Consider the following 461,373-nt stretch of genomic DNA (forward strand, 5'->3'; position numbering starts at 1 on the left):
GTCCCGGCAACGTCAAAAACTGGATCAAATCCGGTAAATGGGACGGTACGCTCGAAGATGCCAAAGATATTCCTTATGGCGAAACGAGACATTATGTTCAACGTGTATTATATTATTATAAGCAATATACAAAGCTGTATGATCAGTTCTAAGTCAAGGTTACAGGTTTGGCAATCTTCATTTGACGATCTTCATTTGATGAGTATGTACACCATCCATGCAGCAGACGGACGATAGATACAGGATATGCAGCCCGTAATAGGCATCCACAAACCAACACAAAATAGTACAAGCATGAATGACACACAATTGAACAAGTAAAAGAAGCATTTGTGATGAAAGGAAGGTGACACAGCGGTGAAATGCCCCTACTGTGGTCACAATGGCACCAAGGTGCTGGATTCTCGACCGGCGAATGATAATAAGTCCATCCGCCGCAGACGGGAATGCGAAAGCTGTAGCCGTCGGTTTACCACGTTTGAGATGGTGGAAGTAACCCCTCTCATCGTGATCAAAAAAGACGGCAGCCGCGAAGAGTTCAGTCGTGACAAGCTGCTGCGCGGTCTGATTCGCGCCTGCGAAAAGCGTCCGGTATCGGTCGACCAGTTGGATGCGATTGTATCCGAGGTGGAAAAGAGCCTGTACGCTACTGCGCTTGCCGAGGTGGAAAGCCGTGCTGTCGGCGAACTGGTGATGGAGCAGCTGTATCCGGTCGACGAGGTCGCATACGTACGCTTTGCCTCTGTATACCGCCAGTTCAAAGACATCAACATGTTTATGAAGGAACTGCAAGGTCTGTTAAGTGATGAACCGAAGACGGACAAGAAACCGATCCGCAAGCACGAATCGAATGCGTCTGTATCTGACACTAGTCGAGATCTGGATGATCCCGACCGCGATTGAACACGGATTGACATTCCAACCAAAAAGCATCGCTGCTATGAATCTCATATGAGACTCTGCGCAGCGATGCTTTTTGATTATTGATTATTTGCTGATTTTTAATGTAAACGAAGCATTGGCAGAAGCACCAAATACGATTTTACCGCCTTTTGGCAGTGTGACTTGTTTGTTGCCGCTGTTGATAGATGAGTAGTACAACTGTCCATCAGCGGTGTAAACGACGAATCCACCTTTACTCGGAAGATCGACCTTCAGCTTTTTGCCGCCTACAGTTTTGCCGATATTGAACCATGTTGCTACATGATCAGCTGGCAGGGTGACCACAGACGAAGCACTGGCTGGCAGTGTAGCGATATTATCCTCGCTGATATATGATTGCGAGGTCGATTTGACGTACTCTTTGTTTTGCTTGGTGTAGAATTCCAGATCAAACGTATCGCGACCATTCATTACTGGAATTTGCAACGTGTTGACGCTGTGATTGCTATCGACGATTTTGGTTGCCATCGCATAGCTTTTGCTATCATCCAGCTTGATCGTTTTGGTCAATATTGATGGAGCGCTGTAAAAGACCGATTGAATCTGCTCATCGACATTGTAATACGTTTTGCCATTGCGTTTGGACCAAGCGTGTTGCACCGATTTGTCCAGCTTTTGGACCGGCAGTTTTTGCCCGATATACATGACCATATGCGATTGGCTCAGACCCGGCAGATTGAGATAGCCGTCCATTTTCATATAAGTTAGACCGTTGGTTTGCTTCTCAAAGCTAACAGTGGCGGAACCGTCCTCACTGCGGAATTTGCCATTGCCAGCGTAGATATAATCCTGCTCTGGCACCAGACCGGACATTTGCATAGGTACACGCAGCTTGTTGTTGCGGAATGCGACATCAAATGTTTCACCAGTGACAGCGTACAGACCAGCATATTGCTTCAACTTGGCAGGCATCGCTATTGCTTTCGCAGGCTTGGCGATACTTTGATCGGGCAGAATTTTGGAAATAGTGCCTTTTTCCTTTAACAGATCCAGCATGACCGTTGTAGCAAATGCCTGATCGAAGACGGACGAACCGCCAGCGGAAGTTACTGCCATGCTCATACGCTCGCCCGGAATCGTTATGAGGGAAGAATGATACACAATCGTATCGCCGCCCTTGGTCATCGCTTTCAGACCATAACGGTCAAACGGCGACAGATCCATCGCATCCCAGCCCAGTCCATAGTTGAAAATATTGGATTGTTCTGCTACCCAGATGCCATTGCGATATTGCGGTTTTGCCATCTCGTCAGTAGCTTCTTTCGACAGAATATCGGTACGTTGACCAGTTAATACCTCAGCAAAACGAACCATATCTTCCGCGCTAGCATACAAGCCGCCAGTACCCAGAATATTAGTGTTTTCAACGGGAAGCGGAGTCTTGCTATCTGGGGAACTGTACGCTTTTACCAACCGTTTCCGATCAAACTCGTCTAGTGGCGTAAGCGTTGATTTCAGATTCAGTGGTGTCGTGAATTTTTCTCGAATAAAGGTAGTGTATGGCATGCCACCGACCTGCTCCACTAACAGCTCTAGCATCTGGAAGCTATCATTGGAATACACGGAAAATGCACCGGGATTGGCTTTGAGCTTTTCAGTCTTCATATGCTCTAGCAGCGTATCATGATTGAAGGTGCTGTTGTCGTTGAACATAATACTGTTGCCATAATGACTGCCGTAAAAACCGGACGAATGATCCATCAGCATACGTGGCGTGATAGTGCGATACCGCTCGTCTGCCATACTGAAATTGGGCAGATACGTTGTCAGTGGCTGATCAATATCGATTTTGCCTTCATCTGCTAGTAGCATCGTAGCGGCAGTGACATACATTTTACTGGTGGAGCCAATACCGAACATGTCTGTGCTTGTAATATTTTGTTTGCTTTTGCGATCATTCATGCCAGCGCTACCAGACAATACAATCTGACCATGATCCATAATCGCATATTGCATGCCGCTCATACCATATTGCTCCAGCATGCTATTTGCTAGCTTCTGCGCACGCGCATGTAATGCAGCGGACGGCTTGGCTGCTTTATTGGTGCTGTTGGAAGTGGACACGGCTGTCTGCTTTGCAGTGGTAGTCCCATTGGTGGACGTGGCTGCATTCGCAGGCGTAACGGTGGTCAGCAATACACCACTGAGTAGGATGGAGCTTATGATGCGTGAAGTGGAACGTTTCATCGGTATTCCCCTTTTCGTCTAAAATAGGATGCTGTCTCTTAAACCCATCCTCAGCATAACGCGAAAAGAGGAAGAGCAGAGGAAGATGGGCTGAAACGACAATGAGAACCCCTGAACGACACCTTTTTATCGAAGCTACACATCATAAAATGGGAGCACGACCATATGATCCACCTGCCCATTATGCAATTCCATCGTCATATGACCACCGTATTTATCACAAATGCGCGAAATATTCGTCAGTCCCAGACCGTGGTATCCGTTCTGCTGCTTGCTGCTGTTCCAGTCTTCAATCTGACGATCCGTATGATTGGCAATATGGATGTATAACGCCGATTCACTGGAATGAATTTTGATCGATAGATGACGATCCTCTGCCAGACGAACCTGCTTGCTCGCTTCCATCGCATTGTCGAGTAGATTGCCAAGCACGATGCACAGATCATACCGCTCGATATGCAGCTCTGGTGTATGCAATCGCAGCTGGGTCTCGGTACGTACGCCGTTGGATTTGGCAATACTGAGCGTATTGCTAACTAGCGCATCAATGACCAGATTGCCTGTATTGACGCGGTGGTACGTTTCCTCGACCTTACCCAGCGTAATACGGATATGCTCCAGCGCTGCCTGTGGTTCCTCGCGGCGTACGCATTCTTCGATATAGAGCATATGCTGATTCGTATCGTGAATGATGCGCTTAATATCCTTGAAGGCATGCACCGTTTTCTCATAGTTGGCATCCTGATAATCCATCTGCCGCTGCAAATCCCGATTTTGCCCAATAAGATGAAATCGCTCCATCAGCGTATCGAACAAATAGATGATAAACACATTCAAAAACAACAGTCCCAGCACATACACAATATAATATGCGCCCTGTACAGCATACGTATCCAGCATATTGATCTGCCATACTGAAAGCAGAGGTAGGATCAGAAATAATAAATAATACCAGTGCGGCAACGGATAACTTCGTCTTTTTGCGAGTAATCGAATCAGTTGCACCAATATCAACATACACAGAAAGGTAAACGCAAGCAGCCTGAAGGTATTGGCATAATTACTATGAATCAGTTCGTAGGTGGTATTAAATGAATACTTGAACCCGCCAAAAAACAATTGCCCGCCCAGTGCATTCACAAGCGACTGCAAGACAAGGAATACAAAGGCAAAGATCAGCAGCGTACCGACAGGCGCACGATATGAGGCAGCCAGACACAACGTCATCAGAATCGCGAGCAAAGAAGCGGAGATATACGATAAATTGATCGTATAATACATAAAATAAAACACCAAATAGCCCACGATATAGAGAGGTTGATACGGTCGGCGATGATCGCGCCCAATCACCACATCAAAATAAAACCGTGTCAGCCATACCGTAGGCAATCCAAATACGAGAATCAGCAGCAAATAATAGATATACATACATCACACCCCCACTTCAATCCAGTTCCATAATCATAAAACGGGTACACGCATCCTTCACTTCCTTAACTCGCGAGCGACCAATCGGCAATTGCAAGCCGTTTGACAGAAATACTTCATTTCCAGCGAATTTGCGCGCATGTCGCATATTAATAATCGCCGAGCGATGAATTTGCAAAAAGTGATGCTCCCGTAGCGAAGCTGCATACGTCGCCAAAATGCCCCGACTTTCATGCACATCGGTCGTCGTAATAAAGCGCAGTCGATTTTTGAGCGTCAAGCTTTTGACCGCTTCGATGGCGATCAGTTCCTCATGCCGAATGACTACTTCATCATAGCCTGACTTGACGACCAGCCATTTGTGCTCCTGCGCTTGCCAGTGACGATACAGCGACAGCAGCACCTCATCAAAGCGTTCCTGCTGTACCGGCTTGATCAAATAATGAAATGTCATCACATCAAAGCTATCTACCATATATTGCGGATATGCGGTCAGGAAAATAATCTGCTCGTCGCGGTGATTCCATGACCGTAGCTGCCGCGCGGTCTCAATCCCACTTCGCCCCGGCATCTCCACATCTAGAATCCAAGCATGAAAGGAGGGGAGCTGCTGTTCATAATGCGCCAGCAAAGCATCCCCGCTATGAAACACCGTAATCTCAAATTCAATATCCGTCCGCACCGACAGCGTAGTCAGCATATGCTGTACATGCTCCCGCTGCTGCTCCGAATCATCGCAAATGGCTATTCGGTACATCGTCAGAACCTCCGTTTTATGCGTATAGTAGTAGCTGTACACCCACTGAGTTTGGGTTAGAAATGAAGATAATCGTATTCCGTGCATGATGTGTTTTTAGAGGAAGCTAGAAATCGTTATCTCGCTACAATCCTTTAAAGAATCGAGCCGTCAATCAAGAATATGAATCGAGATCATGCAAATGACTCTCGTTTAGTGTACCATGCGGATCATGTGCCATATGGTATCCGCGGCTGAACTGCACAAAAAGACCCTTGAACGTTTTCTCGATAAACATACAAAAAAGACCCGCAATTGCCGGAGCAACTGCGGGTCGTGCGTATAATAGGTATGCGGTCGAGAGGACTCGAACCTCCACGGGGGTAAGCCCACACGGACCTGAACCGTGCGCGTCTGCCAATTCCGCCACGACCGCAAATACTATGTAACTTCCTGCCTTCGTGATGAGTGTCATGATGTGAGATAGGAAGTGGTGAAAGAATCACCGTAATTAAGATTATACATCGCAGAGAAAAAGAATGCAAGCTGTTTTTTGAGGACAGCTTGTATAGGAATGAGTGATTCTGGTTTACAATCATGGAATGCCACGATTGTATGATGATGTCGTTATTACTGCGTTACGAGTTTTTGCATCGTTTCAATCGCATACGTTTTGGCAGGTGGTGTATCGTTGAAGAAGCTTGCATCCACGATATACACATGCTTGTCTTGTACAGCTTTTAATCCGCTCCATGCTGCGCCGTCTGTTGTCGATGCCATGCGTTTGCTCCATGCTTCCGCTGTATCGTCTTTTACACCACTGGAGATAAATAGATAATCGGGATTCATTTGTTGCAGCTGTGCGATTGTGACAGGAGTAGACGCCGCGCTGGTGTCGATGCCGATAGGTGCTTTGAGTGCTAGATCCTGATACAATACTGAACCGACACCTTGCTGTGTGCTACCGTAGATTTGCATAGCGTTATCTTGCATTTGTACTGCGGCGACTGTACTGGAACCAATGACCGGAGCAATTGCCGATTTGGCAGCATTGGAATCTTTCTGGTACGCATTCATATACTGTCTGGCAGCAGTATCACGATCCAAAAATGTGCTATACATATACAATTCACTGCGCCAGTCTAGCGTTGGATCGATATACACGGTCGGTGCAATCTTGGTCAGCGCATCATAAGTAGCACGATCATTGCTATCTGTGAAAATCATATCCGGCTTGGAACCGGATAAAGCGCTCGGATCAAGAGAGCCATCTGCTGTCTCGATCACAGTCAGACTATCCTTTTGCTCCTGCTCGGTGTAAGCGGGGAAGGTGTAACTGCCGCCCGCTGGCTTGGCTGCCAGCGATACCTGTGCATCCAGCGCATTCAGATAATCCATCGCAAACTGATCCGTTACCGCAATGCGTTTCGGCGAAATCGGCACATTGACCATTTGTCCAAACGAATCGCGAACCGGCATCACCTTAATGCCATTCGGATTGAAAATATCCGCCCGCGTTTCTTTCGGTTGCCCGCAGGCTGTCAGAAAAACAAGAACCAGTAGCAGCGCAAGCCCTGCTCTGGCGAGAGCTTTGTGTTTCAAAGTATCCGCCTCTTTTCCCAATATATCGGTATGCCGGACGATCATCCTGCTTACTCCATTCGCAATAACAGATTGCAAACGAGAAGCAACACGCAGGATGACATTCCGGTTTGTTATAAAAAAATACCCAATATTATTATACCAGTAGTGGCGGAATGGAAGTCAACGCAATGACCCAACTGTCACCGGCTTGTCACACAGTCGAGGGGAGGCTGTGAGAAAGTGCAATGATGGATACCATTTCATGGATTAGCAGCATTGGCGATAGGGTACGTAAATGATGATTTAGTATGCGAGCGATATACATTATTGCGGTTGTAGCCGAAGCTGTTCTTCCATGTCTTGCGTACCATCTGACCATTCGACAGACATGGACAAAGGCTCGCTAGGATCGTAGTTATGGCTAAAGTCAATATCGGATACTTCATGGTATGTACCGGGTGGTTGAGGAGACGCGCTGTTGTCTGAGGTGACGGTTGTACTGTTCGTTGTACCATTTAAAGTAAAACGAACCGCTCCGACCGCATAGGCGGGATCGCCGATATACATAAGCGTCAACCGACTTTCTTTGCTTTTGACGGATGTTGCTTCTAGGCTGGCTTTCCAGTTCTGTGAGGAGCCAACATATTGGACATCAGGCAAGGAGGTTTGGTTACAGCCAGTGAGTAGTGTGATCCACAGGAATAATAGTAGGAAAGAGATGCGTATTCTCATTTTCAAATCTCCTTTCATTGACTTCGTGAGTGCGATAGGGACTAGCCGACGAATGCAGTAACTGTATCGTATGTTTTATTTGCTTTCTTTTATTATATGTAATAAAGCGTATAAATAGAGTGTCAAAACGTATGATTGACCGAGTTAGAAGCGTATGATATATTATAGAAGTTGATCAACGAACGAACAATTACATACGAGGGGCCTTAGCTCAGCTGGGAGAGCGCATCGCTGGCAGCGATGAGGTCAGGGGTTCGATCCCCCTAGGCTCCATACCAAAAACCAACATTCGGAATGAATGTTGGTTTTTTATATGGATTTCAGTACCAATGTAAATCAGCTATTCTTTTAAGCACACCTTGAGAAACTAAAGTAAACCTTTCATAAGAGCCCCTAAATAATCCGGCTTTGATAGGAGGCCATTCGTCCTTAAGTGAATTGGCTTCAGTTAATAATTCTTTAAAAGGATTATTCCTACCAGATCTAATCTTCCAAGCAAAACGTCCCATAGGTCCCCAAAATTCATCTTCTCCATAAAGATCTGCATGCAATAGGCAAAACATAATTTCAAAGAAATCAAAGTATTTTTCGTAGCTCTTACCTAAGAATAATAAGTCGTCTAGACTAGGTTGTAAAAACTTGTACATATACTCATTAAAAGCAACGTGATATCGTCCATGTTCTGGAATCAATTTAAATTTTTCTTTTGTTGTATGATTAAATTCACGGTTTAATTTTAATACTAATTGTGTGGAAGGATTATAATCGTCTTCTACAGAAACCGTTAGCATTTTTGCTAAATACTCATAGTTCTCATTTGCAATTGCACTAATACCACAAGAGTAAATAACTATCATAATTGGATAGTACCTTAATGATAATGTCATTGTATTTCCATTTTCCGGGCTAACATTTTCTATTAATCGCATAATTATTTTGTTTATTGAGTTATAATGTTCTTTTTGTCCCCAATAGGAAATACAACTACCTATAAATCTCAGGTTTAAAATTGTATTTTCATAATCATTTAACTTTTGAACTAAATCTTCTGGTGTATTCATATAAGAATAGTTTGGGAAATTTGCTTCAGATAAAGCAGCTAAAGTTTTTCTGAGTTCATGATTCACTAAATCGTCTAATTTAATTTTATAGCGTATATCTGTAAGAAATTCTTTAGTTTCTTCTACGACTTCTTCAATTGAGACCGTGCTTATTCCGGGAATAGCTGAAGGGATTTCAATTAAATAATCTAAATTTTTTTCCTCCTCTACATCAGAACCACTAAGGGTAGAGAAATTGAATATAAAGTCTCCATCTCCTTCGATAAATCCAAAATGAGGAGTTTGATCTGAATAATTATCTTGTGAGACTTTTTGATAAACATATGACATAAGTCCATTGGCGGTAATAATTCCATTTTCCAATGCAGCATTCCCATTTAAGCCTTCTATTAAATGTCCAGTAAAAATAGAGTGATTTGGAAGTGGTCCATTTGAATCATCTACTTGCTCATTTGCTTTACCGGAAGTGATGACTTGACGAGCATTTCGCTTAAGCATATCTTTTAAAAATCTATTACTTCCTGGTGATAGTGATCTTTTAATAGCTAAACCGCTATAACATGCATCCATAATATATAGCATATGTTTTGCTCTTATTAGTTCAGCATTCCTCGTTAGTTCATCCCAACGTATCAAGGTCGAAAGATCATTTGCATTTCCATTATGAGGTATTAAATATCCGATATCTCCACGTCTACCTTGCAAAGTATATCCATGACCCGCATAGAATATTATTATACGATCATCAACTTGAATATGATTTTGTGTAAGCCGTAAAAAAGATTTCATAATATTATCTCTTGTAGCCTCTTCATCTAAAAGTAGGGTTATATTTTCTTCTTGAAATTGATAAACATCTTTTAAAATTGTATATATACCTTGTGCATCGTTAGAGGCATAATTCAAGTTGTTAGTATGTTCATATCGATTAATCCCAATAATCAAAGCAAAACTATTTGAATAAATCGAACGGTATATAACAGATATAAAAATCTCCCCCTTAGTATTTTGATTTTAAAATTTTGGAGCCATTTACATACTCTATAGATTTAGCTTCTGCTAAATTAAGATAAACCAAATCAGACATTAGGGCAGTCCAGTTAGTGTCTTCTCGATTTTTGTATCTTGCTTGTGCAAGTATAATTTCTTTACGTTCATTCTTCTCTAAATCAAAAGACGCTCGATATATCCATCCAGCATAACTATTATCTTCATAATTTATAATAACGAGGGGAGTTTGTTTTTCTAAAGAATAGATGTTTATCATTTCATCCCATAAATTCTCATGATGATAATAGTCAAACCCTATACGTTTTATTAATTTATAGAGTCTTCCATTATTTTTAAAAGTAGCTAAAATATATCCTGAAAGCACAGAAGAGATTATCAATCCGATTAAATAAATCAACATAAATATAGTTAAAGAGCTAGACCAAATTGAAGTTTTGAAAAATAAAAGTAATCTATTAAACCAATTCATGTTTAAGTAAATAAATGCTAAAGTATAAATCATATGAATTATTAAAGAAAAGATTATACTGAGAACAGTAGAATCAAAAGTAGAGAGTTTTTTAGTTGGAGAAAATTTAGACGCAACTTGCATACTTAAAAAACCTGGTACTAATAAAATTATGATTGTAATAAGCTGGGCGGCTGTAGGAATCATTTTTCATTATCCGTTGTTTTATTTCGATTATTCTTATCAAGTTCTAATATTTCGTTTAATTTATCTAAATCTTCTTTAGCTGGCTTCTCAAAACGGGCTGATCTTTTCTCAAAGTTTATCATTCCATTTTTTGATGTATATTTAGATTCGTCATTTTTTTTCATGGTTTTTTCTCCTAATTTAGAATTTATTATAAGATTATACAAAAATAAATTGAATTAATAAACTATATTGTTTTACTTAATAAAATGATCTAATATTTCTGGTTGATATAGTTATTTTAGTAAACAATCAATTCTAAATGGATACATTCTGAAATGAATTATTTACATATCAAAAACCATATAACAATACCGAAAATCTCCATATAAAAAAATGTTACTCCAAAATAAAAGAAAGCGCTTGCCAAACGACTAAATCGGTGGTATTCTAACTTTGGGATTGTTACTGAAAAGGCAAAACCCAGTGCATGTACAGCTTGTTTCGAGCTATATTACATGTGTTGGGTTTTGCCTTTTTCAATATCTAGTCCTGGCAGGCTGAGGATTCCACGACCGCCCATTTCACAACGGAAAGAGTGATGTGCAGATACAGTTACGTGATCTCGTCATACGCTTGTATTGGACGCCAGGAAGATTGCATGACATCAATAAGGACCTTGCTGATCTTCATACTTCAAGCTGTAACTGAATGTTCGTCCGGCATCTGAGTCCTGATGTACACCTATACGGGATAAGGAGGGCAGCCTGGATGATTATCCAGAAAATTTTTAATAATAATGCCATCATTGCCAGTGATCCGGGCAAACGAGAATTTGTCGTTATGGGACGTGGAATCGCTTTCAAAAAGAGCGCCGGTGAGCCGGTGGACAAGAGCCTCATTGAAAAAATCTTCGTGCTGCAACAAAAGGAAGCTTCCGAGAAATTCAAGCTACTGCTGGAGGACGTACCACCGGAATACATTTCGGTCTGCTACGACATTATCGAGTACGGCAAGAACAATTTGGAAGGTACCTTGAGCGATTACATTTATGTCACGCTCACTGACCATATGAATAACGCATTGCGGATGTATGATGAAGGCATCTTCAATACGAACCCGCTTAGCTGGGAGATTCGTCGCTTTTATCCCAAAGAATACCGGGTTGGTGTGAAGGCGCTGGAATTCATCGAATCAACACTCGGCAAACAGCTACCGGAGGACGAAGCCGCCAATATTGCACTTCATCTGGTCAACGCCGAACTGAACGGCTCTAGTAATAAGTTCAGCAATGTCGCCGTTCAGGCGGAGAAAATTCAAGACATTCTCAACATTATCAAGTACACGTACAATATTGAACTGGATGAGCAGTCGATCAGCTATGAGAGATTCATTACGCATCTGAAATTTTTCTTTCAACGGCTAACGCAGCCTCATAAACGGGTGCTAGAAGACGACTTCCTGCTTCGTCAGGTCAAAAGCAAATACAAATCCGCCTACCAGTGCATGTTGAAGGTGGAGAAATACCTGAGTACGGAACTGACGGACGAGGAGAAGCTATACCTCACCATTCATATTCAGCGAATTACCAGCGATACAACTGAATAAAATCATTGGATTGTTACTGGTCATGCAGGCGAAACCAACACGAGACGCTATTGGGGTCATGCTCCGATAGAAGATCTGTTTGGTTTCGCCTTTTTCTATGGAACTTCATTCAGGGAGGAATATACGATGAAATACGAAAAACTCGCGAAAGACATTATCCAAAATGTCGGCGGTAAAGAAAACGTCAATAGTCTAACACACTGTATCACACGCCTACGCTTCAAGCTCAAAGACGAAAGCAAAGCGAATACGGATGTACTCAAAAATATGGATGGTGTAGTCACTGTTATCCAAAGCGGTGGACAATACCAAGTCGTAATCGGTAACCATGTGCCTGACGTATATGCAGAAGTGAATACTGTTGGCGGCTTCGGGGGCGAAAGTTCTACAAATGTAAGCGATTCCGGCGAGAAGGTAAGTTTGTTCAACCGCTTCATTGATATGATCTCTGGCGTATTCGCACCGACTCTGGGCGTATTGGCAGCAACCGGTATGATCAAAGGCTTAACAGCACTGTTTGTGTCACTCGGTTGGCTGGTGAACACATCCGGTACGTATATTATTTTGAACGCGATTGGTGACTGTCTGTTCTACTTCTTCCCGATCTTCCTCGGTTACACATCGGCGAAAAAGTTCAATGCTAACATATTCATCGGGATGGCGATTGGTGCAGCGCTTGTGTATCCAACGTTAACGACAGTAACCGCAGGTGATCCATTGTATACCTTATTTACAGGTACACCATTTGAATCACCAGTGCATATTACGTTCCTTGGTATTCCGGTCATTCTGATGACCTATTCGTCTAGTGTTATTCCGATTATCTTATCGACGTATATTGGCTCCAAAATTGAAGGATTCTTCAAACGTGTGATTCCAAGTGTCGTTCGTACGTTCATGGTTCCGTTCTGTACTTTGCTGATTACGATTCCACTGGCGTTCATCATTATCGGTCCAATCGCAACATGGGCAGGGCATCTGATCGGTGCAGGCTTCTTGGCAATCTACAATCTGAGTCCAATCGTTGCTGGTCTGCTGCTGGGTGCGTTCTGGCAAGTATTCGTTATCTTCGGTCTGCACTGGGGCTTCGTACCGATTGCAATCAACAACTTGACGAACTTGGGTTACGATCCAATTCTGGCAGGTATGTTCGGTGCATCGTTCGCTCAAACAGGTGTTGTACTCGCAATCCTGATCAAAGCAAAAAGCACCAAGCTCAAATCACTGTCCATTCCAGCCTTTATCTCTGGTATCTTCGGTGTTACTGAGCCAGCGATCTATGGTATTACCTTACCGCGTAAACGTCCATTCGTATTGAGCTGTATTGCTGGTGCGATCGGTGGCGCCATCATCGGTGCAATGGGTACAAAAGCGTATATTATCGGCGGTCTCGGCGTATTCGGTATTCCATCGTATATCGGTCCAAATGGCTTTGACTCCGGCTTCTATGGCGCTCTGATCGGTATGGTTGTCAGCTTTATCTTTGGTTTCGTCTTCATGTTCTTCACTAAGCTGACAGACGATGTGCCAGATGGTGCAGCCAAAACGGATGGACCAACAAATGACGTACTGGTAAAACAAGAAACTGTATTCAGTCCATTGAAAGGTGAAGTTATCGCTCTGTCCCAAGTGAAGGATGAAGCATTCTCTACAGGAGCGCTGGGTAAAGGTATTGCGATTGAGCCAATCGAAGGAAAAGTCTATTCCCCAGTCGATGGCGTACTGACATCGTTGTTCTCTTCCGGTCATGCGATTGGTATCACGAGCAATCATGGTGTAGATATTCTAATCCACGTTGGTCAAGATACCGTGAAACTGAAAGGCAAATTCTTTACCCCACATGTCAAACAGGGCGATACCGTCAAAAAAGGCGATCTGCTGATGGAGTTTGATGTATCTGAGATCAAAGCAGCGGGTTATGTATTGACGACTCCCGTGATTATCTCCAATTCCGGCAATTATCTGGATGTTATCGAAACAGAGAAAAAATCGGTTGGTTATCAAGAGGATCTGCTGACTGTCGTCATCTGATTGTATTCAAACACCCTCTGCTTGTTACTCTCAAAATGGCATACATCTACAACCATATCGTGGTGCATGACAGTACAATCGTCATGCACCACGATCATTGCTTCGCTTATCTGCATCATGAATAGACACAGTATATATGCCGTTTGGAATCGATATACAAGCGGTGCACTGCTAAATCGTACGTACCATATCATCCTACAACCAAGGAGGAATGATCGATGAATACAGTTGTGAAGAAGTTTCCTGAACATTTTCTGTGGGGCGGAGCGACCGCAGCCAATCAGCTAGAAGGTGGTTACAATGAATCCGGTAAAGGACTAAGTACCTCCGATATGCTGACCGCGGGTACACATACGACTCGCCGCCGAGTAACATTGGAGCAGGAGGCGGGCAGCAACTATCCAAGTCATGAGGCAATTGATTATTACCATCGGTATGCCGAAGATATTGCGCTGTTCGGCGAGATGGGCTTCAAAGTATTCCGTATGTCTATCGCTTGGTCGCGTATTTTCCCGAATGGCGATGATACGGAGCCGAATGAAGAGGGCTTAAAGTTTTATGATAAAGTATTCGCTGAATTGAAAAAGCATAATATCGAACCACTGGTAACAATCAGCCACTATGAAGCCCCCTTTGCACTAGCGAAACACTATAACGGCTGGACCAACCGCCAGCTGGTGGATTTCTATGTTCGTTATTGCGAAACGTTATTCACTCGCTACAAAGATACCGTCAAATATTGGCTGACCTTTAACGAAATCAATATTTTGACAATGCCATTTGGCTCGTTTCTGGCTGGAGCAATTCCGCCGGAGCAAAGTGAAGAACTGGGTGCGGGACCTGATGATGAGCAGAAGCGATATCAGGCGCTGCATCATCAGTTTATCGCCAGTGCAAAAGCGGTCAAGCTGGGACACGAGATCAATCCTGATTTCCAAATTGGCTGTATGATTGCGTATCTTTGTTCCTATCCGCTAACAGCGAATCCAGACGATGTGCTGCTCGCACAGCAAAAGGATAATCTTACGAATTTCCTGTGCTCCGATGTACAGGTGCGCGGATCGTATCCGGGCTTTGCGAAGCGGTATTTTGCCGAGCAGGGATTGCATATTGCCATGGAAGAGGGAGACGAGCAGATTCTGCGGGATGGTCGTGTGGACTTTTATACATGTAGCTATTACTCGTCCACCTGCGTTAGTGCCGATCCAGAGCAGGAACAGATTGGTGGCAACCTGTCGATGGGTCTAAAAAATCCATATCTCAAAGCAAGCGAGTGGGAATGGCAGATTGATCCGCAAGGGCTACGCTGGTCGATGAACAATATTTACAATCGGTATGGCATTCCGATTATGGTAGTGGAAAATGGTCTGGGTGCAGTGGATACAGTAGAAGCGGACGGCTCCATTCATGACAACTACCGGATTGAGTATCTGAAGCAGCATATTGAAGCGATGAAGGAAGCAATCGCTGACGGTGTGGATCTGGTGGGATATACGCCTTGGGGCTGTATCGATCTGGTGAGTGCCGGAACGGGCGAGATGAAGAAGCGTTATGGCTTTATCTACGTCGATAAGGATAACGATGGCAATGGAACATTGAACCGTTCCCGCAAAGATAGCTTCCATTGGTACAAGCAGGTGATTGCTAGTAACGGAGAGCAGCTGGACCACACAACGGTAGAAGCGCTGAAAGCCTAATCTTTCTTGCATAAATGAGCATTGCCGATATGAGAAATGGTATATAGCTCTGTAATGATGGAGAAGCAATATGGCTCGTTGTAAATAGAGGGATTGGGATACTAGTTATACGGATAAGCAAAAAGAAACGGAAAAAGAAAAGGACGAGGAAAAAGAAAAGTCGGATGGTGCGAGTTCATTGCATCTTCTGGCTTTTCTTTTCGACAAAATGTGATATAAACATGGACAGTTAACAATCCAGCAATCAACCCCCTGTATAGCGTTAACAAATGTACCGTACGATGATCAAGGTACATCTATTCAGATCTAGGGGGAATCATCCAGTATGAAATCATCTACATCCAAACTTATGAAGCTTTCGCTCACGCTGTCGGTACTGGCAGGTACTTTTGGTGGTACTTACGCACATGCGGCAAACGAGCCGTCGAATGTTACTCCGGTGAAGCCATCATGGGGGTATTTTGTCGATACATATCAGAACAATACAAAGGACAAGCTGGCCGTGAATAGCAATCCGGTAATCGGTACTTTGTCTGGCTTTAACAAGCTGTGGACACCGGGGCAGAGCTGGGATTCAGGCACCAAGCTGAACGAGTCCATCTTGAATATGAATATCCAGAAGGTCATCAATATTGCGAACAAGCGCACCGCTGCACAAGAGCAGCAGGCATATCTGGATGATCGTCGCAATCAGAGCTATAGCGTGATGGATGGACTCGGTTCACTAACGGACGTATATCGCAAAGAAGCCGGTGCAACAACGACGGTGACAGATGTACCTGCCGATGCAACCAGTCAGAAGTATGACGATGAAGGCAATAATGCAGGTGATCCCAACTCCAGTCTAGGCAGCGTTGTTGGACTGGTTAATAAGCTGCGTGGTGATTATTCATCCAGTAACCCAGCGAAAAGTTATTTTGGTTATAAGCGTCCCTTCCGTTGGAGCCCAGAAGCAGCTGTTATTCCGACACTTGTGCCGCAGATCAAGTCCGATCCGTCTAGTGATGGAGGCTATCCAAGCGGTCACACCAATGCCGCCTACTTGAGCGCGTTTGCGATGGCATATGCGATACCAGAGCGTTATCAGGAACTGCTGACGAGAGCATCTGAGCTGGGGAATGATCGAATCGTTGCTGGAATGCACTCGCCGTTTGATGTGATGGGTGGTAGAGTGATGGCAACGGCGCTGGCAGCAGGTATTTTGAATGATCCAGCGAATCGGGAATTGAAGCAGGCAGCGTATGCTCAGGCACAAAAGGAATTGATGTCGCAGACCGGTACTGCCAAGGACCGTTTTAGCAACTACCAATCCAACAAGCAGGTGTACACGGAGCGTTTGACATATGGCTTCCCGCAAATCACGGCTTCCAACAAACCGGTTTCCGTTCCAAAAGGTGCTGAAGTCTTACTAGAAACACGCCAACCTTATCTGGATGCTACACAGCGCCGCTGGGTATTGGCAACTACAGGATTGGCTTCTGGTTATCCAGTGCTGGATGATCCAGAAGGCTGGGGACGACTCAATCTGTTCGCCGCAGCTGACGGCTACGGAGCGTTTGTTAGTAATGTTACCGTGACGATGGACGCCTATAAAGGTGGCTTTAACCAAGAAGACAGCTGGCGCAACGCCATTTCCGGCAAAGGTGGTCTGATCAAAAAAGGTACAGGTACGCTACATCTGGCAGGCAAAAACAGCTATACGGGTACAACAACACTGCTCGCTGGTACGCTGGAAGGCGATAACGGCTATGCCTTTGGACGTGGCGATGTGAACAACCAAGGCGGCACACTCGTCGAGAATGTCAAAGGCTGGCTGGTGATCGGTGGAGATTACAAACAATCCGACAAAGGAACCTTGGAGCTGAACATCGGTAGCGCATCCGATCTGCTACAAATTAACGGCAAAGCCAGCTATGGCGGCAAATTGAAGTTGCACTTTGCTAAAGGATACGCTCCAACGAGTATGATCAAAATCATCGCGAGCGATCTATCACGGAAGCATGGCACCTTCGCCTCCATCGAAGCGACAGGATTGCCAAAGGGCTATACAGTGAAGCCAGTCTATAGCAATACAAGCGTAAAAATACAGATTGTGAAAAAGGAAAAATAATGCTCATCTCTCTTTAAATAATCCTATGTCATCCCCCTGTAAAGCCATTTGCAATCTGGGCTTTGCAGGGGGATAATTTATGGAATGGGCATCTATCATCATGAGCTATATAGTGTCAGTCAAACGCTAGATCAGATAACATCCAAGGGGGATTGTACATGTATTCGACATTGCGTTATACATTAGAAAGCAATGGTACTACATATGAGAATGACAGTCTTCAAGCATCGCTGTTCGTCGATCTGATTACAAATCTGGATGTGCAGGATTATATCGTGCTGGAGCCGTCAGAGCCGATCGAAGGAAGTATATATATGCAGATGGCTGCATTGGAGCAAGATGGGCAGATGGTGGCAGAGATTCGTTTCATCAACAATCAGATGAAAAACGGATTTCAGCATTATAGCTATACAACCTCGGATCGAACGATAATGATTCGCTATATTCTGGATTACTGGGGTCATCAGCGATTGCCCAATCTAGAAGCTTGGCAGGATGTGACGGATGAATTTACTTGATGAAGAGGGTATAGACATATATAAGATTTTACCGATGTACGTGTCGTCAATATGAATTTGGTTAATTATTGTTAGAAATAGACTGCCGTTGTTAAGCGACGTTGTGAAGTGACGTGTCAGACTGCTTCATGATCAGATAAGCTGCAAACGTCTGCTCAATCAACGATCAAACGTGGAAGGCGAGGACCAATGATGAGTGAACATCGCGAGAATGATGCAACATGTACCAATACAGCTGGGCATCCGCTACGCTGGGATCATACGGTTCATTATGTCAATAATCTAGATGAAGCGATTGATACATTTCAGCAATATGGGCTGCATGCTTTTCGCGGCGGATCGCATCCAAAGTGGGGAACGTACAATGCGCTCAGTTATTTTGGGCTAGAATATGTAGAGTTTCTCGGTGTTGAGGATCGAGATAAGGTGCAGGCTGCTGATCCTGCTCATGTTGTTGTGCGCGATGCGCTGACTGAACTTCCCGTGCATCAGCGTTTTAGTCGGGTAGCCATACGTACGGATGATATTGAGGCGGTGTGGCAATCCTTGAAGCAGCATGAATTGCAGTTGTCGGAGATTCTGGATGGTGAACGCCGCGATGCATCTGGTAATCTCATTCAATGGCGGATGTTTATGATTGGCGGTGATTTTGAAGGATTGCCGTATCCATTTTTTATTCAATGGAGTGGCGAGGATGAGCAGCGATTGGATCAACTAACGAGAGCTGGCTTGGTTGCACCGCATCCTGCTGGGGATACGGAATTGTTGTCAGCCTTGTTCGGCGTTGTCCATCCAGAGGCTGCCGCAAATCACTGGCATGAACTGTTTGGGTTAGAAAAGGAATCGTCTGCACCGAACACACTGCGAATCGGTAAGCATTATTTCAGCTTTGTACAGGCAGTAGAGCCGGGCATCACGGCATTGACCTTCCGCACGAACGCCGAATCATTACTAGCACGCGCGATCGAGATCGGCGGCGGACAGTATCGCTTTATCGCATCCGATGTAGAGCTGGATAGCTTGTGATCATGTAAAAGAAGGGAAATAGACAGTCGTTAGTTTCATACGCAAAAGCCTCTATCGCTGGAGATAGAGGCTTTTGCGTATGGATATAAGTAGAATAAATTGCATGCAAATTTATTTTCAGAAACTATCTATAATCTATTGACTTCTCCTACAGAAGAGTTATAATAGTCAAAGAAAGTCAAAGTCAGAACACATTGATCAAACGTCAAACTGACCTTTCCTGATCAATGAAAGATCTATTCTTGGATCACTGTTCTGCATCGTCGCAATAGTATATGATTGCGCCCGCCGATCCTTATCGTGGTAGAAGATACTTCAAGTGTTGTAATACATCTTATGTGAACAACCAATACCATATTCCTACAACCCGACGGACAGCGGTTCTATCCTTTTCGCATCATCCGGTGAATACCGGCACTCTCCCGTCTACGTACGGATTCTTATTTACGAAAGGGGCAAATTTTTATGCGTTGTCAACATTGTAATCAGAATGAAGCTACAGTAGGGCTTCAATTCACAATTAATCATAAATCCGAGAAAATGGTACTGTGCCAAGACTGCTATGCCAAAATGAATAGTGGTGTTCCATTCGCAGCTGGCTTTGGTCCTTCTCCTAACGGCATGTCGTCCATCGACGAGCTGTTCAAAAGCTTGCTACAGCCCAATGCCCGCTCCAACGGTGCAGCATCTAACGATAATCAAGCAGCAGGTCGCACAGCTTCATCCCGCAATGGTGGGAATGGTCTGCTGGATCAATTGGGACGCAACCTGAATGATGCCGCTCGCAATGGCAAAATCGATACCGTTATCGGGCGTGATGAAGAGATCGAGCGTGTTATCGAAATTCTTAACCGTCGTAACAAAAATAACCCCGTCCTGATCGGTGAACCGGGCGTTGGTAAAACCGCAATTGCCGAAGGTCTGGCACTGCGTATTACCGAGGGGAATGTACCGTCCAAGCTGCTAGGCAAAGAAGTGTATTCCTTGGATGTCGCTTCTCTTGTAGCGGGAACTGGTATCCGTGGACAGTTTGAAGAAAAAGTAAAACAATTGATCGCTGAGCTTCAGGAGCGCGACAATATCCTGCTGTTTATCGACGAGATTCATTTGCTGGTTGGTGCAGGTTCTGCTGAAGGTTCGATGGATGCAGGCAATATACTGAAACCGGTGCTCGCTCGTGGTGATTTGCAAGTGATCGGTGCGACAACACTCAAGGAATATCGTCAGATTGAAAAAGATGCTGCGCTGGAACGTCGTTTCCAACCGGTGATGGTGAATGAGCCAACTGTACAGGAAACTGTCGATATTTTGAAAGGGCTGCGTCCGAAATACGAAGAATTCCACGGTGTACGCTATTCCGATGAAACAATTGCTGCTTGTGTACAGCTATCTCACCGTTATATTCAGGATCGTTTCCTGCCGGACAAAGCGATTGACCTGCTGGACGAAGCCGGTGCTCGCTTGAATCTGAGAGCATCTGTTGGTGACGATAGTCAACTGCGTAGTCGTCTGGAACAGATCAAAGTGGAAAAAGAACAGGCAACAGCTGCTGAACAATACGAACGTGCTGCTGAGCTGCGCGATCAGGAAGCGATTTTGCTGGAAAGTCTGAATAAAGGCATCAGTGCTGGTGAACCAGTGGATGTGCAGGTTGATGACATTCAGCAAATCGTAGAACGCAAAACTGGTATCCCAGTCGGCAAACTGCAACAGGATGAGCAGAGCAAAATGAAACATCTGGCTGCTCGTTTGGAAGACAAAGTTATCGGTCAGCATGAAGCGGTTGAAAAGGTAGCGAGAGCGGTACGTCGTAGCCGTGCCGGGCTGAGACAGCAAAATAAACCGATTGCCTCGTTCCTGTTCGTCGGTCCAACCGGTGTCGGTAAAACGGAATTGTCCAAGTCGCTGGCAGAGGAATTGTTCGGTCAGCAAGATGCTATGATCCGTCTGGATATGAGCGAATATATGGAGAAACATTCCGTGTCCAAACTGATCGGTTCCCCTCCGGGTTATGTCGGTCATGAAGAGGCTGGTCAACTGACCGAGCGTGTACGTCGCAATCCATACAGCATTATCTTGCTGGATGAGATTGAAAAAGCACATCCAGATGTACAGCATATGTTCCTGCAAGTGCTGGACGATGGACGACTGACTGACAGTCAAGGTCGTACCGTCAGCTTCAAGGATACGGTCATCATTATGACCTCCAATGCAGGTATGGCGGAGAAAAAAATCACTGTCGGCTTCTCTGCACCAAAAGCGGATCAGACGCGTTCGATTCTGAGTTCGTTGGGAGCATACTTCCGTCCTGAATTCCTCAACCGGTTTGACGCAATCATTCCATTTGCTTCGCTGAAAGCGGAGGATTTGATTCAGATTGTGGATCATATGCTGAATGATATTCAGACTACGCTGAGCGAGCAAGGCATGACGCTTGATATCTCTGATGAAGCGAAACGCAAATTGTCCGAACTCGGTTATGATCCTGCCTTTGGCGCTCGTCCATTGCGTCGTGTGATTCAGCAGTATGTCGAAGACGGCATCACTGATCTGGTACTGGACGACGAGCAGGTTCGCCGTATTCACGTAACGGTCGAAAATGATACCATTCAAGTGACCAAAGCGGGTTAATAATAGCACTCGTATGAACGGTTTATGTTCATCTGTTAGATATATAATGCAAAAGCACCTTTCCACCAACGCTTCCTGTAGGGAAGACGAAGGGGAAAGGTGCTTTTTATCATACATACAATCCATAGGATGCAATCATCTTTGCATCACATGATCATAACTGTATTATTTGTGTACATCCGTGTCATGAACATCAACCGAACCGATGTCCTCACGACCGCTATGCTGTACCGAATCGGGAATATACAGGTTATGCCCCGGCTGTTTGGTTTCCCAGTAGATCGAAGCAAACAGACGTTGCGGACTGACGAGCGGTGATCCCCCGTTAATACGTGGAATGGCAAACGGATTGTCATCGCGTTTGGCAAGACCGAGTGTTGTTGTAAAGGCATGCTGGATACCAGCATCCTTGACGACCTGCTCGACTTCCGGTGTATACAGTCCATATGGATATGCAAATGTATCAATAGGGTGCTCATTGAGCGGTTTCAGAGAATCCACACACGTAGTCAAATCCTGAGTGATGCGTGCCAGATATTGCTGTGGTGTTTCTTCCACGCCATTCTTTACGAGTGGAGCAGTCAATGCATCGGTCGTTTCGCTTGTTTTGTAATGCAGGTGATTCGTATGCGGCTGTACTTCCATTTTCGGATCTGCCTGGATCATGTCGGTAATCTCCTGCTTGGTCATATGTGGCGTATTGACGATGGCATTTTTGCTAAAGTCACCGGTGATCACGAAGCTGACGCCGGAAATATTGCGTTCCTGCATAATGGGGAATGCAGTGGTATAGAAATTCTCATACCCATCGTCAAATGTAACGAGCACCGCATTTTCTGGTACCGATCCGCCTTTCATATAGGAGCGGAAATCATTTAACGAGATAAAGTTCATGCCTTTGGAGCGCAGAAAATCGAGCTGTGAGGCGAACAGATCCGGTGTGATGATATCGCCGCCTTTTTGCGTGGGGCTAATATCGTGATACATCAGCACAGCGACACGATCTTTGTAAAAGGTTGCCTTCGGAATGGTATTAAATTTCTCAACCGGAGGTAATTCACTTTCCGATAAAGGGGCTGGTGTCGATGCTTGTTCAATCGAGCCGGTAGTTGTGGATGTAGATTGCGTTTGTGTTTGCATAGGGGTGCCGAGGAGCTGCTGCATCGGTCCATTATCCAGATATAGAGCTAGAATAACAGCTGCCGCACCCACAACCAGTCCACCAAGTGTGAATAGAAGTGCTTTAACCCATACCATGCGTGAATTCTCTCCTTTAATGTAGACGTTGGTTTCAATATCCTTTACTCTATATCGGCTCCATTGTTTTCCATGTTGAGAGTGAATCCATACTTGTTATAGGATGTATATCATGTGTATCCATTATTCGTAGATGGCTTGTACATCTGCGGTAGCCTCTACTGGAATATGCCGACTGGATGCAAAATCAAATAATCCTAGATCGGTCAGCTTCAAGGTCGGAATAACCGGTAAGGCAAGGAAAGACAGCATCAGAAACGGATTAAAGTGACGAGCAGCACCGATTTCCAACAGCGCTTGATTCAGTCGCTTGGTCTGCGCATATACTTCCTGATATGGCAGTTCGGACAGAAGACCAGCAATGGATAGTGGAACCGATGCTAGCACTTCCTTACCGGATATTACAGCCAGACCTCCATTCATGCCTACGACGTGCTCAATCGCTAGCAGCAACTCTTCATCCGACGCACCCGCAGCGATCAGATTATGCGAATCATGGGCAACCGTAGATACAATCGCCCCCTTTTTCAATTCAAAGCCTTTCACGATGCCGAGTCCAATATGACCGGTTCCCTGATGACGCTCTACTACTGCTAACTTGAGCAGATCGTTCGTAGTAGACGGGACAAAGTGTCCGTTAGTGATGTCCACCTGTTCCACAGCATGACGGGTAACGATGGAGTTTGGAATAATCTCGATCACATTGCACAATTTGGAATGCAGTGGCAATGCCAGACAGGATAGATCCAACGGCCCGGTATTGCAAGTCGAGAGAGTAGTGGATGAAGAAGCTGATGCGTGTAACAGATCATCGGCTGAGTACTGCATAGCAGCAATGGATGTTGCAACGTCCGCTTCCGAATTGTTCTCATCCGCTTGATGTGGCGAATGAGTATGTGTCATAGCTTCATTTGTAGTAAGGGCAGATTGCTCTGTAGTTGATGCAGAGGTATCAAATGCCTGCTCCACTAATACCGTATCCTGTACAACGGGTTGCCCATTTTTGAAAACGCTATGGATGGTAAGCTGCTCCAGATCGTCGACGATGACCAAATCGGCGATATAACCGGGAGCAATGGCACCTCTGTCGCGTAATCCGTAACATTCTGCTGCATTCAGAGTTGCCATTTGGATCGCAGTCATGGCAGGCAGTCCGTGACGAATCGCCAGTCGTACATTATGATCCACACTGCCTTCATCCAGCAGATCGTCAATCAGCTTGTCATCGGTCACAAATACACAGCGACGCGAATTGTACGGCGTAATCACTGGCAAGATTGCTTCCAGATCCTTTGTCGCTGTACCTTCGCGTACAAGTACATACATGCCCAGCTCTAGCCGTTGCTTGGCTTCTTCAGCATTGATACATTCGTGATCGGTTCGAATACCAGCGGCAACGTACACACTCAGCTGCTCCTTAGCGATGCCTGCTGCATGACCATCAACCAATTTGCCTTGCGTATGGGCAGACGATATTTTTTGAACCATGGAGGCGGAGGCATGGGACAGCGCATGGAAGTCCATCACTTCTGCCAATCCAAGTACACGCGGGTGCTGATAAAATGACTCCAAATCTTCGGCTTCCAGACAAGCCGCGCAGCTCTCAAACGAGGTAGCCGGTACACACGAAGGCAGCATAATAAACTGATCCATCGGCAAGCCTTCCGATTGCTCCAGCATATACCGGATACCATCAGTTCCGGCGACACTGCCAATCTCATGCGGATCGGTAATGACACTAGTGACGCCATGCTGCAAGACAACTTTGGCAAATTCGCGTGGAGATAGCATCGAACTCTCAATATGCACATGACCATCAATCAGCCCGGGAATGATCCATTGTCCATCGGCATGAATTGTTTCGCGTCCTTCATAGCTGCCGATACCAGCGATGACTCCATCAACAATGGCAATATCACCCTGCATGATTTCACCGATAAATACATTGACAATATTGCCGCCCGTAATAACGAGATCGGCAGGGATCGCTTTGGATGCGACCTGAATACGACGCGTAAGTGCTGCTGTGTTCATTTGCATAAGATACACTCCTTCAGAATTGGGATGAGCATGCTGTCAGCAGTGAACGGAAAAGAAGTCATCTGTATGAAAAGGAAAACGTAGGTGGTAGCTCTGACTAAAGAGGATAGCCATAGGCCCAACCAAAACAGAATACAAAAATCCCGATCACAAAAAATGCATGACAGCATTTTTCGTAATCAGGAGTTTACGGTTCCTGGTAGAGACCCCCGGCCCATATTATCGGGGTTATACGAAAGCTAGACGATTTAAATTAGACCTATTTTAGTAGAAACAAGCGAAGTTGGCAAGCCTGATGGATAAGTTTTCTTACATAAAGCTCAACAAAGAGCGGCGGAAAAAGGAATGTCAGAAAAAGATATGCCATTTTTGATATAGAAAATAAAAGAAAAAGTAGGGATTATTAATTATTTGCTTTAAATTTGAAGCGAAACAACATATCGTGTTAGTTATTATCAACAAATGATCATTTTTAATTTAGGTTTTATGACAATTAAATTAACATGTACTATCGAAAAATAGAGATTACTCAGTATAATAAAATACATTCAAGTCATTAGAAACTGGATAGATGTACTCAATCAGAACTGACATGGCAGAGGATGAAGGTTGGATCTATCCGTTGAATCAAACAAAAACTGCCCTCAAGAATCGAAGCGATGATTGTAGCGCTAAGTGAATAGCAATGTGAGACAGTATGACACAGTGTACAGTGGCAATACCAAATAGACGCTGGCGAAAGGTATGAGGAATATGAGTCTGGAAGCATTGAATGAGCGTGTAAAACAAGATCTAGCGTATCTAGCTTACGGAGGTGCAGACTGGGTTCGTCCAACCGAGCATCCTGAAGGGCATGTATACGATGTAGTGGTGATTGGTGGTGGACAAAGTGGACTGGCGGCAGCATTCGGATTGCTACGCGAACGTATTTCTAATATCGTCGTATTGGACGAGAACCCAGAAGGGACAGAAGGGCCGTGGGAAACGTATGCGCGTATGGTAACGCTGCGTACGCCCAAGCATCTAACCTCTGTGGATCTTGGCATTCCCTCGCTAACGTTCCGTTCTTGGTGGGAAGCACAGACCGGACCGGATGGCTGGGAGCAGGTAGACAAAATTCCACGTGGTGACTGGATGAATTATCTGCGCTGGTATCGTCGCATATTGAATTTACCTGTGATGAATGATGTGCAGTTGAAGCTGATTGAGCCGCTGGAGCAAGGGATTCATCGTCTGCATTTGGATGGTCATGGCGCACCGTCGCAAACGATATTGGCACGAAAAGTTGTACTCGCTACTGGCATTCAGGGAGGTGGCGAATGGCATGTACCGCCGATGATCAGTGAGCGGCTGCCGGAGCATCTGTATGCTCATACGTCCAAGCCAATTGATTTTGACCAGCTAAAAGGGAAAAAGGTCGCTGTGCTGGGCGGCGGTGCATCGGCATTTGATAATGCCAATCATGCGCTGACTGAAGGCGTGTGCGAAGCACACGTATTCGTACGGCGCAAAGTACTGCCAAGCGTCAATCCGATTCGGCAAATGGAAGTATCGGGCATGATCGAGCGATTTCATGCTCTGTCTGATGGGGAGAAATACGCAACGATCTCGCATTTTTTCAAATTCAATCAGCCGCCGACGAATGATACCTTTGAACGGGCGGCGGCATGGGACGGATTCCGGCTACATCTGGATTCGCCGTGGCTGGATGTGCAGCCGCAGGGAGAGGGTGCGCTTGTCACAACACCGCACGGAGAGTTTTATTTTGACTTCCTGATTGTAAGTACAGGCTTGCTCAGCGATCCAGCGTTGCGTCCAGAGTTGAAGCTCGTTGCCGGACATATTGCCCGTTGGAATGACCGATATGAAGCGCCGCCAGAGGTTGCGAATGCTCTGCTGGATGCGCATCCGTATCTTAGCTCCGGCTTTGCTTTTCAAAGTCGAGATGAGCAGGGGGAGAAGTTGCTGCACGGATTGTTTGTATTTAACTATTCCGCTCTTGCCAGCTGTGGACTATCGGCATCGGCTATCTCCGGTACAAAAAATGCAGTACCCAAACTCGTTACCGCTGTGGCGGATCAGCTGTTTTTGGATGATAAAGAGCATATCCTAAGCAGTTTCCTTGCTTACAATGAGCCTGAGTTTGTTGGACGTTGGCCAAAAGTAGTTACGGGCTAATGGAGTAAATGTGTTTATTGCACAGTATGCCTAGACGATCTAGTCCATGAATGTATAAAAAGCGATCTTGGACGACGTAGCATGGAGCGACCGAGCCAAATGGTTCCTCTGTCACTCGATATGATGAATCTTCTTCGATCACTAATAGGCGCATTCTTCGTGTAAATCATGCGAAGAATGCGCCTGTTTTTATGATTACTGGATAAGGAATATACAAATGTCGCTTATTATCGCACCCACTGCGCCAGCTGTTTCAACTTTGGATGCGCTATGATGGCAGCAATCACCAATGCCGCGATGCGCTGTGCACCGTATACAGAGAAGTGGGTATTGTCCTCCACGCCTTGTGGATAATTCGGATGCTGTTCCGGCGACAAGTGTAAAAATAATGCTTTGGAGCCCTCCTCGCCAAGCTGCCGATATAACTGCTGACTGGCAGTGAATAGATCCAATAGTGGCGTGTTCGTATCGTCAGCCACACGGCGCATCATCTCTGGATACCGCTCCAATGCTAACGGATCAGGTTGACCATTCTCTAGAAAGAGGCGGCGGCTGACCGAAGTTAACAAGACCGGAATCGCCCCTTGATTCCGTGCAGTGTCAATATAACGCCGCAAAAATGCCGGATAGTCCGTATCTGGATCGGTGTATCTCGTCGGATCATCAATTTTGCCATCATTATGTCCAAATTGGATCACAAGATAGTCGCCCGCCTGAAGCTGACGCGCAATATAATCCAGTCGCCCGTCGGTGATGAAGGAGCGTGTGCTACGTCCATTGATCGCGCAATTCTCTACCTGCACCTGCTTCTGAAAATGATCACCGAGAAATTCGCCCCAGCCGCTCATCGGCTTTTCGATTCCGCTTTTGGCAGCTGCCGTCGAATCGCCAGCAATATACAGTCGAATCGCCTCATTGGTCGTGGTAACAGGGGAGAGAGGAGTACTTATTTTCCCAGCGGTTACCTCCAAGCTATCTACAGGCTGTCCATACCCATGCCGAGATAACCAATGCTCCGCAAGCATCGTCCATGTGCCGCAATATGGATGCTGCTCTGCAAGTCCCAATCCATGCCGACCATGCTCAAATACATGTAATTCATACTCAATTCCTTCCGCAGCAAGCGCTTGTGCAAACAGCAGACTATTCTGTACCGGCACTGACGCATCATCTGCACTACTCCATATAAAGGTTGGCGGTGTATGTGCGTCGACACGCTGCTCTGCTGAATATTGAGCAATCTGTTGTCCAGAAGGGGAAGCCCCCAACAATTGCTGTCGACTCCCTTCATGCGTATAAGTATGCTCCAGCGTAATCACCGGATAAGCTAGCAACAACACATCCGGCTTCACACGTCCCGTTGTCGCAGCCAATGCTGCCAAATGACCACCCGCAGAAAATCCAATCAGCCCAACACGCTCCGGCAGTATATTCCAATGTGCTATCAATCCATGTCGCTGTACCACCCGCAAAGCCGCTTCCACCTGTGCTACAATCAATCCGGGGTCAATCTTTGCTTGATCATCAGGACGACTGCTATGATCGGTATCCGATACTGTTCGATAATGCAGCACCGCCGCATGAATGCCCATCTTATTCAACCATTTTGCCACTGCTTCCCCTTCATGGTCTGCCCGATGATGATACCCACCACCCGGCAAAACAACCACACACCCCCGCGCCACATCATCCCCGACCGAATACAATACCAGTCGACCCAATGGCTCATCCTCACCAGCTACGAACGCACGATCAACAAACTCCTCACGATCCCCATCCCAAACCCGAATCGTATCAATCTCGGTATTTACAACCTCAATCCCTTGATCAACGCCTTGCAAAGCCAATCTACCCATCGTAGACCCCTTAACACCTTCACTCATAACCCGCAACCAAACCATCCCAATCTCATCCTTTCCTAACATTATGTAAAAAACCAAAAGGAAATCGTTCATCTCAATCTTCAAATTGTTCATCCGAACCTTCGCATTGCGCCACGCAAGAAGATACTACTTCCTACTCACTTCAATATCAAAATTTTGTTAATTAGCCCCTTACCATCCATATTATGAAAAGGGTATAATAAACATTGTCCACATTCATACAAAGATTCACATCCATACAAGATCCGCAAGATCACAGAATCGATGGGGGAATATGATGAAAAGAGGAACGATGTTTTACAAAATATTTATTCCAATTCTGGTATTGGGCATTGGGCTGTCCATTAGCTTTGGCATCTATATTTATTTCAGTACTGTGCGCTCAGTGACCGATAGCATCGCTGCGAGCAAACAAACGTATATGATGCAAATGCGTAACAATTTGGAGCAAAAAATACGCAATATTGAATACGCTTTCAATACATATAGCACAACCAGTTCGTTCAGTGATGTGGTGAAGAATCCGATTACAGAGCGCGATTTTATTGCTTATCGTGATGTGAATACACAGCTCAATTATATCGCTACCATGGGACTGGATGGTGCACAATATTCGTTGATCAGTTTGGCGCAGAATTGGAAAATCGCCAATGGACGACTCACGCACTTGACCAACGCCCAACAGCAGCAGCTGTACAAGCAATATATTGAAGGGCAAGAACAAGGGTTGTTTTGGATCAAAACGGATGCAGGGATTCGCTTTGTCAATACATTACCTGTATTCTCCACACGCAAGCAAGCGATTGCGTTGTCGGACATTTCCAGTCAAACGCTAGATCGAACACTGCATACAGAGGATGATTCGCCAGTCTTTATTTTGAATCGACAGGGCGATCTGATGTATGACACAGGTGGAAATGAGAATATTTTTGCCAATACACAGGTGAAGCAGTTGCCCGATTTGATTGGAGCCGATCAGAGCACGGGGATGCTGACTTTGCATTCGGCGGACCGTTCACGTGTGCAATTGATCTATGCTAAGTCTACGTACAATAATTGGATGTATTTCACAGTACTTGATCCCAAAGAAATCGCTGGTGCGTTGCAAACGACACGTTATGGTCTGATTGCGATTGAACTGGTGCTCATTGGATTGATCAGTGTGGTCGCATATGGGATTGCATTGTATTTTACCAAACCGATTCAGCGTATCCGCCATAGTCTCCCGACGACTGGTCAGGTGCATGCTGGCAATGAAATTGATTGGATTCTGTCGTCGATCAATCATATTTTGACTGAAAAGCAAAGTCTCGAAACGTTGATTCAGGCAGAGCAGCCTCAACTGGAAACCCAGCTCGTGCTCAATCTGTTTCGCAATCGGATCAAAGCCGATGAACTAGGTGGTCAGTTGGAACGATTGGGTTACACCGGGCTGGATGGCAAAACATATGTCGTCATGCTTGTACAGCTCGACAATATCGGTAAACGAAGCACTGCCGACCGTGATGTGCTGATGCTCGCCATCAACAAAATCGCCGAAGAATTAATTCCAGCACAGCAAAGGCTGCTGCCGATTATTCTAAACGATGATACACAGGCGACAATATTAACCTTTGCTAACGAGAATGAGCAGGATATGCGCCGTGAGCTACTATCCTACGCCAAGCTCATGGTACGAAGCGTACGCGACTATCTCAAGCTGTCAATCAGCGTTGGCATTAGTCGTTCGTATGATAGCCTGCTGTGTAGTAAAGAAGCGTGTGAAATGAGCAAACAGGCGCTACATCAGCGGCTCAATCTGGGTAAGGAGTCGATTATCTTTTACGAAGATATTTCTAACGTTGTCTCCGGTCCTGTATTGCTGCATTATCCGACCGAATGGGAATCCCGTTTATTCGATGCGATACGTCTCGGCGATGAAGAACAGGTATCCGCTACCTTGTACCCGCTAATGGCGGAATTCATGAAAAAAAGCCGCAATACCATGGACCTTGAAGTTATGCTCGTGCGGCTTGTGAACAACCTAATCCAGCTGGAACAGCTGCTTGGATTGGAAGTGCTGATGACAAGCGGTAATCAGGCATTGTATCACCGTCTGCTCAGCATCCGCAATCCAGAAGAAATCGAGCGTATTCTCGTCGAACAGGTAATTTTCCCTATGGTACGCAGCATGAAGGAAAAAACCAACGAGCAATTCCGCTGCCTGTCCGAAACCATTGCCGACATTGTACGCCGCGAATACGACCGCGAGCTGTCACTCGAAATGATCGGCGACCGCTTGCACTATAACCCGAACTATCTGAGCAGCATTTTCAAAAAAGAATATGGTACCACCTTCAGCGACTACCTGATGAGCTACCGTCTGGACATGGCGAAAAAGTGGCTCACCGAAACCGATCAAACCATCAAAGAAATCGCCGAGCGTTTGCAATACCATAATCCCCAAAACTTCATCCGCTCGTTCCGCAAAAAAGAACAGGTGACACCGGGAACCTACCGCAAGATGCGTCAAATGACGTAGGATGCGTGTCATCAGCCGCTTCGGAAAGAGATAAGGGAACGGACTCCGGTGGAGGGGCGAGAATCTACGGATTAGGAGTAATGGTAGATTCTTGCCCCTCCAAAGAGGTAAGATATTTTGCTTCCGCAAAAATCACTTTTGATTGAACCCCGTGTTTGAACATCGCAAACACGGTAAGTCGTCCTTTTCCCTCATTCCCTTTCCTCCGCTCCATGCACCTCTCATCCGTTTGGAGAAGGAGGAAAAGTAGTTGCGCAATTCCGAAACGAATCGGTATCGCGAAATTAAAATGCAAGAAGTAAGGTAGCTCATTCACTATTATGGATTGCGTGATGAACGTTATGAATAGAATTTCGAGTGTCGATTTTGGCAAATGAATATCCTAATTATCCTAAGTCGCGATAGTTCTTCGCACGTTCTAAATGCAAATGCTCCTCAGCAAATAGAGCGAGAGCGATTATGGACACCTAGCAGACAAGTCCCTTAATAGAGAGAGCATAAGCGGATTTTTGAAGATTTTATAATGATGTAAGTATTCCATTATGGTATGTGTCTCCAACTATGCTATATGTCTTCAACGAATGATTCAAAGGATCAAGATTTTAAGATGACAAGAAGCGGTTCAAAGTTCGTAAGAAGAACAAGGTCTTAGAGATTGTCGTCTGCCTACTTAGCAGGGGGATAAGACGCACGGAGCGGAGGGAAGAGAATAAGGGAAAAGGGCGACTTTGGAGGGGCGGGAATCTTCATTCTTTCCTAATCCAAAAGATTCCCGCGGCTCCACCGGAGTCCCGTTCCCTTATCTCTTCCCGCAGCGCTTTCCCTCCAACACCAATCATTCAGCACGAAAAGTCGATTCACCCCTTAACCGCACCCAACAAAGCACCTTTCGTAAAATGCTTCTGCACAAATGGATAAGCAATCAACATCGGCACCGTCGCCACAACAATAACCGCCATCTTAATCGTCTGCGCCGGAGGAATCACATCAACCGAGCTGCCTTCCGCCTGCATTCCGCTCGAAACGATAACAATCTGACGCAGCAATACCTGAATCGGCCATTTGCCCGAATCGTTCAAGTATAGAATCGCATTCATATACGTGTTCCAATACGTCACCGCATAGAACAACGAGATCGTAGCAATCGAAGGCAATGCGAGCGGCAGCATGATTTTGAAAAACACACCAAAGTCATTACACCCGTCGATCTTTGCCGATTCTTCCAAACTGTCCGGCAGTGCTTGGAAAAAGTTGCGCATGATGATCAGGTTGAAGGCGTTGATCGCTACTGGCAGAATCATCGACCAGTACGAGTCGATCAGACCCACGCTTTTTACAATCAGAAACGTTGGGATCATACCGCCACTGAACAGCATGGAGAACACGACGATAAAGTTAATGGCATTACGTCCAGCGAGATAACGGCGGGACAGGGCATATGCCATGAAGGCGGTTAACGCCATACTGACCAGCGTACCGACCAGTGTTGTGCCGATAGACACGCCCAATCCTTTAAAGATCGTTGGCGTGGACAGAATATAACGGTAAGCATCTAATGAAAAGGTCGTCGGAAATAAAATGAAGCGTTTGGATACCACCTCTTGGGTCGAAGCGAACGAGCTGGCAATGACGTTGACGAACGGCAGCAAACAGGCGAGCGCGATCAGAATCAATAAAGTATGATTGATAATGGTGAATAGCTTGCCTCCAAGTGAAGTGTCTTTCCGCAATGTTTGTTCCATAAACAGGAACCTCCTTCATCCTCGTGTATACATTTACTGTACCAAGCCGAGGGTGTTCCGTATATAATCCGCTCCCCAGATGATGGGCGTATTCGTCGTCGTAAGCAGGATAATCATTACCTCACAACATAATCACCAGTTGAGGTGACATATTTGGAAATGGCGATATACCAACGTTTTGCAAGCGTTATCACGAGATGATTATATACGGAATGCAGACTCTCCTTTAATCTGGAACACGTAAGCGAGATTGCATAGAGGAGGCTGGCATCCGGTGAAGATATCCAATGGAATGAAGATGTCCGATGCTGCGGCACTGGAATTGGAACAGGAGAAAAAAGCCGTTAAGAAAAAAGGCGGCTACGGCATTATGCGTAACAAATTTTTGTATCTAATGATTTTGCCGGGCTTTATTTATTTTGTTATTTTTAAGTATTTGCCGATGGGCGGGCTGATTATTTCCTTTCAGGATTACCAGCCATATCTCGGCATCTCAGGTAGTCCGTGGGTAGGCATGAAGCATTTTGTTCGGCTGTTTACAGAACCTACCTTTTTTATGTTATTAAGCAATACGCTCATTTTGTTCGCGCTAAATATAGTGATCTTTTTTCCATTACCGATCATTTTGGCATTGATGCTCAATGAGGTGAGACACCGTTATTTCAAAAATGCAATTCAGACGATTATTTACATTCCGCATTTTATGTCTTGGGTCATTATCGTTTCCATCACATATGTGTTCCTGAATGTAGATGGCGGAGTGATCAATGAGATGTTGGCATCGATTGGATTACCAAAGGTCAGCTTCCTCACATCGCCGGAATGGCTGCGTACGATGTATATGGCACAGATTATTTGGAAAGAGTTGGGCTGGTCGACGATCATTTATCTAGCAGCGATTACAGTAGTGGATACGCAGCTGTACGAAGCGGCTGAGATGGATGGTGCGTCCCGCTGGCGCAAAACATGGCATGTCACGCTGCCAGCAATTCGTCCAGTAATCATCACCTTGCTGATTCTGAAGATCGGTAGCACGCTCGATCTGGGCTTTGAACATATGTATTTGCTGCTTAATTCGCTCAACCGCGAAGTGGCGGAGATTTTTGATACTTACATTTATACCGCTGGTTTGAAAAATGGACAGCTTAGCTTCAGTACCGCAGTTGGCTTGTTCAAAGGCTTGGTCGGTCTAATTCTAATTATGCTGGCAAATCGTCTAGCCAAAAAGTTTGGCGAGGATGGTGTGTATTAACAGGCATATCGGTGTACAGCGCAGACAGAAGTGTGTTATCCATTCTGAATCATGGGGGATATAGGGATGAAAAGAAAAGCGGGTCTGGTATTGGCAGCGGCATTGGCATTAACGACGGTATTGTCAGGGTGTGGCAATGGTAGTGAGGCGGAAGCGAATCAAACGTATGATCCGAATGCCAAGCTGAATTTTACATGGCTGAATATTTTGCACACTGCTTCGCCGCCGACCGATGTGGTCAAGAGCAAGCTGGAGCAGTACACCAATTCGGAGATCAATTTTAGCTGGGTACCGGATGCGTCCAAGGAAGAACGTATTACAACTGCACTCGCTTCCGGTCAGCTGGCGGATATGGTGACGATTACGATGATGACCAATTCCACAGTGCGCAACTCGCTCAAATCGGGTCTGTTCTGGGATGTCGGTCCGTATCTCGACAGCTACGACAATCTGAAAAAGATTCCGCAAAATGTGCGTGAGGCTGCTTCGATTGAAGGGCATCTGTACGGTGTTCCTTTTCAAAAAAATCTGGCTCGCTCCGGTCTAATTCTACGCAAGGACTGGCTGGATAAGCTTGGGCTAAAGGTACCGACAACGCTGGATGAACTGTACAACGTGGCGCGTGCCTTTACCGAGGATGATCCAGATGGCAACGGCAAAAATGATACCGTTGGCTTCGGTGATCGCTCCGATCTGCGGTATAGCAGCTTCAAGACGCTTAGCTCATACTTTGGTACGCCAAACGGCTGGGCAGTGGATGAGAGCGGCAAGTTCACACCGGAGTTCGACACACCGCAATATATGGACACGCTCAACTATTCGCGCAAGCTGTATGAAAATGGCTACCTGACCCGCGACTTTGCGGTTACTGCGAAGACGGATCAGCAGCAGCAATTTGCACAAGGACGCACAGGCATTTATACCGGTATGGTTGACATTGCCAGTTTGGAAAATATGTCACAAGGTTTGCAGAAGGGCATGGAGCTCGTGCCAGTCAACAAAATCTCCAATGGTGATGGACAGTACCATATCTGGTCCGAAGGCAGCGGTGTCGGCGGATTACTCGCTTTTCCCAAATCCGAGGTAAAGTCCGAGGCTGAGCTGAAGCGACTGCTGCAATTTGTGAATGATTTGCTGGATAAGGAAGCGTTCATGTATATGACCGGTGGTATTGAAGGCGAGCATTATGAGATTGATGCAGACGGTGCATTTAAGATTATCAATCAGGATAAATGGCAAGCTGATGTGCAGCCATTTGCCGCATCTCGTCCAAGCGAGGTTACCTATAAGCTCAAGGATTCCAATCCGCGCAAAGAGATGGCGAATGAGCTCATTCAGGAAAATGACAAATACGCTGTGCTTGATCCAACCGTACCGCTCGATTCGCAAACGAATAATGAGCAGGGAACCGAGCTGCAAAAGGTGATCACCGATGCGACGTTCCGCTACATTATGGGTGAGATCGACGAGGCAGGCTTTAAGCAAGCAGTACAAAGCTGGAAGGACGCAGGCGGCACTAAAATCACGGAAGAATATGAAGCCGCTTACAAAGCAGTGCAGAGTAAATAAAGCTGAGATCAAGAAAGGAGCAGAGTTATGAAAAAAGCTTCACAGCATGTTATCAAAAAAGCAGCTGCAATCGTAATCAGTAGTGCGTTCCTGTTGACTGCCTGTGGTGGTCAAAGCAGCTCTTCCGGCGAATACGATGCTAATTCCAAAGTGGATATTAGCTGGCTCAACATTTTGCATACGGCTTCCCCACCAACGGATACGATACTGGACAAGCTGGAGGAGAAGACCAATTCGGATATTACCTTCTCATGGATTCCAGACGCGTCCAAGGAGGAGCGCATCAACACTGCGCTTGCCTCCGACTCATTGGCGGATATTGTAACACTGACGATGCTGGACAATTCGTCAGTGCGCAACTCGCTCAAATCCGGTCTGTTCTGGGATGTAGAGCCGTATTTGAAGGAGTTCCCGAATCTGGCGAAGATCTCACCGGAAACGATCAAATCCGCATCGATCGGTGGCAAGCTATACGGCATTCCTTTTCAAAAGGATCTAGCGCGGAATGGTGTCACCATTCGCAAGGATTGGCTCGATAAGCTCGGCTTGAAAGTGCCGAAGACGACGGATGAACTGATGGAAGTTGCCAAGGCATTTACAGAAAAGGACCCAGACGGTAACGGTCAAAACGATACGACTGGCTTTGTGGATCGTAACGATCTGATCTACGGTGCATTCAAAACGCTTGGCTCCTACTTTGGCACGCCGAACAACTGGCAGGTCAGCTCCGACGGCAAGATGACGCCAGAATTTATGACTGACGGTTATATGAAGACAATGGATTATATGAAGGAACTGTATGACAACGGCTATATCAATAAGGATTTTGCTGTAACCGCCAAAACGGATCAGCAGCAAAAGTTTGCGCAGGGAAAAGCAGGCATTTATGTCGGCGCTCTGTTCGATAGCAAAAATCTACTCAACATGGCAAAAGGCTTGCAGGACAATATGGAGCTGGTCATGGTCAACGACATCACATCGACTGGTAATGAAAAGGATCGGGCAATCTGGGCAGCCAACAACGGCATCGGCGGCTTACTGGCATTCCCTCGTACCGAAGTGAAGGATGAAGCACAGCTAAAACGCATTTTGCAATTCGTAAACGATCTGCTGGATGAGGATTCATACGCGCTGATGACCTACGGTATCAAAGGCACACATTATACCGTAGATGACAAGGATGCTGCGACGATTACCAATACCGATCTGTGGCAGCAAGAGGTGCAGCCATTTGCAGCAAGTCGTCCGAAGGAAAGCGGCTATCAAATCCACGACGCTGATCCACTCAAGCAGGAAGCGGATAAGCTGATCAAGGAAAATGCCGACTATGCTGTGCTCAATCCGGCATATGCACTTGATTCGGAAACGTACAATACGCAAGGATCGGAACTGCAAAAGATCATTACCGATGCCACATACAAATACATTTTGGGCGAAATTGATCGCGACGGCTTCAATCAAGCGGTCGAAAATTGGAAAAACTCCGGCGGTAGCAGCATCATTACGGAATATGAAGCTGCGTATCAGCAGGTCGACAAATCATAGCAATCCATCACTGTTTGGAGGAGGCTGAATATGAACAATTGGGATCAGCAATCACAATGGGCGATACGAACGGCAAAGTCGATTATGGAGCGCCAGCCTTATCTGCACGAGGATCGGGTGCATCATGGCAAGTGGTCATATGATTACGGGGTAATTTTGAAAGGATTTCAGCTATTGTGGCAACAAACGGGTGATCCGGTGTATGTGGATTATATTCGCCATAATATGGATTATTTTGTACAGGAAGATGGCAGTATTCGCGGATACGCAGTGGATGAATATAATATCGACCATATCAATAACGGAAAGCTGCTCTTTATGCTGCATAACAAAACGGGAGAAGAGAAGTACCGCAAAGCCGCCGATTTGCTACGGCAGCAGCTGCAATCCCATCCACGTACATCGGAAGGCGCATTCTGGCACAAGCAGATTTATCCATATCAAATCTGGCTGGATGGCTTATATATGGGTTCGCCTTTTTATCTGGAATATGCGCTGACCTATGGCGATGCCGCCGATGTGGATGATGTGACCAAGCAGTTTATTCTGTGTGAGCGTCATACTAAGGATTCACAAACCGGTCTGTTGTATCACGCATGGGACGAGAAGCGGCAGCAGCCTTGGTGTAATGCGGATACTGGATTGTCAGAGAATTTCTGGGGACGTTCGCTCGGCTGGTTCGTGATGGCGCTGGTGGATGTACTGGAGATTCTGCCTGTGGAGCATGCGCATTATGAGGAATTGGAACGCATGTTAAACGATACGCTCACTGCGATTCGGCAGTATCAGGATGAAGAAACGGGCGTCTGGTATCAGGTGCTGGATCAAGGCAAACGCAAGGGTAATTATTTGGAAGCATCTGCAACGGCGATGTTCGTCTATGCGATCAGCAAAGGCATTCGTCTTGGTGTACTAGAGCCAGAATGGTTGAAAACCGCCGACTGGGCATACGCTGGCATGATCTCTGAATTTGTACTGGAAACGAAGGAAGGCTGGATTAACTACAACAAAAACTGTCAGGTTGCCGGGCTGGGCGGCGCCGATCAACGGGATGGCACCTTTGCCTATTATATTAGCGAGCCGATTGTGACGAATGACCAGAAGGGATTGGGTGCATTTCTACAAGCATGTGCCGAATACGAGCATCTGAGTCAGGAGCGTTCATCGACATCGGATATACAACGGGATTCGGTATCGTCGATTTCAGAAGCAAAGGAGCAACGCACATGACCGTGTACAACATCGACGATTATGGCGCAGCACGCAATACGGATCAATGGTCAACAGCCGCTATCTCGTCCGCAATAGACGCGGCGGCACGTGCAGGTGGTGGCACTGTTCATATTCCAGCAGGTACGTATCGTACGGGAGCTATACTCATGCAAAGTCATATTGAACTACATCTGAGTCCGGGGGCGGTGCTGTCATTCAGCACCGATCCGGCGGATTATCCAGCTGTCTCATCGCGTTGGGAAGGTGCAGAACGGCTCGTGCATGCGTCGTGCATTTATGGAGAACAGCTGACCAATGTTTCCATTACCGGTAGCGGCATGATTGAGGGCAATGGACAGACATGGTGGGATGTATTTCGCGATGAACCGGAGAAGCTGGACTATCCACGTCCCAAGCTGATCAGCTTTGACCATTGTAGTCGGATTACGATTCGTGATGTCCAGCTACGCAATTCGCCTAGCTGGACGGTGAATCCGATCTGTTGTACGAATGTGACAGTAGACAATATATCCATCCTCAATCCAGCAGATTCGCCCAACACGGATGGCATCAATCCCGAATCCTGCACCAATGTGCATATTAGCAATTGCCATATTGATGTGGGCGATGACTGCATTACGATCAAATCGGGTACCGAGGATACGCCTGATCGCGTCCCGTGTGAAAATATTACAGTTACCAATTGTACAATGCTGCACGGTCATGGCGGTGTGGTTATCGGTAGCGAGATGAGCGGGGATATTCGTAATGTAACGATCAGCAACTGCATTTTCAAGCAGACGGATCGCGGAATCCGCTTGAAATCACGGCGTGGACGCGGCGGCACGGTAGAGGATATTCGCATTAGTAATATTGTAATGGAGGACGTCATCTGTCCATTCATTATGAATTTGTATTACTTTTGCGGACCGCGTGGCAAGGATAAATATGTCTGGGATAAGAATCCGTACCCGATCACGATAGAGACACCGCGCTTCCGTCGGATTCATTTTGCCAATATTACTGCGCGTCAGGTGCATGCGGCGGCTGGATTCCTATATGGATTGGCAGAACAGTATGTATCCGAAGTAACCTTTTCTGATATTGATATCTCTATGGCGGAGAATGCGATTCCGGGTCGTCCAGCGATGATGGCGGGCATTGAGGACATGAACAACCGCGGCTTTTATCTGGGCAATGTGCGGGATATTCGCTTTAATCGGGTAACGATTGAGAATCATGAAGGTCCCGCCTTTTATATCGAAAATGGCGACGAGGTAGAGATCATCGACTGTCGCTCCCGCAATACAGCCAAGACGGAACAACTGGTGGAGCGAGTGACAACAGAGGTGACTGCCGATTCTCAAGGCTGAGCATTGCCGATTAACAACACATAGGTTACTTGTGACGACAGATGAATCCGTATCTGTTTTGTCGATGGTATGGATTCAGATATTCGTCGGAATGAATAGAGGACAGCATGATACGAAGCAGGAAAGGAGTCTGATGATGCACAAGGAGGATCAGCTGGTCAAGCTGCTTGGTGATCTGCCAGAGCCAACACCGATAACTGCGCAGTCTCTAGAGCATCGTATACACGATGGGTATCGACTAGATACGCTGCTGCTGGAATTGAATGGATTGGAAAAGGTCCCTGCTTATGTAGCGCTGCCCGCTGAGGGGAAAGGACCATTTCCACTTGTAATCTTCAACCATTCGCATGGCGGTGATTATACCAATGGTCGCCGAGAATTGATCCGCAGCAGTCCGTATTTGCAGCAGACGTCCTTTGCTTCCGTGCTGACCGGCATGGGCTATGCGGTTGCCTGTATTGATATGTGGTGCTTCAATGAGCGCGGCGGGAAGAGCGAGAGTGAAACGGTAAAAGAAATGCTCTGGCAGGGTAAGGTGCTATGGGGCATGATGCTGTATGACAATATGCGCTTGCTTGATTATATGTGCACACGCGAGGAGATTGATACCAGTAGGATTGGCACAATTGGTATGTCGATGGGCGGGCTAATGGCATGGTGGCTGGCTGCGCTGGATGAGCGTATTGATGTGATTGTAGACATTAGCGCACAGGTGGATGCGCAGACACTGATTGCCAAGCGTGGATTGGATCATCATGGCTTTTATTCGTATGTGCCGGGTCTGCTCAAGCACTATTCCACACTGGATATTCAGCAGCGTATCGCTCCGCGTCCACGTATGAGTCTGGTTGGTAAAAACGACCGTCTCTGTCCGCTGGAAGGCGTACAGCTATTGGATAAAGGGTTGCAAGCTGCGTATGTCAGAGCCGGTTATCCAGAGCATTGGCAGCCTATGATCGGCAGCGGTGGTCATATGGAGACGATGGAGATGCGTGCCGCTTGGCAGCCTTTTTTGAAACGGCATCTGGGATGATAGGACGTCTCTGGATGCTTGTCTTATACATGGATGAATGGCAACCCGCGCCCGGCAGTGATTTCCTTGTCGGGCGTTTCTGTCTTCATAGTAATAACAGCAAAGGAGAGAGGGCATATGCAATGCACGGTAGGGAAAGATTCCTTTTGTGATTATTCAACGATCCAGCAGGCAGTCGATGCACTGGAACGACATGGAGATCATGAGGTAGATACGCTGTTTATTTTGGAAGGTACATATGAGGAAGCGGTCATCATTCGCCGCTCGCGTCTGCATATTTATGGTCTAGGTCGTGTGGAGATTACGATGAATCGGCACGCGCGCCAGCAGAATGAACACGGGGAAGAGATTGGAACCTTTGCGACTGCGACAGTCTTTCTCGGTGGTCATGATCTGCTGCTCGATAATCTGATCATCAGCAATACAGCAGGGCAGGGGGAGGAAATCGGTCAGGCAGTGGCACTATATGCTCACTGTGACCGTTCTGTGTTCCGTCGTTGCACGCTGCGCGCGCATCAGGATACGCTGTTTACAGGACCCCTGCCGCCCAAGCCGAAGGAACGGGCGTTATTTGGCGGCATCGAACTGATACAGCAACATGCACAGTATCGTCAGTTGTATGAGCATTGTTATATTGAAGGCACGATTGATTTTATATTTGGCGGTGCAGCAGCTTATTTTGACCAGTGCCAGATTCATAGTCTGCGTCACTATAACAATCATTCTACCTACATTACGGCAGCGTCCACGCCAAAAGGACAGCCGTATGGCTATGTGTTCCACCGCTGTTATGTGACCGGCGATCAGGAGATTGCGCCGGTATATCTAGGTAGACCGTGGCGTGAATATGCCAAAACCGTCTGGGTGGAGTGCTCTCTTGGCGAGCACATTCATCCGGCAGGCTGGGATAACTGGGATGACCCCGACAATGAACAGACAGTCGACTACCGCGAATATCATCGTAAGAATGCAGCACTATGGCGCTCCAGCCGAGTCAGCTGGGCAGTCTGTGAGGTCGGCGAAGATGAGGATTGGCGTAAGGAGATTGTGTTTGACGGTGAATGCTTTTGGAACGGAGAGGAGAATATTCGTGTCCATTGTAAATAGTGGCGATTCCTCTAATACACGAACCAGCGGCGTGGTGATCCGCAATCCAGTATTACGCGGCTTCAATCCCGATCCCTGTATTGTGAGGGTAGAGGATGTGTATTATATCGCGGTATCGTCGTTTGAATGGCTGCCCGGTGTGCGCGTGTACGAGTCGCACAATCTGGTGGATTGGCAGTATTGCACAGATATTTTGACGGATCAGGTACATCTACAGGGCAATCCGAAAAATGGAAGCATCTGGGCGCCGCAGCTTAGTTATGCGGATGGACAGTTTTATCTACTGTATACCGATGTGAAAAGCACAAAGCGTCCATTCAAGGATGATCATAATTATCTGATCACCTCGGACAATATTCACGGTCCGTGGAGCGAACCGATCTATCTGAATAGCAGCGGGTTTGATCCGTCTCTGTTTCATGACAATGATGGCCGCAAATGGCTGCTCAATGCACTTTGGGATTACCGAATCACCGAGGGCAACAAATCTAGCGGCATTGTGATGCAGGAATATGATCATACGACCCGCCAACTGATTGGCGAACCGATCAAGCTATTCGACTGCACCCCGCTTAAGAAAACCGAAGCACCACATATCTATCAACGGGAGGGCTATTATTATCTGATCACCGCCGAAGGTGGCACAGGAACAGGGCATGCCGTTACCGTTGCACGCTCACGCAATCTGACTGGTCCGTATGAGGTAGACCCGCACAATCCGATGATGACATCCAGTGGCAATCCAGAGTGGCCGCTGCAATGTGCCGGGCATGGCAGTCTAGTAGAGACGCCTGCGGGAGAATGGTATATGGCGCATCTATGTACCCGTCCGCTGGAAGGACAATATGCGATTCTAGGACGCGAAACGGCGATTCAGCAGGTGTATTGGGATGAGCAGGGGTGGCTGCGTTTGAGCAGTGGTGGACAGTTGCCACAGATGGAAGTGCCTGCGCCAAGCGGATTTGGAACAGAGGTGACAATAAAGTATAAACGTAAGAAAGAACTCGAAGCTGATCCAGCCAACCAGATAGCTGAAATCAATCAGAAGACTACGGTAAATCTCGCTTCGTCCCGCGATTTTACCTTCACCGATTCCTTTGATCAAGAGACACTGCATCGTCAATGGAACACACTGCGCATATTGGCAGAAGAAGACTGGTGCACACTTCGGCAACGTGCCGGTTATTTGCGTTTGTATGGCGGCGAGTCGATTCAGAGTCTATTCAAACATCACATGATTGCCATCCGGCAGCGCGATCATAGCTTTCGCGCGGAGACAGCATTGGATTATGAGCCACAGCAGTATTTGCAAATGGCAGGATTGCTGCTGTATCTAAACGAGGACAATTATGTGTATGCCTGCGTCACACGCGAAGACGGCGGTAAAGGGATTCGACTGATGCGCTGTGCCGCAGATGAATTTTATGTATATCCTGATCTGATCGTAGTACCAGAACAGACTACGATTCATCTTGCCGTTGAGGTGAAGGAAACGATAGCCCGTTTTTATTACCGGATTGCTGAGCATGAACCATGGACAGCGCTGTATGATGAGGAACATATATCGTTTCTATCCGGTGGCTTCACCGGCAACTTTGTCGGCATTGCTGCGCATGATATGTATCAATTCAAAGGAAGTTATGCCGATTTTAGTTATTTCCAATATGAAGGACAGGAATCGAGGTAGAAAAAAGCCAACGCATATGACCATCCATTCAGGAGGGTATGCGTCGGCTTTTTTATTTTTTCTGCGATACACTGTAATAAATTCAAGCCAACCACCGATAATTAAAAAAGGAAGAAAAAGGATAAAATGTGGATGGCTTCTCCCCCATCCATTCCCTACAAACAATTGTGAACGAAAATCGTCGATCCTTGAAACTTTTTGAACTATTTTGAAGGAGAGTGATTGTTTTTTGTCAGGTTTGTGGTAGTATAAAAGGCAGTTGGGGGAATGAATATGCTTACAGAGGAACGTTACAACCTGATTATAGAGCGCTTACAGGCTAGCGGAATTGTGAAGTTACAGGAACTGGTCGATGTGTCCGGTGCCTCTGAATCCACGATACGCCGCGATTTGATTGACCTGGAAGGGCGCCACCTGTTAAGGCGTATCCATGGCGGAGCCACGCTACTGCATCAAAAAGGCGAAGAACCCGGTATGGACGAAAAAACATTCACAAACGTTCAAGAAAAAAATCATATCGCCCGTTTAGCTGCTCGTGAAATTCAGGATGGAGAATGTATCTATCTGGATGCAGGAACGACGACGCTGGCAATGATTCCCTATATTGAAGCAAGAGATATTACTGTTGTTACGAATGGATTATCGCATGTGGATGCCCTTGTCAGTAAGCGGATTCGCAGTTATTTGCTCGGCGGCATGATGAAAATGCTTACCAAAGCGATCATCGGCGGTATGGCACTGGAAAACCTGAATAACTTCCGGTTTGACCGCTGCTTTCTTGGGGCAAACGGCATTGATGCTGAGATGGGCTATACAACGCCCGATCCCGAAGAAGCGATGATCAAGCGGCGTGCCCATGAGCTGGCTGCCCATACGTATATACTGGCGGATTCCAGCAAGATTGGCGAAGTGACCTTTGCCCGCTTGTTCGATCTGCAAGAGGCGGTATTGATTACCGAAGTGGTACCGGAGCATTCGCGTCCGTCCATTTTGAATAAAACTAAAATAATCGAGGGATAAACATGATCTACACTGTGACATTGAACCCTTCCATCGATTATATCGTGGAAGTTGACGAGTTGAAGCTTGGCGACCTGAATCGCATGAAACGCGATCTGAAACTGCCGGGCGGTAAAGGCATTAACGTTTCTCGCATTCTGAATCAATTGGGTGCGCAAAATACGGCAATCGGTTTCTTGGGCGGCTTTACTGGTCATTATATTGATGACAAGCTCAAACAGGACCATATCGCTACTGATTTTGTCTTTATTCAGGATGATACCCGCATCAATGTGAAGCTGAAACACGGCGAAGAAACCGAGATTAACGGTCTAGGTCCAGCCATTAGCAGCGAGGAAGCGGATCAACTGGTGAACAAGCTGTCTGCATTGCAAACAGGTGATGTACTGGTACTATCTGGTAGTGTACCACCATCGCTAGGATCGGATTTTTACGATCGTTTAATTGCTGTCTGCAAAGAAAAAGGTGCGGAGTTCGTAATCGATACGACTGGCAAAGCCTTGCTGGAAGCATTGGAGCATGGACCACTGCTGGTCAAACCAAATCATCATGAGCTGGCTGAACTATTTAACGTAACGATCAACAGCCGTGAGGAATTGATCGGGCATGGACGCAAACTGCTGGATATGGGTGCACAAAATGTACTGATCTCCATGGCAGGCGAAGGTGCGCTGCTGGTGACGGCTGATGAGGTATATCATGCCAATGTGCCAAAAGGACAAGTGAAAAACTCCGTTGGTGCTGGCGACTCTATGATTGGCGGCTTTGTTGGTACGCTGGTACTGAACGGCGATCGTTTGGAAGCGTTCCGCACGGGCGTTGCTTCTGGTAGTGCTACTGCCTTTTCCGATGATCTGGCAGATCGCGCCAAGATTGATGAACTGCTGCCACAGGTGAGCATTACACGTCTGTAATTGCATAATGCGATACCAAGTATGGAATCGATAGACAGGATCTGCCGTATTGTGGGTAATGGATGTCAACGCAAACACCGGAACGTCGCAGCAGTATAACGGAATCGACCGGTGATATATATTAAGGGAGTGTACACAATGAGAATTACTGATCTGATGATCAAGGAAGTCATGATCATGGACCTGCAAGCTGTCAGCAAAGAAGCGGCAATCGACGAACTGATTGCTAGCCTGACTGGCAGTGGTCGCATCAATGATCCGATTTTGTTTAAAGAAATGATTCTGAAGCGCGAGGGAGAGTCCAGCACAGGAATCGGCGGCGGTATCGCCATGCCTCACGCCAAAACAAAAGCGGTTAACGAGCCGACTGTTGTATTTGCAAAAAGCAAAGCGGGCGTAGACTATGAATCGCTGGATGGTGAGCCAGCTCACCTGTTCTTCATGATTGCAGCACCAGAAGGCGCTGCCAACACGCATCTGCGCACACTGGCTGCGCTGTCCAAGCTGCTCATTGATAGCGATTTCATCGCACAATTGATGGAAACACAGACACCGGACGAAGTTGCTGCCCTGTTTGATTCCAAGCAAGCGGAAGCCGATGCCAAAGAAGAAGCAAAACAAGCTGCCAAAGCGGCAAAAGCAGCCGAACAGCAAACGGAAAATGCTCGCGAGCAGGAAGCTTCGTCTTCTCTGACTGGCGGCGAAGGTGCAGAACCATTCGTCGTAGCGGTTACCGCTTGTCCGACAGGTATCGCACACACCTTTATGGCTGAAGATTCCCTGTTGAAAAAAGCCCGCGAAATGGGCGTGAATATTCGCGTAGAAACCAACGGTTCCGAAGGCGCAGGCAATCCGCTGACCGCTGACGAAATTCGTCGTGCTAGCGGCGTTATCGTAGCTGCCGATAAAAAGGTCGATATGGACCGCTTTGACGGCAAACCGGTACTACAACGTCCAGTTAGTGACGGTATCCGCAAACCGGAAGAGCTGATCCGCAAAGCGATGAATGGCGAAGCGCCAATCTTCCGCAGCTCTGGTCAAGCTTCCACAGACAATGATGGTCCAACAGAAAAAACAAGCGTAGGTAGCAAAATTTATAAAGACCTGATGAACGGTATCTCTCACATGCTGCCGTTCGTTGTCGGCGGTGGTATCCTGCTGGCAATCTCGTTCCTGATCGAGCAAACAGCGGGTGAAAACAGCCAACTGTTCCAATTGCTGCAAACGATCGGTGGCGGTAAAGGCGCATTCTTCTTCCTGATTCCGATTCTTGCTGGTTTTATCGCGATGAGTATCGGTGATCGTCCGGCATTGATGCCGGGTATGGTCGGTGGTCTGATGGCGGTCAACTCCAACGCTGGTTTCCTTGGTGGTCTGGCTGCCGGTTTCTTGGCAGGTTATGTGATCGTCTTCCTGCGTAAGCTGCTGAAAGGCTTGCCAAAAGCGATTGACGGTCTGAAGCCGATTCTGCTGTATCCAGTACTGGGTCTACTCATTACCGGTACGATTATGTACTACCTGTTTGATCCAATCTTTGGCGGTATTAACACATGGCTCGTTAACGTACTGAATAACCTTGGTACAGGAAATGCTGTTATTCTCGGTCTGATCTTGGGTGGCATGATGTCCATCGATATGGGTGGTCCGTTCAACAAAGCAGCCTATGCGTTTGCAATCGGCGTATTCACATCGAGCGGTAACACGAACGGTGCGATGATGGCAGCTGTTATGGCAGGCGGTATGGTGCCACCACTGGCAATCGCACTGGCTACTACATTCTTCCGTAACAAATTCACAGAGCAAGAGCGCAAATCCGGTTTGACCAACTATGTGTTGGGTCTGTCCTTCATTACCGAAGGAGCGATTCCGTTCGCCGCAGCTGATCCGCTGCGCATCCTGACATCTTGTATTATCGGTTCTGCTGTTGCAGGCGGTCTGACGCAGTTCTGGCACATTAACCTGCCAGCACCGCACGGTGGTATTTTCGTAGCAGCACTGGCTAACCATGCTCTGCTGTTCATGCTGTCCGTTGTCATTGGTGCAGTCATTTCTGGTCTGATTCTCGGATTATGGAAAAAACCAGTTGCTCAAAAGCTGGCTGAACAACAAAAAGCAGCGTAATCCAATAGCATAACCAAAGAGGCAAGGGATGATTCCCTTGCCTCTTTTTGTTGTACTCTCATCATCAACGTCGAAACGGATGCTGTCGAATCATATCGACAAAATGACGAGCAGCCGCTGATAACGGCTCATGCTTGCGCGTCCAGATCGAGATCGTATTTTCCAGCTGAATCCCGTCTACATACACGCGGCAAAGAGTACCACGAGCAACCTCGTCCCGTACAATCAGTGAGGAAATAAAGTTCGCTCCATATCCAGCCGTTACCGCCTGAATCGCTTCATACAATCCATTGAATTGCAGCGGAATGCTGGGGGCAGGCAGATTATGCGTCCGGCATAGCGACAGCAGCCGCTCACGGGTCGAGCTACCCTGCTCACGCATCACAAATGGCTCCTGCATCATTTGTGCTAGCGAGATATGCTGATTCGCATACGGATGCTCCGGTCCAACGACAAACCACAGCTCATCTCGAAACAATTCCTCCATCTCCACCCATTCATCCGCTCGCTCTGGCACACCGCCATATATCGCAAGATCGACTTGCGCAGTAGTAAGCAGCTGTAAGGCTTCCGCTGAATTGGTCGTATGAATTGTCAGCTCTACCTTTTCATATTGTCGTTTGAAGCGAGACAGCCAGCCCGGCAGTAGAACATGTGCTGGTAGATAGGTGGCAGCCAGCGCAATCTGTCCAGCTTGTCCTTGCTGAATGTTCCCACAAAACTGCTCAATCTGTTGCTCCACTGCGAATAAACGAGCCGCCATTAGTGCAATATCCTCTCCAGCCGCCGTTAACGCAATGCCGCGACCAGCCGGTTGCAGCAATACGATACCCAGCTCTTTTTCCAGCTTCTTCACTTGAGCTGTGATCGCCGGTTGGCTAATGTTCAGCTGCTCCGCCGCTCGGGTCACATTGCGGGTAGTAGCAATCGTATAAAATAAACGTAACGCATGCAGATTCATCCGTATTCTCCTTTTCTAGAACATAACCTGTGCAGCCATTAAGTACGGCTCAATGCTCCAAGTATAGTGAATAGTCTCATTTAATCATAACTTTTATATATGAATAAGGCAAAAACATATATTATATTTATCTAAAAAACAGGTTTATGCTTATAGCAGAGGCAGACGATATCCATAACAAAGTCATCTCAGATGAGACAAACAGAAACATCGATTCAAAAGCTACTATCGTCGCCTACTATGAAGAGGAGCGTGAACGATAATGACACAAACAAAACGAAACATGAATCCAGCAGAAGAACAATGGTACGAAGTAGATCAATATGTTAACGACCGCCTTCATCTCAAACATGGGCTGTTCGAGCAAATTTTGGAACGTAACCGGAAAGCGAATTTGCCTCCGATTGATGTATCTCCAGCACAAGGCGCATTGCTGCAACAATTGATTACAATGTCTGGTGCACAGCGCATACTGGAGATTGGCACATTGGGCGGTTATAGTACGATCTGGATGGCGCAAGCTTTACCAGAAAACGGACAAGTTGTCACATTGGAGCTAGAAGAACATCATGCGGCTGTAGCACGAATTAACTTTGAACAGGCAGGCGTATATGAGAAAATCCAGCAGCGTACTGGCGAAGCATTGGATCAATTGCAGCAATTGGCTGACGAGCAGGTAGAACCATTTGACTTTATTTTCATCGATGCGGATAAACCAAACAATCCTGCGTATTTACAATGGGCACTGCAATTCTCGCATCCGGGTACGATTATTTTTGCGGATAATGTGGTGCGCGAAGGCGAGATCGTTGATCCACATAGTACAGACCCGCGCATACGCGGAGTAAGACAGTTTTACGATTTGATACATGCAGAGCCAAGATTGCGTAGCGTGACTACGATTCAAACGGTAGGCGAGAAAGGGTATGATGGATTTTTGATGGCGATCGTAGGGGAGAGTACACAGTCGTAAGTGACGGAATAAGAAACAAGCAGTAACAAACAAGTAGTAAGAAGCAAGCAGTCAGAAATAAGAAGCAAGACGTGATACGTAAGAAGTTATCAGACTTCACCAGAATTCATCATAATGAATACTCTTTAGAGGATGAATCGCTTCTATAGAGAGTATGATAGATAGTCAAATATAACACGTATAGATGAATAGCTAAGTAAAAAGGGTGTCCCATGCGGATACCCTTTTTATGTTTGCTTTCTCTCGTTTCCCTTTCAATTAGCTTGTGTTACAAGCTTTTATCACAGCTTCTTCCCGTACAATATCCATCAGCAAACGGCGCGATATTGATAAGTAATTGTATTCGCGGGGCATTAACAAACCAATGCGTAACGACGGATCAATCCATGGCAATTCCAGCTTCACCATTTGCCGATCCAAAGGAGTAGAACCAAGCACCACTCCAATACTACCAGTCGCTACGGCAAGTGCAGGCACAGCAGACAGTTGGCTAATTGTATGGGTGAAAGGCTGTAGCTTTAGACGGGACAACTCTTGTTCCAGCCGCAAATGATACAGACAGCTTCGACCACCAACTGTGAGTGGATATTGTTGTAGATCGTCTCCCGTCAGCTTGCCGCTCTGTGCCAATGGGTGCTGCTCATGTACGATACATACCATTTGTTCTTCATATAACGGTTCAAAATGTAATACATCCATAGCAGGCGGCTCACCACATATCGCTAGCTCTATACGCCCGTCGCGCAATAATTGTGCCAACGCATCGGTATTGGCGATTGTCAGCTCACATTGAATCCCCGGCTTATGCTGGGCAAAGCGCTGCATTACCGCAGGCAGTAGTGTTGTACAGGTACTTTCGATCATCCCGATTCGCAACACTCCACGTTCTTCCTGCTGCAATTGCTGTGCCTGATCTTGTACATACTGCCAATGAGCAATCAGACGATCGACCTCGGCTGCATAGATTTTACCTGCTTCGGTTAGCTCCGCATCCCATCCACGCTTGAATAACTGAATACCAAGCTCCTTTTCTAAACGCTGAATATGATTGGTGACGGTGGATTGTGCGTAATGAAGCTGGTCTGCCGCTCGCGAGAAGGTTCCTTCCTGAATGACCGTGCGAAAGGTCGTTAATTCCTTCAAATCCATGATTATATCTCCATTCGATAAATTGAATTATTTTTTCATATTTTTCAATTATACGAATGAAGTGGAGCGATGTACACTTATTCATAGACCTATTGCTTTAGCATGCGAAGTACATTCTATACTCAAGACAGGAGATGACGGATATGCCATTTATACGAATCGATTATCGTAAGCAAGCATATACCAACGAGCAACTCAAACACATTAGTGAGGGATTAATGCAGGCATTGCAGGAGCATTTTTATGTGCCGGATAACGATTATTTTCAGGTGTTTCATGCGCATGAGTTAGAGCAATTCATGTACGATGATCGCTATCTCGATGTGGAGCGTAGTGATCGATTGGTATACATTCAGATTACGCTCGGTTCAGGGCGCAGGGTGGAGCAGAAGAAGGCATTTTATAAGCGTGCTGCCGAATTATTAGCGCAGCAGGCGGGTGTACGTAAGCAGGATGTGTTTATCGTCTTGGTAGAGACGGAGCTACAGGATTGGAGCTTTGGCAATGGTGATGCACAGATGATTGATCGCCCTTTGACCGCTCTCAATCGTCAGCAACAGACATCCGCTGCTAGCCATATCACCCAAAAGCAAGCACAAGCAGCACCAGTCTCTGATGTGCAGCAGGTATATGGCGAACTGGCGCCTGATTTTGCACGTTATAGTGAAGAGGTATTGTTTGGTGATCTATGGCGAAATCCAGAGCTAAGTCCGCGTGAACGCAGCTTACTGACTATTGCAGCTCTCGTTACAGGTCGTCATACGAGTCAATTGCCGTATCATATCCATCTCGCTCGACAACATGGCTTGAATTCGACCGAGCTTGCTGCCGCGATGACTCATCTGGCATTTTACGCAGGCTGGCCTGCCGCTGCCGCCGGATTGCTCGTGCTAAAAGAGCAAATATAATTGAATCTGTAGCACCGTTATGCAGGTATGACGAAAATGGACTCTTCCCATACTAAGCTGCTTCTTCAATCTACAATACGAGACGTATCACAAAAGCCGCCCTATCCAGGACGGCTTTTTAATCGATTCATCTGTTCATACGTATATATGCTGCTACTATCCTTGTACTATATATAGCACCATAAAATAACTTACAGTCGCGTGTTCCCATGGTCATCCATCTCGTTATCTTGCCATTGCAATACATGCGGTGGCAGACTTCATTCACTTGAGTAGTTGGATTTCAAACGAAGCGTCAGTACAAAGGCAATCAACAAAATGATACAGCCTGCCACTAAGGGAGCGAATATATGAAAATCAAATAAACTTCCCGCCAATAGTGGACCTATAATATTACCCAAGCTCATATACGCATTATTCATACCCGCCACATAGCCTTGTTCCGTTCCAGCCATCTTGGATAAATGTGTATATAAAGCGGGTCGCAGCATAGCAGTAGCAAAGAAAATCGTAGAAGTCAGCAGCAAAATGCTCCAAAAATCGGTTGCCAGCAGTAGCACAATATACGCCAGTGAGGTTGCTAGTAGACAGGCTTTGATCGTTCTTTGTTCACCAAACCGTTTCAGCGTTCGCGCAACAAGGAATGCCTGCATCACAACGCCAATGATAGCTCCGGTTGTCAAAAGAACGGCGATCTGCTGCGGTGAGAATTGGAAACGTTTCGTTACATATAGCCCAAGCACCGATTCAAAATTAGCCAACCCAAATGTCATCACCAGCACAAGAATGAAGAACGGCGTATACGGTGATTGCAGTGATTTTACATATTGTTTTCGCAGGGATTCTTGCGGAGTACGGTTGGCTCGAGCCGCTTGTCGCTGCTGCTTGGATACACTTTCTGGCAAACAGACGATGGAAAATACAACACCGATCATCGCCGCACCTGCTGCTACCCATAGTGGAACTCGTGTGCCATATTGAGCAAGCATACAGCCAAGACCAGGCCCAATCACAAATCCGGCTGACATGGCAGCACTTAACAAACCATTTCCTCTGGCACGCTGCTCAGTCGTTGTAATATCAGCCACATACGCCATCATGGGAGGTACGATAAGAGCTGCTGCCACACCTTCCAGCAATCTCGAGACGTAGAGCATCCATAGCACATCGCCAATCGCAAATATCCATTTGGCGACCGCGAATACAATAATACCAGTCACGATGAATCGTTTCCGTCCGAAGCGATCAGATTGTCGTCCCGTCAGGGGAGAAAGGAGAAACTGTGTGATTCCATAAGCTGCTACTAACAGTCCAATCGCTTGCCCGCTAGCGCCAAATTCGATAATGAGCTGTGGCAAGATGGGGGTAATGAGTCCAACGCCTACCATCACAATAAACATATTGATCATAAGAATGGCGAGTATGCCATTCGGGTTTTTCAATGTAAACATATAGAGACCTCCTGTTTATACGCAATCGTTTTACGGTTCGTATGCTTATCTGCATCTGTACGACGGCATGCAAAAAAACCTCCATATCCAAACATGGATAGGAGGCAGGCATACGAATAGTAAGACAGACTGCTCTTTTTAAGAGGCAGCCGCAGTCTACTATTGCTATAAAAAGCCATACTAATCCTATCCGCACATTCGTAATATTACAAACGAAATGTTTGATTACGGAAATAGGATTAGTAGATCATTGGCTTGAAGTCACCCTTTCGGTATGTGTTGTTTCTAGCATATCATCGTCTCGATAGATTGTATATGACATTGTATCAAGCCAGAACCACAGATAGCCTTGTGACTCCAGCCAAGACATTATAGAAAACAACTGCCAATGGAAGGGCAAAGCTATTTAAAATAACGTACCTACACGCTTCTCTAAGAATTGATCAACAGCGTTTGTGCTTTTTCCACCGCTTTGTTCTACTAGCTTCATCAGATCGGACAAATTGGTCAATATTTTACTGCCCTTAATCTGCTGAGCACTATAGTTGTTCAGCAGCTTGCGATACTCTTGATAAAACTGTGGATCAATCTCTAACGTTTGAGAGTCAAAGATCGGAGTATTGTCAGATCCATAAAAAATATAATACTGGCTCAGTCGATATTCTTGCTCAACGGCGGCTCGTCGATTAGATACCGCATACTTGTTCAGAAAAGCTTCCTTAGCCAGCCCGCGTTGTACCAGATCAGTCGGTGCAATAATAATACCCGCATCACTCGTCGTGGGTTGCTTTGCTTCGGCTGACATGATTTGGATATAATCTCGAATGTCGGGACGAATAAAAGCAAAGAACGGGCTGAATGCTGGATAATCAATGATTGGGTAAAAGATGCCTTCGCTCGTTTCTAGACGATAGCCCATATCCGCTAGCATTTGCATTGCTTGTCGATCTGCTGCATTCGACATTAGAGATACGGCTTGCCGCATCGTCATACCCCACTTGTATTTCCTCATGAGTGCATCTTGCACCGACTCGCGATAGATCAAGTCTTCCGCATACGCAAAGTGTGTATTGTACGCATTTTCCAGTTGTAGCACAGCCATGCTTGCGCGATTCGTATCAAACTGTTGAATACGATTCACCAGTGTGGCACGCGCCAGACCGAGAGTAGAGGGCTTTTGCAAACGCTGTACGAATAGATTGTACGATTGCTGTGCTGTTGCAGCGCTAACTGTTTGCTTTTCTGTAGATGTTGTAGCTGAAGAAGTCGTAGCTGCTGCATGTACAGGATTGAGCAGTGAGGACGGTAAGCATAAGCTGGTAGTTAATAATACCGATGTGAGCATCACTGCTGTCATTGGAGCAGCGTACATATATGACTTGGAACGGAACGCTTGTACTCTCTTTGTTTTACGTTTCATCAAATAACCCCCTGACTATTCATTTACATAATTATCTTCCTATTTAGCATATCCTTTCTTATGTGTATTATCTATCTAGTTGGTAGATGATGGAATAATACCATAGTAGTGATTGAAAAACAGGGATAATTGCATATATGCGCATTTATGATCGTTTTTTAATGATCATTTGCACACTTTTATAATAGGCAAGGAAAAACGATGTACATTCGCTTGCTACAATGATAAGGATAAAATTTCTAATTCGGATCACAAAAGGTAACTATAAAATTATCCAAAAGCAACAAGTCTGTTCAGTATTGAAATGGAACGGCTACATCCCAGTCATAGTCTGGCATCCAAACATATCCAACACAAATATATGACAAAAAATAAAATGAGTTTTTTATCAAATCACTGTAAAAATAAGCGTGTATACAGACGATATAATATACATAAGTCGCTAAACCAAACATTTGTTTTAACGTCGAAAATAAAGTTATTGACAAGTCATGAAAGCGTTATTATAATCATAATCAATCAAGGATAATCACAAACGATCACAAAACGTCATCCACTGCTTTTACAGTGTGCACATCAGTCATCACGCCACTGTCGGTAGCGGTTACAACGCGAATGATCCTGTCGTTTTTACAATCAGCCTTGCTCTTGATTACAGGTTGGATGATATACAGAAGAAGCACAGACGGGTGGTGATGTACCGATGCTTTTCGAACAGGAACGCAAGCACAAGCTGGTCGAATACTTGCAGCACAATCATCGTGCATCGGTTCAGGAACTGGGGGAAATGTTTCAAGTCTCGGATTCAACAGTCAGGCGTGATCTCAAGGAGCTTGAAGACGCACGATTGCTGAAACGGACACATGGTGGAGCGGTTTCATTGCAAAGCGTCAATTTTGAACCGAATATGGTAGATAAGGAAGATTCCTACCGTGAGGAAAAGGAACGCATTGCCCGCCGAGCTGCAGAGATGATCAATCAGGGTGATACGATTTTGCTGGATTCTGGAACGACGACACTTCCGCTAGCACGAGAGTTGAGGAATCGCTCAGGTATCCGCGTGATCACCAATTCAGTCATTGTACTAGGCGAGTTAAAAGACTGCCGCAATATCGAATTATCGATTATCGGCGGATTACTTAGGCCGGACACACAGGCATTTGTCGGACCGATGGCGGAACGCTCACTCGATATGGTTCGGGTGGATAAGGCATTTATCGCAACAAACGGATTGGACATCAGAGAAGGCATCACAACTCCCAATCTGACCGAAGCCGCAATCAAGCGCAAAATGATCGATATTGCCAAGCAGGTCATTCTGCTGGCAGATCATAGCAAGATCGGTGGAATTGCTTACGCGAAATTTGCGGATCTAACTGATATGGATTACTGCATCACCGATGGGGGCGTACCAGTTTCCATGATTCAACAGTTCCGTAAGCTAGGGCTGGACATGATTATTGCCTGAATAGTTCGAATAACAACCTTTTAACAAGTTTGTAAGCGTTCTAAGATGATTGGGTGGCACCAACATGGACGCAAGGACACACGGCATATCGTCAATGGTCGATATTGAAATTGAGATGAATGTGAAGGGGATATTACCATGAAAAAATTACTGGCTGTTACCGCTTGTCCTACTGGCATCGCGCATACGTACATGGCAGCAGAATCGCTGTCCAAAGCGGCAAAAGAAAAAGGCATTGATCTGAAAGTCGAAACACGCGGCGCAGTCGGTGTGGAGAATGGATTGACTCCACAGGAAATCGCTGAAGCGCATGCAATTATTGTGGCAGCCGATACAGATGTGGATGAATCACGCTTTGCTGGTAAACCAGTTGTGCGTGTTGCGGTAGCACAAGGGATCAAAGCACCGGCTGATCTGATCGAGCGTGCATTGAACCTGCAACCATCTAGCTCCAATGTTACAGCAATTCCAACAGCATCCGAAAGCCCTGGCAAACAACAAAACATGTTCTACAAACACCTGATGAATGGTGTATCCAATATGCTGCCGCTCGTTATCGCTGGTGGTTTGATTATCGCCTTCTCGTTCCTGTTCGCCTTTACAAAAGGTGGTGTCGATCAGGTAGAAGGTTCACTAGGTGCTGCATTGTCCACAATTGGCGGCGCTTCCATGGGTCTGATGGTTGTTATCCTGTCCGGTTTCATCGCATTCTCTATCGCGGGTAAACCTGGTCTGGCACCTGGTCTCGTCGGCGGCGTACTGGCAAAAGATATGGGCGCAGGCTTTATCGGTGGTATCATTGCCGGTTTCATCGCTGGTTATGTTGCTCACTGGCTGATCAAACACATCAAAATGCCGCGCAACTTTGAAGGTCTGAAACCGATTCTGATTGTCCCTGTATTATCCGTACTGATTATTGGTCTATTGATGGTGTATGTAATCGGTGAGCCAATCCAATGGCTGCTGACACAATTGACTGCATGGCTGACGAACATGGGTGCAGGTAACGCAGTACTGCTCGGCGCAATTCTTGGCGCAATGATGGCACTCGATATGGGTGGTCCTTTCAACAAAACAGCGTATACGTTTGCTGTAGGTCTGCTTGGCGCTTCGATCTTCACACCAATGGCAGCAGTTATGGCAGCAGGTATGACGCCTCCACTGGGCATCTGGCTGGCTACACTGATCGCCAAAAAACGCTTCACCAAAGAAGAACGCGAAGCTGGTAAAGTCGCTTCTATACTCGGTCTGTCCTTTATTACCGAAGGCGCAATTCCATTCGGCGCAGCTGACCCAATCCGTATCATTCCTTCCTTTATGGTAGGTTCTGCAGTAGCAGGCGGTCTGTCGATGCTGTTCGGTTGTGGACTGCATGCTCCGCACGGTGGTGTGTTCGTTCTGTTCATCCCGAATGCAATCGACCACCTGGGCTACTATGTACTGTCTATCGTCGCAGGTACTGTTGTTACAGCACTGATGGTGCTGCTGCTGAAACGCAACAAAACAGTTGAAGTGCCTGAGCAAAACAAAACAGCTGCTTGATCTGCAAATCAACAAGCTTCATGATCTACCATATCCCGCATCCCCGCGGCATTACGATAGTCGTACACGTATAAGCACCAAACGTTGAGCAAGCCCAAGCGCTCGACACATGACGACCGGATACCCCTCCGGTCGTTGTGCATTTCACCTATACAAAGGAGACACAACTCATGAATATTCGCGAACTGCTGCAACCAGAAAGTATCTTTTTGCCATCTACATCTACAACGCGCGAAGAAGCGATCCAGCAAATAGCGGTAGGTATGACAGAGGCGGGAGCTGTGTCCGATACGTCCGCTTATGTAGCAGCTGTAACCGCCCGTGAACAGCAAAGCTCCACCGGCATCGGCTTTGGCGTTGCCATTCCGCATGGCAAATCAGCAGGCGTGACGAAGGCAGCTCTCGGATTTGCTCGTTTTCAAACTCCACTTGATTGGGATTCATTGGACGGTGAGCCTGCTCAAATGGCATTCATGATCGGCGTCCCAGAAGCCAACACTGGCAACGAGCATTTGCAAATTCTCGTCGCGCTGTCTCGTAAACTCATTCATGAGGAATTTCGTAACGAACTGCTGCAAGCAAGCAGCAAAGAAGCCGTCATCGACATCCTGAGCCGTAATATTGGCTAATTCCTATTCATAATCAAAAAGCGTATCGAACCTATCAGGGGCGCGATACGCTTTTTTTGGTATTCGTTTGTTGACGATAATAGAAAAGTCCTTTACTGAGATCGTATCGGTTTCACCATGACGTTTATCTGCTTACCAGAACGTTTAATAATTGCTGTGCCAAACTACCGCTGCCGTGCAGCAGCAGAAAAGGCGGGAATGTAATGAATAAATGGCAGCAATTTCGGCAGGCGTCACGGATGCACTTTGTCCCATTGATGGCAATTTGTATTGTGCAGGGAACACTGGCGGCGTGGGTGTGGAATGGGCAATTTCATCTGTGGATTGCCTTATTAACGATGATTGGCTCATGTGCAGCACATATTTTCTCAATGATGATCAACGATTTGTGGGATTACCGGAGCGGTGCGGATAAAGCCGCTTATGAATCGGAGGAAGCCATCTCGACCGACTCGGGGTATCTTACATCTGGGAGATGGAGTGAGCGCCAATTCGAGATCGTCACTTGGAGCATGCTGGCATTAGCACTGCTCTGTGCAGGTATTCTGTATCTGTTGAGCGGCTGGGGTGTGCTACTGCTGACTGGTATGGGCTGCTTCCTAGCATTGTTTTACGTTGTGCCACCGGTACGATACGGATATGCAGGGAAGGGAACGAGTGAGATGGCACATGTGCTATCCTTCGGTGTATTTCCGGTGATGGGCTCATACTATGTACAGACGGGACATTTTGACAGTCGACTGTTTCTGTTATCCCTGCCTATGGGATTGCTGACGACGATGACCTTTTTCAATCATCATTTTCTACATTGGAAAACGGATCGTGAGGTCGGTAAGAAAACGCTGGTCGTATTATGGGGTGAGCACAAATCCTTCCGTTTCTCGGTATTACTGCTAGTATTGGCTCTGCTTAGTATTGCGCTCTGCGCCATCACGCGTGTCATTCCGGTATATGGTCTAATTGTTTTACTAGCGGCGTGGCCATTATGCCGCATGTACAGCCATATGACATTACCACGTCGTAATTTGCAAAGTCATCAGCGGCTGCTCTGGCTCTCCTTGCGGACATCGCTGCAATTCGGTGGATTGATCATCGCTGCTCAACTCATTAGCCGCTGGCTAGGTGTTTAAATTATAGCGGACATAATGAATAGGCAATAGGTAGACCCATTCAAATGAACAAGCGCGCTAAACCGCATGCGATCCAGCATTTGCGGTTTTTTGTTTTGCAGACATGGCCTCGACACATCGCCTGTGATTGGCTATACGATCATGCCTGCATTCTGTTCTTTTATCAAGCTGCCGTATATTTGGATGGACATTCTGTCAAAAGTTTTTTAAAATGTATGTACAACTTAAATATTTTTGCGCTATATTTACACATTGTTACATACAAGTTGGTTATTGTATTCACTGCAAAATTGTAAGCGTTCTATTTATGAGGTTCATCAGGAGATAGCGATATGCAAGCATGATCCACGAGGCAAACCGCATGCTAGCAGACAAGTTACCGTATTACAGTAGCAAGGTCTGTGGTAAAATAAAAACTATTGTATTCCAATTCATTTGACCGGGAGGAATTATGGCCGCTAAATACAGACAAGTACGGGATGAGATACTTTCATGGATTCATTCCTCCCGTTTATTACCGGGAAGTCGCTTGCCGTCAGAGCATGAAATCGCTGAGCAATTTGAGGTGAGTCGTCAGACGGTTCGTCAGGCACTGGGCGAACTGGTACGTGAGGGATGGCTAAACCGGATGCAGGGCAAAGGCACCTTTGTCGCAGATCCAGGTGTGAAATCCAAGGACGATAATAAAACGGTTGGTGTGATCACCACCTATATTTCCGACTATATTTTCCCGCAAATTGTGCAGGGGATTGAGACTAGATTGCGTTCGGAAGGGTATCGATTGCTACTGGCAAGCACGGAGAATGATCCGGCGAAGGAACGGGAGTGTCTAGAAATGATGCTGAGCCAGTCGCCGTCTGCATTGATCGTAGAGCCGACGCGCAGTGGAGAACGTAGTGCCAATTTGAACTATTTTCTGACGATGGAGAATCGCCGTATTCCCTATTTGATGATCAATGCTAGCTATGAGGAAATGGATTCGCCATGCTTACGTATGGATGATGAGCTGGGTGGATTTCTAGCAGCCGAGCATCTGATTGGCTTGGGACATCGCCGGATTGCTGGCTTTTTCAAAACAGACGATATGCAGGGTGTACGCCGAATGAGGGGATTTGTTGCCGCTCACCGCAAGCATGGCATTCCGCTACAACCAACGTTAATTTTCACCTATACTACCGATGATAAATCGACAGCACCGCTTCGACAGGCGCGTTTGCTGGTTAATCAGCCGCAGGAACAGCGCGCAACGGGCTGGGTGCTGTATAATGATGAGCTGGCAGTTATGCTGCTTCAGGTCGTGCGGGAAGTAGGCTGGAGTGTACCGGAAGATCTGTCACTGGTCGGATTTGACGATTCCTTTTTGGCGACGGCAACGGAGGTAAAGCTAACAACATTAAGTCATCCGAAGCATGCACTCGGTACAGCGGCAGTGGAGATGATTTTGCCTATGCTGGATGGACGCGGGATGTGGGAGGAGAAAACGTATGCGCCGGAGTTAATTGTGCGTCATTCGACGGCTGCGCCTACTGTATTATCAGGAAGCTAATCATTTATTGGTGAGTGATTTAATTGTTAACCCACCTATTAAGTGTTTGGACAACAAAAAGCTCCACGTTGCACCTTACGGTGAAGACGACGGAGCTTTTTGTTTTGCAGGAAAAGAAGCATACAAACCGGTTCCAATTTCGTTTCGTAAAACGTGAAATTTTTCAGCACAGTTTGTCGTGCTTTTTATTTCTTTGTTTCAGCGTACTCTTCTGTAGCGATTTCTTGCTCGCCTAGTACACAATCGGCAAACAGTACCGATTTGGGAATGCGGAAAAATTGTTCTGTTTTTTCCTGGAAAGCAGGTGAAGGCAATGTTGCTTGATGCAGCCATTTGCGGAAAGTACCTGGATGAACACCAATCCAGTGACTGACATCGGTTACAGAAAGATCGTGGACCATGCATAGACCTGTGAGAATATGGTTACGCACTGGGGAACGTGTAATGGTCCGTTTCATGAAGCGGGATGGAGCTTGCTGACAGATGACAGGACTATTATGAATAACCTGCTGGTTGAATAAAATGTGGTGCGGGTATCCGAGCTCCCTACAAACCTTTTCCATATTGGCTTTACCTGGCAGTCTACCTTCGTAAACCCAGGCGCTTACGCTGCGTGAGGAAACTGATAACCGTTCCGCGAGCTCGGAAAGTTTAATATCCTTGACCATCAGCACAGCTAGCAAAACGCGGTTGCGAATTTGACAGCGTGTGGGTCTACGGAATCTTTTGACGCGGACACCTTTGCCAAGGTATTTACGGTTAATCAGAGACCACGCCTCTATAAAGTGTCGTTCTGGTTGATTAGGCATATTTCCTCCGATATGATTTATTCATTTTATAACAGTTGTTTAATGACCCTTTCAACATCCTACAACACAAATACACTCGTTTCAAGCGGACTTTTGCCAAAATAACCCCTCAAAACAATGGAATTTATTAATTATTTAAATCTCCTATACAAAATGACATAAACATAAGACAAAATGTATTGTATGACAAAGGTGTTACCACAAAAAGAAAATAATGTAATGTTAGATTTTTGTTGATTACATTGCAATAAATTATTATTGATTTTAGTAAAAAATTGCATTTCTAAGCAAATTAACTATTAGTTTATTTATTTTTTGCTATTTTCTGCGAATTTACTTGCATGAGTATCACTGAAATTTGTACAAAAACCTCACACTCTAATCACACTATTCTGTTTTTTATATCATATAATATGACGCTGTTATGTAGCTTTAAACGCCTGTTTGAATATAGCAGATAAGAAATTCGGAAATTCGTAATTATTTTGTAAACATTAATGACGCTGGAAATTGTTCACCTTACGATTTACCCTTTTCCAGCAAACGAATAATAGAGAGGGTTGAGGACGGATTGCTAGTATCCGTCCATTATCTGTCTGCGATATATTGTGATTGCGGACATTCCCTATAATGAAAGGCAAAAAAAAGAAGGGCAATCTGATACATTTGCTCGCTAAACGGGTAATGAACGAACATGACCAGCAGACTTGATCGCTGGATGGATTGCGAAGGACAGCATTTGCGAATAGCGAATGGTATCCGGTAAAATGTACCATAGTCATTTGCCACGCAGTCTTTATTTCTACTTTTTGAACCCCGTGTTTGCAAAGACAGACGCAGGGAATTGTTCATAACTCTAGGAGGGTAACATTATGACTACGAATACGAAGATTAAAGCTGAGAAACGTGAATCGACTAAACATTCCGCCAATCGTGAGCTGCGCAGCAGCGGTCGTACACCTGGCGTCGTATATGGACCTGATCTGGGTAGCATCCCGGTGCATGTAGACAGTAAAGAATTGCAGGCACAGGCACGTCGCGGTGGGGCAGATATTTTCTCCCTGAACGTGGATGGTAAAGATGTACAGGTACTGTTGAAGGATATTCACCGTCGTGAAGGACGCATCACTCACGTCGACTTCCTGCAAGTATCGTCCAAAAAACCAATTACTGTTAGTGTACCACTGGACTTCCATGGTGAAGCGAAAGGTACAAAAGAAGGCGGTATCTTCCAGCATCAAACAACCGAATTGGAAGTTACAGGTCTCGCAAAAGACCTGCCAAGCATCCTGACGGTAGATATTTCCGAGCTGGCAATCGGCGACAGTGTAACTGCGGCTGATGTACAATTGCCTGACGGGGTAACACTGAACTCCAACGAAGAAGACATCATCGCTTCTGTTGCTGTACCACGCGTAGCTGATGAGGATCTGGAAACTCCATCTGCATCGGATGAAGAGCCAGCAGCAGGCGAAGAAGTAACGGAAGAGGAAGCTTCTGACGAAGAGAAATCTGAGTAATCAGATGGATGGCGTCAGATGGCGATACGATCCTTTCGTTGCGTGATCTGACCATATCGTTTCTACAATAAAACAGGCTGTTTACAAAGCTGATGATGAATGTTCAGCAGGTTGAACTGCCACTACAACCGGAACTGTCTATGCAGTTCCGGTTTTGTTATGTCTGGTTAATGATTTGCTTGTTTATTCTATTCGGCAAGAGGGCAAAACACTGCATAATATGATACGATACTGGTATGACATGCCGCATGCCTTGCAGCTGTGGTATGCACCATCCATTACATAGGCAAAGGAGACGTTTCCGTTATGATCAAGCATATTGTACTGTTTAAATTCAAAGACCCATCTGAGGAGATCATTAACAAAGTCATTACTGGTTTGCGCGAATTGGAAGGCAAAGTAGATGTAATTCGTTCCATTCAAGTCGGCGTGGACGTGATTCGCAGTGAGCGTTCATATGATGTAGCGCTGGTAAGTGATTTTGATTCACTGGATGATCTGCAAACGTATCAAGTGCATCCTGATCATGTGAAAATCGCAGATTATATCGGAACCGTCAAGGAATCCACGATTGCGGTAGATTACGAATACTGATATACGTCAATCCATCCATGCCGATCTCTATTCATCTCTAGGCATCTTTGTTGATGTGTAGAAACGATCATCTATGTAGAAGATTGTTTATTTAGAAGACGTTCTCTATAGAACTTGGAATGAGTGGATAGGGTCGTCATGGATACAGAATATTTGCATAAGACATCTAGGGAGCTGAACAAGATGGGAATGATCGGTTGTTATATGGCTTTGGATCTAATCGATATTGAGAAGCTGGCGCAGGGACATCTGCAACCGGAAGATCTGGATTTTGATAATGAGCGCCGATTGGATATTGATAAAGCATGGCAAGGCATTCATTTCTGGCTGTGTGAGGAGCTGTATGACGGAGCGCCACCACAGGGATATATCGTGCCGATGCGTGCAGACCAAGCCTTGCTACTGGAGCCGTATGGCGCCTTTTATCTGTATCCACAGCAGGTGCAGCAGGCAGTAGACTGGCTGGATACGATGAATGAGGAGCAACTACGTCTGCTATATCGTTTCTCGGATATGGTGTCAGATGAAATTTATCCGATATTTGAGGGAGAAGATGAGCAGGAATTTTACAATTACCTGCATGAGTATCTTCTGGAAATTCAAAAGTTTTATAAACAAGTGGCGGCAGCAGAACAGGGAGTCGTATTTTATATATCCTGAATGCAGATTGTCCAAATCAACAGGGTAAGGTGCTGAAATGGTATGTATTATGTAAATCGTGAACAGATTGAACGCCGGATTGCGGCGCTGGACGATGTATGTACGGCGCTTGAGCAAACGGCAGCAACATGGGATGGCAGCTTGACCAGCGGGATGGTGCAGGAGCGCGCGCTGCATCTGGCGATTGAATGCGTCACTGATATTGGCAGCTATCTTATTGACGGCTTCATTATGCGCGATGCGAGCAGTTATGATGACATTATCGAGATTGTTGGCGGTGAGCAGGTTATGGATGCGCAGACTGCAACTCGTTTGTTGGAGCTAGTTAAGCTGCGTCGTCCATTGGTGCAGGAGTATTACGATTGGCAGCGTCATGAACTGCATCCGCTTACAACGGTGCTGCCCGAAACACTGCGTAGCTTTGCGACTCAAGTGCATGATTATTTGGATCGAGAACTGGGCACGGGCGTGTCGGAAGATCAATCGGAATCTCGTTAAGCAACAGATGGGAAAAGGATGAGTTGTTATCCGCTACAGGATGGGTGGTATCCATGCGTATGGATGCCGATCCTATAGATTTCCCTTTACGTAAGAATGGTTTTGAATTTACATCCCCTGCCGGATAAGCTACAATAACGGTATTATTAAAGGGATGCTGTGACCCTTTTCGCTGACAATTGGCGGATAGGGTCATTTTATTTTCGCGTAAAGGGGGTCTAGGGATGAAGCCCAACCAAGAACCGTCAACACGACGCAACATCATGATGATCCTGAAAACAGGCGGACCGGCAAGTGTCTCTGATCTAGCCCAGCAATTGCATATTACCGAAATGGCGGTGCGCCGTCATATTCAAACGCTGGAGCAGGAAGGCTTACTGCTAGCGGAAACAGTTAAAATTCCGACTGGGCGTCCATATTTGCGCTTTCGGTTAAGTGAGCAGGCAGCAGAGCATTTTCCACATAATTATCATCAGCTGACATTGGATTTGTTGGAGGAGCTGGATGAAGGCTCTATTCAGCGGATTTTTGAAGGACGCAAGCAAAAGCTGCTGGATCGCTATACGCCACTCATGGAGCAGCAGAGTCTGCGTGAACGGGTAGCAGCGCTGACAGATATTCAGCATAACGGTGGTTATATGGCTAGCTATGAAGAGAACAATGCTGATGAATATACGATTTATGAATACAACTGTCCGATTAATCGGGTCGCCGATCAGCATCAGATTGCCTGTCAGTGCGAGCAAGAGCTATTTGAGCAGCTGCTGGATGCCAGAGTAACGCGTACCGAGTGTATTGCCAAGGGTGGTCGATGTTGTATTTATCAGGTAAAATCCAAATAAAAGCACGGACTGGGATTGGCTTTGTATTAAGCACAATCCTTTTTTGTTACGATGAATACATAGGAATCGATTGCAAGCGATGGGGATCATGATACATCGTCCATTGGTAATTGCAGCGTATAGTGGGTAAATAACTGCTGGCTGGGTAATAGTAATCAAATACATGTAACTAGGGAATGGAGAGATTATGATGGATCAACAGAAAACACAATTTATATACGGGCTGCTCACAGGAGCATTGATTGGTGCAGGTGCAGCTATGCTATATACACCGAAAAGCGGTAGCGATATTCGAGCTGATCTGCTGTATGGTGCAGAGATGATCAAGGAAAAAGGACCTGAATGGAATCAAAAAGGTCATGAAGTGACGGAGAAAGGTCGCGAGGTGGTTGCAGTTGTCAAAGAATCCATCGGCGTTGCACGTGAATGGAAAGAGCAAGTGGAAGCTGCTACGGAAGACGTAAAGCATGAGCTGGCTGAATTCAAAGAGCAGCAGGAAACGGAAAAGGCAGAAGAGTCCGATAGCCATTCTACAACTAGTCCAGTATCAACTGATAAACCGACGACACCGCCAGCAGGCAGTGACAAAACAAGCAATTATAGCGTCTAATCCAATAGACGGGATCAGATCAACGACACTATAGTACGTATTGTCATTGGGTATCGTATCAGATGATATAACAGAGCAAGATCAAAGAGATGGGCAGCAGAAGGAGCATGTTCTGCACCATCTCTTTTATTATGTCCAACATATAGATAAAACTATATGTTGGACTGTATAGGATCATTGGGGTACATCATTGCATATATTGGAATGGTAAAAAGTACGCGAAAAGAATAACTTTTCGCATGAAAATATAATTAAAAGAGCGATACGGCGACTATTTTTAGGGTATATATAAATAACTTAATTTTCCATAATGTTATTTTAAAGTATATTATGTAATCTTACTCATGTCCCTACCATTCCATACGTGAAAGGAGGTGAACAAACGAATGAAGTATCGATTGCTCGCACTACTGCTTGCGTTATTTTTATATGCTTTCGTTCATTACAATGCTGCTCATGCTGCTGGAGAAGAACAGTCTTCGCCAGCAACGGCTTCTATGGAAAAAGCAGAGAATGCTTCAACTGCTCAAGACCACGCTGTCAGCGATGATAACCGTTCCACAAATGATGATAACGTGCAGCACGAGCGTGCCTTCTTGCAGCGCACCACGGCTTCGCTTGCCGGAACAGTCACGGACACATTGAAATCGGTTACAGAAACGACAACAAAGGCAACCAGTGAGGTGACAAGTCAAGCATCTACAACCGTAACGGATACAGGCTCTCATTTGGGCAATACCGTAGATCGTACTGCCGATATTGTAGGCAATGTAACCGATCTGACAGACGATCTTGCTAAAGAAACTGACAAGCTGGTATCTGGCGAGCCTGCCAATGTTACAGGCGCTGTATCGTCAGCGGTAGATCAGACGGTCAAGGATACTGTGGATACAACAGCAAGTGCTGTATCCAACACAACTGCAACGGTTACAGATACGGTTCAATCAACTGTCAATACAGTGGATCATGTTGTTAGCTCGACGACAACAACAACAACCGATACTGTGAATAAAGTGGTGGACACCGTGAACGATGTAGTCACGAACGTCCCTAATATCGTGACCGAAGTTGTCAAACCATTGCCGATTGTTCCTGAGCCAGTACCATCCATTCCTACTCCTGTAGTCACGACACCGCCTGTTATAACGCCGCAACCGCATCCAGAACATACGACGAATCCCGAAGCGGGAGTTGATCCTACATCGTCTGCGCCTAGCATAGATCATGTATCTACTCAACCGACTCAGACGCCCGATGATCATTCGGCTTCAGCGATTCATCCACAGTCACCGATCCAGCCGGAATCTGTTTCAGCGTTATCAGATAGCCCTTCCAGCGATGTGCCTATTGCAGAGACTGATCCAACCAACTCGAATGATCCAACGGGAGTCAGTCGCGATACTCATACCGCTTCGGAAGCTGTTCGTGCAGCAGATGAACAGGAATCAGAACAACCTATTGTATATCCGTCTGTCATGGTACCGATATGGAATTGGCAATCATGGATGAATGATCAGGATATGACGGTAGATGTGAACAACACCAATCAAACAGCTGTAGAGTCAGTAGATGCAAATGACACTTTAACTGGTGTGCCTATCCCATTTGCACCGTCCGGTTTACCGCTTGTACCAGATCATGATGCTACAGCATTGGCTGTAACGAATGCAACCAATGCTGGAAGCTCCTCAGCACAATTCAACTCGGCGGGCGGTAATGCAGGCAATGCTCCGGCAGCCATGCTGTTGGATGCTACCCACGATCGGAAGCATCAGGCGCCGATTGTGATCTACCACACGCGTTCTGAACGCGGCAGTAGTCAGTGGATGAATGCACCACCAGGTCAGCCACCGCAACGCTCCCTTTATTTTAATGGACAACAGTCGTATTAAAATAAAAGGGAGCGATGAACAATGAAATGGTCAGTGAAAATGATGGTGGCAACAGGTTGTCTGGCAGCAGTAATGGGATGGTCGCATACAACAGCATCAGCAGCGGAATCGGAAAGCCGTTCACTGGTGCAGCTGAATATCGGAGATCGTACAGAGGAACAGGCACAGCAGGATAGTACGCTGCATGTCGGTGTACTGGAGCATCAAGAGAACACGGATGCAACCGGCAATCAACAGAGCGATGCTGTGCTTGAGGTGAAAGTTAACGATACCGTGCTTGGAGACGAGACACAGGTTCAAGTGCTGAACTCCTCAGATCAAACGACAACCAACAGCGAAACGAATCAGTCTGCCGTTGCCGAAATAACTGGTACTGACACACTGGTAAGCGATAATCTGCATATCGGCGTGCTAGACAATCATGAGCAATCGGAAAGCAACACTGACAACAGCCATTCTGCTGTAGCTGACGTTACAGCAAACGATACCGTGATCGGTGACGATGTACACGTCGGTGTACTCGATCGTGATGACCAATCCGGCGAAGCGGCAAGCACAGAGCATGAAGCAGTGGTCGAAGTTGGAGCTGACGACACGATTGTGGGCGATGATGTACACGTCGGCGTACTCGATCGCGATGACCAATCCGGCCAAGCTGCAAGTACGGAGCATGAAGCAGTGGTCGAAGTTGGAGCCGATGACACGATTGTGGGCGATAATGTACACGTTGACGTACTCGATAGTAACGATCAATCCGGCGAAGCTGCAAGCACAGAGCATGAAGCAGTAGTCGAAGTTGGAGCCGACGACACAATTGTGGGCGATGATGTACACGTCGGTGTACTCGATCGCGATGATCAATCCAGCGAAGCGGCAAGCACAGAGCATGAAGCAGTGGTCGAAGTTGGAGCCGACGACACGATTGTGGGCGATGATGTACACGTCGGCGTACTCGATCGCGATGACCAATCCGGCGAAGCTGCAAGTACGGAGCATGAAGCAGTGGTCGAAGTCGGAGCCAATGACCTTCCGATTGCTGATCAATTGCATCTCGGCGTGCTGGACAGAGACGATCAATCTAATACAACGGAAAGCAGTCAGCAAAATGCTGCGGTGAAGTTGGAATTAGATGATGTGCTCGGAAATGATCTGAATGTAGCAGTACTGGAAAACAACCAATTGGAAAATAGTGATGGTAGCGGTGAACAATCATCGCTGATCTCCATCGGTGTTGCAGATAGCATTTTACCGAATCTTGGTTTGACTCTGCTGGAAAATAACAGCTTTACACCGGTAGTCGGCAACGACGATGGAAATGAATCCGGTGGCGGCAGCGATACTGGCACGACTCCAACCGAACCTACACAGCCTGGCAACAGCGACAACGATGGAACCGACAATAATGGCAGTACTGATCCATCTGACAATGGTAACGGAAGCTCGAACAATGGCAATAACGGAAGTAGCAACAATGGTGGAGGCAATACAGGCAATACGAATGGCAACAATGGTGGAACTTCGAATAATACAAATACAGATACTACCGGTAATAGCAACAGTGGTACAGGCACTTCTGGCAATAATAGTTCCAGCAGTAACACAGGCACTATAGCAAGCAACGGAGAAAGTTCTGTTATCGGATCAGCCGATGGAAGCAATCCTGCAGCCGCAACCGATTTTGCTAATAGTGGTGTAAGCATTGCCTCTACGGGTGAACCGCAAGCTGCGATGGAAATCGATGCGCAGAATAGCTCTTCTTCGCCTCGCGATCGTCTGACTATGGTGACCGCGATGGGTACAGTCACACCATCAACCCTGTTGCCAAGCTCTACCCCAACCAGCAATATCGTAACAGCCGCTGGTCATGGCATCATGGGTGTTAGCGATGCTGCTGTAACTGCTCAGCCAGTAGTTGCAGATCAGATGATTCGTATGGATCGTCTGCCTCAAACTGGCGAAACAGCAACTCCGTTGTATGTGTATGTGATCGGCATGATGCTCATTATGCTGGGTCTGGCTTTGCGTAAGCACACAAGCAATTCATAACATGAGAACTCCAATCCAGTTTCGTATCCTACGATAGATTCTACGAATCCTATCCCCGCTTCAAAAGAACCTTTGATAGCCAAGAGCAACTTTCCTTGCTGGAGAGTTGCTCTATTTTTTATCCGTGCCTATCAAGTAGGTTCAGACACAAAACATAGCATTCTCTATACGTTCCAATGTGTGTTCTTATATCTTCATACGTCCCTAAAAAGTTTACATAACTTTCGAAATTCGTGAAACTTTTTGTGTCCCATGCGTATTATACAAGTACGCACCTCGCATGTGCGTTCAACATTTGATCATCCAGCGCCCGGATCGCAGCTGTGGCGCGAATCCATGAAGGAGAGATGCAACATGTCAAAATGGACCCGCTTATTTTCTGCTAAACAATGGGTGCATGTATTCAAAAAACTCCCTGGATTGTTGACTTCCAGAGAACTGCCTTTAAAAGAAAAGCTGCTGTTCGTAGTGCCTGTACTTGTCTACTGGGTAATGCCGGACATGATGCCATTTATGCCTATAGATGATATTGGAGTGACCTTGCTGCTCATGAACTGGTTCGTATCGAGAGCGGAAACGAAACTGTCGACCATCGAATACAATCCGCAGCACTGAGTATGGGTTTGTCCTTGCGTAATAATGGGACCAGTTATACAATAGTACTATTGCGTCCTGTACTTATGCAGGCAAGTCGAACTCAAGGAGCTGATTCCATGAAAGTCAAAATCACGCGCAATGCAGCGAAAGTAATCAAACAAGAGATGGACAAACCGGAAAACGCAGGTCTGAAACTGCGTGTATTTGTAACTCATTCCCACGGCGACCACGTGCACTATGGTATGGACCTGGCTGAGCCGCAAAGCAATGAAGAAGTCGTATCCACCGATAAAGAAATCGATGTAGCCGTTGATCCAAACGAAGCATGGCTGGATGGCGTCAAAATCGACTACCTGTATACTGGTGAAGAGGGCTTTGTGATTACGAATCCTTCCAAAGGCGATCACGGTCACCATCATCACTAAGATGACCGGAGGGAACATCAATATCCATGGCTAACGATATTCGCGTATGTGACGAGTGCAATCACATCCGCCTGAAAAGTATTATCCCCAAGCTGGAAAAGCTGGCGCCCGACGCAGAGATCAAGATCGGCTGCAAGTCGTATTGTGGTCCATGTGGTAAGCGCGCGTTTGTATTTATTAACGGTCGTTATGTCAGCGCTCCGACGGAAGAAGAAGTGCTGGAGAAGGTCGCCAAGTTTGTGAAAAAGCCTTCTGCCAAAGCTTAAGACCAACAGTCTATTCCTAGAAGGGGGAAACTCGATACAGGATTGGACATTAATTTACATCAAAGCCCGCAAGGACGTTTATCGTCTAAGCGGGCTTTTTATGATGATAAAAGTTATAGAGGATGAAATAGCAAAAAACAGGCATCTACTGTCTCTTTGTGAGAAAGGAGATGCCTGCTATCTGTGTTCGTTTTTATTTACTGTTTGACGTACTGCTTGACTTCTCATTGTGGAATTCACGAATCAGATTATGAGTAATCACTTCATCGGAAATGTTCAACCGTTTCTGTGCTTCCTCAAATCCACTGCGTGCACGTTCTAGATTGGTCGTCTGGCGAGTTTTCAAGTCATACGCTGTTCCGTGTTCAAATACGCCATCCGCAGACGGAATATAGAACACCTTGCCATCGGTGAACGCGCCAGTGCGCAGAACGACAAGCTTATCTTCTTTTTGGTTAAACATATCGTTGCCCATCAGATAATACGGACTGGCATCGACACCGAGCAAATGCAGAATGGATGGTGTCATATCGAGTTGACCCGCTGGTGTATCATACGTACCAGCATGAGCGCCATCCGGCAGGTGAATCAGCATCGGAACCTGATTCATTAGCTGCTCCATATCGAGATCGGACAGGTCTTTGCCAAGGAACTCTTCCATTGGTGCTTTGTCCTTGAGCGAATCGTCATGATCGCCGTAGAACAGCAGAATCGTTTTATCCCATAATCCTTTGTCCTTCAATTCCTGCTCCATCTCACCGAGCGCGGCATCTACATAATGCAGCGATTGAATATAATCGCCAAATGTCGTGCCAGACAGATCGCCCATATCCAATTCCTGTACCGAAGCTGGCAGAGTGAATGGATGGTGACTGGACAAGGTGATGAGGAAGGAATAGAACGGCTGTTTGACTTCGCTCATTTTCTCTACAGATTGACGGAAAAACGATTTGTCGCCGAGAGACCAGCCTAATGGCTCATCAATGGTATAATCATTTTTGCTGAAAAATTTAGTGTAGCCCATATTTTGATACATAACCGAACGGTTCCAGAAGCTTGGCTCATACGCATGAAATACATACGAATCATATCCCTGCTTGTTCAGAATATTCGGCAGTGTGTCGTATTCATGATCGGCATAACGAGTGAACACCGAACCGGTAGGCAATGGATGCAGAGAAGCATTGGAACCCATATCCGCATCCGATGTACGCCCCTGACCCGTCTGATGATAGTACTGGCTAAAATAGATGCTATCTTTCATCAGTCGGTTAATATTGGGCGTAATTTCTTGCCCATTAAAGCTTTTGCCAACGACAAAGTTCATAAATGCTTCGCCCTGAATGGCGATTACATTGCTACCCTTGTAGGCGCCGAACAGATCGTCATCGCCCTTTTTGGAGCGGGTGTTCTGCTTGGCGGCAAACCAGTCTTTGACTTCATTGGTCTGAGCGGCGGACAACTGACTGCCGCTGCCAAAATGATCCTCTGCGTATCGATATACATCGTATCCATGAAATCCGAGTACGCCAGTTACGTTATACAGCGACATATTCCACCAGTTACCAACAAACAACCCGACCGCCCAAGTGGAAGTCGCGTATTTGATCGGTCCAAAGGTCAACAGACAACCAAGTATGAACACGCCAACTCCTTGCAGTAGACGAGTAATCACGCGGCGACTCCGACTGCTGTACCCATCCTGCATATTCGACCGTTGTGTATAGGAAATGTTACGTTTGCCGCGTGTAATCCGTCTTATGATCAAGACAATCCCGACAATAAGCAGCAGTAATACATCAGCGAATAGCAGAATATCATTGGTATGAATAAGTTCACGGATGCTGCCACCCAGCGATTCCACCTGACCCGCCTGCATCAGCACCGGAATCGTAATGAAATCCTGAAAATAACGGAAATATACAAGATCGGCGAACAATAGCACACTGAGCAGTACATCGGCAACAATCAACCCGATGATGCGTCCGCGACGCGGAAGCCATAAGGTCCAAAACGACGCTAGCATGATCGAACCGAGAGCGGTCACGACATCCAGTGTATTCATATCGATATTTTGCAAATGAAGATTGCTGTGCAAATACAAAATTTTACCCAGTATCAGGATTACAAATAACAAATAATCAATTCTGACCGGGGCGAACGGCCATAGCAGTCGCTGATACCAGCTGCGGTGCTGCGACCGAGAATGTATCTGTTCCAAAATGAAGCCCCCTTGCGTAATACATCACCTTATATGATGCCAAACATTCAATTTACAAATTTAATCTGTCCTTTACATTCCATGACTAGCGTGCAGTTTAACACGTTAACCCGCTCCAGTTCAAGTGCGTCAGTGCAAGATATAAGCCATCCTGTACCAAGGGTCTGACGCTCTCATGGGCAGGTACGTGTATGGCACAAGGGTTATTGTCCAAGCCATAGGTGTAAAAAAGGGATGGTCGCAGGCTTTACACCAGCAGCATCCCTGCATAAAATTTATATTGCCTTTACATCCTCATCATACAGCTAGAGCGCACGAGCACGCCGAATCAGAATCATGATGGTGTCTACTATCTATCATCAAGTCTGATTCGTGATCAGCGTGAACGTACGTATTGGAACCGTGATGAGAGTCTGTCAGCAATCTATATATCTATCTATACGATATGTGATCTGACTGCATACTGTACAATGTGTCTATGCCATATGCTATCTGCTTAGACCCTCATTGCTTTGAACATATGAAAAGGCTGAGAGTTTATGAAGATGGCGTTTCTTCTTGACGCTGACGTGGAGGCAATGGACCGAGATACTGAACAAATTGGCACTCGATGCGACCATTGTACAGTTTGCGGCGTTTGTCTGCTTTACGTCCGAAAAATTGTTCAAAATGACGAGTCGGCGTAATCGCGAATACAGACCAGTCCGGCAGATAAATAGACGATTTGCCCAGCTCACGGATCATCGCTTCGACTTCTTTTGTTTCGCTCAGACGCTCACCGTATGGCGGGTTCGTAACGATACAGCCGAATTTGCCCTGTGGCTGAATACGCGAAACAGGCATCACTTTAAATTCGATTTCGTTGCCTAGCCCAGCACTTTTTGCACATGCTTTGGCAATTTCAATCGCTTCTGGATCAATATCGCTACCAGTAATTTGCAGCGGAATATCGTCGTTGACTGCATCGAATGCTTCATCGCGAGCTTGTTCCCATAGCTCATCTGGAATGATGGACCAGCCTTCTGACGGGAAGCTACGACGCAGCCCGGGTGCGATATTCCAACCGATCATTGCCGCTTCAATCAGCAACGTACCGGAGCCACAGAACGGATCGTACAATGGACGATGCGGACCCCAGCGGCTGAGCAGAATGAGTGCTGCTGCCATCGTTTCTTTGAGCGGCGCTTCAGTTGCATGCTTGCGGTATCCGCGCTTGTGCAGGGAAGGTCCCGTTGTATCCATTGTGATCAGCGCTGTATCTTCATATAGCGATACATCAATCGCATACAATGCGCCATCCTCAGGAAACCAATCAGTTTCATACGTTTGCTTGAGCTTCTCAACGACCGCTTTTTTGACAATCCCTTGTGAAGCGGGTACGCTGCTCAGCTGCGATTTTTGTGAACGTCCAGAAACCGGAAATTCGCCGTCGGCAGGAATGTAGTCTGCCCACGATACGGCTTTTACGCCTTCAAATAATTCGTCAAATGTTGTTGCTTTGAATTCTGCCATTTTGATAACGATCCGGTCTGCTGTGCGCAGCCAGTAGTTACAGCGGCAGATGTCGATATAATCGCCGCTGAAGCGAACACGGCCATTTTCCGTGCGTACATCGTCATATCCGAGCAGTTTTAATTCGCGTGCTACTACTGCCTCAATGCCCATTGGACAAGTAGCGATCAATTCCAGTGATTTCATTGTATTTCTTCAACTCCCTAATAAACAGTGAGATCTTTTGTTCCTGAACAAAATTCCCTTTGTATTGAATATACCGTTTGCCGGTTTCGCCCGAAAGCCATACAATCTAGTATAGGTGAATGCGTCAGTTCTTACAAACGTTTCCGTTAAAAAAGTGCCGTAATATCGGCGATTTTTGTATATTCATAACTTCCTGCACGCAGACAAAGGTTTGTTTTCCATAATAAGGGATATGAATAAGCGGAAGATAGTACAAACGGATTCCAAACAACGGTAACATACGCATCAGATTGAACAGGATGCAGATATGAACAAGTAGCAATACGGTGTATCTATCAGGACAGCATCCATGTGTACACCGGCTGAATTTTACATTTGAAGGAGTAGAATCATTACATGACAGAACAACATTCCAATCCCGAACACTATATGAACGAGCTGATTGAGGAAGATCCATTGCTGGTTCAAATCAAGCAGACCATTCGTGAGCAGGGCATGCCGGAAGTATCGGTAGAGCCGGGCTATGGACGATTGCTGACTTTGCTGGTGAAGATGTCGCGCGCAAGTCGCATTTTGGAAATTGGTGCGCTTGGTGGTTACAGTGGTGTATGTATGGCGCGCGGATTGAGCGCAGACGGCAGGATCACTTCGCTGGAATTGCAGCCGGCTTATGCTGCACTGGCACATGAGCATCTGCGTCAGGCAGGTTATGGAGATCAGGTGCATTATAAAGTCGGCGAAGCGCTGCACAGTTTGGAGCAGTTGAAGCAGGAAGGACAAACGTTTGACTTCTTTTTCATTGATGCGGATAAAGGCAACTATTTGAACTATCTGGATTATGCATTAGAGCTGGCGCAACCGGGAGCGATCATTGTCGGCGATAATTTGCTGCTGCGTGGACGTACGCTGAATCCAGACAAGCAAGGACCAGCCGTGCAGACAGTACGTGAATTCAACCGTCGTATGGCTTCTGATCCGCGTCTGACCGGTACGCTGCTGCCTGCTTATGACGGATTGGCGATTGCGATGGTAAAAGCCTGATTTGGTGAAATAGAGACAAGAGAGGTGTATCGGAATATGAGAGGGAGACCGATTGATATACTGGAATTTCCGATTCATCTCGGATTGCGCAAAAAGGACGGCGATACAGAGCCGGGTGTCCGTCATTTACCGGATTGGCTGCGCAGTTTTGGTTTGCATGAAGGCTTACGCGCTACAACGACAGCTGAACTGCTGCCACCAGAGTATACCATGACAGAGGACGGAAATCCTCCCATGCTGCATGTGCCAGAGATTGCTCAATATGCGGTGGAGCAGGCAGAACTGTTAGGGCAGCAGTTAGATCATCAACCCGAGCATTTTGCATTGCTGCTTGGCGGCGATTGTAGCATTCTGATCGGAACGATGCTGGCATTGAAGCAGCGCGGGACCTATGGACTCTTTTTAATAGATGGGCATACTGATTATATTCCGCCTTCGTTGTCCACCACAGGTGGTGTAGCAGGGATGGATCTGGCGATTGTTGCAGGTATGGGAGACGAGCGGTTGACCAATCTGAATGGGCAGCAACCTTATGTGCAGCAACCGCATATTTGCTGCGTCGGCAATCGAGAGTATGATGAGCATTATGTCCGCCCGGTGCTGGATTCGGATATCCATTATGTGGATTTGCCGTCTGTTCGGCGGGAAGGAATGGCGTCTGTGGCACAGACTTTTCTGGAGGTCGTAGAATCACAGCAACTGGATGGCTTTTGGATTCATTTGGATGTGGATGTGCTACATCACGATCTGATGCCTGCGGTGGACAGCCCAGCGCCCGAGGGTCTGTTTTACGAGGAACTGACAGCACTACTGAAGCCGCTACTGGATAGTGACAAGGCAATCGGAATGGAGCTGACCATTCTTGATCCTTCACTGGATGTGTCTGGAAGCTATACACGCCCATTTGTAAAATGGCTGGTGGATGTGCTGGGAGAATCTGCTTGACGAAGTGTAGATAGATGTGAATTGGATGTATACATCTAGCAAGGAACATAAAAGAACCGTCGTACTGCTAGCCTACAGCGCAGTACGGCGGTTCTTCTTTTTCTGTCTTGATAATGTTCTTATTGAACGATAGTGTGGAGGAACATGCAGAATATGCTTGTTCCTTTTGCATTAGGCTGATTTGCTGTGTCGGTCGCCGGATGGCTTGCTGTACAATCGAGCACGTACCCACAGCATATTCAGCATGAGTAGTATACCAGACAAGACGAACAGTCCTTCTACCCCGATAAAGCCTGCCAGTACACCGCCCATGACTGAACCCGTCATATTACCGAGCGCATTCGTACTGCTATTGAAGCCAAAGGCTCGGCTCTCCATGCCGTCCGGGGTGTAGTAGCGGATCAGCGAGTTGACGCTTGGCAGCAGCCCGCCCATACATAATCCCATCAAAAACCGCACAATGATCAACTGCTCGACATTTTGTACAAATGCCTGCGGAATCAGCATGAGCGCAGCGCCGATCAGGGAAAAGGTAAGTATTCGATGCGCGCCATACTTGTCGCTCGCCTTCCCAAGAATCGGCGCCATCAGCATATTGGACAGCCCTGTAACGGCGCTAACAAGACCGGACCATAAAGCGAGATTCTCTGTAGTACCCTGTAATTTCTGCACATATAGTGGCAGCAGTGTCATAGGGCTGATCAGTGCAAATTGCAGCAACAGCGTAACGGTGAATAGTGCTGGCAGCTGCGGAGTCAGACTCAATTCACGCAACCCAGATAAGACAGAGGTTTTGGGCATTTGTGCCGCAGCAGAGCGGTCGAACGTCTCACGTACGGAAAACAATGCTAGCAGCGTGGCGAGGAAAATACACGAACCCGTAATATAGAAAATGTACCGGAATCCGATTGTATCGGCGAGAATACCGCCGATTAGCGGTCCGAGAATGGTACCAGCTACGGTACCGGATTGGCTGATTCCCATCGCAAAGCCCATCTTTTCTTTCGGCGTATTGCTGGAAATCAGCGAGGTAGCTGCTGGATTAAAGCCGGAGATGGTCCCGTTGATTAGTCGTAAGGCGAGTAGATGCCATGCTTGTGTAGCAAAGCCCATCGCGGTAAAAACAATCGCCATCCCGAAGCCAGAGCGAAGCAGCATCACTTTCCGTCCATATTGATCTGATAGCTTGCCCCATAGCGGTTGAAAAATAAACGAAGTCACAAAGTTGGCTGCAAAAATAAAGCCCGCCCACAAGGCGACCCGGTGCTCGCCCTGTACGCCAATATCCTGCGACAGGTATAGAGCAATAAACGGAACGATCATAGTCATTCCGGCATTCACTAGAAACTGCCCGACCCACAATACCATTAAGTTGATTTGCCAGGCTTCAAAATTAGGTTTTGAAATTTTCATTCTTTTTCACTTCCTTACAATTACATTCTGTAATTATACCATAGTTTTACATTCGTTTGGACGATTTGAAGCATAAATCACAAAAAAATAAAACCAATTTTCATCTGATGAAACAATAATACTGGTTTTATTGGCTTTTTTCCATATTTTTTGTTGTAAGCTTTGGCATTTCATGAATGATTGCCTGTCATAGCTGTCTGTAAACCGTTCATTTTCGTTCATAGTATTGTCATGGGATGTTCATCGTAGGGGAGTTGTTACACCTTCTGAAAAAGAGGATAATGGAATTGTGAGTCAGAACGAACGAAAACGGACATAAATGGGGTAAGAAGCAGTATCCTGTTATGCTTTCCCATTTCCAACATCACTATGAATGACTACCGACGCGGAGGACTATTTATGAGCTATAACGATTCCTTCATACGCGCCTGTTTCAAGCAAAGTACCGACCATTTGCCGGTTTGGTATATGCGTCAAGCAGGTCGCTATGACCCGGAGTATCAGAAAATTAAGGAAAACTATACGCTGCTGGAAATATGCCGGCAACCCGAACTGGCTGCCGAAGTAACGATGATGCCAGTACGCAAGCTGGGCGTTGATGCGGCGATTTTGTACTCGGATATTATGAATCCGGTTGCCTCAATCGGCATCGATTTTGATATTGTCAAAAATATCGGTCCGGTGATCGACAACCCGATTCGTAGTGCTGCCGATGTAGAGCGTCTGCGTCCTATTGATGTAGAAGGCGATCTCGGTCATGTACTGGAAACGATTCGCATTCTGGATCGCGAGCTGGATGTGCCGCTGATTACCTTTGCAGGTGCACCATTTACGATTGCTAGCTATTTGATCGAAGGACGTCCATCCAAAAGCTACATCCGTACCAAAACGATGATGTACAGCGAACCGGAATTGTGGCATTCGCTGATGCGCAAGCTGGGCGATATGGTGGCAACGTATCTGCGCAAGCATATTGAACATGGTGGTAAAGCATTCCAGTTGTTCGATAGCTGGGTTGGTGCGCTGTCACCACTTGATTTCCGCACGTATGTGCTGCCAACGATTACGTATATTTTTGATCAGCTCAAAGATCTGAATGTGCCGAAGATTTATTTTCCGGGTGTAAGTTCAGGCGAATTGCTGCCAGAGCTGAATCATCTGCCAGTGGATGTGATCGGGCTGGATTGGCGTGTTTCGATTCCAGAAGCTCGTCGCCGTCTAGGTGGCAAGTATGCGGTGCAGGGCAATCTGGACCCTTATGTGCTGACCGGACCATCCTCGCTGATTCATGAGCATGCCCGTCGCATCATCGACGAAGGATTGCAGGAGCCGGGGTATATTTTCAATCTCGGTCATGGTTTGTTCCCAGAAGCATCCATCGACAAGCTGAAGGAACTGACGCATTATGTGCATGAGTATTCGGCAGAAGTGTTGAAAAACCGGACGACCTCAGGCTAAACAAAACCATCATCCAAACTGGAAATCCCAAAATGGATTCTGCATAATATGAAGCAGAAGCAGAAGCAGAAGCAGAAGCAGAAGCAGAAGCAGAAGCAGAAGCAATATATGCTCCCTATTTAATAAGCGATGAGATGCGGTATACCGTGAAGGCGGTATCCGTGTCGTCGGAACACTATTCCGTTAATTCGGAATTGACGCTTGTTTATGTGTATTGCTCCAAAATTTAAATGAAATTTGAATCGTCGGTGTGACAATTGTCATGGATGAAACGACAGCAATTGCTTTATTACTTTTACTATTGAGGTGATCTTTAATGGCTAACAAAAAAATTGGTGTTCTGGTCATGTCTTACGGTACTCCTGCTAGTCTGGAAGATGTGGAAGCATACTACACACATATTCGCAGAGGCAATCCGCCAAGCCCAGAACAACTCAAGGAATTGAAAGACCGTTATGAAGCGATTGTCGGTGGCGTATTCCCATTACGTGAAAATACGGACAATCAAGTGACTGGATTGCAAAACAAACTCAATGAATGGAGTGCAGGTGGTGACACTGAGTTTATCTGCTATCAAGGGCTGAAGCATGCGTATCCATTTATCGAGGATGGCATTAAGCATATGGCAAAAGACGGCATCACCGAAGCAATCGGCATCGTACTGGCGCCGCATTATTCGACGATGAGCGTCGGCAGCTATCTCAAGCGCGCAAATGAAACGGCAGAGCAGGAAGGTGTGCATCTCACCTCAATCGAGAGCTATCACCTGCATCCGAAGCTGATTGAAACGCTGTCCAACCGAGTGAACAGCAAGCTGGAGATGTTTGAAGAGACAGGCGCAACGCGTGAAGAAGTGCGCGTATTGTTCAGTGCGCACAGTCTGCCAGAGCGTATCTTGAGCATAGGCGATCCGTATCGCGACCAGTTGCTGGAAACGTCCGAGGCGATTGCTAAGCGTGCGAATGTACCATCATGGCAATTCACTTGGCAAAGTGCTGGACGTACGAGCGAGCCGTGGCTGGGACCGGACGTGCTGGACACAATGCAAGAACTGAGCGCAGAGCAGGTCAAATATGTACTGGTTGCGCCGATCGGTTTTGTATCCGATCACTTGGAAGTATTGTACGACCTGGACATCGAAGCCCAGGAGCTGGCACAAGAGATCGATATGCGTCTGATGCGTATCGACTCACTCAACACAGACGAGCTGTACATGGAAGTGCTGGCTGACGAAGTCATCCGCAAATCAAAAGAGGTGCATGTATCATGACATCATCCGCACGGCGTATCGCTATTATCGGAGGAGGGATCACGGGAATGAGCGCAGCGTTTTATCTGCGCAAGTTTTTCCGTGAACAGGAGTTGTCGCCACAGATTACGATTGTGGAACAGTCCGGCTCACTTGGCGGTAAAGTGCATACGCTGCACAAGGACGGTTTTGTAATCGAAAAAGGACCGGATTCGTATCTGGCGCGCAAGACAGCCATGACCGAACTGGCACAGGAGGTTGGATTGGGCGACGATCTCGTTACAACCAACCCGAATGCGAAGAAAACGTATATTTTGCATGACGGACAGCTGCATCCGATGCCGTCGGGGCTGGTACTCGGTATTCCGACTGAGCTGCGTCCATTTATGGAAAGTGATCTAATCTCTATGGATGGCAAAATTCGGGCGCTGGAAGATTTTCTACTGCCTGCCAAAATGGACGGAAACGATGAGTCGCTAGGCGATTTTATCGAGCGTCGTCTGGGCAAGGAAGTATTAGAAAATGTGACTGAGCCGCTGCTGGCAGGCATTTATGCTGGCGATACGCGCAAGCTGAGTTTGCAGGCAACATTTCCGCAATTCGGTGTCGTGGAACGCGAGTACGGTAGCCTGATCAAAGGCATGAATACCGGACGCAAGCCAGTCGAGACGCATACCGGTACGAAGAAGAGTACATTTTATACTTTCAAAAACGGTCTGCAAAGTCTAACCGATCGGTTGGAGCAAGAATTGGCGATCGATGTGGAATGCAAGCTGAACACTGGCGCAGAATCGATTCGCTACGAGAACGGTCTGTATACGATCACGCTTAGCGATGGTAGTACGCTGGAAGCAGAGCATGTTGTAGTCACAGTGCCTGCTTTTGCTGCTTCGCCGCTGTTAAAAGGGCATGTGGATACGACTGCGTTGGATCAAATCAACTATGTATCGGTTGCCAATGTCGTAATGGCATTTGACCGTAAAGACATTGAAACGGAATACGATGGTTCTGGCTTCCTCGTTCCACGTAAGGAAGGTCGTACGATCACGGCTTGCACATGGACATCGACCAAATGGCTGCATACTAGCCCAGATGATCGGGTACTGATGCGCTTTTATGTGGGTCGCGATGGACAGGAGCAGATTGTCGACGAGTCTGATGAACAGATTACAGCAAAAGTATTGCATGATATGCGCGAGTTGATGGGCATTGAGGCAACGCCGCTGTTTACTGAGATTACGCGTCTGCGCCGTTCGATGCCGCAGTATCCGGTCGGTCATATGGATAGCATTAGCGCGTTGCGCAGCCAATTAGCTGAGGAACGCCCAGGTATGCTGCTGTTGGGTGCAGGTTATGACGGTGTAGGTTTGCCAGACTGCATTCGTACCGCTAGAGATGCCGCTCAACTGGAAGCTCAGCGTACCGTGTCGTCACGCGTATTGAACTAAGACAGTAGATCGTTTAAGGGCTATCAGTGAATGACGAACTGCTGATACCATTATGATCCCGGTTGGTGTATGATCACCAGCCGGGATTTTTGTCGTCTGCTATTCTAATGTTGGCTTTCTGGTTAAACGGTATGTAAGCGTTGACACGTAAAGAAACCCATTATGTCCTATTTTTATTGCAAAAGGGGAGAAACCTATTATGAGTTCACATTCCAATCATCAGACTGGTGATCATACAGAGGCTGATCATCAGGATAATCATAACGAAGAGGTCGGTGTGAAAAAGGAAAGCATTCATGCGTTAACCGATATTCTCACACCCCAGTCCATCGTATTTCAGCTTGCAGGTGATACACAGGATGATATTATTGACGAACTGATCGACGTGCTGGATCGGGAAGACATCCTAACGTCCAAATCGCAATTCAAGCAGGCGATTCTGGAGCGCGAACAGGAAAGCTCAACTGGCATTGGGATGAATGTTGCGATGCCGCATGGCAAATCGGATGCTGTGAAGCAGCCGCGTATCGTATTCGGGATGAAACGTGAAGGTGTGAATTGGAATAGTGCAGACGGCACTGAAGTACGTCTTATATTCATGATCGCCGCACCGATTGAGGGTGAAAGTGATGCCCATCTAAAACTATTGCAAATGCTGTCTCGCAAGCTGATGGACGATTCCTTCCGAGAACGCCTATTGTCGGTACAATCGAATCAGGAAGCATATGAGGTATTGTCTGAGGTGCGTTAACAATACTGTTGCAGGAGAATGAAATGAATAATGATCATTATTTCTGCTTAGTGTCGCTTATGATGTCCCCCGACAAGCAAGGTTGGAATGCTGTGCTATATAACGATATCTCCACCTTGGATCTCAACTGACTCAAGCAGCGTTCAACCCTTGCGGTGATTGGGCTGGCGGGCATCGCGCTTTTCGCTCCTTATACGAACCTGTTATACTAAACAGGACGTAAGATGAAAAGGAGTAATATATGTATTCAACACGATCAGAACAAAACCGCCACCAAAGACAGGAAGCAATACGGCGACGCAAGCGCCGATTCAGACGCTGGCTGCTGCTGAATACGGTGCTGGTCGCGGCGGTTGTCCTGGTTGGAATGGTATATTGGATGAATGAACACTCACAGTCTGGATCACAAACCATCGCTGCTGCGACAACGTCAATGCCGCAGGGGGTAGCAGAAGAACCTCATGATGCGCCGACATCGTCGGATACAGCGACTATGGAGGATGAATCCGGCGATCTTTTACCTGAATCGGAGTCTGGAGCGTTGCCTACTGACAATGAGCAGACACCAACCGATACGGAATATCCTCATGCTTCTGCTGATACAGAGGAGTTTACATCTGAGACACAGCCACCATCGCAAGAGCAAGGGACATCCGACGAATCATCCTCCCCAGAACAGTCAGCATCTAATGACACAGATGCAGATGCAACGAACAATCCTTCACCGAAAACGGATGATTCTGCTGCATCCACAACGCCAACGTTGGAGCCGCAAACCGATACGGTTCCTGATGGACAAACGGTCACGCTTCATTTTGGCGGTGATGTGATGTTTTCCGGCAAAGTAGGTGAATTGCTGGCGCAGAAAGGGTATGATTACCCATATGAATATGTGAAAAAGCTGTTCACATCGGATGATCTGACCGTTGTCAATTTGGAAACGCCAGTGACCAGCTCGAATACGACAGCAGCGAATAAAACGTATACCTTTAAGTCTTCCCCAGAAGCACTACCGCATATGGCAGCCGCAGGGATTGATGCCGTTAATCTGGCGAATAATCATATTCTGGATCAAGGTGTTAGCGGATTGACGGATACGATCAAGCAGCTTGATCAGAGCGGTGTACAATATGTCGGTGCTGGCAAAGACAGCACGCGTGCGTATCAGCCAGTCTATGTGGAACGAAAAGGGATCAAGATTGCGCTGCTTGGCTTCAGCCGTGTAATTCCAGAAGCAAGCTGGAATGCTGGCAAAAACCAGCCCGGCGTAGCGACTGCTTATGATGCAACCGCCGCTGAGGCTGCTATCCGTGAAGCCAAAAGCAATGCCGATTTGGTCGTTGTGGTAGCTCATTGGGGCGTAGAGCGTTCCGATACAACGGTCGATCATCAGACCGATCTGGCGCATCGCTTTATTGACGCAGGTGCCGATCTGGTTGTTGGCGGTCATCCACATGTGCTGCAAGGATTAGAGCAATACAAAGGCAAATGGATTGCCTACAGTACGGGTAATTTTATTTTCACTCATTCCTTAACTGAGAAAACTTGGGATACCGGCGTATTTGAGGCGGTATGCAGCATCAAGGGCGAATGTAGCATGAAGGTGATTCCGTATACCGCGAATCTTGGGCAACCGGTGCCGATGGCGGAACCACAGGCGCAGACACTATTGCAGCGATTGCAGAGTCTGTCCAGCAATATTCGCTTTGATGTAAAAGGGAATGCGATACCATAAGTCATTGCCATCTGCATCCATAACCAAGTATATTCATTACAACAGTGTATATTTATAAATTAGTCGCAGAGGAGAATGTTCATAATGAGTTCCATTCGCAACGTATACTGTGTAGGACGTAATTACCGGCTGCATGCCGAAGAACTAGGCAACGAGGTACCAACATCACCGATGATTTTTCTCAAGCCTTCCCACGCGGCAGTACCATTCACAACGGATTCTTTGGTGCTGCCTACCGATCAAGGCGAGATTCATTACGAAGCCGAGCTGGTGGTACGTATCGGACGAGAGTATGAACCGGGATTGTCTGCCGAGCAGCTCGTAGATGGTGTAGCACTGGGGATTGATTTTACATTGCGCGATGTACAAAGCGTACTCAAGAAAAAAGGGCATCCATGGACAGCGGCAAAAGGATTCAAAAACTCCGCACCTGTGACTGAATTTATTCCATTTCCCGGTGATCAAGGCTGGCTGGATAATGAATTTGCCCTACTGAAAAATGATCAACAGATGCAGCTCGGCTCCACGAAGAATATGATTTTCTCTCTGGAAACGATCATGGAACATATTGGTGAGACGTATGGATTGTCCGCAGGCGATATTATTTTCACTGGTACACCAGAAGGTGTAGGTCCGGTCGCGGCTGGCGATACATTTGAACTGATCTATGCTGGACAATCCGTCGGCACTTGTCGGATTGCTGAATGATGAACAACGGAATCGATTGGCTGGTCGGCGCGCTCTGTGCCGGCCTTATTTCCGGGTTGGGGTATCGCAAGCGCTGGTTGTCTGGCTCCGGTGCCTGTGCAGCAGGGATCATGGGTACGATTTATTACGGAGCAGGCAATTTGCTCTGGTTTGGGCTGCTGATTATTTTCTTCATTAGCGGCAGTGTATTATCGAAAATGAAGCGTGAACGTAAACGCAAAATGGAACAGGACTACGCCAAAGGCTCGCGACGCGATGCTGGACAGGTATTTGCGAACGGTGGACTGGGTATGTTGCTGTGTATTGGTCATGCCATTGCGCCACACCCGGCATGGATGCTGGCATTTGTCGGCATTATGGCAACGGTTACGGCAGACACATGGGCGACCGAATGGGGAAGCCTAAGCCGTAAGCCACCACGTTCGGTACTGAACGGACGTATACTGGAACCGGGGGCATCTGGTGGCATCTCACTTCGAGGCACGGTAGCAGCCGCAGCAGGCGGTCTAGTGATCGGAATTGCAGCGTGGGTGTTTTCGGTGATCTCTCCTGTGGGTAATCCTTATACTGAATATTCCGGCGGACCCGATCTAATACATGGAGGTTGGCAGATCATCCTAGCAGGCTTGATTGGAGGTCTGGCGGGTTGTTTTGCCGATTCGTATCTGGGGGCGACGGTACAGCTAATGTACCGCTGTCAGGTCTGCAACAAAATCGTGGAGACTACGATGCACTGCGGACAGCCAACCGTGTATGCACGCGGCTGGCGCTGGATGAACAACGATATGGTCAATGCGATCAGCTCCATTGTAGGCGGAGCGGTGGCGCTGCTGTTTTTAGTGATATAGGAGGTGGCGTATGAGCGGCACAACGGGAGACAAACTAGATTTAATATTGGATGCTGCTTATGAATTGTTTGGTCTGGACGGATTTTACGAGACCAAGATTTCGGATATTGCGCACCGGGCCGGTATCGCCAAGGGGACGGTCTATTTGTATTTTAAAAGTAAAGAGGAATTGTGCTTGGCGGTGACACGCCGCGATTGCGAACAGTTTCTTGATAATCTGGAGGAAGCGCTACGCTCCTGCACGAATATGGCGGATCAGCTGTATGTGATTGCACTCCATCATATGAAATACTATTTTGACCGTCGACATTATACAAAGCTCGTTTTCCGTGCACCGAACAACGATCCAGAGCTGATGGCATATATGCGCCAATTCATGCTTCGTTATATGCAGATTGTGCTGGATGTGCTGGAAGATGGCAACGTATCTCATGCACAATGGTGTGCCGAATCGTATATCGGTATGCTGGATCGTGTGAAAATGGACTTGATGTTTAATCCTGATTTTAGCGAGCAGCAGCTGCACGAGCGTACGCGCTTTGTCGCTGATCTGTTCTTGCAGGGCTGCGAACGACAGGTGAATCCTGAGCAGTAATCATCATTTGGAAGATTGAGGGCAGCTTTTCGCTGTATATGTTCCAACTCTATTCATCAATCATGGTATAATAGCGGGTATCGGCGTGACGATGCGGTATCCGCTATCGTGTCATGCCCAAAATATGCAGCAGGCAGATGCCTGAGAAGGTGAATCGCAATGAACATAATGACTGTGGAATCACTCGCCAAAAGCTTTGGCGATAAAATATTGTTTGAAGACGCCTCGTTTGGCATGGACGACCGCGACAAGGTCGGCATTATCGGGGTGAACGGAACGGGTAAATCTACGTTTCTGAAAATTATCGCCGGATTGGAGCCGCCTGACAGCGGCAAAGTTGTGATCAACAACAGCGTCCGTGTCCGCTATCTGGCACAAAATCCGCCGTATGATCCCGAAGCGACTGTATTGCGTCAAGTGTTTGAGGGCGGCGGTGAAGAATTGCAGGCGGTTAGCGCCTATATGAATGTTATGGAGCAGTTGGAGCAGACACCGGAGGATGCAGGGCTGCAAAAACAGCTAGTACAGGTCAGCCATGATATGGATCGACTGGACGCATGGTCGCTGGAAAGCGAAGCGAAAAACGTATTGTCTAAGCTCGGTATTACCCGTTACGATGCACTCATGGGCACATTGTCCGGTGGTCAGCGTAAACGGGTCGCGCTCGCAACAGCGCTGATTCAGCCTGCCGAGCTGCTGATCTTGGACGAGCCGACGAACCATATCGACCACGATTCCGTGACATGGTTAGAGCAATATTTGCAAAGACGGCGTGGCGCCTTGCTGATGATTACGCATGATCGTTATTTTCTGGATCGTGTGGCTACGGTTATGCTGGAGCTGGATCAAGGTCGGTTATATCGATATGAAGCCAACTATAGCCGTTATCTGGAGCTAAAAGCAGAGCGGATGGAGCGCGAAGCTGCGACTGAGGATAAACGCCAAAACCTGCTGCGCCGTGAACTGGCATGGATTCGTCGTGGTGCGAAGGCGCGGACGACCAAGCAGAAGGCGAGAATCGACCGATTTGAACAATTGAAAAATGACGGTCCTACTCGTCGGAACGATCAGTTGGAAGTGTCGACCATCTCCTCGCGATTGGGCAAGCAGATTATCGAATTGGATCATGTATCACTCACATTGGGCGGTCGAGAACTCATTCATGATCTGACGTATCATGCGGTAGCGGGTGATCGGATCGGGATTGTCGGACCGAATGGTCGTGGTAAATCGACGCTGCTCAACCTGATTTCCGGCAAATTGCAGCCATCCAGTGGACAGATTATTACAGGTCAAACCGTCAAATTTGGCTATTTCACTCAAGAGCATCAGGAAATGGACGAAACAATGCGGGTAATCGAATACATCAAGGAAGCCGCCGAAGTCGTGAAAACATCGGACGGCAGCAGTATTACCGCTGCGCAGATGCTGGAACGCTTCCTGTTCACGCCATCTGCGCAATGGACACCGATTGCCAAGCTGTCTGGTGGAGAGAAGCGTCGCTTGTATCTGCTGCGTGTGCTGATGAGCGCACCGAATGTACTGCTGCTGGATGAGCCGACCAATGATCTGGATATTACGACGCTGACAGTACTGGAAGATTATTTGGAAGAATTCCCTGGCGTTGTGCTGGTCGTATCTCATGATCGCTACTTTTTGGATCGAACATGTGAGAAGATGTTTGCCTTTGAAGGTGGCGGTGTAGTTAGTATTCATGCGGGCAACTATAGCGAGTATGAAGAACGTACAGGCGGTCAGCAGCTGAAAACGAATGATATGGGCAAAGAAACCTCTGCCAGCAAAGTCTCCACTGGAGCATCAGTATCCAGCGATGCAACAGCCGACGCTGCGCCTGATGCTGGGAAACGAACCTCATCCCGCGATAAGCTCAAATTCAGCTACAAGGAACAGCGCGAATACGAGCAAATCGACAGTATGATCGAAGCTGCCGAAAGCAAGCTTAGCCGTATCACAACCGAGATGGAAGCAGCATTCAACGACTCGGTACGCTTGCAGGAACTGATGGCAGAGCAGGCGGCAGGTGAGCAGGAGCTAGAGCGTTTGATGGAACGCTGGACATATTTGAACGAGCTGGCGGAGAAGATTGAACAGCAGGGCTGAGTGCGCTGAATTGGATGATGCATGTATGACGCTTATATTGGATTTAGTAGCATCTTAAACAATCACTTATCAACTGTGTTTGCTCTGTAAGCTATGCTAGCTAGAGCGGTTTACCAAGCAAATAGAACATACAAAGACTCCCTGCGCATTAGAATCAACAGATGTTGATCCTGATGCGACAGGGAGTCTTTTTGTCAGTCACTATAATTGGTAATTTACAATATAGCTGGTATTGTACAGGATCGTTGGCATGATGCACTATCTATCGCTGGTGCACAAATGCTAAACTTATCGTTTCCAGCTGACTGGTTATTCGGTAATATAAGCTCCCAGCAGACGTGCGGTATTGATAACAGCATCGCTATGTGTACGCTCCATCGAGTGCGAAGCATGTACGCCCGGACCGATCAAAGCGGCGCGGATATTGTTGCCACCGCGCAGTGCAGCCGATGCGTCGGAACCGTAATGCGGATATACATCCAGCGCAAATGGAATCTGTTCGCGGCGTGCCAATTCAGCCAGCTTGCCAGTCATCTCATAATCGTATGGACCGGAGCTGTCTTTGACACAGATCGATACATCCGTTTCCTTACAGGACAGATCATCACCGATGCAACCCATATCGACCGCAATCATCTCGTCAATATCGCCCGGAATATACGCGGTGCCATGACCGACCTCTTCATAATTGGAAATGAGCAGCTTCACCGTATGACGCGGCTTCCAATTATGGGTATGGGCCGATTCCAGCAGCCCGAATATAGCGGCAACACTCGCTTTGTCATCCAAATGACGGGATTTGATATATCCACTATCTGTAATCACCGGACGGGCGTCAAAGGATATGTAATCACCGACCTGAATCCCTAGCTGGTCTACATCTTCTTTGGATGTAACCATCTCATCAATGCGTACCTCCATATGATCCTCGGTACGCTTTAGCGTGTCGGCATTGTCGTATACATGCACCGACGGTGAGGTGGAGAGGATGGTGCCAGTGTACGTTTTGCCGCTGCGAGTATGAATGACGCAGTATTCATTTTCAATACTGTTCATCGTAAAGCCGCCGACCATTGTCATGCGGATTTTGCCATCAGGCTTAACGGCACGAACCATTGCACCTAGCGTATCGACATGACCGCTTAACGCAATCGTACGGGAATCATCTTGACCTTCAAGCGTTAGGATCAACCCGCCTTTATGATTGTATTCCGCCTGTACGCCGAATTTGAGTGCTTCCTCATGCAGCGTTGTCAGCAGATGATGCGTATAGCCAGTCGGGCTAGGCGTTTCCAGCAGCTGCTGAAGTAGGGAAAGGGTGTATTCGCGGTTCATGGTAATGGACATTATTCGATCTCCTTTTGCACAGTCAACACAGGCTGTACGGCATAGTCAAAATCTCAGTGAGCCTCCAAAGGCACAATATAACCAACATACCAGTTTTACATAGTCTTAGCCAGTAAAAATCCACCTGTGCACCGCCGGAGAACTCCGGTCAGGCAGCAGGTGGATCGGTTAAACTAACAGATGATTCAGCTAAGATACATATTGCGGATATATTACAGCTTACGATCCGAAAAGGACGAAACTGCCGGATCTTCTTTGCGATCATACATATCGTCAAACTCTACATTGCCTACTGGACCGCTATCAGCTACAGGCGTTTCACCCAGTTGAGCAATTTGCGCTTCCAATTGCTTCACTTTACGCTGTAAACGGTATTGGCGATAAATACCATAAAAGCCTACGATCAAGCCACCTGCAAGTGTACAGCCGAGAATAAGCAGAATCAGCGGTAGCTGTACGACATTAAACATCAGATTGACCTGCACCGGATTCACATTAATCACGGCGAAGATGGCAATCACAACTGCAAAAATCAGTCCCAGAATCAGTGTCCATTGAAATTTCATTATACATAACCCCTTTCAAATCTTCATCACATATGGCATAGGTTGTCTACTACTATATAAAGTAATTCAGAGCAACATAAACAGCCACATATCGCTTGTTAGCTTCAATGCACACAATAAGCACGCCTGCGAAGCGAACATGGAGTTCGACGCAGGCGTGCGGCAGCTTTATGAGGACTGACAAGAGGGAGGGACAATAGCTGCTCGGCAATCTGGTTGTATGGAACATGAATTGCCGGTGTAAATAAACAGGATCAGTTGGCGAGTTGCTCCATTTCGCTGACCAGACTTTCAAATACACTCATCGCTTCGCGAATCGGCTGTGGCGTAGACATATCGACACCGGCTTTTGCCAAAATGTTGATAGAATAGTCGCTGCCACCGCTTTTCAGGAAGCCGAGGTAACGGTCGACTGCTGGTTGACCTTCCTCCAAAATCTGCTTGGAGAAGCTGGTTGCTGCGGAGAAGCCGGTTGCGTATTTGTACACATAGAAGCTGTTATAGAAATGGGGAATACGTGCCCATTCCATCTCAATATCCTGATCGACGGTCATCCCATCGCCGTGGTATTTGGCATTCAGATCATAATAAATTTGGGACAGATCCTGCGGTGTCAGTGACTCGCCTGCTTCACTACGCGCATGTACGATCATCTCGAATTCGGCAAACATCGTTTGACGGAAAACAGTCGTACGGAATTGATCGGCATAGTAGGTAAGCAGGTACATTTTTTCTTTCGGATCGGTCGACTTTTTGAGCAGATAATCCATTAGCAACGCTTCGTTGGTAGTAGAAGCGACCTCTGCTAAGAAAATAGTGTACTGCGCATCGCGATAGGAGAGTGCATTGTCGGAATAATACGAGTGCAGCGCATGACCCATTTCGTGTGCCAGTGTAAACATGCTGTTCAGATTATCCTTGTGGTTGAGCAGCACATACGGATGTGTGCCATAAGCTCCCCAGCTGTAAGCGCCAGTACGTTTGCCCTCATTTTCGTAAACGTCAATCCAGCTCTCGTTGTAGCCTTTGTTGAGCGAATTCAGATAATCTTCGCCGAGTGGTTGCAAACCTTCGGCTACGATTGTCTTCGCTTCTTCATAGGTGATGTCCATTTTGAACTCTTCCACCAGCGGCGCAAACAGATCATACATATGCAGTTCATCCACACCGAGCAGCTTTTTGCGCAGCGCCATATAGCGGTGCATAATCGGCAGACTTTCGTGGATGGTATCGATCAGGTTTGTATATACATCCGTTGGGATATTATCGCCATAAAGGGACATTTCCAGAACAGAAGGATACTTGCGTACACGGGAATAGAAAATGTTCTTGTTCACATTGGCAGTCAATGTTGCTGCAATGGTATTTTTCTGACGAGCATACGTACCGTATACCGCTTTGAAGGCACGCTCGCGCACTTCACGATGCGGGCTTTCCAGAAATTGAATATAACCACCGTGTGTCAGCTCGACCTCGTTACCATGCTCATCAATGATATTTGGGAATTTCATATCCGCATTGTTCAGCATGCCGAAGATCGTTTGCGGAGCCTGCGACAGATTGCCGACCTGAGCGAGCAATGCTTCTTCCGCTTCGGTCAGAATATGCGCCTTTTCACGCTTCATTTCTTGCAGACTGAACCGGTATGCTTGCAACTCCGGCGATTCCAGTAATTCATCCAGCTTGTCATCCGACAGGCTCAGAATTTCTGGTGTAATAAAAGAAAGCGCCTGACTGGCGTCTACGCTCAATTTTCTCGCTTTTTGAGTCAATGCCTGGTATGTAGGATTCGCAGTGTCCTCATCCTGGTGCATATGCGCATATACATAGAGACGCTCAATTTGCAGCCCAATTTCGTCTTCCAATTCAAACGCTTGCTTGACCGCACTAGCGGTATTCAGCTTGCCTTTTAATTGCTCACCCTGAGGCAGTTTGGCTTTCACTTCGTCATGGGTGCGATCCCACGCTTGCTGGTCAGCGAACAGATCGTTCAGGTTCCAGCAGTTTTCGGGTGATACTTCGGAGCGCTTGAGTACTTTTTGCATGTTCATTTCCTCCTCGGGTGATGTGAATCAAACGGTGATGAATGAAACTATGATGCGTTTGGATTGGCTGCCATCAGGAATCCGTAGATCATCAGGAAAAAGGCGAGCAGCAGCATCACAATCGCAAAAATAGCGAGCCACCGCTTGAATTGCGGTGGAATGCTGTTCTTGTAAGCAATCAGAATAAAGCCCTGCACAAAGGCAAGAATAATGAAAATAACGATAGCGGTATAATTCATGGAGCGAGTTAAACCTCCCGGAAGGCGTTCATAATATCTTCCCATTCCGCTTCGGTATCAAAATCTTCCTTTTTAAAACGATCACTTGCCCATTGCATCATTTCTGGACGACTGATGAACTTATGTGTTTCTTCGCCCCACTCGGTAGAAATTTCACGCAGGATCAGCTCGCGGCCATTCACCTCAACCGTTAGCATGTTCCATTTGTCTGTTTTGTAAATCTGATGTTTTTTAATCATGTTCAAAATCTCCCTGTTCCGTTTGCTAAAATCATACCTTTAGACCTCAGGAATTGCAAATCAAACCGCTTTAAGTTCGTTGCATTTTGAAATCGGTTGCGCTATAATACAAACATGCGTCACAGATGGCGCTATTTTAGGAGGTTGTTTACGTGAAAGGTACAGTTAAATGGTTCAACGCAGAAAAAGGTTTCGGTTTCATCGAAGTTGAAGGTAGCGAAGATGTATTCGTACACTTTTCCGCTATTCAAGGCGACGGCTTCAAAACTTTGGACGAAGGCCAAGCAGTAGAGTTCGACATTACTGAAGGTAACCGTGGTCCACAAGCAGCTAACGTAGTAAAATTATAAGATTGATATCCGTATTTCACGGATCGCTTATACATTGAACACCAAGTACGTTAAGCACATAGGTCATTTACAGCACAAGCTCCCTTGTTATCAAGGGGCTTGTGCTTTTTTGTTGGATACATATTGTATGCAAGATAAATGAATATGCAGTAACTTTTTTCTTTGGCTATGAACCTGTTGCAGGGTGACAACATTGGGGTGAGTGTACCATAAGGACGTAATGACGTATTTTATCCCTTACGATAGCACCTATACAACAGGAGGAAGATCATCATGACATCAAATAATGAAGCATCGGCGATGTTGTCGCCGAATATGATTGTGCCACAGGGCGTGAAGGACGCGGGTTCAGCATTTGCTTGGTATGAACAGATGCGAACCGAGGCACCGATTCATTACGATGAACAGCGCCGCAGCTGGGATGTGTTTCGGTATGATGATGTACATCGCGTCATGTCGGATTACAAAGCATTCAGCTCGCAGACACGTCGCAATGCCGACGGGCAGCAATCAGAAATGCTACTAATGATGGACCCACCAAAGCATAAAAAGTATCGCAGTATCGTCAACCAAGCGTTTACACTCAAAGCGGTTGCCGCGATGGAGCCACGTATTGCACAGATTACTCATGAGCTGCTAGATCCATTACAGAGCAATACCGAGATGGACATCATTCGCGATCTGTCGTTTCCGTTACCCGTGATTGTGATTGCCGAGCTGCTCGGTGTGCGTGAGCAGGATCGCGAATTGTTTAAAGGCTGGTCGGATACGCTGGTGGAAGGCTTTAGTGGCACAGAAGAGACCGCACAGCAGCTTGCGGCGCGCAAGCAGCAGGCATCGCGCGAACTGTATGGATATTTTATGCAGGTCATTGAACAGCGTAAGCGTCAACCGCAGCATGATCTGGTCTCCGCGTTATTGGCAGCAGAGGTAGAGGGAGAACAGCTAGACCTGCCGCATCTACTCAGCTTTTGCCTCTTGCTGCTCGTGGCTGGCAATGAGACGACAACGAATCTGATTGGCAATGCCGTCATTTGCCTGACTGAAGAGCCGGGACGCTGGCGTGCATTGGCAGACAATCGTGAACAGTTGGATTTGGCAATTGAGGAAGCACTGCGTTTTCGTTCGCCCGTCCAAGGCATGGTGCGTAAGGCAGTGAATGATATTGAGATTGGCGGACAGTTGATTCGACGCGATGATCTGGTTACCGCATGGATTGGTTCTGCCAACCGGGATGAATACAAATTTACAGAGGCGGATCAATATCTGATGGATCGTCATCCCAATCCACATATGGCGTTTGGTATGGGCGTGCATTTCTGCCTTGGCGCTCCATTGGCTCGATTGGAAGCAAGAACCGCGCTGAATGTGCTGTTGGATCGTTTTCCAAATTTGAGCAGAGAGCAGGGGCAGGAACTACAATTGCTCCCTAGCCCGATGGTGCATGGCGTACATCATTTGCTTGTCCAGCTGTAAGCGATCATGTAGATAGAAGTCTATGCTTCACAGGCTCAGTTGTTCACCTGTAAGCCTGACCGTTTGCCTGTATGCCGGATCACGAGCGTAACGATACACAATTCTGCTGCCAAACCAATCGACTGTGCGAGCGCACCGACCATGCCGTTCCACGCTGGAAAAATGAACAGCAGTGTGATCAGCATGACGAAAGTACAGGAAGCATTCGCCATTTGCGAGCGGAACATCGCTTTGGTCTGACCTCGTAGCAAAATCAATCCATTGGCATAATCGAGCCACGGCATGACGAGTGCATACAATACAAAGGCGCGCAGTGTGTACAGACTTTCTGTCAGCAACTCGCCACTTACATTCATAATATGCCCCAATACCCAGTAGCTAAGTGGCGTATACGCGATCAGACCAAGCAAAAGTGCGGGAATAAAACCGGCGATCATGCCGAATTGCCGCACTTTTTTGGCGTCGATGTGATGAAAATTCAGCACAATCTGATGAATATATGTAAAAAAGCTCAATACCAGCTGTAGCAAGCTGCTGGCAATGGCAAACGCTGAGATTGCCAGCGCGATACCTTCTGTTTTACCAAGGGCGATGTTGATCGCTGGTCCAATCAGCATCGCGACAAAGGAAGAGAACAGCAGCGGTTTGTAAAAGGTAAACACATCTCCACGCGTTCGCACATGATGCTGTTCCAGCTGTACTGGCATGCGCTTCGCAATATTGCGACCTTCACTGTAGCTGACAATCGCTTCAATAATCATACCGACGAGGAAGATGATCGCTCCAACCGTCCCACTGTTCACCCGATCGGTAGCAATGAAAAACAGCGATAACGCGTACATACCTGCCAGTCGAAAACCCATGCCGATCGTTAGCCATTTGGTTCGGTTATTTGTAATAATAATGCCTTGATAAATATTGCGGATCACCGAGAAAATACTGACATACATCAGCACCCCATACACGCCCACCACATGTGGCACCAGCTTATCCTCAACCCCGAATACATGCCTGAAAATGAGCGCTCCAACTGGCGTATACACAATCAATCCGCCAATCGCCAGCACAAATGCGAGAAAGATCCACGTAACCCCAGTTAAGGCGGCAAACGATTTGCGATCGCGCACCAGCGCCGAACACGTTTGCCGCAGCAGCGTAGATGGACGCTCCGTAATCGTCACTAGACTCATTGCTAGCGCATAACTGGCAATCACTACCTCAGCATCAGCAGCAAACGCTAATGTGCGGTTAATAATGACATGCGAAATCGTAACAAGCGAGGCAGACAGCCCCATAGGAATAAAAAAAGCCAACAACCGTCTCCATGAGAGCGGTACCTGATCCGACGACATACACCCGATTCTCCTTTGAAATCCTGTCCCTTTGTTCACGTTTTGAACGACGTTGTACCGTACAGGCTGCTATAGTATGCCAACCAGTATACCATAGCATTTCGCACAGTCCGTATGAAATTGCACCATCATAGTATTCGTTTGGAACAAATGAACACAAATATGACATACAATTTAGAAAAATTGCGTTTGTGAAACATTTCAGGTTACTCCTTTTTTGCGTTGAAAAGACAACTGGTTTATCATGTTTATGTTATCTTTTTTCTGAATAATGTGGGTTTGAAGACAGGAACCAACATGAAGCATACAAGGTCTATAAAATACTGGAAAATGCAGTTGTGGCGCGCTGTGATGGATCACACTGCTACGTTGTGAGGGTGCAAAATATGATGTATGATAATGAGGATAGGTTCAACAGACAACCACGTGGAGGCAGCCCATTGAATGATATGATGCAAAGTCGTTACCCGTTTCCCCGCAATGCCATCTCGCTGATGAAGCGGGTGTATAAGTATGGATTGCCGGAGGTACGCCGGGAGCTGGATGAGTGGCGCAAACGGGCAGAGCAGATGCCAGATGCCGAACTCAGGAAACAGGCGCTTGCAAGTATCGCTACCAAGCAGTTTCACTGTGAGGGAGGGGCCATCTATGCGGTGGCCAACATTTCGCAGCGCCATATTTTGCTGCCGCTCATCGTCGCTTTCCAGACGATCAGCGATTATCTTGATAATCTGTGCGACCGCAGCACCTCTATGGATGCAGCGGATTTTCGTCTGCTGCACCAATCAATGCTGGATGCTGTAACACCGGATGCACAGCCGGTCAATTATTATGCACTGCGTACGGAGCAGGAAGATGGCGGTTATCTGGAAGCGCTTGTGCGCACATGTCAGCACAATGTTCGTCAGCTTCCCGATTATACAGTCGTGTTTCCGTATGTGCGCGATCTGGTGTCATTGTATTGTGACCTACAGGTACACAAGCATATTGCGCCGGAATTGCGTGAGAACGCGCTACTGAACTGGTGGGAAGAGAACAAACATCGCACACCGCATTTGCAGTGGAATGAATTTGCAGCTGCAACCGGCTCGACACTCGGCATGTTTATGCTGTTTTTGGCAGCGAGTGGCTTCCAGATGGACGATGCCGGAGCCAAAAAGGTATACGATGCTTATTTTCCTCATGTATGCTGTCTGCATATTATGCTGGACTATGTGATTGATCAGGAGGAAGACCGTCGCGGCGGTGATCTGAACTTCTGCAATTACTATGATTCGCCGGAAACGATGTATCGACGGATTGAGCAGATTGTGGACTGGGCGCGTAGGGATGTAGAGCAGATTGCCGGAACTTCCTTTCATCGCATGATCATCGAAGGGCTGGTTGCCCTGTATTTATCCGATCCGAAGGTAAGTGAGCAGCAAGAAGTGCGAACCGTCTCCAGAAGGCTGATGCGCAAAGGGCCTTTAACTAGAGTCTTTTTCATGGTGAACAGCCGCTGGATTCGCAAGTATATGTATTGAACACAAACAAGGGGGACATCAGAATGTCAGCAACAGAATCAGCAGTTAAGAAAATTGCCGTTTTGACCAGTGGAGGCGACTCCCAGGGCATGAACGCAGCGGTACGTGCCGTTGTGCGCAGCGGTCTGTATTACGGTCTGGAAGTGTGCGGAATTCAGCGCGGTTACCAAGGCCTACTCAATGAGGATATTTTCCCGATGGATCTTCGCAGCGTCGGCGATATTATTCAACGCGGAGGAACCGTATTGCAGTCGGCACGATGTAAAGAGTTTATGACACTGGAAGGTCAGCAAAAAGGTGCAGATATTCTGCGCAAGCACGGAATCGACGGTCTGGTTGTTATCGGTGGCGACGGTTCTTACCAAGGTGCCAACAAGCTGAGCAAGCTGGGTATCAACACGATGGGTCTGCCGGGCACGATTGATAACGACATTTCCTATACTGATTATACGATCGGCTTCGATACCTCCGTAGGGGTAGTCGTAGATGCGATCAACAAATTGCGTGACACGATGTCCTCCCATGAACGTGTATCTATCGTTGAAGTAATGGGTCGTCATTGCGGCGATATCGCTCTGCATGCAGGTCTGGCGTCCGGCGCGGAATCGATTCTCGTTCCAGAAGTACCATTTGATCTGAAAGAAATCGCAGACCGTATGCACAATAACTTCGCTTGCGGTAAACGTCATAGTATTATTATCGTAGCCGAAGGCGCAGGACGCGGGGAAGATGTAGCTGAACAGCTGCACCTGCAATACCCAAGCCTCGAACCGCGCGTTACGGTATTGGGTCACATTCAACGCGGCGGTACACCAACTCCGCGCGACCGCAACCTGGCAAGCCGTCTAGGTGACTTTGCTGTTCGCATGCTGATTCAAGGCGAATCGGATAAAGCTTGCGGTCTGATCAAAGGCGAGCTGACATTGACGGATATTGATAAAGTCGTAAATACGAAAAAAGACTTTGACCATGCTACGTATGAGCTGGCATTGCGTCTATCGCAATAATAGGTTGCACGCAAACAGAGTTCATCAGTCATAGATGAATTTGAAAAGGTGCAAATGCACAAAAAGCACGTACCTATCGGTTACTATTACCGAAAGGTACGTGCTTTTTGCTATCATTATACAATGATTTTTATTACATCAAACAACCTTTTAAGTATCATTTCCATAAAAAAGTTGGAATAAATCGGTAATTTTTCGTCCAAACGTTAGAACATAACTGCAAAGTATTGTACTATAGTGTAGAAGGGTGCAAGACAATTAATTCAATTACCTAGGGTGATGAGAAACCGTAAAGGGGGACACCACACATTGGCGAGAGAAAAAGGTGCAAAAGGAAAGGAGAGCCGATTACGTTTATTACATGCTGCTGCTAAGCAATTTGCAGCCCATGGCTTTCACGCAACCAAAGTCAGTGCAATCGTATCGGAGGCCAAATTATCCCAACCGGCATTTTATTTGTATTTTGAAAGCAAGGATGCCGTATTTGAGGAACTGGTGGACATGTTCCGCTCCAATCTTCAAGAAGTGATCAATAACAGTCAATTGCCAGAGCAACCTGCGGCGAGGCATAGCGCATTGGATCAGCTCTGCCATACGATTCAATCAATGTTTGAATTTTTCTACAGTCATCCCGATTTGACCCGGATCGGATTCTACCTGTCACCGGATGCCGATGACATCAAGATGGAATTGGTGCAGGGCATTGAAAAGATGCTGCGTGTTGAACAGCGTAACGATCATTTTGCCAGTGAGATTCCGATGAATCTGGTAGCGGAATGCCTAGTAGGTACCATTGAGCGTATCGTATTTACCCAGCTGCTGCCGGGCACGATCAGTGCAGAACAACTGGCGATCAATATCGTACAGCTGTATGTATCCGGTCTGGCGCGTAAGCAAAGCAAAGTATAACAACCGGGAGGACATACTGGAATGATTAGCGTCGGTTTGACGGGATGGGGGGATCATGATTCTCTCTATCTCACCAAAGAGGCAACCAAAAACAAGTTGCCTGTATACAGCAGCCTGTTTCCTGTGGTGGAAGTGGACAGTTCCTTTTATGCGATTCAATCCAAGCATAATATGGAGAAATGGACGCAGGAAACGCCGGATTCCTTCCGTTTTCTGGTCAAAGCCTATCAGGGCATGACCGGACATACACGCGGCAAAATTCCATACGATTCCGAAGAGGAGATGTACCGTGCCTTTCGGTTGTCCATCAGCACTATGGAAGAAGCAGGCAAGCTGCTGGCGGCGTTGTTCCAGTTTCCGCCTTGGTTTGATTGTAATCGTGAAAATGTAAACACCTTGCGTAATGTGCGACGCTGGATGGGGGATGTGCCATGCGCGCTGGAATTCCGCCATCAGAGCTGGTTTACTCCGCAAATGCGGGACAAGACGCTACATTTTATGCGAGAAGCCAATTGGATTCATAGTGTGTGTGACGAGCCGCAAGCAGGTGTTGGCTCGGTGCCGATTGTTGAGCAGGCAACCCATTCCGATCTGACCGTTGTGCGTATGCATGGTCGTAATGAATCCGGTTGGAATGCGTCTGGTCAACCAAACTGGCGTGAAGTCCGCTATCTGTATCGGTATAATGAGCAGGAGCTGACGGAGTGGGCAGAGCGGTTAAAGCGACTGGAACAGCAATCCGGCGAAGTGTGCGTGATTTTTAACAATAACTCCGCTGGTGATGCCGCTGATAATGCGCGTCAACTGATGGAGCTTTTGGGACAATCCGTGCCAGAGATTCCGAAGGAAAAAGAACCCGAAGTTCAGCAGGTTGATCTATTTGATCTGTAAGGCTTCCCAATTTAATAGTTTGCATGATGTGTGGTGTGCTGATGTACACTGGAATGAAGTGCAGCATATAACAAACAGTCAGCCCTTGTACAAAACGGGGCTGACTGTTTGTTTTGCATGTAAATTGAAATAACACATATCAATCGTCTTTCTGAATTGTCTGTTTTGAAAACAATGCTCTAAGTTCACATACTGTACAGAGTCAATGGATCATGCAGAATCCTATTCGTGTACAGATTAGGGCGTTCTATAACCAAGTGTACGATTAAACTAGCTTCTTCTGCATATCTCCGCTCTCGGCAGCACGCATATGTCTGAACTTTCGCTGTACCCATAGCAATCGCCATAACAGCGTAACTGCGCCACAGGCTAGCCCAGTACTCAACCCAACCCAGTACCCGTAAGCCCCCAGCGACGTATACGCCGCCAGTACATAACCAACTGGCAGTCCAATAACCCAGTACGACAAAAATGTCAGGAAAAAGGCAGGATTCACATCTTTATATCCACGTAGCGATCCTTGTACCGGTGCAGCAATCGCATCCGACAATTGATAAAAGCTCGCATAGATCATAAAATGTGCAATCAACTCAATTAAGACGGGATCAGACGAATATAGCGCCGATACATCGTACCGGAATAGCAGCAAAATAACGGCTGTACATACTGACAGTCCAATCGCTGTACCGATCCCAAGCATACTATACTGCCGCGCATCCTTTTGCCGTCCGGCACCCACTTCATAACCTACAACAATCGTTAACGCTGTACAAATGCTCAGCGGAATCATATACAGCGTAGAAGCAAAGTTTTGTGCTGCCTGATGGGCAGCGATAGTCATCGTATCGTAACGGCTCATCAACAATGTCACTCCAGCAAAGATCGCTGTTTCAAAAAAGATAGCAAAGCCCATCGGCACGCCTAACTTTAACAATTCCGCCCATTTAGCAGCAGAAGGAGCAGACCAGCGGCTGAGTAAATGATCTTCACGAAAAGGCTCTGCTGTCCGTACGACAATAAGCGCGATGATCAGAATACACCAGTAGGTAATCGCTGAAGCAACACCTGCGCCAACGCCGCCGAGTCGAGGAAAGCCCCAGTTACCAAAAATCAGCAAATAGTTCAATCCGACATTGATCGGCAAGGAACATAGCGTAATCATCATCGAAAAGCGCGTTTGTCCTAGTGCATCGATATATCCACGCAACACCGTATAAGCAAATAACGGCACAATACCCACTGACAAAGCCGCCAGAAAATGCAGAGCCACCTCATGCACTTTGGCTTCCAAATTCATCGCCTGCAATATGCCGGGAACAAGTAGCACACCGGCTCCTAGTACGAGCAGCGCAAGAACGAAGGAGAGCAGTAGCGCCTGCATCACATTGTAGCTTACCTGCTTCCGCTCACCACCGCCGATCAGATGCGAAATCGTTGGCGTAATCGCCACCAGAATCCCGCTAAGCCCAGCTTGCAGTGGAATCCAAAGGCTAGACCCAATCGCTACACCAGCAAGATCCTCGGCACTGGCATGACCAGACATATTCGTATCAAAAAAGCTGATCATCGACAGAGCAATTTGCGTAATCAACACGGGGAACAGAATTTTCAGAAATTGTATGTACTTTTGCGATAATGTAGAGGTTGGAATCATCATCAATCAGCCCTTATCTAGTTTACTTCGTTAGTGTACAACCTTACATCATATGCAAGATTGCACGTCAAGGATACATTGTACAGGATGAACAAAGCATTGAATAGTCATATTGGCATCGAGCATACAAACAACCCCCGGATCAAACCGCATCCGGGGGTTATACATCATCAAAAGTGATTCAACGCTCAATCGTACCCACACTTGCTAAGAGCAGTCGAGCAGTCGAGCAGTCGAGCAGTCGAGCAGTCGAGCAGTCGAGCAGTCGAGCAGTCGAGCAGTCGAGCAGTCGAGCAGTCGAGCAGTCGAGCAGTCGAGCAGTCGAGCAGTCGAGCAGTCGTTAGAAGCTCGCATTCTCGGTATAGCGGTTGGTCGCATTCCAGAGCAGATACTCATCCACACCTTCATCCTTCATTGCACGGATCTGATCATCGACCTGCTTTTTGCCATATTGCACATAATGACCACTGCCGAGCCAGCTGGCGGTAAAGTCTTGAATCCATGGGCGAATGATCGGTTTTTCCTCACCAAGCGGATTCAGCTTTTTGTGCGTATCGACCAGTGAGCCTTTGATCGTAGCGTATGGATTTGTATCCGGGTTAGTCACGCCGAACCAGCCTGTGGTGTAGTGACTTGGATAGATCATTGGGCTAATCACATCGACATTTTCAGAGATTTTGGCAAAATCCTGTCCAATCCCCTCAGCAGCTGGTACGGAAGCAGCATATCCGAAAATATCTACCGATACGCGTACGCCCAGTGGAGCCAGCTCTTTGCGTGCATACTGTACAAATTCAGCGATGACATCGACGCGTGACTCATCTTTGTCCTTGGTGAATTTCAACTCTTTTTCGTGATTTTCAAAGCCTTCGGGGAAGCGTACATAGTCAAATTGGATTTCCTTGAATCCTTTGGCAGCCGCTTCCTTGGCAAGTTCAATATTGTAATCCCACACTTCTTTTTTGTATGGGTTCACAAAGCTGTCGCCTTTGCCGTTCGTCCATACCTGACCGTTACTTTTCACAAATGACAGCTCAGGATGCTTTTTGGCGAGCACTGTGTCTTTAAACACAACGATCCGAGCGATCGGATATACATCATGCTTTTTCAGACGCGTCATCAGCTTATCGATATTGCCGATGAAGTTCTGCGGGCTACCCAGCTTTTGCAGATCATTGTTTTCCGTTTTGTACGTTATGTACCCGGCATCATCCTTCAGGTCAATAACCATGGCATTCAGCTCGGTTTTGTCCAGAAGATTGAGCAGCTTCTCCATGCGAGAGCCGCCTGCGCTGTAGGCTGTTACATAGATGCCCTTCACGACTGGTGCATCTGGCTGTGGATCAATCTTCGCTGGCGGATTGTCTGCATCCACCTCAGTTTGATCCATCTGGCTTTGAATCGCTACCCGGTTCAGCATTGATTGCAGCGATGCGGTTTGTGTGTTCTGTGCCTGAGCCTGCTGATCACCGCCTAGAGCGGTGGACGCCAGCAGCATAAGCGTCCACAAAATATCCATGTCATTAACCCTCATCTCTTATGTATGATTTTTACAAAAGTGGCATTTGCCCTGATTATAACCCAACGTTCATGCAGCAGAGGATACAGTATTGTTACCTGCTAACGCTTTATACACATCCACACTTGAAAAGTTGCGGATGTAGTAACAACAAGTAGGAACAATCCATATAGTAGCACTCGGCGGACGCAAGAATACGGATAGTCGTTTAGATAGCAAACGTACTATTCGTGTTCTATTATGTATGGCTGCATGACTCAAACAAAGGGAATAATGACAATGCCCATCCTATGTATTTAAACTGTCTCATAATCCGCTAAACATGGCAAATACAGGTTGATGAATAAAGTGGCAGCAGAGAGGGGCTGACAATGGTGAAAAGAGTGGGCATACGGAGGCACTATAAGCAAAATGCCGCTTACGTTCGTTTCCATAAAGGAGAGAACGTAAGCGGCATTTATACCTAGCGTTATTTTCGTGAAGCATTGCATGTAAAGACAGTATAGCCGTGTGCATTATTGCAGTAACTGTTGATCTTGATTTTCGCAGATACTGTACTGAATAATTTCCAGTGCATCATTTGGTTCCAAAATACGCAACCCGTCACGCAGTACAATAAGTGAATTGAGTTCCTGCTGTTTTAGGGAAGGCATCATATCCGGGAAACATTTCAAGACAATTTGTGACAATTTAACCTTTTCCATTTCCACAATAATCATCCTTTCCTATCCTGGAATCATTTCGCTTAACAGAAGAAATCATTCTTACGGGAGCTTAGGAAAAGCATGTTGTGCTTTAGGGACTGGAGAACGTGCACAAACTTCAATTATTACTTGATGCGGCGGCGTGTAATAATTTTACTATATATAACGACAAAATGCGACTTTCAGTGAATAGCTGCAAAGCAAACGGTACAAATCTTTTTTGAGGATCAGCTTTTGCGGAATGAACCCATGATACCGATGGTTTCCACCATATTGACGAATGCGTTCGGATCGGTTTCTTTAATAATCCGGCGCAGTTCTGTCAGCTCATAGCGGGTTGTAACGGTCATCAGCATATCTTTGGATTCATTGGAAAAGGCGCCTTCCGCCTTAATCAGCGTCACTCCGCGTTGCAGAGGCATAAGATGTTCCAGCAATTCCTCTGTCCGGTTGGATACGATGAACAGAGTGACTTTGACATGATTGACGTGAATGAGATCGACGACCTTACCGCCCAAATAAATACAGACCATAGAAGCAAGCGCGATATTCCAGTCATCCGACAGATACCCCATCGCCAAAATGACGAGACCGTTCAAACCAACAATAACGTTGCCGACCGGAAAGTCGCGATAGCGCGTAATGATCGAGCCGAGAATATCGAAGCCTCCGGTTGAACCGCCTGCACGAAACGAAATACCGACGCCGATACCGATCAGCACGCCGCCAAATACGGAGGAAATAAGCAGGTCTTTTGCAATAATGGTAGTCGGTATAACAGTCATTAACCAGGTTGTGGCTGCAACCGACACGATACTTAGGAAAATATATCGTTTGCCGAGCATAAACCAGCCGGCAATCAGCAGCGGAATGTTATAGACGAAGTACAGCATACTGATGTTAAGCGGCGTAAAATAGCCCGTTAACATAGCAAGACCTGACACCCCGCCGCTCAGCAATTGATGGGGAATCAGGAACAGGTTGAACGCAGCTGCTGTGAAAATGGAGCCGATTAGCACTCCAAGCAGCGGCATTGATTTTTTTAACATGTGGTCACCTCTAGTGTAGTTAGTAAGTTATGGAAAGTATATGAAACCCAAAATGGAAAGTTTCTTTCGCAATCGTAATTATATTATGAATCAGCTAGTCATGCCTGTGTATTTTGTGATATAATGATTTAGATATTCTTGAGTAGGGATGTTTTGCTGAATAACATTCAGATTTTAATAAATGCAAGACGGGTTTATTTCATCATAGAGAGTATTGAATAACCCTTTTTATTCAACTTTAATCGCACCAGGCATTGAAACAGATGCTCTAAAAGTGATCGGACTTATTCAATAATCAACACCAGCTAACGGATATGGTGGTCTGTGAGACCTCCTGATATGCAGCTATATGCTACTCAATTGCTACTTAAGAATACAAACAAGTTAGTGGATTGTCCACCATCATAGAAGGAGTTTGAATATTTTGACAAAATTTGTAGACTTTGGTTTAGATGAAAAAGTACTGAAAGCGATTATGGAACTGGGTTTTGAGGAAGCAACTCCGATCCAATCCCAATCCATCCCAGTCGCAATGGGCGGAAGTGACCTGATCGGTCAAGCACAAACTGGTACGGGTAAAACAGCAGCATTCAGTATCCCTATTATTAACAAGGTAGAACGTTCGGACGAAAAAATTAGAGCATTGGTTATGGCTCCTACTCGCGAGCTGGCGATCCAGGTTGCTGAGGAAATCGAAAAACTGGCACGCTTCAAAGGCATTCGCTCGTTGCCAATCTACGGTGGTCAAGAGATCGGTCGTCAGATTCGTGCACTGAAAAAGAAACCACAAATCATTATCGGTACACCAGGTCGTTTGCTTGACCACATCAACCGCAAAACGATCAAACTGGAAGACGTACAATACGTTGTACTGGATGAAGCGGACGAAATGCTGGACATGGGTTTCATGGAAGACATTCAGTCTATCCTGAAACAAGTACCGGATGAGCGTCAAACGATGCTGTTCTCCGCAACAATGCCGCCAAACATCCAACGTCTGGCGAACCAATTCCTGAAAGAGCCACAACACGTATCGGTTATTCCGAAACAAATCAGCGCTCCTCTGATCGACCAATCCTATATCGAAGTGAACGAGCGCCAGAAGTTTGATGCTCTGTCCCGTCTGATCGATATGGAATCACCAGAACTGGCTATCGTATTCGGTCGTACAAAACGTCGTGTTGACGAACTGGCAGAAGCCCTGCAAAAACGCGGTTATTCCGCAGACGGACTGCACGGTGACCTGTCCCAGAACCAACGCGATAACGTAATGCGTAAATTCCGCGATGGCAGCATCGATGTACTCGTTGCAACAGACGTAGCAGCTCGTGGTTTGGACGTTTCCGGCGTAACTCACGTTGTAAACTTTGACCTTCCACAAGATCCAGAGAGCTATGTTCACCGTATCGGTCGTACAGGTCGTGCTGGTAAAGAAGGCGCAGCATACTCGTTCGTAACTCCACGTGAGATCGATCACCTGCACTTCATCGAGCGTGTAACGCGTCACAAAATCACTCGTAAGCCTCTGCCATCCCTGGCTGAAGCGATCGAAGGTAAACAACGCATTACAGCTGAGCGCCTGCTGGAGCTGGTTCAAGACGATACTGCTCCTTTGAACGAATACAAAGGGATTGCGATTCAATTGCTGGAAAGCTATGATTCCGTAAACCTGCTGGCAGCTGCAATCAAATTGCTGACAGGCGAGAAAAAGGATGCTCAGATCGATCTGACTCCAGAAGAGCCAATCCGTGCAAAACGTCGCAGACCAGACGTTCGTTCCGGTGGACGCAAACCATCCGGTAACTACAACCGTAACGGCAATGGCGGCGGTGGTGGCGGATACCGTGGTAACCGCGATAACAACCGTGGTGGTTACAGCAGTGGCGGCGGCGGTGGATACCGTGGCAACCGCGATGGTAACAGCAACGGCAACCGTGAAGGCGGACGCAGCGGCGAGTACTCCCGCGACCGCAGACCACGCAGCAACAATGGCGGCGAAAACCGTCGTCCATCGAGCAGCAACCGTTCTGATTCCCCAGAATAATAGTTTATTTTGCAATAGATGATTGACCGGTGAATAACCGGGATCTTTAATACAATAACATGATGGCAGGACAACAAAGGCTACCGAATATTCGGTAGCCTTTTTTTTGCATAGGATGGTATGACAAGATTATTTAATGGAAGTTGGGGATACAGAGGTCACCCCCTATCTATCCTGTATATTATAGATCTCTGGAAGCGCCGATATTTCCATAAGTGGGGCGAGTAGCTAAGATTTGCTTGAATCGGCGTATAAATAAGTCGGATGAACGGGAGACTGGATAATCGGTGGAGCGAACCGACCATAGATAAGAATCTCCTCGATCCGGTAATTGCAGCGGAATTGTAACCATTTCTTTGTGAAAGGATGTGCCATAGGCATGTAGCGAGTGAAGCGTACCTATGGTGACTGCCAGATTGGCACGTACTGCCCGCAGTAACGCGTCTACATTATTGCTTTTAAACAAAATATCGCTGTTTGGAGCAAGCTGACGAACCAGAGTCAGAATATTAGGATCGTTGTACAATACGAGTGGTATATCAGATAGATCATTCAGAATAACCATAGATTGATCAGCAAGTGCGGATTCCTGATGACAAACGAGAATGAGTCGATCCTCTGCTAACGCTTCGAATTGCAAATGATCATATTGTGGAATACTCTGCTCGGATAAGAGCACGAGCCCAATATCGCTTTCTCCATGATGTACACTTTCCAATACAGTTTGTGTGTTATTTTCGATAATCTCAAAGCGACTTCCCGGAAATTCTCGCTTCATATCCGATATACTTTCGATCAATAGCGAGATCGGACCGGGAATGGAAGCGATGCGTAGACGAGAATTGTTCAATTCCTGATAACTGCTAGATTCACGCTTTAATTCTTCGATTTGATTGAGAATGGTTGTGATTTTGGCAATGATGTTTTCGCCTTCTGGGGTAGTCATTGTGCCGGAGCGTGAACGAATGAATAAACGTGTACCTAGCTCTTTTTCAAAAAGCGTAATCGCCCGACTCACTCCGGTCACTGTAATATGACAATTTTCCGCAGCACGAGTAAGTGAGCCTGTGCGAGCGACTTCAGCAATATAGTGCATTTGTTCAATATTCATAGGCAATAGCAGCTCCTTCAGAAATTAGATAGCTGGATATTTGAAAAATACAGCATAACGCATCTATCCGATAGTTGACTAAAAGTTCAGTATAATCGAATTTTAATAGATATATTGTACTAATAGTCTATGATATATTCAAATAAATGCCTATATCACCTCTAAATCGTGAAAGGATAGATCGAGGGAAATCAGATATAGAGAAAGCGGAGTGAGAATATGACCAGAAAAAAAGGGATAGGATACGCTATTGTATTGGTAGCGATTGTCGTCGTTATCGTTGTGCTCGGATTGTCATTCAGTCGGGAGGGCAATGCTAAGAATACCGGCTCCACACCGACCGCCTATGTCGAATCGGATACCGTCAGTTCCAGCTTCAAAGTCGCTGGTAGGGTTAGTGAGCTGCTCGTGCAAGAAGGCGATCATGTAAAAAAAGGGCAGCTACTCGCTGTACTCGATAGTTCGGAATTGCAGGATAAAGTCGCTCAAGCGCAAGCGGCACTGAAAGCCGCACAGGCGAATGTATCACAAGCCAAAGCCGGTGTTGCTCAGGCAGAAGCAGGAATTACGCAAGCGCAAGCAGGTGTTACTCAAGCCGAAGCCGCCGAAACGGCTGCTCGTACGAAGGTGGCTCAAGGCACGATGGCGGTTCAAGTTACTTCCGAATCATCATCCAGCCAATTGGAACAGGCTCAGGCGGCAGCCAATGCAGCCAAAGCCAACTGGGAAGCGATCAAAAGTGGTGCTCGCCCAGAAGAGATTGCTCAACTCAAAGCAAGCACCAGTGCTGCCAAAGATGCACTGGATACTGCACAAAAAAGCCTAAGCCGCAGTCAGCAACTATTTGACGCAGGTCTAGCTACGGATGCTGCATTGGACCAAGCGAAACTTCAACAACAGCAAGCGCAGGCACAGTACGATGCCGCTTTGGAAAAGCAAAATTTAGCTGTCAAAGGCAGTCGACAGGAAGAAATCAACGCTGCGCAGGCACAGTACCAACAAGCACTGGCTGCGGTCAAAGAAGCCCAAGCTGGACAGGGACAGGTCGGTCTGAAGCAGGAAGATGTAAAAGCTGCCCAAGCTGCAGTAGGTCAAGCACAAGGCGCTAGCGATCAGGCAAAAGGAACGGTTGCGCAAGCGCAGGCATCGTACACACTCGCCCAAGCCAAGGTGGAGGCAGCACAATCGCAGGTAGCTCAGGCAAAAGCAGCATTACAAGAAGCTCAAACATATGCCGGATATACCAAGCTACGCGCCGCCGCTGATGGTGTCATCAAAAGTAAATCGGTGAATGCTGGTGAACTGGTCAGTGCTGGTTCTACTGTCTATTCGCTCGAAACGACTTCACAGCGCTGGGCAAAATTTTATATGACTGAAACGGCATTGAGCGGATTGCATACTGGCGATCCCGTGCAGGTTCAATTGCTGGGCGATGGTACAACCGTGCAGGGCAAAGTGAAGGTGATCGACGCCGCTGCGGATTTTGCTATTCAAAAGCCGAGTCAAAGCTCCGGCGATACCGATATTCGTTCGTTTGGCGTGAAAGTGCTGTTGACCGGACTTCCTGATAACGTACCGACTGGAAGCACCGTGCTATTCAGTGGCAAAGGAGCGCAGTAAGATGAATATAGGACGGGCAATCGCAGATGAATGCAGACATATGTTTACAATTCCCAAGTTGGCTGCGATCCTGCTGCTAATGCCGATACTGTATGCCGTGCTGTTCGGATTCCTATATTCACACGAGCGGATTACTGAGATGCCCGTGGTAGTCTATGATGGGGACAATTCCAGTTTAAGCCGTCAGATTATTCAAGCATTTGATGCGACCGATACATTTCAGGTGACGGGACAGCGCTGGAATCAGGAGGATGTAGTGCAGGCAGTACAATCCGGTGAAGCTCGTGTCGGGCTGATTATTCCGCCTAACTTCATGTCCGGCTTGCAGCATGGAGAACATATACCTATTCTCACCTTGATCGACGGTAGCAATCTGATCTACTCCAATAGTGCTTCACGTATTGCCAATCAGGTCATTATGAGCGTGAGTAGCGGAGCAACCTTGCAAACGCTGGACAAGCAGGGCATGAGCAGCGAGCAGGCAGGTGCATTGCTGAATACCATTCCATATCGCTCCCGTGTGCTCTACAATCCTGTATTTAATTATGAGTACTACATGCCGATTGGTGTCATTTCTGCCGCTTTACAACAGTGTTTATTGCTCGGCATCGCGCTATCCTGTACATGGCAAAAGGAAGCCGGCTCGTGGCATCAATTTAGCGTTTGGCGCTTTTCACCATGGAAGCTAGCGATTGCCAAGCTGACACCGTATTTTTTGATTGGACTTGTGAATATTGTAGTTTCGTTCTCGATTGCACATTTTGGCTTCGGGATTCCTTTTGCTGGACAATTCATACCGCTACTGTTCTTGTCGCTGGCATTTAATTTTGCAGTGTGTGGATTGGGATTTCTATTCAGCGTCGTGTCCAAACGTCAGGTGGATGCTATTCAGGCATTAATGCTCATTGCAATGCCTTCGTTCATGCTCTCCGGGTATACATGGCCCCTTGAAGCGATGCCGAAGGTGCTGCGTGTCATTGGTGAATGTCTACCATTGACTCACTTTTTACAAGGTATACGTAGTATTGTGGTCAAAGGATTATCGGTAGAATCAATATGGGGCAATGTGATGGCACTCAGCTTGATTGGATTGGTCACATTGCTGATCTCCTTCGTCATCTATCCATTATCGATGCGCCGTTATACCGAAGCTGTAGAGACTAGCGTATCGAGTTCTACAGCTGAACCAGTACCCAAAGGATAATCATCATCCAGCGTATCCCTCTAACATATAGCTATACTGCTCCCATCTGATTAAAGTAGGAATCGATGGAACAGTATAGCTATTTCGTCTTTTTATAAACCTATTGCTTGCTAGTACAATGACCCAACTTCTCTGCAAAATGCTGGTATTATGCTCGCAAAGCATAGGAAACTGACTGTCATTATCAAACCATAGTCCATATGCAATATGGGCTGGTATTGTCTGGTTAACATAGGTTATAGTTAAGATAGATATCATCAGAGATGCGGCATCGGGGATGCTGGCGCAAATGAGGGGGAAGATGATTTGGAATTTAGAGGGGTAATGGGCGGACTGTACCGCTTATCCGAATGGATTATGCGACTAGCGGGCAGCAATCTGCTGTGGGTCATTTGTTCGTCGCCATTTTTGTTTTTTCTGGTATTCCGATTTATTTTTATGCAATCTGGGGCAAGTCAAAACGATATTTTGCAGACGAACTGGGCAATGGGCATTTTAGCGCCATTTGTACTGTTTCCGGCAACATCCGCACTGTTCACCGTTGTTCGTAAATGGGTGATGGGTGAAGGTGATGTATCCGTTATCAAAACGTTTTTCCGCGGCTATAAGGAAAATTATAAGCAGAGCATGATTGGTGGTATTTTCTACACTCTGCTGTTTGTGATCATGTATGTTGATTATACTGTGTATATGAATCAATTCCCGAATCTGCAGCTGCTAGGTATTGTAATGCTGATCTTCCTGCTTGTGCTGTTTGTGTCACTATTCAACTTCTTCTCCATGGTGGCGCACTATCACATGAAGCTTAAGGATATTATCAAAAATGCCATTCTGCTGTCGATTGTACGTCCATTCCGATTGTTCTCCACATTGCTTGGAACGGTAGCACTGCTGTTTATCGGTACTCGCTATCCGGTGTTGTTCCTGTTCTTCTTATCCTCAGCAATCGCATGGTTCGCTTTCTTTAACTTTTACGGTATGTTCCTGAAAATGCAGGAGCAATCGGAGAAGCAAGCAGCCGAACAGCAGGAGAAGGAGTTGCAGGCGGATGAGCAACTGGCAATTGGTGATCAATCGCCTGAGCAGAGTGCACAGCGTATAGATTCTTCCGCACCATCTCAACCGTCGATGGATCAGGATGTACAGAAAAACCTGACCGATAAGAGCGTAACGGACAACAAAGAACGTCCATCCTAAACACGGTTCCTATACCAGATCGGTGAAGATGGAAGGATAGGCTGGAGCAGCTTCCATACTGCTCCAGCCGCCAAAGTCCTCTTATTTTTTAGAAAAACAATCTCATTCTTAATCACATTGTAAGCACTTACAAAAAAGTGGGAGAGAATGCCGAAATCGTCTTTACAAAACCAAACATGAAGTTTATAATAAATTTACATCCTGCAATGTACGCCTCGATTTCTCGTTGTTTTGAACCAATGATGATGTCTCGGGAGACCTATATGTAACTGACGCTGACCGGCCCTATCCATTGGATGTGGGGACTTCAAAATCAGTTCTGCGATCACCCACCTGCTAAGCAGGTTCGAAGACAATGTTATCGGACGGCATCTGCGGGACCGTTTTACACCTTTTACTCTAAGCAAAAGGTAGGTGCCGACTTTATGTCGACAGGATTTAAGCAGAAAACGTTCTGAATGGATTCCTGGGAATCCTTATTTCAGAGCGTTTTTTGTTTGCGCTTACATGCTAACTGTCTGGATATGACAGTGTCGATATATGGCATAATATTGGTTTTCTTATTTACGTAGTAATGATACACTGATAGTAATGATAGCTTTGTAGATGCAAAGGAGGAAATGTCTTGTCGTTGAAAAGAACGTTAGTGGGAATCATTCGTAGCCAGGAAGGCACAGGCGACCGCGCCAAAGATCCGCAAATGAAAACAAGATATTATAACCTTTCCCGCGAGCGCGCTTGGGAAGAAGTTTCTTCAACATTAAAAAAAATTCCCGGCTTCAAGGTGCTGCATGAAGTGCATAGTGTAGGCGAGATTACATTGGAACGGAAAACAGGATTTGGACGCATCATGGACATTACAGTATCGATCGTAGCCGTTAGTCCGGTACGCAGTGCGATTGATATTCACTCTGCTTCCCGTGGCTCACTAGGCGATTTGGGTGCTAACTACCGTAATATTTTGACGCTGTTTGGCGCACTGGACAAAAAATTGGCTCAATACAAAATCGACAATCCATAACCAAACGCTTCTGCTTGCACTTAGGTATACTGCTGACTGGGCATAAGCAATACCGCAATACGTATAACCGACGATGGGATAACGATCTGGGGGATGCAGTGGGTACATAAGGTTTGAACGGCTTGATGACAATAGAATTCACAGTGTTGATGGTATTGAATCGCAGCGTTCAGACGTTGGAGTCTATCAAAAGGATATTTCGCTTTTGGTGCATCTATAGTGTTATGTTGTCTTTTGTAAGCGTAACAATAAGGGATATTATACAAAAGACCTTCTTCTTGCCGTCGGCAGAAAAAGGTCTTTTGCATGTTCGTATTGTGAATAACGAATGATCTTACCTGAAACAGCAGTTCATGTTCAAATGATCTTCAGCAGAATATGTTCTATTCTACCGAATCATCCTTGAATTTCATTTATCTCGCTTCTCATTCATTGGGAAACGATTTAGCCCAGCAAGCCTTTAACAGCTGCAATCGCTTGATCATAATTCGGATGCTCGCTCATCTCCGGCAAATATTCCACATAGCGGATCACATCATCGCGGTCGATTACGAAAATAGCACGCATATCGATCACAAATTCCTTGATCAGCACGCCATATGCTTTGCCAAAAGAGTTGTCGCGGTAATCAGACAGTGTTACGACACGATCTACACCAGCGGCACCGCACCAGCGAGCTTGTGCAAATGGCAGATCCGCGCTGATAGTCAGAATAACTACATCTTCGCCCAGCTCGGAAGCAGCTTCATTGAAGCGACGGGTTTGTGCATCACATACACCAGTATCGAGTGATGGCACAACACTGATCAGCTTGATCTGACCTGCATAATCAGATAGACTCGCTTGCTCCAGCAGGTTTTTGCTGATAGTAAAAGCAGGAGCCTTGTCACCCACCTGCAATTCAGGTCCAATAAGAGTAATGGCATTCCCTTTAAAAGCGGCAACGCCTGTACGTTCTTGCGTCATCTTTATTCCTCCTCAAAATAATTTAGAGATGGCTATATGCATGCACAGTCATCATTTACGTTATGTAGGGTAATCATATTACAGAAATAACCGTACATTTTCGCATTTTAAGCCCGAGTTTATTATAATAAAGCATGGGGAAGAAAGCAAAAATGAACGTTTGTATGAGTATGTCAGAAGACAAGGAGAACCTATGTTATTTGTTCGTTATGAGAGTTGGAAAAGCTTTTTGCGGTTTTATCCGCTTACCTCGTTAATCATCATCGCCAATGTGGTTGTGTTTATTTTGATGACTATCAATGGCGGCTCGCGAAATCAGAACACGTTGGTGGACTACGGCGCCCTAACGAATCTGGAAGGCTATGATCAATGGTGGCGTACGATTACGGCAATGTTTGTGCATATTGGGTTTGATCATCTGTTGTTCAACTCGTTTGCCTTGATCGTATTCGCCCCACCATTGGAAAGATTGCTAGGAACATGGCGTCATGGACTACTGTATTTTGGTAGCGGTATTATCGGTAACGTCATTAGTTTAGAGCTGTACCGTCAATCAACGGAGGGACATTTGGCAGCTGGCGCTTCGGGAGCAATTTATGGCGTGTATGGAGCATTTTTGTATATCGCTTTGTTTCAGCGTCAAATGCTGGATCGAGCTTCACGTCAAACGATTTATACCATTCTTGGTTTGGGACTGGTATTTACATTCCTTACGCCGGGAATTGGTATCTGGGCGCATCTCGGCGGTCTGATCTCAGGATTCTTCATCTATGGGTTGCTGCTGCGCCTGACTGGTCTGCGAGGACGCTGGGAGCGTATTTTCCGCCAGTACCAGCAGCAGCGTGAACTGGAGCTGCGTCGACAGGAAGAAGAACGCATGAAGCTGGAACGTGAGCAGGGCATGCAGGAGCATCAGCATCATCAAGTTCCTCACTCCCATACGGATGATGTGCAGGAGCGCGGAACCGATGACAAGCGCAAGAAATAAAGGTAAGTAAAGGAATAAGAGAATATAAAAAAAGCCGTCAGCCCAATAGTGGGTGACGGCTTTTTTGTAGATAATGCTCATATCCTTATACATCCATTTGCAATGGAATACGATATACTGGAAGTAACAACGGATTAGTCGCGGTTACCAAACAGCAAGAACAGGTAACGTGCAAGTTCCAGTACCGACAGTAATGCGGCAGCTACATAAGTGAGTGCAGCAGCATTCAGTACTTTACCTACATTGCGTTCTTCATCTTGGGTTACATAACCTTCCGCAACCATAATGTCGCGAGCGCGGTTACTTGCGTTAAATTCAACTGGCAGCGTTACGAGTTGGAATGCAACCGCAGCCGAGAAGAAAATGACACCCAGACCAATCAGGTTGAACGAGCTGAATAGAAAACCTGCCAACAGTAGAAACGGAGCGATACCAGATGTGAAGTTAACCACCGGGAACATCCGATGACGAAGCTTCAGCATCGGATAATGCTGTTTGTGCTGAATGGCGTGACCAATCTCGTGACACGCAACGGCAACCGAGGAGATGCTAGTGCCGTAATAAACCGGCTCGGACAGACGTACCACGCGGTTTACCGGATCATAGTGGTCAGACAGTGTGCCTTGTACAGGCTCGATCGGAACATCCTGCAGACCGTTAGAATCCAACATATGGCGTGCAGCCTGATAGCCGCTAATTCCACGCATATTCGGTACTTCAGAGAACTTATTGAAAGTACCTTTGACCTTAAACTGCGCCCAGATGGTCAGACCGAATGCAGCAATAATTAATATCAAAAAGATACCGTTCGTCATATTTCATTCCTCCATATAATGTAGCGGACTACATGAAGCCTGAACCCTGTCCAAGCAGAAACTTCAATGCTTCAATGCAAGCTGCACTCTGGGGAACCAGATTGATAAATGCCCGTTTGGCCTGTGTCGGCTTCATCTGCTGCAATAATGGTTCTAACTCGCGCACTTCGCGCTGCAACTGTTCCATATGCAGTTCGATTTCGCTTAGACGCTTGGTCACCTGTTCCTCATCGGTTACACGATCCCAGGCATTTAGCTTTTCCCTGATTTCCTCAAGAGTATACTTGTCCTGCTTTAACTTTGTAATACGTTCCAACCGAGACAACGTTTCAAAACTATACAGGCGATAATTTTTCAACGAGCGGCTTTCCGGTTGAATGAGTCCCATTTTTGTATAATAATCGACGGTTCGCTCACTAATCCCGGCGATTCTGGACAGTTCTCCAATACGGTATAATTTCATATCCCCAACGTATTCACCCCCGTTTTTGTTCATATAAACGAGGATTCAACACTGCTGAATCCCAATGCCTATATTACAGGAATTTAAACCATACAGTCAAACGTAATGCTTATTCAGATATACCCCGTAATGACAGGCTGTAACCGCAACAGATATTGATCAGTATGCGATATGAAACCATTGATATAACAACATATTGAAGTACTTGTATATAATATACGCTCTTTGGCTTAAATGTACCTGAAATTTGGCTGAATGACCCTTAAAAAGTAATTTCACAAAAATTCCATATATTTATACATGGAACGGTAAAGAGCAAGATGAAAAGTAGTGAAAACCATGTAAGTGATCTGCAAAAATGCCCATGATTTGGTTGTAAGCAATCCTATATTTATAAGAAGAAAAGCGGTGAATATAGAGGTTACAAAACTATTTTCATGATTTTGAAAATTAACTCTTGTCATCCGTGTTTTAATCTGATTATAATGACATTAAGGATTTCACGATATGTGAAGTAACATTACATAGGGGAGTGGGTAAAATGAGAAAAAAATGGGCCGTTACGGGGTTGGCGGCATCCGCACTTCTAGCTTTTCCGTTTAGCGCGTTTGCGGCGGATGAAGTTACTGCTGATGTAGTAAAAACGAATCTGGATACGTTCTTCGTATTCTTAGCATTCGCGCTGGTATTGTTCATGCAGGCAGGCTTTGCTTTTCTGGAAGCTGGTTCTGTACGAATGAAAAATGCCGGTCACGTTGCCGGTAAAACAATCTTGACACTCGGTATCGCACTGGTTGCCTTCTGGGCATTCGGTTTTGGACTCGGCTTTGGCGACGGTAACGGATTTTTCGGTTATCAAGGGTTCTTCCTGAATGGGGAAGATATGAAGCCTTTGTTCGGCGCATTGTCTGGTCTCGATATTCCGATCTCGATGATGTTCTTGTTCCACCTTGCGTTTGCAGCAGTATCACTGTCAATCGCATTTGGCGGATTTGCTGAGCGTGCAAAGCTTAGCGTATATATCGTGTTCGGCGTTCTGTTCATGATTATCATTTATCCAATCATCGCTCACTGGGTATGGGGCGGCGGCTGGTTGGCAGCAATCGGTATGCAGGATTATGCGGGTTCGACCGTTGTCCATTTGACCGGTGCAACAGCGGGTCTGGCGGCAACACTGCTGCTCAAACCACGTCTGGGCAAATATAACAAAGACGGCAAACCTAACATTATTCCGGGTCATAACCAAGTATTCTCGGTTATCGGTGTATTTATCCTCTGGTTCGGCTGGATGGGCTTCAACCCTGGTAGCGCACTGACACCAGATGGCGGATTCTTCACGTATGTAGCACTGACTACGAATCTGGCAGCAGCAGCAGGCGGTATCGCGGCTCTGTTGATCTCTTGGGTCGTATTGGGTAAAGGCGACATTCCAAGCATGCTGAACGGCGTACTGGCAGCACTGGTTGCTATCACTGGTTCTTGTGCATTTGTTGATGTATGGGCAGCGGTTGTCATCGGTCTGGTTGCTGGTGTGGTTACATTCTTCACAGCACAATGGTTTGAAAAAGCAGGTGTGGACGATCCGATCTACGCATTCTCCGTACACGGTATTGCTGGTATGTGGGGCGCAATCTCTACTGGTTTGTTCGCTACACCGGAACTGGCTGCTAAAGTGAATGTAGGTCAAGCGGGTCTGTTCTACGGCGGCGGCTTCCATCAACTGGGTGTACAGCTGCTCGGTATGATCGGAACGTTCATCTTCGTTCTTGTTCTGTCGTTTATCATCCTCGGTATCATGAAAGCACTGGGCGGTATCCGTGTAACAGAAGAAGAGGAAATGATGGGTCTGGATATTAGTGAGCACGGTTCTTACGGTTATCCAGAGCAAATGAAGGCGATCGGCGAAGTGGATCGCACAAAAGTAAACTAAGAACATTGTGCAAGCAGACTACATGTGCCGGGGGATGAAGCCGATGAAGAAGCCTTCACTCCATCTTCCCTTGCTTGAGCTGACGGAAGCCCATTCTCCGGAGGCACTCAAACAGAAGCGCATCGTCATTCAGCAACAGCTGTATACATCCTTGCCGGATACCGACATTCGGGAATGGGTCAAAACGGTCAATGAGATGCACGATGCGATTATGCAACAGGCAGTGACAATTTGTGAACAACAATTGCTTGAGGCGGGCTACGGTCCGCCTCCTGTTGCATATTCATTTATTGTTTTCGGCAGCGCGGGGAGATTGGAACAGACATTATGGAGTGATCAGGATAACGGTCTGATCATCAGCGATGAACAGCATGAGCAAAAAGAACGTTATTTTCAAGCGTTTGGCAGTGCACTTGCCGATATGTTGGAGCAACTGGGCTATGAGAAATGTCAGGGTAAGGTTATGTGCTCAGAGCCGCTATGGCGCAAAACGCTTCAACAATGGCAGGCACAGCTGGACGAATGGCGGCAGGAGCTAAGCTGGGAGCCGGTACGTAATTGGATTATCGCTTCGGATATGCGTCATATAGCAGGAGATGAACAGCTATCGCAGCGCTGGATTCATCATTTCTATGACGGATTACAAGAAACGCCAGAGCTGTCGGCAGCCATTTTACGTAATACGGTTCGGCATAAAGCGACGCTGAATGTACTGGGACAGATTGTGCCGGAGCGATTTGGCGAGCATGCTGGTGATTTTGATGTAAAATATGGTATCTATATTCCGCTGGTGAATGCTTCGCGTTTTCTAGCCTTGCAAAATGGCATTCGCGAATCATCAACGTTGAAGCGATTGGAACGTCTGATTCAGCTGGAAGCGGCTTCGCTGGCGTTGCTGGAAATGATGCAGGATGCGTTCCGCACTTCGTTACGGATGCGCAATTCCACACCGATACGCGAGATTGATGGTGGATTGTACGAGAGCAGTGGATTTATGCTGCAAAAAGATTGGCGGCAAAAGCCGTTTTTCCATGAGTTAAGAGAAAGTCTGGGAATCGTTAAAAAAGCACATCGCGTGCTGCAACGGCAGCTGCGCTTTCTGGAAAGGAGACGCTTATGAAAGACCCTGCAAAGACGGGAAGTGGCTTTTGGAGAAGTTTACGTAATGGCGGCGTACCGTCGGCGATTGCTTCTATTGTTGGCGCACCGTCTGCACAGCAGATGGCTTTTATTCGTTCGCTATCACGCGAGCAGCGTCGCCCGGAAGTGCTGCATTATCCGCTGAGTCGGCTGGAAACCGTCGTTTTCGATCTGGAAACGACGGGGTTTCATCCCCAGCATGGCGACGAGATTTTATCTTTTGGCGCAGTGAAGATGGTAGGTAATGAGCAGGTAGATGAATTTTATACCCTTGTTAATTCCAAGGTTCAGGTACCGGATAATATTACGTCGTTGACTGGTATTACCCAGGATATGGTAAATGGAGCGCCTTCTCTTATTGACGGACTGCATGATTTTATGGCATTTGCTGAGCGGTCTGTATTGGTTGCGCATGGAACAGGGCATGACAAGGCTTTTTTGAATGCAGCATTGTGGAAAACATCCAAAATCCAGTTAACACACCGTATTCTGGATACGATGATGATTGCCCGCTGGCTCAAGCCTTCACTTGGTAGTTACGGATTAGACGAGGTGCTGGAAGAAGCCCAGATCCCGGTCACAGTAAGGCACCATGCGCTGGAGGATGCTCGGATGACAGCAGGATTATGGCAGGAATATCTTCGTCTCATGCGTCACAAGCAGGTGGATACGCTGGAGGATCTGTATTCGTGTTTGAGCAATTTCTGATTATTACGTTTGCTGTACGGTTACAGGGATTTGCTCGTGATGATTAGGCAGAATAGTTTGAAATAAGCGGGAGTGTTAGCGGCACAGAAGATGGACGATGTAGCGGCTTATGCTATATCGTCCATTTTAGAAAGGATCACTAATATTCAGTTGCGCTGATTGTAAATGATAAGAAGGAGCAGGAGCAGCAGAGGGTGAAAGCTGCTTCTGAATGTAATAGGCGTTAATAGGGATGATAGACAAATCAGCTTGGTTAGCTTGGCGTTGATCTGGGCAGTCGTTATGCTTGATATGATCGTTATGGAGTGGTGATGGTAAAAGTGTGCCGATCAGATAAACCGAGAGCATCGCGGCAAATTCGGGCAGCTGTTGTAGATCCGCGATGGATGGAAGGGCAGGGGTCATTGGATGGGAATGAAACAGTCCCAGTAGTTCACGCTCCTGATAACAGCAATGAATCCATTCTTGCGGATCAAGCGCAAAATGATGCAGCGGGTCAGGTGCGACGTTACGCAGACTTCGGTATGAATGAATCTGTGTACCACCCGCTGCTTTTGTACCGAGCAATACCCCGCAGACTTCCGCGGTTGGAGAAGAAGTCATATGTTGTACCAATGCGTCGTATGCAGATGGTGCGATAATAATGGCTGACCTTCTTAGATCATTGGAAAGCTGCGACAACGTACTACCCTCTCTCTACTTAGGCTATCCATTCTGATGGACAGCCTCTTTTTTATGGATATGGATCGTTGGTAAGAACTACGCTTTATCTGACATTCCATTCAGTGAAATGAGATCTAATAGACGAAATGAGATGAATAACGTTTAAACAATGAGATGATGAACGTTTAAATACTGCTATATCAAAATGTACCATAGCTTTTGAAAATACCACAGCTTTTGGAAGATAAATAACCCCAAAGTCTGTATGGTACACAGACTTTGGGGCATCAACATTCAGATTATGCTCATTATACGCTCATCGAAATCCATTCATTCACCTGAATATAGCCAACTGTTCGTTTAATGATTGACGATTCCCTGCGATGTAGCAGCAGTTCCGCTAGATGCTTCAGGCAATTGCTGACCAAGCAATGCGTAGCGAATACTATCAACCAATGCTTCCCAGCTCGCTTCGATTACGTTAGCAGAGACGCCAACGGTACTCCATGTACTTTGCAGGTTTTTCGATTCGATCAATACACGAACCTTGGAAGCAGTCGCATCCGCTTCGTCCAACACCCGTACTTTATAGTCAGACAGATGCATTTCGCGTAGGTTGGGAAAACACTGAATCAGTGCTTTGCGCAGTGCGTTATCCAGCGCATTGACTGGACCATTGCCTTCCGCTGCGGTATAGATGCTCTCACCGCCAATGCGGATTTTGACAAAGGCTTCGGAAACGACGGCAGAACCAGCGTTTTTCTCGACAAGCATCTTGAACGATTCAAATACAAACCATTCGGATGTCTCCCCATTCGCTTCCCGCAGCAGTAATTCCAGCGAAGCATCTGCGCCTTCAAATTGGTAGCCCTGATGCTCCAAATCTTTGATTTTGCCGATGATCTGCTTGGTTTCTTCTTTTTCTGGATTGAGGTCTAGATTCATTTCTTTTGCTTTGGACAGGATATTGCTCTGTCCTGCCAGCTCGGAAACAAGAATGCGTTGCTTATTCCCAACCTGTTCTGGCTCAATATGCTCATACGTACGCGAATCGCGCAAAATCGCAGAGACGTGAATGCCACCCTTATGGGCAAACGCGGCATTACCAACATACGGCTGATTGACCGGCATATGCACATTGGCAATCTCGCTTACATAACGAGCGGTATTGGTCAATTGAGCAAGCTGCGCGGTGGATATACAGTCATAATCCATTTTAAGCTGCAAATTTGGCAAAATGGAGCAGAGGTTGGCGTTGCCACAGCGTTCGCCATAACCGTTCAATGTTCCTTGTACTTGACGTGCTCCTGCTTGAACAGCGCTAAGCGTATTGGCAACTGCCAGCTCGCAATCATTGTGCGTATGAATACCGATGCCAGCCCCACCTAGCTCCAGTCGCAGACTGGATACGATTTCATAAATTTCATGTGGCAGTGTACCACCGTTGGTATCACATAGCGTCAGCCACTGTGCACCTGCTTCATGGGCAGACCGGAGTACGGACAGCGCATATTCTGGATTGTTTTTGTAGCCGTCAAAAAAGTGCTCGGCATCAAAAATAACTTCCATCTGCTGTTGCCTCAAAAAGGAGATCGAATCGGCGATCATCGCCAGATTCTCTTCCAGCGTCGTTTGCAGGGCAGTATGCACATGGAAATCCCATGATTTCCCTACCAATGTGGCTGCTTGTGCGCCGGATTCGATCATTCGTTGTAGATTGGCATCTTCATGGGCAACACTACCTTTGCGGCGCGTACTGCCAAAAGCGGTAATCTTCGCGTTCAGCCCCAACTGCTGAACCCGTTTGAAAAACTCGATATCCTTACCATTGCTACCCGGAATACCGCCTTCGATGTAATGAACACCAAGCTCATCGAGCTTTTTGGCGATTTTTAGCTTGTCATCAGCGGATAAGCTGATTCCTTCGCCCTGCGTACCGTCCCGTAACGTCGTGTCGAAAATCGATATGGATTTGGACATGTTGCGGAATCCCCCTTTACATTGGACCAAGATTCATGAACATTCATATACAGTTGTCATAGGTGCATTAATTTTAAGTATAATTGGTTATTATATCATTGGAGTCTATGTAAGGTATACGATAATTTTGCCGTAATCAGCCGCAAAAATTCGTTCATTCTTTGTGCATCATGCCAATGATCATGACATGACTAGCGGTATAGTGAGGAAAATATTCAGAGAATAGCGTTAGTCAGATCATTGCGCATCGTAAGGCGCATTCTGGTAAAATGAAACAGGATCATGTAAACAACGGAGGAATCATCCTATGAAAATCGGAATTGAACATGTCGAGCGTAATGGTAATCTGTATACCATCGACTATACGCTGGAAAAGCCACTGCCATTCGATCTGCATGACATCGTGATGGTGCAAGCAGGCGATTATGTCGTAGGCAGTGTACGACAGCTGGAAGACAAGCGGATTACGCTGTATATTAGCGACGAGCAGTTGGAATGGGGGAAAGAGGCGGTGATTCAACTCGCATTCTCGCCAACCGTTTCGATTGAGGGAAGTCGCGAAATTATTGAGCAGCTGGGATATTTTCCTGACTTTGAAAAGGGAATTATTGTCGGCTATGATGTAGGCAAGGATCAGGTGGAGCTAACGATTGAATTGCCTGACCCCGAAATACGACATGATGTGAAGCTGACTTTTCTAGAGGCATTTGATATTGAATTTTCCCCGCCAGATGCACGGCTGAATGTAATTGCAGAGATTGATTTTCGGTACGAGGTGACTGATCTGGTGGTTGATATTGAAGCGGCACAAGGACTTTCTGGCAGCTTTTTCTGTGGCAAAATTAAGGCGGAGCTGGTGGAATCGACATCTACAGAGCGTTGAATTCGATATTGCACACAAGGCAGGTCCTGATAACAGGGTCTGTCTTTTTGTATAGATGGATTTCGGTTGTGCTTCCAAAAATGTACAGGTATACTTTGATGTAAAAAGTAGGGATACGGATGATCTATATCACTGGAGATGTTCATGGTGTGCCTGGCTTGAATAAGCGGTTGAACACCCGTCAGTTCCCACAGCAAAAGAATATGACCAAAGCAGATTATGTCATCATTGCCGGAGATTTTGGAATGGTATGGAATCTGGATAAGGAAGATCAGTTCTGGTTGAAATGGTTACATAAAACCAAGCCATTTACCACCTTGTTTATCGATGGCAATCATGAGAATTTTGATCTGCTGGAACAATTCCCAGTGGAGCAATGGAATGGTGGTAGTGTTCGTAGGATTAATGATAGTGTGCTGCATTTAATGCGTGGACAAGTATACGAGATTGAAGGGAAAACATTTTTTACATTTGGTGGTGCGGCGTCTCATGATCGAGAATATCGCAAAGAAGGCAAAAGCTGGTGGGCGCGCGAAATGCCATCCGAAGAGGAATATGAGCACGGATTACAGGAGCTACAGTGCCGTAATTGGCAGGTCGATTATGTGATTACCCATACCTGTTCCCGACAAAGTCTAGACTGGATCAGGCAGCATTATGATACCGATGTGGTACCAGATCAGATGCACGATTATTTCCAATATATACAGGAGCATTTACATTATAAGCAATGGTGGTTTGGTCATTTTCATAAGGATGTAAAGGTATCGGATCATCAGCAATTGATTTATCACAATCTCATTCAGATATAAAGTGTCTATAAATAGATAGCTGTACATCATGAACGAAGGTTGCATTTGCTTTGCGCCCATTTTTGAACAAGGGTTGGATTGGGTGAGGCAGACGACGGAGGGGGAATGAATCATGGCACGAGCGGGAAGAGAATTATCCAAGCAGGTAGCGGTTTGCCTGAACAAGCTCTATAAGCTGCAAAATAGCAAATGGTTGGAATTGATCCAACGTTCCGGCGAATATGCGGTGATTCCATATCTGGTGCCGTTTCTGAGCAGTGATGATCAAATGCTGGAGATGACAGCGGAAAATACGATTAGCGATTTGCTGCGTCGCTGCCCGCCCAATGAGCTGGTATGGCTAAGTGAACAAATGCGTGAGCATCTGCCCTATGCGTACCGTGAAAACAATCGACGTTGGACCCAGCTAACGACTGCAACGATGGCAAGCTGGGGGCAGAGTGTGCATCCAGTGAAGTGGATCATGGCTAGCTTCCACCGAGATGGCTATGTACGTGAAGCGGCGGTCAAACGTATGGTGCTGAATCGCGATGGCTCTGAAATCCCCTTTTTGCTTATCCGTACGAATGATTGGGTATCCAGCATTCGTTTCCGAGCGTACAAAGCGCTGCAACAGCGTATTCATGAGCATAATGCCGATATTTTTATTCAAAATATTGCGTTGGTGCAGCGTCTAGTCGATTGTGGTCGTGAGCATCGGGAGCGGTATGATGCCCTGATCGAAGCGATCTATGAGCTGCTGCGTCGCCCGGAATGTGCCACTGCGCTTCAAGCAGGCATGCAGGCAGAAGAACCGTATATTCGGCGGTTCTGCTTCCAGCTTGGATTGCCATGTGATCATCTGGATACAGAGCAACTGCTACAATGGGCGCTTCAAGACAGTGACAGCTCCATTCGCATCTGGGCAGCGCGGCAGGTGTCGCAGCAGCTGCAAGGTGACAGTCTGCTATCTGCATTGGAATATATGCGTCACGATTCATTTCCACCTGTTCGGCGGGAGGCGCTGGAACAGCTGTCCGATGGATTCCCCGAGCAGGCGGTACCTTATGTGCAGAGCGCTTTGCTAGATCGGAATGCAGTAGTACGAGAAGTGGCTCGGCGGTGTATAAGCCGCGTGCAGCCGCTGAATCTAGTGGAATTTTATCTCGATATGATCTGGAATGAGGAGGCGTATCCTTTCCAATTAGCTGCCGCTCTATATGGATTGGGCGAAACGGGACAGGCGGAGGATGCTGAGGTGATCGCCGAGGAGAGGAATCATCCAGAGGTAGCTGTACGCAAAGCGGTCATTCGTGGACTGGCACGGCTGGATATTCGCTCGTATGGGCATGTGCTTCGTGCTGCACTGTTTGATCCGCAGCCAGGGATTTCGCGTGAGGCGGTACCTGCGATTCAGCGGCATATTTATTTGTTGAATCGCGAAGAATGGCTGCACGGATTGTTGGAAAAGCACCCTCGTCATGTGCATCGTAATTTGTTCCGTTTGTTGCCTGCATATGAGCGCTGGGAGCAGCTGGATATGCTGTTGGATATTTTAAACCAAGAGACATTATCATGGATTCGACAAGCAGCCGGGCATCAGCTGAATCGCTGGATTCATCAATCCAATCGGGGATTCCATATGCGACCGTCCGGCGAGACGGCAGATCATTTGCTGGACAAGCTAAAGGCATGTGAGCGCCGAATGGACAGCAATAAAGCACATATGCTGCGCTGGATGATCATGTCCTGAACATACGTGAGGGCGAAAGGAAGGATTCAAGGATGGACAATGATATCAATCGATATCGCCAGCAGCCAGAAGAGGGCGAGGTATTGACTACTTTGGAGCTGACGCATGGTGAAATTATCGCGCTGCGTAAAGCATTGGCTTATCTGAAGTTCGATTGTTTGGATAGCGAAGCGAATTTGTATGCAGGCAGTATCTCATTGAATAGCCTGCTGGGTAAAACGCTGGAAAAAGGACCGCTTGCAGAGCAGACTTGTCATTTTTATAATCGTGTGAACCCGCAGGCGGAGCAGTTTGTGGCAGATCGTCTGGAGCTGGAATATGCGTCCGAAGGTCGCTCGTGGCAACAGCTAGATGCCCAATCTCGGCAAACGATTATGGAAGCGCGACTATATCCTTTTCCCTATTCTGGTGAGAAGCGTACCTATATTACCTACGATGCGCTGTTACCGCAGGAGGGAACGGAGAATGGGGAGCAATGGACACAGCAATTAGCAGATACCATGTATGAGCCGCCACATGCGGAATGGATATCTACCCATTGGAAGCAGCTTGCGCCATCGATGCGGCAATTGCTGCTGGTGTTGGATTACGATATTGAATTGCAAATGAATGGCTTGCTTGGATTATTGCATAATATCGGTGAACGTGAATATGAGTTGTTGCCGATGCTACATGCGCTTGGTTTGCAGCAGGATGCCCAGCTAATTACACCACTTCAAATGCAGCAAAGGCGAGAACGGGTAGAAGGCAATGAGCAGTATAGTGAATCCTTGCTAGAGCGTATTCGGGAAGTGGAGCGGCAGCTTCTGGTATATCGCGATCCGACTATCTTTTATGAGCGTGTGTTTACTTATGCAGATCGATTATTGACAAGTATCCAATCCCAATTGTCGTAGATAAAAGCAATCGTCGTATCTAAAAGCCGCTGTTGAATCATACATGAAGTTGGTGATGGGGAACATCAATTGGGCAGCTATCGGCAATAGTCAGGAAGAGATTTGCCGATGGCTTGTGTACCCATTGAGTGGAGGAATGAAAAGATAAAGGGGAGGTTGCAGATGGGCTGGGAATACGGAGTCACTGTAAACGAACAGGATAATGGTCAAAGCGCCGAAGATACGGCAAGACAGTTGCTAGATGTCTGGTATGAGCGACTGATTCATAACGTGGGACAGCAGTATCGTTTGGAAAAGGATGAGGCTGGGTTTGCGGTATGGAACGACAAGGAAGCGAAGTGGCCTGAGGTGCTGGAAGTACAGCTACAATTGCCAGATAGAGAGGCACAGTCAGCGACGGATACGCCGGGACAAGTAGAACTGTATATATTGTTTCATATTGGTGGTAAGCAAGCGGCAGATATGCTAGAAGTGATGGATTCTACTCTGGCAGAGTATGCTCCTGATGCAGAGCGATTGGAATATTAGCAGGATAGCATGAGTAGGTAGCAAGTGTATCGTTTACATAGAAAGAAGGAGAATCAGATGAAATCAAAAGCAGTCACAACACCATTGGGATTAATGTACGGTCGCGATGCGATCTATGTGGATCAGGTGCATTACCAATATGATCGTCGCAAATTGTTGTTGGAAGGTTCATTGAATGGAGAGCTTGGGAGCGAAAGCGATACAGAGAAGTTTGTACCGTATCAGCTGACATTTGAAGGTGTATATTATTTCCGCGCGACGGAACTGGATTTGCACTTTGCTTTGGACGACATGGAGGATTCTGAGAACATGGAAGGACCGATAGAACATTCGAACTGGGTAGAATATACCGATTCACCGTTACTACGCTCAGCTAGAGAAGAAGGTAAACCAGAATTGCAAGAAATGCGTCATTTTGTGTTGTATACGTATGATGATGTATTCAAGATCGGTTGTCGAAGTTATACATTGAAATTGCATACAGACCTAAATAGTCAGTCTAATGAATCATATACATTGTAATTGAATATGTAGAGCAATAATGGAGTTAGAAAAGATAAGTCTTGGAGGAGAATATGAGCTACTCAAGAAGACTTCGCGCAAACAATCATATCCATATGACCAGAAGTGCTATTGAAAGTGTTCGTAAGGAAAATAACATTAAGTATGAACAATTCCATGAATTTGGCAAATTGGAGTGGCAATCAGTATATCATCAATTATCACAAATATTTGTACCTCGTGGTGTGTATCCTGATGGAAGAACGTTATATCAATGTTGGAAATATTGGGAAGAAGACTATGAAGTATTGTATGCTGGTGAGAATTACCTTGACGACTTGAATTTTATTATCCCCTCTCACGATAAGGTCGTGTTATTAGCAGAAGAAGGTTCATATGGACGGAAAGAGTATTGGCTATACGAAGGATACGTGGATGCAGTGTATCGAATCATTCATGAAGCAGCACTGTATAATTATATGATTGCCTCTAAAAAATATAACTGGATACTGGCTGAAACTCAGGAAGGTTTTTTGTATGGAAAAGGCGAACCAGTTGTAAGCAATATGATCTCATTGAGCAAACGTAAAAAGCGATAAACCTTCTTCACATCAGATCAACGGAATGGTCATTGTCAGATGACTGTTCTTTTTTTATAATAAAATAGAACACATATTCGCTATGTGATTAGGGAACGGGTTATTGGAAGAGATCACCATCTAATCAAAAGAAAAAGATATGCCGCTGATGAATGAGCTGGAAACGGACAGGAGGGGAAGACATGAAGGAGGATACCAGCGGCTACTATCCGACACGCGGACGAGTGATTTTGCATGTGGATATGAATGCCTTTTACTGCTCGGTGCATGCTGCGGAAGAGCCTGAGAAGTATGCTGGCAAGCCGACAGCAGTGGCAGGCAGCGTGGAACTCAGGCGCGGTATTGTAGTGACAGCCTCCTATGAAGCACGACGGGTCGGTGTCAAAACAGGAATGCTAGTCGGACAAGCGCTGCAAAAGTGTCCCAAGCTGACGCTCATATCGCCTGATTTCACTCTGTATCGCAAGTATTCATCCGCGTTTATGAATATTGCCTACAGCTATACCCCTCTGCTGCAAGCTACCTCCATCGACGAATGTTATCTTGATATTACCGGTTCAAGTCAGTTCGGAACACCGATGGAGATCGCTACTGAGCTGCAAAATCGGATTCGCGACGAGTTGCGGCTGCCCTGCTCAGTTGGTGTAGCACCCAACAAGCTGCTTGCCAAAATGGCATCAGACATGAAAAAACCGAACGGAATCTCTATTCTGCGTATTCGTGATGTACCACGTCTGCTCTGGGATCAGCCATGCGCAGAATTATTCGGCATCGGTCAGAAAACGGCAGCTAAGCTGCGCGAGATGGGCATTCGTACCCTTGGACAGCTGGCGGCGGCAGATGAAGCGCGATTGAAGGCACGCTTTGGTGTAATGGGCAGTTGGCTCAAGCAGGCGGCAAACGGAATTGATCATTCGCTGGTTGAGCCGGACAATGAGCCGAACAAATCGGTCGGTCACACGACCACACTGCCTGCCGATATTCAGGATATGGACGATATTCGGCGCGTGATGCTTAATTTGAGCGATCAGGTATGTAGACGTATGCGACGTCAAAAGCTAATGGCACATACGATCCAGATTACAATTCGAACACCGGATATGAAGACGATTACCCGCTCACGAGCATTGCCGGTGCCAACAGATACCGCTGAGGAAGTATACCATGAGGCATGTGAGCTATATACACGTCACTGGCTTGGTCGTGGACCGGTACGTCTGCTCGGCGTAACCCTGCAAAATTTACTGCCACGCGATGAAGCGGCTATTCAGCTCGATCTATTCGATTACGAGCGCCAGCCGCAAAAGCAGGAGCTGACGCATATTATTGATCAGCTTCGTGACAAATTCGGTGAGAATGCCGTGCTTACTGCCGGTATGCTGGGCAATGATCCGTCTGTACTGATTCGTAATCATAAGATTAGAGGAACATCATTGCAGCGAGATGGACGACGGTTTGAGCATGAAGAGGAATAAGCATGGTACAGTCTGTCCTTATCGTGGCGTTTAAGCTGTTAGCGGAAAGGGTAAAATTTAAAATACAGACAAAACAAGGCTGTTTTATGCGGCATATCCAGTTGCGATGACTAGCTGTTATGTGGAATGTATTTGAAATTATGCGTGCTTTGTATTATATTTTGATTATCTGTACAGACTGGGTGTCACATAAATAGACAACTGGAAAGCAATGATGGGAGGATATACAGATGAGTAAATATACTTGGGTAGATAAAGATACATGCATCGCTTGTGGCGCATGCGGAGCAACGGCTCCTGATATCTATGACTACGATGATGAGGGTTTGGCAGAAGTGATTTTCGGCGGCGATAACAACCGCGGTGTTACTGCTATCCCAGAAGACATGTACGAAGATATGGTAGATGCTTGCGACGGTTGTCCAACCGATTCGATTCGTGTAGAAGACGAGCCATTCGCAGAGTAAGATCCATACGATACCTTCAACGGTCCATTGAAGATATTGATGTTAAGCAGAAGAGAAAAGCGTTTTTCCCATGATTGGGGAAAGACGCTTTTTTTGATCATACGATAAAATTGTGAAAATCAGCTTATTCTCATTTCGTATTTCTGAAAAATTGCGTTATATTGCAAGCAGAATTTGATGCCTCAGCCCTACAGTCTATCTATCGTCAAAACGATAAGATTGACCGATAAAGAAGATAATGGACGTTTTGTCGGCAATGCTACACGTGTTTACGTGTTTTCTACAACATACATAATCATTGCCAAAAGAACAATAGGCAGGGAAGGAGATTCGGACCACCGTCCGGGAAACACATGAAAAACCTACTTTACTTAAAACGTTATGTCAAAATGCATCCCGATAACCGGATGGGTTGGTACCTGCTGGGCAAGGAATACGAATCCGACGGTCAGATGGGCAAAGCGAATTATTGTTACAATCGTGCAGGGGACATTTACGAAGCGTTTGAGCAAAGCCAGATTCCGGCAGATGTGCTAAAGCAGTATGAAGCCGAGGTGATGCAGGTTGCCCGTGTGCGCGAGCGGAAAATTCGGCGTAGGCGTAATGTGATGCTTGGTGTACTGCTGCTATTTTTACTGACGATGCGGTCGGTTGGATTGCCTGCTGCGGATGACAGCCAGACTGCACAGGTATCGAACGGTGCTTCATCCTCTAGTAGCGATTTGGCGCAGACTTCGGGAGGAGAGCAGGCGGAAGCGGATCAGACACCGCCGGGTTATCATGCGCCGATTAGCTTTACAGCGGCAGCGATGGCAGCAGGTAGTAGTTCGGCGGGTGATGGATTATCGCAGTATATCGCTCAGCAGGTTCACGATACGCAACCGAAGCTGGCAGCTGTACTAGGTATGGAGCAATCCGGTCAATGGCTGCTGTGGAAGCATACGTTGCCAGTCGCGTATACATTAGCAGAGGGAGATAAACCGGGACAAATTGATGTGCAATCCTACAATGCCAAGGCTTGTCGGTGTCAGCCTGGACAGCCTGCGGGCACTGCCCATCAAGCTGCGAGCTGGATGCAGCAGCAGGAGCAGCTTGCTGTTATGCAGACTGCGCTGGCAAATTACCAAACAACCAGTGGGCAGCTACCAACGGCGCTTGGACAGCTGGATCGTTCATTCCCTGTCAATTGGCTGTCCGGTACGACTCAGGCAATGGATACGTCATTTTCAGCCCTTCAGCCATATCCATTGGATGATTCAGCGATGATGCCGGAGCAAGGATTTAGCGGGGATACACAGAAGCTGTTTGCGTCCACGCTGGGCAACCATCCTTATTTTACAAAGCCATTGGAAATTATCGTGGATAAGAAAAATCATCGGCTGGGATTGGTTAGTGGCTCGATTTTACTGCGCAATTATCCTGTCGGATTGGGCGGTCATCATACGCCTACTGGTACATTCCGCTTGTCGATCAAGGTGATCGATCCCAATGGTAAGTCCAACGGTGAATTTGGAAGTCGGGGTATGCAATTGTCTGATACGAATTATGCGATTCACGGGACGAATGAACCGGATAGCATCGGTGCGGATGAGTCGCTGGGCTGTGTGCGTATGAGCAAGGCAGATGTGGAGGAGTTGTTTGATATGGCTCCCCTCGGTACGAAGGTGACGATTACAAATGATGTATTGCCTGATGATGTATCTGTTCCGCAGAAGCGCTATACGAGCACGAAGAAGCCGACTCAGAATCAGACCGATCCAAGTCGCACGTATCACTGGTTGAACTAGAGACGAAGACGGATTGTTGTTCGCTCTTTTTATAAAATAGGGCATAAAAATGGTCTGACCACATGTATAAGTGTTCTACCCTATGAAACAGCAGTATCAGAAAAGCGGTCTTCTCAAAAGCAGAAGATCGCTTTTCTTTTGCCGCAGAACAGGATAAACTAAGGTAGAGAATCATTTTGCATGACCATGAAGGATAACGACATGCAAAATCTTACGCATCAGGGCTTGAGGCCTATGCCAGGAACGGAGTGAATACACATTGTTATACCGTAATCTTTTCAAACCTGTGCTGTTTCGGATGGACCCGGAAAAGGCGCATCATCTGGTTATTGGCGGATTGGGTGCCGGCGTACGTATACCGGGCACACTGTCTGCGATGCAGTCGATGTATGGCATTGACAGTACACCGGATATGACAACCGAATTGTTCGGTATTACGTTTCCAGGTCCGGTTGGACTTGCGGCAGGTTTGGATAAAAATGCGCAGGCTGTCAGCGGTCTGTCATCGGCGGGCTTTGGATTTATGGAAGTCGGAACGGTAACGCCGAAACCACAGCCCGGCAACGAGCAGCCGCGCTTGTTTCGCCTGCCATCTGATCGTGCGCTGATCAACCGGATGGGCTTCAACAACGATGGTGCCGAAGTGATGGCAGGACGTCTGAAGCGTCTACCGTCTCATTCGATTCCAATTGCTGTTAACATCGGTAAAAACAAAGTAACGCCAAATGATCAGGCGGCAAGCGATTACAAGGCATGCATTCGCACGCTGTACCCGTATGCCGATTTCTTCGTGGTGAATATCAGTTCACCGAATACGCCCGATCTGCGCAATTTGCAGCATGGCAACGAGCTGAAGGAGCTGCTTGCCGAGGTAATGGAAGAAATGTCCGATCAGCAGCGCAAGCATGGCTCATTCAAATCGGTACTCGTCAAAATCGCCCCAGACGTGAGCGATTCCGAACTGGAGTATATGGTAGAGACCATTACCCAGAGCGGTGCAGCTGGTCTGATTGCGACCAATACCACATTATCGCGCGATGGATTGACTCATTCCAGTGCTGGCGAAACAGGCGGTTTGAGTGGAGGACCACTGACGGAACGCTCGACCGAGATCATTTCCCGCGTATATCGTCAGACTGGCGGTAAGCTGCCGATTATTGGGTGCGGGGGTATTTTCTCAGCACAGGATGCTTATGATAAAATAAAGGCAGGCTCCAGTCTGGTAGAGATTTATACATCATTTATTTATGAAGGACCACAGGTGACACGGACACTTCATAACGGAATCCGCGAGCTGATGCAGCGCGATGGATTTGCACATATTTCGGAAGCGGTGGGTGCGGCTCATCGTTGAAGAATTCAAACAGACAGGTCATACACTGAGGAGGCATGAACATGGATGACAGAGACTGGGAATTATTCTTGCTTCCCTATGAACAAGCGGTTGAAGAATTGAAGGTCAAATTCAAAACGATGCGTGCAGAACTGAAAAAGCGGGAAGAGTATGCACCGATTGAATTTGTAACCGGACGCGTCAAAAAAATATCCAGCATTATCGATAAAGCAAAACGCTTGGATGTTCCGATGAATCAGCTTGACACAGGAATTGAAGATATCGCAGGCATCCGTATCATGTGCCAGTTTGTAGAGGATATCCGCTGGGTTGCGCAGTACATTCGCGCCCGTAAGGATTTGACTGTTTTATATGAGAAAGACTATATTACCAACTTCAAGGACAGCGGTTATCGAAGCTTCCATATGATCGCCGAATATCCGGTACAGACCGCATTTGGTCAAAAGATCGTACTAGCGGAGATTCAAATTCGTACACTGGCGATGAATTTCTGGGCAACGATTGAGCACTCGCTCAATTACAAATACCGTCAAAGCTTGCCAGAGCCGATTCGCGATCGTCTGAAAACGGCAGCAGAAGCGGCGATGATTCTGGATAACGAAATGTCCAGTATTCGCGAAGATATTCTCGACGCGCAAAAGAGCTTTGAGGATGAAGCGAATCTGGTTCAGCGCGTACTCAAGGAAATTCACCGACTGTATTTCCTGCATAAGGTGAGCGAAGCGCTGGAAAGTCAGCAGAAATTTAACGAGCTATGGGAAAAGCAGGATTTTGAAGGCTTGAAGGAACTGGGTGAAGCTGTACGCAAAATGCGCAAATCCGGCGCACGTTTGCTAGATGGGGATCTCAATGACTCATGAGTTTGACGAGCTGTATGTGCAGTACCTGATCTATTTTAATCGGGATCAGGATTATTTTGAGTGTCATGAGGTGCTGGAGGAGCTGTGGTTAGAGAAGAACAGCGAGCCAGTATACAAAGGATTGTTGCAGGTGGCAGTCGGATTGTTCCATTTTCGTAACGGTACGGTCAATCATCTGTATAACAAACGCCTTGGTGCGATCAAAATGCTCAACAGCAGTCTGCATAAGCTGCAAGCGTATCCGCAGCATACACTTGGTATCGACCTGAAGCGTCTTATTGAGGATGTATCGCTGTATGTGCAGCGATTAGAGCGATATGAGCAGGAGCCGTTTGACTTCTACCCATTGGAGATTATCATTACCGATCCATTGCTGCAAAAAGCAGTGGAGGCAGCAGATCAGCAGGTGCATGCTCATGTACCGCTGCGTACTGGATATGAACGCGGACCCAAAGCTAAAGAGCTGCCGGACGCGGAGCGTTAAAATAGAATGTCTATGAAAAAGCTTGCCGTGATGGCAGGCTTTTTCATTTGAGCAGACCGTTCCAGCCGGGAGTGTGCTAAAATATACCTCGGCGAAACGATTGTGGCATAGCAGATATGGTGTAAGCAGCAAGTCGTTTCCATGACAAGATACCATTACACGATTTAAAGGAGCATACGCAATATGGCTGTACAGTTACCGCCGCCGTTTGTGCAGCGAATGAAGCAGCTGCTGGGCGCGGAGTTTGAAGATTTTATCCGTAGCTACGAGCAGTCGCCTCGTGCAGGGCTGCGTGTCAATACATTAAAGATTAGCAATGAACAATTTCGGGAACTGTCGCCCTTTGAGCTACGCCCGATTCCGTGGTGCGAAACTGGCTATTATGTGAATGCTGAAGCACGTCCCGGCAAGCATCCGTATTATTACGCAGGTCTGTATTATATTCAAGAACCGAGTGCGATGAGTCCGGTTGAAGCGTTACAGGTGAAGCCGGGCGACCGTGTGCTGGATCTATGTGCTGCACCGGGGGGCAAGTCGACTCAGATCGCGGCGGCATTACAAGGGCAAGGCTTACTCGTTACCAACGATTTGAGCGCTGAGCGTACACGCGCGCTCGCGAAAAATATGGAGCTATACGGTGTACGTAATGCCGTGATTCTCAACGAATCGCCAGATCGGATTGCTGAGTCATTTATCGGCTTTTTTGATAAAATTCTCGTCGATGCTCCTTGCTCTGGTGAAGGCATGTTCCGAAAGGACGATGATGCCGCTCGTCAATGGCTGAATCATTCCGTAGAAAAGTGTGCGATTATGCAAAAGGACATTTTGCAAACCGTTGCCCGTATGCTCGCTCCGGGCGGACGTATCGTGTACTCAACCTGTACCTTTGCTCCTGAGGAAAATGAGCGTAGCATCGCTGTCTTCCTAGATCAGCATCCACAATTCAGCGTAACGCGCCCTGTGGATAATGAATATTTCCGTAGTGGTCGCAGCGATTGGGCAGAGATGGTAGAGCAGGAGATTGCAGCAGGACAGTCGGTACTAAATGAAATGGCTGCGCAAGATGCACCTGTATCACGCGTTTCGCTGGAACAAACTGCTGATACCGTCCGTCTATGGCCGCATCATCTGGAAGGGGAAGGTCATTATATCGCTGTATTGGATCATACGCCTGCACCAGACTCCCTCTCCATTGCATCCTCGCAAGCCGATGTGACCAAATGTTACGATGACCGTCTAAAGCGCCATCGCGAAGCCGATGCACCATCATCCATCAACGGACATTCTGGTAAACACAAACGCGAGGAACGCAAGGACAAGAACAGCCGCAAGCGCGGATATGAAGAACCAAGTCAATCACGTTATGGCAAAGGCAAACGAGGAATCGAAGATAACCGCCATGTCTCCATTAGCGGAAACGGCAAAAAAGGAAAAGCCGCTCGAGGTCATTCATCCTCCGCTCCTGAGATGACAGACGGTGTACAGCTATGGGAGCAATTCAGCAGCAGCGAATTACATCCATCCTTCCGACAACCGGAAGGCAGTCGTATCATCGCCTATGGAAGCAATCTGTACCTATCTCCTCTGGATGAAAGCCGCTTGCAGAGACTCAAAGTGATTCGTCCCGGATGGTATCTCGGCTCGCACAAAAATGGTCGTTTTACGCCCGGACACGCGCTCGCAGCAGCATTGTCATCCTCTGAAGCAAGCCGTGTTCTCCATCTGGATTCACATTCACCGGAAGCCGTCTCGTATTTGAAAGGCGAAACATTGTCCATTCCTGAATCGCGTATTCAGTGTAGCGAAGGCATGCAAGCCCGTGGGTATGTGCTTATTTGTATTGATGGTTATTCCGCAGGCTGGGGCAAATGGCAGCAGGACGGCATTTTAAAAAATGAATACCCGGCAGGATGGAGATGGATGTGACGATATGAATACCTCGGTTAAAAGACAACGCTTGGATAAAATACTTGGCAATCTCGGTTATGGTACTCGCAGTGAGCTGAAGCGCGCCGCCAAACAGGGACGCATCAGTGTGAATGAGAAGATAGTCAAAGATAGCGGTTTGCAGGTAGACCCGTACGGCGACCAGATTCAATTTGATGGCGAAATTGTGCAGTATCGGGAATATATCTATGTCATGATGAACAAGCCACAGGGAGTCATCTCTGCCACAGAGGATCGTCGTGATCGTACAGTGGTCGATCTGCTGGATGATGAATATCGTGTGTTTGAGCCATTTCCGGTTGGACGATTGGATAAGGATACGGAAGGATTGCTGCTGTTGACCAATGATGGTCAGCTGGCGCATGAACTGCTATCGCCGCGTAAGCATGTACCGAAAACGTATATCGCTGACGTGCTCGGTGAAGTGGATGAACAGGACGTACAGACGTTCAAGCAAGGCGTAACGCTGGACGATGGGTATGTTACGATGCCAGCTGAACTGAAGATTAACGGACAGCAGCCTTCCGCGGAAGGCACCGTATCACAGATTGCCTTAACGATTGCGGAAGGCAAGTTTCATCAGGTGAAGCGTATGTTCGAATCGGTTGGCAAAAAGGTCATTTACCTAAAACGCGTATCGATGGGCGCACTGGAATTGGACCCTGCCTTATCGCTTGGACAATACCGTGAATTGACAGTTGAGGAGCTTGCCTTGTTAGGACGTGGCGAATAGCCTGTCGCAGTAGATAGAGACTAAGCAGATACAGACTAACTATAGGATGATTGGGGTTGGAGAGATGCAATACCGTTTGATCGCATTGGATATGGATGGCACACTGCTGAATGATGATCACGAGATTACGCCCAACACGGCTGCTGCATTGCAGCAGATTACTGCAAAAGGAACCGAGATCGTCTTTTGTACCGGACGTACGCCGCTCAATTCGATTCCATATATGGAGCAGCTTGATCTGCATCATGAAGGGCATGTGATCGTGCATAATGGTGCGGCAACGATACACACCGGCACTCACGAGATCGTCCATCAGTTTGCGATGGATGCACAGGCGTTGGAACCGTACATGCAGTATTGTCGTCAGCATCAGATTCATTTTGACATCAATACCGCCTTTGATATTTATGTTGATTCACCCGAACATATGCAGGCTGCTGCACAGCAGATGTACGCCAAATTCCAAAGCTTTGGTCTGAAGCCACAGCTGCTGCCACATTGGAGTGAGTTGAAGCAGCCTGTATTGAAAATGAGTGTGTTTGGCACACCAGAGCAGCTGGATCAGACCCACCGCGATTGGAACCTATGGACACAGGAATTCAACATGCAGCGTAGCGGCGAGTTTTTCATCGACCTGATGAATGTTCATGCGTCCAAAGGCACAGCATTGCAAGCGCTGGCTGAGCAAAGAGGAATTGCACAGGAGCATATCATGGCAATTGGCAACTACTACAACGATCTATCCATGCTGCAATATGCTGGTCTAGGCATTGCTGTTGATAATTCGCCTATAGATGTTAAAGCTGCCGCAGACGAAGTGACCGTTTCCAACAACGATGAAGGTGTCTATGTAATGCTAAGTAAGCACTTCGGGGTATCGGTCTGAATGTTCTGAACTCTGTCATGAATGAAACACGATAACAAGCCGCTCCATCTTCGAGCGGTTTTGTTGTGTTGGTCTGTGCCAATCCATGATACAATCTTGTATTATAGCCATCAGAAGCCTAGGGGCATAGGATGCGTGAACATCCTGAACTGATAAGGAAAGGAGGAATATTCTTGAGATTGCTGCAAGCCCTATTTTTTCCTCCTGAACAACCGGGGGGCGTATCGTCCATGATTCCACACCTGCAGGAGCGATTTGGTTCTGCACGCTGGGAGATGGAACTATTTTCTTTGCCGAAGCGGATTCGCAACAAGGGCAAGGATGAGGTTGTATTTGAAACGTTTGACTGGAATAAGTATGGCGAAAGCCCGATTGTGCAGAAGTATATCCAGACGTATCGTGATTATCGCTGGTGGACGCAATTGCGGCTCAAGCAGCCCTATGATCTGATTCATTCCCATCATCCATTGGTGGGACTTGTTATGCGCGAAGTGTTTCCAGACACGCCGCTCGTACAAACCATTCACTCCAGTTATGAGTGGGAATTGATTCTCAATGGCAAAATCGAGGAAGGCAGCATGGAACAGGAATTTCTCACCTCCCTGTATCGTGAATTGGAACATAAAAGCGACCGATTAATGACAGTATCGCGCTCGTTTCGTGAGTATCTGGTGCCATATGTGGATCGCCCGGAAGATATTGTCGTGCTGCCCAACGGCTTTGACGACAAGCGCTTCAAGCCGGTTCCACATGAAAATGAAGTGCCGCAACTGATGAGCGTCTGTCGTCTCGTTCCCGCAAAAGGTCTGGACGTCTTATTAAAAGCATGTGCCATTCTCAAGGAGCGTGGACATTCTTATGTGCTGCATATTATCGGTGATGGACCGAGTCGCACCGATCTGGAAGAGCTTGCGCAGCGCTTGGGCGTGTATGAAGATACAATCTTTTACGGGTATACGCTGCATCCAGAGGAATTCATGCCGTTTTTCGATATTTTTGTGCTGCCATCGCGAGCGGAGGCATTTGGTTCGGTATTCGCGGAGGCTGCGCTATGCTGGCTGGCATTGGTCGGTACGGATGTGGGCGGAATTTCCGAACAGATCGAGGATGGCGTCAACGGATTGCTTGTACCGCCAGATAACGAGGCGCTGCTTGCTGATGCGTTGGAAAAGGTCATCAATGATCCATCCTATCGCTATGAACTGGCACGCACAGGCTGGGAAAAAGCCAAAACCCAGTATTCGCTCGGTCATGTCGTGAATGAGCTGAAAAAGCTGTATCTGGAATACTTGCCGCAGGACCCGATTCATCCCATGCCTAATCTGGCAAATGGTTCATCGGAAGTAGAATGATTGATACCATCCTATAAACAAGGTTGGTTCCTGATTATGCCATGTCGGGTACATGGACAAACCCAAGTGAAAGACACATAATAAATAGTATAAGCACGATCAGGCTAGAGACGGAAGTGGTTAGCCTGTGCATTATCTGCGATGGGGGACGGACAATGGAAGAATTAAAACAACGAATTTTGGCGGAATCAACGGTATTATCAAGTGATGTTATCAAACTGGATGCGCTGCTCAATCAGCAGGTTGATCCGCAGCTTATGGTTAAGATGGGCAAGGCGTTTGCCGAATTGTATCGTGACGAGCAGATTACGCGGGTAGTTACAGTGGAATCGTCCGGTATTCCGGTCGCTTTTGCGACAGCAATGGAGCTGGGCGTACCGCTCGTATTCGCTCGCCGTAAAAAGACGCTGCTCGCAGATGCCGATGCACTAGTAGAACGTGTGCCTTCATTTACCAAAGGCATTGTCACGGATATTATGCTTTCACGTCAATTCGTGACAGAGAATGACCGCATTCTGTTTATCGACGACATTATCGCCAATGGCGATGCAGCTCGCGGACTGGTGAAGATCATCCAACGTTCAGGTGCTACGCTTGTTGGTGTAGGGATCGTGATTGAAAAGTCATTCCAAAACGGCGCAAGCATGATTCGCGAGCAGGGCATCCGTCTGGATTCCCTCGTCCAAATTACATCGCTGGCGGATGGAAAAATCACCTTCGGTTGATCATCCAGATTGTCATTTCGTGCGTATATACTGATGTACAGGTAGTGATGCCTTGTACATGGACGGCGGCTTAGGCATGGTGTACCTGTAACATAAACGCTGGATATTTCTCGAAAATTATTCATGACATTTATTCCTGTTTATCTTATGATATAGACATTCTTTACCGATAGTGTAAATATAACCCCACGATTTTACACCGAATGGATAAAAAGTAGGTATATGGAAAATAGAATGCTGGTTTTACTGAAATGCGATATTCTCTTTCCAAATGGGGTCTGAGTGTCTTATAATAAAGATATGTTAGGGAGGGGAGGCAGACTAATGAGCAAAGAGCCGATCACTGAAGAGTTTTTCCTGAACAAACTGGCCGCCGCAAAAGTACACTTCGAGCGTGCTTTGGATTGTAAGCACACTGAATTTGACGACCTGTATCCCTATATGATTGAGCATCCTCAGTTCTTTTGGTACAAACGTTATGTAGCATGGTCTGAATTGCTGACCATTGTGAATTTGTGTAAAGAGCTGGACTTTGCCTGGGAAACGCAATTTTCCGAGCATCAGGTAGAGTACGTGAATGAGCGTGTGATGTCCGCAAAAGTGCTGGATTATTGGTTCGAAAAGAACGATTCCAAAGAACACGCACAGCGTTAATCATGATAGGGCAATGACTCCACAAGCTGTTGAAGACCTAAATGAATGTTCATTTAGGTCTTTTTTTGCATGCGTAGAGCAGTAGAGAACGCATACTTTCGGCGTGGATTGGCGTATAATGGAGCAGTGCCGATTGCGGATGTACAGAAGAGGCACGGTTTAGGTAAAATAAGTAGGAACCATGATCAATCCACACCCTAGGGTGATGAATAGGTGTATATCTAAACGGGAAGAGGAGGGACCCCCTTTTGATTAGTGAAGAGCAATTGAATGAATACCGATTATCCGGTGAAAAGGTACGCGTCGTGCGCGATGATATTCGAGATAATGATATTCGCGGTATTGTGATCGCATGGGACGATGAGCATGTGCTTATTCGTCGCCCGAACCGGAATGTAGTTAAATTGAGCCGCAGCTATATTATCCAGCCGTCCAAAGAACCGCGTCGTAGCCCACTGGATGAACTACCAACCGACGACGCTGAGTCTGGGGAATCGGATGCTTCAGACCAGAGCACACCGCATACAAAGTAACTAGCCATGAATCCAGCATACGAAATAGAACAAAAACCCTGTATCCGTTGCATAAAGCTGCGGATACAGGGTTTTTGTTGTGTGTGGTTTCCGTCTTGATGGTATATGAAAAATAATCTGTACAGAAACGGTCTGCGGTCAAACTACTGGGAACTTGCCTTAGTATGATATAGGTGATCTAACATATCGGTACTGCTATACATCTATTATTAAACGATGATGAATTGCACAGCCAGCCGAACGTAAGGCTTTTCATCCCTTTCAAAACTGCTGTAAAGCTTATACAAGCTAACAAACAATATAGGCTATACATAATACAAAGCTTTATGGTTGCAGACCGATTGGACAGGAATATATAGGACAATTAGGTGCCTGTACGATAAGGAGTATATCCGGTGTAGCGTGCAGGTTCACGTACGCGAGCTGGATTATAAGGAGCAGCAGGATGTTCTGTCATATAGGATGGGGAAGGTGTAGAATCAGCCGCGTGAATAGGTCCAAGACCTAGATAGGCACGCATACGTTCAGATGCTTCCTGATGAAAATCGGTAGACGAGATCTGGAAAGTGCCATGATGACCTTTGCATAAAATCTGCGCTTCCACCCCGTTTTGAGATTGATTTACTTCATATAAACGAAGATGCTGCTTGCGCAGATCACGGCGTACTTCAGAAAGGAGTAGGTTGGTACGATCCGCCCCGCCTCGGATCACTTCCAGATACAGATCGGAATCACTCAACGCATTACTTTCCTGCAATGCTCGTAAATCGCGATCAAATTTCTTTTGAATATAAATCAGCAGCAGATAGCTTTTTATCAGCGAACGTTCTTCCTCAGATAAAAAAACAGCCATTCATGTCACCACCTTATGGGAACTAATGTTCATAGGAACTTATGTTCTTATTATAGCGAACATGGGTAATTATGGCAAGCTTTATACATGAAAAATTCAGCATAAATTGTAACTTTAACGTAAAATTTTTTGAGTTTTTTGGCATTTTTACTCAAATCCATTGCTACATACTACATCGGTATAATGATATGAAATAACACATATCCTAAAAAGCAATATAAAAAAGATGCGCCTGTCACCCGAAGTGCATATCTTCTGGTTGCAGGCGCATAACGATACGATGAGCATGTATAGAGATACCGCTATTCAACTCTCATTATCCTGACATCAAATGATATATTAAAAGTAATAGCGTACCTATACTACACTATCACTCCTAAAAATCATCTACTCTATTATATGCTGTGCATATAAGTATACGGTTACAAATGAGGCAAATGAGCCGCTAATAATCGGTTCTGTATTATTAGATTATATGTCGATAATTTCTTATCTAATAGTCATTTTGAACATAAAATATGGGTTTTATTTTACATTGACCTTGATAATAAAAGTAACTATAGTTAATAAATGTTATATAAAGTATTAATATACATAAAATTAAATTAAAGGGTTTTGTCGGTGTTGGAATCGGATTTTTCAATGTGTAGAAATTCAAATTCCACCTGACATCCATGTCCTTGCGGGCTGCAAGCGTAAACACCGCATTGAAAAGGAGTCTGGTCATTCACATCGTCGTATAAATGGGCAATGCGCATTTGCTGCCAGTTCGGTTCTGCTGCATTCTCAGCAGGATCGGCATATTCGATTGTATAATCGCCGGATACACGAGTAATGCGGAACATCAGCTCTGTAAAGCCCGCTTCAAAATTTTGGGTGGACCAGTCCGAGTAGCCGTTATTGGTGACAACCGCGCCCAGTTTGGCATGACCATCGGTTTCAAATTCCACCGATGTTTTCAGCCAACAATGTTCGGAGAAGCGGATCATCAAGCCTGCTTGATCGTACTGATGTACCGGATATGTACGAACACGCGTCGTCATCTGCATATCACCTTGTATCTCGGCGAACAGGAAATGCCCATTGTCCACTCGAAATCCATAATGCGTTTTTTGCCAAAAATCGGTTTCTGCAAGCGGTTTGAAGGTAAGCACTTGTTTGTCGGATGAAACTTCCCATTGTTCGGGTGGACAATGCCATTGTAATCGTTCATCCATTTTTTCGTGTGTGAAGTTTTCCATTAGGTTTGCCATTGTATCGCTCCTCAATCCATCAATTTGGACAACAGTGTGAATACAAGACTGTTGGCTCATTTATTATGTGGAAATTTAATGGAAATATCAAGTTCTTAAGTATAATTATGGGAAGGTGTGGAATGTTATGAAACGAATTTTCAGATTGAGCTGTGCGTTTTACTTTTTGATCGGGATTACAAGTGTCATGCTGGGTGCATTGCTACCGGTCATTTTGCCACATTATCAACGCAGCTACAGTGATGGCGGAACATTGCTATTCTTGCAGTTTGTCGGATTTCTCGTCGGTGTGCTTGTCTCGCCATCCATCTCGACAGCAATGGGACGCAAACGTTTACTATTGATCGCTTTGGCTGCGATTACGCTGGCATATGGAATCATGGGAACACTGCCAGCATGGGGATGGATGGTTGCCTTAACCGTATTCGTCGGCTTTGGTTCTGGGATTATTGAATCGTCGATTGGGGCATTTACGATTGAATTTGCCGAAGAGCAAAAGGCAGTCGCTATGACGAAGCTAGATGTTTATTTCGGTGTAGGTTCCATGCTGTTGCCTGCACTGGCGAGTTTGTATATTTATCTTGGCGTATGGCAGTTATCCTTCTATACGATTGCGCTGGCTACATTTGTGTTGCTGCTGTTCTGGCTCACCATGCCTGCGGACAGTTCGGCACATCTGCATCAGGACCGGATAGAGGCGCAAGGTCAGACGGCTGCACCTGCGAAGCCTCGTTATCAGGCAGGACAATTGCGACTGCTATCCATTTTCGTTCTGTTTTTCTTTGTCTATATGGGCATTGAATTAGGCATGATGAACTTTTTGCCTTCGATACTGATTGAGAGCATTCATATTAGCGATTATGCAGCCTCGCTCAGTGTGACTTTCTTCTGGGGAGCGATTACGATTGGTCGTTTGTTCGTTGGACGCATGGCAGAGTCAATGAGTTATACACCATTTTTGCTTGGAAGTACGATTGCTTCGATGCTGCTGATTATTGCGCTGGCGCTATTCACAAGTCCCATCATGATGTATGTATTGATTTTTGGTATCGGGTTTTGCATTTCTGGATTGTTCTCCATTGCGCTTGTATTCGCCAATACACTGATGCCCGGTATGGTGGAGCGGACGACCAGCACATTGATTGCGGCAGGTGGGATTGGCGGCTCCGTTCTTCAGTATTTGATCGGCTGGAGCATGGATCGCTGGTCGGTCGGACCGACACTCTGGATATTTGCGCTGTTTGCCTTAATTTTGCTAGTTAGTATTGTGATCGTACAGCAGCTTCGGACGAGTGATCATACGGTACGTGCTGGTATGGAGTCCAAATATTAATTGCTGCTACACGTACAACATCGATTGGAAGAGCCATCAGATCAATGGTAGACGAAAAGGAGGTGATGTAAGCTCTGGCGATATACTGCGAAACAACAGATGAGATGCAATAGGTACGATGCAGATCATCCTCCAATAGAATAAGTGCAGCACATTGAATGTCGATATGCCGATAAGTAATTTATTCTCTTAACAACGTATTGGTAATACTTATTTTGCGATACATGAATTGCGAAACGATCGTCATTTTATCCATGCGGAGGGATTGCACATGTCTACAACTACAGAACATCGATTTTCAGTCGGAAACGGGATTCGTTTGATTGATGATGCAGGAAATGAATACTTGGATGGGGTATCTGGTACGTTCAATCTGGCACTGGGATATAACCACCCTTATGTAGTCGAGAAAATTCAGGAGCAAGTGGGCAATCTGACACATATGTCTTCTTCCTTTACTGAGCCGTATGTGGAGGAAGTGCTATCCTTGCTGCTAGAGGATGCACCTGAGGGAATTGATGCAGGCTGGATGCGCGATATTACCGGTTCAACAGCGAATGAGTGTGCAACCAAAATCGCTCAAAAGTATACAGGCGAACGTGATATTGTCAGCCTTTATTATTCACATCATGGGCAAACCCAGTTTGCAACGGGTATCTCCGGCAATGCGTTTCGCCGTAAAGGATTCCCCAATTCAACAGTACCGAATTCGCTGCATGTGCCGGTTCCTTATTGCTATCGTTGCCCGTTTCAAAGCGATCCCGATCATTGCGCGATGCAGTGTATTGAAGCCCTGTCTGATCAACTCGAATTTGGTGGCTCCGGCTCGACCGCTTGCATGATCATAGAGCCGATTCTCGGCAATGGCGGCAATATTATTCCGCCGATGGAATATTTTAAACAGCTGCGCAAGCTATGCGATGAGCACGGTATGGTGCTGATCGCCGACGAGGTGCAGACAGGCATTGGTCGTACGGGTCATATGTATGCCAGCACGTTATTCGATATTCAGCCGGATATTATTACACTTGCTAAAGGGCTGGGCGGCATTGGCGTTCCGGTTGCTGCTGTATTGATGAAGTCTCGACTGAATATATTGGAAAAGCATGAGCATTCGTTTACATCCGGCAGCAATATGATCTCGTTAACAGCAGCCAAATCCACCATGGAAGTCGTCTCCGCTCCGGGCTTTTTGGAAAGTGTCCGTACCAAGGGTGAATTGCTTGGGCATTTGTTAGAGCCACTCGCACAGCTGTATCCCGATACAATCGGTGAGGCTCGCGGAGTCGGTCTGATGTGGGGACTAGAAATTGTTGATGCTGACGGAGCGCCAGATTCACGTAAAGCGAATGGCATTATTGATATGGCATTCCGTGATGAAAATTTGATCCTGCGCGGATCACGGTACGGCTTTGGCAATGTGGTAAAAGTGCGTCCATCCTTGACCGTTACCGAAGATGAAATTGTAGACATTGTTGGTCGTTTAGAACGTGTACTTCAAAAAATGGGTTGATTCGCAGAAGGGAGAATGATTATGCTTTCACTTGTTTATCGTTCAGCTTGGGATGTAGCACTGGAAGAGCGTCCACATCCTCGTATTCAAGGCGATCATGATGTCATCGTCCGTATTCATGCCACTGGGGTATGTGGAACAGATCTTGGTATTATTAGCGGGAAATATCATGCCAAATCGTCTATTATTCTTGGTCATGAATCGGCAGGCGAAGTGATCGAGATCGGACCGCTGGTGCAAAATTTGCAGCCGGGTGATCGTGTTGTCATTGATCCTACCTACTATTGTGGTCAATGCAACATGTGCCGCACGGGTCGTCAGAATCATTGTCTGCACAAAAGCACCACCGAAACGGGCGTGAGTAGCGATGGCACATTTACTGATTATTATGTGACCGAGGATCGCTTCCTGTACAAACTTGCTGATCATGTTAGTTATGAAGAAGCGACCTTGACTGAGCCATTAAGCTGCATGTTGACGGGAATCAATCAGATCAAGCTGCTGCCGAATTTCCGTACGATTATTCTTGGTGCAGGACCGATCGGTATGCTGTACAGCTATGCGCTCGCGTCCAAAGGCGTAATCGGCAGCATTGTCGATATTTCCGAAGAGCGACTGCAATTGGCACGTTCAATTGCACCGGAACGCTGGACTACATACAGTTCCTTTGAAACGGCATTGGATCATGCTTCTCCCGATGATCGTCAGGTGGACCTGATTGTAGATACAACGGGTGCAATCGGTACGCAAGTTCTATCTCAGCTTGCACATGGCGGTTACCTGATGCTGGTGGGGCTGCGTGATGGGGTAAGCAGCTTCAATCCGAAGGAAGTCGTGGATCGCAGTTTGAAAATTATCGGCTCCATCGACTCACTGGGAACATTTGCCACGGCACATTATATGATTGAGTATGGATTGGTGCCAGCTCGCAAGCTGATTACACATACGTATCCACTTCAATCGTACGAAGAAGCGTTTCGTATGCTTGGCTGTGATCTAAAGGATGGTACGCTGAGTACTGCTTCCGGCGCTATCAAGGTGGTACTTCAATCGACGTGATAAGGGGTATACTTTGGTAAGAAGGGATAAAGCCATACTTGTAGGACAGATGTCAGACTGTGATGTGGTCTGACATTTGTCTATAAACAGCCGCTTATGGGCAAGCAGCTATTCCATTAGGTATAGGAGGGAACCATAATGACCACAGAGCAGACAGCAGCGGTAGATCAGCAGTCCAATCGCAATGACGGAAAAGATTGGCTGACCGATCCGATCGAAGGCGTTATTTTTGACATGGATGGAGTATTGATTGACAGCGAGCCGATCTACTTCGATATTGAAAACAGTACATTTGTTCATTTTGGAGCCAAGGTAGACGAGGAAGAGCATCATACGTATGTCGGCGTAACGCTAGCTTCAATGTTTGAGCAGGTACAGCAGCGGCATGGACTGGACTGCACGGTAGAGCAGATGCTCGCTTTTCATGTAGAGCATGTGATGGAAGTGATGAAGCAACATCCACAGTTGGTACCGTTTGAAGGGTTAACCAATTGGTTGGATTGGCTGTATGAAGCAGGTATACCGATGGTGGTTGCTTCTTCATCGCCGCGAATATTAATTGAACTTATTTTGGAGCGATTGGAAGTACGCCGTTATTTCCAAGATATGATTAGCGGTGAGGAAGTGGCGAATGGGAAGCCAGCACCTGACATTTTCCTGCGCGCTGCTGATATGCTGGGTGTTGCTCCAGAGCGTTGTTTGGTTATTGAGGATTCGCGAAATGGAGTACGAGCGGCACGTTCCGCAGGTATGCGCTGTATTGGACATCAGAATCCGGGTTCCGGTATTCAGAATCTGGACGAAGCGAATACAGTGGTGCATGGGTATCAGCAGCTATGGCAGCTACGTGAGACGCTCCCCTTCTATAGAAGGAATACAAAATAAACGCTCTGTATCATCCTAACTAGTAATGATGAATAACAGGTGGTAGAATGCGCAGATGATTCATTTGGTAGATCAACATGATGATCATGCCGTATCTGCTGCCTGTTTATCATGTGATCGGTTTCGATAGTAGAGGTGATCGATTTCGCTATAATAATGAAATCTATACATAGAGCAGATCAAGAAGTTAGGAAGTATAACGAGAAGCTGCGCAAAATGAAAAAACCAAATAAAGATTGACGGTTGCTAACTAACATGGTATGCTATTTCTTGTGTCCGGGAAATGTTATGATTGACCGGTAACGTAGTAATATGCGGTCGTGGCGGAATTGGCAGACGCGCACGGTTCAGGTCCGTGTGGGCTTACCCCCGTGGAGGTTCGAGTCCTCTCGACCGCATTACAAGCAAAGAGCTTCTGAATGGCATTCGTCATTCAGAAGCTTTTTTTGTTGAAAGCAAGCAGATTGGACAAACAAAAGAAGAGCATGAGAGCCTTTTTTCACAAGATTGTACCACTTGTTCGCGTTATACATATGGCAGATATGGTGAATAGACTAGGGAGGGCTACAACGATGCAGCCGCCCAGAGAATGTCGATGCCATAAGTGATAAGGGCAAGGGAAGGTACATAAGCAGTCACGTAGTCTTCACGCACGATACGATTTTCTATAATTGAAAGGAGATGTTTTCAATGACAGAACGCGTATTTATTAGTCCCGGCAAATATGTACAGGGGCGCGGAGTGATCGGCAAGACAGGTGAATATGTAAAGGCGCTGGATAACGGCAAGGCACTGGTCATTGCTGACGAAATTGTATGGGATATTGCTGGGAATAAGGTGCTGGAAAGTCTGGATCAATCTGGTGTGGGATATGTGAAGGTGGTCTTCAACGGTGAAGCCTCCACGAATGAGATTACACGTCTGAGTGATCAGGGCAAGCAAAATGAAGCGACCATCGTGATCGGTGTCGGCGGAGGTAAAACGCTGGATACAGCGAAAGCGGTTAGCGATCAGCTAGGTGGATATACCGTTATTGTGCCGACAACAGCATCTACCGATGCGCCGACGAGCGCATTGTCAGTCATTTACTCAGATGATGGTATATTTGAAAGCTACAAATTTTACAAAAAAAATCCAGATTTGATTCTGGTGGATACATCGATTATTGCTGGAGCGCCGCCACGTTTTCTCGCATCAGGAATTGCTGATGCACTGGCAACATGGGTAGAGGTGCGCGCTGTGATTGAGGCTCGTGCCAATACGATGGCAGGCGGTCTACCCACATTGGCAGCTGAAGCGATTGCACGCAAGTGCGAGGAGACATTATTTGACTTTGGATTGCTAGCGTATGAATCGGTACAGCGCAAGGTGGTCACACCAGCGTTAGAATCGGTTGTTGAAGCAAATACACTGCTGAGCGGGCTGGGCTTTGAAAGTGGCGGTCTGGCTGGCGCGCATGCGATCCATAACGGCTTTACAGTACTAGAGGGCGATATTCACCATATGACGCATGGTGAAAAGGTAGCTTTTGGTACATTGACGCAACTTGCACTGGAACAGCGTCCGATTCACGAGATTGAGAAATATATCGACTTTTATATTAGTCTTGGATTGCCGGTAACGCTGGAAGATCTGCATATCGGTAATGTGTCGGATGACAATCTGTATCGTGTGGCGGAAGCAGCAACCAAACCGGACGAAACTTCGCACAATCTACCGTTCCCCGTGACGGCAGATGATGTAAAGGATGCGATTATTGCAGCCGATCAGTATTCTCGGGCATACAAACGTAAGATCGGTCGCGACTAAGTGATCAGGTGGACGGGATTTGTTTCTAACAGTATGATCCACGTTTGAACTTGTCCTCATCCTCACTGTTTCCCAGCAGGAGCAATTTGTATTATGGTAATGCCGTCCTACAGAATGGTATATAGAAATGCTTTCATTTTTTGTTGCCTAAGCTCTGCCTCAGTTCTGTTTGCTGGTGGCAGAGTTTATCGTTTATGGACTTCCCAGCTGATGATTTTTCTGATAATGTTAAAGATTGTGGGACGTATATATATTGCTTCCTATGTAACTTAAAATTTTACAAAAATCCGTAAGAAAACCCGTCTCTTTTTGGCCCTGATGTGATATAAAGAATAAGGGGGATTATATAAAGAGATATAGGTTCACGTTGAGATGCCGGAGACTGTAAATAAGGTATGCAAATGTTGAACAAGGTAAGGTGTGGGCGATGAAAATGTACATGAAAACCGTTGTATTGAATGGGGAAGATTTTGCTACGATTGAACAGCTGCACGTCACATTGCGTCAAGTGTTGGAGCTGCCGGCTACGTACGGTGCCAATCTAGATGCACTATGGGACAGTCTGACTGGTCAGGTTCAGCTACCGCTACAGATCGAATGGCTCAATTATGATTTGAGCGAGGAACGACTGGGCGATTATGCACAGCAGGTGCTAGGGCTGATGGAGGAAGTACAGGGAGAAGGCAACGGATTCCGCGTCTGGGTACAAAAGGGCGCTGTCGCTTTCTAATCGACGGTTTGCTCAACAGATCATACACAATAATCCGCAGTAAGCGGACAGAATCGTTTACTTAATAAAAAGCCGTACGGTTATCGCAGCTGTCTGTCAGGGAGTATCTCTGACAATGCTTCGATGATCGGAGCGGCTTTTCTTCCGTATAGTGATGGAACAAGAGCACGAAGACATGCAGCTCATTATTGCGGTACATTCCCGCCAGCGATGCGTCCGCCGGAATTGCCGGTAGGATCGCTTTTCTCGTCGTCCTCATCGGCATGAATGATCAGCGATGCACCGAGAATGGAGGAGGCACTGCTTTTGTCGAGACTAGCACCTTCCAGCTTCATTTCCATTTTGGCTGTACCATCGGCAGCAACCTCCAGATTGCGGAAGTCGCCCAAATGAGCGCCATCTGGGTTCAGATGCCCATGCTGCGAATCTGTTGGATTCAGATGCGAGCCTGCTGTTTCAAAGTCATTGCCGGTGATCGGAGATTGATGGACATGGAAGCCATGCTTGCCCGGTGGCAGATTGGAGACGTCGATCTTTGCGAGCACACCATCATCTGCTTGTGTCAGCGTGATCGTGCCGATGGCATTGCCGGAGCTGTTCTTGATCTCCACGACAGGCTGTCCGATGGAGATCGTCCTTTGCTGTCCTTCCCAATATACATTTTGGCTAATCAGATCCCCGACATGGCGAATAGGTACATAGGTTGTTCCATTGTATATAAATGATTGCGGCACATTGGTTCCGTTATTGTTGTACTGTGCCTGTGTTGCTTTGGCTTCACCGTTATGATAGAAATGGAGCGCTTCGGTGTTCGGTGTTACATTCATATTCGTTGCAGCAAAGGAAACCCCAGAGAAGAATACGGCTCCACCTAGAAAAGAAAGTACGAGATGCTTTTTGCCTAATGATTTGCCCATGATTAATTCCTCCTTATACTCTGTAAAAGTAAAGTAAAAGCATAACCGATCCTGCCTACGCGATTTTCCACAAATACGTAATGACGTGTTTCCGACGATTGACCATGCACTAAGCATTTACCCTTAAAATCCTGCATCTATACGCAAATAGAGGAATAAATTTAAAAATATTGGATTTAAAGGAATTATTATGTAAATATTGATAGTGAATTTTTAGAAGTACAGGGATCAGTATATGCTGGCTATATAGGAACATGTATCATTCTCTACCTTTACATTCAGCTAACAGTAAATTATCGCTACAGGTCATATTTATAAAATTTTACAAAATAAGATAAAAAAATTAAAGATTTTTACAATTTTATGTGATATAACTGGTAAGTGGATGTCTTGCTACCTATAATCGGTTCAGAACGTTTAAGGTAGCGACGTTCAACAAATACATGTTACATAGGAGGAAGAAAATGATGAAACGGTTTTGGTCCACGGCTTTATTGGCAATGATGTTGACGGTGGTGTTCTTCACCAGCTCCCAGATCACTCCGGCGGCACAAACGCAGAAAGCGTCTGCTGCTACATGTACGATTATCAACACATTTACCGGCGTCGCTAACTATCTGTCTGCTAACGGGAAACTGCCTTGCAACTACATCACCAAATCGCAAGCGACTGCTCTTGGTTGGGTATCTTCCAAAGGGAATCTGGCAGATGTAGCACCCGGCAAAAGTATCGGTGGCGACGTATTCACAAACCGTGAAGGCAGCCTGCCAACAGCAAGTGGACGCACATGGCGTGAAGCGGACATCAACTACACTTCCGGCTTTCGCAATTCCGACCGTATTCTGTACTCCAGCGATGGTCTGATTTACAAAACGACTGACCATTACGAAACCTTCACTCGTTTGAAATAAAATGTACCAATTGCCGGCATTGGCAATAGCGAAACCACACACTGTATTGAGATTCCATGCTTGCCTCCCTACCGGCGGACAGGCATGGAATCGTTCTGTTGTGGTATGGTAATAAGAGATGGGGCAAGATTGCTCTGTAAGCAAGTATCAAAGGGGGACGTGAAATGAAGATTGTTACGATCAATGGCGAGGAATTTGCCACCACGCAGGAGCTGCATGAGCAGTTACAAGAAAAACTAGAGCTACCCGAATTTTACGGTGCGAATCTGGATGCACTGTGGGATTGTCTGACAGGGATGATTGAATTGCCATTAGAGCTATACTGGGTGAATTATGCAGTGAGTGAGCAGCGGATGGGTGAACAGGCGCATCGTGTGCGCGCCCTATTGGAAGAAGCGCAGGCAGAAGGGATCGGCTTCAAGGTTGTGGTTGAAAATGAAGTGGGCGCTTAATCGTAGTAGCGGTAATAGGTATGCACAGAACGAAGCATATAGATGAAGCGATCTTTTCCGTTAAGAAGGAAAGATCGCTTCATTTGAGTGATATGGGTTTACAATCAATGGCAAGTGGAGTGCAACAATATCGTAGGTACATATGTGTTATAGATAGAAAGGATATGTTTTCACTTCTATATAAAAGGAGATGGGTATCATGACTAAAAAATGGACATCTATATTGATTGCTTCTGTATTAACCTTTTCTATAGGAACCGGAGCGGCAATGGCAGCAAGCGAATCACTGATTACACAAAATCTCCACTCCAGCGCGGCAACGCATCCAGTTGATTTTACAACCGTCGTGCAATCTGATTCTCAGCCGATCAATGGAGCACAAGGCATTCAACTTCTTGTGACCAAGTTTCAGCTCAGTTTGGCAGCCTTTCAATTTATCAAAGCCCCTGAAGTAAGTGATTATTATAGCAAAGCTAAAAACGATATCTGGTATTCTGATGCACTCATCATCGCAGCAGTGAACGGGCTGGGTGTACCGCGCACCTTCGATCCCGCAGCTAAGCTGACCCGTCAGCAATTTATCGATTATACTGTAAAAGCGATGGAAAAGCAGATCAATGCAACCAAGCTGTACATTCAGCCGAGTGAATTATCCGACTTTTCCAAAGCGGAACTGAAGAAAACAATTACCCGGGCAGAAGCATTGCAGGTGATTGATCAGGCAATGAAATATTATCAGCAGCATCCTGAGCTTGCCAATCACTAAGATTGTCCTGCTAGCCTGTACACTGCTTGGTAGTATGAGAGTTACCCTATCCAATAACCAAGAAAACCGACCCGTTGGGGTCGGTCTTTTTGTTGTAGATAGATGTAGGCAGTTATAGACAGATCATTATCTAGCAGGAAGAAGTATCGCTATGTTCAGATAGAGTCTGTTGGGAAAAGGATAGCTTTTCGTTTACAGTAAACGTAAACATGCGAATATGCCTAAATTCCCGAATTCATATTAAGCAGCCGTTCCTTCACGTTGAATTGGTTTTTTCAGGAACAAGCCGTACGAAATCGCACCAAGCAGCAGTAAACCGGCTCCCAGTAGAAATACATTGTTAAAGCTACCTGTCGTATCGAGGATAAAGCCTGTCACAATTGGCGCTAGTGCTGCACCGAGGAAGCCGCCAAAGTTCTGAATGGCGCCTAGTGAAGCAACCTGTTCGCCCGGTGCAATATCTGCTGCCAGTGTCCAGATGACGCCGGATGGCAGTTGAGAAGCAAAATAGCCAACCGTCAGCAAGACGATACTCAGCACAGTATTATCGATAAATGGAATCGGTGCAACGGAAGCCGCTGCTAGAATCGCACCACCGACAATCGGTACTTTACGCGATGTAATCGGATTCACACCTTTGCGAATAAAATAGTCGGAAATGATACCGCCGACAAGAACACCAATAATACCAGCGATAAATGGAATGGAAGCGATCCAGCCGGTTTCTTTGAGTGTGAAGCCCTGCTCCTTTTCCAGATAGCTTGGCAGCCACGTCAGATACACCCAAATGGTGAACATGATACCAAAATTCCCGATAATCATGAACCAAGTGCTTTTATGCTTGAATAGTGAAGACCAACTGGCTGAAGACGGCTCAGATGCTGCTGGCTCGGATGGAGCGTTTGTAACAATCTCATTAGGTTCTGTTGATTCTTCGTCAGCTGCACGGATCAGCTTTTGCTCGGCAAAGGTAGGGTCACGATACACTTTCAGCCAAATCAGCATGAGTATGAGTCCAGCGATACCGACAACGATAAACATTCCACGCCAGCTCATCGTCAACAACAAAGCGGTCAATAAGGGAGGAGCGATTGCATTGGCGATTTGTGATCCGGTATTGATAATAGAGGTTGGTAATCCCCGTTCTTTTTTGGCAAACCAGCGTTCATTGGATTTTAATGCCGAGGTGAAAAAGGGCGATTCTGATACGCCAAGCAGCATTCTCATGGCATACAACAAGGAATATGAATTTACAAATGCGCTGATCAATGTGGCAATCGACCATAATCCAGACGCCCATGCAAACATTTTACGAGGACCAAAGCGATCGACCAGCCAACCTGCAGGCAGATTGGCAATCGCATACGGCCATAAAAATGCGGACAATAGCAGTCCCATCTGAGTAGAGGATAATCCAAATTCTTGAGCAATCGTCGTATTGGCAACACTCAAATTAGAGCGGTCCAGATAATTGATGACTGCTCCTAGCAAGAGCAGCAATACAATGCCCCAGCGTAATTTTGGTTTGGTATGCACCGGTGCTTGTGGTGATGAATTTAGCGGTGGAGTAGAGGGGGTAGCCATAGTTTAACACTCCTTACAGGTGGATAAGTATGGTAAGAAAAGTCGGTATCTTACATGAGATAGCAGGACAATCAGAAAGGATTTAGATGTTGTGACAGCGACAATGGATCATACATACAGTTGTTGGTGATAACTGGTAAATATTTGTTTACCAATAGAGTGAATAATCCCTATGATTGTGGGATGTTAGTATTCTGGTCGTACCTATTCGTTTTAGATATAGTTGTTAAATTCGTTGTTATGAGAATATAAACCATTTTACAAAGTATTGGCTAGCATGGAGAACACAGAAATGAGTTAAGACTCATAACATATAACATATTCAAATGTTGGCGTTTACAAAATGATCCACAATACATGGAGCTGCTACGAGTAAGGTACATAATATAATCTGACAAGTCGACACGATAACACCAGCTGTACATAGAATGATCATTCTTCCTGCGTACAAGTCATATTTCTCTACTCTGTAGCACGGAGCACATGGAATAACATATGCTCCGGTACGTGTATAGAGTATGGGCAAGCCACTCTGTATCGATACTTGCCTCTCGGTTGTTACATACAGATAAGGTGACCTTAGCGCGCCGCCGCGACAGCAGCTAGAAATTCCTGTGCAGCAGTAGTGACTTTTGTATAATCGCCGTCTGTTTGCGCTGCTTTGGTAATATAGCTGCCCACACCGACACCGATGCAGCCTGCTTGCAGCCATTCATGCACATTTTGTGGCGTCACGCCACCGGTTGGAGCAATAGGGGCTTGTGAAAGAGGTGCAGTTACCGCTTTGACATACTGCGGTCCAAGCGTCTCTGCTGGGAACAGCTTCACAATGTCAGCGCCTGCTTCCAATGTTTCTACAATCTCAGTTGGTGTATACGCACCGCTGATCGTCACTGCCTGATAACGATTGGCAACGCGAATCATATCTGGGTTGAGCTGCGGGCTGACTAGCAGCTCGGCACCAGCAAGCAGTGCTGCACGTGCTGTTTCAGCATCTAGAATCGTACCAGCGCCGATCAGTACATCGTCGTGTTTGTATTTGTTCGACAGTGTACGAATAATACCGAGTGCATTCGGTACGCTCATCGTAATTTCGAGTGCCTTAATACCGCCTTTGACAGCGGCGTCGGCAACTGCGAGCGCTTCTTCCTCACTGTCTAATCGAATGATCAGCACAATGCCTGTATCAGCGATTTTTTTCAGATTATCTAGCTTTCTCCACATCTTCATATCCTCCAGTCGGTTATTCACCAGCTTGGTTTGCTGTTCACATATAAGGGAATATTAATCGGCAAGATTGGTGTATAGCCGTTCTCCGCGATACCCTAGCTGATTGGACAGCTTGAGTGCGGCTTCTTGGACCAGCTTCACAATCATTTGCTCACGTTCTTCATTCATGCCGGAGTACATGCTGGCAACGCTAATGGCAGCCACTGGTTGATTCCATTGATCATAAATGGCAGAAGCAATGCAGTACATTTCCAGATTATCCTCACGGTCATCAATGGAATAGCCACGTTCACGAATCGCATGCAAATCCTGTAGTAGATCGGGCAAGGTTGTTTTGGAAAAGGCAGTGCGTGCAGGCAGATCACCATCGCCCAGCAAATGGGTGACGCGATTATCTGACATCGCCGCTAGCAGCGATTTGCCTAGACCAGTCGTGTGAATATAACGCCGCGAGCCGAGCTTGGCAGTTGGACGCATGACCGAATAACTTTCGGCTTTGTCCAGATAAACGACTTTGCCTTTATCCTCAATACCGAGGAACACAGTGCTGCCTGTTTGCCGATTCAGCTCTTGCAGCACGGGTCTTGCTAAATGAGGCACACCCAGATTCGATACATATGCCATTCCTGTTTCAAAGATACCCAGCCCCAGACGATACGTTTTCAGGCGCGCATCATCCAACTCCATGAAACCTTTATAGACCAAAGTCTGAACCAGCTCAAAAGCACTGCTTTTAGGCAAGCCCAATTCTTTGCAGATTTCATTCAACGTCAGGGGCGAGTCGCTTTTCGATAGCAGCACAAGCAGATCAACGACCCGCTCAGCCGATTTGTTCACGCGAAATTTTTCCATAGTGGCTCCTTTGATGCACTATAAAGTTCGCATATGTGAACTTGTTTCGATATATCGAACTAACGCCCATTATAAAGACAACATTTTTGAAATTCAATGGCTTTTATCAAAAAAATAAATTTTATTTTGAATATGAGAATGCCTATTGAAATACAAATGAAAACGTTATACTCTAAATTTATATTGTTCGAAATACGGAACTTAGTTCGCATATGTGAACTTTAATGCTGTTTTGTCTGTTATTTTGATGGGCATTACCATTCATTTCGTATTCAGTATCGTGTGCGGCTTGTATTGTGTATGCGTGTTCATGATAGTGTATAGATGCCGCAGCGATCATCGTATCGTTATTTTATCATTAGTTGGAATTTTGCCCAATGCTTATTCAGTAGGGAAGGGAGTCATCTATTATGAAATCTACAGTGATCTTTTTGATCGGCTCTGCCGGATCGGGAAAATCGACGATTGGCAAATATATTGCACGTACGTACGGTTGTGTGTATCTGGACAAAGATATTGTATGTAATACATTCAGTGGAGCATTGTTGGAGGCGAACGGTTATTCTGCCCATGATCGGGATGGCTGCGATTATTATCGAGATGTTGTAATGCCACTTGAATATCGTGCGTTGCTCGATATTGCGAACGATCATGTACAGCTGGGGCAATCGGTGATCTTGGATGCGCCATTTCTTGGTTATTTTGCAGATCGAGAGTATGTAAAAGAGCTTGTGAAGCATTATGGATGGGATTCGGCTGACATGCGTACACTGGTACTGCGGGTAAAGGTGGATTTTGACGTATTACGTAAGCGTATGCAAGAACGCAATCTGGAGCGAGATCAGTGGAAATTTGATCATTGGGATGAGTTTGTGAAGGGGATCCGGCAGAAGGTTTGTTTATGGGATGGGGTGGAGATGATTGAGTTCGATAATAGTGCGGAGGAGTTGGACAACATTCGTTTGCAGGAGCAACTCCATCTATCCTATACCCCATGTAATGAAGATAGAGGCAAGCTAGATGGATTGACCCTATGATTGCTACCCAAGTGGTTATGATGAATAATGGAAACAGTGATACACTTACAGAGCGGTCGGGACGATAATGAAAGTCAGCAGAGATAGGTATCGAAAGCGTGTACGTTCATAACGCCTGTAAAAGTGCGAACGCGATTCTCCATATAGCGCCGCCAGCGTTGTTGTCGGTGCTGATTCCCCAATCACCAATTTGCATAAAGTACGAAGGCTGGTAGTCAGAGGAACCGTCATGATTGGCAGCCGAATGGAGATCATATTGTTCGGCAATGCGCTTCTGTTCAGACTGCATATTGGATGTATGAGTGTGCGTGCTGGCAACAAGCTGTGTCTGTGGCTGAGTTGCTGCATAAGAAGGGCTAGGCACTGTCAATACTACGGTAGCTATATATAGTGGTACGATCCATGTTGCGGCTGGCTTCATAGGGAATTCCTCCTGATTGGGTACGAGTGAACGATTGTTTATGATGGAACGGCTATGTATGAATGGGTGACTGTGGTAAAGGTTACTTGAGCTAGGTTGGCATGTTCGAGATAAGTCATCGTGTATACTAGTATTATATAGTAGCGATTGGGATGGATCATAGAGGCAGGCATCATCCTGCGGAGGAGGCTTGAGAGATGTCAGTAGCTCCAATTGAAGTACATATTGTTCCAGCAACAGCGGAACATCAAGAGTTTTTATGGGAAATGCTGTATCTATCACTACATGCTGAGCCGGGGCAAGAGCCATTTACACGCGATATTGTGCGGCAGCCCGCATTATCTAAGTATGTAGAGGATTGGGGAAGATTGGACGACGCTGGATTTGTTGCGCTGGCTCAGGAAGATCAAAGTGCCGAGTTGAAGCCAGTTGGAGCGGTAACTTCACGTTTTTTTACAAATGCCAATAAAAGCTACGGATATGTTGCCGATGATATTCCCGAATTGTCACTTGCGATTGTGCCGGATTATCGTGGAGCAAATATCGGAACAGCGCTGATGTTTGCGCTGTTGGATGAGTTGCGGCAGCGTGAATGTTCGGGCGTATCGCTCAGTGTGAGTCCGGGGAATCCAGCGCTGCGATTGTACGAACGATTTGGATTCCGTGAAGTTGGTATGGAAGGCACATCACTGACGATGTTGTTACGATGGGACATATAAATGCTGCGAAGATAGGCAATAGTAGACGGCAATATGGGTCGTTTGGAAGACGACTGTTTGACGGGATGTAACATTTCCCTTTCCTGCGGTATACTTTATTACAGACCCATTATACAGCAGACAGGAGAACTTATGTCCAGAAAAACGTTATCCAGTATTCTTTTCGTTATTGTTGCAGTTATAGCGGTACTATTTGGTGCCAATGAATGGAACGGGCAATCCAGTACACCTAGCAACGAAGCGACATCAAGTGCAACGACGTCCCCTTCCGCTTCCAGTGGTACATCTTCGACAGCTTCAACGTCTCCCTCATCTACTGATTCGCAAACGACCAAGAACTGCACCATTATCAATACGTTTGACGGGGTGGCAAATTATTTGCGTCAGCATGACGGTCAGCTACCATGCAATTATGTGACCAAAAAGCAGGCAGAGCAGTTGGGCTGGGAATCGTCCAAAGGCAATCTGGCAACCGTAGCGCCGGGGAAAAGCATCGGTGGCGATACGTTCAGCAACCGCGAAGGATTGTTGCCGAAAGCATCCGGTCGTAAATGGCATGAGGCTGATATTAATTACACATCCGGTTTCCGTGGCGCGGATCGTATTCTCTATTCAACCGATGGGCTGATTTACAAAACGACCGATCATTATGAGTCATTTCAATCGATAAAATAGGCGTGATGTTAATCAATGCCATCGTATAAAACAAACGCATGCTCAAAAATAATCAATCGACGATACAAAATGAGAAGCAGATAGATCAAATATCAAATGAGATGTGGGGAATTATCATCATGAACGTGACTTTGGAGCAATCTATCCAAGATGCTGCCGAGCTGCGCAGCAGTGGGCAGGTAGAACAGGCAAAGGTAGAGCTAGAGCAGTTATTGAAGCAATATCCGCAGCAGCCAGACGTGTTGTATCAGTTGGCATGGACATGCGATAACCTAGGGCTAGAGCGTGAAGCGGTGCCTTATTATGAGCAGGCGCTAGCGCATGGACTGAAGGGCGAGGATCGCCCAGATGCGATGCTCGGATTGGGCAGCACATATCGTACATTGGGACGATATGAGGATTCGCAGCACTTATTGCAGCAGGCGATTGCGCAGTATCCAGAACGTCGAGAATTGCAGGTTTTTTATGCAATGACGTTGTACAATCTGGGTCAATCGGCAGAAGCGATAGGTGTGTTGCTAGAGCAATTGGCAGCGACATCTTCGGATGCAGGCATTGCGCAATATGGCAAAGCGCTGCGCTTCTATGCGGACAAGCTAGATCAGGTTTGGGAGTAAACGAAACCTATTTTATCAAAAAGCCAGCAATCGTTGATATGTATCACGATTGCTGGCTTTTGTTTGCATGAATACGGATATAATCCAACTGGGGCTGCTGCAACGGAGCTTTTTCAAAACGAAGATCATAATAATGATCTAACTGGATGATCTGAATAATATCGCCTGTCGTATGCACCGCTTGTTCCTTGTCGCCAAGCTGAATAATAATCCCCTTATCATTCACGCCGATCACCTGATACGTGCCTTCTACCGTTTGAATGCCACTACGGTATATAAAGGTTGCAGCGATAATAACAATGACAGTGAGAGCGATGAATTGCAATATGCGCTTTTTCACAAAAAGTCACCTCGGTCTGGATGGACTGCTTTTGTTCCAACATACCAGAGTGAGATACATATTGCATCCGTCCATAGGCTGAAAGGGATTGTTTGCCAAAAATCGATGACTGGTGCAAAATAAGAATACACATCGTAAATTCCAAATATTTGAAACTTATATTCCAAAAGATACGTCTGAACATGGGAATGGAAGACTGCATCATACAATTCATTGGTGACATAATAGAAGGGAGCAATACACGATGAAACAGAATTTGTACGATAATCCAGAGTTTTTCGAGTATTACACCAAGCTACGTGATTCAGGTATTACATATAATGAATTTGTAGAGCAGCCAGCATTTCGCTCATTGCTGCCATCGTTGGAAGGGAAACGCGTACTGGATCTGGGGTGTGGTGCTGGGCAATTGGCGGTTTATCTGTTGGAACAGGGTGCCGCCCATATTACAGGAACCGATATTTCCACCAGCATGCTGGGACGTGCGCCCAAGCATGAACAGATTGAGTACATTCAGGCGCCGATGGAAGAATTGGATTTCCCGGGAAATGCTTTTGATATTATCGTCAGCTCGTTGGCATTGCATTATATTGAACAATATGAAGATTTGATGCGGAAGATTGCCTATTGGTTGAAGGATGGCGGCAAGCTGGTATTTTCCACCGAGCATCCAATCGTGACTGCCAAGCTGGACAAGGACGGCTGGATCGAGAATGAACAGGGAGACCGCCTGTATTATGCGGTAGACAATTATAGCCAGCAGGGGATTCGACATTCGCATTGGGTCGTGGATGGAGTGATTACATATCATCGGACGATGGCGACATTGATCAACGGAGTTATTCAGAGTGGATTGCGATTGGATGCAGTATTGGAGCCAGAGCCGATTCCAGAAGGATTGGAGAAAATGCCACAGCTCATCCATGAGCTGCGCAAGCCATCCTTTGTAGTGATTGCGGCGAGTAAAGAGCCTTAAAAAAGCGGTGTTAATGGTTTCATGTTGCAAAATCAATGTTTACAATACCGCTGATGCTGATGCTGATGCTGATGCTGATGCTGATGCAGGGTTGATGTCACTATATAATAGAAGAAGCTTTGTACCATGCCTGTACTATTAGGCGTGATACAAAGCTTTTTTGTGTATAACAGAATACCAGCATGACGCGGAGCAGCAATCAACAATTACACAATCCGCTTACGAATCCAACCAGAGATCAAATCGGTCAAAATAACCAAAATAATAATCCCAAGTAAAATCACGCCAACCCGATTCCAGTTACGCATTTGTAGGGCGAATAGCAGTGGCGTACCAATCCCGCCTGCTCCAACCAAACCGAGTGTGGTGGCAGAACGCATATTGATCTCGAACCGATACAACGCATACGAGAAGAACTGCGGGATCACTTGCGGCAGTACGGCAAACCACAAAATTTGCAGCTTACTAGCACCAGCAGCGGTGAGTGCTTCCGATGGACCGGTATCGATACTTTCAATGGATTCAGCGTACAGTTTGGCAAGCATACCAACCGAGTGAACGCCGAGTGCCAATACACCGGCAAAGGAGCCGGGACCAACCGCTTTGATAAACAAAATGGCAACGATCATTTCCGGGAATACGCGGATTACGCTCAATACGACCTTGCCGCCACCGGAAATGGCGCGCAGCTTGCTCATATTCGCCGCCGCCCAAAAGGCGAACGGAATACAGAGAAAGGCAGAGATAAATGTACCTAGAATGGAAATGATCAGCGTATCCAGTAATCCACGCAGCAGATCTTCCCCAGCCGGATCATATACATAATCCCAATCAGGGTGCATAAAGCCATCCAAAATCGACAGCGATACGGTCTTCGCCGTAGACTGAAAGCCTTCAAAGTTCAAACCGTTAAATGCCCAGATATAGACGGCTACGAGAACGGCAATCCATACCCAAGGACGCAAACGATGCCAGAGTGGACGAACAGACAATGAATTCATAGCAATTTCCTCCGTACCACTGTACTGGCATAATCAATCACAAGCACAATAACCAGTGTCAGTAAAATAATCATCGCCGCGCGATCATACCGAAACAGACCGAGTGAGCGGTCAAGCAGCAAGCCGATTCCACCCGCTCCGACCAGACCGAGTACGGATGCGGCACGCACATTCACTTCAAACGCATACAGTAAATACGACATGTAATATGGCATCGCCTGCGGAATCACACCGAATACGATCAGTTGTATCCGGTTGGCACCAACCGCTGTCATCGCTTCCAGCGGACCGGGATCGATCGACTCAATCGCTTCAAAGGTCAGCTTCGCAATCAGCCCGAACGAAAAGAATAAAATCGCCAGCATCCCGGCAAACGGACCAATCCCGAATACAGCAACAAAGATCGCTGCAAACAGTAGATCCGGTACGGTACGAACCAGATTGAGAATTAAGCGTACCGGGATCGCTACCGACCGATTAGGTGTCACATTATACGCACATAGTAGGGCAAACGGAATCGCCACCAGCCCACCGAGCATAGTGCCGACCAAGGCGATTTGTAGCGTTTCGACCATCGGCTCCCAAATTTTCGGGAAATAGCTCCAATCTGGCGGAACCATTTCTGCTAGTAAAATGCCCATTTGCGGCAGCCCACGAATCAATTGATACGGTGTCACGTCCGTCTGAATGGAGCAAACGATCAGCAGGGCAATGAATAATCCCCAAGTCGCGTATCGTTTATACTTGGGTGGTGCAACAGGGGCAATAGAGGTACTGGTTGTTCCTGTACTCATTGCAAGCCACCTGCCGCTGCACCCGGTTTGCTCGGAATAACGGATACAATATCATCGCCCGGTGGATGATCGCCCAGCACCTCATCCCGGTGAATCGCCCGTCCATAAATATGGGAAAATACATCATCAGTCGCTTCCTCCGGTGTGCCGTCAAATACGACCTCGCCTGCACGCAGCCCAATAATCCGAGTTGCATATTCACGCGCCAGATCAATAAAATGCAGATTGATAATCGTTGTAATCTTCAACTCGCGATTGATGCGCTGCAAATCATCCATTACCTGTCGCGTGGTCAGTGGATCAAGGGAAGCGACTGGTTCGTCAGCAAGAATGATTTGCGGCTGTTGTGCCAGCGCACGAGCGATAGATACACGCTGCTGTTGACCACCGGATAGCTGATCGGCACGACTATAAGCTTTATCACGGATATTGACACGCTCTAGCGCATCCATTGCCAGCTCGGTATCCTCTGCTGGAAATAGACCCAGTACCGTACGCAGAGTAGAGTGGTGACCAACCCGCCCAGACAATACATTACGCAGCACGGTGGAACGCTTGACCAGATTGAAATTTTGGAAAATCATGCCGATGCCGCGTCGAATTCGGCGCAAACCGGAACCGGATGCCTTGGTGATGGATTGCCCGTTGATCACAATATTGCCCTCGCTAATATCATGCAGTCGATTGATGGACCGCAGCAGCGTTGACTTACCTGCACCGGATAGACCGACGATCACGACCAGCTCGCCCTCATTGATCGTAAGATTAATATTGTTCAGACCACGCGTACCATTCGGGTACACTTTGGAGACGTTTTGAAATTCAATCATGTAAACCCAACTTTCGTTATCCAGATTTTCTATAAAAGAGATTATGCAGCGTGCAGTAGCCCATAACGGGCAAGCGTTTGACATTCATGGTATATAACCGTTCAACAACAGACAGCACCGCCCGCAAAACAAGGACGGTGCTGTCTTGGTAGTCATGTTTGGTGCAACAATAGGTTCTGCATCTATTTATCGTTGTGGTGCAGGCTTACTGTGCTTGACCGACTTCTTTGGCATATTCACGAACCGGATCGAAGTTTTTGTCATCGCCTTTTTCATAACCAACGTGGGTGTAGATTTCTTCGATGACTTTTTGTCCTTCTGGATCATTACCGATATCGATAAAGGCTTGGCTGATCTTGTCTCTCCAAGTTTGATCCATATCGGAACGTACGCTGATCGTATCGTTCGGGATCGGAGCGGTGAAGTGCAGCACGCGGGTTTGCTCAAATACGTCCGGTACGTCTTTTTTCACGGTGTTGCGCGCATCTTGGAATACGGCAACCGCATCAACTTGACCGTTCAATAATGCCATAACCGCAGCGTCATGACCTTTGATCGTCACGCCTTGTACATCTGTATCTGGGTCAACACCCGCTTTTTTCAACTCAGCAGCTGGGAATACATAACCAGCGGAGGAGGTTACATCCTGCCAGCCGACTTTTTTGCCTTTCAGATCGGCGAGGGATTGAATCGGCGAATCTTTTTTCACCAGAATCATCGATTTGTAAAAGTTGACTTTATCCGTGGTCGGTTGACCTGTTTCATCGTTGACGCCGTAACGCTGTGCTTGCAGCAACAAATCAGCAGCTTTGCGATTATCGTGTGCGAGTACATAAGCGTTAGGTGGCAGGAAGCCAACATCGACCTGTTTGGAAGCCATCGCTTCCACAATAGTGTTGTAATCCGGCGATACCGATACGCTAACTGGAATTCCCAGTTTGTCACCGAGCAATTTTTCCAGCGGCTTGGCTTTGGCTTCCAGTGTTTCAGCATTTTGAGACGGGACGAACTGTACTTTCAATTCTGTCGGCACATACGATGTACTGCCGGCAGCGTTAGAATTTGCGGATGTGGAACTGTTGCCTCCGCATGCGGTTAATCCGGCTGCCAGAGCCAGAGTCATGCCGAGTGCTGCTACTTTTTTGAACAACTTGATTTCCCCCTAGGATGTAATAAAATGGTGAAACTATGTAATTCCTATGCTGTGTCGTCACAGGCACAATTCGTATTCTACCAGCGTTCGAAAAGTGAAGGGTCAAACGTACCGTTGATTTGTGTTAGGAAACTGTAAAATAGCACCAAAATTTGAATGACTGATTTTACACTGTTCTGATCTTCATATGGTACGGTTAGCCCGTTTGATGCAATGACAGATAGAAAGGAAGTATAGATGTGAATTCATCCTCTTTGTTACCAAATACCTTGATACAGCAGTCTTCTTCGCCTGATACATACCATTTACGGATTATGGCGACGACCGATTTGCACGTAAGTCTGACTGGATATGACTATTATCGTGATGTAGAAACAGAGAGTATGGGGCTGTCGCGTACCGCAACGTTAATTCATAAGGCGCGGGCGGAATGTGTCAATCATCTCTTGCTGGATAATGGGGATATTTTACAGGGAAATCCGTTGGGTGATTATGCAGCAGCGGAGCGTTATTGGCAGGATAAGCAAACCGGCGAAGGGGTTCATCCATTGATTGAACTCATGAATAGGCTGCATTATGATGCGGCGACTGTGGGCAATCATGAATTCAATTATGGATTGGATTATTTGGAGCAGTGTATCGCCGGAGCGAACTTTCCTTATACCAATGCCAATGTGTATAGGGTGCAGCAGGATCGTTTGCAGGAGGGGCGTATGCAAAGTCCGCAGACCTTGCTGTCACCGTATCTTTTATTGAATCGCACAGTAATGGGACAACATGGACAAACCGCGGAGCTGCGCATTGGGATCGTCGGTGTAGTGCCGCCACAAATTATGAATTGGGATCGGAGTCATTTGGAAGGGCGCGTGTACGCGGCGGATATGGTGGAAGCGGCGAGAGAAGCAGTCAATCATGCAAAACAAGCTGGGGCTGACATCGTAGTTCTGCTGGCACATTGCGGATATGCAGAGGAGGATTCACCAGCTATTGGCGAAAATGCTATATTGCCGCTTAGTCGGATAGCGGATGTGGATGCGATCATTTTTGGACATGCTCATAAAGTATTCCCGAGTGACGAATTTGTAGGGCGTCCCGGTGTGGATCTGGAGCAAGGGCATATACATGGCATTCCTGCTGTTGAGCCGGGTGTATGGGGCAGTCATCTGGGACTGATCGACTTAGAGCTGTTTACCGAACAGACAGATGAAGGGATACGCTGGCATGTACAGCATGGAAAAGGGCATGTACGTGCATTGGTAAATCCGTCTGCGGAGGTACAGGGAGCGCATAGTTCCATTTTATCGGACTCATTATTGGAAGACGCGGCAAAGGAAGCGCATGAGCGCACGTTGGCATATATTCATACGCCTGTCGGTCAACTGCTGCAACCATTACACAGTTATAGCGCTCTGGTGCAGGATTCCGCGGTAGTGCAGTTGATTAATGCTGCTCAGACGGAAGCAGCAGTTGCGTTGCTTCGCAATACATCGGATGCTCATTTGCCGTTATTGTCGGCAGCCTCACCTTTTAAAACGGGTGGACGTTATGGACCTTCGCATTATACCGATATTCCTGCGGGACCACTGCATTTGCGGCATATGTCGGACATCTATAGTTATGCGAATACCTTGTGCATTGTAAGACTGAATGGAGACGAGATTCGGGAGTGGCTGGAATGGTCTGCTGGATTGTATCGCACGATTGTACCGGGAGTAGAGGGACAAGCATTGATTGATCCAGCATTTTCGCCGTTTCATTTTGACGTAATCAGCGGGTTACATTATGTGATTGATGTGAGTCAGTTGCCGCGCTATGATGCCGAAGGTGGTATGTTGAATCCTCACAGTCGTCGGATTGTACAGTTGACGTATGAGGGGCAACCACTTGAAGAACATATGGAGTTTGCGGTTGTGACCAATCATTATCGCGCATATTCAACAAGGCTTGCGAACCCTGACGGTCAACGCGTTATCGTGGATGCAGGGATTGAGAATCGGGATGTATTGACCGAATACATTCGGAAGCGCAGCAGCATTGCTCCGGTTGCAGATAAGAATTGGCAGTTGGTTTGCGGTATAATCGACGATGCGGAACGATCGCATACAAAGTGTGGCGCAGATTCATATTCTAGTAATGAGGAACATATAGCATACGATGAGATGTCATCGCCGAGACCGGCAGGGCATCATTCCAAATTAGTAGACGTAGGAACAATCGTTACGTTTGAGTCTTCTCCACAAGCTCGTCAAGCGTTGGACGGGCAATCAGCTATTACGTGGATCGGTCAAACGGATCATGGGTTTGCTCGCTATCATTTTACGCTACAACCGTATGATTCTTCTTGCTCATCAACCGTATAACAAGCCTGTTAAAAGCACTTCTGTCATCTTATGAGAGGAAGTGCTTTTTTCCATAAATAGGGCGTCGCGATGCTTGTATCAGCAGGCTGAAACACGTATGATTAACAGTAAGTTTTGCGGTTATGCAATAAGGATAAATTGTAATTGGAGTAAATGTTTGTGTGAGTGATTCGTACATACCATTCCAAGACGAGGTGAATGCTTATGAGTCAGCAACCTGCAATATTGGACAGTATTATCAAACAGTTTATCTATTACCGCACATTGGGCGAAAAGGCGATGCGTCAGTTGGAACCAGAGCAATGGTTTGTGACGCCGAATGAAGACAGTAACAGTATCGCCGTCATTGTGAAGCATTTGCATGGCAATATGCTGTCGCGCTGGACGGACTTTTTGACAAGCGATGGGGAAAAGGAATGGCGCAACCGCGACATTGAATTTGAAGACGATACAGTTGATGCGGAGCAGGTATGGCAGCGCTGGCAGGAAGGCTGGGATTGTTTGATTCATACGCTGGAGCAATTGCAGCCGGAGCAGCTGGATCAGATCATTTATATTCGTAATGAAGGGCATACTGCATTGGAAGCGATCAATCGTCAGCTGTGTCATTATCCGTACCATGTTGGTCAAATTGTCTATATCGCCAAAATGCTGAAACATGGTAGCTGGGACAGCTTATCGATCCCGAAGCGCCAATCGAATACGTACAATGAAAAGAAATTTGCCGCACCACAGGTACGACGTCATTTTACGGAGGAAGTCTGAGTATGAGCAAATGGAATCAATTGTGGAGCAAAAAGCAGGATACCGAGGTGCTTGAAGTCCCGACATGGGATATTCAATTGACCGATGATGAGAATCAGCCGCTGCGCTTGCAGTTTGATAATCAGCGTGAGCTGCAAAAGTTTATTTTGACGCTGACTGTAGAGCAGCTGCTGGGTGCGCATATTTATGATCCAGATCAACGCAGCATGCCGGGTAAGCTGTATGTGTATCATGTATTCGAATAAACAGGTAAGGTCGGTAGGAGAGGAGAGAATGAAGATATGACCGGTTCCAGCGGAGACTGGATGGGCGATGACATCACGAGCGGCATTGCGGATTTTTTCCATGATGTGCCGCTCTACTTTGCCATCCCGTTCGTTGTTATCTTTTTGATGATTATTAGTTTATTTGCGATCGGTATCATAAAGACTATTTCACAATGGTTGCATAATCGAGCGCAGGATGTGTTAACCGAGCCGGTGATGGTGAGCGGCAAGCGCCAGCATGTGCGGGGCGGTAGTAACAGCAGTACATCTACATATTATTATATTACGTTTGAAAAGCAGGATCGCTCGCGATTCGAACTGGAGGTGCCGGAGGAGCAGTATGGCATCATTGCTGAAGGGGATAACGGTCAGCTGACATATCAGGGCAGTTGGTTCAAAACATTTGAAAGGATCGTGTAGCCATGAACATGCTGTTTGAGTATAACTGGCAAGTACGTCAGGACTGGTTTGACTGGTGTCGCGAGTTACCGGAGGAAGAGCTGCTGCGTGAACGTGTCGGCGGTATGGGCAGTTTTTTGAACACGTTATTTCATATTGTAGAAGTCGAGTACAACTGGCTTACCGATGTGAAGCAGCAAGTGCATCCGTCGTATTTTAATGATACGTTTGATCAATATCGCTCGTTGGCTCAAGTGGAAGAACTATCCCAGCGCCTGCATTCACAGGTGGCGGAAGTGGTATATAACTGGAAGCCAGAGCTAGAGCATCGCGAACTGCACGATTCGGGACCAGATGGTCAGACGGAAATCCATACGTACGGTGAAGTGATGCGTCATGTGATTGCGCATGAGATTCATCATATCGGTCAATTGTCGATTTGGGCACGTATGCTGGATCGAAAGCCAGTGACTGCCAATCTCATCCGTCGTGGTCTTGGTCATACTTCGCCTGGAAACGAGCTATGATCATCTATGCTGATATAGCGGTACCCGTACCTATTCCAATATTGTGTAAAAAGTTTGCCTGACTGGTTGTACGTTTCCATCGCACATTACCATACTTGTGCAGGAGCGAAACGACAGCGGCAAACGATCAGGGAACGATCGGCTGCTGAAGGTTCCCTTTCCTTCCTGACATTGAATCATCGAAGGGTGGAAATCACAATGGCAGGATCACCGAATTTGAAATTTAACACACAGGGAAATGTACTGTTTCGCCGTAACGCTGACAATGTAGGATATGAGACGAATGTCGGTCAATTGCCGTCGCTGGAAGGTGTCGCTTCTACCGATCTGTATATGACCAAAGGTAATATTCGTGAGCCGCACTGGCATCCGAATGCAGGGGAATACGATTATGTGATCGAGGGTGAGTTGGAATTTGTTATCTTTGACCCGATCTACAAACAGCTGCAAAAGTACCATCTCAAGCCGCGTGATGTGCTGTATATCCCGCAGGGCTACTGGCACTGGATCGTACCACTGACTGAGAAAACGCATATTCTCGTTGTGTTTAACAACAATGAGCCAACCACGGTAGCAGGCTCGGACATTCTGCGCTTTACACCGAGCGAAGTGATGGAACTAGCATACAGCATGCCAGCAGATGACTATGAGCAGCTGATCTCCAATATCGACGGTACGATTGTCATCGGCCCATCCAATGAGGAAACAAATGATACGCTCAAGGTCGGTACCGACACAGACAATGACCCACAACCGCAGGACGACAAGGACAAAGGGCATAGACACAAATAAAGCAGCAATGACTTAAATAGTACTACCGTTAACCAGATCTTTCCGGTGTAGCATTGCCGGAGAGGTCTGGTTGACGTATGTGTTCATGTGCTAGCTACCTATGACCATTCAAAGAACAACAGGTTAGATCACTATCGCCCAGCCCATACCGAATTGTGCGGGTAGTGGTCTAACCTGTTGTCTCATCAACATGATTTTATCTATCCGATCCCTTATCCTATGGCATATTACATTCCACACTAAAATCCGCTCAATACCAACTCAATCAGCGCCAGTTTGAGTGCTTGCAGCGCGTCTTCCGACGGCATGCGGATATAGCGGGCAAACTGGATCATATCCGGTTCAAAAATACGCAGCAGCTTTTCCATTGCTGCCGCGTTTGGTTGCAGGGAAGCCTGCTGAATCAATTGGCAGATTGCATCTTCTGACGTAGCGTTTGTAATGCTTTCTTTTTCCATTTGCTCACCGCCTGTTGGGAAATATGATAGTGTGCTGCTACCTGCTTCTCCGTCAAATCTCGGATGAACAGAGCGGTCATCACCTGTTGTTCCATGCCTTCCGGTAGCGACTGAATCCATTGCTGTATCCAAAGACGACTGTCTGTTTCATCTGTAAATGATGGCGAATATGATACGTCGTACAATAGTGGCAGTTCTCGGTTGATACGGGTACGACTGCGGTATTGCATCCTCCAGGCAATGCGTCGGAGTTCGGCTTTGTATTTCTCATATGTGGGGCTAGATATGGATAAAGACATGAGGCATCTCCTTTCAGATCATAGAATGGATGAAGCAGTGAACGTTCAAACATAATGGTAATCAAATAAGGAAAAATACAACTTTATAAATAAAAATTTACATATAATTAAAACGAAATAGTGTCGGAACCGAAAATAAAAACAAACACTTCGATTGAGATGAATGTACGCGAAAAACACAACTTTCGCCGCAGAGATGCGTACAAGGATATAGCTGATTGACCGGCATGAGAAATAGAAGCATGACCGCCGTCCCATATCTCTCATCAAAGAAATGGCATCTTACGGCATAGTCTTGCTTCTGCAAAGGTACGACCTCTATAATAGAAACTGCTGTATTCATCGGCGTACGGGCATGGAAACATTGCTACATTGAACTGGGAGGACATCATGGATATGAAATCTAGAACAAAACGCCCCGGTCTGGCGTTTGCAACCAAATGGGTAGTGGCAGCGGCATTGACCGTATCGGTAGGGGCTGCACCACATGTGGCACCACAGGTACAGGCGGCAGCTAGCGAGAAACCGGCGGTTATTACCATCGGCGGCAAAACCATCGACTGGTCGACAGCACCCTTTGTCATGAACGGAACGACAATGGTTCCGCTGCGCGAAGCGGCAAAAGAACTAGGAGCACAGGCAACATGGGACGCATCGACCCATTCGGTCGTTATGTACAACAACGGGGACACCATCGTGCATACACCGAATACTTCCAAAATTACACTGGACGGATATTCGCTCGACATGCCAGAAGTATCGCGTAATGTATACGGTACAATGATGGTACCAGCACGCTTTTTAGCAGACGCATTCAAGGCGAAGCTGACGCTCAATTCCACACCGGAACTGGCTACGATTGACCTGACGCCGGATCAAGAAACGGTAATGTCAAATTCGATCAAAAGCGTAGACACCTATTTGCAAAATCAGAACTATTCGGGTCTGGCATTAGTAGAATACAAAGGGAAAGTTGTACTGAAAAAAGGCTACGGTCTGTCCGGCGTGAACAAAACGACAAGCCCAGACGGTATTTCTCGTATCGCTTCTCTTAGCAAATCGTTTACCGCTTCGTCGGTGATGAAGCTGATTGAAGAGGGCAAGATCAGTCTCGACGATAAACTGACCAAATATATTCCAGACTTCCCGCGCGGCGATGAGATTACCGTGCATATGCTGTTGTCCCACACCGCAGGCTTCAATTCCAACTTTACCCGCGGCGAAGGCACCACATTGGAAGACACTGTGACTGAGATCAAAACGAAGCCGCTGCGCTTTGAACCGGGTACGACCTTTAACTACAGTAACCAAGGCTATGTATTGCTGGCATACATCGTACAGCTCGTGTCTGGCGAATCATATGGTCAATACATTCAGCAAACATTCTTGGACCCGCTGAATATGAAGGACACTGGTGAAGCTACATCTGCCACCAAAACCATTTCCGGTTTTATTGAAGACAAAAAGACTGGTGATTGGTCAACCGCAGGCTACTACTGGTCTCAATCCGGCACTGGTACATTCTATTCCAGCTTGGATGACATGATGAAGTGGTACAAATCGTTTGCCAACCACACGATCCTAAGCCAAGCCAGTATCGACAGAATGTTCACACCATACTCACAACTCAAACCATATGGCTACGCCTTCCTGATCAAAGACGTAGACGGTAAACACACCATCTATCACAACGGCAGCGGCACAGGCTACGCCACAGGATTCACCTACAACCTCGACGACGATGTTATGGTTATCCTGCTGGGCAACCACTATGGAATGGACATGGCAACCATGCTCACCCAAACCCAAACCCTAGCCAACCACGCCCTAGTCAAATAAAAAAGCACCAACCATCACCACACCAAAAACAAATGAACAACCCCAGCCAGTTTCCCAACCCTACACCACAGGGCAAAGAAACTGGCTTTTTTCACCATATAAAAATACAAACTCAACACTAACCCATCTCCCAACCTACTATATATCGCATATTTTAAATCTCTAACCCAACCGCGAAACCTCTCAACTTCCAAAACTCTCAAAAATCTCAAAACTCCCAAAACTCTACATACCACACAAACTCCCCAATCCCTTAACTCTACTCCCCCTCCCCCCAGTGGAAGTTGAAGCTCCTTCGCATGATGAGGGCAGCACGGAACGGAGGGAAGGAAATAAGGGGAAAGGACGACCTTGGAGCGCGGGAATCTTCATTCCCTCCCTAATCCGAAGATTCCCGCGCTCCACCGGAGGACGTCCCCTTATTCCTTCCCGAAGTGGTTGTTGCCCCCACACACCCCCGCCTAAGTTCCACCTCCCAATTTGACATTGCCCAAACATTCCACCATCATAATAAACCATAGCCCCACCTCACTACATACCTGCTGTCCATCCGGTAAATTTTCATCCCATAACTGCCGATGGCTACAGCCAATTTAAAGGAGGACATTCCTATCATGAACACGAACGCAATCGTCAATTACGCCCACCGTGGTGCGTCTGGGTATTGCCCGGAGAATACTATAGTGGCGTTTAAAAAAGGACTAGAACTAGGAGCGACCGGTATCGAAACCGACGTTCAGCGCACCAAAGATGGCAAATTGGTACTTATTCACGACGAAAGTGTGGAGCGCACAACAGGGCAACAAGGTCTGATCAAGGATTTGACGTATGACGAGATCAGCCGTCTGGATGCCGGTTCTTGGTTTGGTACTGAATTTGCTGGCGAACAGATTCCACTGTTGGACGAGCTGCTGCAATGGGCAGCACCGACCGGATTGATTATCAATCTAGAGCTGAAGAATAATGCAGAAGAGTATACCGGCATGGAGCAGCAGGTGATCGATGTGATACAGCAGTATGGATTATCCGACCGTATCATCATTTCCAGCTTCAATCATTATTCATTGGTGACCTGCAAGCAGTTAGCACCGGATATTCGTACCGGTATTTTGTATGGGGACAAGCTGTACAATCCGTGGGCATATGCGCAAAGTGTAGGCGCCGAAGCACTGCATCCGTATCATCTCCATCTCAACGAGCAGATCGTACATGAAGCAGCAGCCAGCGGGGTGATTAGCAATCCATTTACGATTAATGAACCAGAGCGAATGCGTGAGCTGATGGAGATGGGGGTAGCTGGAATCATTACCGATTATCCCGATCGTCTGGCAGAGTTATTGTCTTCGACGGTATCCTAATTGCTGTACGGCTTATGAAATGAGAGAGATAACGATAAATTGTGGTAACAACTATAAACTGAACAAGCGCCGCGTACGTTATATAATGTATACGGCGCTTGTTGTGTTGTCCAAAGCTGTGTTTTTGGTTATTTTGTGGTATGTTTAAAGTCTGGCTCTGTAATGGAAGAGTATGACTCGGGATGCTTCTGGAATTACCACTACCGCGCTTCGGATATACCGACTTGTTAGGTACAAAATCAAACTTTGCAAGCGTAACAGAACAAGTTAGAATAGGGAAATATCCATGAATCAGGCGCCGCAAATGGGAGACTTTGGATGAAAAAACTACGTATTGGGCGCTATCTAAAACTAAATACGATTCGGCTGCTTCGACTCAAAAAAGGCTCGCATCAGGTAGCCATTGGATTTGCGGTTGGCTTGATTCCTAGCTGGTATCCGTTGCTGGGAATCGGACCGCTGATCTCACTTGGTTTGAATCGATTGTTTAAAGGAGCACTACCAGCTGCGATCTTCGCGGCTTCGCTCGATTCCTTCGTCTGGCCGCTGACCTTTTTCCTGAATTATCATACGGGTCATCTGCTAGTTAGTCTGATCAGCAAAGCGAGCTGGCCGACCCGCATGCTGCATATTCGGATGCCGGATTGGCCAGAGGATTATATGCAGCCGCTGCACGAGTCCCACCACTGGCGGGATGCGGGGTTATACTTTGCCACGGGTGCAGCTGTGAACAGTATTGTCTTTGCCGTCATTATTTATATCATTATCAAATGGGTGATGCTTCGCTATCGTTTGCCGCTGCTGCATCTGCTACGCCGCAAAAAATGATTCTTCCTGACGCCAATCTGCACAAATACGGGTATTAGTATATACTGCTACTTCAAACCTATGAACATTACACTACACGATGACTTGTAACAAAGGAGGAACACCCGTGAACTTTGGCGCACGCATGCTCAAAACCGGCATCGCGGTTACGCTCGCTTTATATGTAAGCTCTTGGCTTAATTTAACGCCACCGGTCATTGCAGCCATTGCAGCTATTTTTGCGATGCAGCCTTCGATCTATCGCTCTTTCCGCTATTTTTTGGATCAGATTCAGACCAATACATTGGGTGCGATTTTGGCATTGCTCGGCGGAATGGTATTTTCTAACGACCCGATTGCTGTCGGTCTGATGTGTATCGTGGTTATTATGATCTGTCTTCGTCTCAATATGGGCGATACGATTGGCTTGACACTGGTTACGGTTATTTCCGTCATGGAGGTATCTGGTCAAGGACAATGGCATTTCGCGCTTAATCGATTTACGCTCAGTATTATTGGGATCGTATCGGCGTTTCTGATCAATGTGCTGATTGCTCCGCCGAAGCCACTGGAGCAATTCAAAGCGCAGATTCAGAATACATTTAGCACGATGTCCTTGCTGCTGCGTACAGCCGTATCAGATGAGATCAAGGAAGCCGTTTTTCGCGAGGAAAAGCGTGGATTGGACGGTACGATCCAGTCCCTGTCAGATAAATACAATCTGATGGAGGAGGAGCTGGGCAAGCTGAACCGCCCGTCGCTCACTACTCAGCGTCATTTGGTCGTGAATAAGCAGATGGTAACTACATTGCGCAAAGGGATGGATGTGCTGACGGCGATTGAGCAGCATTATTTCCAAGCAGAGCGAACTGCGGAGATCGACGAATATTTCGATTCTCATTTGGAAAAGCTGATCAAGTTCCATGAACACATCCTGCTCAAGTCCGATGATAAAATCAAAAATAACGGTAATGAAGCGACGGAAGTAGAGGCGGCCAATGATAAATTCTTAGATACGATGATCGAGCGGTATCAGGAAAACTTCGGCGGCGTGCTAAGATTGTCGATTGTTGCTGCCGTGATGTATGATTATGGTTATCAATTGGAGCGATTGAATCGTCTGGTTGATCATGTGAACAGCCCAAATAAAGACAAGGATCATATTCGTACAGACGCTGACAAAGATGTAAAGGATGAATTGGACAAGGAGAAAAGGTCCAAATCGACACGCAGTCAACGCAACTTCCCATCCTGGCCCTGGAAGTGACTTTCAAGGCCAGGTCATATCAAACATTACGCATTCGGTTTAAAGGAGATAGAGAGGAATGACAAGTATTCCTTATGAATTGGATCAATCCATCGGCTACAAACTAACCATTGCTTCACGTCTCGCTAGTAATCGTCTCAATCAGCAATTCCGCGATGCTGGATATCCGGTCACGTATGAACAATGGATTCTCGTATCGTATCTATGGAAAAGAGATGGACAGACGCAAAACCGTTTGGCACGGCTGTCTCGTAAAGACCAGCCTAGCGTCTCACGTCTGGTAGACAATATGATCCGGCGCGGTATGGTCACTAGGGTTCCACATCCAGATGATCGCCGTACCAACTTGATCTATCTGACCGATTATTGCCGCAGCATTCTGGATGATTTGGCTGCCAAAGCCTATCAAACCATCGAAGAGATTTTCAATGGATTTACCAGTGACGAACGCGAACAGACAATGAAACTGGTAGACCGCATCATTAAAAATATGGATTAACTTATGGCGTACCTCCCGTTACCTTTTTGTCATTCTGGTTAAAAAGAATAGAGTGATACAAATGAACAGGAGGAATATACCATGATGTCAACGGAAGAAAAGCAGCGCTGTATCGAGGCTTGTATGCAGTGTGTGGAAGCCTGTAATCATTGTTATACCTCATGTCTAGGTGAACAGCATATCGACATGATGCGGGAATGTATTCGTTTGGATCGTGAATGTGCAGATATGTGCCAATTCGCCATCAAAGCGATGAGCACCAACAGCCCCTATCTGCAACAAATTTGTGAGCTATGTGCGCAAATCTGTGAGGATTGCGCCAAGGAATGCGGCAAGCATGATCATGACCATTGTCAGCGTTGTGCACAAGCCTGTCGTCATTGTGCAGAGGCATGCCGTAGTATGGTTGCTTGATTATACCCGTTTGACCGGAAAGGCATCTCAGCAAAGACCGGATTGCAGATACTTCTGCAATTCGGTCTTTTGTTGTTGGGGGATCCGGCAGATCGATACGATCTATGACGAAACAACAAAATGAATTGTATACCGATTCCATCATCGTTTGGCATTGCACAGATGCCACAAGCGTGCCATACTGGATAGAATGGGTTAAACAATAAATAAGATCATCCTTGCAGCTGTATCTCTTGTTGCGATGATGAATAGCGTTGTTGTGCAAATGTTTTAATAATAAGGTATAGTAGAATATGATGTTGACGGTAAAGGAGATTAGTCATGATTGCAAAAACAGAGCAAGATATTGAAGGCTTAAAGAAAATTGGTAAAGTGGTCGCTACGATCCGCGACGAACTCAAACATATGGCAAAGCCCGGTGTACGTACGATCGATCTGGATCGCCGTGCAGGGGAGTTGTTTGAACAATACGGTGCAGTATCCGCACCGAAGGTTACGTATGATTTTCCAGGCTTCACATGTATCAGTATCAATGAAGAGGTAGCTCACGGCATTCCGGGAGAACGCGTTATTCAGGAAGGCGATATGGTCAATGTGGATGTGTCAGGCTCGCTAGATGGCTATTTTGCGGATACAGGTGTATCATTTGTAGTCGGCAAAGGCAATCCACAGCTGGAAGCGCTATGCGATGCGTCGATTCAAGCATTTGATGCTGCCATGAAAAAAATCAAAGCTGGCTCCAAACGGAGTAATGCTGGGAAAGCGAGCCATAATACCGCTCGTAAACTAGGCTTTACCGTGATCACGAACCTTACTGGACACGGGATCGGTAAAGGGCTTCATGAAGAACCAGAATATATTCTGAGCTATTACGATCCAACCGATAACGATCTGTGGAAAGAAGGCTCTGTCATTGCCTTTGAACCGTTCGTATCGACCAAAGCCGAAGAAGTGGACGAAGGCAACGACGGCTGGACCTTGAAAACTGCCGATGGCAGCTATGTGGCGCAATATGAGCATACGCTGATCATTACCAAAGGCGAACCAATCATTTTGACACGTTAATAACAAAAAAGCCGCATGACCGAAGAATATTCTCCGTCGTGCGGCTTTGTTATTTGCAATTTAGAAAAGAACGGCGTAAAATAAAAAATGCTCTGCAAAAATGCAGAACAGTGTGAAGTGACGCTATTATTTTTAAGATTATCATGTTGTTTATGGATTTGTCAAGAAGAATTTTGCGAATGAATACACAGGTATGCAGTTTATCATCATTCCTCTATGCAATGAATCCCGATATAGCTAAGGATACGATAACCACACAACAAGCAGACGGCATGATGCCGATTTGTAGATCATAAAGCAAAGGGGCTGGCAGCATGGCAATAGAAGATCAGGACTGGAAGATGGAGCAGCAGCGTGTCGATGATGTGACTGCCAAGATCAACAGCAAAATGGCTGTATTGGAACAGGAGGTAGGCGAGAGCCGTGGCGATGTGGTCGGAATGCGGAAAGACTTCTGGGACGAAGTATCGATCAACTTCAGCGAGCAGGACGATGTCGGCGAGACGTCGACCAGCTTGCGTCAACAATCGCAGGTACTATCCGAGCTAGAGCTGAGTCACCGCCGTTCCAGTTTGACGCTGGACAAGCTGCGCCGACTGTCTGGTTCTCCCTATTTTGGACGGATTGATTTTCAGGAAAAAGGAAGCGAGCAGATCGATCAGATCTATCTGGGCATTGGTTCCTTTTTGAATGATAACGAGGAGGATTTTCTAATCTACGATTGGCGGGCGCCAGTATCCAGTTTGTATTATGATGGTGCGCCTGGCAAGGCTTCTTACCGTACACCGGTGGGCATGATTGAAGGCAAGATGGAGCTGAAGCGCCAGTTTGTGATTCGGGATGCGGATATTAAAGTATTGTTCGATACCGGTGTGACCATCGGTGATGAACTGCTACAGCAGGTGCTGAGCCATAGTGCCGACAATCAGATGAAAAACATCGTCGCTACGATCCAAAAGGAACAGAATAGCGTGATTCGTAACGATAAAAGTCGTATGCTGATCGTACAGGGAGCCGCAGGTAGTGGCAAAACATCTGCTGCGCTGCAACGGGTTGCATACCTGCTGTATCGGTATCGCGAAGTGCTGCGTGCGGATCAGATGGTGCTCTTTTCACCGAACTCGATGTTTAACAGCTATGTCGCAACCGTTCTGCCGGAGCTGGGCGAAGAGAATATGCTGCAAACGACCTTCCAATCGTATTTGGAAGTCCGAATCGGGCGCGAATTTGATCTGGAAGATGTGTTTTCACAAATGGAATATTTACTCGCTTGGTCGGACGATGATGGGCATCCAGCGCGTGTCCAAGGGATTCGCTACAAATCGTCGCTGGATTATTTCCATGCGATTCGCCGGTATGCAGAGCAATTGCTGCATAAGGGGATGAAATTCCGTCCGGTTCGTTTTCAGGGGCGGGAGATTGTATCGTCGCAGCAAATGCTAGATAAATTTTATAGCTATGATCCGGCAGTGAAGCTGGGGAATCGTATTGAAGATATGCGCGATTGGCTGCTGAAGCAGGTGAACGATTTTGGTCGTAACGAGCGCAAGGAGCCTTGGGTCGAGGAGCAGATTCAGATGCTCACGACGGATGATTATCATCGCGCGTATACGATGATGCGGCGCAAGCAAAAGAATAAATCGATTTCGTTTGACGATTTCCAGCTGCAATCGGAGATGGCGGCGCGTATGGTCGTCAACAACTGGTTGAAACCACTACGGAAATGGACCAAGCGACTGCGTTTTATCGATTTAGCAGGCTTGTACCGTGCCTTGTTTGAGGATGAGCAGCTGATTACTAGCTTAAATCATGATGAAATGCCAGAAGGCTGGTATGAGTTTGCTCCACAAACCGTCAATCGGATGCGTCAGGGTGAATTGGGATATGAGGATGCGACACCATATTTGTATCTAAAAGAGCATTTGCAAGGTTTCCGTTCCAATACGGCGATCAAACATGTCATCGTCGATGAGGTACAGGATTACTCACCATTCCAATTGGAGTTTATGAAGCGATTATTCCCGCGTGCACGCATGACAGCATTGGGCGATCTGAATCAAGCGATCTACAGCCACAACTCGGTATTTGACGAGGAGGAGCCGCTGCTGGAGCTGTATGGCAAGGATCAGACGGAATTGATTCGATTGACGCGCAGCTATCGCTCGACGTACGAGATTGTTGATTTTACCCGTTCCATGATTCCGGGTGGGGAGCATATCGTACCGTTCAACCGTCGCGGCGACAAGCCGATTGTGAATCTGTATGAGGATCGCGATGATATGCACCAAGAGATTGTGCGCAATATTCACGAATTGCAGCAGCAGGGCTATCAATATACCGCGATTATTTGTAAAACAGAGAGCGAATGTGCCGAAGCCTATGAAGCGCTGAGAGGGCAGATTACGATGCGCAAAATGACCAAGAATACGCCGGTATTTGAAAAAGGAACGATTATCATTCCTGCGTATTTGGCAAAAGGCGTAGAGTTTGACGCGGTGATTCTGTACAATGCGTCTGCGGATCAGTATCATCGTGAGGCAGAGCGCAAGCTGTTTTATACCGCTTGTACACGGGCAATGCACTTGCTGTATGCTTATTCGGTGGGCGAGGTCACACCGTTTATTCAACAGGTGAATCAGGAGCTGTATGAGCGTCACGATTATCGGGGATAACTGCACGATAGCGTGTGGCTTGATACCTTATGGACTGATCTAAACATCGACCTAGAAACCAACCTATACACCAATCTACACATTCATCTATCTACTTCATAACAGAGCTTTTTACGGAATCATGTAAAAAGCTCTGTTTTCTACATAAAGGAGAGAAGTATCATGAACCGCAGACAACGTAGCAAGATTATTCCCAGTGAATGGATCATTATTCGTCGTATGGACGAGCAACTATCTATCGACGAGCAACCACCTACCTATGAATTATGGGCATTTGATTGGAAACGTGGTGCGCGTATGAATTGGGAAGGATGGAATAAGCGGGAAGAACTGCTTGCCTCCCATGTACCAGTACGCCGCAAAATAGGCGGCATGGCCATACAATCCATCCCTGTAGCCAAGCTGGCGAAACAGGCACAATGGCTAAGTTTGAATGAACAGCAATATGAGCAAATGCAGCAATTCCTATACCAATCGGTTACATACCGCGAATGGAAAAAGTGGAAGCAGACGTTATACTCTCCGCTATAATTGGGCGAAGTCATACACTTTCACGATCATGTCGAGCAGTGCGTTATCAACTCCATATCAGATCTGCATCAAATCTACATCAAATCCGTGTCAGATCATCCGTACATCTGCCAATAGCTCCGTTGTCGTTGCGCGATTGGAATACATACCATGTAGCTCTTTGCGATAACGCGACGGCGTACAACCATGATGCTGCTTGAATACTGAGATAAAATAGCTCAAACTATCAAATCCAACCTCCAGCGAAATATCCACAATTTTGCGATCACTGTTTTCCAGCCAGCGACATGCTTGCTGGGTACGGTAGCGGTTAATGTAATCAATGGGACTTTTCTGCGTTAGACTTTTGAAAAAGCGACAGAAATGTCCTTCACTCATGCTGACGATATCCGCCAGTTCACGTAGACGCAGTGGTTGCTGGTAGTGGGTATGAATATGACTGAGCACCAGTTTCAATCGTTCCATCCGGTCGCTTACGGCAGGCTGCTGTTCCAATGGATGATCCATATGCTCATACATCAATCCGATGATCAAATACAGGTACGCTTTGGTCGTCAATTCATATGCAACAGGACGTTGTAGATTCACCTGTACCACCTGCTCCAACAACTCCAACATCCGTTGTTGCCATGAGGATTGCGGATCAAGATGCAGAGGGGCATGAACTTGGCGTGCCATGAGAGGGTCAAGATAATTGCCCTGCACATGATCGTAGGAAGCGCTATCGAGTAATGACATGCCAAATACGATCGCACAATAGCTGCACATCTCACCCTCTACACGAAACGCGGTATGAATCTCGCCGCTGTTAACGAAGATCGCTTCCCCAGCCTTTACCTCACAATTCACACCGCCTACCTGAAATAACGCGCGCCCTTCGGTCACTAGGATAAACTCCGGCTCCTCATGCCAGTGACATTCCAAAATTACCTCATCACGTAGATCATTCATCTCATATATGCTGACTGGATACATCGTACTGCCATGAATCCGATTCTCACGCAGTGTATCGCGCATCCGTTCTAGACTCTGCATGTTCATTCCTCCTATATATCAAAATCACGATACTTTTCATCAAAATAAAAGAAGAAAAGCGCTTTCTTAATCAATATCATTATACACAGAGATAAAGCTTTAAGCCAAATGACAATTACGATACTGGATGTTTCCAGCTGAAAGGAAGAAAAGTATGAAATTTACCGATGGCTACTGGATGACACGCGAAGGCTATAGCATGCAGCATCCGACCGATATTCGAGATATTGTACGCAAAGGCGACGAGGTTACACTATATGCGGCAACAAAACGCATTCAGCACAAGGGTGATACATTGAACGGCGCCCTGCTCAAAGCGACGATCAGCTCCCCGCTACCAGATGTTATCAAAATTACGCTGAACCATCATAAGGGTGGTCTGACCCAATATCCGCAATTCGAACTCGCACAGGCGGACACAAATATTGTGATCGAGGATAACGACAATGAACTGACGTTTACGAGCGGTAACCTAAAAGCATCGGTGCAGAAAAATACAGGCTGGAATATCAGCTTTGACTATGGCGACCGTCACCTGACTGGCAGCGTACATAGAGGACCCGGCTATATTAACGGACCCGAAAAAAGTGTCTATTTCCGTGAGCAATTACAGCTTGGCGTAGGCGAGTACATTTACGGATTGGGCGAACGCTTTACACCGTTTGTAAAAAACGGTCAAACCGTGGACATTTGGAACGAGGATGGCGGTACGAGCAGTGAGCAGGCATACAAAAATATCCCGTTCTACTTGTCCAGTCAGGGCTACGGTGTATTCGTCAATCACCCGGAACGAGTATCGTATGAGATCGCTTCTGAAAATGTATCCAAAGTGCAATTCAGTGTAGAAGGCGAGACACTGGAATACTTTATTATCGGTGGTAACAATCCGAAGGAAGTGCTGAACAACTACACCGCGCTGACTGGCAAACCAGCATTGCCACCAGCATGGACATTTGGTCTGTGGCTGACCACATCATTTACGACCGATTATGACGAAGAAACGGTCAATCATTTTGTCGATGGCATGGCAGAACGTGATTTGCCATTATCGGTATTCCATTTTGACTGCTTCTGGATGAGAGAATACCAGTGGTCGGATTTTAAATGGGATGAGCGCATGTTCCCTGATCCAGAAGGTATGCTCAAGCGCCTCAAGGATAAAGGGCTGAAAATCTGCGCTTGGATCAATCCGTATATCGCTGAGAAATCCTATTTGTTCGACGAAGGCATGGAAAATGGCTATCTGGTGAAACGTCCTGACGGCAGCGTATGGCAGTGGGATATGTGGCAGGCAGGTATGGGGCTAGTGGATTTTACCAATCCATCCGCAGTGAAATGGTATCAAGATAAGCTCAAGGTACTAATCGATCAAGGCGTCGATTCTTTTAAAACCGACTTTGGCGAGCGCATTCCAACCGATGTCGTATACTTCGATGGCTCCGATCCGGTGAAAATGCACAATTATTACACGTTCCTGTATAACAAAGCCGTATTCGAGCTGCTGGAAGACAATCTAGGCAAAAACGAAGCAGCACTATTTGCTCGCTCCGCTACTGTTGGTGGTCAGCAATTCCCCGTTCACTGGGGCGGCGATTGCTCGTCTACCTTTGAATCCATGGCAGAATCACTACGCGGTGGATTGTCGCTGGGCGTCTCCGGCTTTGGTTTCTGGAGTCATGACATCTCTGGCTTTGAAATGACAGCCGCGCCAGCCGTATACAAACGCTGGGTTCAATTCGGCATGCTGTCCTCGCATAGTCGTCTACATGGCAATGAATCGTATCGCGTACCGTGGCTGTTCGACGAAGAATCCGTAGACGTGGTACGGAAGTTTACCAAGCTCAAATGTAGCCTGATGCCATACCTGTTCGAAGCAGCCGTTACCGCAACCGAACAAGGCACACCGATGATGCGACCACTCGTACTGGACTTTTACAACGATCCAACTACGCATACACTGGATCGCCAGTACATGTTCGGCGATTCCTTGCTGGTCGCTCCTATCTTTAATGAGCAGGGCGAAGTGACCTACTATGTACCAGAGGGACAATGGTTCAACCTGCTAACGAACGAAAACGTGCAGGGCGGTCGCTGGTATCGTCAAACGTTTGACTACATGACATTGCCATTGCTCGTTAAACCAAACAGCATCATCGCCTTTGGTAACCAAGACAGCAAACCAGATTACGACTACACCGACGGTGTTCAATTCCACCTGTTCAACTTGGAAGAAGGCGCCACCGTATCCACCCGAATCGTCAACCAAAACGGACAACCGTCCGCCACCATAACTGCAACACGCACCAATGACACCATCGAGATCCAAACCGAAGGCACCCTAACCAACTGGACAGCTACCCTACGTGGCATCACCACCGCCACATCTGTAGAAGGCGCAACCCATGAGTCCAACGAACAAGGTACCCTAATCACCCCAACCACCAACACCATCCGCATCACCCTGTAACACCCATCCAAGCTCAACAAAAAGAACCCTTACGCCCCTAGCGCAAGGGTTCTTTTCCTTATCCATCCACATCGTCCCATACCTTTCCCAAACGACTACAATCTATCTCATCCAATTCGTATAAACTCAGCCATAAAATAAAGACAGTAAATAGAGGGTATTACAAATAGAAATAGAGAAGTAAGGAGCAATAAACAAAGTAAATAGAGCAAATCCTACTATCTCCCCACCTTGAGGGTGTAAGCTCTACTGTAAAGGGGCGGGAATCTTCATTCTTTGCTAATCCCCAAGATTCCCGCGGCTCCACCGGAGTCCGTTCCCTTATTCCTCCCTGGAGTGAATGTTGCCCATATCGAACATGTAGGCTCATACCACCATTCTATGTTAAAAGTTGCATTCCCTCGCCCAAAGCCGTAATATAATATCATTATAAAAACGCTACCATTTCCATTTCATTTACAAGGAGGAACACCATGAAGCTGTATCGTATTCAATCCATTCGCACCAACAATTTCAAAGATCCCGAAATGCTAGACAAAATCCAACATGTCTGGCAAGAAGCCTATCAGCAACAGAACAACGCTAGCACCCTATATGGCGTCTATTACGATTACGAAAGTAATTACAAAGGTGATTATTCCCTAAGCACTGCTGTAGCTGATAACGAAATATCTTCGGAAATTCTGGATATTCCCGAAGATGCTCCATACCGCATTTTTCAAATCGACGGAACCGATAAGCAAAAGGTGTTGCAGCAATGGAAGCAAATTTGGCAGCTTGAAGAAAGCGGAGAACTGATTCGCGCATATACGGTTGATTATGAGAAATACGAACCGGACGGCACCGTAAGTATACATATTGCCGTAGCCCCGGATCATAACAGCGAAGCCGCTGAGCAATAACAACAATAGTGACCATATCTGGTCGTATAATGATAATGAGCTACGCTATCCTGCTAAAACAGCTTGTTTGCAGGTAGGAATAATCGCTGAGGCGTATGCTGCTATTCATCACCATACAAACTACAAACCTTATCAATAACAACACTATCACTTCATTTCACCCTAACATCAAATCAAGCCCGTTTTCCCTTTATACATAGCAGGGGAAACGGGCTTGATTTGTTATGGTTTCATCTTGTTTTCGTTATGTGAATTGCACTCACTTCAAATCAATCTACTTTGATATGAATGGATTGACTTTGTGCAGGTGTCTTTTTCGCTTTGACCATATAAATGATACCAATCACAATATACAGTCCAACAAACACAACGGAATACCGATACATCGACGTATAGCTAGTCGCACTCGCAATCGTACCGAGAATCATTGCGCCCAGCGCGACACCGAGGTCAAGCGAGTTGAGGAACATACCATTTGCCATACCACGTTGATGCGGATTGACAACCTGAATCATCCACGTTTGCATCGTTGGCTGCAGGGCACCCCAGCCTAGTCCATAACAGAGTGCTGCACCAAACAGACCAAGTGTAGAGTGGGCGAGAGACAATAGCAACAATCCGGCGATCAGTAACACAGCACCCGGAACCAACAACGATTTTGGACCAAATCGATCATACAGCTTACCAGAAAACGGGCGAATCAGAATAACCGCCAACGCATTAAACAGGAAAAAGTAACCCGGATTGGCGATATGCGCTTCACTACCAAACAGCGCGATAAAGCTGACCAAACCACCATACGTGATCGACATTAGAAAGTTAAGCAAACTTGGCAGCAGCAGTTTTTTCTCAAATTTGGATGGCTTGCGCGCTGCATCGGATGCAGCAGTTGTTGCAACATCATTTTGCGCCGAGTTCGTGCCTTGTGGAGCGGTAGAGGCAGGATTCGATAATTGAGCTTGCTGTGTCATCTGTTTGCGTTTCTTACCGCTAATCAGACGATAGGCAAGGGGGAAGAGGATGAGGATAAATATCGATCCGATCACAACAAGTGGTGTAAATCCGTATTGCTTTTCAACCCACATCCCGATCATAGGACCGATCGACATTGAAATGGTAGTGGAGAGACCGAAGTAACCCATACCCTCACCCATACGGTTACGCGGAATAATATCGGAAGCCATCGTCGGAAAGGTCGTACTGTACATCCCGAAGCCAAAGCCGAAAATAACCCGCATCACTAGCAATGCAACAATCGTAGCACTGAAATAGTATCCAACTGTACCAAACAGCGCAATCGCTAGACCACCGAACAAAATTACATTACGTTTGCCCAGCTCTAGCGCACGAGCTGAGAACAGCCGCGCAATAATCGCCGACAGCGCCATCAAGCTAGTACATAGACTGACATAAAAGTCACCAGCATTAAAATGCGATCGCATATATAGCGGCAGTGAAGATAAAATCATATGCAAATTCAAAAAGACGAGCAAGTTGCACGCCGTCAGCACCAAAAATTCCCCAGTCCATAACTTGGCAGCCGGTTTGTCATCCGACAGTGCAGCGGTTTGGGAAGGAATCATATTATTTTTCATTTGTTCCATAACAAGCATTCTCTCCATTTCTCTATCTGTTTTTCAAGTGGTTTCGGTTGAGGAAAAACAAATGTATTTCTGTATTCGTTGTTTATTCGTCCAGCTTTGAGCGCAATTCGCGTAGCAATCCGCTCAACTGCTCCATTTGCTCCGGCGTCATCAATGTAGCCAATTCCTCATTGTGTTGGGTCTCGATTTGATATGCTTTTTCCATCAATGCACGTCCAGCATCATTGGGATAGACCAGAAAAGCACGCCGATCTTGCGGGTCCATCTCTTTGTAGATTAACTGCTTGCGATGCAGCACATCCAGAATACGCGCCGTCGTAGGCTGATCCTTGAACGCATAGGCAGCCAGCTCTTTTTGATTAATGCCTTCATGCATACACAGATGATACAGAATACTCCATTGCTCTGGTGTAATATCGAATTCCTTTAATCGGGTACCAAATGAATGGCTTACCTTGCGGTACGTGCTGCCTAGCAAAAAGCCGATCGAATTCAATTCGGTATACGTATGATTCATATGCAGTTCTCCTTTATATCGAAGTGAACATGTCCATCTCTGCCGTTCAACAAAAATAGATGTTAATGCAATTATAATTAAAACAACTAAAATTAGCAATAGAAAAACGGGAATCGTACGATTCCCGTTATGTGTGTGGTTTCATAGTTGTTCGCTATAGTGAAAGCAGCTTACTTGGAGCCAGCTTCTTCTTTTACTTGTTCTTTTGCTTGTGGAACAGTTTCCCAGTCTTTCAGGAAGCGCTCGATACCGCTATCTGTCAGTGGGTGTTTCCACAGTGTAGGTACCAGTGTACCAGGGATAGTAGAGATATGAGCACCAGCCAGTGCTGCTTCTCTTACGTGCTCCAGGTTACGGATACTTGCTGCAATGATCTCGGATTTCAGACCGTAAGTGTCCAGAATTTGACGCAGATCGCGGATCAGTTGCATACCGTCGATACCGATGTCATCCAGACGACCAACGAATGGGCTAATGAATGTAGCGCCAGCTTTAGCAGCCATCAGACCTTGTGCAGGTGTGAAGATCAGCGTTACGTTCGTTTTGATGCCTTCTTTGGACAGTTGGTTACAAGCATACAGACCTTCTTCAGTCATAGGCAGCTTGATAACAACGTTTGGTGCCCATTTTGCGATTTCATGCGCTTCTTTCAGCATGCCTTCTGCATCGAGGCTGACAACTTCGGCACTAACCGGACCGTCAATGATCTGGCAGATTTCATCGATTACATCTTTGAAAACACGACCTTCTTTGGCGATCAGGGAAGGGTTGGTTGTTACACCATCCACAATGCCCAGGCGGGCAATACGTTTAATCTCTTCAATGTTACCTGTGTCCAAGAAAAATTTCATCTCTCTGTTCCTCCTCGATAATATATATCATTTGGTATGGCTTTAAACATATGGCAATTTGCCGGCTACATCATTCACTGCACGGTTTGAATATGCCTATGTGTACATTACCCAATTGTGACCACATCTGCACACCAAACCTTGTGTTTATTTGTGCGTACAAATTGCTTTAAAAATAATGCTTATACTTAGTTTTTACCACAATTCAAAGGTACATACAATGGGGGCGCCAAGCTTTAACCTGTACTTTACAATGAACCAGACATAAACCCACATCAATATGTTGATTTTATATCTTATGATAAAACTAGATATGGTATGAAAAACGTATTATGAATGTCAAAATGAGTCTTTCAAAAGACCAAAAAAATATTTTTGCGAATGTTTATTTTTTGAGCCATTTACAATGAATTTATCAAAATCGACACAAGAACATATCGTTTGCATGAAGCAATCTTTATTTTTTGTACACTAAAAAATTGTGAAAAATATAAATTTCCATTATTTAAAGAAGTAAGCTATTCACAAAGCAGTAAATATTGTCGAAATAAGAGATAGGATGATGGAGATATACATGATTTTTGCGTGCAATATAACGAAACGGAAGAGTTCGACATCTATGGGAGTGATAAAACATGACAAAAGGTTATAAGGGTTCGGAAATCAATCCGGCGTTGCAGGATGTAAATGTAGTTGATATGGTGATAGAGTGCATGAAGTATTTTGAGTATGTCGTAGGGGAAGACCTAATGCTGGGTGTAACCGATCTAAAAGAATTCAAATATTACAAACCTGCCAAACAGCTGGATTTGGGACTGCGTCCGGGTACACCGATTTCATCCGATGATCCAAACCTGAACAATGCCCTCAAAAACGGCACTGTCAGCGTTACCCGTGTTCCTGCTTCTGCGTATGGCTTTGAGTTGGATGCCACCTCTGTTCCGCTGAAAGACAAGCATGGCAATATCGTCGGAGCGATTGCTTCCGCATATACATTGCAGCACAATGATTTTATGAGCAATGTCACGATTGATATTGAAAGCATCAGTACGCAGCTTAGCGATATGGTACAGCTACTCGCTGCGCAATCTCAGCAATTGTCCGCGACGACGTCAGAGATTCAGAGCAATACAAGTAAAGCGGTAGAAAACTCCAAAGAGGTCAATCAAGTTACCGGCTTTATCCGTGAAATCTCGGAGCAAACCAATTTGCTCGGTCTGAACGCTGCCATTGAAGCCGCGCGTGTCGGCGAAGCAGGTGCAGGCTTTGGTGTGGTTGCTTCTGAAGTACGTAAACTGTCGGTCGATACCAAAAATGCAACGCAAAATATCGAAAGCTCGCTTGGCAGTGTGCAGCAGTCCATTTTACAAATGGAAAAAGAAATCTCTGCTATCGCGACTTCCTCTAATGAACAGGCACAATTGGTTAACGAATTTAGCACGTTAGTAGAAAAGCTAAATAACGTGAGTCATGATTTCAAAACATTTATGGATAGCTTCCTGAAGTCTCGTCTGTAATCCCTGCTGTTGTAGGGCGGATTGCAAGGAGTTTGAATCAGTAACAGTATAGATGAATGATAAAAGAGCCAGTCCTTCGTATAATGAGGGATTGGCTCTTTTTCATGCAGGGATGTATATATAATGGGGATCTGAATCTCCACTTACCGAGAGTAGGTTTCTACAATTTTGCATGGAATGGTGGGAAATGCAGTGGGTAGGCACCGTTTTTTGACAGAAGGGATGTTCTTTTTCATAATAAACAGGAGGGAGAAGGATAGGGAAAGGAGTGTACAGGATGAGCAAGATTTTTCGCAATGATTGGGCTGATGTATTGGAACCAGAGTTGGAGAAGCCGTATTATCAGGAGTTGCGCCGCTTTCTGGCTGAGGAGTACCGTTCCACTACGATCTACCCCGATATGTTCGACATTTATAATGCGCTGCACTATACGCCGTTAGAAGGGACGCGTGTCGTCATTCTTGGACAGGACCCATACCACGGACCGGGACAAGCGCATGGACTTAGCTTCTCAGTCAAGCCGGGTGTGGAGATCCCGCCATCGTTACATAATATTTATCAGGAGCTGCGCGACGATATCGGTTGCCCCGGGCCGTCGCACGGATCGCTAACCCACTGGGCAGAGCAGGGAGTACTCCTTCTTAATGCGGTATTGACGGTTCGTCGTGCACAAGCTGCCTCGCATCAGAATAAGGGCTGGGAGACGTTTACTGACCGTGTGGTTGAAGCAGTCAATCAGCGCGATACACCTGCGGTATTCATCCTCTGGGGCAGCCATGCGCAGCGCAAAGGGGCGAATATCGATACTCGCAAGCATTTTATTATCAAGTCGCCGCATCCGAGCCCGTTATCGGCACATCGGGGATTTTTCGGTAGCAAGCCATTTTCGCGTGCCAATGAATATTTGCAATCGCAAGGGCTAGAGCCTATCGACTGGTGTGTGCCGGAGTGAAGCTTGTGTTAGAGATTCCTTGCTGGCAGAGCGTTCTGCAAAACGCGAATCAAGATCCACCGATTTTGTATAAAACAGGTGGATTTTGGACAATGTAAGCGTTACAATTATAAAGGTTAAATGGCGATAACGAACAGGGTAAATACAAACGATGATTTCATCCAAAAGGAGGATTTTTCAGTGGAATACCGTGTAGAGAAAGATACGATTGGTGAAATTAATGTTCCAGCCGATAAGCTGTGGGGTGCACAAACTCAGCGCAGCAAAGAAAACTTCAAAATCGGTGGCGAAAAAATGCCGATTGAAGTCATTTATGCGTTTGCTATGTTGAAAAAAAGCGCCGCTCTGGCGAATGAACAACTGGGCAAGCTATCCGCTGACAAAACGCAAGCGATTGTCAAAGCAGCCGACGAGATTCTGAGCGGTCAATGGGATGAACACTTCCCGCTGGTAGTATGGCAAACAGGTAGTGGTACGCAGTCCAATATGAACGTTAATGAAGTGATTGCGCATCGTGGTAACCAACTGCTTGAACAGGATGGCAAAAGCGACCGTTTGCATCCGAATGATGATGTGAACATGTCGCAAAGCTCCAACGATACATTCCCAACTGCGCTGCATGTAGCTGGCGTATTAGCGGTAGAGAACGATCTACTGCCTGCAATCAGCACATTACAGGAAACGCTGATGGCAAAATCCAAAGAATTTATGAATCTGATCAAAATCGGTCGTACGCACTTGCAGGACGCGACGCCACTGACGCTTGGTCAGGAAATTAGCGGCTGGGAAGCGATGCTGCACAAAACAAGCCGTATGATCTTGAACAGTGTAGGTGAGATGAAAGAGCTGGCAATCGGCGGTACAGCTGTTGGTACAGGTATCAATGCGCATCCAGACTTCGGTCGTTTGGTAGCGGAAAATATCGCTGGTCTCACAGGCAAAATGTTCAGCTCTGCACCGAATAAATTTCACGCGCTGACAAGTCATGACGAAGTGGTGTATGCACACGGTGCATTGAAAGCACTGGCAGCCGATCTCATGAAGATCGCTAACGATGTACGCTGGCTCGCTAGTGGTCCGCGCAGTGGTCTAGGTGAATTGACGATTCCAGCCAACGAGCCAGGCAGTTCCATCATGCCGGGTAAAGTAAACCCAACGCAATCTGAGGCGATGACGATGGTTGTCACACAGGTGATGGGGAATGATGCGACAATTGGCTTTGCTGCCAGCCAAGGTAACTTTGAGCTGAATGTATTCAAGCCGGTAATCATCTACAATTTCCTGCAATCGGTTCGTTTGCTGACGGATTCTATTCTGTCGTTCAATGAGCATTGCGCAGTTGGAATCGAAGCCAATGTCGATAAAATCCAGTATAACCTCGACAACTCATTGATGCTGGTTACAGCGCTCAACCCGTACATCGGTTACGAGAATGCCGCCAAAATCGCTAAACATGCGCACAAGGAAGGGTTGTCTCTGCGCGAAGCAGCCCTGCAAAGTGGTCTGCTGACCGAGGAACAATTCGATGAGTACGTTGTGCCATCCAAAATGATCCATCCGAAAGCCTAAATTACAATCGTACGATTGCCATCGTATTGTCCTTATGTCTCTAAAATAGGACTAATCCGGTGGAGAATTGTTTGATTGTTTTACTTGCTACTCCTTTTGTTATCCATTCAACCGTCACTGGAAGCCTTCTATCCAGTGGCGGTTTTTGCTGTGTTTGTTACAAATATAGGACGCGATTCTCACCCATTAGCAAGATCGAAGACACAATCTGCTCACAATCTATTGCCAAAGTCCAAATCCTGCTATACAATGAATACACTAATTGATAATGGTTATCATTATCAATTAAATAATGCTGGTATTGAAGGAGGATTTTGATGAGTATCTTTTCAGAGCAACTGTCGCAGTTGAGCGAGCATTTGCAGCATGATCCTTCCGTATTTGCCCTGCTGCTTACAGGACAGGAAGGGATCGGCGAACCAGCAGCAGAAGCTGAACTGGATGTTATGATTGTCGTTTCGGATGAGGAATTTGAGGAGCGTCTGCAAAGCGGATGCCTGCACTATAGAGCAGTAGATATGACAGAGAAAGGGCAGTATGGTGGAGGCATTAACGGTAAGTATATTTCGCCAAGCTACATGGAGAAGGTCGCACGCTTCGGCAGCGAACCGGCACGGTTTACCTTTATGGGATCGGTGATTGTTTTCTCGCATCTGCCTGAGTTGCGCAGTATGATTAACGAGATTACCGAATTCCCGCTGCATCAGAAGCAGGCGAATATTAATCGATTCTACGCCCAATTCGAGGCATGGTATCAGGAATGTCGTAAAGCGCTGCAAAGCAACGAGCATTATTTGCTGCATCAATCAGTTATGAATATGATTCTGTTTAGTGGTCGCTTGATTCTATCTCATAATGAAATGCTGTATCCGGGGCATAAGTCGCTGATACATATGCTAGAACATGCCCGCAAAAAGCCAGATCAGCTGTTGCCTGTGATGCAAACATTAATGACCTCGCCGTCTGAGCTGAGCTTGGAGCGTCTGTACCGTCAGATTCGTGATTATGACCGCTGGGTGAATGAGGATCTAAACTGGACAGATTATGTGATTATGGATAACGAGCTGCAATGGATGCGCCGCAGCGTATCGGTTAGTGAAATTTAAAGCGTATCTGTAGCAATATGTAAAGTATAGGTGTTATGCTTGAATATAAATACGGATACAGAGCTTTACTGGTTGATCGACAAAAAAGGATGCCTTTCCTGTTCATAGCGAATAGGAAAGGCATCCTTTTGATTGCGTTATAATATAGATGATCGATATTATCCAGTTATACGATAAAGTATGACAATTAAGATGGAATATAAAATGTCTATCGGTGGATCAAGTACATCAAGCGAATTAGCGTGAAGTTGCACCCGGATCGAATACGTGTTGGAAGCTGACCATACCGTAGCCGTACAGATTGTCGCGTCCTGTTGTACCCAGATCGATACTGTTCACTTCGATCAGATGGCGAAGTTGGTCATTTGTTAACTGTGGATACGCTTGTTTCAGTGTAGCTGCCAGACCTGTAACGAATGGTGCAGCTACAGAAGTACCGTCACGCAGCTCGTAACGCCCATTACTGGACGTGCTGACGATATTATCGCCCGGTGCAGCCACATCAGCCTCAGCGCCTGTAGCGGAGAAGCTAGCGCGCTCCAGATTGTCGTCGACAGCAGTGACTGCCATGACGTAGCTGGATTTGGCAGGGTATTCAATCGTATCCTGTGTTGTATCGGTGGTGCCTTTATTACCAGCAGCTGCGATTAGCAGAATCCCTTGGTTATGAGCTGTTTGCAGCATCTGTTCAACGGTTGGAGAGTCCTGTGGGAAAGCGATAGACATGTTGACGATGTCCATTTTGTTCTGAATCGCCCAGTTAATACCGCTAGCGAGATCTTCAGTCGAACCGTTACCTTGTGTATCGAGAATTTTAACAGCATAGATGCTTGCGTCTGGAGCTTCGCCGATCAACCCTTGTCCATTATTCTGTGCGCCGATTACGCCAGCAACGAATGTACCGTGACCGTTATCGTCTGCATAAGAAGAAGTATAATCTACAAGAGATACACCGCCAGCAATTTTCAGATCGGAGTGGGTAGAAATACCTGTATCCAGAACAGCGACTTTTACGCCTTTACCCGTGTAATTTTTGTTCATAGCGAGCTGGGCATCGACTGCACCATATCCCCAAGATGCTTGTTCATTTCCTTTGACCGTAATTGCTTTGACATTGGCTGCAAATGCTTGGGCAGCACCGTGGTAATTTTCATTAGAATCAATGCGAGTGATACCTGCTGTATGGGACAGCTGTTCTTTTTCACTAGCTGTCAGATCAACAGCCGCCATATTGAGATGATCGAAAAAACGAGTCGTTGCTGTACCAGCAGCAGTGGTAAGAGCTTGTTTTGCTTGGCTGGTGGAATATTGAACCAGATAACGCTGGGAAGCTTCGGCAGGGGAAGGGTGGATCGTCGCTGGAATAATAATAGCTGTTAAAAGAGGCAGTGCAAGTACTGCCGACAACGTTGCGGTCTTCCACGATTTTACTGTGTTGCGTATATTCATCAATTGAATTGCTCCTTATGTTTGGGTAATAAGTCTTATAACTAATTAACCATTTTAAATGGGTTAAAACACCTTTTCCTGATAAATTATAACTTTTTTCGACAAATAAATCAATATTTAATATAATATGTAATTTTTTGTCGTATTATGTAGTTTATATCGGTAATTTTGCTTGTTTTGTGTATACCTACTTAGTATATTGTAAATGAGTTTCTTGATAAGTACCATCTTCATTCTAAATGAATATAAACGCCCCTGATTGTATAGATCAGAGGCGTTTTTGTATGAACATCAAACATGCGGAGTACAGTAGTATAAAACGTTATTTACAGATTGGATGACATTTGGTTGATGACAGGCGCTGCATCCTCTTGGTTTTCGATAGGAGTCTCTACCGGAGTAGGAGCAGGGAAATAACCGATACCGACAGCGTACGTAAGCATAGCGCGCATGAATGCGAGATCTGTTGGTGTGCACTGAATGTCTGCTTTTTCCAAAATCGCGTGCGTGCGTGGGTTCGCCAGACGATAAGGTGAATTGCGAGCACCATCGCCTTCCAGTTGAGCCATTGCCAGTTGTAAGGCTTCAGCTGGCTTGTCGATCGACGCATCCAGTAACCAGTTACTATAAGCCTCTGGACGCATCAGCTCTACCGGATAACCAGCAGCATTGATAATCTCAATAAGCTGTGAATATGGAACCTGTTGCGGATTGCAAATATGGAAGATCTGTCCGGCTGTATCCGATTGAAGTGCCAGATGGACAATGGAACGTCCTGCATAATCGATCGGTGTGAAGTCCATCCATTGCTCGACGGAAGGAGCCTTGCCCAGCAGCAGCATTGCTTTGATCATCCGATACATCGCATTGCTGTCGATATTGCGTTGGAAGCTGCCTGTAAACGAATGACTGGACAGATTGCCCGCACGGTAAATGCTGACTGGAATGCCTTGCTCTGCTGCTTGCAGCACGAGTTTTTCTGCTTCCAGTTTACTGTTGGTGTACACATTTTCGGCGTACAGATCATCTGGCAACAGACCGGTTTGTTTCACTTGCTGCCATTTGCCTTCTAGTGACAGGTCTTCTGGAATTCCCATGGTGGAGATATGATGGAAACGAATGCCTTTACGCATACCTGCCAGCTTCAGCAATTCACTGGTGGATTGAATATTGGTTTTGCGGAAATGATCGCTATCACCGAAATGACGAACATCGGCAGCACTGTGCATAATGGAATCGATCCGCGTGCTGACTAGATTGTAATCTTCTTCGCTCAAGCCAAGACGAGGATGATCCAGATTTCCTTCGATTACCGTTACCCGCTCATCAAACCCAGTCAGGATACTGCGTCCAAAATACAGCTCCATCGTTGCTTTGAGGCGATCCGTGCTGCTGGCATTACCAGATTTACGCACTAGGGCATAGATATGTGCCTCACTGCGATGTAACCATTCATACAACAGATACGAACCGAGATAACCAGTTGCCCCAGTCAGGAGTACACCTGTAGCTGGAAGCAGTGTATCAGGTTCAAAGGTTGCCATCTGTTCAGGGTATTCCACCAGATCAATCAATTCACCGGATGGAGTGAATGGCAGCAATTCTGCTTGTCCGCCGCCTGGCAATGCTGCTTTGGTTGCCAATGCAGCAATCGTTTTGCAATCAAAGAAGTCTGCGATTTTCAAAGACGGATAGTGTGGCTTGAGCAGAGTCAATACGTGAATCACATGGAGTGAGTCGCCACCGATCGCAAAGAAATCATCCTGAATACCGATATGTTCACGATTTAGCACCTCTGACCACGCATCAGCAATGCGCTGTTCGGTCTCGGTTTGCGGCGCTACATAACCTGCTGGTTGTTCAGCCAGCTCTGTATTCGGATAGCCGATTAGCCGTTTACGTTCCGCTTTGCCGGTTGGCGAGATAGGAATCGCATCCAGCTGGCATACAAATTTCGGTACAAAATAAGATGGCAAACGGTCTGCCAGAAATTGCTTGATCGCTGCTGGAGATAGCTTACTACCGTCTTGGGTTGTAAAGTAGGCAACCAGCATATTTTGATTCGAAGCATCCTTTTTCGCCACAACAACAGCGTCTTGAATATCTTCGTATTTGTTCAGATTATCTTCGATCTCACCAATTTCAATCCGATGACCTCTGATTTTGATCTGGGAATCACGACGTCCGACATATTCAATCGTACCGTCGGACAGCAATTTTGCCAGATCGCCAGAGCGATACAATTTAGCACCTTGCACATACGGATGTGGAATAAAGGCAGCATCTGTTTTATCCTGTTGATTTAAATAGCCTTTGGCAATACCTACCGTAGAAATGTACATTTCGCCGGGTACGCCAACAGGGCATAACATCAGTTGATCATTCAGAATAAAGATTTCGTAGTTGTGGATCGGACGACCGATTGGAACGTTAACGACGTGCTCAGCCAGCGGTTCTGTAATTTTGTGCATAGTCGCGCATACGGTGCATTCCGTTGGACCATACGCATTCACAACGTGAACTGGCTTGCCTACATTTTGCTGGAAGGCACGTACACGTTCGCCGTACAGTGCTTCACCAGCTACAGCCAGTAAGCGCAGGCTGGACAGACGTGCATATCCTTCTGGCGATAGATAAGCGGATAGTTGATTGAAGAAGACAGTTGGCAATGCAGTAATGATTGTTGTCTGTGTACGTTCAATCGCTACGGCAAATTCTTCAATCGATACACGCTCATCTGCATCAAGCATATACATATGAGCACCGTGGAACAGGGGAGCAATCGTATCCCAAACCGAGCCATCAAAGCTGTAGCTAGCGAATTGCGCCATAATATCCTGTGGCACAATCTCAAATTGTTCTTTCAAAATTTGTCCAAGGTTCACCACACCGCCATGTGCGATCAATGTACCTTTCGGCTTGCCAGTAGAGCCTGAGGTGTAAATGACATATGCCAGATCATCAGGACCTGCACCAGCTTGCGGATTGATCAGCATATTCGCTGGAGCATCCGAACGAATCGATTCAATTGAGATGACGCCGCGCAGTGTGGAGATACCGGCTGTCAGCTCATGTACTTTGTGATAATGCTCGGATTGCGTAATGACAAAGGCAGAACGCGTATCTTGAACGATATAGTGATTCCGATCGTCTGGATGTGCAGGATCAACGGGTACGTATACACCGCCAGCTTTCATAATACCTAGCAACGTAATGACACTGTGCAAGCTACGATCCAAGAACATCGTTACAAATTCACCGCGCTGCAAACCTTTATTCAACAGCAAGTGAGCGATCTGATTGGCTTGTTCATTCAGTTGACGGTAGGTAAGGGTGGTATTGCGGTAGCTAATAGCATGGCGATCAGAGTATTGATCTGCTGCCTGCTCAAACGCGCCATGGAAAGTCAATTCGGTATTGTAGGGTGCAGCTGTATGGTTAAGTGCATTGTATAACACTTCATCTTCGGCATTGAGAATATCAATTCCGCCTGCCGGTAATTCAGGATGAGTAAGCAATCCTTCCAGCAAACGAATGTAGTAAGCGGAGAAACGTGCAATCGTTAAAGGTTTAAAAAGAGAATCATTGTATTCCACAACCATCGTCAGAGAAGACTGATGAGGCTCAATTGCCCAGTTAATAATCTGTCCAGGTTGTGCGGGAATCGTTTGTCCAAAGCTGAATATAGTCTCACTCTGTACACGCTGACCGGCTTGAGCCTGAGACAGCTGTGCATATACATGCTGAACCGTACTTTCAAACGAAGATTCTTCTTCAAACGAAGCATAGACCGGAATCATACCTTTTGTTGAAGCGAACAGGGCGGCAGTTTCATATTCACCGGATAAACGATACATCCAGCCAAGATAGGCAGCAAGCAAAATACTTTGCTGCTGTAAACCGGGTTCTAATTTGTTTACATACCCGGCAATTACAGGACCTAGATCAAAGCGGTGAATAGCAAATGTACCCTTCTGATGCTGGCGGGCATGATCAAGCGGAATCTGCAAGGCAGGCAGCTGTAGAGGAACATGGGACGAACGGCTATTTTCAGATGGGGACATAATGATCTCTCCTTAAAATTGAAGTTGTAAAACTGTAGGTTGTCTGAGCACAGTTGAAAAGAGAGTTGCGTTGTTTACAAGGTTTTTCAGTATAATTTACAAAAGTACCGCATTTTCCCGGAAACCGGAGGAGAGTCAATGAGACTGCATGACGCAGTTCATTGTCTCTCCCGATGACCAGAAAATATCAGATGAATTTGAATATTGGATGAACTCGAAATTAATCGATTTTACGTACGTGGAAATGGGAAATCAGTTCTTGCAACTGTTCAGCCATAGTGGAAAGTTGGTTGGCAGCATCGGAGGTAGAAAGAACCGTTGCTTTTTGACCTTCCAAGTTTTCGGATACTTTGGCACTGTTGGCTGCTGCAGTAGCTGCTGTCGTTTTTAGGCTGTCGGCAGTAGCTGTCATCTCTTCTGTACCAGCAGAGATTTGTTGCGTTGCACTGGAGATATCTTGAATCTGCTCGGTTACTTTTTTGGTTGCATCATGAATATCTGCAAACAGTAAGCCGGTTTGATTGGCGATGGACATTCCGTGCTCCACTTCCAAGGTTCCTTTTTTCATCGATGTTACGGCATTTTGAATCTCGGACTGAATTTCGGCGATCAATGTGCTGATTTGATTAGCCGAATCGGCGGATTGTTCCGCTAGCTTGCGTACTTCACCTGCTACAACTGCAAAACCTTTACCATGCTCACCAACACGTGCTGCTTCAATCGAAGCATTCAATGCTAGCAGATTGGTTTGACCGGAGATGCCTGTAATGATGCCCAGAATGTTGCCGATTTCTTGGGAACGGCTTTCCAGCAGATCGACTGCTTTGGCAGTTTCGTGCACGGAATCGGAGATCAGGGTCATCTGGTCGGTTACTTTTGATACGATTTGATTCCCTTGCGCGGATTTTTGTTCCATCGCATAGGCTTCATCGGAAACGGTAGAGGAGTTCTTGGCAATCGTGTTGATTACTGTCGATACTTCGCTCATGGATTTGGCTGTTTCTTCGGTAGCTGCTTCCTGATATTTCATGCCATCCGCGATGTCTTGTACATTGTTTGCCAGTGTCAAGGAGCGGCTGCTGTGGTCAGAAGCGCTATCCATCAGCATTTTGGCGGATTCGGTAACTTGTTTGGAAGCGGATTGAACATTCACGATAACGCTGTTCATTTTCGCAACCATATCGTTGAATTTCTGGTTGATGATACCGAGATCGTCTTTACCGGTTTTGATATGAGTATCCAGATTTCCTTTGCTCACCTCTTCAATCCCGCGAATCAGTTCGCGAATCGGGGAGAGTGTACGGCGAACGATGAAGAACTGAACGATAAAGATCAGAATAAGGAAGATCACCATAATGGTAATTCCGCGAACAAGCAGCTCGTGCAAACCGTCTGGAACTGCACTTGCATCGGCATCTACACCGAAGTAAGCAAAGATTTTACCATTGGAATCTTTGATCGGATAAAGGATTGTGGTCCACAGTCCAAAATCGTCACTGTAAAAACTCGTAAAGGTAGTCTGTCCGGTTTTCAGCATTTCCTGAACACCTTCAACGATCGTTTGCGGCTGTTCGTACATGTCGCCGATATTGACCTTACCTTCTTTGAGGGCTTCCATCAGTTTGGTTGGAACTGCAACCAGCTGTGTGCCGTTACCATTCTGAAGTTCCGTACCGAATACATAAGCTTGTGCGATATTCGGATTGTATTTGTTTACATTGTCGAGATATGCGCGCAATTCACTTTGTACTGGACCTTCATAGCTTTTTTCAGCCATTGCTTGTTCAACCTGTTGAGTGGTAATGCCCTGAGCAAAAGTATCCGTAACCGCTTGGATCTGCCCATGAAGCTGATCAATCAAAATCGTTTTCTGGGTAAAGTAGCTGCTGACAAGCAAAATAACGCCAATCAAAATAATACTCATTGCCGAGATGATCAGATTTTTTGCAAAGAAGGACAGTTTGCCTAGTTTTTTCAATGAACTTCACTCCTGTAATCTAATTGATAAATACGTTTCGTTCGGCGCTATGGCAATTCGACTGCCAATAGAGACAATCGGTTTGCCATTCCCGACATTTTGCACACCTTAGCGAATTAGGTATTTAGAATCATTTATTAGGGCTGAGACAAAAGTAATAATTAAGTACTTGAACCAATTTTTGCCTGAACCTAGTAAAAAATTCAATTTCGCTCGGCAGCACATAACTTAATATGTCGGAAATTGTAAGGTGTTATGTTATAGCGATATAAAAAATTATCAGGAGATAAAGCTAAGTCTTTAAAACTAGGACTGTAAGACTATAAGCTTATACCCCGTAAATAGAATGTTGAAACAACATCTTGAATAATTTTTTGGTGACGGATTGTGTCGGATGCTGTAACGGACCTTGTGTGGTGATTCCCTTTGTATTTCTGAAATGGTTGGGATAAAATGGGGTGTAGACGTTATTCAGGCATGATACTTGCCCTGAGGCTGATCCAATACCCATTCTAGCATGAGACACATGTCGTCTAGACGGACAAGCTGTTCATTTAGAGAAGTGTATTCAGCTACTTCTGGAGTGAGGGTAGAAAGTCTTGTTCGGAGATTGGTTTGTTGAGCATTCAATTCGTGCAGCTTCGCCTTGATCTGATTTTCAGTTCTCATAGCGTATACTCCTTTGTTATGGGAATGGGTGGGATGTGTAACTGCGTATATTCGCCAGTTTTAGTATAGTTCAATTGGATCATGAAATCTATGGACAATGGCAAATTGGACGGTTATATGGCAAAGCAAGCTTGAATAATACAGGGTTAACGTTTACCGTATCTTGGTATTTATGAAAGCGTAACGCATCATATACTAGATGATATCGGTAAAAATCTGGATGATGGAGTGAGCAAAAGACATGAATATTAAACAGCTAGCTGCTGAAAAAGCGGTAGACTGGGTAGAAGATGGAATGATGGTAGGATTGGGGACCGGATCGACAGCAGTCTATGCTATCCGCAAACTGGGAGAACGGGTACAGCAAGGGCTGAACATTCGTGCTGTTGCTACATCTGTAGAATCGGAAAAGCTTGCACGCGAGATGTCTATTCCGATTGTACCTTTTGCGGAAGCAGGCATCATTGATCTGACGATTGATGGTGCAGACGAAGTAGATCCCGATCTGAATCTGATCAAAGGTGGCGGTGGCGCTCTGCTGCGTGAGAAGATTGTTGCTGCAAGAAGCCGTCAGGTGATGATCGTTGCTGGAGAAAATAAGGTCGTACAGCGATTAGGTACATTCCCGCTGCCAGTCGAGGTTGTTACCTTTGCCCACGAATGGACGATGGAGAAGCTGGAAAATCTGGGCGGCGCACCTGTGCTGCGTAAAACAGAGAGCGGTGAAGTGTTCGTTACTGACAACGGCAACTATACGGTGGATTGTCATTTTAAAGAGATTCTGAATCCGTCACGTATGCATCGTGTATTGAATGACATCCCAGGTGTAGTGGATAACGGATTGTTTATTGGTCTGGCAAGCTCGGTAATCGTTGCTTACAATAGTGGGACGATTGAAGTGCTTCGCGCAGGCAGATAAGCGGCATGAAATAGTATGAATAGTGATAGATGAGCATACGATTCATTCGGCTACATTATCCGAAGGGGTCGTTGAATCGTGTGTCTTCTCAATATAAAAAGTCGGAAAATGTGGTGTGTGAACATTTTTCGGCTTTTTATTGTATGTTCACTCAGACTGACACTGGATTGTTCACAATTTTGGAGTTGACAAATATGCTTTGTTATACTATCTTTAAATCAAGATTTACTAATTCATAATTTACGTACAGGTTAAAAGGAGAGAATACCATGTCTAAAGTTTTATTTGTTAAAGCTAATAACCGTCCTGCTGATCAAGCGATCACTGTTCAATTGTATGATGCCTTCCTGGAAAGCTACAAAGCTTCCCATCCAGAAGATGAAGTACAAGTACTGGATCTGTTTGAAGAAAAACCAGCTTACTACGATGCGTTCGTTATCGGTGCTAACTTCAAAGCATCCCAAGGCATCGAAGTATCCGCTGAAGAGCAAGCTGCTGTTGATCTGATCAACCGCTACATGACTCAATTCCTGGAAGCTGAAAAAGTAGTAATCGCATTCCCACTGTGGAACTTCACTGTTCCTGCTGTACTGCACACGTACTTCGATTATCTGTCCCAAGCAGGTAAAACATTCAAATACACTCCAGAAGGTCCTGTCGGTCTGGCTGGCGGTAAAAAAGTAATGCTGCTGCACGCAAGCGGCGGTGTATATTCCGAAGGCCCTGGCGCAGACGTTGAGCTGGCTGTTCGTTATGTACGTTCGATGCTCGGATTCTGGGGCATTACTGATGTTGAGAAATTCCTGATCGAAGGTCACAACGCATTCCCTGATCGTGCAGCTCAAATCGTTGCTGAAGGTCTGGAAAAAGCGAAAGAAACAGCAAAACAATTCTAAGATTGCTTGCTGCTTGAGCTTGTCATCCGACGGTTCCCATGCTTGAATATGATCTTTGCTTCTCACTTGAATACGATCAGTCAGACAGAGAAACCGGAAGGAATTGCATGTGTAGATGTCGAAGTAAGACATGTAGGGTATTCTTGATTTTCTGATGTATTCAGTATCAGATTCATCGATTGCAATGACGCCTGACGTGCTGCGAAACAATGCAGTGCGTCAGGCGTCAAACATCATGAGGGAGGGACCTATTATGAAACAGGCAAATCGTACAACCGCTCCTGCCAACGATGTGGAGAAAGAATCGCTGCATCTGTGGACTGTTTTATCGCGTGCCTATCAGTCAGTGGTATCACTGATTAATGCCGATATACAGAGTTATGGTCTAAATCCGACGGAATTGGGCGTGCTCGACTTCCTGTACCACAGTGAAGATCCGCAGCCGCTGCAAAAGATCGGACAAAAGGTACTCATTTCCAGTGGTAACATCACTTATGTGGTAGACAAGCTGGAGAAAAAGAATCTGCTTGCCCGTCGTTCATGCGACAATGACCGCCGTGTTATTTTTGCCGAGTTAACGGAGCAGGGGAATTCATTCTTTGAAGGCATCTTTGACCAACACAAGCAGGCAATCGTGGAAGCGATGGCAGGCTTGTCACAGGAAGAGAAGCTGGTTGTCATCCCGCTGCTCAAGCAATTGGGCTTTGCAGCTGCGGACAAAACAGTCTAACCGATAGCATTTATCGGTTGGGCTTTTTTTCTGTTCATTTGACTTGCATTTTATTGTATACATAATCCCTATCTATTTTAGATGAATAGTGATTGACCAGCTCGAAACAGAGCGAGTATAGTAAGGAAAAGTCATATTTTGTCGTCATTATAAATGGTTTAGCATTTGTACTATATATCATTTAGAAAATAGAGAGAAAGAGAGATTGAAAAGCGGGTGGGGTTAGAGGTAGTATGCTTGATTCGGATTAAGATCAATCATGCGCTCATTCTGATGTCATCCAGTAAGGAAGTACAGATAGATAGGTATGGGAGTGAAGGACATGCAAACGTCCAAATGGTTTAGCAGCAGTATGATGGTGTTGATCCTTGTCATTGTACTGGCAGGCTGTAGCGGCAGCCAATCGGGGTATGACAGTTCCGCACAGAGCAACAGCGGTGACATTGGCAATATACTGACGATTGGTACAGCGACAGATATAGAAAGCTTTGATCCTCACAATAACAACAATACTGCCAGTGAAGCAGTGCTAGTGAATATGTATGACTACTTGCTCAAAAACGATAACAATCAAAAGAAAGTGCCGGTACTTGCTACTTCTTGGAAACAAACGGATGATAACACTTGGCGCTTTCAACTGCGCGAGGGCGTAACATTTCATAACGGTGATCCATTTACGGCAGCTGATGTCAAATACACGCTTGAACGTGTCGCCAAAGACAGCTCGCTCAAGCAAAATTCCTATTTTAACAATATTACTGAGGTCAAAGTTGTGGATGATCATACCGTGGATATTGTGACGGATGGTCCTGATCCACTGTTGTTAAATCGTTTGAGCAAAATGGGTGCTGGCATTCTGCCATCTCATTATATTGAAGAACATGGTATGGAGCAATTTTTGAAGCAGCCAGTCGGTACAGGTCCTTACAAATTCAAGCAATGGATTAAGGATGACCGTGTAGAACTGGTGCGCAATGATGATTATTTCGGTGATACACCCAAATGGGATGAAGTGGTATTCCGCACCATTCCAGCATCCTCCACTCGTGTATCCCAATTGCTGGCAGGTAGTATTGATATTGCTTCCAGCATTCCAGCAGCTGATGTGAAGCGTATTCAGCAGGCAAAAGGAAAGTCTATCGTGAAAACACCGATTCAGCGCGTATTGCAGCTAATTTTGCGTATGAGTGATGGTAGTGTGACCGCCGACTCAAACGTACGTGAAGCGATCGATCTTGCCATAGATAAGCAAAGTCTAGTGGACAGCATTGCTGGGGGCGCAGGTGTGGTGACCCGTACGTCGGTTACACCCGGCAACTTTGGCGCTGATTCATCGCTGTACAAGCAAACGCTGTATAATCCAGCGAAGGCAAAGCAGCTATTGCAGGAAGCAGGTTATAGCAGGGGCGGACCGCAGATTACGATGAGTGCATCGTCGCAATATAAGGAATATGCCGAAGTTGTGGCGGGAATGCTAGATCAAGTAGGCTTTCAAACAACATTGGATGTGCTAGAACCAGGTGCATTCAGCGAACGATATAGCTCCAAATCGTTTAAGGAAGCATATATGATCGGCATTGGCAATTCGTTATTCGACGCTTCCAATAACTACATCCGCTATCTAAAATCGGAAGCAGAAGGGGAAACGGATTATAACAATCCCAAGGTGGAGCAATTGCTGCAAGCAGCGGCTGTTAATATGGATTCAGCATCACGTGAAAAGCAGTATCAGGACGTGCAACAGATTCTGGCGCAGGATCGCCCAGCAGTATATTTGTTCCAGATGGAAGGTGTATATGGTATGGACAATCGTGTCACATTTGCACCGCGCAGTGATGAAATGTTTTATGCAGATGAAATAACGCCTGTAAATAGATAATGAACGAGCAGGGCAGGGATGATCACCTTCTGGAGCAGTCCTTGCCTACCTTCGTCAAAAAATTCCTTCTATATAATAATACACAATACATACAGCCGAACGAGAGCCGTTCCATCTTCAATGATCTGTATATCGTAAACTGTTCTTCTGCGAAGGAACATATCATACGACTCATTCAGTAAGCAGTAATCGTTCAAGCATAAAGTAGTAAACGTTCAAGCCCTGTGGTAACGCGTTTTATGAACTTCAACTCAAAAAGGAACAAAGCTTTTTGGGAATTTAACCTTGAATGTTTGCCTTAGAAGGTTTATAGTAGGGCGACACGGAAACAGAAAATGCGCCCGACAATAGCTGTGTCTATGTGGTCGGGCTTTTTTATGGCTTTGTGTACGAAACACCTGTCGCCTACTGCATATTTATGTGGTATAAGCTAAGACTGATACGGTTTGTATGTTGGGTTTTACAAGCCTTTCGTCATTTCATCTGGCATCCTGATGATAAATCAACAAAATTTGAGTTTTCCGACAGCATTTGGGGTATAAAACTTGCTTAATATTCTAATGTGTGGGAAAATTTCACTAACAGAACCAAACGTTGACTGCATGCAGTTGACAACGATCGAACTTATAATCATACTGCCGGTGATCACATAGCCGGGGAAGATATATCCACTTTTCTTCGGTTGAAAAGTCGGATTGGAGGGAATTTACTTCGTGTATATCGTGCAGTCCATTGTTCAGGTGCCGGACAACAAAACGGAAGATGTCGTTCAGATTTACCGTGACCGGAGCAGAATAGTGGATCAGCAGCCGGGATTTGTATCTTTTCAACTTCTTCAGAGTGAAATCACATCGGGTGAACTTATTGTACAAATGACCTGGCAAAGTAAAGACCATTATCTTGCTTGGGTGAAAAGTGCCGACTTTCAGCGCATTCATACGCTGGAACGTCAATACCCGGATCGGGAGTTAACAGATATTAAGCCTACTGTGAAACGTTATCTGGTGCGTGCGGAGTAGTTCCCGTTAGAACGGGAGGTGTCCGCTGATGGCTTTACAGGAAAAGGGAACAGCAGGCGAACAATTAATTATACAGGCGGACCGACTGGCAGAGCAGGTAACGATGATGCAATACCTGAAACAGCCGGATTTGTATCAACGTTTTGGAGCCAAGGGTAGAGACAGAACGAAACAGGATTCTTTGTACAGCCTCAGTTATCTGGCGGAAAGTGTACTTATGAGAAGCCCTGCGCTGTTCATGCACTATATCTCTTGGCTCAAATTGCTTTTAAGCGGTTATCGAGTCACTCGTGAGGACCTAGTCGTCAATCTGATGGCGATTCGTCGGGTGCTGCAAGATCATTTCGATCATAGCGACAAGCAGCATGTGCTTCAATATCTGGATATGGGGATTGATCACGTAGCCGCCGAGCAGCCCGAGGTCTCTTATATATCGGAGCTTGCGCCGTTTGGCAATGAGGCAGCGCTCTATCTGGAGCGGCTCATCGCCACAGATCGCAAGCTAGCGTATGAAGGTATTGTTCAACTGCTTGAACATGATGTGCCGATCAAGCAAATTTATATGCATATTTTTCAAGCTGCACAGTATGAAGTGGGACGCTTATGGCAGCTTGGCCGTATCAATGTGGCGCAGGAGCATTATTGCACCGCCGCAACCCAGAGTATCATGTCCCGACTGTACCCGTACTGGCTGGCTGCTCATCAAAAGGGCAGTACACGCCGCCTTGTCTCTGCTTGTGTCGGCAACGAACAGCATGAGATGGGAATTCGGATGTTAACCGATTTTTTTGAAATGGAAGGCTGGGATACGTACTATCTGGGTGCGAATGTGCCCGATCACAGTTTGCTTCAATCCATTGTAAGTTATCGAGCCGATCTGATCGCTATTTCGGCAACTATGACATTCCATGTGCATCTGGTACAGGAATTGATCGCCAATATTCGCAGTAATGAGCATACAGCCGGCATCAAGATTATTGTCGGCGGACTGCCATTTAATATAGATCGTCAGCTGTGGAAGCTAGTTGGAGCTGACGGTTACGCACCGGATGCGGATCAAGCGATTCAACTGGCTGATACTCTGGTACCTGCTGCGCGGCAGCAATAGCCGGCGTTCAGCAGAATATGGGGAAGGGAAGATGAAGGCAATGATGAATGCAGAGCATGAGATCATGGTTTTGCGCAAAACAATTGAAGATCTTTCCCACCAAATTATCCAGAGTAAGCACCAGGAAGAACAAGCGCTGTCCGAATTCTCAGCTATGAACAATGAATTGGTGAATTTGCAGCGTTTGCTTGCCAAAAGTAACGCCGAGCTGGAAGCTGCAACTGAGGAAGCGTTGCAGGCGAATCAAGCTCGTGCTCGCTTTCTAGCCATCATGACACATGAGATTCGTACACCGATGAATGGTGTGATCGGGATGGCTGAGATTTTGCTAGCTTCTGATTTGACCGAGGAACAGAAGCGCTCCGTGATGTTAATTCAGGAATCTGCGGAGCTGCTACTGAACATGATTAACAATATGCTGGATTTGTCTAAGATGGAGGCAGGCAAAATGCAGTTGCAGGAAGGCATTATCAATATGCGCCTGTTGCTGGATCATATTATCCGTCTGATTGAACCGAAAGCCAATGAGAATGAAAATACAATCTCTGCATTTATTGATTATCGTGTGGAAAGCGATCTGATCGGGGATGGCGGACGAATCCGCCAGATTTTATTGAACCTAATCAATAACGCTAATAAATTCACACGCAATGGCAAAATCGAGATCAGTATTCAACTCAAGGAAAACCGTGCAAATCTACAGGTTCTGCACATTGAGGTTTCAGATACGGGGATCGGTATTGCACCGGACCAGCAGAAAAACCTGTTCCAGCCTTATGCACAGGCGGACCATCCACAACAACATAATGTGGAGGGAACAGGACTTGGTCTGTCGATCTGCAAATCGTTGGTGGAACTAATGGAAGGAACGATTGATTTGAAAAGCGATACAGGAAAAGGATCTACCTTCTGGTTTGATATTCCACTGAAGAAAAGTCCAAAAGTGGGCGCAAAACCGGCATCTGTCGGTGCTGGAGATGGATTGCAGGAGTATTCATCAGCACAGAACGCTTCATCCGTATCTGCAATTAAAGCAACGGATCAGCATATTCTGATCGTTGAAGATAATCCGATCAACAGTCAAGTGATTCAGCTGCAATTGAAAAAGATGGGCATGCGCAATATCCATATGGCTGTTAACGGTCAGGAGGCGCTAGAGGTGTTTCAGCAGCAGGAGTATGCGATGGTGCTGATGGATAACCGGATGCCAGTGATGGACGGATTCCAAGCCACTCGCAAAATTCGGGAAATGGAGCGAATGAGAGTTCGGCATCCGGTGCCGATTATTGCGCTGACTGCCAATACTAGTCCCGAAGATCGTCAACGCTGTCTGGAAGTAGGCATGGACGATATTTTGACCAAACCTGTGAATCTGGAAAGTCTGACTAAGATTCTGCATAAATGGCTACCGGCTATCGGTATGACCGAAATGGTGCTGGATATGAAAGTGATTCAGGAGATCATCGAGCTGAATGATGATGGAGATCCTGAGGTACTGCGTACACTGGTGGAAATGTACCAAACCGAAACACCAGCCAAACTGGATCGATTGCATCAATTAAGCATGGAGCAAAATGCACAGGCATTGGCGGAAGCCGCTCATGAATTGAAATCGGGCAGTCTGAGTATTGGAGTTAATCACTTTTCCCAGTTGCTTGCAGAGATTGAACGCAAAGCACGTACAGGTGATTTGAACGGTGTACCAGCTATTATAGAATCATTGTTTCCAGCGTATGAACGCGCGCGCTTGGAACTGGAACAGCTGGTTATCTAAAGTCATTTGATGATGGAGTATAGATATAAATATAAAACGTAAACCTGTATGCAGGAACATTGCATGCAGGTTTTTTGTTTGCGTATCGGTAAGTGACTTGCTTCATTAGAATAGCTGGGCATACAGAAACGAATCTCATCTTTGCTTGATGATCGTATCGCTTCAGATTGGGTAATGGATACCATACAAATTTGAAGAGCAGCATCATACCAAATGGCTGCTGAAAGGGTGGATTAGCAGATGTGTGCTTCATTTGATACAGCAAGAGAATCGGAAAATCAATACCATCAGCAGTTTTACAAAGACAACAAGCTGTTCGAAGACGGCAGCTGGATGTCTCGTCCCACTCCATTGGTCATGGAATTGCTGGAAAAGCTACAGCAATATACACCAGCACCGCATGTGCTGGATCTTGCCTGCGGAGTAGGTCGTCATGCCATTCCCGTTGCTCAAAAGCTGGAACAAGGCGGTAAAGTAACGGCTGTTGATTTGCTAGAGGATGCGATTCAGCAGCTGAATCAATATGCGGATGAATATGGAGTCAGCGATCGAATTGAAGGTGTTGTGAACGATGTGGAGCATTACCCAATTGAGCGAGAGCAGTTTGATTATATGATCGCTACTGGTTGTCTGGAGCATCTATCATCGGAGCAAGCATTTCGGGATACGCTGCGTCATATGCAGGAGGGCACGCGGATCGGTGGAATTCATTTTATTTCCATGACATCGTCTGTGCAGCAAATTGATCAGCAAAGCGGAGCAGCAGAGGAAGGCAATATCGAACTGAATCTCAGCACCGAGCAACTGCTTGACGTGCTGGAAGAGGCTTATGCTGATTGGAATATTATCGCGCGCAAAGCGGTAGCTCAAGCGATTGAAGAGAACAAGGACGACAAAGAGATTGAACTACAAGGCAACTGGGTTACGTTTGCAGCCAGTAAAGAGCCGTTGCAAAATAAACCAGAATTGTTGCGACAAACGACGCAAACAGAGTAAACTATTAGAGTATGGCTGATAAACGGGAGGAACGGTTGTGCTTGAATTAGTGAATATTGACATGGAAGATCAAGAGTTGCGCGAACTGTTGTCCTATGCAGTGTTTCCAGATGATGAAGTGCTGGATAACGTATTCGAGCAATATCGCAGCAATCCGCAGCAACGATTGTACAAATATATCGAAGAAGGCGAAGCCATCGGTATTATCGGCTGCGCAGCCGATCAGGATATGCCCGACGCGCTGCGAATCCGCCATATGGCGATTGCTCCAGAAGAACGCGGTCTAGGATATGGACGCGGCATCGTGCTGCTATTATTGGAAAAAGAAAAGCCTGCTATGCTGATGGCTGAAACGGATGCGGAAGGCGTGGAATTTTACCGCAATATCGGCTTTTCTGTTGTAAGCACTGAGCTGGATGAAGAGACAGCGGATTCGTTTGTTTGTATTTTCCATGCAGATGAGGAAGACGAAGAAGCGTAAGGATGCTGAATTTGCTGCTTTAAAGAAGAGCATGCAGGCGCGTTGTGCGCTTATATGCTGTATCGTTGCATGTAGGTATAGCGTGATACGCTATATGCGATGTGCTGCATTAGCTTTGCAAAAATGGTGGCATGAACAGTATCACCAGCAGTAAAAGAGTAGAAAAGACCGTCATGCTTCGGTATGGCGGTCTTTTTGCGTTCTCCATGTCCAACTCCAGAATAGTAGAGCTGCCAGACTATAACCCAAACCAAGATAGCATACTCCATTCCAGCCATGTGCTGCATATACCCATGTTGCGGTCAACGATCCGGTAGCACTACCGATGGAATAAAAGATCATATAGCCGCCAGTTAAGCGACTGCCCGCTTCTGGACGTGCTGCTAAAATCATACTTTGGCTTGTTACATGTACTGCTTGAACGGCTAGATCGAGTAGGATAATGCCTACAAGCAGCCACCAGACATGATCATACATCTGCCACGTAAACAACCAAGAGAGGGCTAGCAGTACAAGCGCACCACCACTGGTTCGGTGCATCCAACCCCGATCTGCCCAGCGCCCAGCACGCGAGGCTGCCAATGCTCCTGCCAATCCCGCTATACCGAGCATCCCAATGGCACTATGCGACCATGTAAACGGTGCGGTGCTTAGTGGGAACACAAGTGTTGTCCATAAGGTACTAAACGCAGCAAAGGTCAACATAGCCAATACCGCGCGAATGCGTAATATAGGCAGCTCGCGAAACAGCTGTAAGGTCGACCATACTAGCTCGCTATATGATAGTCGAGGAGCGTATGGACAAGTCGAAGGGGATACTGCTTTTACAGGGAAATAGCGGTAGATCAACAAGGCAACAATGAACAGCAATATCGCCGAACACAAATAAACAGACCGCCATCCACTCCAATCGGTTAACCAACCAGCGATAACACGTGCCGACAAAATGCCAATCACAATAGCGCTTGTTACCGTACCAACTGTACGTCCACGCTGCGTCGGTGAAGATAGAGATGCTGCCGCCGCAACAATCGTCTGTGCAACAACTGCCAATCCACCCATCGCACCTATACCGATCCAGAAGGAGAATGATCCCGAAGCCAGCGCAGTGAATAGCAGGCAGATGACAGACAACAGCATTTGTCCAGTAATTAGTAACCGACGTGGTACACGATCCCCTAGCGGTACAAGCAATAATAAACCGAGTGCATAGCAGAGCTGCGTGACTGTAATCACTGAACCAGACATCGCAGCATCCATATGCAGATCGGTGGCAATTACATTTAGCATCGGATGAATGTAATACATATTAGCGACAGACAATCCGCAAGCGATTGCAAATAACAGTATCAATGGTGTCGAAAGCGTAGCTGAATCAGATACAGTTGAATCTGTAGTATCTGAGATCAGTGGTGGATCAGTCGTGCAAGTATGTATATTCGTTGGCTGAGTCATAACATAAACCTCTTTTCTGTACCGATTGGTATTTAATTGATTGTAAATATAATACGTCTACAGATGGTTGTCAACTGGACGAGTCTCTTGCATATATTGCTTACAATGAGAAGTGGATTGCATCACTCGCGGCAACCGATTAGAATAAAATAAATTACTAATCGGTATAAAAAGAGGGGTTCTTATGGCACGCAAACGTGAATTTGATGAGGAACAAGTGCTAGAGCAGGTGATGCAGCTATTTTGGCAAAAGGGCTATGAAGCCACATCCATGAGCGATCTAACGGCAGCTACCGGATTGCAGAAGCCGAGTTTGTATGCTGCTTATGGCGATAAAATGTCGCTATTTGAAAAAGCATTGCGTCGATATAATGAGCAACATTTGGCAAAGATACAGCAACTACTAGATACAGGAAAAACAGCAAAACAATCATTTGAACAAGTATTCCGCTATGTATTACAGTCAACAATTGAAAATAAGAATAACGACAAAGAGAAAAACAAAAATAAAGATAACCGTAAAATCTTACAAGAAGCGGGTAAAGATCATGTGGACAATCAGAGCATTTCTGATTATGGATGCTACTGTCTCAATACGCTCGTCGAGCTGGCGCCACATCATCAGACCTTTGCAGTCTTGACACGTGAGCATCAGATGAAGCTAGGTGAGTTATTTACACAACGCTTGCAGCAGGCGATTCAGCATGGAGAATATGCGGCAAGCTATAACGCATCTGGGCATGCACAGATCATGTTAGTCCAGATGATCGGTCTGACTGTGCTGTTAAAAGCGAACCCTGATCCATCCATCATTCAGCATTCAGCAGCTACATTCCTATCTTCTTTACTTGGCTGATGCATGGATACTATTCATTACAGCAAAAGTGAAAGGTTCTGCAAACATGACAAACAACGAAGTCATCCATCATCGAATGCAAACAAAAATTCAATCCGTGCAAACCTTGATGACACGGCATACTTTGATTCAATTTACAAGATAGTGCGTCCAACAATTTCTGTGTTATAATACATGACAATAATTTGAGTTTTACGGCTGAAAGACGGCTTGACCAAGCGATGTAATCGGCTGGAAACTGCATGTCATACTGTACTGTCATTTCGATACAAACAGAAGCTGTTCAGAGAAAGAATTGGGGAGGAAGGGTGCTCGTATGCAATTGACTGTCAAAGAAGCGCTGGCTGTATATCCGTTGTCGGAGGCGCGTCTTGTTGCGGGTGCCGGGGGAACTTCCCGGCTGATGAAGTCGGTAAATGTCATGGACGCACCGGATATTGCCGATTGGATTAAAAGTGGAGAAATGCTGTTTACGACCGCTTTTCTAATGAAGGATGATCAGGAAGAAGCAATCAAGCTGATGCGTCGATTAAATGAGCGCGGTTGTGCGGGCATGGGCGTGAAGCTGGGCAGATTCTGGGATGTGATTCCGCAGGCGATTATTGAAGAAGCGGATCGACTGCAATTCCCGCTATTGGAGCTGCCATTTGAGTTTACCTTTTCAGATCAGATGAATGCGTTGTTTCAGGTGGAACATGAGCGTAGTACAAAGCTGCTGCAATCGGTGCTGCATAAGCAAAAGCAGCTGATGCAGTTTGCTTTAAACAAGGATTCGCAGAGCAATGTATTCTCAGCATTGGAGAGCATTATTCAATATCCAGTGGCGATTATCGGCTCGCGTGGTCATGTGCTTTACAATAGTGGCGAGGGCAAGGAAGATGGCTTGCTGCAAGGCTGGCCGTGGAAAATGGCATTGACCCGTGTGAAATGGAATCAGGGCAGCTGTTACCGAGTGCCTGTGATGCAGCGGGATGAGCAGTATGGCTTTTTGCTCGTATTTACCGATACGGCGATTCAGCTGCGTGAGGAAGAGGAATTGTTTCAACAGGCGGCGGAAGTGCTGGCTTTTCATATGGATACGACGTACCGCGAGCATATCAATCCGGGCTTGCAGGATAAAATGCGTGCGCTGGTGGCAGAGCATCTGTCCCGTCGCATTTCCATTATCGATCTGGCGCAGGGGGCGGAAAAGCTGGGCATCAGTCTATTTAATGGTCCATACCAGTGCGTACTGACTACATTGGAGCCGCAGGCATTTTCGTCAGAGAAACGACTGGCTCAGATTCATCAGGAGCTGCAATACAATCCACTCATGCAGTTGTTCCCCTCTCAGCATTTTCGGGTAGAAGAAGGGATATTGTCTATTTATACTTGCCCATCGGAACGTGATTATGGGGAAGAGCTATCGGCATTTTTGATGAATCGTTTCGAGGATATGGCAGAGCTGGCGAGCGATGGTGGCAGCCCGCGCTTTTGGATCAGCAATATCAAGCTGAAGCCGGATTCGTTCCGCGAAGCGTATCAAGAAACAGTAGAGACGCGCAAGCTTGCCCGCCGATTCGGGATGTCGCATATGGCGCTGCAATTTCATACGCTGGAGTTTGCCTATGTGTTCCAGCATGTGCCAGAGCATATTATGGAGACGTATTGTAACAAAGTGCTGGAGCCACTGATGATCCGCGATAGCGATCCAAATCAGGTGCTGATGTCCACGCTGGAAGCATTTGTTGAAAATGATGGGTTGATCAATGAAGCTGCCAAGCAGCTGTATGTGCATCGCAATACGGTAACCTACCGGATGGACAAGATCGGCAGTCTGCTGCAAATGGATTTTAAAAAGACGAACGATCTACTCAAGCTGAAGATGGTATTTACGTTCCGTAAGTTTTTGAAGCATAAGCAGCAGTAGACGACATAACCATAATACAGATTTATCGGCAATAATGCATAGTACTTCCCAAAACACAGCTATCCATACCATCTATGGCAGCTGTGTTTTTGTATGTATGCACAAATGCTTGTACCGTACTCGGCAACAAAAAACGCTAGGCATTTCCCTTATTCCACGCTTGATCTACCTCATACCAATAATTTCATCACAAAATAACCTACATAACAGTAAGGCATAATTCACAAATCACAAGTACAATGTTATTTTATATAACAAAAAAATAGACCTTTGGTTGATATGTGCAATAACCTGACGTACAATGACAAAAATAACATTTATAATGAGGCGATCAAAATGGCACATCAGACGCAACCGTGGACGTCATGGACAAAAGAACAATTCATCGCACAATTTAGTGGTTTATATGAACATTCTCCGTGGGTGGCAGAGCAAGCTTGGGAGCAGGCTCCCTTTGCAAACTTACAGGATGTGTTAGATAAAATGAAAGCAACCGTTGATACAGCGGGCAAGGAAAAGCAATTGGAGCTGCTGCGACAGCACCCTGATCTTGGCACACGCATTCAGATGACGGAGCATTCGCAATCGGAGCAGGCAGGTGCAGGACTGAACAATCTAACACCAGAGCAATATGAGAAGTTATCACGTCTGAATCGCGAATATACGGCAACGTATCAGTTTCCATTTATTCTAGCGGTTAAAGGGCGTAATGCGCAGCAGATTCTCGACACGATGGAGCAGCGTAACGGACAACCAGCTGAACAGGAGTTTGCAACGGCGTTGGAGCAGGTTCATATCATTGTCGGTTTGCGGATGCGCGATTGGGCAGCTCAGCAAGGGCTTACGTTATGAGCGGCAAATTAACGACGCATGTGTTGGATCTAGGACAGGGCTGTCCCGCAGTGGGTGTACGAATCGAATTGTATCGAGATGGGGAAACGCAACCGTTACGAACTGCTGTGACCAACAGCGACGGTCGTGTAGATCAGCCGCTGTTGAGTGGAGACGAGCTCGTGTCCGGTACGTATGAGCTACACTTTTACGCAGGGGACTATCATCGTCAGCTGGGGATACCGGCTGCGGATTCTTCGATCTGGGATGTGATTCCACTACGTTTTGTCATTCAGGACATCGACAGCAATTATCATATTCCACTGCTTGTTTCGCCGGGCGGTTACAGTACATACCGCGGCAGTTGATTGTCTTTTCTATACAAACAGATCGGCACAGAACGGTACAACAATACGACTTGCTTCTATTAGAACAAAGTAGAATAAAGATCTAATAGAGAAGGAATTACCGGTGTCTAATCCTTACTCACAACTGACATATCCAAAGAATAATCATATAAAAGAATGAAGTGACAAAAGGAGGGAGCCGCTGTGACGCAGGCACTGGATTGTATCATTACAGGCGGAACGGTGGTGCTGCCGGATCGTACGGAAAAGCTGGATATTGGCATTCGCGACGGAATCATTGTAGAGATGGCTCCATCCTTGCAGGAACGCTCCTGTTCTCGCCGCATTCAGGCGGATGGATTGCATATATTGCCCGGTGTGGTAGACATTCATGTACATTTTAACGAGCCGGGATTGGATGCGTGGGAAGGCTTCACTACAGGTTCGGCGGCGCTCGCTGCGGGCGGCATTACGACGTATGTGGATATGCCACTCAATGGGGTACCACCAACAACCAATGCGCAGCGACTCGCTTTGAAGAGGCAAGCAGCAGACGGCAATTCGCATGTAGACTATGCGCTATGGGGCGGTCTGGTGGAAGGCAATACCGCAGAGCTGGAAGGTCTTGCACAGGGCGGCGTACCGGGGTTCAAAGCATTTATGTCAGAGCCGGGCGGCGATGGAGAAGATATTTTCACTCGTGCTGACGACGAGACGCTGCTGAACGGTATGAAGGAGCTGGCACGACTTGGTTATGTGTTAGCACTACATGCGGAGGATGAGCAGATGGTGTCCGAGCTAGCTGCGCAGGCGCAAGCAGAAGGGCGTACAAGTGAACTCGATTATGCGCATTCGCGTCCTGTATCTGCTGAGGTAACCGCGGTAGAGCGTGCGCTTCATATGGCAAAGGAAACGGGTTGTGCTCTTCATTTTGTGCATATCAGTAGCCGTGAAGCGGTGGATGTGATTACTGCCGCCAAAGCGGAAGGTATAAATGTGACAGTCGAAACGTGCCCGCATTATCTGGTGCTGAATGAGCAGGATTTGCTGCATAAGGGCGTTGTTGCCAAATGTGCTCCGCCGCTTCGTAATGCCAACGAGCAGGCGCAATTATGGCAGGCGGTAGAGTTGGGGCTGATCGATATCATTGCCTCCGACCACTCGCCATGCCCGCCGGAAATGAAGCAGCATGAGAATTTTTTCAAGGCGTGGGGCGGCATCTCTGGGGCGCAGAGTACCTTACTGCTCATGCTAGAGGAAGGATTTCATCGTCGCGGTATAACGTTGCCGAAGCTGATGAATATGCTGTCCCTAGCTCCGGCAGAGCGTCTTGGACTAGCTTACCGCAAAGGTCGCATCGCTTCCGGTTATGATGCGGATCTGGTGCTGGTAGATCTGAAACGTGGCGCTGTACTAGAACAAGAGCATTTATTGGATAAGCATCGTCAGAGTCCATATATCGGCTATCACTTCTCATCGACGGTTGTGGAGACGCTAGTGCGTGGGCAATCCGTATATTCCGAGCAAGCTGGATTACTGCCAGACAAGATTGGACAATTCATGGCGTATCAGCCGGGAGGTGTAACACATGGCTAAACAAACGGCAACGCTGCTGGATCAATATTGTGAGCGGCTGAATCCGATGCTGGAATGGCTTGCTCAGCATGGAGCAGATGAACAGGGCGGCGTAACACGCCTCCTCTATACACCGGAATGGGTGGATGCGCAGCAGGCATTGTTTTCCTATATGAAGGAGCATGGATTGGATGCTTTTTACGATCAGGTGGGAAATCTGACTGGTCGATTGGAAGGAGCCCAGCCGGAGCTGCCAGCGGTGGCAACCGGATCGCATATTGATACCGTCATTATGGGTGGAAAATATGATGGAGCGTATGGTGTCGTTGCCGGTGTACTAGCGTTATCGTACTTGCGCGAGGCGTATGGTCAACCGAAGCGAACGCTGGAAGTATTGTCGCTAGCAGAGGAAGAAGGCAGTCGCTTTCCATTAACGTATTGGGGTTCAGGCAATATTGCTGGCAAATATGATGTGAAGAATTTGCCAAATGTACATGATCGCGATGGTATATCGTTATCGCAAGCGATTCGTGAAGCTGGCTTTGGACCAGAGTCGCCGTATGCGCAGGCACGTCGTGAACAGGCTGCCTATATTGAATTGCACATTGAGCAGGGCTGTGTATTGGAACGCAGTCAGCAACAGATTGGCGTAGTGACTGGGATTGTTGGACAGCGGCGCATCGAGGTACGCGTAACAGGCGAAAGTAATCATGCGGGAACAACGCCGATGGGTTGGCGCAGTGATTCGCTTGCTTGTGCGGCAGAAATGATTACGACCGTGCGCCATACGGCGCTGGCAATCGGTGATCCGCTCGTAGCAACCGTTGGCAATATCCAGCCATTTCCGGGCGTATCCAATGTAATTGCTGGAGAGACGATGTTTACGCTAGATATACGCCACTTGGACAGTGAAGTGCTGGATGAATATACCGAGCAGCTGCGTAGTCAATTGGTAACTATCGCTTCGCGTGATGGCATGACGCTGTTCTGGCAGGAAAATCTGCGCGCTGAGCCTGTGTTGATGAATAGCGGCATGATCGACGAGTTACAGCAGATTTGCGAACAAGGTGGCATGACTAGCCGCCAAATGCCGAGTGGAGCTGGACATGATGCTCAGATTTTTGGCAATGTCTGTCCGTCGGCGATGATCTTCGTACCGAGTCGGGATGGGATTAGCCATAACCCGCTGGAATATACGTCACCGGATGATCTAATTCAAGGCTTCCGCGTGCTCACACAATGGTTATATCAAACTGCTTATTGAGGTGATCGTGATGAAACAATACAAAGAATTGTCGCCGCCGCCGCGCACGATTATGACACCGGGACCGGTGGAAGTTGATCCGCGCGTGCTACGGGCGTTGTCGTATCCGATATTAGGTCAATTTGATCCTGCGTTTACCGGATTGATGAATGAAACGATGGAGATGCTGCGCGGATTGTTCGTAACGGACAATCAGTGGTGCTATCCGGTGGATGGTACATCCCGCTCTGGTCTGGAAGCGGTCATGGTCAGTTTGGTGGAACCGGGTGATCGGGTGCTGGTACCAATCTATGGACGATTTGGACATTTGTTGACTGAGATTGCGGAGCGCTGCGGCGCTGAAGTGATTACGATGGAAACGGAATGGGGAACGGTATTTGAACCGGAGCAGGTCAAGGCTGCGATTCGTGAGCATCGTCCAGCAATCGTCGCAATGGTGCATGGTGAGACATCGACCGGCTGTATGCAGCCACTGCGCGAGATTGGTCATTTCTGCCGTGAGATGGATGTGTTGTTTGTCGTTGATGCGGTAGCAACCATCGGCGGTGTGCCGATTTATGTGGACGATTGGAAGCTGGATGCAGTGATTGGTGGTACGCAAAAATGTCTGTCCGTGCCATCTGGTATGGCGCCGATTACGTATAACGAGCGTGTCGAGCGTAAGATTCTGGCTCGTAAAAGTATTGAGCGCGGTCTGCGTATGCCGGGCGATGAGGTGAATACACGTCGCATTCATAGCAACTATTTTGATCTCGCCCAGCTACAGGATTATTGGAGTCCAGCACGGCTGAATCACCATACCGAAGCAACATCCATGCTATATGGATTGCGTGAAGGGCTGCGTATTTTGCATGATGAAGGGTTGGAAGCGCGCTTTGTGCGTCATCGTCAAAATGGGGCTGCGATCGTTGCTGGTGTGAAGGCGATGGGGCTGGAACTGTTCGGTGGAGATGAGCATCGTTTGCCAGTCGTGACCTGCATTGAGATTCCGGCAGGCATTGACGGTGAACGTGTACGCTCCATGCTTCTAGATGATTTTGGTATCGAAATTGCTAGCTCCTTCGGTCCGCTGAAAGGTCGGATCTGGCGGATTGGCAGTATGGGCTACAGCAGCAGTCGCAAAAATGTACTGCATGTACTGGGCGCATTGGAAGCTGCATTGATCCATCATGGATTCAAGCTGCCAGCTGGTGAAGGCGTACAAGCTGCATTGCAAGTCTATGCAAATAAGGAGGAAGTGCCGTGCTGATGAATATCATGCCGCAATCGCGCAAAGGAATGGTTGCCGCGCCTCATTATCTGGCAAGCCAGACGGGCGCATTTATTCTGCAATCCGGCGGCAATGCCGTTGATGCCGCTGTCGCCGTTAGCGCTGTGCTCGGCGTGGTGTATCCGCATATGACCGGAACCGGTGGCGATGCTTTCTTTTTAATTTATGATCAGCAAAGTGGTACGGTGAATGGTTATAACGGCAGTGGACGCTCCGCAGCCTCAGCCACTCCGTCCCGCTATCTGGATAAAGGCTTTACGTCCATTCCGCAGCGTGGCCCTCTTGCCGCAGTGACTGTTCCCGGTATGGTAGACGCATGGGAAGCGGTTTGGAAACGATTTGGCAAGCTGCCGTGGGAGCAGGTCATTGCACCGGCTGTCCGGTATGCCGAGGAAGGCTTTCCGGCTTCGCCCAGTCTGGCACGCTGGAGTATGCGCGATCAGGAATGGTTGACCGCAGATGAATATCTACGCGAAACCTTTCTTCGTGACGGTGAGCCGCTGCAAGAAGGGGAGATGGTGTATCAACCGCGATTGGCGGAGGTACTACGCGAAATCGCGACGAACGGGCGAGATTCTTTTTATGAAGGTGCATTAGGTCAGCGTCTAGGACAGGCAGCGGAGCGCGATGGCAGTCTGTTGACGGCGGACGATTTTGCCGCTCATCGTGGGGAATGGGTAGAGCCGATCTCCACCTCATACCGTGGACATGAGGTGTACCAGATGCCTCCTAATACGCAGGGCTTTTCACTGTTAATGATGCTGAATATGCTGGAGCATACAGATGTATCGAATATCGCTCGCTTTTCGCCGGAATTTTATCACCTCATGGCGGAAACGGTGAAAAAGGCATTCCGTGACCGCGATCGGTATCTCACCGATCCGGGCTTCCGGGATATTCCACTGGAGCGTCTGCTGTCCAAGTCATATGCCTCGGAGCTATGGCATGAGATGCAATTCCGACCGCAAGCGGCAGAGCATCTGTCCGCAGCGATGGGACAGGATACAGCATATGCAGCGGTCGTGGATGAGGAAGGCAACGCCGTCTCGTTTATCCAAAGCTTGTACTTTGACTTCGGCTCGGCATATGTGCCGGATGGCAGCGGTGTGATTTTGCAAAATCGCGGGTCGTTCTTCTCACTGGATGATCGGCTACCGAATGTATTGGAGCCGCGCAAGCGTACATTCCATACATTGATGCCGGGCATGGTATTGAAAGATGGCAAGCCTTATCTGCTGCTCGGTACGCAGGGCGGAGAAGGTCAGCCGCAGACGCAACTGTCCATTTTGACTGGTGTGATCGACTATGGGCTGAATGTACAGCAGGCGATTGCATTGCCGCGCTGGTTGTATGGTCGGACATGGGGCGATCTTAGCGATACGCTCAAGATCGAGAATCGTTCGTACAGCGATATTTCGTCCAGATTGGAAGCGTATGGACATATCGTTGAGCCGGTACGCGATTATGATGCACTCATGGGCGAGGCGCAGGGGATTCATATCGCTGATAATGGTGTGTTGAGCGGTGCGGCTGATCCGCGCAGTGACGGGATTGCGATTGGTATTTGAACCGTTTCGTCGGTGTAACAAGAGATGAGTACAGATATAAGTAGGAATACGAGGGAAACGGTATATTCAGGCAGTAGTGTTTCTACAGCGATGTTTGCACATTCATACAAGGGAAGGTATACACAATCATCCAAAAGAAGCCGGACAGTATCCGGGCAAAGGAACAGATGGTATTGCATCTGGCATATCCTTTCCCGACTGCCCGGCTTTGCTGCAAATGTCGTCATGTAACTTTGCTGTCAGGTATATATGGAAAGATAAAAATACACATGAGGAACATCTTCATAGCCATACATCAAAATGCAAGTTGCAACATCGGCAGCATGTAGAGATCAGAGGGGGAAATGAAAGTGGGAAGCATCTTAATCCGTCAGGCACAAATTGTAACGATGAACGAAAGTGAAGAAGTATTTATCGGAGACGTGTTGGTTGAACATAATAAAATCGTCAAAATCGCTCCACATCTCTCTGATGTAGCTGATCGCGAGATTGATGCGCGCGGCAAAACGCTATTGCCGGGCTTTATCCAGACGCATATCCACTTATGTCAAACCATTTTCCGTGGTAGAGCAGACGATATGGAACTGATGGATTGGTTGCGTAAGCGCATTTGGCCGCTGGAAGCAGCGCATGATGAGGAATCCATTTACTATTCTGCCTTGCTTGGTATCGGCGAACTGATCTCTAGCGGCACAACAACCATTTGCGATATGGAGACGGTCAACCATACCGATTCTGCATTTCAGGCGATGGCGCAGAGCGGTCTGCGGGTCGTTTCTGGTAAGGTCATGATGGATCATGGGGATGATGTGCCACTGCCATTGCAGGAAACGACCGAAGATTCGCTGCAAAAAAGTGTTGATTTGCTGGAAAAATGGAATGGTTTCGGCGGCGGTCGCATCCAGTATGCCTTTTGTCCGCGCTTTGTCGTTTCCTGCACAGAAAAGCTGCTGACCGAGGTACGAGATCTGTCCGCGCAATATCATGTCAAAGTGCATACCCACGCTTCTGAAAATCGCGGCGAAATCTCGCTGGTGGAGCAGGAGCGTGGCATGCGCAATATCGTCTATCTGGATCATATTGGGCTTGCGAATCCGCGTCTTATTCTTGCGCACTGTGTCTGGCTGAGTGAAGAGGAGAAGCAAATCCTGCACAAACGCGGCGTCAAAGTAACTCACTGTCCGGGTTCCAATATGAAGCTGGCTTCTGGTATCGCCGAAATTCCTGATCTGATGAATCGCCATATCCATGTTGGCATCGGAGCAGACGGGGCGCCTTGCAACAACAATCTGGATATGTTTCAGGAAATGCGTATGACTGCACTGATCCAAAAGGTACCGCATGGTCCAACGGTTATGGATGCACGTACTGTGTTGCGGATGGCAACGATGGGCGGTGCGGAAGTGCTCGGAATGGCAAAGGAAATCGGCAGCATCGAAGTAGGCAAAAAAGCCGATCTCGTTCTGCTCGATCTGGAAGATTATCATACCTTCCCATCGCATGATGTGGATGTATACTCGCGGGTAGTATATTCCGCTGGACGCAGCAATGTCGATACCGTACTGATCGATGGACAGATTGTATTGGAACATCGTCAGGTACGCACCATTGACCGCAGCATTGTACTGCGCGAATCGGATCGTGCGATTAAGCGTCTGATTACGCGCATCGGCTAAATCAAAAGACAACGATAACCGGAAAGGGGCTGGAGACGATGGATATGAAAGATCTGTGTACAGCAGCAATGAGTGAGGAGCAACGCCATATCCGTACTGTTCTTGCGACGGTGGTACATGTGGAAGGGCATGCGTACCGCAAGGAGGGCGTCTCCATGATCCTAACCGAGGATGGTCGTCATTACGGCACGATCAGTCCGGGCTGTCTGGAAGAGGATCTATGCGCACGCGTGGAGCAGGCGTGGAATGAGGAAGGCGTCTGTATCGTCGATTATGATATGCGTCCCAAAGACGATCTATCTTGGGGCGAAAATATCGGCTGCGGCGGATTGCTGCACATCTTACTGGAGCCAGTACGTGGTACATTGCGAGAGGTCTTGTTGTCCATGAATGACCATCTGGGACGAGGCGAAGTCGTGATGCTGACACGTCGATTTCACCGTCAAGGTGCACAGGTGGACTACGAATTGCTGGCGGAAGGGCATGGAGCGAGTAAGATGGAACACCAGCAATCTACACTTCAATCCGAACGCAGTGGAGCTTCACTATTGTCTACACCAGCACCCCTTGTATTGGTACAGGGCTATTCCCATACTGATGCAGAGTGGAACGCGAAAGGGCAAACGGTACAAAGCGATCCTGCTGCGGGGCAGTATGTGTTTGTACGCACCTATCGCCCCAAGCCGCGTTTGGTGTTAATCGGAGCAGGTGATGATTCGCGTATGGTTAGTATGCTGGCGCAATCCTCTGGATTTGACGTCGTAATTGGTGATTGGCGGGAAGCGCTGTGCACATCGGAGCGTTTTCCGGGGGCGCAATGTGTGACTGGTTTTCCACAAAGCCTGATGAAGCATATACAGCCAGCACAAGGCGATTATATCTTACTGATGAGTCATAATTTCCTGCGTGAACGCGAATGGGTGGAATTGTTGCAGGGCTGTTCCTATGCGTATCTCGGTATTATGGGTTCATCGGAACGAACGCGTCGATTATTCGATGGATTGCCGGAGTATCCGAATGTGCATTCGCCGGTCGGATTGTCGATTGGTGCTGACGGACCGGACGAGATTGCTATTAGTATCGCCGCCGAGCTGATTGCTGTGAAACGGGATAAGCGGAGCCGCAACAGGGAGGTTGATGTTCATGAGCATCGCCGCACTCGTACTGGCAGCTGGTAAAAGTAGTCGCATGGGCAGGGATAAACTTTCCCTGCCTTTGGTATTACAGAACGACTCATCCTCTACAGTTCCGCAAACGGCAGCTCATGTTGATCCTGTGCGTCCAATCACTATAGGTGGTACTGTACTGTCGGCAATCATGGCGAAGGAATCGATAGACTTCGTTGTGATTGTATTGGCACCTTATTCATCCGCAGATTGGATTGCCGAATGTCAGCAATGGCAACAACAGAGCGGCGGACGTTTGCAAATTGTCGTCTGTGAACAAGCGGAGCAAGGCATGTCGTACTCGATTCGTACAGGGATGCAGCATATATCCAGCATAGGAGCTTCGCATGTCCTGATTATGCTGGCAGATCAGCCATTGATTGCAGCGGAGCATCTACATCAGCTCACGCAGTATGCGATCAAGCAGCCGCAGCTTGATTATGTAGCTGCTTCCGATGGCAAAACGGCGATGCCTCCGATTGTATTTTCCCCCTCTGCTTGGCAACAATTGGAGCAATTGCAAGGCGATCAGGGCGCACGCAAGCTGCTGTCTTCCGAGCATTTGCATGGTGCTGTTATCCAGCTGCCTGCTTACGCATTTTGGGATGCGGACACACCAGAAGCGTTAGCCCAAATCCGCCTTCATCTGGAAACGCAATCTACTGCGGATAAACGGCGATCAGATGAAGCAAATTAACATGGAATTCAAACTTGATAGTCAAAACCGCTGAAAAGTCTGGAATACGTATATTCAGACTTTTTTGTGTTATTAAATATTACATATATATTTAGTAGGCAACATGATGAATAGTATTGAAGCGTTATTCTTTTGTATATATAGATTGATAAGTAATGATTATTGTCGTATAAGCATCAAAAATAGTATAGAGAAACAAAAATAACCGATCATATTTATATTTTCTACAAACTAAAGTCAATTTAGTTGACATGAAAAACACTCTCCGATAATATAGGTTCAATATTCAAAAATGGGAGCCATACGGAGGTGTCATCATGAGCATACAGCAGAGAGAGGAAGCGGCGAATCGCGGACCAATTGTGTGGGAACCGACAGATGCCGCAGAAGCAGTACAGTTAAAACAAACCTATGGAGCAGCGGCGGTATACGTAGCAGGTGGCACATTGCTGCGTACGCAATGGGAAAATGGAGTGGCTGCTTTTCCACAGCATATGATTCGATTGGATACTTTGCCCGGCATCGCTGACATTCAGGAGCATACCGATAGCCTATGGATCGGAGCACTGGCATCGCTAAAACAAGTCGGTATTCATGAACAAGTAGAACGATATGCACCTGTTTTGTATAGTGCCTGCAAGCATATCGCCGCACCCTCGATCCGTCATTTGGCGACCATCGGTGGTAATATTGCGTCCGCTGTAGGGGACGCACTGCCAGCATTGCTTGTACATCATGCGATACTGGTATGGGCAGATTCGGAGCAAGCGCAAGGTATACAGGAACAGCCAGCCGTTGATTGGATGGAGCAACTACGGACTGGTCAGAAACATACACAGGCGGTATTGCTCGGTATTCATATTCCAAAAGAACCTGTATCTGCGGCAACAGATATCGTTGCCAATATAGATGATTTTCATTTGGAGAATGGATCGACTGCTAAAGCGCGATGGAATGAAATGCAACATGATATGAGTCACGATCCATTCATCAGATTACAGCGTGATGAGATGCACATGCTGTCTGCTGGCGGTATGCAGGATAGTGCAAGTGTGCAGCGTTGGAGCGATTCGTACGGAGATACATGGCAGGAACTAGGCTTTTTCCGCAAGTTAGGACGACGCGAAGCGTTTACGCCATCGCTTGTCACGGTAGCATTTCGAGCATGGATGGGGGAGGATGGACGCTTGCTGCATGTGCGTATGGCGGCAGGTGGTGGCTCCGGTTTAGGCATGCGATTGTATACATGTGAGCAATGGCTGGAAGGTCAAGTGTATGATCCATCTATTACTACGTCACTGGCAGAGATGGTTACAGCGGAGTTTGTCAGCTATAGCGATCCCTTTGCAGCAGATACGTACCGTCAGCGCAGCGCTGGCAATCTGCTGGCAGCAGGACTGTGGGAAAGTATTCAGGCAATGGAGAAAAGGGGGTAACCGTTTATGCTGCTGAATCGTGAGAATAGCGGGGAACGCTGGCGTAAACGCCGGGACGGCAAAGAAAAGGTCACAGGCGAGCTGCGTTATCTGACCGATATGACCGCTGAACATATGTTATATGGACGTGTGCTGCGCAGTGAACATCCACATGCACGCATTGTATCGCTCGATACATCGGCAGCGGAGCAGTATCCGGGTGTGATTGCTGTCATTACGCACCATGATGTGCCAGGCTTAAATCGCTTTGGCATCGCCACACCGGATCAGCCTGCGCTATGCGAAGACCGGGTGCGTTATATCGGTGATGCTATCGCGGCAATAGCAGCGGAATCACCGGATATTGCCGAGCATGCTCTATCCCTGATTGCTGTTGAATACGAGGTGCTGGAGACGCTGACCGATCCACTGCGTGCCTTGGAGGAGTCTGCGCCGCGTCTGCATCCGCAAGGTAATGTGCTGCATCGCACCGCTGTCAAATATGGTGATACCGATACGGCATTGAAGCGCTGCGCATATGTGGTTAAACAGGAATACAGCACACCGCGTCAGATGCACGCGTATATGGAAACGGAAGGTGGTTTGTTCATACCGGAACCGGATGGCAGACTGACCGTCTATGCACCGACCCAGCATGGATACAAGGATCGGATGCAGATTGCTCGCATTCTCGATTGGGAAGAGGAGCGTATTCGTGTTATTTCCAGTCCCATCGGTGGTTCCTTTGGCGGTAAAGATGAGTTGAATGTGCAGCCTTACGGTTCATTGCTTGCACTGAAAAGTGGACGTCCAGTCAAAATGCACAACTCGCGCAAGGAATCGGTACGCGCGGGCTTGAAGCGTCATCCGATGAAGATTGAGATGGAGACGGGAATGGATGAACATGGTCATGTACTGGCGCATCGGGTTCGCATCGTTGCCGATACAGGGGCATATGCTACGCTGGGAGCACCCGTGCTGAATTTTGCCACAGAGCATTGTATGGGACCTTACCGGATTGAGCATGTGGATGTAGAAGGTGTGTCGGTCTATACGAACAATGGAGTCTCCGGTGAATTCCGCGGCTTTGGTGGCAATCAGGCGATCTTTGCGATGGAAGGGCAGATGGATCGACTAGCAGAGCTGATTCAGATGGACCCGTGGGAATTTCGAGAATTGAACCGCCGTCACTCCACCGATCCTGGACCTTTGCAACAGCAAATCTGGGAAACGAATGGATTAGAGCAAGTTATGGAGACGTTGGAGCATTCCAAGCTGTGGCAACGCCGCAGTCAGCTGAAGCTGGATAACGATCAGCAGCCACCGTGGATCAAACGTGGAATTGGGGCTGCCTTGGCGATGCACGGAGCTGGGCTTGGTTACGGTATCGACGATCCCGCAGGCGGACGGCTAAGTCTCAATGCAGATGGTCAGATCGAAGTTGCCTTTAGTTATGAGGAATTTGGACAAGGCTTGATCGCTACTATGGAGATCATGCTGATCGATCTGTTTCAATGCCAATCATCCGATATTCATATCGTGATCGGTGATACAGACAAAGTGCCGCATAGCGGTTCCAGTACTGCGTCTCGCTCGACTACGATGGCGTGGATGGCATTACAGCGCTTGAAGGTCCCTTTTTTGGAGACGATTCTGTACAAAGCGCACGAGTTGACCGGCGTACCGCTGGAACAATTAACAACTGGACCGCAGGGAATCTGGCGACAAGCAGCAGGGCAGGTTCAGACAACTTACAAAGGAACCCCGTTATCATCAGATGCGGAATTTGTGCTGAACTATCGGGAAATTGTAGCGACGAGTACATCGGAAGAATTGATGTTTGACACCGAATTTTCGTATCCGACTACACCGGACGAAGTGGTTGGCGGACATTTTCTATATACGTATGCGGGTGTAGCTGCTGAGGTGGAAGTGAATACGCTAACCGGCAATGTCAAGCTGTTGGATACGTACCATACCGTTGCCGCTGGACCAGTCATCAATCCGATGGGGTTTATCGGGCAGATTGAAGGCGGTAGCGTGATGGCGCTTGGCTTTACATTAACCGAGGATGCGCTGATGCAAGATGGGCATTATATGACGAAAAATATGGATACCTATATAATTCCAACTATTCAGGATATGCACAGCTCGCTGGAAGTAGAAGTAATTGAGGATTTGCCGGACAATGATCCATTCGGTCCGCGCGGGATTGGTGAGATCGGTTCGGTTGCACTTGCACCAGCAATCACAGCGGCAATTCGGCAGGCGGTGGGCATCTGGGTCAATCATTTGCCAGTACCGCGCGAGCAATTGATTCAGCCGGTTCGTATGCGTCAGCAGGAAGGAGTCAGCACATGACAAAAACAACGGATATGAATTGGACAGCAGTCATTAATGGAGAAACGCAACAATTGACAGTGAACCCGTCGCGCCGTCTACTAGATATTTTACGCGCCGATCTGGATCTAACTGGTACCAAAGTATCCTGCGAAATTGGACGCTGTGGTGCGTGTATGGTACTGATAGATGGCGAACCAGTCAACTCGTGTCTGACGATGGCATATCAGTGCAGCGGAGCGGAGATCACGACGATTGAAGGATTGCATGGAGCATCGCCGCAGGAACTGCATCCAGTGCAGGAAGCTTTTTTAGAAGAAGGCGGATTTCAATGTGGATACTGTACGCCTGGCATGATCATCTCTACGACCGCCTTGCTACATCGCTATCCGCAGCCAGATGAGCAGCAGGTCAAAGAAGGATTGTGCGGCAATCTGTGTCGTTGTACTGGCTATGGCGGCATTTTGCGGGCGGTGGAGAGCGCAGCGGACAAATGCAGTCGTCAGATTCCCACCGTATCCTCGGCAGCTGATGCCCTGCAAACAGGGAGTAAATAATCCACTTCTTCTTTCATAATGCTACAATGACACATTCACTTTTCTGCTGAAATGTTATAGGAAGTAATGAATTTGTATGTTGCTATAGGATGGATACACGTAATAGATCTAAGCACCGTGAGGCACCACTGACGATGGAAGGACGATTCAGTCCCTATATCATCGGCAAATCCCCTCAATCGGTGCTTTTCTTTTTGATCCTAACTGTTATGACGGGGCAGTCATATACCGATCTAGATATAGATACAGTCGTACAATAGCATGTCGTATCCAGCATCTAACGATTATCTTTTCTGCTTCACCATGAAAAAGTGTTCACAGCCGTCGGTTCGTGGTATCATATAGCTTTGGCGCCGACTGATTCTTCTGTTTAACGTATCGACAGCCAAAATCAGTACGAGGGCGCATGACCGGATTTTGCATATATGGCAGGAAGCGGCGGTGCTTTCGGCGAATACTTACCGGAACAGGCTGAATAGCTGGATGAAGGAAAAGGGGAACGTCCTTTTTTGTCTGAATTGTCAAATAGGACGTATCATAAACACTACAGATTGGATGTGCAATCTGTCACCATACAAGCGGCTGGGGGAGCGCAAGCAGGCTGCTGGAATCATGGCATACGATTGAAATCTGACCTGTAACACGACTGGATGGCACAGGCAGTACCTCGCCATCCGGCATTTCCCTTCCCTATACCCGCAAGATGAAAGGCAACAAGGAGGGGAATCTTTGGAACGCGAAGCAATGAATGATATGGAACAACTAGCAGATCACTATTTCCCATCAGGGAATTGGCATATGGTTGAAGGCAAAGGCGGCATGAACAACACAACAATGTTTATTGATCATGCCTCACAGCGTTATGTGCTGCGCCGCTATGAAACGCATCGGGAACCGGACAAGGTACGGTATGAGCATGAGGTGCTGTTTACACTGCCGGAAGTACTGACCGATCTGGCGATTCCCAAGCCGGTGCGCGATCAGAATGGCAACACCATCTATGTAGCTGAACCGAATCAGCAGCCCGGCGAGCAAGGTGGTCGTCTGGCGGCTTTATTTCACTATATGGATGGAAGCAATCCAGAGCTGGTAACCGATGAACAGCTATTTCAATTTGGTAAAACGGCAGGACGCTTGTCAGCAGCACTGTCGCAGATCGATATTGATCTGCATCCAGTGTATCCGCCGTATTATCGTCTTGGTCAATCGTATCCGTTATGTAGTCCGGGCAGATTGGAAGCCTTTTGCGCCAATCCACCAGAGGACTTTGCTTGTATTCGTGAGACATTGAACCGAATCGGTGAGCGTCTTGGCGAACAGCTGGTGCGTATTGCCCGACTCGCTTCTCTGCCGCATCAGCTCATTCACGGCGATCTGAATGCGTCGAATATGCTGCAAGCGGAAGATGGACAGATTACAGCGATTCTTGATTTTGAATTTGTTACACGAGATCTTCGTGCAATGGAACCAGCGGTGTGTCTGTCTGATATGCTGACCAGCATGGAATGGAGTGCCGGTGACGAACGTCGGTGTACGGCTTTTCTCAAAGGCTATGCCTCTGTCGTTCGGCTAACAGAAGCGGAGGCGGTGCGCTTGCCGCTACTCATTCTGCTGCGGCGGATGGATGTATTTATGCACTTCTTGAGTCGATACTTTGAAGGCATTGATCAGGCGGATGTAGTCATTTCGCAAGCGAAGCGACTGGATGAGGGCTTGAATTGGTATAAACAAAGCGGTCCTCTGCTCAAAGCAGTCAGCCGCCGGATTTTTGGATATGAGGATACGAATTAAAAAGCAAAGAGGTGGGCATACTACAGATGCCCACCTCTTTTTTTATCGATTGGATACTGGTGCTTGGAATGGAACAGAATGATTGTATCGTAGTATCCAATCCTAACATAGGAAAACATAATACATAAGATCATAACGCTTAAAAACAATATCACACCAGACTGCGTAGCCAGCTGCGGATTGCCCACCCGCGTTCGCTGCGCTTTTTGTATTTGGGTAGGGAACGGTAGACATTAACCGCTTCGCGGAACGATTGCTTGGCTTCCTGCTCACGTCCTAATGAGCGATCCAACTGACCAAGCATATAGTAAGCGCGGCACGAGGAGGATTGAATATTACGGAATTGTTCCAGTACCTGTAGTGCCTTTTGCTGATCATGACGTGCGTAGTGACTCGCCAGTCGCAGATACGGCTCACCATATTTCACTCTAGGATTCAGCTCTAGTGCTTTTAAGATATACTGTTCTCCAGTTGTTGCATCACCCGTATGCAGTAATGCTGTGCCGAGATCATCCCAATACTCGGCAGAATCCTCATACGCATGACGTATTTGCTCTAGCCATTGCCGAGCTTCCCCATACCGGCGACGTTCCAGCAGCAGGCGTGCTAGGTCATAACGCGCCGACATATCACTTGGACTGTTGTCTGCTTGCCGACGTAAGGCTCGAATTCGGCTCATGCGTTTGAGTGGTTTCACAAAGCTAGGGAAAATGCCGACAAACCGACGATCCAGCACATAAATGATCACAAGCATCACAATCAGCGCTAGAAACGGATTGCCGAGTAGCCACCACAGAATGGAAAAGATAAAAATTTTACTCATCGTACTCCTCCATATTCACATTCACTTCCGTATACGCTTGCGAACAACCGTATCCCACATCTTTTCAAAAGAAAGGAAAAGCGGCTCCATATGAGGTTCCCATTGCGCACGTAGGGATACCGATTCATCATTTCGTTCCGGCAGCGCATCCCATGTAATCCACACAATGTGGCAATCTCCATGTTCATCGCGCTGTTCTGTATCAAAACAGACGACCCCTTGTCCATCTTCGCCAATGGCAAATGGGATATATCCCGCCTCGATCAACTCACGCCATTGCTCCATTAGCTCTCGTATAGCCGACAAACCGCGGTTGGTAGCCAAGGAGGGGAACAGAAAGGAGTTGCAGCTTGCTGACATGTCCCCATTTGATTCAACGTTTGGAAACTGCCATTCCAGCAGATGATATGCCTGTAGAAAAGCTCGGTATAATGGAGGAAGCTGTAATCGATACTCCTGTTCTAACTGATTCACTTGTGTCACAGAGATCGAAGAGGGCACTGGCTTCCAAACAGCCCAATCGTCATCCTCCAACAGCGATTCAGGAATGCCTTCATTACTTCCCAGCATATCAGCGGGAATACCATCAGCAACCGTCAAGAATAACACGCGTGAGTGTAGATCGTTATATATATCATCAATATGCGTACGGACATAATGAATGTATTCTGGCTCTGTTGTCATGGATAAGCCCCCTTCTTTGCTCCTATCGGTACAACCATCGGCGTACATGATCTCTTTTTAAAATTATGTAGTTTTTTTACACCATTTTAGTGTAAATGATGTTACAATATGTGGCAAGAAATGCTTTTGTTATAAAATGTTCACGTTAACATTATTGAAAACAACATAGTAACGAACCTTATACCATTCAACGGAGGGTAATCCATGACAATGAGCAAAACACAGCCGCTACTGCGTTCCCATCTAACGGGCGAGAACGAACGGCGCCAGCATGAAGTGATCCGGCAGCAGCCGCTCAAAATATTGCAGATTGGCGATGGCAATTTCCTGCGTGGGTTTGTGGACTGGATGATTCACGAGATGAATGCCAGCGGCAAGTATCACGGCAGCGTCGTTTTAACGCCCGCTACTCCGCGTGGCGCACATCGACTGGAAAAGATGGCGAATCAGGAAGGTCTCTACACTTTATTGCAACAAGGATTACAGCATGGCGAAAAGGTGGAAAAGCGTCAGCTAATTTCTGTATTCCGCGATTATGTGAATCCATATGAGGAGTGGGAAAGCTTTTTGCAGCTTGCAGAATTGGAATCGCTGGATGTGGTCGTGTCCAATACGACAGAGGCAGGGTTAACATATGTGGAGCTGGAATATGTGCCCGGGCAGCACATTGTGAATTTTCCAGCGCGATTGACGGTCTTTTTGCAGCGACGATTTGAGAAGTTTGGCGCTGATCCGAAGCGAGGCTTGATGATTCTGCCATGCGAGTTGGTAGAGAATAACGGCGATCTACTCAAAAGCTTTGTGCTACGCTACGCGCGCGAATTCGGCTTTGGCGAAGACTTTTGCGAATGGGTAGAGCAGCATCAGCTATTTTTGAACAATTTGGTGGATCGTATTGTCACGGGGATGCCGGAGCCGAATGAATATGCACGTCTCACCAATAGCTGGGGGTATGAGGATCAGTTTTTGACCTCGGCGGAGCCGTATTATATTTGGGTCATTCAGGGGGATGCTTCATTGGATCAGCGTCTGCCGTTCGTACAATCTGGGTTGAATGTAAAATGGGTGCAAGATCTCGCGCCGTATCGTCAGCGCAAGGTGCACATTCTGAACGGTGCGCATACCTTGATGATGCCGGTCGGTCTGTTGTATGGCAAGAGCACGGTGCGTCAATTGATGGAGGACGAGCAGCTTGGCAGTTGGGTGAAGCAGACCATCGCTGAGGAAGTGATTCCATCGTTGGGATTACCGTCGGAAGAATTGCAGCGGTATGCGGACGAGACATTTGAACGATTTTATAATCCGTATCTAGAGCATCGGCTGCTGGATATTGCCATGAATAGCTTGAGTAAATGTCAGGCGCGTCTATTACCAATACTGAAAGCGTATACAGAAAAACAACAGCAATTGCCACAGCAGATCGTACGGAGTTTATCCGCATTGCTGCTGCTGTATAAGGTGCAACCGGTGGAGCAGAGCGGGCAGACCTCCTTCCGCAGTCTGACATTGGAAGGTCAACCGCTGGAAATCCGCGACAATCCAGAGTGGTTGCAACGATTATCTTCCTATTGGCAGTCCAGCCATCCAGTAACAGAGCAGGATTGTCAGGTCAATACGCAAGATGTGGTCTTACAAATATTGAGCGATACCGTGATCTGGCAGGAGGATTTGACACAGATTCCGGGGTTGGCGGAGCAAATTACATTTAATCTTAATCATATGGGGGCGCAATGGTCATGAATACAATGATTCGCGATTATATTGCTATTCAAAAACAGGATGATGTTGTAATTGCATTGCGGGATATGGAGCCGGGCGATACGCTGCTATTAGACAATGGACAGGTGCTCACTATAACCGATTCCGTGCCGCGCGGTCACAAAGTAGCGGTGCATCCGATTCCGTCTGGGCAAGATGTGATCAAATATGGCTTTTCCATTGGCAAGGCGACCGCTGATATTAAACCGGGACAATGGATTCACAGTCACAATCTGCATACCGGTCTGTCTGGTACGCTCGATTACGAATATCAGCCAGAGCATAGCTGGCAGCCACGAAGCATTCCAGCACATTTGCAGCAGTTTGACGGCTATTTGCGACCGAATGGCGAAGCCGGTATTCGCAATGAAATCTGGATTATTAATACGGTCGGCTGCATTAACAAAATTTGTGAAGCACTTGCCCGCACTGCCCATATGCAGATGGCTGGTCGTGTAGATGGTGTGTATCATTTCCCACATCCGTTTGGCTGCTCGCAGCTGGGCGATGATCTAGAGTACACGCGTCAATTGCTTACCTCGCTCGTTTTACATCCAAATGCGGCTGGTGTGCTGGTTATCGGTCTGGGCTGTGAAAATAACCAGATCGAGTCCTTCGCTGCTGGTATTCCACCGGAATATGCTGGCAAAATCCGCTATCTGAAAGCCCAAGAGGAAGATGATGAGATGGAAGCGGGCATGGGGTATTTGGAAGAATTGGTATCGCAGGCAGAGCAGGAGCAACGTCAGCCCTTACCTTTGTCCAAATTAAAGATCGGTCTAAAATGTGGAGGTTCGGATGGACTATCCGGTATTACTGCGAACCCACTCGTCGGTGAAGTAGCGGATCTGCTCGTATCCGCAGGTGGCACCGCGATTCTAACGGAGGTGCCTGAGATGTTCGGCGCAGAGACGATTTTGATGAATCGCTCGTCGGATGATCATATTTTCGGGCAGATGGTAGAGCTGATCAACGGCTTCAAGCAGTATTTTGTCAACCACGGGCAAAATATTTACGAGAATCCATCCCCTGGCAACAAGGCAGGCGGTATTACTACACTGGAAGAAAAATCACTTGGCTGTACTCAAAAGGGTGGTCATTCGCAGGTGGTGGATGTGCTGCGATATGGTCAGCGTGTGCATCGTCCGGGGCTGAATATTGTGGAAGCACCAGGCAATGATCTCGTCTCTGTTACCGCATTGTCAGCAGCTGGCGCGCATATCGTGCTATTCACAACGGGGCGCGGTACGCCATTTGGTGGTCCAGTGCCAACGGTGAAGATCGCTACTCAATCTGATCTTGCCAATCGTAAAAAGCATTGGATCGATTACAATGCGGGACAATTGCTGGAAGGTCGTGAGATGGAGCAGGTGGCGCTTGATCTGCTGGAACAGATTGTAGAGCTGGCTTCTGGTCGCCGCCAGACGAACAGCGAGCGTCACGGATTCCGCGAAATTGCCATTTTTAAAGATGGCGTTATATTGTAAAATTCAAGACTTCATTTTAAAATATGGAAGTGAAGGTAGTGGATGTGAATGAGGATGGAAATGGGAAAATCAAAATGATCCCTATGTAACCATCTCTCATACAGAAGCCAGCAGGTAATAAATAAAAGGAAATCTGAAGCAGCATCTCACAGGTACAAACCGAAGGGAGCAAATGTATGCCCGTTGAAGCAATGATAAAACGGCGTCCGTTGGGCAAAACAGGATTGGAGCTGTCACCGCTCAGTCTGGGAGCCGCTCCGCTGGGTCAGGTATACGGTCATGTGGACGAGCAGCAGGGTGTAAGGATGGTCCATGAAGCGCTGGATCAAGGGATCAATCTGGTCGATACCTCGCCATATTATGGCATTACCCGTTCGGAGCAAATGCTGGGACAGGCACTGCATGGTATCGCGCGTGATCGGTATGTATTGTGCACCAAGGCGGGTCGTTATGGTGATCAGGAATTTGACTTTTCCCATCAACGAATCCTACGCAGTGTGCATGAGAGTCTAGAGCGTCTGGGTACCGATTATGCGGATATTGTACTGCTGCACGATATTGAATTTGGCGACTTGCATACCGTGTTGGAAGAAGGTATTCCAGCGCTGCAACAGCTCAAGCAGGAAGGCATCATTCGCTATTATGGCGTATCGTGTCTGCCCCTTGACGGATACCGAATGGTGCTGGAGCATACGGATTTGGATGTAATCCTATCGTACTGTCATTATACATTACATGATTCGACGCTAGCGCAATTGCTGCCGCTATTGGAGCAGCGTGGTGTAGGTATAATGAATGCTGCTCCGCTATCGATGGGATTGCTGTCTGACAAAGGACCAGCATCGTGGCATCCCGCTTCGGAAACGGTACGTCGGTTATGTCAGCAGGCTGCTATACATTGTGCAGAACACGGTAGCAGTCTGCCTCAACTCGCTGTCCAGTATGCGCTATCCAATCCGCGACTGGCGACAACCATTGTAGGAACGGCAAGCTCCGAGGAATTGGCTGCCAATCTGGCATATGCTTCGCAGCCGCTAAATGAAGTGTTGCTAACAGAAGTGCTGGAATTGCTGCGACCGATTCAAGGAGAGAGCTGGCCGACCGGGCATTGGACAGTAGATGTACTGAATGGCAATCGTTCGGTGAGCTGGAAGGGAAGCCCTTTTGATTAATAAGGCATACGAGGATATATCAGATATGAGAATACGGCACTCGACATCATTTTGATAAATGTCACGAAATCATGGTTTATTTGAGCAAATTCGACAAAAATAGCGATACGTAAAATGTGTTTTTCTACATTTACGTATCGCTATTTTCATGTTACAATATGGATAGTGATGTATGGCATTATTTTACAGCTAAAATCACTGTTCCGTGACCCAGGATTTCAATGGAGGAATCCACCGGCTGATCATCCAACATATTGACGGTTGTTGTGGAGTTTAGCTCCACGGTGGCCGCTTCGGCGTTGTGATTCAGCAAGAACAGGAACGCTTGACCATCCTTGATCCGACGACCGGCTTCTACACCCGCTGGCGTATCCAATACCGGCTGGATCTGCTTCTGTTCTGACAGATGCTCCATCAGACCAGCGATGAATGATTCTTCACCATCAGAAGCGATATACCATGCTTCACCCCGACCGAATGTGTTACGCGTCAGCACTGGCATGCCTTTGTAAAAGTCATCGCCGTATTCTGCCAGCACCTCGGCACCTTCTGTATGCAGCAGATCGCACAGCATGCCGCAGGAATAGCTACCTTGCAGCGAACCGAGCTGATCCTTGAGTACGATGGAGTTGTGCATTGTTGGCAGAAGCGCATCAATCTCTTCGACCCAGATGCCCAGCAGCTTGCGTAGCTCGCCCGGATAGCCGCCGAGTGTCACGAGATCATTCTCGTTGACAATCCCGCTAAAGAAGGTGGTGACGAAGGTGCCGCCCTGTTCCGTAAAATGCTCCAGCTTGGCTGCAAGGCCCGGCTTGACCATATACAGTACAGGCGCGATGACCAGTTCATAATGGCTCAGATCGGCATCAACGCCGACGATATCCACCTGCACATTGCGGTCGTAAAACGCTTTATAATACTTATGAATCTGCTCGACGTAGTTCAGGGCAACGGTCGGCCCGCTGGACTTCTCAACCGCCCACCAGTTTTCCCAGTCGAACAGAATCGCTACTTTGGCTTCGATACGCGAATCCAGCAGCTGTTCACCGAGATGTTGCAGCTCGTGACCAAGTGAACTGGTTTCACGAAACACGCGAGTATTGCCATGCCCGACGTGCTCGATCACAGCGCCGTGGAATTTCTCGCATGCTCCAACCGAGCGACGCAGCTGGAAGAACATGACTGTATCGGCGCCGTGGGCAACCGCCTGATAACTCCACAGTCGCATGACGCCCGGACGCTTGAGTGAGTTATACGGCTGCCAGTTTTGCTGGCTTGGCGTCTGCTCCATCAGCATGAATGGCTCACCGTTCTTGATGCCGCGCATCAGATCATGAGCGAGTGCGGTAAAGCTAATAGGCGTTTTCAGACCCGGATAGTTATCCCAAGAGACGATGTCCATATACTTAGCCCATTTGAAATAATCCAGCGGCTTGTAAAAGCCCATCAGGTTCGTTGTAATGAGCGCATCTGGAATAGCGGAGCGGATAGCATCGTATTCCAGACGGTAGCAGTCCAGCATACTGTCGGAATTGAAGCGAGCGTAATCAAGCGAAATACCTTGAAAGCTGGAATTGTTATCACCCCATTCCTCACTGCGATTGTCCGGTACAACGATCTCGTCCCAATCGTAAAAGGTATGACCCCAGAAGCCGGTATTCCATGCTTGGTTGACGGCTTCAATCGTCCCGTAGCGCTGCTTCAGCCAGACGCGAAATGCCTTTTCGCAATTGTCGCAATAGCATTCGCCGCCATACTCGTTGGAAATATGCCAGACGATAACTGCCGGATGCTCACGGTAGCGCTCTGCTAGACGGCGAGCAATCTCCGTCGAATAGGTACGATACGTCGGGCTATTCGGACAGGAATTATGGCGTCCGCCGAATTTACGCTTGCGTCCATCCTTATCGGTACGCAGAATATCGGGATAACGAGTCGCCATCCATGCCGGATGCGCACCAGTGCTTGTTGCCAGACAGGTGAAGATACCGTTTTCATAAAGGCTGTTGATCATATCGTCCAGCCATTCAAACTGGTATGTAAGCTCATCTGGCTGATTGCGCGCCCATGAAAACACGTTTAAAGTTGCAATGTCGATTCCGGCCTGTTGAAACAGCTCCAGATCTTCAAGATGAGTCTGGTGATCCCATTGTTCGGGATTGTAGTCGCCGCCATAAAAGATTTTGGGAAGTTTGCTGCTGATCAATGTTGTCACTCCTTGTATAAGAATAATTCTATGTTAAACCATAACAAAACCTTGTAAAATATAAGATAATGCTTCTCTGATATAAAAATACGGATATAGGATGTGAATGATCATGTACGTTACCAATCCACATCGCCGCTTTTTTAGCGAGCTGAAGGACCTGCAACTGCCGATTCATATGGAGAGCATTGGGGAGAATACCGATCAAGAAGCGATTGATCGTCCAGACGGGTATCCGTGCTATCATTGGCTGCAAACGGTACGTGGCGAAGGTGAATTTACATTCGGTGGTGCACGCTACAATGTCAGAGCTGGTTCCGGGGTATTGCTTGCTCCGCGCGACGCACACAGCTATCGTCCGATTAGTGGGATTTGGGAGACGACGTATGTGACATTCGGTGGTCCACAATCGCTGGCGCTGCTCTCTACATTTGGTTTGTCCCATTCTGCCTATTACGAGTGGGATCGGGATTGCGAACTCGAATTCTTTGCTGGCAATCTGCTGGGTGAGATTCGTAGCAATCGCGATTTGTCTGGCTTGGATACCAGTGCCGATTTATATCGCTTTCTGACACTGCTCAAAAAACATGGTCGTGTGAACAATCTGCCATCGCTATCGCATACTGTAGAGCGTCTGGCACCGTTAATGAGCTTTATGGAAGCCCATTATGATGATCCGAATATCGGTCTAGAGGATATGGCGCTTCAGGTTGGAGTCAGTGCACGTCATCTGAATACTTTATTCCGTCAAACATTCGGCATGACGGCATATGCCTATTTTATTCTGTTGCGCCTGCGCAAAGCGAAAGAACTGATGACCCTGTATCCACGTATGACGATTAAAGAAGTATCCGGTCAGGTTGGATTCCGCGATTCCAGTCACTTTGTCGCTACATTCCGTCGTCTGGAAGGCGTAACACCAGAGCAGTTCCGCAATCTGTATTGATCGCTGCGGCTTTTGTTTGATCCATCAGAGGAATCCATTCTGTGGACGTGATGAGATAAAATCAATCATCAAATGAATATAGGTACCGCATCAGGAGCAGGAACAGAATGGTAGGGAGTCAGCTAACAATTGTGTCCAAAACGATTCCGGTGTGTACCTGCTGTTATCCGTCTTCTGTACATTTAGGATTGAATCCATTCTCTAAAGCGCTTACAATGTAAACGTTTGGAGAATACGGCTGCCCCGGCTCCTATGTCGGGGCTTGTCTAGTTGCATAGAATGGAGGCTATACATACGATGGAGAACATTTGGATTCACGATTCATCTGTTGTGGATGATCAGGGAGAACGTCCGTATTTGCAGCCGTATCTGGTGCCAGATGCTCGCAGTGCGGTCATTGTGCTGCCCGGTGGCGGGTATGAATGTCGTGCAGATCATGAAGGTGGACCGGTAGCAGAATGGCTGAATGCCAATCATATCTCAGCCTTTGTACTGCAATATCGGTTATCTCCGCGACACCGTCGTACCCCGCTAGAAGACGGGCAAGCAGCGATTCGCCATGTACGTGCCAATGCTGCTGAATATGGGATTGATCCATCACGTATCGGGATTCTGGGCTTTTCCGCAGGTGGTCATTTGGCAGCGATGACAGGCACTGTATTTACGAAGCAGGAGACCAAGCTACTGAATAGTCTGCATCGTGAGGTCAGTTCGCGCCCCGATCTGATGATCCTGTGCTATCCCGTTATTACGATGAATGACTACGGTCATGAAGGCTCGCGGTTATCGCTGATTGGTCCCGATGCGCCGATAGAGATCGTTACTGGTGCCAGTGCGGAGCAGCAGGTGACGTCGCTGACACCACCGACCTTTATATGGCACACATCCGACGATGATCTGGTGCCTGTCCAAAACAGTCTACGGATGGCGCTGGCATTGGAGGAGCATGGAGTTCCGTTTGAGCTGCATGTGTATGAGCATGGTGGTCATGGTGCAGGACTGGCGCTTGATCATCCGGTCATGGGCGATTGGACAGAGCGCTGTATTGCTTGGCTGCATCGTCAGGGCTGGTAAGACAACGTACGCTTGATTATAGGGTTTCCTTTTTTTGTAATGAAATACGTACATTACCTCTATGTATGATCTTTCGATCATCTAGACAAACTGCTTCGTCTGGAAGCAGTTCTATATGTAAAGGAGCTGGAAGAGATGAAAATCGAGAAAAATGACGTACTGTTAATGATTGGTGATTCTGTCACGGACTGCGGACGTGCTCGTCCAGTAGGCGAGCATTGGGCGATTGGAGATGGCTATGTCGCTCTGGTAGAGGCACTGCTGCTAGCAGCATACCCAGAATATAATCTGCGAGTGCTAAATACCGGAACAAGCGGGGACCGTGTACGCGATCTCGAAGCACGCTGGCAAGAAGACGTGTTTGCGCATTCCCCAGACTGGGTATCCATTATGATTGGTATTAACGATGTATGGCGTCAGTTTGACCGTCCTGCGAATCCGTCAGAGCATGTATATTTGGAAGAATACGAGCAGACACTGCGCAGACTAGTCGAACAGACCATACCCAAAGTTAAAGGCTTGGTATTGCTGACTCCATACTATCTGAGCACAACAGTAGAAGACCCGATGCGCGCCACCATGGATGTCTACGGTGAGGCTGTGAAACGTATTGGTGCGGAAGCTGGTGTACCGGTTGTGGATACGCAGGCTGCCTTTGATGCGGTTGGTCAGCATATCTACCCTGCCTCTTTATCACATGGTTGGGATCATGTACACCCGAATACCAAAGGTCATATGATTTTGGCGCGCGCCTTTTTGAAAGCTGTCGATTACGATTGGAGCCGCGGTCAATAATACGTGCGCTATATCGCGCACCATACAGCGTATCGTTCAACATGCGTTGTTCGAATAGTACAATGCTCTCATGTACTGTCCATAATATCATCCTATATACGGTCAAGGAGGAATGGCATGAAGACATATCAAGCGGAACTTGTACTGGATGCACGCGCCAAGTTGGGCGAGGGTCCATCATGGGATGCCCAGAGCGGCAAGCTGCTATGGGTCGATATTGAAGGCTTTATTTTGCATCAATACGATCCTGCTACGGGTCATGACGATGTACTGGAAGTAGGAGAACATATCGGTGCAGTGGTGCCGTATATCCCCGGTGAAGTCATTGCTGCCTTGGAAAGCGGATTGTACCGGATTGAGCTGGCTTCTGGCACCAAAACGCTAATCCATGATCCAGAGGAGGGGCGCCCCGGCAATCGCTTTAACGATGGCAAATGCGATCCAGTCGGTCGACTGCTGGCAGGCACAATGAGTTTACAGGGTGAGGAAAAGCAGGGAGCCTTCTATAGTATGGATCAGCAGGGTAATGTGCGTCTGCTGCTGGATGAGGTGTCCACTTCCAACGGATTAGCATGGAGCAGTGATGGTCGTACGCTGTATTATATCGATACGCCTACATTGACAATCACCGCATTTGACTATGATCTGGATACAGGTGATATTGCCGATGGTCGTGCCGTTGTAAAGCTGGATGATAGTGATGGCTATCCCGATGGTATGACGATTGATGCCGAAGGAATGTTATGGGTAGCGCGTTGGGGTGGCAATCAAGTCACACGCGTGAACCCATCCAGTGGTGAGATTATTGGCAAAGTGGAGGTGCCTGCTTCCTCTGTGACATCGTGTGTATTTGGCGGACCTGATCTGGATACACTGTATATTACGACCGCACGAGGAGACGGTAATGCTGACGAGCCGCATGCTGGTAGTTTGTTCCAAGTGAAGCCCGATGTGAGAGGTACTGCAACGATCGCATACAATCTCGGTCAAGAGGCATCTTGGAGAGATCAGTAGTCTATACCATGTACATGTAACTGTATGGTTTTTGAACCGAACGAAGATGAAGACAGGTAGGGATAAAATATTCACTGTATTCCTCTCTGATCTATGTTTATCGTTTTCGCATAGCTGTGCATGAATCGAGACCGTAGCCCCAATGTTGGGAGCTGCGGTCTTCGTATGTTACGGTAGTACCACTCAATATGAGGAAGCTGATATAATACACGATAGTGGTATAAATAAGCAGTAGACAAGCGAACCTACATATGCAAAGGAGGGGATGATCACTGATGATGTTTACAATTGAAGAATGTGAGCAAGCATTGACCGAACATGATCTGGATACGCTGGAGCAGCAGCTTGGAAAGGTATTTCCGCCTGCTTACCGTCAGCACGTTTTGCAATATAACGGTGGATATTTATCGTACGAATGGATGGAGCGGGGACAGCTTGGCTTTGGTGGCTTTAACGAAATTCGATATGGGGAATTACCAGCCGAACAATTGTATGCTGATCTATTGAAGTGTTTTCCAGAGCTAGAGTATTTGTTTCCATTTGCATATGATCAGGGAGGGGATTGCTTTTTGATCTCTCTACGGGATGGCTCGGATTATGGTGAGATTTATATTTGGATGATGGATGAAAAGGAGTTGGTACCAGTTGCTGATTCATTTGAGCACTTCTGGTGGCGATTGCAGACGGAAATTGATGAATCCGAATAAAGAAAAGAAAGATGGATGCGTACACATGTTCATGAAGGCAAAAAATCGGTGTTTTTTGGCGATAGTATTCCATTAGGGTATGGGCTTCAAGCGGGAGAGCATAAGAAAGCTGATATAATACATGAGAGTGGTATAGATAAGCTGTAGATAAGCGAACTTACATAGGGAAAGGAGTGTATGATTACTGATGATGTTTACAATTGAAGAATGTGAGCAAGCATTGACTGAACACGATCTGGATGCGCTGGAACAGCAGCTTGGAAAGGTATTTCCGCCCGCGTACCGTCAGCACGTTCTACAATATAATGGTGGGTATTTATCGGACGAATGGATGGAGCGGGAGCAGCTTTATTTTGGCGGCTTTAATGCGATTCGCTATGGGAAATGGCCTGCTGAACAATTGTATGCTGATCTGCTGGAAGACTTCCCAGAGCTAATATATTTGTTTCCATTTGCATATGATCAGGGAGGGAATTGCTTTTTGATCTCTCTACGGGAAGGCTCGGATTATGGTGAGATTTATGTTTGGATAATGGAAGAAAAGGAATTCGTGCCAGTTGCTGATTCATTTGAGCACTTCTGGTGGCGATTGAAGACGGAAATTGATGACTCTGAATAAAGAAAAGAGGAAACTGATATATAGATAAACGAACCTACATAAGCAAAGGAGTGTATGATCACTGATGATGTTTACGATTGAACAATGTGAGCAAGCATTGACCAAACATGATTTGGATGCACTGGAGCAGCAGCTTGGAAACGTATTTCCACCTGCTTATCGTCAGCACTTTTTGCAATATAATGGTGGATATTTATCGGATGAATGGATGGAGCGGGGGCGGCTTGGCTTTGGCGGCTTTAATGAGATTCGATATGGGAAACGGCCAGCTGAACAATTGTATGCCGATCTATTAGAATGTTTTCCAGAGCTAGAGTATTTGTTTCCCTTTGCTTATGATCAAGGAGGAAATAGCTTTTTAATCTCCCTACGGAAAGGCTCGGATTATGGTGAGATTTATATCTGGTTGATGGATGAAAAGGAATTGGTGCCAGTTGCCGATTCATTTGAGCACTTCTGGTGGCGATTGAAGACGGAAATTGATGACTCCGAATAAAGAAAAGAGGAAGATGGATGAACACGGATTTTTATCAAGGCAAAAAAGCAGTATTTCTTGGCGATAGCATTACATTCGGCTATGGGCTGCAAGCGGGAGAGCGCGCCTATCCAGAACTGGTTGGAGAACAGCTGGGGTTTGCGCAGGTTGATAATCATGGCATTTCGGGAAGTAGTGTCACCAGTGGTGGGCATGAACCGATGTGCGAGCGTTTGGATCAATTGAATGATGAGGCGGATATTCTGTTTTTCATGGGAGGACGTAACGATTTTTCCATGGGAACTGGTGATTTTGGCGATATAAATAGTGATCCACAACAAACCGATACCTTTTACGGAGCGTTAAAATATATTGCTGAGTTTTTTATTACCTCTTATCCGAGTAAACTGATCGTTTTTGTAACTCCGCCACATGGCTCAAGTGATGCAGTGCCCGAGCATTTACCTAATTCGGTTACAGGAAGAACATATGGTGATTACGCCGAAGCCGTGCGAGAAGTGGCTGCGCATTATTCGCTGCCTTGCTGTGATCTGTGGAAAATTGCAGGGGTTCAGCCTTTGTTGCCCGTGCATCGTCAGATGTACTTCACAGGCGAGCAAGGCATACCGGATGGGCTGCATCCCAATCAAGCAGGGCATCAACGCTTAGCGGAGCGGTTAAGTGGATTTTTAAAAACATTGGTGTAATGGGTATATACAAGAGTGGATAGGCATGAGGGAGGAATGAAATATGACTGGCAAAGCCATTGATACATTTATTCGCAATGAGCGCGAAGCCTATTGGGCAGCGTGGGCAGATCAATTAGCAGTGAAATTTGCCGAACGTGCAGCCAAGCACGATGCGGAAGGCTCCTTTCCGTTTGACAATTTTGATGATCTGAAACGGGCAGGCTATCCCAAGTTAACCGTCAGTCGTGATTATGGCGGCGACGGCTTATCGCTGTACGAATGGTTGATCATACAGGAGCGTATTGCCTGTGGCGACGGGTCTACAGCGCTTAGTGCGGGTTGGCACGGTCATATGATGCTCCATTTCCGTGAAGCGGGCGATTGGCCAGATCCGACTTTTTCCGAATTTTGTCGTGATGTTGTAGCGCATGGGAATATGATCAACAAATTCGCCAGTGAGCGTGCCACGGGAAGTCCAACGCGCGGCGGTCGTCCAGAAACGACAGCCGTACGTACTGAAGGTGGCTGGTTGCTAAACGGTCGCAAAACGTACAGCACGCTGAGTCCACTGCTGACGGATTTTATCGTTAGTGCTGGGATAGATGGACAAGCGGAGGTGGGCGATTTTCTGATTCGTTCACGCGAAGGCATTACCGTCGATGAGACGTGGAATACACTCGGTATGCGGGCGACAGGCAGTCATGATGTCGTGCTGCAAGATGTATTTGTCCCAGATCGTCAACTGTTGACGACGTACATTCCCGGCGTATCCAAAAAAGTGAATGACGACGGCGATGGCACAATGCTGCATATTCCGGCATGTTATCTTGGCATCGCTTATGCTGCGCGTGACTTTGCGCTAAACTATGCTGCCCACTATACGCCGAATAGTCTGAATGAGCCGATTGCCACATTACCGCATATTCGTCAGTGGATCGGTCAGATCGAGAGCGAGCTACGCCTAGCGCGGACGCTGCTGTATGATGTGGCGGATCGCTGGGATCGCGAGCCAGAGCAGCGTCGTTACCTGCGTCCAGATGTGGGGCTGGTCAAATACAATGCGGTACATCTAGCGAATCAGGTGGTGGACAAGGCGATGAAAATCGTCGGTGGGGCAGCTCTATCCAAAAATCTACCGCTAGAGCGACTATACCGCGATGTACGTGCTGGACTGCATAATCCGCCAATGGAGGATGCAGTTATTCAGACGATGGCGCGTACTGCACTGGCTGAGCTAGAATCGGGTAATGAATCATAATCTAGCTGCTCACCATATAACAGTTGCGTCTATACTCATGTTATTGGTGACAACGCCTAACTAGATGTTAACGAGATCGAACTGTATCCCGATGTATAGAATCATCCAATCCATGTATGGAAGGTGATGGAGATGTCCCAACGTTTACAGAACTGGTCGGAATGGAATACCGATGAGCGTTTACAGGAATTGTTACGTATTGATTCTTCTTTATCGTTAGACGAAATAGAACAACTGCTGCCTACAGTACAAGATACAGAGAGCGATGATATTCTGCGGATCGAGATTTGGAAAGTGCTTGGTTTGTACAGTGACGAATCATCCAAGCCGTTGATTCGCACGACTGTGCATGATCACTGGCAGCATGAGCAGGATGAAGAATATGTACAAATTGCGATGCTAGAAGCGCTAGGTGCAATGGACGCCGAGCCTAAGGATATTCAGCTGGCAATCTCGATTGTGCAGAGTGAGGAGTATATTTTGGTTCGTTCAGCAGCTTTTGCGCTGCTGCGATATCATCGTCATATACCGCAGGCAAGAGAGGCACTGGAACAGCTGCAAACCGATCCTGATTTTGGTCAATCGGCAATCCAAGCGCTGCAAGAGCAATAAATGAACAACATTTGATCATCTACGGTAGATCCATTACCAGTTTGAGAAATAATTACGGTATGATAAACGAAATAGCCCCACTCCATAGAGTAGGGGCTATTTCGTTTGTTCCCGATGAAAGAGACACATGCCAACAGATGCTGTCTGTCATACCATCATGCAGACGGCACAAGCAGCTTCTATTGTTATGCTGGTATATTGCAGCATTACGCGCGAATATCCAGTGAGCCTCCCAGTGTCGGATGAGGAGCCTGTTTAATCATGTCGGCCATCTGCTGACCTTGCTGCTCTGCCATGTCTTTGGACAAGGACAGTACTTTCAAACCGACTGCCTGCGACACGGAACTCTGGCTGAGCGCTGTGGACAAAGAAGCGATATCCATGAGTGCATTCCTCCTTTCCTGCCTTTGAACAGGGCATACGTTTGTTATCGGCAAACGTCCTGTAAATGATTAACGATTCAAGCCCCGTAGTTGATCGTGAATCTGCAAAAAAAGTATCTTTTTAAGCTAATTTTTAGGTTAAAATCAGCTTCATTTCAGCTAGCCCGGTTAAGATACGTACATACCCCTTTTGAATATAGATATTGCCTACACCCCGCCCCTATCCCAGGCGGGGCACTTTTTTGTTTACATGCTATTGATGAAGGATGGAATACCGATTCGTATCTAGTAGGAACCGCCGCTGACAACGCATCAGCATGAAAATGAAGAGTATGCAGCATATAAAAATTGTATGTAACTTCTATGTTAAATAGAGAGAGACAGCTATAATTTTTTGGAAAAGAGAGGTACAATCAGCGCTCTAATGTATCGCTAAATGGAAATATTGTTCCTTTTCAAGCTGATTCTTCGAGCAGAAAAGGATGGATTTTCCTTATTTTTATACTGTTGTTTACACCATAAGTTGGACATTTTTACATAAAAAGATTTAAATTTGAAATTCCATCGTTTAAAATGGGAACAGATTCCAGATAGAGTGCAGCAGAATCTCACCATCATGATTGTTACATCCGTTTGTGCCGCTTGGAACCATTCCTATGAGAGAGCGAGCTGATCATGTGCAACGAATGAAGAAAATGGTAATGATGGTGATGATGCTGGTCGTATTCATTACGACACCAGCGCTGTTGCAGGGGGCAAATGATGTACATAAGGCAAGTGCGGCTGCGGCGTATGATTATACGCTGAACTTTCCCTCTTCACGTTATCCAGAGACTGCGGATCATATCCGTGATGCAATTGCAGACGGGCATTCCGCCATTTGCACGATTGATCGTCCTGGAGCAGATGAACGCCGCGCAGATTCGTTAAAAGGGGTTCCGACCAAGTCTGGCTATGATCGTGACGAATGGCCAATGGCGATGTGTTTAGAGGGCGGAACAGGTGCAGATATTCGCTATGTGACTCCTTCAGACAATCGTGGCGCTGGTTCGTGGGTTGGCAATCAGCTGGATGAGTATCCAGATGGCACACGCGTGAAATTTATTGTGCAATAATAGTAGGCTGTGACGCAAGCAAAATGAGAACCGTTCATATCAAACACACCTGCGAATGCAATATTGTTCGCAGGTGTGTTTTGCTGACTATTGATAGGCTATAAACTGGTACAACCTTAGAAGTCGTGACGAGTAACAGTAAACTGAAAGACAATCCCGAATGGATCGCGCACGATGGCATATCCACTGCTGAACACATTAGGTGCAAATGGTACAATAATCGTGCAGCGTTCATCGCTGACAAGCCGATCATATAGCTGCTCCATATCTTCATGCTGCTTGGACTGCAAACAAAGTGAGAAATGATTTCCTTCCTGCCACGGTCGTGTTGTATCCATAGAATCCTCGGCGATCATCCATTTGCCACTGCCCAGCTGCAACACAGAATGCGTTACATAGTGCTCCTCTCCTGGTTGTACCGAAAAAGTATCATCCATCTCTGCTAGCTGTTCATAAGTGACATACAGCAGCACTTCTGCACCTAGTACCTGCTTGTAAAATGCAATTGCTTCTGCCGCCTTGCCATTAAGCGATAAAAAAGGAATCATTTCTGTGGTCATTGTTAGTGCCTCCTCAAAAGTATGAATCAAACTACATTTCATACAATACAACCAAAAGGTGTCAAAAGATGAAACCTTTAAATGGAATGATGATAGAAGTAGAACAATCCATATTTGTAAGGTAAATGAGATTATAGTATAAGTGAGCATCCAAGGAGGATAAACGTTGTACACGATCATCCTAGCTATACATAGAAGTTCTCATCTATTCTGAAGTACAGAAAGGAATTCATATATGAGAAAAGCGGAACGGCTGCAACGGATGCAGCGTTATGTTCATCGTCATCAACGATTTACGCTGCGGCAGTTAATGGAGGAATTCCACATTTCACGTAGCACGGCGCTACGAGATGTAGAGTCATTAGAAGAGATCGGCTTGCCCATTTATGCAGAGCATGGGCGACACGGTGGCTACAGGCTGTTGGATACCGCGACATTGCCACCGGTTTCGTTTACCGTTAATGAAGTGCTGGCGCTATATTTTTCGATGCAGGCATTGCAAAGCTTTTCGGGCGATGCGTTTGGAGTATCGTTTCATTCGATTCATGCCCGTTTTCTAGATATTGTAACACCGCATCAACGAGAGCAGATTGAGCAGTTTCATCATCGGATTTCCTTTTATCATGGGGAGAAGGCAAGAACAGGGGAGTATTTGGAGCAAATGCTGCTGGCTGCTGTGCGGCAGCAGATTGTACATATAGAGTACCGTTCGACGCGAGGAACAGGGCAACGGCGCATCCAGCCTTTTTCTGTATATGTGATGCAAGGGTATTGGTATTGCCAGTCGTATGATCTGGATAAGGAAGCGTATCGTGTATTTCGCTGTGATCGAATTACAGCGGTTATGCTGTCAGATGAGAAGCCAAGGGAGCATTTGAGCCAATTTGATCTGCATAATGCACGTACGCTGCGGCAGCCGTCGGCGCAGGCGGTGCAGTTTCAATGTAGGGTACAGGATCTGAGCGAAGATGATCTGCGTGCACGTTTATTGCCGTCAATGACCCTAGAAGATAAAGTGGAAGACGGCTGGCATATATATGGCAGTTACGAACCGGAGGAGCAGGAATTTATCCTAACTTATCTGAGCGGGTTCGGTATGAACTTAAAGCAAGTGGAGCCGCCGCAGCTTCGGGACCAGCTGAAGCAGTATTATCAGCGGTTACTGGATCAGCTGTAAGTACAAAGTAGGCGGAGGGATATAGCGTGTGTAAGAAATAAAACAAGGCGAGTGGCATATCCCCAAAAGTAGGGAGTACCGCTCGCCTTTCTCTATTTTTACTCTTTTACTTATATCAATGATGTTCATAGCTGCAAGTGATAGCGACGATCTGAACGCCATAGTAACGATCTGAACATCATAATAACGATTGACCGACCATTATTTTGCAGACGAAACCAATGGTTTGTCTGGCTTCACACGCAACGATAATAGGAAGCAGAGACAGAGAATTAAGGTTGCCATCATATATGGATAATTGATGTTCCAATCGAATAATGCCCCAGCGACAATCGGTCCGGCGATATTGCCAAGACTGGTGTAGGCGGAGTTCAGACCTGCCACATAACCCTGCTCATCGCCAGCGATTTGCGATAGCTGCGTGCCGATTGCTGGTCGCAAAATGTCCATCGCCAGAAATACCGCAAACGTTACGGCGAAGATCAGGAAGTACGTATGCACAAACAGGGTCAGTAAAATAAACACGGCTGATGCAAGTAAGCAGATAATGATCAAGCGCTGTCCGCCAAATCGGTTCATCATCCAGCCAAAGATCGTCGCCTGCACGACCGCACCCGCAATCGAGCCAAATGTGATGATGATCGCAATATCACGCGCGGTAAAGCCAAATTTATGATCCACAAACAGCGAGAAAACCGTTTCATAATTCGCCAAGCCGAAGGCGGCTACAAATACAATGATCAGACTGAGGAAATACGGCTTACGATACGAATACAGCAATTGATGAATCAGACTTTCCCCACTGTTATTCTGTGCTGCCAGTTGAGCGCGACGTTCAGGCAGCAGCGATTCCGGCAACAGCAGCAGAGTAGCAATCGCAGCAATCAGACCTGCAATCGCCGCTGCATAAAAAGGAACCCGAATGCCATATTCCGCCAGCAGCCCGCCAATGCCCGGACCGATAATAAACCCAGTCGTAATCGCTGCATTGATAAATCCCATAGCAGAGCCGCGTTCTTCATTGGAGGTCATATCCGCCGCATATGCCATAACAGATGGCATAATAAGTGCTGCACCCAGACCACCAATCGCTCGCGAGATAAACAACAGCGTCGGCGCATAAGCGATTGCAAATAGCCATTCTGAAACCGCGAAGATCAGCATACCGACAATAATTAGCTTTTTGCGTCCAATTCGGTCAGATAACCGTCCACTAAATGGAGAGAAGATCAACTGACTGATAGAAAATGCAGCCACCATGAAGCCTAGAATACTGCCGCCGATATGTAGCTCATTCATGTAGGTTGGCATAATCGGAACAACCAGTCCGATACCGGTAAACACGAGAAAAATATTGAACATGAGCAGCAATAGTGCTGCCCGATTACGCATAAGAAGTGACATAAGTTCCTCCGAGGTATAAGCTGCACATAAGAATAACGGCAGCCGATTCAAAGCTTTACTTGCGGATAATACCTTACATACTGAACATTCGGTCTGTATTATGACAGGAAAAGACCGGAACTTCCGAACCGGCATCCATATGCTATGCCTGTGCTTCTGTTCTGGCAATTCCATACAAAAAGGTCTGTACGGCAAAGCGATAATGCTCCAGCACCGTCTCTGCGGGTTGCTTACGGCAGATTTGATTTAATCCAGCAAGCAGACATTCCAGCACAACGGCTTTTTTATCTACATCGCCAATATGAAATTCACCGCTATCAATGCCCTCTTGAATGAGCTGACGATTGAATTGCAAATGCTCCTCCATCATGGAAGCCATTTTTTCCTCGACCTCGCCTTTATGCTCATCATTACTAAAAAACTCATCTGCTGCACGGGTTAGAGGATGGTTGAGATCCTCCTGCACAATTTGCTGGGCAAGACCATAGATTTTGGCAGTCACTGTCGGATAACCGGGCAGTAGTTCATGCCATTTTTCGTACCATTCGCGATCCCATTCATTCAGCAGATACAGGAACAAGCCTTCTTTACTTTTGAAATGGTAATAAATATTACCCTTACTGCTGTCCGTAGCGGCGACAATATCCTCAATCGAAGTCGCCTTATAACCTTTTTGTACAAACAGACTGCGAGCAGCATCGCTAATTTTTTTGCGGGTCAGTTCACTCTGAACCTGCTTTTTATTCATTTGATCACCTCGATACTGAACGTTCGTTCAGTATTGTAGCAAATGCGATGTTCAAAAGGCAAGTACACTAGCAGATTATTTTGCAACAAGGGCGTAATATGATACGATAGCGACGTATATTTGCATGCGGGCATTAACCTTGTCCGAGAACATAATAGAACGGGTGAACCAGTGAAATGAGAGTAATTTCTGGCAGTGCAAAAGGAAGACCGTTGAAGGCAGTACCGGGTAATAGTACACGTCCAACAACGGATAAAGTGAAAGAATCGTTATTCAGTATTATTGGACCGTATTTTGATGGCGGGGATGTGCTAGATTTATTTGCAGGTACCGGCGGGCTTGGAATCGAGGCGTTAAGCCGCGGTATGGAGCACGGTGTATTTATTGATATGGAACACAAAAGTATTGAAGTGGTGAAAGGCAATTTGCAAGCAACCGCTTTGACAGATAAAGCTGAAGTCTATCGTAATGAAGCAGGACGTGCCTTGAAAGTGCTGGCAAAACGTGAATCATCCTTTGATCTTGTATTTCTGGACCCACCGTATCGGATGAAAAATGGCATCGCCTTAATGCAGGACATGCACGAGCGCGGATTGCTGCGCGACGGTGCGACGATTGTATTGGAATTTGAGAGCGGTCATCCATATCCAGTGGAAGAGCAGCCATTTATCGGTGTTCGACAAGCGGTATATGGCGACACCACCATCCATGTCTATCGGTATGAACCGCAGTCCGAACAGGAGGAATCCAATGATGAGCAATAATTCCGACAGTATCAAGCGTATCGCTGTGTATCCGGGCAGCTTTGATCCGGTTACGATGGGGCATTTGGATATTATTCACAGGGCATCTCTTCAGTTTGATACACTGGTTGTCGCTGTTCTGAACAATGTTAGCAAAAAGCCTTTGTTCACCGTGGAAGAACGAGTGGAGCAGCTTAAACAAGTAACTGCGGATCTGCCTAATGTGGAGATTGACAGCTTCCGTGATCTACTGGCGAATTATATTCGTCAGCGCGATGCGCATACGATTGTACGCGGTATTCGTTCCGTGACCGATTTTGAATACGAATTGCAGATGGCATCGATCAACCGCGAATTGAACCCAGATGCGGACACGATCTTTATGATGACCAATCCACGCTATTCGTACCTTAGCTCCAGTATGGTGAAGGAGATTGCCCGCTTTAACGGTCCGGTCTCCGATTTTGTACCGCCATTGATTGAACGTGAACTGCATACCAAATTTAATACACCGGAATAATCTCACGTATGTCGAAATAAAGTGATACCGTCGCATCCTTCCAACAGAGAGCAGCATAAGTGCAGTTGGAGCCAAAGTGGATTTACCGCTTTTGACATGGCATAATAAATGGGCAGAATGTTCATCGCAGCAATGAGTTCTGTCCATTACATTAGAGCGCTTGCAGCATGCCTGGATAGAGAGAAAAGATCCGGTTGAGCGAAGATGTATGACAGCATACACTTCGTCAGGCAGCAGAGCCGAAGGAGAGAAACAGCATGTCCGGCAGACCTTTGCCTTCCCCGTTTTCGTCTAAACGAATATGGGCTTATTTGATTTGTTTGCTTATTCTGGTGTATGTGCTTGTCTATATGCCAACACCTTATGTAATCAATGCGCCGGGCAGCGCCAATGAACTGAAACCGATCGTCAGTGTATCGGATGGCGATGCTGATGAAAAGGGAACGTTTATGCTAACGACCGTCTCGGTGAGCTATGCCAATATGGCAATGCTGATTGGCAGCATCTTTGACGCCGACGAGGAAATTGGACCCAAGCCCGCACAGAGCGACCGCAAGGAGTACGCTGCCGAGCAGCTGTATTATATGAATAGTTCACAGTCTAATGCGATTGCCGCTGCCTATACCAAGGCGAATATCGCTTATAAAGTAGAACCACAGTATGTATTTGTCGTTAATGTACCGGAAGGCAATACATGGATTCACGCTGGCGACAAATTTGTTCAGGTAGACGGACAAACTATAGCTTCCTTTGAACAATTGGAAAAGGTGCTGAATAGCAAAAAGGCTGGGGATGTGGTCAAAACCGTCATTGACCGCGCAGGGACAACGATCAACCAAGATATCACCTTAACCCAATTCCAAAATGCAGACGGCAAAACACGCGTCGGCTTCGGTGTATCCATCGGCGAAGTGCAGAAGATCATTCCAGATGATCCGGCGCATGAAGTGAAATTTGCCAATACCAGCATCGGTGGTCCATCCGCTGGATTAATGTTTACTTTGGAAATCTATAATCAGCTTACCCCAGGCGATCTGACCAGAGGTTACCGCGTGGCAGGTACCGGAACGATTGATGCCAAAGGTGAGGTAGGGATGATCGGCGGTGTGCAGCATAAAGTCGTTGCTGCTCAGGATAACGGTGCTACCATTTTCCTTGTTCCGCAGGGCAATTATAACGATGCTAAAGCCCAACTGGATAAAATGCACTCGACCATGAAGCTCATTCCGGTTAATACACTGGATGATGCGCTGAAGGCATTGAGCGATTTGCCAGCGAAGTCTTGATATAAGCGGAATCTTAATGGCTGGATCGCTATATATGATCAATGAAATCTTCATGCAAAAATACTCGCTCCTTCATGGATTATCCGTGAAGGAGCGAGTATTTTTTAATGGAATTTTAGTCGCGTCTAATAGCGCTGGATACATATACATATAATCGCTGCTATATTCTCTACCAGGAACGTCTATCTTTATCCGACGTAGGGCATAGGATGATCGAATATACCTCTACATCCGAATCGGTGCATGATAATAATCCGAATACATATCCTTCATCTGCTGATTCTGAAATCCAGCTGCCTGCATGACAGTGGCGCGAATATCTAACTCCATCTGTACATGCTGCATATCCACAGCACGCGTCACAATTGGCAGAGAAGCCGTTTTCTTCATTCTTTTTAATAGCTCCTGCCCAGTGGGTGTAAAGCCGAGTACGCGCAAATAGGCGGGTCCCTGTGACAGCATGGACGTATGCAAGAGGTCTTGGCGATGTCCCAGTAGCAGATGCGCCAGTAAGCGCTGTAAGCGCGCATGGGTGTACCGCTTGGTTTTTAAACTGCTCACCAGTTGATGAACGGAGCTTTCTGGCAAGGAAGGAAGCAGCTTTTTCAGTCGATATTCAATCCCTTCCTTCATATCGTAGTACTGTGCCAGATCGGTAGGCGTAGATGTTGCCAGAATATGCAGCAACGGCATCCATAACTGATTAATATGTACAGGTCCACGTCCAGCCTTACGTTCGCGCTGAATAATGTCCATCACGGCTGGCGGCACATACTGCGCAATCGCTTCGGGATCATTTTGCAGCATGTTACGGATGGCGGTAGCGCTGGCAATGCGGTCATGCGATGGCTGTGTATCGTGATACCCGGATTGCTCGCGCTGAATGGTGAAAGGAACAATATCGCTTTGCAGCCGCCGCAACGCAATCATATATTGCAATCCAAGCGTATTGTTCGGCTGACCGAGTAGGGCAACACTTTCCGGTGAGAGTATACCGGATAAGGTCGCTGCACGTCCAAGCGCAGCGGGATAACTCATGCCTTGATCAAGATGCTGTCGGATTAACTGCTGTATCGGAGGGGACTCATCGGTCAACAGATCGACAAGCGGACGTAATGCTTCCAATGAGCCGGATTCACTGCCGAATACCAAACTGTCTGTCACACCTGTAGCCTGCAGCACCGCTACCGCACCGTAAGCAAACCACTCCGCAGGCTGCACCGCATAAGCGGATGGCAGCTCCAGCACTAGATCGCAGCCGGACGAGAGCGCCATCTCTGCACGCGCCCATTTGCTAAATATGGCAGGCTCACCGCGCTGGGTGAAGCCACCGCTCATGACCGCGATAATAGCGTCACAGCCGCTGATTTGCCGCGTGCGTTCTAGGTGTAACTGATGACCGTAATGCAGTGGATTGTATTCCACAATCACGCCGGTAACTTTCATAAGGGACAATCTCCTTTTCGTGCCAGATATATGGTAAAATAAAAGGTATGTGCACAAGGGCAATCATGTAGAATACAGAATTCGATCTGCTCGTCGCTCTATTATAACGCATGATCCTTTGCAAGGGTGGTTTGCCCCCTTTTGGACGGGAACGTACCGACCGGTTTTGCCCTGCTCTTTTTGACCCCAAATGCGAAAAAAGCTAGAAAAACCGCCAGCCCGCGCCAGTAAAGGGAAATACCCTGACAGGCACAAAAATATCTAAAACTTTGATTGACAAAAACAACAATTCGTCGGTATAATAATTTTTGTTTGTTTGGAGTGATGTATATGCAATTCCAATTTCGAAAAATGGCGCAAAGCGATCAGCCGATAGAGTTTCACGAGACGCTTGATACCGGATTCCTAAAATCCGATCGTAATGACATTCTTTCTACGGAGCCGATGCAGGTTGACTTGCACGGTAAGTACAGAGTGGATCAGGTTGTCGAAGTGAACGCAACGTTGAAGCTTGACCTGCAGGTGGCATGTGCCCGATGCTTAACTCCCGTTCATCTGAATCGAGCATTCAGCATTCATGAGGAGTTTCGGCACGGTGAAGAACCGGAGAACGTAGCGGAAGAAGACGATACTGTGTTCGTGAATAGCGACACTGTTGACCTTCGACCTTATCTGGAAGAAGCTGCTTTAGTGGATTTGCCGGCAGTGGTTCTGTGCAAGGACGATTGCAAAGGACTTTGCCCGACATGTGGAGTCAACCTGAACGAACAGGATTGTGATTGCGATAACCGGCCGATTGATCCTCGGCTGGCAGGGCTCAAAGATTTATTCAAATGATTTGATAACCCTGATTCAAACCAGGGTGTTAAATGGCACTCAACTAGATGAAGGAGGTGTTTAACGATGGCAGTACCTCAACGGAGAACTTCCAAAACACGTCGTGACAAACGTCGTACACACTTTAAGCTGGCAGTACCAGGTATGGTAAAATGCGAAAACTGTGGCGAACTCAAATTGTCCCACCGCGTATGTAAAGTATGCGGAACGTACAAACAAAGAGAAATCGTACAACAGTAATCGTTGTAAAAGGCAGCGCCTCGTCGCTTGATGAGGCGCTGTTTTTTTATGGATTTTGAAGGAGAACCAGATGTAATCCACAGATCATATAAGCTCTGTGTATGCACTATACGATCTCCATAGGAAGAATGGGCACGAAGCCCGCCATATCGCCATCTGACACCAAAATTACATAATAAGGCGGCACTGCCCCTTTTCTTTTACGAAAATATGCTTTATACTACATTCTTAGTACCAGGTTCTAAAACTAACAATCAATTGTAATGTGCGGTTTGTCCGGGGCAGCAGCCTACCGCTGTTTGCATACCGGCGCTTTTATGCGCACAATGATATAGAGCAGATAGATGCCTGAACAATAGTACGGACGTCCGTATGTCGGACAACACCAACATGAAAGTGGGGGGAGGCTTGTGACCATCGAACGATTGCCTAAGCGGCAGCGACAGCAGCAGCTTGTGAAGATGATAGAGGATAACCCGTTTGTAACCGATCAGGAATTGACCCGTCAGCTGAAAGTCAGTATTCAGACGATTCGTCTGGACCGAATGGAGCTGGGCATTCCTGAGTTGCGTGAGCGAATGAAGCTGATGGCTGAGCGATCCTACGATCAGGTCCGATCCCTGCCGCTGGATGAAGTTATCGGTGAGATTGTCGATTTGCAGCTGGATCGAAGCGGGATTTCTATCTTTGAGATTCGGGATGAGCATGTATTTTCACGCAATCATATCGCACGGGGGCATCATATTTTTGCCCAAGCCAATTCGCTCGCGGTCGCTGTGATCAACGATGCGATTGCACTGACGGCTTCGGCGGATCTGCGATTCGTACGCCCCGTTAATTTGGGTGAGAAATGTATTGCCAAAGCCTATGTGCAGTCCAATCCGGCGCGCAAGGGCAAAGCCAGAGTGGAAGTGCTGACCTATGTTGGCGAAGAAATGGTATTTCAAGGCAACTTTGTGATTTACCGATCAGACGGGGGAGAACACGATGAAGGAGGACTTGATCATGCGAATCGCGATTGACGCGATGGGGGGAGATCATGCTCCAGACAGCAATGTCTTAGGCGGATTGGAAGCGGCCAGAGAATGGAAGGACGCAGAGATCATTCTCGTAGGGGACGAGGAACGGATGAAGGCGTTGCTGCCGGAGATTCCGTCCAACCTGAAGCTGGTACATGCTTCTGAAGTGATCGAACCGGACGATGAGCCGGTCAAATCGGTACGACGCAAAAAGGATGCTTCCATGGTGGTTGCTGGTCGTATGGTCAAGGACGGATTGGCGGACGCGATGATCTCGGCAGGCAATACAGGCGCGCTGATGACAACTGGTCTGCTGGTCGTTGGACGCATCAAGGGGATTGAACGTCCAGCGCTTGCACCGATCATTCCAACGATTGATGGCAAAGGCGTGCTGGCGCTTGATTTGGGTGCCAATATGGACGCGAAGCCGGAACATCTGGCACAATATGCACTGATGGGTAGTATTTACCGCGAGAAGGTACAGGGAGTGTCCAACCCGCGCGTAGGTCTGCTGAATGTCGGCACCGAAGCCAAGAAGGGCAATGAACTGGTCAAAGAAGCATTTCCGCTGCTGGAAGCACAGCCGATTCACTTTGTCGGCAATGTGGAATCGCGGGATGTGCTCAATGGCGTTTGCGATGTGCTCGTCTGTGACGGCTTTGCCGGCAACATTTTGCTAAAGGCGATGGAAGGAACGGCAAGCACGATCTTTTCCTTGCTCAAGCAGCAATTTTCCAAGTCATTAAAAACCAAGCTGGCGGCAGCACTGGTTATGCCAGAACTGCGCGGCTTGCGTGATTCATTTGATTATAAAGAGCATGGCGGTGCACCGCTGCTCGGTCTGAACGGATTGGTGCTCAAAGGGCACGGCTCCTCCGATGCGAGTGCGATCAAGCACGCTGTACGCCAAGCGCGTATCGCTATCAGCAACAATCTGGTGTCCAGTATTTCGCAGGAAGTAACGGAATAATCTGTATCATCTTTTATCCTTACCGGTCTGATAAGGAAATTCGTATCGATAGAAAAGAGTGACAACGATGAGTGTTTTGCCAATCGGAATTATCGGCACAGGGAAATATGTGCCTGAAAAAATATTGAGCAATGCCGACCTAGAAAAAATGGTCGACACAAACGATGAATGGATCGTCAGCCGTACAGGTATCCGCGAGCGTCATATCGCTGCGCCGGATCAGGCGACATCCGATCTGGCGTACGAAGCGGCAATCAAAGCGATTGAAACCGCAGGTATGATTGCTGCTGACCTCGATCTGATCGTCGTAGCAACTATTACACCGGATATGTCTTTCCCATCCACCGCTTGCATTTTGCAGGACAAGCTGGGCGCTAAAAAAGCGGCAGCCTTCGATTTGTCCGCAGCTTGCTCTGGTTTTGTATACGCACTGGGCGCGGCAACAAGCATGCTGCAAATGGGCATGTACAAAAACGCATTGGTTATCGGTGCCGATACACTGTCCCGTATTACGGACTATACAGATCGTAACACTTGCGTACTGTTTGGCGATGGCGCTGGTGCTGTAGTTATCGGTGAAGTAGGCGAAGGTCGCGGATTCAAGGCGTTTGATCTGGGCGCAGAAGGCGCTGGCGGCGAGCTGTTGAAACTGCCTGCGGGCGGTTCCAGAACACCGGCTTCTGCCGACACACTGGAAGCCAAACAGCACTTTATCCAAATGAGTGGTCGTGAAGTATTCAAATTCGCGGTCAAAGTAATGAACAAGGCAACAGAGGATGTGCTGAACAAAGCAGGCATTTCTAAAGACGATATTGACCTGTTCATTCCGCATCAGGCGAATGTGCGTATTATCAACTCGGCAATGGAACGTTTGAATTTGACCGAAGACCGCGTTATGATCAATGTGCAAAAGTATGCCAACACATCCGCAGCTTCGATTCCGCTCGCTCTTGTGGAAGCGGTAGAAGAAGGTCGGATCAAAGAAGGCGACAAAGTCGTTATGGTTGGTTTCGGCGGCGGTCTGACATGGGGCGCATCCGTTATCATCTGGTAATGACGGCAACTGCAATTCAGGAGGGTATTCCGAATGGGTAAAATAGCATTTGTATTCCCTGGACAGGGGGCGCAAAAAGCGGGGATGGCAAAAGACGTATACGACGCATCCCCAGCAGCAGCGCAATATTTTAATAAAGCGGACGATGTGCTGGGCTTTGCGATCAGCAAGCTGGCATTTGAAGGTCCAGAAGACGAACTGAAACAAACAGCCAATACACAGCCCGCACTGCTGACCGCAAGCATCACACTGCTGGAAGCGCTGAAAGAGCGCAATATCCAGCCGGATTATGTAGCTGGTCACAGTCTTGGTGAGTATAGCGCATTGGTGGCTGCTGGCGCACTTTCATTTGAAGATGCCGTGGCTGTTGTGCGTGCGCGTGGACAGTTTATGGAGCAAGCTGTTCCTGCTGGTCAAGGTGCCATGGCGGCTGTACTTGGTGCAGAACGCGAAGCATTGGCGCAGCTGTGCGCATCCGTTACAGCGGATGGTCACGCGGTAGAATTGGCAAACGTCAACTGCCCTGGACAGATCGTTGTTTCCGGTACACAGGCTGGCGTCGAAGCTGTATCTGCACGCGTCAAAGAAATCGGTGGCAAACGTGCGATTGCTCTGGAAGTGAGCGGGCCGTTCCACTCTTCGCTGATGGAACCTGCGGCTCAGCGTCTTGCCGAGCGTCTGCAGGATGTTACATTCCATGATGCAGCGGTTCCGGTTGTTGCCAATGTGAATGCAGAGGCAGTAACTAGCGGTGACCAGATTGGCGAGCTGCTGGTGAAACAGGTATACTCTCCTGTATTATGGGAAGATAGCGTACGCTACATGATCGAACAGGGAGTCGATACGTTTATCGAGATTGGCCCTGGCAACGTTCTGACCGGTCTGATCAAAAAGATCGACAAAAACGTTCGTCTGTTCAATATCAACAGCCTCGAAAGTTTGGAAGCACTGGAAGTATAAATGACTGTTCATGTTTGGCAACAGCCATACGTGCAATGAACTTCGCGAAAAGGAGGTGCGTATGATATGAGTAAACCGTTAGAGGGGCAAGTTGCCCTCGTAACAGGCGCTTCACGCGGCATCGGTCGCAGCATCGCGCTGGCATTGGCATCCGCCGGAGCCGACGTTGCTGTCAACTATGCAGGGAGTGAAGCAGCCGCCCAGGAAACCGTCAAGCAAATTGAGGAACTGGGCGTCAAATCGATTGCGATCAAAGCAAACGTAGGGATCGTTTCCGAAGCGGACAACCTGGTTAAACAGGTAAGTGAAGCGTTCGGTAAGATCGATATTCTGATCAATAACGCTGGCATTACGCGTGACAATCTGATCATGCGGATGAAAGAGGAAGAGTTTGATCAGGTGATCGAAACGAATCTGAAAGGCGTGTTCAACTGTCTCAAAGCGGTAACGCGTCCGATGATGAAGCAGCGCTATGGTCGCATCGTCAACATCTCGTCCGTAGTCGGCGTGCTCGGTAATCCGGGTCAAGCCAACTATGTAGCTGCCAAAGCAGGCGTGATCGGTCTGACAAAGGCATCGGCACAGGAGCTGGCTTCGCGCGGCATCACTGTCAACTGTGTAGCACCAGGATTTATCGCTACCGATATGACAGATGAACTGAACGAAGAGCAGCGTGGCCGCATTCTAGGTCAGATTCCGCTTGCCCGCTTGGGTAATCCAGATGAAGTAGCGCAAGTGGTATCGTTCTTGGTATCGCCAGCCGCGTCTTACATGACGGGTCAAACTTTGCATGTCGATGGCGGCATGTACATGTAAGATTCAGGATATGCTTACAGATGCCTGTATGGATTTTTAAGTATAATTTCCGTATAATACTTGGAAGAGGAGGTGAACCGGATGTCCGATGTTTTGGAACGTGTAAAACGCATCGTCATTGACCGCTTAGGTGCTGACGAAGCTGATATTAAATTGGAGTCTTCTTTCAAAGATGACCTTGGCGCAGATTCCCTTGATGTAGTGGAACTCGTTATGGAACTTGAAGAAGAATTTGATCTTGAAATTTCTGATGAAGACGCGGAGAAAATTACGACCGTAGGTGAAGTTGTGAACTACATACAATCTCATACCTAAGGCTCAAAAGTCCCGTTACCTGCAAATTGATTTTGTGGGTCGGGACTTCTCCTCATTCATGGCGTCTCTTGGATTTGAATACAAAATATACACATGCAGTCGATATGAGGTGAATGTGTTTGAAGCATAGAGTGGTAATTACAGGTCTTGGAGTTATGACAGCTCTGGGCAAAGACAAAGATACATTTTGGAATAATCTGATGGCCGGCAAGTCCGGGATCACTCCAGTGGAGGGATTTGATGTCAGCAACTACCCGACTCGCATTGCTGGTCAGGTACATGATTTCAACGCAGAGGATTATTTGGAACGCAAGGAAGCACGCAAGCTGGATCGTTTTGTTCAGTTCGCGGTTGCTGCCACAGCGGAAGCGCTGAAGGACAGTAAGCTGAATGTGCGTGAAGATACAGATACTGAACGGGTCGGCGTAATTATCGGCTCCGGTATCGGCGGTCTGGGTACATTTGAAGATCAGCACAGCGTACTGCTGGAAAAAGGTCCAAAACGCGTAAGTCCATTCTTTATCCCGATGATGATTGCTAATATGGCTTCTGGTCAAGTGTCGATCATTCACGGAGCAAAGGGCCCGAACGTTGCACCGGTAACGGCATGCGCGAGCGGTAGTCATGCGATTGGCGATGCGTTCAAGTATATCCAATCCGGCGAAGCGGATGTAATGATCACAGGCGGTGCCGAAGCGACGATTCGTCCAACCGGTATGGCGGGATTCTGCTCCATGCGAGCAATGTCCACACGCAATGATGATTACACAACAGCAAGCCGTCCATTCGATAGCGGCCGCGACGGATTTGTAATGGCAGAAGGATCGGGTATTCTGATTCTGGAATCGCTGGAGCATGCGCAGAAGCGTGGTGCACACATTTATGCGGAAGTGATCGGTTACGGTCTGAGCGCAGATGCATTCCATATGACAGAACCGAATCCAGATGGTCCGGCACGCTGCATGAAGATGGCTCTGCGTACAGCTGGCATACAGCCGGAAGACGTTCAGTACATTAATGCACACGGTACATCGACACCAGTCGGCGACAAATCCGAGACAAAAGCAATCAAGCTGGCGCTGGGCGACCATGCGCACAAGATTGCCGTTAGCTCGACCAAGTCAATGACGGGTCACCTGCTCGGCGCAGCCGGCGGTGTGGAAGCGGTTATCTGTGCACTGTCTCTGGAAAATCAGATTATCGCACCAACGATCAATCTGCATGACCAAGACCCTGAGTGCGATCTGGATTATGTTCCAAATGAGGCGCGTAAAGCCGATTTGAATGTGGTTATGTCCAACTCTTTTGGATTCGGGGGACACAATGCCTCCATCGTCCTGAAGAAATTTGAAGCGTAAGGGGTCAGTTTCTTGAACGGAGATGTGAAACAGCTACAGCAACAAATTCAAATTCAGTTCCATAACCGCCAGCTGCTTAAACAGGCGTTCACACATGCTTCGTATGTGAATGAACATCGCTTCAGTCAGCATCAGGATAATGAACGCTTGGAGTTTCTGGGCGATGCGGTTCTGGAACTGACGGTGTCGGAGTATCTGTACAATGAGTATCCAGATCGACCGGAAGGGGAGCTGACGAAGCTGCGTGCGGCAATCGTTTGTGAACCTTCATTGGTCAAATTCGCAGAAGCACTCGATTTTGGACGCTATGTTTTGCTTGGCAAAGGGGAAGAACTAACCGGTGGACGTCAGCGTCCGGCGCTGCTGGCAGACGTATTTGAATCCTTTATCGGTGCGCTGTATCTGGATCAGGGTCTGGATGCGGTCAAATCTTTTCTGGAAAAGCATGTATTTTCAAGCATTTCGCCTGGCGGACAACTCCAGATGATGGACTTCAAAACCGAATTGCAGGAGTTCACCCAGCATCATAATATGGGTGTACTGGAGTACCGGATCATCGAGGAAAAAGGTCCTGCCCATGAGCGGGAGTTTGTCTCGGAAGTCTATATGGGAGATGAGAGTCTAGGTCAGGGATCAGGTCGTTCCAAAAAGGAAGCGGAGCAACGTGCAGCCGCAGCAGCCTTGAACCGATTGAAGCTGAAATAACATCTCTTTCTTTTCTGACGATTACAGGACAAACAAAGAGCAAAGAGCAGTCACCGCCACCTTGCAACAAAGGCAAGAGGCACGACCGCTTTTTGCTCTTTTTCCATTGATGGCAAAGCAGGTAATTATGCTACAATAGCAATAGAGGTGAACACGAACTATGTTCCTGAAACGAATTGAATTAGCCGGCTTCAAATCATTTGCCGATAAAACGGAATTGGAGTTTGTCCAAGGCATTACCGCCGTTGTCGGTCCGAACGGCAGCGGGAAGAGTAATATCTCCGATGGCATCCGCTGGGTGTTGGGAGAGCAGTCTGCCAAGTCGCTACGCGGCGGCAAGATGGAGGACATTATTTTTGCGGGAAGTGATTCGCGCAAACCGGTCAGTTATTCCGAGGTATCGCTAACACTGGATAATGAGGATGAAGCATTACCGCTCGATTTTAATGAAGTCACGATTACTCGCCGCGTCCATCGTAGCGGTGATAGTGAGTATATGATCAACAAGCAAGCATGTCGGCTCAAGGATATTACCGAGCTGTTTATGGATACCGGGATCGGGAAGGAAGCGTACTCGATTATCGGGCAAGGTCGGATTGAGGAGATTCTTAGTACGCGTTCGGAAGACCGACGCGGTATCTTTGAGGAAGCATCTGGTATCGTAAAATACAAATCCCGTAAAAAGGATGCCGTGCGCAAGCTGGATGATACCGAACAGAATCTGCTGCGGATCTTTGACCTTGTGCATGAGCTGGAAGACCAGATCGGTCCGCTAAAGGAGCAGTCCGAAAAGGCGATCCATTTTAAACAACTAAAAGAACAATTGAAGCATAAGGAAATCTCACTGTATGTACATGACATTGAGCGTATTCATAGCGCATGGACAACCGCAGGCGAGAAGCTGAAGGAGCTGGAAGGCGTTCAGCAAAAGCTGGCAGATGTTGTAGCTGGACATGACGCTAAGCTGGAAGATGAGCGTACTGCCCTGCGTGAAGCTGAGCAAATGGTGGAACGGATGCAGGAGCTGCTGCTGCAATACAGCGAACAAGCGGAAAAAGCAGAAGGTCAGGTGGAGCTGCTCAAGGAGCGCCGTCAGAATCTGGAGCAAAACCGTAAACAGCTCGGCGTTGCCTTGGAGCGCAGTGAAGAGCGCACCAGTCAGCGTACTGGCGAGACTCAGCAATTGCAGGACAAGCTGGCGGAGTTAAACCGTCAATTGACCGAATTGAAGCAGACGCTTGCGACCGAAGAAGCCCAGCTAAACGACATCAACGGCGGCATCAGCCAAAATCGCGAGGAAAGCCTCAAGGGCGATCTGCTGCAATTGATGAACGATATGGCAAATATGCGTAACGAGATTCGATATGCGGATCAGGAAACAGAAGCGACGCAGCGCCGAATGGTGCGCGCTGAGACGGAATCCGGCAAATGGCGTGACGAGAAGAAGCGTCTGGAAAATAGCAAAGCCGCGTTCACCGTCCAGCTGGAGAAGTTTGCCAAGGAAATCGCTACCGTACGTACCGACTATATCAAGCAAAGTGAGCAGCTCAATGCGCTGCAAAAATCCGCCGAAGAGATGCAGACATCGATTCGCAAATGGGAGCAGCGTCGCGAAGCGCTCATTTCCCGCCGTGATACGATGCAGGAGATGCAGGAGGACTTTGAAGGCTTTATGCTTGGTGTTAAGGAAGTGCTCAAGGCTTCCCGCAACAATCAACTGCCGGGTGTACATGGTGCAGTAGCGGAATTGATTCGTGTACCAGAGCATCTGGAGCAAGCGATGGAGACGGCGCTTGGTGCATCGGTTCAGCATGTTGTTATGGAAAATGAAGAGGTATCACGCCGGGCGATTGCTTTTCTGAAGCAACGTCAACTTGGTCGTGCGACCTTCTTACCGCTGGATGTTATTCGTCCACGTCGAATTCAGGATAGCGACAAGAGATTAGCAGAAGGTGCCGAAGGCTTTGTCGGTATTGGTGCGGAACTGGTGCAATACGATGAGCGTTATGCGTCCATCGTGGGCAGTCTGATTGGCAGTGTCGTCATTGCTGAGACGCTGGAACAAGCAAACAAAATTGCTGCCAGACTGCATTATCGCTATCGTGTCGTCACATTAGAAGGCGATGTGGTCAATGCCGGTGGTTCGATGACCGGTGGTAGCCAGCATAAGAAAAACAACAACCTGCTTGGACGCAAACGCCAGCTGGATCAGCTGGGTGAGCAAATTATCGAAAGCGAAGATCAAGTCAAACGATTGAGCGCTGAGATTATTACCGTACGTGAGCGTCTGCAAAGCACCGAGAATCGATTGGATCAACTGCGTGCGGCAGGTGACCGCAAACGTACCGAGGAACAGCAGACTGCCGGTGAGCTGAAGCAGCTGGATCACGAATTCCGCCATGTCAACGAACAGTACGAGTTATATGGTCAGGAGAAAACCGCCTATACGAGTGAACTGGAAGGCATCGCTAAGAAACGTAAAGAAGCTGAGCAAAAGCTGGCTGAATTGCAAAAGCAGGAGGAGCATATCCAATCTGCGATCCAATCCGCTGAGCAGCAGCGCAAATCGAATGAATCGGTCAAAGAGCAATTACAGGAAAAAGTGACTGATCTCAAAATTCGTGAGGGTAAGATCAGCCAAGAAATCTTTTCGCTGGAAGAGCAAATGTCCCGTACGCACGAAGAATCCCAAGACTATGGTCGCGAGCTGGAAAGCAATCGCGAGCAGCTGGCTGCACTTGTCCGCGATCTGGATAAAAACAGCAATGACCAGAAACGCCAGCAAGAGCAGCTGGATCGTCTACGTCGTCAACGTAGCGAAACTAGTGAGCAGCTGGAGCAGAAGCGTGCTCAGCGTCTTGCCTTACAGCAGAAGCTAGAGCAGGAAGAAGACAAAACGCGTCAGCAACGCAATGAATTGAAGACAGTTGAGGATGAACTACGCAAAACAGAAATCCAAGTGAACCGTCTTGATGTAGAACTGGAAAATATTCTGGCTAAGCTGCAAAACGATTATGAGATGACCTATGAAATGGCGAAGCAACGCTATGATCTGCCAGCGGATGTAGAGCAGACTGGTCGTGAGGTACGCGAGCTGAAGCTGCAAATTGCTGATCTGGGCGAGGTCAATCTCGGTGCGATCGAGGAATACCAGCGTGTAAACGAACGCTATGAATTCCTAAGCGAGCAGCAAAATGATCTGATTGAAGCCAAAACGGCTTTGTATCAAGTTATCAAGGAAATGGACGACGAGATGTCCAAGCGCTTTAAGCATACCTTTGAAGCGATTCGTGGACAGTTTGGCATCGTCTTTTCCAAGCTGTTTGGCGGTGGTCGTGCCGATCTGATTTTGGCAGATCCAGAGCGTATGCTGGAAACGGGGATTGACATTGTCGCCCAGCCTCCGGGTAAAAAGCTGCAAAATTTACAGCTGTTGTCTGGCGGTGAGCGTGCATTGACAGCAATGGCATTATTGTTTGCCATTTTGCAGGTGAAGCCGGTTCCGTTCTGCGTACTCGATGAAGTCGAAGCAGCATTGGACGAAGCGAATGTAACTCGGTTTGCGCAGTATTTGCGCGAATTCTCTGGTCAGACGCAATTTATCGTCGTGACTCACCGTAAAGGCACAATGGAAGAAGCCGATGTGTTATATGGAGTGACGATGGAAGAAGGCGGCGTGTCGAAGCTAGTTTCGGTTCGTCTCGAAGAAGTGGATGGCGTAGAAATCGCTTAATATCTGCATGACTGCATAGGGGGCAGTATTATACCTTGAATGGTATGGTGAGCTGCCCTATACGTTTGATCTATTGGCTATTCTTGAATATGCTGCTTCTTTTCTATTTCCATCATCTCATACCATAACGTATTGGATTATAGATACACCTGTACTCACTAACTTATGTCGACGGAGGAATCCCATGAGCTTTTTTAAAAAATTGCGAGAGAGTATTTCGCAACGTACTGAAGCGGTAACTCAGCAATTCCGTGACGGTTTGGAAAAAACACGTAAAGGTCTGGTGGACGCAGTAACCGATCTGGTTGTGCGCCGCAAAAAGATCGATGAAGAGTTTTACGAGGAATTAGAAGAAATTCTGATCAGCGCTGACGTAGGTGTCAATACTGTGATGGAGCTGATCGACGATCTGCGGGTCGAAGTGAAAAAACGTCGTCTGGAAAACGCCGCTGATCTGCAACCGGTTCTGTCTGAAAAGCTGACTGAGCTGCTGCGCGGAGACGAAAATCCAGGTCTGAATATGAATCCTAACGGGATCACCGTTATTCTGTTTGTCGGTGTCAATGGTGTTGGTAAAACAACCACAATCGGCAAAATGGCATACCGCTTCAAGCAGGAAGGCAAAAAAGTTCTGCTTGCAGCAGGCGATACCTTCCGTGCGGGTGCAATTGAGCAGCTGGAAGTATGGGGACAACGTGCGGGTGTTGATGTAATTAAGCAACAATCCGGCTCCGATCCAGCAGCGGTCATGTATGATGCCGTACGTGCCGCCAAGCAGCGCAATGTGGACGTATTGCTGTGCGATACAGCCGGTCGTCTGCAAAATAAAACGAATCTGATGGATGAGCTGAACAAAATCTTCCGTGTCATCCAGCGCGAAATTCCAGATGCTCCGCATGAAGTACTGATGGTACTGGATGCAACAACTGGTCAAAATGCGCTTAGCCAAGCGAAGCTGTTTGGCGAAAAGAGCGGTGTTACGGGTCTTGTGCTGACCAAGCTGGACGGCACAGCCAAAGGCGGTATCGTAGTAGCCATCCGTCAGGAACTGAATCTGCCAGTGAAATTTGTCGGTCTGGGCGAGAAAGTCGGCGATCTGCAACCATTTGACAGTGAGCAATTCGTACACGCTTTGTTTACCGGTCTGATTCAGGCGGAACTCGAAGCCGAAGAAGGCAAAAGCGAATAAACCATTTAGCCTGCTACTCCACCGATGCAGCGATCACCGAATACAGGTGATTGCGAATCGGCTACGAATAGCAGGCTTTTATATTTTCTAGTATCGTTATTAGGTTAGACTTTATGCATCGCTGATGCTGCGCTGTATATGGGAAGATACATACAGATATATGAAAATGTACACATCCTGTACATGTCCAAGCTGGAAATTCTATGGACTTCCGGGTTACAATGAAGGTAACAGATAACAACAGCAGATATATTGTATGAAAATATCCATTACAGAGAACTGCTGTCCTTCGGCAGACCCGGATCGGAAATAAGAGAGGAAGTGTACGATGGCTGATACACATATCTATACTCGGCGCGAAGAGGTTGCCAATGCGATTACGCATGGGATTGGCGCAGCATTAAGTGTGGCTGCACTTGTACTATTGATCGTCTTCGCTAGTTTGAAAGGCACTCCATGGCATATTGTGAGCTTTACGATCTACGGCATTACGATGCTATTGCTATATTTATGCTCCACACTCGTGCATAGCTTTAACGAAGGCAAAGTGAAAGACCTGTTCGAGATCTTTGACCATTCGGCGATTTATTTGTTTATTGCGGGAACGTATACACCGTTTATGCTGCTAGCGGTCAAAGGCGTACTGGGATGGTCGATTTTTGGTACCGTATGGGGCATGGCGGTCTTAGGCTGTGCGTTCAAAGCCTTTTTCGCTAAACGGTTTCTGTTTATGTCTACTATCTTTTATGTATTGATGGGCTGGCTGATCGTATTGGCATGGGCACCACTGACAGCGGCAATGGCAACGGGAGGTATCGTTTTGCTCGTCGCTGGCGGCATCATGTACACACTGGGAACTGTATTTTATGTGTGGAGAGGATTTCCATTCCATCATGCCGTCTGGCATATATTCGTGCTAGCAGGCAGCGTGCTGCATTTCTTCGCAGTATTATTTTATCTGCTACCGTGGCAGTCATAAGGTAATACCTGATCAACAAGTTCATTCCTACATCCTTTATCCACCTTGTATTGTAAGGTGGATGGAGGATGTATTTTTCTTTTTCTGAAATGGTACGTTATGGATACTCTTTATGGGATACAGCAAGAGAATATAACAATGATATAGATGCCAACGACCGAAGAGGGAAAGTGTATTATCTCAGAAACGTTCGTAGACGTATACACTACATTATGCAATTCGGCTGCTTTCAAGTGAACGCTTTGCATACACTGGATCAAGTCTTCATATGGAAGCAAAATGGCTGTGAAATAGACCGATGATTGCATGTTATCAGCACATGAAAACGGGCTCCTTGGCTAGTGTAAATATGTTAAGGGAAAATGCTTGACATCATCCTGTATTTTAGCTATGATATAAAACGTTGAACATCGCTGTAAAGTGTTTTTCCTTGACGGAGGGAGTGTCCCGCATGAGTCAGGAGAATCGGCTCGAAAAAACGAACCGAATCAATTTATTATTCGACTTTTATGAACTGCTGCTGACCGAAAAACAGCAAATGTTCCTTAAATATTATTTTCACGATGACTATTCCCTCGGCGAGATCGCTGCGGAGTTTGACATTAGCCGTCAGGCGGTTTACGAGCATATCAAGCGTGCCGAACAGGTGCTAGAGATGTACGAGAACAAGCTAGGGTTGATGGACAAGCATTACCGCCGCTCGCGACATTTGGAACAGCTTAGAGGTATACTGGAGCAGGACGGTTTGAACGAGGTACAACGAACCGAAGCGCTACAGCAATTATCGGAGCTTGAACAAGTGGATGATATGTCCTGAATACAAACCTGTGCGCCGTAATCTGGATTAGAACTGTAACGCCGGATACGGTATACTATATAGATACTGAGACTTGGATACAATGTCCAGTACACGAAGCTGCATACAATGGAAAACATGCCTACGGCATGATGGGATAGAACAGGAAGCGAGGTGAAGACAATATGGCATTTGAAGGATTGACGACACGACTGCAAAACGTGTTCAGCAAGCTGCGCGGCAAAGGTAAGGTATCCGAAGAGGATGTAGGCGAAGCGCTGCGCGAGGTACGATTGGCATTGCTCGAAGCGGACGTTAACTTCAAAGTGGTAAAAGAATTTATTGCCAAAGTGAAGGAGAAGGCTGTCGGTCAGGAAGTGATGGAAAGTTTCACTCCCGGCATGGTCATCATCGACATCGTAAACAAAGAGCTGACTGAGCTGATGGGCGGAACGCAGGCGAAGCTTGCGAAGGCAACCAAGCCACCAACCGTTATTATGATGGTCGGTTTGCAAGGTGCTGGTAAAACGACCACCTCCGGTAAGCTGGCACGGATGCTGCAAAAGCAGAACCATCGTCCTTTGCTCGTTGCAGGCGATATTTATCGTCCAGCTGCGATTAAGCAATTGCAGGTTCTCGGTGAACAGATCAAGGTGCCGGTCTTCACACTGGGCGACCAGACAAGCCCGGTAGAGATTGCTCGTCAGGCATTACAGGAAGCCAAAACTAACAATAACGATTATGTTATCATTGATACCGCAGGTCGTTTGCATATTGATGAAGAGCTGATGGACGAACTTCGTCAGATCCACGAATTGACTAATCCAGATGAAGTACTGCTCGTCGTTGATGCGATGACCGGTCAGGATGCAGTCAATGTAGCGGATAACTTCAATAAGCAATTGCAACTGACAGGCGTGGTGCTGACCAAGCTGGATGGCGATACTCGTGGTGGTGCGGCATTGTCGGTCAAAGCTGTTACAGGCTGTCCGATCAAGTTTGCTACACTCGGCGAGAAGCTGGATGCGCTGGAAGTGTTCCACCCGGAACGGATGGCTTCCCGTATTCTCGGCATGGGCGATATGCTCTCCCTGATCGAAAAAGCACAGCTCAATATCGACGAATCAAAGGCGAAGGAAATGGAGCGCAAAATGCGCAACGCCGAATTCACTTTTGAAGACTTCCTTGAGCAAATGGATCAAGTCAAAAAGCTCGGTCCGCTGGATCAGATCATGGATATGCTGCCTGGCATGGGCAAAATGAAACAGACGCAAAATCTTCAGGTGGATGACAAGCAAGTGGGTCGCATCGAAGCGATTGTACATTCGATGACAACACAAGAAAAGCAGCATCCAGAAGTGATCAACAACAGCCGTCGCAAGCGCATTGCGGCAGGTAGCGGAACTTCCGTGGCTGAGGTCAATCGTCTGATCAAGCAATTCGATGAAATGCGCCGCATGATGAAACAGTTTTCGGATATGATGGACCCGAAAGCGATGAAGGGCGGCGGCAAGAACAAAATGATGAAACAAATGCAAAAGCTGAGCAAAGGCGGCGGCGGGGGCTTCAAGTTCCCATTCCGTTAAAACTCACTTTACAGATACCAGTTATGAATTAGTTTAAGGAGGTGAATTCTCTTGGCAGTACGCATTCGTCTGAAACGTATCGGTGCTCACAAAGCGCCTTTCTATCGTATCGTTGTTTCCGATTCCCGTTCTCCTCGTGATGGACGTTTTATCGAAGAAATCGGTACTTACAATCCAGTTGCAGAACCATCTGTAACTAAAATTGATGAAGAAAAAGCTCTGAAATGGCTTCAAAACGGCGCACAAGCTTCTGACACTGTTCGCAACTTGCTCAGCAAAGCTGGCGTTATGAAAAAATTCCATGAGCTGAAACAGCAAAAATAATTGCTGAATATGCTTGGCCCTATGAAGCGTTAGCTAACAGCTAGCGATTTGACGTGAAGCGCGATTTTGTATAAAATTGCGCTTTTGTCAGGTTTGCTACTAATGGCGGCGCTTTGGGCTGCTATTGCAGCCTGTTTTGACGACAACTGATTTTGCACCGCAACATATTTTGTCTACTCCGGAGGATGAAACGATGGAACAATTAGTAATGGTTATTGCTAAAGCTCTGGTGGATCATCCGGAAGATGTGTCTGTGAACGTGGTGGAGAAGGAGAACCTGATCGTATATGAACTGAGCGTCCACCCGGACGATGCCGGCAAAGTGATCGGCAAGCAGGGACGTATCGCCAAGGCGCTTCGCACCGTTGTCACATCGGCCGCGGTAAAGACACATAAACGGGTTACGGTTGATATCATGTCTTAAAAATGTATGCCAAAGGGCTAGGAGGATTCCTAGCTTTTTTGCGTACATTTTTATCATACACATGCAAGGTTATTATATAGATAATTAAAGGAGAGTTTTATGGCACAACAATGGTTGATGGTTGGCAAAATCGTTAATACACACGGCATTCGCGGTGAATTGAAAATTTACCCCAATACCGATTTTCCAGAAGTGCGCTTTGCGCCGGGCAACAAGCTAATGATGTTTAACGAAGAAACTGGTATGCAGCAGCAAGTGGAGATTCAATCATCCCGTCTGCAAAAAAATATGTATGTCGTTCGCTTCAAAGGTTTTGGCAATATTAACGAAGTGGAGAAATACAAAGGCTGGACGCTTCGTGTTAGTAAGGACGAAGCAGTGGAGCTGGAAGAAGATGAATTTTATTTCCACGAAATTATCGGCTGCGAAGTAGTGACCGAAGAAGGTCAATCGCTTGGCACCATTACAGAGATTCTTACACCGGGAGCCAATGACGTATGGGTAGTTAAACCTGCGAAAGGCAAGGATATTCTGATCCCGTACATTCATAATGTGGTGCAGGAGATCAATATTGAAGAGAAGAAGATCATTGTTCATATTATGGAAGGCCTGCTGGAATGATGAAGATTGATGTATTGACTCTTTTTCCCGAAATGTTTACTGGTGTATTCGGTTCCAGTATTCTCGGTAAAGCAGCAGCCAAAGGTATAGTGGAGCTGAATGCGGTCAATTTCCGTAATTATTCCACCAGCAAGCATGGTACGGTTGATGATACGCCGTATGGTGGTGGTGGTGGAATGGTATTGAAGCCGGACCCAATCTTCGCGGCGGTAGAGGATCTGTTGTCCGGTCCAAAGCCAGACCTATCTGAACTGTCCGTTGCTCAGGCAGAAGCAGGTGTGAAGCCTCGCATCATTCTAATGTGTCCGCAGGGCGAAACCTTTACTCAGTACAAGGCAGAGGAACTGTCACGCGAACAGCATCTGATTTTCATTTGTGGTCATTACGAGGGGTATGATGAGCGCATACGGGAGCATCTAGTGACCGATGAACTGTCGATTGGTGATTATGTACTCACAGGCGGTGAACTGCCAGCAATGACCGTTGTGGACAGTGTAGTGCGTTTGCTGCCGGGAGTGCTTGGGAACGAAACTAGTGCAGTCACCGATTCGTTTAGTACAGGTCTACTCGAATATCCGCATTATACGCGTCCATCCGAATTTCGTGGGATGAAGGTGCCGGATGTATTGCTGTCTGGGCATCATGCCAATGTGGAGAAGTGGCGGCGCGAGCAATCGCTGCTGCGCACATTGGAACGCCGTCCAGATTTGCTAGAGCAGGCGGAACTGACAGACAAAGAACGACAGTGGCTAAAATCGCAGAAAAATCGCTCAGAGTAGCATTTTTGTATAATATATCGTTTTGGATAGTAGTCGGCGTCGGAGTGAGCTCTGTGACCCTACTAGCAAGGTTATAGAGATAGGAGTATGGACATGACGAATTCAAATGAAGTAACCGGTAATCCAACAGACTGGGTACAGCGGTTAAGCAGCGATTTGCGTAGTCAGGGGTATGCTTCTGTACTGAATCGCAGCTTTTCCGAGCAGGAAGCCGATTCTGTGATTGGACAGCTGCTACCGGAATTCAAATATTTGCTGTACATCGATGCCGATGAACGTAAAAAATATTTTATTGCCGATTATGCTGGACGTAATACAGTAATTAAGCTGCTAGATCGCATGGTTGATCATAAGAAGAGTGCGCGTCTGAATATCGACGAGCATGATCGTGTTGGCTACAACCGATACAGCGGCGACATCCAGCGGCTAGACGAGCTCAAAAACATGCTGCTACAGGAGCGTTTTGGTTGATTGCAAAATAAAGAATACAATCCTCCAAAAAAGTATTGTCAGCAGCTATAAATGTATGGTATGATTCGAATGTTGTGTGAATACGATGGTCCTCTGCAGACAATGATGAGAAGACGCAAGGTCTTCCTGAGTCGCAAGAACATCTGTGCGGAAGGAGGGAGTCATAGATGAATATCATTCAGGCGATTACTCAAGATCAACTGCGTAAAGATATCCCTAATTTCCGTGCCGGTGACACTTTGAAAGTGCACGTTAAGGTAATTGAGGGAACTCGTGAGCGCGTTCAGTTGTTCGAAGGGGTTGTAATCAAACGTCAAGGTGGAGGCATTGGTGAGACTTTTACAGTTCGTAAAATCTCTTACGGTGTAGGTGTGGAAAGAACTTTCCCAGTACACTCCCCTAAGATTGATAAACTCGAAGTGGCTCGCCGTGGTAAAGTGCGTCGTGCGAAGCTGTACTATCTTCGTGAACTTCGCGGTAAAGCAGCGAGAATTAAAGAATTGCGCCGTTAATCCTTTGGGAGCTAATGGTTGGAAAGGGCTTGGTCATACAAGCCCTTTTCTTTATTTTAAAGCTTACTTAATTGCATAGGCAGTTTGTCATTCCGCCGGACAGTTTTACGGAGTTGTCGTTTTCCATCCAAATGGACCGCTGTGTATATCAGCTTTTATGGTATATAGGCTGTTGCGTCTGTCGCATTAAGCGTCAGTACGACCTAAACGGTTTATTTTTATGGTAAAATGACCTCGTATCTGCAGACGGAATTTTTTGTATCATGATCTATGTATGTATTGTCATGATCAGCGTAATGTGAAACTTGACAATCATAATCCTTCAAAATTTGGTTTTTACAAAATTGTGTGTAAAATAGATTAAGGAATCGTATAGGTACTTGGTAACATTGACACTGGGAGATGTTGCCGGATAGTTCAGACCGGTACATATACAAAGCGCCAATTCAACCAGGAAAGAAGGCATAGTTATGGAGCAAGATAAACAAAATCATAATGTGGTGGAAGCGGCTGAACCTGCTACAGTACAAGAGACGGATACCGTCCAAACTCCGGCAACGGAAACTGTTCCTCCCAAAAAGAAAAAAAATGAAGCTAAAGAATGGATTAAAGCGATTGTCGTAGCATTGCTGCTCGTCATCGTCATCCGTGGGTTCCTGTTTGAGCCATTTATTGTGGATGGACCATCCATGCAGCCGAACTTCCATACCGGCGAACGCGTTATCGTTAACAAAATCTTGTACGATATTCGTGATCCGCATCCGGGTGAAGTGGTCGTACTCAAAGTACCTTCGCAAAATCGTGACTTTATTAAACGTATTATCGCCGTTGGTGGGGATACGGTGAAGGTAGAGGGCGATACCGTAACGGTAAACGGCAAAGCGATCAGTGAGCCGTATATTCAAGCTGCCATTGATAAAGCACATGCACAAGGTAGTAACTACAACATTAACAACTTCCCAACCGAACAGCTTCCAGATGGCAAAGTGCCGCAAGGATATGTGTTTGTGATGGGGGATAACCGTTCCAATAGCCAGGATAGCCGCATGATCGGCTATGTGCCATTGGGTGATATTATTGGGCGCGCCGATGTAATTTTCTGGCCGCTGAGCGATGCAGAGTGGATTGATCATTATTAATCCCTGACTATATTTCAGGATGTAAGGGGGAAAACCTGTGACCATTCAATGGTTTCCCGGACATATGACCAGAGCGAGACGCCAAATCGAAGAGAAGCTCAAGCTGATCGATATGGTAATCGAGCTGTTGGACGCGCGTTTGCCGCTGTCCAGCCGTAATCCGATGATTGATGAAATTTTACAGAACAAGCCAAGATTGATTATTTTGAATAAAGCGGATCTTGCCGACCCTGTCGTTACAGCAGGCTGGGTGGAATATTTCAAGCGTGAAGGTCATGAAGTACTCACGTTGGATGCGGCGAGCGGGCATGGTATTAAGGAAATTCCTGAACGTGCCAAAGTACTGCTGAAAGAGCAACGTGATAAGCGTGCTGCTAAGGGCATGAATCAACGTCCTATTCGTGCGTTGATCGTTGGTATTCCAAACGTCGGCAAATCGACGCTGACTAACCGTCTTGCTGGGAAAAGCATCGCTGCTACAGGTGATCGTCCTGGTGTAACGAAAGGTCAGCAATGGATTAAGATTGCTAACGAAATGGAACTACTGGATACACCGGGTATCCTGTGGCCCAAATTTGAGGATCAAAGCGTCGGTTATCGCCTTGCGGTAACTGGGGCAATCCGTGAGGAGATCCTCAATGTCGAAGATGTCGCTTATTATGGTATGAAGTACCTTTGCGAATATTATTGGGACAATCTTGCCGAGCGATTTGAGCTGGATGAGAAACCACAGGATCTGGATAATCCGAACGAAATTGTGGAAATTATGGAGCATATCGGTCGAAAACGCGGTTGTCTAATGAGCGGTGGTCGCGTAGATCTGGAGAAAGCATCCAAAGTCATTTTGCGTGAATTGCGCGCAGGTAAAATGGGTCGCATTTCGATGGAAACGCCGTAAAAAGCTGATGAATATGGAGGGACTGCCATGTCTGAACTGCTGAATTATGAGCGGGAATGCTGGACTGCTGGTTACGAGCATGTAGCTGGCGTAGACGAGGTCGGTCGCGGTTGTCTGTTTGGTGATGTAGTTGCTGCGGCGGTTATTATGCCACAGGAGCTGCTGATCGAAGGCGTAACCGACTCCAAAAAGCTGAGTGACAAAAAGCGTGAACAGCTGTATACACAAATTATGGAGCAGGCATTGGCGGTTGGTGTCGGTCATGTCAGTGCTGCCATTGTGGATGAGATCAACATCAAGCAGGCTGCACGCTTAGCGATGAAAATAGCGCTGGAGCAGTTGACAGTTGTCCCGAATTATATTCTGGTAGATGCGGAAAAGGTAGATTTGCCACAGCCGCAGCGCAGTATTATTAAAGGGGACGCCAATAGTCACAGTATCGCTGCTGCTTCGATTATTGCGAAGGTAACACGCGATCGTCTTTGCGAGGGTGAATGGGAAGAACAGTATCCAGGCTATGGCATTGCTGGACACAAAGGCTATGCGACCAAGCTGCACCGCGAACGTATTTTGCAGCTGGGAGTTACTCCGCTGCATCGCCGTAGTTTCCTCGGTAATTTGTTGCTAGAGCAGCCGACGTTGTTTTGATCGCATAATGTGAATATGAGCTAGATCAGACCTGCATACTGAGAGGTAGGCGGATATGATGGGAAGAACCCGAATCTTTATTCAAAGATCGGGTTCTTTTTTGTATAGGATGGAGTATAGTAATGGTTAATTATGCACAATAGCAATAGGGAACGATGTAGGATGGAAAGTCACATATTGTTTTGTACAACTATGGCATGTATGACTCATCATAATGAATGCATTAACCGATAAATAAACCATATATTCCGGTGCGTACGGTATACATATATGATGTTACAGGCACCGTGTTAGTAAGCATGAAGATAGGGGGAGAAATTATGAATATCGGTTCACTGTTCCGTGGAATGATGGGGGATAGCAAACCCGGCGAAGCCAAACAAATGGAATTAAAAGAAGGTCAGGTTGTCCGCGGAGTAGTGACCAGTGTGTCTGAAGATGGTCAAGAGGCAGTCGTTCAGATTCAGGGCGTCAAAGTACGTGCCAAGCTGGAAACGCCACTCCAGCAGGGAGCCACCACATTATTACAGGTGCAGCCGCCAGGTAAGGATGGTATGCCTGTATTGAAGCCAGTAACTGCCAATACAACCGGACAGCAGCCTACCGCTTCGATGAACGATTTGCTGGAATCGATGAGTTTGCCGGATACCAAGGACAATCGCGAAATGATTACCCAAATGCGTTCTGCTGGTATTCCATTGACTGCGGAAAACGCTAAAAATATTCAGGCATCACTGGCGCAAAAGCCTTCATCAGTACCACTCGGTGAATGGGTACAATCGGCGGGAGTGGCTATTCAGCGGGGCTTGCCAGTCACTGGGCAAAGTGTTGCTGGTTTACAGCAAGCGATCTTTGGACCGCCATTGCATGAAAGTCTGGGCAATCTGGATAACCTATTGCGTGCAGTAGCTTCCCAAACACTTGGTAATGCCGCATTGGCAGATGATGCTGTACCGAATGGAACATTGCCAGCGAATACAACGACAGCTCCTAATAATACTGCTTCTACTAACGGAAGCATCACTTCAGCAGCCAACAATCCTAATGCTGCGACAACAGCAGGCATGACTGCAAATGCGAATACGGCAGCAACAGCCGGACTTAGTACTGGTACTGCTCAATTACTAGACAAGCTGCAAAATGTGATTCGACAGTTGAATACACTCATTCCCCAAACGGAGCCAAACAATACGACTCCACAGCAGCCTGCCAACACTACAGGAAGCAATCAGGGGCAGTCGGCAGCAGCAGAAGGGCAACAGACAGCAAACGCTGCGACTCAGACTCAGGCAGCGACGCCTTCCACTACACAAGGCACTACGAACAGCTCACCGTGGCTAGGACAGGTACTAAAGCTGCTTGGTGCCGAATATGAGCAGCAAACCGTACGCGCGGCTCTAACGCTAACTTCTACACCTGCATCAGTAGAGCAGTCTAATGGTCAACCGACAGCAAATACGAATACTGCGAATAGCAATGCGACAAATGCAAATCAAGCGGCGGAGCAGGCGGCACGCAATATAACAGGCAACACTCCGGCACCGATTAATACTCCGATTGCTGGCAATGCTATCCCGACTCCAGCTGCGTCGTTACCACCACAGGTGCCACAACCGCCAAATGCTGCGCAAACGGCTTCTGCGGCAGCAGCAGCTCTGCCAGACCTACTGGAAGCACCCGATGCTCCGCAAGCGCCGCTTGCACCGGCTACAGGTTATGCTCACGCAGCTGCGACTTCAGATGAACAAACAACTGCACAGCAAACCAATACTACCAATGCTAATGCAGCATTGAGAGGAACGGCGAATCCTACAGATTCACACCTGGACCCAGCCAATCTGATCCCTGCGGCTCACGTTTCCGCCGAAGAAACGATTGCCAAAGCGCAAGATACATTAAAAGGATTGTTGTTACAGCTTAGCAATGCTGACGATGCACCTCCAGTCTTAAAAGATGCTGCTCAGCAGCTGGTGCAACAGTTGACGGGTCAGCAATTGCTGCTCAATACCGATCGTACCGCTCCTTTTGCACAGGTGACGATGTTTGTACCTTTTAATGGACCGGAAGGGCAGGAAACGGCTTCGGTGCAGATTCAGTCACGTCGTGGCGGCAAAGGAGAGTTGGATGCTTCCAATTGCCGTCTGTGGTTTGATCTAGATATGAAATCGCTCGGTCAAACGCTGCTGGATGTACAGGTCGTTGACCGCATTGTTACATTAAAGGTGCATAACGATCAGGAACAGTTGGCTCCTTTTGTCGAGAGTAAAAAGCAGGAAATCGCTGATGCCGTCGGTAATCTGGGATACCAGCTATTATCGTTGCAATTTGCCCCATTGCCGGTACGCTCCACAGCCGATTCACTGATGGGATCAACTACCAATAGCGATGTCGCCGATCAATATGCACCGCCTGAATATAGAGGGGTGGACATGAAAATATGAATACATCCAAACGGCAACCATCCAAAGCAAACAACATTAGCGCCAAACGCGCGGTTGCTCTGAAATATGATCCGGCTCAAAATGCTGCACCTGTTGTTGTAGCCAAAGGACGCGGTAGAATCGCTGAAACCATTTTGGAAAAGGCACAGGAAGCTGGCGTTGTGATTCAGGAAGATCCAGCATTGGTCGAGGTGTTGTCCAAGCTTGATCTGGATCAGCAAATTCCCGGTGAGCTGTATGATCTGGTCGCAGAGATTTTGTCATTTATCTATCAAGCTGACAAAAGTTATGCTTCCGGTCCGAGTATATGGTAAGTAGTCACGACAAACCGGATAATCGCAAAGTAAAAGGCAAAATCGCTGAGGATATTGCCGCTTATTATCTGGAACAGCAGGGCTATGTCATTGTGCAGCGGAATTGGCGCTGTCGAAGTGGTGAATTAGATATGATTGTCACGGAGCAGAATCAATATACTTCCGCTCCTACCATTATTGTAGTAGAAGTTCGGAGCCGTACCGGAGATACGCATGGTACGGCTGCCGAATCTGTGGATTGGCGTAAACAAAAGCAGATTCGCGAAACGACCGCTGTATATGCCCATCATAATGGGTTATCCGCTTATGCTTTTCGTTATGATGTGATTACCGTACAATTGAACCGTCATTATCAGGCGATAAGTATGGAGCATTGGGTAGCTGCATTTGCATAATATTCAAATCCGCATATCATAAGTGTAAATGTCATCTGACTGTAAAGTAGGATGATTTCATACCAATAGTGTTACCATTAGAAAATTGAGGAAGCACCCATTTTCGCGATTGATACGTATTGCAATAGAGTACAGCAAATGCTGTATATGATTTGCGATACAAGCGATGAAAAGAGAGGGTGTTTTATGTATGTATGGAAAGTTACATAGTGCCTGTGTGCACGGTATTCATGGTGTTATGGTAGAAGTCGAAACAGATCTTTCCAATGGGCTGCCCATGGTATCGATTATTGGACTGCCTGATTCAGCGATTCGTGAATCCGTAGAACGAGTTCGTTCAGCGATCAAAAACTGTGGATTTACGTTTCCTTCCCAGCGCGTTACTATCAATCTGGCACCAGCGGATCTCCGTAAGGAAGGCTCTGCTTTTGATCTGGCTATTGCGCTGGGGATATTAGTAACGAGTAATCAGATTCTATTTCCGCAACAGGAGCAAATGTTGTTGATTGGTGAATTGGCATTAGATGGTACATTGCGTCCGGTAACTGGTGTGCTATCTATGGTTGATACAGCGCGTCAATATGGCTTGAAGTCCGTTGTTTTACCGCTGCAAAATGCGGATGAAGCATCGCTAGTAGAAGGGATCTCTGTATATGGAATTAGGCATATTCAGGATCTATTTGCCGCTGAACAGACAGCTCCTCAAACGAGTATAAAACCATTTCAACTCCATATCCCCGGTCAGCCTGCTATAATAGTGAAACAAATCTCGTCAGAACAGATAAAGCATTCAGACAATCATCAGATCGGCTCAGATACTGCTCCTACCCACAACCAAACAATAAGCGAGTCGTTATCGGTAGTAGAACCCTATAACACTCATAGGCTTCACTCCAAAGAACAACCTTATAAACAGGTCAATATGAGACCGCTATTGTATGTGCGTGAGCCTATGGATAGTAAGAACATTAGCGTGTTGCATAGGAAAGAAGATTACGCAGATGTCTTTGGGCAACAGCATGTAAAGCGTGCACTGATTATCGCAGCTTCTGGTATGCACAATATTTTGCTGTTGGGACCACCCGGTACGGGAAAGACGATGCTGATCAAGCGATTGCCGACCATTTTGCCACCATTGAGCGAAGACGAAGCGCTGGAAGTTACCAAAATTCTAAGTGTAGCTGGTAGGTTCAAAGAAACCGGTGAGGGATTGATTCGTGCTCGTCCATTTCGTTCGCCTCATCATAGTATTACCGCTTCTGGGTTGATTGGTGGCGGGGCTATACCGAAGCCGGGCGAGGTCAGTTTGGCGCATCAAGGGATATTGTTTTTGGATGAGTTTCCAGAGTTTCCAAGACCGATTCTAGAACTACTTCGTCAGCCATTGGAGGACGGAGAAGTGCATATTAGCCGTTCGCGTGCTGTGTTTACGTTTCCAGCTTCGATGTTGCTTGCTGCTAGCATGAATCCGTGCCCGTGTGGATTTTTGGGGAGCGATCATCCATTACATCGCTGTACATGTACCGAAAATCGGATTGCCCGCTATCGTGCCAAAATCTCTGGTCCGCTGCTAGATCGTATTGATTTGCAGATTGAAGTACCGCGTCCAAGTGAACGCGATTTTCAGCAATCCGAAGAATGTCAGCCAGATGGATATGATTCCGCGACAATGCGTCAACTCGTTTTAGAAGCGCAGCACATCCAACTAGAACGGTATCGGGGAACAGGGATCTATTGGAATAGTCAGTTATCCGGCAAGATGCTGCGACAGCATACTGTAGCGACAACGGAAGCAACGATGCTGCTGAATGCTGCATTTGAGCAATTGGGGATGAGTATGAGGGCGCGCGACCGGATTTTGAAGCTGGCGCGTACGATTGCGGATTTGGAGGGGAAAGAACAGCTGGATGCAGTACATATCGCAGAAGCGATTCAATATCGGCAACTGGATCGAAAGTTTTAACATGAATGGAGTTTCATTATCTATACAGAGGAGCAAGTATGAAGAGAATAAAGCTTGCATTAGAATATAAATGCTACCCAATATGGATCTACGATGAATATGATCAGCTTATAGATAATAATATTGTTGATGAACTTGTTGGTGAATCTTACATTGTAGATAAGTTAGATGAAATTCAAGCAATCTATAATCATTTATTTGTAGATGATACAATCCAGTTCCAGTTCAAAGGATTTAATAGCCTTAAAGATAAGGAGCATTTTCTAGCATTAATTCATGAAATAGTTCCAGCTATAGAACAAAAATTGATTGGACAATATAAAATACAAAATAAATTAATACTGTAAAAAAGCACTAGTACTTTACTACTCCAAAAGGATTTATCCACGTAAACATATAGCGATAACACCCATCATTATAAAAACCAAACAGGCTGTCTCTCTATGGAAACAGCCTGTTGATCATTCCTGACACTCATATGTTCTTCTAGTCCACAATCGTTGAAATCAGCCATTAAACCGATTTGATTTGCAAAAACTCATCAATGCGTTTCAGAGCTTCGGCGAGACCGCCAGATTGCTGGAAGCTAGCATTGATTTTTTTAACATTTTCTTTATACACTGGATTGGATAATACTTCATGAACTGCTGTTCTGAGCGACTCAATGTGAATCTGGTCTTTGGTAATGCGATAACCAGCTTCTAGCTCCACCAATCGCTGTGCTACCATCGGCTGGTCTTTATCCTGAGGCAATACAACCAGTGGTACGTGAAAATGAATCGCTTCATTGACGCTGTTCATTCCACCGTGAGTGAGGATCACATCCGTATGATTTAGTACTTTCAATTGTGGCACATACGACGAAATAATAAAGTGATCTGGAGCAGGCAATAGTTTGGATATATCTGCTTTTTCGCCCGCCGCAATCACGACGATCCCTTCAAAATCGGCAAACGCTTGAATACAAATGTTAAAAAATTGCTCCACCTGATCCAGCACGGTGCCCATAGAAATATACAGCACCTGTTGACCCTCCAATCGTTCCAATGGGAAATCAGAATGATCTACGCGTTCTGGAAAGCTTGGACCGATAAAGATATTATGATCGCTGAACATATCAATATTCGGTTGGAAGTATTTACTTGTATAAACAACTGTCAGTTGTCCGACATTGTTCATAAATTGAATCATACCCTTAGGGGAGACACCATACTTTTCCTGCATCAATGCCAGCGAATCTTTCATCTGTTGATTCGGTTGAAACGGCACAGGACCTTCATTTCGGAAAATCTTGTCTGCCATAGCATAATCCGGCATGAGGAAGGAGGCGGAGGAACCGATACCTGGCACATTTAGATATTCACTTACCAGCTCACCAGCTCCAAATTTATCGAAAATAACAAAATCAAAATCGATGCTTTGCTTTAGTTGACTGACAATCTCCAGGTTGGCGAGTGAGGTCTGAATATGAATATTCAAAAAATTGTTTAATCCTTCGGTGGTTTTAATATTAACGGCTGACATACGCATCCAATCGGTATGCAGATGAACCGTCGCGCCAACTGCCTCAACACGGTCTTTGTATTTTTCGGTCGTAATATAATGAACGTGATCGCCGCGTTCAGTAAACGCCTGTACTAATCCAAGAGTAGGATTCACATGACCTTCTGCCGGAAAATTAACGAATAAAATATGAAGCATACCGCACCACTCCCATTCTCTATAGTTACACATACATATTCGCCATGATGTCAATCATATGGAATATAAAGGTAAAGGCATTTTCAGTTATACACGTTCATTGGAATAAAAATCAACTTTATGAGAAAAACATCTATTTTTGTTCACATCTGTATACTACAAAACATGAATCCTACCGACATCCATAGATTTGTCACATGTAATCATGAGCAGATGAGCATAAAAGAAAATAGCACGAGTCTCATCGACTTTATATCAGTATCGCATCGCATGACATTGGGTTTCTAAGTATATACTATCTTTACTTCATCCTTATTCTATATAATACAAAGTATCCATAAATATAACACAAAGGAGTCTGTTCATCATGATCTCATCCTCCTCGCATGGAGATCGTCACACCCATTTGGCAACCGATCCGCCTGTATTGTCCAGCCCAGTAGTTCCGACTACCTTTCATCAGCCGTCTACACTGCCAGCAGTTCCAGGCTATACCCATGTTGTTGAGGTGAGGGGCGGTAGAACATTATACATATCTGGTCAGGTTGCATTAAATGAGCAGGGTCAGCTCATTGGGAAAGACAATGTGATCGCGCAGGCAGAACAGGTATTCCGCAATATTCAATTGGCATTGCAGGCAGTAGGGGCGACGTTTGAGCATGTCGTCAAACTGACCATTTTTATGACTGATATTACCGATTTGCCTCGCATTCGTTCCATTCGAGATCAATATATCAATGCAATTCAGCCACCTGCCAGCTCGGCAGTGGAAGTGCGCCGATTGGTGCATGAAGATTGGTTGCTGGAGATCGAAGCCATTGCGGTTTGTCCATAAACCAGCGGGTAATAGATGACAACTTGATTTGTAAAATCATATAAGGGAGGAATGGATCATGCTAGATAAAGCCGAACGTTTGAAAAAAGGACGTGTACCGCAAAAACCACAGCTAGAAGAGGAGCAAGCCAAACGTCTGCCACCAGGACAGACGCTGACCGACAGTTTTCCGATTTTGCATGAAGGTGCGGTGCCAGAGTATGATATGGCAACGTGGGATTTACGGATTTTTGGAGCGGTAGAGGAAGAATGTTCATTTACTTTTGAGCAGCTGCAACAGTTCCCAGTTACACGTACGGTAAGCGATATTCATTGCGTAACACGCTGGTCCAAATTCGATACCCCATGGGAAGGTGTACGTTTCGCTGATCTGATCAAACAAGTAAAAATTAAGCCTGAAGCCAAATACGTCATGCTGCATGCTGATCCTGATTATGAAACCAATGTGGCATTGGATGAACTGATGAAGGATGATGTGCTGCTTGCTTGGAATTATGATCATAAGCCACTGACTGCTAAGCATGGTGGTCCATTACGCATGGTTGTACCACAATTCTATTTCTGGAAAAGTGCCAAATGGCTGCGTGGGATTGAATTTATGACAGAGGATCGTCGCGGATTCTGGGAGGATCATGGATTTCATAATGTCGCTGATCCGTTCAAAGAGCAACGCTTTTCCTCCGACGAATACGAAATGCCAGAAGACGAGTGGAAGTATTGCGAAGCGGATTAAATCTTTTTTGAATTTCTGATAGGATTCAAAATATGTAACTTTTTTCAAGTTGTATCGTATATCACATATACACGTACTAACCATGTAGCTTCTAGGTGTATAGATACAGAACATGTATGCAGTACAATGGTAGCACAAAGGGAGGGTTTTATATGACAGCCATTTTGACCATTCTTTTTATGGCGGCTATTGCCCTACCACAAATGTGGTATTATGCAGCACTGGGCAAACGGATGAGTGAAGAGGAGAAAAAGGCAGGACGCGATCTGACGTACGAATTGAATCCATTTACCGGTGGACGGGATTTGTGAGCCTCTAAATGAATAGAATGTATCGATATGTAATGAAAGTGATCCTCTAGTAATAGGTAGTATGAGCCTTATGATAGGAAACAAAAAAACCAGCCATTGTAGCAAATGGCTGGTTTTTTCATACGTATACTCATGAATATCTATAGGCTTCACGTGTACGAGCCAGCAATATTACAGACTGTCTACCGCTTTTTTCATCTCGGCATCCAGCTTACCTTTTTCGGTGCTGTTATTGTTCAATGCTGGTTCAAACCAGTAGATGACCAGTACATTGCCTTTTGTATATTCGGTTTTACGGAAAGGAACACCGTTTACTTGTGTTTCCAGATCTTTCAGACCTTTATCCAGATCCGCTGCGGAATCGAATACATAGATAGATACTGGTTCTGCTTGTTTCGCATCAGTGCTTGTTACATAGCGATCTGGTTTTACATCATTGAGAACCCAGCCATCTTTTGGTTGGGAAGTCAATTTGATGCCTTGTTTTTCAATGGCTTTCGCAACATCTTTAGTTGTCAGATCGCTGGCTGTTGTAGCTTCACTGCTGCTAGAACTGCTTGAGCTGTCCGTAGCTTCTGTGCTTTCATTACTGCCTGTCTCGGTACCTGTTGCCGAGTTGTCCATGCTGCTTTCCTCACTACCCATTTCAGTAGAGGTAGTACCGCTGTTATCGGTGCTTTGTTCGCTAGTGGCTGGAGTTGTTGTGCTTTCTCCAGAAGTTTGGCTGTTGTTACTGGAATTGGAACAGCCGGTCGCCGCAACGACGGTCAGTGCGAGTAATAGGGTGCTGATTTTGAGTTTCATACGTTGACCTCCTGTGAGTGCTCTTTTTATTTGCAGAAAATAAATGCAACGCTTGATGCGGTTTACATTATAGTTCATACATAAACGAAAGAGCAACTTTTGACACAAGGCTTACATACCAAGTTCATTCAGAACAGCTATTTGGATTACCATATTTCGTTATGCGTTCATTCATTAGGCGTTAATATGTAGGAATGTGTATCGGTCGTAAAATAAATATAGTCATACGTGCGATGAGTCTGTCCTTTAGGAAGAAAGCTGCGTCAATCTATGCTGAAATAAAAAAGAAGCGATGAATTCATCGCTTCTTTTTCTAATCGATAACATAGACTTATTGCTGTATAAATTACATAAATAAAAATTAGGCAAGTATATATCGCTACATTGCAATCGATACTATTCCTATCAATAGGATCAAATGACCAATTACAGTACGTTCAGTTCAACCGCGATATTACCGCGTGTCGCACGGGAGTAAGGACATACATCATGTGCTGCATGAACCAGTTGTTGTGCTGTGTCACGATCTACACCTTTGACCAGTACATCCAGTTTCACCGCAAGTGCGAATCCACCATCTTCAGCTTTACCAAAGCTGACAGTACCCGTAACTTCAGTACCTTCGTGTTTGATTTTTTGCATACGTGCAACCATATTCAGTGCGCTATCAAAACATGCAGAATAACCAGCTGCAAACAGTTGCTCAGGGTTAGTGCCTGCACCGCCAGCGCCGCCCATTTCTTTTGGTGTGGAGATTTCAAGACGCAGTTCTGGGCTAGAAGACTCGATATAACCGTTACGACCGCCTACTGCTTTAACCGAAGTTTCGTACATTTTTTGTTGAATATTCAGCATAATGATATTCCACCTTTTCTGTATAGGATTCAAAATAATTTAACAAAATTAAATTTATCACAATTAATATTAAAAGTAAAATATTTTTCGTAATAATAATGTCAGGCAATTAAATGTGTGATATAATATACGGTAAGCAATACCTATTTCCACATATTTATATGTTCCTGCAACTATGTAGAAAATATAAAGATATGGGAGGTCGTTGGCGTTCTCATGAGGATGGGCATAACCATGATTCATGGTGATTTGACGTTCCAGATATACCGTTGTATTTTATAAGTTGATCTTTATCGCGGGCTGCAGGTCGTTAGCAGGCAGGACAGCCGCATTTTAAATAATTATTACACTGAAAAAGTAGGTGATTGTATTATGGATACCTCTAAAGAATATCCTCATCCTCAATTAAAGTTGGAAAATCAATTATGCTTTGCGATTTATGCTTCTTCGCGCGAAATGACCAAAATGTATCAGCCTTTGCTTGAGAATTTGGGTCTGACGTACTCACAATATCTTGTCATGTTGGTGCTGTGGGAACAGCAGGAATGTACAGTCAAGGAATTGGGTACTGCATTGTATCTGGATTCCGGTACATTGACTCCATTGCTCAAGCGTTTGGAAGCTGCTGGTCTGATCGTACGCAAACGTTCGACAGAAGACGAACGTAAAGTGCATATCACGCTGACCGATGCAGGCTGGGCGCTACAGCAACAAGCTGTGTCGATTCCAGATGATTTGCGTGGCAGAACATGTATGGATGTCGATAAGCTGGACGAATTGCTCTATGAATTCCGCAATTTGTTGAAAACGGTACATGACGTCAATGTTAGTGGTACAGGTAAATAAGCAATTATTTTCATAATCGTTATTGACTAACAATGACGTATGAGAAGAAGTCGTAACAACATCCGTTTGAATCAATCCCCTTTGCTGAATTAGCGAAGGGGATTTTATTTTTTTACTTTGTTAACGCATACATGGTATATTATTTATATAATCCCTGTCTCGTCCTTTTGGTGGCAGCCTGAGGATGATGGCGTGGAATACCGCAACATATTGCGGCATTTTGCTGCTGTTTTGGCTTGACTGCGGCGTGGATTAAAATGGTAAAATTTTTAAGGAAAGCGTTTTAAAAACGTGGTACAATGACTAAGGTTGTTGATTTGCCGGGCAACATAGCCGGAATGCATTCATGCCGATAGGAGGATTTACCAGATGAATATCCATGAATATCAGGGAAAACAAGTACTCAAGCAGTATGGCGTGGCAGTACCAGAGGGTAAGGTTGCTTTTACAGTAGAAGAAGCTGTGGAAGCTGCTCAATCACTTGGAAGTCCGGTAAGCGTCGTAAAAGCGCAAATTCATGCCGGAGGCCGCGGTAAAGCGGGCGGTGTTAAGGTAGCGAAAAGCGTTGACGAAGTGCGCGAATACGCACAGGAACTGCTCGGCAAAGTACTGGTCACACACCAGACCGGTCCTGAAGGCAAAGAAATCAAGCGTCTGCTCATCGAAGAAGGCTGTGATATTCAAAAAGAATATTACATAGGCGTAGTCATTGATCGTGCGACTGGTCGTATCGTCATTATGGCTTCCGAAGAGGGCGGTACCGAAATCGAAGAAGTAGCGGAGAAAACTCCTGAAAAGATTTTCCGTGAAGTGGTCGACCCAGCGATTGGTTTGCAGCCGTTCCAGGCGCGCAAGCTGGCATACGCGATCAATATTCCAACCAAGCTGGTGAACAAAGCAGCTCAATTTATGCTGTCCCTGTACACTGCATTTGTGGACAAGGATTGCTCCATTGCCGAGATCAACCCGCTCGTCGTTACTGGCGATGGTCAAGTACTGGCACTGGATGCGAAGCTGAACTTTGACTCCAACGCCCTGTTCCGTCATCCAGACATTCTGGAACTGCGTGACTTGGCGGAAGAAAACGAAAAAGAAATTGAAGCATCTAAATTCGATCTGAGCTATATCGCTCTTGATGGCAACATCGGCTGTATGGTCAATGGTGCAGGTCTGGCGATGGCGACGATGGATATTATCAAATATTACGGCGGCGAACCCGCAAACTTCCTCGACGTAGGGGGCGGTGCAACAACCGAGAAAGTTACCGAAGCGTTCAAAATCATCCTGTCGGATGAGAACGTCAAAGGGATCTTTATTAACATTTTCGGTGGTATTATGCGCTGTGATGTTATCGCGAACGGTGTGGTGGAAGCAGCGAAACAGATCGGTCTGGATCGTCCGCTGGTTGTTCGCCTTGAAGGCACCAACGTGGAACTCGGCAAACAAATTCTGGCTGAATCCGGTCTGAATATCGTTGCTGCTGATTCTATGGCGGATGGCGCACAGAAAATCGTTGCGCTGGTATAACATCTGAACCCAATTTAAGTGATAGGAGCTGTGACTGGACAATGAGTATTCTGGTAGATAAGCATACAAAAGTTATCACTCAGGGCATCACCGGTGCTACGGGACTGTTCCATACCAAAGGTGCGCTGGATTACGGCACACAGATGGTAGGCGGTGTTACACCGGGTAAGGGCGGCACCAATGTCGACATCACACTGGAAGACGGTTCCAATGTTAGCCTGCCGGTATTCAATACCGTGAAGGAAGCAAAGGAAAAAACCGATGCAACCGCCAGCGTTATTTATGTTCCACCTGCATTCGCTGCAGATTCTATTATGGAAGCTATCGATGCGGAGCTGGATCTAGTTATCTGTATTACAGAAGGTATTCCGGTACTGGATATGGTGAAAGTATCCCGTTATCTGGAAGGCAAAAAGACCGTCCTGATCGGACCTAACTGTCCGGGTGTGATTACACCGGGCGAGTGCAAAATCGGCATTATGCCAGGTTATATCCATAAACCAGGCTATGTAGGTGTTGTTTCCCGTAGTGGTACACTAACCTACGAAGCGGTTCATCAGCTGTCTACACGCGGTATCGGTCAATCCTCCGCAGTAGGTATCGGTGGTGACCCGGTGAAAGGCTCCGAGTTTATCGATATCCTGAAGCTGTTTAACGAAGATCCGAATACCCGTGCCGTGATCATGATCGGTGAAATTGGTGGTACAGCGGAAGAGGAAGCAGCAGAGTGGATTCAAGCGAATATGACCAAGCCGGTTGTCGGCTTTATTGGTGGTGCAACAGCGCCTCCGGGCAAACGCATGGGTCACGCAGGTGCAATCATTTCTGGTGGTAAAGGTACAGCTGCCGAGAAAATCGCTAAGCTGGAATCTTGCGGAATTAAAGTAGCACCAACTCCTTCCGAAATGGGTTCTACACTGGTAGAAGTTCTGGAAGAACGCGGTATGCTGAGTGAGTGCACAACGCACTAATCATGCTGTAAAGCATTTTGATTCCGTCTTATAGATGGGTAGCAGACCGTAACGTCCACCAGCAACAGAGGGATGGACGTTACGGTCTGTTTTGTTTATAATGAAGTCAATATCATAGCTTTATCAAACGAACGGGTAAGCAACCTTTGCAACTGATCATATCAGGCAAAGGTTGCTTTTTTGCGTAAATAACCGTTTGTAAAATGACGCAAATGATAGTCTATGCAAGTAAACGCTTGCATTATCAAATAACTTACGATTAAATGGAGTAGATGATCTCATCTGGCTCCAGCTGGGAGACATACATATGTTGGACGAACGCTCGATCTTGATTGCACTGCATGGAACGTCAGGTATTGGATGGAAAAGAATCTATGATATACTACAACAGCATGCGAATCTGCGCGAACTGCCGACCTGGAGTGCCGGACGCTGGCGTAGTTTAGGCATGCCGGAAAAAGTAGCACAAGCACTCGTAACACAGTTGACGGAGCAGCGCATACAATCCATACTGGATCATTATCGTCATCAGGATATTCAGATCATCACCATGATGGATGATGATTATCCTATATTAATGAAGGAAATTGCACAGCCGCCTTGGGTATTGTATCTGCGTGGAAAGCGCAAGCTGCTCCATTCGTTTTGTATCGGAATGGTAGGGACACGAGTACCGACCGCTTACGGCCGACGTGTAGGGGAACTACTGGCTGGGGAGTTAGCGCAACGTGGGATTACCGTGGTAAGCGGCATGGCGCGTGGTATTGATAGCGTATGCCATGAAGCCGCATTGCAAATCGGCGGACCTACGATTGCAGTACTCGGTACAGGAATTGATGTAATTTATCCACCGGAAAATCGTTCCTTATACGAACGGCTGCGTCAGCATGGCTTGATTCTTTCTGAATATCCGCCTGGTACGCGTCCTTCACCCGGAACCTTTCCACAGCGCAATCGGATCATTGCCGGTTTATCGCATGGCTCGGTTGTGGTGGAGGCAGATGAACGTAGTGGATCGTTGATTACAGCAGACTATGCGATGGATAGCAATCGCGATGTATTCGCTGTACCGGGTCCGATCACTTCGCCCAAAAGCAAAGGCACATTATCGCTGCTAAAACAGGGTGCGATTCTGGTTACGGATATTAGCGATATAACCAATGAATATGATTCAACGTTATACAATTGGTGTGATAAACCATACGACGAACAGGAAGAAAATGTATCGGTTTCCACCAGCAATCATACTGCCTGTTCGCCTCTCGCCAATATTTCTCATTTGACAGAACAGGAAAAGACGATATACCTTATATTGGAGCAGGGCGATGCAACAATTGATGAAATTCAATCCAAATCGCAATTTGGTTTTGGACTTTTGCATACTGTTCTGTTATCTTTAATCATAAAAAAACAGATCAGTCAGCGCTCTGGCGCAATATATACCCTCATATAATTTCAAATTATAGATAGAATACGAGAAAGGGGGACAAAACCTATGGCAGATTCACTCGTCATTGTGGAATCACCGGCAAAAGCGAAAACGATTGGCAAGTATCTTGGTAGTAAATTTATTGTGAAAGCATCAATGGGCCATGTCCGCGATTTGCCAAAAAGCCAAATTGGTGTTGATGTTGAAAACGACTTCGATCCCAAATATATTACCATCCGTGGTAAAGGTTCTGTTCTGAAAGAATTGAAAGATGCACGAAAAAAAGTGAAAAAAGTCTATCTGGCGGCTGACCCGGATCGCGAAGGTGAAGCTATCGCTTGGCATTTGGCGCATGCGCTGGATGTAGCGGATGGCGAAGCATGCCGTGTTGTATTTAACGAAATTACAAAGCAGGCGGTCAAGGACGCGTTCAAGACACCGCGCCAGATTAATATGGATCTGGTGAACGCACAGCAGGCACGCCGTATTTTGGATCGGCTGGTCGGCTACAAGATCAGTCCTTTATTATGGAAGAAAGTCAAAAAAGGATTGTCCGCTGGACGTGTGCAATCGGTCGCAGTCAAGATTATCATTGACCGCGAAAATGAAATCTCCGAATTCAAGCCGGAAGAATACTGGAGCATTACTGCCAGACTGACGGTGAATGATACAACGTTTGAAGCCAAATTCACGCAGCTGAACGGCGAGAAAAAAGAGCTGCACAGCGAAGCAGAAGTGAATGAGGTGCTGGAGGCTATTGCGGATGCTGCGTTTGAAGTAACTGAGATCAAGGAGCGCGAACGTCTGCGTCATCCGGCAGCTCCATTTACGACATCCTCTCTACAACAGGAAGCAGCGCGTAAGCTGAACTTCCGTGCAGCCAAAACAATGTCTGTGGCACAGCAATTATATGAAGGAATTGATCTGGGCAAAGAAGGTACAGTCGGTTTAATCACCTACATGCGTACTGACTCCACTCGGATTGCAGCTTCAGCACAAGAAGAGGTTCGCGAATACCTCAGTGGGAAATACGGTGCTGATTTTATTCCAGAAGAACCGCGTCAGTATACGAAAAAGAACGCCAATGCTCAGGATGCGCACGAAGCGATTCGTCCAACCTCGGCTGTGCGTGATCCAGAATCAGTCAAGGAATATATGAGTCGTGATCAGTTCCGTCTGTATAAGCTAGTATGGGAACGCTTTGCTGCCAGTCAGATGGCATCGGCAGTACTCGATACAATGTCTGTGGATATTGCTGTCGGTCCAGCAACCTTCCGTGCGGTTGGTTCCAAAGTACGCTTCCAAGGCTTTATGAAGGTATATGTGGAAGGTAACGATGATGGCAAAGAGGAAGGCGAGAAATTCCTGCCGCCATTGTCCAAAGGTGATCAGCTCAAAAAAGAAGAAGTGGAACCAAAACAGCATTTTACGCAGCCGCCACCACGTTATACAGAAGCGCGTCTGGTTAAAACGCTGGAGGAACTCGGTATCGGTCGTCCAAGTACGTATGCGCCAACACTGGAAACGATCCAAAAGCGTGGATACGTAGCGATTGAAGAGAAGAAGTTCATGCCAACAGAGCTTGGCGAACTGGTTATTCAGCAAATGGAAGAGTTTTTCCCGGAAATCCTGAATGTAGAGTTTACCGCTAATATGGAGCAGGATTTGGACCATGTAGGGGATGGACAGGAAGATTGGGTACAGGTGCTGAATGAATTTTACGGTTCGTTCGAGAAGCGTCTGGAAGTGGCCGAAGAAGAAATGAAGGAAATTGAGATCGAGGATGAGGTATCAGACGAGATCTGCGACAAGTGCGGACGCCATATGGTGTACAAACTTGGTCGCTTTGGCAAATTCCTTGCCTGCTCCGGTTTCCCAGATTGTCGCAATACAAAGCCAATCATCAAAGATATTGGTGTAGAGTGTCCAACATGTCATGAAGGACATGTCGTAGAACGCCGCAGTAAAAAAGGTCGTGTCTTCTACGGTTGCAATCGGTATCCAGAATGCGACTTCGTATCTTGGGATCGTCCATCGCCGAAGCCATGCCCAGTATGTAAATCTATGATGGTAGAAAAGCGCAACAAGCAGGGTGTTAAGCTGCAATGCACAAGCTGCGATCATACCGAAATGGTAGAAGAAAACGATGATGCAGCGGTTGAGCTGGATTAACCAATTCGGCATTTGCTGACAGGCATATCGATATACAGCAACTATATTAGCAGCAAACTCGTATGCTTTGTCAGGTATTAGAATTTTAACTTCATTTAACGTATAATGTGTTTGTATACATGCAATCGCATTATAACCACAGACTTGTATTCAGCTTTGTTTCTGGATACAAGTCGTGCTGTTTTTCATTCATTATTTATTATTATCTATCGCAGGAAGATGCAGGGGGTTTTTACATCGTGTCAGAGATTCAAAAGGTAACCGTCATTGGCGCAGGACTTGCTGGCAGTGAAGCCGCATGGCAGATCGCCAGTCAGGGAGTGCCTGTCACATTATACGAAATGCGTCCAGTCGTGAAGACACCGGCGCACCATACGAACCAGTTCGCGGAGCTGGTATGCAGCAATTCGCTTCGTTCCAATACGATGGCGAATGCAGTAGGAGTTATGAAGGAAGAAATGCGTATGCTGAACTCGCTCGTATTGAGTGCAGCAGATACCCATGCTGTACCAGCAGGTGGCGCACTGGCTGTAGACCGCGACGGATTTTCCGGTGAGATTACATCCACGCTGCACAACCATCCACTGGTAACGGTATTGAATGAGGAAGTGCAGGAGATTCCAACGGATGGCATCGTCGTTATTGCAACGGGTCCACTGACCTCTCCAGCTTTGTCCAAGCAGATTCAAGATTTGCTCGGTGAAGAGTATTTCTACTTTTACGATGCAGCTGCACCAATTATTGAAAAAGACTCTATCGATATGAGCAAGGTATATCTGGCTTCCCGTTATGATAAAGGCGAAGCTGCGTACCTGAACTGTCCGATGAACGAGCAAGAATTTGACGCTTTTTATGAAGCATTGATCGGAGCAGAAACCGCTCAGCTCAAAGAGTTCGAGAAAGAAATTTATTTTGAAGGCTGTATGCCGATTGAAATTATGATGAAGCGTGGCAAGCAAACCGCATTGTTCGGTCCTATGAAGCCGGTTGGACTGGTTAATCCACATACTGGTGAATTGCCGTATGCTGTCGTACAGCTTCGTCAGGATAATGCTGCCGGTACACTCTACAATATGGTTGGCTTCCAAACCCACTTGAAATGGGGCGAACAGCGTCGTGTATTATCCATGATTCCGGGTCTGGAACAGGCAGAGTTTGTACGCTTCGGTGTCATGCACCGTAATACGTTTATCAATTCGCCGCGTCTGTTGGAACCGACATATCAACTCAAGCGTGACAACCGCATCTTCTTCGCTGGACAAATGACCGGTGTAGAAGGATATGTGGAATCTGCCGCTTCGGGTCTGATTGCCGGTATGAATGCTGCGCGTTTAGCAAAGGGTGAAGAATTGCTGGAACTGCCTCAGGCAAGTACGCTTGGCAGTATGGCACATTACATTACTCACGCTGACCCAGAGCACTTCCAACCGATGAATGCTAACTTTGGTCTGTTGCCAAAGCCGGAGAAGAAGATTCGCAACAAAAAGGAAAAGAATGAGATGCTTGCGAATCAAGCATTGGATAGCATTCGCGCTTTCTTCGACTTGCCACAGCCTGAGCCTCAACCGGAAGCTGAGCAAGAAGTAGAAGCTGTCGAATAATCAATACGCAGTTCCTATGCAAATGTATAGGACAGCTGGAATCGTATTCTAGCCGCTAGTATCTCTTATATCCTAACCGATATTCAGCAACGTTATCGTTAATGGAAATCGGCATTGGGAGATATATTCCGCTGATCATTCATCTATTTTACAATGGGTTCATCCTGTAATGGATTCGTAAATATTCCGAAATGTGCAACTTCTACACAACTGAACCGTAGTACCGACAGACGATGAACGGGAGGGAAACAGATGGAACTTTCATTTCACGCAACAACAATCTGCGCTGTGCGTCATAACGGCAAAGCTGCAATCGCTGGTGATGGTCAGGTAACGTTCGGTCAGAACGTGATCATGAAACAGCATGCCAAAAAGATTCGCCGTTTATATCGCGGTCAGGTACTGGCTGGCTTTGCTGGTTCCGTTGCCGACGCGATTACTTTGTTTGAGAAATTCGAAGCCAAGCTGGAAGAACATCACGGCAACTTGCAGCGTGCAGCAGTGGAACTTGCCAAAGAATGGCGTTCTGACCGTGTACTGCGTAAGCTGGAAGCGCTACTGATTGTCATGGACAAATCAGGCATGCTGCTGATTTCGGGCGGCGGTGAAATTATCGAACCGGATGATGATGTGATTGCGATCGGATCTGGTGGTAACTTTGCTTTATCTGCTGCTCGTGCACTCAAGCGTCATGGCAAAGATTTGGAAGCGCGCGACATCGTCGAAGCATCGCTTAATATCGCTGCAGAGATTTGTGTGTACACCAACAACAATATCATTGTGGAAGAATTGTAAGCCTGACCGGTGAGGTCCGTATTCCAATAAGGTAGGCGGTCCACACCGGTTTTTGTTTCTGAAATTAGGATGGAGGGACACAGGATGAGTAAAGATGCCCAGGCGTTAACGCCAAGACAGATCGTAGCAGAATTGGATAAATATATTGTCGGTCAAAAAAAGGCGAAAAAATCGGTTGCGGTTGCACTTCGTAATCGGTATCGTCGCAGCCTGCTCCAGGATGATGTTCAGGACGAAATTGTGCCTAAAAATATTCTAATGATTGGTCCTACAGGTGTAGGTAAAACCGAAATCGCTCGTCGTCTGGCAAAGCTGGTGCATGCGCCATTTGTCAAAGTAGAAGCGACCAAGTTCACCGAAGTGGGTTATGTCGGACGTGATGTGGAATCAATGGTTCGTGATCTGGTAGAAACTGCGATTCGTGTGGTAAAAGCAGAACGCACCGAACAAGTAAAGGATAAAGCAGAAGAAGCGGCAAACGAGCAAATCGTGAAGATTCTCGTTCCGTCTAGCTTTAAATCCAAAACCCAGCGGAATCCGTTTGAAATGCTATTTGGTGGGAACAACAGCAATCAGCAGGAGGAGCCAACGACGCATGAGTATAGCGGCGACGATAACTCCATTCAGGATCGCCGTCGTCAGGTGCGCTTTGATCTGCTGAACGGTAAGCTGGAGGAAGACATCATTGAAGTGGAAGTAGAAGATACAACGCCCAATATGATGGATATGTTCATGGGCCAAGGCAATGATCAAATGGGCATGAATATGCAGGAGATGCTAGGCAGCTTTTTGCCGAAGCGTATGAAGAAGCGTAAACTGCCGATCAAGGAAGCGCGTAAAGTGCTGACACAGCAGGAAGCGAACAAAATGATGGACCTAGACGATGTGAATCAAGAGTCGCTGCGTCGTGCTGAGCAGAGCGGTATTATTTTTATCGACGAGATTGATAAAGTAGCAAGCTCAGGTCGCGGCTCAGGTCCCGATGTATCACGTGAAGGCGTACAGCGCGACATCTTACCAATCGTTGAAGGCTCGACGATTATGACCAAATACGGCCCAGTGAAGACCGACTATATCTTGTTTATCGCCGCTGGTGCTTTCCATACGTCCAAGCCATCCGATCTGATTCCTGAATTGCAAGGACGTTTCCCGATCCGGGTCGAGCTGGAAAGCTTAACAATGGAAGATTTTGTGAACATTTTGAAAGAACCCAAAAATGCGCTCACGCAGCAGTATACGTATTTGCTACGCGCAGAGCAGATTGAATTGGAGTTTTCCGATGAAGCGATTCGCGAGATTGCGAGTATCGCTGCTTCTGTTAATGACAATACTGAGAATATCGGTGCACGTCGATTGCATACGATTATGGAGAAGCTGCTGGAAGATATCTCATTTGAAGCGCCTGAATTGACGCTGGACAAATTTTTGATCACTCCGCAGTATGTACAGGAAAAGCTGAAAGATATCGCACAGGATCGCGATTTGAGCCAGTATATTCTGTAAAATTGTGCTTGAGCATCGTATTGGCACGAGCGATAGGAATACAATCAAATAGACTTTGTGTATTTTAGGAAAAAGGTGGGGTGCTTATTTTACAAGTTCCCCGCCTTTTTCCTATGTTTTCGTAACTGCGAAAATTGTATGATGTATATAACAAATCAATCTAATATATATATTTCAGTAATCCGATAAACAGATGTACACGTATCTTCAATAACCAGACATATTTTATCCACATTCTTAGATGGATTTTTAAAAAGCTTTACGTTATGATAATTGCGCTTGCGTAAATATGCAAAAAGGTTCAAATGTCATAATGGTTGCAAAAAATATATTTTGAAATGGCGATAAAATGGAATAAATTAGTTAAAACTTAGACGCTAATGAAGCGGCTGAATAATCAGTAAGTATTATGCCCTAGGATTTAGGGCGTAACTAAAAACCCTAATAATGGTAAAAGATTAGAAATAGATGCTTCTTAGGACGATAAGTAAGTTTGAATGATAGCAAAATTCCCAGATCCTTCAAACAATTTATTGGCACCAAATGTAAAATAAAAGGATTTTAACTAAATAATTGATGTTAATATCTGCTTTTAGTGTCATATTATTTATAATTACTGGAAATAATTATTCAAAAGAAGACAAAAAGTGATTATTTTTGTCAAAAGATAGTCCTTTATTCTCATTGTGCTAACATCGATTCTCTAGGAAACTTATGGTATCAGTTTTTTAGGAAAAACGACGCAGTATAGATGGAAACTTTATCATTTATGAAATCTTTGTCGAATGACAGCGTGAAATGAAAAAGATGGAATTTACATTATCCATTGAAATAAATAAAACATGAAAGGAGTGACGTAAGTGAATTTGCTGAATGATGCCAGTTTTCGTCGTCTGGAAGGAGCAATTAGCGCAGCAAGCCTCAGACAACAAGTGATTACGAACAACATCGCTAATGCAGATACACCTTACTTCAAACGTTCCGAAGTTTCCTTCGAAAATGTACTGCAAGACCAGATGGACGGAAGTCAAAGCTCTATTAGAGGCATCACAACAAACCCTCGTCACTTTCAAATCGGATCGACAGCAGGCAGCGTTCCACAGGCAACTGTTGTAACCGACAGTGGCACAGTGATGAACAACAACCTGAATAACGTGGACATGGATGTTGAAATGTCTGATCTGGCTGAGAATCAACTCCGTTACAACACGTACATTGAGCAGGTCAACCATCAGATCAAAATGATGCGTACTGCAATCCAAGGTGGAGGAGCATAATAAATGAAAATCAGCAACAGTTTTGATATTAGTGCCTCAGCGTTAACTGCCCAGCGGCTTCGCATGGATGTCGTCTCCTCCAATATCGCCAATGCTGAGACAACACGAGCAAAAGTGGTTAATGGTGAAGCAGTACCATATCGCCGTAAAGAGGTTGTTCTTTCAACGAATAAACCATCGTTTGCAGATACGCTTGACTCTGCCATGAACGGTAACAACAGTGGCATCGACGGCGTTAAGGCTGTCTCCATTCAAGAAGATCAAGAGCCTTTCAAACTTGTTTATAACCCGACACACCCCGACGCTGACAAAAATGGATATGTAAAAATGCCAAACGTCGATACTCTAAAAGAAATGGTGGACATGATATCAGCTTCGCGTTCATATGAAGCTAACGTAACTGCACTCAATGCCTCCAAGGCGATGATTACAAAAGCCTTGCAAATTGGTAAATGATGAATAGAAAATTGGAAGGAGGGGTAATTAATGATTGAAAATACAATGTTTAACAGTGCTATGGCTTCACCATTGCAAATGACAACGGGGGCTACTCAAAGCAAGCTGGATACTCCTAGTGAAGCAATAGGGCAGTTTGGCTCGTATCTGTCGGATGCTTTGAATCAAGTCAATGCACAAGAGCAAACGGTTCACCAGCTCAACGATAAATTTTTGGTAGGTAAAGCTGATGTGGATCAAGTGATGATCGCAGGCGAACAGTCGATGTTGAGTCTGCAACTGACCGCCCAGATTCGGAATAAAGCGGTAGAGGCATACCAAGAAATCATGCGTATGCAAATGTAATCTAAGTAATGATGTTTCATAGCACAGTTTCGAATGGGGTGACGTTGTGAATGAAAGAGTTGCCCAGTATAGAGATAAAATCGTCCAATACTGGAAAAATTTCAACAGAAATCAAAAGATTCTGCTGATTTCGACACTGGCCTTTATCATCATTGCGATCGTTGTGCTGACTATCCAATTTTCTAAAACCGAATATGAAGTGGCATTCCAAAATCTGGATGCTACAGACTCTGCTGCGGTTATGGAATACTTGGACGGACAAGGTATTACTTACCAACTCAGCCAAGATGGAACCAGTATTTCTGTACCTGTAGGCGACGCTGCTAGAGCAAAAGTAGCGGTTGGCTCACAAGGATTGATTCAGAACGGTACTATCGGATTCAGTGAATTTAACACCAGTTCTTCAGCAATCGGTATGACCGATAACGAGTTTAATGTGAAATACAAAAATGCCCTCAATGGCGAAGTATCCCAATTGCTTCGCAACATGAATGGCGTGCAAAACGCAAAAGTACTGATTAACCTTCCCGAAGAAAGCCTGTTCGCCACTGATGAAAATCAGGACACAGCCAGCGCTTCGGTCGTTATGCAGTTCAAGCCAGGTTTCCGTGCTTCTCAAGAAGCGATCGACGGTTACTTCAACCTGGTTCATACCGCAATACCCCACCTTCCTATCGATAACATCACGATCACTAACGGCACAGACGGAAGCGAATTAGTAGCCACAGTCAAAGGTGGCGGCTCTGGAAACCTTACCGGCGCAGTACAAGAAAACATGGCTTTACAGAAAAAATATGAAGCTGATGTTGAAAATAATGTAAGACAATTTTTGTCTCGATTGCTTGGACCGGACAAAGTAAATGTGTTAGTAACTTCCACACTCAACTTTGACCAACGTACTACCAAAGAAGATCGAGTAGAGCCTGTAGATGAAGAGAATATGCAAGGTATTCAAATCAGTGCTCAAAAGATTCAGGAATCTTATACAGGTACTTCTAGCCCAGACAGCGGTACAGCGGGTACAGGTAGCACAGATACACCGACGTATCCAGGTGGTTCTTCTTCTGGCAATACCGAATCCGAAAAATCGCAAAGTACTATCAACTATGAAGTCAACCGGATTCATAATGAGATTGCAGCTAGCCCTTATCATGTGCAGGATCTGAGTATTAATGTTTTGGTTGATCCTAGTACAACAGATGCGGCTGCTCAAACTACTCTCAATAATGAAATTAGCACAATGCTACAAAGTATTGTGAGAACATCGCTTGCTGAGAATGGCATCAACTATGCACAAAATGATCCATCGCTTATAGCAAAAGTAAATGTAATGTCTCCACAGGCATTTGCAACCAACGATACATCAGATGGTGGTTTTATCGCCAACAACTGGCAGTGGATGGCAGCTGTAGCTGCTGCACTCGCTATCGCAATTGTCGGCTTTATCATTTATCGCCGTCGCAAACAACAAAACGAACAACTGGAAGAAGATATTATGCTTCCTTCCGTTTCAGAAATGCCTTCTATTAGTTTGGAAAACTTGACCAATGACAGTCAGGTACGTAAACAGCTCGAATCGCTGGCGAAAAAGAAACCGGACGAATTTGTGAATCTGCTGCGTACATGGCTTGCTGATGAATAAGAGGTGAAAGGGTTTGGCGAAGGGAGCTACACTGAACGGACGTCAAAAAGCGGCTATCCTGCTGATTTCGCTGGGTCCTGAAGTATCTGCCCAGATTTTCAAACATTTGCGTGATGAAGAGATTGAACAATTAACTCTGGAAATTGCCAATGTTCGCAAGGTAGATAGTAACGAAAAAGACTCCGTTGTTTCCGAGTTTCATCAAATTTGTCTGGCTCAGGAGTATATCTCACAGGGCGGTATCAACTACGCCAAAGAGATTCTGGAAAAAGCGCTCGGTGAAAATAAGGCACTCGAGGTCATCAATCGCCTGACAGCAACATTGCAGGTACGACCTTTCGATTTTGCCCGTAAAGCCGATCCAAGCCAGATTTTAAACTTTATTCAGAATGAGAATCCACAAACGATTGCACTCGTTTTATCCTATTTGCAATTTGAGCAGGCGGCAGTGATCCTGTCGTCCTTGCCACAAGAAAAGCAAGCCGAGGTTGCGCGTAGAGTCGCTGTTATGGACAGCACATCGCCTGAGATTATCGCTCAGGTGGAGCGCGTACTCGAGCAAAAGCTGTCCTCTACCGTAACGCAGGACTACACCAATGCCGGCGGTATCGAATCGATCGTTCAAATCTTGAACGGTGTCGACCGCGGTACAGAACGCACGATTTTGGACTCCTTGGAAATTCAAGATCCAGAACTGGCAGAAGAAATCAAAAAGCGGATGTTCGTATTCGAAGATATTGTCAATGTCGACAACCGTTCCATTCAGCGGATTATCCGCGATGTGGAAAACGCAGATTTGCAGCTGGCACTCAAAGTGGCGAGCGAAGATGTACGCGAAGCGGTATTTTCCAATATGTCCAAACGTATGGCAGATACATTCAAAGAAGAAATGGAATTTATGGGGCCTGTGCGTCTTAAAGATGTCGAAGAAGCTCAGAGCCGTATCGTAGGCATTATCCGCAGACTTGAAGAGTCCGGCGAGATCATCATAGCCCGTGGCGGAGGAGATGATATCATTGTCTAATTTGATAAAATCATCCCAGTATATTCCGGTTGAAATTTTGAAGAAGTTGGATTTAGGCAAAGATTATTTTAAAGCGACCGATTTGGCAGGTCATGCCGATCATATCCCGCATATTATTTATGATCAGCCTAGAGTCGATGAACAGACGATTTTAATGAAAGAACAGATGCTGGCGGATGCGCGTGAATTTGCGGAACGTCAGGTGCGCGAAGCAGCCGAGGAAGCGGAGCGGTTGCTGCAAAATGCACAGGACATGATTTCTTCCTGGTGGGAAGGTCGTCGGGAACAGGATGAACATCTGGTAGAAGCCGTCAAAGCGCAAGCCTTTCAAGAAGGATTTGAAGAGGGTAGAGAACGTGCAGAGCAGGAGATGCAGCAGCGGATTCATGAAATGATGACGGAAGCGCAGCTTGTTCTGTCTCAAGCGTATGAAGCCAAAGACCAGATCATTCAGGAAGCCGAGCCGTTTCTCGTTGATCTGAGCTGCGGTATCGCTGAAAAAGTAATTGACAAGGAACTTGGCGAACAGCCAGAACTAGTTATGTCATTGATCAAGAAGACGCTAGCTCGCAAGAGAGAGCAAGGCGTCATTACCCTTTGTGTAAGTCCATCGCAGTTTGATTTTATCCATGCAGCACGCGAGGAACTGGTGTTGTCGATTGATTCTCAAGCAGAATTGCAAATTCTGCCTGATGCTACGGTACGTGATCGTGGATGTGTAATTCGATCCGCTTTTGGTAGTGTCGATGCACGGGTAGATACACAACTGACCGAACTCAAAAAAGAATTGCTGCGACTGGCGCTGCATGATGAAGAGCGGGGGAATGGAAATGCAGGATCTTAATGCAGGACGTTACCTAGACTATCTGAAACAGCTGGACCCGATCCGCATCAACGGCAAAGTAACTCAGGTTATTGGGTTGATGGTGGAGTCGGAAGGACCAGACGCAAGTATCGGCGATGTTTGCTACATTTATCCAACCAAAGGCGCCGACCCACTTCGTGCAGAGGTGGTTGGATTCCGAGATAACAAGGTATTACTCATGCCGCTTGGTGAATTGCAATCGATTGGACCTGGGTGTGACGTAGTAGGAACAGGTAAACCGCTTACTGTACAAGTTGGCTCTGAGCTGCTTGGCAAAGTGCTAGACGGCTTGGGACAACCGCTGGACGGTTCTCTGTTACCAGCTCGCATGACACATTATTCTACCTTTAATTCTCCGCCGAATCCGATGACTCGTCCGCGGGTACAGGACCCGATGAGCGTTGGTGTACGTGCGATTGATGGTTTGCTAACGATTGGTAAAGGGCAGCGTGTAGGTATCTTCGCCGGTTCCGGTGTTGGTAAAAGTACCTTGATGGGCATGATTGCCCGCAATACCGAAGCTGATGTCAACGTGATCGCTCTTATCGGCGAACGCGGACGCGAAGTACGCGACTTTATCGAGCGTGATTTAGGCCCAGAAGGGCTGCAACGCTCCATAGTCATTGTTGCAACATCTGATCAACCTGCATTGATTCGGATCAAAGGAGCATTAATTGCCACCACGATTGCCGAATATTTCCGTGATCGCGGTATGAACGTTATGTTTATGATGGACTCGGTCACGCGCTATGCGATGGCACAACGCGAAGTAGGACTGGCAGTCGGCGAACCACCAGCAATGAGAGGATATACGCCTTCTGTATTTGCTGGACTACCTAAACTGCTGGAGCGTGCCGGAACGGGGCCTAACGGTTCCATTACCGCCTTTTATACCGTACTGGTAGATGGGGATGATATGAACGAACCGATTGCCGATGCGGTCCGCGGGATACTTGATGGTCATATTGTACTGAATCGCTCGATTGCAAACAAAGGACAATTTCCAGCCATTGATGTACTCGCAAGCATTAGCCGCGTAATGAAAGATATCGTCAGTGAAGATCAGAATGATGCAGCTAACAATATGAAGCGCTTAATGTCTGTTTACAAGGAATCCGAGGATCTTATTAACATCGGTGCTTATCAGCAGGGTTCCAGTCCAGATATCGATGAAGCGATTTCTCGTATCCGAGATGTATGGAATTTTACAAGACAAAAAGTACACGAAAAGACAACGTTGCCTGAAGCGCAGGAGCAGATGATTTCCGAATTTGTGAGGAGCTGATAGATCATGAATTTCCGATATAACTTCCAAAAAGTTGTCGATATCAAATCAAGTGCAAAAAACCAAGCAGAGTGGATGCTATCCACTGCACTAGGTGAACTGCAAACCGAAGAGCAATCTCTTCAGCAATTACTGGAAGATCAGAACCGCACGTTGGAAGCCATCAATCAGGCGATTGAGCAATGTGCGCCTATCTCCGAACTTCAGGATATGCAGCGTTATGTCGTGTATTTGGATAAGGCTATTGCTGGCAAAATTAATGATGTACACAAAGCTCAGTTAAATGTAGATCACAAAAAGCTTCATTTAACAGAGAAAATGGTCGATGAAAAAGTATGGCTGCAAGCGAAAGACAAAGCGAAAGCCAAATTTACACAAGAGCAGATGCTTCGTGAGCAAAACGAGCTGGACGAAATGGCGACCGTACGGTACGCAATGCAGTCCAGATAATCCATTCATCTTGTATACAGCGAATCTTATACATCGCTGTAGATGGAAAATGGGTGCTTGACGGATATAACGAAGCCAGGCAGCTCAAGGAGGTTTACCGTGGCGAAGAAAACACTGGATATGGAAGTGGAGAAGGAAGGCGGCGGTCTTGGACGGTTCCTATTTATTGCCACTCCCATTCTGTTTACCCTTGTACTGGTAGGCGCAATCATCATGCTGTTCAATGTAGATTTGCGCAACAGCATGTTCAGTACACTTGATAAAATTCCGATAGTGAAAAATTGGATTCCTTCTGCCGATAATAGTAGTACGACAGCAGCTTCCAATCAAAATGAAAGTAACTCGGCTACAGTCGATCAATTGAAAAAAGATCTGGCAGCTTCACAGAAAACACAAAGCGATCAGGCACAGCAAATTAAAGACCTGCAAGCCAAGCTTTCTGACTCATCGACTTCTGCTGCCAATGGAACCGGTACTGGGACTACTACAAGTGGTACGACAGGAACCAGTGGCACAACGGGCACGACCAATAGTTCTGGAACGACAGGGACAACGAATAGTGGTTCATCTGGATCGACTGTACAGACTGAGCAGGATAAGCAATTGAAAAATCTTGCGAATGTGTATGCAGATATGAGTTCGTCCAAAGCAGCTTCTATTATGCAAAATATGACGACGGACGAACAGGTACTCATTTTTAGCAAAATGAATTCTGAAGCCCAAGCGGGTATTTTGCAAAAGATGGATGCGAAAGTCGCTGCGGAAACTTCGTTGGCACTAAAAAATGCAACGGCGGCTAGTCTAGCAGCTATGCAGGTTGCAACCGCTACACCAGCCAAACAGACTACACCAAGCACGAGTATGAGCGTATCGGATATGGCTCAAACCTTTACCACCATGCCGGCAAGCAGTGCAGCGTCCTTACTATTGCAAACTGCTAAGGTTAGTCAAAACAAAGTCCTGCAAGTATTGAACACGATGGACGATACAACCCGCGCAAGCGTCCTGTCGGCAATGTCGACATCAGACCCTGCGACTACCGCCCAGATTGTCAACCGACTACTGGCGAATTAATTTGATGAGGTGATCGGAATCATTTCCTATTCTTATCATTATGCGCTACTAGGGAACTCTTTCTCATTCATTTTTCATGCCAGGGAGGTGATAATAAATGAGTATGATACTACAAAACCTAAACACATCATCCACATCGACACCCGCCGCTAAAGTCTCGGGTAATGCTGGAACAACCGGCACCGGTTTTAACCAGACATTATCATACGCTATGAATGCTACAGGTGGTACGGCAACAGCCGCAACCGCAGGTAATGCAGCAGCGGCAACAGCATCCGCATCTGGCGGTCAATCGCTTTCCGGTTTGATGGGCAGTGCAGCTTCTTTATTGGAAATGCTGCAAGCACTGATTTCTGGTGATCAGCAGGTAGATGATCAACAAGGCGATGGCAAAAGCGTTCAGAAAGTGGACAAGCTGATGGACGATCTGCTCAAAAAGCTTCAGGAAATGGATTCTTCCATTATGAATGATCCGGCACTGATGCAATCATTGCAAGCTTGGCTTGTACAGGTTCAACAGGTACTGAATGGCGGTTCTGCAGAGCAGGGTACGACAACTACAGATGCTGATGGACAAGGAAACCAGCCAACGGCTCAATCCGTTGCAGCTGCTTTACCGGCACTGGCACAGCAAGCAGACACGATTCGATTCGCAGTAGCAGATGCTGTATCCCAGATTGTAGATAAGCTGCAAGGCGTGCAAAACGGTACGCAACAGGCTGATCCCAAACTGGAACAACTGCTGAACAATCTGCAAAACGTTTTGCAACAGGCAGGTAACAGCTCCTCCACATCTTCCGATAGTGGACAGAGCAATCAGCAAAATCAAGCCCCTGTCCAAATCGTAGTAAAGAATGAAACCAAAGCAGCAGAGGCAACAGCAACCGTTGCAGCGGCACAGGAAACAGCTGAGCCTGAAGTAGCGAATGCAACGCCAACTAATCAGCAACAACAACCGGTCATCGTAACCGCTGGTCAACTGGCGATGCGTGCCGAGGCTACACCGCTGACGAGTACACAGACACCAGCAGCAAGCGTCAATGTGAATGCTTTCCCAGAAGAAATGAGCAAGTTCATCGTCAGCAAAATGGATATTCATCAGCTGAATGGAGTGTCTGAAGCACGCATCATCATGAACCCTGAAAACTTAGGTCAAGTCGATGTGAAAATCAGCATTCAAGATGGACAGGTTATGGCACAATTTATCACGGAGAAACACGGCGCCAAAGATGCGTTAGAACAGCAAATGGCACAATTGCGTACTGCTCTTCAATCTCAGGGGCTTCAGGTCGATAAATTAGAAGTAGCACAAAGTTCCTCGCTCTTCTCCGATATGTATAACGGTGGACAAGGCTTCCAATCGAATGCAGGTCAACAGCAATCTGGTCGACGCTCCAAGTCAAAAGATGAGCAATCAGATGATGCGATGCTGACAGCTGAAATCAGCAATGAACTAAAAGAATGGCGTGGAGAGCAACAAGCTTCTAGTACGACTGCCGGCGTAGCAAGTATGCTGAACTACGGTAGCACGTATGTAGCAAAAGCGTAAAATTGGATGGAGGTGAAATCATTTGGCAGATTTAGTTTCCACATCGGCAACATGGCCCAACTATTCTACAAGTAATGTAAAAACAGCCGCTTCAACGTCCAAAAAGGAACTTGGTAAAGAACAGTTTCTGTCGATCCTCGTTGCCCAGCTAAAAAACCAAGATCCATTGTCTCCTATGGATAATGCACAGTTCGTTGCTCAGATGGCACAATTCTCGTCTCTGGAACAGCTGATGACTATTAACCAAAAATTGGATACCGCACAAACATCCACAGATACTTCGCTTGGCGGTGCTTCCGAATTGATCGGCAAGAAGATCACTTGGCTGAATGAGAGTACAGACAGTACAACAGGCGCTACAAGCTCTTCGTACGAATCTGGTGCTGTAGACTCGATCATTCTCAAAAACAAAGTGCTGTATGCACAAGTAGGCGAGAATGCGATCCCACTTTCACTCATTACCAAAGTTGAATCGAACTCGGCGGCAACAACTCCAGCGACATCGACAGCAACAACCGATACGGCTGCAACAAGTACTGCAACGTCTACAACACCATCTAGTACAGCAACCGCAACGGATACAACATCAACAGGTACGACAACAACAGGTTCCACAAGTACCCCGTCGACAGACACTACATCATCCGGTACAACTACGAATGATACAACAGGAAGTACGTCGACTGGTGATACAACAAGCAATGATGCTACAACTGGCTCTACTACGGCGAACACAACAACTGACAGTGCATCGACATCAAATACTAGCACTACAACGCCAGCAGCCAACAGTAGTACAGATAGCACAACGGCGGATAGCAGTTCTTCGGAAAGTAATACAGATGCTGCTGCATCACCATCGAGTGCGGAGACGGCGTCATGAATGGCCCCATCCAAGTAGGTCAGTTATACCCGTCCAAGCTCAACTCAGGCTTGCTGGGGCGGCCTAACAACACCGCTTCGGCGACACAGAATAAAGAGTTTCAAAATATTCTGGATCAGAATCTGCTGAAATTTAGCAATCATGCGTCCAAACGATTGGAACAACGAGGAATTGAATTTAGTACCGAGCAGATGAAAAGTCTCAATCAGGCGATTGATAAGGCTGCTGCTAAAGGCTCCAAAGATTCATTGATTTTGATGCAAAACAATGTCGCTTTGATCGTCAACGTACCCAATAGGACCGTAGTCACCGCCATGGATGGCAACTCAATGAAAGATAATGTTTTCACACAAATCGATAGTGCTGTGATTTTATAAGCTACTGGCTGGACCTTAATCGGAAAGCCAGCGAACTGCCGACCGACTGAAGCGGTTCACATTACACTACACATCCATTAGGAGGAAATTAAATGTTAAGATCCATGTATTCTGGTGTCTCGGGTATGAAAGGCTTTCAAACAAAATTGGACGTTATTGGTAACAACATCGCCAACGTCAATACAACGGGCTTCAAAAGCTCCCGTGTTATGTTCCAAGATATTTTGAGCCAAACGACTAAAGGCGTAACAGCTCCAGTAGAAGGAACAAGCGGCGGTGTCAACGCACAACAAGTTGGTCTGGGTACAACGGTATCCTCGATCGACACTCTGCATCTGGCAGGTAGTGCGCAAACGACCAACAACCCGACAGACCTGCGGATCGATGGTGACGGCTTCTTCGCTATCAAATTGTCTGAGGATCAAGAAACACCTTACCTGACTCGTGCTGGTGACTTCCACGTGGATGCTAGCCGTCAACTCGTTACTTCCGATGGTGCGTTTGTTGTCGATAGTGGCGGTGCGCCGATCCAAATTAGTGAAGATGCAGTATCGTTCAGCATTCAGCAAAACGGTACACTGCTGTACACACTGGCTGATGGTACAACCGAAGAAGGACCACAGCTGGGTATCGCTAAAGTAACAAACCCAGAAGGTTTGGAGAAAATCGGTGGCAGCTTGTATCGCGTAACACCGAATGCGATCACCGACGGTACAGTCGAACTGACAACAGGTAACAATGCTGAGACAGGTACAGGAGCGATCGTAGCTGGTCAGTTGGAAATGTCCAACGTTGACCTGACAAGCGAGTTTACAGAGATGATCACTGCACAACGTGGTTTCCAAGCGAACTCCCGTATCATCACAACATCCGATGAAATTCTGCAAGAAGTTGTCAACCTGAAACGATAAGGCACATTGAAATAGAGGGAGATTGTATTCTTCTCCCTCTGTTTCTGCAGTATAGACAGATATTCAAGGAGGGGTATTATGATCCCGGTCACGCGGCTCAACGGTTCTCCCATGTGGCTTAACGCCCTGCTGATAGAGATGGTGGAGGAAACACCGGACACTTATATTACCTTAACGACAGGCAAACGTATGATAGTGCTTGAAAAGGCAGAGCAAGTTACTCACCTAATCACTGAATACAACAAAAGTATAGGCACTCTTACGGGAACGATTAAGGTGCAGCAGATGGAGGAATTGGAATGAAAAAGTTATTGCCCTGGATTGTCAGCGGGGTACTCGCAGTAGGTCTCATCGGTGTTGTCGCGTATTTCCTGCTTGGCAATGTGCTAGGTAACAAGCAACCGATGACTGCAGCTGAAGCCGCGGCGGCCGAAAAAGCAAAAATCGCAAGCATGAGCGCTTCTGAAATTGCAGAAGTATCTTCGGATGTGACAGATCTGACAACCAATCTGGCAGATCCAAACTATGTTGTGAAAATCAGCTTCTCCTTCCAAATGGAAGACAAAGATGCCAAAGCCAACTTTGATCTGATTAAAGATCTCAAAGTGAAGCCGATTCTGGTCCGTGTACTGGCGGATACCGAACCTGCTGATCTGGGCAGCGCAGCAGGCATTCAGAAGCTGGATGACAAAATCCTGAAGCTGGTGAACAGCTCTTTGCCTGAAGATGGCGGTAAAGTAGTCGACGTAGAAGTTTCCGATAAGATTGTAAGTGGTATTTAAAGGAAGAAGAACCAATTCCGCATTTCCAAAGCCAAGCGCCGGGTTACTCCGGCGATCAGCGGAGCTGCAAACCAAACCTTTTAAATCGTAGGGGGGTGAGATTATGGTAGATGTATTATCCCAGGGGGAAATTGATGCCCTTCTGGCGGCACTATCCTCCGGCGAAATGGATGCGGAAGAACTCAAAAAAGAAGAGAGCGAAAGGAAAGTCCGGGTATATGATTTTAAACGGGCTGTTCGTTTTTCCAAGGATCATATTCGCAGTTTGACCCGGATTCATGAAAACTTCGCTCGTTATCTGACGACTTACTTTTCCGCTCAGCTTCGTACCTTTGTACAGATTAGCGTCGTGCAGGTGGAACAGCTTCCTTATGATGAATTCATACGTTCCATTCCGAAAATGACCATCCTGAATATCTTTGAGGCCGAACCGCTTGAAGGTCGGATGGTATTGGAGGTTCACCCGAATATCGCTTTCGCTATGCTGGATCGCATGCTGGGAGGTACCGGAACGGCGCCTGCCAAGATCAACGCCTTGACGGAAATTGAAACAACCATCATTGAGCGCATGTTCAGTCGGACCTTTGAAAGTCTTCAAGAAGCGTGGAAAACAGTCATTGATCTGTCGCCACGTATGGAAGCACTGGAAACCAATCCGCAGTTCATGTCGCTAGTGTCTCCAAACGAAACGATTGCCCTGATCTCGCTCAGCACAAAAATTGGTGATACGACTGGTATGATCAACCTTTGTATCCCACATGTTGTTATTGAGCCGATTATGAGTAAATTGTCTGCTAACCACCTCTTTTTCTCACAGAAAAAAGAGCCAGCGGTTGAAGAAGTGCAGGCACTCAAAGAGCGCGTTCATCGCGCTCAATTGCCCGTTATTGCCGAGTTGGGCGAATCGCGCCTGTCTATTCAGGAGTTTCTCAGCCTGACCGTGGGCGATGTGATTTCATTGAATAAACCGGTACAAGAGGCGCTCTCGATCAAAGTGGGCAACCAACTGAAATTTATTGGAAGTCCCGGAACGGTCAAGGACCGGGTAGCGATCCAGATTAACGAAATCGTCAGTGAAGGAGTGGAAGATCTTGACGAGTAAAGATTATTTGTCACAGGAAGAAATTGATGCTTTGCTCAGACAGTCGTCAGGTGATGACGACAGCGCAGCAGCGGCGCCATCCGGCCAGACGGTCGACGATTTCCTGACTCCGCTGGAGCAGGATGCTCTCGGCGAAATCGGTAACATTACCTTTGGTAGCGCGGCTACTGCCTTGTCTACCCTGCTCGGGCAAAAAGTGGACATCACCACTCCGCGTGTAGGCATCATTACACGCCCGGAATTTGAAAATGAATTTCCAAAACCGCATGTGGCGGTACACGTCGAATACGTCGACGGGTTCCAAGGCATCAACTCCTTGGTGATCCAAACACGCGATGCACAGATCATTGCTGATCTGATGCTCGGTGGTGAAGGTCAACCAAAGGATGAGGAACTGAATGAGATCCATATCAGTGCAGTGCAGGAAGCGATGAACCAAATGATGGGTTCGTCAGCAACCTCAATGTCCACCATCTTCAACCGATTCGTCAACATTTCTCCACCTGGCATCGATATTTTGGATGTTAGCAATGATCAAGGTGTGAGCATGTTGCCGGATGACGAAACGCTGATCAAAATCTCGTTCCGTCTGTTGATCGGTGATCTGATTGATTCCACGATCATGCAATTGCTCACTGTAAAGTTTGCGAAATACATGGTCGATATACTCATTAATGGTGCGGAAGATGCGCCAGCTGAACCAGCCGCTGCAGCAAGTGCACCAGCACCGGAGCCAACACCACCGGCAGCTTCACAACCAGCAGCAGCTCCGCAGCAAGCTCCAGATATGGCAGCAGCGCCTCCGGGAATGCCACCGCAGGGTATGCCCCCTTATGGGCAACCACCGCAATACGGCACACCAGAGCAACCGTATCCGCCATATCCACCATATGGGTACCCACCGCCAGGCTATGGTTATCCAGCGCCACCACAGGCTCCACAGCATTACGGTGCCCCGGTAGGACGTGAAGTGAATGTACAACCAGTTCAATTTTCAAACTTTGGAGCAGGCGCAGCGCCTAACCTGGATGAAAATAATTTGAACTTATTGATGGACATTCCACTCAAAGTCACCGTAGAATTAGGAAGGACCCAAAAGCAAATCAAAGATATCCTCGAATTGTCCCAGGGCGCAATTATTGAACTGGACAAATTGGCGGGCGAACCGGTAGACATCCTGGTCAACAACAAACTGATCGCCAAAGGAGAAGTAGTTGTTATCGATGAAAACTTTGGTGTTCGCGTAACGGATATCGTCAGCCAGTGGGACCGAATTCAAAAAATACAATAAAGATCACTTAGGGAGGATTTTAAATCAATGGCAAACCGAATTCTTATCGTGGATGATGCAGCTTTTATGAGAATGATGATCCGGGATATTTTAACTAAAAACGGGTATGAAGTAGTAGGGGAAGCGCAAGACGGATCCCAAGCAGTTGAGAAATTCAAAGAGCTTCGCCCGGATCTAATTACGATGGATATCACAATGCCAGAAATGGACGGTATCGCCGCTCTGAAAGAAATCAAAAAACTCGATGGTGGAGCAAAAGTAATTATGTGTTCCGCGATGGGTCAACAGGCGATGGTTATCGATGCCATTCAGGCAGGAGCCAAAGATTTTATCGTTAAACCTTTCCAAGCGGATCGTGTTATTGAAGCGATCAGCAAAACGCTGGGCGTATAGGAGAATATTCCCATGTCAGCTCAAACAGCCACAATGGGAGGAACAGGCGATTATATCCTAAACCTCGTTTGGGTTATAATCGTCTTGGCTGTAATAATAGGGCTTATCGTATTATTGCTTCGGTTTCTTGGTCGGAAAAATCAGACCTGGTTATCCCGCCGTGCCATACGTACCATAGGCGGTATGGCACTGGGACCGAACAAATCCATCCAGGTGATTGAAATTGGAAACACTGTCTACCTGATTGGTGTTGGGGACGACATTACACTTGTCGATAAAATCTCCGATCCCGAGGAAGCGATGCTTGTTATTCAGTCTTTTCAATCCGAGGCGGCGGAACCAAACCACTTTTTGACTCCGCTCATCTCCAAGCTCAGCAATCGCTTTCGTCCGAAATCTGCTATTCAGGAAGAAGAAATCGGCGATACGGATGCTTTTCAGGAAGTATTTGAAAGCAAACTGCGCCAGATTCCTAATCGCAGACAGAAGATGGAGGAACTGCTGAAGGAGGAAGATTCTACAGATCGGTCGAGGGATTCATGAAAAAAAAGCTGATTGTCATGTTTATGCTGCTTTTTGCTGTTAGTCTAATATCGGTTCATCCTATATTTGCAGCAGCCGATCCGATCCCGAATATCGACATTCAGATCGGCAACGATAACAACGGTAGTTCGGGTAGTGAACCAGCGACTAGCTCGCTGACCATTTTGCTGCTGATTACGATTATCGGTATAGCTCCATCATTTCTGGTACTTATGACCAGTTTTACACGTATTGTGATTGTGCTCAGCTTTGTCCGGACTTCATTAGGGACTAACCAGATGCCTCCCAATCAGGTACTGGTAGGGCTGGCTTTATTTTTAACCTTGTTCATTATGTCGCCGACACTGTCGCAGATGAACCAAGTGGCATTGCAGCCGTATTTGCAGGGGCAGTTGAATCAGACTCAGGCATTGCAGGCAGCAGAAAAGCCGATCAAGGAATTCATGTTTAAGCATACGCGGGAAAAGGATTTGCTGCTGTTTCTCGAATATACGGGTACGGCTAAGCCTTCCAATGTGCAGGATATTCCATTGACTGTGATGGTTCCATCCTACGCGATTAGCGAGCTGAAAACAGCCTTCCAGATGGGCTTTATGATCTTCATACCGTTTCTTGTCATTGATATCGTTGTTGCCAGCGTATTGATGGCAATGGGGATGATGATGCTACCACCTGTCATGATTTCACTTCCTTTCAAAATTTTGCTATTCGTCCTTGTCGATGGATGGTACTTAATCGTCAAGTCGCTTTTAATCAGTTTCAATTAGCGGGGCTTCCTTCGGAATCACCGTCGCATTCTATTCACCTCGTTGAAGGAGGTTAATCATGAGTTCGGAGTTTATCATCGGTATGGCAGGGCAGGCGGTCTATACTGTGCTGAAAGTTAGCGCGCCGATGCTTATTCTGGGACTTGTAGTCGGTTTGCTGGTTAGTATTTTCCAGGCGACTACGCAGATTCAGGAACAAACTCTTGCCTTTGTGCCGAAAATCGTTGCTGTCATGCTGGCGCTACTGCTTTTTGGCCCGTGGATTTTAACGGTTATGGTGGAATACACAGCCGATATCCTCGGTAATCTGTACAAATATATCGGTTAGGCTGATGGCTTATGGAGACACTACTGCAAAGCTTCCCTGTTTTTTTGCTTGTTTTTTGTCGAATAACAGCTTTTTTTGTAGTTTCACCAGTCTTTTCATCTAGAGGGGTTCCCAGCCAATTTAAGGTGGGTATTGCACTGTTTGTATCCCTTCTCATTTATTTAATAAAAGGAACGACGATCAAAATACCGGACGGCACGGAAATGTATATGCTGCTCGTTATACGTGAGATCATGATCGGCCTGCTGCTTGGATATATCGCTTATCTGATGTTTATGGTAATCCAAACGGCAGGCTCGTTTATTGATATCCAGATTGGTCTAGGGATTGCAACCGTATTTGATCCGATGACTGGTGCTTCGGCTCCGCTAATCGGTAACTTTAAATACATGTTCGCCATGTTGATCTTTCTGAGCATGAATGGTCATCACTATTTGCTGCAATCGGTGTTATACAGTTATGACTGGATTCCGATGAACAGCGATATAGCTAGTCAAATCATGAACGGATCGCTTAGTGATTTTTTGATTCGTACCTTCAGTAATTCATTTCTCATTGCCTTCCAAATGTCCGCGCCAATTGTAGTTGCGATGTTTTTGACAGACGTAGGGCTTGGATTTCTGGCGCGTAGTGCGCCGCAATTTAATATTTTCGTTATCGGTGTACCGGTTAAAATTATTGTAGGGCTGTTTCTGCTCATGCTGCTGGCTCCAAGCTTCGCTTTTATTTTCGAGCATTTGTTTCAGGAAATGTTTCAGGCGATGCAAGGACTGCTTCAGGTGCTTGGTCAACGCCCAAGTTCATCATCACCGTAACCTCTATGTAGAAAGGAGGCTGTAAACAGTGGCATTCCGGTTACGCATGAATCTCCAGCTCTTTGCCGGAGAGAAAACGGAAGAAGCAACACCGCAGAAACGCAGGGAAGCACGCAAAGAAGGTCAGGTTGCTAAAAGTATTGATATTCCCGGTTCAGCGATTATGCTTGGCGGGATTGCGTGTCTTATGATATTCGGCGGTTTTTTCCTGAAGCGGATTACCTGGCTGTTTACAGACGGCTTTCTGCATCGGTTATCTACCGAGATTACGGTTGCCAATGTCATGCAGATGCTAGGGCAATACGCGATTGAAATTTTGATTATCGTTTCGCCCATATTTGTGACGGTATTCTTGCTCGCCATCATTACCAACTATGCACAGGTTGGATTTATGCTCACTGGTAAGCCTCTTATGCCGAAGCTAAGCAAGCTTGATCCGATCAAAGGCTTCAAAAATATCGTATCCATTCGCTCAGTAGTGGAGTTTTTTAAATCCATTTTAAAAATGGGCGTGATCGGTTATCTGGTGTATAGTACGCTGATGAGTGTCAGTCATGATATTCCGAAAATGGCATACATGCAGCCAGAAACGATTTTGCATTTTGCTGCTGGTTTAACGACTAGTCTTGGCTTGAAGGTCGGTGTCGCATTGTTCGTACTTGCGATTATGGACTATATGTATCAGCGTTTTGATCATAACAAAAAGCTGCGCATGTCCAAGCAGGACATTAAAGATGAATACAAGAAGACGGAAGGGGACCCGTTGATAAAAGGGAAAATCCGTGAACGGCAACGCCGGATGGCGATGCAGCGGATGATGCAAGATGTTCCCAATGCAGACGTTATTATTACCAACCCGACGCACTTTGCAGTTGCTCTCAAGTATGACAACACACAGATGGCAGCACCGCAGGTCGTTGCCAAGGGTCAGGATTTTGTCGCATTGCGGATTCGTGAGGTGGCCAAGCAAAATCGCGTGGTCATTATGGAAAATAAACCGCTTGCGCGGGCGTTATTCGCTAGAACAGAAATCGGAGAATCGATTCCCGGTGATTTGTTCCAGGCAGTAGCCGAAGTGCTCGCTTATGTGTACAAAGTTAAAGGCAAATCGAAGTAAGGGATCGGAGGGCTGAATAACATTGAAGAAAAAAGATTTGGTTGTCCTTTTGGGTGTCATTGGAATCATTATGATGATGATACTTCCGATCCCAACATGGCTGCTCGACATCTTGCTTATTATTAATATCTCACTCGCAATGATTATTTTGCTGATTGCGATGAACACCAAGGAAGCGTTGGAGTTCTCCATCTTCCCAGCGATGTTGCTCATTACAACATTGTTCCGGCTTGCTCTTAATATTTCGACAACCAAGCTCATTCTCGGACAAGCGGATGCAGGCTCGGTTGTATCCACGTTCGGCAGCTGGGTAGCAGGCGGACAAATTGCTGTTGGCTTTATCGTCTTCCTGATTCTCGTTGTCGTACAATTTATCGTTATTACCAAAGGTTCGGAGCGTGTTGCTGAGGTTGGTGCACGTTTTACGCTCGATGCGATGCCTGGTAAGCAGATGAGTATCGACGCCGATCTGAACGCGGGTCTGATCAATGAACAGCAGGCGCGTGAACGTCGTAGCAAGATTGAGCGCGAAGCCGATTTCTACGGTGCGATGGACGGTGCGAGTAAGTTCGTTAAAGGGGATGCTATTGCAGGCATTATTATCCTCCTAATCAACTTGATTGGTGGATTTATTATCGGGATAGCGATTCATGGAATGGCATTTGCTGATGCGCTCTCCACTTACTCTGTATTGACCATTGGTGACGGTCTGGTCAGCCAGATTCCGGCACTGCTCATTTCCACTGCAGCCGGTTTGATTGTAACGAGAGCTTCATCAGACGGTAATCTGGCAGATGATATTACGAGCCAGCTGTTCTCGTATCCAATGATGCTGTATATCGTTGCAGCTGTTATTACCATGCTCGGTCTGTTTACACCAATTCACTTTATTACTACCTTCCCATTGGCTATTCTGCTTGTATTTGCAGCACGTAAAATGCAAGCTAACCTTAACCAGAAGGTAGTCGATGCAGAGCAGCAGCAAGAAGAACAGCAGATCGAGGAAGTACGAAGTCCAGAAAGTGTCATCAACTTGCTGCAAATTGATCCGATTGAATTTGAATTTGGTTATGGACTGATTCCGCTGGCAGATACCCAGCAGGGCGGCGATTTGTTAGATCGAATCATCATGATTCGTCGGCAATGTGCCTTGGAACTAGGTCTTGTCGTCCCGGTTATTCGCATTCGCGATAATATTCAACTAAAACCGAATGAATATGTGATTAAAATTAAAGGAAATGTGGTAGGTGGTGGTGAATTATTACTAAATCACTACCTGGCCATGAGTCCTGGGTTTGAAGATGACTCCATTACGGGTATAGAGACTTTAGAACCAGCTTTTGGTCTTCCAGCACTATGGATTGATGAAATTACCAAAGAACGCGCTGAATTGTCCGGTTATACCGTAGTCGACCCGCCATCGGTGGTTGCGACTCATTTGACCGAGCTGATTAAAAAGCATTCTCACGAGCTGCTTGGACGTCAAGAAGTTCGTTCGTTGGTTGATAATCTGCGTGAGAATTATCCGGTACTGGTCGACGAGTTGATTCCGTCCGTATTGTCCATCGGTGATGTGCAGAAAGTATTGGTTAAGTTGTTAAAAGAGAAGATCTCGATTCGCGACATGGTAACCATCTTTGAAACGCTTGCCGATTACGGAGCTTACACCAAAGATCCAGATGTGTTAACCGAATATGTACGCCAAGCATTGTCACGCCAAATTACACAGCAGTTTACAAGTCAGGGTGAGACATTGCGCGTCATTACGGTTGGACCCACTTTGGAAAAGAAAATTGCCGAAAGTGTCCAGCAATCCGAACAGGGCAGCTACCTCGCTCTGGACCCGGTTTCCACGCAATCGATGTATCAGAAAATCAACGAGCAGGTGAATCGCTTACTGCAAATGGGACAACAGCCGATCGTGCTGACCTCACCAGCGATCCGCATGTATTTGCGCCAATTGATCGAGCGCACGATGCAGGATATTCCGGTACTGTCCTACAGTGAGCTGGAACCGAACGTTGAAATTCAGAGTGTCGGAGTGGTGAACTTATGAGAGTAAAACGCTATATCGTAGACACAATGCCTGATGCCATGCTGAAGATTCGTACCGATCTTGGCAGCGATGCTGTCATTCTAAGCACAAAGGAATTGAAGACCGGTGGTTTCCTAGGCATGTTCCAGAAGAAGAAGATTGAGGTTATCGCAGCGGTTGAAAAGGAGCAGGCGGCAGATACAAAACCTGCTACTGCTTCGGCACAACCGGCGGCTCAGCAGGAGACGATCATTCCACCGATTGCACCGGTTCCTAAAAAAGCCGTACCGGACGCGTATCGGAAGTCCAGTCAAGCGTTTGCCGAGTCGATGCGTCAGGCACTCGCTAATGATGACCAGCAGGTACAACAAGCTGTGCCTGCTGCTTCATTGCCTTACGAACAGCCGCAACATCAATCACCGATGCAAACGGCAACGGCAGCAGCTCCAACCGAATTGCCGCCGCAGCATACGCCAGCCTCTGTATCCATTCAGGCATTGCAGCAAGCGCTGCAACAGCAGGCAGGTGGTAGCGGGGAAGCAGTAACGGAGGAACGGCTGTTTGAAGAATTAAGACAAATGAAAAAAATGATGGCTGATCTTACACGAGATCGTGAACGAGCGGAGCTTCCAGAGACGCTTTTGCAGATCGTACAGCATTTGAAGGCGCAGGGCGTCGATCAGGGCATGATTGACGGCTGGGTGGACGAGATTATGGCCCAGCAGCCTACAGGCCAGCAGATAAGCTTACAGGAAGCGAGAAAGGCAATGAAGACGCAGATTGAGCAGTTCACGGAATCTCGTATAGGCGGAGGCATCGATCCGAGCACTAAGATTGTGTACATCGCCGGACCGACAGGCGTAGGCAAAACGACCACGATTGCCAAGCTTGCCGCAGAGCAACTGTTCAAGTACAAACGCAAAGTCGGATTTATCACGTCCGATACGTACCGTATTTCTGCGGTTGAACAACTTCGCACCTATGCTTCCATTCTTGGTGTTCCTCTGGAAGTCGTGCAATCCCCGGGCGACTTGCAGCGTTCATTGCAACGTCTGGCAGACTGCGATCTGATTCTTATGGATACCGCAGGACGCAATTATCGAAATGAGTTACTCGTTTCGGAGTTGCAAAGCTTGCTAGCGCCGCTAGAACAGAGTGAGACGTATCTCGTGCTTGCTCTGACTTCCAAAACGGAAGATATGCGGACAATCACGAATCATTTCAGCAAATATCCGCTGGATAAAGTGATTTTCACCAAAGCGGATGAAACCGGAAGTTATGGGGCGATGTTCAATCTGCTGCAGGAGCATCCATTGCGGCTGTCCTATATGACCAATGGACAGAACGTACCGGATGATCTGCTCATGCCAAGTCCCGACTTTCTAGCAAATGTACTGCTTGGAGAGATCTTGCCATGATGGATCAGGCCCAATCGTTACGCAATCTGATGTCGACCAAAGCCAAAGCTCTTGAAACGCGCGATCCGGGCAATGGCGGCGCCAAATTCATTGCCGTGACAAGTGGCAAAGGCGGAGTTGGGAAATCCAATTTCACTTTGAATTTTGCGCTCGCTTTACAGCGGCTCGGACGGAAAGTGCTCGTGTTTGATGCCGATATTGGCATGGCAAATATTGATGTTCTGATGGGCGTTCGTTCGCAATACAATCTGTCTCACCTGCTTAGCGGCGAAAAACAGATTGGTGAAATCATCGAAAAGGGTGCTGGATCACTGCCATATATTGCAGGCGGTTCGGGGTTGAGCTCACTATTTTCGCTGTCTGAGAAAGATTTAGTTTACTTTACTACTCAAATTCAAAAAATTGCTGCCGATATGGATTATATCCTGTTTGATACGGGAGCAGGACTGTCAAAAGAAACATTGCAGTTTATTATGTCCTCGGACGAGTGCATTGTAGTGACCACGCCAGAGCCTACGGCGATCACAGATGCGTATGCACTCATCAAGGTTGTACATGGAATGGAAGACAGCACAGCCTTCAAGCTGGTCGTCAATCGCGCCGAAAGTCAGCGTGAAGCGAATCAGACTGCCGACAAGATTAGCCTGGTCACCAGTCGGTTTCTGAATCTGGAAATTCCAATGCTCGGCTTTGTCAGCGACGATTCTCATGTCAGCCAGTCCGTGAAGAAGCAAGTTCCTTTTTCAATCAATGCTCCTGGATGTCTGGCTTCGAAAGATATCCAGAACCTGGCCATGCAGTATGTTGTTTCACCGGATCTGCACCAGGAGGGTACCTTATCAGGAATCAAAGGATTTATACAAAAATGGATGCGGCGTACTAAATGATTCTGTAAGGAACAGAGGTGCTATAGTTATGGCAACTTACAAAGTGCTGGTTGTAGATGATTCCCCATTCATGCGCAAGATCGTTTCGGATTTGATTCAGGCAGATTCGGAATTTCAGGTAATTGATACGGCAAGTAACGGTCTGGAAGCGACACAGAAGGTACTGGAATTGAAACCAGATGTAGTCACGATGGATGTGGAAATGCCGGAAATGAATGGCCTGGAAGCACTGAAGATTATTATGTCCCAACGTCCGCTGCCCGTGATTATGCTGTCTGGCATTAACGAGCAGGGAATGAGGGAAACCATCATGGCGCTGGAGAGCGGAGCATTTGACTTTATCCGCAAACCATCCGTCAGCAATTCACAGGATATTGAAGAGGTCGGTCAGCAGCTGCTGCGTCAACTGCATACCGCTGTTCATGCTCTGGAAAGAAAACGTAAGCGCAACGAACAAAAGAATCTGGTAGCTGAACAGACCGCAACATCTGTTCAGCCGGAAGCCGAGGTTCCCTCTACGTCACAGGAAACGGCTCCTTCGGCGCCGCAGGAGCGCCCGGCACGACCTGCGCCTGTTCGTGACCTACCGAAACGTCCGACAGCCAGCTCGACGCCTTCTAGCCCGCCTGCTGCGCCGCTGACCGGCAGAGTAACCCAGCCGGTCAAGCCAGATACAACCAAAAAAACACGTCTGGACAAACCACTTGATCAATATCGTACAAGTGATCGCTCGACATCTCCGGCAACTCCGCCGAAGCCTGCCGAGTCCAAAACTTCCAGACCAATGATCAGCCCTTCATCGGCACCGGCACGTAAGGAACCGGAGAAGCCAGCTGCATCGTCAGTACCAGCGTCAGCCTTTTCGACTCCGCCAGCGTCGAAAACAGCACCAAGCGATCGTCCGGCAACATCTATCAGCAAGCTAGTTGCTGTAGGTTGCTCGACTGGCGGACCGCGAGCGCTGAAAAGTTTCCTAGAAAAAATCCCAGCCAATTTCCCGGCACCGATCGTTATTGTTCAGCATATGCCGCCGAACTTTACACGGTCGCTGGCACAGCGCTTGAACAGCCTGAGTCAGATCAATGTTGTGGAGGGGGAGCACGGCATGCCGCTGCAACCCGGCACCGCCTATATCGCGCCAGGCGGCTATCATATGACGGTAGCTCGCAGTCAGGGCGGTTATCGGATTCAGCTTTCGCAGGACCCTCCACGCAACGGACACCGTCCTTCCGTGGATACGCTTTTTGCCTCAATCCGCCCGTTCAATGATCTGCAACGCTATGCAGTCATTATGACGGGAATGGGAAGTGATGGCGCTCGGGAAATGAAAAATTTATACGACAGTGGCGTAATCCCTACCTTCGCGGAAAACGAAGATACCTGTGTAGTGTATGGAATGCCTCGCTCGGCTGTAGAGCTCGGATGTGTGAACCACCTCCTGCCATTACCTGATATTGCGCCAAAACTTGTACAAATCGTTAAATAGCTTACGACAAGCACTATGTTATTCTATGGAGGAGGTGTCTCACGATGGACATGAATCAATATTTATCCATGTTTATTGATGAGTCGAACGATCATCTGCAGTCATTAAATGAAAAAATGCTTGAACTGGAAGGCAATCCAACAGATCTGGGAATCGTGCAAGTTATTTTCCGCTCAGCGCATACGCTGAAAGGGATGGCAGCTACGATGGGCTTTGAAGATCTGGCGGCACTGACGCACCAGATGGAAAATGTACTTGACCTCGTCCGCAACGAAAAGCTGGCGATGCAGGAGTTCATTTTCGATACTCTATTCAAAGGTTTGGATGCACTGGAATCGATGGTGCAGGACATTACACAAGGTGGCGAAGGGAAAGCGGATGTTACAGCGATCGTGGAAGCATTGCAAGCGATTGTACGCGGTGACATTCCTACAGAATCCGCTGCAGCCGCAGCACCTGCTGCAGTAGCAACACCAGCGGCGCCGATTGCGATCAAAGATAGCGAAGGCATTGAACTGGATGAATTCCAGCAGTCCGTTATCGAACAATCCATGTCTGCCGGTCATCAGGCATTGTACATGGAAGTATCCATTCGTGAAGATTGTCAGCTGAAAGCCGTTCGTGCCTACATGGTATTCGATCTGCTGGAGCGTTACGGCGATGTAATCAAATCCGAGCCTTCCACACAGGATATCGAGCAGGATAAATTCGAACGTAGCTTCGCCCTTTATTATGTGACTCAAAAAGATCCTGCTGAACTGGAGCCAATGGTAACCAGCATCTCCGAGATCGAGAGTGTAAAAGTTACCCAACTGGATGTGGATTCACTTAAGCAGTTTGCTGCTTCCAAAGAAGTGGTTGCTGAGCCTGTATCTGCACCTGCACCAGAAGTTGCAGCACCAGCTGCCGCAGCAACTCCGGCAGCGAAAGCGCCAGCAGCACCTGCCGCAGCACCAAAAGCCGCAGCCAAAGCACCAGCACCGGCTCCATCGCGTACGATTCGCGTTGATATTGACCGTCTGGACGTCCTGATGAATCTGTTCAGCGAATTGCTGATCGACCGTGTTCGTCTGGAGCAATTGGCAAGCGAAGTGAAGGTTCCTGCCTTGACTGATACAGTAGAGCATATGGGACGTGTAAGCAGCGATCTGCAAAACATCGTACTCAAACTGCGCATGGTACCTGTAGATACAGTATTTAACCGTTTCCCACGTATGGTTCGAGACCTTGCTAAATCACTCGATAAAAAGCTGGATCTGATCATTACTGGCGCTGAAACTGAACTGGATCGTACCGTTATCGATGAAATTGGCGACCCGCTCGTTCACTTGCTGCGTAACTCCGTCGATCACGGTGTTGAATCCGTAGCTGATCGCGTAGCTGCAGGCAAGGACGAAACCGGTACCGTCAAACTGAGTGCATTCCACAGCGGTAACCATGTCTTTATCGAGATTGAAGACGATGGACACGGTATCAACCGTGATCGCGTGCTGCAAAAAGCACTGAAAAACGGTGTAGTTTCCCAAGAGCAAGCCAACAGCATGAAGGACGAAGAAGTCTACCAGCTGTTGTTTGCACCGGGCTTCAGTACTGCCGAAGTTATTTCCGATATTTCTGGACGCGGCGTTGGTCTGGATGTTGTAAAATCGAAAATCACTTCTCTTGGTGGTCATGTGACAGTATCGTCGGAACTGGGTAAAGGCACCAAGTTCTCGGTACAACTGCCACTGACTCTGTCTATCATTTCCGCGATGATGATTCGCGTCGGTTCGGAAAAATATGCGATTCCGCTGACTTCAATTGTGGAAACAGGTATTATCAAAGCGAAACAGGTACGTGATCTGCATGGCAGCCAGCTGATTCCTTATCGCGATACGCATATTCCACTGCTGTCCCTCAGTCGTGTGTTTGAAGTTCCTGACTTCGATGAGCGCGAGGAAGAGGAAACGGAGATTGTCGTAATCCGCAAAGGAGACAAACTGGCGGCAATCGCTGTCGAGAACTTTATTGGTCAGAACGAGATCGTTCTGAAAAGTCTGGGCGGTTATCTGCCAGATACACAGGGAATCTCCGGTGCGACGATTCTCGGTGACGGCCAGGTCGCTTTGATTATTGACCCGAATGCATTTATTAAATAATGCAGTCCATTTATTGAGGAGGATTTACCCATGGATGAATTGAAAGTTATCGTATTTAAATTGGCAAAAGAAGAGTACGGTATTGAAGTCGATAAAGTACAAACAATCGAGCGTATGCTGCCGATTACACGGGTTCCCAAAACGCTGGATTTCGTAAAAGGGGTTATCAACCTTCGCGGCGTGGTTATTCCAGTAATCGATTTGCGCGGACGCTTCAATCTGTCGCAAGCCGAATATACGGATCAAACGCGTATCATCATCGTGGAAGTGGACAAAATGCAGGTCGGTTTTATCGTCGACTCTGCCAACGATGTCGTCGACATCAAACGCAGCAGCATCGAGAAACCGCCTGAAGTGGTTGGCGGCGTAAAAGCAAGATACCTGGACGGTGTGGCAAAGCTTGACGAAGAACGGCTGCTGATCATGCTCAACCTCGCGGAAGTACTCAACAAAACCGAGGTTGTGCAGCTGGAAGGTATTGAGGACTAATGGATCTCTTCAAAAAACTTGAAGGATTCAAAATGGATGTGCTCAAAGAAGTGGGAAACATCGGGGCAGGCAATGCAGCCACTGCCCTTTCCCAGCTTCTGGATAAGCCCATCGATATGGCTGTACCGAAAGTGCAGATTTTGCCGTTTGAGCAAATTGCTGACAAAGTCGGCGGCCCTGAACAGATCGTGCTCGCCATCTTCTTCCGTGTGGAAGGGGATGCGCCGGGCAATCTGTTTTTCATTCTTACACCTGAAGCAGGCAAGGGCTTGTTGCATCGCCTTGCCGGTCTGGAAGTAAGCGACGATGAGCAATTCAGCGAAATGGAGCAATCGGCACTCGCCGAAATCGGTAACATCTTGGCAGGTTCCTATCTGTCGTCGCTCGCCGATTTTACACGCTTGTCGATGAGCCCTACCGTGCCGGGTCTTGCGTATGATATGGCAGGCGCTATTTTGAATTACGGACTTCTCCAATTCGGGGAAATGGGTGACGATGCACTATTGATCGATACAACATTCCTAGAAGGTAAAGAAGAAGTGGAAGGACAATTTTTCTTGATTCCCGATCCCGAATCATTTGAAAAGATCTTCATTTCACTAGGAGTTCCGTTGCAAGATGATTGAGGAACAACATGTCGTTAAAGTGGGTATGGCTGATCTGAATGTCGTGAAAACGGCAGGCGTTATCCGTACGACGGGATTGGGTTCATGTGTGGGCCTTACCCTCTACGACAAAAACATTCAACTGGTTGGCATGGCGCATGTCATGCTTCCGTCATCGGATATTGCCCGTGAAGGGCAAGTGAATATAGCGAAATACGCAGATACTGCTCTACCAGAGCTGGTAAAGCGTATGCTAGGTCTGGGAGCATCCAAAACACGGCTAGTCGCCAAAATGGCTGGTGGGGCGCAGATGTTTTCCTTTTCCAGCGGCGGTGATCACATGCGGATTGGTCCCCGTAATGTGGAGGCATGCAAGTTATTTCTGAAAGAGCAGCATATTCCTTTGCTTGCGGAGGACACGGGCGCCAATTACGGACGCACAATCGAAATGGACTGTACTACTGGTCTTTTGTCGATTAGAAGTGTACAAATGGGTAAGAAGGAAATATGAGGCATGATAGGGAATACTAAAATAAACCTATGGTTCGGAATCATAGGTTTTGCGATTACCTTTTTTGCCTCTTTCGGAAATAACCCATGGACCACAAGCCTCGTTCGAGGCTGTTTTGGATTTGCTGTATGGTTTCTACTGGCATTTTTGTTGCGCTTCATGCTCGGGATTCTAGTGAATCCCGTGAGCGCAGCCAAAAAGCCACCATCCACAGGAAATAGCGGACAATCTGCAGCGGTACAACAGGCTTCACAGGAAGATCAGGATCGTGGGAACCGCCTGGATATTACTTCTCCTGATCAGGACAACGAACTGAACGATTTGCTGACACCGAAGCCGGATAATACCGGAGGACAGGAAGGATTTGCCCCTCTTGATCCGCCCAAACTGGTTTCAACCAAGCAACAAGATCCGGAGGAGCTGGCGAAGGCCGTACGCCACCTGACACAAAAGTAAGGAGGGTGAAAGCAATTGAGCGAGCAAAAAGGAAGCCACTTGAACCATATCGAGCTGTGGGTGCAGTGGAAAGAGCATGGTAATGTGGAAGCAAAAAAACGCTTGATCGAAAATTATCTTGGCACCGTGGAATATGTGTCCAGCCGCCTTGCGATCGGTCTCCCGAAAAATGTTTCCAAGGACGATTTGATGAGTAACGGAGTGATGGGTCTAATTGACGCCATTGAAAAATTCGATTATAAACGCGGTTTGCAATTCGAAACGTATGCCTCCTGGCGTGTGCGTGGAGCGATACTGGACGGATTGAGACAAGGAGATTGGGTTCCCCGCTCTGTACGCGAAAAAGCGCGCAAGATTGAAGATGCTTACCAGCAATTGGAACAGAAATATTTACGTTCTGTATCCGATGCAGAAATTAGTGAATTTTTGGATGTAAGTGAGCGTGAATTTCAGACTATGCTGCAAGATGTAGCAGTTATGACAATCACATCGCTAGAAGATCCTATTCGCGAAGAAGAATCGGAAACTCGCATGTCATTGATTGTAGATGAAAAAGCGAAAAACCCCGATCGTAGTGTAAATGATTTTGTACTCAAGGAATTGCTGATGAAGGGCATTGAGAAGCTTACCGAAAAAGAAAGAACGGTTGTGTCACTGCTGTACTATGAAGACCTTTCACTCAGTGAAATTGCGGAAGTTATGTCACTGTCTCCGTCTCGCATCTCGCAATTGCATTCCAAGGCGATTCTTCGTCTCCGGGGAGCACTGGACAAACAAAGAGGTCTGTTAATGCAGGATATGTAACGCCGTTTGTGAAAGGGGAAAAAGGCGTGACCTCTCAATTAACGCTCGACGAATATGTAAAAGTAAGTTTTTCGAATGACAAGTCGGCTGCTTATCTGGCATTTCAGACGTTTGATGAACAGTTTGCATGCACGGCTGAACAACTGGAGGGATTTTTGCGTACGCAAGGAATCACCTATGGCATCAAAATGGAAGAACTGGTCAAGCTGGCATCGCAGCCAGAACTGTATCAGACCGAGACCATCGAAGTTGCGCGCGGTACCGCACCGGTACCGGGCATCGACGGTTACATCCACCATGCGATAGCGATCGATTCCGAAAATAGGGGACCACTGGAAGCCGAAGATGGCAGCGTGGACTACAAAGAAATTTTACGTTTGAATAATGCGCTTCGCGGTCAGCTGATCGCCGAAAAGGTTGATCCACAGCCTGGTGAGCCGGGCATTGATGTAGCGGGAGAGCGAATCCCCTACAAGCCCGGTAAAGAAGCGCGTTTCAAGCTTGGCAAAAACATTGTACTTAATCCGGAGCAGACAGCCATTTATGCAGCCATTGACGGTGTGGTATCGCGTACGGACAACGATAAGATCAATGTCTTTCCCGTGTATGAAGTGAACGGCGATATTGATTATCATACCGGCAATATTGATTTTGTCGGTACGGTGGTCATTCGCGGCAATGTGCTTTCCAATTTCCGTGTACGGGCATCCGGGGATATTCGGGTGGTTGGTGGAGTGGAAGGTGCCGAACTGGAAGCAGGCGGCTCGATTGAGATCACCGGCGGTATTATCGGTTATAACAAAGGGCTGGTCAAAGCAGCAGTCAATGTCAAAACCGGTTTTATTCAGGAAGGCAATGTACAGGCTGGTGAATCAGTCATCGTCTCACAAAGCATCATGCACTCTCATATCCAAGCAGGAGAAAGTATCCGCTGTGACGGTCCCAAAGGGCTGATTGTTGGCGGACAACTGCAAGCGGGTGAAATGGTCGTTGGTCGTACCATCGGCAATACCGCTTTTACCGTAACCGAAATTGAGGTTGGCGTTCTGCCGGAACTGCGTAATCAGCTTGTCGTGCTGCGGAAGGAACTCAAAACACATAACGAAAATCTCGACAAAACCGAGAAAGCTTTAACCCTTCTGGATCAACTGGCATCTGTCGGACAGCTGGGACCGGACAAAATGGCATTGCGAATCAAATTGTCGGCTACCAAAAAGAGCCAACTGCGTGAGCGCGATGACATCAAAGATAGCGTACTAGAGATTGAACGGCGACTGGAGGAATCCGGTAAAGCCAAAATCGAGGTCATGCATACGATTTATGGTGGATCTAAGCTGGTCATCGGACGCTATACGAAGTATATTAAAGATACGGCACAACGAGTAAGCTTTGTGTTCCAAGACGGAGACATTACGATGGTGGCGAATCATTAATTTCAAATAAGGTGGGTGTTGGTAATGGGCATGAGAGCTGTGGAATTACAAATTGCGGTACCGCGTACAAGTGAAGCTGGCAAAATTCAACAGGAACATCTGATGCGTCCATCCATTGAGCAGTCGATTCTGGCTGATCGTACCCTTGAGCAGGCGGAGCGAATGAGAACCCGTAGTGATGGCGTCAAGCAATCGGCGGATGCGTCGATTCATGATGGTCATCCGGGCGAGCAGCATGCTCAGCAACAGCATCATCAGCAGCTAGAAGACGAAACGCAACCTGCTCCTGCCGAGCATCCATACAAAGGCAAACATATCGACCTGTCCTTTTAAAAGACAGGTTTTGTTTGCGATATTATGACATATTGATTTAGGGTGAGCTAACTATGGGTGATTTGCCTTCATGGGTATATATCGTATTGCTGGGAGCACTCGCCGTTGTCTACGGTATGGTGCTGCCACGCAAGAACAAGAGCCAGCCGGAAGAAACGGTCGCCACTGCCACAGTTGAAAAGGTAGAGGATACGCTGGAGCATTACATGACCGAGATTGAAAAGGAAAACGAAGAGATTATTGATCTCGTTTCAAAAATTAAGCAGGAATCATCTGCCAAGCAAATCGCTCTGCAAGAGCAGGTTAGCGAAATGCGTCAGCGGCTGATGGAACTAGAGCAACGTGCGGCTACTGCGGCTGTCCAGCCGATAGCAGCAGCTCCTATGATGCCTGCTGCCGTTCCAGCTCCACCAACGGACATGAACGGTCTGAATCGTCAGGGAGAAGAGCTGATGAAGTCGGCAGCACGAATGATGCAGGAACAGCAGCAGGCAGATAACGAGCCGGAGTTGCCCCAACAGGAGCGGATTCAGGATCGTTACCCTGAGCTGTTCAAACTGCATGACAATGGCAAGTCGGTTGATACGATAGCCAAAACGGTTGGTTTGCAGCGCGGAGAAGTGCTGCTGATCCTGCAGCTTGCCAAACAGGAGGAACAATCGTGATCAAAAATCGTTCATTTATGATTGGCATTGGTGTCGGTATTATCGTTGGTGCCATTTTATTGCAGCTTGTGAATATCGGCAAAGGACAAACGATGCTGAATGGCATGCAGTTGACTCCAGAACAGATTCAACAGGCAGCACAGGCTCAAAATATGCAGATTTATAGCTCAGATGAGCAGGTGTACAATAAAGAGCAGTGGCAGGAATTGCAAAAGCAGGAGGCAACCAAAAAAGCCCAATCGCAAAAGCAATCTGATACGACGGAACCGACGAGTACCGACCCGGAAGCACCAACCAGTCCAGAGCAGCCGGATAGCTCATCGAGCAATTCCATCAGCTCTACAACGGCTCCCGAACAGCCGCAATCTTCATCTGTTAGCTCGACGACCGATCCAAGTGAGCCAAAGTCCTCATCAACGTCTTCGGCAACAGATTCGGAGCAACCTACATCGTCAGCTGCAAGTACAAGCAGTACATCAAATAAGACAGCGACTACTCAGCCATCCAAGGCTGCCACGCCGTCTACCGTACAGTTCAGCATTAGCGGTGGTGAGATGCTAAGCGATGTTGCCTATAACCTAAAAAAGCAAGGTCTGATCAGCAGCCAAAGCGATTTTGTTAGTCGTGCCTCGGAATTGAATGCCAACAAGCATTTGCAAATTGGCAATTATCAGATTAATGCTGGCGATAGCTATGACAAAATCATTAAAGAAATTACCGGACAGCCATCCTCCTGATGTGCATATTGCACAACAGCCAGGGTGGCTGTTTTAGTATAAAAAAAGTGGGAAATGAATGACAAAATATTGAGGTTGCAACCAACAAGATATTTATGATATATTAACTAATGGTGTTAAAACACACGCATTCCGATTTCGAGCAGAGGTGCTTTTCGTATGAAAAGTTTTGCCGGAAGATGAAGGATGCGGAGGCACACAAAAAACCAAAACATTAGGAGGAACACAAACATGGCAGTTATTTCCATGAAACAGCTTCTCGAAGCTGGGGTACATTTCGGTCACCAAACTCGTCGTTGGAACCCTAAAATGGACCGTTACATCTTCACTGAAAGAAACGGTATCTACATCATTGACCTGCAAAAAACGGTTAAAAAAGTTGACGAAGCTTACAACTTTGTAAAATCCGTTGCAGCTGACGGCGGTACAATCCTGTTCGTTGGTACAAAAAAGCAAGCTCAAGATTCCGTTAAGGAAGAAGCTGAGCGCGCTGGTCAATTCTACATCAACCAACGTTGGTTGGGTGGTACACTGACTAACTTTGAAACAATTCAAAAACGTATCAACCGTCTGAAAGAACTGGAAAAATGGGAAGAAGACGGTACTTTCGAAGTACTTCCTAAAAAAGAAGTTATCTTGCTTCGCAAAGAAAAAGATCGTCTGCAAAAATTCCTGGGCGGTATCAAAAACATGAGAGGCCTGCCTAGCGCCCTGTTCATCATCGATCCTCGTAAAGAGCGTATCGCTGTTGCAGAAGCACGCAAACTGGGTATCCCAATCGTAGGTATCGTTGATACTAACTGCGATCCAGACGAAATCGACTATGTAATTCCAGGTAACGACGACGCGATCCGCGCTGTTAAACTGTTGACTGGAAAAATGGCTGATGCAGTCATCGAAGCTAACCAAGGCGAACAAACAACTGCATAATTGCCGCTGACGCGTCGATATAGCAATGAATGCTTTCTAAAATAAAAGGGTGGTTGGCAGGTGTAAACCTTTCACTGCCCTTTTTTTAAGGTAATCGGGAATTTTATTTCCTGATGAAATATGGTAAGCTTCTACTGGATATGGTTGGAGCGGCGGCTGTGATGCCGTCAGCAACGCACGATTTGCAACAATCGGAGCGTTTTGCACACAGGTACTTAACTTAAACTTTTGACTATATGGAGGTCACACTAATGGCAGTTAACGCAAGCGCAGTAAAAGAGCTTCGTGAAAAAACAGGCGCAGGTATGCTGGATTGCAAAAAAGCGCTGGAAGAAACAAACGGCGATATCTCGAAAGCAATCGACGTACTTCGTGAAAAAGGTCTGTCCGCAGCAGCAAACAAAGCTGGTCGTGCAGCAACAGAAGGTACAGTTGAATCTTACATCCACGCTGGCGGACGTATCGGCGTACTGGTAGAAATCAACTGTGAAACTGACTTCGTTGGTAAAACAGATCAATTTAAAGACTTCGCTCGCGACATCGCTATGCAAATCGCAGCAGCAAGCCCGCTGTATGTTCGTCGTGAAGAAGTACCTGCTGAAGCGATCGAGAAAGAAAAAGAGATCCTGAAAGCACAAGCTCTGAACGAAGGCAAACCAGAGAAAATCGTTGAAAAAATGGTTGAAGGTCGCATCAACAAGTACTACGAAGAGTACTGCCTGATGGAGCAATCCTTCGTTAAAGATCCAGACAAAACAATCAGCCAACTGCTGAACGAAAAAATCAGCACAATCGGCGAAAACATCTCGATCCGTCGCTTCGCTCGTTTCGAGCTGGGTGAAGGTCTGGAGAAAAAAGAAGATAACTTTGTTGAAGAAGTTATGGCACAGGTTAAACGCTAATCTTCCAACCGGAAGATGGACATACCGGAAAACGATTCGGAAATACAAACAAGGGAGGGGACACAAACTGTGTTCCTTCTTTTGTAAAATCGTTTAATTACGGCAACCTTAAAACGGCACATTCGGCGATAGGTAACCGATGTTCCGCGATCATAACTAAATTTACAAAGTGGAGGGTATGCATTTGAATAAGCCTGTATTTAAAAGAGTGGTCTTAAAAGTCAGCGGTGAGTCGTTGTCGGGAACGGCTGGGTACGGTATTGAAGCCAGCACGATTTCTTCCATTGCCGAACAGATCAAAGAAGTTGTCGCATTGGGTGTGGAGGTTGCAGTCGTATGCGGCGGCGGTAATATCTGGCGTGGGATTGCGGGCAGCCAAGGCGGCATTGACCGTGCAACGGCTGACTATATGGGTATGCTGGCCACTGTGATGAACTCGCTGGCACTGCAAGACGCACTGGAGCAAATCGAGGTGCCTACGCGTGTACAGACTTCTATCGCGATGCAGCAGATTGCTGAGCCATACATCCGCCGGAGAGCGATCCGTCATCTGGAAAAGGGACGCGTCGTGATCTTTGCGGCAGGAACAGGCAATCCATTCTTCTCCACAGATACAACAGCAGCACTGCGTGCAGCTGAAATCGAAGCAGAAGTAATTTTGATGGCGAAAAACAAAGTCGATGGTGTCTACTCGGCAGATCCGTTCAAAGACCCAACGGCACAAAAATTCGAACAGCTTACATACCTCGAGGTGCTGAACCAGAATCTGGGCGTTATGGATTCAACCGCATCTTCGCTGTGTATGGATAACAATATTCCATTGATTGTGTTTGCAATTACCGAACAAGGCAATATCAAACGCGTTGTACTTGGTGAAAAAATCGGAACCATTGTTAAAGGGAGTGTAGACTAATGCCTCAAGGAATTAAGAAAAGCGCTGAAGAACGCATGCAAAAAGCGATCCAAGCACTGGGTCGCGATCTGTCGACACTGCGTGCAGGTCGCGCAACACCATCCATTCTGGATCGTGTACAGGTGGAATACTATGGAGCACTGACACCGGTAAACCAGCTGGCAAACATTACAACACCAGACCCGCGCACACTGATCATTCAGCCATGGGATAAAACATCGCTGAGCGATATTGAGCGCTCCATTATGAAATCGGATCTCGGTCTGACACCTGCGAACGATGGTAACATCATTCGCTTGTCCATTCCAGCACTGACGGAAGAACGCCGCGCCGAACTGGTCAAACTGACCAAAAAATTCGGTGAGGAATCCAAAGTGGCAATCCGTAACATTCGCCGTGATGCGAATGATGATATCAAAAAACTTGAAAAAACAGATATCTCTGAAGATGAATCGCGTGGTCATCAGGAAGATGTACAAAAGCTGACTGATCGCTTCATCAAGGAAGTCGACAACGTACTTGCTGCGAAAGAAAAAGAGATTATGGAAGTGTAAGAGACTTGCGACCCCTCCGAACGGTGGGGTTTGTCTCTTTTCACACTGTATGGAGGAAAAACGATGTTCAAGCGTGTTCGCTCGTGGTTGGATAAAGACGAACAACAGCATACCAGCGAGCTCTCGCCGGATAATGTTCCCCATCATATCGCCGTTATTATGGACGGAAACGGTCGTTGGGCGAAAAGTCACGGTATGCCTCGTGTCATCGGACACCAGAACGGCATGAAAGCCGTTAAACGGGCCACTATGGCCGCCGACGAACTTGGAGTTAAATATTTGACGATGTATGCCTTCTCCACGGAAAACTGGAAACGGCCGAAAGACGAAGTCGATTTTCTGATGAAGCTGCCTGCTGAATTTGTGGCAACGGAGCTGGATGAGCTAGTTGAGCGCAATGTACAGGTACGCCTAATGGGCGATAAAAGCATTCTGCCTTCCTACACGCTGGAACCGCTGGAAAAAGCGATGCGTGATACGGAACACAATACCGGTCTTGTGCTGACATTTGCCTTAAATTATGGCAGTCGAATCGAGATTACCGAAGGCGTCAAGCAGATGGTACATGCCGTTCAGGAAGGCAAGCTGTCTGTCGATGACATTACACCGGATACATTCGGTCAGGTACTGCAATCATCTGGATTGCCCGATCCCGATCTGTTAATTCGGACAAGCGGGGAGCTACGTCTCAGCAACTTTATGCTGTGGCAGCTAGCTTACAGTGAATTGTGGTTTACACCGATTTACTGGCCGGAATTTGGCAAAGAACATATGATCGAAGCAGTAGCGGAATATCAGCGCAGAATACGCAGATATGGCGGGCTGTAAGCCGTACTCACGGCGATACCCCTGTTGTTTCGGATGGAGGATAAATTGTGAAAGAGCGGATAATCACTGGTATCATAGCCGCAATCGTATATCTGGGACTTTGTCTCTTTGGAGGGTATGCGTATCAAACCCTTTTATTGGTGATGGCGCTTGTCGGATTTTATGAATTTACAACGATGACAAAGGCGGCTCCGTTTGGAGCACCGGCGGTGATCGGTTACATTAGTGTCGCATATATGCTGTTTCCCTGGACACTAATGGATCTGACACCGCCATTGTCGGTTGATCATATGATATGGATCGTCATGCTGCTACTGCTGTCGATTACGGTGATTACCAAAAACCAGCAGGACATCAAGCTGATGGCGTTGCTGTTTATCGGTGCATTTTATATCGGCACCGGTTTTTCCTATATTGCCGAGACGAGGCAAGCACCAGACGGTCACGGTTTGTTCTGGACCTTTATGCTGCTTTGTTCCATCTGGGCCAGCGATATTGGAGCGTATTTCACAGGGAAGGCGCTTGGCAAAAACAAACTCTGGCCTTCGATTAGCCCGAACAAAACGATAGAGGGTGCAGTGGGCGGTATCTTTTTTGCCATGCTTGCAGCGGTCGCCTTCTCGATCATATCACCGACGCTATTTCATATTGGCAATGCGCTCTTGATTGGCCTGGCGGCAGCTGTTATCGGACAAATGGGCGATTTGATTCAATCTGCTTACAAGCGTGTGTATGGCATCAAGGATTCCGGTAAAATCCTGCCTGGTCATGGTGGTATTTTGGATCGTTGTGATAGCTGGCTGATGGTATTCCCGTTTGTGCATATTCTAATGCTTATGCCTTTCTGATCATTTGCAACAATACAGGTACTCAAGACGGAGGCTATAATGAAAAAGATCGCGATTCTTGGTTCAACTGGCTCGATTGGTACCCAAACGCTAGATGTGGTACGTGCTCATGCAGATCAATTCAAAGTGGAAAGTCTGGCAGCTGGCAGCAACGTGGAACTGGTTGTAGAACAGGCGCTCGAATTCCAACCGAAGCTGGTATCTGTTTCCACAAAAGAACTGGCGGAACAGGTGCGTGAACGATTACCACAATCCATACATGTACATTATGGAGAGCAGGGATTGATCGAAGCTGCCGCTCATAATGATGCGGATACCGTCGTTACAGCAGTGATGGGTAGTATGGGTCTACCATCGACATTGGCAGCGATTGACGCAGGCAAAACGATCGGTCTTGCTAACAAGGAGACGTTGGTTACTGCCGGTCATATCGTGACCGAACGCGCTCGCAGCAAAGCGGTAGCCATTTTGCCAATTGATAGCGAGCATTCGGCGCTATTTCAATGTCTTAACGGTGAGCCGCGAGAGCGTATTACTGAACTGACATTGACAGCATCCGGCGGTTCGTTCCGCGACCGTACGCGGGATCAATTGCGTGACGTGACCGTCGCCGATGCGCTCAAGCATCCAAACTGGTCGATGGGCTCCAAAATTACAATTGATTCAGCGACAATGGCAAACAAAGGGCTGGAAGTAATCGAAGCGCATTGGCTGTTTGGCATGACATACGACCAAATCTCGGTTGTATTGCATCCTGAAAGTATCATTCATTCGTTTGTGGAATTTGCTGATACAAGCATTATTGCGCAGCTAGGCAATCCTGATATGCGTGTGCCGATTCAATATGCACTCACCTATCCAGATCGTCAGCCATCTCCATCCACCCGATTGTCGCTCGCTAAGGTCGGTCAATTGAATTTCCGTGATATGGATTACGAACGTTTCCCATGTTTGCGCATGGCGTTTGAAAGTGGACGTGCAGGTGGAACGGCTCCGACAGTATTCAATGCTGCAAACGAAGTTGCTGTTTCCCGTTTTTTGAAGGGAGAGATTTCGTTTTTGAATATTGAAGATATTATTGAGGATGCGCTCCAGCATCATGATGTCATCTCATCGCCTGATCTGGAAACGATCCAGCAGGTAGATGCTGAGGTTCGCCAGCGCGCTGTCACCGCATTTGCCTAATAGTACGGCTGTCTCTGATTGTCAAAAGGACCGTGTGGATTATCTCTGTCTATTATGGAAAAGATTTCATGTATTCCTATACCGCCGCTTGTAAGTGAGCGAACAAAAGTGATAATCTAATGGAGTACGAACACTCTGGTCGTACAGACTTCGGTCGCAAGCATATGAAGGAGGATTTGGCAATTTGGAGACACTTCAAGTAGTTATTATGACGGTACTCATGTTTTTCGTTATTGTTACGGTGCATGAATGGGGACACTATTTTTTCGCCAAACGTGCCGGAGTACTCGTACGCGAATTTGCAATAGGATTCGGTCCCAAGCTGTTTTCATATAAAAAGGACGAAACCGTATTTACACTCAGACTGCTACCGTTTGGTGGCTATGCACGGATGGCAGGCGAAGACCCAGAGCTGGCAGAGATTCAGCCCGGACAGACCATTGCCGTACGGATGGCAGACAATCAGGTCAAATCCATCTTCGTGGATCAGTTGGACAATCGCCGCAATGTGATTCGCGGCGAAGTACAATCGATCGATCTGGTGGATGACTTGAAAATCGTGATGAACGTCGATAGGGAAGTGCAGACATTTGATGTGCACCCGCAAGCGATGATGACGGTCAAAGGGCAAGAGATTCAGATTGCTCCGCGTAATCGTCACTTCAACAGCGCTTCGGTTGGACAGCGCGCTTTGTCCATTTTTGCGGGTCCAGCGATGAACTTTATTTTGGCATTTGTGCTCTGTTTGATTTTCGTCCGTATGACGGGTGTGCCGGTAGATAATCCTACAGGCGTTGTACTCGGTCAAGTGACTGAATCATCGGCAGGCGCAGCAGCAGGATTGCAAAAAGGTGATATCGTTGAACAGATCAACGGTACAGCGATCGGCGGTGACTCCGCTAAAATGATCCAGCTGATTGAGCAATCGCCGAACAAAGCGATGGAATGGAAAATCGATCGTGGCGGTCAGGAGCAAATGTTGTCGGTCACACCAAAAGCGGATGCTAGTGCTGGGAATGTAGGTAAAGTCGGTGTAGCCGTTTCTGCACAGACACGTCCGGCTTCGTTCACCGAAACCTTTACGCAAGCAGGGCATCAATTTGTCGATATGAGCACAGCGATTTTGACAGGGCTCAAAAAATTGGTGTTTGGGCAATTTGCCATCAATGATCTGGCTGGACCAGTAGGTACGATTGATATGACGGCGCAAGTAGCACGTCAAGGTCTAGCAAGTATGATCTTGTGGACAGCCTTAATCAGTACCAACCTAGGGATCTTCAATTTGCTGCCGATTCCGGCGTTGGATGGAAGCCGACTGATCTTTATCTTTGTAGAATGGATTCGTCGGAAACCGATTGAGCCAAGCAAAGAAGGTTTGGTGCATGTCATCGGCTTTGCGATGCTGTTCCTGTTAATGATCGCCGTAACATACAATGATATTCTGCGTTTGATCAAAGGATAAAAATATACCAATTTATGCAACAAACATGACAGCCAGACCCGGCATATCCACATATGTCTGTTGGTCTGGCTGTCGTCTGCCATCTATTATTTTGCGGAAGCACGAGAGCGTAGAAGCCGTATGCAGCAATGGATTGCGGCGAAGAAGTCACATTTTCTACTATGCTCTTTTGCTTCTTTGCGTGAAATGATTCAAAAAAACGAGTCAGTCATGCTACAATAGATGAACAGACAGAACCGCATGCAGTAGCTGGCAGCCGTTCTGAACCAACACCAATACAGCAGCCGTTTCGGCGGGTGCTCATCTTAATAATGGTTACTTACGGGAGGATATCCACTTTTATGTCGAACGAAAAGCAGGACAAACAATTTGTAACAGAAATCACGCCACAGAGTGAAGACTTTTCACGCTGGTATATTGACGTGATCAAAAAAGCCGAACTGATGGACTATTCCCCAGTGCGCGGCTGTATCGTATTCCGTCCAGACGGATACGAAATTTGGGAGCATATTCAGCGTGATCTGGATCGTCGTTTCAAAGAAACCGGTCATCGCAATGCGTATTTCCCACTGTTTATCCCAGAAAGCTTTTTTGAAAAAGAAAAAGAACACGTGGAGGGCTTCAACCCAGAGCTGCCGTGGGTAACAGAAGCGGGTGGTGATCCGCTGGAAGAGCGTCTGGCGATTCGCCCAACGTCCGAAACGATGTTTGGACATATGTATTCCCGTTGGATTCAATCGTACCGCGATCTGCCAGTACTGATTAACCAGTGGGCAAACGTAGTGCGTTGGGAGAAGCGTACGCTGCCATTCCTACGTACAAGTGAATTCCTGTGGCAAGAAGGTCATACGGCGCACGAAACTGCCGAAGAAGCACTGGAAGAAACAATGAAAATGCTGGATGTGTACACTGAGTTTGTAGAAGAATTCTTGGCTATTCCTGTCATTAAAGGTCAAAAGAGTCCATCCGAGAAGTTTGCCGGTGCAAAAGCTACATACTCCATCGAAGCGATGATGAAGGACGGACGCGCTGTACAAGCAGGAACTTCTCACTATATGGGTACCAATTTTGCCGAAGCCTTTGATATTCAATTCCTGAGCCGTGAAAATACACAGGAATTTGCGCATACGACATCTTGGGGTGTGAGTACGCGTCTGATCGGTTCGTTGATCATGGTACACGGCGACGACCGTGGTCTGGCGCTGCCACCAAAAGTAGCACCAAAACAAGTCATGATCATTCCAATTGGTCCTCCAAAAACACGCGATGTGGTCGTAGGACGTGCGGACGAGCTGTTCGCTGAATTGAAAAAAGCTGGCGTACGCGTAGGGATCGACGATCGTGCCGATGTTCGCCCAGGTTGGAAATTCAACGAATACGAAATGCGCGGTATTCCTGTTCGTCTGGAAGTAGGACCACGCGATATTGAAAATGGCGTATGTGTACTCGTATCCCGCATTAGCGGCGAGAAAAAGCAAGTACCACTCGACAATATCGTTGAAGAAGTACAAAGCATGCTGGAGCAGGTACAGCAGGAAATGTACAATCGTGCCCTGTCCTTCCGTGAGGAGAACATGCACGTAGTCGATACACTCGACGAAATGAAGACCATCATGGAAGAGAAGCGTGGCTTCTTTATCGCTGGTTGGGATGGTACCGATGAAACGGAGCGTAAGGTGAAAGAAGAAACTGGCGCAACGATTCGTAATATTCCGTTCCAGTTGGATGTACAAAAAGAAAAATGTCTCGTAACAGGTCAACCAGCGAAGCATACTGTCGTATTCGCACGCGCATACTAATTCTTCAATTTGGTAATAGAGCGTTGTTATCAAAACAAGGCACACAGCATAATTAAGAATAGCAATTATACGCCTGATTGAGCTTTATAATCTGGCAGCAAAGCATAACTCAAGCAGGCAAGCTTCCAGCAAACGGAGTGGACATGAGTCCGGCACCGATGTATACGGAAGCTTGCTGCTTTTTTCAAAGGGGGACCTCATGAGCGCAAGCGGGGAAAAAAGACAACGTTTTGAGCTGTTGATGCAGCAGGCACAGGTGCCTGCAGGTCTGATGGAGCCCTATTTTGCGGATGGGATCATCGAGCGGGTGGAAATCAGCCGCAGCAACAAAGAGTGGAAACTGATTATCGCCAAAGATACACTGGTGCCTTCACCGACCTATCGTACCTTTTGCCGTCATATTCAGGATAAGATGAACCATATTGCCAAAATACGCTTTTTATTTCAATATAACGAACAGATTGATCACGTACAGGTCGTCGAAGAATATTGGACATTGTTTTTGGAATGGGTACAGCGTCAGATTCCATCGGTAAATGGATGGATGACTCGCGCCAAATTTGCTCTTAACGATGATGTGCTGACATTGACGATGACCGATCAGATGGCACTAGAGCTAGCGAAGAAAAAGCAGATTGATCAAGCAATCGTCAAATTTTACGACGAGTACTTTAATATACAGCTGCGCATCAAGATTGAAGTGGGCGAGAACTCCACGGAAGCAGTACAGGCATTCCATGAGCAGCGTCGTCAGGAAGAACTGCTGGAGATCGAACGTCTGATGACCAGCGTTGAATCCGAGCTGGAAGAAGAGCTGGATGAGGATGGCGAACCGGTACGCTTGCAGGTCGGCTACGAGATCAAAGACCCAGCTATGCCGCTACAGGAATTGCAGGACGAGGAGAAAAAGGTTGTCGTGCAAGGTACAATCTTCGGTCTCGACAGCAAAGAACTGCGTAACGGCAGTACGCTGTTTACGTTCTTCATTACCGACTTTACCGATTCTCTGCAAATGAAGATGTTTGCCAAAACAAAAGAAGATCTTAAAATCATGAGTCTGCTGGCAAATGGCAAATGGGTCAAAGCACGCGGACGCGTGGAATACGACCGATTTATGCAAATTCCAGAACTGGCAATGATCCCGTCCGATCTGAGCGAGATCAAATCGCCACCGGGACGCAAAGATGATGCTGAAGAGAAGCGGGTTGAATTCCATCTGCATACCACGATGAGTACGATGGATGGGATCACACCGATTGATAGATATGTAAAAACAGCTGCTGATTGGGGACATCCGGCGATTGCTGTAACCGATCATGGTGGTGTGCAATGTTACCCAGAAGCAGCAAAAGCAGCCAAAAAGCACGGCGTTAAGCTGCTGTACGGATTGGAAGCCAATGTAGTGAATGATGCGACCGCGATTGTATTGGAGCCACAGCCGCGAGACCTGCGTACATCCACTTACATCGTATTCGATATCGAGACCACCGGTCTGTCGATCACGCAGAACAAGATTATTGAGATTGCGGCGGTCAAGATGGTGGAAGGGAAAGAATTGGATCGCTATGCGACCTTTGTTGATCCGCATGAACGTATTCCATACAATATCCAGCAGCTGACCAATATTACCGATGAAATGGTACGCGGTGCACCGGAGATTGATCAGGTCATTCGTGAATTTGTAGAATTTGCTGGCGATGGGATTCTAGTTGCCCATAACGCACGCTTTGATATTGGATTTATCCAAGCAACATTGAAAAATCACGATCTACCAGAAATGACGAATCCCGTACTGGATACGCTGGAATTGGCACGTTTGCTACATCCAACACTGAAAAATCACCGATTGAATACACTCGCATCCAAATACAAAGTTGCATTGGAAAGTCATCACCGTGCGATTGACGATACGATTGCGTTGGGTGGCATTCTGTTCGGCTTACTGAAGGATGCGGAGCAGGAGCGCCGTTTGACACAATTGGATCGACTGAACGATTTTGTCGGTCAGGATCTATCCAATGCTCGTCCATTCCACTGTACGATTTATGCACTGAATGAAAAAGGCAAAAAGAACCTGTTTAAGCTGGTGTCGCTATCGCATACCGAATACTTCAAACGTGTACCGCGTATTCCGAAGTCTGTACTGACTCAGTATCGCGAAGGTCTGGTAGTATTGTCCGGTTGCGAAAAAGGCGAGTTCTTTGAAACCGTACTGAACAAAACACAGGAAGAAGCGGAAGAAGTCGCACAGTATTATGACGTGCTCGAAATCCAACCGATGACGATGTATATGCATCTGGTGGATAAAGGTCTAGTCGGCACACCGCGCGAATTGGAGATCGCCCTGCAAAAAATTTGCGAAATCGGCGAGAAGCTGGACAAGCCGGTAGTAGCGACAGGTAATGTGCATTATTTGGAACCGCGTGAGAAGATTTTCCGCGATATTACCATCAACGGGATTACTGGATTTAGCCCGCTCAAGGATCAGCGCAAGCCGGAAGCCCATTTCCGTACAACCAAGGAAATGCTGGAAGAGTTTACGTTCCTCGGCGAAGATAAGGCATATGAAGTAGTCGTGACCAATACGCAAGCACTGGCAGAACGCTTTGAGGTGTACCCGTTGTTCCCAGAGAAGCTGTTCACACCCGATCTGGAAGGCGCAGACGAAGAAATCCGTAATACCTGCTACAGCACCGCGCGTTCTATCTATGGTGAGGATTTGCCAGAGGTGATTATCGCTCGTCTGGAAAAGGAATTGGAGCCGATTATCAAGTACGGCTTCTCTGCCAACTATCTTATTTCCGAGAAACTGGTGAAAAAGTCAAACGAAGACGGCTATCTGGTCGGTTCGCGGGGCTCGGTTGGTTCGTCTATCGTAGCAACCTTCCTTGGCATTTCCGAAGTTAATCCGTTGCCAGCGCATTACATTTGCATCAATAAGGAATGCAAGCATAGCGAATGGTTCCTTGATGGTAGCGTACCAAGTGGATTTGACCTTCCCAAAAAAGAATGCCCGAATTGTGGCGGCGAGCTAAAAGGCGAAGGTCAGGATATTCCGTTTGAAACGTTCCTTGGCTTTAAAGGGGATAAGGTTCCCGATATTGATCTTAACTTCTCTGGTGATTATCAGCCGATTGCGCATAATTATACTAAAGTATTGTTTGGCGAGAAAAACGTATTCCGTGCCGGAACCATCGGTACAGTAGCGGAGAAAACCGCATACGGATTTGCCAAAAAGTACGAAGAACTGCATCAGAAAAAATGGCGCGGTGCCGAGCTGAGTCGTCTGGCAGCAGGCTGTACTGGCGTTAAACGTAGTACCGGACAGCATCCCGGCGGTATCGTCGTTGTACCGGATTATATCGATGTCGAAGATGTCACACCAGTTCAATATCCGGCGGATGATGTAAATGCCGAGTGGAAGACCACGCACTTTGATTATCACGCCTTTGAAGCCAACTTGCTCAAGCTTGATATTCTCGGACATGATGATCCGACGATGATGCGGATGCTGCAAGATTTAACAGGAGTAGACCCGACGACAATTCCGATGAATGATCCGAAGGTTATGAGTATGTTCAACTCCACCGAAGCGCTTGGCATTTCACCGCATCAGTTGCGTAGTCCAGTAGCAACCTATGGTGTACCGGAAATGGGTACCAAATTCGTACGTCAGATGCTTGTGGAATCGCAACCGTCCAGCTTTGCCGATTTGCTGCAAATTTCCGGTCTGTCTCACGGAACGGGCGTATGGCTTGGCAACGCGCAGGAATTGATCAAAAATAACACCTGTACGATCAAAACGGTAATTGGCTGTCGTGACGATATTATGTTGTTCTTGATTTATAAAGCGGGCATGGATGCGAGTCTGGCGTTTAAAATCACGGAGAGCGTGCGTAAAGGTAAAGGTCTGACGCCGGAATGGATCGACGAGATGAAGAAATGTAAAGTGCCACAATGGTACATTGATTCCTGTCTCAAAATCCAGTACATGTTCCCGAAAGCCCATGCCTCGGCGTATGTTATCTCTGCCGTGCGTACGGCTTACTTCAAGCTGTATCATCCGATTGAATATTATGCGACGTACTTCACAGTGCGGGCGGAAGATTTTGATATTGATCTGTGCTGTCAGGGATATGAAGCAATCTATCGCAAGATCGAAGAGATTGAGCAGCTTGGCTTCCAAGCGTCGCCGAAGGAAAAAGCGATGCTGTCGATTTTGGAGATGGCGCTGGAGATGACGGCACGCGGCTTTACCTTTAAACCACTCGATCTGTATCGCTCACACGCAACCTCCTTTACCGTAGATGGCAAAAGTCTGATTCCGCCGTTCTCCGCTGTACAGGGTATCGGTGACAATGCAGCGCGCAATATCGCTGCGTCACGTGAGCATGGCGAGTTTCTGTCGATTGAGGATTTCCAACAGAAATCCAAAGCGAGTAAAACGATCGTTGAGCTGATGACCCAGATGGGCTGCTTCCGCGGTTTGCCGGAAAGTAATCAGCTGTCTCTATTCTAAGTTTGACGTGGTAATAACGTTGTGGAACAAACGGTAGTGCTTGCTGTAGTACGATAAGCAATGATGTCATGTACCGTATCGTTAGATTGTTGTAAAAGGCATGCAGGTCAAGGCGAATTACTTGTCACCACTGCGGGATTATGGTATAATTTTTGAGAGTGAAGAAAGAAATAACCGTCCTGTAAAGAGTGGGGAAACCCACTCTTTACTGTTTGGTATGAGGCTGTCAGCTTATATTCACATCAGACCGCACTGCAAAAGATCGAACCGAGAGCGCTTTATCTGGTTCGATTTTCTTTAAGCTGGGACGGTTTGCGGATACGACAGCCTGCAAGGACATAACAGGATTCTAAGGTGATGGAGGGTTGGATTGTTTGAGCACACCAAAGATTAAAACGACCGTCGAGGAAATGGTGCAGCCATTTTTGGAGGAACATGGATTTGAGCTGGTCGATGTGGAATACGTAAAAGAAGGCAAAAATTTCTTTCTGCGCGTGTTTGTAGATAAAGAAGGCGGCATCGATATTGATGATTGTGGCCGGATCAGCGAGTATATGAGTGAACAACTGGATAGTCATGATCCGATCAAGGACCCTTATTTTCTGGAAGTTTCTTCCCCGGGTGCGGAGCGTCCGCTCAAAAAAGAGAGCGACGTGACCAAAGCGGTTGGCAAGGATGTATTCGTGACGACCTACGAGCCGGTGGATGGTCTGAAGGAGTTTGAAGGACGCCTGCTGTCATTTGACGATGGTGAACTGCTGATCGAAGCGGGTAAGAAACGCTTTACGATTGCATACGCAAAAGTAGCCAGCGCCAGACTGGCAATCATTTTTTAAACGGTGGTTTTTTGAAAGGGGGATCTTGAAGGTCATGAGTATGGATTTTATTGAGGCAATGAACGAGCTGGAACGTGAGAAAGGGATTAGTAAAGACGTGCTATTTGAGGCGATTGAAGCTGCCCTGATTTCCAGTTACAAACGTAATTTTAATACAGCGCAAAATGTGCGCGTGGATATGAACCGCAATACCGGCGCTATCAAGGTATTTGCCCGCAAGATGGTTGTGGAAGAAGTACTGGATGAGCGTACCGAGATTTCAGTAGGTTCTGCACGCGAGATCAACCCACACTTCCAATTGGAAGACGTGGCAGAGATCGAAGTGACACCACGCGATTTTGGACGTATTGCTGCCCAAACAGCGAAGCAGGTTGTTACTCAGCGTATCCGTGAAGCGGAACGCGGTTTGATCTACAACGCATTTATTGATAAGGAAGAAGATATCGTTACTGGTATCGTACAGCGTCAAGATGCGCGCAATATCTATGTAGACCTTGGCAAAGTCGAAGCGGTGCTGCCGCTGACTGAGCTGATGCCGAACGAGAAGTTCAACATGAACGAGCGTATCAAAGCCTACATCACCAAAGTAGAAAACACAACCAAAGGTCCTCAGATCGTGCTGTCACGCACACATCCGGGTCTGCTCAAGCGTCTATTTGAGCTGGAAGTGCCAGAAATCTTTGATGGCGTAGTTGAGATTCGTTCCGTTGCACGCGAAGCTGGCTTCCGTTCCAAAATCGCCGTTTACTCCCGCAATACGGAAGTAGATCCGGTCGGTTCTTGCGTAGGTCCTCGCGGTGTGCGTGTACAGACTATCGTTAATGAGCTGCGCGGCGAGAAAATCGATATCGTGCGCTATTCTGAAAGCGTGGAAGAGTATGTTGCTAACGCACTCAGCCCTTCCAAAGTGCTGGAAGTACAAGTATTTGAAGAAGAAAAGATGGCTCGCGTCATCGTGCCGGATTATCAGCTGTCGCTGGCAATCGGTATCAAAGGTCAAAATGCCCGTCTGGCAGCTAAGCTGACCAGCTGGAAAATCGATATTAAGAGCGAGACCCAGGCAGAGGAAGAATTTGGACGTCCGAGAGAAATGGGCGAAGAAATGCATCAGGATTCCGTATCGGTCGACTAAACCTTCCCGTTTTATGCCTGACCGGATCGACCTAATGATTCCTACGTCGAATGAACAGCATCAAGCTGCTTGATTCGGCGGCTGGACTATAGGGCAATCCGATGCTTGAAAGGGGTTGGTTATCAAATGAAGACGAAGAAGATACCGCTGCGCAAGTGTGTTGCCTGCCAGCAAATGATGCCGAAGAAAAGTCTGGTGCGGATCGTTCGCACGCCGGAAGATCAAGTAGAGATTGATTTGACCGGTAAAAAATCAGGTCGTGGCGCGTATGTTTGTGCCACGCAAGCTTGCTTCCAGCTGGCACAGAAAAGCCGCGCGTTTGATCGCGCGCTCAAAGTGCCGGTAAGCCAAGATATTTATGAACGGCTTGCCAGCGAATTTAGCAGCGTAGAAAGCCAATTCAGTTCAGTGCAGGAGAGAGACGCTAATGAATAACGAACTATCCCTACTCGGACTTGCCATGCGTGCCGGAAAAGTACTTTCCGGGGACGAGCTTGTACTGAAGGCCATTCGTTCCCGTGAAGCTACGCTCGTAATCCTCGCTGGTGATGCTTCCGCCAATACGCAGAAAAAATTCCGCGATAAGTGCAGCAGTTATCAAATCCCACTGTTGGTCGGTTACGACCGCGACAGTCTGGGAACCAGTATCGGAAAAGAAGGTCGTGTCGTGATCGCACTGACCGATCAAGGTTTCGCAGGGCTTCTCCGTAAACGAATAGGGAATTCGTCGGAGGTGGAATATATTGAGTACACAGGAGCAGAAGGATAAACTGAGAGTTTATGAATATGCGAAATCTCTCAATATGAGCAGCAAAGAAATCATTACGATCTTGAAAAAGCTGAATGTACCGGTCAACAATCATATGAGCGTCATGGAAGATGGCGCCGTAGGCAAAGTGGAACAGTTTTTTAAAAACATCAAGTCGAACGCTGCTGCCGATCGGCAGAGCAGCGAAACGAATAAATCGGCGGACGCTTCGGCGACGTACGAAAAAAATGAAAAGCAGGTAGGTATGGATATAAAAACTCAGAACAACTCATCCAATGGGAATAACAGATCCCAAAGCGGTTCCAGCAACTCAGGTAATCGCTCTAACTCGTCGTCCAGTCAAAGTAACGGTAACCGTAGCACACAAAGCTCCAACCAATCGGGTAACCGTAGCAATTCTCAAGGCGGAGGAAACCGTCAGCCAAGCGCTGCTTCCCGTCCGCAATCCGGTTCTTCTTCGCAGAACCGTCAGCCTTCGGGTTCGGTAAGAACGTCCCAAGGTGGCAATTCTTCTAGCGACAATCGCAACAGTGGCGGTAACAGCAGCCGTGGTGGTAATAGCGGCGGTGGCAATCGCAACAACAATAACAGCAACCGTGGCGGTAGCGGCGGTGGTAACCGTTATGGCAACAACAATGGTAACCGCAACAACAGCCGCGGTGGCAAAGGTCGCGGTGGCAGAAACTTCAACAACAACCAACCGCCACGTGAGAAAATCGATAATACACCGAAGAAAATCATCGTTCGTGGTGAGATGACTGTCGGTGAAACAGCCAAATTGCTGCACAAAGATGCTTCCGAAGTAATCAAGAAGCTGATCAGCAGTGGTGTAATGGCAACCATCAACCAAGAGCTTGATCTGGAAACGATTCAACTGATCGCCGACGATTACGGCGTTGAAGTAGAAATCAAAATCCCAGTTGAAGACGACCGTTTTGAAACGGTGGAAGAAGTGGATGATGAAGCCGATCTGAAATCCCGTCCTCCGGTTGTTACCATCATGGGTCACGTCGATCATGGTAAAACAACATTGCTGGATGCGATTCGTTCCGCTAACGTAACAGGCGGCGAAGCAGGCGGTATCACGCAGCACATCGGTGCATACCAAGTCGAAATCAACAAAAAGAAAATTACATTCCTGGATACACCGGGTCACGAAGCATTTACCGCTATGCGTGCTCGTGGTGCACAGGTAACCGATATTACGATCATCGTGGTTGCAGCTGATGACGGCGTTATGCCACAAACCGTAGAGGCGATTAACCACGCCAAAGCGGCAGGTCTGCCAATCATCGTAGCAGTTAACAAAATTGACAAACCAGGTGCAAACCCGGATAAAGTCAAACAAGAACTGACCGAGTATGAACTGGTACCGGAAGAGTGGGGCGGCGATACGATCTTCGTAAACGTATCGGCAAAACAGCGTATGGGTCTGGAAGACCTGCTGGAAATGATCCTGCTGGTAGCAGAAGTGAACGACTACAAAGCGAATCCGAATAAACGTGCCCGTGGTGCGGTTATCGAGGCTGAGCTGGATAAAGGTCGCGGTCCAGTAGCACGTATTCTGGTACAACACGGTACACTGAAAGTCGGTGACGCATTTGTTGCCGGTAACTGTTTCGGACGTATCCGCGCTATGGTAAATGATAAAGGACGCCGTCTCAAAGAAGCTGGTCCTTCTACACCGGTCGAAATCACTGGTTTGACAGAAGTTCCACAAGCAGGCGATCCGTTTATGGTATTCGAAGACGAGCGTAAAGCACGTTCGATTGCTGACAAACGCGCAATCACACATCGTCAGTCCGAGCTGGGTGCCAATACCCGCGTAACGCTGGATGATCTATTCCAGCATATCAAAGACGGCGAAATCAAAGATCTGAACGTCATCATCAAAGGCGACGTACAGGGTTCGGTCGAAGCTCTCAAAGGCTCGCTCGAAAAAATCGAGGTGGAAGGCGTTCGCGTCAAAATTATCCACCGTGGCGTAGGTGCCATCAACGAATCCGATATCATTCTGGCAGCAGCATCTAGTGCCATCATTATCGGTTTCAACGTTCGCCCAGATGTTCAGGCGAAACAAACAGCAGAGCAGGAGCAGGTGGACATTCGTCTGCACCGCGTCATCTACAACGCTATCGAAGAAATCGAGCAAGCGATGAAAGGGATGCTGGATCCAGAGTACAAAGAAGTGGTTATCGGTCACGCCGAAGTGCGTAATACCTTCAAAATCAGCCGTGTTGGTACGATTGCAGGCTGCATGGTTACTTCCGGTAAAATCACCCGTTCTGCGGAAGCACGCTTGATCCGCGACGGCATCGTTATTTTCGAAGGTAAGATCGATTCCCTCAAACGCTTCAAAGATGATGCCAAAGAAGTGGCACAAGGCTACGAGTGCGGTATCACGCTGGACGGCTACAATGATATGAAGGACAACGATACAATCGAAGCCTTCATCATGGAAGCTGTAGAGCGCAAATAACGAGGTGAAAAACAATGGCTAAGATTAGAACAGGACGTGTAGGCGAGCAGATCAAAAAAGAACTGAGCCTACTAATCCAAAATGAACTCAAAGACCCACGTATCGGTTTTGTGACCGTTACTGGCGTCGATGTAACCAATGACCTGTCACAAGCTGAGGTTTACCTCAGCGTGATGGGTGATGAAGAACAAAAAAAAGGTTCACTCAAAGGAATTGAAAAAGCATCCGGTTTCCTGCGCTCCGAGCTAGGCAAGCGCATCCGGTTGCGTCATACGCCTGAACTGCTGTTCAAATTTGACGAATCGATTGCTTACGGCAATCGCATCGACGAATTGATCAATCAGATTCATCGCGATGATTCCGGCAAAGACGAGTAAACCTCAAAGGAGACGGCAATGCAGACCTATGAACAGTCTCTTCTTGATGCAAAAGCATTCGTAGAAGAGCATGATAATTTTCTGGTGGTTTCGCATGTTCAGCCGGACGGAGACGCAGTCAGTTCCACGGTAGCCGTGGGCTGGCTGCTGTCTTGTCTCGGCAAACAATTTACCCTTGTTAACGAAGGTCCGATCCCAAAACGGATGCAGTATTTGACCTTATCCGGTGAAATTATCAATTTACTGGAAGACGGTGGCAAGCGGGAATATCAACATATCATCTGTGTCGACTGCGCGGATTTTAAGCGTGTCGGTCTGGTGAAAGACTGGATGTCGGAATCGGCGTCCATGTTGAACATAGATCATCATCCAACCAATGACCGCTATGGTGCTGTCAATGTCGTCAAGGATGACGCTGCTGCAACCGCTGAGGTTTTGTTTGACTGGATCAATCTCTTTGATGTGGAATGGACCAAAGAAGCAGCAGAAGCGATTTATACGGGTCTGCTGACGGATACAGGTGGATTCCGCTATTCAAGCACATCGCCTAAAGTGATGGAGATTGCTTCCCGATTACTAGAGCTTGGTGTCAAAGGACCCGATCTGGCGGAAACGCTACTAGAAGAAGTAACGTTGCCCCAGGTGAAAGTACTGGGTCTGGCATTGTCCACGCTAGAGCTGGAGGAGAATGGCCGGATTGCGCATGTGTATGTGACACCGGAGCATATGATTCAAGCAGGTGCGGAGAATGAGGATCTAGAAGGCATCGTCAATTATCCACGTAATATTCAGGGTGTTGAGGTCGGTATTTTCTTCAAAGTCATTGACGATCATGCAGTCAAAGCGAGTCTGCGCTCTGCTGGTAGAATTGATGTGGCGGCGGTTGCTCAGCATTTTGGCGGTGGCGGGCATATCAAGGCGGCAGGCTGTCGTCTCGAAGGCAGCTTGGAGCAGGTTAAGCAGCAGGTCGTGTCATATATAAAGGAGCTTTTATGAACGAGTTTGATGGTGTATTGGCAATACACAAGCCGGCAGGCTTCACTTCCCACGATGTCGTGGCGAAGGTCCGCCGATTGGTGCGTATGAAGCGAATTGGTCATACGGGTACGTTAGACCCAGCGGTTACGGGTGTATTGCCGCTTTGTTTGGGCCGTTCCACTCGAATTGTAGAGTACTTGCAGGAGATGCCCAAGGAATATGTCGCTGTACTTCGTTTTGGCATAGCGACAGATACCGAGGATCTGACAGGCGAGATTACCGAACAGGTAGAGAAGGTGGAATTGCAAGAGCAGCAGGTGCGTGAGGTGCTGAAAGGATTGACTGGTACCATCTCGCAGGTGCCGCCGATGTACTCCGCTGTCAAAATCGACGGCAAGCGTCTGTATGAGCTAGCACGCGAAGGCAAAACGGTGGAGCGCAAAGCGCGCGAAGTGCAGATTCATGAGTTGGAAATGATCGGCTGGACACCGGGCGATCATCCAGAAGTATCGTTCCGGGTGCTCTGCTCCAAAGGTACGTATATCCGTACGCTTTGCGTCGACATTGGTCGTGCGTTAGGGGTACCGTCGACGATGGTGCAGCTGGTACGCACACAGTCAGCAGGCATTACACTGGACAAATGTGTTACATTTGAACAGATTGAAGAGCTGATGGAGCAGGGTGCATTGGAGCAGTATCTAATTCCACCGGATCAAGCGATGTCAGCGTTGCCTGGATATACTGTAGATGCAGCCGTTTATAAGCATACGTTGCAGGGCAAGCATATCGCTCTGAACTATATTGCACCACGGGAATCGCAGTCAGTGCAACAGGAGCAGTCATCGCAAGATGAGCAAGCATTATCAGTAGATGCCTCTGCAGATGATGAAAGTATCATAGCGGCACAGCTGCTCAAGCTGTATGCGCCGGATGGTACATTTATTGGTATTTTTCAACGCGATGATCAGGCAGCCAAGATTGTGCCGGTCAAAGTATTTTTACCCTGACCTCTTACGACCAGCTTGAGTAAACACATTCATTTGTAGAAATGCGGGTGATATCACAGTGAATATAGTAAGGTTGGCTTATCCATGGCCGGAAGACGGCATTCCGCACGCAGCAGGCCCGCAGGTGATGGTGATCGGTCAGTTTGACGGTGTTCATCTCGGACATGCTAGTGTGATCGATTATGGCATCCGGCTGGCAAGGCGGCTTGGCATTTCCGCTTCCGTCATGACCTTTGATCCGAATCCGAAGGAAGTGCTTGGCAAAGGCGATTATGAAGGCTATTTGACCCCGCTTGCCATCAAGGAAGAAATACTGCGCGGCATGGGTGTAGATACACTCTATGTAGCGGAGTTCAACCATGCGTTTGCAACCGTGACACCAGAGCAGTTTTATGAACAAATGCTGGTGCCGCTACAGGTGCAGACCGCTGTCGTTGGATTTGATTTTCATTTTGGTCACCGTGGTGCCGGCACACCGGAATTGCTACGGGAACTAGGCCAGGATACGCTGTCGGTGGAAACTGTACCTGCCTTTTTGTTGGAAGATAGCAAAGTTAGCAGCTCGGCGATTCGCCGTGCCTTGCGTGATGGTGATGTTGCTCATGCGGCATTGCTGCTCGGACGCCCGTACCAGATTCGCGGTACGGTAGTGGACGGGGATAAACGAGGGCGTACGATCGGTTTCCCAACAGCCAATTTACAGCTAAATGAAAAATACGTCGTTCCTCGTCCGGGTGTATATGCGGTACGAGTCATGGCAGATGGAGCGTGGCGCCCGAGCGTAATGAATATCGGCTTCAAGCCGACCTTCCAAACGGGGGAGAAACGTCCAAGCTTTGAAGCGCATATTCTGGACTTCCAAGGTGATCTGTACGGTCAACAATTAGCGGTAGAACTCGTTGATTATATCCGCGATGAGCGCAAATTCGGCTCCATTGACGAACTGGTAACTCAGATCACCGCGGATGCACAAACGGCGCGTCAGATTCTTTCATAACGGCATTGCTATTTGCAATCCCTATGTGTTATACTGATCAACGTTGCTGTTTCTGATATCAGCAACATAACCTTGGCTTGGTTATTCGGTCTCACCGCCGATATCGAGGCCAATGGCGATTATTTATGAAATTTTAAGGAGGTGAATAGGATGGCATTAACTCAAGAGCGTAAGCAACAACTGATCGAGGAGTACAGAACTCACGAGTCCGATACAGGATCACCGGAGGTACAAGTCGCTATCCTGACGCAAAACATCTTGAACCTGCAGGATCATTTCCGCAGCCACAAAAAGGATCATCATTCCCGTCGTGGTCTGTTGAAAATGGTAGGTCAACGTCGTAAGCTTCTGGCTTACATCAAGAAAAATGATGTTAAACGTTACAGCGCACTGATCGAACGTCTCGGTCTGCGTCGCTAAAACTAAAATGCAATTCCAAAGCAGCCTGGTTGTTCAGCCGTATGGTCTTTTCGGAGCCAACGGCGGCGGCCGGGTTGCTTTTTGTAAGTACACATATTTTTCCGGTTGATATTCTCGGAAGGGAATTGAGACTTGATTATAGAATAGTAGGATGACCTAAAAAGGAGGAATTTCATGGAACAGCGAGTTGAAATGCAGCTCGGAGGCAGAACCCTCGTACTGGAAACTGGCCGTCTGGCCAAGCAGGCAAACGCAGCAGTAATGGTGCGTTACGGCGATACGTCTGTACTCTGTACGGTAACGGCGTCTTCCGAGCCCAAAGATCTGGACTTTTTCCCTCTTACCGTAAACTACGAAGAAAAGCTGTATGCCGTAGGTAAAATTCCCGGTGGATTTATTAAACGTGAAGGCAGACCGAGCGAGAAAGCGATTCTGGCAAGCCGTCTGACCGACCGTCCGATCCGCCCATTGTTCCCGGAAGGCTTCCGGAATGATGTACAGGTTGCCAACTATGTAATGAGTGTAGAGCAAGACTGCGAGCCGCAAATTGCTGCGATGATCGGTACGTCTGCTGCACTGAGCATTTCCGATGTGCCGTTTGATGGTCCAATCGGTGGTGTAGCGGTTGGTCGTGTAGATGGCGAGTTTGTCATCAACCCGACGATTGCTCAACAAGAAGTAAGCGAAATGTATCTGGTTGTTGCCGGTACACGCAATGCGATTATGATGGTGGAAGCAGAAGCAAATGAGCTGCCAGAGGATATCATGCTGGAAGCAATCATGTTTGGTCATGCTGAAATCCAAAATATCGTTACGACGATTGAGCAACTGGTACAAGTCGCAGGCAAGCCGAAAATGGCAGTGAAACTGCACACCGTGAACAGTGATGTAAACAGTGCTGTTCGTGCATTCGCAGAAGCACGTCTGGTAGACGCGCTGAAAATTGCTGAGAAGCAAGCACGTCAGGATGCTATCGATGTAGTAAACAACGATGCGGTTGCTCATTTTGAACAACAATACGCGGAAACGCCTGAATACATGGATGATGTAAAAGAAGTGCTGCACGATATCGTTAAAGAAGAAGTGCGCCGTCTGATCACCCATGATAAAGTACGTCCAGATGGACGTAAGCTTGAAGAGATTCGTCCAATCGAATGTGATGCGAAACTGCTGCCAAGAACGCACGGTTCCGGTCTATTCACACGTGGACAAACACAAGTACTTAGTATTTGTACACTTGGTGCGCTTGGTGATGTGCAGATTCTGGATGGTATTGCACCAGAAGAATCCAAACGCTTCATGCACCATTATAACTTCCCGCCATTCAGTGTCGGTGAAGCACGTCCGCTTCGTCCTCCGGGTCGTCGCGAAATCGGTCACGGTGCACTCGGTGAGCGCGCAATGTCCAAAGTTATCCCTTCGGAAAAAGAATTCCCGTACACCATCCGTGTCGTTTCCGAAGTACTGGAATCCAACGGTTCCACTTCTCAAGCAAGTATCTGCGCCAGCATTCTGGCAATGATGGATGCAGGCGTACCGATCAAAGCACCGGTAGCCGGTATTGCGATGGGTCTGATCAAAGATGGCGATCATGTATCCATCCTGAGCGATATTCAAGGTATGGAAGATCACCTCGGCGATATGGACTTTAAAGTAGCCGGTACAGCTGAAGGTGTAACTGCTATCCAAATGGATATCAAAATCAACGGCATCGACCGTCAAATTTTGTCCGAAGCACTGTCTCAGGCGCGCGAAGGCCGTCTGCACATTCTCGGCAAAATGAACGCTTTGATGGACAAACCGAGAACAAGCCTGTCTCAATATGCTCCGAAAATCGTGATCATCAACATCAACCCGGATAAAATCCGTGATGTTATCGGTCCCGGCGGTAAAATCATCAACAAAATCATTGATGAAACTGGCGTGAAAATCGATATCGAGCAAGACGGTCGCGTATTCATCGGTTCTTCCGACGAAGAAATGATCAAAAAAGCACAAAAAATGATCGAAGATCTCGTACGCGAAGTCGTTGTTGGCGAAACGTACCTAGGTAAAGTAAAACGGATCGAGAAATTTGGCGCATTCGTAGAACTGATTCCTGGTAAAGACGGTCTCGTTCACATTTCCCAGCTGTCTAACGAGCGTGTGGCAAAAGTGGAAGACGTTGTAGCTATTGGCGATATGATCACGGTGAAAGTAACTGAGATCGATGGTCAAGGTCGCGTAAACCTGTCCCGCAAAGTACTGCTGACTGCAGAAGCAGGCGAAAAAGCAAACTCCTAATCCTTGATGTGTCCGTCAGGACGCTAGAGTGTTGGCAGAATGCTGCCTGTTAATTTCATAGCTAGATGAGTAAAAGAGCCAGAGTCTGTTTCTGACTCTTTTTTTCATTTCTACGTGTATTTCCTGCTTCTGCCAAAATCATGATACGATTGTCATCTGCTGTCAGCGTAGAATACGAAAATACAGTCCATCGTAGAGCAACGTGCGATATAGATTATGATCATTTTTTTGTATTATAAAAACAAGTTTTTGCAGTGGATGACAGTTTCTTTCTATAATAAGCAATCGGAAGGAAAGGCAATACGTAGTTATAATCCTACTCATCACCAGATAAGGAAGATCAGATAGGCAGCTGCATCATGTGATATCCAAGATGCAGGTAGAGCCAAATCGAATATTATGTTAGGATAGGAATGCATTTATCAATGAGGGGGCCAGTCAATGGAACGGATACAATTGAATAATGGTCTGCGGATCGTTATGGAAAAGATGCCGACTTTCCGTTCTGTCACATTCGGAATCTGGATCAAAACCGGTTCTCGTAACGAAAGTCTGGTGACAAACGGAATTTCGCATTTTATTGAGCATATGCTGTTCAAAGGCACCAAACGCTTTGATGCCAAAAAGATCGCTGAAATTTTCGACGGCATCGGCGGTAATGTCAATGCCTTTACAAGCAAGGAATATACATGCTTCTATGCCAAAGTGCTGGATGAGCATCTGGAGATTGCGCTGGATATTTTATCCGATATGTTTTTCAATTCTCTATTGGATGCCGACGAGCTGGCACGGGAGAAAAATGTCATTCTAGAGGAAATTTCCATGTATGAAGATGATCCCGACGATCTGGTGCATGATCTGGTGACTGTTGCTTCGTATGGCAATCACCCGCTTGCTTATCCGATTCTTGGGACGTCTGAGCGTCTAGCGCCGATGGGACCAGATCAACTTCGGTTATTTATGAAGGATCGTTATACAATTGAAAATACTGTGATCAGCATTGCTGGTCATATCGACGATAGTGTCGTACCGCTGCTGGAAAAATATTTTGGTGGTTTTGATATTCACGGTAGTGAACAGGAACTGACTGCACCGACCTTCAAAGGTGAACTTGCCTTTCACAAAAAGAAAACTGAACAAAATCATATCTGCATCAACTTCCCAGGTGGTAAAATAGATGATCCGAGATACTACGCTATGGTGCTGCTCAACAATGCACTGGGCGGCGGCATGAGCTCGCGTTTATTTCAGGAAATCCGTGAGAAGCGTGGTCTAGCGTACTCCGTCTATTCTTACTATACTGCACATGCAGATAGCGGACTGTTTACGATCTATGCTGGTACAGCGCCGAAGCAGACACAGGACGTATTCGAGCTGACCCACAACCTGCTGCATGATCTGAAGGTGAATGGCTTAACCGAGTACGAATTGGAGCAAGGCAAGCAGCAGCTCAAGGGTAGCCTGATTCTTGGATTGGAAAGCACAAGCAGCATGATGAATCGTCTGGGCAAAAACGAAATTATGCTAGGACAGCATGATACAGTTGACGAGACGATCCGCTATATCGAAGAGGTGCAAATGGAGGATATCCGTTCTGTCATCGACGATATGTTTGCGGAGCCGTATGCGCTGGCAATGGTAGGCGCATCGGATAAAAGCATTGCACATGTAAGGAGAGATGAACTTGTCCACTAATGCCTTTACTATCGAAATTATGACCCTTGCAAACCACGAAGGTCTGGAGCTGCCGCGCAAAATGTCCGAGCAGGCTTCTGGCTATGATCTGTATGCAGCGGTTGATGCACCGATTACACTGCAACCCGGCGAACGCATGCTAGTACCGACAGGTCTAGCGCTGGCAATGCCGGGCGGACTAGAAGCACAGATTCGTCCACGCAGCGGTCTTGCATTGAAACATGGAATCACCTCGCTCAATACACCAGGTACGATTGACGCAGACTATCGTGGTGAGATCAAAGTACTGCTGATCAATCATGGTCAAGAGCCGTTTGAGATTACACGCGGTGAACGTATTGCGCAGATGGTATTCCAAATCGTACCCGAAACGCATTTGGTACAAGTACAGGAATTATCAGAAACCGTACGCGGAGCTGGCGGATTCGGTCATACGGGTACCAAATAATACGCTATATTATAGCTAGAAAAGACGCTGCGATACCATATCCCATTATCAGCAAAGCGTCAGTGCTTTAAAACTTTTCTGCAAAACAGTTGAAAGATATGACAGGGAATGATATTATTTCTACAATTATTGCAGGATACTGAAATTTATTTCCGGCACTATTCGCCGGGCGGTCAGGGTCTGCGGTGGTCGTAATAGACCGCCGTTTCAGTCTTTGTACAGATGCCCTGCAAAATCGAAGGGGAGAGAGATGCTAGATGTCTAATCAATTCTTTAATGTGGCTGTCGTTGGAGCGACAGGAGCAGTAGGACAACAGATTGTAAGATTGCTGGAGGAACGCGATTTTCCGGTGAAAACGCTGAAGCTTCTGTCTTCCGCGCGCTCGGCTGGTAAAAAGGTGCTGTTCAAAGGGCAGGAAGTGACGGTAGAAGAAGCAACGCCGGATAGCTTTGCTGGTGTAGACATTGCGCTGTTCAGTGCTGGTGGTGACATCAGTAAGGCACTGGCACCGCATGCTGTTCGTCATGGCGCAGTTTGTATCGACAATACGAACGCTTACCGTATGGACCCGGATACACCGCTGATTGTACCGGAAGTTAATGCGGAACGCATTGCCGATCACAAAGGCATTATCGCGAATCCAAACTGTTCCACCATTCAAATGGTAGCTGCTCTGAAGCCACTGTATGACCGTTATGGTATCGAACGCATCATCGCCTCGACCTATCAGGCGGTATCCGGTGCGGGCAACCAGGCGATCGAAGAATTGAAGCGTCAAAGCCAATCTGCGCTAGCGGGTGAAGATGTACAACCAGACATTCTTCCGGTTGGCTCTCTGCCAGTGAAGCACCAAATCGCTTTCAACGCGATTCCGCAAATTGATAAATTTCAGGACAACGGCTATACACTGGAAGAGATGAAAATGGTTCGGGAAACGAAGAAAATCATGGAAGATGATGACATCAAAGTCACCACTACATGTGTACGTATCCCAGTTGTGTATGGACACTCGGAGTCCGTATACGTTGAATTAAAACAGGACTTTGATCTGGACGAAGTAAAACAGCTTCTCCAATCTGCACCGGGCGTAACGCTGGTGGATGATCCGGCTAATCAAGCCTATCCACTCGCAACGGATGCAGCCGGCAAAAACGATGTGTTCGTAGGCCGTCTGCGCCGCGATCTGGGCGATTCCCGTGGCTTGAACATGTGGATCGTATCGGATAACCTGCTCAAAGGCGCAGCATGGAATGCGGTTCAAATCGCCGAGATCATCGCCGCAAAAACAGCAGCAGTTAGCAGCTAACGGAGGCGTATGGTCATGACGACCTTATTACAAAAAACATCAAACATACTGGTACAAAAATTTGGCGGCACATCGCTCTCAAGCCCTGAAGCGCGACAGCATGTGCTGCGGCATATCAAACGCGAGCTTGCCCGGCAGGTCAAGCTCGTTGTTGTGGTATCCGCAATGGGACGCAGTGGCGACCCATACGCTACCGATACATTACTGGATAGCACCGCTCACAATGGCAGTGTGCCATCTGCACGCGAACGCGATCTGCTGATGGGTTGCGGAGAGATCATTTCTGCTGTCAATCTAAGTGGTATGCTGCATGCCGAGGGCATTCCGGCTGTTGCGTTAACCGGCGCACAGGCAGGTTTTATCACCGATGATAATTTTGGCAACGCGCGTATTCTGGCGATTCGTCCAGAGCGTGTACTGCAAGAACTGGAAGAAGGTAAGGTTGTCATCGTAACTGGCTTCCAAGGTCAAACCGAAAATGGCGATCTGACCACATTGGGACGCGGAGGCAGTGACACGTCGGCAACGGCGCTTGGCGCAGCTTTGCATGCAGGCATGGTGGATATCTATACCGACGTTGAAGGAATTCTGACTGCTGATCCGCGTATTGTCGAGGATGCTAAGCCGCTTGCTTACGTGAGCTATGCCGAAATTTGCAATATGGCTCATCAAGGAGCCAAAGTCATTCATCCACGCGCCGTTGAGATTGCGATGCAGGCGCAGGTGCCAGTACGTGTTCGTTCCACCTTTGCCGAAAGCGAAGGCACGCTGGTTACTCAGCCGGAGCAATTCGTTGATTCGCCGGGTGGTGTGATTGACCGCTTTGTTACTGGTATTACCTACATGAACAATGTAACGCAGATTACAGTTAATCAGCAGGACGGCGTGGAAAACCTCCAGCTTAAAGTATTCCAGTCGATGGCCGAAAACCGCATCAGCGTCGATTTTATTAATGTAACGCCTTACGGGGCGGTCTATACGGTATTGGATTATGAAGCAGAACGGGCAATGGAATTGCTTCGGGATATGGGTCTGCAACCAAGCAGCGTATCCGGATGTGCAAAAGTGTCAGTCGTTGGTGGCGGCATCAACGGTGTACCGGGGATTATGGCGCGAATCGTCGCTGCATTGACCGGTCAAGGCATCACTATCCTTCAGTCTGCCGACTCCAATACAACTATCTGGGTGCTGGTGAAAAAGGAAGATATGGTACAGGCAGTCCGTGCCCTCCACAACCAGTTTGAACTGCACCTATAATCTGCCCAATTTCTGCGGGAACTATCCCGTATTGAAGGAGGAAAAACATTGGTAGACTTTGGAAGACTGATTACGGCAATGGTGACTCCCTTTACTGATCAGGACGAGATCGACTGGGATGCAACAGCCCGTTTAATTGATTATCTGATTGAAGAACAAAAGTCCGAATCCCTTGTTATTTGCGGAACGACCGGTGAATCGCCGACACTGACTGATGAGGAGAAGCTGGAAATGTTCCGCTTCTCCGTCAAACATGCCGCTGGCAGATGCAAAATTATCGCTGGTACAGGTAGCAACAATACCAAGCATTCGATCCATTTGACCCGCGAGGCTTCCAAGCTCGGGGTGGATGGTCTGCTGCTGGTCGTGCCGTATTACAACAAGCCGAATCAGGCAGGTTTGTATGAGCACTTCAAAGCCATTGCAGCTGCAACCGAACTGCCGATTATTGTGTACAATGTTCCGGGGCGTACGGTAACCTGTATGTCTGCGGAAACAACAATCAAACTGGCACAGATCAGCAATATTGTTGCGACGAAGGAATGTGCATCGATTGATCAAGTGACTGAGATCGCCGCTGGGGCGCCAGAAGGCTTCCGTATTTATTCCGGTGAGGATGCAACGGGCTTTGCGGCTGTAACGGTAGGTGCATACGGTATTATCAGCGTAGCGAGCCATGTCGTAGGTCAAACGATGTCCGATATGATCAATCTCTATGTGAATGGTCAGGTAGAACAAGCGGCACGTATTAATCAAAAGCTATTGCCATTGTTCAAAGGACTGTTTTCCTGCCCTGATCCGCTGCCAAACCCGTCTGCGGTCAAATATGCGCTATGTATTCGCGGCTATGGCAATGGGGATGTACGTCTACCTCTGATGCCACCATCAGATGCACAGAAGAAATTTATCGAAGCCTTGCTGTAATATCCATTACGAATCAGCTCAAGATCAGTAGACGTTGTACACAACTGGCTGAATAGCTAGTGCATAATGATGTATAACAATACACTGTATTGAAGCATTGCGGCAAAGCGTTATTAGCTGCATAATGTGAAACCAGTCTATTCTCGAAGTGTTGCAGCTTCGTATGGATAGGTATTCCCTGATTCCAATTATTTTGATAACGATTATCCAAGCACAGCCTATAAAAAGGGCTGTGCTTTTTATTTTATACGGCAGATCCGGTAAAGGGCAGTACATAAAGGGTAAGAAGAGGACGAGAGCACATGCCGAAGCAAACAGACAGACCGGCATGTAGAGGTTGAGCATAGAGAGATTATATGTAGGGATTAGATGTGGAGAAGTTCATCATACACTGAGGAGTGAATGCCCATGAAATCGCAAGCAGTACCTGTTGATTACTCATCGCCCACGTATTTGGAGAAAATGGATGCCTGCTGGCGGGCTGCCAATTATTTGTCAATTGGTCAGATTTATTTGAAGGATAATCCACTGCTGCGTAGACCATTGCAACAAAATGACTTGAAAATTCATCCGATCGGACACTGGGGAACCGTGCCGGGACAGAATTTTATTTATACGCATTTGAATCGAGTGATTAATAAATATGATCTTAACATGTTTTACATTGAGGGTCCCGGACATGGTGGTCAGGTGATGGTATCCAATGCGTATCTGGAAGGCAGTTATACGGAGATTTATCCAGAAATCACTTGTGATGAACAGGGTATGCAGCGACTGTTCCGCCAGTTTTCATTTCCCGGTGGCGTTGCTTCCCATGCTGCTCCAGAAACGCCGGGTTCCATTCATGAAGGCGGCGAATTGGGATATTCGTTATCTCATGCGGTCGGTGCCATTCTAGATCATCCCGATCTGATTGCTGCTGTTGTGATCGGCGATGGGGAAGCGGAGACGGGTCCACTCGCAGCTTCATGGTTTTCTAACCGTTTTATTAACCCAGTGACTGATGGTGCAGTGCTGCCTATTTTGCATCTAAATGGCTTCAAAATCAGCAATCCTACCATTCTGGCGCGTCAGAGTGATGAGGAGCTGCATGCTTATTTTACCGGAATGGGCTGGGAGCCGATCTTTGTTGAAGGCGATGATCCACAGCAGATGCACCCAGCGATGGCTGGAGCATTGGATCATATCATAGAGCGGATTCAGCATATTCAGCACAATGCTCGCCATAACAATGATCTTCAACGTCCGCGTTGGCCGCTGCTTATTTTCCGTAGTCCCAAAGGTTGGACAGGTCCAAAAGAGTGGGATGGCAAAGTGATCGAAGGCTCATTTCGGGCGCATCAGGTGCCAATGCCTGCGGATCAAGCGCATATGCAGTATGCTCCCGAATTAACGTCTTGGATGCAGAGCTATCGACCAGAAGAATGCTTTGATGAGCAGGGGAGATTGCGTGCAGAGCTGGCGGACATTCTGCCGAAGGGTCAAAAGCGGATGAGTATGAATCCAGTCACTAACGGCGGTCTGCTCACTAAGGATTTGAAGCTACCGTCGCTTGCAGAGCATCAGCTATCTATCACGCAGCCGGGAGTGGAGCAAGCACAGGACATGGAGGTTCTGGCGCAGTATGTTCGGGATCTGATTGTGCTGAATCGGGACGAACGTCATTTTCGTATTTTCGGACCGGATGAAACGATGTCCAATCGGTTGACGCCTGTATTTGAAGTGACAGAGCGACGCTGGATGGCACCCATTCATCCACAAACAGATGAGCATCTGGCGCATGATGGATTTGTGATTGATTCGCAGTTATCTGAGCATCAGGCGGAGGGAATGCTGGAAGGGTATCTGCTGAGTGGGCGACATGGCTTTTTTGCCAGCTATGAGTCGTTTTTGCGCATTGTTGATTCTATGATTACCCAGCATTTCAAATGGTTGCGCAAATCAAGTGTATTGGATTGGCGTGCCGATATTCCATCGCTGAATCTGATCGCCTCATCAACCGTATTTCAGCAGGATCACAACGGCTATACTCATCAAGACCCCGGTATTTTGGGACATTTGGCAGACAAGCGGCATGATCTAGTACGCGAATATTTGCCTGCGGATGCGAATACCTTACTGGCAGTATTTGAAAAGGTTGCGAATGATCGCGGTAAGATCAACCTAATCATTACGTCCAAGCATCCACGTCTGCAATGGTTCACGCCGACAGAGGCAGCGGAGCTGGTGGAGCGAGGGATGAGCATCGTTCCATGGGCAAGTACAGCAGCACCGAATGAAGAGCCGGATCTTGTCATTGCTGCTGCGGGTACGGAACCCATGACCGAAGCGTTGGCGGCGGTTTCGATTCTGCATGAGTATTTGCCAGATCTGAACATCCGTTTTGTGAGCGTGGTCGATCTGCTGCGTTTGCGCATTCAGGACCGCGATCCGCGCGGCTTGTCAGAGCAGGACTGCATATCTTATTTTACAGGGAATAAGCCGGTACTGTTTGCTTTTCACGGGTATGAGGGATTGATTCGCGACCTGTTCTTCGATCATCCGAACCGCAACATTCATATTCATGGGTATAGAGAAAATGGCGATATTACAACGCCATTTGATATGAGAGTGCGGAATGAGCTGGATCGCTTCAGTTTGGTCAAGGCGGCGTTACGTAGCTTGCCAGAGCATGATGACCACAACACATTCATTACGAGCATGGACGAGATGCTGAAGAAGCATAATGAGTATATACGCTCCGAAGGCACCGACCTACCAGAAGTAGAGCAGTGGCGCTGGTCTGGCTTAACATGACGAGGTATCTCTCAGCAGAGCGAACGCCTAGCTACCAACAGAACGAAGGTAGGGCTATCCATCTATTGAGAAATTAAATACCTGCAAACAAAGTGGATAAGCGGGATAGAAAGTGAGCGTTTAGAATTACGGAGAGTTTCAAGAGACAGAGAAAATAGGAATTGTTTTGCACAAGCTCATGTGATATACCATAGACCATGCACAAGGTTGTCTTTTCCTTAAAACTACAGATGATGATCATATCCTTGCTCACTCATACGCGGATACAAGCAAACGTATCCAGCAGCAGTCACTGCTTATGCCAGTCACTGTTTATAAGGACAGATGCTTCAAACGTATATTACAAGGGAACAGCACGACCTTGTGTTTTATTGTGTTATCGTCTGTCGGGATTTACTGCGTGTTGGTATATCAGGTTTAACAGGGAAGCAATTCGGGTACTAAGCATTGATGTGCTACGAACAAGATCGGATGCAAGGCATAACAATCTATCAAACCCCATAAGCACGAATATACTACATTCACCAGCGTGAATATTTATACATATAATTGCAAAATGAGCACAGTTTTATCCGTTATCACCTGAAGCGTGTGCTGCACAACAGGTGATGAATAGCCTTCCTACATAACCGGTTTTCCTTGCTATGAAAGGGGTTTATTGCTTATGTTACCGCGGGTTTCAAACATGACTTGTGTTTTTGTTTTTTTATCATGTATAATATTCTCAAGTGACTGGGTGCGGTATAAAAAAGTAATAAAAGTTTGCGAATAGAATTCTTTGTCAGGCAGAGTGTTCGTGACATTCGTAAACGATGCAAGAATATGAAATTTCCGGATGGTGGTTTCTTGCATACTTTAACTGGTACAGGACCGGTTTGTATTGTTATAGCCAACATTTGCAGTTGATTTTGTAAATTATTACCATGCTATTGTAGAACACAAATTCTTTTTGTTTATAAATATTAAAACGGCGTCCAACATTATAGGAGGTATAGTTCCATTGTCCAAAAAAAACACAAATAACGAAAAACTGACGATCTTTGCTTTGGGCGGCGTCGGTGAAATTGGTAAAAACATGTATGTCATCCAATACGGAAATGACATTGTCGTAGTAGACTCAGGACTCAAATTCCCTGAGGAAGATATGCTGGGGATCGATATGGTCATTCCAGATATTTCCTACCTGACAGAAAATCGCGATAAAGTACGCGGTATTCTGCTGACACACGGCCATGAAGACCACATCGGCGGCCTGCCATACGTTCTGAAACATCTCAATGTACCGGTATACGGTACTCGCCTGACTATGGGTCTGGTAGAGAATAAACTGAAAGAAGCCAATCTGCTTGGCGAAACAAAACGAATCATCATTCATGAAGATTCCGAAGTGAAACTGGGTAACACCATCACAGCCACCTTCTTCCGAACCAATCACAGTATTCCAGATTCCGTGGGTGTCTGCCTGGCTACACCGGAAGGCAACGTTGTTCATACAGGTGACTTCAAATTTGACCATACACCGGTTAATAATGAATTTGCTAATCTGCAACGTATGGCTGAGATCGGTGCCAAAGGCGTACTGGCACTGTTGTCTGACAGTACAAACGCTGACCGCCCAGGCTACACACCTTCTGAGAAAACCGTTGGCATCGTGATGGAAGACATCTTCCGCAAAGCGACGCAACGTGTAGTCGTAGCGACATTTGCATCCAACGTTCACCGCATTCAGCAAGTTGTAAATGCTGCTGCTGCAACCGGTCGCAAAATTACCGTTATCGGTCGCAGTATGGTTAACGTAGTAGGAATTGCTAGCGATCTCGGTTATCTGGATATTCCAGATGGCATGCTGATCGAACCAGAAGAAGTAAACAAAATGTCCGCTGACCGTGTCGTTATCCTGTCGACAGGTAGCCAAGGCGAGCCAATGTCCGCCTTAACGCGCATGGCACGCTCTACACACCGTAAGGTGGATATCCTGCCAGGTGATAGTGTAATTATCGCGGCAACGCCGGTACCGGGTAACGAGAAATATATCGGTCGTACGATCGACGAATTGTTCCGTCTCGGCGCTAACGTATACTACAGTGGTGCAAACCCTGGCGTACACGTTTCCGGTCACGGTTCGCAAGAAGAGCTGAAACTGATGCTGAACCTGATGAAACCTAAATATTTCATCCCGATTCACGGTGAATACCGGATGCAGCGTAGACATGCGATGCTGGGTGAAGCAACAGGCGTAGATCCGAACAACATCTTTATCGTAGACATCGGTGACACAGTTGAGATCGTTAACGGTGCTGCACGCAAAGCCGGTAAAGTCACTTCCGGTAACGTGCTGATCGATGGTCTGGGTGTCGGCGATGTAGGTAACATCGTACTGCGCGATCGCAAATTGCTGTCTCAAGACGGTATCATGGTCGTAGTCGTAACCCTGAGCAAACAAAATGGCCAGATCGTATCCGGTCCGGACATCATCTCCCGTGGTTTTGTCTATGTGCGCGAATCCGAAGGTCTGCTGGATGAAGCAAACCGCATCGTAACAAGCACATTGCAACGTCTGATGAGTGAGAACGTTAACGAGTGGGCTTCCCTGAAAACTAGCGTCAAAGACGCGCTCGGACGTTTCCTGTACGAACAGACACGCCGCAGACCGATGATCCTGCCGATCATTATGGAAGTGTAAGCACATGTCATTGTGCTTTTTGAATAAAAAGTAAGGGCAACCAGTCGCCCCTGCTTCTCCGCATGGTATATTGGACGGTCCCATGCGGGGAGCAGGGGTTTTGTCGTTTCAAAACGCAAACAAATGTACGGCATCTGCGGTTGGAGTATGCTATAATAACACATCGGAGGTGGTAACAGGTGGCTAAGCCGAAAACAGCCCAGAAGCCCAGAACGACAACCAAAACAACCCGGAAGTCCGCGCCATCTGCTGCGCGGAAACCGGCGCAAAGTGCCAAGCGCAAATCGTCTACTGGACGTAAGCGCAAAAGCAATAAGGCACCTGCTTTGAGTATATTAAAATATGAAATTTACGGGATTATCCTGATTACCTTATCGGTTATTGCATTGTCCAGACAGGCTGCTGTTGGACATTTTCTGTATTACATAACTGCGTTTATTTTAGGCAAAGTGTACTTTGTTCTGCCGCTGGTAGGAATGTACATTGGTCTGATGACAATGCTTCGTCAACGCTGGAATCATGGCTGGAACAGTCGCATGAGCGGGCTTGTATTGCTTGTCTTTACAATGACATTAGGAAGTGTGATGCTTCATGTACCGGCAGAACAGCTCAGCTCCTTGCCAGCACGACAGGAGGCAGGTGGTTATATCGGCGCTGTACAGACATGGATGCTAACGATGCTATTCGGTGTCATCGGTACAAAGCTAATTGCCGGAGTCATGTTGATGATCAGTCTGATGCTCATTACGCAAAAGTCTGTGGTGGAAGTTGCTGATTACGGACGCAATATCCTTTCCGGCGCAGGTGCGGCTGTCGGACGACAATGGCAGTCTTCGCGTGAAGCGGTAGCAGAGCGTCGTCGGGAACGTGAATTGGAACTGGCGGAAGCTGAGGAACTTGCTGCACAGGAGCCAGAGACGTATGAGGAAGAGTACGAAGAGGGGCAGGCACGTCAAGGCTTGCTTGGCTGGTTACGCAAGTCTCGTGCCAATCAGGAGGAAGAGGAGACAGAAGCCGAAGAAACGGTATATGCAGCTCTGCCAGAGCGCTCAACGACCCCGTCGCGCCGTCGTTCCAAATCCAAAACGAGTCTCCCTGCGGAAGATTCCGTGGTGGCTTCAACAAGCGCGCAGCCTCGTTCTATGTATATTGCGGATGAAGACGATCTGTGGGATAATGCGCCAGCGACAGGTACACTTGCAGCGAAGGCTGGAGATACTGTAGGTTCAGCTGAGGCTGTGGCTGCTTATACTGAAGGTGTTGAGCGCGATGCTGTACCAGATCGCACACCGATTATTCGAGATTTCTTTGAACAGATTCGTTCGGAGCGCTCAGATCAGCCAGAGCGTGAATACGGGGAGTCGGATGAGGTTAGTTCTACTGATTCCATTCATGATTATCCGTTAGTCGACAGTTATTCTGAGCATACAGATCAAGATCAGATTCCTTCTGATGTTATAAGTGATTCTATATCATCTGAATCGGCTCATTTGGCATCTAATCTTGAAGGGGCTGTAGAATCTGCACAGAATGATGCCAATATCGCATCTTCTTCTGATGCAAGTGCAGCGGCTGAAGGCGATCAGCAAGCAGCTACGCCGCCTCCACCGCCGCCTAAGCCGTATCGATTGCCACCATACAGTCTGCTTGCGAAACCGAAAGTAAGCAGTAATGCAGCTGATCAGAATGACTATATGGTAATCGCACGTAAGCTGGAAACGACACTAGAGAGCTTTGGCGTTCGTGCGAAAGTGCTGGAAGTCGTACGAGGTCCAGCGGTAACACGATATGAAATTCAACCAGATGTCGGTGTCAAAGTTAGCCGCATTGTGGGCTTGACCGATGATATTGCGTTAGCACTTGCTGCCAAGGATATTCGAATGGAAGCCCCGATTCCCGGTAAATCAGCGATCGGTATTGAGGTGCCGAACAATGAAGTGGCAATGGTTACAATGCGCGAAGTCATGGAAACGCAGATTTTCAATGATTCCGAAGCCAAGCTGTCTATCGCCTTTGGTCGGGATATTGCGGGACAGACGATTATCGGCAATCTGGCAAAAATGCCCCATCTGCTCGTAGCTGGTGCGACCGGTTCAGGTAAATCGGTCTGTATCAATGGTATCATCACCAGTATTCTGTACAAAGCCAAACCAGACGAAGTCAAATTCCTAATGGTCGATCCGAAAATGGTCGAATTGAATATTTATAATGGAATTCCTCATTTGCTTGCTCCCGTTGTGACCGATCCACGCCGCGCTTCGCTGGCATTGAAAAAGATCGTGGTCGAGATGGAAAAGCGGTACGATCTATTTTCCAAATCGGGTACACGCAATATGGAAGGCTACAATAATCTGATGAAAGACAATCCAGATGCGATTCTGCCTTATATCGTCGTCATTGTCGATGAGTTGGCGGATCTGATGATGGTTGCGGCAGGAGATGTAGAGGATGCGATTGCACGCTTGGCACAAATGGCGCGTGCTGCTGGTATTCACCTTATCATTGCGACCCAGCGTCCGTCCGTCGATGTAATTACCGGCGTAATCAAAGCGAATATTCCATCCCGTATCGCCTTTGGTGTATCATCTCAGATTGATTCCCGTACCATTCTTGATATGGGCGGCGCGGAAAAGCTGCTCGGCCGCGGCGATATGCTGTTTATGCCGATGGGCGCATCCAAGCCTGTGCGTGTACAGGGTGCTTTTATGTCTGATCAGGAAGTTGAGACGATTGTCGACTACTGCCGCAGTCAAGGCGAAGCCCAGTACAATGAGGATATTGTACCGGAAATCGACGATTCGGCTGCTGCTATGGATGAGCAAAAAGACGAGCTGTTTGATCAGGCGGTCCAAATTGTTGTCGAAGCCAAGCAAGCATCGGTTTCGCTATTGCAGCGCCGGATGCGAGTAGGGTATACACGTGCGGCACGGCTGATCGATTCGCTGGAGGCGCATGGTATTGTTGGTCCTTACGAAGGTAGTAAGCCACGCGAGGTGCTGGTTTCGCCAGAGCAGTATCACCAGATCGGCACAGGTAGTTAAGCTGGATATTACTTGCGCATAGTCATACGTATAGAAAAACGTATATAAAGCTATAAAATCAAGAAAAAAGCGGATCAGCTCGTATAGGCTGATCCGCTTTTTATTTGATCATTTGTAGTTCGTGTTATCCAAGCATTCTATTATGCAAACACCCTGTCTATCACCGTATCAACGATTAGTTGTAACGTTTCAGGATGCTGGATTTGTTATTGCTATCATAAACAAAGCCGTAGATCGTTTTGCCAAGGTTGTTGTAAGCTGCATCAATATCAGCAGCAATACTGCTCAGCAGGCTTGTTGTTTGATAGTCAGTGAGTGAATTCCAGTCGCTTTTGTTTGCATACACGCGGAACACGATGGACTCGTCGTTATCGTTGCTCAGCTCAATGCTCAGCTTGATATTGCGGTACGTACCATAGTTCGTGTTCAGATCTTTCTGCACGTTAGACAGATCGATATTAGCACTCAGTACGACGCTATCGCTATTGTTGACAGTGAAGCCAACCAGTTTCGTAGAGTTTTTGTTATATACCGTACCACTTACGCTAGCATCTTTGAAAGTGCTGTTGTTCAGAATGTCATCGACAACATCCTGCAACAGGTTTTTGCGGTTCGTCGTGGACAGATCGTTCCAGTTGGATTCATTTACACGAATCGTTACTTTAACCGAAGATTTGGTGCCAGTCAGCTCGATCGCTGCGCCAGTACCTCTGTAGTCGCCATAACTGTTATTCAGTGTGCGCTGCAATTTGGTCAATTCGGTGCTGACATTGGTACTGCTGTTGGAGTTGCTGTCAGCCAATTGATTTTTCAAGCTGGTGATCTGGGAATTCAGATCGGTTACTTGTGCTTGCAGTTGCGTAATCGTTGAATCTTTGGTAGAGCTTTGGGTTGTGGCATTGTTCAGCTGCAATTGCAGACTTTGAATTTGCGCATTCAATGAATCAACCGTCGATTGTGGAACTTGAGCAGTGGTGTCGACGATCGTTACACTTTTATCTGCATTGTTCCATGTTACCTTTTTGCCTACAGCATCGCCAAGGACACGCAGCGGTACATACGTTGTACCGTTGATCATAAATGGCTCTTGATTGGCAGCTACAGTCACCTGCTGGTTGTTGTACAGCACTTTGATATTGGCATACACCGCTTTGAGTTGCTTGGTTGCATCCGAAGCGTATGTACTGTTGGCAAAAATAGTTCCAGACAAAGCCAGAGCGGACACGGCAGTGATGATTACAGGTTTTTTATTCAGTTTCATGTTCGTTCATCAGACTCCTTTTTAATAAATTTGGATAGCGGACGACCCGTCTGATTATCCTATGTATTTAGACGTGTCCCGAGCAGAAATGTTTCGCTTCATTTTCCCGCGGGTACCAATTTTGTGATAATGAAGACCTAATTGGCCCCGGAGATTCGATTCTAACATAAAACCTTCGCGGAAAAAAATCAGCTTTGTCATCAGTATCATAATGTCATGATTGTGAATATGGATATTTACGACCAAAGAAGCAGTCAAATGAACCTTTGCTGTATTTTCATGCTGTTACATTGCTTGTGCGGATTCGAATGTTATACAATGATACGTAAAGCATCTTTGATATCCATGTATGTCCATGTACATGATTCGATATACACAAATTGATCTGGATAAAGGAGTTTTGACATTGAACAGTACTGGTTTTGAGCACGGCGAAATCAATGGAATCCGCGTGCACGTCCTGCCGACGACACGTTTTAAAACATTCGCGATCTCTCTGTATTTGGGAGTACCGCTCGCTGAAGATACCGTTACACCGACCGCACTTATTCCTTTTATCTTGCGCCGGGGCAGTGAAACGTACCCGGAAACAACCCAATTTCGTGAAGCGCTGGAAGATATGTATGGCGCTGGTTTCGGTATTGATGTATACAAAAAGGGCGATTACCAGTTGGTGCAGCTACGTATGGATACGATCAATGATTCCTTTGTTAGCAGCAATGAGCCATTGCTGGCGCGTAGTTTGACCTTTATCGGAGATACACTGACCCGTCCAGCTTTGGAAAACGGTGTCTTCCGTAACAAATATGTACAGGCAGAACGCGAAAATGTTCGCAAACGTCTGGAATCGGTCATTGACGATAAAATCCGCTATGCAGCAGAGCGCTGTATTCAGGAAATGTGCAAAGACGAACCGTATCGTTTGAATCCATTGGGTCGTCTGGATGCTCTGGATGAATGGGATAGCAAAGGGCTGCACGATTGGTATCGTCAGTGGTTAGCTTCCTGCAATCTTGATCTGTATGTCGTGGGTGATACATCGCTGAGTGAAGTGATCGAATTGGTAGGACGTACCTTCCATATTCATCGCACAGACGAAACCGCTGTGTACACACCAGCCATTCCACGTCCGGCTGTAGCCGAAGTTCGGCAGATTACGGAACGGATGGAGGTAAGTCAGGGCAAGCTGAATATGGGACTTCGCACGCCGATAACCTATAGCGACGAGCGCTATGCCTCGGCATTAGTGGCAAATGGTGTTCTAGGAGGCTTCCCGCATTCCAAGCTGTTTATGAATGTACGTGAAAAAGAAAGCCTCGCCTACTATGTTGCTTCGCGCTTTGATCCGTACAAAGGGATTACGACAATCCAATCGGGGATCGAGCTGGAAAACTTCAACAAAGCACTCGATATTATCCGTCAGCAATTGTCGATATTGCAGGATGGACAAATTACCGAATCTGAGATCGCACAGACCAAAGCGCTTCTGCGTAATGATTTCTTAGAATCGCGTGATTCAGCATATCAGATGATCGGACATGATTTTAACGGACGATTTTCCGATAAAGAGCGTCCAGTAGAGGAGTTGCTAGAACAAATCGAAGCTGTAACAGCGGACGAAATTCAAGCAGCAGCACAAGTGCTTGAACTGGACACCATCTATTTCCTGACTGCGCAAAAGGAGGCTTAATTTATGGAAAGCATACGTTACGATGAATTGCAGGAAACGTTATATCATGAAAAGCTGAATAATGGACTGGAAATATATGTGCTGCCAAAAGAAGGCTTTCAAAAAACCTATGCCACCTATGCAACGCGTTATGGCTCGGTAGACAACCATTTTCAAGTAGAAGGTGAGAATGAAGTAAAAGTACCGGACGGCATTGCTCATTTTCTGGAACACAAAATGTTTGAAGAACCAGATGGGGTAGACGTATTTTCCAAATTTTCTGCCAAAGGTGCATCAGCGAACGCCTTTACCAGCTTTGACCAGACAGTGTATCTGTTCTCGGCAACCGAGCAGATTGAAGATAATGTGGAGACACTGTTAAATTATGTGCAGAATCCATATTTTACTGAGGAAAATGTAAACAAGGAAAAAGGCATCATCGGTCAGGAAATCCAGATGTATAGCGATAATCCAGACTGGCGTGTATACTTCGGACTGATCGAAGCGATGTATCAGAAAAATCCGGTGCGTATCGATATCGCAGGTACGATTGAGTCGATCAGCGAAATTACAAAGGATACCCTATATACGTGCTATAACACTTTTTATCATCCGTCTAATATGATGCTGTTCGTTGTAGGTGGAGTGAATCCAGAAGCAATCATTGAGCAGGTACGCCGCAATCAGGATGCCAAAAACATTCAGCCGCAGGGACCGATCAGCCGTTACTTTGAAACGGAACCTCATGCTGTCGGTGAAACTTGGCATGAAGTGAAGCTGCCCGTATCCCAACCGAAGTTCCTGATGGGCTTTAAAGAGACCGAAATCGGTTTTGGCGGTGAAGAATTGCAGCGTCGTAATCTGACAACCAAGCTGGCGTTGGATCTGCTGCTTGGCACAAGTACGACCTTGTATCAAAAGCTGTACGATGAAGATCTGATTTCGGATGATTTTGGATATGATTATAGCAATACAGCGGAATATGCGTATTCGATGATTGGCGGCGATACGAAGGACCCTGAATTGCTCGTGAAGCGTTTAAAAGAAGAGATCAATGCCATTGTGCAAACAGGCTTTAGCCAAGATGCGTTTGACCGTGCGATTCGTAAGCGGATCGGTAATTATCTGCGTGCGCTGAATTCGCCGGAAAGTATTGCGCATGAGTTTACGCGCAGTCGTTTCAAAAATAGTGATTTCTTTGCTGTATTGCCTGTATACGAATCGCTTACATTGGAAGAAGTCAATCAGCGTCTGCGTGATCATATTAATTGGGACCAACTGGCTGTATCGGTCGTTGTTAATCCATGAGCTCACCCATTCAGGGCGGCAGCAAGCCGTTTGCAGAGATGAATGTATTGATTACTGGCGGCAGTCGCGGAATCGGCGCCGCCATTGCTCGGCGATTTGCGATGGCAGGTATGAATGTGATTATTCATTATCGTCAGTCGCATGAGCAGGCGAATGAAGTGGCTCGTGCTTGCCTCGATTATGGGGTACGCGTATTAACGGTGTCGGCGGATTTGCGAGATGTGGAGCAGATTCGTCGTATGCACGACAAGCTGGAGCAGCATGGACTAGAACCGGATATCTTAGTCAATAATGCGGGCATGTCACATTACGGCATGCTGGCAGATTTGACGGAGAGTGATTTTGACGATATCATGGCAACCAATCTGAAAGCTGTCTTTTTCTGCTCGCAGGTGTTTATGCCGTATATGATTCGGCAGCAATATGGACGAATAATTAACGTATCCAGCGTATGGGGCATGACCGGTGCTTCATGTGAAGTGCTATATTCTGCAAGTAAAGGTGGAGTGAATGCTTTTACCAAAGCCCTTGCCAAAGAGCTGGCGCCTTCTGGTGTGACCGTTAATGCGATTGCCCCAGGTGCGGTACGTACCGAGATGATTTCCCATTTGCAGCAGGATGAGATTCGTATGCTGGAAGATGATATTCCCGCCGGACGTATTGCCGAACCGGATGAGATTGCGTCGATGGTGTACTTTTTGTCCTTGCCAGAATCTGGCTATATGACGGGACAGGTGGTTAGTCCGAACGGCGGCTGGGTAACGTAACGGAGAGCTGCTTCATGTTCATTCCTTCAAACAGAAGCTTCGGTACCTCGGTGTACAGTGAAGCTTCTATTCATTGTAGTCAGTGAATGATACACAGTGTTGTATTGCGAGTAAGGCATGTGCAGAGGCAAGCGGATCGTCATTGCCAACCATAATGATCCGGTTAAAAAGTTGTTTTCTTTCGCTTCTTGCCTTTCTATATCATTTTATATATCATTAACATGTTAAAGACGTGAAGTTCGCAGCAGGCTGAAGTCATGTACATGATCAGCCGCTTTTTATTATATGGCTGCTAGTCAGCCCTTCATGCAGTACATTTATGATGAGTGAAATCACATATATGAAATGCCCGCGCGGATGCGTCCGCATGATAACGGGAGGAAAGGTTCGAGGTGAACGTGGAAGCAAAACAGGTGAATCCGGAAGCAAAACAATGGTATTTGGAGTACAGGATACATAAAAACCGTCCTGGCTTACTTGGGGATGTGGCGTCTCTGCTTGGTATGCTTAACGTCAATATTCGCACCATCAACGGGGTGGAAGGCAAAACGCGTGGTATGCTGCTTGAATCCGACGATGATGAGAAAATCGTACTGCTCGGCGATATGCTGGCAAAAGTGACCAACATTACGATCACGGCGCTGCGTCAACCGAAGCTAGTCGATATTCTGGCTGTACGTCATGGTCGTTATATCGAACGCGATTCTGACGACAAAAAGACATTTCGCTTTACACGCGATGAACTCGGTCTCTTGGTCGATTTTCTCGGTGAAGTGTTCAAACGCGAAGGTAATCAGATTATCGGTCTGCGCGGAATGCCGCGCGTCGGTAAAACAGAGTCGATCATTGCGGGTAGTGTATGTGCGATGAAGCGCTGGACATTTGTCTCGTCTACACTGCTGCGTCAAACTGTACGCAGTCAGTTGTCCGAAGAGGAAATGAGTCATGGCAATGTGTTTATTATCGACGGTATCGTAAGTACGATCCGATCCAATGAACGCCATTATCAGCTGCTACAGGATATTATGCAGATGCCGAGTACGAAGGTAATCGAGCATCCCGATATCTTTGTACGGGAATCGGATTATGATTATAGCGATTTCGACATTATTATCGAATTGCGCAACAATCCAGATGAAGAGATCGTCTATGATACATTCACGGAAACGTACACAGATGATATCTAACATGACCAATAAAGCTCTGTCTTTATGTGATAAAACAATCTAATCAGGAGGTAATCGTATGTCAGATCTGGGTCGCCAGTTACGGGACGCCCGCCTTGCACGGGGTTTATCGCTCGATGACGTGCAAGAAATGACCAAAATACGCAAGCGCTACTTGGAGGCCATCGAAGCGGGTGATTTCAAGGTGCTTCCCGGAAGTTTTTACGTTCGGGCTTTTATCAAAACTTATGCAGAGGCTGTCGGCATTAGCCCGGATGAGCTGCTGCAGGAACATCAGGATGTAGTGCCGGAGCCAGAACCAGAGCCAGTTATGGAACCAGTCGCTCAACCGCGTAGAGCAGCACGACGCAATGCGGCAGCAGCAGGACGCAGTGGCAAACTGCTGTCTACCATTTTGATGTGGGTATTCCCAATTTTGATCCTTGTGCTGGTATGGATTTTTGTTATTAATCAAAATTCCTCACCAAACATTAACGAAAGTGCGAGCGGTCAACAGGAGCAGCCTAACAATACATCCGGTACAACGACACCACCAGCAACAGGTGGAAACGGCGGTACTACGCAAACGCCATCCGGTGCAGGTACAGAACAAAATGGTGAATCCACAGGTACAACGGAGAATCCAGAAAGCACAGGTACAACCGAAGGAACCGATCCAGAAGCGACGAATGGCGAAACGCCGACAACGGAAACAGGTACAACGGATGCTTCGTCCACGCCAGTTGTTAGCGAAAGTGGCAAAGAAGGACGCAATACGATTTTCAACGTGAACTATACTGGTTCTGACACATTGAAAGTAAATATTGCAGCCACAGGACAAAGCTGGCTAGAAGTGTACAAATCTGCTGATTCCAGTGGGGAGCGTCTGTTCTTCAACAATACGGAAAGTGGACAAAACCTGTCTTACGATCTGACGGATTCCGGTCTGTACATCAAATCCGGTAATTCGAGAGCAACCAACATTACGATCAATGGTCAGCCGATCACAGATGGTAAAGCAACTTCTCGTATCGTACTAAAACTGGTAAAAGAAGCACCGACAACGGATGCAACTTCCGGTACAACCGATGCGACAGGTACGACCGACGGTACGTCCACATCCACGGACAGCACGGAAGGTACAACCACTGACTCGACATCCAGCAGCAACTGATAACAATCGCAAAAGGACATCCCTTATCTCCGCTGCGGCGGAACCGGATGTCCTTTTGCGAGTTCATATCCTTTCTGCAATGGATATATTCCTATACACATATGGTTAATAACCATAGACGAGTAAGAGTTGCGCATCATAGCATTATCAGAATGTACTCATCAGTATCACCGCTATCGCATTAGACTTGCACACCAATATCACCTATAATTTGACTAAAGGGGGAGACTTCTGTGGCTTCTGAAAATTCATTTGATATCGTATCCAAAATGGATATGCAGGAAATGACCAACGCAATCACTCAAACGGAAAAGGAAATTGGTAGCCGTTTTGATTTTAAAGGCAGCAAAAGTACACTGACACTGGAAAAGGAAACGCTAGTACTGGTGTCGGATGATGATTACAAATTGGGCGCGCTGATCGATGTGTTACAATCCAAAATGGTCAAACGCGGTCTGCCGATCAAAAATATCGAGTACGAAAAAGTCGAACCTGCTTCGATGGGGACAGTTCGTCAACGCCTCAAACTGAAACAGGGTATTGATCAAGAGAATGCGAAAAAAATCAATATTTTGATTCGTGATTCGAAACTAAAAGTGAAAAGCCAGATTCAGGGCGATCAAATCCGCGTCACTGGCAAAAATCGTGATGATCTGCAAGCCATTATGCAATTGCTCCGTAAAGCGGATCTGCCGCTCGATCTTCAATTTACAAACCTGAAATAACAATGGCATGTAACGGTTTTGTTACAGGGCGGATGGAGGCTGCACGTTGATGTTGATAAACAAAATACGGTCGGGCGCAGGTACATATAAGCGGCTGAACCATGGTGCTGGAATCAGCGTAGGAGGTACACTGTGAATCTGCCAAACCAAATCACGATGGCCCGCATTGCGCTTGTGCCGGTCATGATGCTGTTCTTGCTGGTGAATTTTCCTTTTGGCGAGCAGACGCTGCATATCGGCAGTTCTTTTCAGGTGAGCTACAATGATCTGATTGCGGCATTCATTTTCATTGTTGCCGCAAGTACGGATGGGATTGACGGGCATATTGCGCGTAGTCGCAATCTGGTGACCAATCTAGGTAAGCTGCTGGACCCATTGGCAGATAAGCTGCTCGTATCGGCAGCGCTGATCTCGCTTGTGTCGCTCGGTAAATGTGCAGCGTGGATGGCAATCATTATCATCTTCCGCGAATTTGCTATTACCGGTCTGCGTCAGATTGCACTGTTGGAAGGCTCTGTCGTTGCCGCAAGCAACTGGGGCAAAGCAAAAACCATCACTCAGATCGTGGCAATTATCGCGCTGATGATTAACAATTTCCCATTTGCATTCATTGGTTTTCCATTTGCCGATATCGCGATCTGGGTAGCTACATTAATTACCTTGTATTCCGGTATCGATTATTTCCTCAAAAATAAAAAATTGCTTCATTTTCACAATTCCTGATTAATGGTGAGCATAAGCTTCCAGCCGATGACAACATGGTCTGTCAACAGATCGTTGTCATCTGCACCAGGAAATGAGAAGAAGCAGCAGTGAAGGCAATAGGGAGCGCTCTATTGTCTTTTTCTGTGATATATTTCCGCATTATATTCATCTAAGGGAGGATACAATCATGAAAGCCGTCAAAGCAGAAATTATCGCCGTTGGTACTGAGCTACTGCTCGGTCAAATTACAAATACGAATGCGCAATACCTGTCTCAGCAACTGTCCTATTTGGGCATTGATGTGTACTACCAGACCGTTGTGGGAGATAATTTGAATCGATTGAAGCAGGCAATCGAGCTGGCAAGCAGCCGTGCGGATGTGGTCGTATTTTCCGGCGGAATTGGTCCCACACAGGATGATCTGACCAAAGATGCGTTGGGTGAAGTACTAGGACGTTCCCTGCACATTTATCCAGAAGCGATGCAAAAAATCGAGAAGTTCTTTGAGGGACGCGATAAGCCAATGACGGAAAATAATCGCCGTCAGGCAATCATTCTGGAGCACAGCCACCCACTTGACAACGAAGTCGGTCTTGCCGTGGGTATTGCTATCAGTCAGGACGATAAGCATTATGTTGTACTGCCAGGTCCACCGAAGGAATTGAAGCCGATGTTCGAGCAGCAAGCGGTGCCTTGGCTGCTGACAAATGTATTGTCCGGTGAATACCCGATCTATTCCAAAATGCTGAAATTTGCAGGTATTGGTGAGTCGGCACTGGAGGATGCGCTACTGGATTTGATTAGTGCTCAAACCGATCCAACGATTGCGCCTTATGCCAAGGAAGCCGAGGTGACGATTCGTCTCACAACCAAAGCACCGGATGAGAAGCAGGCGATGGAAAAACTGAAGGCGATGGAGGCGGTCATTCGGGATCGTCTGCCAGATCATATGTATGCTGATCAGGACATTCGTATTGAGCAGCAGATTTTGCAGATGATGACAGGTATGAAATTGACGCTGGCAGCGGCAGAAAGCTGCACGGGCGGTCTAATTATGGAAAATCTCACCAGAGTACCGGGCAGTGCGCTCGTCTTCATGGGTGGGATCGTATCGTACTCCAACGAAATGAAGGAGCAACTGCTTCAAATTCCGCATGAGTTGCTGGAAGGCGAGAATGCGCCAGGAGCAGTGAGCGAAGAAGTGGCAGAATTGATGGCGCAGGAAGCGCGTAAGATTCTGGATACTGATTTTGCCGTTGCCGTAACCGGAGTGGCAGGTCCAGGCTCATCCGAGCGCAAGCCGGTCGGTCTCGTATATGTAGCGCTTGCCGAACGTAATCGCGATACCCAAGTGTGGCAGCTGAATTTAAAAGGCAACCGCGAAGCAATTCGCATCCGTTCAGCGAAGAGTATCATGTATCGGCTCTGGCTTCGCCTCAAAGAGCTTCAGGAGGAACAGCTTGGCTTGACAGGTCAAAGAGGATAAACGTCCATTACAGACAGTCTACGGGCTTGCAGATCCTATATAGCTATGCTATGATCACTCTAGCCGGAAGAACCGCAGCAAACCTTTGCTGCGGTTTTTTGTTTCATATGGGATAAAAACATGTAATTCTTACATAACGGCCGCACAAAACAGTTCAAAAAAGTTGCCATTTTGTATTGCGTTCACAATTTACAAAATTTGGTATATAACGAATGGAGGGCTGCAAAAAGACGAATATATGTTCGAAAAAAGCTTGGCAAAATGCGAAAATTGCAGTATAATTAGTTTATAAACATTGAGAAGGATGTGAGCTGATTGTCAGATCGTCGTGCTGCGCTGGATATGGCGCTTCGTCAAATAGAGAAACAATTCGGTAAAGGTTCCGTTATGAAACTCGGGGAATCTACGCATATGCAAGTTGAAGTTGTACCAAGTGGATCGATTGCTCTGGATATTGCTTTGGGAACAGGCGGAATGCCAAGAGGTCGGATCGTTGAAATATATGGACCTGAATCTTCAGGTAAAACTACCGTTGCTCTGCACGCTGTTGCAGAAGTACAAAAAGCTGGCGGTCAAGCAGCATTTATTGATGCTGAGCACGCGCTGGACCCGCAATATGCTAAAAACCTGGGCGTAAACATCGATGAGCTGCTGCTTTCCCAACCGGATACGGGTGAACAAGGTCTGGAAATCGCTGAAGCTCTCGTACGCAGTGGTGCAGTCGACATTATCGTTATCGACTCTGTAGCGGCACTGGTGCCAAAAGCAGAGATCGAAGGCGAAATGGGTGATTCCCACGTCGGTTTGCAAGCACGTCTGATGTCGCAGGCATTGCGCAAACTGTCTGGTGCAATCAGCAAATCGAAAACAATTACAATCTTCATCAACCAGCTGCGTGAAAAAGTCGGCGTTATGTTCGGTAACCCGGAAACAACACCAGGCGGTCGTGCCTTGAAGTTCTACTCTACGGTACGTCTTGATGTGCGTCGTATTGAAGCTATCAAAAACGGTAACGATATCGTCGGTAACCGTACACGTATCAAAGTTGTGAAAAACAAAGTGGCACCTCCATTTAAACAAGCAGAGATCGACATCATGTATGGTGAAGGTATCTCCAAAGAAGGTAGCTTGATCGATATCGGTACGGAAAAAGATATCGTTAATAAAAGTGGTGCTTGGTATTCGTATGATGGCGAACGTATGGGTCAAGGTAGAGAGAATGCGAAGCAGTTCCTGAAAGAAAATCCGCAAATCTCCCTCGTGATCGAAAACAGAATTCGCGAACTGAGCAACCTGAGTACGTTGGTGGAATCTCCTTCGGATGATCAAAAACGCAAAGAAGAACTCGAAGAACAAGAACTGTTCTCGGAAGCAACTGAGTAATGTAGTCATTGCAGGTTCTGTTATCTGGATATTTCGGATAGAGCAAATCAATACAGCCAATCACCGGTTTGTGCCAGCATTCCGGTGATGTTAAGCGCCTGTAACGTATATTACGTTCAGGCGCTTTTTGATATGCAAGAGATAGGCAAGTCAATCTGCATTGGAGAAGGGAACTACAACGATGAATAACTTTAGATCTTTTCGCAAATCATCCCGCAAGTCTTCTCGTTCACAGCAAGCTGAAACGAATGAACAACCCAATGACTGGGAATCAGAAGAAGAAGAACTCGATCAAAAAGCGGATCGATTGGACGATTTTCCCGATAATGGTGAATTGGAGATCATTTCCGTTGAGCCGGTACGCTGGCCAAGGTTTCATTATCGGTTAACGTTTGGCGAGTTGAACCTAATCGTGCATGAAGATGTAATGATCAAATATCGTATGCTCAAAGGCTATTCATTTACAAAAGATGCCTTGCAGGAAATTATGGCAGCGAACGAACTACAGGCAGCGTATGCGTCCTCTGTCAATTATCTGAGCTATCGTTCACGAACACGTACAGAAGTAGCACGCAAATTGCGAGAAAAAGAATACGAGAGCCATGTAATCGAAGCGACACTAGAACGGTTAGAGCAAGAAAAGCTAATCGACGATGGATTATTTGCTCAGCAATGGGCAAAACAGCGTGTGCGTACACAGAAAAAAGGCAAAGTGTGGATTAGACAAGAACTTCGGCAAAAAGGTGTAGATCAGGAGCAAATTGAACAAGCGCTTGGTGATATTGACGAGGATGAAGAATTGAACAGTGCTGTCCTTATGGCGCAGAAGAAATGGAATAGTACATCCGGTCAGTGGCTGGATAAAAAACGTAAAACGATGGCGTATTTAATGCGTCGTGGATATTCCTCTGATCTGATTCGTCGTGCGTTAGCTCAAGTGGAGCAGAAGCAAGATGAAGATGAGGAAGAGTAATACCGTTATAACCAAAGGAAATACATGCAAAAGGCAATGAGAGGTACTTTCAACAATATAGGTCATTCATTTATAGCTTACTCATATACTATTCCTATTCTATTAGCATCAAGTGTCTGATTTGGAACAAAATCTGCATTTTGAACACGATATAACAAAAGGGAACTGGACAACTATTGTCCAATATTAAAGAAAGTAAGCTGTTTTGCACACTGGGGCGGATTCATAATGTTGTTATCTTTGTGCAGATAGTAAAAATCGGAGCAACACAATAATAACGAAATCAACTGTTTTTGCTTTTACAGCGGCATATATACGTTGTTACAAAGCAAGTGTACAGACAGAAATGCCAATTGCTTGACAATGTCTTTTGGCAAATAATAAAATGGATGTGTACAGTTTGTCATTTTTGCGTCATTTTTAGCTTATTGACACCCGGTGATGCAATGCAGACAGACTGTTGCACAAAGGCTTGAACAATGAAAATGTTTATCTCCCTTGAACAGGGAATTGGCACATGTACCCGCATGGGCGATGAAAGAGATTGTAAAGGGATGAAGCATTGCATTACCAATCAACAATGGTGGTAGTTCCCAAGGAATACCTTGGAGGAATCAGCGAGGAGGTGAACAGAATGGGTTATCTCTGGATCATAATTCTCGTTGTTGCCGCATTATTCTTTGGGTTCGTGATCGGATATTTTATTCGCAAATCTCTTGCAGAAGCTAAAATTTCCAGTGCAGAAACTGCTGCCGCGCAAATCGTGGAAAATGCAAAAAAAGAAGCAGAAGCACTGAAAAAAGAAACAGTTCTGGAAGCAAAAGACGAAATCCACAAATTCAGAGCTGAAGCTGAAAAAGACATTCGTGAACGTCGGAATGAAAATCAACGGCTGGAAAGACGATTGTTGCAAAAGGAAGAGTCGCTGGATAAAAAGCTGGAATCACTGGAACGCAAAGAAGAACAAGTGGCTAACAAAGAGAAACGTATCGAAGAGACACAGCAACAAATCGAACAGCTCTATAGCAGCCAAGTAGCAGAATTGGAGCGTATCTCCAATCTGACCATGGAAGATGCACGCAGCATTATCCTGAGCAATGTTGAGCAGGAAGTGCGTCATGAGACTGCACAATTAATCAAAGATATCGAACAACAGGCGAAAAACGAAGCGGACAAAAAGTCGCGTGAAATCATCACACTTGCGATTCAGCGTTGTGCGGCGGATCACGTGGCAGAGACAACCGTTTCTGTTGTCACCTTGCCTAATGAAGAGATGAAAGGCCGGATTATCGGTCGTGAAGGCCGTAACATCCGGGCACTGGAAACATTGACAGGTATCGATCTGATCATCGATGATACACCGGAAGCGGTTATTCTATCTGGCTTTGATCCGATTCGTCGTGAAATTGCTCGTACTGCACTGGAGAAACTGGTGGCTGACGGACGTATTCACCCGGCACGTATCGAAGAAATGGTGGACAAATCCCGCCGCGAAGTGGACGAGCGTATCCGCGAATACGGAGAGCAATCCACATTCGAAGTTGGTGTACACGGTTTACATCCAGACCTGATCAAAATTCTGGGACGACTCAAATTCCGTACCAGTTATGGTCAAAACGTGCTGAAGCACTCCATGGAGGTCGCTTACCTTACTGGTTTGATGGCCGCTGAACTGGGTCAAGACATTACGCTTGCTAAACGCGCAGGTTTGCTGCACGATATTGGTAAAGCGCTTGACCACGAAGTGGAAGGTTCTCACGTAGAGATCGGTGTCGAACTGGCGAAGAAATACAAAGAGCATCCGGTCGTTATCAACAGTATCGCGTCTCACCACGGCGATACCGAGGCGACTTCGATTATCGCGATGCTGGTTGGCGCTGCGGACGCATTGTCTGCTGCTAGACCAGGAGCGAGACGCGAGACGCTGGAAACGTACATCCGTCGTCTGGAAAAGCTCGAGGAAATCTCGGAATCGTTCGATGGCGTCGAAAAATCGTATGCGATTCAAGCCGGACGCGAAATTCGCGTTATGGTTCAACCGGATAAGATTGATGATGCAGACAGTTTCCGACTGGCACGTGACATCACGAAAACGATTGAGAATGAACTGGATTATCCAGGGCATATCAAAGTTACCGTTATCCGTGAAACACGGGCGGTCGATTACGCAAAATAAAGAAGCTGCGAAAAGTGACCTGGATAACGGGTCACTTTTTGCATATGAAGACGGAGGAGAATCATCATTAAAGTCATTTTTATTGGAGATATTGTTGGTAGTACAGGACGCAGAGCGATTAAAGCAAGCCTTCCAAGGTTAAAATCAAAGTATAACCCGGATATCATCATAGCGAACGCGGAGAATTCGGCTTCTGGCAGAGGTTTGACACGTAAGATTGCCAATGAGCTGTTTGAGCAAGGCATTCACGGGATTACGATGGGGAACCATACATGGGATAATAAAGAAATTTTCGATTTTATTGATGATGAGCAGCGCATGGTTCGTCCAGCGAATTTCCCTCCTGATACACCGGGACGTGGATACACCATTATCAAAAATGGTGGCAAGCAGCTGGCAATCATCAATTTGCAGGGTCGCACCTTCTTGCCTGCGATTGACTGTCCGTTCCGCAAAGTGGACGAGATCATGGATGAGCTGAAAGGCAAAACCAACGCGATTCTGGTCGATTTTCATGCGGAAGCAACGTCTGAGAAAATCGCGATGGGCTGGCATCTAGAAGGACGTGCGTCGATGGTCGTTGGTACCCATACTCACGTTCAAAGTAATGACGATACTATTCTGCCTGGCGGTACGGCTTATCAGACGGATGTAGGTATGGTCGGTTCGCGTGAAGGTGTGCTTGGCATGGAGAAGGAAGCAGTACTGTATAAGTTCCAAACCCAGCTTCCTGCACGTTTTCAAGTCTGTGAGGGCAAATGGCATTTTCATGCGGTATTCGTAGACATTGACGATCAGACGGGCAAAGCGAAAAAAATCGAAAAAATACGCATGTACGAAGACGAATGGCATATGGATTAATTATAATGGATGCTGGGATCAACAGAACTCTTTGTGATCCCACCTTGCAGCGAGCGGTATTAGCGTCGCTGTAGAGGGCATTCTTGTATGATGATCTTTCGTTCAACAACGGCGCCCCATCATCCTGGCGAAGAGAATAGACAATATAATGATTCGGACAATATGCGGTCTGAAAATATATTTGTCCATTACGCAATGTTCAGCTCAAAAAAAGAAGGAAACGAAAACAAATCCTCGAATACTAACTAGACGCAATTCCGATCATTTTTGAAGCTAAGCCATCATTCATTCCTAGGGGAGGTACTTAACATGGAAGTATTAAAAGTGTCAGCAAAATCCAACCCGAACTCAGTTGCAGGCGCCCTGGCAGGGGTGTTGCGCGAGCGCGGCGCTGCCGAGCTTCAAGCCATCGGAGCGGGTGCATTGAACCAAGCGATCAAAGCTGTAGCTATTGCCAGAGGATTTGTAGCACCAAGTGGAGTTGACCTGATTTGCATTCCTGCCTTTACCGATATTGTGATTGATGGAGAAGACAGAACAGCCATGAAGCTCATCGTGGAGCCACGGTAAGGATGCGCTGAAAAGGTAGAAATGAGTAAAATATGTGACCTGCATGCCTTTTTACTGAAAGCGTGCAGGTCTTTTTGCTGAATCGGTTTTCATTTTCATAGCAAAAGATGTATAATAATATTGTATGTGTAATAGCGTTTGTGGACTTGTTCCTATACGGGGAATGGCTTGTTGCCGATGGCATAATGTAGCATTCCCATATGGATAATATGCGTCTTATTTTCTGATGAGCATGAAGTACGTGTATTTTGTTACAAGCGTATACAGAATAGCTAAGGAGTGATATTCAATGAGTAAAATCGTATCTGTAGGCGTATCTGCTCGCCATATTCACCTGTCTCAAGAGCATGTGGAGATTCTGTTCGGTGCTGGTTATCAACTGACTGAATTCAAACCACTGTCCCAACCAGGTCAATTTGCTGCCAATGAAACAGTAGAGGTTGTTGGTTCCAAAGGTTCTTTCCCTAAAGTTCGTATTCTGGGTCCTGCACGTTCTGCAACTCAACTGGAAGTTTCCATGACTGATTCGTTTGCGATCGGTGTAAAAGCACCTGTACGTGAATCTGGTCATACAGAAGGTACACCAGGTATCTTGCTCAAAGGACCAGCTGGTGAAGTGCAAATCGAGGAAGGCGTTATCGTGGCTGCACGTCACATTCACTTCCATACTTCTGATGCTGAAAAATGGGGCATCAAAGATCAGGACAAACTGAATGTTCGTCTGTCTGGCGAGCGTGGCATTGTTCTGCAAAACGTAATTGCACGTGTATCCGATTCGTTTGCACTGGATATGCACATTGATACAGATGAGGCAAATGCTGCTGGTGCACGCACTGGCGACACTGCTGAAATCATCGACTAAGCAGTATAGAAACTATCATTTGCAAGCTCAGGATCGCTACGTATGGATCTGTGACGCTTGCTTGATGATAATGAAATAGCACAAGCCAAAGCCGAAATGCGGTGTGATTCGCAACAGGGAGAATGTGAGTTCTGTCCTGTTGCTGATTCATGCAGCGTTTCGGCTTTTTGTTATGTTGAGGGTATTTGCTAGTTATGATGCTGAAACTGCACCAAAATACATGAATAACTTTGCTGATTCCAAAGTAATATTCTGCTACTATAAGACATATCCATTAGAGTCTATACAGCGTAATTTATACAACGTAATCCATATAACGTAATTCATGAACATTCGTTACCCATCACAACGATTCATTTCATTTGCAGGAGGGAAAATGATGAATTATCGTATCAGTTTGACATTGCTGCTGTTTCTGTTGATGAGCTACCTACCCGTATATGATCAGGCGGATGCTGGGTCTGCGCTGAATGAGCCGAAATTGTTCAAAAAGCTGGATCAGCTGAGCAGTGAGCAAATCATTCTCGTAATCGCTGATCGGCAAAGCTCCATCACTGGCAGACTATATGTATACGAAAAGCAAGAGAGTGGCTGGAAGCGTCAGCTTGGTCCCATCTCCGTCGTATTGGGCAACAAAGGGCTTGGTAAAACCAAAGAGGGCGATGGTAAAACGCCGCTGGGTACGTATACACTTGGTACTGCATTTGGCAGTAGTAATCAAGCACCGATAGGACTCAAAACCGATTATCGAACAGCGGGAGAGGACGATTATTGGATCGATACGCCGGGTTCACCGGACTATAACAGCTGGGTTGCATATGAAGGCAATCCGAAAGAACGCTGGTCTTCATTTGAACGATTGAATAATCCGTTATACCAGTATGCGATGGTGATCAATTACAATATTGATCCAGTTGTTTCTGGAAAAGGCAGTGCGATTTTTATGCACATCTGGCGTGCATCGAATAAACCGACGGAAGGCTGTATTGCGATGTCTCAGGACAATTTGCTACGCGTGATGAAAATCATTGATCCAGAGTTGAATCCGAAGATTCGGATCGGTGTAGGCTCGCAGATATATTAAATATAGACCGAGATAAGCGAATATATGATGTATAGGAATGGAAGGCATAGGGACAGCAGTTGGAGATTCCTTGCTTTTTATATAGATAGTGCCATGCTATAATTACAGGTGATGCTTTTTTGTTCATTTGGTTGTTGATGTTGATAACAATACAATTCACATATCTAATGATGATCGAGGTGCAGCGTATTTACCAGCAAGGTCCGCAGGTAAATTACAGAGTGAAACAGACGTACATAACACTCTGAAGCAGCGCTGCAAACGATACATTCTGGAAATGTTTATGGTGGGGGAGTGACAGCATAGCATGTCAAAACAAACAAAAGATTATTCCAAGTACTTTGACTTTTCCGATGCGAAGGTGATCTCGGAAGACGAAAATGGCAAAAAAATCCGTATCCGCGGACGCGATATTCATATTGTTTCCGAGCCGAATCAGCGCGAAGAAAAGAAGCGCGGCAAGCAGGACGTACAGGTTATGTACGAAAATGCGGTTCCTGAGGAGCTGCGTCATATTGGCATTGGCAAGCATTATCTTGTCTATACATTTGGCTGCCAGATGAATGAGCATGATTCCGAAACGATTAAGGGTATGCTAGAGCAAATGGGCTATCAGGCAACCGAAAGTCGCGACGAAGCCGATATTATTTTACTCAATACATGCGCCATTCGTGAAAATGCGGAAGATCGTGTATTTGGTGAGCTGGGTCATCTGAAAACGCTGAAGCTGGAGCGTCCGGGCTTATTGCTTGGTGTTTGTGGCTGTATGGCGCAGGAGGAAGGCGTGGTCAATCGAATCATGCAGCGGCATAATTTTGTTGATATGATCTTTGGCACGCACAATATCCACCGTCTGCCGCAGCTGGTACAAGGTGCATTATTCAGCAAGGAGATGGTCGTCGAGGTTTGGTCCAAGGAAGGCGACATCGTTGAGAATCTGCCGAAAAAACGTCAGGGTATGCGCGGCTGGGTAAATATTATGTATGGCTGCGATAAATTCTGTACGTATTGCATCGTGCCATATACGCGCGGGAAAGAGCGCAGTCGTTTGCCACAGGATGTCATTGCGGAAGTGCGCGAGCTGGCACGTCAGGGCTTCAAAGAGATTACATTGCTAGGACAGAACGTGAATGCGTATGGCAAAGATCTGGAAGGCATGAATTATACATTTGGTGATTTGATGGACGATATTTCCAAAATCGATATTCCACGTGTCCGCTTTACCACCTCGCATCCGCGCGATTTTGATGATCGTCTGGTTGAAGTGCTGGCGCAGGGCGGCAATCTGGTGGAGCATATCCATCTGCCTGTTCAATCCGGTAGTAGTGAAGTGCTGAAAAAGATGAGCCGGAAATATAGCCGCGAGCATTATCTGGAACTGGTGGATAAAATCTATGCTTCTATTCCAAATGCCGTGCTGACAACCGATATTATTGTTGGTTTCCCCGGCGAAACAGACGAGCAGTTTGAAGAAACGCTGTCGCTGGTTCGCGAGGTAGGCTTTGACTCTGCGTATACGTTTATTTATTCCCCGCGTGAAGGCACGCCTGCCGCATCCATGGAGGATAATGTGCCGATGGAAGTGAAAAAGCAGCGCTTGCAGCGTTTAAATGATACAATAAAGCAGTACAGCCGCATCGGTAGCGAGAAGTTTCTCGGTCAGGTGGTGGAAGTACTGGTGGAAGGCGCGAGTAAAAACAATGAGCATGTGCTTGCAGGACGTACACGTTCGAACAAGCTGGTTCACTTTGAAGGTGCTGACCATTTGATCGGTGAATTTGTACATGTACAGATTACCGATTACAAAACATTTTACATCAAAGGCGAGCTGGTGGCAGAACCTGCAGCCATAAGCTGATTGCAGAGCGTTCTGCTGATATAGCCGTCTTTCTTGAAGGGAGATACTGCCCATGCAGCAGGAGCATAACGAACATCAGCAGGGACCGGTACATGCCATTCCTGATCTGGATACAAGCGGATTGCATATTCGCGAAGATATTATGGCGAAGACGAATCAGCTAGCATCGCTTATTTCTGAAAGTGAAGAAGTGGTGCATTTTCAAAAGGCGGAGCAGATGATTCAATCGCATGAACGAGTGCAAAGTCTGATTTCGCAAATTAAGAAAAAGCAAAAGGAAGTTGTTGCTTTTGAATCGATGCGTAATCAGAAAATGGTTGCTAGCATTGAAGCGGAAATGGAAGCATTGCAGCAGGAGATGGACGATATTCCGCTGATCTCGGATTACCAGCAATCGCAGGTAGAGATTAATGATCTGCTGCAAATGGTCATGTCCGCCATCTATAACACGGTATCGGAAAAGATCCATGTAGAAAGCGGTAAGGATTCACCGCCACCGTCCTGCGGAGATTAAACCATTCTGTGACTGCATAAGATAGTAGCGCAGAATAGGTTGGTACAACCATAGGAAGCATTAAACCTGTTTAGCATTCTCCTGTGGTACACAGACCAGTGATAAGCAAGGACGCGGATATATCATCCGCGTCTTTTTTGCGACATATGTGGGCTTGTAATGAGAAATTGTTGACTACGATCATCGAAAATGACCTTGATCTTATACTGCTGAATGGTTTTGAGAACAGTTTGCTTGATAGGGGCTGCATCGCCTTTGCCGACTGCATGTTATATAATAAAACACATAATGAATATTCTGCCGCAGCATGCGGACAAACAAGACAGAAAGAAGTGGACCGTATGGAATCTTCGTCTTATGACCGTGCACCGGTGTCGATACGGGAACATCAGCAGGGAGAAGAATTGCCCATATCGCTGCTCCTGCTAGCTGATCCAGATGAGATCGCCATTGGACGTTATATGAAGTATTGTCGCTGGTGGCTGGCGGAATATGAGGGGCTGACGGTGGGCGCTTGTGGTGCATTACAACGCGGTGGTGGAGAATGGGAGCTTATGAATATAGCCGTGCTGCCGGATTACGAGGGTCAGGGAATCGGCAGCCGTTTACTCAAGCATGTTCTGGAAGCGCTTGAGGAAGCAGGCGGCAATGAAATTACCGTTTGTACTGGGAATTCCAGCATCGGTCCGCTTGCCTTTTATCAGAAGCTTGGGTTCCGTATTACAGGTGTGGACACCGATTATTTTGTTCGGCAGTATGGCGAGCGCATTGTAGAGAATGGCATTGAGTGCCGTGACCGTATTTTATTGAATCGTCGTCTGGCATCTCCTTCCAGTCGGAGCACGCGACCATCCTTACTACCGGGATTTCAGGCAGGCGTCTATATTCGGATTGCTCAGGTACGCGATTCTGGTCCATTGATTCGAATGAAAAAGAAGCTGGATGCGCAAACGACATACATGCTGCTAGAGCCGGGCGAGCGAACGATGACGGAGCCGGAGCAGCGGGATATGATCCGTTATGCATTACGTAGTGCGAACTCCAATATCTTTCTGGCAGAATACGAAGGACAGATCATTGGCTATCTGGAAGCGATGGGCGGCAAGGTAGTGCGGAATCGACACACCATCTATATCGTGGTCGGCGTATTGCAGGAATATGCCAACCGTGGCGTCGGTCGTCGTCTTTTTCATACGATGCTGCACTGGGCAGAGGATCGCGGTGTACACCGGATCGAGCTGACTGTGCAATCGGTGAATCTGCGGGGCTTGCATCTGTATCGCTCGCTAGGCTTTCGCATTGAGGGGATTCAGAAGGACGCGCTACTGGTAAACCATCAATATGTGGACTTGATCCAGATGAGTTTGTTGTTGTAGTTGGCAAGTTGGTTTACAAGCTGTGAGGGATGTAGAAATGACATGAAGATATCTGCTGGATGTCTGGCGCAACTATGGGCGTAACGGAACCAACAATCATAATGAAATCATACTCAACAAAGAAAACGGAGGAACGCCCGATGACAGAATGGGATGACGTATTACAAGCAAGTGAGCAAATGTACTGGGGATTGCTGGGCTGCCGCCTAGTGGAAAGTCACCACGAATATATCAAAATCGGACTGACTGCTACAGCAAGCCATCTCAATCATATGCACATTGTCCATGGTGGGGTAATGATGTCTATGATGGATCAAGCGATGGGGATGATGGCGATGGCGGTGCAAGGTGGTCAGCCGTGTGTAACGACCAATATGAATACACATTTTGTACAATCCATGAGCGAGGGTGAGCTGTTTGCTAGTGCACGCGTTATTCATCAGGCAGGTCGCACAATGACGCTGCAGGCGGAGATTACGAACAGCGAAGGAGCAACCGGAGCCATTGCTACCGCTACCTTTATCGCTACTCGCAGCAAATAAAGATTGACCTTACTTTATTAATAGTTCATAATGATATTATCAAAAAGATAAAATGAACAGTGGTGATAAAAAATGACGGACAACAACAAACAGCATACGTATGATGTTAAAAAGTACCGTACACCGGATGGTGCGCCCGCCGATATCGTCATGTTTACCCTGACCAAAAAGGAGCGCAAAACGTTCACCAAAACCTTGCCTTTACGCGAATTAAAGGTCATGTTGATTCGCCGCCGTTCGTGGCCCTTTGCTGGTAAATGGGCATTGCCGGGCGGATTTTCACGCGATAACGAGTCGCTATTTGAAGCCGCTCAGCGTGAGCTAAAGGAAGAAACAGGCGTCGATGCACGACATTTGGAATATCTCGGCGTGTACAGCAAGCCCGGACGCGATCCGCGCGGCTGGATTATCTCGCATGCTTTTTTCGCATTGGTGGAAGAAGAGGTGCTGGAAAAGCGTCGTGCTGCTGATGACGCAGAGGAAGTCGGTTTATTTACGATTGAGGAAGCGTTAGACAAGCTGGAGCTTGGATTTGACCATCATGATATTATTCGCGATGCCTATATGCGGATTCAGGAGCAAATGCTCAGTACGGTAATTGCCAAAAAGTTTCTACCGCCGGAATTTACACTTAGTGAGCTATATCAGGTGATCAAGGCAGTTGTGCCGGATTTTGAAGAGCCGAATTTTATTCGTAAAATCACGTCGACTCGCAGCCGCAAAGGTATTATCGAGGAAGTGCGTGACGACGAAGGCAATCCGCTCAGCTCTAACCAATATTCTCAACGACCAGCACAGCTGTATCGGTTCACTGGTCTGATCCCGCGTTTATCCATTTATTCGTAAGGGGGATGTATAATGAAAGCACTGATCGTGATTGATTATACGAATGATTTTGTGGATGGTAAGCTGCCGGTAGGACAGCCGGGGATCGAGATTGAGAATCGGATTGTGGATGTGACGAATCAATTTGTGGAGCAGGGCGATTGGGTAGTGATGGCAGTTGATCTGCATGATGAGCAAGATTCCCTTCATCCCGAAGCCTCATTGTTCCCGCCGCATAATATTCGTGGCACCGTAGGACGAGAGCTGTATGGCAGACTGAAGCAGGTGTATGAGCAGCATCAACAGCAGATCTACTGGATGGATAAGACGCGTTATAGCGCCTTTGCCGGTACGGATTTGGAGATGCAGCTGCGTGCGCGTGGCATTACTGAGTTACATCTGATCGGAGTCTGTACGGATATCTGTGTTCTGCATACCGCTGTGGATGCGTACAATAAAGGATTCACTACAACGGTGCATGAAGATGCGGTTGCTAGCTTCAATCCGGCAGGGCATGAATGGGCGTTACAGCATTTTAAAGGTACACTTGGCGCAAATGTGGTTAAAGGATAATCATTGCATTGTTTGCAGCATCCTGTAGCCGGAAATGTGACTGCGTTCACAATTTCGGCTGCAGCGGTATTATCATTAAAGAGGTGAAGTCACGATGAGACAGTATGGACTAGCGTTACATACAGACAAATATCAGATCAATATGATGTACGCTCACTGGGTAAATGGTACACACAATCGACGTGCCGTCTTTGAAGCGTATTTCCGCAAATTGCCGTTCGGTAATGGATATGCCGTATTTGCTGGGTTGGAGCGGATTGTGAATTATATCAACAATCTGACCTTTCATGAGGACGAGATTGCGTTTCTGGCGGAGCAAGAGGAGCAGTATGATGCTCGTTTTCTGGATGAATTAAGACAGTTCCGTTTTCACGGTAATCTGTATGCGATGCAGGAAGGCGCGGTCGTGTTTGCGGATGAGCCGCTGCTGCGTGTAGAAGGAACGATCATGGAAGCGCAGCTGGTAGAAACGGCACTGCTGAACTTTATGAACTATCAGACATTGATTGCGACGAAGGCGTCTCGTATCAAGCAGGTGGCTGGCGACGATATTTTGCTGGAATTCGGTACGCGTCGTGCGCAGGAAGCGGATGCAGCCATTTGGGGCGCTCGTGCTGCTTATATCGCTGGTTTCCACGGTACATCCAACGTGCTTGCAGGTGCCAAATTCGGTATTCCCGCTAAAGGGACACACGCACATGCGTGGGTACAGAGCTTTGGCAATGAACAGGAAGCATTTGACCGATATGCGGCAGCACTGCCAGATGGTGTAACCTTACTGGTCGATACGTTTGATACGTTAGGCAGCGGTGTACCACACGCGATCAAAACTGCCAAAGAATTAGAAGCTCGCGGTAAGAAGATGAGCGCGATTCGTCTGGATAGCGGTGACTTGTCCTATCTATCGATTCAAGCGCGCAAAATGCTGGATGATGCTGGTCTGCCGTATGTGAAGATCGTCGCATCGAATGATCTGGATGAAAATACGATTCTGGATCTGAAATCTCAAGGTGCGCGCATTGATACATGGGGCGTAGGAACACAGCTCATTACCGCTTCGGATCAACCATCGCTAGGTGGCGTATACAAACTGGTAGAGTGTGAGATCGACGGGGAAATGCAGCCTGTAATCAAAATCTCGGCTAACCCAGAAAAAGTGACGACACCGGGTAGCAAGGACGTATACCGGATTATCAGTACAGGTAGCGGCAAAGCGATTGCTGACTATATCTGTTTCCCGAATGAATCCGAGCCGCGCGAAGGCAAACGACTCAAGCTGTTCAATCCACTGCATCCGTATATCCGTAAATATGTATCGGATTATGAAGCGGTAGCGCTGCTACAGCCGATCTTCGTGGAAGGCAAACAGGTGTATGAATTGCCTTCGCTGCAAGACATTCGTACGTATCATGTAAGCCAGCTGGATCAATTCTGGCCGGAATATTTGCGCAAGCTGAATCCAGAAATTTATCGTGTGAATATCAGTCCGAAGGCATGGGATATGAAGCAACGATTGATCGCCGAGCACCTGCCGCCAGAAGAATTATAGGAGATGGCAGATCGACCTGAACCTAGGAATAAGAGATCAATCGGTATCGGATGATTTTTGTAAATATTTAAAGTGATATATGAGAACAATGATGAATGTGCGCTTTTGCAATAGAAGCTCTGTTTGGCAGCATACACCGAATGATGGTGAATATGCAGTCATACAGGGCTTTTTTGCTACATATAGGGGGGACATCAATCGTTGCACAGGAAGAATGAGATTCAAAATAGTAATGAAAACTTGCAATAATCATAGTTTCTATCAATGATATGTATAAGAATGATAGGTTTCAAACAGTTCAAGGCGTTTACAAATAAGTGTAATACGAATTACGATACATGCAGGACACAGAGCTATAAGCACTACCATCAAAAATGCGCGAAAGAAGGCTGTTAATGATGAAAGCTTTTTATTTGGATCAAGATGGATCACTGCGAACAGCACTACGTGGTAAAGATGTACTGGCTAATGCGATTTTGAACAAAGGCGTCGCTTTTACAGAAGAGGAACGAGATGAGCTGCATTTGAACGGGATTTTGCCACCGACGATCCTGACATTGGAGCAACAAATGAATCGAGTATATGAACAGATCAAAAATGAACCGAGTGATCTGCGCAAAAATATTATGCTGAATGACCTGTCCAACCGCAATGCGGTGTTATATTATCGGCTGTTAAGTGAGCATCTCAGCGAATTGCTGCCGATTGTGTACACACCGACGGTGGGCCAAGCGATTCAGGAGTACAGCCAGCATTATCACACACCGGGTGGTGTCTATCTGTCGATTGATAATCTGGATGGTATTGAAGAAGCTTTTCATAACAGTGGCGTACAGCCGGGTGAGATTGATCTGATCGTTGCAACGGATGCGGAAAGCATTCTCGGGATAGGTGACTGGGGTGTGGGTGGTATTAATATCGCGATTGGAAAGCTGGCTGTATATACCGCGGCGGCTGGCATTAACCCCGGACGCGTGCTGCCCGTTGTGCTGGATGCGGGAACGAACAACAAAAAGTTGCTGGAAGACCCGCTCTATATCGGTAATCGGCATGAACGGATTCGCGGGGAGCGGTATGAGAAGCTGATTGATCGTTATGTGGACGTAGCACGCAAGCTCTTTCCAGATGCTTTGCTGCACTGGGAAGACTTTGGCAATGTCAATGCTCGTCATATTATTAACCAATACGGCGATCAATTTCTGACCTTTAACGATGATATTCAGGGGACAGGCGCGGTGACACTGGCAGCGATCATTTCCGGTGTTCAGGTTAGCGGTACGCCGTTACAAGATCAGCGCATTCTGGTGTTTGGTCCGGGTGCCGCAGGCATTGGGAACGCGGATCAGATTCGCGATGCGATGATCAAAACAGGCTTGTCGGAGCAGGAGGCGGAGCAGCGCTTCTGGGCATATGATTATCGCGGCTTGCTGACGAATCAAACGGAAGGTGTGCTCGATTTTCAAAAGCCTTATCTGCGTAACAGCGATGAAGTGAAGGATTGGGATACCGATACAGATGGTAATATCAGTCTGCTGGAAGTCATTCGGCAGGTGAAGCCAACGATTTTGCTTGGCACCTCTGGTGTGAAGGGTGCATTCAGCGAAGAGATTGTGAAGGAGATGGCGAAGCATGTGGAGCGTCCAATCATTATGCCAATGTCCAATCCAACCTCGCTCGCAGAAGCAGTGCCATCGGATTTACTGAAATGGACAGATGGTAAGGTATTGATTGCGACAGGCAGTCCATTTCCATCGGTAGAATACAATGGAGTGACTTATGATATTGGGCAGGCGAACAACGCATTTATTTTCCCCGGTTTGGGATTAGGAGCTATCGTCACCAAAGCGAACGTATTCACGAAAGGCATGTTCACTGCTGCCGCAAATGCGGTTGCTCATGCGGTTGATTCATCCAAACCGGGCGCATCCTTACTGCCTCACGTCAAAGGGCTGCATCAGGTATCGCATGATGTAGCAGTCGCTGTAGCGAAAGCCGCTATTCATGATCAGGTAGCTCGATATGTGCCAGATGATGTAGAGCAGGCGGTTCAGGATGCAGCATGGAAGCCCGCTTATCGGAAGGTACGTGCCGCCGCAGCTGAGGAGATTGTAAAGCAGGAGCAGCAAACGGAACAGCAAGTTTCATTTGAATAACCAATAACTGTCTGCATAGTGGAGAAAGTCGGGTAATAACAGGGGAATGAGAATACAAAGATGTGTATCTACACTTGATACCCATGCACTACCAAGAAAGCTACAAATAACGCAATAGCATACATGGTATTAGCAAATGAGCAGTTTGCCTTGGTGTAACATCGAGAGCGAGCTGTTCATTTGTGCGGTTAGTGAGTGGCAGGAGCAATAGGATGGATGCTGTAACAATAAGATACGGAAAGGATGGGGAGCATACACTTATGAAGCAGGATACAGAAGCAGCTTCGGTAAAAACGTCTACCAATACCAATGAGTCATCTGCAAGTTCACCGTCGCATGACAATCGCAATCGGTGGATCAAGCTGGCAGCGCTCGTTGTGGTAGCATTGATCATTTGGTTCATTCCAACACCAGAAGGCTTGAAGCCAGAAGCATGGCATTTGTTTGCCATTTTTGTTAGTACGATTTTGGGATTTATTTTGAAGCCGCTGCCGATGGGCGGTATTGCGGTGCTGGGTATGACGGCATTATCGCTCACGCATACGCTGACCATTTCTCAAACGTTGAACGGGTTTGGCAATTCGACGATCTGGCTGATCGTGATTGCCTTCTTCATTTCGCGCGGATTTATTAAAACGGGGCTTGGCGCGCGTATTGCCTATCTATTCGTGAACAAATTTGGTCGCAAAACGTTGGGCTTGTCATATTCGCTGCTAGCGAGCGATTTGATCCTGTCACCTGCGATTCCGAGTAATACAGCGCGTGCAGGCGGAGTCATTTATCCGATTATTTTGTCCTTGGCAGAATCGTTCGGCTCCAAGCCGAGTGATGGAACGCAGCGCAAAATTGGCTCATTTCTAATCTTTACGAGCTTTCAGGGGAATCTGGTTACATCGGCGATGTTTATGACCGCTATGGCAGCCAATCCGATGATTGCTGGATTCGCGAGTAGTGTTGCTGGAGTTAGTTTGACATGGACAGGCTGGATGGTCGCCGCGATTGTACCGGGGCTGGTGACGTTGATCGTATTGCCGTTATTCCTGTATAAAGTCTATCCGCCAGAAGTTAAAGAAACGTCTGGCGCGTCGGAGATGGCAGCAGGGAAGCTGCGAGAGATGGGACGCTTGAAGCCTGCCGAGATTAGCATGCTGTGTGTGTTTGTACTCGTACTTATTCTGTGGATTGCTGGCGATCATCTGCATATTGATGCTACCACTACAGCGCTGATCGGTTTGTCCGTGCTGTTAATTACGCGCGTACTCACATGGGATGATATTAAAAAGGAGCAGGGCGCATGGGATACGCTCGTCTGGTTCGCAGCGCTCGTCATGATGGCAGGGTATTTGAACGAGCTAGGCATGGTCGGTTGGTTCAGTGACAAGATTGGACATTCGGTCAGCGCTTTGCCATGGTCGCTGGCATTGATTATTCTGGCACTGGTATACTATTATAGTCATTACTTTTTTGCGAGTGCCACTGCACATATTAGTGCCATGTATAGTGCTTTTCTGGCGGTGATCTTAACGGTGGGCACGCCGCCGATGCTAGCGGTGCTCATTTTGGCATTTTTCAGCAATCTGTTCGGATCGACGACGCATTATGGAGCAGGAGCAGCACCGGTATTTTTCGGCTCCGGTTATGTGAGTCAGAACAAATGGTGGAGTCTTGGCTTTATGATCTCGATCCTTCATATTGTCATCTGGTTCGTTGTAGGGGGATTATGGTGGAAGCTGCTAGGATTGTGGTGAAAACAGACGGCATCCGCAGCTATACGTCTGTCTGTGAATAAAGTTATGGCAGCGTACTGTGCACATACAGTACGCTGCACATACAGCATGATGAAAGAGAGGATGATACTTGATGGAACAAACATTTAGAGCTTATATGCTGGAACAGAACGGTGAAGACGTACAAGGAAGGATTCGCGAGTTAACCGTAGATCAACTACCACCGGGTAATGTAACAATCAAAGTTCATTATTCGGATGTCAATTATAAAGACGGATTGGCAAGTACGGCGAATGGCAAAGTGGTGAATGACTATCCATTTATCCCCGGTATTGATTTGTCCGGCGAAGTGGTGGAGTCGGAGGACGAGCATTTTCAACCCGGCGATCTGGTCTTATGTACGGGCTATAAGCTGGGTGTCAGTCATTATGGTGGATATAGTGAATATGCACGCGTGCCAGGCGAGTGGCTGGTTCGTTTACCAGAAGGCTTGTCCTTAAAAGAAGTCATGATGATCGGAACAGCGGGCTTTACCGCAGGCATGTCGGTGGAGGCATTGATTCATGCTGGTATTCAGCCGCAGGATGGACCGATTCTCGTTACGGGTGCAACGGGCGGAGTAGGCACGATGGCAATCTCTATTCTGAGCCGTCTCGGTTATGAGGTGTATGCGTCGTCGGGCAAGCCAGAGCAAGCGCAATGGCTCCAAGATCTGGGTGCACGCGAAGTGATCGCTCGTGCCGATAGCGAGCAGCCAATCAAGGGTGCACTGGGCAAATCGCAATGGGCTGGTATTGTGGATGCAACTGGTGGTGCTGCGCTAGGCGAACGCTTGAAGACGGTCAAATATCGCGGGGCGGTAGCTGTTTCTGGCAATACGGCAGGCGCGAAGTTCGAGAGTAGTGTATTTCCATTTATTTTACGAGGGGTACAGCTGATCGGGATTGACTCAGTAGCCTGTCCATCTGAATTGCGCCAACGCATCTGGCAGCATCTAGGCAGTGATTGGAAGCCGGAAACCGCGCTGTCGATGGGTGTGACGGAATACAGTCTGGAGCAGATTCCGCAGGCATTGGAAACGATACTTGCTGGACGCGCAGTTGGACGCCAATTGATCGTTATTGCACCGTAATAGTTTGCGTCTGGTAATAGCGCAATTTATTTTGTACATGGAAAGCGTGTCTGCAACTAGGGCTTGCCCTATCTTCTGTGTAGCTTCCAGTCAAAAGAAAAGTGGCTAATCTCATACATGAATCCTAAAAAGGAATCTCAAAACAGTAGTTGCAAAAGCGTATCATCAAAAACGTATTCTTAAGAAAAAAACGTATGCCTGAGAAAGAAGGCATACGTTTTTTTGCGTTACTTTTTACGGATTTCCCGAATGACATGACCGATCTCCGGCAAAATAATCCGTTCCATCGCTAGCTTCACAGCGCCACGCGAACCCGGCATTGAGAAAATGGCAGTCGCGCCCATCGTACCTGCAATGGCACGACTCAGGATTGCCGCCGAACCGATATCCTCGGTAAAGCTCAAATAGCGGAAAATCTCACCAAAGCCGGGCAATTCCTTATTTAACAGACTTTGTACCGCTTCATACGTTACATCGCGAGGTGCAATACCTGTGCCGCCAGTCAGCAAAATCGCATCCACTTCCGTACGTTCGGCATAATCATGCAGTAGCTCTCGAATCTGATTGTAATCATCACGAACAATTTGATAATACACTACTTCATGACCGTGCTGACGCAGCAATGATTGAATCAGCTGCCCGCCGGTATCGGTTTCGGTGGTGCGGGTATCAGAGACGGTAAGCACCATACATTTCACAGTATCTGGTGCTTCTGCCCGATGTTCATCTACAGAACGCATACAATTCACTCCTTGCATTCACAGGCTTGAGTGCCTGACATGAATAATTTGAGATGATTTCAATATGAACGATTCCATCTTAACACAATCCCAGTTGATCGCAAAAAAACGCATAGGCTCACGATCCCTTCGATCTTCATACTGCATTAAGTGAAGAGCTGGATAACTATGATGTTGCTTATGCTACGTACATAAGCAAGTGTACATATAGGATTTGACGACCGAATGATTTATAATAGAGAGATGATTATACGCGCTATCTTCATGATGGCGGACAGAACGGAGAGATGAGAGATGACGGTACCGATTTATATTTTGTCCGGCTTTCTAGGCAGTGGCAAGACGACATTACTGCAACAGATGCTGGAAAATTGGAAGGCTGAAGGCAAGACGCCTGCGGTCGTTATGAACGAGATTGGCGATGTGAATCTGGATGGCATGATGCTGGGCGAGGATGTAGCGATGGCAGAGCTGTTAAGCGGCTGTATCTGCTGCTCGAATCGTGCAGATTTGGGCATGGAGCTATACAATCTGATCCAAACCGGCGAACCGGATGTGATTGTGATTGAAGCATCCGGCGTTGCCAATCCGGTTGAAATTCTAGATGCAGTGACAGAAATCTCGCTGTACCACCGGATGGAGCTGCGTAATCTGATCACTGTTGTTGATGCTGCTCACCTGTGGGAATTGTATGAACAGCAGCAGGGCAAGACGTATCGACTGATGCAGGAGCAGATCCGTGCCGCTTCTGTACTCATTGTCAACAAAAGTGATTTGTTAGAGTCAGAACGTCTAGAGAAGGTAGAGCAAATCGCGCGTGGCTGGAATCCATACGCGCCGATGTATGTGACCGTGCGCTGCGAGCTGGATCGCTATTTGTATGAGCAAGCGGGTCATGCACTGGCTGGGGAACATCATGTAACCGCAGCAGAGGGAAATGCGTCGATCGCTGAGGAGCAAGTTCATAGCGCTCACCACGATCAGAATGAACAATTGCATCGCAAGCATGATCATCAGCACCATGAGGATCATCACACGCATACCCATGCGCCGCATCATTCGCATGAGCATGTAATGGTGTACACGCATTACTTTGAACAGCCGATTAACAGTGAAGCCTTTGAAGCGCTTATTGCCAATCTACCGACTGAGGTTTACCGTGCCAAAGGAATTCTGACATTCAATGATACGAATAGCCGCTTTCTTTTCCAATACGCGTACCGGCAAAGCGACTTTATGAAGATCACTCCACAAAAGCCGGTACCGGATGTGGCGGTATTTATTGGAGAACATTTCGATAAACGCCATATTCAGGAATTATTGCTGACATTGGAGCGACAGGAACATGAAGCTTAACTAGTTACAAAGTTTCAATATAAGGGACAGGCGGTTAATAGTTCAATAACAACCCGGTGCCTGAACCAGGTGCCCAGGATAAGCTGGATGTTCAAGCAGGGTATTGATCTGAACTATTAGGAGGTTAATTATACAATGACAACCACAAACCAGTACCGCCCTTATATCGAAGCTTGTGTAGAAGCGATGAATGCTTGTAATCTGTCGTATGTATCCAATTTGAAGCAATATGATTTGGAAAAGCTATGTGACTGCATTCGCGTCAATCGTGACTGTGCGGAGATTTGCTCCTTTACTATTCAAGCGTTGAGTCAAGGAAATGCGTTCTCTACACAATTGGCTGAACTGTGTGCCAAAGCTTGCGAAGCGTGCATCAACGAGTGCTCGCGCCATGAGCAAACGCATTGCCAAGAATGTGTAGAAGCATGCCGCAAATGCGCAGAAATGTGCTACGAGCTGGCAGGCGTAACAGCAATGGCATAAACATCCGTCATAAGCTACATACGGCGGAAGTATGACGAGCGGAACCCGCTGTGGACGGCGAACCTTCGATCAAACCTGTAGATGTATCAATATAATATAAGTAAGCCGCTATATCTTTTTTCGACATTATCGTCTGTCCAATGATGATTACAAGAGAGAAGGTATGGCGGCTTTTTAACGTTATGTTTAGTTTTGCTCATTGATGGCATTCTGAGGTTTTGAGCAAATGTAGTCTTGCCAGCCCGACATGGGCGCGCTATAATACAGCTTAATATCTATGACATGAACTGTTATTTACGGTACATGCAAGATCGTTATGCACAATGATCATATTCATCCATCCATGATTGGGAGAGTAGACAGCTTATTGGTTTGAAAAGCGAGCCGGGTTGGTGGAAGCCGGTAAAACGATAACTGTTGAAGCGCACCCCGGAGATGATTTTCCGAAAGCATAGTCGTAATATACTGTTGACGAGCTATGTGCATAGGTGAATCCGGTTGACCCCGTTATCGGTATACAAGTGACAGATGAAAACAATAAATCTGTACATAGAGTGGCACCACGGGAATGACCATCATATGGCTCTCGTCTCTACGTATGCGTCCAGCATATGTAGGAGACGAGAGCCTTTTTGCATTGGATATTGAAGTGCAACAAGTAGCTCCATACATATTCACCTATGCAGTAACATAACGAGGAGGTCTTTCTGATGATAACAACAGACATATTCAAGCAGCAGGCGGTACAGATTCTGTTACCGCTGGTAGAAGAGGAGGAGTCATCTCTGTACTCCATGCTGGAAACACCGCCATCACCCGAATTGGGCGATCTGGCTTTTCCATGCTTTGCACTCGCGAAAAGCTGGCGGCGTGCACCGCAGCAAATTGCTATGCAGCTGGCACAGCAGATCAATGACCATATTCAGTCTTCGCATGATGCTCCTCCCATTCAGATTGATGCCGCAGGACCGTATGTGAATTGGAGATGGGAGCGGCAGCATCTTGGAGCGGAATTGCTACAATCGCTAGCCGAACCACAGTATACTCAGCTAACGATAGGACAAGGGCAGCGTATAATTCTCGATATGTCGTCACCTAATATTGCCAAGCCGTTTGGGGTGGGACATCTGCGCTCCACTGTGATTGGCGCAGCGCTGCATCGGCTGTACACCGCCGCAGGATATGAGGTAATACGGGTAAATCATATCGGTGATTGGGGTACACAGTTTGGTAAGCAGATTACAGCACATCTGCGCTGGCATGATCCGGTACAAGCGGCAGCTGATCCGATTGGCGAAGCGCTGCGCGTATATATCAAATTTCATGACGAAGTAGAGAATCATCCAGAACTAGAAGACGAAGCGCGTGACTGGTTCCGGCGCTTGGAGCACGGGGATACAGAGGCGCTAGAGCTATGGCATTATTTTGTCAAAGTGAGTATGGCATCGCTAGATTTGATGTATCAACGGTTGAATGTGGAGTTTGATGAGGTATTGGGCGAGAGCTTTTACAATGATAAAATGCCTGCTGTTGTGCAGCAGCTGCAGGATGCTCATCTGCTAGAAGAGAGCGATGGCGCACAGGTCGTACGATTGGATGAATACGACATGCCGCCATGTCTGATTTTAAAATCGGATGGCACAACTATTTATCCGACGCGTGATCTGGCGACGGCGATCTATCGCAAGCAGGTGATGCGTGGCGATCGTCTAGTGTATGTGGTCGGAGGTGAGCAGACCTTGCATTTCCGACAAGTGTTCGCGGTACTTGGTAAAATGGGCTACGAGTGGGCGAGCGATTGCATCCATGTATCTTTCGGCTTGATGAAAATTAACGGCAAAAAGATGTCCACCCGTAAAGGCAAAGTGGTCTTTCTAGAGCAGGTGCTGGATGATGCTGTACAGCGGGCAAACGATATTATTAACGAGAAAAATCCGCAGCTGCCGCAGCGTGAACAAGTAGCACGTCAGATCGGAATCGGAGCAGTGATTTTCAATGATCTAAAAAATTATCGGCAAAATGAGATCGATTTTGCGCCAGAAGCGGCTGTTAGCTTTGAAGGGGAAACAGGACCATATGTTCAATATGTGCATGCGCGCATTCAAAGTATCCTACGTCGCGCGCAATCGCAGCAACAGACAGAGAGTGTTCCGGCTGCATTCCTGTCATCCTCGGTGGAACATGAGAGTTGGAGTGATGCAGCATGGGAGCTGATTTGCCATTTGGGACGGTATCGGCAGACGCTGGAACGGGCAGTACAGCAGCATGAGCCATCAGTAATCGCACGGTATGCGTTGCAAACCGCACGGTTGTTTAATCAATTTTATAGTCGTGATCGAATTGTGGATGCTGCACCAAGTGAACGTGCTGTTCGTCTGAAGTTAACGGAACTGACGGGGCGGTATGTGAAGGAGATGCTATATCTGCTTGGCATGGAAGCTCCAGATCAAATGTAGAAGAACTGCAACCATTTGGGTACTTGTCCCGTCTGTGAGATTGAAGGTTCGGTACAATTGCATGTGCAAATACAGGGAACGCGTGAACAACCTCATGTCAGCGCCAAACTGTATCGGTCCGCACAGTTGCAGCATCGCAGGTCTGACCGCTTGCCTCTTCAAGTGCTGTACCAATTCGCCGGAACCTGAATCTCAAAGCATATCATGACGGAGGGATTACTCATGTGGAATTATAAACAAACAACAATCGCGGCGCTGGCTCTGTCTTGCGTAATTGCAGGAGGTACCATGACTTCAGCAGCAGCATTTTCCGATGTAACAGGTGATAATAACCAAAAGATCGTAAGTTCATTGCAGGAAAAAGGCATCATTAACGGCGTAACAGCAACCCAGTTCAAACCGAATCAAACGCTGACGCAGGCGCAGGCGATCCAAATCTTGACCAAAGCATTTGAATTGAAAAAGAACGGAGCGGAAGTATTGCCGTCAGCAGGTCAGCCTTGGTATTCCGCAGCAGTTGAGGCTGCCAAAGCCAACAGCTTGTCTATTCCGTCCAATATTCAGGCTACTGAAAAGGTGAATCGTGAGGATTTCGCACTGTGGCTGTATGAGGCGATCAACACAACTGGTACGTATCCAGCAACCAAAATGTTCGTTGTGTTTGAAGATCAGGACAAAATTGACACCAAAGCCTCCAATGCTATCCAAACGCTAGTGAATATGAATGTGATTCCACGCGACACCGTTGGCAAAGCCTTTAATCCGCAAAAAGCCATTACTCGTATGGATGCAGCAACATGGGTAAGCAGCGCGGTAGATATGATCGAACGCGCCAATAATACGGACAATGAAAACAACGACGGTAGCGGTACAACAACGCCACCAGCGGATGGATCGGAGGGATCGCAAATGGGTTATGATCCGCAATTGAGCGTGAAATCCACTGCGGATGGCAAGCAAAAAGTAACCTTGACCGTACAACTGCCAAACCCAGGCTACAACTTGAAGATCGACAAAGTGAATCTGACTGACGACAAAAAAGCAGTGATTTCTTACTCACTGACTCAGCCTCAACCGGGTATGATGTATCCGCAGGTGATCAGTGAAGGCACAGCCGATACGATTATTCCGGCAGGCTATACACCTGAATTGGCTGACAAGTAAGATGGATCAGTAGATAATTTAACTGCTAGTTCTGACATAGAAATGATCAGGAAACAGGAAACAAAAATAGTAGTATCTCATGTCTGTGCTATACCTTCGGGTAGGTGCAGACATTTTATTTTCAATGAGAAAGAGTTTACAATAAAAGAGGCGACGTATAATGGAAGTCATATCCATTCAGTACGTGTATATGTATGGACTACCTCTAGAATACAATGACAAGATACATATAACTGTAAAGGAGTGAGAGCAAGATGAAGAATCTAAATGATTTTTTGGAAAGCCCGGTGTACACTGCCTTGCTAAAACAATTGCAAACGCATGATGCGACATTGCATTTCATAGACAACAACTCAATCTATGGTTTTTATCTGATGCAAAGCTTCAAGCACTTGCACTTCACGTTACATGGGTACCAAGGCGATATTCCCAATGAACGACAGGCAATCCAGTGGTTTGTGGAGCTGCTACAGCAGGAGGAAGCGGCGATTCTTGCTTATATTCACATGCGCATGGAGTTGAACAAAACACTAGAAGATAATGCAGATGGAGAATTTGCCGAAGGAGAGGAATTGGATGAGGGTGATCGTTCGGAGGTGGTCGAGGTTCTGGGCTATGCACCATCGGCACCTGCTGATTTTATGATCGAATATTTCCTGCTGCAATATCATGATCATCTGCTGACAGATTATTTTAAAAAGAACCGTATTCCCGGTCCCGTCAAATTTGCAAGACAGTTGAAAAAGCAATTCGCTATATTGCAGACGAAGCAAAACGGATGGGCTGCTGAAACGAAGTAGCATTTGATTTACATCAAATACAGATGTACCTTCAAACCTGTATATGCGATGTCGCATACTCTAAAATTAAAATGATAAAAGCAGCCATCCGGTAGAATCTACCGCGATGGCTGCTTTGCATTATTTGCTGAATATGAACTTGCTAGAGGTGATTGATTGTGTTCGGTTGGCGTTCATACTTTCAACAATCGAACAATCGCTTATAGTGGAATGTACTTAGAGTTTTTTCGATTCCACTTCAATCGGCTTTTCGGTGACTTTTTCTGTTTCATACAGATTGGAGCTTTTCTTCAGCCAGTCGAACAGGTGAGTCACTACTACCTTCAATACAGCATAACCCGGAACTGCCAACAGAATACCTACGACGCCAAACAGATTACCAGCTGTCAAAATAACGAAAATGATCGTAATCGGATGAACCTTGAGCGATTTACCCATAATCTGCGGCGAAATCAGTTTCCCCTCGATTAGCTGAACAGCGGTCCAAACAGCGATCATTTTGAGCAGCATGACTGGGGAAGTGACCAATGCCACAACCAGCGCCGGAGTAATAGCAATTGCTGGACCGAGATAAGGCACAATACTTGTAAAGGAAGCGATAATCGCTAGCACAAGCGAATAATCCAGACCGATAATATTGTAGCCAATATACAGCAGACAGCCGATACAGAAGCTGACGATGATCTGACCGCGAATATAGGAGCTGATTTTGCTGTTCATTTCCGACATGACTTCGGATGTTTGACCACGCAGACCAACTGGAATGAATTGCAGTACATAAGGCACCAGACGTTTACCATCTTTTAATAAATAGAACAGAATAAATGGTACCGTCACAATAGAGAGTACAATTTCAGTCAATGTACCAAGGAATCCACCAATACCGGAGAAGGTATGCAGGAAGCCCGAAGCTCCACTGCTGAACAGTGCGCCCCAACGATTGGATAGCGTCTGTAACAGCTCCTGCGGATTGATGTTAAGCGATTGCTGAATTTGTTGAAGAATATCGCCGCCCAGCCATTTCTGGATTTGCGTAGATGCTTGCTCATACAGCGTCGGAATATTACTTACCAGCTCTTGAATTTGGCGCTGGATCACGGGAATGACCAAGCTAATGATCAACACGATAATACCGATAATAAGAATGTAAAGCAAAATTATGGAATAAATACGTTTTACTTTATGTTTTTCCAGAAAATCAATAAGGGGATTAAATAGATAGAACAAAATACCGCTTAAAATAATCGGTAAAATGACCGTTTTGACGAGCACGATAAACGGCGTGAACACATACGGAATCTTCGAAAGCAAAAAGATATTCAACGAAATCAATACAAGTACAAGCAAAAAAATAACAAAGCGATTGTTCAAAAAGAACAGCTTGAATCGTTCGCTCCACAGTCGGGCTCGTTCCATGAGCAGCTTCATCCCCTTTGGTGTGCATGGTCTATGATTGGTGATGTATTCTAATTCTTTCTACATTCTAGCATAGCGGGTGTGAAAGGATAGAGCAAGTGAGCAATAATGACAAAAATACAAGTTTAAGGTAGACAATGCAGGAAAAAAGGTCTAAATTAAATATTGGTTCCAAAGTCTTGAATTTTGCTTAGTCTGTGACTTAGATCACACCGCTTTTTGTTCATATTTGCTAAAATTTAAATTAATAAGATTCTGAATGAAAAAATATAACTGCATGAGGTGTGTTGTATGAAACTATCCCTTGGTTCGAAGCTGGTGGCAAGCTTTATTGCCGTATCTGTCATTACCTATGGTACAAGCGCTTTCTTTATTTTCTATTTGAAGTCGTATCTGGCTTCGACCATGGCGGATTGGATGTATGTGTCCATTATTCTGCTGCTAGGCATTATGTGGAGCGGTATTCTTGGTTATGTCATTTCTCGCTTTTTAACCCGTCCGATTGTTGCATTGTCCCGTATTGCGGAAAAGGTATCTGCCGGTGATCTGACCGTTGATATTCCTGATCGTCGTGAAGAGGATGAGATCAAAGTACTGAATGATGCTTTCCGTATGATGGTGTTCAATATCAAAGGCATCGTGAATGACATTGTCCACAACACCAGCACCACTTCGCAAAATGCAGATTGTTTAAGCGGTTCCATTACGGAAGCTGCCCAGCAGATCGAGTCCTTATCTGCAATTGCTGACGAGATTTATACGGGCGTACAGCAGCAGCGCGCTTCCAGTGAAACCTCGCTGCAAACTGCGCAGCATATGATGAGCTCGTTCCGTGAAATGAAAGATAAATCGTCCCATATGCTAAAGTTGTCCACGACTATGGATCAATCGGTTCAATCCACACGCGACATCTTTGCTTCCTTAAAATCAGGCATGGACACCTTATCTAGTTCCCAAAACGAAGCAGAGCAAACCGTTCGCCTACTCGACAATCAAGCATCCGATATTGGTGCTGTCAGCGGTACTGTCAAAGATCTCGCCGAGCAAACACATCTGTTAGCACTGAACGCTTCCATTGAAGCCGCTCATGCTGGTGAACATGGAGCTGGATTCGCGGTGGTTGCTTCCGAAATCCGCAAGCTTGCTGAGCAAAGTAATGATTCTGCTCAACGCATTCAATCGCTGATCGGTGCTGTGCAATCGCAAATTCACGCAACCGTAGAGCTGATTCATAATCAGAATGAACTGGTACAACGAGAGACGACACATACGTCGCGCGTAGAAGAAACGCTGAATCAGTTTGCGGGGATCGTTGACGAGTTTATGTCTGCCGTGCAATTGATGGAAGGCTCAATTTCTGAACAAAATGACCGTGTCGAGCTGACGTACAGCCATGTGCAGCAAATTCGCGAAATGGCAGACAAATTCTACGAAGGTGCACGCCAAATCTCTACTGCCACGCATGAGGAAACAGCCATCATGCAAGAAATTTCGTCTTCCTCTGACGAACTGAGCAGCATGACAACAAGCTTGTTGGAGAAAACGAAAGTATTTACTGCCTGATTCAGTGACAGTATGACAATAGCAAGACCATGTAGAAATAAAGAAAGACGTGAAAAATCAGACCTATATGCAAGAATAACAGCCACAGTCTGCTTCTACACACCTTCATGAATGTACTCATAATAAACAGATAAAGAAACTCAAAAAAGAATGACCAAACACAAAATCCCCTTGCTGATCCAGCGTAGTACACGCAGAATGCAAGGGGATTTGCTTGTTAATAACAAGTCTTCCGGCAGGAGCGATAAACAGGGCTTCAATGAAATGCCGGTTAGACGGGTATAACTACGACAAAGCTATGATAAGGCTACGGTAAAGCTAGTGTAAAGCTATCGTAAAGCTACGATGAAGCTATATTATTACTAGTAGTTGCTTATATGGAAAACTAGGCAAAACGGTATAGTTATGATATGCAATACTGCCGCTGCTGTTTATCAGACAGGGCTATGATATAGGAAAAGCTAGTAGGATTATGATATGTCTGACTCCACATTCCAGGTATGTTGCTAATAGAATGCGGTATAAGATAATGCTATCCAGCAGCAGCCTTGTAACTGTTGAACAGCCAAGGGCTGCAATGCTGGTCAATTGGATCTATATGCTCCTGCCTGCTTGCCAGACTTGTCAGCCCTGTTTATAACATGGGAAGAAAGCTGGATATTTCGATTATATGGAGTGTCTAGTAGTAGATATGTCATTGCGATTAGGTTGTGCGCAAGCCAGCAGGAATAGGTGCTTCGCGATCCTGAGGCTGTTCTGTGCCATCCAGAATCGCATTGGAGCCGATACCTGTTTGCATACGGTACATTTGACGATACCGTCCGTCGATCTCCATCAGTTCATCATGTGAACCGCGTTCTACAATTTCGCCGCGATGCAGCACTAGAATCTGATCTGCACTGCGGATGGTGGAGAGGCGGTGCGCCACGATAAAGGTAGTGCGTCCGCGCTTCAGCACTTCCAATGCGGACTGAATCAATGCTTCCGTCTCGGTATCAATATTCGCCGTTGCTTCATCCAGAATCAGAATCGCTGGATCATAAGCAAGCGCACGGGCAAAGGAGATCAATTGACGCTGACCAGCAGATAAGGTACTGCCTTTCTCCACCACTGGCTCGTCAAAGCCCTTCGGTAGATCGGACAGAATCTGCTCGGCACCTACATCACGAAGCGCCTGTTCCAGTCGTTCGCGACTAATCTGTTCATTGTCCAGACTGACATTAGAAGCAATCGTACCAGTAAACAGATACGGATCTTGTAGCACAATACCCATATGCTGGCGAATCCACTGTTTTGGCAGCTCGCGAATATTTTGCCCGTCAATCGTAATGGTGCCTTGCTGTGGATCGTAGAAACGGAACAGCAGATTGATAATCGAGCTTTTACCGGAACCGGTATGACCGACCAGTGCGACCGTTTGACCCTGCTTGGCTTCAAAGTCGATATGCTTGAGCACTGGGTCTTTTTTGTAGGCAAAGGTCACATCGTGAAACCGTACATCGCCTTTATAACGCGGCATCGAGCCGTCGGTAACGTTTTCGCCTTCCTCATCCAGCAGCTCGAATACACGTCCTGCCGATACCATTGACAGATCAAGTGCAGCCAATTGATTGACCATACCCGTCATCGGTTGGAACAACCGTCCCAGCACATCGACAAATGCGTATAGCACACCAAGCGAGATGGCACTGTCAAAGCTACCAAGGGAAGCCGAACCGAAATACCACAGCACCAGTGCAAAGGTTAAGTTCCGCAGCACGTTAACCAGATTGAACGAAGTCAGAGAGTTCAGACGCAGCATTTTGTTTTGGAAAAATTGATAATCATTGTTCAACTTTTCAAACTCATCCTGTGTCTGCTTTTGCTTACGGAAAATCCGAATGATCGACATACCTTGAATCGATTCATTGATAATCGCATTGATTTCGCTCAAGCGGGAGCGGATGATGCGATTATATTTGGTTGCTACTTTGCGATATAGCATAATCCACAGTATTAACAGCGGAACCAAGAATAGACAAACCATGCCTAGTCGGAAATCCAGAATAAAGAGAGCGATATACACACCGAGCATGTATACAGCACCAGAGCTGAAATTCGATAATACGGCGACGAATAGATCTTTCACCGCTTCCGTATCATTCGTTACACGCGATACCACTTTACCAGCAGGCAGATTGTCAAAGAAAGGCACTGGTAAACGTTGAATGTGTGCGTACAGATCAATACGCAGCTCTTGAATGACTTTATTGGCAGACGACTGCATCCAGTACGTTTTACCAAACTCGGTTACAATCGTAATCAGCAAGAAGACAAAGTATAATCCAACTAGCTGATAAATGCCCGGCAGCTCTGGCTGATAAAAGCCGAACAGCTCTGTCGCGGAGAGTACCACTGCCGGATATACCGCCTGTTCTCCCTGCGCATTGCGGATCGTTAGCGTACCATCATCGAATGTCTTTTCACCGGTAAGGTTATCCATCGGACCTTCGACAAAGTAGAAGGAGGTTCCACTTTGTACAACATGAGCTTCCAGCCCTTTCTTTTCTCCGTCGCTCCAAAATCCTTGGCGTTTGTAATACGCGCCTTTATATTCGGCAGCGTGCGGATCACTCGCAGTCGTCTGATAAAAAGGCTGTTCAATAGCGAACATATGATTATCAATAATATTTTTAGCGATAAATGGACCTGCTAGCTCGGCACCTACGCCGATAACCAGCATGATCAGAGCGACAATAAATGTCTTTTTGGAGCGTAAGGCGTATTGATACAATCGCCTTGTAATGGTTTTATTGTCCAGCCGCGTCATCGGCTGTTCGTGCAAGTCTTGTGTCTCCAAAATTAAGACACCTCCTCATCCAAGGAATCGCTCACTTGCTGACGCTCATATTGCTCATGATACCAGCCCTTAGCAGCGAGCAGCTCGGCATGCGTTCCTTCTTCAATAATGCTTCCTCTGTCCAGCACCACGATATGATCGGCATGCTCTACCGCGGATAACCGGTGAGTCGCGATCAGCGTCGTTTTGCCAGCACGTTCTGTACGGATATTTTCAATAATGCGTGCTTCGGTTCGAGCATCGACCGCAGACAGCGCATCATCCAGTATTAAAATAGGGGGTTCAGCGATAAACGCACGCGCCAGCGATACCCGTTGCTTTTGTCCACCTGATAGGGCGACACCACGCTCACCGACAATCGTATCCAGACCTTCGGGGAACGTATGCAGATCCGTATCAAAGGCAGCCGTACGAATTGCAGCCATAACATCCTCATCCGAAGCATCTGATTTACCGAAGCGGATATTATTACGTACGCTGCGGGAAAACAAGATTTGCTCCTGCGGTACATAACCAAGCCAGCTGTGCAGCTGATCTTTGGCGATATGTTGAATCGGTACACCGCCAATTTTCAATTCGCCACTGCCTGTTGGATATTCATGCAGCAGTTGCTTGAGTAGCGTAGATTTGCCACTGCCGGTACGTCCGACAACGCCAAGTGTTTCGCCTGCTTGGATACGCAGCGATACCTGCTGTAGATTGTCGACCGTCGAAGTCGGATAGCGGAAGACGACGTTATCAAATTCAATCTGATCGGGATTCTCTACATGTACCGGTTCAGTAATATCCTCTACATCCGGTTTGACCGCCAGTGTCTCGTTGACACGATCCAGCGAGGCATTACCGCGCTGCATAATATTGATCAATTCACCAATTGCGAACATCGGCCAGATCATCATGCCAAGATAAATATTGAAGGAAACCAGATCGCCCAGCGTCAGTTGATTATGGAACACCAGATATACGCCGTAGCCCAAACCGATAATATAACTCAGTCCAACAAACAAACGAATCGTTGGCTCGAATAGTCCATCTACTAGAGCAACAGCTAAGTTTTTACGATATACATCGTTTGTAATATCGGCGAAACGTTTCTCATCTTGACGCTCCTGTACATAAGCACGAATCACACGTACGCCAGCGATTGATTCCAATACTTGGTCGTTCATATCGCCAAACGCATCTTGTGCCAGGGTGTAGCGAGAATGGACAACTTTGCCGTAGATCGCCATCGAAATCGCGATAAACGGTAATGGCAAGATAGCCGCCAGCGTCAATTTCCAGCTGATTAGAAAGCCCATCGCCAGCAAAACGGTCAGCAGATATACAGTAGAGTCGGTCAGCGTCAGCATTCCGAATCCAACCGTCACTGCAACCGAGCGCAAATCGTTGGTTGCCCGCGCCATCAAATCGCCAGTACGACTCCGTTCAAAAAAGGGAGGCGTCATGCGCAGCAGATGAGCCATAAAGCGAGTGCGTAGCAACCGCTCCACTAGGTTGGAGCCGCCGAACAAACTGTGCATCCATACATAGGTGATGCCATAAATAATGACCACGATTAATGCAATCGCACCTGTGTAATACATTAGAGCTTGAAACGTAATCGTACCGGAGGAAATGCGGTCAATCGCATCGCCAAGCAATTTTGGTGGTGCCAATTCGAACACACCTACAATTGCCAGCATAATAATACCGAGCAGATAACGTTTTCGTTCTCGACTAAAAAACCAGCCGAGATTTTTTAAAACAGCAAACATAGATTCACTACCTTTCCGTTGCATCGCTTTTCAATGCAGGATACTCATCCTTGTATTCAACAACTGCATAGCTCAAAAAGTGGAGCCATCCCACGTATTCTTTTCCCAAATTCCCTGTAGTAGCCAAAAAAAAGACAAGTCGTGTGCAATATGCAAACGACTTGTCCTGTGTAGGTGTCATTAAGCGCACGGTGATGAACAACCGCGCGGATCTTATCATCCATTATGGATACTTGTCAGGGGTAATCTAACGTTCAATTACCGAGGAAAAGAATATCCATCTGCCGGGTTGCTCCAGTGTTCAGTTGTTGGATTGGTTGGTCATCATTGCCTAGGTTATGTACAATCATCAGTTGGTACATCATGGAGGTCCCCTTTCTTCAATCGACTTGGATAGTAGCAGATGGTAATAACTTGAAACTATTACTGCCCTGCGTCTGATTGTAGCACTGTGATTTTTGACTTGTCAACGAATTTATTCAATATTTCTTCACAAAATATTCATGTGATGATGAATTTAATATCCAAATGCGTAAATTTAGTTTACATAAACAAAAATCATATTTGAAATTATGTAATCTAAAAATGCGTGTAACAGAGTATTGTGAATACAAGCTGTATAAGGTAGCTACATACCATGTTAACTATTGAAAATTCATGTAAAACATTGACTTTTCCAGCCGGATTTTTGTATCCAGCAGGCGACCCATAAGATATGTATTCATTTTATGGGAACAATAAGCCATTATGACGTTTCAGAGTAGGTCATGGTATAATAACGACACAGCACGGGTAATAACTACACAAGTGCAATTTAGAATGAGGGAAAGGCGGGATTTATTATGAGCATCGCAGTATCCAATGAAGCAGCACAATGGTACAAAAAAGAGCTTGATTTGCAGGAAGGCGATCATATTCGTTTCTATGCACGCTATAGTAGCAACAGCGATATTCACCCGGGATTTTCGCTGGGTATTTCCGTAGAACCGCCGGTCAGTCCGGGTCTGGAACAGGAAGCGGAAGGCATCCAATTTTATATGGAATCTCAAGATTTGTGGTATTTGAACGGGTACAAGCTGAATGTAGAGTATGTCGATCAGGAAGACGATATCCGTTATGCGTATGTGCCGGAATCGCAGAACTCCTGAATAACAATAGCAGATCATCAATAGATTATGATATGGATAGCTGCCATTCTATACGAATTGCCTATACTATATTCTAAGGAAATCATAAGTATATTTTTAGACGGGCTTAAGCTGCCCGTCATTTTTTATTCATGAAAGTCGTCTACGATTCATTGTATCAACCAGAAGGGAATGTGATAGTTATGACAACACTGGTAATGGTCATGTGGATGATGGTAAGTGTAGTATTCGCAACAGCAGCAGTTTATTTTACGAAGCAAAACATACTGCGTGGACGCTATGCAGTACTGTGGCTCTCGACTAGCTTCTCAATGTTGGGATTGTCGATATTGAGTTTGTATAGTACAGGGTTGAATGTATGAGGTGGAGCAAAGCGGAAAGTAGAAAACGAACAACATATGATGGGAAGCATGATCTGAGATAAGCAGCTTTGTAAGGCATACTAGCCGATAAAAAGCTGCTTATGGTATTGGGTGATTGGAACCATCATGTGTTATACATACAGATATAGAAAGAAAAGAACCTTCACCGACAATGCGGCGAAGGTTCTTTTGCATAATTACACAGGCGAAATTCCTTCCAGTGCATACGAGAAATCTTCGATATCGTATACCTGTACAGGTACTTTCGCGTCGATCAGACGCTGGATCATCTCGAACTGGTCGGTCAGCATAGGAGCTTCCTTTTTCAGAGAAGAGAGGATCAGTTCCGTTTCGATCGGGTCAAATGTTTCGCCGTAGTGGGCATTATCGAGCGCATTGACGACCGATAGCTGTACCTGATCGCTGAAGACAATACCTGAGCTTTGCGACCACGGCATTTGCAGACAACGCTGAATTTTCTTTTTGTTCAGCGGTTCTTCCAGATAGCGAATAAGCTCTTGAATGCGGTCGCGTACTTCGCGGTCTTCGATCGGGCTATTCATGAGCGGCTCGGTGCTCTCCGCAAATTCGTACAGTTCCATAATGGTCGTGTACGGCACAATATAAGTGACCGGTTTATCCGGGTTAAGTAACTGGCCATAAATGGCAATCATTACTGCTTCGATGACAAACGCCTGGGACATGGGAAATCCTCCTGGAAATGCATACGTGTATACATAGTTGAATGTCAGCCTACATGGAAAGGCTGATATGGGAAGTATACCATATCCTGCGGTTGGCGATAACCGTCAACTTCATATACCTATCCGCGCCTGCTATTGCTGGAGTGAGCATACATCCAGAATAACGAAAGATAGCTGTACAGAATACCGTCTGCACAGCTATCGTGTATTGAAGGGATCGCATAACATTCATCTTCTCCTGCCACGTCATTGTTCGCCCGATAGCATGGAGGAATCGGTACAGGAATGATGTCGCAACCAATCCATCGTCAGTTAGTTATGATCTACCGATTAGCAGTGACAGTAAGCCAGCTGCAATCAATGGACCGACTGGTACACCTTTGAAAAAGGCGACTCCAAGCAGCGTACCAATCAACAGCCCTGCTACAACGGTCGGTTGGTTGGTCATCAGTATCGTCCCGCGTCCGCCCAGATACGCCACGAACAGACCGATCCCGACGGCGGCAAGTGATTTCCAGCTTAGAAACGAATGCAAAATCACATCCATTGAGATTCTGCCGCTGGCAAGCGGCGTCATGACACCAATCGTCAAAATGGTAATCCCAATCGTCAGACCATACTTTTCGAGCCAAGGAAAAGCCTGATTCCAGCCGAGTACACGAATCAGCAGCAGAACCAGCATAGCGATGGTGACGGTTGTATTTTTACCGACAATTCCAAGCCCTGCCATGATTAGCAGGACAAGAGCAGGCATGTCGATAGCACCCATAGGTATTCACCCTTTCCGATTAGGATGTTCCGGCATCATTAGGAGTTAGCAACGATATGCTTGGCGATCAATGCACCATGACGGCGTCCGGTTTCGATAAATACTTCGTTAGCATTGCGACCGGAAGCAATCACACCAGCTACGTACAAGCCTTCGATATTGGTTTCCATCGTATCCGGGTCAAAGCGAGGCTTGTCCATATCGTCGCTCATCGTTACACCCATAGAGGTAATAAGCTTGCGATCAGGGCGGAAGCCGGTCATCGCCAGCACAAAGTCATTGTGCAGCATTTCTACTTTGCCATCATTATGCGTTAGTTGAACTTCCGAATCATGAATTTCAGTGACACGTGCATTCAAATGAAGAGCGATTTTACCCTTCATAACTAGACTTTCGAAGATTGGACGTACCCACGATTTGATATTGGCGGATAGATCATTGCCACGATACACCATATCGACTTTAGCACCAACGCGTACGATTTCTAGCGCCGCATCCACTGCGGAGTTACTGCCCCCAATAATGGCTACCCGCATACCAGTATACGGATGCGCTTCGCGGAAATAATGTGTCACTTTGTCCAAATCTTCACCCGGAATACCTAGATAATTCGGATGGTCAAAATAACCAGTGGAAATAATGACTTTACGTGCTTCATACGTATGTTGCTGCCCTTGACGGTTCACCGTATGCAGAGAGAACGTACCATTGTCATGGCGCTCAATACCGGTTGCTTCTGTATATGGCTGAATATTCAGCTTGTAATGCTCCGCAGCCCGGCGATAGTAAGCCAGCGCTTCATGTCGGAACGGTTTTTCGTTAGGAGATGGAAATGGCAAATCTCCAATTTCCAGTAATTCTGCTGTACTGAAAAACTGCATATTGGTCGGGTATAAGAAAATCGAGTGCACCACATTGTATTTCTCAATCAATAACGTCTTCAAACCGAGGCGCTCACATTCAATCGCTGCGGATAAGCCGCATGGACCGGCGCCAACAATAATAACATCTTGCATCACAGGGTCATTCTCCTTCCGTTTCCTCAAAATCTGTCTATAAACACGCTACGTTTTATCATACCATATTTGACGATAAACGGCAGAACTCTAACACGTGGCGTTACATGAAACAATGGGAGCCATGAAGAGAAGGAATATGTTCATGCCAGATGATACGATAGGGCTAGAGATTACGCTGAGTTGCTTTAGTAGGACAGAACTATTTTGTCATAAACGCTCATGAATTTGTAAAATCGTGCATCATTTATTGTAAAATGCGGTATAGTTATAGTAAGGAAAGTAGAAATGGACTATTCCTTTTTCATTTAACTGAAAACGTTTTCTGTCATGTCCCTTGTACACCCACTCTCAGGGAGGAGAGATTGTGATGTCTATACTGGAACGCTTGAAAGGCAGAAGCAAAAAGACCAATAACAGCATGCCATCGGTTCATGTAACAATGGACGAATTGCGCAGTGCAGTCTTGCAGTTTGAACGTGATATGGGCGATGGTATTAATCGTACGGTACTCATGCAGGAGGATGGAACGATTGACTTGTCCAGATTGAATCGTTATCTGGGTGGACAGTGTGATCAGAAGTTTTATCTGTCTCGTGAGACATTCGAGCTGTTTGAAGAACAGGAGCGCCATATTCCGTATCATCTGGATCGTGTACAATGGGCGGTGGACGATTATGCCAGTGAAACTGGGAAAATGCCAGTGATCGAGGATTCGCCACACTTTGAGGTGGATTGCCGCAAGCTGTATCAGCAGCGCTACCTGCACGAAATTCCTGACTTCCGCGTGTTTGTTACCGATCAGGAGATGATGGTAACACATCGTGAGCCTGCGATTTTACCGGAGAGCAAAGCACAGAGAGATAAAAGTTATGTGCTATTGTAAGGCTTAAACTGAGAATACAGATGAATTCCTTAACCCGGCTGTGATGCAGTCGGGTTTTTGATGTCTATCCATAGATGCTATAGTCGGTATAATAGGCTATAGCGTTGGAATGAATCAATAGCAATTGCAAAGACAGGAGACTACCATGACACAAATCCCAATTCAAGCAGTGATTTTCGATCTGGACAATACATTAATGGACCGAGATTATACCTTTCGCGCCTTTTCCGAACGACTGATTCGCGATTATCTCGGTCATCTAAATGATGAACATGTGCGCGACATTATCGGATATATGCGTATTGCCGATGCAGATGGGTATCGGGATAAGCGTGGATTTTTTGAGGAGTTGGTGGAGCGTTTACCGTGGTCAGAGAAGCCTGACGCAGATGAACTATTCGCGTATTATAATGAGCATTATATGAAGGAAGCGCGTCTGATGGATCATGCGCTGGAAGCGATTCAAGCTTGTCGGGAACAAGGATATAAGCTGGGGATGCTGACCAATGGGCGGTACGAAGTACAGTTTGGCAAGGTGAAGCATCTAGGGTTGGAATCGTACTTTGATGTCATTTTGACTTCAGGCGAAGCGGGGATCAATAAGCCCGACAAGCGCATTTATGAGATGATACTGGAACGATTGGGTACGAGCGGAGAAGAGACGGTGTTTGTAGGCGATCATCCAGAGAATGACATCTGGGGCGCGGCGCAGGTGGGAATGCGAGGGATTTTCCTACGGCGCAGTTTTGAGTGGGATGATCGTCTGGGATTGGAGCCGTGGAAGCGGATTGAACAGTTGGATGAGTTGGAAGCGATTTGGAAGCAATTTTAGATGGAAATGAGACTAGAGTGTTCATCTGAAACAGGGTGAACACTCTTCTTTTTATAAAGATGATAGGGAGATTTCAATAAAACACTTGCCACAAATCCAAATTCATTATATATTGTTGATACATCAACGTTGATGTATCAACAATATATGAGGTATTACATTCCGTATTGCCCGTATACAAAGGAGAATAACGATGACAAAGACAGCTCTAGTTACTGGTGGCAACAAAGGTATCGGGTATGAGATTGCTAAGTATTTATTGAAGGATGGATATCGCGTTCTGGTAGGGGCGCGTGATCAGCAGCGTGGTGAGAAGGCAGTAGGGGAGCTAAAAGCATTTGGAGATGCTCATCTTATATTGCTAGATGTGGCTAATTTACAAAGTATTGACCTTGCAGTGAGTAGTATTATTGATAACTATAGCGATCTATCTCTGTTAATTAACAATGCAGGTATTCCGGGTGATATGCATAAGTTAGGCTGGGAATTTAATGTAGAGGAACTTAAAGCTACGTATGATGTTAACTTTATCGGACCGTTTGCTCTGTCCAAGGGATTGCTTCCTTTATTGATTAAGAACAAGGGTACCATTCAAAATATTACCATTCCTATTGAGCCGCTGACGCATTTTAATGCTTTTGCTTATGCAACGTCGAAAGCTCCGCTGAATGTGATGACCAAGTCTTGGGGAATGAGCTTTGAGCATGATCATATTCCTGTTCAGATTTTAGCTGTACTTCCAGGTGCGGTATCAACTGACTTGAATGGGAATATGACAGGTGACTTTGTCAAAACACCTGTTGAAGCTGCTGAGTTTATCGTGAGTTATCTGACTGACGGACAAAATCATAATGGACAGATTATTAATTACGATGGCACTTCAGTAATATATGGATAATGAATCGTTCTATAGCGCTGAACAGAGATCCCTTTAGACGCTATGGATCGAGCCCCTCTTTCTACTTAGAAAGAGGGTTTTCCAGTTTGAAATAACAAAATGAGAATGACTAAACGAAGATGTATGTTCGTTATAATGGTATATCGTCATATTACAGAATGCTTGTAAAAAAATAGTATAAGTTGTATATTGGCTAATACATTGCAAGCTGTTTATAACCTATTATGCATACGAAAGATGTGATGGTTTTGAGTCAGGATTGGTCACAAAAATCCCAATTGTTATACCAGATGTACCGTGTAAACAATGCTATTAATACGACATTTGATGCTTATATTAGTCTTAGCCAATCTCGTTTTGAAATACTCGCGTTAATATACCAAGAGATCGAAATTAGTCAGGGTGATTTGCAAAAGCGGGTAACTCTGGACAAGGCCGCAGTTGCCAGACACCTCAAGCAGCTGGAGGAGCAACAGTTGGTTGTACGCCGCAAAAAAAACGGTGACAACCGAATGATTTGGGTGCAATTGACCGATCTGGGCAAAGCATCGATTGAAGCATCGCAAAAGGAAAAAGAGTATTTTGCGAATGAGTTATTGCATCAGATTAGCGATAGAGAATTGGATACATTTCAAAACATATTAATGAAATTGGATGGAAATATTGCACGAATGATAAGAGATAACGAATAATCCCAAACATTGATGTGCTAGCAATAGCTCATTTTAAACGATGACTGGTATTCCCAACATACATTGGGAGTCCAGTCATTTTTCATTTTATATAGCTAGTGACCTATATATAGAAGTAGACATGTACACCTGTTTCAATACCTTCGGATGGAATAGATGACAGAACGATCAGCGATTGTAAATCTGACGTAAAGCATTTTAGCTGCATCACAAACGAACACAGGAGACGTATAGCCCTATTTTGGCAATTCATAAACCTTTCCAGATCACGCTATTATTAATCTCAATGTACGATGCCAAGTGCAATGTAAGCGTTATACAGATGAGATTTTATACTAGTACATGCTAATTGCATGTATTAGTAGAGACAGAAATTTCCTTTACACAAAAATAAATTGCGGTGCATGTGGAGCTAATAAACGATCTTTATACTCGGAGATGCAAGAGGTTGAGACGTCTAGACAACTTTACGAGATTGAATGAAGGGAATCCGGGTAGGAAGGATGGAGTCATGGGCTGGTATGTGCGTTCGCTTGGTACGAGAAAAGTATTGGAATTTGTTGTATTGATTGTGTTTGTTGTGTTTTTTTTAGGACCGCTGCTGAATTTGCTGTTGCTGGCAGTGTCGGGCAAGTGGCAATATCCAGCTGCGCTGCCGCAGAGCTGGTCGCTGGAATGGTGGCAATTTGTACTGTCTCAGGACGATGTGCTGGAATCGATCTCGCTCTCGTTTCTGATTGCAGTGGTCGTGACGATTTGCTCGATTATCGTCTGTATTCCGGCTGCATATGCGTTTGCGCGTATCGCTTTTCCGTTGAGTCGTTGGTTTTTGTTTTCGTTCTTATTGACGCACGCTTTTCCGAAAATGGGGCTGTATGTATCGATTGCGGTGCTGTTTTACAAATTTGGACTGATGAATACGTTTGTCGGTATTGTGCTGATCCATATGGTGAACACGTTAATGTATATGACATGGATTCCAGCGTCGTCCTTTCGTAGTGTGCATCGGGCACAGGAGGAATCGGCACGAGATGCCGGTGCTGGACCGTTGCGTGTATTTTGGAAAATCACATTGCCGATGGCATTTCCGGGCATTATGGTCGCATCGATTTTTACTTTTTTGGCATCGCTTGATGAGGCGCAGGGTACATTGCTTGTTGGTATACCGGATTATAAGACAATGCCGATTATTATGTATTCGATCATTGCGGATTATCCAAGCACGACGGGGGCGGTATTCTCTGTTATTTTGACGCTGCCGACCATCCTCTTGCTGCTTGCAGCACGCCGATTTGTCAGTGCAGATGTGCTGGCAGGTGGTTTTCAGGTGAAGTAAGATGCTGATCCGTAGCAGATATGAATACAGGTCAAGCTGAGCTGTAGCTATTCATACTGGGCTGTATAGGTTCGTGATGAATGCAAGACGAGAGGGAACAGGAGGAACGGCAATGACACAACCACAATTATCGATTCGGCAACTCAGCAAACGATTCAAAACTGGCGATGGCGTTAGCGATATAACGCTGGATGTGCAGCCGGGCGAGATGGTTACGTTGCTTGGACCATCTGGCTGTGGCAAGACGACAGTGCTGCGCTCCATCGGCGGATTTTTGGAACCGGACAGCGGCGATATTCTGATTCGCGGTCAAAGCGTATTAAAGCTACCACCCGAAAAAAGACCGACTGCCATGGTATTCCAAAGTTATAATCTGTGGCCACATATGACGGTGTATGACAATCTCGCATTTGGTCTACATATTCGCAAGTATAAAAAGGCAGAGATTCAGCGTAAGGTAACCGATGCGCTGGAATTGGTGCAGCTCGCGCCAGCTGCGCGCAAATATCCGGCAGAGCTGTCTGGTGGACAGCAGCAGCGGGTAGCGCTCGCACGTGCATTACTGCTGGAGCCGGATGTATTGCTGCTGGATGAACCTTTTTCTGCATTGGATGCTAAGCTTCGGATGGAGATGCGGGAGGAGCTGCGCGACATTCAAATGCGTACGGGCATGACAATGGTGTTTGTTACTCATGATCAGGAGGAGGCATTGTCAATCTCAGATCGCATCGTGGTAATGCACGCCGGACAGATTGAGCAATTGTCCACGCCGCAGGATATTTATGATCGTCCGCAATCGTTGTTTGTCGCTAGCTTTATCGGGCGCATCAATCTGATTCCTGCCGTTAGCGATGGTACACATATCCGCTTGCAGTCACTGGAGCTTGAGCCGCAGGCAGGTCAATCGGTATTGCCCGGACCATGCACCATTGCGGTCAGACCAGAGGATGTATATTTGACCGATGATTTGAACGGTCTTTCCGGTACCATTCGTCAGGTGATGGTGTTAGGGCATTATGCTGAAGTATCCATTATGTGCGAGGAATGGGTCGTGAAAATGTTCGTTCCCCGCGAGCATGCGATTCATTTGCAAAACGGACACACGATCAAGTTGGGTTTTCGTAAATGGATTGCGTTTGTAGGAGAACAACAGGGCATATTGGTTAGTCATCGGGCAGGGGTATCCGAAGCTGCTTCCGTATGAGCATGCCGCTTTTATAAGAATGGTCATTTCTCAATATTCGAGGAGGAAACAACGTGTTCACAAAAACCAAATGGAGTTCCCTGTTATTGATCGTGCTCAGTATCGCTCTGCTGGCAGGTTGCAGCGGTAAATCGGGTTCAGAGGCAGCAAGTGCAAATAGTAGCGGCACAACTGAGATTTCGCTGTATACTGGTGGATCGCTGAACGTGAAAGAACTATGGGAGACGCTCATTCCAGAATTTGAAAAAGCCAACCCGACGATCAAGGTCAAGCTAGTCTATTTGCCATCCGGTACAGGCGGTCAGTCTGCGGTTGATCGTTTGCTAGCAGCCAAGCAGAGTGGACAGCAAAGTGTTGATGTCGATCTGTATGAAGGTAGTTTGGACGATATTACTCGTGGCAACAGCCAAGGCATTTGGGCGAAGCTGGATAACTCAGCTGTACCGAATCTGTCCAATGTGGATAACAACGCACTGAAGCAGGCGAATGATCTGGCGGTTCCGTATCGCGCCTCTTCGGTTGTACTTGCCTACGATAGTTCCCGTGTGAGCACACCACCGAAAACGGCGGATGAATTGTACAACTGGATTCGTCAGCATCCGGGTCGATTTGCTTATAATGATCCGGCTACGGGTGGCGCTGGTAGCTCGTTTGTGAATACGGCAATTTACAATTTCCTTCCTGCGGATGCAATGAACAGCAGTGATCCGTCTATGATGCAACAATGGGATCAAGGCTTCAATCTGCTAAAAGAACTCGGTCCATCTATGTACCAAAATGGCGTCTATCCGAAGAAAAATCAGGGCACACTGGATCTGCTGGCAAGTGGCGAGGTGGATATGATTCCGGCTTGGTCCGATATGGCATTGGAGCAGCTGAACAAGCAACTGCTGCCGTCTACTGTGAAGCTGGCACAGATCGATCCTCCGTTCACCGGTGGTCCGTCCTACCTGATGATGCCCGAAATGTCCACCAAAAAAGAAGCAGCTGAGAAGCTGTTGAACTATGTGCTGACACCAGAAGCACAGACGATTGTAGTCAATAAAATGTATGGGTATCCCGGCATTCAATGGAATCTGATGCCGAAAGAGCTGCAAAGCAAGTTTGCTAGTGTATCCGGTGGCTACCGTCAGTTCAATAGCGGCGAGCTACAGCAGGAAATCAACAAACGCTGGCAGAGCGAAGTGGCGGGACAATAACCGATGAGTCCATCAATCAAGAGAGGGATGCTGGGGCTTGCCCTAGTTATCCCTTCCTTTCTCATACTGTTCGTTGTTGTCATATTGCCTATTCTGTATGCGGTAAAGGAAAGCTTGATTGATCAGATCAGTGGCGAATTTGGATTAGGTAACTATATCCGTATGTTTACCGAACCGGCGATGCGCACCAATATTGTGTATACGCTCCATGTTACGTTGGTATCGACAGTTATTGCACTGCTCGTTAGCTATGCACTTGCGGTGTATTTACGCTTTGGCAAAGGCTGGATGGCGCGCTGGATCAATCGGTTGTATTTTATCCCCATGTTCGTGCCGGGCGTTATTGCTACCTATGGATTAATTACGCTATATGGTAATCATGGCTGGATGGCAAGACTACTGCTGCTAGTTGGCATCGATCAATTTCCAAAAATTATATATAGCTATAGCGGTCTGCTACTTGCCAATCTGTGGTTTAATATTCCGTTTGCGACGATGCTGCTTAGCTCCGCGCTCGCTGCTGTGCCGAATACAGTGGTGGAAAGTGCGCGAGATGCAGGGGCAAGTAGTCTACAATTGTTTTTCTGTTTTATTTTGCCCCTATCCTATAAGACGATGTGGGTGGCGCTGACGTTTATTTTTATGGGCATTATTGGTAGCTTTACCGCTCCGTTTCTGATTGGCGCCAACTCACCACAGGTGCTGGGTGTAGCGATGCAGCAGGTGTTTTCCAACTATCAGGAAACACATACAGCAAGCGCGATGGCAGTATTTATGTTCTTGCTGTGCTCAGTAATGGGTTACTTTTATATCCGTACGATGGGACAAGACATGGATAAGCAGGCATAAGCCATGTAGTGGGCTAAGGTCATACAAGGAGTGAGCGGCATATGGATCGACATAACGAATCGATAACAACTCAGAATGATGGGGAAAATCTAAGGGTGCAAGATGGCGAACTACAGGTATACTCCGTTACGGGCGAGCCAGATAGTCTGGAGGATGGACGGATCGTTGTGGATGCTGTCGTGGATGACAAGCAGTGTTTGCGTTTGCGATTTCGGCTGGAACAGGCTGGGTTTGCGGTCATTGCACTGGAGGCGGCAGCTGACAGTGATTGGCAGGAGAAGGGGCGCGAATCGGTTGTCGTAAGGCTTGATTTGGATGGGAATGATCAGCAGGATGTGATCCTCTTTTACGGAGAGCGAGATTTGGATTATGTTCGGCTGCTTGGCTACTTGCCTGCCGGAGATCATGTCGTCACATTGAAGTTTCAGCGCGAGATGACGCCTGCGGGAGCAACCCGCGCGGTAATCAGACGAGCCGGTGTATATCATATTGGTGATGATCAGCCATTGGCGACCGTTTACCGGCATACGCCTATTCTGTACGGACGTCGGCTTACGCATCCGTACGAGAGTACGTTTACCGATACTCCCCTGATGCTGATGTATTCGCTGGAACAGCGGCAGGAACGAACGCTGATTGAATATCATCTCGTATTCAGTCATGAGGATGAAGGTACGCCGTCCGGTCTATTGATGAGCAAATGGGGACGCACGACCGACATCGAATGGGTGCAGCGATTGGAATTGGACTGTGATGGACACGTACTTCGTCATACGTATCAAGGACCGCATCATGTGGAAACTGCATTTGCCGGTAAGCACGATTGTGGCGGTCATCCCGTACTCCAAGCGGCGACCGCCAATGGTAATTTTACCGATGAGCCGATATCCGACTATCGCTATATGCTGCCGCCGCTTGTACGCTGGGATCGTGAAGTTCAGCCACGGGAACATGTGATGGTGCGCTACCCATTTATCCATCAGGTGAGCAATTGGGAAATGAATCGGCAGTATGAGCTTGAGCAGCCTGTAGATCGCCATTCCTGGAAGCTGGCGGATCAGCGGCATTATTTGTTTATACATGGATGGAAGCAGTACACAGATACGGTAGTGGGCAGCCAAGAGATGGAAGTGCCGATGGATGCCGTCACTGGCGAAAATATCTCGCTGCTGCGTCAGACGTGCATCGATTATCAGCTTCGATTAAAAGGAGATCAGGAGTGGCTGTCATCCAGCTATTTTGATCTGCGTATGGGCGATTTTCGTGCGGCATATGAAGGTCCTTATCCGGGTTTTGCGACAACAATCAAAACCGATATTCATTTGAACATAAGTGATATTGAAGCAATTCGTGTGGTGCTGCTGCCCGGTGGTCTGGATGAGGTCAGTATTGGGAAGATGTACGCGTATACGCTGGATGAGCAATATCGACCTGTTGCAGGTATTACAGTAGAGCAATCGGTGATCGTCACGACAGCTGAACCGACTGCTCTGGTGTGGACATGTGAGCCGGACTCAACAGATGAGTAGCAGAAAGGAGTGCCTGACATGAATATACTATATGAAGCTTCCGGCACAGTACATCCTACAAGCGCCCAAAGCCATATCACATATCGCTTTATGGTACAGGAACCGGTGGAAAAGTTGCACATTCAGTTCCGCTACGAACCGAAGCATCTACAGGACGAACAGGCGGCAGAGCTGCTGATTAACCGCGCCATGCAGCAATATGGGTATGAACCGCAACAGCCAACCGCTTGGCGTAAATATGCCCCTTTGCAAAATCTCTTGACCCTTTCCTTGGATGACCCGGAACGTCATCGGGGACAAGCGCATCGTATGGACCCTGTGCAGCAGCATCTATTGACTGAGCATGAAGCATCGCCGGGGTTTTGGTGTGGTCTTAACCCCGCAGGATTGTGGAGCATCACCATTAGTTTACATGCGGTGGTTACGCCGCAATGTCATTACACACTTTGCATTGCAGAAGGGGAATGAGGATGACATTACGCTGGATACCTGCGGAGCTGCATACCCATACATTTCACAGCGATGGCTCGCAGTCATTGGAAGAACTGGCACAGTCGGCTAAACAAGCAGGCATTGATGTGATTGCCTTGACCGATCATAATACGCAATCTGGTTTTATGGATCGGAATAGAGTGGAGACAAGTACCGGAGTGCGCGTGATCGCTGGCATGGAGTGGACAACGTTTTACGGACATATGGTAACACTTGGGCTTCAGCAATATGTGGATTGGAGAGCGGTTGGTCAACGAGATATTGAAAAAGGTATTGCTCAGGTTCATCAGGCAGGAGGGATTGCCGGTATTGTGCATCCGTTTCGGATCGGCAGTCCGATTTGCACTGGTTGCTACTGGGAGTATCCTGTTCACGATTGGAGCCAGATTGATTATATAGAGGTATGGTCCACATTGATGCCATTTGTGAAGCAGGATAGTCAGCGTGCATTTGCATTATGGACTTCCCTATTAAATGAAGGGCATCGTCTGGCAGCGACGAGCGGACGAGACTGGCATCGTACATTGCCGGAGGATGCACCTGCGGCGATTACGTATATCGGATTGGAGCCTGCTGTGGAAGTACAAGACATACACATGGCAGAATATACAAATATAGTTGGAAATCAGAATGGTGCTGATATGCAGAACGGAGCTTACCAGCACAATGGAGCTTATGAGCAGAACGGATCTCATGAGCAGACAGAAATGAATCCTTCTCATCTATCGAATGATCGGAATAAAATTCATGATTGGCATGTTGCTGCTCAGCGAACATTCGCCCAGCTACAGGATGATCGCCAATATATTGATGCTATTCGCTCCGGTAGATTGTCCGTTACGATGGGACCGATGCTGGATCTATATGCTGTTGTGCCTAGACAGGATACGGATAGACAACAATCTCTGTCCGCTGTGAAGAACTTGGATAGCGACGTATCTGTTGGCTCATCGTTATCATCGTTACCGGAAATCTCATCTGACGAACAGCGAATCTATCGTATGGGAGATACGATTGATTGTCCTAACGAACGGCTGGATCTTTATATGCAACTGGATCGAAGCACTCGTCGCTCTCATTACGAGCTGACTGCACAGCAGCTCCGCGTTGTTGTTATGAGTGATAAGGGGATACTTGCTGAGACGAAGCTGGATTCGGAGCAGCTATGGCAGGAATGGAATGTAGAAGTGAACAAGCCGATGCGCTGGCTGCGCGCAGAGTTATATGGCTATTTTGGCGGTGTTTCTGGAATGCTGGCGTTTACCAATGCCATCTATATCGATTAGATTTTTACCAAACGTCCTTATATATTACAAAATACGTTGCTGCGCTTATGCACTATCAGCACAACGATCTCATTATTGGATAGAAATGGAAAGGATGACGTCGATTTCATGTCGGTCAAACAGCACTATATCAAATCACAGATTGAACGCTGGATTCAGCAGGAGGAGATGGATGCAGGCGATCGCCTTCCTTCCGAATCCGAGCTGGCAGGTCAGTTCCATGTTTGTCGCACTACCGTACGTGGAGCGATTCGACTATTAAAAGAAGAAGGCAAGCTGTTCGTCAAACATGGGAGCGGCACCTACATTACCCGCTCGTTGCAGAAGATCCCAAGCTCCCTTGATCGGCTATACAGCATTGGAGATATGATTCGATCAGCAGGGCTGATTGAGGAGCAACGCTTACAATATATTCGCAGAATGGATGCGCCGACCGAGGTGGCATTCCATCTGGAATTGGAAGAGCACGAGCGTGTGATCGTGCTAGAACGAAGCCGAATGGCGAATCAGGAACCGGTTGCTCATTCGATCAACTATATTCCGGTGGAGCTGGCAGGCAATACATTCCACGAGCAATATTTCCAAGGTTCGCTGTTTCAGCATTTGGAGCGTGAGGCAGGCATTCATATTGTGAGTGCAGATTCGCAAATCATTGTTCCTGCGTCCAACGATCCGCATTGTCGCAAGCTTGCTGTGCATCCTGAAGCGACCGTGCTGCTGATGAAACAGACACATTATGATGAAATGAATCGCCGTGTGCTGTATTCCCTTGATTATGTACGCAGTGATATTTTCACGTTTTGGATTCGGCGTATGCGCTGAATTTGTACAAGAAGATATACGGAAGAGACAATTTCGTACATAATATAGGGATGACATAACAAGCACAAGGAGGGCTAGATGATGAATATCGAAACTACGGCTATCTATATGCAGCCCTTACGAGAGGAGCATGCAGAGGCACTACTCCGTTTGCGATTAGACAATCGGGAGTATATGCAAAAGTATGAACCGGTGCGCGCTGATTCGTATTGGACGCTAGAGACACAGCAGGCAATGCTTCAACAAGGGGAGCAAAGCTTTTTGGAAGGAACAGGGTATGTGTTTGGCATATTTCAATCGCATACTGGACAGTTGATTGGGCGTATCGAGTTGAGCGGTGTGGCGAGAGGACCTTTTCAAAATGCGTCTGTCGGCTACTTTGTTGATCGCCAGCAGCATGGACAGGGATATGCTACAGCTGCTCTAGATTGGGTAAAGGAATATGCGTTTCGCGAAGCGGGTTTGCATCGTCTGCAGGCAGGCGTGATGCCTTGGAACAAGCCATCCCAGCGTGTGCTGGAAAAAGTGGGATTTCGTCGCGAGGGGCTAGCAGAACGCTACTTATGTATTAACGGCAAATGGGAAGATCATATCCTGTATGCGATAACCGCAGAAGAGTCTATGAATCGGTAAGTAGTAGCCTGAAGTAAGCGATAGACTATGTATAACTGATTATAATATGCGCGTCTTATATTAATAGCCATCCTTGGACAGCACCTATTGGGCTTGTCTGAGGATGGCTATTGGTGTGTTTGGCTATATTCAGTCTGTAAAGTCATTGGCGATCGCTTTACCTAAATGATCCTTGATTAAACAGGGCAACAACCGTTTGCCCTTTCCCTTACATGTGGAAAAGCAATTCAATTCTTTTCGTCCGCAGGATCATGCTCAATCTTACCAGTCAGCTCCAACGCGTTGTACAGCATAACCGCTGCCTCCGCACGCGTAATCGGAACATCTGGGCGGAAGTTCCCTTCTGCATCTACTTGGGCAATATCGCTGTCAATTATCTGCGACAGCACATCCCGCTGATAATCATTCAGTGAGCCAGCATCTGTGATCTTTACAGAGTTGTCCTGTAAAGCACCTGTTGCGCCGCCAGATTCATGAATATCTGGGTCAAGCTGCTCAACACCTTGCCACAGCAGCGATGCAAACTGCACCCGACTCATTGTTGCATCAGTATTGATATTTTGTGCGAGTTCCAATCCGTTCAACTGAGCAATCATCATATCGGTGCTATACCACGCATGATCGTCCATGTCGGTAAAATAATCGCTCGCTTTGGGAGCTTTGATAAACCGTAGATGGTCGATATTCAAATGTAGCCCTTTCACCAAAAAGGCAATTCCTTGTGCGTTAGTCAATGGTGCGTCCGGTTGAAATTCATTTCCGGTAATTCCGGCAATGATGTCATGGGTTTTCAAGTATTGTATCTCCTCTCTGCCGTTGGTCTGGTCCAGATCGTCAAAAGCAAGAGCATTGCCCGGCGCGGCAATCAGCAGCGCACCGGTGAGTCCGATTATCCATTTACGAATACACATCACACTCACTCCATTCTGATCGTTATAGATCTGAAGACGTTATGCGATTAGCGATTGTAGTGATTTTAGTGTAATTGAAATTCCAATTCCTGTATATATGGAAACAGAGAAGAGGAATTTTTTGATTTTTTTGGTCACAACGGTTAAGTTATATATTAGGGTGTTTCGCAAAAGTACGTGCTGTCATGCAGATCAATCATTCATCTGCGATAACAGCCATCACGGAGTTGGTAGAACAAAAATAGGTAACTTATTGGAGGAGAACACTATGGCTAATCCATCTCAACGTTTGCTCGTATTTGCGGGCTCTTATGCAGAAGCTGCCGATCCTGGCGTGTATGCGTATGAATTTAATGAACAAACTGGTGAACTGACAGCAACCGATTCCTTTTCCGGTATTCAGAATCCGACCTTCCTGAATGTAGATGCAGCGTCCAAGCGTCTGTATACACTCGGTGAAACAGTATCCGAAACGGGTGCTAAAGGCAAAGGCGGCGAAGCAGCTGCATTTGCGATCGACGAAGCTACAGGTAAACTAGAGCTGCTGAACCGTGTGAGAACAATTGACGGTCCACCATGCCATATCCAACGTTCCGACGACAACCGCTATCTGACGATGGTCAGCTACCACGGTGGTATGGTCGGTCTAATTTCGCTAAAAGAAGATGGAAGTGTAGGGGAACTGCTGGACGTGCATCAGCATGAAGGGCACAGCGTCGATCCGCAAAATCAGGATCGTCCGCATCCACACTCTACCTTTTTCGATCCATCTGGCAAATATCTGATCGTACAGGATCTGGGTCTAGATCGCGTACGTACTTACGAAGTAAAACCAGAATCCAACGAGCTGAAATTCACAGTCGATGTAGCGGCTACACCGGGCGCAGGTCCACGTCACCTCGTATTCCATCCAAATGGTACATTTGCATTTGTGATCAACGAGCTGAATTCGACAGTCACCTCGTATCGCTATGAAGCGGGTGTATTGAACGAAATCCAGACGATTCCAACATTGCCTGCTGATTATGATGGCGCTAACGGTTGTGCAGAGATTGCTATTTCTGAGGATGGACGTTATCTGTATGGCTCCAACCGTGGTCATGACAGCATCGTACAGTATGCAGTGAACGGCGAGACTGGCGAACTGACACTGGTGCAGCATGTATCGACCGAAGGTGGTCATCCACGTCACTTCTCCCTGCTGCCAGGTGGTAAATACGCGCTTGTCGCTAACCGCGATGGCAACAACATCGTTGTATTTGCCATCGATAGTGAGAGCGGCAAGCTGACCTATACTGGCAAAAGTGTAGAAGTGTCCAAACCGGTATGCGTATGGGGCGCTTATTTCTAAGCGATTGCCCAAGTCATCACATGCTTGTGATAAAACGGTAACCTATGCTCGTATTCAAGAACGCAACTGTATGATAAACAAGCATGCAGAGGATGAATAGATGGTTGTAGGTTCAACATGTTCGCACATGAGAACCAGATCGCTACCTCATCCAAACACAATGCAGTATACAATGTAATGTAGTGCTAGATTTGTACAATACATGATAAAATCGCCTTGCCAACCAGCATGTATAGCAGCCATGAATCTGTAGATAGATTACCGATCATTATGGTTCTGTGTATGCTAGTGAAGCAAGGCGGTTTTTGTTTGATGAGATGTAAATGTTACCTTCCTGTTTCATTTCCGATTGTAGAGGTAAAAGAACAGTAATACGGTTCGCCGGCAATGCCGGATATTCAGCAAGAGACCGAATCCGCAAAGGAGATGGAAATCATGACAGAACCGCGCAAAAATGACAAAGTACAGAATCAGGCAGGCAAACGCGATAATGCAGAGCAATACCCGACTGAAAACGAAAGTCTATTCGACCGCTTCGAGTCCGAACAAACCGTCGACTCCATTCCGATGGAGGATCTGAAGCTGGAGCGCCAGGAGGAAAAGGACGGCGAAGCGACCAAACGCTCTTCTTCCAGTCAGAATGCGTACCCAGAAGGCGAATCCAAGGATGATTCGGATATTGTTCGCTAATGCAATAGCATGGATAATCATAACAGCAGCATAGTTAAGGAACAGCGACGCATCTTTGGCTCGCTGTTCCTTTTACAGATGAGTATAGCCGGGAAAGGTGATACGAACGCATATGGCATTTGGAATCAATAGAACAGAATTACAGGCTTGGAAGCGTCAGGTGGAGGCAGGAGAGATCGCCTTTTTGACGCATTACTGGATTGATGACCGCTTTCCAGATATTCATAGTGTTACAAAAGTAGGCTGCAATGATCTGCAGCGGCTACGCCAATGGTGCGAGTCCTACGGATTAAATCCGCGCTACATTCATCATCGGGAACACTATCCTCATTTTGATCTGCTTGGGCGTGAACAGGTGCGTATTTTACAGGCAGAAGGATTGCAGGATCATATTGTGCGTTTTCGGTTAATCGAATAAGATGAGTTTCGTTTGAGGATAGATCATGCCGTGATGGGGCAGTAAGACACCATACTAAGCGGCAGCGATTGATCCATTTCACAACATATTCAGCAGCATGATCATCAGATTCGGCTTGTTTCATCCATTTTTTTACATACAATACACAGGTGTAAGCATCAGGAGTAAGAATGAACAGCGAGATCTAGATCACCCGTTACATCACGATTTCCGCCTAACACCGCCATGTAATCCACTGTTTCAGGAAACATCCTTCGACAAAATAACAAAAATTTTTCAAAACCAGTTGAAATCGGTTACACGCAGCGCTATAATAGCGTTGTAGAAACGTTTCGACAAATGAGCAGAATTTAAGATTCTGTCTAGCAGCCGCCATACTGACTATTTTTGAAGTCGATAAGGGTAAATTTGTTGTTTTGAGCTAAAAATCACAAATTAAAAGTTGCTTTTTCTATTCCAAACTGTATTTTCCAAATAAATACAGATGTACATTTTAGTCTTAAATCGAAACGTTTCGATATGTTGAAACCATTTTCAAGGAACAGAGGTGAGCAGAGATGGGGGCAACGATCAAGGACGTAGCCGCTCTGGCGGGTGTGGCGGTATCGACAGCGTCTTATGCGCTGAATGGAATCGGCCGTGTGAGTACGAAGACACGGGACAGAGTGTTAGAGGCTGCCCGTGAACTGAACTATCAGAAGAACGGAATTGCTTCCGATCTGAAGCGCTCCCGCACCAATACGATTGCTTTGCTACTGAGTGATTTGTCCGGTCCGTATTATTCCAGTCTGATCAAAGGTGTACAGGAAGTCAGCCTGAACAATGGCTATGATCTAATTGCCTGTAGCTCGATTGGTGGGGACACATCGACAGCCGTAAAGTTTATCAAGGAAAAGCGGGTGGACGGAGCTATTATTCTTGCGCATAACATTCCAGATCGAACGATTATGGAATCCGCGCGCGAAGGCTTCCCGATCGTCATGTTGGATCGTCGGTTAGAGCATGAGAGCCTCTGTTATGTCGAAGCGGATCATGAGAAAGGCGGCTTACTTGCTACCAATTATCTGATCGAGAATGGCCATCGCCGTATCGCCTTTGTATCTGGCCCGGCGAGCAGCAAGCATAACAAGGACCGGTACAACGGGTTTTCACAGGCGATGCAGCAGCATGGTTTGACGATTGAACCGCGCTGGAATCTGGTTGGTAACTTTACCGAAGAAGGCGGGTATCGCGCAGTCAAGCTAATGATTGCACAGGGTGATCTGCCGGAGGCAGTATTTTTCGCCAATGATGAGATGGCGCTAGGCGGCATTACGGCGCTAAGCGAAGCAGGGCTTCGGGTACCAGAGGACATTTCGGTTGTCGGCTTCGATGATATTGTTCAGGCTCGTTTCCTAACGCCTGCGCTTACCACGGTACGACAGCCAGATTATGAAGTTGGCGCACTTGCTGTGCATCTGATTTTCCAGATTTTAAAAGGGGAATCGGTTGCAAAGCACTACACACTAGATACTGAACTCGTCATTCGTGGCACAGTCCGAATGAACTGAAAAAGAGGTGTACCTGATGAAAAAATGGTGGAAACCGGCGGTGTCGGGTCTGTTGATCTTTTCCTTTCTGCTTGCTGGATGTTCCGGCGGCAAGGAGCAGACTACAACCTCCGACGGCAAACGAATACTGAAAGTATGGGGCATGGGCGCGGAAGGTACTGCATTAGCACAGATGGCACCGGATTTTGAAGCAAAAAACCCGGACATCAAGGTGGAAGTGCAATCCATCCCATGGGACAACGCACATGACAAGCTGTTGACGGCAGTTGCTTCGCAAAGCGGACCCGATGTTGTGCAGATGGGTATGAGCTGGATACCAGAATTTGCGGATGCTGGCGCACTGCAAGATTTGTCCTCCTATGTGGACAAATATCCGAATTTGAAAGCGGATAATTATTTTAAAGGTGCGCGTACCAAGATGACCTATAATGACAAACTGGTCGGCATTCCATGGTATATCGATACACGCGTATTGTTTTACCGCAAAGATCTGTTGCAGCAGGCTGGATATGATAAGGCTCCCCAAACATGGGACGAGCTGAAAGATGCAGCGACCAAGCTGGCAGCACGCGGTAACGGAAATTACGGTATCCTGCTGGATAGTAAGGATCAACTGTTTACCCTTCCATTTGCATGGGAGAATGGTAGTGAAGTGATTGACAGCAACAACCAAGCGCAATTGAACCAGCCTCCTTATGTGGAGACGATTCAATATTTAAGTAGCTTTTTCAAGGAAGGTATTGCTCCAACCCAAAGTGATATGCAGCTGATTCCGTCATTCGGTGAAGGCATTCTGCCAATGTTCATTAGCGGTCCTTGGACTGTGAACCAGATCAAAACCGAATTGCCAGAACTGAAGCCAGATCAATGGGGAACAGCAATTATTCCTGCTAAGGAGCAGGGTGGTGAAAGCGCATCCGTACTTGGTGGTTCCAATCTGTCTGTGTTCAGCAGTTCCAAAAACACCGAGGACGCTGTGAAGTTCATCTCTTATCTGAATGATCCAGATACTCAGGTGAAATGGTATGAGCTGACGCAGGATTTACCATCCACGACCAAAGCTTGGGATGACAAAGCCTTCCAAGACAGCCCGAATATCCAAACATTCCGTACCCAAATGGATACGGCGCGCTCCACACCATCGGTCAAAGAGTGGGAAACGATTGCAAAACAGATTTCCGACGCATTCGACCAAATCGTTGTTGGTGGCGAGGATATTCAAAAGCAGTTGGATCAATTGAATGAGCAAGCCAATTCTACGCTTCAAAGTGGCAATTAAACCTGTCGTCTCGTCACACTGCACCACATGTAATGAATTGAAAAGGGGGGTCTGATGCTCTGTTGTCATGATGGACACAGGCATCGACCACAGGAAGCAAATTTCATCGTCTCATCGTTTGATTGTGTGTACCGGCGAAGATTTTGCCGTACGTCCTGATTCCGCGCTTATTCGTAATCCGAACGGCATCTTTGCTGCAATTTTTCATCCAAATATAAATAAAGAGGTGGCCCAATGGCTAAATTATGGAAATCCACGATTGTATGTATGCTCGTATTTTCACTCATACTGGCTGGATGCGGTAAAGAAGAGACAACAACCGCGGATGGAAAACGGATTTTGAAAGTGTGGGGCATGGGCGGTGAAGGCGGATCGTTACCAAATATGGTCGAGGCATTTGAAAAAGCAAACCCGGACATTGACGTACAGGTACAGCAAATTCCTTGGGATTCCGCGCATGACAAGCTGCTGACTGCCGTTGCTTCCAAAAACGGCCCTGACGTAATCCAAATGGGGATGACATGGATTCCCGAATTTGCAAATGCAGGCGCATTGCTGGATCTGACTTCGTATGTGGATAAATATCCGAACCTGAAAGAAGATAACTTCTTTGAAGGCGCACGCGAAACGATGAAGTACGATAACAAGCTGATCGCTATTCCATGGTACATGGAAACACGCGTCCTTTACTATCGTACCGATCTACTGAAAGAAGTAGGCTACGATCAAGCACCCAAAACATGGGATGAGCTGAAAGATGCAGCCGACAAGCTGGCAGCACGCGGCAATGGCAACTACGGTATTCTGCTGGATAACCAAGATGCTGCATTCACTCTGCCATTTGCTTGGGAAAATGGTAGTGAAGTGATCGGTAGCGACAACAAAGCACAATTTAACCAACAGCCTTATATTGAAGCAGTACAATACCTGACAAGCTTCTACAAAGACGGTGCAGCTCCAACGCAGAGCGATATGCAGCTGCTACCAGCATTCGGTCAAGGAATCATCCCTATGTTCTTCAGCGGTCCATGGTCGATCAACCAAATTCACGAAACCGTACCACAAATTGATGGCAAATGGGCAACAGCTGTGATCCCTGCCAAAGAAGAGGGCGGCAAAAGTGCATCCGTACTGGGCGGTTCTAACTGGAGCGTATTCAGCAGTGCAGCCAACAAAGACGATGCTGTGAAATTCGTATCGTTCATGAGTGATCCTGCGAACCAGATCGAATACTACAAACTGTCCAAAGACCTTCCATCTACTCTGAAAGCATGGGATGACAAAGCGCTGGATGGCGAGCAAATCAGCACCTTCCGCGATCAAATGGAAACATCCCGTCCATCTCCATTCGTACCACAATGGGAAGCAGTTGGTCAGCTGATCAAAGCGGCACTGCAACAAATTGTTGTGGGTGGAACCGATGTGAAGACACAAATGGAAGATCTAAATACTCAAGCTGACGCATTGCTGCAAAAATAAGCATTGCTTGATCAAGCCAAACAAGGTACAGAACGACGCTCCCGCGCTGTGCATGCAGCCGGGAGATGCCGTTCCACCGGAAGACCATCTTCCGTAAAGGAGGGAACAGAATATGCAAAAGGCCTGGCAGTCGTTGGGCAAGTACAAGTATCCGTACCTGTTCATTGCACCGACGTTAATCATTCTTTTTATTTTCTCATTCATACCGATTCTGGTTGCTGTATTTATCAGCTTTACCAATATGAATCTGGCAGGGCTAGCTGACTGGTCCAATATTGAATTCAACGGCGTACAGAACTTTGTCCAGTTATTCGGTGATGCGGTATTCCGCAAATCCATGTTCAATACGTTGATCTATGTCGTCGTTGGTGTTCCGCTCGTTGTTATCGTCTCGATGGCGATTGCGATTTTGATCAATCAAGGTACGAGCTGGATTTTCAAAACGTTCCGCGTCATTTACTACATGCCGTCCATTACGAATATCGTAGCGATTGCCGTGATCTGGGGCTATCTGTACAACTCCCAATACGGTCTGATCAACCATATGTTGGAAGCGATCGGTATCTCTCCCGTACGCTGGCTACAAGATCCAACCATTGCCAAGTTTTCTTTGATCATTATGGCAGTATGGAAAGCAATCGGTTTGAACATGATCATCTTCTTAGCGGCATTGCAAGGCATTCCGCGCACGTACTATGAAGCTGCACAAATTGATGGTGCAAGCCGCTGGCAACAGCTGATGCGCATTACGGTTCCTCTGCTCGGATTTGCCACATTCTTCGTATCGATCACTACGCTGATCGGTTGGATTCAATTCTTCGAAGAACCGCTCGTTATGACGAAGGGTGATCCGCTGAATGGTACAACATCGATGGCGCTGTTTATTTACCAAACTGGTTTCCAACGCAGTGATTTCGGTTATGCAGCAGCAGGCTCAATCGTGTTGTTCGTGATTATTATTCTCGTTACTCTAATTCAATTCAAAGCACGCAAAAAAGACAGCGATGTCGAATATTGATATCCGAACAGCCTGAATGAGCTGATACCGGAGCACACTGTGAGAGGAGGTTCCGTTATGGATCTTCGCATAAAACCTGTTTATAAAGGCATTATCATTGTCGCGCTACTGATCGGTGCGATCGCCATGTGTATTCCTTTTGTATGGATGATCCTGTCATCGTTCAAGCCGGAGAGTGAGGTTACATCGCTGACTCCTAGCTTTTGGCCACAAGCGCCAACGCTGCACAACTTTGAACGATTGTTTACGGAAATGAACTTCCAAAAATATCTGGTCAATACGTTGATCATTGTATTCTTCTCGTTTATTGGCTTGTTTCTGAATGCGGCAGCTGGTTATGCGTTTGCCAAATTTGAGTTCCCGGGCCGTAACGTTCTGTATTATCTCGTACTGGGTACGATGATGATTCCATCCCAAGTAACGATGATTCCGGTATACCTGATTTTGAATGAAATGCATTTGACCAATACGATGGCAGGGATTGTGCTGCCGGGTATGGTGAACGCGTTTGGTATTTTCTTATTCCGTCAGTTTATGACAAGTATCCCGAACGATCTGATCGAAGCATCGCGTCTGGATGGAGCGGGGGAGATTCGTACCTTCTTCCAGCTAATTATTCCGATTGCGAAACCGATCTTTGCTGTACAAGGGATTCTGACCTTTATCGGCGGCTGGAATAGCTTCCTGTGGCCGTTGATCGTAGCGAATGACGAGAGCCTGTACACGTTGTCCGTCGGTCTGCAATTGCTGAAAGGTCAATACGGTGGTGACTTTGCCATTCAAATGGCGGGTGCATCATTTATGGTTATTCCGATTCTGATCATCTTCATTTTCGCTCAGCGTCATATTATCGAAGGATATACCATTTCCGGTATGAAATAAGCTTTCGTCTTATCTGTTTGAAGCAATGATGTGTAAACAAAACACCCACCTACAGAGATACAGAAATTTATACACTACGGAGGGATTCAGTATGTCTACTGTACAAAACCAGCAACACAAAGCACCTAACGATGCACTTTTCCAAAATGAATACGGCTATTTCACAGCGAACGGACGCGAATATGTCATCACTAACCCGCGTACACCGCGTCCGTGGAGCAATATTATCAGTAACGGCGATTATTCCTTTATGGTTTCCCAAGCAGGCGGCGGCGCATCATGGCGCGGAAATGCTGGTCAGAACCGAATCACTCGTTTGTTCCAAGATGTGATCAAGGATTCATGGGGCAAATTCGTATATCTGCGTGATCGCAGCTCTGGACAGTATTGGTCAGCAGCATGGAAGCCGGTCATGGCAGAGTTTGAAGAATACGAAGTACGTCACGGTATCGGCTACAGTGTATTCACTCAGCAGGTGAATGGTATCCGTAGCGAAATGACAGTATTCGTGGCACCGGATGCACCACTCGAATTGATAAAGTTAAAAATTACCAATAACAGCGAACAGACGCGCGAGCTGGATGCGACTACGTATTTTGAATGGGCACCGGGCTTTGCGCCGGATGAACATCGCGAATTCCACAAAATCTTTATGAATTCCGAATACCGTGAAGATCTGAACGCGATTCAATTGGAAAAATACCTGTGGGGCTTCCCAGATGAGAAAGGACGCAGCAATAACGTAAGCTGGCCTTATACTGCATTCCACGCAGCAAGCGAAAAGCCAACTTCCTATGATGCAGACAAAGAATCATTTGTCGGTATGTATGGGGAGGAAGCACGTCCGCAAGCGATGCAGGATAAGGAATTGGCAGGTCATACAGGACGGTTTGGCGATGCGGCGGCTTCACTGCGCGTAGCGTTCAAGCTGGAGCCGGGCGCTTCTCATACGGTTGTATTTACCATCGGTGCTGCGGAGCATGAGAAGGAAGATGCTGCTGCACTGATTCAAGAATATACAAGCGTAGAAGCAGCGGATCGTACGCTGGCAAGAGTGCATGAATTCTGGAGTGAGCTGATTGATCAGGAAGAGATTCAAACGCCTGACCCAGCGATGAATATTATGACCAACGTCTGGTTGAAATATCAATCCATTTCTTGTCGCCTATGGGGCAAAACGGCATATTATCAAGTGAGTGCGGGTTACGGTTATCGTGACCAATTGCAGGATTCACAGATCTTCCTGACCAGCAAGCCAGAATTGATGCGTAAGCAGATTCTGATGCACGCGTCCCAGCAATTCCAAGAAGGCGATGTGCTGCACTGGTGGTTCACGATCAAAGGCGGCGGTCCACGCACACGCTGTTCGGATGACCTGCTGTGGCTGCCGTTCATTCTCGATCCGTATCTGAAAGAAACACAGGATTATGATATTCTCGACGAAGTAACACCATTCCTCGATGGCGGCGAAGCGAACGTATACGAGCACTGCAAACGTGCGATTGAGAAAACGTTCAAACGTTTCAGCCCACGCGGTGTACCACTGATGGGTGAGCATGACTGGAACGATGGACTGAGCGCGATCGGTTACGACTGGAAAGGCGAAAGCTTCTGGGTCGGCGAGTTCCTGTACATGATTCTAGGCAGCTTTGCACCGGTTGCCGCTAAACGTGGCGATCAAGCATTCGCTGATAAAATGCTGGACGTACAAAGCAGTCTGAAAAAGGCGCTCAACGAGCACGGCTGGGATGGCGAATGGTACTTGCAGGCGACAACCGATGATGGTCTCAAAGTCGGTTCCAAAGAAAACGAAGAGGGTCAGATTTTCCTCAATCCGCAAATCTGGGCAGTTATTTCCGGTGTAGCGGACGAGGAGCGTGGTCAGCAGGCAATGGAAAGCGTCAGCAAGCATCTGCTGCGTGATTACGGCTCACTGCTGCTGTATCCGGCTTATACGAAGGTACGCCGCGACATCGGTTATATCACACGCTATGCACCGGGTCTGCGCGAAAATGGCGGTGTCTATACACACGCTGCGACATGGGCAGTGTGGGCGTATACGCTGGCTGGTCAACCAGAAAAAGCATACGAAGCGTACAGCAAAATTTGTCCGCCTAACCGTTCTCACGAGCCAAACAGCTATGTGGGCGAACCGTATGTAACACCGGGTAACTCTGACGGTCCAATCTCGCCGAACTATGGTCGTGGCGGCTGGACTTGGTATACCGGTTCTTCTCAATGGCTGCAACGCATGGCAACCAACTGGATTCTGGGCGTACGCGCAGAGAATGAAGGTCTGCTGATTGATCCTAGTATTCCGTCGGAATGGCCGGAATTCAGCTACCGTCGTAACTTCCGCGGCGCTACCTATCTGATCCATGTGGATAACAGCGCGGGTGTATCGCGTGGCGTGAAGTCCATTACTGTGGACGGCAAAGCGATCGAAGGCAATATTCTGCCTGATTTCAAAGATGGCAAAGAGCATGAAGTGAAAGTGGTATTGGGGTAAACGGGAACGGATATAATAGCCTAATGTGATCAGACATGTACTCATGTCGTATTGCATGGGGAAGACAGAATAGAGGATGCGGGATGCACAACATTTCACATCCAATCCTCTGTCACGGAGGAGCATGGCTGCTAAGATAGACAGCCATGCTTTTTTCGTTTTCCTATCCATCGCAAGAATGGATTGTTTAATGGCGGAGGAATGTAATATAATTTCAAAAAGCAATCTGGATTAAAGGAGACGTGAGGGATAGCGATGACATGGTATATCAAGCATTTTAACGAGTTGAATACGACAGAACTGTATTGCATATTGAAGGAACGCACGGATATTTTTGTAGTGGAGCAGAATTGCCCATATCCCGAAGTGGATGGTAAAGATATCCATTGCTATCATCTGTTCAAATGGGAGGATGAGCAGATCGTAGCGTATGCGCGTTTACTGCCGCCAGGCATCGCTTATACGCAGGCATCCATCGGTCGTGTTATCGTAAAAGCATCCCATCGAGGACAAGGGCTTGCCGGCGATTTGTTTGCACGAGCGATTCACTACATTCAGCAGCAATTGAACGAAACGGAAATCAAAATTCAAGCGCAGGAGTATTTGTGTACTTTTTACGGTTCTTACGGTTTTGAGCCGATCTCGGAATCGTATTTGGAGGACGGCATTCCGCATGTCGATATGCTGCTGACCAAGCGTCTGGAGCCAATGAAGGTATCTTAGAAGATGTATATAAAGCTAGAAGCGGATACAAGGTTAGAAGTGTATGTACAGTCAATTGGTATTTTGAAAACATAAAAAAGCCGCTCATCGAAAGCTGAATGAGCGGCTTTTTTATGTTTTCATCTTTTTGATCAAACTCCAATTCCCAATCTATAAACCATGGACACAATTATGATGCAATAGACAAAAATAGCGAACACAGACACAATTTGGACTTATCCAAAACAAGCCATCCAAAATACGACCAGAACTGTAAATATAAACATAGTGCTGCAACTGGTTAGATTTGGACAAAATAGCTAAAAATTAAAATTGGAAATTCGTAACTCACTGGTGTAGAATGGGAAATGTAAACAGGATCACAGAAGAAGCAAGGGGGCATGAACAGCTCAGTATTACTTCGGAATATGCTCAATGTTACAGACAAATGGCAGACGAACGATTTGTTTCCATTGGATTTTTTTGTACCGCACTCAAATTCATTGATAATCGGGCTAAAAAACCCAAATTATTCTTTATGTACACCAAAGAAAACGTTTTCTTAATGCAGGGTCGCTTTTCCTCGCTTATGGTCCCATTTTAGGCTATTTTGTGATTAATAAGATAGAGGTATAATGAAAAGTGTTGCAATTCCGTCACAAAAATATTCACAAAAAATTCAAGACGGAGGGAATCCTCGATGACAATCGACGAATCGAACAGACCATCGTTATGGCAATCGTATTATGGACCCAATCTGGGGTACGTACAGGAGCAGTATGAAAAGTACAAACAAGATCCTCAATCGGTAGATGAGGGGTACCGTGAGCTTTTTGAACGTCATGGGGAACCAGTAGCTCCGGCAGCGTCCATTTCTGACACGACACGTGAAAGTGGGACAAGTACGCCGGGCAAAGTAGACACCAATCTGTTAAAGAAAGCGGTTGCAGCAGAACGGCTGGTATGGAACATCCGTACATACGGGCATCTAGCAGCAGATATTGATCCGCTTGGACTCAGCACACCGTCCGATGTACGTCTGCTTGATCCAGAGCAGTATGGTCTCGGTCAGCGCGATCTGGCGCAGCTTCCTGCATCCTTGATCTGGGAAAATGCACCGGATGAAGCGAAGGACGGCTGGGAAGCGATTCAGATTTTGCGTAAAAAGTATACCGGTCCACTGGCATACGAATTTTCGCATGTGCATGATGAGCAGGAGCGTAACTGGCTGAACCGCCAGGTAGAAACAAACTCCGCCTCCCAAACCCTCACCAACGAAGAACGTGTGGAGCTTCTGCACCGTCTCGTGGAAGTGGAACAATTTGAAGAATTCCTGCATAAAACATTTGTAGGACAAAAGCGTTTTTCCATTGAAGGAAATGACGCGCTCGTACCGATGCTGGATACGATCGTGCGCATCGCTGCGCGCGGTGGCGCTCGTCACGTACTGATGGGTATGGCTCACCGTGGTCGCCTGAATGTACTGGCACACGTGCTGAACAAGCCGTACGCCAAAATTTTCTCTGAATTCCATCATTCTCCGAACAAGGACATGATTCCATCGGAAGGCTCGATGGGCATCAACTTTGGCTGGACGGGGGATGTTAAATACCATCTGGGTGCTCGCTACTCTATGAGCAGTGAGAGTCAAAGCTACGACACCCGCCTGACACTGGCGAACAACCCAAGTCACTTGGAGTACGTGAACCCAGTCGTGGAAGGCTTCACACGCGCGGCGCAGGATGATCGCAGTGAGAAGGGCTATCCGCGTCAGGATAAGGACAAAGCAGCAGCGATCATTATGCACGGTGACGCGGCATTCGCCGGTGAAGGCATCGTGGCGGAGACGCTGAACTTTAACCAACTGCCGGGCTTCCAGAACGGCGGTACGATTCACATTATCGTGAACAACCGTCTCGGATTCACAACCGACAGCAAGGACTCCCGTTCTACGCATTATGCGAGTGACCTGGCAAAAGGTTATGAGATTCCGGTTGTACACGTGAACGCTGATGATCCCGAAGCATGTATTCGTGCAGCTGAGCTGGCGATGCAATACCGTAACCTGTTCAAAAAAGATTTCCTGATCGATCTGATCGGTTATCGTCGTTACGGCCATAACGAAGCGGATGATCCAGAAACAACGCAACCGCTCATGTATGGCAAAGTGAAAAACCATCTGCGTGTCGCTTCGATCTACGGCAAACGCTTGGCGGAGCGTAGCGTAACGCAAAGCGATAAATACGAAGATTTCAAAAATGAAGTACAGGATCAGCTGAAAACCATCTATGACGAAGTGAAGCAGAACGAAACGCAAAGCGCATTTGGACCGGTCAATCCGGCAGGCGAAGGTGCTGAACAAGCATCTAACCAAACTGCTGTACCAGCGCCACTGCTGAACCAAATCAATGAAGGTTTGCTGACTTGGCCGGAAAACTTCAGCGTGTATCCGAAGCTACAGCGTATTCTGGAACGTCGCCGCAATGCACTGACTCCAGAAGGTCGCGTCGATTGGGGACATGCCGAGACACTGGCATTTGCATCCATTCTGGCAGAAGGCAAGCCGATTCGTATTACTGGACAGGATGCGGAGCGTGCAACCTTTGCACATCGTAACCTTGTACTGCATGATGCGAAGACTGGCGAAGAATTCTGCCCACTACATCGTTTGCCGGAAGCGAAAGCATCATTTGCCATTCATAACAGCCCGCTGTCTGAAGCTGCTGTGATCGGTTTTGAATACGGCTACAATGTATATGCACCAGAGACGCTAGTCATCTGGGAAGCTCAGTACGGCGACTTCGTGAATGCGGGTCAGGTACTGATCGACCAATTCATCTCCGCTGGACGCAGCAAATGGACACAGAAATCCAGTCTCGTTATGCTGCTGCCGCATGGTTATGAAGGTATGGGTCCAGAGCACTCCAGCGCACGTCCAGAGCGTTTCTTGCAGCTGGCGGCTGAAGATAACTTTACCGTGGCGAATCTGACCTCTGCTTCTCAGTACTTCCACCTTCTGCGTCGTCAAGCGCTTAGCACAGAAACGGAAGAAGCACGTCCGCTCATCGTTGTTGCACCGAAAAGTCTGATCCGTAACCAACGTGTAACGGTTCCGGCTGTCGAACTGAGCGAAGGTAGCTTCCGTCCGATTCTGGAACAAACCGGTCTGGGTGGGAACAAAGATGCGGTTGAACGCGTCCTGCTATGTACTGGTAAAGTAGCAATCGATCTGGAAGAGGCGCTAGAGAAGGAAAAGGATACCGATTTCTCTTGGCTGCATATTATCCGTGTAGAGCAGCTGTATCCGTTCCCGAAAGAAGAAATCACCAAGGTGCTGTCTGGCTTCAAAAACCTACAGGAAATCATCTGGGTACAGGAAGAGCCACAAAACATGGGTTACTGGACATACACCGAATCCAGACTGCGTGCGCTGTCTAACGGCATTGACGTCAGCTATATCGGTCGTCCAGAACGTTCTAGCCCGGCAAGCGGCTACCAGCACGTTCACGCTATTGAGCAACAACGCATCCTGACATCAGCACTCAAACCAAATTCGTTGAAAAACATATCCCTTGGGAGGTAACAGCTGTGAGCGAAATTAAAGTACCGGAAATGGGCGAATCAATCACCGAAGGAACCGTATCAAAATGGGTTGTGAAAGAAGGGGATACGGTCAGCCAGGGCGATGTTCTACTGGAATTGGAAACAGACAAAGTTAATCTGGAAATTAGTGCCGAAGAAGATGGCGTGATTGAATCGATCACCCGTCAGGAAGGCGAAACGGTACAGGTTGGTGAATCGGTTGGCGTGATCGGCGCTGGCACAGGCGCTCCTAAAGCGCCAGCAGCACCACCTGCTACACCAGAAGCGCCACCAGCAAAAGCGGAAGCACCTGCTGCATCGGCTCCTGCCAATGAGCAAGCACGTGAATCCAAAACCGATTTGGCTGCGGCGGCAACGGCTGGCAAACCGGATAGCGATACGATTGCAACACCGGCAGCACGTAAGCTTGCACGTGAGCGTGGTATTGATCTGAATGCGGTACAGGGCAACGACCCAATCGGTCGTGTCAAACATGACGATGTACGCAAGCATGACGACAAGCCGACGAACCTCGGCGCACCACCAAGCAAACCAGCTCCACCAGCACCTAAAGCACCAGCAGCGGATAGCAATCCTGCGAAACCTGCGGATGTTGTACCGATGTCCCGCCGTCGTCGCACGATTGCGAATCGTCTGGTAGAAGCACAGCACAATGCAGCGATGCTGACTACATTCAACGAAGTCGATATGACTGCGATTCTGGATGTACGTAAACGCCGCAAAGACAAATTCAAGGAAAAGCATGATGTGGGCCTCGGCTTCATGTCCTTCTTTACCAAAGCAGTTGTCGGTGCGCTGAAAGCTTATCCGATGGTCAACTCCGAGATTAGCGGCGATGATGTCATCATCAAAAAGTATTATGACATCGGTATTGCCGTATCTGCGAAAGAAGGTCTGGTTGTACCAGTCGTTCGCGATGCAGACCGTCTAGGCTTTGCAGGTATTGAAAAAGAAATCGCCAACCTCGCTTCCAAAGCGCGTAATAACAGCCTGGCATTGTCCGAGCTGCAAGGCGGTACTTTTACCATCACTAACGGTGGTGTATTCGGTTCCCTGCTGTCCACACCAATCTTGAACGCACCACAGGTCGGTATTCTGGGTATGCACAAAATCCAGCTGCGTCCAGTGGCGATTGATGAGACACGTATGGAAAACCGTCCAATGATGTACATCGCTCTGTCGTATGATCACCGGATCATTGATGGCAGCGAAGCAGTAAGCTTCCTCGTGAAAGTAAAAGAATTGCTGGAAGATCCAGAAACACTGCTGATCGAAGGCTAATCATATCGAATGGTACTTCCATCAACATGGCATCGTAAGTTCATGCTGATGGAAACCACGACAAAGCGTGAACGTCAAAAGAGCTTCTCCTTTATTGGAGAAGCTCTTTTAGTTATATTCATCAGCAGATGCAGTAGAAGAGACAAGGATCTGATGCAAACGACAATACTTTCATACAAGAATAGTCACGCTACAATTCCCGTTTACAAAACCGCAAAGTTTGAATAGGTTCAATAGTACAGGTCTACGTAGGAGTCGTCTACGACATCTTATACCTATATACTGTTGAAACCGACGATTTTATACTTTACGAGTAGGCGGCGTCTGATTAGCACGACGCTGTTTTGCCAGCTGGTTAGATTCTTGATTTACTGCCTTCAATAGACTAATTGCCATCATGACAATTACGAAGGAGAACGGCAGTGCAGCAATGATCATAGTGTTTTGCAAAGCCTGTAATCCACCGGAATATAGCAATACTAGCGCAATAGCCGTCAGCAGCAAGCCCCAGATCACTTTCAGGAGATTGCTCGGATTTTGCGAACCGTTTGTTGTCATCATACCAAGTACGAAGGTACCGGAATCCGCCGATGTAATAAAGAAAATCCCGATAAGTGCAATTGCCAGTAGCGAGATGGCAGAAGCAAATGGAAATGTAGACAGCATACCGAAAAGCGATTGCTCTGTGGTGAGCGCAGAGATTAATTTGGTGCCGCTACGTTCCAGTGCAATCGCAGAGCCGCCAAATACAGAGAACCAGATAAAGCTAATAATCGAAGGTGCTAACAGTACATAGGCGACGAATTCGCGGATGGTACGCCCTTTGGAGACACGAGCAATAAAGATACCTACAAACGGCGACCAAGCAATCCACCATGCCCAATAGAAGATTGTCCATGTATTAATCCACTCGCGATTTTGCGAATTGAGCGGAGCTAGACGGAAGCTCATATTGATGAAGTTTTGCAAGTATTTGCCGATGGTATCGGTAAACAGATTCAGTGTAAACAGCGTAGGTCCCAAAATAAATACGAGCAGCATCAGCGCGCCTGCCAGAACCATATTCACATTACTGAGAATACGAATCCCTTTATCCAGCCCGCTCAGTGCAGATGCGAGGAACATAACGGTCACGATAATAATGATAATAAACTGACTTACAAAGCTGGATGGCATCCCATAGAGGAATGACAATCCGCCATTAATTTGTACAGCACCAAATCCTAGTGAGGTCGATACCCCGATCACAGTAGCCAAAACAGCGATCACATCAATTGCTTTGCCGAATTTGCCGCTTGCATACTTGCCCAGAATCGGCGTTAGTGTGACACTAATCAAGCCTGCGCTGCCGCGTCTGAACATGAAATATGCAAGCGACAAGCCGACCAGACCATAGACTGCCCACGCATGAATCCCCCAATGGAAAAAGGTATACTGCATCGCATCACGAACCGCTTCGGTTGTACCCGTTTCTCCAGTAGGCGATTGCAGCGCATAGTGGCTAATCGGCTCAGCTGTTCCATAGAATACTAGACCAATCCCAACGCCTGCACTGAATAGCATAGCTACCCAAGTAGGACGGGAAAATTCCGGCTTGTCTTCCGGTTTGCCAAGCTTGATTTTACCGACAGGGCTGATCATCAGATACAGACAGATCGCAACAAATGCGGTCACAATAATCAAGTAATACCAGCCAAACGTATTGGTAATAAAGGCTTCCGTCGAAGCGGTAACATCTTCAAAAGCTTGCGGAGCAATAACGCCCACGAGAACCAGAAGCAGCAAAATAGCTGCCGATACATAAAATACAACAGTTGTTTGTTTCATGGGTGTGTAACAGCTCCTCATCGTAATTGGCATGCAGAACGTATTCATAAACTAAGTAGAAGGATGAATAACTGCGGGTATATTCTATAAAAATGAATATACAGCCAGAATGTAGTACGTATGTCTTGAATCAATACTCTTGTTCTGTTGCCAGCTTGCCAGCTGCAAAACGCGACTTCCAGTATACCGAAATCAAAATGTCATTGCAAAACATAACACAACCTATTCCTTCACAGGAAGGATGAGTAGCGACTATACCCATTTCAAAAGGCATAATGTACTCAACTTTTACCTGTTGTTTCCAGAAGTGCATACAAGCGATACTATTAAATAAGCAATCATGCGGTATAATAAACAAGATGAAACCGTTTTATATTGAAATCCCAATCACAGATGGATATTAACCCGTAAGGAGGCTACATAGATGGTAATTGACGACAAAAGTTATGACATTAAGGGATTAAGCTATATCATCCGCTGTGCGAAACCGGACGATGCAGAAAGTCTGGCAGAGGTGCGCCTACAAATTGACGGTGAAACGGAAAACATGGATCGCCGCCGTGGAGAAGCATATATGGAGCCGGATGGATTTGCAGCACTGATTCAAAATGATCTGGACAATCCAACCAATCTGTTTCTAGTGGCGGAAGCCAATGGACGCATTGTGGGGTATTCTCGCTGCGAAGGCAGTCCACTTAGTCGGATGGCGCATAAGGTGGAATTTGGTGTTGGTGTCATCCGAGACTACTGGGGACATGGAATCGGCAGACAGCTGCTGGATCGCTCTGTGGAGTGGTCGGATGAGACTGGTATTCAGAAAATGACGCTGCATGTGATCGAAACCAATGTCAAAGCAATTGATATGTACAAAAAGGTCGGCTTTGAGATTGAAGGGGTATTGAAGCGTGATCGACTGCTGGCAGACGGTAATTATTACAATACCATCGCGATGGGACGCTTTAGATTGTAATTTTTTTCTGTTGAACATATGATTTTTGAATACATGGTTGGCAGCTTTATTATGTTTCTTATGGGACTTCAATACAATACAGTGTTAATAGATGCAATATCAATACCATATACCTATCTTAACCAGCCGTATGATGAATGTCATACGGCTGGTTTTTTCATGAAAATAATATGAATTTCATAAGACGGCAAGCAAGGTATGATTAGACCCAAAGGGGTATGGTTAAATGTAGACATATAAGATGACTGATAATGAGGATGTTTTGGTGGACAAGAAGATCGTAATGTATCAACAGTTCATCATTATCTATTCATTCGTACTATTCGGTACATACAGAAAGACAGGAGTGGTAACATGAGTACGATTCAACCAGATCAACATGATGAAGCAAGTCGCAAAGCATTTTTGCGCAAAATCATTCTTATTTCTACGCTAGGTGGTCTGTTATTTGGCTACGATACGGGTGTCATTAACGGTGCGCTGCCGTTTATGTCCGCACCGGATCAGCTCAATCTGACCTCATTGACGGAAGGTATGGTAACCAGTTCCTTGCTGCTTGGTGCTGCATTTGGTGCAGTACTAGGTGGACGACTGGCAGATGCAATTGGACGTAGACAAAGTATTCGCTA

General features: G+C 46.8%; 409 protein-coding genes, 3 tRNA genes, 1 other RNA gene, 1 pseudogene, 1 riboswitch and 1 other annotated feature (2 of these 416 running past the window's edge). Of the genes and pseudogenes, 333 read left to right on the forward strand and 81 right to left on the reverse strand.

Annotated features, from left to right (window positions below; all coding sequences use genetic code 11):
• Positions 1 to 152 carry the end of a lytic transglycosylase domain-containing protein gene (locus tag ABXR35_RS03800; RefSeq protein WP_367061148.1) on the forward strand. The gene continues 424 nt to the left of window position 1, outside the view, so only the last 152 of its 576 coding nucleotides appear in the window; its start codon lies beyond the left edge, outside the window; it ends in the stop codon at positions 150 to 152.
• A gap of 205 nt (positions 153 to 357) precedes the next feature.
• Positions 358 to 903 carry a transcriptional regulator NrdR gene (nrdR, locus tag ABXR35_RS03805; protein ID WP_367055662.1) on the forward strand — a complete coding sequence of 182 codons (546 nt, stop codon included), beginning with the start codon at positions 358 to 360 and terminating at the stop codon, positions 901 to 903.
• Between the two features lie 84 nt (positions 904 to 987).
• On the opposite strand, the gene ABXR35_RS03810 is transcribed toward nrdR, so the two are convergent.
• From ABXR35_RS03810 to ABXR35_RS03835, 6 genes are all read right to left on the reverse strand, one after another.
• Positions 988 to 3,129, reverse strand: a complete 2,142-nt coding sequence (locus ABXR35_RS03810; RefSeq protein WP_367055665.1) for a serine hydrolase domain-containing protein — start codon at positions 3,127 to 3,129, stop codon at positions 988 to 990.
• A gap of 135 nt (positions 3,130 to 3,264) precedes the next feature.
• Positions 3,265 to 4,557, reverse strand: coding sequence for an ATP-binding protein (locus ABXR35_RS03815; protein WP_367055668.1), 1,293 nt, complete (start codon positions 4,555 to 4,557; stop codon positions 3,265 to 3,267).
• 16 nt (positions 4,558 to 4,573) lie between these two features.
• A complete protein-coding gene (locus ABXR35_RS03820; protein WP_367055671.1) occupies positions 4,574 to 5,314 on the reverse strand; it encodes a LytR/AlgR family response regulator transcription factor in 741 nt (246 codons plus the stop codon).
• A gap of 331 nt (positions 5,315 to 5,645) precedes the next feature.
• A tRNA-Leu gene (locus tag ABXR35_RS03825) sits at positions 5,646 to 5,729 on the reverse strand.
• A 194-nt stretch (positions 5,730 to 5,923) separates the two neighbouring features.
• A complete protein-coding gene (locus tag ABXR35_RS03830) occupies positions 5,924 to 6,895 on the reverse strand; it encodes an ABC transporter substrate-binding protein (RefSeq protein WP_367055674.1) in 972 nt (323 codons plus the stop codon).
• Positions 6,896 to 7,201: 306 nt separating this feature from the next.
• Positions 7,202 to 7,609 carry a hypothetical protein gene (locus tag ABXR35_RS03835; protein WP_367055677.1) on the reverse strand — a complete coding sequence of 136 codons (408 nt, stop codon included), beginning with the start codon at positions 7,607 to 7,609 and terminating at the stop codon, positions 7,202 to 7,204.
• A 200-nt stretch (positions 7,610 to 7,809) separates the two neighbouring features.
• Here ABXR35_RS03835 and ABXR35_RS03840 point away from each other — a divergent pair.
• Positions 7,810 to 7,882: transfer RNA gene (locus ABXR35_RS03840), tRNA-Ala, on the forward strand.
• Positions 7,883 to 7,929: 47 nt separating this feature from the next.
• Here the strand turns inward: ABXR35_RS03840 and ABXR35_RS03845 are convergent.
• From ABXR35_RS03845 to ABXR35_RS03855, 3 genes are read right to left on the reverse strand one after another with little or no spacing between them, the layout of a single operon-like run.
• Positions 7,930 to 9,615, reverse strand: coding sequence for a caspase family protein (locus ABXR35_RS03845; protein ID WP_367055680.1), 1,686 nt, complete (start codon positions 9,613 to 9,615; stop codon positions 7,930 to 7,932).
• A 55-nt stretch (positions 9,616 to 9,670) separates the two neighbouring features.
• The gene (locus tag ABXR35_RS03850; protein ID WP_367055683.1) at positions 9,671 to 10,336 is read right to left on the reverse strand and encodes a DUF6338 family protein; all 666 of its coding nucleotides are present in this window, start codon (positions 10,334 to 10,336) and stop codon (positions 9,671 to 9,673) included.
• Entirely contained in the window at positions 10,333 to 10,500 is a 168-nt protein-coding gene (locus ABXR35_RS03855; protein WP_367055686.1) for a hypothetical protein, read from the reverse strand. The genes ABXR35_RS03850 and ABXR35_RS03855 overlap by 4 nt, the downstream gene beginning before the upstream one ends.
• Before the next feature lie 586 nt (positions 10,501 to 11,086).
• Here ABXR35_RS03855 and licT point away from each other — a divergent pair.
• The 7 genes from licT to ABXR35_RS03890 all read left to right on the forward strand — a co-directional run bounded on the left by licT (position 11,087) and on the right by ABXR35_RS03890 (position 21,936).
• Positions 11,087 to 11,923, forward strand: coding sequence for a BglG family transcription antiterminator LicT (licT, locus tag ABXR35_RS03860; protein WP_367055689.1), 837 nt, complete (start codon positions 11,087 to 11,089; stop codon positions 11,921 to 11,923).
• 126 nt (positions 11,924 to 12,049) lie between these two features.
• Entirely contained in the window at positions 12,050 to 13,954 is a 1,905-nt protein-coding gene (locus tag ABXR35_RS03865) for a beta-glucoside-specific PTS transporter subunit IIABC (protein ID WP_367055692.1), read from the forward strand.
• Between the two features lie 218 nt (positions 13,955 to 14,172).
• On the forward strand, positions 14,173 to 15,651 hold the full coding sequence (locus ABXR35_RS03870) for a glycoside hydrolase family 1 protein (protein ID WP_367055695.1): 1,479 nt from the start codon (positions 14,173 to 14,175) through the stop codon (positions 15,649 to 15,651).
• A gap of 325 nt (positions 15,652 to 15,976) precedes the next feature.
• Positions 15,977 to 17,761 (forward strand): acid phosphatase, encoded by a 1,785-nt coding sequence (locus ABXR35_RS03875; protein WP_367055698.1) that lies wholly within the window; start codon positions 15,977 to 15,979, stop codon positions 17,759 to 17,761.
• Positions 17,762 to 17,919: 158 nt separating this feature from the next.
• Complete coding sequence (locus tag ABXR35_RS03880; RefSeq protein WP_367055701.1) at positions 17,920 to 18,279, forward strand: hypothetical protein; 360 nt, start codon at positions 17,920 to 17,922, stop codon at positions 18,277 to 18,279.
• Positions 18,280 to 18,468: 189 nt separating this feature from the next.
• Positions 18,469 to 19,305: a VOC family protein gene (locus tag ABXR35_RS03885; protein ID WP_367055704.1), complete on the forward strand. Its 837-nt coding sequence runs from the start codon at positions 18,469 to 18,471 to the stop codon at positions 19,303 to 19,305.
• 465 nt (positions 19,306 to 19,770) lie between these two features.
• Positions 19,771 to 21,936, forward strand: coding sequence for an ATP-dependent Clp protease ATP-binding subunit (locus ABXR35_RS03890; RefSeq protein ID WP_367055707.1), 2,166 nt, complete (start codon positions 19,771 to 19,773; stop codon positions 21,934 to 21,936).
• Positions 21,937 to 22,101: 165 nt separating this feature from the next.
• On the opposite strand, the gene ABXR35_RS03895 is transcribed toward ABXR35_RS03890, so the two are convergent.
• Positions 22,102 to 23,193, reverse strand: a complete 1,092-nt coding sequence (locus ABXR35_RS03895) for a polysaccharide deacetylase family protein (RefSeq protein ID WP_367055710.1) — start codon at positions 23,191 to 23,193, stop codon at positions 22,102 to 22,104.
• Between the two features lie 123 nt (positions 23,194 to 23,316).
• A complete protein-coding gene (locus ABXR35_RS03900; protein WP_436669319.1) occupies positions 23,317 to 25,233 on the reverse strand; it encodes an adenine deaminase in 1,917 nt (638 codons plus the stop codon).
• Positions 25,234 to 25,389: 156 nt separating this feature from the next.
• A riboswitch (purine riboswitch) is annotated at positions 25,390 to 25,489 on the reverse strand.
• A 497-nt stretch (positions 25,490 to 25,986) separates the two neighbouring features.
• Between ABXR35_RS03900 and ABXR35_RS03905 the strand changes: the two genes are divergently transcribed.
• Complete coding sequence (locus ABXR35_RS03905) at positions 25,987 to 27,411, forward strand: FAD-dependent oxidoreductase (protein ID WP_367055714.1); 1,425 nt, start codon at positions 25,987 to 25,989, stop codon at positions 27,409 to 27,411.
• Between the two features lie 227 nt (positions 27,412 to 27,638).
• On the opposite strand, the gene ABXR35_RS03910 is transcribed toward ABXR35_RS03905, so the two are convergent.
• Complete coding sequence (locus tag ABXR35_RS03910) at positions 27,639 to 29,267, reverse strand: GDSL-type esterase/lipase family protein (protein ID WP_367055717.1); 1,629 nt, start codon at positions 29,265 to 29,267, stop codon at positions 27,639 to 27,641.
• Between the two features lie 304 nt (positions 29,268 to 29,571).
• On the opposite strand from ABXR35_RS03910, the gene ABXR35_RS03915 reads away from it, so the two are divergent.
• Positions 29,572 to 31,815, forward strand: a complete 2,244-nt coding sequence (locus ABXR35_RS03915; RefSeq protein ID WP_367055720.1) for a helix-turn-helix domain-containing protein — start codon at positions 29,572 to 29,574, stop codon at positions 31,813 to 31,815.
• Positions 31,816 to 32,672: 857 nt separating this feature from the next.
• Here the strand turns inward: ABXR35_RS03915 and ABXR35_RS03920 are convergent.
• Positions 32,673 to 33,557 carry a carbohydrate ABC transporter permease gene (locus tag ABXR35_RS03920; RefSeq protein ID WP_367055723.1) on the reverse strand — a complete coding sequence of 295 codons (885 nt, stop codon included), beginning with the start codon at positions 33,555 to 33,557 and terminating at the stop codon, positions 32,673 to 32,675.
• 292 nt (positions 33,558 to 33,849) lie between these two features.
• Between ABXR35_RS03920 and ABXR35_RS03925 the strand changes: the two genes are divergently transcribed.
• From ABXR35_RS03925 to ABXR35_RS03975, 11 genes are all read left to right on the forward strand, one after another.
• Positions 33,850 to 34,809: an ABC transporter permease gene (locus tag ABXR35_RS03925; protein WP_367061154.1), complete on the forward strand. Its 960-nt coding sequence runs from the start codon at positions 33,850 to 33,852 to the stop codon at positions 34,807 to 34,809.
• Between the two features lie 66 nt (positions 34,810 to 34,875).
• The gene (locus ABXR35_RS03930) at positions 34,876 to 36,378 is read left to right on the forward strand and encodes an extracellular solute-binding protein (RefSeq protein ID WP_367055726.1); all 1,503 of its coding nucleotides are present in this window, start codon (positions 34,876 to 34,878) and stop codon (positions 36,376 to 36,378) included.
• 27 nt (positions 36,379 to 36,405) lie between these two features.
• The gene (locus tag ABXR35_RS03935) at positions 36,406 to 37,923 is read left to right on the forward strand and encodes an extracellular solute-binding protein (RefSeq protein ID WP_367055729.1); all 1,518 of its coding nucleotides are present in this window, start codon (positions 36,406 to 36,408) and stop codon (positions 37,921 to 37,923) included.
• Positions 37,924 to 37,953: 30 nt separating this feature from the next.
• Complete coding sequence (locus tag ABXR35_RS03940) at positions 37,954 to 39,153, forward strand: glycoside hydrolase family 88/105 protein (protein ID WP_367055732.1); 1,200 nt, start codon at positions 37,954 to 37,956, stop codon at positions 39,151 to 39,153.
• Entirely contained in the window at positions 39,150 to 40,508 is a 1,359-nt protein-coding gene (locus ABXR35_RS03945) for a glycoside hydrolase family 28 protein (RefSeq protein ID WP_367055735.1), read from the forward strand. Before ABXR35_RS03940 ends, ABXR35_RS03945 begins: the two co-directional genes overlap by 4 nt.
• A 136-nt stretch (positions 40,509 to 40,644) precedes the next feature.
• A complete protein-coding gene (locus ABXR35_RS03950) occupies positions 40,645 to 41,541 on the forward strand; it encodes a dienelactone hydrolase family protein (protein ID WP_367061157.1) in 897 nt (298 codons plus the stop codon).
• 117 nt (positions 41,542 to 41,658) lie between these two features.
• On the forward strand, positions 41,659 to 42,648 hold the full coding sequence (locus ABXR35_RS03955) for a pectinesterase family protein (protein ID WP_367055738.1): 990 nt from the start codon (positions 41,659 to 41,661) through the stop codon (positions 42,646 to 42,648).
• Positions 42,649 to 42,679: 31 nt separating this feature from the next.
• Positions 42,680 to 44,335 (forward strand): glycoside hydrolase family 43 protein, encoded by a 1,656-nt coding sequence (locus ABXR35_RS03960; RefSeq protein ID WP_367061160.1) that lies wholly within the window; start codon positions 42,680 to 42,682, stop codon positions 44,333 to 44,335.
• A gap of 273 nt (positions 44,336 to 44,608) precedes the next feature.
• A complete protein-coding gene (locus ABXR35_RS03965) occupies positions 44,609 to 45,355 on the forward strand; it encodes a DeoR/GlpR family DNA-binding transcription regulator (RefSeq protein ID WP_367055741.1) in 747 nt (248 codons plus the stop codon).
• Between the two features lie 2 nt (positions 45,356 to 45,357).
• Positions 45,358 to 46,269: a 1-phosphofructokinase gene (pfkB, locus tag ABXR35_RS03970; RefSeq protein ID WP_367055744.1), complete on the forward strand. Its 912-nt coding sequence runs from the start codon at positions 45,358 to 45,360 to the stop codon at positions 46,267 to 46,269.
• 138 nt (positions 46,270 to 46,407) lie between these two features.
• Positions 46,408 to 48,390, forward strand: a complete 1,983-nt coding sequence (locus ABXR35_RS03975) for a PTS fructose transporter subunit IIABC (RefSeq protein ID WP_367055747.1) — start codon at positions 46,408 to 46,410, stop codon at positions 48,388 to 48,390.
• Between the two features lie 64 nt (positions 48,391 to 48,454).
• Here the strand turns inward: ABXR35_RS03975 and ABXR35_RS03980 are convergent, their stop codons facing one another.
• A complete protein-coding gene (locus tag ABXR35_RS03980) occupies positions 48,455 to 49,351 on the reverse strand; it encodes a LysR family transcriptional regulator (RefSeq protein ID WP_367055750.1) in 897 nt (298 codons plus the stop codon).
• 262 nt (positions 49,352 to 49,613) lie between these two features.
• Here ABXR35_RS03980 and ABXR35_RS03985 point away from each other — a divergent pair, with 262 nt between their 5' ends.
• Complete coding sequence (locus tag ABXR35_RS03985; protein WP_367055753.1) at positions 49,614 to 50,324, forward strand: O-methyltransferase; 711 nt, start codon at positions 49,614 to 49,616, stop codon at positions 50,322 to 50,324.
• 258 nt (positions 50,325 to 50,582) lie between these two features.
• Here ABXR35_RS03985 and ABXR35_RS03990 read toward each other — a convergent pair whose 3' ends face one another.
• Positions 50,583 to 51,473: a LysR family transcriptional regulator gene (locus tag ABXR35_RS03990; protein ID WP_367055755.1), complete on the reverse strand. Its 891-nt coding sequence runs from the start codon at positions 51,471 to 51,473 to the stop codon at positions 50,583 to 50,585.
• A 143-nt stretch (positions 51,474 to 51,616) separates the two neighbouring features.
• Here ABXR35_RS03990 and ABXR35_RS03995 point away from each other — a divergent pair, with 143 nt between their 5' ends.
• Entirely contained in the window at positions 51,617 to 52,381 is a 765-nt protein-coding gene (locus ABXR35_RS03995; protein WP_367055758.1) for a tautomerase family protein, read from the forward strand.
• Between the two features lie 260 nt (positions 52,382 to 52,641).
• Here ABXR35_RS03995 and ABXR35_RS04000 read toward each other — a convergent pair whose 3' ends face one another.
• Together ABXR35_RS04000 and ABXR35_RS04005 are read right to left on the reverse strand one after the other, a co-directional pair.
• A complete protein-coding gene (locus ABXR35_RS04000) occupies positions 52,642 to 53,832 on the reverse strand; it encodes an MFS transporter (RefSeq protein ID WP_367055761.1) in 1,191 nt (396 codons plus the stop codon).
• Between the two features lie 406 nt (positions 53,833 to 54,238).
• Positions 54,239 to 55,252 carry a hypothetical protein gene (locus tag ABXR35_RS04005; protein ID WP_367055763.1) on the reverse strand — a complete coding sequence of 338 codons (1,014 nt, stop codon included), beginning with the start codon at positions 55,250 to 55,252 and terminating at the stop codon, positions 54,239 to 54,241.
• 703 nt (positions 55,253 to 55,955) lie between these two features.
• Between ABXR35_RS04005 and ABXR35_RS04010 the strand changes: the two genes are divergently transcribed.
• From ABXR35_RS04010 to ABXR35_RS04030, 5 genes are all read left to right on the forward strand, one after another.
• The gene (locus ABXR35_RS04010) at positions 55,956 to 56,720 is read left to right on the forward strand and encodes a DeoR/GlpR family DNA-binding transcription regulator (protein ID WP_367055766.1); all 765 of its coding nucleotides are present in this window, start codon (positions 55,956 to 55,958) and stop codon (positions 56,718 to 56,720) included.
• A 138-nt stretch (positions 56,721 to 56,858) separates the two neighbouring features.
• The gene (locus tag ABXR35_RS04015) at positions 56,859 to 58,262 is read left to right on the forward strand and encodes a PTS fructose transporter subunit IIC (RefSeq protein ID WP_367055769.1); all 1,404 of its coding nucleotides are present in this window, start codon (positions 56,859 to 56,861) and stop codon (positions 58,260 to 58,262) included.
• A gap of 170 nt (positions 58,263 to 58,432) precedes the next feature.
• The gene (locus ABXR35_RS04020) at positions 58,433 to 58,891 is read left to right on the forward strand and encodes a PTS sugar transporter subunit IIA (RefSeq protein ID WP_367055772.1); all 459 of its coding nucleotides are present in this window, start codon (positions 58,433 to 58,435) and stop codon (positions 58,889 to 58,891) included.
• Positions 58,892 to 59,094: 203 nt separating this feature from the next.
• A complete protein-coding gene (locus ABXR35_RS04025) occupies positions 59,095 to 60,021 on the forward strand; it encodes a prenyltransferase (RefSeq protein WP_367055775.1) in 927 nt (308 codons plus the stop codon).
• 451 nt (positions 60,022 to 60,472) lie between these two features.
• Positions 60,473 to 61,567 (forward strand): GntR family transcriptional regulator, encoded by a 1,095-nt coding sequence (locus ABXR35_RS04030; protein WP_367055778.1) that lies wholly within the window; start codon positions 60,473 to 60,475, stop codon positions 61,565 to 61,567.
• Between the two features lie 185 nt (positions 61,568 to 61,752).
• Here the strand turns inward: ABXR35_RS04030 and ABXR35_RS04035 are convergent, their stop codons facing one another.
• A complete protein-coding gene (locus tag ABXR35_RS04035; RefSeq protein WP_367055781.1) occupies positions 61,753 to 62,376 on the reverse strand; it encodes an XRE family transcriptional regulator in 624 nt (207 codons plus the stop codon).
• Between the two features lie 872 nt (positions 62,377 to 63,248).
• Between ABXR35_RS04035 and ABXR35_RS04040 the strand changes: the two genes are divergently transcribed.
• The 11 genes from ABXR35_RS04040 to ABXR35_RS04090 all read left to right on the forward strand — a co-directional run bounded on the left by ABXR35_RS04040 (position 63,249) and on the right by ABXR35_RS04090 (position 72,326).
• Complete coding sequence (locus ABXR35_RS04040; RefSeq protein ID WP_367055784.1) at positions 63,249 to 63,896, forward strand: 50S ribosomal protein L25; 648 nt, start codon at positions 63,249 to 63,251, stop codon at positions 63,894 to 63,896.
• Positions 63,897 to 64,202: 306 nt separating this feature from the next.
• Positions 64,203 to 64,490, forward strand: a complete 288-nt coding sequence (locus ABXR35_RS04045) for a Dabb family protein (RefSeq protein WP_367055787.1) — start codon at positions 64,203 to 64,205, stop codon at positions 64,488 to 64,490.
• A gap of 183 nt (positions 64,491 to 64,673) precedes the next feature.
• The gene (locus tag ABXR35_RS04050) at positions 64,674 to 65,150 is read left to right on the forward strand and encodes a YfbM family protein (protein ID WP_367055790.1); all 477 of its coding nucleotides are present in this window, start codon (positions 64,674 to 64,676) and stop codon (positions 65,148 to 65,150) included.
• A 42-nt stretch (positions 65,151 to 65,192) separates the two neighbouring features.
• Entirely contained in the window at positions 65,193 to 65,648 is a 456-nt protein-coding gene (locus ABXR35_RS04055) for a DUF86 domain-containing protein (protein ID WP_367055793.1), read from the forward strand.
• A 224-nt stretch (positions 65,649 to 65,872) separates the two neighbouring features.
• A complete protein-coding gene (locus tag ABXR35_RS04060; RefSeq protein WP_367055796.1) occupies positions 65,873 to 66,490 on the forward strand; it encodes a helix-turn-helix transcriptional regulator in 618 nt (205 codons plus the stop codon).
• Positions 66,491 to 66,677: 187 nt separating this feature from the next.
• On the forward strand, positions 66,678 to 67,100 hold the full coding sequence (locus ABXR35_RS04065; protein ID WP_367055798.1) for a YtxH domain-containing protein: 423 nt from the start codon (positions 66,678 to 66,680) through the stop codon (positions 67,098 to 67,100).
• Positions 67,101 to 67,486: 386 nt separating this feature from the next.
• Positions 67,487 to 68,992: a hypothetical protein gene (locus tag ABXR35_RS04070; protein WP_367055801.1), complete on the forward strand. Its 1,506-nt coding sequence runs from the start codon at positions 67,487 to 67,489 to the stop codon at positions 68,990 to 68,992.
• 21 nt (positions 68,993 to 69,013) lie between these two features.
• Positions 69,014 to 71,038, forward strand: a complete 2,025-nt coding sequence (locus ABXR35_RS04075; RefSeq protein WP_367055804.1) for an LPXTG cell wall anchor domain-containing protein — start codon at positions 69,014 to 69,016, stop codon at positions 71,036 to 71,038.
• A 354-nt stretch (positions 71,039 to 71,392) separates the two neighbouring features.
• The gene (locus ABXR35_RS04080) at positions 71,393 to 71,653 is read left to right on the forward strand and encodes a hypothetical protein (RefSeq protein WP_367055807.1); all 261 of its coding nucleotides are present in this window, start codon (positions 71,393 to 71,395) and stop codon (positions 71,651 to 71,653) included.
• A 98-nt stretch (positions 71,654 to 71,751) separates the two neighbouring features.
• Positions 71,752 to 72,060, forward strand: coding sequence for a HesB/IscA family protein (locus ABXR35_RS04085; protein ID WP_367055810.1), 309 nt, complete (start codon positions 71,752 to 71,754; stop codon positions 72,058 to 72,060).
• Positions 72,061 to 72,086: 26 nt separating this feature from the next.
• Positions 72,087 to 72,326 (forward strand): YuzB family protein, encoded by a 240-nt coding sequence (locus ABXR35_RS04090; protein WP_367055812.1) that lies wholly within the window; start codon positions 72,087 to 72,089, stop codon positions 72,324 to 72,326.
• 193 nt (positions 72,327 to 72,519) lie between these two features.
• Here ABXR35_RS04090 and ABXR35_RS04095 read toward each other — a convergent pair whose 3' ends face one another.
• Positions 72,520 to 74,547: an LTA synthase family protein gene (locus ABXR35_RS04095; protein ID WP_367055814.1), complete on the reverse strand. Its 2,028-nt coding sequence runs from the start codon at positions 74,545 to 74,547 to the stop codon at positions 72,520 to 72,522.
• A gap of 537 nt (positions 74,548 to 75,084) precedes the next feature.
• Positions 75,085 to 76,245: a THUMP domain-containing class I SAM-dependent RNA methyltransferase gene (locus tag ABXR35_RS04100; RefSeq protein ID WP_367055817.1), complete on the reverse strand. Its 1,161-nt coding sequence runs from the start codon at positions 76,243 to 76,245 to the stop codon at positions 75,085 to 75,087.
• 396 nt (positions 76,246 to 76,641) lie between these two features.
• Between ABXR35_RS04100 and ABXR35_RS04105 the strand changes: the two genes are divergently transcribed.
• A complete protein-coding gene (locus ABXR35_RS04105) occupies positions 76,642 to 77,286 on the forward strand; it encodes an O-methyltransferase (RefSeq protein WP_367055819.1) in 645 nt (214 codons plus the stop codon).
• 36 nt (positions 77,287 to 77,322) lie between these two features.
• Positions 77,323 to 78,231, forward strand: coding sequence for an arginase family protein (locus tag ABXR35_RS04110; RefSeq protein ID WP_367055822.1), 909 nt, complete (start codon positions 77,323 to 77,325; stop codon positions 78,229 to 78,231).
• A gap of 171 nt (positions 78,232 to 78,402) precedes the next feature.
• Here the strand turns inward: ABXR35_RS04110 and ABXR35_RS04115 are convergent, their stop codons facing one another.
• On the reverse strand, positions 78,403 to 79,644 hold the full coding sequence (locus tag ABXR35_RS04115; protein WP_367055825.1) for an MFS transporter: 1,242 nt from the start codon (positions 79,642 to 79,644) through the stop codon (positions 78,403 to 78,405).
• 399 nt (positions 79,645 to 80,043) lie between these two features.
• On the opposite strand from ABXR35_RS04115, the gene hemE reads away from it, so the two are divergent.
• The 9 genes from hemE (at position 80,044) to ABXR35_RS04160 (ending at position 90,557) form a co-directional block, all read left to right on the forward strand.
• Positions 80,044 to 81,102 carry a uroporphyrinogen decarboxylase gene (gene hemE, locus ABXR35_RS04120; RefSeq protein WP_367055828.1) on the forward strand — a complete coding sequence of 353 codons (1,059 nt, stop codon included), beginning with the start codon at positions 80,044 to 80,046 and terminating at the stop codon, positions 81,100 to 81,102.
• Between the two features lie 316 nt (positions 81,103 to 81,418).
• Complete coding sequence (gene hemH, locus ABXR35_RS04125; protein WP_367055830.1) at positions 81,419 to 82,372, forward strand: ferrochelatase; 954 nt, start codon at positions 81,419 to 81,421, stop codon at positions 82,370 to 82,372.
• Positions 82,369 to 83,799 (forward strand): protoporphyrinogen oxidase, encoded by a 1,431-nt coding sequence (hemY, locus tag ABXR35_RS04130; RefSeq protein WP_367055833.1) that lies wholly within the window; start codon positions 82,369 to 82,371, stop codon positions 83,797 to 83,799. Before hemH ends, hemY begins: the two co-directional genes overlap by 4 nt.
• A gap of 199 nt (positions 83,800 to 83,998) precedes the next feature.
• Complete coding sequence (locus ABXR35_RS04135; RefSeq protein WP_436669320.1) at positions 83,999 to 84,550, forward strand: PTS sugar transporter subunit IIA; 552 nt, start codon at positions 83,999 to 84,001, stop codon at positions 84,548 to 84,550.
• A gap of 241 nt (positions 84,551 to 84,791) precedes the next feature.
• Positions 84,792 to 86,285 carry a CapA family protein gene (locus ABXR35_RS04140; protein ID WP_367055835.1) on the forward strand — a complete coding sequence of 498 codons (1,494 nt, stop codon included), beginning with the start codon at positions 84,792 to 84,794 and terminating at the stop codon, positions 86,283 to 86,285.
• Between the two features lie 81 nt (positions 86,286 to 86,366).
• Entirely contained in the window at positions 86,367 to 86,993 is a 627-nt protein-coding gene (locus ABXR35_RS04145) for a fumarylacetoacetate hydrolase family protein (RefSeq protein ID WP_367061163.1), read from the forward strand.
• An 11-nt stretch (positions 86,994 to 87,004) separates the two neighbouring features.
• A complete protein-coding gene (locus ABXR35_RS04150) occupies positions 87,005 to 87,841 on the forward strand; it encodes a DUF92 domain-containing protein (RefSeq protein ID WP_367061166.1) in 837 nt (278 codons plus the stop codon).
• A 10-nt stretch (positions 87,842 to 87,851) separates the two neighbouring features.
• Positions 87,852 to 88,436: a TetR/AcrR family transcriptional regulator gene (locus tag ABXR35_RS04155; protein WP_367055838.1), complete on the forward strand. Its 585-nt coding sequence runs from the start codon at positions 87,852 to 87,854 to the stop codon at positions 88,434 to 88,436.
• A 159-nt stretch (positions 88,437 to 88,595) separates the two neighbouring features.
• On the forward strand, positions 88,596 to 90,557 hold the full coding sequence (locus ABXR35_RS04160) for an ABC-F family ATP-binding cassette domain-containing protein (RefSeq protein ID WP_367055841.1): 1,962 nt from the start codon (positions 88,596 to 88,598) through the stop codon (positions 90,555 to 90,557).
• Between the two features lie 309 nt (positions 90,558 to 90,866).
• Here ABXR35_RS04160 and ABXR35_RS04165 read toward each other — a convergent pair whose 3' ends face one another.
• From ABXR35_RS04165 to ABXR35_RS04185, 5 genes are all read right to left on the reverse strand, one after another.
• Positions 90,867 to 91,904 (reverse strand): M42 family metallopeptidase, encoded by a 1,038-nt coding sequence (locus ABXR35_RS04165; RefSeq protein WP_367055843.1) that lies wholly within the window; start codon positions 91,902 to 91,904, stop codon positions 90,867 to 90,869.
• 212 nt (positions 91,905 to 92,116) lie between these two features.
• A complete protein-coding gene (locus ABXR35_RS04170; protein ID WP_367055846.1) occupies positions 92,117 to 92,470 on the reverse strand; it encodes a LapA family protein in 354 nt (117 codons plus the stop codon).
• Positions 92,471 to 92,724: 254 nt separating this feature from the next.
• A complete protein-coding gene (gene pepF / locus ABXR35_RS04175; RefSeq protein ID WP_367055848.1) occupies positions 92,725 to 94,515 on the reverse strand; it encodes an oligoendopeptidase F in 1,791 nt (596 codons plus the stop codon).
• Positions 94,516 to 94,562: 47 nt separating this feature from the next.
• Entirely contained in the window at positions 94,563 to 94,754 is a 192-nt protein-coding gene (locus ABXR35_RS04180) for a hypothetical protein (protein WP_367055851.1), read from the reverse strand.
• Between the two features lie 8 nt (positions 94,755 to 94,762).
• Positions 94,763 to 94,993: a hypothetical protein gene (locus ABXR35_RS04185; protein ID WP_367055853.1), complete on the reverse strand. Its 231-nt coding sequence runs from the start codon at positions 94,991 to 94,993 to the stop codon at positions 94,763 to 94,765.
• A 152-nt stretch (positions 94,994 to 95,145) separates the two neighbouring features.
• On the opposite strand from ABXR35_RS04185, the gene ABXR35_RS04190 reads away from it, so the two are divergent.
• A complete protein-coding gene (locus ABXR35_RS04190; protein WP_017813838.1) occupies positions 95,146 to 95,343 on the forward strand; it encodes a cold shock domain-containing protein in 198 nt (65 codons plus the stop codon).
• 273 nt (positions 95,344 to 95,616) lie between these two features.
• Complete coding sequence (locus ABXR35_RS04195) at positions 95,617 to 96,819, forward strand: cytochrome P450 (protein ID WP_367055856.1); 1,203 nt, start codon at positions 95,617 to 95,619, stop codon at positions 96,817 to 96,819.
• A 35-nt stretch (positions 96,820 to 96,854) separates the two neighbouring features.
• Here ABXR35_RS04195 and ABXR35_RS04200 read toward each other — a convergent pair whose 3' ends face one another.
• Positions 96,855 to 98,171, reverse strand: a complete 1,317-nt coding sequence (locus tag ABXR35_RS04200) for a multi antimicrobial extrusion protein MatE (RefSeq protein WP_367055858.1) — start codon at positions 98,169 to 98,171, stop codon at positions 96,855 to 96,857.
• A 440-nt stretch (positions 98,172 to 98,611) separates the two neighbouring features.
• On the opposite strand from ABXR35_RS04200, the gene ABXR35_RS04205 reads away from it, so the two are divergent.
• The 4 genes from ABXR35_RS04205 (at position 98,612) to ABXR35_RS04220 (ending at position 102,501) form a co-directional block, all read left to right on the forward strand.
• Positions 98,612 to 99,694 (forward strand): tetraprenyl-beta-curcumene synthase family protein, encoded by a 1,083-nt coding sequence (locus ABXR35_RS04205; RefSeq protein WP_367055861.1) that lies wholly within the window; start codon positions 98,612 to 98,614, stop codon positions 99,692 to 99,694.
• Between the two features lie 23 nt (positions 99,695 to 99,717).
• Entirely contained in the window at positions 99,718 to 100,701 is a 984-nt protein-coding gene (pfkA, locus tag ABXR35_RS04210; RefSeq protein WP_367055864.1) for a 6-phosphofructokinase, read from the forward strand.
• 309 nt (positions 100,702 to 101,010) lie between these two features.
• Positions 101,011 to 101,610 (forward strand): TetR/AcrR family transcriptional regulator, encoded by a 600-nt coding sequence (locus ABXR35_RS04215; protein WP_367055866.1) that lies wholly within the window; start codon positions 101,011 to 101,013, stop codon positions 101,608 to 101,610.
• 21 nt (positions 101,611 to 101,631) lie between these two features.
• Positions 101,632 to 102,501 carry a DUF72 domain-containing protein gene (locus ABXR35_RS04220; RefSeq protein WP_367055869.1) on the forward strand — a complete coding sequence of 290 codons (870 nt, stop codon included), beginning with the start codon at positions 101,632 to 101,634 and terminating at the stop codon, positions 102,499 to 102,501.
• 265 nt (positions 102,502 to 102,766) lie between these two features.
• Here the strand turns inward: ABXR35_RS04220 and ABXR35_RS04225 are convergent, their stop codons facing one another.
• A complete protein-coding gene (locus ABXR35_RS04225) occupies positions 102,767 to 104,155 on the reverse strand; it encodes an MATE family efflux transporter (protein WP_367061169.1) in 1,389 nt (462 codons plus the stop codon).
• Between the two features lie 176 nt (positions 104,156 to 104,331).
• On the opposite strand from ABXR35_RS04225, the gene ABXR35_RS04230 reads away from it, so the two are divergent.
• Entirely contained in the window at positions 104,332 to 104,499 is a 168-nt protein-coding gene (locus ABXR35_RS04230) for a hypothetical protein (RefSeq protein WP_367055871.1), read from the forward strand.
• On the opposite strand, the gene ABXR35_RS04235 is transcribed toward ABXR35_RS04230, so the two are convergent.
• From ABXR35_RS04235 to ABXR35_RS04245, 3 genes are all read right to left on the reverse strand, one after another.
• Positions 104,496 to 105,674 (reverse strand): putative glycoside hydrolase, encoded by a 1,179-nt coding sequence (locus tag ABXR35_RS04235; protein WP_367055874.1) that lies wholly within the window; start codon positions 105,672 to 105,674, stop codon positions 104,496 to 104,498. The two genes, ABXR35_RS04230 and ABXR35_RS04235, sit on opposite strands and share 4 nt — an antisense overlap.
• A gap of 515 nt (positions 105,675 to 106,189) precedes the next feature.
• A complete protein-coding gene (locus ABXR35_RS04240) occupies positions 106,190 to 106,393 on the reverse strand; it encodes a hypothetical protein (RefSeq protein WP_367055877.1) in 204 nt (67 codons plus the stop codon).
• Between the two features lie 212 nt (positions 106,394 to 106,605).
• Positions 106,606 to 107,427 carry a YitT family protein gene (locus ABXR35_RS04245; RefSeq protein WP_367055880.1) on the reverse strand — a complete coding sequence of 274 codons (822 nt, stop codon included), beginning with the start codon at positions 107,425 to 107,427 and terminating at the stop codon, positions 106,606 to 106,608.
• Positions 107,428 to 107,851: 424 nt separating this feature from the next.
• Between ABXR35_RS04245 and cshA the strand changes: the two genes are divergently transcribed.
• Positions 107,852 to 109,471 carry a degradosome RNA helicase CshA gene (gene cshA / locus ABXR35_RS04250; RefSeq protein ID WP_367055883.1) on the forward strand — a complete coding sequence of 540 codons (1,620 nt, stop codon included), beginning with the start codon at positions 107,852 to 107,854 and terminating at the stop codon, positions 109,469 to 109,471.
• A gap of 181 nt (positions 109,472 to 109,652) precedes the next feature.
• On the opposite strand, the gene ABXR35_RS04255 is transcribed toward cshA, so the two are convergent.
• Entirely contained in the window at positions 109,653 to 110,582 is a 930-nt protein-coding gene (locus ABXR35_RS04255; protein WP_367055886.1) for a LysR family transcriptional regulator, read from the reverse strand.
• 219 nt (positions 110,583 to 110,801) lie between these two features.
• Between ABXR35_RS04255 and ABXR35_RS04260 the strand changes: the two genes are divergently transcribed.
• The 5 genes from ABXR35_RS04260 to ABXR35_RS04280 all read left to right on the forward strand — a co-directional run bounded on the left by ABXR35_RS04260 (position 110,802) and on the right by ABXR35_RS04280 (position 115,624).
• Positions 110,802 to 112,202, forward strand: a complete 1,401-nt coding sequence (locus ABXR35_RS04260) for an HlyD family secretion protein (protein WP_367055889.1) — start codon at positions 110,802 to 110,804, stop codon at positions 112,200 to 112,202.
• A gap of 1 nt (position 112,203) precedes the next feature.
• Positions 112,204 to 113,406 (forward strand): ABC transporter permease, encoded by a 1,203-nt coding sequence (locus tag ABXR35_RS04265; protein ID WP_367055892.1) that lies wholly within the window; start codon positions 112,204 to 112,206, stop codon positions 113,404 to 113,406.
• A gap of 306 nt (positions 113,407 to 113,712) precedes the next feature.
• Positions 113,713 to 114,603: a YesL family protein gene (locus ABXR35_RS04270; RefSeq protein WP_367055894.1), complete on the forward strand. Its 891-nt coding sequence runs from the start codon at positions 113,713 to 113,715 to the stop codon at positions 114,601 to 114,603.
• Positions 114,604 to 114,798: 195 nt separating this feature from the next.
• Positions 114,799 to 114,988, forward strand: a non-coding RNA gene (gene ssrS, locus ABXR35_RS04275) — 6S RNA.
• A 240-nt stretch (positions 114,989 to 115,228) separates the two neighbouring features.
• Positions 115,229 to 115,624, forward strand: coding sequence for a DUF1499 domain-containing protein (locus ABXR35_RS04280; protein ID WP_367055897.1), 396 nt, complete (start codon positions 115,229 to 115,231; stop codon positions 115,622 to 115,624).
• A gap of 444 nt (positions 115,625 to 116,068) precedes the next feature.
• Here ABXR35_RS04280 and tpx read toward each other — a convergent pair whose 3' ends face one another.
• Positions 116,069 to 116,590 (reverse strand): thiol peroxidase, encoded by a 522-nt coding sequence (tpx, locus tag ABXR35_RS04285; protein WP_367055900.1) that lies wholly within the window; start codon positions 116,588 to 116,590, stop codon positions 116,069 to 116,071.
• 193 nt (positions 116,591 to 116,783) lie between these two features.
• Between tpx and ABXR35_RS04290 the strand changes: the two are divergent.
• Positions 116,784 to 117,398: pseudogene (locus tag ABXR35_RS04290) on the forward strand (rhomboid family intramembrane serine protease); the annotation flags it as partial.
• A 314-nt stretch (positions 117,399 to 117,712) separates the two neighbouring features.
• Here the strand turns inward: ABXR35_RS04290 and ABXR35_RS04295 are convergent.
• Together ABXR35_RS04295 and ABXR35_RS04300 are read right to left on the reverse strand one after the other, a co-directional pair.
• Complete coding sequence (locus ABXR35_RS04295) at positions 117,713 to 118,393, reverse strand: zinc metallopeptidase (protein WP_367055903.1); 681 nt, start codon at positions 118,391 to 118,393, stop codon at positions 117,713 to 117,715.
• Between the two features lie 28 nt (positions 118,394 to 118,421).
• Positions 118,422 to 118,856 (reverse strand): MerR family transcriptional regulator, encoded by a 435-nt coding sequence (locus tag ABXR35_RS04300; protein ID WP_367055906.1) that lies wholly within the window; start codon positions 118,854 to 118,856, stop codon positions 118,422 to 118,424.
• Positions 118,857 to 119,397: 541 nt separating this feature from the next.
• On the opposite strand from ABXR35_RS04300, the gene ABXR35_RS04305 reads away from it, so the two are divergent.
• From ABXR35_RS04305 to ABXR35_RS04315, 3 genes are read left to right on the forward strand one after another with little or no spacing between them, the layout of a single operon-like run.
• A complete protein-coding gene (locus ABXR35_RS04305; protein ID WP_367055909.1) occupies positions 119,398 to 120,786 on the forward strand; it encodes an ammonium transporter in 1,389 nt (462 codons plus the stop codon).
• A 43-nt stretch (positions 120,787 to 120,829) separates the two neighbouring features.
• Positions 120,830 to 121,906 carry a DUF294 nucleotidyltransferase-like domain-containing protein gene (locus ABXR35_RS04310; protein WP_367055912.1) on the forward strand — a complete coding sequence of 359 codons (1,077 nt, stop codon included), beginning with the start codon at positions 120,830 to 120,832 and terminating at the stop codon, positions 121,904 to 121,906.
• Positions 121,903 to 122,634, forward strand: coding sequence for an exonuclease domain-containing protein (locus tag ABXR35_RS04315; RefSeq protein WP_367055915.1), 732 nt, complete (start codon positions 121,903 to 121,905; stop codon positions 122,632 to 122,634). The genes ABXR35_RS04310 and ABXR35_RS04315 overlap by 4 nt, the downstream gene beginning before the upstream one ends.
• Positions 122,635 to 122,760: 126 nt before the next feature.
• Here ABXR35_RS04315 and ABXR35_RS04320 read toward each other — a convergent pair whose 3' ends face one another.
• Positions 122,761 to 123,315, reverse strand: coding sequence for a M67 family metallopeptidase (locus ABXR35_RS04320; protein ID WP_367055918.1), 555 nt, complete (start codon positions 123,313 to 123,315; stop codon positions 122,761 to 122,763).
• A gap of 342 nt (positions 123,316 to 123,657) precedes the next feature.
• Entirely contained in the window at positions 123,658 to 125,277 is a 1,620-nt protein-coding gene (cimA, locus tag ABXR35_RS04325; RefSeq protein ID WP_367055921.1) for a citramalate synthase, read from the reverse strand.
• Between the two features lie 307 nt (positions 125,278 to 125,584).
• On the opposite strand from cimA, the gene ABXR35_RS04330 reads away from it, so the two are divergent.
• The 20 genes from ABXR35_RS04330 (at position 125,585) to ABXR35_RS04425 (ending at position 144,485) form a co-directional block, all read left to right on the forward strand.
• Positions 125,585 to 126,160, forward strand: coding sequence for a hypothetical protein (locus ABXR35_RS04330; RefSeq protein WP_367055924.1), 576 nt, complete (start codon positions 125,585 to 125,587; stop codon positions 126,158 to 126,160).
• Between the two features lie 119 nt (positions 126,161 to 126,279).
• A complete protein-coding gene (locus ABXR35_RS04335) occupies positions 126,280 to 126,972 on the forward strand; it encodes a metallophosphoesterase family protein (RefSeq protein WP_367055927.1) in 693 nt (230 codons plus the stop codon).
• Positions 126,973 to 127,084: 112 nt separating this feature from the next.
• Entirely contained in the window at positions 127,085 to 128,704 is a 1,620-nt protein-coding gene (locus tag ABXR35_RS04340) for a HEAT repeat domain-containing protein (protein ID WP_367055930.1), read from the forward strand.
• A 32-nt stretch (positions 128,705 to 128,736) separates the two neighbouring features.
• On the forward strand, positions 128,737 to 129,600 hold the full coding sequence (locus ABXR35_RS04345; RefSeq protein ID WP_367055933.1) for a hypothetical protein: 864 nt from the start codon (positions 128,737 to 128,739) through the stop codon (positions 129,598 to 129,600).
• Positions 129,601 to 129,762: 162 nt separating this feature from the next.
• Positions 129,763 to 130,128, forward strand: a complete 366-nt coding sequence (locus ABXR35_RS04350; RefSeq protein WP_367055935.1) for a hypothetical protein — start codon at positions 129,763 to 129,765, stop codon at positions 130,126 to 130,128.
• 57 nt (positions 130,129 to 130,185) lie between these two features.
• A complete protein-coding gene (locus ABXR35_RS04355) occupies positions 130,186 to 130,650 on the forward strand; it encodes a hypothetical protein (RefSeq protein WP_367055938.1) in 465 nt (154 codons plus the stop codon).
• Positions 130,651 to 130,703: 53 nt separating this feature from the next.
• Entirely contained in the window at positions 130,704 to 131,228 is a 525-nt protein-coding gene (locus tag ABXR35_RS04360; protein WP_367055941.1) for a DUF6756 family protein, read from the forward strand.
• A gap of 182 nt (positions 131,229 to 131,410) precedes the next feature.
• Positions 131,411 to 132,703, forward strand: coding sequence for a DNA polymerase IV (locus ABXR35_RS04365; protein ID WP_367055944.1), 1,293 nt, complete (start codon positions 131,411 to 131,413; stop codon positions 132,701 to 132,703).
• Between the two features lie 230 nt (positions 132,704 to 132,933).
• Positions 132,934 to 133,170, forward strand: coding sequence for a ferredoxin (locus ABXR35_RS04370; protein ID WP_367055947.1), 237 nt, complete (start codon positions 132,934 to 132,936; stop codon positions 133,168 to 133,170).
• Between the two features lie 353 nt (positions 133,171 to 133,523).
• Positions 133,524 to 134,957, forward strand: a complete 1,434-nt coding sequence (locus ABXR35_RS04375; RefSeq protein WP_367055950.1) for a L,D-transpeptidase — start codon at positions 133,524 to 133,526, stop codon at positions 134,955 to 134,957.
• A gap of 259 nt (positions 134,958 to 135,216) precedes the next feature.
• Positions 135,217 to 136,311 carry a quinone-dependent dihydroorotate dehydrogenase gene (locus ABXR35_RS04380; protein ID WP_367055953.1) on the forward strand — a complete coding sequence of 365 codons (1,095 nt, stop codon included), beginning with the start codon at positions 135,217 to 135,219 and terminating at the stop codon, positions 136,309 to 136,311.
• Positions 136,312 to 136,352: 41 nt separating this feature from the next.
• The gene (gene yjbM, locus ABXR35_RS04385) at positions 136,353 to 137,171 is read left to right on the forward strand and encodes a GTP diphosphokinase (RefSeq protein WP_367055956.1); all 819 of its coding nucleotides are present in this window, start codon (positions 136,353 to 136,355) and stop codon (positions 137,169 to 137,171) included.
• Entirely contained in the window at positions 137,161 to 137,655 is a 495-nt protein-coding gene (locus ABXR35_RS04390; protein ID WP_367055959.1) for a DUF309 domain-containing protein, read from the forward strand. The genes yjbM and ABXR35_RS04390 overlap by 11 nt, the downstream gene beginning before the upstream one ends.
• Before the next feature lie 183 nt (positions 137,656 to 137,838).
• On the forward strand, positions 137,839 to 139,581 hold the full coding sequence (locus ABXR35_RS04395) for an RsmB/NOP family class I SAM-dependent RNA methyltransferase (protein ID WP_367055962.1): 1,743 nt from the start codon (positions 137,839 to 137,841) through the stop codon (positions 139,579 to 139,581).
• Between the two features lie 4 nt (positions 139,582 to 139,585).
• Positions 139,586 to 140,335: a pseudouridine synthase gene (locus ABXR35_RS04400; protein WP_367055965.1), complete on the forward strand. Its 750-nt coding sequence runs from the start codon at positions 139,586 to 139,588 to the stop codon at positions 140,333 to 140,335.
• A gap of 64 nt (positions 140,336 to 140,399) precedes the next feature.
• Positions 140,400 to 141,221: a Cof-type HAD-IIB family hydrolase gene (locus ABXR35_RS04405; protein WP_367055968.1), complete on the forward strand. Its 822-nt coding sequence runs from the start codon at positions 140,400 to 140,402 to the stop codon at positions 141,219 to 141,221.
• A 173-nt stretch (positions 141,222 to 141,394) separates the two neighbouring features.
• On the forward strand, positions 141,395 to 142,573 hold the full coding sequence (locus ABXR35_RS04410) for a glycosyltransferase family 4 protein (protein ID WP_367055971.1): 1,179 nt from the start codon (positions 141,395 to 141,397) through the stop codon (positions 142,571 to 142,573).
• 155 nt (positions 142,574 to 142,728) lie between these two features.
• Complete coding sequence (locus ABXR35_RS04415) at positions 142,729 to 143,298, forward strand: xanthine phosphoribosyltransferase (protein WP_367055974.1); 570 nt, start codon at positions 142,729 to 142,731, stop codon at positions 143,296 to 143,298.
• A 324-nt stretch (positions 143,299 to 143,622) separates the two neighbouring features.
• On the forward strand, positions 143,623 to 143,952 hold the full coding sequence (locus tag ABXR35_RS04420) for a hypothetical protein (protein ID WP_367055977.1): 330 nt from the start codon (positions 143,623 to 143,625) through the stop codon (positions 143,950 to 143,952).
• Between the two features lie 248 nt (positions 143,953 to 144,200).
• Positions 144,201 to 144,485 (forward strand): hypothetical protein, encoded by a 285-nt coding sequence (locus tag ABXR35_RS04425; RefSeq protein ID WP_367055980.1) that lies wholly within the window; start codon positions 144,201 to 144,203, stop codon positions 144,483 to 144,485.
• 364 nt (positions 144,486 to 144,849) lie between these two features.
• Here the strand turns inward: ABXR35_RS04425 and ABXR35_RS04430 are convergent, their stop codons facing one another.
• Both ABXR35_RS04430 and ABXR35_RS04435 read right to left on the reverse strand, forming a co-directional pair.
• The gene (locus tag ABXR35_RS04430; protein WP_367055983.1) at positions 144,850 to 145,338 is read right to left on the reverse strand and encodes a YhjD family protein; all 489 of its coding nucleotides are present in this window, start codon (positions 145,336 to 145,338) and stop codon (positions 144,850 to 144,852) included.
• 605 nt (positions 145,339 to 145,943) lie between these two features.
• Positions 145,944 to 146,591 carry a DUF1349 domain-containing protein gene (locus tag ABXR35_RS04435; protein ID WP_367055986.1) on the reverse strand — a complete coding sequence of 216 codons (648 nt, stop codon included), beginning with the start codon at positions 146,589 to 146,591 and terminating at the stop codon, positions 145,944 to 145,946.
• A 127-nt stretch (positions 146,592 to 146,718) separates the two neighbouring features.
• On the opposite strand from ABXR35_RS04435, the gene ABXR35_RS04440 reads away from it, so the two are divergent.
• The 7 genes from ABXR35_RS04440 to ABXR35_RS04470 all read left to right on the forward strand — a co-directional run bounded on the left by ABXR35_RS04440 (position 146,719) and on the right by ABXR35_RS04470 (position 153,920).
• Positions 146,719 to 147,924, forward strand: a complete 1,206-nt coding sequence (locus ABXR35_RS04440) for an MFS transporter (protein ID WP_367055989.1) — start codon at positions 146,719 to 146,721, stop codon at positions 147,922 to 147,924.
• A gap of 271 nt (positions 147,925 to 148,195) precedes the next feature.
• A complete protein-coding gene (locus ABXR35_RS04445) occupies positions 148,196 to 149,437 on the forward strand; it encodes an aspartate aminotransferase family protein (protein ID WP_367055992.1) in 1,242 nt (413 codons plus the stop codon).
• 21 nt (positions 149,438 to 149,458) lie between these two features.
• Positions 149,459 to 150,496, forward strand: coding sequence for a zinc-dependent alcohol dehydrogenase (locus tag ABXR35_RS04450; protein WP_367055995.1), 1,038 nt, complete (start codon positions 149,459 to 149,461; stop codon positions 150,494 to 150,496).
• Between the two features lie 138 nt (positions 150,497 to 150,634).
• Positions 150,635 to 151,381 carry an HAD family hydrolase gene (locus ABXR35_RS04455; RefSeq protein WP_367055998.1) on the forward strand — a complete coding sequence of 249 codons (747 nt, stop codon included), beginning with the start codon at positions 150,635 to 150,637 and terminating at the stop codon, positions 151,379 to 151,381.
• 314 nt (positions 151,382 to 151,695) lie between these two features.
• A tRNA-Leu gene (locus ABXR35_RS04460) sits at positions 151,696 to 151,779 on the forward strand.
• 292 nt (positions 151,780 to 152,071) lie between these two features.
• A complete protein-coding gene (locus ABXR35_RS04465; protein ID WP_367056001.1) occupies positions 152,072 to 153,190 on the forward strand; it encodes a glycerol dehydrogenase in 1,119 nt (372 codons plus the stop codon).
• A 427-nt stretch (positions 153,191 to 153,617) separates the two neighbouring features.
• Positions 153,618 to 153,920, forward strand: coding sequence for a barstar family protein (locus ABXR35_RS04470; RefSeq protein WP_367056003.1), 303 nt, complete (start codon positions 153,618 to 153,620; stop codon positions 153,918 to 153,920).
• A gap of 185 nt (positions 153,921 to 154,105) precedes the next feature.
• On the opposite strand, the gene ABXR35_RS04475 is transcribed toward ABXR35_RS04470, so the two are convergent.
• Positions 154,106 to 154,837, reverse strand: coding sequence for a superoxide dismutase family protein (locus tag ABXR35_RS04475; RefSeq protein WP_367056006.1), 732 nt, complete (start codon positions 154,835 to 154,837; stop codon positions 154,106 to 154,108).
• A 467-nt stretch (positions 154,838 to 155,304) separates the two neighbouring features.
• Between ABXR35_RS04475 and ABXR35_RS04480 the strand changes: the two genes are divergently transcribed.
• From ABXR35_RS04480 to ABXR35_RS04490, 3 genes are all read left to right on the forward strand, one after another.
• Complete coding sequence (locus ABXR35_RS04480) at positions 155,305 to 155,748, forward strand: ribonuclease (protein WP_367061172.1); 444 nt, start codon at positions 155,305 to 155,307, stop codon at positions 155,746 to 155,748.
• A gap of 164 nt (positions 155,749 to 155,912) precedes the next feature.
• The gene (locus tag ABXR35_RS04485) at positions 155,913 to 156,200 is read left to right on the forward strand and encodes a barstar family protein (protein ID WP_367056009.1); all 288 of its coding nucleotides are present in this window, start codon (positions 155,913 to 155,915) and stop codon (positions 156,198 to 156,200) included.
• A gap of 199 nt (positions 156,201 to 156,399) precedes the next feature.
• On the forward strand, positions 156,400 to 156,966 hold the full coding sequence (locus ABXR35_RS04490) for an S-layer homology domain-containing protein (RefSeq protein ID WP_367056012.1): 567 nt from the start codon (positions 156,400 to 156,402) through the stop codon (positions 156,964 to 156,966).
• Between the two features lie 240 nt (positions 156,967 to 157,206).
• Here the strand turns inward: ABXR35_RS04490 and ABXR35_RS04495 are convergent, their stop codons facing one another.
• From ABXR35_RS04495 to ABXR35_RS04505, 3 genes are all read right to left on the reverse strand, one after another.
• Positions 157,207 to 158,550: an MFS transporter gene (locus ABXR35_RS04495; protein ID WP_367056015.1), complete on the reverse strand. Its 1,344-nt coding sequence runs from the start codon at positions 158,548 to 158,550 to the stop codon at positions 157,207 to 157,209.
• A 579-nt stretch (positions 158,551 to 159,129) separates the two neighbouring features.
• Entirely contained in the window at positions 159,130 to 159,774 is a 645-nt protein-coding gene (locus tag ABXR35_RS04500) for a bifunctional 2-keto-4-hydroxyglutarate aldolase/2-keto-3-deoxy-6-phosphogluconate aldolase (protein ID WP_367056018.1), read from the reverse strand.
• Between the two features lie 60 nt (positions 159,775 to 159,834).
• Positions 159,835 to 160,632, reverse strand: coding sequence for an IclR family transcriptional regulator (locus ABXR35_RS04505; RefSeq protein WP_367056021.1), 798 nt, complete (start codon positions 160,630 to 160,632; stop codon positions 159,835 to 159,837).
• 410 nt (positions 160,633 to 161,042) lie between these two features.
• Between ABXR35_RS04505 and ABXR35_RS04510 the strand changes: the two genes are divergently transcribed.
• A complete protein-coding gene (locus tag ABXR35_RS04510; protein ID WP_367056024.1) occupies positions 161,043 to 161,669 on the forward strand; it encodes a P-loop nucleotide/nucleoside kinase family protein in 627 nt (208 codons plus the stop codon).
• Between the two features lie 106 nt (positions 161,670 to 161,775).
• On the opposite strand, the gene ABXR35_RS04515 is transcribed toward ABXR35_RS04510, so the two are convergent.
• The gene (locus ABXR35_RS04515; protein ID WP_367056027.1) at positions 161,776 to 162,090 is read right to left on the reverse strand and encodes a hypothetical protein; all 315 of its coding nucleotides are present in this window, start codon (positions 162,088 to 162,090) and stop codon (positions 161,776 to 161,778) included.
• Positions 162,091 to 162,287: 197 nt separating this feature from the next.
• Here ABXR35_RS04515 and ABXR35_RS04520 point away from each other — a divergent pair, with 197 nt between their 5' ends.
• The 3 genes from ABXR35_RS04520 to ABXR35_RS04530 all read left to right on the forward strand — a co-directional run bounded on the left by ABXR35_RS04520 (position 162,288) and on the right by ABXR35_RS04530 (position 164,101).
• The gene (locus ABXR35_RS04520) at positions 162,288 to 162,809 is read left to right on the forward strand and encodes a GNAT family N-acetyltransferase (protein ID WP_367056030.1); all 522 of its coding nucleotides are present in this window, start codon (positions 162,288 to 162,290) and stop codon (positions 162,807 to 162,809) included.
• A gap of 132 nt (positions 162,810 to 162,941) precedes the next feature.
• Entirely contained in the window at positions 162,942 to 163,484 is a 543-nt protein-coding gene (locus ABXR35_RS04525) for a ribonuclease (protein WP_367056033.1), read from the forward strand.
• Positions 163,485 to 163,603: 119 nt separating this feature from the next.
• Positions 163,604 to 164,101: a tetratricopeptide repeat protein gene (locus ABXR35_RS04530; protein ID WP_367056035.1), complete on the forward strand. Its 498-nt coding sequence runs from the start codon at positions 163,604 to 163,606 to the stop codon at positions 164,099 to 164,101.
• 43 nt (positions 164,102 to 164,144) lie between these two features.
• On the opposite strand, the gene ABXR35_RS04535 is transcribed toward ABXR35_RS04530, so the two are convergent.
• Positions 164,145 to 164,441 carry a hypothetical protein gene (locus tag ABXR35_RS04535; RefSeq protein ID WP_367056038.1) on the reverse strand — a complete coding sequence of 99 codons (297 nt, stop codon included), beginning with the start codon at positions 164,439 to 164,441 and terminating at the stop codon, positions 164,145 to 164,147.
• A gap of 244 nt (positions 164,442 to 164,685) precedes the next feature.
• Between ABXR35_RS04535 and ABXR35_RS04540 the strand changes: the two genes are divergently transcribed.
• Positions 164,686 to 165,417, forward strand: coding sequence for a class I SAM-dependent methyltransferase (locus ABXR35_RS04540; RefSeq protein ID WP_367056041.1), 732 nt, complete (start codon positions 164,686 to 164,688; stop codon positions 165,415 to 165,417).
• 206 nt (positions 165,418 to 165,623) lie between these two features.
• Here ABXR35_RS04540 and phnE (ABXR35_RS04545) read toward each other — a convergent pair whose 3' ends face one another.
• The 4 genes from phnE (ABXR35_RS04545) to ABXR35_RS04560 form a co-directional block, all read right to left on the reverse strand.
• Positions 165,624 to 166,418, reverse strand: a complete 795-nt coding sequence (gene phnE / locus ABXR35_RS04545) for a phosphonate ABC transporter, permease protein PhnE (protein WP_367056044.1) — start codon at positions 166,416 to 166,418, stop codon at positions 165,624 to 165,626.
• Positions 166,415 to 167,212, reverse strand: a complete 798-nt coding sequence (gene phnE / locus ABXR35_RS04550) for a phosphonate ABC transporter, permease protein PhnE (RefSeq protein WP_367056047.1) — start codon at positions 167,210 to 167,212, stop codon at positions 166,415 to 166,417. The genes phnE (ABXR35_RS04545) and phnE (ABXR35_RS04550) overlap by 4 nt, the downstream gene beginning before the upstream one ends.
• On the reverse strand, positions 167,209 to 168,042 hold the full coding sequence (gene phnC / locus ABXR35_RS04555; protein WP_367056050.1) for a phosphonate ABC transporter ATP-binding protein: 834 nt from the start codon (positions 168,040 to 168,042) through the stop codon (positions 167,209 to 167,211). The genes phnE (ABXR35_RS04550) and phnC overlap by 4 nt, the downstream gene beginning before the upstream one ends.
• A gap of 205 nt (positions 168,043 to 168,247) precedes the next feature.
• Complete coding sequence (locus tag ABXR35_RS04560) at positions 168,248 to 169,192, reverse strand: phosphate/phosphite/phosphonate ABC transporter substrate-binding protein (RefSeq protein WP_367056053.1); 945 nt, start codon at positions 169,190 to 169,192, stop codon at positions 168,248 to 168,250.
• Between the two features lie 242 nt (positions 169,193 to 169,434).
• On the opposite strand from ABXR35_RS04560, the gene ABXR35_RS04565 reads away from it, so the two are divergent.
• The 6 genes from ABXR35_RS04565 (at position 169,435) to ABXR35_RS04590 (ending at position 174,304) form a co-directional block, all read left to right on the forward strand.
• Entirely contained in the window at positions 169,435 to 171,555 is a 2,121-nt protein-coding gene (locus tag ABXR35_RS04565) for a bifunctional 2',3'-cyclic-nucleotide 2'-phosphodiesterase/3'-nucleotidase (RefSeq protein ID WP_367056056.1), read from the forward strand.
• A gap of 204 nt (positions 171,556 to 171,759) precedes the next feature.
• Positions 171,760 to 172,320, forward strand: a complete 561-nt coding sequence (locus tag ABXR35_RS04570) for a DUF1572 family protein (protein WP_367056059.1) — start codon at positions 171,760 to 171,762, stop codon at positions 172,318 to 172,320.
• 2 nt (positions 172,321 to 172,322) lie between these two features.
• The gene (locus ABXR35_RS04575) at positions 172,323 to 172,565 is read left to right on the forward strand and encodes a hypothetical protein (protein WP_367056062.1); all 243 of its coding nucleotides are present in this window, start codon (positions 172,323 to 172,325) and stop codon (positions 172,563 to 172,565) included.
• Between the two features lie 36 nt (positions 172,566 to 172,601).
• On the forward strand, positions 172,602 to 173,006 hold the full coding sequence (locus ABXR35_RS04580) for a DUF2500 domain-containing protein (RefSeq protein WP_367056065.1): 405 nt from the start codon (positions 172,602 to 172,604) through the stop codon (positions 173,004 to 173,006).
• 2 nt (positions 173,007 to 173,008) lie between these two features.
• Positions 173,009 to 173,512, forward strand: coding sequence for a DinB family protein (locus tag ABXR35_RS04585; RefSeq protein ID WP_367056068.1), 504 nt, complete (start codon positions 173,009 to 173,011; stop codon positions 173,510 to 173,512).
• A gap of 198 nt (positions 173,513 to 173,710) precedes the next feature.
• Entirely contained in the window at positions 173,711 to 174,304 is a 594-nt protein-coding gene (locus ABXR35_RS04590; RefSeq protein WP_367056071.1) for a cupin domain-containing protein, read from the forward strand.
• 239 nt (positions 174,305 to 174,543) lie between these two features.
• On the opposite strand, the gene ABXR35_RS04595 is transcribed toward ABXR35_RS04590, so the two are convergent.
• Positions 174,544 to 174,762: a hypothetical protein gene (locus tag ABXR35_RS04595; RefSeq protein ID WP_367056074.1), complete on the reverse strand. Its 219-nt coding sequence runs from the start codon at positions 174,760 to 174,762 to the stop codon at positions 174,544 to 174,546.
• Entirely contained in the window at positions 174,708 to 175,061 is a 354-nt protein-coding gene (locus ABXR35_RS04600) for a sigma-70 family RNA polymerase sigma factor (protein WP_367056077.1), read from the reverse strand. Before ABXR35_RS04600 ends, ABXR35_RS04595 begins: the two co-directional genes overlap by 55 nt.
• 396 nt (positions 175,062 to 175,457) lie before the next feature.
• On the opposite strand from ABXR35_RS04600, the gene ABXR35_RS04605 reads away from it, so the two are divergent.
• From ABXR35_RS04605 to ABXR35_RS04645, 9 genes are all read left to right on the forward strand, one after another.
• Positions 175,458 to 176,900, forward strand: a complete 1,443-nt coding sequence (locus ABXR35_RS04605; protein ID WP_367056080.1) for a serine hydrolase domain-containing protein — start codon at positions 175,458 to 175,460, stop codon at positions 176,898 to 176,900.
• A gap of 614 nt (positions 176,901 to 177,514) precedes the next feature.
• On the forward strand, positions 177,515 to 178,258 hold the full coding sequence (locus tag ABXR35_RS04610; protein ID WP_367056082.1) for a glycerophosphodiester phosphodiesterase: 744 nt from the start codon (positions 177,515 to 177,517) through the stop codon (positions 178,256 to 178,258).
• Positions 178,259 to 178,576: 318 nt separating this feature from the next.
• On the forward strand, positions 178,577 to 179,086 hold the full coding sequence (locus tag ABXR35_RS04615) for a DUF2062 domain-containing protein (protein WP_367056085.1): 510 nt from the start codon (positions 178,577 to 178,579) through the stop codon (positions 179,084 to 179,086).
• Between the two features lie 106 nt (positions 179,087 to 179,192).
• Positions 179,193 to 180,332, forward strand: a complete 1,140-nt coding sequence (locus ABXR35_RS04620; protein ID WP_367056088.1) for an FUSC family protein — start codon at positions 179,193 to 179,195, stop codon at positions 180,330 to 180,332.
• 58 nt (positions 180,333 to 180,390) lie between these two features.
• Complete coding sequence (locus tag ABXR35_RS04625; RefSeq protein WP_367056091.1) at positions 180,391 to 180,831, forward strand: MarR family winged helix-turn-helix transcriptional regulator; 441 nt, start codon at positions 180,391 to 180,393, stop codon at positions 180,829 to 180,831.
• Between the two features lie 84 nt (positions 180,832 to 180,915).
• Entirely contained in the window at positions 180,916 to 181,245 is a 330-nt protein-coding gene (locus ABXR35_RS04630) for a four-helix bundle copper-binding protein (protein WP_367061175.1), read from the forward strand.
• Positions 181,246 to 181,566: 321 nt separating this feature from the next.
• Positions 181,567 to 182,310, forward strand: a complete 744-nt coding sequence (gene map, locus ABXR35_RS04635) for a type I methionyl aminopeptidase (RefSeq protein WP_367056094.1) — start codon at positions 181,567 to 181,569, stop codon at positions 182,308 to 182,310.
• A gap of 314 nt (positions 182,311 to 182,624) precedes the next feature.
• The gene (gene helD / locus ABXR35_RS04640) at positions 182,625 to 184,982 is read left to right on the forward strand and encodes an RNA polymerase recycling motor HelD (RefSeq protein WP_367056097.1); all 2,358 of its coding nucleotides are present in this window, start codon (positions 182,625 to 182,627) and stop codon (positions 184,980 to 184,982) included.
• Positions 184,983 to 185,144: 162 nt separating this feature from the next.
• The gene (locus ABXR35_RS04645; RefSeq protein ID WP_367056100.1) at positions 185,145 to 185,513 is read left to right on the forward strand and encodes a hypothetical protein; all 369 of its coding nucleotides are present in this window, start codon (positions 185,145 to 185,147) and stop codon (positions 185,511 to 185,513) included.
• 90 nt (positions 185,514 to 185,603) lie between these two features.
• Here the strand turns inward: ABXR35_RS04645 and ABXR35_RS04650 are convergent, their stop codons facing one another.
• Complete coding sequence (locus tag ABXR35_RS04650) at positions 185,604 to 186,548, reverse strand: AraC family transcriptional regulator (RefSeq protein WP_367056103.1); 945 nt, start codon at positions 186,546 to 186,548, stop codon at positions 185,604 to 185,606.
• 154 nt (positions 186,549 to 186,702) lie between these two features.
• On the opposite strand from ABXR35_RS04650, the gene yicI reads away from it, so the two are divergent.
• Together yicI and ABXR35_RS04660 are read left to right on the forward strand one after the other, a co-directional pair.
• Positions 186,703 to 189,015 (forward strand): alpha-xylosidase, encoded by a 2,313-nt coding sequence (gene yicI / locus ABXR35_RS04655; protein ID WP_367056106.1) that lies wholly within the window; start codon positions 186,703 to 186,705, stop codon positions 189,013 to 189,015.
• Positions 189,016 to 189,488: 473 nt separating this feature from the next.
• Complete coding sequence (locus ABXR35_RS04660) at positions 189,489 to 189,917, forward strand: GyrI-like domain-containing protein (protein WP_367056109.1); 429 nt, start codon at positions 189,489 to 189,491, stop codon at positions 189,915 to 189,917.
• Positions 189,918 to 190,186: 269 nt separating this feature from the next.
• Here ABXR35_RS04660 and ABXR35_RS04665 read toward each other — a convergent pair whose 3' ends face one another.
• The 3 genes from ABXR35_RS04665 to fsa all read right to left on the reverse strand — a co-directional run bounded on the left by ABXR35_RS04665 (position 190,187) and on the right by fsa (position 192,889).
• Complete coding sequence (locus ABXR35_RS04665) at positions 190,187 to 191,500, reverse strand: MFS transporter (RefSeq protein WP_367061178.1); 1,314 nt, start codon at positions 191,498 to 191,500, stop codon at positions 190,187 to 190,189.
• Positions 191,501 to 191,603: 103 nt separating this feature from the next.
• Complete coding sequence (locus tag ABXR35_RS04670) at positions 191,604 to 192,038, reverse strand: MarR family winged helix-turn-helix transcriptional regulator (RefSeq protein ID WP_367056112.1); 435 nt, start codon at positions 192,036 to 192,038, stop codon at positions 191,604 to 191,606.
• A gap of 170 nt (positions 192,039 to 192,208) precedes the next feature.
• On the reverse strand, positions 192,209 to 192,889 hold the full coding sequence (gene fsa, locus ABXR35_RS04675) for a fructose-6-phosphate aldolase (RefSeq protein ID WP_367056115.1): 681 nt from the start codon (positions 192,887 to 192,889) through the stop codon (positions 192,209 to 192,211).
• A gap of 635 nt (positions 192,890 to 193,524) precedes the next feature.
• Here fsa and ABXR35_RS04680 point away from each other — a divergent pair.
• The 4 genes from ABXR35_RS04680 to ABXR35_RS04695 all read left to right on the forward strand — a co-directional run bounded on the left by ABXR35_RS04680 (position 193,525) and on the right by ABXR35_RS04695 (position 198,033).
• Complete coding sequence (locus ABXR35_RS04680) at positions 193,525 to 194,406, forward strand: methyl-accepting chemotaxis protein (RefSeq protein WP_367056118.1); 882 nt, start codon at positions 193,525 to 193,527, stop codon at positions 194,404 to 194,406.
• A 277-nt stretch (positions 194,407 to 194,683) separates the two neighbouring features.
• A complete protein-coding gene (locus ABXR35_RS04685; RefSeq protein WP_367056121.1) occupies positions 194,684 to 195,358 on the forward strand; it encodes a uracil-DNA glycosylase in 675 nt (224 codons plus the stop codon).
• Between the two features lie 180 nt (positions 195,359 to 195,538).
• Positions 195,539 to 196,927, forward strand: a complete 1,389-nt coding sequence (gene fumC, locus ABXR35_RS04690; RefSeq protein ID WP_367056124.1) for a class II fumarate hydratase — start codon at positions 195,539 to 195,541, stop codon at positions 196,925 to 196,927.
• A 317-nt stretch (positions 196,928 to 197,244) separates the two neighbouring features.
• Positions 197,245 to 198,033 (forward strand): hypothetical protein, encoded by a 789-nt coding sequence (locus ABXR35_RS04695; protein ID WP_367056126.1) that lies wholly within the window; start codon positions 197,245 to 197,247, stop codon positions 198,031 to 198,033.
• A 237-nt stretch (positions 198,034 to 198,270) separates the two neighbouring features.
• On the opposite strand, the gene ABXR35_RS04700 is transcribed toward ABXR35_RS04695, so the two are convergent.
• The 4 genes from ABXR35_RS04700 to ABXR35_RS04715 all read right to left on the reverse strand — a co-directional run bounded on the left by ABXR35_RS04700 (position 198,271) and on the right by ABXR35_RS04715 (position 206,193).
• Entirely contained in the window at positions 198,271 to 199,482 is a 1,212-nt protein-coding gene (locus ABXR35_RS04700; protein WP_367056128.1) for a S8 family peptidase, read from the reverse strand.
• Positions 199,483 to 199,808: 326 nt separating this feature from the next.
• Positions 199,809 to 203,546 carry a non-ribosomal peptide synthetase family protein gene (locus ABXR35_RS04705; RefSeq protein WP_367056131.1) on the reverse strand — a complete coding sequence of 1,246 codons (3,738 nt, stop codon included), beginning with the start codon at positions 203,544 to 203,546 and terminating at the stop codon, positions 199,809 to 199,811.
• 220 nt (positions 203,547 to 203,766) lie between these two features.
• Positions 203,767 to 205,524: a methyl-accepting chemotaxis protein gene (locus tag ABXR35_RS04710; protein ID WP_367056134.1), complete on the reverse strand. Its 1,758-nt coding sequence runs from the start codon at positions 205,522 to 205,524 to the stop codon at positions 203,767 to 203,769.
• A gap of 471 nt (positions 205,525 to 205,995) precedes the next feature.
• Entirely contained in the window at positions 205,996 to 206,193 is a 198-nt protein-coding gene (locus ABXR35_RS04715) for a hypothetical protein (protein WP_367056137.1), read from the reverse strand.
• Positions 206,194 to 206,434: 241 nt separating this feature from the next.
• Between ABXR35_RS04715 and rpiA the strand changes: the two genes are divergently transcribed.
• The 9 genes from rpiA (at position 206,435) to ABXR35_RS04760 (ending at position 215,995) form a co-directional block, all read left to right on the forward strand.
• Positions 206,435 to 207,112, forward strand: a complete 678-nt coding sequence (gene rpiA, locus ABXR35_RS04720; protein ID WP_367056140.1) for a ribose-5-phosphate isomerase RpiA — start codon at positions 206,435 to 206,437, stop codon at positions 207,110 to 207,112.
• Positions 207,113 to 207,381: 269 nt separating this feature from the next.
• Positions 207,382 to 208,008, forward strand: a complete 627-nt coding sequence (locus ABXR35_RS04725) for an FMN-dependent NADH-azoreductase (protein ID WP_367056143.1) — start codon at positions 207,382 to 207,384, stop codon at positions 208,006 to 208,008.
• A 253-nt stretch (positions 208,009 to 208,261) separates the two neighbouring features.
• On the forward strand, positions 208,262 to 208,738 hold the full coding sequence (locus ABXR35_RS04730) for a MarR family winged helix-turn-helix transcriptional regulator (RefSeq protein ID WP_367056146.1): 477 nt from the start codon (positions 208,262 to 208,264) through the stop codon (positions 208,736 to 208,738).
• A 322-nt stretch (positions 208,739 to 209,060) separates the two neighbouring features.
• Entirely contained in the window at positions 209,061 to 210,617 is a 1,557-nt protein-coding gene (locus ABXR35_RS04735) for an ABC transporter substrate-binding protein (RefSeq protein WP_367056149.1), read from the forward strand.
• Positions 210,618 to 211,330: 713 nt separating this feature from the next.
• A complete protein-coding gene (locus ABXR35_RS04740) occupies positions 211,331 to 211,636 on the forward strand; it encodes an antibiotic biosynthesis monooxygenase family protein (protein WP_367056152.1) in 306 nt (101 codons plus the stop codon).
• 28 nt (positions 211,637 to 211,664) lie between these two features.
• Positions 211,665 to 212,744, forward strand: coding sequence for a cobalamin B12-binding domain-containing protein (locus ABXR35_RS04745; RefSeq protein ID WP_367056155.1), 1,080 nt, complete (start codon positions 211,665 to 211,667; stop codon positions 212,742 to 212,744).
• A 31-nt stretch (positions 212,745 to 212,775) separates the two neighbouring features.
• Positions 212,776 to 214,518, forward strand: a complete 1,743-nt coding sequence (locus ABXR35_RS04750; RefSeq protein WP_367056158.1) for an ATP-binding protein — start codon at positions 212,776 to 212,778, stop codon at positions 214,516 to 214,518.
• A 240-nt stretch (positions 214,519 to 214,758) separates the two neighbouring features.
• Positions 214,759 to 215,514, forward strand: coding sequence for a class I SAM-dependent methyltransferase (locus ABXR35_RS04755; protein WP_367056161.1), 756 nt, complete (start codon positions 214,759 to 214,761; stop codon positions 215,512 to 215,514).
• A gap of 37 nt (positions 215,515 to 215,551) precedes the next feature.
• Positions 215,552 to 215,995 carry a GNAT family N-acetyltransferase gene (locus ABXR35_RS04760; RefSeq protein WP_367056164.1) on the forward strand — a complete coding sequence of 148 codons (444 nt, stop codon included), beginning with the start codon at positions 215,552 to 215,554 and terminating at the stop codon, positions 215,993 to 215,995.
• A 171-nt stretch (positions 215,996 to 216,166) separates the two neighbouring features.
• Here ABXR35_RS04760 and ABXR35_RS04765 read toward each other — a convergent pair whose 3' ends face one another.
• A complete protein-coding gene (locus ABXR35_RS04765; protein ID WP_367056167.1) occupies positions 216,167 to 217,450 on the reverse strand; it encodes an MFS transporter in 1,284 nt (427 codons plus the stop codon).
• A gap of 184 nt (positions 217,451 to 217,634) precedes the next feature.
• Between ABXR35_RS04765 and ABXR35_RS04770 the strand changes: the two genes are divergently transcribed.
• The 15 genes from ABXR35_RS04770 (at position 217,635) to ABXR35_RS04840 (ending at position 236,712) form a co-directional block, all read left to right on the forward strand.
• Positions 217,635 to 218,306 (forward strand): TetR/AcrR family transcriptional regulator, encoded by a 672-nt coding sequence (locus tag ABXR35_RS04770; RefSeq protein ID WP_367056170.1) that lies wholly within the window; start codon positions 217,635 to 217,637, stop codon positions 218,304 to 218,306.
• 316 nt (positions 218,307 to 218,622) lie between these two features.
• Positions 218,623 to 220,215, forward strand: coding sequence for a PucR family transcriptional regulator (locus tag ABXR35_RS04775; protein ID WP_367056173.1), 1,593 nt, complete (start codon positions 218,623 to 218,625; stop codon positions 220,213 to 220,215).
• Positions 220,216 to 220,551: 336 nt separating this feature from the next.
• Positions 220,552 to 221,067, forward strand: a complete 516-nt coding sequence (gene uraD / locus ABXR35_RS04780) for a 2-oxo-4-hydroxy-4-carboxy-5-ureidoimidazoline decarboxylase (RefSeq protein WP_367056175.1) — start codon at positions 220,552 to 220,554, stop codon at positions 221,065 to 221,067.
• Positions 221,064 to 221,414: a hydroxyisourate hydrolase gene (gene uraH, locus ABXR35_RS04785; protein ID WP_367056178.1), complete on the forward strand. Its 351-nt coding sequence runs from the start codon at positions 221,064 to 221,066 to the stop codon at positions 221,412 to 221,414. The genes uraD and uraH overlap by 4 nt, the downstream gene beginning before the upstream one ends.
• A gap of 183 nt (positions 221,415 to 221,597) precedes the next feature.
• Complete coding sequence (allB, locus tag ABXR35_RS04790; RefSeq protein WP_367056181.1) at positions 221,598 to 222,989, forward strand: allantoinase AllB; 1,392 nt, start codon at positions 221,598 to 221,600, stop codon at positions 222,987 to 222,989.
• Positions 222,982 to 224,232 (forward strand): allantoate deiminase, encoded by a 1,251-nt coding sequence (allC, locus tag ABXR35_RS04795; RefSeq protein ID WP_367056184.1) that lies wholly within the window; start codon positions 222,982 to 222,984, stop codon positions 224,230 to 224,232. Before allB ends, allC begins: the two co-directional genes overlap by 8 nt.
• A gap of 10 nt (positions 224,233 to 224,242) precedes the next feature.
• Positions 224,243 to 225,481 (forward strand): pyridoxal-phosphate-dependent aminotransferase family protein, encoded by a 1,239-nt coding sequence (locus tag ABXR35_RS04800; protein WP_367056187.1) that lies wholly within the window; start codon positions 224,243 to 224,245, stop codon positions 225,479 to 225,481.
• Positions 225,481 to 227,070: a gamma-glutamyltransferase gene (gene ggt, locus ABXR35_RS04805; protein ID WP_367061181.1), complete on the forward strand. Its 1,590-nt coding sequence runs from the start codon at positions 225,481 to 225,483 to the stop codon at positions 227,068 to 227,070. Before ABXR35_RS04800 ends, ggt begins: the two co-directional genes overlap by 1 nt.
• Before the next feature lie 350 nt (positions 227,071 to 227,420).
• Positions 227,421 to 228,746: a 5'-deoxyadenosine deaminase gene (locus tag ABXR35_RS04810; RefSeq protein ID WP_367056190.1), complete on the forward strand. Its 1,326-nt coding sequence runs from the start codon at positions 227,421 to 227,423 to the stop codon at positions 228,744 to 228,746.
• 38 nt (positions 228,747 to 228,784) lie between these two features.
• Positions 228,785 to 229,924, forward strand: coding sequence for an XdhC family protein (locus ABXR35_RS04815; protein WP_367056193.1), 1,140 nt, complete (start codon positions 228,785 to 228,787; stop codon positions 229,922 to 229,924).
• A complete protein-coding gene (locus tag ABXR35_RS04820) occupies positions 229,890 to 230,609 on the forward strand; it encodes a nucleotidyltransferase family protein (protein WP_367056195.1) in 720 nt (239 codons plus the stop codon). Before ABXR35_RS04815 ends, ABXR35_RS04820 begins: the two co-directional genes overlap by 35 nt.
• A 317-nt stretch (positions 230,610 to 230,926) precedes the next feature.
• The gene (locus ABXR35_RS04825; RefSeq protein ID WP_367056198.1) at positions 230,927 to 232,045 is read left to right on the forward strand and encodes an FAD binding domain-containing protein; all 1,119 of its coding nucleotides are present in this window, start codon (positions 230,927 to 230,929) and stop codon (positions 232,043 to 232,045) included.
• A 6-nt stretch (positions 232,046 to 232,051) separates the two neighbouring features.
• Complete coding sequence (gene pucD, locus ABXR35_RS04830; protein ID WP_367056201.1) at positions 232,052 to 234,385, forward strand: xanthine dehydrogenase subunit D; 2,334 nt, start codon at positions 232,052 to 232,054, stop codon at positions 234,383 to 234,385.
• Positions 234,382 to 234,921 (forward strand): (2Fe-2S)-binding protein, encoded by a 540-nt coding sequence (locus tag ABXR35_RS04835; RefSeq protein WP_367056203.1) that lies wholly within the window; start codon positions 234,382 to 234,384, stop codon positions 234,919 to 234,921. Before pucD ends, ABXR35_RS04835 begins: the two co-directional genes overlap by 4 nt.
• A 729-nt stretch (positions 234,922 to 235,650) precedes the next feature.
• A complete protein-coding gene (locus ABXR35_RS04840) occupies positions 235,651 to 236,712 on the forward strand; it encodes a phosphotransferase (RefSeq protein WP_367056206.1) in 1,062 nt (353 codons plus the stop codon).
• A 151-nt stretch (positions 236,713 to 236,863) separates the two neighbouring features.
• On the opposite strand, the gene ABXR35_RS04845 is transcribed toward ABXR35_RS04840, so the two are convergent.
• Together ABXR35_RS04845 and ABXR35_RS04850 are read right to left on the reverse strand one after the other, a co-directional pair.
• Positions 236,864 to 237,535 carry a tetratricopeptide repeat protein gene (locus ABXR35_RS04845; protein WP_367056209.1) on the reverse strand — a complete coding sequence of 224 codons (672 nt, stop codon included), beginning with the start codon at positions 237,533 to 237,535 and terminating at the stop codon, positions 236,864 to 236,866.
• Between the two features lie 21 nt (positions 237,536 to 237,556).
• Complete coding sequence (locus tag ABXR35_RS04850; protein ID WP_367056211.1) at positions 237,557 to 238,219, reverse strand: SMI1/KNR4 family protein; 663 nt, start codon at positions 238,217 to 238,219, stop codon at positions 237,557 to 237,559.
• Between the two features lie 204 nt (positions 238,220 to 238,423).
• Between ABXR35_RS04850 and ABXR35_RS04855 the strand changes: the two genes are divergently transcribed.
• The 3 genes from ABXR35_RS04855 to ABXR35_RS04865 all read left to right on the forward strand — a co-directional run bounded on the left by ABXR35_RS04855 (position 238,424) and on the right by ABXR35_RS04865 (position 242,636).
• Positions 238,424 to 239,959 (forward strand): tagaturonate reductase, encoded by a 1,536-nt coding sequence (locus ABXR35_RS04855; protein WP_367056214.1) that lies wholly within the window; start codon positions 238,424 to 238,426, stop codon positions 239,957 to 239,959.
• A complete protein-coding gene (locus tag ABXR35_RS04860) occupies positions 239,956 to 241,464 on the forward strand; it encodes a UxaA family hydrolase (RefSeq protein ID WP_367056216.1) in 1,509 nt (502 codons plus the stop codon). Before ABXR35_RS04855 ends, ABXR35_RS04860 begins: the two co-directional genes overlap by 4 nt.
• Positions 241,465 to 241,640: 176 nt before the next feature.
• Complete coding sequence (locus ABXR35_RS04865) at positions 241,641 to 242,636, forward strand: aldo/keto reductase (RefSeq protein ID WP_367056219.1); 996 nt, start codon at positions 241,641 to 241,643, stop codon at positions 242,634 to 242,636.
• A gap of 178 nt (positions 242,637 to 242,814) precedes the next feature.
• Here the strand turns inward: ABXR35_RS04865 and ABXR35_RS04870 are convergent, their stop codons facing one another.
• Positions 242,815 to 244,842 carry a beta-galactosidase gene (locus ABXR35_RS04870; RefSeq protein WP_367056222.1) on the reverse strand — a complete coding sequence of 676 codons (2,028 nt, stop codon included), beginning with the start codon at positions 244,840 to 244,842 and terminating at the stop codon, positions 242,815 to 242,817.
• Between the two features lie 112 nt (positions 244,843 to 244,954).
• Here ABXR35_RS04870 and ABXR35_RS04875 point away from each other — a divergent pair, with 112 nt between their 5' ends.
• The 10 genes from ABXR35_RS04875 to ABXR35_RS04920 all read left to right on the forward strand — a co-directional run bounded on the left by ABXR35_RS04875 (position 244,955) and on the right by ABXR35_RS04920 (position 253,031).
• Positions 244,955 to 245,788, forward strand: coding sequence for an AraC family transcriptional regulator (locus ABXR35_RS04875; RefSeq protein ID WP_367056225.1), 834 nt, complete (start codon positions 244,955 to 244,957; stop codon positions 245,786 to 245,788).
• A 297-nt stretch (positions 245,789 to 246,085) separates the two neighbouring features.
• Positions 246,086 to 246,862 carry an alpha/beta hydrolase gene (locus ABXR35_RS04880; RefSeq protein ID WP_367056228.1) on the forward strand — a complete coding sequence of 259 codons (777 nt, stop codon included), beginning with the start codon at positions 246,086 to 246,088 and terminating at the stop codon, positions 246,860 to 246,862.
• Positions 246,863 to 246,997: 135 nt separating this feature from the next.
• Positions 246,998 to 247,657, forward strand: a complete 660-nt coding sequence (locus ABXR35_RS04885; RefSeq protein WP_367056231.1) for an SGNH/GDSL hydrolase family protein — start codon at positions 246,998 to 247,000, stop codon at positions 247,655 to 247,657.
• 117 nt (positions 247,658 to 247,774) lie between these two features.
• Positions 247,775 to 248,671 (forward strand): SMP-30/gluconolactonase/LRE family protein, encoded by an 897-nt coding sequence (locus ABXR35_RS04890; RefSeq protein ID WP_367056234.1) that lies wholly within the window; start codon positions 247,775 to 247,777, stop codon positions 248,669 to 248,671.
• A gap of 275 nt (positions 248,672 to 248,946) precedes the next feature.
• The gene (locus tag ABXR35_RS04895; RefSeq protein WP_367056237.1) at positions 248,947 to 249,378 is read left to right on the forward strand and encodes an SMI1/KNR4 family protein; all 432 of its coding nucleotides are present in this window, start codon (positions 248,947 to 248,949) and stop codon (positions 249,376 to 249,378) included.
• Between the two features lie 187 nt (positions 249,379 to 249,565).
• The gene (locus ABXR35_RS04900) at positions 249,566 to 249,997 is read left to right on the forward strand and encodes an SMI1/KNR4 family protein (protein WP_367056239.1); all 432 of its coding nucleotides are present in this window, start codon (positions 249,566 to 249,568) and stop codon (positions 249,995 to 249,997) included.
• Positions 249,998 to 250,061: 64 nt separating this feature from the next.
• Entirely contained in the window at positions 250,062 to 250,493 is a 432-nt protein-coding gene (locus ABXR35_RS04905; protein ID WP_367056242.1) for an SMI1/KNR4 family protein, read from the forward strand.
• A gap of 17 nt (positions 250,494 to 250,510) precedes the next feature.
• Complete coding sequence (locus ABXR35_RS04910; RefSeq protein ID WP_367056245.1) at positions 250,511 to 251,179, forward strand: SGNH/GDSL hydrolase family protein; 669 nt, start codon at positions 250,511 to 250,513, stop codon at positions 251,177 to 251,179.
• A 43-nt stretch (positions 251,180 to 251,222) separates the two neighbouring features.
• Positions 251,223 to 252,419, forward strand: coding sequence for an acyl-CoA dehydrogenase family protein (locus ABXR35_RS04915; RefSeq protein ID WP_367056247.1), 1,197 nt, complete (start codon positions 251,223 to 251,225; stop codon positions 252,417 to 252,419).
• Between the two features lie 132 nt (positions 252,420 to 252,551).
• Positions 252,552 to 253,031, forward strand: a complete 480-nt coding sequence (locus ABXR35_RS04920) for a HEAT repeat domain-containing protein (RefSeq protein WP_367056250.1) — start codon at positions 252,552 to 252,554, stop codon at positions 253,029 to 253,031.
• Positions 253,032 to 253,237: 206 nt separating this feature from the next.
• On the opposite strand, the gene ABXR35_RS04925 is transcribed toward ABXR35_RS04920, so the two are convergent.
• Positions 253,238 to 253,414 carry a YjfB family protein gene (locus ABXR35_RS04925; RefSeq protein WP_367056253.1) on the reverse strand — a complete coding sequence of 59 codons (177 nt, stop codon included), beginning with the start codon at positions 253,412 to 253,414 and terminating at the stop codon, positions 253,238 to 253,240.
• Between the two features lie 686 nt (positions 253,415 to 254,100).
• On the opposite strand from ABXR35_RS04925, the gene ABXR35_RS04930 reads away from it, so the two are divergent.
• Complete coding sequence (locus ABXR35_RS04930) at positions 254,101 to 254,529, forward strand: sporulation protein (protein ID WP_436669347.1); 429 nt, start codon at positions 254,101 to 254,103, stop codon at positions 254,527 to 254,529.
• A 116-nt stretch (positions 254,530 to 254,645) separates the two neighbouring features.
• Here the strand turns inward: ABXR35_RS04930 and ABXR35_RS04935 are convergent, their stop codons facing one another.
• Positions 254,646 to 255,089, reverse strand: coding sequence for a VOC family protein (locus ABXR35_RS04935; RefSeq protein ID WP_367056259.1), 444 nt, complete (start codon positions 255,087 to 255,089; stop codon positions 254,646 to 254,648).
• 235 nt (positions 255,090 to 255,324) lie between these two features.
• On the opposite strand from ABXR35_RS04935, the gene ABXR35_RS04940 reads away from it, so the two are divergent.
• A complete protein-coding gene (locus tag ABXR35_RS04940) occupies positions 255,325 to 256,266 on the forward strand; it encodes a helix-turn-helix transcriptional regulator (protein ID WP_367056262.1) in 942 nt (313 codons plus the stop codon).
• A 201-nt stretch (positions 256,267 to 256,467) separates the two neighbouring features.
• Here the strand turns inward: ABXR35_RS04940 and ABXR35_RS04945 are convergent, their stop codons facing one another.
• Entirely contained in the window at positions 256,468 to 257,670 is a 1,203-nt protein-coding gene (locus ABXR35_RS04945; RefSeq protein ID WP_367056265.1) for an MFS transporter, read from the reverse strand.
• A 142-nt stretch (positions 257,671 to 257,812) separates the two neighbouring features.
• Complete coding sequence (locus ABXR35_RS04950) at positions 257,813 to 258,418, reverse strand: TetR/AcrR family transcriptional regulator (RefSeq protein WP_367056268.1); 606 nt, start codon at positions 258,416 to 258,418, stop codon at positions 257,813 to 257,815.
• Positions 258,419 to 258,594: 176 nt separating this feature from the next.
• On the opposite strand from ABXR35_RS04950, the gene rsmD reads away from it, so the two are divergent.
• From rsmD to ABXR35_RS04965, 3 genes are all read left to right on the forward strand, one after another.
• Positions 258,595 to 259,182 (forward strand): 16S rRNA (guanine(966)-N(2))-methyltransferase RsmD, encoded by a 588-nt coding sequence (rsmD, locus tag ABXR35_RS04955; protein ID WP_367056271.1) that lies wholly within the window; start codon positions 258,595 to 258,597, stop codon positions 259,180 to 259,182.
• Positions 259,172 to 259,681, forward strand: a complete 510-nt coding sequence (gene coaD, locus ABXR35_RS04960; RefSeq protein WP_367061184.1) for a pantetheine-phosphate adenylyltransferase — start codon at positions 259,172 to 259,174, stop codon at positions 259,679 to 259,681. The genes rsmD and coaD overlap by 11 nt, the downstream gene beginning before the upstream one ends.
• A 257-nt stretch (positions 259,682 to 259,938) precedes the next feature.
• Entirely contained in the window at positions 259,939 to 260,967 is a 1,029-nt protein-coding gene (locus ABXR35_RS04965; RefSeq protein WP_367056274.1) for a YlbL family protein, read from the forward strand.
• Positions 260,968 to 261,192: 225 nt separating this feature from the next.
• Here ABXR35_RS04965 and ABXR35_RS04970 read toward each other — a convergent pair whose 3' ends face one another.
• Positions 261,193 to 262,413 (reverse strand): nucleotidyltransferase, encoded by a 1,221-nt coding sequence (locus ABXR35_RS04970; RefSeq protein ID WP_367056277.1) that lies wholly within the window; start codon positions 262,411 to 262,413, stop codon positions 261,193 to 261,195.
• Positions 262,414 to 262,743: 330 nt separating this feature from the next.
• Here ABXR35_RS04970 and ABXR35_RS04975 point away from each other — a divergent pair, with 330 nt between their 5' ends.
• The 29 genes from ABXR35_RS04975 (at position 262,744) to ABXR35_RS05115 (ending at position 290,246) form a co-directional block, all read left to right on the forward strand.
• Positions 262,744 to 263,250, forward strand: coding sequence for a YceD family protein (locus tag ABXR35_RS04975; protein WP_367056280.1), 507 nt, complete (start codon positions 262,744 to 262,746; stop codon positions 263,248 to 263,250).
• Positions 263,251 to 263,316: 66 nt separating this feature from the next.
• Positions 263,317 to 263,490, forward strand: a complete 174-nt coding sequence (gene rpmF, locus ABXR35_RS04980; RefSeq protein WP_367056283.1) for a 50S ribosomal protein L32 — start codon at positions 263,317 to 263,319, stop codon at positions 263,488 to 263,490.
• A gap of 425 nt (positions 263,491 to 263,915) precedes the next feature.
• Positions 263,916 to 264,512, forward strand: coding sequence for a transcription factor FapR (gene fapR, locus ABXR35_RS04985; RefSeq protein WP_367061187.1), 597 nt, complete (start codon positions 263,916 to 263,918; stop codon positions 264,510 to 264,512).
• Positions 264,496 to 265,479, forward strand: coding sequence for a phosphate acyltransferase PlsX (gene plsX, locus ABXR35_RS04990; protein WP_367056286.1), 984 nt, complete (start codon positions 264,496 to 264,498; stop codon positions 265,477 to 265,479). Before fapR ends, plsX begins: the two co-directional genes overlap by 17 nt.
• 67 nt (positions 265,480 to 265,546) lie before the next feature.
• Positions 265,547 to 266,533 (forward strand): beta-ketoacyl-ACP synthase III, encoded by a 987-nt coding sequence (locus tag ABXR35_RS04995; RefSeq protein ID WP_367056289.1) that lies wholly within the window; start codon positions 265,547 to 265,549, stop codon positions 266,531 to 266,533.
• A gap of 33 nt (positions 266,534 to 266,566) precedes the next feature.
• Positions 266,567 to 267,493 (forward strand): ACP S-malonyltransferase, encoded by a 927-nt coding sequence (gene fabD, locus ABXR35_RS05000; protein WP_367056292.1) that lies wholly within the window; start codon positions 266,567 to 266,569, stop codon positions 267,491 to 267,493.
• A gap of 66 nt (positions 267,494 to 267,559) precedes the next feature.
• Positions 267,560 to 268,309: a 3-oxoacyl-[acyl-carrier-protein] reductase gene (gene fabG, locus ABXR35_RS05005; RefSeq protein WP_367056295.1), complete on the forward strand. Its 750-nt coding sequence runs from the start codon at positions 267,560 to 267,562 to the stop codon at positions 268,307 to 268,309.
• Between the two features lie 81 nt (positions 268,310 to 268,390).
• Positions 268,391 to 268,624, forward strand: coding sequence for an acyl carrier protein (gene acpP, locus ABXR35_RS05010; RefSeq protein ID WP_188776605.1), 234 nt, complete (start codon positions 268,391 to 268,393; stop codon positions 268,622 to 268,624).
• 119 nt (positions 268,625 to 268,743) lie between these two features.
• The gene (fabF, locus tag ABXR35_RS05015; RefSeq protein ID WP_367056298.1) at positions 268,744 to 269,982 is read left to right on the forward strand and encodes a beta-ketoacyl-ACP synthase II; all 1,239 of its coding nucleotides are present in this window, start codon (positions 268,744 to 268,746) and stop codon (positions 269,980 to 269,982) included.
• Between the two features lie 12 nt (positions 269,983 to 269,994).
• Positions 269,995 to 270,687: a ribonuclease III gene (gene rnc, locus ABXR35_RS05020; protein WP_367056301.1), complete on the forward strand. Its 693-nt coding sequence runs from the start codon at positions 269,995 to 269,997 to the stop codon at positions 270,685 to 270,687.
• A 160-nt stretch (positions 270,688 to 270,847) separates the two neighbouring features.
• Positions 270,848 to 274,420 (forward strand): chromosome segregation protein SMC, encoded by a 3,573-nt coding sequence (gene smc, locus ABXR35_RS05025; protein ID WP_367056304.1) that lies wholly within the window; start codon positions 270,848 to 270,850, stop codon positions 274,418 to 274,420.
• A gap of 184 nt (positions 274,421 to 274,604) precedes the next feature.
• A complete protein-coding gene (ftsY, locus tag ABXR35_RS05030) occupies positions 274,605 to 275,609 on the forward strand; it encodes a signal recognition particle-docking protein FtsY (protein ID WP_367056307.1) in 1,005 nt (334 codons plus the stop codon).
• A 328-nt stretch (positions 275,610 to 275,937) separates the two neighbouring features.
• On the forward strand, positions 275,938 to 276,588 hold the full coding sequence (gene trhA / locus ABXR35_RS05035) for a PAQR family membrane homeostasis protein TrhA (protein WP_367056310.1): 651 nt from the start codon (positions 275,938 to 275,940) through the stop codon (positions 276,586 to 276,588).
• 451 nt (positions 276,589 to 277,039) lie between these two features.
• Positions 277,040 to 277,405, forward strand: a complete 366-nt coding sequence (ylxM, locus tag ABXR35_RS05040) for a YlxM family DNA-binding protein (protein WP_367056313.1) — start codon at positions 277,040 to 277,042, stop codon at positions 277,403 to 277,405.
• Between the two features lie 164 nt (positions 277,406 to 277,569).
• A complete protein-coding gene (gene ffh, locus ABXR35_RS05045; protein ID WP_367056316.1) occupies positions 277,570 to 278,970 on the forward strand; it encodes a signal recognition particle protein in 1,401 nt (466 codons plus the stop codon).
• A gap of 51 nt (positions 278,971 to 279,021) precedes the next feature.
• Positions 279,022 to 279,294: a 30S ribosomal protein S16 gene (gene rpsP, locus ABXR35_RS05050; RefSeq protein ID WP_367056319.1), complete on the forward strand. Its 273-nt coding sequence runs from the start codon at positions 279,022 to 279,024 to the stop codon at positions 279,292 to 279,294.
• Between the two features lie 193 nt (positions 279,295 to 279,487).
• Positions 279,488 to 279,718, forward strand: coding sequence for a KH domain-containing protein (locus ABXR35_RS05055; protein ID WP_367056322.1), 231 nt, complete (start codon positions 279,488 to 279,490; stop codon positions 279,716 to 279,718).
• A 99-nt stretch (positions 279,719 to 279,817) separates the two neighbouring features.
• On the forward strand, positions 279,818 to 280,339 hold the full coding sequence (rimM, locus tag ABXR35_RS05060) for a ribosome maturation factor RimM (protein WP_367056325.1): 522 nt from the start codon (positions 279,818 to 279,820) through the stop codon (positions 280,337 to 280,339).
• Positions 280,339 to 281,118 (forward strand): tRNA (guanosine(37)-N1)-methyltransferase TrmD, encoded by a 780-nt coding sequence (gene trmD / locus ABXR35_RS05065; RefSeq protein ID WP_367061190.1) that lies wholly within the window; start codon positions 280,339 to 280,341, stop codon positions 281,116 to 281,118. Before rimM ends, trmD begins: the two co-directional genes overlap by 1 nt.
• A gap of 93 nt (positions 281,119 to 281,211) precedes the next feature.
• A complete protein-coding gene (locus tag ABXR35_RS05070; RefSeq protein WP_367056328.1) occupies positions 281,212 to 281,589 on the forward strand; it encodes a hypothetical protein in 378 nt (125 codons plus the stop codon).
• Positions 281,590 to 281,756: 167 nt separating this feature from the next.
• Positions 281,757 to 282,101, forward strand: a complete 345-nt coding sequence (gene rplS / locus ABXR35_RS05075) for a 50S ribosomal protein L19 (protein WP_322903850.1) — start codon at positions 281,757 to 281,759, stop codon at positions 282,099 to 282,101.
• A 470-nt stretch (positions 282,102 to 282,571) separates the two neighbouring features.
• Entirely contained in the window at positions 282,572 to 283,240 is a 669-nt protein-coding gene (gene lepB / locus ABXR35_RS05080) for a signal peptidase I (protein WP_367056332.1), read from the forward strand.
• A gap of 37 nt (positions 283,241 to 283,277) precedes the next feature.
• A complete protein-coding gene (ylqF, locus tag ABXR35_RS05085; protein ID WP_367056335.1) occupies positions 283,278 to 284,138 on the forward strand; it encodes a ribosome biogenesis GTPase YlqF in 861 nt (286 codons plus the stop codon).
• A 27-nt stretch (positions 284,139 to 284,165) separates the two neighbouring features.
• Positions 284,166 to 284,786: a ribonuclease HII gene (gene rnhB, locus ABXR35_RS05090; RefSeq protein WP_367056338.1), complete on the forward strand. Its 621-nt coding sequence runs from the start codon at positions 284,166 to 284,168 to the stop codon at positions 284,784 to 284,786.
• A 320-nt stretch (positions 284,787 to 285,106) separates the two neighbouring features.
• Positions 285,107 to 287,227, forward strand: a complete 2,121-nt coding sequence (locus ABXR35_RS05095) for a Smr/MutS family protein (RefSeq protein ID WP_367056341.1) — start codon at positions 285,107 to 285,109, stop codon at positions 287,225 to 287,227.
• Positions 287,224 to 287,541 carry an EscU/YscU/HrcU family type III secretion system export apparatus switch protein gene (locus ABXR35_RS05100; protein WP_367056344.1) on the forward strand — a complete coding sequence of 106 codons (318 nt, stop codon included), beginning with the start codon at positions 287,224 to 287,226 and terminating at the stop codon, positions 287,539 to 287,541. Before ABXR35_RS05095 ends, ABXR35_RS05100 begins: the two co-directional genes overlap by 4 nt.
• The gene (locus tag ABXR35_RS05105; RefSeq protein ID WP_367056347.1) at positions 287,535 to 287,936 is read left to right on the forward strand and encodes a YraN family protein; all 402 of its coding nucleotides are present in this window, start codon (positions 287,535 to 287,537) and stop codon (positions 287,934 to 287,936) included. Before ABXR35_RS05100 ends, ABXR35_RS05105 begins: the two co-directional genes overlap by 7 nt.
• A gap of 190 nt (positions 287,937 to 288,126) precedes the next feature.
• Positions 288,127 to 289,899, forward strand: a complete 1,773-nt coding sequence (locus ABXR35_RS05110; RefSeq protein WP_367056350.1) for a YifB family Mg chelatase-like AAA ATPase — start codon at positions 288,127 to 288,129, stop codon at positions 289,897 to 289,899.
• A gap of 38 nt (positions 289,900 to 289,937) precedes the next feature.
• Positions 289,938 to 290,246: an immunity protein CdiI family protein gene (locus tag ABXR35_RS05115; protein ID WP_367056353.1), complete on the forward strand. Its 309-nt coding sequence runs from the start codon at positions 289,938 to 289,940 to the stop codon at positions 290,244 to 290,246.
• A 166-nt stretch (positions 290,247 to 290,412) separates the two neighbouring features.
• Here the strand turns inward: ABXR35_RS05115 and ABXR35_RS05120 are convergent, their stop codons facing one another.
• Positions 290,413 to 291,600: a macrolide family glycosyltransferase gene (locus ABXR35_RS05120; RefSeq protein WP_367056356.1), complete on the reverse strand. Its 1,188-nt coding sequence runs from the start codon at positions 291,598 to 291,600 to the stop codon at positions 290,413 to 290,415.
• A gap of 367 nt (positions 291,601 to 291,967) precedes the next feature.
• Here ABXR35_RS05120 and ABXR35_RS05125 point away from each other — a divergent pair, with 367 nt between their 5' ends.
• From ABXR35_RS05125 to ABXR35_RS05135, 3 genes are all read left to right on the forward strand, one after another.
• A complete protein-coding gene (locus ABXR35_RS05125; RefSeq protein ID WP_367056359.1) occupies positions 291,968 to 292,435 on the forward strand; it encodes a RidA family protein in 468 nt (155 codons plus the stop codon).
• Between the two features lie 58 nt (positions 292,436 to 292,493).
• Positions 292,494 to 293,168, forward strand: a complete 675-nt coding sequence (locus tag ABXR35_RS05130) for a sulfite oxidase-like oxidoreductase (RefSeq protein WP_367056362.1) — start codon at positions 292,494 to 292,496, stop codon at positions 293,166 to 293,168.
• 152 nt (positions 293,169 to 293,320) lie between these two features.
• Complete coding sequence (locus ABXR35_RS05135) at positions 293,321 to 293,479, forward strand: hypothetical protein (protein WP_367056365.1); 159 nt, start codon at positions 293,321 to 293,323, stop codon at positions 293,477 to 293,479.
• Positions 293,480 to 293,650: 171 nt separating this feature from the next.
• Here ABXR35_RS05135 and ABXR35_RS05140 read toward each other — a convergent pair whose 3' ends face one another.
• Entirely contained in the window at positions 293,651 to 294,283 is a 633-nt protein-coding gene (locus ABXR35_RS05140) for a hypothetical protein (protein ID WP_367056368.1), read from the reverse strand.
• Between the two features lie 426 nt (positions 294,284 to 294,709).
• Complete coding sequence (locus tag ABXR35_RS05145) at positions 294,710 to 295,138, reverse strand: organic hydroperoxide resistance protein (protein WP_367056371.1); 429 nt, start codon at positions 295,136 to 295,138, stop codon at positions 294,710 to 294,712.
• A 372-nt stretch (positions 295,139 to 295,510) separates the two neighbouring features.
• On the opposite strand from ABXR35_RS05145, the gene ABXR35_RS05150 reads away from it, so the two are divergent.
• The 74 genes from ABXR35_RS05150 (at position 295,511) to ABXR35_RS05515 (ending at position 378,624) form a co-directional block, all read left to right on the forward strand.
• Positions 295,511 to 295,984, forward strand: a complete 474-nt coding sequence (locus ABXR35_RS05150; protein ID WP_367056374.1) for a MarR family winged helix-turn-helix transcriptional regulator — start codon at positions 295,511 to 295,513, stop codon at positions 295,982 to 295,984.
• Positions 295,985 to 296,353: 369 nt separating this feature from the next.
• On the forward strand, positions 296,354 to 297,511 hold the full coding sequence (gene sucC / locus ABXR35_RS05155) for an ADP-forming succinate--CoA ligase subunit beta (protein WP_367056376.1): 1,158 nt from the start codon (positions 296,354 to 296,356) through the stop codon (positions 297,509 to 297,511).
• Between the two features lie 41 nt (positions 297,512 to 297,552).
• A complete protein-coding gene (gene sucD / locus ABXR35_RS05160; protein ID WP_367056378.1) occupies positions 297,553 to 298,482 on the forward strand; it encodes a succinate--CoA ligase subunit alpha in 930 nt (309 codons plus the stop codon).
• Positions 298,483 to 298,789: 307 nt separating this feature from the next.
• Complete coding sequence (dprA, locus tag ABXR35_RS05165) at positions 298,790 to 299,935, forward strand: DNA-processing protein DprA (RefSeq protein WP_367056381.1); 1,146 nt, start codon at positions 298,790 to 298,792, stop codon at positions 299,933 to 299,935.
• 42 nt (positions 299,936 to 299,977) lie between these two features.
• Complete coding sequence (topA, locus tag ABXR35_RS05170; RefSeq protein ID WP_367056384.1) at positions 299,978 to 302,083, forward strand: type I DNA topoisomerase; 2,106 nt, start codon at positions 299,978 to 299,980, stop codon at positions 302,081 to 302,083.
• A 239-nt stretch (positions 302,084 to 302,322) separates the two neighbouring features.
• Positions 302,323 to 303,684: an FADH(2)-oxidizing methylenetetrahydrofolate--tRNA-(uracil(54)-C(5))-methyltransferase TrmFO gene (gene trmFO, locus ABXR35_RS05175; RefSeq protein ID WP_367056386.1), complete on the forward strand. Its 1,362-nt coding sequence runs from the start codon at positions 302,323 to 302,325 to the stop codon at positions 303,682 to 303,684.
• Between the two features lie 252 nt (positions 303,685 to 303,936).
• The gene (hslV, locus tag ABXR35_RS05180; RefSeq protein ID WP_367056389.1) at positions 303,937 to 304,479 is read left to right on the forward strand and encodes an ATP-dependent protease subunit HslV; all 543 of its coding nucleotides are present in this window, start codon (positions 303,937 to 303,939) and stop codon (positions 304,477 to 304,479) included.
• Between the two features lie 84 nt (positions 304,480 to 304,563).
• Complete coding sequence (hslU, locus tag ABXR35_RS05185) at positions 304,564 to 305,982, forward strand: ATP-dependent protease ATPase subunit HslU (RefSeq protein WP_367056391.1); 1,419 nt, start codon at positions 304,564 to 304,566, stop codon at positions 305,980 to 305,982.
• 860 nt (positions 305,983 to 306,842) lie between these two features.
• The gene (gene flgB, locus ABXR35_RS05190; RefSeq protein ID WP_367056394.1) at positions 306,843 to 307,259 is read left to right on the forward strand and encodes a flagellar basal body rod protein FlgB; all 417 of its coding nucleotides are present in this window, start codon (positions 306,843 to 306,845) and stop codon (positions 307,257 to 307,259) included.
• Positions 307,260 to 307,262: 3 nt separating this feature from the next.
• A complete protein-coding gene (gene flgC, locus ABXR35_RS05195; protein ID WP_367056396.1) occupies positions 307,263 to 307,715 on the forward strand; it encodes a flagellar basal body rod protein FlgC in 453 nt (150 codons plus the stop codon).
• 30 nt (positions 307,716 to 307,745) lie between these two features.
• The gene (gene fliE / locus ABXR35_RS05200; protein WP_367056399.1) at positions 307,746 to 308,060 is read left to right on the forward strand and encodes a flagellar hook-basal body complex protein FliE; all 315 of its coding nucleotides are present in this window, start codon (positions 307,746 to 307,748) and stop codon (positions 308,058 to 308,060) included.
• 46 nt (positions 308,061 to 308,106) lie between these two features.
• Positions 308,107 to 309,702 (forward strand): flagellar basal-body MS-ring/collar protein FliF, encoded by a 1,596-nt coding sequence (fliF, locus tag ABXR35_RS05205; RefSeq protein ID WP_367056402.1) that lies wholly within the window; start codon positions 308,107 to 308,109, stop codon positions 309,700 to 309,702.
• Positions 309,703 to 309,715: 13 nt separating this feature from the next.
• A complete protein-coding gene (fliG, locus tag ABXR35_RS05210; RefSeq protein ID WP_367056404.1) occupies positions 309,716 to 310,726 on the forward strand; it encodes a flagellar motor switch protein FliG in 1,011 nt (336 codons plus the stop codon).
• Complete coding sequence (locus tag ABXR35_RS05215; protein ID WP_367056407.1) at positions 310,719 to 311,570, forward strand: FliH/SctL family protein; 852 nt, start codon at positions 310,719 to 310,721, stop codon at positions 311,568 to 311,570. Before fliG ends, ABXR35_RS05215 begins: the two co-directional genes overlap by 8 nt.
• Entirely contained in the window at positions 311,557 to 312,876 is a 1,320-nt protein-coding gene (fliI, locus tag ABXR35_RS05220) for a flagellar protein export ATPase FliI (protein ID WP_367056409.1), read from the forward strand. The genes ABXR35_RS05215 and fliI overlap by 14 nt, the downstream gene beginning before the upstream one ends.
• 6 nt (positions 312,877 to 312,882) lie before the next feature.
• Positions 312,883 to 313,326, forward strand: coding sequence for a flagellar export protein FliJ (gene fliJ / locus ABXR35_RS05225; protein ID WP_367056412.1), 444 nt, complete (start codon positions 312,883 to 312,885; stop codon positions 313,324 to 313,326).
• Positions 313,327 to 313,425: 99 nt separating this feature from the next.
• On the forward strand, positions 313,426 to 314,400 hold the full coding sequence (locus ABXR35_RS05230; RefSeq protein ID WP_367056414.1) for a magnesium transporter MgtE N-terminal domain-containing protein: 975 nt from the start codon (positions 313,426 to 313,428) through the stop codon (positions 314,398 to 314,400).
• A gap of 97 nt (positions 314,401 to 314,497) precedes the next feature.
• Entirely contained in the window at positions 314,498 to 315,949 is a 1,452-nt protein-coding gene (locus tag ABXR35_RS05235; protein WP_367056417.1) for a flagellar hook-length control protein FliK, read from the forward strand.
• Positions 315,950 to 315,971: 22 nt separating this feature from the next.
• Positions 315,972 to 316,832, forward strand: coding sequence for a flagellar hook assembly protein FlgD (locus ABXR35_RS05240; protein ID WP_367056419.1), 861 nt, complete (start codon positions 315,972 to 315,974; stop codon positions 316,830 to 316,832).
• Entirely contained in the window at positions 316,829 to 317,209 is a 381-nt protein-coding gene (locus tag ABXR35_RS05245; protein ID WP_367056422.1) for a TIGR02530 family flagellar biosynthesis protein, read from the forward strand. Before ABXR35_RS05240 ends, ABXR35_RS05245 begins: the two co-directional genes overlap by 4 nt.
• 92 nt (positions 317,210 to 317,301) lie before the next feature.
• Positions 317,302 to 318,120 carry a flagellar basal body rod protein FlgG gene (flgG, locus tag ABXR35_RS05250; protein WP_367056424.1) on the forward strand — a complete coding sequence of 273 codons (819 nt, stop codon included), beginning with the start codon at positions 317,302 to 317,304 and terminating at the stop codon, positions 318,118 to 318,120.
• A gap of 78 nt (positions 318,121 to 318,198) precedes the next feature.
• A complete protein-coding gene (locus tag ABXR35_RS05255) occupies positions 318,199 to 318,423 on the forward strand; it encodes a flagellar FlbD family protein (protein ID WP_367056427.1) in 225 nt (74 codons plus the stop codon).
• Positions 318,420 to 318,902 (forward strand): flagellar basal body-associated FliL family protein, encoded by a 483-nt coding sequence (locus tag ABXR35_RS05260; RefSeq protein ID WP_367056429.1) that lies wholly within the window; start codon positions 318,420 to 318,422, stop codon positions 318,900 to 318,902. Before ABXR35_RS05255 ends, ABXR35_RS05260 begins: the two co-directional genes overlap by 4 nt.
• Before the next feature lie 103 nt (positions 318,903 to 319,005).
• Positions 319,006 to 320,004 carry a flagellar motor switch protein FliM gene (gene fliM, locus ABXR35_RS05265; RefSeq protein WP_367056432.1) on the forward strand — a complete coding sequence of 333 codons (999 nt, stop codon included), beginning with the start codon at positions 319,006 to 319,008 and terminating at the stop codon, positions 320,002 to 320,004.
• Positions 319,994 to 321,295, forward strand: coding sequence for a flagellar motor switch phosphatase FliY (gene fliY / locus ABXR35_RS05270; RefSeq protein ID WP_367056435.1), 1,302 nt, complete (start codon positions 319,994 to 319,996; stop codon positions 321,293 to 321,295). Before fliM ends, fliY begins: the two co-directional genes overlap by 11 nt.
• A gap of 27 nt (positions 321,296 to 321,322) precedes the next feature.
• Complete coding sequence (locus tag ABXR35_RS05275) at positions 321,323 to 321,688, forward strand: response regulator (protein ID WP_367056437.1); 366 nt, start codon at positions 321,323 to 321,325, stop codon at positions 321,686 to 321,688.
• 12 nt (positions 321,689 to 321,700) lie between these two features.
• Entirely contained in the window at positions 321,701 to 322,231 is a 531-nt protein-coding gene (locus ABXR35_RS05280; RefSeq protein WP_367056440.1) for a FliO/MopB family protein, read from the forward strand.
• The gene (gene fliP, locus ABXR35_RS05285; protein WP_367056443.1) at positions 322,228 to 322,998 is read left to right on the forward strand and encodes a flagellar type III secretion system pore protein FliP; all 771 of its coding nucleotides are present in this window, start codon (positions 322,228 to 322,230) and stop codon (positions 322,996 to 322,998) included. Before ABXR35_RS05280 ends, fliP begins: the two co-directional genes overlap by 4 nt.
• 58 nt (positions 322,999 to 323,056) lie before the next feature.
• A complete protein-coding gene (gene fliQ / locus ABXR35_RS05290; RefSeq protein ID WP_367056446.1) occupies positions 323,057 to 323,326 on the forward strand; it encodes a flagellar biosynthesis protein FliQ in 270 nt (89 codons plus the stop codon).
• A gap of 11 nt (positions 323,327 to 323,337) precedes the next feature.
• On the forward strand, positions 323,338 to 324,141 hold the full coding sequence (fliR, locus tag ABXR35_RS05295) for a flagellar biosynthetic protein FliR (protein WP_367056449.1): 804 nt from the start codon (positions 323,338 to 323,340) through the stop codon (positions 324,139 to 324,141).
• 28 nt (positions 324,142 to 324,169) lie between these two features.
• Positions 324,170 to 325,258, forward strand: coding sequence for a flagellar biosynthesis protein FlhB (gene flhB, locus ABXR35_RS05300; RefSeq protein ID WP_367056452.1), 1,089 nt, complete (start codon positions 324,170 to 324,172; stop codon positions 325,256 to 325,258).
• Between the two features lie 22 nt (positions 325,259 to 325,280).
• Positions 325,281 to 327,314 carry a flagellar biosynthesis protein FlhA gene (gene flhA / locus ABXR35_RS05305; RefSeq protein WP_367056455.1) on the forward strand — a complete coding sequence of 678 codons (2,034 nt, stop codon included), beginning with the start codon at positions 325,281 to 325,283 and terminating at the stop codon, positions 327,312 to 327,314.
• Positions 327,311 to 328,711 carry a flagellar biosynthesis GTPase FlhF gene (gene flhF, locus ABXR35_RS05310; RefSeq protein WP_367056458.1) on the forward strand — a complete coding sequence of 467 codons (1,401 nt, stop codon included), beginning with the start codon at positions 327,311 to 327,313 and terminating at the stop codon, positions 328,709 to 328,711. Before flhA ends, flhF begins: the two co-directional genes overlap by 4 nt.
• Positions 328,708 to 329,598 carry a MinD/ParA family protein gene (locus tag ABXR35_RS05315; protein ID WP_367056461.1) on the forward strand — a complete coding sequence of 297 codons (891 nt, stop codon included), beginning with the start codon at positions 328,708 to 328,710 and terminating at the stop codon, positions 329,596 to 329,598. Before flhF ends, ABXR35_RS05315 begins: the two co-directional genes overlap by 4 nt.
• 28 nt (positions 329,599 to 329,626) lie before the next feature.
• Positions 329,627 to 331,084, forward strand: coding sequence for a protein-glutamate methylesterase/protein-glutamine glutaminase (locus ABXR35_RS05320; protein WP_367056464.1), 1,458 nt, complete (start codon positions 329,627 to 329,629; stop codon positions 331,082 to 331,084).
• Between the two features lie 44 nt (positions 331,085 to 331,128).
• The gene (locus tag ABXR35_RS05325) at positions 331,129 to 333,222 is read left to right on the forward strand and encodes a chemotaxis protein CheW (RefSeq protein WP_367056467.1); all 2,094 of its coding nucleotides are present in this window, start codon (positions 331,129 to 331,131) and stop codon (positions 333,220 to 333,222) included.
• A 30-nt stretch (positions 333,223 to 333,252) separates the two neighbouring features.
• Complete coding sequence (locus tag ABXR35_RS05330) at positions 333,253 to 333,711, forward strand: chemotaxis protein CheW (RefSeq protein ID WP_367056470.1); 459 nt, start codon at positions 333,253 to 333,255, stop codon at positions 333,709 to 333,711.
• Positions 333,711 to 334,337 carry a chemotaxis protein CheC gene (locus ABXR35_RS05335; protein WP_367056473.1) on the forward strand — a complete coding sequence of 209 codons (627 nt, stop codon included), beginning with the start codon at positions 333,711 to 333,713 and terminating at the stop codon, positions 334,335 to 334,337. Before ABXR35_RS05330 ends, ABXR35_RS05335 begins: the two co-directional genes overlap by 1 nt.
• A complete protein-coding gene (locus ABXR35_RS05340; protein ID WP_367056476.1) occupies positions 334,330 to 334,827 on the forward strand; it encodes a chemotaxis protein CheD in 498 nt (165 codons plus the stop codon). Before ABXR35_RS05335 ends, ABXR35_RS05340 begins: the two co-directional genes overlap by 8 nt.
• Positions 334,828 to 335,010: 183 nt before the next feature.
• Positions 335,011 to 335,283, forward strand: coding sequence for a hypothetical protein (locus ABXR35_RS05345; protein ID WP_367056479.1), 273 nt, complete (start codon positions 335,011 to 335,013; stop codon positions 335,281 to 335,283).
• Between the two features lie 15 nt (positions 335,284 to 335,298).
• A complete protein-coding gene (locus tag ABXR35_RS05350; protein WP_367056482.1) occupies positions 335,299 to 336,087 on the forward strand; it encodes a FliA/WhiG family RNA polymerase sigma factor in 789 nt (262 codons plus the stop codon).
• Positions 336,088 to 336,113: 26 nt separating this feature from the next.
• Positions 336,114 to 337,520 (forward strand): flagellar assembly protein A, encoded by a 1,407-nt coding sequence (locus ABXR35_RS05355; protein ID WP_367056485.1) that lies wholly within the window; start codon positions 336,114 to 336,116, stop codon positions 337,518 to 337,520.
• A 24-nt stretch (positions 337,521 to 337,544) separates the two neighbouring features.
• The gene (locus tag ABXR35_RS05360; RefSeq protein ID WP_367056487.1) at positions 337,545 to 337,853 is read left to right on the forward strand and encodes a hypothetical protein; all 309 of its coding nucleotides are present in this window, start codon (positions 337,545 to 337,547) and stop codon (positions 337,851 to 337,853) included.
• Between the two features lie 53 nt (positions 337,854 to 337,906).
• Positions 337,907 to 338,518, forward strand: coding sequence for a hypothetical protein (locus tag ABXR35_RS05365; RefSeq protein WP_367056490.1), 612 nt, complete (start codon positions 337,907 to 337,909; stop codon positions 338,516 to 338,518).
• The gene (locus ABXR35_RS05370; RefSeq protein WP_367056493.1) at positions 338,515 to 339,255 is read left to right on the forward strand and encodes a hypothetical protein; all 741 of its coding nucleotides are present in this window, start codon (positions 338,515 to 338,517) and stop codon (positions 339,253 to 339,255) included. The genes ABXR35_RS05365 and ABXR35_RS05370 overlap by 4 nt, the downstream gene beginning before the upstream one ends.
• 231 nt (positions 339,256 to 339,486) lie before the next feature.
• A complete protein-coding gene (gene rpsB, locus ABXR35_RS05375; RefSeq protein WP_367056496.1) occupies positions 339,487 to 340,185 on the forward strand; it encodes a 30S ribosomal protein S2 in 699 nt (232 codons plus the stop codon).
• Positions 340,186 to 340,436: 251 nt separating this feature from the next.
• Complete coding sequence (gene tsf, locus ABXR35_RS05380) at positions 340,437 to 341,087, forward strand: translation elongation factor Ts (protein WP_367056499.1); 651 nt, start codon at positions 340,437 to 340,439, stop codon at positions 341,085 to 341,087.
• 184 nt (positions 341,088 to 341,271) lie between these two features.
• Positions 341,272 to 342,000 carry a UMP kinase gene (pyrH, locus tag ABXR35_RS05385; protein ID WP_367056502.1) on the forward strand — a complete coding sequence of 243 codons (729 nt, stop codon included), beginning with the start codon at positions 341,272 to 341,274 and terminating at the stop codon, positions 341,998 to 342,000.
• Positions 342,000 to 342,554, forward strand: coding sequence for a ribosome recycling factor (gene frr / locus ABXR35_RS05390; protein WP_367056505.1), 555 nt, complete (start codon positions 342,000 to 342,002; stop codon positions 342,552 to 342,554). Before pyrH ends, frr begins: the two co-directional genes overlap by 1 nt.
• 63 nt (positions 342,555 to 342,617) lie before the next feature.
• Positions 342,618 to 343,382 carry an undecaprenyl pyrophosphate synthase gene (gene uppS / locus ABXR35_RS05395; protein ID WP_367056508.1) on the forward strand — a complete coding sequence of 255 codons (765 nt, stop codon included), beginning with the start codon at positions 342,618 to 342,620 and terminating at the stop codon, positions 343,380 to 343,382.
• A gap of 47 nt (positions 343,383 to 343,429) precedes the next feature.
• Positions 343,430 to 344,230: a phosphatidate cytidylyltransferase gene (locus ABXR35_RS05400; protein WP_367056511.1), complete on the forward strand. Its 801-nt coding sequence runs from the start codon at positions 343,430 to 343,432 to the stop codon at positions 344,228 to 344,230.
• 39 nt (positions 344,231 to 344,269) lie between these two features.
• A complete protein-coding gene (locus tag ABXR35_RS05405) occupies positions 344,270 to 345,415 on the forward strand; it encodes a 1-deoxy-D-xylulose-5-phosphate reductoisomerase (RefSeq protein ID WP_367056514.1) in 1,146 nt (381 codons plus the stop codon).
• Between the two features lie 184 nt (positions 345,416 to 345,599).
• Positions 345,600 to 346,877, forward strand: a complete 1,278-nt coding sequence (gene rseP / locus ABXR35_RS05410) for an RIP metalloprotease RseP (RefSeq protein WP_367056517.1) — start codon at positions 345,600 to 345,602, stop codon at positions 346,875 to 346,877.
• Between the two features lie 341 nt (positions 346,878 to 347,218).
• Positions 347,219 to 348,676: a proline--tRNA ligase gene (gene proS, locus ABXR35_RS05415; protein ID WP_367056520.1), complete on the forward strand. Its 1,458-nt coding sequence runs from the start codon at positions 347,219 to 347,221 to the stop codon at positions 348,674 to 348,676.
• Positions 348,677 to 348,875: 199 nt separating this feature from the next.
• Positions 348,876 to 353,195, forward strand: a complete 4,320-nt coding sequence (locus ABXR35_RS05420) for a PolC-type DNA polymerase III (protein ID WP_367056523.1) — start codon at positions 348,876 to 348,878, stop codon at positions 353,193 to 353,195.
• A gap of 374 nt (positions 353,196 to 353,569) precedes the next feature.
• Complete coding sequence (rimP, locus tag ABXR35_RS05425; protein WP_367056526.1) at positions 353,570 to 354,031, forward strand: ribosome maturation factor RimP; 462 nt, start codon at positions 353,570 to 353,572, stop codon at positions 354,029 to 354,031.
• A gap of 34 nt (positions 354,032 to 354,065) precedes the next feature.
• A complete protein-coding gene (gene nusA, locus ABXR35_RS05430) occupies positions 354,066 to 355,163 on the forward strand; it encodes a transcription termination factor NusA (protein ID WP_367056529.1) in 1,098 nt (365 codons plus the stop codon).
• 126 nt (positions 355,164 to 355,289) lie between these two features.
• Positions 355,290 to 355,598, forward strand: coding sequence for an RNase P modulator RnpM (gene rnpM, locus ABXR35_RS05435; RefSeq protein WP_367056532.1), 309 nt, complete (start codon positions 355,290 to 355,292; stop codon positions 355,596 to 355,598).
• The gene (locus ABXR35_RS05440) at positions 355,591 to 355,932 is read left to right on the forward strand and encodes a YlxQ family RNA-binding protein (protein WP_367056535.1); all 342 of its coding nucleotides are present in this window, start codon (positions 355,591 to 355,593) and stop codon (positions 355,930 to 355,932) included. The genes rnpM and ABXR35_RS05440 overlap by 8 nt, the downstream gene beginning before the upstream one ends.
• The gene (infB, locus tag ABXR35_RS05445) at positions 355,907 to 358,411 is read left to right on the forward strand and encodes a translation initiation factor IF-2 (RefSeq protein WP_367056538.1); all 2,505 of its coding nucleotides are present in this window, start codon (positions 355,907 to 355,909) and stop codon (positions 358,409 to 358,411) included. Before ABXR35_RS05440 ends, infB begins: the two co-directional genes overlap by 26 nt.
• Positions 358,412 to 358,425: 14 nt before the next feature.
• Entirely contained in the window at positions 358,426 to 358,788 is a 363-nt protein-coding gene (rbfA, locus tag ABXR35_RS05450) for a 30S ribosome-binding factor RbfA (protein ID WP_367056541.1), read from the forward strand.
• 18 nt (positions 358,789 to 358,806) lie between these two features.
• Positions 358,807 to 359,784 carry a DHH family phosphoesterase gene (locus tag ABXR35_RS05455; protein WP_367056544.1) on the forward strand — a complete coding sequence of 326 codons (978 nt, stop codon included), beginning with the start codon at positions 358,807 to 358,809 and terminating at the stop codon, positions 359,782 to 359,784.
• On the forward strand, positions 359,781 to 360,773 hold the full coding sequence (gene truB, locus ABXR35_RS05460; protein ID WP_367056547.1) for a tRNA pseudouridine(55) synthase TruB: 993 nt from the start codon (positions 359,781 to 359,783) through the stop codon (positions 360,771 to 360,773). The genes ABXR35_RS05455 and truB overlap by 4 nt, the downstream gene beginning before the upstream one ends.
• A 58-nt stretch (positions 360,774 to 360,831) precedes the next feature.
• On the forward strand, positions 360,832 to 361,770 hold the full coding sequence (locus ABXR35_RS05465) for a bifunctional riboflavin kinase/FAD synthetase (RefSeq protein ID WP_436669321.1): 939 nt from the start codon (positions 360,832 to 360,834) through the stop codon (positions 361,768 to 361,770).
• A gap of 150 nt (positions 361,771 to 361,920) precedes the next feature.
• Positions 361,921 to 362,190: a 30S ribosomal protein S15 gene (gene rpsO / locus ABXR35_RS05470; protein ID WP_367056550.1), complete on the forward strand. Its 270-nt coding sequence runs from the start codon at positions 361,921 to 361,923 to the stop codon at positions 362,188 to 362,190.
• Positions 362,191 to 362,364: 174 nt separating this feature from the next.
• Positions 362,365 to 364,473, forward strand: coding sequence for a polyribonucleotide nucleotidyltransferase (gene pnp, locus ABXR35_RS05475; protein WP_367056553.1), 2,109 nt, complete (start codon positions 362,365 to 362,367; stop codon positions 364,471 to 364,473).
• A gap of 441 nt (positions 364,474 to 364,914) precedes the next feature.
• Positions 364,915 to 366,168 (forward strand): M16 family metallopeptidase, encoded by a 1,254-nt coding sequence (locus tag ABXR35_RS05480; RefSeq protein ID WP_367056555.1) that lies wholly within the window; start codon positions 364,915 to 364,917, stop codon positions 366,166 to 366,168.
• Positions 366,158 to 366,616 (forward strand): dUTP diphosphatase, encoded by a 459-nt coding sequence (gene dut / locus ABXR35_RS05485; protein WP_367056557.1) that lies wholly within the window; start codon positions 366,158 to 366,160, stop codon positions 366,614 to 366,616. Before ABXR35_RS05480 ends, dut begins: the two co-directional genes overlap by 11 nt.
• A gap of 257 nt (positions 366,617 to 366,873) precedes the next feature.
• Entirely contained in the window at positions 366,874 to 367,923 is a 1,050-nt protein-coding gene (locus ABXR35_RS05490) for an aspartate-semialdehyde dehydrogenase (RefSeq protein ID WP_367056559.1), read from the forward strand.
• Between the two features lie 15 nt (positions 367,924 to 367,938).
• Positions 367,939 to 369,180, forward strand: a complete 1,242-nt coding sequence (gene dapG / locus ABXR35_RS05495; protein WP_367056562.1) for an aspartate kinase — start codon at positions 367,939 to 367,941, stop codon at positions 369,178 to 369,180.
• 48 nt (positions 369,181 to 369,228) lie between these two features.
• Entirely contained in the window at positions 369,229 to 370,104 is an 876-nt protein-coding gene (dapA, locus tag ABXR35_RS05500) for a 4-hydroxy-tetrahydrodipicolinate synthase (protein ID WP_367056564.1), read from the forward strand.
• A 408-nt stretch (positions 370,105 to 370,512) separates the two neighbouring features.
• On the forward strand, positions 370,513 to 372,900 hold the full coding sequence (locus tag ABXR35_RS05505) for a phosphoketolase family protein (protein WP_367056567.1): 2,388 nt from the start codon (positions 370,513 to 370,515) through the stop codon (positions 372,898 to 372,900).
• A 1,000-nt stretch (positions 372,901 to 373,900) separates the two neighbouring features.
• Positions 373,901 to 375,583, forward strand: coding sequence for a ribonuclease J (locus ABXR35_RS05510; RefSeq protein ID WP_367056570.1), 1,683 nt, complete (start codon positions 373,901 to 373,903; stop codon positions 375,581 to 375,583).
• Between the two features lie 179 nt (positions 375,584 to 375,762).
• Complete coding sequence (locus tag ABXR35_RS05515) at positions 375,763 to 378,624, forward strand: FtsK/SpoIIIE family DNA translocase (protein WP_367056573.1); 2,862 nt, start codon at positions 375,763 to 375,765, stop codon at positions 378,622 to 378,624.
• Positions 378,625 to 378,799: 175 nt separating this feature from the next.
• Here ABXR35_RS05515 and ABXR35_RS05520 read toward each other — a convergent pair whose 3' ends face one another.
• Positions 378,800 to 379,885 carry a stalk domain-containing protein gene (locus ABXR35_RS05520; protein ID WP_367056576.1) on the reverse strand — a complete coding sequence of 362 codons (1,086 nt, stop codon included), beginning with the start codon at positions 379,883 to 379,885 and terminating at the stop codon, positions 378,800 to 378,802.
• Positions 379,886 to 380,291: 406 nt separating this feature from the next.
• Between ABXR35_RS05520 and yfmF the strand changes: the two genes are divergently transcribed.
• The 25 genes from yfmF to ABXR35_RS05645 all read left to right on the forward strand — a co-directional run bounded on the left by yfmF (position 380,292) and on the right by ABXR35_RS05645 (position 409,043).
• Complete coding sequence (yfmF, locus tag ABXR35_RS05525; protein ID WP_367056579.1) at positions 380,292 to 381,575, forward strand: EF-P 5-aminopentanol modification-associated protein YfmF; 1,284 nt, start codon at positions 380,292 to 380,294, stop codon at positions 381,573 to 381,575.
• A 3-nt stretch (positions 381,576 to 381,578) separates the two neighbouring features.
• Entirely contained in the window at positions 381,579 to 382,862 is a 1,284-nt protein-coding gene (gene yfmH / locus ABXR35_RS05530; protein ID WP_367056582.1) for an EF-P 5-aminopentanol modification-associated protein YfmH, read from the forward strand.
• On the forward strand, positions 382,859 to 383,629 hold the full coding sequence (ymfI, locus tag ABXR35_RS05535) for an elongation factor P 5-aminopentanone reductase (RefSeq protein ID WP_367056585.1): 771 nt from the start codon (positions 382,859 to 382,861) through the stop codon (positions 383,627 to 383,629). The genes yfmH and ymfI overlap by 4 nt, the downstream gene beginning before the upstream one ends.
• A 413-nt stretch (positions 383,630 to 384,042) precedes the next feature.
• The gene (locus ABXR35_RS05540; protein ID WP_367061196.1) at positions 384,043 to 384,816 is read left to right on the forward strand and encodes a DUF3388 domain-containing protein; all 774 of its coding nucleotides are present in this window, start codon (positions 384,043 to 384,045) and stop codon (positions 384,814 to 384,816) included.
• 58 nt (positions 384,817 to 384,874) lie between these two features.
• Positions 384,875 to 385,969: a helix-turn-helix domain-containing protein gene (locus tag ABXR35_RS05545; RefSeq protein ID WP_367056588.1), complete on the forward strand. Its 1,095-nt coding sequence runs from the start codon at positions 384,875 to 384,877 to the stop codon at positions 385,967 to 385,969.
• Positions 385,970 to 386,202: 233 nt separating this feature from the next.
• On the forward strand, positions 386,203 to 386,694 hold the full coding sequence (locus tag ABXR35_RS05550) for a YajQ family cyclic di-GMP-binding protein (protein ID WP_367056591.1): 492 nt from the start codon (positions 386,203 to 386,205) through the stop codon (positions 386,692 to 386,694).
• A 132-nt stretch (positions 386,695 to 386,826) separates the two neighbouring features.
• Positions 386,827 to 387,417 carry a CDP-diacylglycerol--glycerol-3-phosphate 3-phosphatidyltransferase gene (pgsA, locus tag ABXR35_RS05555; RefSeq protein ID WP_367056594.1) on the forward strand — a complete coding sequence of 197 codons (591 nt, stop codon included), beginning with the start codon at positions 386,827 to 386,829 and terminating at the stop codon, positions 387,415 to 387,417.
• Between the two features lie 169 nt (positions 387,418 to 387,586).
• Complete coding sequence (locus ABXR35_RS05560; RefSeq protein WP_367056597.1) at positions 387,587 to 388,885, forward strand: competence/damage-inducible protein A; 1,299 nt, start codon at positions 387,587 to 387,589, stop codon at positions 388,883 to 388,885.
• Between the two features lie 315 nt (positions 388,886 to 389,200).
• Complete coding sequence (recA, locus tag ABXR35_RS05565; RefSeq protein WP_367056600.1) at positions 389,201 to 390,268, forward strand: recombinase RecA; 1,068 nt, start codon at positions 389,201 to 389,203, stop codon at positions 390,266 to 390,268.
• A gap of 181 nt (positions 390,269 to 390,449) precedes the next feature.
• Positions 390,450 to 391,241: a regulatory protein RecX gene (locus ABXR35_RS05570; protein WP_367056603.1), complete on the forward strand. Its 792-nt coding sequence runs from the start codon at positions 390,450 to 390,452 to the stop codon at positions 391,239 to 391,241.
• A gap of 634 nt (positions 391,242 to 391,875) precedes the next feature.
• Positions 391,876 to 393,417, forward strand: coding sequence for a ribonuclease Y (gene rny / locus ABXR35_RS05575; RefSeq protein WP_367056606.1), 1,542 nt, complete (start codon positions 391,876 to 391,878; stop codon positions 393,415 to 393,417).
• Between the two features lie 66 nt (positions 393,418 to 393,483).
• Positions 393,484 to 394,278, forward strand: a complete 795-nt coding sequence (locus ABXR35_RS05580) for a TIGR00282 family metallophosphoesterase (protein ID WP_367061199.1) — start codon at positions 393,484 to 393,486, stop codon at positions 394,276 to 394,278.
• Positions 394,279 to 394,587: 309 nt separating this feature from the next.
• Entirely contained in the window at positions 394,588 to 394,848 is a 261-nt protein-coding gene (locus ABXR35_RS05585; protein ID WP_017813748.1) for a stage V sporulation protein S, read from the forward strand.
• A 289-nt stretch (positions 394,849 to 395,137) separates the two neighbouring features.
• Complete coding sequence (gene pduL, locus ABXR35_RS05590) at positions 395,138 to 395,710, forward strand: phosphate propanoyltransferase (RefSeq protein ID WP_367056610.1); 573 nt, start codon at positions 395,138 to 395,140, stop codon at positions 395,708 to 395,710.
• 376 nt (positions 395,711 to 396,086) lie between these two features.
• The gene (locus ABXR35_RS05595) at positions 396,087 to 396,794 is read left to right on the forward strand and encodes a L,D-transpeptidase family protein (RefSeq protein WP_367056613.1); all 708 of its coding nucleotides are present in this window, start codon (positions 396,087 to 396,089) and stop codon (positions 396,792 to 396,794) included.
• Between the two features lie 307 nt (positions 396,795 to 397,101).
• Complete coding sequence (miaB, locus tag ABXR35_RS05600) at positions 397,102 to 398,652, forward strand: tRNA (N6-isopentenyl adenosine(37)-C2)-methylthiotransferase MiaB (protein WP_367056616.1); 1,551 nt, start codon at positions 397,102 to 397,104, stop codon at positions 398,650 to 398,652.
• Between the two features lie 52 nt (positions 398,653 to 398,704).
• Positions 398,705 to 399,166, forward strand: a complete 462-nt coding sequence (locus ABXR35_RS05605) for a YlbF/YmcA family competence regulator (protein ID WP_367056619.1) — start codon at positions 398,705 to 398,707, stop codon at positions 399,164 to 399,166.
• A gap of 341 nt (positions 399,167 to 399,507) precedes the next feature.
• Positions 399,508 to 400,542 carry a GNAT family N-acetyltransferase gene (locus ABXR35_RS05610; protein WP_367056622.1) on the forward strand — a complete coding sequence of 345 codons (1,035 nt, stop codon included), beginning with the start codon at positions 399,508 to 399,510 and terminating at the stop codon, positions 400,540 to 400,542.
• A 140-nt stretch (positions 400,543 to 400,682) separates the two neighbouring features.
• Entirely contained in the window at positions 400,683 to 401,084 is a 402-nt protein-coding gene (locus ABXR35_RS05615) for a PaaI family thioesterase (RefSeq protein WP_367056625.1), read from the forward strand.
• Positions 401,085 to 401,156: 72 nt separating this feature from the next.
• Positions 401,157 to 401,930: an NUDIX domain-containing protein gene (locus ABXR35_RS05620; RefSeq protein ID WP_367056628.1), complete on the forward strand. Its 774-nt coding sequence runs from the start codon at positions 401,157 to 401,159 to the stop codon at positions 401,928 to 401,930.
• A gap of 12 nt (positions 401,931 to 401,942) precedes the next feature.
• Positions 401,943 to 402,482 carry a cysteine hydrolase family protein gene (locus tag ABXR35_RS05625; RefSeq protein ID WP_367056631.1) on the forward strand — a complete coding sequence of 180 codons (540 nt, stop codon included), beginning with the start codon at positions 401,943 to 401,945 and terminating at the stop codon, positions 402,480 to 402,482.
• Between the two features lie 94 nt (positions 402,483 to 402,576).
• A complete protein-coding gene (locus ABXR35_RS05630) occupies positions 402,577 to 404,031 on the forward strand; it encodes a nicotinate phosphoribosyltransferase (protein ID WP_367056634.1) in 1,455 nt (484 codons plus the stop codon).
• Between the two features lie 398 nt (positions 404,032 to 404,429).
• Positions 404,430 to 406,184 (forward strand): NAD-dependent malic enzyme, encoded by a 1,755-nt coding sequence (locus tag ABXR35_RS05635; protein ID WP_367061202.1) that lies wholly within the window; start codon positions 404,430 to 404,432, stop codon positions 406,182 to 406,184.
• A 260-nt stretch (positions 406,185 to 406,444) separates the two neighbouring features.
• Positions 406,445 to 407,932, forward strand: a complete 1,488-nt coding sequence (locus tag ABXR35_RS05640) for an anion permease (RefSeq protein ID WP_367056637.1) — start codon at positions 406,445 to 406,447, stop codon at positions 407,930 to 407,932.
• A 112-nt stretch (positions 407,933 to 408,044) separates the two neighbouring features.
• Positions 408,045 to 409,043, forward strand: coding sequence for an acrylyl-CoA reductase family protein (locus ABXR35_RS05645; RefSeq protein ID WP_367056640.1), 999 nt, complete (start codon positions 408,045 to 408,047; stop codon positions 409,041 to 409,043).
• Positions 409,044 to 409,270: 227 nt separating this feature from the next.
• Here the strand turns inward: ABXR35_RS05645 and ABXR35_RS05650 are convergent, their stop codons facing one another.
• On the reverse strand, positions 409,271 to 409,783 hold the full coding sequence (locus ABXR35_RS05650) for a MogA/MoaB family molybdenum cofactor biosynthesis protein (protein ID WP_436669322.1): 513 nt from the start codon (positions 409,781 to 409,783) through the stop codon (positions 409,271 to 409,273).
• 294 nt (positions 409,784 to 410,077) lie between these two features.
• On the opposite strand from ABXR35_RS05650, the gene ABXR35_RS05655 reads away from it, so the two are divergent.
• The 5 genes from ABXR35_RS05655 (at position 410,078) to ABXR35_RS05675 (ending at position 416,042) form a co-directional block, all read left to right on the forward strand.
• A complete protein-coding gene (locus tag ABXR35_RS05655; RefSeq protein ID WP_367056646.1) occupies positions 410,078 to 411,139 on the forward strand; it encodes a CobW family GTP-binding protein in 1,062 nt (353 codons plus the stop codon).
• A gap of 135 nt (positions 411,140 to 411,274) precedes the next feature.
• On the forward strand, positions 411,275 to 411,622 hold the full coding sequence (locus ABXR35_RS05660) for a four-helix bundle copper-binding protein (protein ID WP_367056649.1): 348 nt from the start codon (positions 411,275 to 411,277) through the stop codon (positions 411,620 to 411,622).
• Between the two features lie 334 nt (positions 411,623 to 411,956).
• Positions 411,957 to 412,219 (forward strand) — a binding site (T-box leader).
• 113 nt (positions 412,220 to 412,332) lie between these two features.
• Positions 412,333 to 414,078, forward strand: coding sequence for an arginine--tRNA ligase (gene argS, locus ABXR35_RS05665; protein ID WP_367056652.1), 1,746 nt, complete (start codon positions 412,333 to 412,335; stop codon positions 414,076 to 414,078).
• A gap of 222 nt (positions 414,079 to 414,300) precedes the next feature.
• Positions 414,301 to 415,242 carry an S-layer homology domain-containing protein gene (locus ABXR35_RS05670; protein WP_367056655.1) on the forward strand — a complete coding sequence of 314 codons (942 nt, stop codon included), beginning with the start codon at positions 414,301 to 414,303 and terminating at the stop codon, positions 415,240 to 415,242.
• Between the two features lie 254 nt (positions 415,243 to 415,496).
• Entirely contained in the window at positions 415,497 to 416,042 is a 546-nt protein-coding gene (locus tag ABXR35_RS05675) for a hypothetical protein (protein ID WP_367056658.1), read from the forward strand.
• Between the two features lie 216 nt (positions 416,043 to 416,258).
• Here the strand turns inward: ABXR35_RS05675 and ABXR35_RS05680 are convergent, their stop codons facing one another.
• Positions 416,259 to 417,458, reverse strand: coding sequence for an AI-2E family transporter (locus ABXR35_RS05680; RefSeq protein WP_367056661.1), 1,200 nt, complete (start codon positions 417,456 to 417,458; stop codon positions 416,259 to 416,261).
• A gap of 291 nt (positions 417,459 to 417,749) precedes the next feature.
• On the opposite strand from ABXR35_RS05680, the gene ABXR35_RS05685 reads away from it, so the two are divergent.
• On the forward strand, positions 417,750 to 419,021 hold the full coding sequence (locus ABXR35_RS05685) for a methyl-accepting chemotaxis protein (protein WP_367056664.1): 1,272 nt from the start codon (positions 417,750 to 417,752) through the stop codon (positions 419,019 to 419,021).
• 703 nt (positions 419,022 to 419,724) lie between these two features.
• Here the strand turns inward: ABXR35_RS05685 and ABXR35_RS05690 are convergent.
• Positions 419,725 to 421,830, reverse strand: coding sequence for an ABC transporter ATP-binding protein (locus ABXR35_RS05690; protein ID WP_367061205.1), 2,106 nt, complete (start codon positions 421,828 to 421,830; stop codon positions 419,725 to 419,727).
• 32 nt (positions 421,831 to 421,862) lie between these two features.
• Positions 421,863 to 423,617, reverse strand: a complete 1,755-nt coding sequence (locus tag ABXR35_RS05695; RefSeq protein WP_367056665.1) for an ABC transporter ATP-binding protein — start codon at positions 423,615 to 423,617, stop codon at positions 421,863 to 421,865.
• 842 nt (positions 423,618 to 424,459) lie between these two features.
• Here ABXR35_RS05695 and ABXR35_RS05700 point away from each other — a divergent pair.
• Complete coding sequence (locus ABXR35_RS05700; protein WP_367056667.1) at positions 424,460 to 424,765, forward strand: HesB/YadR/YfhF family protein; 306 nt, start codon at positions 424,460 to 424,462, stop codon at positions 424,763 to 424,765.
• A gap of 182 nt (positions 424,766 to 424,947) precedes the next feature.
• Positions 424,948 to 425,127 carry a hypothetical protein gene (locus ABXR35_RS05705; RefSeq protein WP_367056669.1) on the forward strand — a complete coding sequence of 60 codons (180 nt, stop codon included), beginning with the start codon at positions 424,948 to 424,950 and terminating at the stop codon, positions 425,125 to 425,127.
• 197 nt (positions 425,128 to 425,324) lie between these two features.
• Here ABXR35_RS05705 and ABXR35_RS05710 read toward each other — a convergent pair whose 3' ends face one another.
• From ABXR35_RS05710 to ABXR35_RS05720, 3 genes are all read right to left on the reverse strand, one after another.
• Positions 425,325 to 425,831, reverse strand: a complete 507-nt coding sequence (locus ABXR35_RS05710; protein WP_367056671.1) for an ADP-heptose synthase — start codon at positions 425,829 to 425,831, stop codon at positions 425,325 to 425,327.
• A 316-nt stretch (positions 425,832 to 426,147) separates the two neighbouring features.
• Positions 426,148 to 426,600, reverse strand: a complete 453-nt coding sequence (locus ABXR35_RS05715; RefSeq protein ID WP_436669323.1) for a DUF441 domain-containing protein — start codon at positions 426,598 to 426,600, stop codon at positions 426,148 to 426,150.
• A 38-nt stretch (positions 426,601 to 426,638) separates the two neighbouring features.
• Positions 426,639 to 427,616 (reverse strand): YpdA family putative bacillithiol disulfide reductase, encoded by a 978-nt coding sequence (locus ABXR35_RS05720; RefSeq protein WP_367061211.1) that lies wholly within the window; start codon positions 427,614 to 427,616, stop codon positions 426,639 to 426,641.
• 370 nt (positions 427,617 to 427,986) lie between these two features.
• On the opposite strand from ABXR35_RS05720, the gene ABXR35_RS05725 reads away from it, so the two are divergent.
• From ABXR35_RS05725 to ABXR35_RS05785, 13 genes are all read left to right on the forward strand, one after another.
• On the forward strand, positions 427,987 to 428,502 hold the full coding sequence (locus ABXR35_RS05725; RefSeq protein ID WP_367056673.1) for a DUF3939 domain-containing protein: 516 nt from the start codon (positions 427,987 to 427,989) through the stop codon (positions 428,500 to 428,502).
• A 145-nt stretch (positions 428,503 to 428,647) separates the two neighbouring features.
• A complete protein-coding gene (locus ABXR35_RS05730; RefSeq protein WP_367056675.1) occupies positions 428,648 to 429,334 on the forward strand; it encodes an HAD family hydrolase in 687 nt (228 codons plus the stop codon).
• A 193-nt stretch (positions 429,335 to 429,527) separates the two neighbouring features.
• Positions 429,528 to 430,232, forward strand: a complete 705-nt coding sequence (locus ABXR35_RS05735) for an SDR family NAD(P)-dependent oxidoreductase (protein WP_367056676.1) — start codon at positions 429,528 to 429,530, stop codon at positions 430,230 to 430,232.
• A gap of 248 nt (positions 430,233 to 430,480) precedes the next feature.
• Positions 430,481 to 430,924 carry a MarR family transcriptional regulator gene (locus tag ABXR35_RS05740; protein ID WP_367056677.1) on the forward strand — a complete coding sequence of 148 codons (444 nt, stop codon included), beginning with the start codon at positions 430,481 to 430,483 and terminating at the stop codon, positions 430,922 to 430,924.
• Positions 430,925 to 431,435: 511 nt separating this feature from the next.
• Complete coding sequence (locus ABXR35_RS05745; RefSeq protein WP_367056680.1) at positions 431,436 to 432,260, forward strand: ABC transporter permease; 825 nt, start codon at positions 431,436 to 431,438, stop codon at positions 432,258 to 432,260.
• Between the two features lie 112 nt (positions 432,261 to 432,372).
• Positions 432,373 to 433,464: an ABC transporter ATP-binding protein gene (locus ABXR35_RS05750; protein WP_367056683.1), complete on the forward strand. Its 1,092-nt coding sequence runs from the start codon at positions 432,373 to 432,375 to the stop codon at positions 433,462 to 433,464.
• 53 nt (positions 433,465 to 433,517) lie between these two features.
• Positions 433,518 to 434,663, forward strand: a complete 1,146-nt coding sequence (locus ABXR35_RS05755; RefSeq protein WP_367056686.1) for an extracellular solute-binding protein — start codon at positions 433,518 to 433,520, stop codon at positions 434,661 to 434,663.
• A 3-nt stretch (positions 434,664 to 434,666) separates the two neighbouring features.
• Positions 434,667 to 435,512 carry an ABC transporter permease gene (locus ABXR35_RS05760; RefSeq protein ID WP_367056689.1) on the forward strand — a complete coding sequence of 282 codons (846 nt, stop codon included), beginning with the start codon at positions 434,667 to 434,669 and terminating at the stop codon, positions 435,510 to 435,512.
• Between the two features lie 41 nt (positions 435,513 to 435,553).
• The gene (locus ABXR35_RS05765) at positions 435,554 to 437,041 is read left to right on the forward strand and encodes a hypothetical protein (protein ID WP_367056692.1); all 1,488 of its coding nucleotides are present in this window, start codon (positions 435,554 to 435,556) and stop codon (positions 437,039 to 437,041) included.
• An 18-nt stretch (positions 437,042 to 437,059) separates the two neighbouring features.
• Positions 437,060 to 437,509 (forward strand): hypothetical protein, encoded by a 450-nt coding sequence (locus ABXR35_RS05770; protein WP_367056695.1) that lies wholly within the window; start codon positions 437,060 to 437,062, stop codon positions 437,507 to 437,509.
• Positions 437,510 to 437,511: 2 nt separating this feature from the next.
• Positions 437,512 to 438,819, forward strand: coding sequence for a CehA/McbA family metallohydrolase (locus ABXR35_RS05775; RefSeq protein WP_367056698.1), 1,308 nt, complete (start codon positions 437,512 to 437,514; stop codon positions 438,817 to 438,819).
• 108 nt (positions 438,820 to 438,927) lie between these two features.
• Positions 438,928 to 439,641 carry a GntR family transcriptional regulator gene (locus tag ABXR35_RS05780; RefSeq protein WP_367056701.1) on the forward strand — a complete coding sequence of 238 codons (714 nt, stop codon included), beginning with the start codon at positions 438,928 to 438,930 and terminating at the stop codon, positions 439,639 to 439,641.
• 78 nt (positions 439,642 to 439,719) lie between these two features.
• A complete protein-coding gene (locus ABXR35_RS05785) occupies positions 439,720 to 440,274 on the forward strand; it encodes a GNAT family N-acetyltransferase (protein WP_367056704.1) in 555 nt (184 codons plus the stop codon).
• A 227-nt stretch (positions 440,275 to 440,501) separates the two neighbouring features.
• Here ABXR35_RS05785 and ABXR35_RS05790 read toward each other — a convergent pair whose 3' ends face one another.
• The gene (locus tag ABXR35_RS05790) at positions 440,502 to 441,185 is read right to left on the reverse strand and encodes an S-layer homology domain-containing protein (protein WP_367056707.1); all 684 of its coding nucleotides are present in this window, start codon (positions 441,183 to 441,185) and stop codon (positions 440,502 to 440,504) included.
• Positions 441,186 to 441,453: 268 nt separating this feature from the next.
• Between ABXR35_RS05790 and ABXR35_RS05795 the strand changes: the two genes are divergently transcribed.
• From ABXR35_RS05795 to odhB, 12 genes are all read left to right on the forward strand, one after another.
• Complete coding sequence (locus ABXR35_RS05795) at positions 441,454 to 442,536, forward strand: lactonase family protein (protein WP_367056710.1); 1,083 nt, start codon at positions 441,454 to 441,456, stop codon at positions 442,534 to 442,536.
• Positions 442,537 to 442,971: 435 nt separating this feature from the next.
• On the forward strand, positions 442,972 to 443,226 hold the full coding sequence (locus ABXR35_RS05800) for a YczO family protein (RefSeq protein WP_367056713.1): 255 nt from the start codon (positions 442,972 to 442,974) through the stop codon (positions 443,224 to 443,226).
• A 112-nt stretch (positions 443,227 to 443,338) separates the two neighbouring features.
• Positions 443,339 to 443,644, forward strand: coding sequence for a hypothetical protein (locus ABXR35_RS05805; RefSeq protein ID WP_367056716.1), 306 nt, complete (start codon positions 443,339 to 443,341; stop codon positions 443,642 to 443,644).
• Positions 443,645 to 444,201: 557 nt separating this feature from the next.
• Positions 444,202 to 445,194 carry a LacI family DNA-binding transcriptional regulator gene (locus ABXR35_RS05810; protein ID WP_367056719.1) on the forward strand — a complete coding sequence of 331 codons (993 nt, stop codon included), beginning with the start codon at positions 444,202 to 444,204 and terminating at the stop codon, positions 445,192 to 445,194.
• A 16-nt stretch (positions 445,195 to 445,210) separates the two neighbouring features.
• Positions 445,211 to 446,473 carry a sugar ABC transporter substrate-binding protein gene (locus ABXR35_RS05815; protein WP_367056722.1) on the forward strand — a complete coding sequence of 421 codons (1,263 nt, stop codon included), beginning with the start codon at positions 445,211 to 445,213 and terminating at the stop codon, positions 446,471 to 446,473.
• Between the two features lie 234 nt (positions 446,474 to 446,707).
• Positions 446,708 to 447,952 (forward strand): sugar ABC transporter substrate-binding protein, encoded by a 1,245-nt coding sequence (locus ABXR35_RS05820; protein WP_367056725.1) that lies wholly within the window; start codon positions 446,708 to 446,710, stop codon positions 447,950 to 447,952.
• A 112-nt stretch (positions 447,953 to 448,064) separates the two neighbouring features.
• Positions 448,065 to 448,970, forward strand: coding sequence for a carbohydrate ABC transporter permease (locus ABXR35_RS05825; protein ID WP_367056728.1), 906 nt, complete (start codon positions 448,065 to 448,067; stop codon positions 448,968 to 448,970).
• Positions 448,971 to 449,027: 57 nt separating this feature from the next.
• Positions 449,028 to 449,852, forward strand: coding sequence for a carbohydrate ABC transporter permease (locus ABXR35_RS05830; RefSeq protein WP_367056731.1), 825 nt, complete (start codon positions 449,028 to 449,030; stop codon positions 449,850 to 449,852).
• A 91-nt stretch (positions 449,853 to 449,943) separates the two neighbouring features.
• Positions 449,944 to 452,361: a glycoside hydrolase family 94 protein gene (locus ABXR35_RS05835; RefSeq protein ID WP_367056734.1), complete on the forward strand. Its 2,418-nt coding sequence runs from the start codon at positions 449,944 to 449,946 to the stop codon at positions 452,359 to 452,361.
• A gap of 255 nt (positions 452,362 to 452,616) precedes the next feature.
• Positions 452,617 to 453,084: a GNAT family N-acetyltransferase gene (locus ABXR35_RS05840; RefSeq protein ID WP_367056737.1), complete on the forward strand. Its 468-nt coding sequence runs from the start codon at positions 452,617 to 452,619 to the stop codon at positions 453,082 to 453,084.
• Between the two features lie 679 nt (positions 453,085 to 453,763).
• The gene (locus ABXR35_RS05845; RefSeq protein ID WP_367056740.1) at positions 453,764 to 456,646 is read left to right on the forward strand and encodes a 2-oxoglutarate dehydrogenase E1 component; all 2,883 of its coding nucleotides are present in this window, start codon (positions 453,764 to 453,766) and stop codon (positions 456,644 to 456,646) included.
• Positions 456,647 to 456,651: 5 nt separating this feature from the next.
• Entirely contained in the window at positions 456,652 to 457,947 is a 1,296-nt protein-coding gene (odhB, locus tag ABXR35_RS05850; RefSeq protein WP_367056743.1) for a 2-oxoglutarate dehydrogenase complex dihydrolipoyllysine-residue succinyltransferase, read from the forward strand.
• Positions 457,948 to 458,247: 300 nt separating this feature from the next.
• Here the strand turns inward: odhB and ABXR35_RS05855 are convergent, their stop codons facing one another.
• Positions 458,248 to 459,774 carry a glycine betaine uptake BCCT transporter gene (locus ABXR35_RS05855; protein ID WP_367056746.1) on the reverse strand — a complete coding sequence of 509 codons (1,527 nt, stop codon included), beginning with the start codon at positions 459,772 to 459,774 and terminating at the stop codon, positions 458,248 to 458,250.
• A gap of 424 nt (positions 459,775 to 460,198) precedes the next feature.
• Between ABXR35_RS05855 and ABXR35_RS05860 the strand changes: the two genes are divergently transcribed.
• Both ABXR35_RS05860 and ABXR35_RS05865 read left to right on the forward strand, forming a co-directional pair.
• On the forward strand, positions 460,199 to 460,744 hold the full coding sequence (locus ABXR35_RS05860; protein ID WP_367056749.1) for a GNAT family N-acetyltransferase: 546 nt from the start codon (positions 460,199 to 460,201) through the stop codon (positions 460,742 to 460,744).
• Between the two features lie 354 nt (positions 460,745 to 461,098).
• Positions 461,099 to 461,373, forward strand: partial view of a sugar porter family MFS transporter gene (locus ABXR35_RS05865; protein ID WP_367056752.1) — the 5' portion only. It continues 1,183 nt past the right edge of the window; the window shows 275 of its 1,458 coding nt (coding positions 1-275); the start codon lies at positions 461,099 to 461,101; its stop codon lies beyond the right edge, outside the window.

It is taken from the genome of Paenibacillus sp. JQZ6Y-1 (assembly GCF_040719145.1).
Taxonomy (GTDB): Bacteria; Bacillota; Bacilli; order Paenibacillales; family Paenibacillaceae; genus Saccharibacillus; species Saccharibacillus kandeliae.

Bases quoted from the DNA above. Each gene is read 5' to 3' on its own strand.
- ABXR35_RS03810 (WP_367055665.1), bottom strand. From the start codon at position 3,129: ATGAAACGTTCCACTTCACGCATCATAAGCTCCATCCTACTCAGTGGT.
- ABXR35_RS03815 (WP_367055668.1), bottom strand. From the start codon at position 4,557: ATGTATATCTATTATTTGCTGCTGATTCTCGTATTTGGATTGCCTACG.
- ABXR35_RS03820 (WP_367055671.1), bottom strand. From the start codon at position 5,314: ATGTACCGAATAGCCATTTGCGATGATTCGGAGCAGCAGCGGGAGCAT.
- ABXR35_RS03835 (WP_367055677.1), bottom strand. From the start codon at position 7,609: ATGAGAATACGCATCTCTTTCCTACTATTATTCCTGTGGATCACACTA.
- ABXR35_RS03850 (WP_367055683.1), bottom strand. From the start codon at position 10,336: ATGATTCCTACAGCCGCCCAGCTTATTACAATCATAATTTTATTAGTA.
- ABXR35_RS03855 (WP_367055686.1), bottom strand. From the start codon at position 10,500: ATGAAAAAAAATGACGAATCTAAATATACATCAAAAAATGGAATGATA.
- licT (WP_367055689.1), top strand. From the start codon at position 11,087: ATGATTATCCAGAAAATTTTTAATAATAATGCCATCATTGCCAGTGAT.
- ABXR35_RS03865 (WP_367055692.1), top strand. From the start codon at position 12,050: ATGAAATACGAAAAACTCGCGAAAGACATTATCCAAAATGTCGGCGGT.
- ABXR35_RS03870 (WP_367055695.1), top strand. From the start codon at position 14,173: ATGAATACAGTTGTGAAGAAGTTTCCTGAACATTTTCTGTGGGGCGGA.
- ABXR35_RS03875 (WP_367055698.1), top strand. From the start codon at position 15,977: ATGAAATCATCTACATCCAAACTTATGAAGCTTTCGCTCACGCTGTCG.
- ABXR35_RS03880 (WP_367055701.1), top strand. From the start codon at position 17,920: ATGTATTCGACATTGCGTTATACATTAGAAAGCAATGGTACTACATAT.
- ABXR35_RS03885 (WP_367055704.1), top strand. From the start codon at position 18,469: ATGATGAGTGAACATCGCGAGAATGATGCAACATGTACCAATACAGCT.
- ABXR35_RS03890 (WP_367055707.1), top strand. From the start codon at position 19,771: ATGCGTTGTCAACATTGTAATCAGAATGAAGCTACAGTAGGGCTTCAA.
- ABXR35_RS03895 (WP_367055710.1), bottom strand. From the start codon at position 23,193: ATGGTATGGGTTAAAGCACTTCTATTCACACTTGGTGGACTGGTTGTG.
- ABXR35_RS03900 (WP_436669319.1), bottom strand. From the start codon at position 25,233: ATGCAAATGAACACAGCAGCACTTACGCGTCGTATTCAGGTCGCATCC.
- ABXR35_RS03905 (WP_367055714.1), top strand. From the start codon at position 25,987: ATGAGTCTGGAAGCATTGAATGAGCGTGTAAAACAAGATCTAGCGTAT.
- ABXR35_RS03910 (WP_367055717.1), bottom strand. From the start codon at position 29,267: ATGGGTAGATTGGCTTTGCAAGGCGTTGATCAAGGGATTGAGGTTGTA.
- ABXR35_RS03915 (WP_367055720.1), top strand. From the start codon at position 29,572: ATGAAAAGAGGAACGATGTTTTACAAAATATTTATTCCAATTCTGGTA.
- ABXR35_RS03920 (WP_367055723.1), bottom strand. From the start codon at position 33,557: ATGGAACAAACATTGCGGAAAGACACTTCACTTGGAGGCAAGCTATTC.
- ABXR35_RS03925 (WP_367061154.1), top strand. From the start codon at position 33,850: ATGAAGATGTCCGATGCTGCGGCACTGGAATTGGAACAGGAGAAAAAA.
- ABXR35_RS03930 (WP_367055726.1), top strand. From the start codon at position 34,876: ATGAAAAGAAAAGCGGGTCTGGTATTGGCAGCGGCATTGGCATTAACG.
- ABXR35_RS03935 (WP_367055729.1), top strand. From the start codon at position 36,406: ATGAAAAAAGCTTCACAGCATGTTATCAAAAAAGCAGCTGCAATCGTA.
- ABXR35_RS03940 (WP_367055732.1), top strand. From the start codon at position 37,954: ATGAACAATTGGGATCAGCAATCACAATGGGCGATACGAACGGCAAAG.
- ABXR35_RS03945 (WP_367055735.1), top strand. From the start codon at position 39,150: ATGACCGTGTACAACATCGACGATTATGGCGCAGCACGCAATACGGAT.
- ABXR35_RS03950 (WP_367061157.1), top strand. From the start codon at position 40,645: ATGCACAAGGAGGATCAGCTGGTCAAGCTGCTTGGTGATCTGCCAGAG.
- ABXR35_RS03955 (WP_367055738.1), top strand. From the start codon at position 41,659: ATGCAATGCACGGTAGGGAAAGATTCCTTTTGTGATTATTCAACGATC.
- ABXR35_RS03965 (WP_367055741.1), top strand. From the start codon at position 44,609: ATGCTTACAGAGGAACGTTACAACCTGATTATAGAGCGCTTACAGGCT.
- pfkB (WP_367055744.1), top strand. From the start codon at position 45,358: ATGATCTACACTGTGACATTGAACCCTTCCATCGATTATATCGTGGAA.
- ABXR35_RS03975 (WP_367055747.1), top strand. From the start codon at position 46,408: ATGAGAATTACTGATCTGATGATCAAGGAAGTCATGATCATGGACCTG.
- ABXR35_RS03980 (WP_367055750.1), bottom strand. From the start codon at position 49,351: ATGAATCTGCATGCGTTACGTTTATTTTATACGATTGCTACTACCCGC.
- ABXR35_RS03985 (WP_367055753.1), top strand. From the start codon at position 49,614: ATGACACAAACAAAACGAAACATGAATCCAGCAGAAGAACAATGGTAC.
- ABXR35_RS03990 (WP_367055755.1), bottom strand. From the start codon at position 51,473: ATGGATTTGAAGGAATTAACGACCTTTCGCACGGTCATTCAGGAAGGA.
- ABXR35_RS03995 (WP_367055758.1), top strand. From the start codon at position 51,617: ATGCCATTTATACGAATCGATTATCGTAAGCAAGCATATACCAACGAG.
- ABXR35_RS04000 (WP_367055761.1), bottom strand. From the start codon at position 53,832: ATGTTTACATTGAAAAACCCGAATGGCATACTCGCCATTCTTATGATC.
- ABXR35_RS04005 (WP_367055763.1), bottom strand. From the start codon at position 55,252: ATGAAACGTAAAACAAAGAGAGTACAAGCGTTCCGTTCCAAGTCATAT.
- ABXR35_RS04010 (WP_367055766.1), top strand. From the start codon at position 55,956: ATGCTTTTCGAACAGGAACGCAAGCACAAGCTGGTCGAATACTTGCAG.
- ABXR35_RS04015 (WP_367055769.1), top strand. From the start codon at position 56,859: ATGAAAAAATTACTGGCTGTTACCGCTTGTCCTACTGGCATCGCGCAT.
- ABXR35_RS04020 (WP_367055772.1), top strand. From the start codon at position 58,433: ATGAATATTCGCGAACTGCTGCAACCAGAAAGTATCTTTTTGCCATCT.
- ABXR35_RS04025 (WP_367055775.1), top strand. From the start codon at position 59,095: ATGAATAAATGGCAGCAATTTCGGCAGGCGTCACGGATGCACTTTGTC.
- ABXR35_RS04030 (WP_367055778.1), top strand. From the start codon at position 60,473: ATGGCCGCTAAATACAGACAAGTACGGGATGAGATACTTTCATGGATT.
- ABXR35_RS04035 (WP_367055781.1), bottom strand. From the start codon at position 62,376: ATGCCTAATCAACCAGAACGACACTTTATAGAGGCGTGGTCTCTGATT.
- ABXR35_RS04040 (WP_367055784.1), top strand. From the start codon at position 63,249: ATGACTACGAATACGAAGATTAAAGCTGAGAAACGTGAATCGACTAAA.
- ABXR35_RS04045 (WP_367055787.1), top strand. From the start codon at position 64,203: ATGATCAAGCATATTGTACTGTTTAAATTCAAAGACCCATCTGAGGAG.
- ABXR35_RS04050 (WP_367055790.1), top strand. From the start codon at position 64,674: ATGGGAATGATCGGTTGTTATATGGCTTTGGATCTAATCGATATTGAG.
- ABXR35_RS04055 (WP_367055793.1), top strand. From the start codon at position 65,193: ATGTATTATGTAAATCGTGAACAGATTGAACGCCGGATTGCGGCGCTG.
- ABXR35_RS04060 (WP_367055796.1), top strand. From the start codon at position 65,873: ATGAAGCCCAACCAAGAACCGTCAACACGACGCAACATCATGATGATC.
- ABXR35_RS04065 (WP_367055798.1), top strand. From the start codon at position 66,678: ATGATGGATCAACAGAAAACACAATTTATATACGGGCTGCTCACAGGA.
- ABXR35_RS04070 (WP_367055801.1), top strand. From the start codon at position 67,487: ATGAAGTATCGATTGCTCGCACTACTGCTTGCGTTATTTTTATATGCT.
- ABXR35_RS04075 (WP_367055804.1), top strand. From the start codon at position 69,014: ATGAAATGGTCAGTGAAAATGATGGTGGCAACAGGTTGTCTGGCAGCA.
- ABXR35_RS04080 (WP_367055807.1), top strand. From the start codon at position 71,393: ATGTCAAAATGGACCCGCTTATTTTCTGCTAAACAATGGGTGCATGTA.
- ABXR35_RS04085 (WP_367055810.1), top strand. From the start codon at position 71,752: ATGAAAGTCAAAATCACGCGCAATGCAGCGAAAGTAATCAAACAAGAG.
- ABXR35_RS04090 (WP_367055812.1), top strand. From the start codon at position 72,087: ATGGCTAACGATATTCGCGTATGTGACGAGTGCAATCACATCCGCCTG.
- ABXR35_RS04100 (WP_367055817.1), bottom strand. From the start codon at position 76,245: ATGAAATCACTGGAATTGATCGCTACTTGTCCAATGGGCATTGAGGCA.
- ABXR35_RS04105 (WP_367055819.1), top strand. From the start codon at position 76,642: ATGACAGAACAACATTCCAATCCCGAACACTATATGAACGAGCTGATT.
- ABXR35_RS04110 (WP_367055822.1), top strand. From the start codon at position 77,323: ATGAGAGGGAGACCGATTGATATACTGGAATTTCCGATTCATCTCGGA.
- ABXR35_RS04115 (WP_367055825.1), bottom strand. From the start codon at position 79,644: ATGAAAATTTCAAAACCTAATTTTGAAGCCTGGCAAATCAACTTAATG.
- hemE (WP_367055828.1), top strand. From the start codon at position 80,044: ATGAGCTATAACGATTCCTTCATACGCGCCTGTTTCAAGCAAAGTACC.
- hemH (WP_367055830.1), top strand. From the start codon at position 81,419: ATGGCTAACAAAAAAATTGGTGTTCTGGTCATGTCTTACGGTACTCCT.
- hemY (WP_367055833.1), top strand. From the start codon at position 82,369: ATGACATCATCCGCACGGCGTATCGCTATTATCGGAGGAGGGATCACG.
- ABXR35_RS04135 (WP_436669320.1), top strand. From the start codon at position 83,999: ATGAGTTCACATTCCAATCATCAGACTGGTGATCATACAGAGGCTGAT.
- ABXR35_RS04140 (WP_367055835.1), top strand. From the start codon at position 84,792: ATGTATTCAACACGATCAGAACAAAACCGCCACCAAAGACAGGAAGCA.
- ABXR35_RS04155 (WP_367055838.1), top strand. From the start codon at position 87,852: ATGAGCGGCACAACGGGAGACAAACTAGATTTAATATTGGATGCTGCT.
- ABXR35_RS04160 (WP_367055841.1), top strand. From the start codon at position 88,596: ATGAACATAATGACTGTGGAATCACTCGCCAAAAGCTTTGGCGATAAA.
- ABXR35_RS04165 (WP_367055843.1), bottom strand. From the start codon at position 91,904: ATGTCCATTACCATGAACCGCGAATACACCCTTTCCCTACTTCAGCAG.
- ABXR35_RS04170 (WP_367055846.1), bottom strand. From the start codon at position 92,470: ATGAAATTTCAATGGACACTGATTCTGGGACTGATTTTTGCAGTTGTG.
- pepF (WP_367055848.1), bottom strand. From the start codon at position 94,515: ATGCAAAAAGTACTCAAGCGCTCCGAAGTATCACCCGAAAACTGCTGG.
- ABXR35_RS04180 (WP_367055851.1), bottom strand. From the start codon at position 94,754: ATGAATTATACCGCTATCGTTATTTTCATTATTCTTGCCTTTGTGCAG.
- ABXR35_RS04185 (WP_367055853.1), bottom strand. From the start codon at position 94,993: ATGATTAAAAAACATCAGATTTACAAAACAGACAAATGGAACATGCTA.
- ABXR35_RS04195 (WP_367055856.1), top strand. From the start codon at position 95,617: ATGACATCAAATAATGAAGCATCGGCGATGTTGTCGCCGAATATGATT.
- ABXR35_RS04200 (WP_367055858.1), bottom strand. From the start codon at position 98,171: ATGTCGTCGGATCAGGTACCGCTCTCATGGAGACGGTTGTTGGCTTTT.
- pfkA (WP_367055864.1), top strand. From the start codon at position 99,718: ATGTCAGCAACAGAATCAGCAGTTAAGAAAATTGCCGTTTTGACCAGT.
- ABXR35_RS04220 (WP_367055869.1), top strand. From the start codon at position 101,632: ATGATTAGCGTCGGTTTGACGGGATGGGGGGATCATGATTCTCTCTAT.
- ABXR35_RS04225 (WP_367061169.1), bottom strand. From the start codon at position 104,155: ATGATTCCAACCTCTACATTATCGCAAAAGTACATACAATTTCTGAAA.
- ABXR35_RS04235 (WP_367055874.1), bottom strand. From the start codon at position 105,674: ATGGATATTTTGTGGACGCTTATGCTGCTGGCGTCCACCGCTCTAGGC.
- ABXR35_RS04240 (WP_367055877.1), bottom strand. From the start codon at position 106,393: ATGATTATTGTGGAAATGGAAAAGGTTAAATTGTCACAAATTGTCTTG.
- ABXR35_RS04245 (WP_367055880.1), bottom strand. From the start codon at position 107,427: ATGTTAAAAAAATCAATGCCGCTGCTTGGAGTGCTAATCGGCTCCATT.
- ABXR35_RS04255 (WP_367055886.1), bottom strand. From the start codon at position 110,582: ATGAATATTGAACAAATGCACTATATTGCTGAAGTCGCTCGCACAGGC.
- ABXR35_RS04260 (WP_367055889.1), top strand. From the start codon at position 110,802: ATGACCAGAAAAAAAGGGATAGGATACGCTATTGTATTGGTAGCGATT.
- ABXR35_RS04265 (WP_367055892.1), top strand. From the start codon at position 112,204: ATGAATATAGGACGGGCAATCGCAGATGAATGCAGACATATGTTTACA.
- tpx (WP_367055900.1), bottom strand. From the start codon at position 116,590: ATGACGCAAGAACGTACAGGCGTTGCCGCTTTTAAAGGGAATGCCATT.
- ABXR35_RS04295 (WP_367055903.1), bottom strand. From the start codon at position 118,393: ATGACGAACGGTATCTTTTTGATATTAATTATTGCTGCATTCGGTCTG.
- ABXR35_RS04300 (WP_367055906.1), bottom strand. From the start codon at position 118,856: ATGAAATTATACCGTATTGGAGAACTGTCCAGAATCGCCGGGATTAGT.
- ABXR35_RS04305 (WP_367055909.1), top strand. From the start codon at position 119,398: ATGAGAAAAAAATGGGCCGTTACGGGGTTGGCGGCATCCGCACTTCTA.
- ABXR35_RS04310 (WP_367055912.1), top strand. From the start codon at position 120,830: ATGAAGAAGCCTTCACTCCATCTTCCCTTGCTTGAGCTGACGGAAGCC.
- ABXR35_RS04315 (WP_367055915.1), top strand. From the start codon at position 121,903: ATGAAAGACCCTGCAAAGACGGGAAGTGGCTTTTGGAGAAGTTTACGT.
- cimA (WP_367055921.1), bottom strand. From the start codon at position 125,277: ATGTCCAAATCCATATCGATTTTCGACACGACGTTACGGGACGGTACG.
- ABXR35_RS04330 (WP_367055924.1), top strand. From the start codon at position 125,585: ATGAAAATCGGAATTGAACATGTCGAGCGTAATGGTAATCTGTATACC.
- ABXR35_RS04335 (WP_367055927.1), top strand. From the start codon at position 126,280: ATGATCTATATCACTGGAGATGTTCATGGTGTGCCTGGCTTGAATAAG.
- ABXR35_RS04340 (WP_367055930.1), top strand. From the start codon at position 127,085: ATGGCACGAGCGGGAAGAGAATTATCCAAGCAGGTAGCGGTTTGCCTG.
- ABXR35_RS04345 (WP_367055933.1), top strand. From the start codon at position 128,737: ATGGACAATGATATCAATCGATATCGCCAGCAGCCAGAAGAGGGCGAG.
- ABXR35_RS04350 (WP_367055935.1), top strand. From the start codon at position 129,763: ATGGGCTGGGAATACGGAGTCACTGTAAACGAACAGGATAATGGTCAA.
- ABXR35_RS04355 (WP_367055938.1), top strand. From the start codon at position 130,186: ATGAAATCAAAAGCAGTCACAACACCATTGGGATTAATGTACGGTCGC.
- ABXR35_RS04360 (WP_367055941.1), top strand. From the start codon at position 130,704: ATGAGCTACTCAAGAAGACTTCGCGCAAACAATCATATCCATATGACC.
- ABXR35_RS04365 (WP_367055944.1), top strand. From the start codon at position 131,411: ATGAAGGAGGATACCAGCGGCTACTATCCGACACGCGGACGAGTGATT.
- ABXR35_RS04370 (WP_367055947.1), top strand. From the start codon at position 132,934: ATGAGTAAATATACTTGGGTAGATAAAGATACATGCATCGCTTGTGGC.
- ABXR35_RS04375 (WP_367055950.1), top strand. From the start codon at position 133,524: ATGAAAAACCTACTTTACTTAAAACGTTATGTCAAAATGCATCCCGAT.
- yjbM (WP_367055956.1), top strand. From the start codon at position 136,353: ATGGATGACAGAGACTGGGAATTATTCTTGCTTCCCTATGAACAAGCG.
- ABXR35_RS04390 (WP_367055959.1), top strand. From the start codon at position 137,161: ATGACTCATGAGTTTGACGAGCTGTATGTGCAGTACCTGATCTATTTT.
- ABXR35_RS04395 (WP_367055962.1), top strand. From the start codon at position 137,839: ATGGCTGTACAGTTACCGCCGCCGTTTGTGCAGCGAATGAAGCAGCTG.
- ABXR35_RS04400 (WP_367055965.1), top strand. From the start codon at position 139,586: ATGAATACCTCGGTTAAAAGACAACGCTTGGATAAAATACTTGGCAAT.
- ABXR35_RS04405 (WP_367055968.1), top strand. From the start codon at position 140,400: ATGCAATACCGTTTGATCGCATTGGATATGGATGGCACACTGCTGAAT.
- ABXR35_RS04415 (WP_367055974.1), top strand. From the start codon at position 142,729: ATGGAAGAATTAAAACAACGAATTTTGGCGGAATCAACGGTATTATCA.
- ABXR35_RS04420 (WP_367055977.1), top strand. From the start codon at position 143,623: ATGAGCAAAGAGCCGATCACTGAAGAGTTTTTCCTGAACAAACTGGCC.
- ABXR35_RS04430 (WP_367055983.1), bottom strand. From the start codon at position 145,338: ATGGCTGTTTTTTTATCTGAGGAAGAACGTTCGCTGATAAAAAGCTAT.
- ABXR35_RS04435 (WP_367055986.1), bottom strand. From the start codon at position 146,591: ATGGCAAACCTAATGGAAAACTTCACACACGAAAAAATGGATGAACGA.
- ABXR35_RS04440 (WP_367055989.1), top strand. From the start codon at position 146,719: ATGAAACGAATTTTCAGATTGAGCTGTGCGTTTTACTTTTTGATCGGG.
- ABXR35_RS04445 (WP_367055992.1), top strand. From the start codon at position 148,196: ATGTCTACAACTACAGAACATCGATTTTCAGTCGGAAACGGGATTCGT.
- ABXR35_RS04450 (WP_367055995.1), top strand. From the start codon at position 149,459: ATGCTTTCACTTGTTTATCGTTCAGCTTGGGATGTAGCACTGGAAGAG.
- ABXR35_RS04455 (WP_367055998.1), top strand. From the start codon at position 150,635: ATGACCACAGAGCAGACAGCAGCGGTAGATCAGCAGTCCAATCGCAAT.
- ABXR35_RS04465 (WP_367056001.1), top strand. From the start codon at position 152,072: ATGACAGAACGCGTATTTATTAGTCCCGGCAAATATGTACAGGGGCGC.
- ABXR35_RS04470 (WP_367056003.1), top strand. From the start codon at position 153,618: ATGAAAATGTACATGAAAACCGTTGTATTGAATGGGGAAGATTTTGCT.
- ABXR35_RS04475 (WP_367056006.1), bottom strand. From the start codon at position 154,837: ATGGGCAAATCATTAGGCAAAAAGCATCTCGTACTTTCTTTTCTAGGT.
- ABXR35_RS04480 (WP_367061172.1), top strand. From the start codon at position 155,305: ATGAAACGGTTTTGGTCCACGGCTTTATTGGCAATGATGTTGACGGTG.
- ABXR35_RS04485 (WP_367056009.1), top strand. From the start codon at position 155,913: ATGAAGATTGTTACGATCAATGGCGAGGAATTTGCCACCACGCAGGAG.
- ABXR35_RS04490 (WP_367056012.1), top strand. From the start codon at position 156,400: ATGACTAAAAAATGGACATCTATATTGATTGCTTCTGTATTAACCTTT.
- ABXR35_RS04495 (WP_367056015.1), bottom strand. From the start codon at position 158,550: ATGGCTACCCCCTCTACTCCACCGCTAAATTCATCACCACAAGCACCG.
- ABXR35_RS04500 (WP_367056018.1), bottom strand. From the start codon at position 159,774: ATGTGGAGAAAGCTAGATAATCTGAAAAAAATCGCTGATACAGGCATT.
- ABXR35_RS04505 (WP_367056021.1), bottom strand. From the start codon at position 160,632: ATGGAAAAATTTCGCGTGAACAAATCGGCTGAGCGGGTCGTTGATCTG.
- ABXR35_RS04510 (WP_367056024.1), top strand. From the start codon at position 161,043: ATGAAATCTACAGTGATCTTTTTGATCGGCTCTGCCGGATCGGGAAAA.
- ABXR35_RS04515 (WP_367056027.1), bottom strand. From the start codon at position 162,090: ATGAAGCCAGCCGCAACATGGATCGTACCACTATATATAGCTACCGTA.
- ABXR35_RS04520 (WP_367056030.1), top strand. From the start codon at position 162,288: ATGTCAGTAGCTCCAATTGAAGTACATATTGTTCCAGCAACAGCGGAA.
- ABXR35_RS04525 (WP_367056033.1), top strand. From the start codon at position 162,942: ATGTCCAGAAAAACGTTATCCAGTATTCTTTTCGTTATTGTTGCAGTT.
- ABXR35_RS04530 (WP_367056035.1), top strand. From the start codon at position 163,604: ATGAACGTGACTTTGGAGCAATCTATCCAAGATGCTGCCGAGCTGCGC.
- ABXR35_RS04540 (WP_367056041.1), top strand. From the start codon at position 164,686: ATGAAACAGAATTTGTACGATAATCCAGAGTTTTTCGAGTATTACACC.
- phnE (WP_367056044.1), bottom strand. From the start codon at position 166,418: ATGAATTCATTGTCTGTTCGTCCACTCTGGCATCGTTTGCGTCCTTGG.
- phnE (WP_367056047.1), bottom strand. From the start codon at position 167,212: ATGAGTACAGGAACAACCAGTACCTCTATTGCCCCTGTTGCACCACCC.
- phnC (WP_367056050.1), bottom strand. From the start codon at position 168,042: ATGATTGAATTTCAAAACGTCTCCAAAGTGTACCCGAATGGTACGCGT.
- ABXR35_RS04570 (WP_367056059.1), top strand. From the start codon at position 171,760: ATGAGTCAGCAACCTGCAATATTGGACAGTATTATCAAACAGTTTATC.
- ABXR35_RS04575 (WP_367056062.1), top strand. From the start codon at position 172,323: ATGAGCAAATGGAATCAATTGTGGAGCAAAAAGCAGGATACCGAGGTG.
- ABXR35_RS04580 (WP_367056065.1), top strand. From the start codon at position 172,602: ATGACCGGTTCCAGCGGAGACTGGATGGGCGATGACATCACGAGCGGC.
- ABXR35_RS04585 (WP_367056068.1), top strand. From the start codon at position 173,009: ATGAACATGCTGTTTGAGTATAACTGGCAAGTACGTCAGGACTGGTTT.
- ABXR35_RS04590 (WP_367056071.1), top strand. From the start codon at position 173,711: ATGGCAGGATCACCGAATTTGAAATTTAACACACAGGGAAATGTACTG.
- ABXR35_RS04595 (WP_367056074.1), bottom strand. From the start codon at position 174,762: ATGGAAAAAGAAAGCATTACAAACGCTACGTCAGAAGATGCAATCTGC.
- ABXR35_RS04600 (WP_367056077.1), bottom strand. From the start codon at position 175,061: ATGTCTTTATCCATATCTAGCCCCACATATGAGAAATACAAAGCCGAA.
- ABXR35_RS04605 (WP_367056080.1), top strand. From the start codon at position 175,458: ATGAAATCTAGAACAAAACGCCCCGGTCTGGCGTTTGCAACCAAATGG.
- ABXR35_RS04610 (WP_367056082.1), top strand. From the start codon at position 177,515: ATGAACACGAACGCAATCGTCAATTACGCCCACCGTGGTGCGTCTGGG.
- ABXR35_RS04615 (WP_367056085.1), top strand. From the start codon at position 178,577: ATGAAAAAACTACGTATTGGGCGCTATCTAAAACTAAATACGATTCGG.
- ABXR35_RS04625 (WP_367056091.1), top strand. From the start codon at position 180,391: ATGACAAGTATTCCTTATGAATTGGATCAATCCATCGGCTACAAACTA.
- ABXR35_RS04630 (WP_367061175.1), top strand. From the start codon at position 180,916: ATGTCAACGGAAGAAAAGCAGCGCTGTATCGAGGCTTGTATGCAGTGT.
- map (WP_367056094.1), top strand. From the start codon at position 181,567: ATGATTGCAAAAACAGAGCAAGATATTGAAGGCTTAAAGAAAATTGGT.
- helD (WP_367056097.1), top strand. From the start codon at position 182,625: ATGGCAATAGAAGATCAGGACTGGAAGATGGAGCAGCAGCGTGTCGAT.
- ABXR35_RS04645 (WP_367056100.1), top strand. From the start codon at position 185,145: ATGAACCGCAGACAACGTAGCAAGATTATTCCCAGTGAATGGATCATT.
- ABXR35_RS04650 (WP_367056103.1), bottom strand. From the start codon at position 186,548: ATGCAGAGTCTAGAACGGATGCGCGATACACTGCGTGAGAATCGGATT.
- yicI (WP_367056106.1), top strand. From the start codon at position 186,703: ATGAAATTTACCGATGGCTACTGGATGACACGCGAAGGCTATAGCATG.
- ABXR35_RS04660 (WP_367056109.1), top strand. From the start codon at position 189,489: ATGAAGCTGTATCGTATTCAATCCATTCGCACCAACAATTTCAAAGAT.
- ABXR35_RS04665 (WP_367061178.1), bottom strand. From the start codon at position 191,500: ATGATTCCTTCCCAAACCGCTGCACTGTCGGATGACAAACCGGCTGCC.
- ABXR35_RS04670 (WP_367056112.1), bottom strand. From the start codon at position 192,038: ATGAATCATACGTATACCGAATTGAATTCGATCGGCTTTTTGCTAGGC.
- fsa (WP_367056115.1), bottom strand. From the start codon at position 192,889: ATGAAATTTTTCTTGGACACAGGTAACATTGAAGAGATTAAACGTATT.
- ABXR35_RS04680 (WP_367056118.1), top strand. From the start codon at position 193,525: ATGACAAAAGGTTATAAGGGTTCGGAAATCAATCCGGCGTTGCAGGAT.
- ABXR35_RS04685 (WP_367056121.1), top strand. From the start codon at position 194,684: ATGAGCAAGATTTTTCGCAATGATTGGGCTGATGTATTGGAACCAGAG.
- ABXR35_RS04695 (WP_367056126.1), top strand. From the start codon at position 197,245: ATGAGTATCTTTTCAGAGCAACTGTCGCAGTTGAGCGAGCATTTGCAG.
- ABXR35_RS04700 (WP_367056128.1), bottom strand. From the start codon at position 199,482: ATGAATATACGCAACACAGTAAAATCGTGGAAGACCGCAACGTTGTCG.
- ABXR35_RS04705 (WP_367056131.1), bottom strand. From the start codon at position 203,546: ATGTCCCCATCTGAAAATAGCCGTTCGTCCCATGTTCCTCTACAGCTG.
- ABXR35_RS04715 (WP_367056137.1), bottom strand. From the start codon at position 206,193: ATGAGAACTGAAAATCAGATCAAGGCGAAGCTGCACGAATTGAATGCT.
- rpiA (WP_367056140.1), top strand. From the start codon at position 206,435: ATGAATATTAAACAGCTAGCTGCTGAAAAAGCGGTAGACTGGGTAGAA.
- ABXR35_RS04725 (WP_367056143.1), top strand. From the start codon at position 207,382: ATGTCTAAAGTTTTATTTGTTAAAGCTAATAACCGTCCTGCTGATCAA.
- ABXR35_RS04730 (WP_367056146.1), top strand. From the start codon at position 208,262: ATGAAACAGGCAAATCGTACAACCGCTCCTGCCAACGATGTGGAGAAA.
- ABXR35_RS04735 (WP_367056149.1), top strand. From the start codon at position 209,061: ATGCAAACGTCCAAATGGTTTAGCAGCAGTATGATGGTGTTGATCCTT.
- ABXR35_RS04745 (WP_367056155.1), top strand. From the start codon at position 211,665: ATGGCTTTACAGGAAAAGGGAACAGCAGGCGAACAATTAATTATACAG.
- ABXR35_RS04750 (WP_367056158.1), top strand. From the start codon at position 212,776: ATGAAGGCAATGATGAATGCAGAGCATGAGATCATGGTTTTGCGCAAA.
- ABXR35_RS04755 (WP_367056161.1), top strand. From the start codon at position 214,759: ATGTGTGCTTCATTTGATACAGCAAGAGAATCGGAAAATCAATACCAT.
- ABXR35_RS04765 (WP_367056167.1), bottom strand. From the start codon at position 217,450: ATGACTCAGCCAACGAATATACATACTTGCACGACTGATCCACCACTG.
- ABXR35_RS04770 (WP_367056170.1), top strand. From the start codon at position 217,635: ATGGCACGCAAACGTGAATTTGATGAGGAACAAGTGCTAGAGCAGGTG.
- ABXR35_RS04775 (WP_367056173.1), top strand. From the start codon at position 218,623: ATGCAATTGACTGTCAAAGAAGCGCTGGCTGTATATCCGTTGTCGGAG.
- uraD (WP_367056175.1), top strand. From the start codon at position 220,552: ATGGCACATCAGACGCAACCGTGGACGTCATGGACAAAAGAACAATTC.
- uraH (WP_367056178.1), top strand. From the start codon at position 221,064: ATGAGCGGCAAATTAACGACGCATGTGTTGGATCTAGGACAGGGCTGT.
- allC (WP_367056184.1), top strand. From the start codon at position 222,982: ATGGCTAAACAAACGGCAACGCTGCTGGATCAATATTGTGAGCGGCTG.
- ABXR35_RS04800 (WP_367056187.1), top strand. From the start codon at position 224,243: ATGAAACAATACAAAGAATTGTCGCCGCCGCCGCGCACGATTATGACA.
- ggt (WP_367061181.1), top strand. From the start codon at position 225,481: ATGAATATCATGCCGCAATCGCGCAAAGGAATGGTTGCCGCGCCTCAT.
- ABXR35_RS04815 (WP_367056193.1), top strand. From the start codon at position 228,785: ATGGATATGAAAGATCTGTGTACAGCAGCAATGAGTGAGGAGCAACGC.
- ABXR35_RS04820 (WP_367056195.1), top strand. From the start codon at position 229,890: ATGAGCATCGCCGCACTCGTACTGGCAGCTGGTAAAAGTAGTCGCATG.
- ABXR35_RS04825 (WP_367056198.1), top strand. From the start codon at position 230,927: ATGAGCATACAGCAGAGAGAGGAAGCGGCGAATCGCGGACCAATTGTG.
- pucD (WP_367056201.1), top strand. From the start codon at position 232,052: ATGCTGCTGAATCGTGAGAATAGCGGGGAACGCTGGCGTAAACGCCGG.
- ABXR35_RS04835 (WP_367056203.1), top strand. From the start codon at position 234,382: ATGACAAAAACAACGGATATGAATTGGACAGCAGTCATTAATGGAGAA.
- ABXR35_RS04845 (WP_367056209.1), bottom strand. From the start codon at position 237,535: ATGAGTAAAATTTTTATCTTTTCCATTCTGTGGTGGCTACTCGGCAAT.
- ABXR35_RS04850 (WP_367056211.1), bottom strand. From the start codon at position 238,219: ATGACAACAGAGCCAGAATACATTCATTATGTCCGTACGCATATTGAT.
- ABXR35_RS04855 (WP_367056214.1), top strand. From the start codon at position 238,424: ATGACAATGAGCAAAACACAGCCGCTACTGCGTTCCCATCTAACGGGC.
- ABXR35_RS04860 (WP_367056216.1), top strand. From the start codon at position 239,956: ATGAATACAATGATTCGCGATTATATTGCTATTCAAAAACAGGATGAT.
- ABXR35_RS04865 (WP_367056219.1), top strand. From the start codon at position 241,641: ATGCCCGTTGAAGCAATGATAAAACGGCGTCCGTTGGGCAAAACAGGA.
- ABXR35_RS04875 (WP_367056225.1), top strand. From the start codon at position 244,955: ATGTACGTTACCAATCCACATCGCCGCTTTTTTAGCGAGCTGAAGGAC.
- ABXR35_RS04880 (WP_367056228.1), top strand. From the start codon at position 246,086: ATGGAGAACATTTGGATTCACGATTCATCTGTTGTGGATGATCAGGGA.
- ABXR35_RS04885 (WP_367056231.1), top strand. From the start codon at position 246,998: ATGAAAATCGAGAAAAATGACGTACTGTTAATGATTGGTGATTCTGTC.
- ABXR35_RS04890 (WP_367056234.1), top strand. From the start codon at position 247,775: ATGAAGACATATCAAGCGGAACTTGTACTGGATGCACGCGCCAAGTTG.
- ABXR35_RS04895 (WP_367056237.1), top strand. From the start codon at position 248,947: ATGATGTTTACAATTGAAGAATGTGAGCAAGCATTGACCGAACATGAT.
- ABXR35_RS04900 (WP_367056239.1), top strand. From the start codon at position 249,566: ATGATGTTTACAATTGAAGAATGTGAGCAAGCATTGACTGAACACGAT.
- ABXR35_RS04905 (WP_367056242.1), top strand. From the start codon at position 250,062: ATGATGTTTACGATTGAACAATGTGAGCAAGCATTGACCAAACATGAT.
- ABXR35_RS04910 (WP_367056245.1), top strand. From the start codon at position 250,511: ATGAACACGGATTTTTATCAAGGCAAAAAAGCAGTATTTCTTGGCGAT.
- ABXR35_RS04915 (WP_367056247.1), top strand. From the start codon at position 251,223: ATGACTGGCAAAGCCATTGATACATTTATTCGCAATGAGCGCGAAGCC.
- ABXR35_RS04920 (WP_367056250.1), top strand. From the start codon at position 252,552: ATGTCCCAACGTTTACAGAACTGGTCGGAATGGAATACCGATGAGCGT.
- ABXR35_RS04925 (WP_367056253.1), bottom strand. From the start codon at position 253,414: ATGGATATCGCTTCTTTGTCCACAGCGCTCAGCCAGAGTTCCGTGTCG.
- ABXR35_RS04930 (WP_436669347.1), top strand. From the start codon at position 254,101: ATGAAGAAAATGGTAATGATGGTGATGATGCTGGTCGTATTCATTACG.
- ABXR35_RS04935 (WP_367056259.1), bottom strand. From the start codon at position 255,089: ATGACCACAGAAATGATTCCTTTTTTATCGCTTAATGGCAAGGCGGCA.
- ABXR35_RS04940 (WP_367056262.1), top strand. From the start codon at position 255,325: ATGAGAAAAGCGGAACGGCTGCAACGGATGCAGCGTTATGTTCATCGT.
- ABXR35_RS04945 (WP_367056265.1), bottom strand. From the start codon at position 257,670: ATGTCACTTCTTATGCGTAATCGGGCAGCACTATTGCTGCTCATGTTC.
- ABXR35_RS04950 (WP_367056268.1), bottom strand. From the start codon at position 258,418: ATGAATAAAAAGCAGGTTCAGAGTGAACTGACCCGCAAAAAAATTAGC.
- rsmD (WP_367056271.1), top strand. From the start codon at position 258,595: ATGAGAGTAATTTCTGGCAGTGCAAAAGGAAGACCGTTGAAGGCAGTA.
- coaD (WP_367061184.1), top strand. From the start codon at position 259,172: ATGAGCAATAATTCCGACAGTATCAAGCGTATCGCTGTGTATCCGGGC.
- ABXR35_RS04965 (WP_367056274.1), top strand. From the start codon at position 259,939: ATGTCCGGCAGACCTTTGCCTTCCCCGTTTTCGTCTAAACGAATATGG.
- ABXR35_RS04970 (WP_367056277.1), bottom strand. From the start codon at position 262,413: ATGAAAGTTACCGGCGTGATTGTGGAATACAATCCACTGCATTACGGT.
- ABXR35_RS04975 (WP_367056280.1), top strand. From the start codon at position 262,744: ATGCAATTCCAATTTCGAAAAATGGCGCAAAGCGATCAGCCGATAGAG.
- rpmF (WP_367056283.1), top strand. From the start codon at position 263,317: ATGGCAGTACCTCAACGGAGAACTTCCAAAACACGTCGTGACAAACGT.
- plsX (WP_367056286.1), top strand. From the start codon at position 264,496: ATGCGAATCGCGATTGACGCGATGGGGGGAGATCATGCTCCAGACAGC.
- ABXR35_RS04995 (WP_367056289.1), top strand. From the start codon at position 265,547: ATGAGTGTTTTGCCAATCGGAATTATCGGCACAGGGAAATATGTGCCT.
- fabD (WP_367056292.1), top strand. From the start codon at position 266,567: ATGGGTAAAATAGCATTTGTATTCCCTGGACAGGGGGCGCAAAAAGCG.
- fabG (WP_367056295.1), top strand. From the start codon at position 267,560: ATGAGTAAACCGTTAGAGGGGCAAGTTGCCCTCGTAACAGGCGCTTCA.
- acpP (WP_188776605.1), top strand. From the start codon at position 268,391: ATGTCCGATGTTTTGGAACGTGTAAAACGCATCGTCATTGACCGCTTA.
- smc (WP_367056304.1), top strand. From the start codon at position 270,848: ATGTTCCTGAAACGAATTGAATTAGCCGGCTTCAAATCATTTGCCGAT.
- ftsY (WP_367056307.1), top strand. From the start codon at position 274,605: ATGAGCTTTTTTAAAAAATTGCGAGAGAGTATTTCGCAACGTACTGAA.
- trhA (WP_367056310.1), top strand. From the start codon at position 275,938: ATGGCTGATACACATATCTATACTCGGCGCGAAGAGGTTGCCAATGCG.
- ylxM (WP_367056313.1), top strand. From the start codon at position 277,040: ATGAGTCAGGAGAATCGGCTCGAAAAAACGAACCGAATCAATTTATTA.
- ffh (WP_367056316.1), top strand. From the start codon at position 277,570: ATGGCATTTGAAGGATTGACGACACGACTGCAAAACGTGTTCAGCAAG.
- ABXR35_RS05055 (WP_367056322.1), top strand. From the start codon at position 279,488: ATGGAACAATTAGTAATGGTTATTGCTAAAGCTCTGGTGGATCATCCG.
- rimM (WP_367056325.1), top strand. From the start codon at position 279,818: ATGGCACAACAATGGTTGATGGTTGGCAAAATCGTTAATACACACGGC.
- trmD (WP_367061190.1), top strand. From the start codon at position 280,339: ATGAAGATTGATGTATTGACTCTTTTTCCCGAAATGTTTACTGGTGTA.
- ABXR35_RS05070 (WP_367056328.1), top strand. From the start codon at position 281,212: ATGACGAATTCAAATGAAGTAACCGGTAATCCAACAGACTGGGTACAG.
- rplS (WP_322903850.1), top strand. From the start codon at position 281,757: ATGAATATCATTCAGGCGATTACTCAAGATCAACTGCGTAAAGATATC.
- lepB (WP_367056332.1), top strand. From the start codon at position 282,572: ATGGAGCAAGATAAACAAAATCATAATGTGGTGGAAGCGGCTGAACCT.
- rnhB (WP_367056338.1), top strand. From the start codon at position 284,166: ATGTCTGAACTGCTGAATTATGAGCGGGAATGCTGGACTGCTGGTTAC.
- ABXR35_RS05095 (WP_367056341.1), top strand. From the start codon at position 285,107: ATGAATATCGGTTCACTGTTCCGTGGAATGATGGGGGATAGCAAACCC.
- ABXR35_RS05100 (WP_367056344.1), top strand. From the start codon at position 287,224: ATGAATACATCCAAACGGCAACCATCCAAAGCAAACAACATTAGCGCC.
- ABXR35_RS05105 (WP_367056347.1), top strand. From the start codon at position 287,535: ATGGTAAGTAGTCACGACAAACCGGATAATCGCAAAGTAAAAGGCAAA.
- ABXR35_RS05110 (WP_367056350.1), top strand. From the start codon at position 288,127: ATGTATGGAAAGTTACATAGTGCCTGTGTGCACGGTATTCATGGTGTT.
- ABXR35_RS05115 (WP_367056353.1), top strand. From the start codon at position 289,938: ATGAAGAGAATAAAGCTTGCATTAGAATATAAATGCTACCCAATATGG.
- ABXR35_RS05120 (WP_367056356.1), bottom strand. From the start codon at position 291,600: ATGCTTCATATTTTATTCGTTAATTTTCCGGCAGAAGGTCATGTGAAT.
- ABXR35_RS05125 (WP_367056359.1), top strand. From the start codon at position 291,968: ATGATCTCATCCTCCTCGCATGGAGATCGTCACACCCATTTGGCAACC.
- ABXR35_RS05130 (WP_367056362.1), top strand. From the start codon at position 292,494: ATGCTAGATAAAGCCGAACGTTTGAAAAAAGGACGTGTACCGCAAAAA.
- ABXR35_RS05135 (WP_367056365.1), top strand. From the start codon at position 293,321: ATGACAGCCATTTTGACCATTCTTTTTATGGCGGCTATTGCCCTACCA.
- ABXR35_RS05140 (WP_367056368.1), bottom strand. From the start codon at position 294,283: ATGAAACTCAAAATCAGCACCCTATTACTCGCACTGACCGTCGTTGCG.
- ABXR35_RS05145 (WP_367056371.1), bottom strand. From the start codon at position 295,138: ATGCTGAATATTCAACAAAAAATGTACGAAACTTCGGTTAAAGCAGTA.
- ABXR35_RS05150 (WP_367056374.1), top strand. From the start codon at position 295,511: ATGGATACCTCTAAAGAATATCCTCATCCTCAATTAAAGTTGGAAAAT.
- sucC (WP_367056376.1), top strand. From the start codon at position 296,354: ATGAATATCCATGAATATCAGGGAAAACAAGTACTCAAGCAGTATGGC.
- sucD (WP_367056378.1), top strand. From the start codon at position 297,553: ATGAGTATTCTGGTAGATAAGCATACAAAAGTTATCACTCAGGGCATC.
- dprA (WP_367056381.1), top strand. From the start codon at position 298,790: ATGTTGGACGAACGCTCGATCTTGATTGCACTGCATGGAACGTCAGGT.
- topA (WP_367056384.1), top strand. From the start codon at position 299,978: ATGGCAGATTCACTCGTCATTGTGGAATCACCGGCAAAAGCGAAAACG.
- hslV (WP_367056389.1), top strand. From the start codon at position 303,937: ATGGAACTTTCATTTCACGCAACAACAATCTGCGCTGTGCGTCATAAC.
- hslU (WP_367056391.1), top strand. From the start codon at position 304,564: ATGAGTAAAGATGCCCAGGCGTTAACGCCAAGACAGATCGTAGCAGAA.
- flgC (WP_367056396.1), top strand. From the start codon at position 307,263: ATGAAAATCAGCAACAGTTTTGATATTAGTGCCTCAGCGTTAACTGCC.
- fliE (WP_367056399.1), top strand. From the start codon at position 307,746: ATGATTGAAAATACAATGTTTAACAGTGCTATGGCTTCACCATTGCAA.
- fliI (WP_367056409.1), top strand. From the start codon at position 311,557: ATGCAGGATCTTAATGCAGGACGTTACCTAGACTATCTGAAACAGCTG.
- fliJ (WP_367056412.1), top strand. From the start codon at position 312,883: ATGAATTTCCGATATAACTTCCAAAAAGTTGTCGATATCAAATCAAGT.
- ABXR35_RS05235 (WP_367056417.1), top strand. From the start codon at position 314,498: ATGAGTATGATACTACAAAACCTAAACACATCATCCACATCGACACCC.
- ABXR35_RS05245 (WP_367056422.1), top strand. From the start codon at position 316,829: ATGAATGGCCCCATCCAAGTAGGTCAGTTATACCCGTCCAAGCTCAAC.
- flgG (WP_367056424.1), top strand. From the start codon at position 317,302: ATGTTAAGATCCATGTATTCTGGTGTCTCGGGTATGAAAGGCTTTCAA.
- ABXR35_RS05255 (WP_367056427.1), top strand. From the start codon at position 318,199: ATGATCCCGGTCACGCGGCTCAACGGTTCTCCCATGTGGCTTAACGCC.
- ABXR35_RS05260 (WP_367056429.1), top strand. From the start codon at position 318,420: ATGAAAAAGTTATTGCCCTGGATTGTCAGCGGGGTACTCGCAGTAGGT.
- fliM (WP_367056432.1), top strand. From the start codon at position 319,006: ATGGTAGATGTATTATCCCAGGGGGAAATTGATGCCCTTCTGGCGGCA.
- ABXR35_RS05275 (WP_367056437.1), top strand. From the start codon at position 321,323: ATGGCAAACCGAATTCTTATCGTGGATGATGCAGCTTTTATGAGAATG.
- ABXR35_RS05280 (WP_367056440.1), top strand. From the start codon at position 321,701: ATGTCAGCTCAAACAGCCACAATGGGAGGAACAGGCGATTATATCCTA.
- fliP (WP_367056443.1), top strand. From the start codon at position 322,228: ATGAAAAAAAAGCTGATTGTCATGTTTATGCTGCTTTTTGCTGTTAGT.
- fliQ (WP_367056446.1), top strand. From the start codon at position 323,057: ATGAGTTCGGAGTTTATCATCGGTATGGCAGGGCAGGCGGTCTATACT.
- fliR (WP_367056449.1), top strand. From the start codon at position 323,338: ATGGAGACACTACTGCAAAGCTTCCCTGTTTTTTTGCTTGTTTTTTGT.
- flhF (WP_367056458.1), top strand. From the start codon at position 327,311: ATGAGAGTAAAACGCTATATCGTAGACACAATGCCTGATGCCATGCTG.
- ABXR35_RS05315 (WP_367056461.1), top strand. From the start codon at position 328,708: ATGATGGATCAGGCCCAATCGTTACGCAATCTGATGTCGACCAAAGCC.
- ABXR35_RS05320 (WP_367056464.1), top strand. From the start codon at position 329,627: ATGGCAACTTACAAAGTGCTGGTTGTAGATGATTCCCCATTCATGCGC.
- ABXR35_RS05325 (WP_367056467.1), top strand. From the start codon at position 331,129: ATGGACATGAATCAATATTTATCCATGTTTATTGATGAGTCGAACGAT.
- ABXR35_RS05330 (WP_367056470.1), top strand. From the start codon at position 333,253: ATGGATGAATTGAAAGTTATCGTATTTAAATTGGCAAAAGAAGAGTAC.
- ABXR35_RS05335 (WP_367056473.1), top strand. From the start codon at position 333,711: ATGGATCTCTTCAAAAAACTTGAAGGATTCAAAATGGATGTGCTCAAA.
- ABXR35_RS05340 (WP_367056476.1), top strand. From the start codon at position 334,330: ATGATTGAGGAACAACATGTCGTTAAAGTGGGTATGGCTGATCTGAAT.
- ABXR35_RS05360 (WP_367056487.1), top strand. From the start codon at position 337,545: ATGGGCATGAGAGCTGTGGAATTACAAATTGCGGTACCGCGTACAAGT.
- ABXR35_RS05365 (WP_367056490.1), top strand. From the start codon at position 337,907: ATGGGTGATTTGCCTTCATGGGTATATATCGTATTGCTGGGAGCACTC.
- rpsB (WP_367056496.1), top strand. From the start codon at position 339,487: ATGGCAGTTATTTCCATGAAACAGCTTCTCGAAGCTGGGGTACATTTC.
- tsf (WP_367056499.1), top strand. From the start codon at position 340,437: ATGGCAGTTAACGCAAGCGCAGTAAAAGAGCTTCGTGAAAAAACAGGC.
- frr (WP_367056505.1), top strand. From the start codon at position 342,000: ATGCCTCAAGGAATTAAGAAAAGCGCTGAAGAACGCATGCAAAAAGCG.
- uppS (WP_367056508.1), top strand. From the start codon at position 342,618: ATGTTCAAGCGTGTTCGCTCGTGGTTGGATAAAGACGAACAACAGCAT.
- ABXR35_RS05405 (WP_367056514.1), top strand. From the start codon at position 344,270: ATGAAAAAGATCGCGATTCTTGGTTCAACTGGCTCGATTGGTACCCAA.
- proS (WP_367056520.1), top strand. From the start codon at position 347,219: ATGTCGAACGAAAAGCAGGACAAACAATTTGTAACAGAAATCACGCCA.
- ABXR35_RS05420 (WP_367056523.1), top strand. From the start codon at position 348,876: ATGAGCGCAAGCGGGGAAAAAAGACAACGTTTTGAGCTGTTGATGCAG.
- nusA (WP_367056529.1), top strand. From the start codon at position 354,066: ATGAGTATGGATTTTATTGAGGCAATGAACGAGCTGGAACGTGAGAAA.
- rnpM (WP_367056532.1), top strand. From the start codon at position 355,290: ATGAAGACGAAGAAGATACCGCTGCGCAAGTGTGTTGCCTGCCAGCAA.
- ABXR35_RS05440 (WP_367056535.1), top strand. From the start codon at position 355,591: ATGAATAACGAACTATCCCTACTCGGACTTGCCATGCGTGCCGGAAAA.
- rbfA (WP_367056541.1), top strand. From the start codon at position 358,426: ATGGCTAAGATTAGAACAGGACGTGTAGGCGAGCAGATCAAAAAAGAA.
- ABXR35_RS05455 (WP_367056544.1), top strand. From the start codon at position 358,807: ATGCAGACCTATGAACAGTCTCTTCTTGATGCAAAAGCATTCGTAGAA.
- truB (WP_367056547.1), top strand. From the start codon at position 359,781: ATGAACGAGTTTGATGGTGTATTGGCAATACACAAGCCGGCAGGCTTC.
- rpsO (WP_367056550.1), top strand. From the start codon at position 361,921: ATGGCATTAACTCAAGAGCGTAAGCAACAACTGATCGAGGAGTACAGA.
- pnp (WP_367056553.1), top strand. From the start codon at position 362,365: ATGGAACAGCGAGTTGAAATGCAGCTCGGAGGCAGAACCCTCGTACTG.
- ABXR35_RS05480 (WP_367056555.1), top strand. From the start codon at position 364,915: ATGGAACGGATACAATTGAATAATGGTCTGCGGATCGTTATGGAAAAG.
- ABXR35_RS05490 (WP_367056559.1), top strand. From the start codon at position 366,874: ATGTCTAATCAATTCTTTAATGTGGCTGTCGTTGGAGCGACAGGAGCA.
- dapG (WP_367056562.1), top strand. From the start codon at position 367,939: ATGACGACCTTATTACAAAAAACATCAAACATACTGGTACAAAAATTT.
- ABXR35_RS05505 (WP_367056567.1), top strand. From the start codon at position 370,513: ATGAAATCGCAAGCAGTACCTGTTGATTACTCATCGCCCACGTATTTG.
- ABXR35_RS05520 (WP_367056576.1), bottom strand. From the start codon at position 379,885: ATGAAACTGAATAAAAAACCTGTAATCATCACTGCCGTGTCCGCTCTG.
- yfmH (WP_367056582.1), top strand. From the start codon at position 381,579: ATGGAAAGCATACGTTACGATGAATTGCAGGAAACGTTATATCATGAA.
- ymfI (WP_367056585.1), top strand. From the start codon at position 382,859: ATGAGCTCACCCATTCAGGGCGGCAGCAAGCCGTTTGCAGAGATGAAT.
- ABXR35_RS05545 (WP_367056588.1), top strand. From the start codon at position 384,875: ATGTCAGATCTGGGTCGCCAGTTACGGGACGCCCGCCTTGCACGGGGT.
- ABXR35_RS05560 (WP_367056597.1), top strand. From the start codon at position 387,587: ATGAAAGCCGTCAAAGCAGAAATTATCGCCGTTGGTACTGAGCTACTG.
- ABXR35_RS05570 (WP_367056603.1), top strand. From the start codon at position 390,450: ATGAATAACTTTAGATCTTTTCGCAAATCATCCCGCAAGTCTTCTCGT.
- rny (WP_367056606.1), top strand. From the start codon at position 391,876: ATGGGTTATCTCTGGATCATAATTCTCGTTGTTGCCGCATTATTCTTT.
- ABXR35_RS05585 (WP_017813748.1), top strand. From the start codon at position 394,588: ATGGAAGTATTAAAAGTGTCAGCAAAATCCAACCCGAACTCAGTTGCA.
- pduL (WP_367056610.1), top strand. From the start codon at position 395,138: ATGAGTAAAATCGTATCTGTAGGCGTATCTGCTCGCCATATTCACCTG.
- ABXR35_RS05595 (WP_367056613.1), top strand. From the start codon at position 396,087: ATGATGAATTATCGTATCAGTTTGACATTGCTGCTGTTTCTGTTGATG.
- miaB (WP_367056616.1), top strand. From the start codon at position 397,102: ATGTCAAAACAAACAAAAGATTATTCCAAGTACTTTGACTTTTCCGAT.
- ABXR35_RS05605 (WP_367056619.1), top strand. From the start codon at position 398,705: ATGCAGCAGGAGCATAACGAACATCAGCAGGGACCGGTACATGCCATT.
- ABXR35_RS05610 (WP_367056622.1), top strand. From the start codon at position 399,508: ATGGAATCTTCGTCTTATGACCGTGCACCGGTGTCGATACGGGAACAT.
- ABXR35_RS05615 (WP_367056625.1), top strand. From the start codon at position 400,683: ATGACAGAATGGGATGACGTATTACAAGCAAGTGAGCAAATGTACTGG.
- ABXR35_RS05620 (WP_367056628.1), top strand. From the start codon at position 401,157: ATGACGGACAACAACAAACAGCATACGTATGATGTTAAAAAGTACCGT.
- ABXR35_RS05625 (WP_367056631.1), top strand. From the start codon at position 401,943: ATGAAAGCACTGATCGTGATTGATTATACGAATGATTTTGTGGATGGT.
- ABXR35_RS05630 (WP_367056634.1), top strand. From the start codon at position 402,577: ATGAGACAGTATGGACTAGCGTTACATACAGACAAATATCAGATCAAT.
- ABXR35_RS05635 (WP_367061202.1), top strand. From the start codon at position 404,430: ATGAAAGCTTTTTATTTGGATCAAGATGGATCACTGCGAACAGCACTA.
- ABXR35_RS05640 (WP_367056637.1), top strand. From the start codon at position 406,445: ATGAAGCAGGATACAGAAGCAGCTTCGGTAAAAACGTCTACCAATACC.
- ABXR35_RS05645 (WP_367056640.1), top strand. From the start codon at position 408,045: ATGGAACAAACATTTAGAGCTTATATGCTGGAACAGAACGGTGAAGAC.
- ABXR35_RS05650 (WP_436669322.1), bottom strand. From the start codon at position 409,783: ATGCGTTCTGTAGATGAACATCGGGCAGAAGCACCAGATACTGTGAAA.
- ABXR35_RS05655 (WP_367056646.1), top strand. From the start codon at position 410,078: ATGACGGTACCGATTTATATTTTGTCCGGCTTTCTAGGCAGTGGCAAG.
- ABXR35_RS05660 (WP_367056649.1), top strand. From the start codon at position 411,275: ATGACAACCACAAACCAGTACCGCCCTTATATCGAAGCTTGTGTAGAA.
- argS (WP_367056652.1), top strand. From the start codon at position 412,333: ATGATAACAACAGACATATTCAAGCAGCAGGCGGTACAGATTCTGTTA.
- ABXR35_RS05670 (WP_367056655.1), top strand. From the start codon at position 414,301: ATGTGGAATTATAAACAAACAACAATCGCGGCGCTGGCTCTGTCTTGC.
- ABXR35_RS05675 (WP_367056658.1), top strand. From the start codon at position 415,497: ATGAAGAATCTAAATGATTTTTTGGAAAGCCCGGTGTACACTGCCTTG.
- ABXR35_RS05680 (WP_367056661.1), bottom strand. From the start codon at position 417,458: ATGGAACGAGCCCGACTGTGGAGCGAACGATTCAAGCTGTTCTTTTTG.
- ABXR35_RS05685 (WP_367056664.1), top strand. From the start codon at position 417,750: ATGAAACTATCCCTTGGTTCGAAGCTGGTGGCAAGCTTTATTGCCGTA.
- ABXR35_RS05690 (WP_367061205.1), bottom strand. From the start codon at position 421,830: ATGACGCGGCTGGACAATAAAACCATTACAAGGCGATTGTATCAATAC.
- ABXR35_RS05695 (WP_367056665.1), bottom strand. From the start codon at position 423,617: ATGTTTGCTGTTTTAAAAAATCTCGGCTGGTTTTTTAGTCGAGAACGA.
- ABXR35_RS05700 (WP_367056667.1), top strand. From the start codon at position 424,460: ATGAGCATCGCAGTATCCAATGAAGCAGCACAATGGTACAAAAAAGAG.
- ABXR35_RS05705 (WP_367056669.1), top strand. From the start codon at position 424,948: ATGACAACACTGGTAATGGTCATGTGGATGATGGTAAGTGTAGTATTC.
- ABXR35_RS05710 (WP_367056671.1), bottom strand. From the start codon at position 425,831: ATGTCCCAGGCGTTTGTCATCGAAGCAGTAATGATTGCCATTTATGGC.
- ABXR35_RS05715 (WP_436669323.1), bottom strand. From the start codon at position 426,600: ATGGGTGCTATCGACATGCCTGCTCTTGTCCTGCTAATCATGGCAGGG.
- ABXR35_RS05720 (WP_367061211.1), bottom strand. From the start codon at position 427,616: ATGCAAGATGTTATTATTGTTGGCGCCGGTCCATGCGGCTTATCCGCA.
- ABXR35_RS05725 (WP_367056673.1), top strand. From the start codon at position 427,987: ATGTCTATACTGGAACGCTTGAAAGGCAGAAGCAAAAAGACCAATAAC.
- ABXR35_RS05730 (WP_367056675.1), top strand. From the start codon at position 428,648: ATGACACAAATCCCAATTCAAGCAGTGATTTTCGATCTGGACAATACA.
- ABXR35_RS05735 (WP_367056676.1), top strand. From the start codon at position 429,528: ATGACAAAGACAGCTCTAGTTACTGGTGGCAACAAAGGTATCGGGTAT.
- ABXR35_RS05745 (WP_367056680.1), top strand. From the start codon at position 431,436: ATGGGCTGGTATGTGCGTTCGCTTGGTACGAGAAAAGTATTGGAATTT.
- ABXR35_RS05750 (WP_367056683.1), top strand. From the start codon at position 432,373: ATGACACAACCACAATTATCGATTCGGCAACTCAGCAAACGATTCAAA.
- ABXR35_RS05760 (WP_367056689.1), top strand. From the start codon at position 434,667: ATGAGTCCATCAATCAAGAGAGGGATGCTGGGGCTTGCCCTAGTTATC.
- ABXR35_RS05765 (WP_367056692.1), top strand. From the start codon at position 435,554: ATGGATCGACATAACGAATCGATAACAACTCAGAATGATGGGGAAAAT.
- ABXR35_RS05770 (WP_367056695.1), top strand. From the start codon at position 437,060: ATGAATATACTATATGAAGCTTCCGGCACAGTACATCCTACAAGCGCC.
- ABXR35_RS05775 (WP_367056698.1), top strand. From the start codon at position 437,512: ATGACATTACGCTGGATACCTGCGGAGCTGCATACCCATACATTTCAC.
- ABXR35_RS05780 (WP_367056701.1), top strand. From the start codon at position 438,928: ATGTCGGTCAAACAGCACTATATCAAATCACAGATTGAACGCTGGATT.
- ABXR35_RS05785 (WP_367056704.1), top strand. From the start codon at position 439,720: ATGATGAATATCGAAACTACGGCTATCTATATGCAGCCCTTACGAGAG.
- ABXR35_RS05790 (WP_367056707.1), bottom strand. From the start codon at position 441,185: ATGTGTATTCGTAAATGGATAATCGGACTCACCGGTGCGCTGCTGATT.
- ABXR35_RS05795 (WP_367056710.1), top strand. From the start codon at position 441,454: ATGGCTAATCCATCTCAACGTTTGCTCGTATTTGCGGGCTCTTATGCA.
- ABXR35_RS05800 (WP_367056713.1), top strand. From the start codon at position 442,972: ATGACAGAACCGCGCAAAAATGACAAAGTACAGAATCAGGCAGGCAAA.
- ABXR35_RS05805 (WP_367056716.1), top strand. From the start codon at position 443,339: ATGGCATTTGGAATCAATAGAACAGAATTACAGGCTTGGAAGCGTCAG.
- ABXR35_RS05810 (WP_367056719.1), top strand. From the start codon at position 444,202: ATGGGGGCAACGATCAAGGACGTAGCCGCTCTGGCGGGTGTGGCGGTA.
- ABXR35_RS05815 (WP_367056722.1), top strand. From the start codon at position 445,211: ATGAAAAAATGGTGGAAACCGGCGGTGTCGGGTCTGTTGATCTTTTCC.
- ABXR35_RS05820 (WP_367056725.1), top strand. From the start codon at position 446,708: ATGGCTAAATTATGGAAATCCACGATTGTATGTATGCTCGTATTTTCA.
- ABXR35_RS05825 (WP_367056728.1), top strand. From the start codon at position 448,065: ATGCAAAAGGCCTGGCAGTCGTTGGGCAAGTACAAGTATCCGTACCTG.
- ABXR35_RS05830 (WP_367056731.1), top strand. From the start codon at position 449,028: ATGGATCTTCGCATAAAACCTGTTTATAAAGGCATTATCATTGTCGCG.
- ABXR35_RS05835 (WP_367056734.1), top strand. From the start codon at position 449,944: ATGTCTACTGTACAAAACCAGCAACACAAAGCACCTAACGATGCACTT.
- ABXR35_RS05840 (WP_367056737.1), top strand. From the start codon at position 452,617: ATGACATGGTATATCAAGCATTTTAACGAGTTGAATACGACAGAACTG.
- ABXR35_RS05845 (WP_367056740.1), top strand. From the start codon at position 453,764: ATGACAATCGACGAATCGAACAGACCATCGTTATGGCAATCGTATTAT.
- ABXR35_RS05855 (WP_367056746.1), bottom strand. From the start codon at position 459,774: ATGAAACAAACAACTGTTGTATTTTATGTATCGGCAGCTATTTTGCTG.
- ABXR35_RS05860 (WP_367056749.1), top strand. From the start codon at position 460,199: ATGGTAATTGACGACAAAAGTTATGACATTAAGGGATTAAGCTATATC.